The organism is Erwinia sorbitola, assembly GCF_009738185.1.
GTDB lineage: Bacteria > Pseudomonadota > Gammaproteobacteria > Enterobacterales > Enterobacteriaceae > Erwinia > Erwinia sorbitola.
Window position 1 is genome coordinate 437,501 of record NZ_CP046509.1, and the last position, 461,373, is coordinate 898,873.

General features: G+C 53.5%; 390 protein-coding genes, 5 tRNA genes, 3 rRNA genes, 1 other RNA gene, 8 pseudogenes and 1 riboswitch (2 of these 408 only partly in view). Of the genes and pseudogenes, 227 read left to right on the plus strand and 180 right to left on the minus strand.

All coding sequences use genetic code 11. The annotated features are described in order from the left end of the window. The 4 genes from GN242_RS02000 to rrf (GN242_RS02015) all read left to right on the plus strand — a co-directional run. Positions 1 to 2,568: ribosomal RNA gene (locus tag GN242_RS02000) — 23S ribosomal RNA — on the plus strand; it begins 333 nt to the left of the window's first position. Between the two features lie 233 nt (positions 2,569 to 2,801). Continuing rightward, positions 2,802 to 2,917 (plus strand): 5S ribosomal RNA (gene rrf, locus GN242_RS02005). A 48-nt stretch (positions 2,918 to 2,965) separates the two neighbouring features. Further along, positions 2,966 to 3,041 (plus strand) — tRNA-Thr (locus tag GN242_RS02010). 35 nt (positions 3,042 to 3,076) lie between these two features. After that, positions 3,077 to 3,192 (plus strand): 5S ribosomal RNA (gene rrf / locus GN242_RS02015). A 510-nt stretch (positions 3,193 to 3,702) separates the two neighbouring features. On the opposite strand, the gene GN242_RS02020 is transcribed toward rrf (GN242_RS02015), so the two are convergent. From GN242_RS02020 to acuI, 16 genes are all read right to left on the minus strand, one after another. Then, positions 3,703 to 4,464, minus strand: a complete 762-nt coding sequence (locus tag GN242_RS02020; RefSeq protein ID WP_154753192.1) for an amino acid ABC transporter ATP-binding protein — start codon at positions 4,462 to 4,464, stop codon at positions 3,703 to 3,705. A gap of 8 nt (positions 4,465 to 4,472) precedes the next feature. After that, complete coding sequence (locus GN242_RS02025) at positions 4,473 to 5,576, minus strand: amino acid ABC transporter permease (protein WP_154753191.1); 1,104 nt, start codon at positions 5,574 to 5,576, stop codon at positions 4,473 to 4,475. 12 nt (positions 5,577 to 5,588) lie between these two features. Next, positions 5,589 to 6,767, minus strand: a complete 1,179-nt coding sequence (locus tag GN242_RS02030; protein WP_154753190.1) for an amino acid ABC transporter permease — start codon at positions 6,765 to 6,767, stop codon at positions 5,589 to 5,591. Between the two features lie 67 nt (positions 6,768 to 6,834). Beyond that, complete coding sequence (locus GN242_RS02035; protein ID WP_154753189.1) at positions 6,835 to 7,860, minus strand: amino acid ABC transporter substrate-binding protein; 1,026 nt, start codon at positions 7,858 to 7,860, stop codon at positions 6,835 to 6,837. Positions 7,861 to 8,206: 346 nt separating this feature from the next. Then, positions 8,207 to 9,127 (minus strand): kdo(2)-lipid IV(A) palmitoleoyltransferase, encoded by a 921-nt coding sequence (gene lpxP, locus GN242_RS02040; protein WP_154753188.1) that lies wholly within the window; start codon positions 9,125 to 9,127, stop codon positions 8,207 to 8,209. Positions 9,128 to 9,411: 284 nt separating this feature from the next. After that, positions 9,412 to 9,708 carry a DNA-binding transcriptional regulator Fis gene (fis, locus tag GN242_RS02045; protein WP_000462905.1) on the minus strand — a complete coding sequence of 99 codons (297 nt, stop codon included), beginning with the start codon at positions 9,706 to 9,708 and terminating at the stop codon, positions 9,412 to 9,414. A gap of 25 nt (positions 9,709 to 9,733) precedes the next feature. Next, positions 9,734 to 10,699 (minus strand): tRNA dihydrouridine synthase DusB, encoded by a 966-nt coding sequence (dusB, locus tag GN242_RS02050; protein ID WP_154753187.1) that lies wholly within the window; start codon positions 10,697 to 10,699, stop codon positions 9,734 to 9,736. Between the two features lie 308 nt (positions 10,700 to 11,007). Beyond that, a complete protein-coding gene (gene prmA / locus GN242_RS02055; RefSeq protein WP_154753186.1) occupies positions 11,008 to 11,889 on the minus strand; it encodes a 50S ribosomal protein L11 methyltransferase in 882 nt (293 codons plus the stop codon). An 11-nt stretch (positions 11,890 to 11,900) separates the two neighbouring features. After that, positions 11,901 to 13,355, minus strand: coding sequence for a sodium/pantothenate symporter (gene panF, locus GN242_RS02060; RefSeq protein WP_156286838.1), 1,455 nt, complete (start codon positions 13,353 to 13,355; stop codon positions 11,901 to 11,903). Next, on the minus strand, positions 13,345 to 13,587 hold the full coding sequence (locus tag GN242_RS02065; RefSeq protein WP_154753185.1) for a YhdT family protein: 243 nt from the start codon (positions 13,585 to 13,587) through the stop codon (positions 13,345 to 13,347). Before GN242_RS02065 ends, panF begins: the two co-directional genes overlap by 11 nt. 131 nt (positions 13,588 to 13,718) lie before the next feature. Further along, a complete protein-coding gene (gene accC, locus GN242_RS02070; RefSeq protein WP_154753184.1) occupies positions 13,719 to 15,068 on the minus strand; it encodes an acetyl-CoA carboxylase biotin carboxylase subunit in 1,350 nt (449 codons plus the stop codon). 11 nt (positions 15,069 to 15,079) lie between these two features. Next, the gene (accB, locus tag GN242_RS02075; protein WP_154753183.1) at positions 15,080 to 15,550 is read right to left on the minus strand and encodes an acetyl-CoA carboxylase biotin carboxyl carrier protein; all 471 of its coding nucleotides are present in this window, start codon (positions 15,548 to 15,550) and stop codon (positions 15,080 to 15,082) included. A gap of 21 nt (positions 15,551 to 15,571) precedes the next feature. Further along, a complete protein-coding gene (gene aroQ / locus GN242_RS02080; RefSeq protein WP_154753182.1) occupies positions 15,572 to 16,024 on the minus strand; it encodes a type II 3-dehydroquinate dehydratase in 453 nt (150 codons plus the stop codon). 229 nt (positions 16,025 to 16,253) lie between these two features. Then, positions 16,254 to 16,865: a protein-methionine-sulfoxide reductase heme-binding subunit MsrQ gene (gene msrQ, locus GN242_RS02085; RefSeq protein ID WP_154753181.1), complete on the minus strand. Its 612-nt coding sequence runs from the start codon at positions 16,863 to 16,865 to the stop codon at positions 16,254 to 16,256. Continuing rightward, positions 16,866 to 17,870 carry a protein-methionine-sulfoxide reductase catalytic subunit MsrP gene (gene msrP, locus GN242_RS02090; RefSeq protein WP_154753180.1) on the minus strand — a complete coding sequence of 335 codons (1,005 nt, stop codon included), beginning with the start codon at positions 17,868 to 17,870 and terminating at the stop codon, positions 16,866 to 16,868. 131 nt (positions 17,871 to 18,001) lie between these two features. Further along, on the minus strand, positions 18,002 to 18,979 hold the full coding sequence (gene acuI / locus GN242_RS02095; protein WP_154753179.1) for an acrylyl-CoA reductase (NADPH): 978 nt from the start codon (positions 18,977 to 18,979) through the stop codon (positions 18,002 to 18,004). 224 nt (positions 18,980 to 19,203) lie between these two features. Between acuI and csrD the strand changes: the two genes are divergently transcribed. The 8 genes from csrD (at position 19,204) to tldD (ending at position 31,732) form a co-directional block, all read left to right on the plus strand. Further along, positions 19,204 to 21,153 (plus strand): RNase E specificity factor CsrD, encoded by a 1,950-nt coding sequence (gene csrD / locus GN242_RS02100; protein ID WP_156286839.1) that lies wholly within the window; start codon positions 19,204 to 19,206, stop codon positions 21,151 to 21,153. 313 nt (positions 21,154 to 21,466) lie between these two features. Next, positions 21,467 to 22,510: a rod shape-determining protein MreB gene (gene mreB / locus GN242_RS02105; RefSeq protein WP_126485560.1), complete on the plus strand. Its 1,044-nt coding sequence runs from the start codon at positions 21,467 to 21,469 to the stop codon at positions 22,508 to 22,510. 69 nt (positions 22,511 to 22,579) lie between these two features. Next, a complete protein-coding gene (gene mreC, locus GN242_RS02110) occupies positions 22,580 to 23,617 on the plus strand; it encodes a rod shape-determining protein MreC (RefSeq protein ID WP_154753177.1) in 1,038 nt (345 codons plus the stop codon). Next, complete coding sequence (gene mreD / locus GN242_RS02115; protein WP_133844163.1) at positions 23,614 to 24,102, plus strand: rod shape-determining protein MreD; 489 nt, start codon at positions 23,614 to 23,616, stop codon at positions 24,100 to 24,102. Before mreC ends, mreD begins: the two co-directional genes overlap by 4 nt. A gap of 9 nt (positions 24,103 to 24,111) precedes the next feature. Beyond that, positions 24,112 to 24,705 (plus strand): Maf family protein, encoded by a 594-nt coding sequence (locus GN242_RS02120; protein ID WP_154753176.1) that lies wholly within the window; start codon positions 24,112 to 24,114, stop codon positions 24,703 to 24,705. After that, complete coding sequence (rng, locus tag GN242_RS02125; protein ID WP_154753175.1) at positions 24,695 to 26,164, plus strand: ribonuclease G; 1,470 nt, start codon at positions 24,695 to 24,697, stop codon at positions 26,162 to 26,164. The genes GN242_RS02120 and rng overlap by 11 nt, the downstream gene beginning before the upstream one ends. Positions 26,165 to 26,330: 166 nt before the next feature. After that, complete coding sequence (gene yhdP, locus GN242_RS02130; RefSeq protein ID WP_156286840.1) at positions 26,331 to 30,134, plus strand: AsmA2 domain-containing protein YhdP; 3,804 nt, start codon at positions 26,331 to 26,333, stop codon at positions 30,132 to 30,134. Positions 30,135 to 30,286: 152 nt separating this feature from the next. Further along, the gene (tldD, locus tag GN242_RS02135; RefSeq protein WP_156286841.1) at positions 30,287 to 31,732 is read left to right on the plus strand and encodes a metalloprotease TldD; all 1,446 of its coding nucleotides are present in this window, start codon (positions 30,287 to 30,289) and stop codon (positions 31,730 to 31,732) included. A 266-nt stretch (positions 31,733 to 31,998) separates the two neighbouring features. Here tldD and aaeR read toward each other — a convergent pair whose 3' ends face one another. Further along, entirely contained in the window at positions 31,999 to 32,913 is a 915-nt protein-coding gene (aaeR, locus tag GN242_RS02140) for an HTH-type transcriptional activator AaeR (RefSeq protein ID WP_156286842.1), read from the minus strand. A gap of 276 nt (positions 32,914 to 33,189) precedes the next feature. Between aaeR and aaeX the strand changes: the two genes are divergently transcribed. The 4 genes from aaeX to GN242_RS02160 all read left to right on the plus strand — a co-directional run bounded on the left by aaeX (position 33,190) and on the right by GN242_RS02160 (position 36,992). Beyond that, complete coding sequence (aaeX, locus tag GN242_RS02145) at positions 33,190 to 33,393, plus strand: p-hydroxybenzoic acid efflux pump operon protein AaeX (protein WP_154753172.1); 204 nt, start codon at positions 33,190 to 33,192, stop codon at positions 33,391 to 33,393. A 7-nt stretch (positions 33,394 to 33,400) separates the two neighbouring features. Continuing rightward, positions 33,401 to 34,333, plus strand: coding sequence for a p-hydroxybenzoic acid efflux pump subunit AaeA (aaeA, locus tag GN242_RS02150; protein ID WP_156286843.1), 933 nt, complete (start codon positions 33,401 to 33,403; stop codon positions 34,331 to 34,333). A 13-nt stretch (positions 34,334 to 34,346) separates the two neighbouring features. Beyond that, entirely contained in the window at positions 34,347 to 36,305 is a 1,959-nt protein-coding gene (aaeB, locus tag GN242_RS02155) for a p-hydroxybenzoic acid efflux pump subunit AaeB (RefSeq protein ID WP_154753170.1), read from the plus strand. A 417-nt stretch (positions 36,306 to 36,722) separates the two neighbouring features. Next, the gene (locus GN242_RS02160; protein ID WP_154753169.1) at positions 36,723 to 36,992 is read left to right on the plus strand and encodes a barstar family protein; all 270 of its coding nucleotides are present in this window, start codon (positions 36,723 to 36,725) and stop codon (positions 36,990 to 36,992) included. 85 nt (positions 36,993 to 37,077) lie between these two features. On the opposite strand, the gene yhcN (GN242_RS02165) is transcribed toward GN242_RS02160, so the two are convergent. The 4 genes from yhcN (GN242_RS02165) to argR form a co-directional block, all read right to left on the minus strand. After that, a complete protein-coding gene (gene yhcN, locus GN242_RS02165) occupies positions 37,078 to 37,341 on the minus strand; it encodes a peroxide/acid stress response protein YhcN (RefSeq protein ID WP_154753168.1) in 264 nt (87 codons plus the stop codon). A gap of 94 nt (positions 37,342 to 37,435) precedes the next feature. Continuing rightward, the gene (gene yhcN / locus GN242_RS02170; protein WP_154753167.1) at positions 37,436 to 37,705 is read right to left on the minus strand and encodes a peroxide/acid stress response protein YhcN; all 270 of its coding nucleotides are present in this window, start codon (positions 37,703 to 37,705) and stop codon (positions 37,436 to 37,438) included. Positions 37,706 to 37,831: 126 nt separating this feature from the next. Further along, on the minus strand, positions 37,832 to 38,095 hold the full coding sequence (gene yhcN / locus GN242_RS02175; RefSeq protein WP_154753166.1) for a peroxide/acid stress response protein YhcN: 264 nt from the start codon (positions 38,093 to 38,095) through the stop codon (positions 37,832 to 37,834). A 429-nt stretch (positions 38,096 to 38,524) separates the two neighbouring features. Continuing rightward, positions 38,525 to 38,995, minus strand: a complete 471-nt coding sequence (argR, locus tag GN242_RS02180; RefSeq protein WP_154753165.1) for a transcriptional regulator ArgR — start codon at positions 38,993 to 38,995, stop codon at positions 38,525 to 38,527. Positions 38,996 to 39,314: 319 nt separating this feature from the next. Here argR and mdh point away from each other — a divergent pair, with 319 nt between their 5' ends. Continuing rightward, complete coding sequence (gene mdh, locus GN242_RS02185; RefSeq protein ID WP_154753164.1) at positions 39,315 to 40,250, plus strand: malate dehydrogenase; 936 nt, start codon at positions 39,315 to 39,317, stop codon at positions 40,248 to 40,250. Positions 40,251 to 40,407: 157 nt separating this feature from the next. Here the strand turns inward: mdh and degS are convergent, their stop codons facing one another. The 3 genes from degS to zapG all read right to left on the minus strand — a co-directional run bounded on the left by degS (position 40,408) and on the right by zapG (position 43,438). After that, positions 40,408 to 41,469, minus strand: a complete 1,062-nt coding sequence (gene degS / locus GN242_RS02190) for an outer membrane-stress sensor serine endopeptidase DegS (RefSeq protein ID WP_154753163.1) — start codon at positions 41,467 to 41,469, stop codon at positions 40,408 to 40,410. A gap of 84 nt (positions 41,470 to 41,553) precedes the next feature. Beyond that, positions 41,554 to 42,936 carry a serine endoprotease DegQ gene (gene degQ / locus GN242_RS02195; RefSeq protein WP_154753162.1) on the minus strand — a complete coding sequence of 461 codons (1,383 nt, stop codon included), beginning with the start codon at positions 42,934 to 42,936 and terminating at the stop codon, positions 41,554 to 41,556. 103 nt (positions 42,937 to 43,039) lie between these two features. Beyond that, entirely contained in the window at positions 43,040 to 43,438 is a 399-nt protein-coding gene (zapG, locus tag GN242_RS02200; RefSeq protein ID WP_154753161.1) for a Z-ring associated protein ZapG, read from the minus strand. Positions 43,439 to 43,614: 176 nt separating this feature from the next. Here zapG and zapE point away from each other — a divergent pair, with 176 nt between their 5' ends. From zapE to sspB, 5 genes are all read left to right on the plus strand, one after another. Continuing rightward, positions 43,615 to 44,742 carry a cell division protein ZapE gene (zapE, locus tag GN242_RS02205; RefSeq protein WP_156286844.1) on the plus strand — a complete coding sequence of 376 codons (1,128 nt, stop codon included), beginning with the start codon at positions 43,615 to 43,617 and terminating at the stop codon, positions 44,740 to 44,742. A gap of 244 nt (positions 44,743 to 44,986) precedes the next feature. Continuing rightward, positions 44,987 to 45,415 (plus strand): 50S ribosomal protein L13, encoded by a 429-nt coding sequence (gene rplM, locus GN242_RS02210; protein ID WP_056231094.1) that lies wholly within the window; start codon positions 44,987 to 44,989, stop codon positions 45,413 to 45,415. A 15-nt stretch (positions 45,416 to 45,430) separates the two neighbouring features. After that, on the plus strand, positions 45,431 to 45,823 hold the full coding sequence (rpsI, locus tag GN242_RS02215) for a 30S ribosomal protein S9 (RefSeq protein WP_034890399.1): 393 nt from the start codon (positions 45,431 to 45,433) through the stop codon (positions 45,821 to 45,823). Positions 45,824 to 46,129: 306 nt separating this feature from the next. Next, entirely contained in the window at positions 46,130 to 46,771 is a 642-nt protein-coding gene (sspA, locus tag GN242_RS02220) for a stringent starvation protein SspA (protein WP_048914440.1), read from the plus strand. 5 nt (positions 46,772 to 46,776) lie between these two features. Next, entirely contained in the window at positions 46,777 to 47,277 is a 501-nt protein-coding gene (gene sspB, locus GN242_RS02225; protein ID WP_154753159.1) for a ClpXP protease specificity-enhancing factor, read from the plus strand. Positions 47,278 to 47,354: 77 nt separating this feature from the next. Here the strand turns inward: sspB and GN242_RS02230 are convergent, their stop codons facing one another. Both GN242_RS02230 and GN242_RS02235 read right to left on the minus strand, forming a co-directional pair. Further along, on the minus strand, positions 47,355 to 49,112 hold the full coding sequence (locus GN242_RS02230; protein ID WP_156286845.1) for a sulfite reductase subunit alpha: 1,758 nt from the start codon (positions 49,110 to 49,112) through the stop codon (positions 47,355 to 47,357). 51 nt (positions 49,113 to 49,163) lie between these two features. After that, positions 49,164 to 54,695 carry a glutamate synthase-related protein gene (locus GN242_RS02235; RefSeq protein WP_156286846.1) on the minus strand — a complete coding sequence of 1,844 codons (5,532 nt, stop codon included), beginning with the start codon at positions 54,693 to 54,695 and terminating at the stop codon, positions 49,164 to 49,166. A gap of 1,016 nt (positions 54,696 to 55,711) precedes the next feature. On the opposite strand from GN242_RS02235, the gene arcB reads away from it, so the two are divergent. Together arcB and mtgA are read left to right on the plus strand one after the other, a co-directional pair. Further along, the gene (gene arcB, locus GN242_RS02240) at positions 55,712 to 58,051 is read left to right on the plus strand and encodes an aerobic respiration two-component sensor histidine kinase ArcB (protein ID WP_154753156.1); all 2,340 of its coding nucleotides are present in this window, start codon (positions 55,712 to 55,714) and stop codon (positions 58,049 to 58,051) included. Between the two features lie 793 nt (positions 58,052 to 58,844). After that, positions 58,845 to 59,570: a monofunctional biosynthetic peptidoglycan transglycosylase gene (mtgA, locus tag GN242_RS02245; protein ID WP_156286847.1), complete on the plus strand. Its 726-nt coding sequence runs from the start codon at positions 58,845 to 58,847 to the stop codon at positions 59,568 to 59,570. A gap of 70 nt (positions 59,571 to 59,640) precedes the next feature. Here mtgA and npr read toward each other — a convergent pair whose 3' ends face one another. From npr to GN242_RS02300, 11 genes are all read right to left on the minus strand, one after another. After that, positions 59,641 to 59,913 carry a PTS phosphocarrier protein NPr gene (npr, locus tag GN242_RS02250; protein ID WP_154753154.1) on the minus strand — a complete coding sequence of 91 codons (273 nt, stop codon included), beginning with the start codon at positions 59,911 to 59,913 and terminating at the stop codon, positions 59,641 to 59,643. Beyond that, positions 59,910 to 60,764, minus strand: coding sequence for an RNase adapter RapZ (rapZ, locus tag GN242_RS02255; protein ID WP_154753153.1), 855 nt, complete (start codon positions 60,762 to 60,764; stop codon positions 59,910 to 59,912). Before rapZ ends, npr begins: the two co-directional genes overlap by 4 nt. A 111-nt stretch (positions 60,765 to 60,875) precedes the next feature. Next, positions 60,876 to 61,358 (minus strand): PTS IIA-like nitrogen regulatory protein PtsN, encoded by a 483-nt coding sequence (gene ptsN / locus GN242_RS02260; RefSeq protein WP_154753152.1) that lies wholly within the window; start codon positions 61,356 to 61,358, stop codon positions 60,876 to 60,878. A gap of 178 nt (positions 61,359 to 61,536) precedes the next feature. Beyond that, positions 61,537 to 61,824, minus strand: coding sequence for a ribosome hibernation promoting factor (gene hpf / locus GN242_RS02265; protein ID WP_133844107.1), 288 nt, complete (start codon positions 61,822 to 61,824; stop codon positions 61,537 to 61,539). A gap of 22 nt (positions 61,825 to 61,846) precedes the next feature. After that, positions 61,847 to 63,280 (minus strand): RNA polymerase factor sigma-54, encoded by a 1,434-nt coding sequence (gene rpoN, locus GN242_RS02270; RefSeq protein ID WP_154753151.1) that lies wholly within the window; start codon positions 63,278 to 63,280, stop codon positions 61,847 to 61,849. Between the two features lie 48 nt (positions 63,281 to 63,328). Next, positions 63,329 to 64,054 (minus strand): LPS export ABC transporter ATP-binding protein, encoded by a 726-nt coding sequence (gene lptB, locus GN242_RS02275; protein ID WP_154753150.1) that lies wholly within the window; start codon positions 64,052 to 64,054, stop codon positions 63,329 to 63,331. Between the two features lie 5 nt (positions 64,055 to 64,059). After that, positions 64,060 to 64,608 carry a lipopolysaccharide ABC transporter substrate-binding protein LptA gene (gene lptA / locus GN242_RS02280; protein WP_154753149.1) on the minus strand — a complete coding sequence of 183 codons (549 nt, stop codon included), beginning with the start codon at positions 64,606 to 64,608 and terminating at the stop codon, positions 64,060 to 64,062. After that, on the minus strand, positions 64,580 to 65,155 hold the full coding sequence (gene lptC / locus GN242_RS02285) for an LPS export ABC transporter periplasmic protein LptC (protein WP_154753148.1): 576 nt from the start codon (positions 65,153 to 65,155) through the stop codon (positions 64,580 to 64,582). The genes lptA and lptC overlap by 29 nt, the downstream gene beginning before the upstream one ends. After that, entirely contained in the window at positions 65,152 to 65,718 is a 567-nt protein-coding gene (gene kdsC, locus GN242_RS02290; RefSeq protein ID WP_154753147.1) for a 3-deoxy-manno-octulosonate-8-phosphatase KdsC, read from the minus strand. The genes lptC and kdsC overlap by 4 nt, the downstream gene beginning before the upstream one ends. Positions 65,719 to 65,736: 18 nt before the next feature. Beyond that, positions 65,737 to 66,723 carry an arabinose-5-phosphate isomerase KdsD gene (gene kdsD, locus GN242_RS02295; protein WP_154753146.1) on the minus strand — a complete coding sequence of 329 codons (987 nt, stop codon included), beginning with the start codon at positions 66,721 to 66,723 and terminating at the stop codon, positions 65,737 to 65,739. Positions 66,724 to 66,738: 15 nt separating this feature from the next. Continuing rightward, the gene (locus tag GN242_RS02300) at positions 66,739 to 67,719 is read right to left on the minus strand and encodes a calcium/sodium antiporter (protein ID WP_154753145.1); all 981 of its coding nucleotides are present in this window, start codon (positions 67,717 to 67,719) and stop codon (positions 66,739 to 66,741) included. 228 nt (positions 67,720 to 67,947) lie between these two features. Here GN242_RS02300 and mlaF point away from each other — a divergent pair, with 228 nt between their 5' ends. From mlaF to murA, 7 genes are all read left to right on the plus strand, one after another. Then, entirely contained in the window at positions 67,948 to 68,769 is an 822-nt protein-coding gene (gene mlaF / locus GN242_RS02305) for a phospholipid ABC transporter ATP-binding protein MlaF (protein WP_154753144.1), read from the plus strand. Next, positions 68,769 to 69,551 (plus strand): lipid asymmetry maintenance ABC transporter permease subunit MlaE, encoded by a 783-nt coding sequence (mlaE, locus tag GN242_RS02310; protein WP_154753143.1) that lies wholly within the window; start codon positions 68,769 to 68,771, stop codon positions 69,549 to 69,551. The genes mlaF and mlaE overlap by 1 nt, the downstream gene beginning before the upstream one ends. A gap of 4 nt (positions 69,552 to 69,555) precedes the next feature. After that, on the plus strand, positions 69,556 to 70,116 hold the full coding sequence (gene mlaD, locus GN242_RS02315; RefSeq protein WP_154753142.1) for an outer membrane lipid asymmetry maintenance protein MlaD: 561 nt from the start codon (positions 69,556 to 69,558) through the stop codon (positions 70,114 to 70,116). After that, positions 70,116 to 70,751 (plus strand): phospholipid-binding protein MlaC, encoded by a 636-nt coding sequence (gene mlaC, locus GN242_RS02320; protein ID WP_154753141.1) that lies wholly within the window; start codon positions 70,116 to 70,118, stop codon positions 70,749 to 70,751. The genes mlaD and mlaC overlap by 1 nt, the downstream gene beginning before the upstream one ends. After that, entirely contained in the window at positions 70,751 to 71,047 is a 297-nt protein-coding gene (gene mlaB, locus GN242_RS02325) for a lipid asymmetry maintenance protein MlaB (protein WP_154753140.1), read from the plus strand. Before mlaC ends, mlaB begins: the two co-directional genes overlap by 1 nt. 228 nt (positions 71,048 to 71,275) lie before the next feature. Further along, positions 71,276 to 71,530 (plus strand): BolA family iron metabolism protein IbaG, encoded by a 255-nt coding sequence (gene ibaG, locus GN242_RS02330; RefSeq protein WP_105593107.1) that lies wholly within the window; start codon positions 71,276 to 71,278, stop codon positions 71,528 to 71,530. A 79-nt stretch (positions 71,531 to 71,609) separates the two neighbouring features. Next, positions 71,610 to 72,872: a UDP-N-acetylglucosamine 1-carboxyvinyltransferase gene (gene murA / locus GN242_RS02335; protein WP_154753139.1), complete on the plus strand. Its 1,263-nt coding sequence runs from the start codon at positions 71,610 to 71,612 to the stop codon at positions 72,870 to 72,872. A gap of 51 nt (positions 72,873 to 72,923) precedes the next feature. On the opposite strand, the gene GN242_RS02340 is transcribed toward murA, so the two are convergent. Continuing rightward, complete coding sequence (locus GN242_RS02340) at positions 72,924 to 73,184, minus strand: helix-turn-helix domain-containing protein (RefSeq protein WP_154753138.1); 261 nt, start codon at positions 73,182 to 73,184, stop codon at positions 72,924 to 72,926. Positions 73,185 to 73,494: 310 nt separating this feature from the next. Further along, the gene (gene ispB / locus GN242_RS02345) at positions 73,495 to 74,469 is read right to left on the minus strand and encodes an octaprenyl diphosphate synthase (protein WP_154753137.1); all 975 of its coding nucleotides are present in this window, start codon (positions 74,467 to 74,469) and stop codon (positions 73,495 to 73,497) included. A gap of 259 nt (positions 74,470 to 74,728) precedes the next feature. Here ispB and rplU point away from each other — a divergent pair, with 259 nt between their 5' ends. The 4 genes from rplU (at position 74,729) to cgtA (ending at position 77,591) form a co-directional block, all read left to right on the plus strand. After that, positions 74,729 to 75,040 (plus strand): 50S ribosomal protein L21, encoded by a 312-nt coding sequence (gene rplU, locus GN242_RS02350; protein WP_154753136.1) that lies wholly within the window; start codon positions 74,729 to 74,731, stop codon positions 75,038 to 75,040. A gap of 15 nt (positions 75,041 to 75,055) precedes the next feature. Then, complete coding sequence (rpmA, locus tag GN242_RS02355; protein WP_154753135.1) at positions 75,056 to 75,313, plus strand: 50S ribosomal protein L27; 258 nt, start codon at positions 75,056 to 75,058, stop codon at positions 75,311 to 75,313. Positions 75,314 to 75,426: 113 nt separating this feature from the next. After that, positions 75,427 to 76,413 (plus strand): DMT family transporter, encoded by a 987-nt coding sequence (locus GN242_RS02360; RefSeq protein WP_154753213.1) that lies wholly within the window; start codon positions 75,427 to 75,429, stop codon positions 76,411 to 76,413. After that, positions 76,410 to 77,591 carry an Obg family GTPase CgtA gene (gene cgtA / locus GN242_RS02365; RefSeq protein ID WP_154753134.1) on the plus strand — a complete coding sequence of 394 codons (1,182 nt, stop codon included), beginning with the start codon at positions 76,410 to 76,412 and terminating at the stop codon, positions 77,589 to 77,591. Before GN242_RS02360 ends, cgtA begins: the two co-directional genes overlap by 4 nt. A gap of 56 nt (positions 77,592 to 77,647) precedes the next feature. Here the strand turns inward: cgtA and GN242_RS02370 are convergent, their stop codons facing one another. From GN242_RS02370 to dacB, 8 genes are all read right to left on the minus strand, one after another. Further along, positions 77,648 to 78,058, minus strand: coding sequence for a hotdog fold thioesterase (locus GN242_RS02370; protein WP_154753133.1), 411 nt, complete (start codon positions 78,056 to 78,058; stop codon positions 77,648 to 77,650). A 1-nt stretch (position 78,059) separates the two neighbouring features. Then, on the minus strand, positions 78,060 to 78,818 hold the full coding sequence (dhbA, locus tag GN242_RS02375; RefSeq protein ID WP_154753132.1) for a 2,3-dihydro-2,3-dihydroxybenzoate dehydrogenase: 759 nt from the start codon (positions 78,816 to 78,818) through the stop codon (positions 78,060 to 78,062). Continuing rightward, positions 78,818 to 79,672, minus strand: coding sequence for an isochorismatase family protein (locus GN242_RS02380; protein ID WP_154753131.1), 855 nt, complete (start codon positions 79,670 to 79,672; stop codon positions 78,818 to 78,820). Before GN242_RS02380 ends, dhbA begins: the two co-directional genes overlap by 1 nt. 21 nt (positions 79,673 to 79,693) lie before the next feature. Further along, positions 79,694 to 81,307 carry a (2,3-dihydroxybenzoyl)adenylate synthase gene (locus tag GN242_RS02385; RefSeq protein ID WP_154753130.1) on the minus strand — a complete coding sequence of 538 codons (1,614 nt, stop codon included), beginning with the start codon at positions 81,305 to 81,307 and terminating at the stop codon, positions 79,694 to 79,696. 11 nt (positions 81,308 to 81,318) lie between these two features. Further along, positions 81,319 to 82,494 carry an isochorismate synthase gene (locus tag GN242_RS02390; protein WP_154753129.1) on the minus strand — a complete coding sequence of 392 codons (1,176 nt, stop codon included), beginning with the start codon at positions 82,492 to 82,494 and terminating at the stop codon, positions 81,319 to 81,321. A gap of 265 nt (positions 82,495 to 82,759) precedes the next feature. Further along, a complete protein-coding gene (gene pmrB / locus GN242_RS02395) occupies positions 82,760 to 83,815 on the minus strand; it encodes a two-component system sensor histidine kinase PmrB (RefSeq protein ID WP_154753128.1) in 1,056 nt (351 codons plus the stop codon). Continuing rightward, positions 83,812 to 84,474, minus strand: coding sequence for a two-component system response regulator PmrA (pmrA, locus tag GN242_RS02400; RefSeq protein ID WP_156286848.1), 663 nt, complete (start codon positions 84,472 to 84,474; stop codon positions 83,812 to 83,814). The genes pmrB and pmrA overlap by 4 nt, the downstream gene beginning before the upstream one ends. Before the next feature lie 4 nt (positions 84,475 to 84,478). Beyond that, a complete protein-coding gene (gene dacB, locus GN242_RS02405) occupies positions 84,479 to 85,912 on the minus strand; it encodes a serine-type D-Ala-D-Ala carboxypeptidase (protein ID WP_154753126.1) in 1,434 nt (477 codons plus the stop codon). Positions 85,913 to 86,161: 249 nt separating this feature from the next. Here dacB and greA point away from each other — a divergent pair, with 249 nt between their 5' ends. Continuing rightward, positions 86,162 to 86,644, plus strand: coding sequence for a transcription elongation factor GreA (greA, locus tag GN242_RS02410; RefSeq protein WP_154753125.1), 483 nt, complete (start codon positions 86,162 to 86,164; stop codon positions 86,642 to 86,644). A gap of 143 nt (positions 86,645 to 86,787) precedes the next feature. On the opposite strand, the gene yhbY is transcribed toward greA, so the two are convergent. Continuing rightward, positions 86,788 to 87,081 carry a ribosome assembly RNA-binding protein YhbY gene (gene yhbY / locus GN242_RS02415; RefSeq protein WP_048914482.1) on the minus strand — a complete coding sequence of 98 codons (294 nt, stop codon included), beginning with the start codon at positions 87,079 to 87,081 and terminating at the stop codon, positions 86,788 to 86,790. A gap of 128 nt (positions 87,082 to 87,209) precedes the next feature. Here yhbY and rlmE point away from each other — a divergent pair, with 128 nt between their 5' ends. The 17 genes from rlmE to GN242_RS02500 all read left to right on the plus strand — a co-directional run bounded on the left by rlmE (position 87,210) and on the right by GN242_RS02500 (position 105,478). Next, complete coding sequence (rlmE, locus tag GN242_RS02420; RefSeq protein WP_154753124.1) at positions 87,210 to 87,839, plus strand: 23S rRNA (uridine(2552)-2'-O)-methyltransferase RlmE; 630 nt, start codon at positions 87,210 to 87,212, stop codon at positions 87,837 to 87,839. Positions 87,840 to 87,953: 114 nt separating this feature from the next. After that, positions 87,954 to 89,888, plus strand: a complete 1,935-nt coding sequence (gene ftsH, locus GN242_RS02425) for an ATP-dependent zinc metalloprotease FtsH (protein ID WP_154753123.1) — start codon at positions 87,954 to 87,956, stop codon at positions 89,886 to 89,888. Positions 89,889 to 89,972: 84 nt separating this feature from the next. After that, positions 89,973 to 90,812: a dihydropteroate synthase gene (gene folP / locus GN242_RS02430; protein ID WP_154753122.1), complete on the plus strand. Its 840-nt coding sequence runs from the start codon at positions 89,973 to 89,975 to the stop codon at positions 90,810 to 90,812. A gap of 1 nt (position 90,813) precedes the next feature. Then, on the plus strand, positions 90,814 to 92,148 hold the full coding sequence (glmM, locus tag GN242_RS02435) for a phosphoglucosamine mutase (protein WP_156286849.1): 1,335 nt from the start codon (positions 90,814 to 90,816) through the stop codon (positions 92,146 to 92,148). 277 nt (positions 92,149 to 92,425) lie between these two features. Further along, positions 92,426 to 92,758 carry a preprotein translocase subunit SecG gene (gene secG, locus GN242_RS02440; protein WP_154753120.1) on the plus strand — a complete coding sequence of 111 codons (333 nt, stop codon included), beginning with the start codon at positions 92,426 to 92,428 and terminating at the stop codon, positions 92,756 to 92,758. A gap of 80 nt (positions 92,759 to 92,838) precedes the next feature. After that, positions 92,839 to 92,925: transfer RNA gene (locus tag GN242_RS02445), tRNA-Leu, on the plus strand. 48 nt (positions 92,926 to 92,973) lie between these two features. Then, positions 92,974 to 93,050, plus strand: a tRNA-Met gene (locus tag GN242_RS02450). Positions 93,051 to 93,263: 213 nt separating this feature from the next. Beyond that, a complete protein-coding gene (gene rimP, locus GN242_RS02455) occupies positions 93,264 to 93,716 on the plus strand; it encodes a ribosome maturation factor RimP (protein ID WP_154753119.1) in 453 nt (150 codons plus the stop codon). Positions 93,717 to 93,740: 24 nt separating this feature from the next. After that, a complete protein-coding gene (gene nusA / locus GN242_RS02460; RefSeq protein WP_154753118.1) occupies positions 93,741 to 95,246 on the plus strand; it encodes a transcription termination factor NusA in 1,506 nt (501 codons plus the stop codon). A 24-nt stretch (positions 95,247 to 95,270) separates the two neighbouring features. Next, positions 95,271 to 97,964, plus strand: coding sequence for a translation initiation factor IF-2 (infB, locus tag GN242_RS02465; protein ID WP_154753117.1), 2,694 nt, complete (start codon positions 95,271 to 95,273; stop codon positions 97,962 to 97,964). Positions 97,965 to 98,088: 124 nt separating this feature from the next. Next, positions 98,089 to 98,502, plus strand: coding sequence for a 30S ribosome-binding factor RbfA (gene rbfA, locus GN242_RS02470; protein ID WP_154753116.1), 414 nt, complete (start codon positions 98,089 to 98,091; stop codon positions 98,500 to 98,502). Then, positions 98,502 to 99,446 (plus strand): tRNA pseudouridine(55) synthase TruB, encoded by a 945-nt coding sequence (gene truB / locus GN242_RS02475; RefSeq protein ID WP_156286850.1) that lies wholly within the window; start codon positions 98,502 to 98,504, stop codon positions 99,444 to 99,446. The genes rbfA and truB overlap by 1 nt, the downstream gene beginning before the upstream one ends. A 175-nt stretch (positions 99,447 to 99,621) precedes the next feature. Beyond that, on the plus strand, positions 99,622 to 99,891 hold the full coding sequence (gene rpsO / locus GN242_RS02480; RefSeq protein WP_154753114.1) for a 30S ribosomal protein S15: 270 nt from the start codon (positions 99,622 to 99,624) through the stop codon (positions 99,889 to 99,891). A 310-nt stretch (positions 99,892 to 100,201) separates the two neighbouring features. Continuing rightward, complete coding sequence (gene pnp, locus GN242_RS02485) at positions 100,202 to 102,340, plus strand: polyribonucleotide nucleotidyltransferase (protein ID WP_156286851.1); 2,139 nt, start codon at positions 100,202 to 100,204, stop codon at positions 102,338 to 102,340. A 129-nt stretch (positions 102,341 to 102,469) separates the two neighbouring features. Further along, complete coding sequence (nlpI, locus tag GN242_RS02490; protein WP_154753112.1) at positions 102,470 to 103,354, plus strand: lipoprotein NlpI; 885 nt, start codon at positions 102,470 to 102,472, stop codon at positions 103,352 to 103,354. A gap of 104 nt (positions 103,355 to 103,458) precedes the next feature. After that, on the plus strand, positions 103,459 to 103,515 hold the full coding sequence (gene yrbN / locus GN242_RS21900) for a protein YrbN (RefSeq protein WP_100229640.1): 57 nt from the start codon (positions 103,459 to 103,461) through the stop codon (positions 103,513 to 103,515). A 16-nt stretch (positions 103,516 to 103,531) separates the two neighbouring features. Next, entirely contained in the window at positions 103,532 to 105,478 is a 1,947-nt protein-coding gene (locus GN242_RS02500; protein WP_154753111.1) for a DEAD/DEAH family ATP-dependent RNA helicase, read from the plus strand. Positions 105,479 to 105,580: 102 nt separating this feature from the next. On the opposite strand, the gene GN242_RS02505 is transcribed toward GN242_RS02500, so the two are convergent. The 3 genes from GN242_RS02505 to ubiU form a co-directional block, all read right to left on the minus strand. Beyond that, complete coding sequence (locus GN242_RS02505) at positions 105,581 to 106,588, minus strand: luciferase-like monooxygenase (protein ID WP_156286852.1); 1,008 nt, start codon at positions 106,586 to 106,588, stop codon at positions 105,581 to 105,583. Between the two features lie 264 nt (positions 106,589 to 106,852). Continuing rightward, complete coding sequence (locus tag GN242_RS02510; RefSeq protein WP_154753109.1) at positions 106,853 to 107,731, minus strand: U32 family peptidase; 879 nt, start codon at positions 107,729 to 107,731, stop codon at positions 106,853 to 106,855. Positions 107,732 to 107,739: 8 nt separating this feature from the next. Further along, positions 107,740 to 108,735 carry a ubiquinone anaerobic biosynthesis protein UbiU gene (gene ubiU, locus GN242_RS02515; protein ID WP_154753108.1) on the minus strand — a complete coding sequence of 332 codons (996 nt, stop codon included), beginning with the start codon at positions 108,733 to 108,735 and terminating at the stop codon, positions 107,740 to 107,742. A 316-nt stretch (positions 108,736 to 109,051) separates the two neighbouring features. Here ubiU and ubiT point away from each other — a divergent pair, with 316 nt between their 5' ends. Both ubiT and GN242_RS02525 read left to right on the plus strand, forming a co-directional pair. Beyond that, positions 109,052 to 109,576 (plus strand): ubiquinone anaerobic biosynthesis accessory factor UbiT, encoded by a 525-nt coding sequence (ubiT, locus tag GN242_RS02520; protein ID WP_156288168.1) that lies wholly within the window; start codon positions 109,052 to 109,054, stop codon positions 109,574 to 109,576. Next, complete coding sequence (locus GN242_RS02525; protein WP_156286853.1) at positions 109,570 to 110,073, plus strand: GNAT family N-acetyltransferase; 504 nt, start codon at positions 109,570 to 109,572, stop codon at positions 110,071 to 110,073. Before ubiT ends, GN242_RS02525 begins: the two co-directional genes overlap by 7 nt. Here GN242_RS02525 and GN242_RS02530 read toward each other — a convergent pair. Together GN242_RS02530 and GN242_RS02535 are read right to left on the minus strand one after the other, a co-directional pair. Further along, a complete protein-coding gene (locus GN242_RS02530) occupies positions 110,060 to 110,365 on the minus strand; it encodes a GIY-YIG nuclease family protein (RefSeq protein WP_154753105.1) in 306 nt (101 codons plus the stop codon). The genes GN242_RS02525 and GN242_RS02530 overlap by 14 nt on opposite strands. A 106-nt stretch (positions 110,366 to 110,471) precedes the next feature. After that, positions 110,472 to 110,993 carry a type 1 glutamine amidotransferase domain-containing protein gene (locus GN242_RS02535; protein ID WP_156286854.1) on the minus strand — a complete coding sequence of 174 codons (522 nt, stop codon included), beginning with the start codon at positions 110,991 to 110,993 and terminating at the stop codon, positions 110,472 to 110,474. Positions 110,994 to 111,204: 211 nt separating this feature from the next. Between GN242_RS02535 and GN242_RS02540 the strand changes: the two genes are divergently transcribed. Then, positions 111,205 to 111,603 (plus strand): DUF350 domain-containing protein, encoded by a 399-nt coding sequence (locus GN242_RS02540; RefSeq protein ID WP_156286855.1) that lies wholly within the window; start codon positions 111,205 to 111,207, stop codon positions 111,601 to 111,603. Between the two features lie 3 nt (positions 111,604 to 111,606). Here GN242_RS02540 and nrdG read toward each other — a convergent pair whose 3' ends face one another. Continuing rightward, positions 111,607 to 112,071, minus strand: a complete 465-nt coding sequence (nrdG, locus tag GN242_RS02545; RefSeq protein WP_156286856.1) for an anaerobic ribonucleoside-triphosphate reductase-activating protein — start codon at positions 112,069 to 112,071, stop codon at positions 111,607 to 111,609. Further along, positions 112,068 to 114,206 carry an anaerobic ribonucleoside-triphosphate reductase gene (nrdD, locus tag GN242_RS02550; protein ID WP_156286857.1) on the minus strand — a complete coding sequence of 713 codons (2,139 nt, stop codon included), beginning with the start codon at positions 114,204 to 114,206 and terminating at the stop codon, positions 112,068 to 112,070. The genes nrdG and nrdD overlap by 4 nt, the downstream gene beginning before the upstream one ends. A 295-nt stretch (positions 114,207 to 114,501) precedes the next feature. On the opposite strand from nrdD, the gene GN242_RS02555 reads away from it, so the two are divergent. Then, on the plus strand, positions 114,502 to 117,063 hold the full coding sequence (locus GN242_RS02555) for a DEAD/DEAH box helicase (protein ID WP_156286858.1): 2,562 nt from the start codon (positions 114,502 to 114,504) through the stop codon (positions 117,061 to 117,063). Between the two features lie 16 nt (positions 117,064 to 117,079). Here the strand turns inward: GN242_RS02555 and GN242_RS02560 are convergent, their stop codons facing one another. Further along, complete coding sequence (locus GN242_RS02560) at positions 117,080 to 118,741, minus strand: alpha,alpha-phosphotrehalase (protein WP_156286859.1); 1,662 nt, start codon at positions 118,739 to 118,741, stop codon at positions 117,080 to 117,082. Between the two features lie 202 nt (positions 118,742 to 118,943). Here GN242_RS02560 and GN242_RS02565 point away from each other — a divergent pair, with 202 nt between their 5' ends. After that, on the plus strand, positions 118,944 to 121,316 hold the full coding sequence (locus GN242_RS02565; RefSeq protein ID WP_156286860.1) for a beta-N-acetylhexosaminidase: 2,373 nt from the start codon (positions 118,944 to 118,946) through the stop codon (positions 121,314 to 121,316). 34 nt (positions 121,317 to 121,350) lie between these two features. Here GN242_RS02565 and ridA read toward each other — a convergent pair whose 3' ends face one another. From ridA to argF, 5 genes are all read right to left on the minus strand, one after another. After that, on the minus strand, positions 121,351 to 121,737 hold the full coding sequence (ridA, locus tag GN242_RS02570; RefSeq protein WP_156286861.1) for a 2-iminobutanoate/2-iminopropanoate deaminase: 387 nt from the start codon (positions 121,735 to 121,737) through the stop codon (positions 121,351 to 121,353). A 146-nt stretch (positions 121,738 to 121,883) separates the two neighbouring features. Next, positions 121,884 to 122,348, minus strand: coding sequence for an aspartate carbamoyltransferase regulatory subunit (pyrI, locus tag GN242_RS02575; RefSeq protein ID WP_154753098.1), 465 nt, complete (start codon positions 122,346 to 122,348; stop codon positions 121,884 to 121,886). 11 nt (positions 122,349 to 122,359) lie between these two features. Further along, complete coding sequence (gene pyrB, locus GN242_RS02580; protein WP_154753097.1) at positions 122,360 to 123,295, minus strand: aspartate carbamoyltransferase; 936 nt, start codon at positions 123,293 to 123,295, stop codon at positions 122,360 to 122,362. Between the two features lie 21 nt (positions 123,296 to 123,316). Then, entirely contained in the window at positions 123,317 to 123,511 is a 195-nt protein-coding gene (locus tag GN242_RS02585) for a hypothetical protein (protein ID WP_156286862.1), read from the minus strand. A 90-nt stretch (positions 123,512 to 123,601) separates the two neighbouring features. Continuing rightward, the gene (argF, locus tag GN242_RS02590; RefSeq protein WP_154753095.1) at positions 123,602 to 124,612 is read right to left on the minus strand and encodes an ornithine carbamoyltransferase; all 1,011 of its coding nucleotides are present in this window, start codon (positions 124,610 to 124,612) and stop codon (positions 123,602 to 123,604) included. A 280-nt stretch (positions 124,613 to 124,892) separates the two neighbouring features. On the opposite strand from argF, the gene rraB reads away from it, so the two are divergent. Together rraB and miaE are read left to right on the plus strand one after the other, a co-directional pair. Beyond that, positions 124,893 to 125,321, plus strand: a complete 429-nt coding sequence (gene rraB, locus GN242_RS02595) for a ribonuclease E inhibitor RraB (protein WP_154753094.1) — start codon at positions 124,893 to 124,895, stop codon at positions 125,319 to 125,321. 51 nt (positions 125,322 to 125,372) lie between these two features. Next, positions 125,373 to 126,137 carry a tRNA isopentenyl-2-thiomethyl-A-37 hydroxylase MiaE gene (miaE, locus tag GN242_RS02600; protein ID WP_156286863.1) on the plus strand — a complete coding sequence of 255 codons (765 nt, stop codon included), beginning with the start codon at positions 125,373 to 125,375 and terminating at the stop codon, positions 126,135 to 126,137. A gap of 16 nt (positions 126,138 to 126,153) precedes the next feature. Here miaE and GN242_RS02605 read toward each other — a convergent pair whose 3' ends face one another. Continuing rightward, entirely contained in the window at positions 126,154 to 126,657 is a 504-nt protein-coding gene (locus GN242_RS02605) for a GNAT family N-acetyltransferase (RefSeq protein ID WP_156286864.1), read from the minus strand. A gap of 220 nt (positions 126,658 to 126,877) precedes the next feature. Between GN242_RS02605 and GN242_RS02610 the strand changes: the two genes are divergently transcribed. Together GN242_RS02610 and GN242_RS02615 are read left to right on the plus strand one after the other, a co-directional pair. Then, positions 126,878 to 128,065 (plus strand): YjgN family protein, encoded by a 1,188-nt coding sequence (locus GN242_RS02610; RefSeq protein ID WP_154753091.1) that lies wholly within the window; start codon positions 126,878 to 126,880, stop codon positions 128,063 to 128,065. A 2-nt stretch (positions 128,066 to 128,067) separates the two neighbouring features. After that, positions 128,068 to 129,084: a M48 family metallopeptidase gene (locus tag GN242_RS02615; protein WP_154753090.1), complete on the plus strand. Its 1,017-nt coding sequence runs from the start codon at positions 128,068 to 128,070 to the stop codon at positions 129,082 to 129,084. A 134-nt stretch (positions 129,085 to 129,218) separates the two neighbouring features. Here GN242_RS02615 and GN242_RS02620 read toward each other — a convergent pair whose 3' ends face one another. The 3 genes from GN242_RS02620 to pepA form a co-directional block, all read right to left on the minus strand. Further along, entirely contained in the window at positions 129,219 to 132,074 is a 2,856-nt protein-coding gene (locus tag GN242_RS02620; RefSeq protein ID WP_154753089.1) for a valine--tRNA ligase, read from the minus strand. A 5-nt stretch (positions 132,075 to 132,079) separates the two neighbouring features. After that, on the minus strand, positions 132,080 to 132,535 hold the full coding sequence (locus GN242_RS02625; protein ID WP_154753088.1) for a DNA polymerase III subunit chi: 456 nt from the start codon (positions 132,533 to 132,535) through the stop codon (positions 132,080 to 132,082). Positions 132,536 to 132,626: 91 nt separating this feature from the next. Then, the gene (gene pepA, locus GN242_RS02630; RefSeq protein WP_156286865.1) at positions 132,627 to 134,135 is read right to left on the minus strand and encodes a leucyl aminopeptidase; all 1,509 of its coding nucleotides are present in this window, start codon (positions 134,133 to 134,135) and stop codon (positions 132,627 to 132,629) included. Between the two features lie 379 nt (positions 134,136 to 134,514). Here pepA and lptF point away from each other — a divergent pair, with 379 nt between their 5' ends. Continuing rightward, positions 134,515 to 135,615, plus strand: coding sequence for an LPS export ABC transporter permease LptF (gene lptF / locus GN242_RS02635; RefSeq protein ID WP_156286866.1), 1,101 nt, complete (start codon positions 134,515 to 134,517; stop codon positions 135,613 to 135,615). Next, positions 135,615 to 136,691, plus strand: a complete 1,077-nt coding sequence (lptG, locus tag GN242_RS02640; protein WP_154753085.1) for an LPS export ABC transporter permease LptG — start codon at positions 135,615 to 135,617, stop codon at positions 136,689 to 136,691. The genes lptF and lptG overlap by 1 nt, the downstream gene beginning before the upstream one ends. A gap of 668 nt (positions 136,692 to 137,359) precedes the next feature. Here lptG and GN242_RS02645 read toward each other — a convergent pair. After that, positions 137,360 to 138,637, minus strand: a complete 1,278-nt coding sequence (locus GN242_RS02645; protein ID WP_154753084.1) for a DUF445 domain-containing protein — start codon at positions 138,635 to 138,637, stop codon at positions 137,360 to 137,362. Between the two features lie 259 nt (positions 138,638 to 138,896). On the opposite strand from GN242_RS02645, the gene GN242_RS02650 reads away from it, so the two are divergent. Together GN242_RS02650 and GN242_RS02655 are read left to right on the plus strand one after the other, a co-directional pair. Continuing rightward, on the plus strand, positions 138,897 to 139,676 hold the full coding sequence (locus GN242_RS02650) for an acetoin reductase (RefSeq protein ID WP_154753083.1): 780 nt from the start codon (positions 138,897 to 138,899) through the stop codon (positions 139,674 to 139,676). A gap of 106 nt (positions 139,677 to 139,782) precedes the next feature. After that, a complete protein-coding gene (locus GN242_RS02655; RefSeq protein ID WP_154753082.1) occupies positions 139,783 to 140,403 on the plus strand; it encodes a LysE family translocator in 621 nt (206 codons plus the stop codon). Positions 140,404 to 140,475: 72 nt separating this feature from the next. On the opposite strand, the gene GN242_RS02660 is transcribed toward GN242_RS02655, so the two are convergent. Further along, the gene (locus GN242_RS02660) at positions 140,476 to 140,991 is read right to left on the minus strand and encodes a YjjA family protein (RefSeq protein ID WP_154753081.1); all 516 of its coding nucleotides are present in this window, start codon (positions 140,989 to 140,991) and stop codon (positions 140,476 to 140,478) included. A gap of 370 nt (positions 140,992 to 141,361) precedes the next feature. Here GN242_RS02660 and GN242_RS02665 point away from each other — a divergent pair. After that, a tRNA-Leu gene (locus GN242_RS02665) sits at positions 141,362 to 141,446 on the plus strand. A gap of 162 nt (positions 141,447 to 141,608) precedes the next feature. Next, positions 141,609 to 142,861, plus strand: a pseudogene (locus GN242_RS02670) (tyrosine-type recombinase/integrase). A gap of 1,065 nt (positions 142,862 to 143,926) precedes the next feature. On the opposite strand, the gene GN242_RS02675 reads toward GN242_RS02670, so the two are convergent. Together GN242_RS02675 and GN242_RS02680 are read right to left on the minus strand one after the other, a co-directional pair. Continuing rightward, positions 143,927 to 144,214, minus strand: a complete 288-nt coding sequence (locus tag GN242_RS02675; protein ID WP_156286867.1) for a hypothetical protein — start codon at positions 144,212 to 144,214, stop codon at positions 143,927 to 143,929. Between the two features lie 33 nt (positions 144,215 to 144,247). Beyond that, entirely contained in the window at positions 144,248 to 144,952 is a 705-nt protein-coding gene (locus GN242_RS02680) for a hypothetical protein (protein WP_156286868.1), read from the minus strand. 464 nt (positions 144,953 to 145,416) lie between these two features. Here GN242_RS02680 and GN242_RS02685 point away from each other — a divergent pair. The 4 genes and pseudogenes from GN242_RS02685 (at position 145,417) to GN242_RS02700 (ending at position 149,672) form a co-directional block, all read left to right on the plus strand. Then, positions 145,417 to 146,471, plus strand: a pseudogene (locus GN242_RS02685) (IS3 family transposase). Between the two features lie 79 nt (positions 146,472 to 146,550). Next, a pseudogene (locus GN242_RS02690) lies at positions 146,551 to 147,547 on the plus strand (tyrosine-type recombinase/integrase); the annotation flags it as partial. A gap of 66 nt (positions 147,548 to 147,613) precedes the next feature. Next, positions 147,614 to 148,798 carry a DNA cytosine methyltransferase gene (locus GN242_RS02695; protein WP_156286869.1) on the plus strand — a complete coding sequence of 395 codons (1,185 nt, stop codon included), beginning with the start codon at positions 147,614 to 147,616 and terminating at the stop codon, positions 148,796 to 148,798. After that, positions 148,785 to 149,672, plus strand: coding sequence for a Bpu10I family restriction endonuclease (locus tag GN242_RS02700; RefSeq protein ID WP_156286870.1), 888 nt, complete (start codon positions 148,785 to 148,787; stop codon positions 149,670 to 149,672). The genes GN242_RS02695 and GN242_RS02700 overlap by 14 nt, the downstream gene beginning before the upstream one ends. A 1,502-nt stretch (positions 149,673 to 151,174) precedes the next feature. On the opposite strand, the pseudogene GN242_RS02705 reads toward GN242_RS02700, so the two are convergent. Next, a pseudogene (locus GN242_RS02705) lies at positions 151,175 to 151,427 on the minus strand (IS3 family transposase); the annotation flags it as partial. A 137-nt stretch (positions 151,428 to 151,564) separates the two neighbouring features. On the opposite strand from GN242_RS02705, the gene GN242_RS02710 reads away from it, so the two are divergent. Then, entirely contained in the window at positions 151,565 to 152,479 is a 915-nt protein-coding gene (locus tag GN242_RS02710; RefSeq protein WP_156286871.1) for a restriction endonuclease, read from the plus strand. Between the two features lie 140 nt (positions 152,480 to 152,619). Here GN242_RS02710 and GN242_RS02715 read toward each other — a convergent pair whose 3' ends face one another. Together GN242_RS02715 and malT are read right to left on the minus strand one after the other, a co-directional pair. Beyond that, positions 152,620 to 152,961, minus strand: coding sequence for a DUF1294 domain-containing protein (locus tag GN242_RS02715; RefSeq protein WP_156286872.1), 342 nt, complete (start codon positions 152,959 to 152,961; stop codon positions 152,620 to 152,622). A 339-nt stretch (positions 152,962 to 153,300) separates the two neighbouring features. Further along, entirely contained in the window at positions 153,301 to 156,027 is a 2,727-nt protein-coding gene (gene malT, locus GN242_RS02720) for an HTH-type transcriptional regulator MalT (RefSeq protein WP_154753070.1), read from the minus strand. Between the two features lie 321 nt (positions 156,028 to 156,348). On the opposite strand from malT, the gene malP reads away from it, so the two are divergent. Together malP and malQ are read left to right on the plus strand one after the other, a co-directional pair. Then, positions 156,349 to 158,751: a maltodextrin phosphorylase gene (malP, locus tag GN242_RS02725; protein WP_154753069.1), complete on the plus strand. Its 2,403-nt coding sequence runs from the start codon at positions 156,349 to 156,351 to the stop codon at positions 158,749 to 158,751. Positions 158,752 to 158,760: 9 nt separating this feature from the next. After that, entirely contained in the window at positions 158,761 to 160,848 is a 2,088-nt protein-coding gene (gene malQ, locus GN242_RS02730) for a 4-alpha-glucanotransferase (RefSeq protein WP_154753068.1), read from the plus strand. A gap of 352 nt (positions 160,849 to 161,200) precedes the next feature. Here the strand turns inward: malQ and malG are convergent, their stop codons facing one another. The 3 genes from malG to malE all read right to left on the minus strand — a co-directional run bounded on the left by malG (position 161,201) and on the right by malE (position 164,974). Next, positions 161,201 to 162,091 carry a maltose ABC transporter permease MalG gene (gene malG / locus GN242_RS02735; RefSeq protein WP_154753067.1) on the minus strand — a complete coding sequence of 297 codons (891 nt, stop codon included), beginning with the start codon at positions 162,089 to 162,091 and terminating at the stop codon, positions 161,201 to 161,203. Between the two features lie 13 nt (positions 162,092 to 162,104). Then, the gene (malF, locus tag GN242_RS02740; RefSeq protein WP_154753066.1) at positions 162,105 to 163,670 is read right to left on the minus strand and encodes a maltose ABC transporter permease MalF; all 1,566 of its coding nucleotides are present in this window, start codon (positions 163,668 to 163,670) and stop codon (positions 162,105 to 162,107) included. A gap of 89 nt (positions 163,671 to 163,759) precedes the next feature. Further along, positions 163,760 to 164,974, minus strand: a complete 1,215-nt coding sequence (gene malE, locus GN242_RS02745) for a maltose/maltodextrin ABC transporter substrate-binding protein MalE (protein WP_154753065.1) — start codon at positions 164,972 to 164,974, stop codon at positions 163,760 to 163,762. A gap of 361 nt (positions 164,975 to 165,335) precedes the next feature. On the opposite strand from malE, the gene malK reads away from it, so the two are divergent. The 3 genes from malK to malM all read left to right on the plus strand — a co-directional run bounded on the left by malK (position 165,336) and on the right by malM (position 168,870). Continuing rightward, on the plus strand, positions 165,336 to 166,445 hold the full coding sequence (malK, locus tag GN242_RS02750; RefSeq protein ID WP_154753064.1) for a maltose/maltodextrin ABC transporter ATP-binding protein MalK: 1,110 nt from the start codon (positions 165,336 to 165,338) through the stop codon (positions 166,443 to 166,445). Positions 166,446 to 166,470: 25 nt separating this feature from the next. After that, on the plus strand, positions 166,471 to 167,769 hold the full coding sequence (locus GN242_RS02755; RefSeq protein ID WP_195918363.1) for a maltoporin: 1,299 nt from the start codon (positions 166,471 to 166,473) through the stop codon (positions 167,767 to 167,769). A 210-nt stretch (positions 167,770 to 167,979) separates the two neighbouring features. Beyond that, positions 167,980 to 168,870 carry a maltose operon protein MalM gene (malM, locus tag GN242_RS02760; RefSeq protein ID WP_156286873.1) on the plus strand — a complete coding sequence of 297 codons (891 nt, stop codon included), beginning with the start codon at positions 167,980 to 167,982 and terminating at the stop codon, positions 168,868 to 168,870. Between the two features lie 126 nt (positions 168,871 to 168,996). On the opposite strand, the gene GN242_RS02765 is transcribed toward malM, so the two are convergent. Next, positions 168,997 to 169,632 (minus strand): DUF4431 domain-containing protein, encoded by a 636-nt coding sequence (locus tag GN242_RS02765; protein WP_156286874.1) that lies wholly within the window; start codon positions 169,630 to 169,632, stop codon positions 168,997 to 168,999. 231 nt (positions 169,633 to 169,863) lie between these two features. On the opposite strand from GN242_RS02765, the pseudogene GN242_RS02770 reads away from it, so the two are divergent. Then, positions 169,864 to 170,508: pseudogene (locus GN242_RS02770) on the plus strand (YecA/YgfB family protein); the annotation flags it as partial. Here the strand turns inward: GN242_RS02770 and nlpA are convergent. Both nlpA and GN242_RS02780 read right to left on the minus strand, forming a co-directional pair. Next, positions 170,455 to 171,258, minus strand: coding sequence for a lipoprotein NlpA (gene nlpA, locus GN242_RS02775; RefSeq protein WP_156288169.1), 804 nt, complete (start codon positions 171,256 to 171,258; stop codon positions 170,455 to 170,457). The pseudogene GN242_RS02770 and the gene nlpA overlap by 54 nt on opposite strands. A gap of 142 nt (positions 171,259 to 171,400) precedes the next feature. Further along, positions 171,401 to 171,661 carry a helix-turn-helix domain-containing protein gene (locus GN242_RS02780; RefSeq protein WP_154753060.1) on the minus strand — a complete coding sequence of 87 codons (261 nt, stop codon included), beginning with the start codon at positions 171,659 to 171,661 and terminating at the stop codon, positions 171,401 to 171,403. A 120-nt stretch (positions 171,662 to 171,781) separates the two neighbouring features. Between GN242_RS02780 and GN242_RS02785 the strand changes: the two genes are divergently transcribed. Then, entirely contained in the window at positions 171,782 to 172,129 is a 348-nt protein-coding gene (locus tag GN242_RS02785; RefSeq protein ID WP_154753059.1) for a helix-turn-helix domain-containing protein, read from the plus strand. 90 nt (positions 172,130 to 172,219) lie between these two features. Here the strand turns inward: GN242_RS02785 and ampH are convergent, their stop codons facing one another. Both ampH and opgB read right to left on the minus strand, forming a co-directional pair. Next, positions 172,220 to 173,395 (minus strand): D-alanyl-D-alanine-carboxypeptidase/endopeptidase AmpH, encoded by a 1,176-nt coding sequence (gene ampH, locus GN242_RS02790; protein ID WP_156286875.1) that lies wholly within the window; start codon positions 173,393 to 173,395, stop codon positions 172,220 to 172,222. A 94-nt stretch (positions 173,396 to 173,489) separates the two neighbouring features. Continuing rightward, on the minus strand, positions 173,490 to 175,784 hold the full coding sequence (gene opgB, locus GN242_RS02795) for a phosphatidylglycerol--membrane-oligosaccharide glycerophosphotransferase (RefSeq protein ID WP_154753057.1): 2,295 nt from the start codon (positions 175,782 to 175,784) through the stop codon (positions 173,490 to 173,492). Between the two features lie 724 nt (positions 175,785 to 176,508). On the opposite strand from opgB, the gene GN242_RS02800 reads away from it, so the two are divergent. Then, complete coding sequence (locus tag GN242_RS02800; RefSeq protein WP_154753056.1) at positions 176,509 to 177,660, plus strand: porin; 1,152 nt, start codon at positions 176,509 to 176,511, stop codon at positions 177,658 to 177,660. 82 nt (positions 177,661 to 177,742) lie between these two features. On the opposite strand, the gene GN242_RS02805 is transcribed toward GN242_RS02800, so the two are convergent. Then, positions 177,743 to 178,132: a tautomerase family protein gene (locus tag GN242_RS02805; RefSeq protein WP_154753052.1), complete on the minus strand. Its 390-nt coding sequence runs from the start codon at positions 178,130 to 178,132 to the stop codon at positions 177,743 to 177,745. Between the two features lie 150 nt (positions 178,133 to 178,282). Between GN242_RS02805 and GN242_RS02810 the strand changes: the two genes are divergently transcribed. The 5 genes from GN242_RS02810 to mug all read left to right on the plus strand — a co-directional run bounded on the left by GN242_RS02810 (position 178,283) and on the right by mug (position 183,252). Then, entirely contained in the window at positions 178,283 to 179,203 is a 921-nt protein-coding gene (locus tag GN242_RS02810) for a LysR family transcriptional regulator (protein WP_156286876.1), read from the plus strand. Between the two features lie 124 nt (positions 179,204 to 179,327). Further along, positions 179,328 to 180,872 (plus strand): methyl-accepting chemotaxis protein, encoded by a 1,545-nt coding sequence (locus GN242_RS02815; protein WP_156286877.1) that lies wholly within the window; start codon positions 179,328 to 179,330, stop codon positions 180,870 to 180,872. A gap of 159 nt (positions 180,873 to 181,031) precedes the next feature. Then, positions 181,032 to 181,493: a heme-degrading domain-containing protein gene (locus GN242_RS02820; protein ID WP_156286878.1), complete on the plus strand. Its 462-nt coding sequence runs from the start codon at positions 181,032 to 181,034 to the stop codon at positions 181,491 to 181,493. 154 nt (positions 181,494 to 181,647) lie between these two features. Further along, positions 181,648 to 182,682, plus strand: coding sequence for a tartrate dehydrogenase (locus GN242_RS02825; protein ID WP_156286879.1), 1,035 nt, complete (start codon positions 181,648 to 181,650; stop codon positions 182,680 to 182,682). A 51-nt stretch (positions 182,683 to 182,733) separates the two neighbouring features. Further along, complete coding sequence (gene mug / locus GN242_RS02830) at positions 182,734 to 183,252, plus strand: G/U mismatch-specific DNA glycosylase (protein WP_156288170.1); 519 nt, start codon at positions 182,734 to 182,736, stop codon at positions 183,250 to 183,252. Between the two features lie 89 nt (positions 183,253 to 183,341). Here mug and rpoD read toward each other — a convergent pair whose 3' ends face one another. The 3 genes from rpoD to rpsU form a co-directional block, all read right to left on the minus strand. After that, positions 183,342 to 185,180: an RNA polymerase sigma factor RpoD gene (gene rpoD, locus GN242_RS02835; protein WP_154753048.1), complete on the minus strand. Its 1,839-nt coding sequence runs from the start codon at positions 185,178 to 185,180 to the stop codon at positions 183,342 to 183,344. A gap of 332 nt (positions 185,181 to 185,512) precedes the next feature. Then, on the minus strand, positions 185,513 to 187,258 hold the full coding sequence (gene dnaG, locus GN242_RS02840; RefSeq protein WP_154753047.1) for a DNA primase: 1,746 nt from the start codon (positions 187,256 to 187,258) through the stop codon (positions 185,513 to 185,515). A gap of 958 nt (positions 187,259 to 188,216) precedes the next feature. Beyond that, a complete protein-coding gene (rpsU, locus tag GN242_RS02845; protein ID WP_001144069.1) occupies positions 188,217 to 188,432 on the minus strand; it encodes a 30S ribosomal protein S21 in 216 nt (71 codons plus the stop codon). 304 nt (positions 188,433 to 188,736) lie between these two features. Between rpsU and tsaD the strand changes: the two genes are divergently transcribed. Next, entirely contained in the window at positions 188,737 to 189,750 is a 1,014-nt protein-coding gene (tsaD, locus tag GN242_RS02850; RefSeq protein ID WP_154753046.1) for a tRNA (adenosine(37)-N6)-threonylcarbamoyltransferase complex transferase subunit TsaD, read from the plus strand. A 149-nt stretch (positions 189,751 to 189,899) separates the two neighbouring features. Here tsaD and plsY read toward each other — a convergent pair whose 3' ends face one another. Beyond that, complete coding sequence (gene plsY / locus GN242_RS02855) at positions 189,900 to 190,502, minus strand: glycerol-3-phosphate 1-O-acyltransferase PlsY (protein ID WP_154753045.1); 603 nt, start codon at positions 190,500 to 190,502, stop codon at positions 189,900 to 189,902. A 107-nt stretch (positions 190,503 to 190,609) separates the two neighbouring features. Between plsY and folB the strand changes: the two genes are divergently transcribed. Continuing rightward, on the plus strand, positions 190,610 to 190,969 hold the full coding sequence (gene folB / locus GN242_RS02860; protein ID WP_154753044.1) for a bifunctional dihydroneopterin aldolase/7,8-dihydroneopterin epimerase: 360 nt from the start codon (positions 190,610 to 190,612) through the stop codon (positions 190,967 to 190,969). A 142-nt stretch (positions 190,970 to 191,111) separates the two neighbouring features. Further along, entirely contained in the window at positions 191,112 to 191,933 is an 822-nt protein-coding gene (bacA, locus tag GN242_RS02865; RefSeq protein ID WP_154753043.1) for an undecaprenyl-diphosphate phosphatase, read from the plus strand. 26 nt (positions 191,934 to 191,959) lie between these two features. Here bacA and GN242_RS02870 read toward each other — a convergent pair whose 3' ends face one another. Together GN242_RS02870 and GN242_RS02875 are read right to left on the minus strand one after the other, a co-directional pair. Continuing rightward, complete coding sequence (locus tag GN242_RS02870) at positions 191,960 to 193,192, minus strand: multifunctional CCA addition/repair protein (RefSeq protein WP_156286880.1); 1,233 nt, start codon at positions 193,190 to 193,192, stop codon at positions 191,960 to 191,962. A gap of 140 nt (positions 193,193 to 193,332) precedes the next feature. Continuing rightward, positions 193,333 to 193,953 (minus strand): TIGR04211 family SH3 domain-containing protein, encoded by a 621-nt coding sequence (locus GN242_RS02875; protein ID WP_154753042.1) that lies wholly within the window; start codon positions 193,951 to 193,953, stop codon positions 193,333 to 193,335. Positions 193,954 to 194,207: 254 nt separating this feature from the next. Between GN242_RS02875 and GN242_RS02880 the strand changes: the two genes are divergently transcribed. From GN242_RS02880 to hldE, 3 genes are all read left to right on the plus strand, one after another. Next, on the plus strand, positions 194,208 to 195,512 hold the full coding sequence (locus tag GN242_RS02880; protein WP_154753041.1) for a CYTH domain-containing protein: 1,305 nt from the start codon (positions 194,208 to 194,210) through the stop codon (positions 195,510 to 195,512). 140 nt (positions 195,513 to 195,652) lie between these two features. Continuing rightward, complete coding sequence (gene glnE, locus GN242_RS02885) at positions 195,653 to 198,487, plus strand: bifunctional [glutamate--ammonia ligase]-adenylyl-L-tyrosine phosphorylase/[glutamate--ammonia-ligase] adenylyltransferase (RefSeq protein ID WP_154753040.1); 2,835 nt, start codon at positions 195,653 to 195,655, stop codon at positions 198,485 to 198,487. 88 nt (positions 198,488 to 198,575) lie between these two features. Next, the gene (gene hldE, locus GN242_RS02890; protein WP_154753039.1) at positions 198,576 to 200,012 is read left to right on the plus strand and encodes a bifunctional D-glycero-beta-D-manno-heptose-7-phosphate kinase/D-glycero-beta-D-manno-heptose 1-phosphate adenylyltransferase HldE; all 1,437 of its coding nucleotides are present in this window, start codon (positions 198,576 to 198,578) and stop codon (positions 200,010 to 200,012) included. A 45-nt stretch (positions 200,013 to 200,057) separates the two neighbouring features. Here the strand turns inward: hldE and ubiK are convergent, their stop codons facing one another. Continuing rightward, complete coding sequence (gene ubiK / locus GN242_RS02895; protein WP_154753038.1) at positions 200,058 to 200,366, minus strand: ubiquinone biosynthesis accessory factor UbiK; 309 nt, start codon at positions 200,364 to 200,366, stop codon at positions 200,058 to 200,060. A 148-nt stretch (positions 200,367 to 200,514) separates the two neighbouring features. After that, positions 200,515 to 200,664: riboswitch (FMN riboswitch) on the plus strand. A 108-nt stretch (positions 200,665 to 200,772) separates the two neighbouring features. Here ubiK and ribB point away from each other — a divergent pair. Together ribB and ygiD are read left to right on the plus strand one after the other, a co-directional pair. Beyond that, a complete protein-coding gene (ribB, locus tag GN242_RS02900) occupies positions 200,773 to 201,411 on the plus strand; it encodes a 3,4-dihydroxy-2-butanone-4-phosphate synthase (protein ID WP_154753037.1) in 639 nt (212 codons plus the stop codon). 177 nt (positions 201,412 to 201,588) lie between these two features. Next, complete coding sequence (gene ygiD / locus GN242_RS02905) at positions 201,589 to 202,374, plus strand: 4,5-DOPA-extradiol-dioxygenase (protein ID WP_154753036.1); 786 nt, start codon at positions 201,589 to 201,591, stop codon at positions 202,372 to 202,374. An 86-nt stretch (positions 202,375 to 202,460) separates the two neighbouring features. Here the strand turns inward: ygiD and GN242_RS02910 are convergent, their stop codons facing one another. From GN242_RS02910 to tolC, 3 genes are all read right to left on the minus strand, one after another. Beyond that, positions 202,461 to 203,621, minus strand: coding sequence for a glutathionylspermidine synthase family protein (locus GN242_RS02910; protein ID WP_154753035.1), 1,161 nt, complete (start codon positions 203,619 to 203,621; stop codon positions 202,461 to 202,463). A 6-nt stretch (positions 203,622 to 203,627) separates the two neighbouring features. Beyond that, the gene (locus GN242_RS02915) at positions 203,628 to 204,290 is read right to left on the minus strand and encodes a DUF1190 family protein (RefSeq protein WP_154753034.1); all 663 of its coding nucleotides are present in this window, start codon (positions 204,288 to 204,290) and stop codon (positions 203,628 to 203,630) included. Between the two features lie 145 nt (positions 204,291 to 204,435). Further along, the gene (gene tolC / locus GN242_RS02920; protein WP_154753033.1) at positions 204,436 to 205,914 is read right to left on the minus strand and encodes an outer membrane channel protein TolC; all 1,479 of its coding nucleotides are present in this window, start codon (positions 205,912 to 205,914) and stop codon (positions 204,436 to 204,438) included. A 210-nt stretch (positions 205,915 to 206,124) separates the two neighbouring features. Between tolC and nudF the strand changes: the two genes are divergently transcribed. The 6 genes and pseudogenes from nudF to GN242_RS02950 all read left to right on the plus strand — a co-directional run bounded on the left by nudF (position 206,125) and on the right by GN242_RS02950 (position 211,704). Next, positions 206,125 to 206,757 (plus strand): ADP-ribose diphosphatase, encoded by a 633-nt coding sequence (nudF, locus tag GN242_RS02925; protein ID WP_156286881.1) that lies wholly within the window; start codon positions 206,125 to 206,127, stop codon positions 206,755 to 206,757. Then, positions 206,757 to 207,182 carry a DUF1249 family protein gene (locus tag GN242_RS02930; RefSeq protein WP_133843846.1) on the plus strand — a complete coding sequence of 142 codons (426 nt, stop codon included), beginning with the start codon at positions 206,757 to 206,759 and terminating at the stop codon, positions 207,180 to 207,182. The genes nudF and GN242_RS02930 overlap by 1 nt, the downstream gene beginning before the upstream one ends. 184 nt (positions 207,183 to 207,366) lie before the next feature. Next, the gene (gene cpdA, locus GN242_RS02935) at positions 207,367 to 208,194 is read left to right on the plus strand and encodes a 3',5'-cyclic-AMP phosphodiesterase (protein WP_154753030.1); all 828 of its coding nucleotides are present in this window, start codon (positions 207,367 to 207,369) and stop codon (positions 208,192 to 208,194) included. Between the two features lie 3 nt (positions 208,195 to 208,197). After that, positions 208,198 to 208,776 (plus strand): esterase YqiA, encoded by a 579-nt coding sequence (gene yqiA, locus GN242_RS02940; RefSeq protein WP_156286882.1) that lies wholly within the window; start codon positions 208,198 to 208,200, stop codon positions 208,774 to 208,776. A gap of 53 nt (positions 208,777 to 208,829) precedes the next feature. Then, positions 208,830 to 210,725 carry a DNA topoisomerase IV subunit B gene (gene parE, locus GN242_RS02945; protein WP_156286883.1) on the plus strand — a complete coding sequence of 632 codons (1,896 nt, stop codon included), beginning with the start codon at positions 208,830 to 208,832 and terminating at the stop codon, positions 210,723 to 210,725. A 75-nt stretch (positions 210,726 to 210,800) separates the two neighbouring features. Next, a pseudogene (locus GN242_RS02950) lies at positions 210,801 to 211,704 on the plus strand (LysR substrate-binding domain-containing protein). Between the two features lie 51 nt (positions 211,705 to 211,755). Here GN242_RS02950 and GN242_RS02955 read toward each other — a convergent pair. Continuing rightward, a complete protein-coding gene (locus GN242_RS02955; RefSeq protein WP_154753026.1) occupies positions 211,756 to 212,064 on the minus strand; it encodes a putative quinol monooxygenase in 309 nt (102 codons plus the stop codon). A gap of 44 nt (positions 212,065 to 212,108) precedes the next feature. Beyond that, complete coding sequence (locus tag GN242_RS02960) at positions 212,109 to 212,690, minus strand: NAD(P)H-dependent oxidoreductase (protein ID WP_154753025.1); 582 nt, start codon at positions 212,688 to 212,690, stop codon at positions 212,109 to 212,111. A 131-nt stretch (positions 212,691 to 212,821) separates the two neighbouring features. Between GN242_RS02960 and GN242_RS02965 the strand changes: the two genes are divergently transcribed. Then, positions 212,822 to 213,592: a transporter substrate-binding domain-containing protein gene (locus tag GN242_RS02965; RefSeq protein ID WP_374189544.1), complete on the plus strand. Its 771-nt coding sequence runs from the start codon at positions 212,822 to 212,824 to the stop codon at positions 213,590 to 213,592. Positions 213,593 to 213,679: 87 nt separating this feature from the next. On the opposite strand, the gene GN242_RS02970 is transcribed toward GN242_RS02965, so the two are convergent. The 3 genes from GN242_RS02970 to GN242_RS02980 form a co-directional block, all read right to left on the minus strand. Further along, complete coding sequence (locus GN242_RS02970; RefSeq protein WP_197094760.1) at positions 213,680 to 215,266, minus strand: ShlB/FhaC/HecB family hemolysin secretion/activation protein; 1,587 nt, start codon at positions 215,264 to 215,266, stop codon at positions 213,680 to 213,682. 188 nt (positions 215,267 to 215,454) lie between these two features. Next, complete coding sequence (locus GN242_RS02975; protein WP_156286885.1) at positions 215,455 to 217,326, minus strand: filamentous hemagglutinin N-terminal domain-containing protein; 1,872 nt, start codon at positions 217,324 to 217,326, stop codon at positions 215,455 to 215,457. Between the two features lie 114 nt (positions 217,327 to 217,440). Then, positions 217,441 to 219,399 carry a two-partner secretion domain-containing protein gene (locus GN242_RS02980; protein ID WP_197094761.1) on the minus strand — a complete coding sequence of 653 codons (1,959 nt, stop codon included), beginning with the start codon at positions 219,397 to 219,399 and terminating at the stop codon, positions 217,441 to 217,443. A gap of 326 nt (positions 219,400 to 219,725) precedes the next feature. Between GN242_RS02980 and parC the strand changes: the two genes are divergently transcribed. From parC to ftsP, 3 genes are all read left to right on the plus strand, one after another. Continuing rightward, complete coding sequence (gene parC / locus GN242_RS02985) at positions 219,726 to 222,002, plus strand: DNA topoisomerase IV subunit A (RefSeq protein ID WP_154753021.1); 2,277 nt, start codon at positions 219,726 to 219,728, stop codon at positions 222,000 to 222,002. Between the two features lie 120 nt (positions 222,003 to 222,122). Then, on the plus strand, positions 222,123 to 222,860 hold the full coding sequence (locus GN242_RS02990) for a 1-acylglycerol-3-phosphate O-acyltransferase (RefSeq protein ID WP_154753020.1): 738 nt from the start codon (positions 222,123 to 222,125) through the stop codon (positions 222,858 to 222,860). 137 nt (positions 222,861 to 222,997) lie between these two features. Next, positions 222,998 to 224,428, plus strand: coding sequence for a cell division protein FtsP (ftsP, locus tag GN242_RS02995; protein ID WP_154753019.1), 1,431 nt, complete (start codon positions 222,998 to 223,000; stop codon positions 224,426 to 224,428). Positions 224,429 to 224,554: 126 nt separating this feature from the next. Here the strand turns inward: ftsP and dkgA are convergent, their stop codons facing one another. Continuing rightward, positions 224,555 to 225,379 (minus strand): 2,5-didehydrogluconate reductase DkgA, encoded by an 825-nt coding sequence (gene dkgA, locus GN242_RS03000; protein WP_154753018.1) that lies wholly within the window; start codon positions 225,377 to 225,379, stop codon positions 224,555 to 224,557. 84 nt (positions 225,380 to 225,463) lie between these two features. Continuing rightward, positions 225,464 to 226,621 (minus strand): alcohol dehydrogenase, encoded by a 1,158-nt coding sequence (gene yqhD, locus GN242_RS03005; RefSeq protein ID WP_154753017.1) that lies wholly within the window; start codon positions 226,619 to 226,621, stop codon positions 225,464 to 225,466. Positions 226,622 to 226,800: 179 nt separating this feature from the next. Here yqhD and GN242_RS03010 point away from each other — a divergent pair, with 179 nt between their 5' ends. The 3 genes from GN242_RS03010 to GN242_RS03020 all read left to right on the plus strand — a co-directional run bounded on the left by GN242_RS03010 (position 226,801) and on the right by GN242_RS03020 (position 230,768). Further along, positions 226,801 to 227,694: an AraC family transcriptional regulator gene (locus tag GN242_RS03010; protein ID WP_156286887.1), complete on the plus strand. Its 894-nt coding sequence runs from the start codon at positions 226,801 to 226,803 to the stop codon at positions 227,692 to 227,694. Positions 227,695 to 227,904: 210 nt separating this feature from the next. Further along, on the plus strand, positions 227,905 to 229,290 hold the full coding sequence (locus GN242_RS03015; RefSeq protein ID WP_195918360.1) for a diaminobutyrate--2-oxoglutarate transaminase: 1,386 nt from the start codon (positions 227,905 to 227,907) through the stop codon (positions 229,288 to 229,290). Between the two features lie 14 nt (positions 229,291 to 229,304). Further along, entirely contained in the window at positions 229,305 to 230,768 is a 1,464-nt protein-coding gene (locus GN242_RS03020) for a pyridoxal phosphate-dependent decarboxylase family protein (RefSeq protein ID WP_154753015.1), read from the plus strand. Positions 230,769 to 230,828: 60 nt separating this feature from the next. On the opposite strand, the pseudogene GN242_RS03025 reads toward GN242_RS03020, so the two are convergent. After that, positions 230,829 to 231,483 (minus strand): annotated as a pseudogene (locus GN242_RS03025) (DedA family protein). 123 nt (positions 231,484 to 231,606) lie between these two features. Beyond that, the gene (gene metC / locus GN242_RS03030; protein WP_154753013.1) at positions 231,607 to 232,797 is read right to left on the minus strand and encodes a cystathionine beta-lyase; all 1,191 of its coding nucleotides are present in this window, start codon (positions 232,795 to 232,797) and stop codon (positions 231,607 to 231,609) included. 249 nt (positions 232,798 to 233,046) lie between these two features. On the opposite strand from metC, the gene exbB reads away from it, so the two are divergent. Then, the gene (exbB, locus tag GN242_RS03035; protein ID WP_156286888.1) at positions 233,047 to 233,781 is read left to right on the plus strand and encodes a tol-pal system-associated acyl-CoA thioesterase; all 735 of its coding nucleotides are present in this window, start codon (positions 233,047 to 233,049) and stop codon (positions 233,779 to 233,781) included. Positions 233,782 to 233,786: 5 nt separating this feature from the next. After that, entirely contained in the window at positions 233,787 to 234,209 is a 423-nt protein-coding gene (exbD, locus tag GN242_RS03040; protein WP_156286889.1) for a TonB system transport protein ExbD, read from the plus strand. A 42-nt stretch (positions 234,210 to 234,251) separates the two neighbouring features. Here the strand turns inward: exbD and GN242_RS03045 are convergent, their stop codons facing one another. Beyond that, on the minus strand, positions 234,252 to 235,571 hold the full coding sequence (locus tag GN242_RS03045) for an MFS transporter (RefSeq protein WP_156286890.1): 1,320 nt from the start codon (positions 235,569 to 235,571) through the stop codon (positions 234,252 to 234,254). A 333-nt stretch (positions 235,572 to 235,904) separates the two neighbouring features. On the opposite strand from GN242_RS03045, the gene GN242_RS03050 reads away from it, so the two are divergent. Then, positions 235,905 to 236,798, plus strand: a complete 894-nt coding sequence (locus tag GN242_RS03050) for an SDR family oxidoreductase (RefSeq protein ID WP_154753010.1) — start codon at positions 235,905 to 235,907, stop codon at positions 236,796 to 236,798. 60 nt (positions 236,799 to 236,858) lie between these two features. Here GN242_RS03050 and GN242_RS03055 read toward each other — a convergent pair whose 3' ends face one another. From GN242_RS03055 to GN242_RS03075, 5 genes are read right to left on the minus strand one after another with little or no spacing between them, the layout of a single operon-like run. Beyond that, a complete protein-coding gene (locus GN242_RS03055; RefSeq protein WP_156286891.1) occupies positions 236,859 to 237,848 on the minus strand; it encodes a Csu type fimbrial protein in 990 nt (329 codons plus the stop codon). Beyond that, the gene (locus tag GN242_RS03060; RefSeq protein ID WP_156286892.1) at positions 237,845 to 240,274 is read right to left on the minus strand and encodes a fimbria/pilus outer membrane usher protein; all 2,430 of its coding nucleotides are present in this window, start codon (positions 240,272 to 240,274) and stop codon (positions 237,845 to 237,847) included. The genes GN242_RS03055 and GN242_RS03060 overlap by 4 nt, the downstream gene beginning before the upstream one ends. A gap of 3 nt (positions 240,275 to 240,277) precedes the next feature. Continuing rightward, complete coding sequence (locus GN242_RS03065) at positions 240,278 to 240,997, minus strand: fimbrial biogenesis chaperone (RefSeq protein WP_154753007.1); 720 nt, start codon at positions 240,995 to 240,997, stop codon at positions 240,278 to 240,280. A gap of 27 nt (positions 240,998 to 241,024) precedes the next feature. Then, positions 241,025 to 241,516, minus strand: a complete 492-nt coding sequence (locus GN242_RS03070) for a Csu type fimbrial protein (RefSeq protein ID WP_154753203.1) — start codon at positions 241,514 to 241,516, stop codon at positions 241,025 to 241,027. 56 nt (positions 241,517 to 241,572) lie between these two features. Continuing rightward, on the minus strand, positions 241,573 to 242,148 hold the full coding sequence (locus GN242_RS03075; RefSeq protein WP_154753006.1) for a spore coat protein U domain-containing protein: 576 nt from the start codon (positions 242,146 to 242,148) through the stop codon (positions 241,573 to 241,575). Between the two features lie 547 nt (positions 242,149 to 242,695). Between GN242_RS03075 and GN242_RS03080 the strand changes: the two genes are divergently transcribed. Together GN242_RS03080 and GN242_RS03085 are read left to right on the plus strand one after the other, a co-directional pair. After that, positions 242,696 to 244,819, plus strand: coding sequence for a putative bifunctional diguanylate cyclase/phosphodiesterase (locus GN242_RS03080; RefSeq protein ID WP_154753005.1), 2,124 nt, complete (start codon positions 242,696 to 242,698; stop codon positions 244,817 to 244,819). A 64-nt stretch (positions 244,820 to 244,883) separates the two neighbouring features. Continuing rightward, positions 244,884 to 246,290, plus strand: a complete 1,407-nt coding sequence (locus GN242_RS03085) for an aminotransferase-like domain-containing protein (RefSeq protein WP_156286893.1) — start codon at positions 244,884 to 244,886, stop codon at positions 246,288 to 246,290. A 30-nt stretch (positions 246,291 to 246,320) separates the two neighbouring features. On the opposite strand, the gene GN242_RS03090 is transcribed toward GN242_RS03085, so the two are convergent. Further along, a complete protein-coding gene (locus GN242_RS03090) occupies positions 246,321 to 246,803 on the minus strand; it encodes a YlaC family protein (RefSeq protein WP_154753004.1) in 483 nt (160 codons plus the stop codon). Positions 246,804 to 246,991: 188 nt separating this feature from the next. On the opposite strand from GN242_RS03090, the gene GN242_RS03095 reads away from it, so the two are divergent. After that, positions 246,992 to 248,005, plus strand: coding sequence for a lysozyme inhibitor LprI family protein (locus GN242_RS03095; RefSeq protein WP_230320713.1), 1,014 nt, complete (start codon positions 246,992 to 246,994; stop codon positions 248,003 to 248,005). Here GN242_RS03095 and GN242_RS03100 read toward each other — a convergent pair. Together GN242_RS03100 and GN242_RS03105 are read right to left on the minus strand one after the other, a co-directional pair. Further along, complete coding sequence (locus tag GN242_RS03100) at positions 248,002 to 248,460, minus strand: hypothetical protein (protein WP_154753003.1); 459 nt, start codon at positions 248,458 to 248,460, stop codon at positions 248,002 to 248,004. The two genes, GN242_RS03095 and GN242_RS03100, sit on opposite strands and share 4 nt — an antisense overlap. Then, entirely contained in the window at positions 248,435 to 249,361 is a 927-nt protein-coding gene (locus GN242_RS03105; protein WP_156286894.1) for a transcriptional regulator, read from the minus strand. The genes GN242_RS03100 and GN242_RS03105 overlap by 26 nt, the downstream gene beginning before the upstream one ends. Positions 249,362 to 249,756: 395 nt before the next feature. On the opposite strand from GN242_RS03105, the gene GN242_RS03110 reads away from it, so the two are divergent. The 5 genes from GN242_RS03110 (at position 249,757) to GN242_RS03130 (ending at position 254,646) form a co-directional block, all read left to right on the plus strand. After that, positions 249,757 to 250,431 carry a cupin domain-containing protein gene (locus GN242_RS03110; protein WP_154753001.1) on the plus strand — a complete coding sequence of 225 codons (675 nt, stop codon included), beginning with the start codon at positions 249,757 to 249,759 and terminating at the stop codon, positions 250,429 to 250,431. 314 nt (positions 250,432 to 250,745) lie between these two features. Then, a complete protein-coding gene (locus GN242_RS03115; RefSeq protein ID WP_154753000.1) occupies positions 250,746 to 252,182 on the plus strand; it encodes a circularly permuted type 2 ATP-grasp protein in 1,437 nt (478 codons plus the stop codon). Next, entirely contained in the window at positions 252,176 to 253,105 is a 930-nt protein-coding gene (locus tag GN242_RS03120; protein WP_154752999.1) for an alpha-E domain-containing protein, read from the plus strand. The genes GN242_RS03115 and GN242_RS03120 overlap by 7 nt, the downstream gene beginning before the upstream one ends. Continuing rightward, positions 253,105 to 253,905 (plus strand): transglutaminase family protein, encoded by an 801-nt coding sequence (locus GN242_RS03125; protein ID WP_154752998.1) that lies wholly within the window; start codon positions 253,105 to 253,107, stop codon positions 253,903 to 253,905. The genes GN242_RS03120 and GN242_RS03125 overlap by 1 nt, the downstream gene beginning before the upstream one ends. A gap of 18 nt (positions 253,906 to 253,923) precedes the next feature. Further along, a complete protein-coding gene (locus GN242_RS03130; protein WP_154752997.1) occupies positions 253,924 to 254,646 on the plus strand; it encodes a proteasome-type protease in 723 nt (240 codons plus the stop codon). Positions 254,647 to 254,933: 287 nt separating this feature from the next. Here GN242_RS03130 and GN242_RS03135 read toward each other — a convergent pair whose 3' ends face one another. Then, positions 254,934 to 256,214: a serine hydrolase domain-containing protein gene (locus GN242_RS03135; RefSeq protein ID WP_231617127.1), complete on the minus strand. Its 1,281-nt coding sequence runs from the start codon at positions 256,212 to 256,214 to the stop codon at positions 254,934 to 254,936. Positions 256,215 to 256,528: 314 nt separating this feature from the next. On the opposite strand from GN242_RS03135, the gene olsF reads away from it, so the two are divergent. The 9 genes from olsF to mdcH all read left to right on the plus strand — a co-directional run bounded on the left by olsF (position 256,529) and on the right by mdcH (position 266,095). Next, positions 256,529 to 258,262, plus strand: a complete 1,734-nt coding sequence (olsF, locus tag GN242_RS03140) for a bifunctional ornithine lipid synthase OlsF (protein WP_156286895.1) — start codon at positions 256,529 to 256,531, stop codon at positions 258,260 to 258,262. A 288-nt stretch (positions 258,263 to 258,550) separates the two neighbouring features. Continuing rightward, on the plus strand, positions 258,551 to 260,203 hold the full coding sequence (mdcA, locus tag GN242_RS03145) for a malonate decarboxylase subunit alpha (protein WP_154752996.1): 1,653 nt from the start codon (positions 258,551 to 258,553) through the stop codon (positions 260,201 to 260,203). Then, a complete protein-coding gene (locus GN242_RS03150; RefSeq protein WP_154752995.1) occupies positions 260,203 to 261,093 on the plus strand; it encodes a triphosphoribosyl-dephospho-CoA synthase in 891 nt (296 codons plus the stop codon). Before mdcA ends, GN242_RS03150 begins: the two co-directional genes overlap by 1 nt. Positions 261,094 to 261,456: 363 nt before the next feature. Next, entirely contained in the window at positions 261,457 to 261,756 is a 300-nt protein-coding gene (mdcC, locus tag GN242_RS03155; RefSeq protein ID WP_154752994.1) for a malonate decarboxylase acyl carrier protein, read from the plus strand. Then, positions 261,749 to 262,585, plus strand: a complete 837-nt coding sequence (locus GN242_RS03160; RefSeq protein ID WP_156286896.1) for a biotin-independent malonate decarboxylase subunit beta — start codon at positions 261,749 to 261,751, stop codon at positions 262,583 to 262,585. Before mdcC ends, GN242_RS03160 begins: the two co-directional genes overlap by 8 nt. Next, the gene (gene mdcE, locus GN242_RS03165) at positions 262,582 to 263,382 is read left to right on the plus strand and encodes a biotin-independent malonate decarboxylase subunit gamma (protein WP_154752992.1); all 801 of its coding nucleotides are present in this window, start codon (positions 262,582 to 262,584) and stop codon (positions 263,380 to 263,382) included. Before GN242_RS03160 ends, mdcE begins: the two co-directional genes overlap by 4 nt. 232 nt (positions 263,383 to 263,614) lie before the next feature. Then, entirely contained in the window at positions 263,615 to 264,577 is a 963-nt protein-coding gene (locus GN242_RS03170; protein WP_156286897.1) for an AEC family transporter, read from the plus strand. A gap of 1 nt (position 264,578) precedes the next feature. Next, positions 264,579 to 265,190 (plus strand): malonate decarboxylase holo-ACP synthase, encoded by a 612-nt coding sequence (locus tag GN242_RS03175; RefSeq protein WP_154752990.1) that lies wholly within the window; start codon positions 264,579 to 264,581, stop codon positions 265,188 to 265,190. Beyond that, complete coding sequence (mdcH, locus tag GN242_RS03180; protein WP_156286898.1) at positions 265,187 to 266,095, plus strand: malonate decarboxylase subunit epsilon; 909 nt, start codon at positions 265,187 to 265,189, stop codon at positions 266,093 to 266,095. The genes GN242_RS03175 and mdcH overlap by 4 nt, the downstream gene beginning before the upstream one ends. Here the strand turns inward: mdcH and GN242_RS03185 are convergent. After that, positions 266,082 to 267,014 (minus strand): LysR family transcriptional regulator, encoded by a 933-nt coding sequence (locus GN242_RS03185; RefSeq protein ID WP_154752988.1) that lies wholly within the window; start codon positions 267,012 to 267,014, stop codon positions 266,082 to 266,084. The two genes, mdcH and GN242_RS03185, sit on opposite strands and share 14 nt — an antisense overlap. 282 nt (positions 267,015 to 267,296) lie before the next feature. On the opposite strand from GN242_RS03185, the gene GN242_RS03190 reads away from it, so the two are divergent. From GN242_RS03190 to GN242_RS03200, 3 genes are all read left to right on the plus strand, one after another. After that, a complete protein-coding gene (locus tag GN242_RS03190; RefSeq protein WP_156286899.1) occupies positions 267,297 to 267,734 on the plus strand; it encodes an SRPBCC family protein in 438 nt (145 codons plus the stop codon). Positions 267,735 to 267,751: 17 nt separating this feature from the next. Next, positions 267,752 to 268,249 (plus strand): GNAT family N-acetyltransferase, encoded by a 498-nt coding sequence (locus tag GN242_RS03195; RefSeq protein ID WP_154752986.1) that lies wholly within the window; start codon positions 267,752 to 267,754, stop codon positions 268,247 to 268,249. A 139-nt stretch (positions 268,250 to 268,388) separates the two neighbouring features. Next, entirely contained in the window at positions 268,389 to 269,516 is a 1,128-nt protein-coding gene (locus GN242_RS03200; RefSeq protein WP_154752985.1) for an ABC transporter substrate-binding protein, read from the plus strand. Positions 269,517 to 269,587: 71 nt separating this feature from the next. Here the strand turns inward: GN242_RS03200 and ftnA are convergent, their stop codons facing one another. Continuing rightward, positions 269,588 to 270,097 carry a non-heme ferritin gene (gene ftnA / locus GN242_RS03205; RefSeq protein WP_154752984.1) on the minus strand — a complete coding sequence of 170 codons (510 nt, stop codon included), beginning with the start codon at positions 270,095 to 270,097 and terminating at the stop codon, positions 269,588 to 269,590. 614 nt (positions 270,098 to 270,711) lie between these two features. Here ftnA and GN242_RS03210 point away from each other — a divergent pair. Beyond that, positions 270,712 to 270,909, plus strand: a complete 198-nt coding sequence (locus GN242_RS03210; RefSeq protein ID WP_154752983.1) for a hypothetical protein — start codon at positions 270,712 to 270,714, stop codon at positions 270,907 to 270,909. Beyond that, entirely contained in the window at positions 270,878 to 271,366 is a 489-nt protein-coding gene (locus GN242_RS03215; RefSeq protein ID WP_154752982.1) for a hypothetical protein, read from the plus strand. The genes GN242_RS03210 and GN242_RS03215 overlap by 32 nt, the downstream gene beginning before the upstream one ends. An 82-nt stretch (positions 271,367 to 271,448) precedes the next feature. On the opposite strand, the gene GN242_RS03220 is transcribed toward GN242_RS03215, so the two are convergent. Then, positions 271,449 to 273,635 (minus strand): TonB-dependent siderophore receptor, encoded by a 2,187-nt coding sequence (locus tag GN242_RS03220; protein WP_154752981.1) that lies wholly within the window; start codon positions 273,633 to 273,635, stop codon positions 271,449 to 271,451. Between the two features lie 456 nt (positions 273,636 to 274,091). On the opposite strand from GN242_RS03220, the gene GN242_RS03225 reads away from it, so the two are divergent. The 6 genes from GN242_RS03225 to GN242_RS03250 are packed head-to-tail and all read left to right on the plus strand — an operon-like array spanning position 274,092 to position 280,013. Continuing rightward, a complete protein-coding gene (locus tag GN242_RS03225) occupies positions 274,092 to 274,937 on the plus strand; it encodes an ABC transporter ATP-binding protein (protein ID WP_156286900.1) in 846 nt (281 codons plus the stop codon). Next, the gene (locus tag GN242_RS03230) at positions 274,934 to 275,959 is read left to right on the plus strand and encodes a FecCD family ABC transporter permease (protein ID WP_156286901.1); all 1,026 of its coding nucleotides are present in this window, start codon (positions 274,934 to 274,936) and stop codon (positions 275,957 to 275,959) included. The genes GN242_RS03225 and GN242_RS03230 overlap by 4 nt, the downstream gene beginning before the upstream one ends. Further along, positions 275,956 to 277,008, plus strand: a complete 1,053-nt coding sequence (locus tag GN242_RS03235; protein ID WP_156286902.1) for a FecCD family ABC transporter permease — start codon at positions 275,956 to 275,958, stop codon at positions 277,006 to 277,008. The genes GN242_RS03230 and GN242_RS03235 overlap by 4 nt, the downstream gene beginning before the upstream one ends. Positions 277,009 to 277,030: 22 nt before the next feature. Continuing rightward, positions 277,031 to 277,981, plus strand: a complete 951-nt coding sequence (locus GN242_RS03240; protein ID WP_154752977.1) for an ABC transporter substrate-binding protein — start codon at positions 277,031 to 277,033, stop codon at positions 277,979 to 277,981. A gap of 3 nt (positions 277,982 to 277,984) precedes the next feature. Beyond that, the gene (locus tag GN242_RS03245; protein ID WP_156286903.1) at positions 277,985 to 279,118 is read left to right on the plus strand and encodes a PepSY-associated TM helix domain-containing protein; all 1,134 of its coding nucleotides are present in this window, start codon (positions 277,985 to 277,987) and stop codon (positions 279,116 to 279,118) included. After that, complete coding sequence (locus tag GN242_RS03250) at positions 279,111 to 280,013, plus strand: MurR/RpiR family transcriptional regulator (protein ID WP_154752975.1); 903 nt, start codon at positions 279,111 to 279,113, stop codon at positions 280,011 to 280,013. Before GN242_RS03245 ends, GN242_RS03250 begins: the two co-directional genes overlap by 8 nt. A gap of 230 nt (positions 280,014 to 280,243) precedes the next feature. Here the strand turns inward: GN242_RS03250 and GN242_RS03255 are convergent, their stop codons facing one another. From GN242_RS03255 to GN242_RS03275, 5 genes are all read right to left on the minus strand, one after another. Beyond that, positions 280,244 to 281,689 carry a 6-phospho-beta-glucosidase gene (locus GN242_RS03255; RefSeq protein WP_154752974.1) on the minus strand — a complete coding sequence of 482 codons (1,446 nt, stop codon included), beginning with the start codon at positions 281,687 to 281,689 and terminating at the stop codon, positions 280,244 to 280,246. 73 nt (positions 281,690 to 281,762) lie between these two features. Next, positions 281,763 to 283,190, minus strand: coding sequence for a glycoside hydrolase family 1 protein (locus GN242_RS03260; protein ID WP_156286904.1), 1,428 nt, complete (start codon positions 283,188 to 283,190; stop codon positions 281,763 to 281,765). Between the two features lie 51 nt (positions 283,191 to 283,241). Then, positions 283,242 to 283,562, minus strand: a complete 321-nt coding sequence (locus GN242_RS03265) for a PTS lactose/cellobiose transporter subunit IIA (protein WP_156288172.1) — start codon at positions 283,560 to 283,562, stop codon at positions 283,242 to 283,244. A gap of 2 nt (positions 283,563 to 283,564) precedes the next feature. Beyond that, complete coding sequence (locus tag GN242_RS03270; protein ID WP_154752972.1) at positions 283,565 to 284,884, minus strand: PTS sugar transporter subunit IIC; 1,320 nt, start codon at positions 284,882 to 284,884, stop codon at positions 283,565 to 283,567. Next, on the minus strand, positions 284,881 to 285,204 hold the full coding sequence (locus GN242_RS03275) for a PTS sugar transporter subunit IIB (protein WP_154752971.1): 324 nt from the start codon (positions 285,202 to 285,204) through the stop codon (positions 284,881 to 284,883). The genes GN242_RS03270 and GN242_RS03275 overlap by 4 nt, the downstream gene beginning before the upstream one ends. A gap of 347 nt (positions 285,205 to 285,551) precedes the next feature. Between GN242_RS03275 and GN242_RS03280 the strand changes: the two genes are divergently transcribed. The 3 genes from GN242_RS03280 to wzz(fepE) all read left to right on the plus strand — a co-directional run bounded on the left by GN242_RS03280 (position 285,552) and on the right by wzz(fepE) (position 289,116). Continuing rightward, positions 285,552 to 286,577 (plus strand): LacI family DNA-binding transcriptional regulator, encoded by a 1,026-nt coding sequence (locus GN242_RS03280; protein ID WP_156286905.1) that lies wholly within the window; start codon positions 285,552 to 285,554, stop codon positions 286,575 to 286,577. Positions 286,578 to 286,810: 233 nt separating this feature from the next. Next, positions 286,811 to 287,932 carry a Wzz/FepE/Etk N-terminal domain-containing protein gene (locus GN242_RS03285; RefSeq protein WP_156286906.1) on the plus strand — a complete coding sequence of 374 codons (1,122 nt, stop codon included), beginning with the start codon at positions 286,811 to 286,813 and terminating at the stop codon, positions 287,930 to 287,932. Between the two features lie 50 nt (positions 287,933 to 287,982). Beyond that, positions 287,983 to 289,116, plus strand: a complete 1,134-nt coding sequence (gene wzz(fepE) / locus GN242_RS03290) for an LPS O-antigen length regulator Wzz(fepE) (RefSeq protein ID WP_156286907.1) — start codon at positions 287,983 to 287,985, stop codon at positions 289,114 to 289,116. Between the two features lie 52 nt (positions 289,117 to 289,168). Here the strand turns inward: wzz(fepE) and GN242_RS03295 are convergent, their stop codons facing one another. The 11 genes from GN242_RS03295 to GN242_RS03345 form a co-directional block, all read right to left on the minus strand. After that, positions 289,169 to 290,464: a cytosine permease gene (locus tag GN242_RS03295; protein ID WP_156286908.1), complete on the minus strand. Its 1,296-nt coding sequence runs from the start codon at positions 290,462 to 290,464 to the stop codon at positions 289,169 to 289,171. A gap of 20 nt (positions 290,465 to 290,484) precedes the next feature. Further along, positions 290,485 to 291,174, minus strand: coding sequence for a helix-turn-helix transcriptional regulator (locus GN242_RS03300; protein WP_230320712.1), 690 nt, complete (start codon positions 291,172 to 291,174; stop codon positions 290,485 to 290,487). 22 nt (positions 291,175 to 291,196) lie between these two features. After that, positions 291,197 to 291,607 (minus strand): GNAT family N-acetyltransferase, encoded by a 411-nt coding sequence (locus GN242_RS03305; protein WP_154752966.1) that lies wholly within the window; start codon positions 291,605 to 291,607, stop codon positions 291,197 to 291,199. Positions 291,608 to 292,149: 542 nt separating this feature from the next. Next, positions 292,150 to 292,488, minus strand: a complete 339-nt coding sequence (locus tag GN242_RS03310; protein ID WP_154752965.1) for a hypothetical protein — start codon at positions 292,486 to 292,488, stop codon at positions 292,150 to 292,152. A 94-nt stretch (positions 292,489 to 292,582) separates the two neighbouring features. Continuing rightward, a complete protein-coding gene (locus GN242_RS03315; RefSeq protein ID WP_154752964.1) occupies positions 292,583 to 294,715 on the minus strand; it encodes a putative bifunctional diguanylate cyclase/phosphodiesterase in 2,133 nt (710 codons plus the stop codon). 454 nt (positions 294,716 to 295,169) lie between these two features. Then, entirely contained in the window at positions 295,170 to 296,315 is a 1,146-nt protein-coding gene (gene lldD / locus GN242_RS03320; protein ID WP_154752963.1) for an FMN-dependent L-lactate dehydrogenase LldD, read from the minus strand. Beyond that, complete coding sequence (lldR, locus tag GN242_RS03325) at positions 296,312 to 297,079, minus strand: transcriptional regulator LldR (RefSeq protein WP_154752962.1); 768 nt, start codon at positions 297,077 to 297,079, stop codon at positions 296,312 to 296,314. Before lldR ends, lldD begins: the two co-directional genes overlap by 4 nt. Beyond that, the gene (lldP, locus tag GN242_RS03330; RefSeq protein ID WP_154753197.1) at positions 297,076 to 298,728 is read right to left on the minus strand and encodes an L-lactate permease; all 1,653 of its coding nucleotides are present in this window, start codon (positions 298,726 to 298,728) and stop codon (positions 297,076 to 297,078) included. The genes lldR and lldP overlap by 4 nt, the downstream gene beginning before the upstream one ends. 262 nt (positions 298,729 to 298,990) lie before the next feature. Then, positions 298,991 to 299,425, minus strand: coding sequence for a DoxX family protein (locus tag GN242_RS03335; protein ID WP_154753196.1), 435 nt, complete (start codon positions 299,423 to 299,425; stop codon positions 298,991 to 298,993). Between the two features lie 176 nt (positions 299,426 to 299,601). Further along, positions 299,602 to 300,423 carry a histidine phosphatase family protein gene (locus GN242_RS03340; protein ID WP_156288174.1) on the minus strand — a complete coding sequence of 274 codons (822 nt, stop codon included), beginning with the start codon at positions 300,421 to 300,423 and terminating at the stop codon, positions 299,602 to 299,604. A 275-nt stretch (positions 300,424 to 300,698) separates the two neighbouring features. After that, positions 300,699 to 302,897, minus strand: a complete 2,199-nt coding sequence (locus GN242_RS03345) for a TonB-dependent siderophore receptor (protein WP_156286909.1) — start codon at positions 302,895 to 302,897, stop codon at positions 300,699 to 300,701. Positions 302,898 to 303,243: 346 nt separating this feature from the next. On the opposite strand from GN242_RS03345, the gene GN242_RS03350 reads away from it, so the two are divergent. The 4 genes from GN242_RS03350 to GN242_RS03365 are packed head-to-tail and all read left to right on the plus strand — an operon-like array spanning position 303,244 to position 306,861. Beyond that, positions 303,244 to 304,185, plus strand: coding sequence for a siderophore ABC transporter substrate-binding protein (locus GN242_RS03350; RefSeq protein WP_156286910.1), 942 nt, complete (start codon positions 303,244 to 303,246; stop codon positions 304,183 to 304,185). After that, a complete protein-coding gene (locus GN242_RS03355; RefSeq protein WP_156286911.1) occupies positions 304,186 to 305,145 on the plus strand; it encodes an ABC transporter permease in 960 nt (319 codons plus the stop codon). Next, a complete protein-coding gene (locus tag GN242_RS03360) occupies positions 305,135 to 306,106 on the plus strand; it encodes an iron chelate uptake ABC transporter family permease subunit (RefSeq protein ID WP_154752958.1) in 972 nt (323 codons plus the stop codon). The genes GN242_RS03355 and GN242_RS03360 overlap by 11 nt, the downstream gene beginning before the upstream one ends. Further along, positions 306,103 to 306,861 carry an iron ABC transporter ATP-binding protein gene (locus tag GN242_RS03365; RefSeq protein ID WP_156286912.1) on the plus strand — a complete coding sequence of 253 codons (759 nt, stop codon included), beginning with the start codon at positions 306,103 to 306,105 and terminating at the stop codon, positions 306,859 to 306,861. The genes GN242_RS03360 and GN242_RS03365 overlap by 4 nt, the downstream gene beginning before the upstream one ends. Positions 306,862 to 306,933: 72 nt before the next feature. On the opposite strand, the gene yddG is transcribed toward GN242_RS03365, so the two are convergent. From yddG to GN242_RS03385, 5 genes are all read right to left on the minus strand, one after another. After that, positions 306,934 to 307,830, minus strand: coding sequence for an aromatic amino acid DMT transporter YddG (yddG, locus tag GN242_RS03370; protein WP_154752957.1), 897 nt, complete (start codon positions 307,828 to 307,830; stop codon positions 306,934 to 306,936). Between the two features lie 122 nt (positions 307,831 to 307,952). After that, the gene (gene mdtI, locus GN242_RS03375) at positions 307,953 to 308,282 is read right to left on the minus strand and encodes a multidrug/spermidine efflux SMR transporter subunit MdtI (protein ID WP_154752956.1); all 330 of its coding nucleotides are present in this window, start codon (positions 308,280 to 308,282) and stop codon (positions 307,953 to 307,955) included. Beyond that, complete coding sequence (mdtJ, locus tag GN242_RS03380; protein ID WP_154752955.1) at positions 308,269 to 308,619, minus strand: multidrug/spermidine efflux SMR transporter subunit MdtJ; 351 nt, start codon at positions 308,617 to 308,619, stop codon at positions 308,269 to 308,271. The genes mdtI and mdtJ overlap by 14 nt, the downstream gene beginning before the upstream one ends. Before the next feature lie 94 nt (positions 308,620 to 308,713). Further along, a complete protein-coding gene (locus tag GN242_RS22000; protein ID WP_508610856.1) occupies positions 308,714 to 308,809 on the minus strand; it encodes a protein YdgV in 96 nt (31 codons plus the stop codon). A 166-nt stretch (positions 308,810 to 308,975) separates the two neighbouring features. Continuing rightward, positions 308,976 to 309,983 (minus strand): LacI family DNA-binding transcriptional regulator, encoded by a 1,008-nt coding sequence (locus GN242_RS03385; protein WP_154752954.1) that lies wholly within the window; start codon positions 309,981 to 309,983, stop codon positions 308,976 to 308,978. Between the two features lie 178 nt (positions 309,984 to 310,161). On the opposite strand from GN242_RS03385, the gene GN242_RS03390 reads away from it, so the two are divergent. Beyond that, on the plus strand, positions 310,162 to 311,847 hold the full coding sequence (locus GN242_RS03390) for a sensor histidine kinase (protein ID WP_154752953.1): 1,686 nt from the start codon (positions 310,162 to 310,164) through the stop codon (positions 311,845 to 311,847). Beyond that, the gene (gene btsR, locus GN242_RS03395) at positions 311,844 to 312,563 is read left to right on the plus strand and encodes a two-component system response regulator BtsR (RefSeq protein ID WP_154752952.1); all 720 of its coding nucleotides are present in this window, start codon (positions 311,844 to 311,846) and stop codon (positions 312,561 to 312,563) included. Before GN242_RS03390 ends, btsR begins: the two co-directional genes overlap by 4 nt. Before the next feature lie 8 nt (positions 312,564 to 312,571). On the opposite strand, the gene yjiA is transcribed toward btsR, so the two are convergent. The 6 genes from yjiA to GN242_RS03425 all read right to left on the minus strand — a co-directional run bounded on the left by yjiA (position 312,572) and on the right by GN242_RS03425 (position 319,584). Then, positions 312,572 to 313,534, minus strand: a complete 963-nt coding sequence (gene yjiA, locus GN242_RS03400; RefSeq protein WP_154752951.1) for a GTPase — start codon at positions 313,532 to 313,534, stop codon at positions 312,572 to 312,574. A 13-nt stretch (positions 313,535 to 313,547) separates the two neighbouring features. Beyond that, the gene (locus GN242_RS03405; protein ID WP_133843580.1) at positions 313,548 to 313,751 is read right to left on the minus strand and encodes a YbdD/YjiX family protein; all 204 of its coding nucleotides are present in this window, start codon (positions 313,749 to 313,751) and stop codon (positions 313,548 to 313,550) included. 42 nt (positions 313,752 to 313,793) lie between these two features. Then, on the minus strand, positions 313,794 to 315,947 hold the full coding sequence (locus GN242_RS03410; protein ID WP_154752950.1) for a carbon starvation CstA family protein: 2,154 nt from the start codon (positions 315,945 to 315,947) through the stop codon (positions 313,794 to 313,796). Between the two features lie 350 nt (positions 315,948 to 316,297). Beyond that, positions 316,298 to 317,239 carry a sugar phosphate isomerase/epimerase family protein gene (locus tag GN242_RS03415; RefSeq protein ID WP_156286913.1) on the minus strand — a complete coding sequence of 314 codons (942 nt, stop codon included), beginning with the start codon at positions 317,237 to 317,239 and terminating at the stop codon, positions 316,298 to 316,300. A 10-nt stretch (positions 317,240 to 317,249) separates the two neighbouring features. After that, the gene (locus GN242_RS03420; protein ID WP_154752948.1) at positions 317,250 to 318,428 is read right to left on the minus strand and encodes a Gfo/Idh/MocA family protein; all 1,179 of its coding nucleotides are present in this window, start codon (positions 318,426 to 318,428) and stop codon (positions 317,250 to 317,252) included. 232 nt (positions 318,429 to 318,660) lie between these two features. After that, positions 318,661 to 319,584 (minus strand): substrate-binding domain-containing protein, encoded by a 924-nt coding sequence (locus tag GN242_RS03425; protein WP_154752947.1) that lies wholly within the window; start codon positions 319,582 to 319,584, stop codon positions 318,661 to 318,663. A 343-nt stretch (positions 319,585 to 319,927) separates the two neighbouring features. Here GN242_RS03425 and GN242_RS03430 point away from each other — a divergent pair, with 343 nt between their 5' ends. Together GN242_RS03430 and GN242_RS03435 are read left to right on the plus strand one after the other, a co-directional pair. Further along, positions 319,928 to 320,938: a LacI family DNA-binding transcriptional regulator gene (locus GN242_RS03430; protein WP_154752946.1), complete on the plus strand. Its 1,011-nt coding sequence runs from the start codon at positions 319,928 to 319,930 to the stop codon at positions 320,936 to 320,938. Between the two features lie 93 nt (positions 320,939 to 321,031). Beyond that, on the plus strand, positions 321,032 to 321,628 hold the full coding sequence (locus GN242_RS03435; protein WP_156286914.1) for a DUF1349 domain-containing protein: 597 nt from the start codon (positions 321,032 to 321,034) through the stop codon (positions 321,626 to 321,628). 138 nt (positions 321,629 to 321,766) lie between these two features. Here the strand turns inward: GN242_RS03435 and flhA are convergent, their stop codons facing one another. The 6 genes from flhA to hypA all read right to left on the minus strand — a co-directional run bounded on the left by flhA (position 321,767) and on the right by hypA (position 327,593). Then, positions 321,767 to 323,860 carry a formate hydrogenlyase transcriptional activator FlhA gene (gene flhA / locus GN242_RS03440; RefSeq protein ID WP_374189543.1) on the minus strand — a complete coding sequence of 698 codons (2,094 nt, stop codon included), beginning with the start codon at positions 323,858 to 323,860 and terminating at the stop codon, positions 321,767 to 321,769. Between the two features lie 116 nt (positions 323,861 to 323,976). Further along, positions 323,977 to 324,999 carry a hydrogenase expression/formation protein HypE gene (gene hypE / locus GN242_RS03445; RefSeq protein WP_154752943.1) on the minus strand — a complete coding sequence of 341 codons (1,023 nt, stop codon included), beginning with the start codon at positions 324,997 to 324,999 and terminating at the stop codon, positions 323,977 to 323,979. Continuing rightward, positions 324,992 to 326,164 (minus strand): hydrogenase formation protein HypD, encoded by a 1,173-nt coding sequence (gene hypD, locus GN242_RS03450; RefSeq protein ID WP_156286915.1) that lies wholly within the window; start codon positions 326,162 to 326,164, stop codon positions 324,992 to 324,994. The genes hypE and hypD overlap by 8 nt, the downstream gene beginning before the upstream one ends. Further along, positions 326,164 to 326,454: a HypC/HybG/HupF family hydrogenase formation chaperone gene (locus GN242_RS03455; RefSeq protein ID WP_154752941.1), complete on the minus strand. Its 291-nt coding sequence runs from the start codon at positions 326,452 to 326,454 to the stop codon at positions 326,164 to 326,166. Before GN242_RS03455 ends, hypD begins: the two co-directional genes overlap by 1 nt. Then, the gene (hypB, locus tag GN242_RS03460; protein WP_156286916.1) at positions 326,445 to 327,218 is read right to left on the minus strand and encodes a hydrogenase nickel incorporation protein HypB; all 774 of its coding nucleotides are present in this window, start codon (positions 327,216 to 327,218) and stop codon (positions 326,445 to 326,447) included. Before hypB ends, GN242_RS03455 begins: the two co-directional genes overlap by 10 nt. A gap of 30 nt (positions 327,219 to 327,248) precedes the next feature. Continuing rightward, the gene (hypA, locus tag GN242_RS03465; protein ID WP_154752939.1) at positions 327,249 to 327,593 is read right to left on the minus strand and encodes a hydrogenase maturation nickel metallochaperone HypA; all 345 of its coding nucleotides are present in this window, start codon (positions 327,591 to 327,593) and stop codon (positions 327,249 to 327,251) included. Positions 327,594 to 327,927: 334 nt separating this feature from the next. Here hypA and GN242_RS03470 point away from each other — a divergent pair, with 334 nt between their 5' ends. The 19 genes and pseudogenes from GN242_RS03470 (at position 327,928) to GN242_RS03560 (ending at position 351,116) form a co-directional block, all read left to right on the plus strand. Beyond that, on the plus strand, positions 327,928 to 328,395 hold the full coding sequence (locus GN242_RS03470) for a formate hydrogenlyase regulator HycA (protein ID WP_154752938.1): 468 nt from the start codon (positions 327,928 to 327,930) through the stop codon (positions 328,393 to 328,395). Between the two features lie 165 nt (positions 328,396 to 328,560). Further along, entirely contained in the window at positions 328,561 to 329,172 is a 612-nt protein-coding gene (locus GN242_RS03475; RefSeq protein ID WP_195918364.1) for a 4Fe-4S dicluster domain-containing protein, read from the plus strand. Beyond that, positions 329,169 to 331,073 (plus strand): proton-conducting transporter transmembrane domain-containing protein, encoded by a 1,905-nt coding sequence (locus GN242_RS03480; protein WP_156286917.1) that lies wholly within the window; start codon positions 329,169 to 329,171, stop codon positions 331,071 to 331,073. Before GN242_RS03475 ends, GN242_RS03480 begins: the two co-directional genes overlap by 4 nt. Before the next feature lie 10 nt (positions 331,074 to 331,083). Next, positions 331,084 to 332,037 carry a respiratory chain complex I subunit 1 family protein gene (locus GN242_RS03485; RefSeq protein WP_154752935.1) on the plus strand — a complete coding sequence of 318 codons (954 nt, stop codon included), beginning with the start codon at positions 331,084 to 331,086 and terminating at the stop codon, positions 332,035 to 332,037. Between the two features lie 44 nt (positions 332,038 to 332,081). Next, complete coding sequence (locus tag GN242_RS03490; protein ID WP_154752934.1) at positions 332,082 to 333,806, plus strand: hydrogenase large subunit; 1,725 nt, start codon at positions 332,082 to 332,084, stop codon at positions 333,804 to 333,806. A gap of 13 nt (positions 333,807 to 333,819) precedes the next feature. Then, a complete protein-coding gene (locus GN242_RS03495; RefSeq protein WP_154752933.1) occupies positions 333,820 to 334,374 on the plus strand; it encodes a formate hydrogenlyase complex iron-sulfur subunit in 555 nt (184 codons plus the stop codon). Beyond that, positions 334,374 to 335,171, plus strand: coding sequence for an NADH-quinone oxidoreductase subunit B family protein (locus GN242_RS03500; RefSeq protein ID WP_154752932.1), 798 nt, complete (start codon positions 334,374 to 334,376; stop codon positions 335,169 to 335,171). The genes GN242_RS03495 and GN242_RS03500 overlap by 1 nt, the downstream gene beginning before the upstream one ends. Next, positions 335,168 to 335,650: a formate hydrogenlyase maturation HycH family protein gene (locus GN242_RS03505; RefSeq protein ID WP_156286918.1), complete on the plus strand. Its 483-nt coding sequence runs from the start codon at positions 335,168 to 335,170 to the stop codon at positions 335,648 to 335,650. The genes GN242_RS03500 and GN242_RS03505 overlap by 4 nt, the downstream gene beginning before the upstream one ends. Continuing rightward, positions 335,643 to 336,128 carry a hydrogenase maturation peptidase HycI gene (gene hycI / locus GN242_RS03510; RefSeq protein ID WP_156286919.1) on the plus strand — a complete coding sequence of 162 codons (486 nt, stop codon included), beginning with the start codon at positions 335,643 to 335,645 and terminating at the stop codon, positions 336,126 to 336,128. Before GN242_RS03505 ends, hycI begins: the two co-directional genes overlap by 8 nt. Before the next feature lie 329 nt (positions 336,129 to 336,457). Further along, complete coding sequence (hydN, locus tag GN242_RS03515) at positions 336,458 to 337,003, plus strand: electron transport protein HydN (RefSeq protein ID WP_154752930.1); 546 nt, start codon at positions 336,458 to 336,460, stop codon at positions 337,001 to 337,003. Positions 337,004 to 337,026: 23 nt separating this feature from the next. Further along, positions 337,027 to 339,198 carry a formate dehydrogenase subunit alpha gene (gene fdhF, locus GN242_RS03520; protein WP_154752929.1) on the plus strand — a complete coding sequence of 724 codons (2,172 nt, stop codon included), beginning with the start codon at positions 337,027 to 337,029 and terminating at the stop codon, positions 339,196 to 339,198. A 96-nt stretch (positions 339,199 to 339,294) separates the two neighbouring features. Continuing rightward, positions 339,295 to 341,646, plus strand: coding sequence for a carbamoyltransferase HypF (gene hypF / locus GN242_RS03525; protein WP_156286920.1), 2,352 nt, complete (start codon positions 339,295 to 339,297; stop codon positions 341,644 to 341,646). Continuing rightward, positions 341,639 to 342,664 (plus strand): HoxN/HupN/NixA family nickel/cobalt transporter, encoded by a 1,026-nt coding sequence (locus GN242_RS03530; protein ID WP_156286921.1) that lies wholly within the window; start codon positions 341,639 to 341,641, stop codon positions 342,662 to 342,664. Before hypF ends, GN242_RS03530 begins: the two co-directional genes overlap by 8 nt. A 287-nt stretch (positions 342,665 to 342,951) precedes the next feature. Then, positions 342,952 to 344,232 (plus strand): lysozyme inhibitor LprI family protein, encoded by a 1,281-nt coding sequence (locus GN242_RS03535; RefSeq protein WP_156286922.1) that lies wholly within the window; start codon positions 342,952 to 342,954, stop codon positions 344,230 to 344,232. Positions 344,233 to 344,515: 283 nt separating this feature from the next. Next, positions 344,516 to 345,877 (plus strand): MFS transporter, encoded by a 1,362-nt coding sequence (locus GN242_RS03540; RefSeq protein ID WP_154752925.1) that lies wholly within the window; start codon positions 344,516 to 344,518, stop codon positions 345,875 to 345,877. 18 nt (positions 345,878 to 345,895) lie between these two features. Beyond that, positions 345,896 to 348,247, plus strand: a complete 2,352-nt coding sequence (locus tag GN242_RS03545) for a beta-glucosidase family protein (protein WP_154752924.1) — start codon at positions 345,896 to 345,898, stop codon at positions 348,245 to 348,247. Between the two features lie 54 nt (positions 348,248 to 348,301). Continuing rightward, positions 348,302 to 349,291, plus strand: coding sequence for an AraC family transcriptional regulator (locus GN242_RS03550; protein WP_154752923.1), 990 nt, complete (start codon positions 348,302 to 348,304; stop codon positions 349,289 to 349,291). Positions 349,292 to 349,734: 443 nt separating this feature from the next. Continuing rightward, positions 349,735 to 350,448 (plus strand): hypothetical protein, encoded by a 714-nt coding sequence (locus GN242_RS03555; protein WP_156286923.1) that lies wholly within the window; start codon positions 349,735 to 349,737, stop codon positions 350,446 to 350,448. A gap of 189 nt (positions 350,449 to 350,637) precedes the next feature. Further along, positions 350,638 to 351,116, plus strand: a pseudogene (locus GN242_RS03560) (Hcp family type VI secretion system effector). A 265-nt stretch (positions 351,117 to 351,381) separates the two neighbouring features. Here GN242_RS03560 and GN242_RS03565 read toward each other — a convergent pair. Next, positions 351,382 to 351,457: transfer RNA gene (locus GN242_RS03565), tRNA-Phe, on the minus strand. A gap of 218 nt (positions 351,458 to 351,675) precedes the next feature. On the opposite strand from GN242_RS03565, the gene GN242_RS03570 reads away from it, so the two are divergent. Both GN242_RS03570 and GN242_RS03575 read left to right on the plus strand, forming a co-directional pair. Beyond that, the gene (locus tag GN242_RS03570; RefSeq protein ID WP_156286924.1) at positions 351,676 to 351,828 is read left to right on the plus strand and encodes a hypothetical protein; all 153 of its coding nucleotides are present in this window, start codon (positions 351,676 to 351,678) and stop codon (positions 351,826 to 351,828) included. 651 nt (positions 351,829 to 352,479) lie between these two features. Further along, positions 352,480 to 354,621 (plus strand): ornithine decarboxylase, encoded by a 2,142-nt coding sequence (locus GN242_RS03575; protein ID WP_156286925.1) that lies wholly within the window; start codon positions 352,480 to 352,482, stop codon positions 354,619 to 354,621. A 66-nt stretch (positions 354,622 to 354,687) separates the two neighbouring features. Here GN242_RS03575 and GN242_RS03580 read toward each other — a convergent pair whose 3' ends face one another. After that, a complete protein-coding gene (locus tag GN242_RS03580) occupies positions 354,688 to 355,320 on the minus strand; it encodes a TetR/AcrR family transcriptional regulator (protein WP_231617129.1) in 633 nt (210 codons plus the stop codon). A 284-nt stretch (positions 355,321 to 355,604) separates the two neighbouring features. Between GN242_RS03580 and GN242_RS03585 the strand changes: the two genes are divergently transcribed. Together GN242_RS03585 and GN242_RS03590 are read left to right on the plus strand one after the other, a co-directional pair. Further along, entirely contained in the window at positions 355,605 to 356,825 is a 1,221-nt protein-coding gene (locus GN242_RS03585) for a Tm-1-like ATP-binding domain-containing protein (protein WP_156286926.1), read from the plus strand. 2 nt (positions 356,826 to 356,827) lie between these two features. Then, the gene (locus GN242_RS03590; RefSeq protein ID WP_154753503.1) at positions 356,828 to 357,658 is read left to right on the plus strand and encodes a phosphoenolpyruvate hydrolase family protein; all 831 of its coding nucleotides are present in this window, start codon (positions 356,828 to 356,830) and stop codon (positions 357,656 to 357,658) included. 103 nt (positions 357,659 to 357,761) lie between these two features. On the opposite strand, the gene mltC is transcribed toward GN242_RS03590, so the two are convergent. From mltC to mutY, 3 genes are read right to left on the minus strand one after another with little or no spacing between them, the layout of a single operon-like run. After that, on the minus strand, positions 357,762 to 358,841 hold the full coding sequence (gene mltC, locus GN242_RS03595; protein WP_154753504.1) for a membrane-bound lytic murein transglycosylase MltC: 1,080 nt from the start codon (positions 358,839 to 358,841) through the stop codon (positions 357,762 to 357,764). Positions 358,842 to 358,895: 54 nt separating this feature from the next. Then, positions 358,896 to 359,168 carry an oxidative damage protection protein gene (locus tag GN242_RS03600; RefSeq protein WP_154753505.1) on the minus strand — a complete coding sequence of 91 codons (273 nt, stop codon included), beginning with the start codon at positions 359,166 to 359,168 and terminating at the stop codon, positions 358,896 to 358,898. Further along, positions 359,168 to 360,253 (minus strand): A/G-specific adenine glycosylase, encoded by a 1,086-nt coding sequence (gene mutY / locus GN242_RS03605; protein ID WP_154753506.1) that lies wholly within the window; start codon positions 360,251 to 360,253, stop codon positions 359,168 to 359,170. The genes GN242_RS03600 and mutY overlap by 1 nt, the downstream gene beginning before the upstream one ends. A gap of 248 nt (positions 360,254 to 360,501) precedes the next feature. Here mutY and trmB point away from each other — a divergent pair, with 248 nt between their 5' ends. The 3 genes from trmB to GN242_RS03620 all read left to right on the plus strand — a co-directional run bounded on the left by trmB (position 360,502) and on the right by GN242_RS03620 (position 362,376). Next, positions 360,502 to 361,221: a tRNA (guanosine(46)-N7)-methyltransferase TrmB gene (gene trmB, locus GN242_RS03610; RefSeq protein WP_154753507.1), complete on the plus strand. Its 720-nt coding sequence runs from the start codon at positions 360,502 to 360,504 to the stop codon at positions 361,219 to 361,221. Further along, positions 361,221 to 361,547 carry a YggL family protein gene (locus GN242_RS03615; RefSeq protein ID WP_154753508.1) on the plus strand — a complete coding sequence of 109 codons (327 nt, stop codon included), beginning with the start codon at positions 361,221 to 361,223 and terminating at the stop codon, positions 361,545 to 361,547. The genes trmB and GN242_RS03615 overlap by 1 nt, the downstream gene beginning before the upstream one ends. A 112-nt stretch (positions 361,548 to 361,659) precedes the next feature. After that, positions 361,660 to 362,376 (plus strand): YggN family protein, encoded by a 717-nt coding sequence (locus GN242_RS03620; RefSeq protein WP_154753509.1) that lies wholly within the window; start codon positions 361,660 to 361,662, stop codon positions 362,374 to 362,376. Between the two features lie 92 nt (positions 362,377 to 362,468). Here the strand turns inward: GN242_RS03620 and hemW are convergent, their stop codons facing one another. The 4 genes from hemW to GN242_RS03640 form a co-directional block, all read right to left on the minus strand. Beyond that, positions 362,469 to 363,605 carry a radical SAM family heme chaperone HemW gene (gene hemW, locus GN242_RS03625; RefSeq protein ID WP_154753510.1) on the minus strand — a complete coding sequence of 379 codons (1,137 nt, stop codon included), beginning with the start codon at positions 363,603 to 363,605 and terminating at the stop codon, positions 362,469 to 362,471. Continuing rightward, a complete protein-coding gene (rdgB, locus tag GN242_RS03630) occupies positions 363,598 to 364,191 on the minus strand; it encodes an RdgB/HAM1 family non-canonical purine NTP pyrophosphatase (RefSeq protein WP_154753511.1) in 594 nt (197 codons plus the stop codon). Before rdgB ends, hemW begins: the two co-directional genes overlap by 8 nt. Before the next feature lie 154 nt (positions 364,192 to 364,345). Beyond that, the gene (locus GN242_RS03635) at positions 364,346 to 364,885 is read right to left on the minus strand and encodes a YggT family protein (protein ID WP_154753512.1); all 540 of its coding nucleotides are present in this window, start codon (positions 364,883 to 364,885) and stop codon (positions 364,346 to 364,348) included. A gap of 8 nt (positions 364,886 to 364,893) precedes the next feature. Further along, entirely contained in the window at positions 364,894 to 365,607 is a 714-nt protein-coding gene (locus GN242_RS03640; protein WP_154753513.1) for a YggS family pyridoxal phosphate-dependent enzyme, read from the minus strand. Positions 365,608 to 365,622: 15 nt separating this feature from the next. On the opposite strand from GN242_RS03640, the gene GN242_RS03645 reads away from it, so the two are divergent. Beyond that, positions 365,623 to 366,615 carry a type IV pilus twitching motility protein PilT gene (locus tag GN242_RS03645; protein WP_156286927.1) on the plus strand — a complete coding sequence of 331 codons (993 nt, stop codon included), beginning with the start codon at positions 365,623 to 365,625 and terminating at the stop codon, positions 366,613 to 366,615. A gap of 255 nt (positions 366,616 to 366,870) precedes the next feature. Here GN242_RS03645 and ruvX read toward each other — a convergent pair whose 3' ends face one another. From ruvX to metK, 8 genes are all read right to left on the minus strand, one after another. Then, positions 366,871 to 367,293 (minus strand): Holliday junction resolvase RuvX, encoded by a 423-nt coding sequence (gene ruvX, locus GN242_RS03650; protein ID WP_195918379.1) that lies wholly within the window; start codon positions 367,291 to 367,293, stop codon positions 366,871 to 366,873. Further along, positions 367,293 to 367,856 carry a YqgE/AlgH family protein gene (locus tag GN242_RS03655; RefSeq protein WP_154753516.1) on the minus strand — a complete coding sequence of 188 codons (564 nt, stop codon included), beginning with the start codon at positions 367,854 to 367,856 and terminating at the stop codon, positions 367,293 to 367,295. The genes ruvX and GN242_RS03655 overlap by 1 nt, the downstream gene beginning before the upstream one ends. 91 nt (positions 367,857 to 367,947) lie before the next feature. Further along, on the minus strand, positions 367,948 to 368,892 hold the full coding sequence (gene gshB, locus GN242_RS03660; protein ID WP_154753517.1) for a glutathione synthase: 945 nt from the start codon (positions 368,890 to 368,892) through the stop codon (positions 367,948 to 367,950). Between the two features lie 146 nt (positions 368,893 to 369,038). Beyond that, entirely contained in the window at positions 369,039 to 369,770 is a 732-nt protein-coding gene (gene rsmE / locus GN242_RS03665; protein WP_154753518.1) for a 16S rRNA (uracil(1498)-N(3))-methyltransferase, read from the minus strand. A gap of 53 nt (positions 369,771 to 369,823) precedes the next feature. Then, entirely contained in the window at positions 369,824 to 370,537 is a 714-nt protein-coding gene (gene endA / locus GN242_RS03670) for a deoxyribonuclease I (protein WP_154753519.1), read from the minus strand. Between the two features lie 122 nt (positions 370,538 to 370,659). Further along, positions 370,660 to 371,172, minus strand: coding sequence for a SprT family zinc-dependent metalloprotease (locus tag GN242_RS03675; protein ID WP_154753520.1), 513 nt, complete (start codon positions 371,170 to 371,172; stop codon positions 370,660 to 370,662). Positions 371,173 to 371,298: 126 nt separating this feature from the next. Beyond that, complete coding sequence (locus GN242_RS03680; RefSeq protein ID WP_154753521.1) at positions 371,299 to 372,696, minus strand: sugar porter family MFS transporter; 1,398 nt, start codon at positions 372,694 to 372,696, stop codon at positions 371,299 to 371,301. Between the two features lie 380 nt (positions 372,697 to 373,076). Continuing rightward, the gene (gene metK, locus GN242_RS03685) at positions 373,077 to 374,231 is read right to left on the minus strand and encodes a methionine adenosyltransferase (RefSeq protein WP_154753522.1); all 1,155 of its coding nucleotides are present in this window, start codon (positions 374,229 to 374,231) and stop codon (positions 373,077 to 373,079) included. Positions 374,232 to 375,040: 809 nt separating this feature from the next. Here metK and speA point away from each other — a divergent pair. Both speA and speB read left to right on the plus strand, forming a co-directional pair. Continuing rightward, positions 375,041 to 377,017, plus strand: coding sequence for a biosynthetic arginine decarboxylase (gene speA, locus GN242_RS03690; RefSeq protein ID WP_154753523.1), 1,977 nt, complete (start codon positions 375,041 to 375,043; stop codon positions 377,015 to 377,017). A gap of 152 nt (positions 377,018 to 377,169) precedes the next feature. After that, a complete protein-coding gene (speB, locus tag GN242_RS03695) occupies positions 377,170 to 378,090 on the plus strand; it encodes an agmatinase (RefSeq protein ID WP_154753524.1) in 921 nt (306 codons plus the stop codon). A 79-nt stretch (positions 378,091 to 378,169) separates the two neighbouring features. Here speB and loiP read toward each other — a convergent pair whose 3' ends face one another. Beyond that, positions 378,170 to 378,922, minus strand: coding sequence for a metalloprotease LoiP (loiP, locus tag GN242_RS03700; RefSeq protein WP_154753525.1), 753 nt, complete (start codon positions 378,920 to 378,922; stop codon positions 378,170 to 378,172). Between the two features lie 288 nt (positions 378,923 to 379,210). On the opposite strand from loiP, the gene tkt reads away from it, so the two are divergent. Further along, entirely contained in the window at positions 379,211 to 381,202 is a 1,992-nt protein-coding gene (tkt, locus tag GN242_RS03705) for a transketolase (RefSeq protein WP_154753526.1), read from the plus strand. Positions 381,203 to 381,285: 83 nt separating this feature from the next. On the opposite strand, the gene GN242_RS03710 is transcribed toward tkt, so the two are convergent. Next, positions 381,286 to 383,139 carry a sulfatase family protein gene (locus GN242_RS03710; RefSeq protein WP_197094762.1) on the minus strand — a complete coding sequence of 618 codons (1,854 nt, stop codon included), beginning with the start codon at positions 383,137 to 383,139 and terminating at the stop codon, positions 381,286 to 381,288. Between the two features lie 383 nt (positions 383,140 to 383,522). Here GN242_RS03710 and epd point away from each other — a divergent pair, with 383 nt between their 5' ends. The 6 genes from epd to GN242_RS03740 all read left to right on the plus strand — a co-directional run bounded on the left by epd (position 383,523) and on the right by GN242_RS03740 (position 389,633). Further along, positions 383,523 to 384,542, plus strand: a complete 1,020-nt coding sequence (gene epd, locus GN242_RS03715) for an erythrose-4-phosphate dehydrogenase (RefSeq protein WP_156286928.1) — start codon at positions 383,523 to 383,525, stop codon at positions 384,540 to 384,542. A 49-nt stretch (positions 384,543 to 384,591) separates the two neighbouring features. Next, on the plus strand, positions 384,592 to 385,758 hold the full coding sequence (gene pgk, locus GN242_RS03720; RefSeq protein ID WP_154753528.1) for a phosphoglycerate kinase: 1,167 nt from the start codon (positions 384,592 to 384,594) through the stop codon (positions 385,756 to 385,758). A gap of 80 nt (positions 385,759 to 385,838) precedes the next feature. Beyond that, a complete protein-coding gene (gene fbaA, locus GN242_RS03725) occupies positions 385,839 to 386,918 on the plus strand; it encodes a class II fructose-bisphosphate aldolase (RefSeq protein WP_154753529.1) in 1,080 nt (359 codons plus the stop codon). A gap of 181 nt (positions 386,919 to 387,099) precedes the next feature. After that, entirely contained in the window at positions 387,100 to 387,981 is an 882-nt protein-coding gene (mscS, locus tag GN242_RS03730; RefSeq protein ID WP_154753530.1) for a small-conductance mechanosensitive channel MscS, read from the plus strand. A 152-nt stretch (positions 387,982 to 388,133) separates the two neighbouring features. Continuing rightward, entirely contained in the window at positions 388,134 to 388,754 is a 621-nt protein-coding gene (gene argO, locus GN242_RS03735; protein WP_156286929.1) for an arginine exporter ArgO, read from the plus strand. Between the two features lie 153 nt (positions 388,755 to 388,907). Further along, positions 388,908 to 389,633 carry an oxidative stress defense protein gene (locus GN242_RS03740; RefSeq protein WP_156286930.1) on the plus strand — a complete coding sequence of 242 codons (726 nt, stop codon included), beginning with the start codon at positions 388,908 to 388,910 and terminating at the stop codon, positions 389,631 to 389,633. A gap of 51 nt (positions 389,634 to 389,684) precedes the next feature. On the opposite strand, the gene GN242_RS03745 is transcribed toward GN242_RS03740, so the two are convergent. Next, positions 389,685 to 390,584: a LysR family transcriptional regulator ArgP gene (locus GN242_RS03745; RefSeq protein WP_133846178.1), complete on the minus strand. Its 900-nt coding sequence runs from the start codon at positions 390,582 to 390,584 to the stop codon at positions 389,685 to 389,687. A 202-nt stretch (positions 390,585 to 390,786) separates the two neighbouring features. Between GN242_RS03745 and rpiA the strand changes: the two genes are divergently transcribed. Continuing rightward, positions 390,787 to 391,446, plus strand: a complete 660-nt coding sequence (rpiA, locus tag GN242_RS03750; protein WP_154753532.1) for a ribose-5-phosphate isomerase RpiA — start codon at positions 390,787 to 390,789, stop codon at positions 391,444 to 391,446. 347 nt (positions 391,447 to 391,793) lie between these two features. Then, the gene (gene serA / locus GN242_RS03755; protein WP_154753533.1) at positions 391,794 to 393,032 is read left to right on the plus strand and encodes a phosphoglycerate dehydrogenase; all 1,239 of its coding nucleotides are present in this window, start codon (positions 391,794 to 391,796) and stop codon (positions 393,030 to 393,032) included. A gap of 1,035 nt (positions 393,033 to 394,067) precedes the next feature. On the opposite strand, the gene GN242_RS03760 is transcribed toward serA, so the two are convergent. From GN242_RS03760 to zapA, 3 genes are all read right to left on the minus strand, one after another. Then, positions 394,068 to 394,658, minus strand: coding sequence for a 5-formyltetrahydrofolate cyclo-ligase (locus tag GN242_RS03760; protein WP_156286931.1), 591 nt, complete (start codon positions 394,656 to 394,658; stop codon positions 394,068 to 394,070). A gap of 88 nt (positions 394,659 to 394,746) precedes the next feature. After that, a non-coding RNA gene (gene ssrS / locus GN242_RS03765) (6S RNA) lies at positions 394,747 to 394,931 on the minus strand. A 42-nt stretch (positions 394,932 to 394,973) separates the two neighbouring features. After that, the gene (zapA, locus tag GN242_RS03770) at positions 394,974 to 395,303 is read right to left on the minus strand and encodes a cell division protein ZapA (protein ID WP_062744299.1); all 330 of its coding nucleotides are present in this window, start codon (positions 395,301 to 395,303) and stop codon (positions 394,974 to 394,976) included. A 170-nt stretch (positions 395,304 to 395,473) separates the two neighbouring features. Here zapA and GN242_RS03775 point away from each other — a divergent pair, with 170 nt between their 5' ends. The 7 genes from GN242_RS03775 (at position 395,474) to gcvP (ending at position 404,706) form a co-directional block, all read left to right on the plus strand. Next, the gene (locus tag GN242_RS03775) at positions 395,474 to 396,052 is read left to right on the plus strand and encodes a YecA/YgfB family protein (protein WP_154753534.1); all 579 of its coding nucleotides are present in this window, start codon (positions 395,474 to 395,476) and stop codon (positions 396,050 to 396,052) included. A 57-nt stretch (positions 396,053 to 396,109) separates the two neighbouring features. Next, complete coding sequence (gene pepP, locus GN242_RS03780; protein WP_156286932.1) at positions 396,110 to 397,426, plus strand: Xaa-Pro aminopeptidase; 1,317 nt, start codon at positions 396,110 to 396,112, stop codon at positions 397,424 to 397,426. Continuing rightward, entirely contained in the window at positions 397,423 to 398,601 is a 1,179-nt protein-coding gene (ubiH, locus tag GN242_RS03785) for a 2-octaprenyl-6-methoxyphenyl hydroxylase (RefSeq protein WP_156286933.1), read from the plus strand. Before pepP ends, ubiH begins: the two co-directional genes overlap by 4 nt. Before the next feature lie 13 nt (positions 398,602 to 398,614). Further along, positions 398,615 to 399,817, plus strand: a complete 1,203-nt coding sequence (gene ubiI / locus GN242_RS03790; RefSeq protein ID WP_154753537.1) for an FAD-dependent 2-octaprenylphenol hydroxylase — start codon at positions 398,615 to 398,617, stop codon at positions 399,815 to 399,817. Positions 399,818 to 400,265: 448 nt separating this feature from the next. Next, the gene (gcvT, locus tag GN242_RS03795) at positions 400,266 to 401,378 is read left to right on the plus strand and encodes a glycine cleavage system aminomethyltransferase GcvT (RefSeq protein WP_156286934.1); all 1,113 of its coding nucleotides are present in this window, start codon (positions 400,266 to 400,268) and stop codon (positions 401,376 to 401,378) included. Positions 401,379 to 401,397: 19 nt separating this feature from the next. After that, positions 401,398 to 401,781 carry a glycine cleavage system protein GcvH gene (gene gcvH, locus GN242_RS03800; RefSeq protein WP_154753539.1) on the plus strand — a complete coding sequence of 128 codons (384 nt, stop codon included), beginning with the start codon at positions 401,398 to 401,400 and terminating at the stop codon, positions 401,779 to 401,781. A gap of 72 nt (positions 401,782 to 401,853) precedes the next feature. Continuing rightward, positions 401,854 to 404,706, plus strand: a complete 2,853-nt coding sequence (gcvP, locus tag GN242_RS03805) for an aminomethyl-transferring glycine dehydrogenase (protein ID WP_156286935.1) — start codon at positions 401,854 to 401,856, stop codon at positions 404,704 to 404,706. 722 nt (positions 404,707 to 405,428) lie between these two features. Here gcvP and GN242_RS03810 read toward each other — a convergent pair. Continuing rightward, positions 405,429 to 406,037 (minus strand): HD domain-containing protein, encoded by a 609-nt coding sequence (locus GN242_RS03810; protein ID WP_156286936.1) that lies wholly within the window; start codon positions 406,035 to 406,037, stop codon positions 405,429 to 405,431. A gap of 212 nt (positions 406,038 to 406,249) precedes the next feature. Between GN242_RS03810 and trhA the strand changes: the two genes are divergently transcribed. Next, a complete protein-coding gene (trhA, locus tag GN242_RS03815) occupies positions 406,250 to 406,903 on the plus strand; it encodes a PAQR family membrane homeostasis protein TrhA (RefSeq protein WP_154753542.1) in 654 nt (217 codons plus the stop codon). A 51-nt stretch (positions 406,904 to 406,954) separates the two neighbouring features. Here the strand turns inward: trhA and ygfZ are convergent, their stop codons facing one another. Further along, positions 406,955 to 407,941: a tRNA-modifying protein YgfZ gene (gene ygfZ / locus GN242_RS03820; RefSeq protein ID WP_154753543.1), complete on the minus strand. Its 987-nt coding sequence runs from the start codon at positions 407,939 to 407,941 to the stop codon at positions 406,955 to 406,957. A 226-nt stretch (positions 407,942 to 408,167) separates the two neighbouring features. On the opposite strand from ygfZ, the gene sdhE reads away from it, so the two are divergent. The 5 genes from sdhE (at position 408,168) to creD (ending at position 412,391) form a co-directional block, all read left to right on the plus strand. After that, entirely contained in the window at positions 408,168 to 408,434 is a 267-nt protein-coding gene (gene sdhE / locus GN242_RS03825) for an FAD assembly factor SdhE (RefSeq protein ID WP_154753544.1), read from the plus strand. Then, positions 408,415 to 408,828, plus strand: coding sequence for a protein YgfX (locus GN242_RS03830; RefSeq protein ID WP_156286937.1), 414 nt, complete (start codon positions 408,415 to 408,417; stop codon positions 408,826 to 408,828). The genes sdhE and GN242_RS03830 overlap by 20 nt, the downstream gene beginning before the upstream one ends. Continuing rightward, positions 408,821 to 409,516, plus strand: coding sequence for a two-component system response regulator CreB (gene creB / locus GN242_RS03835; protein ID WP_156286938.1), 696 nt, complete (start codon positions 408,821 to 408,823; stop codon positions 409,514 to 409,516). Before GN242_RS03830 ends, creB begins: the two co-directional genes overlap by 8 nt. Further along, positions 409,516 to 410,934, plus strand: a complete 1,419-nt coding sequence (gene creC / locus GN242_RS03840) for a two-component system sensor histidine kinase CreC (protein WP_156286939.1) — start codon at positions 409,516 to 409,518, stop codon at positions 410,932 to 410,934. Before creB ends, creC begins: the two co-directional genes overlap by 1 nt. An 89-nt stretch (positions 410,935 to 411,023) precedes the next feature. After that, positions 411,024 to 412,391, plus strand: a complete 1,368-nt coding sequence (gene creD, locus GN242_RS03845; RefSeq protein WP_156286940.1) for a cell envelope integrity protein CreD — start codon at positions 411,024 to 411,026, stop codon at positions 412,389 to 412,391. Positions 412,392 to 412,461: 70 nt separating this feature from the next. Here the strand turns inward: creD and fldB are convergent, their stop codons facing one another. Next, positions 412,462 to 412,980 (minus strand): flavodoxin FldB, encoded by a 519-nt coding sequence (gene fldB, locus GN242_RS03850; RefSeq protein WP_156288178.1) that lies wholly within the window; start codon positions 412,978 to 412,980, stop codon positions 412,462 to 412,464. A 180-nt stretch (positions 412,981 to 413,160) separates the two neighbouring features. On the opposite strand from fldB, the gene xerD reads away from it, so the two are divergent. The 5 genes from xerD to lysS all read left to right on the plus strand — a co-directional run bounded on the left by xerD (position 413,161) and on the right by lysS (position 419,341). Further along, a complete protein-coding gene (gene xerD / locus GN242_RS03855; protein ID WP_156286941.1) occupies positions 413,161 to 414,054 on the plus strand; it encodes a site-specific tyrosine recombinase XerD in 894 nt (297 codons plus the stop codon). Positions 414,055 to 414,100: 46 nt separating this feature from the next. Then, positions 414,101 to 414,805: a bifunctional protein-disulfide isomerase/oxidoreductase DsbC gene (gene dsbC / locus GN242_RS03860; RefSeq protein WP_154753548.1), complete on the plus strand. Its 705-nt coding sequence runs from the start codon at positions 414,101 to 414,103 to the stop codon at positions 414,803 to 414,805. Between the two features lie 5 nt (positions 414,806 to 414,810). Further along, the gene (gene recJ / locus GN242_RS03865; RefSeq protein ID WP_156288180.1) at positions 414,811 to 416,529 is read left to right on the plus strand and encodes a single-stranded-DNA-specific exonuclease RecJ; all 1,719 of its coding nucleotides are present in this window, start codon (positions 414,811 to 414,813) and stop codon (positions 416,527 to 416,529) included. Between the two features lie 183 nt (positions 416,530 to 416,712). After that, positions 416,713 to 417,811, plus strand: a protein-coding gene (prfB, locus tag GN242_RS03870) for a peptide chain release factor 2 (RefSeq protein WP_156286942.1) whose coding sequence is annotated in 2 segments (ribosomal slippage) — positions 416,713 to 416,787 and positions 416,789 to 417,811 — 1,098 coding nt in all. Because the reading frame shifts where the segments join, the coding sequence is not laid out codon by codon here. A gap of 9 nt (positions 417,812 to 417,820) precedes the next feature. Beyond that, the gene (gene lysS / locus GN242_RS03875) at positions 417,821 to 419,341 is read left to right on the plus strand and encodes a lysine--tRNA ligase (RefSeq protein WP_154753551.1); all 1,521 of its coding nucleotides are present in this window, start codon (positions 417,821 to 417,823) and stop codon (positions 419,339 to 419,341) included. A gap of 65 nt (positions 419,342 to 419,406) precedes the next feature. On the opposite strand, the gene GN242_RS03880 is transcribed toward lysS, so the two are convergent. Further along, positions 419,407 to 420,030: a S1 family serine peptidase gene (locus tag GN242_RS03880; RefSeq protein ID WP_156286943.1), complete on the minus strand. Its 624-nt coding sequence runs from the start codon at positions 420,028 to 420,030 to the stop codon at positions 419,407 to 419,409. Positions 420,031 to 420,547: 517 nt separating this feature from the next. On the opposite strand from GN242_RS03880, the gene GN242_RS03885 reads away from it, so the two are divergent. Beyond that, complete coding sequence (locus GN242_RS03885; protein ID WP_154753553.1) at positions 420,548 to 421,717, plus strand: MFS transporter; 1,170 nt, start codon at positions 420,548 to 420,550, stop codon at positions 421,715 to 421,717. Here the strand turns inward: GN242_RS03885 and GN242_RS03890 are convergent. Next, positions 421,714 to 422,634, minus strand: a complete 921-nt coding sequence (locus GN242_RS03890; protein ID WP_154753554.1) for a LysR family transcriptional regulator — start codon at positions 422,632 to 422,634, stop codon at positions 421,714 to 421,716. The genes GN242_RS03885 and GN242_RS03890 overlap by 4 nt on opposite strands. Before the next feature lie 125 nt (positions 422,635 to 422,759). Between GN242_RS03890 and lysA the strand changes: the two genes are divergently transcribed. Next, entirely contained in the window at positions 422,760 to 424,013 is a 1,254-nt protein-coding gene (lysA, locus tag GN242_RS03895) for a diaminopimelate decarboxylase (protein WP_156286944.1), read from the plus strand. A 77-nt stretch (positions 424,014 to 424,090) separates the two neighbouring features. On the opposite strand, the gene GN242_RS03900 is transcribed toward lysA, so the two are convergent. Then, a complete protein-coding gene (locus tag GN242_RS03900; RefSeq protein WP_195918384.1) occupies positions 424,091 to 424,402 on the minus strand; it encodes a PTS lactose/cellobiose transporter subunit IIA in 312 nt (103 codons plus the stop codon). 181 nt (positions 424,403 to 424,583) lie between these two features. On the opposite strand from GN242_RS03900, the gene GN242_RS03905 reads away from it, so the two are divergent. From GN242_RS03905 to GN242_RS03925, 5 genes are read left to right on the plus strand one after another with little or no spacing between them, the layout of a single operon-like run. Beyond that, positions 424,584 to 425,918 carry a PTS sugar transporter subunit IIC gene (locus tag GN242_RS03905; RefSeq protein WP_156286945.1) on the plus strand — a complete coding sequence of 445 codons (1,335 nt, stop codon included), beginning with the start codon at positions 424,584 to 424,586 and terminating at the stop codon, positions 425,916 to 425,918. A 9-nt stretch (positions 425,919 to 425,927) separates the two neighbouring features. Next, on the plus strand, positions 425,928 to 427,355 hold the full coding sequence (locus tag GN242_RS03910; RefSeq protein WP_156288181.1) for a glycoside hydrolase family 1 protein: 1,428 nt from the start codon (positions 425,928 to 425,930) through the stop codon (positions 427,353 to 427,355). Between the two features lie 10 nt (positions 427,356 to 427,365). Next, positions 427,366 to 427,683: a PTS sugar transporter subunit IIB gene (locus tag GN242_RS03915; protein WP_154753558.1), complete on the plus strand. Its 318-nt coding sequence runs from the start codon at positions 427,366 to 427,368 to the stop codon at positions 427,681 to 427,683. 40 nt (positions 427,684 to 427,723) lie between these two features. Then, positions 427,724 to 428,497, plus strand: a complete 774-nt coding sequence (locus GN242_RS03920) for an FCD domain-containing protein (protein ID WP_156286946.1) — start codon at positions 427,724 to 427,726, stop codon at positions 428,495 to 428,497. A 5-nt stretch (positions 428,498 to 428,502) separates the two neighbouring features. Next, positions 428,503 to 428,955 (plus strand): GNAT family N-acetyltransferase, encoded by a 453-nt coding sequence (locus GN242_RS03925; RefSeq protein ID WP_154753697.1) that lies wholly within the window; start codon positions 428,503 to 428,505, stop codon positions 428,953 to 428,955. Between the two features lie 112 nt (positions 428,956 to 429,067). Here the strand turns inward: GN242_RS03925 and galR are convergent, their stop codons facing one another. Then, positions 429,068 to 430,081: an HTH-type transcriptional regulator GalR gene (galR, locus tag GN242_RS03930; RefSeq protein ID WP_154753559.1), complete on the minus strand. Its 1,014-nt coding sequence runs from the start codon at positions 430,079 to 430,081 to the stop codon at positions 429,068 to 429,070. A 192-nt stretch (positions 430,082 to 430,273) separates the two neighbouring features. Here galR and GN242_RS03935 point away from each other — a divergent pair, with 192 nt between their 5' ends. From GN242_RS03935 to lplT, 12 genes are all read left to right on the plus strand, one after another. Continuing rightward, positions 430,274 to 432,547, plus strand: a complete 2,274-nt coding sequence (locus GN242_RS03935; RefSeq protein WP_154753560.1) for a molybdopterin guanine dinucleotide-containing S/N-oxide reductase — start codon at positions 430,274 to 430,276, stop codon at positions 432,545 to 432,547. 470 nt (positions 432,548 to 433,017) lie between these two features. Further along, positions 433,018 to 434,733, plus strand: a complete 1,716-nt coding sequence (locus tag GN242_RS03940; RefSeq protein ID WP_154753561.1) for a penicillin-binding transpeptidase domain-containing protein — start codon at positions 433,018 to 433,020, stop codon at positions 434,731 to 434,733. Between the two features lie 246 nt (positions 434,734 to 434,979). Next, entirely contained in the window at positions 434,980 to 435,168 is a 189-nt protein-coding gene (locus GN242_RS03945) for a toxin-antitoxin system HicB family antitoxin (protein ID WP_154753562.1), read from the plus strand. Positions 435,169 to 435,371: 203 nt separating this feature from the next. Next, positions 435,372 to 436,502: an efflux RND transporter periplasmic adaptor subunit gene (locus GN242_RS03950; protein WP_156286947.1), complete on the plus strand. Its 1,131-nt coding sequence runs from the start codon at positions 435,372 to 435,374 to the stop codon at positions 436,500 to 436,502. A gap of 13 nt (positions 436,503 to 436,515) precedes the next feature. Further along, positions 436,516 to 439,644, plus strand: coding sequence for an efflux RND transporter permease subunit (locus tag GN242_RS03955; RefSeq protein ID WP_156286948.1), 3,129 nt, complete (start codon positions 436,516 to 436,518; stop codon positions 439,642 to 439,644). Beyond that, positions 439,634 to 441,040: an efflux transporter outer membrane subunit gene (locus tag GN242_RS03960; protein ID WP_305038640.1), complete on the plus strand. Its 1,407-nt coding sequence runs from the start codon at positions 439,634 to 439,636 to the stop codon at positions 441,038 to 441,040. The genes GN242_RS03955 and GN242_RS03960 overlap by 11 nt, the downstream gene beginning before the upstream one ends. Positions 441,041 to 441,249: 209 nt before the next feature. Further along, positions 441,250 to 442,485, plus strand: a complete 1,236-nt coding sequence (locus GN242_RS03965) for an MdtA/MuxA family multidrug efflux RND transporter periplasmic adaptor subunit (protein ID WP_154753565.1) — start codon at positions 441,250 to 441,252, stop codon at positions 442,483 to 442,485. Further along, a complete protein-coding gene (locus tag GN242_RS03970; RefSeq protein WP_156286949.1) occupies positions 442,482 to 445,679 on the plus strand; it encodes an efflux RND transporter permease subunit in 3,198 nt (1,065 codons plus the stop codon). Before GN242_RS03965 ends, GN242_RS03970 begins: the two co-directional genes overlap by 4 nt. Further along, a complete protein-coding gene (locus tag GN242_RS03975; RefSeq protein WP_154753567.1) occupies positions 445,676 to 448,774 on the plus strand; it encodes a multidrug efflux RND transporter permease subunit in 3,099 nt (1,032 codons plus the stop codon). Before GN242_RS03970 ends, GN242_RS03975 begins: the two co-directional genes overlap by 4 nt. A gap of 4 nt (positions 448,775 to 448,778) precedes the next feature. Beyond that, positions 448,779 to 450,182: an efflux transporter outer membrane subunit gene (locus GN242_RS03980; RefSeq protein WP_154753568.1), complete on the plus strand. Its 1,404-nt coding sequence runs from the start codon at positions 448,779 to 448,781 to the stop codon at positions 450,180 to 450,182. Between the two features lie 113 nt (positions 450,183 to 450,295). Beyond that, on the plus strand, positions 450,296 to 452,452 hold the full coding sequence (gene aas / locus GN242_RS03985; protein ID WP_154753569.1) for a bifunctional acyl-ACP--phospholipid O-acyltransferase/long-chain-fatty-acid--ACP ligase: 2,157 nt from the start codon (positions 450,296 to 450,298) through the stop codon (positions 452,450 to 452,452). After that, positions 452,449 to 453,672, plus strand: coding sequence for a lysophospholipid transporter LplT (lplT, locus tag GN242_RS03990; protein ID WP_230320733.1), 1,224 nt, complete (start codon positions 452,449 to 452,451; stop codon positions 453,670 to 453,672). Before aas ends, lplT begins: the two co-directional genes overlap by 4 nt. 52 nt (positions 453,673 to 453,724) lie before the next feature. On the opposite strand, the gene GN242_RS03995 is transcribed toward lplT, so the two are convergent. The 4 genes from GN242_RS03995 to mutH all read right to left on the minus strand — a co-directional run bounded on the left by GN242_RS03995 (position 453,725) and on the right by mutH (position 456,843). After that, complete coding sequence (locus GN242_RS03995; protein WP_154753570.1) at positions 453,725 to 454,765, minus strand: NADP(H)-dependent aldo-keto reductase; 1,041 nt, start codon at positions 454,763 to 454,765, stop codon at positions 453,725 to 453,727. 186 nt (positions 454,766 to 454,951) lie between these two features. Then, the gene (locus GN242_RS04000; protein ID WP_154753571.1) at positions 454,952 to 455,167 is read right to left on the minus strand and encodes a YgdI/YgdR family lipoprotein; all 216 of its coding nucleotides are present in this window, start codon (positions 455,165 to 455,167) and stop codon (positions 454,952 to 454,954) included. A 179-nt stretch (positions 455,168 to 455,346) separates the two neighbouring features. Further along, on the minus strand, positions 455,347 to 456,057 hold the full coding sequence (locus GN242_RS04005) for a TerC family protein (RefSeq protein ID WP_154753572.1): 711 nt from the start codon (positions 456,055 to 456,057) through the stop codon (positions 455,347 to 455,349). Positions 456,058 to 456,156: 99 nt separating this feature from the next. Beyond that, a complete protein-coding gene (mutH, locus tag GN242_RS04010) occupies positions 456,157 to 456,843 on the minus strand; it encodes a DNA mismatch repair endonuclease MutH (RefSeq protein ID WP_156286950.1) in 687 nt (228 codons plus the stop codon). A 685-nt stretch (positions 456,844 to 457,528) separates the two neighbouring features. On the opposite strand from mutH, the gene rppH reads away from it, so the two are divergent. The 3 genes from rppH to lgt all read left to right on the plus strand — a co-directional run. Further along, complete coding sequence (gene rppH, locus GN242_RS04015) at positions 457,529 to 458,056, plus strand: RNA pyrophosphohydrolase (protein WP_156286951.1); 528 nt, start codon at positions 457,529 to 457,531, stop codon at positions 458,054 to 458,056. A 12-nt stretch (positions 458,057 to 458,068) separates the two neighbouring features. Continuing rightward, on the plus strand, positions 458,069 to 460,315 hold the full coding sequence (gene ptsP, locus GN242_RS04020; RefSeq protein WP_156286952.1) for a phosphoenolpyruvate--protein phosphotransferase: 2,247 nt from the start codon (positions 458,069 to 458,071) through the stop codon (positions 460,313 to 460,315). Positions 460,316 to 461,028: 713 nt separating this feature from the next. After that, a protein-coding gene (gene lgt, locus GN242_RS04025; RefSeq protein ID WP_154753575.1) for a prolipoprotein diacylglyceryl transferase crosses the window boundary here: on the plus strand, positions 461,029 to 461,373 show its start. 534 nt of this gene lie beyond the right edge of the window; 345 of the gene's 879 nt are visible here — the first part of the coding sequence; it begins with the start codon at positions 461,029 to 461,031; its stop codon lies beyond the right edge, outside the window.

The following is a 461,373-nucleotide window of genomic DNA, read 5'->3' on the forward strand; positions in this document are numbered from 1 at the left end:
CGTACACAAAAATGCATTGCTGTGAGTTCGATGAGTAGGGCGGGACACGTGACATCCTGTCTGAATATGGGGGGACCATCCTCCAAGGCTAAATACTCCTGACTGACCGATAGTGAACCAGTACCGTGAGGGAAAGGCGAAAAGAACCCCGGCGAGGGGAGTGAAAAAGAACCTGAAACCGTGTACGTACAAGCAGTGGGAGCACCTTCGTGGTGTGACTGCGTACCTTTTGTATAATGGGTCAGCGACTTATATTCTGTAGCAAGGTTAACCGTATAGGGGAGCCGCAGGGAAACCGAGTCTTAACTGGGCGTTAAGTTGCAGGGTATAGACCCGAAACCCGGTGATCTAGCCATGGGCAGGTTGAAGGTTGGGTAACACTAACTGGAGGACCGAACCGACTAATGTTGAAAAATTAGCGGATGACTTGTGGCTGGGGGTGAAAGGCCAATCAAACCGGGAGATAGCTGGTTCTCCCCGAAAGCTATTTAGGTAGCGCCTCGTGAACTCATCTCCGGGGGTAGAGCACTGTTTCGGCTAGGGGGCCATCCCGGCTTACCAACCCGATGCAAACTGCGAATACCGGAGAATGTTATCACGGGAGACACACGGCGGGTGCTAACGTCCGTCGTGAAGAGGGAAACAACCCAGACCGCCAGCTAAGGTCCCAAAGTCATGGTTAAGTGGGAAACGATGTGGGAAGGCACAGACAGCCAGGATGTTGGCTTAGAAGCAGCCATCATTTAAAGAAAGCGTAATAGCTCACTGGTCGAGTCGGCCTGCGCGGAAGATGTAACGGGGCTAAACCATGCACCGAAGCTGCGGCAGCGATACGCAAGTATTGTTGGGTAGGGGAGCGTTCTGTAAGCCGTCGAAGGTGGCCTGTGAGGGCTGCTGGAGGTATCAGAAGTGCGAATGCTGACATAAGTAACGATAAAGCGGGTGAAAAGCCCGCTCGCCGGAAGACCAAGGGTTCCTGTCCAACGTTAATCGGGGCAGGGTGAGTCGACCCCTAAGGCGAGGCCGAAAGGCGTAGTCGATGGGAAACGGGTTAATATTCCCGTACTGGGTGTTACTGCGAAGGGGGGACGGAGAAGGCTATGTTAGCCGGGCGACGGTTGTCCCGGTTTAAGCATGTAGGCTTGAGTTCCAGGCAAATCCGGAACTCTTTAAGGCTGAGGTGTGATGACGAGGCACTACGGTGCTGAAGTAACAAATGCCCTGCTTCCAGGAAAAGCCTCTAAGCATCAGGTAACATCAATCGTACCCCAAACCGACACAGGTGGTCAGGTAGAGAATACCAAGGCGCTTGAGAGAACTCGGGTGAAGGAACTAGGCAAAATGGTGCCGTAACTTCGGGAGAAGGCACGCTGGCGCGTAGGTGAAGGGACTTGCTCCCGGAGCTGAAGCCAGTCGAAGATACCAGCTGGCTGCAACTGTTTATTAAAAACACAGCACTGTGCAAACACGAAAGTGGACGTATACGGTGTGACGCCTGCCCGGTGCCGGAAGGTTAATTGATGGGGTTATCCGCAAGGAGAAGCTCTTGATCGAAGCCCCGGTAAACGGCGGCCGTAACTATAACGGTCCTAAGGTAGCGAAATTCCTTGTCGGGTAAGTTCCGACCTGCACGAATGGCGTAATGATGGCCAGGCTGTCTCCACCCGAGACTCAGTGAAATTGAACTCGCTGTGAAGATGCAGTGTACCCGCGGCAAGACGGAAAGACCCCGTGAACCTTTACTACAGCTTGACACTGAACATTGAGCCTTGATGTGTAGGATAGGTGGGAGGCTTGAAGCGTGGACGCCAGTCTGCGTGGAGCCAACCTTGAAATACCACCCTTTAACGTTTGATGTTCTAACCTGGCGCCGTGATCCGGCGTGGGGACAGTGTCTGGTGGGTAGTTTGACTGGGGCGGTCTCCTCCTAAAGAGTAACGGAGGAGCACGAAGGTCAGCTAATCACGGTCGGACATCGTGAGGTTAGTGCAATGGCATAAGCTGGCTTGACTGCGAGAGTGACGGCTCGAGCAGGTGCGAAAGCAGGTCATAGTGATCCGGTGGTTCTGAATGGAAGGGCCATCGCTCAACGGATAAAAGGTACTCCGGGGATAACAGGCTGATACCGCCCAAGAGTTCATATCGACGGCGGTGTTTGGCACCTCGATGTCGGCTCATCACATCCTGGGGCTGAAGTAGGTCCCAAGGGTACGGCTGTTCGCCGTTTAAAGTGGTACGCGAGCTGGGTTTAGAACGTCGTGAGACAGTTCGGTCCCTATCTGCCGTGGGCGCTGGAGAATTGAGAGGGGTTGCTCCTAGTACGAGAGGACCGGAGTGAACGCACCACTGGTGTTCGGGTTGTCATGCCAATGGCATTGCCCGGTAGCTAAGTGCGGAAAAGATAAGCGCTGAAAGCATCTAAGCGCGAAACTTGCCTCGAGATGAATTCTCCCTGGGTCCTTGAGACCCCTGAAGGGACGTTGAAGACTACGACGTTGATAGGCCGGGTGTGTAAGCGCAGCGATGCGTTGAGCTAACCGGTACTAATGACCCGTGAGGCTTAACCTTACAACGCCAGAAGCGTTCTGGTGAGCGTTATGAGAGACGCGAAAGACAATTTTCAGCCTGTACCGGATAAAGAATTTATCTGTCCTCCTGCGGAGTCAATTCCGAAGGATTTTGTGCTGTGACAAGGCGACCAGCGAAGTGAGTGAAGGAGCATACACAGGTATGTGACTGAGCTTGCGAGCGCAGGCAACGCAGTCAGAGCGCAAAAGACACAGGACAGAGCACAGAATTTGCCTGGCGGCTTTAGCGCGGTGGTCCCACCTGACCCCATGCCGAACTCAGAAGTGAAACGCCGTAGCGCCGATGGTAGTGTGGGGTCTCCCCATGCGAGAGTAGGGAACTGCCAGGCATCAAACAACAAAGGGCGACATACGTGTCGCCCTTTAAAATTAAGTGTGCTGATATGGCTCAGTTGGTAGAGCGCACCCTTGGTAAGGGTGAGGTCCCCAGTTCGACTCTGGGTATCAGCACCAGTAATAAAGCGTGAGTTCGGTAAATCAAGAATTTGCCTGGCGGCTTTAGCGCGGTGGTCCCACCTGACCCCATGCCGAACTCAGAAGTGAAACGCCGTAGCGCCGATGGTAGTGTGGGGTCTCCCCATGCGAGAGTAGGGAACTGCCAGGCATCAAACGAAGAAAGAACCCCGACCGAAAGGCCGGGGTTTTTTTTCGTCTGTTGTTTGTCGGTGAGCTGCTCTTCAGTAGGACAGATGCGCCGGGAGCGCATCTGAACGGCGTGCAGCGCCGGCCCGTAGGGTGGCCCACAGGGAAGTGGGCCATAAACTGCCAGGCATCAAACGAAGAAAGAACCCCGACCGAAAGGCCGGGGTTTTTTTTCGTCTGTTGTTTGTCGGTGAGCTGCTCTTCAGTAGGACAGATGCGCCGGGAGCGCATCTGAACGGCGCGCAGCGCCGGCCCGTAGGGTGGCCCACAGGGAAGTGGGCCATAAACTGCCAGGTATCAGATAAAGAAAGAACCCCGACCGGAAGGCCGGGTTTTTTTTCGTCTGCTGTTTGTCGGTGAGCTGCTTTCAGGAGTAACTTTTTCCATCGGCGACTTGCCTGTAATGTAAGGCGATAAAAAAGCCCCCAGCCAGCGATGGATGGGGGCTTTTTGATGATATTTATTTTTTAAATCAGTGAATTACTTGGGAAAGGAAGGCGCGGGTACGTTCAGATTTAGGATTGGCAAAAAACTCCTGTGGAGGCGCTTCTTCCACGATCTCACCACGATCCATAAAGATCACCCTGTCTGCCACGGTACGGGCAAAGCCCATTTCGTGAGTTACACATAGCATGGTCATACCATCCTCTGCCAACCCAATCATGGTATCCAGTACCTCCTTCACCATTTCAGGATCCAGCGCTGAAGTCGGTTCATCAAACAGCATTATTTTCGGCTTCATACAGAGTGAGCGTGCAATAGCTACACGTTGCTGCTGTCCGCCGGAAAGCTGCCCGGGAAATTTATGTGCATGTTCAGCAATGCGCACACGCTCCAGATAATGCATTGCCAACTCTTCAGCCTCTTTCTTCGGGGTTTTACGTACCCAGATTGGCGCGAGAGTACAGTTCTGTAAAACGCTCAAGTGCGGGAACAGATTAAAATGCTGGAACACCATGCCGACTTCAGTACGAACACGTTCAATATTGCGCAGATCGTCGTTGAGTAAGGTGCCATCGACAACGATACGGCCCTGCTGATGCTCTTCCAGATGATTAATACAGCGAATCGTCGTTGATTTCCCGGAGCCGGAAGGGCCGCAGAGAACGATACGCTCGCGAGGTTTAACCTTCAGATTAATGTCTTTCAGTACATGAAACTGCCCGTACCATTTGTTCACATTTTCGAGCGTAATCATCATCGCGTCGTCAGATGAAGTAATAATTTGAGTCATTTTAAACCTCAGTGCGGTGTACGCCCGGTGTGGAAGCGCTTCTCCAGATACTGGCTGTAGCGCGACATGCTGAAACAGAAAATCCAGTAGACCAGTGCAGCAAAAACATAACCCTCTGTAGACATCCCCAGCCACGCCGGGTCGACGGTTGCCTGCTGCACGCTGCTGAACAGATCAAACAGACCGATGATGATCACCAGGCTGGTATCTTTAAATAGTGCAATGATGGTGTTAACCAGACCGGGAATAACCATCTTTAACGCCTGGGGCAGGATCACCAGCCCCTGGGTTTTCCAGTAGCCCAACGCCAGTGATTCTGCGGCTTCATACTGCCCTTTTGGTAAGGCCTGGAGACCACCACGAACCACTTCGGCAACATAAGCCGACTGGAACAGGATCACCCCGACCAGCGCACGTATAAGTTTGTCGATCGAGCTACCCTCTGCCATAAACAGCGGCAACATGACCGAAGACATAAACAGTACGGTAATTAGCGGAACACCACGCCAGAACTCAATAAACAGAACGCAGAGTGTGCGAACCACCGGCATACGTGAACGACGGCCTAGCGCCAGCAGGATACCTAAAGGTAATGCGCCTGCGATGCCCACTGAAGCGATAATCAGCGTCAGCGTCAGTCCGCCCCACTGGCGGGTTTCAACACGTTCCAGCCCCAGATAGCCGCCGTACAGCAGAAACCAGACAACTACCGGGTAGATAACCGCCCAGGCGGCAATGTACGTGCCACGTCGCGGCAGGCTTTTCAGGAACATCGGAACAATTGATAGCAGACCGATTACCAGGGCAAGATTGATGCGCCAGCGCAGTTCATGCGGATAGAGCCCATACATAAACTGTCCAAAACGCGCATGGATAAACACCCAACACGCACCTTCTTTCGTACAGTCAGCGCGCGTTTCACCAATCCAGTTAGCCTGGAAGACCAGCCAGTTCAGCGCAGGAGGAATAACTGCCCAGATTACCCACAGACAGAACAGCGTCAGCAGTGTGTTGCCCGGACTTGAGAACAGATTTTTTCTTGCCCACAGCACCGCGCGAGACAACGCGCTTGTCGGTACAGCGGGCGTTTCATGAGTGGTAACAGTCGTCATAATCCCGTTCTCTTAGCGCTCAACAAGGGCAATTTTGCGGTTGTAGATATTCATTAACAGCGAAATCGACAGGCTGATGATGAGATAGACACCCATCGTAATAGCAATGGTCTCAATGGCCTGACCCGTCTGGTTCAGTACCGTGCCGGCAAACAGCGACACCATATCGGGATAGCCAATCGCTGCGGCCAGCGAGGAGTTTTTCACGATATTAAGATACTGGCTGGTCAGCGGAGGGATAATTACGCGCATCGCCTGCGGGATAATTACCTGACGCAGTGTGACCGGGTTTGGTAGACCGAGAGAGCGGGCTGCTTCATGCTGGCCATGCGGAACAGACTGAATCCCGGATCGGATCACCTCAGCGATAAACGAAGAGGTATAGATCGACAGCGCCAGCGTTAACGCCGCCAGCTCTGGTATCAGGACAAATCCCCCACGGAAGTTAAAGCCGCGCAGCTCGGGAACATTCCAGTGCATCGGGCTGCCTGCAATCAGAAAGGCTACCAGTGGGAACAGCACCAGCATGATAATAGCCGCAGGCCAGGTACGGCGCAGCTGGCCAGTCTTTAACTGATGCTGTTTGTTATAGCGAAAAAGCCCAAATGTCATCACCAGTGCCAGCACCAGAGCGGCCAGAAAAGCTGCGCTTCCGGGCGCATATTCCGGCCAGGGTATATAGAGCCCGCGGTTACTGACAAAGGCAAGATCAAAGGCGTTAAGCGCCTGGCGTGGCCCCGGGAGATTGCGTAACACCGCAAAATACCAGAAGAATATCTGCAACAGAGGCGGGATATTACGGAATGTCTCAATATAAATATTCGAGATTTTCCGCAGCAGCCAGTTGTCAGACAAACGAGCCAGACCGATAAAAAAGCCAAGGAAAGAAGCAAAGACGATACACAGCGCAGAAACCAGCAGGGTGTTGGTGAGGCCCACCAGGAACACGCGAGCGTATGTATCGCCCTCAGTGTAATCAATCAGATGCTGGATAATACCGAAGCCGGCGCTACGTTCAAGGAAACCAAAACCGGACGTAATACCACGGCTTGCCAGGTTGATAATGGTGTTATGAATCAGATAACCAGCAACGGCAAGAACTACAGCGACCGCAATGATCTGGTAAAGCCAGGCGCGCACCGCAGGATTGCTGAATGAAAAATCCCTTTTCACGGTTGGGCGTTGAGACATGATGAAACCTCAGTGACGAAAATTCTGGCGTGGGCACCGACAGGCCGGTGCCCTGTATTCATGGGAATTAACGTACTGGTGGCGCGTACTGAATGCCGCCATTGTTCCACAGCGCATTCTGACCACGAGCAATTTTCAGCTGACTATCTTTTCCGACATTGCGGTCAAAGACTTCCTGATAGTTGCCAACCTGTTTAATGATGTTGTAAGCCCATTTATTGTCCAGCTTCAGATCTTTACCAAAATCACCTTCGGCACCCAGCAGGTGAGCCATATCCGGCGTTGAAGGTTTCGCTGTCATCTGATCAACATTCTTCGAGGTGATACCCATCTCTTCCGCATTCAGCATGGCGAACAGAGACCATTTAACGATGGTATACCAGTCATCATCACCGCGGCGTACAACCGGGCCCAGAGGCTCTTTAGAGATCACTTCCGGCAGAACGATAAACTCATCAGGTTTGCCCAGCTTGATACGCAGTGCATACAGCTGAGACTGGTCAGAGGCAAGGGTGTCGCAACGGCCGGTATCAAGGGCTTTAGCCGATTCATCAGAGCGGTCGAAGGTCACAGGGGTGTACTGCATTTTATTGGCTTTAAAGTAATCCGCCACGTTCAATTCGGTATCAGTACCGGCCTGGATACAGACAGTTGCGCCATCCAGTTCTTTAGCACTTTTCAAACCCGCTTTCTGATGCGTCAGGAAGCCGATACCGTCGTAGTAGTTTACGCCAGCAAAAATAAAGCCCATACCGCCGTCGCGAGACGAGGTCCAAGTGGTATTACGTGACAGGATATCTACCTCACCAGACTGCAACGCGGTGAAGCGCTCTTTAGCTGTCAGCGGGGTATATTTTACTTTTTCAGCATCACCAAACACTGCCGCAGCGGCGGCGCGGCAAACGTCTACATCAATACCGGTAAATTTACCGTTGGAATCCGCATAAGAGAAACCAGGCAGACCATCACTGATACCGCACTGTACAAAGCCTTTCTTCTTAATTGCGTCCAGCGTAGTGCCAGCATGAGCCTGATTTGCAACCGCAAACAGCGTTGCAGCGGCAACCATCGTGGAGAGCATCATCTTTTTCATAAAGCATCCTGTGTGGCTAATTCGTTTTGTTATGTTTAATGCACGCTTTGGTGCACTTTGCCTGTCTGTGGCCGGGGCCATCCATTGCTTTGCAAAGGTAATGCCAGATTTGCATCGCTCTGAATTTACTGAAGAGACTGACTGATAACGGGAAGTGACTTACAAGCAGGATTAATATCGCGCACCAGGACGGGGCAAAAATAGTCAGGATGGTCACAAATAGTGCAATAAGTTTCACTATATGGAAGCAGTGTGAGGACGGCGTCAATTTTTGTTACTGAAATGTAAAAGTACTTGCACAAACCAGCGCCCTGAGGCGCTGTTAAGTCAGGGCGGAGGTAGAAGATTAATAGAGAGAGTTAGCGCCTGCGGGGCGGGTTTTGAAGCGGCGATGCAGCCACATATACTGATTAGGCGCACGCATGATTTCGCGCTCGATCACCCGGTTCATATATTCAGCTGCCAGCTGTTCATTCTCGATAGGATAGTCTTTCAGCTCCGGCTGGATAACCAGTTCGTAGCCGCTTCCGTCTTCCTTACGAATCAGCACGACGGTAATTAATGCCGGTTTCGCCATACGTGCCAGCATCCAGGTACCGCTGGTGGTTGCGGCTTCAGGTACGGCAAACAGAGGTGCAAACACGCTCCCCTTAGGGCCATAATCCTGATCGGGCGCAAACCATACCGCTTCGCCCTGCTTAAGCGCCTGTACCATGCCGCGCAGGTCACGGCGGTTAATCATCGCCTTGTTGGAGCGCATACGTCCTTTAGTCTGTATCCACTCCATCAGCTTGTTATTGTGCGGACGATACATTGCCATCATTGGCTGGCAGATGCCCATCGCCCTGCCACCCAGTTCCAGCGACATAAAGTGCACACCAATAATAAGTGCACCACGTCCGCCACTCTGCGCCGCCTGCAAGTTTTCCAGTCCTGTAACAGTAAACCAACGCTTCACCCGACGATCGGACCAGAACCAGGCCATCCCTGTTTCGAGAAGTCCCATTCCGAGAGATTCAAAGTTTCCGACGATGAGGCGATCAAGCTGCTCAGGTTTGATATCCGGGAAACAGAGCTCCAGGTTACGACGAGCTATTGAGACGCGGCGCTTCATAAAGCGCATCGAGGTACGGCCCATCCAGAGGCCAAGTTTATTCAATACGGGATAAGGGAGCTGCACCAGAAGGAATAATACACTAACGCCAAACCAGGTCAGCCAGTAGCGCGGGCGCAGAAAGCTTCTCTGGAATTTTTTTGACTGCTTCATATTTGCTCATTTAGACATAAGGGACAGAGAATCAGTAACGCATAATGAAGGCAATCAGTTGCGATACAATGACTCAGACACCCGTTCATGATGATGGTTTAGCCACGACTCATATTTGGCAGTAATTTACATTCGCGAGATGTTACGTACTGCATTAAGTAGATAGCTCTACCCGTTCTTGTATACGACATCGTAATGAAGATTAACGTGGTGTTGCAAACAATAAAAAAGCGCCTACCCCATAAGGGTAAGCGCTTTAGATACAACATGATAGCCAGAGGCTATTAGTTCATGCCGTATTTTTTCAGTTTCTTACGTAGTGTACCGCGGTTGATGCCCATCATCAGGGCTGCACGGGTCTGGTTGCCACGGGTGTATTGCATCACCATGTCCAACAGAGGCTGTTCTACTTCAGCCAGTACCAGCTCATACAGATCATTTACATCCTGACCATTCAGTTGAGCAAAATAGTTCTTCAGTGCCTGTTTGACCGAATCACGAAGTGGCTTTTGGGTCACCTGATCCTGTGAATTCACGGTAGATACGGTCAGTACGTCAGAATTTACGCGTTGTTCGAACATAGTTCTGTCAGCTCTTTATTTCTAATTACGCAAGATTTTCGAAGTATGCCTCCAACGCCTCCAGCTGTTCGCTGGCATCCTCTATGGCGTTGAATGTGCGCCGAAACTGGTCGTTTGGGGCGTGCTCCTGCAGATACCAGGAGACGTGCTTCCGGGCAATACGGTATCCCTTGCGATGACCATAAAAGTCGTGCAGTTCCCGTAAGTGCCCGATGAGCAAGCGCTTTACCTCAGCCAGTGGCATCGGTGCCAGCAGCTCCCCAGTGTCCAGATAGTGCTGGATTTCCCGGAAGATCCACGGTCTTCCCTGAGCCGCCCGTCCTATCATCAGGGCATCAGCCCCCGTATAGTCAAGTACGGCTCTGGCTTTATGCGGGTCAGTAATGTCTCCATTCGCGATAACCGGAATGGATACGTTCTGCTTAACTGTCCGAATGCTGTCGTACTCAGCTTCGCCGTTGAACAAACACGCGCGAGTGCGTCCGTGAATTGTCAGGGCCTGAATACCACAGCGTTCAGCCAATTGGGCAATCTCTACACAGTTGCGGTTGTCGCTATCCCAGCCTGTGCGAATCTTTAAGGTGACCGGTACGTCAACTGCATTGACCACCGCTAAGAGGATAGACTTCACCAGCTCAGGGTGTTGCAGCAGTGCCGAACCTGCCATCTTGCGATTCACTTTTTTGGCTGGGCAACCCATATTGATGTCGATGACCTGCGCACCTGAAACTGCATTGATGCGCGCGGCTTCCGCCATCTCTTCCGGGTCACAACCGGCAATTTGCACGGTACGAATACCAGGTTCGTCACTGTGTACCATACGCAACCGCGACTTATCGCTGGCCCAAACTTCAGGGTTCGACGACATCATCTCGGAGACGGTCATACCAGCGCCCATTGCATAACAAAGGGTCCTGAATGGCCTGTCTGATATCCCGGCCATCGGGGCTGCAATCAAACGATTACGAAGCTGGTGATTTCCTATGCGCATGAAAAAAAAGTGACCATAGTGTGTCCGCAAGGCGGCGTATATTACGCATTTTTTCAGGAAGATGAAAGGCCAAACTTTGAACAACCCGCTATTGCGAATCGTAGAATTGCCTTATTCATCTTGATGATTTATTTAATCAGCATATAAAACAACGAATTAAAAAAAATACGACGAAATTGTGTACAAAGATTTTTCTTTTTTTGTGACCTGGATAACAACATAATTCACGTCAGTTTGCCTGTAATTCGGTACATATGACGTGATGAATGGGCTGTAGCAGGTCATCCGGCCTGTGGCCGCTGATTATTTTAACAGCGAATGCCTGTAATGCGACACCACTCTTCTTTCTCTGCCACCGGGTCGAGAGTGAAGGTGTCAGCATACGCTTCACACACGCTCTCCGCCTGGCTCGCCAGCACGCCGGACAGGCCAAGGTGACCACCATTTTTGGGCAGTACGCTAATCAACGGTGCCAGTTCACGCAGCGGGCCGGCAAGGATGTTGGCGACCACCACGTCTGCACTGAGGTTGTCTGGCTGCTGATGCGGCAGGTAAAGCGACAGACGTTCAGAAACGCCGTTGCGCTGTGCATTGTCGCGGCTGGCCTGGATTGCCTGCGGATCGATATCAATACCAATAGCTGCGGCGGCACCGAGTTTCAGAGCGGCAATCGCCAGAATGCCGGAGCCACAGCCAAAGTCGATTACCGTTTTACCAACCAGATCGAGGCCATCCAGCCACGCAAGGCACAGTGCCGTTGTCGGGTGGGTGCCGGTACCAAATGCCAGGCCCGGATCGAGCATCACGTTAACTGCGTTCGGATCCGGCACATCGCGCCAGCTTGGACAGATCCACAAACGCTCACCAAAACGCATCGGATGGAAGTTGTCCATCCACTCGCGCTCCCAGTCTTTATCCTCGATCTGCTCGATCTTATGATGGAAACCTGCGCCCAACAGCGGATGCTGTTCCAGGCCAGCAATCACATCCGGCATCTCAGTTTCGGCGTCAAACAGCCCGATCACGTCAGTATCGCCCCACAGGCGGGTTTCACCCGGCAGGGGTTCAAATACCGGGTTATCGTGGGTATCCTGGAAAGTGACCGACACGGCACCGTTTTCAATCAGTGCATCCCCCAGCTCTTCAGCCTGAGCGCCGGTAGTATTAAGCTTCATTTGTATCCAGGGCATAGTAAATCTCTTTATTCAATCAGGGTGGAGGCAGCCGTTGTCACCGTGGCAGAGTGACCAAAACGGTTGCCAATAATAAATGCCAGCAGACTCAGTAACAGCGCCGGAACAATCGGGTGGAAGCCCCAGGGTTGCAGCGACAGGCTGGCCAACAGCGTATAGCAGGCGGCACCAACAATCATGCTGCTAAGTGCGCCCGCCGCATTGGCTTTTTCCCAGTACAGCCCCAGCACCAGAGGCCAGAGGAATACGGCTTCCAGTCCGCCAAACGCCAGCAGGTTCAGCCAGATAATCATGTCCGGCGGATTCCAGGCTGCCAGCAGCAGCAGCAGGCCCAGTATCAGCGTCACCAGCGAAGAGAGGCGTTTGAGCAACGGCTCATTGTCCATCTGATGGGGCCGCATCCGCAGGTAGAGATCTTTAACGATCGTTGCCGACGATTGTAGCAGCTGTGCGTTGATGGTGGACATGATCGCCGCCATAGGTGCGGCAAGAAAGATCCCGGCAGCCAGCGGCGGCAGTACATGGATCATCAGAGTAGGGATCACCTGGTCAGGGATCTGCAAATCCGGGATCACCGCGCGCCCCAGCGCCCCTGCGAGATGCATACCAAACATCAGCACAGCGACCACGACAGTGCCAAGCAGGATCGCAAGATGTACCGCTTTACTGTCTTTATAGGAGATGCAGCGCACCGCCGTGTGCGGCAGACCGATCACCCCAAAGCATACCAGCACAGAGAAAGAGGCCAGGAACGTTGGTGTGAGAATATTATCTACCCCAGTCGACGACACCAGCTTTGGATCGATATGCTGGAGTGTTTCGACCGCTTTATGCATACCCCCTGCGGCGTGAATCACGGCAAACAGCAGCAAGAAGGTACCTGCCAGCATCACCAGCCCCTGCATGGCATCATTAAGTACGCTGGCACGGAAACCGCCAAACGCCGTATACAGCGCGATAGAGACGCCAAAAATCAGCAGTCCGGTGTCGTAGGGAATACCAGCGGCAGTTTCCAGCAGGCGGGCACCGCCGATAAACTGTACGGTCATGGCACCGATAAATGCCACCAGCAGGCTGATGCTGGCGAGCCAGACCAGGAGCGGGCTGCGGTAGCGCGCATAGAGCATATCGTTAAGGGTGACCGCGTTATAGCGTCGCGCCAGAATGGCAAATTTTTTGCCGAGTACGCCCAGTGACAGCCATACCGCAGGAACCTGCACCATCGACAGCAGTACCCAGCCCAGTCCGTATTTATAAGCGGCGCCGGGGCCACCGATAAATGAGCTGGCGCTGATATACGTTGTGGTTAATGTCATCGCCAGTACGAAACCGCCCATCGAGCGGCTGCCGAGGAAATATTCACTCAGGAAACTGCCCGTGCGGCGGTGACGCATGGCGTACACCGACAGCCCGGCAACCAGTAACAGGTAGCCTAGCAGTGGCAGAATAATGTCAAGCTTCACCGTCGTCCTCCAGAGAGATATCGCGGAAGATGACGCGAACCATCAGCCAGCAGAAAATAATAAACAAACCGGGAACCAGCACGCAGGCGATCTCAAACCAGTGCGGCAGGCCGCTTATTCCCTGCTGGTCACCCGGTAACCAGGCAGAGAGCGCCCAGCAGATAAGGTAAGCCAGCGCCAGCCAGAATGACCAGCGCGCCTCACGGTGGGCCTGAACAAAACGTTTTTCCATCCGTTTCTTCCCAATAAGAAGGGGCCGAATAATCGGCCCCTCTGCATATAACGGACTCTGCTGGCGGGTCGGCTATGTCCGACGCCTACGATACGGCACGTAGGAGCAGGGCATGCCTGACCCGGGCATGATTACTTCTCTTGCAGGCCGAGTTTTTTCTCCAGATAGTGGATATTGGTTCCACCGTGCTGGAAGTTCTCGTCCGACATGATTTTAATCTGCAATTCGATATTGGTTTTAATCCCGTCGATGATCAGCTCCGCCAGCGCATTTTTCATACGTGCAATGGCGACATCGCGGTTTTCACCGAAGGTGATCAGTTTACCAATCATTGAGTCATAGTACGGCGGCACACTGTATCCGGCGTAGATATGAGACTCCCAGCGCACGCCAAAACCACCAGGTGCATGGAAGCGGGTGATTTTGCCCGGGCTTGGCATGAAGGTATTGGAATCTTCGGCGTTAATACGGCATTCCACCGCATGACCGCGAATAATCACTTCTTCCTGCTTGATCGACAGCGGCTGACCGGCAGCAATACGCAGCTGCTCTTTGATCAGGTCAACGCCGGTGATCATCTCAGTAACCGGATGCTCTACCTGGATACGGGTGTTCATCTCAATGAAGTAGAACTCGCCGTTTTCATACAGGAACTCGAAGGTGCCTGCGCCACGATAGCCAATATCGATACAGGCTTTCGAGCAGCGCTCACCGATATAACGGCGCATCTCTTCGGTGATACCTGGTGCTGGCGCTTCTTCCACAACTTTCTGGTGACGACGCTGCATGGAGCAGTCACGTTCAGCCAGATAGATGGCGTTGCCCTGACCGTCAGCCAAAATCTGAATTTCGATATGGCGTGGGTTTTCCAGGTATTTTTCCATGTACACCATGTCGTTGTTGAAAGCCGCTTTGGCTTCCGCTTTCGTCATGTTGATGGACTGTTCCAGGTCTTTATCGCTGCGCACAACGCGCATACCACGACCACCGCCGCCGCCAGAGGCTTTGATGATGACCGGGTAGCCAATGCGTTTCGCGAAGGCACGGTTTTTATCCATATCTTCGGTCAGCGGGCCGTCGGAACCTGGTACTGTTGGAACACCAGCTTTCTTCATGGCGGTAATTGCCGACACTTTATCGCCCATCAGACGGATAGTGTCAGCTTTAGGCCCGATAAAGATAAAGCCAGAGCGTTCAACCTGCTCGGCAAAGTCAGCATTCTCAGATAAAAAGCCGTAACCCGGGTGAATAGCCACAGATCCGGTGATCTCAGCGGCTGAAATCAGCGCCGGGATGTTCAGATAACTTTTTACCGACGGTGGCGGCCCAATACAGACGGTTTCATCTGCCAGCAGTACGTGCTTCAGGTCGCGATCCGCAGTGGAGTGCACTGCTACAGTCTTGATGCCAAGTTCTTTACAAGCGCGGAGAATTCGCAGCGCGATCTCACCACGGTTAGCAATTACAATTTTATCCAGCATGGCTCGCCTCGTTATTCGATGACTACCAGCGGCTCGTCAAACTCAACAGGCTGACCGCTTTCGACCAGAATCGCTTTCACAACGCCGGATTTATCGGCTTCGATCTGGTTCATCATTTTCATCGCTTCAACGATGCACAGGGTGTCACCGGCATTGACTTTCTGGCCGATTTCCACAAAAGCTTTCGCATCCGGGCTAGGGGTACGGTAGAAAGTACCGACCATAGGAGAACGCACGATGTGGCCACTGATCTCAGCAGCAGCTGGCGCTTCCATTACCGGAGTGGTAGCCGGAGCGACAGCGTTAGCCAGTGCTGGCTGCTGCATCATTGGTGCAGCATAGGCCTGCTGCATCATCGGGTAACCGACGTTAACCGGTGCACGGCTGATGCGAACTGACTCTTCGCCTTCAGAGATTTCCAGTTCAGCAATGCCTGATTCTTCAACCAGTTCGATCAGTTTTTTAATCTTACGAATATCCATGTGTGTGGTTCCGTACTCTGTTTAATTAGATGGTGACAGGCGTTTGACTGCCGTCTGTAAAGCCCAGGAGTAACCGTCGACGCCAAGTCCACAGATCACACCGGCAGAAATATCAGAAAGATACGAATGATGACGAAAAGGCTCGCGGGCATGCACGTTTGACAGGTGAACTTCGATAAACGGGATGCTGACTGCCAGCAGAGCATCACGCAGTGCCACGCTGGTATGAGTAAATGCCGCCGGGTTAATGACGATATAATCGACATTGCCTTTCGCCTCATGTATGCGATCTATTAACGCATATTCCGCATTAGACTGGAGATGACTCAGCTTGACGTTAAGTGCTTCGGCCTGCGAGGTCAGATTGCTGACAATATCGTTCAGCGTAGTATGACCATACTTTTCAGGCTCACGCGTCCCCAGCATGTTGAGGTTGGGGCCGTTCAAAAGCAGTACATGCAACTTATCCGTCATCTTGCTGCTATCTCCTGCGATAATAAAGGCATCGCACAAAATACATCGCAAAAGTTAATTTGTCACCTTTTCCGGTGAAAATTGACCAATGCGACATTACGAAGTCGGGCATTATAATGATATCAACGCAATTAGCAGCTAAATACTGGTCGTATCAGCGAAGATAATCAACCGCAGCGGGATAAATCGATACGGTTGATTGCTGAAGATGAGGGTTGGAACACAGTAATCAGGATTTACCGGGTAGCCACTTAAGCAGCTTTTTGTAGCGCCATGCCAGCAAGATCGCAGCAATTAACGCATAGAACCATGGTTGCGGGGAAAGGATTTTTACCGACCAGAGATAATGCACTGGCGCCAGAATAGCCACCAGATAAACTGCATTGTGCAGGGTTTGCCAGCGTTTACCCAGTTTGCGCTGTGCCTTCTGGAAGGATGTGGCGGCCAGCAGCAGCAGAATGACCCAGCATATAATGCCCAGCGTCAGATACGGACGCGAAATCAGCTCAGATCCCAGCAAGCTCAGGTTGCTGATCCCCAACTCCAGCAGGGAATAGCTGACCAGATGCAGCGTAGCCCAGGCAAAGCACCATAATCCCAGCAGGCGTCTGACGCGGATCAGCAGAGGCTGCTTGCCGTAGCGCGCCAGCGGTGTAACCGCGAGCGATGCCAGTAAAAACTTTAACGCCATCCTGCCGGTAAAATGCTGGATATCTTTGGCCGGGTCAGCGCTGAACCAGCCCTGGTCAATAGAGAGTAGCAGCCACAATAGCGGGAGAAAACCAGCCAGATGCAGCAGCACCTTGAGGCCAGTAATCTGTTTTAACGACAGGCGTACCATTTAGAAATTCTCCCGCAGATCCAGCCCGCGATACAGCGACGCAACCTGATCGGCATAGCCGTTAAACAGCAGCGTCGGCTGACGTTGCACATCAAGAATACCGCCGGAACCGATAAAACGTTCTGTTGCCTGTGACCAGCGCGGATGATCGACATGCGGGTTCACATTGGCGAAGAAACCATATTCATTGCCTGCCAGCTGGTTCCAGGTTGTTGGCGGCATATCTTTCACCAGCGTGATTTTCACAATCGATTTGATGCCTTTAAAACCATATTTCCAAGGCACAGTCAGACGGATCGGTGCGCCGTTTTGCGGGGGCAGTGCCTTGCCGTACACGCCGGTAGTTAACAGGGTAAGAGGGTGCATGGCTTCGTCCAGTCGCAGACCTTCCACATAAGGATAATCCAGACCACCGCCAATAAAACGGTCTTTCTGGCCAGGCATCTGATCCGGTGCATACAGCGTCTGGAAAGCAACATAGCGTGCATTGCTGGTGGGTTCGGCTGCCTTCAGTAGTTTGCCCAGCTCAAAGCCAATCCAAGGTACTACCATCGACCAGGCTTCCACGCAGCGCATGCGGTAGATCCGCTGTTCCAGTGGAAAGCGCTTAAAAATGTCATCCATATCGAGGGTCAGTGGTTTACCGACTTCTCCGCCGATCTGAATCTTCCAGTCAGTAGTTTTCAGCGTTCCGGCGTTCGCAGCAGGATCGGCCTTATCCAGCCCAAATTCGTAAAAGTTATTGTAGCCGGAGACCTTATCTTCTGGGGTCAGAACGAGATCGGATTGGTATTGCTGTGGTTTGCTGAAATCGAGTGGCTTACCGGCGGGTGCTGGCGGGCGATCGTTACCCTTAAACCATGACAATACATCAGCGCGGGCGGCTGTGGGCAGCGAAAGAGCTGCCGCGCTCAGGCCGAGGGTTTTCAGCAGCGTACGACGGCGGGTATTGAAAATACTCTCCGGCGTGACATCATTTTCAGTCAGCTTATTGACGGTTTTCATCTGCGATACCTGCTCAGGAATGAGTAATAACTCAGAGCATGGCGCAGTGCCACGGTTTAAGCGAATACTGACGAAAAAATGTGAAATTTCCTGGGCGTTTCCCCCCGCCATTGCAGCGGGGGAAGCAAAGATTAGCGAATGCGCACCAGAGTGCGGCCGGTGATCTGGTTATTCAGCAGCTTCTCCGCCGCGCTGACAGCCTCAGACAGAGGCACTTCAGTGGTTGCCTGTTGGTAAAACGATGTGGGCAGCACTTTGACCAGGCGTTTCCATGCTTCACGGCGGCGTGGTGCCGGAGTCATCACCGAATCCACCCCCTGCAAACGGACGTTACGCAGGATAAATGGCATCACGCTGGTGGGCAGAGCAAAGCCACCCGCCAGACCGCAGGCGGCGACCACGCCGCTGTAATTCATCTGCGCCAGCACGCTGGCCAGTACCTGATCGCCTACGGTATCCACCGCCCCGGCCCAGCGCTGTTTCTCCAGCGGGCGTGCGGCAGCGCTAAAGGCGCTGCGGGGTAACACTTCGTGTGCACCCAGCTGATGCAGATAATCGTGAGTGGATTCACGTCCGCTGACTGCCACTACGTGATAACCGAGCGCACTGAGCAGCGCCACGGCTGTGCTTCCTACGCCACCGCTGGCTCCGGTGACCAGGATCTCACCGCTCTCCGGTGTCACGCCGCCGTCTTCCAGCGCCATCACGCACAGCATGGCAGTAAAACCAGCGGTGCCGATAATCATGGCCTGTCGACCGTCCATGCCCTCAGGCATCGGAACCAGCCAGTCACCTTTAACGCGAGCCTGTTCGGCCAGACCGCCCCAGTGATTTTCTCCCACGCCCCAGCCGGTTAACAGCACCTGCTGGCCCGTGTGAAAACGCGGATCGCTACTGGTATGGACGCGGCCAGCGAAGTCGATCCCGGGTACCATCGGGAACTGGCGGATAATCTTGCCTTTGCCGGTAATCGCCAGCGCATCTTTATAGTTAATACCTGACCAGTCCACATCAACCGTGACCTCGCCTTGCGGAAGAGTGTCAGCGCTAATCGTTTTCACTGCCGCAACGGTTTTACCCTCTGATTGATCGAGAACCAAAGCCTGCATGAGAATCTCCTGAAATAGTGGTTTCATTAATAAAAAAACGCTCTGCCGGAACTATACTCCTGAAAACGGGGAATAATCTGACACCGGGCAAGCATTAGGCGACAGTGGTGTGTTATTTTCCCCCACAGGTGCTGTTATGCACGTGAATTTTCAGGTCATTTACATTTTGGTTGCGGTTCACTGTTAATGACGTTTTCCTCTCCGCAACTTAAATGGACACAAGGATGCGATTAACCACTAAACTCTCTGCGATTATCACCTTGCTATGCTCACTGTCGATGTTACTGATGCTGGTGGGCTGCACACTAAGCTTCATTTATCTTAGCAATCAGCGGGCAGAGCATCGGCTGCAACGGATGGCCGACGATATTGATATCGCCTTACTGACGCAATCCCCCAAACAAATTTCGCCCTGGCTGCGCCAGATGATGAATCCGTTGCAGATTGAACGCATTGAGTTAAATAACGGCGCTGGACGGCAGCTTGAAGTTGTCCGGCACCAGCAGGAAATGATTGAAGATGAGTCCAATCGCTTCCGCCAGATAAGCCTTCCGCTTAAACATCATTCCGAAATGAAGCTCACTATTCAGTGGGTAGATTCTACCCGCACCTGGTTTGCCTCCTTATTAGGCGCAACCAGCCTGTCATTGATTTTCGGCGTGGTGGTGATTATGACGCTGCTGTTGTGGCAGGCGCGCAGCTGGCTTAAGCGGCAATTGGATGGCATGGAAAAGCTGGAGGAGCGCGCAGAGGCAGTAATTAAAGGTGAGCGTCTGAGCGTCAGGCCTGGCTCTGTGCACGAGTGGCCCCCTAAAGCCAGCAGCGCCATCGATCTGTTGCTGGCTGACTTAAAAGAGGCGGGGGAGCAGCATAACCGTATTGATACGCTGATCCGCGCTTTCGCCGCTCAGGATCCGCGTACCGGTTTGAACAATCGTCTGTTCTTCGATAACCAGCTCACCACGCTGCTGGAAGATCCTGAGTCCGTCGGTACCCATGGTATGGTGATGATGATCCGCCTACCCGATTTCGATACCCTGCGTGAGCGCTGGGGGCATGCGCAGGTGCAGGAGTATCTGTTTGCCCTGGTGAATATGCTATCAACCTTTGTGCTGCGTTACCCCGGCGCATTACTGGCGCGCTATTTTCGCAGCGACTTTGCCGTGCTGCTGCCGCATCGCAGTGTAAAAGATGCGGATGTTATCGCCTCACAGCTGATTAAAGCCGTCGACAGTCTGCCATCAACGCGGATGGTGAATCGTCATGACATGATCCACATTGGTATCAGCGGCTGGCAAAGTGGTCAGACTACCCAGCAGGTAATGGAGAATGCCGAACTGGCAACGCGCCATGCCACGCTACAGGGGGGGAACAACTGGTCAGTGGGTGAAGGCGCACAGCAGGATTTTGCCCGCGGCAGCGTGAAATGGCGTACCTTACTGGAAAATACTCTCAATCGTGGTGGCCCACGGCTGTACCAGAAGCCGGCTGTAAATGCGCAGGGTGAAGTGCATCACCGTGAAATGATGCCGCGTATCTTTGACGGTGAAAAAGAGCTGCTCTCCGCTGAATATCTGCCCGTGGTGCAGCAGCTGGGGCTGGCGGAACGCTATGACCGTCAGATGGTGAAACGTATTGTGACGCTGATCGAGCTGTGGCCTGAAGAAACTCTTGCCATACCGCTTACGCTCGACTCATTATTGCAACGCTCATTTCTCGACTGGCTGCGTGATAACCTGCTGCAATGTACTAAATCGCAAAGAAAACGTATTTTATTTGAACTTGCAGAAGCGGATGTGTGTCAACACATCAGCCGTTTAACGCCAGTGTTCCGATTACTCTATGGTTTTGGCTGTAGTGTGGCGGTGAATCAGGCAGGTCTGACAGTGGTGAGCACTGCGTATATCAAACAGTTCCAGATACGGCTGATAAAGCTTCACCCGGGCCTGGTGCGCAATATTGACCGGCGTACGGAAAACCAACTGTTTGTTCAGAGCCTGCTTGAGAGTAGTAAGCAGATTTCCACTCAGGTTTTTGCCGCCGGGGTTCGTTCCCGGGAAGAGTGGCAAACGCTGGTGGAGCTTGGAGTAACCGGGGGGCAGGGTGACTTTTTCGCTGCCTCACAGCCGGTTGACAGCAGCGTGAAAAAATATTCGCAAAGATATCGAGTTTAGTCTCACGTCTGGCAGGTTTTCACGTAGAATACCTGGGCGATTGTGGTTCGAAGCGGCTTTCTCGCCGGCCGAGGCGAAACTGAAACTGTTAATTATTATGTATGTTATGTCCGCTGAACTGTCCAAAAACCAGAGCGGAATGCCGTTGTACCGGCTTCCGTTACGCCTGATGTCGTAAGGTTGTGACCTCAGCGAGAGATAGCATGATTTTTCACCGAAGCAGAACGTTTTTGCGCCTTGTCGCTGCTTCGTGTGGTTGGTAAAGTAAGCGGATTTTAACTTCCGCCCCCAGCTTGCAGGATTATCCTTTAGTATGTTTAAAAAATTCCGTGGCATGTTTTCCAACGACTTGTCCATCGACCTGGGTACAGCCAATACCCTGATTTACGTGAAAGGGCAGGGCATCGTACTTAATGAGCCTTCCGTCGTTGCTATCCGTCAGGATCGTGCCGGTTCCCCAAAAAGCGTAGCGGCAGTCGGTCATGACGCAAAACAGATGCTGGGTCGTACACCCGGCAATATCGCAGCTATTCGCCCAATGAAAGATGGCGTTATCGCCGATTTCTTTGTGACTGAGAAAATGTTGCAGCACTTTATCAAGCAGGTTCACAGCAACAGCTTTATGCGCCCGAGTCCGCGTGTACTGGTCTGTGTGCCGGTGGGGGCAACTCAGGTTGAACGCCGTGCTATCCGTGAATCCGCTCAGGGTGCCGGTGCGCGTGAAGTTTTCCTGATTGAAGAGCCTATGGCTGCGGCTATCGGTGCAGGCCTGCCTGTGTCTGAAGCGACCGGTTCGATGGTTGTGGATATCGGTGGTGGTACTACCGAGGTGGCAGTGATCTCGCTGAACGGCGTGGTTTACTCTTCTTCTGTACGTATCGGTGGTGACCGTTTCGACGAAGCTATCATTAATTATGTGCGCCGTAACTACGGCTCTCTGATTGGTGAAGCCACCGCAGAGCGTATTAAGCACGAAATCGGTTCTGCCTATCCGGGCGACGAAGTGCTGGAAATTGAAGTGCGCGGTCGTAACCTGGCTGAAGGTGTTCCGCGTGGTTTCACTCTGAACTCGAACGAAATCCTGGAAGCATTGCAGGAGCCGTTAACCGGTATCGTAAGCGCCGTTATGGTTGCACTGGAACAGTGTCCGCCAGAGCTGGCATCTGACATCTCCGAACGTGGCATGGTACTGACGGGTGGTGGTGCGCTGTTGCGTAACCTTGACCGCCTGCTTATGGAAGAGACCGGCATTCCGGTAGTCGTTGCAGAAGATCCGCTGACCTGCGTTGCGCGCGGTGGTGGTAAAGCGTTGGAAATGATTGACATGCACGGCGGCGATTTGTTCAGCGAAGAATAATTTGCCTGAAGGAGTGGCGGGGCGCTGCCCGCACTCCTTTTTCATGTTGTCGAGGAAAACGCCGAGTTTATGAAGCCGATGTTCAGCAGGGGGCCTTCCCTGCAGTTACGCTTATTTTTAGCGGTTATTGTGGCAATAGGCGTAATTGTTGCCGACAGTCGTATGGGAGCTTTCTCCCAGATCCGCACCTATATGGACACTGCCGTCAGTCCATTCTATTTCCTGGCCAACGGGCCGCGTCAAATTTTGGACAATGTTTCTGAAACATTGGCCTCCCGCCAGCAGCTTGAGCTGGAAAACAAAGCCTTACATCGCGAACTGATGCTGAAGAACAGCGAACTGCTGATGCTGGGTCAGTTTAAGCAGGAAAACGCCCGCTTACGTGAACTGCTTGGCTCACCGCTGCGTCAGGACGAGCATAAAATGGTGACGCAGGTGATCTCCACCGGTACCGATCCTTACACCGACCAGGTGGTGATCGACAAAGGCAGCATTAATGGCGTTTACGAAGGTCAGCCGGTAATCAGTGATAAAGGCGTGGTTGGCCAGGTGGTGGCGGTGGGTAAAATCACCAGTCGCGTTCTGCTGATTTGCGATGCCTCGCACGCCCTGCCAATTCAGGTTCTGCGTAATGATATTCGGGTGATTGCTGCCGGTAACGGCTGTACCGAAGACTTACAGCTTGAACATCTGCCAGGCAATACTGATATTCGCGTGGGCGATGTGCTGGTGACCTCTGGCCTGGGTGGACGCTTCCCGGAAGGTTATCCGGTTGGCGTCGTCTCTTCGGTGAAAGTGGATACCCAGCGTGCCTATACCGTGATTCAGGCGCGTCCAACTGCCGGGCTACAGCGTTTGCGCTATCTGCTGCTGCTGTGGGGGGCCGATCGTAACGGCACAATGCCAATGGCACCGGATGAAGTTCACCGCGTGGCGAATGAACGCTTGATGCAGATGATGCCGCAGGTGCTGCCACAGGCGAGTGAAATGGTCGGGCCACCGGCTCCCCCATCGGCAAGCGCTGCGCCTGCTGCTATTCCGGCTGCTGCCGCACCTGCCTCAGCGCCTGTCCGTAATGCGCCGTCGACGCGTGGGGGTCAGCCTTGAGTAGCTACCGTAGCCACGGGCGTTGGGTTATCTGGCTCTCCTTCCTGGTGGCTCTGGTGCTGCAAATCATGCCCTGGCCCGAAGAGCTGTTTGTCTATCGGCCATCATGGCTGTTGCTGATTCTGATCTACTGGGTGCTGGCGCTGCCGCACAGGGTAAACGTAGGCACCGGCTTTGTGATGGGATCTATAATGGATCTTATCTCTGGTTCGACGCTCGGCGTTCGTGCACTGGCATTCAGTATTGTTGCCTATCTGGTCGCCTTCAAATTCCAGCTGTTCCGTAATCTGGCGTTGTGGCAGCAGGCACTGATGGTAATGGTGCTGTCGCTGGCGATGGATGTGATCGTATTCTGGTCTGAGTTCCTGGTGATTAACGTCTCCTTCCGTCCGGAAATTTTCTGGAGTAGCGTCGTCGACGGTATTCTCTGGCCCTGGTTGTTCTTACTGATGAGAAAAATCCGCCGCCAGTTTGCCGTACAATAAAGGACAATTATGGTATCCCTGTATCTGGCTTCTGGTTCCCCCCGCCGTCGTGAACTGCTGACGCAGCTTGGACTCTCCTTTGAACGCCTCTCTAACGAGGTCGAAGAGCAGCGCCACCCGGGTGAAACAGCAGAGCAGTATGTCCGCCGCCTGGCGCGTGATAAAGCGCAGGCGGGTGTTGCCGTGGCCGCAACCGACCTTCCGGTGCTTGGCGCGGATACCATCGTAGTGCTAAATAACAATGTGCTGGAAAAACCGGCTGATGCGGCGGCGGCATCCGCTATGCTTGCTATGCTTTCCGGCCAGACTCATGAAGTGATGACGGCGGTAGCACTGGCGGATCGTCACCAGACGCTTGAATGTCTGGTGGTCACTGAAGTGACGTTTCGTACGCTAACACCTGAAGATATTGCTGGATACGTTGCCAGCGGCGAGCCGATGGATAAGGCAGGTGCCTATGGAATTCAGGGGCTGGGTGGCAACTTTGTCAGAAAAATTAACGGAAGCTATCACGCGGTAGTCGGACTGCCTCTGGTGGAAACGGCGGAGCTGTTCAGCCATTTCCAGTCGCTGCGTGAAGTGAGAGGTCAAGATGACAGCTGAACTGCTGGTAAATATTACGCCGTCGGAAACCCGCGTTGCCTACATTGACGGTGGCATTTTGCAGGAAATTCATATTGAGCGTGAAGCTCGCCGCGGTATTGTTGGCAATATCTACAAAGGCCGTGTCAGCCGGGTATTACCGGGAATGCAGGCCGCTTTTGTAGATATTGGTCTGGAAAAAGCAGCTTTCTTACACGCATCAGACATCATGCCGCACACTGAGTGTGTGGCAGGTGACGAGAAGAAAAACTTTATCGTGCGTGATATCTCCGAACTGGTTCGCCAGGGGCAGGATCTGATGGTGCAGGTGGTGAAAGATCCCCTCGGCACCAAAGGTGCTCGCCTGACCACGGATATCACACTGCCTTCGCGCTATCTGGTCTTTATGCCTGGCGCTTCGCACGTAGGCGTTTCGCAGCGCATTGAAAGCGAAGCCGAGCGCGATCGCCTTAAATCGGTGGTTGCCAGCCATTGCGATGAATTAGGCGGATATATTATTCGCACTGCCGCAGAAGGTGTGGGGGAAGATGAACTGGCGTCTGATGCCGCTTTTCTTAAGCGTCTGTGGACCAAAGTCATTGAACGTAAAAAACGTAATCAGACGCGCTGCCGCCTTTACGGTGAAGTGGCGCTGTCGCAACGTATCCTGCGTGATTTTGCCGGTGCTGCCCTTGACCGCATTCGTATTGACTCCCGTCAGACGTTTGAGCACCTGGTGGAGTTTACCAGCGAATATATTCCGGAGATGACGGCGAAGCTGGAGCTGTACACTGGAAAGCAGCCTATTTTCGATCTGTTCGATGTGGAAAACGAGATTCAGCGTTCACTCGATCGTAAAGTCGAGCTGAAGTCCGGCGGCTATCTGATCATCGATCAGACGGAAGCCATGACCACCATTGATATTAATACCGGTGCTTTTGTTGGTCATCGAAACCTCGAAGAAACCATCTTTAATACTAATATTGAAGCGACCCAGGCGATTGCCCGTCAGCTTCGGTTGCGTAACCTCGGTGGCATTATCATCATCGATTTTATCGATATGAATAATGACGAGCACCGCAGGCGAGTGCTGCACTCTCTCGACCAGGCCCTGAGCAAAGATCGGGTTAAAACTGGTGTGAACGGCTTCTCGCAGCTGGGGCTGGTGGAGATGACGCGTAAGCGTACGCGTGAAAGTATTGAGCATGTGCTGTGCCAGGACTGCCCGTCATGTAAAGGGCGCGGTACGCAGAAAACCGTGGAGACGGTTTGCTATGAAATCATGCGTGAAATTGTGCGCGTACATCATGCTTACGACTCCGATCGTTTCCTGGTTTACGCCTCCCCATCGGTTGGCGAAGCGCTGAAAAGCGATGAGTCTCACGTGCTGGCGGAAGTAGAAATCTTTGTAGGCAAGCAGGTGAAAGTTCAGATCGAACCGCTCTATACTCAGGAGCAGTTTGATGTGGTGATGATGTAATTTCAGCGCCGGACACCCCCAGTTTTGCGCTAAAAAGTGGCAAGGTCTGGGGGTAAACTGGACGTTATGGTTAAAACCGCCTTGTCAGGTTTCCCTCGCGAGAGATCGGGCATCAATAGATTGTAGTGACTGGCTATCCGCTTCTGCGGAAGACAAGGAGAGGTGTGTGAGGCAACTGCCGAGGATTTTGCTACTTACTGGCGCAACATTAGTGGTGGTTATTGCGCTATTAGTGAGTGGCTTACGCCTGCTGATGCCGCATATGAACAGCTGGCGTGCGCCAATCCTTGACTATGTCTCTTCCGTCGCAGGCGTCAGGATTGATGCCAGTTCGATTGAAGGCAGTTGGGAGAATTTTGGCCCCCGGCTGGAAATCAAAGATATACAGAGTGGTTTTTCCGATGGCGGAGAGTTAAAAATTCAGCGTGTGACGCTGGCCCTGGATATCTGGCAATCGATGCTGCATCTGCGCTGGCAGTTTCGCGATCTCACCTTCTGGCAGCTCAATCTTGTCACCAATACCCCGTTAAACACCGATAACAACAAGTCTGACTTTCAGACTGAGCGCTTAAGCGATCTCTTCCTGCGTCAGTTTGACCATTTCGATCTGCGTGATAGCCATATCAGCTTTGTTACCCTGTCAGGACAGCGGGCAACGCTGGCTATGCCGCAGCTGACCTGGCTGAACGAGGAAACGCGCCATCGTGCTGAAGGGCTGGTCAGCCTCTCGAGCTTCACCGGGCAGCACGGTGTGGTGCAGCTGCGTCTGGATCTCAGGGACAGCAATGGCTACCTCAGCACCGGACGCGTGTGGATGCAGGCTGACGATGTCGATATGAAACCCTGGCTGGGGCAGTGGATACATGACAACACCAGCCTGGAAAGCGCCCGTTTCAGCCTTGCCGCCTGGATGAGCGTTGAAAACGGTGAGGTTCATGATGGGGATATCTGGCTGAAGCAGGGGGGGGCCAGCTGGCACGGAGATAAACAGCCCCATCACCTCAGCGTCGATGATCTGACAGCACATATCAGCCGCTTTAACGGGGGCTGGAGTGTAAATATCCCGCAAACACGCTTTATCACTGATGGCCAGCCCTGGCCACACGGTCAGTTTTCATTACTTTGGCAGCCAGAAAACAGCCAGCTACCCGGCCCTGACCATCAGCAGGAACTGCGGGTACGGGCTACCGATCTTGACCTTGAGCGCCTTGAGCCGCTGATTCCTCTGTTTGCTAAATTATCGCCACAGCTGCTGGAAAACTGGCGTGCCCTGCAACCACGCGGCCAGCTCAGGGCGCTGGCGCTGGATGTGCCGTTGCAGCAGCCGGAACGAACTCGTTTTCAGGCGCAGTGGAAAAATCTGAGCTGGCAGCCGTGGGAGCTGCTGCCGGGAATGGAGCATTTCGACGGTACGCTGGCCGGTGGCGTGGCTGACGGCAGGCTGACGTTTGATATCCGGCAGGCAACGCTGCCCTATAGTGAGATGTTCAAAGCCCCGCTGGAGATAGCCCAGGCCAGCGGCGCGATTAACTGGCAATACGACAAGCAGGGACTGTCACTCTCCGGTCAGCAGGTTGATGTGCAGGCGCGTTCGCTATGGGCGAGGGGAGACTTTCGCTACCAGCAACAGAAAGACCAGCCGCCTCGCCTGGATATCCTTGCCGGTATCAATCTGAGTAATGCGGGTGATGCCTGGCGCTACTTCCCTGAGCCACTCATGGGTAAATCACTGGTGAGCTACCTGAGCGGTGCGATTAAAGGTGGGCAGGTACGGGATGCAACGCTGATCTTTGCGGGTGACCCACAGCAGTTCCCGTTTAAAAACAATGACGGTATGTTTGAAGTTGCTGTCCCGCTGCGCAAGGCGACTTACGAATTTGAACCGGGCTGGCCAGCGCTGGAAAACCTGGATATTGACCTCGATTTTGCCAACAACGGTTTGTGGATGAGAGCGCCGGACATTAAATTGGGTGAAGTGAGCGGGCACAATATTTCGGCGGTTATTCCCGACTATTTGCAGGAAAAGCTGATTATCGATGGTGAGATAAACGGCGATGGTAAGCAGATTCGCGATTATTTTAACCAGTCACCGCTTAAGAGCGCACTGGGCACGACGCTGGATGAGCTGCAAATTGGCGGCAATGTTAGCGGTCGCTTACATCTTGATATTCCTCTTGATGGCAACCAGGTACGCGCCACGGGCGATGTGAACCTTGCCAATAACTCGTTGCTGATTAAACCGCTGGATACTCGTTTTGAGCAGCTGACCGGCCACTTTACCTATGATAACGGCGACCTGAAAAGCGATGCGATGACTGCCCGCTGGTTTGGACAGCCCATTGGCGTGAGTTTTAATACCCAGGATGGCGAGAAAGAGTATCAGATTGGCGTGGATCTTAAGGCGGACTGGCAGCCGGGCACGATAAAGCAGGTGCCTGAGTCCGTGCGCAAAAAACTTGGCGGCCATCTGCCTTGGCAGGGCAATGTACTGGTGACCCTGCCGCACAAAGGTGGAACCAATTACCAGGTCAATATCGACGCTGACTTAAAAAATGTGAGCAGTCACTTACCGTCGCCTCTCGATAAAGATGGCGGCAGGGCACTTCCCGTCAAGGTAACCGCTAAAGGAAACCTTAACAGCTTTGATTTGAGTGGTTCCGTTGGCGACAGCCATCGCTTTAACAGCCGCTGGCTGCTGGGTAAACAGCTAAAAGTCGAACGAGGGATCTGGGAAAGTAATACGAAACACATGCCAGCCCTCCCGGACGCGAGTGGAATGGTGTTAAATCTTCCTGCGCTGGATGGAGAAGCCTGGCTCGGCCTGCTGGGGGCGGGAACCGGCACTGGCGGTAAAGGCGGCAAGGGGAGCAGTTCAATGCTTCCGGGAGATATTCGTTTGCATACGCCGTTACTGACGCTGGCGGGCCAGCATTGGCAGGATCTCACTGCGACCCTCAGCCAGAGCGTTGCAGGGGAGATGACCATCAATGCTCAAGGCAAGGATATCAACGGTACCCTGGTGACGAAGCCGGACGGGCCATGGCTGGCTAATCTGAAATACCTCTATTACAACCCGCAGTGGGACAGTAAAGGCGCCAGTTCGCCAGTATCCGGTGATGCCAGTACGATAAACTTCAGCCGCTGGCCTGCGCTGAGTCTGAACTGTGATGAGTGCTGGCTGCGCGGGCAAAAATTTGGTCGTATAAAAGCAGATGTGACGCCATCCGGTGATACGCTGAAGTTGGAAAATGGGCTAATCGACAGTGGAAATGCCCGGCTGACGGTGAACGGTGAGTGGCAGAATCAGCCAGGCCAGCAGCGAACCTCATTAAAAGGTGTGCTGAGTGGTAAGAAGATTGATGATGCCACCAACTGGTTTGGTATCAGCTCACCGTTGCAGGATTCACCGTTTAAACTTGAATATGATCTGCACTGGCAGTCCGCGCCCTGGCAGCCCTCGGAGCAGACTCTGAGTGGAGTGCTGAAATCCCATCTGGGAGCCGGGCAAATCGCTGATGTTTCAACCGGACGCGCCGGGCAGCTGCTGCGTCTGGTCAGCATCGACTCACTGCTGCGTAAACTTCGCCTCGACTTCAGTGACACCTTTAGCCAGGGATTCTACTTCGATTCCATTAACGGCACGGCCTGGATTGAAAACGGCGTAATGCATACCGATAATCTGCTGGTGGACGGTCTGGAAGCGGATATTGCTATGAAAGGTAAGGTGGATCTGGTTAAACGTCAGATTGATATGGAAGCGGTGGTGGCCCCGGAAATATCCACAACCGTTGGAGTGGCTACCGCCTTCGCAGTGAACCCGGTGATTGGTGCGGCGGTATTCGCCGCCAGTAAGGTGCTGGGGCCGTTGTGGAGCAAGATTTCCGTGTTGCGTTACCACATCAGCGGGCCGATAGATAAACCACAAATCGATGAGGTGCTACGTAAACCGCGAGAAATCACTGAGAAGTGAGTTTGACGTAGCCTTCATATTGCCTCACCCTTCATACTTGAAGTTGCAGCTGTGTTCGCTGCGTGCATTCACCCAGGCATTTATAGATGTAAGCTCCCTGGGTTTATTTGAAAGCCAGCATTCACTGGCTCATCCATACAGAGCGAGAATTCATGAGTCTGAATCTGGTAAGTGAGCAGTTACTAACTGCTAACAACATTAGTCAAAGCGATCTTTTTTCCATTCTCAGCCAGCTTTCAGAACGTAAGCTGGACTATGCCGATCTCTATTTCCAATCCAGCTATCATGAGTCATGGGTGCTGGAAGATCGCATCATTAAAGACGGCTCCTACAATATCGATCAGGGTGTCGGCGTACGTGCGGTCAGCGGCGAGAAAACAGGCTTCGCCTATGCCGATCAGATCACGCTGAATGCGCTGAATCAGAGTGCAACGGCGGCACGCAGTATCGTACGTGAGCAGGGTAACGGTCAGTCACGTACCCTTGGTGCAGTAATGAACCGCGCACTTTATCCGGCTCTTGACCCGCTGCAAAGCCTGACTCGTGAAGAAAAAATTGCTCTGCTGCATCGCGTAGACAGTGCCGCGCGCGCTGCCGATAAGCGTGTGCAGGAAGTTTCCGCCAGCCTGAGCGGCGTTTATGAGCTGGTACTGGTGGCTGCTACCGATGGCACGCTGGCTGCCGATGTGCGTCCACTGGTGCGTCTCTCTGTCAGCGTACAGGTAGAAGAGAATGGCAAACGCGAGCGCGGTGCCAGCGGAGGCGGCGGGCGTTTTGGCTATGAGTTCTTCCTGGCCAACGAAGCCGGTGAAGTACGTGCAGAAGCCTGGGCGCGTGAAGCTGTACGCATGGCGCTGGTCAACCTGAATGCCGTGGCTGCACCCGCAGGCAGTATTCCGGTAGTGCTTGGCGCAGGCTGGCCGGGGGTATTGTTGCATGAAGCGGTTGGTCATGGGCTGGAAGGTGATTTCAACCGTCGTGGCACGTCAGTGTTTAGCGGTCAGATGGGGCAACTGGTGGCTTCAGAACTCTGCACCGTAGTGGATGACGGCACCATTGAAGGTTTGCGCGGATCGCTGGCTGTCGATGATGAAGGTGTGCCGGGTCAGTATAACGTGCTGATTGAAAAAGGTATTCTGAAAGGTTATATGCAGGATAAGCTCAATGCGCGCCTGATGGGCGTAGCGCCTACTGGTAATGGCCGCCGTGAGTCTTATGCACATTTACCGATGCCGCGTATGACTAACACCTATATGCTGGCGGGGAAATCCACCCCACAGGATATTATCGAAAGCGTGGAGTATGGCCTGTATGCGCCAAACTTCGGCGGCGGCCAGGTGGATATTACCTCCGGTAAATTTGTCTTCTCTACCTCAGAAGCTTATTTGATTGAGAACGGTAAGGTGACGAAGCCGGTAAAAGGGGCCACGCTGATTGGTTCTGGCATTGAAGCTATGCAGCAAATTTCGATGGTGGGTAATGACCTGGCGCTGGATAAAGGTGTTGGCGTATGTGGTAAAGAGGGCCAGAGCCTGCCGGTTGGCGTTGGTCAGCCAACGCTGAAGCTGGATAAATTGACCGTCGGCGGTACTGCCTGAGTGATTCTGGGCGAGGCGTGCCTCGCCCCTACGCAAAATAGCACCTGCACCTAGGCGAGGCGTGCCTCGCCCCTACGAAAAATAGCATCTGTACCTGGGCGAGGCGTGCCTCGCCCCTACGAGACATAGCACCTGCACCTGGGCGAGGCGTGCCTCGCCCCTACGAAAAATAGCACCTGCACCTGGTCGAGGCGTACCTCGCCCCTACGAAAAATAGCATCTGCACCTGGGCGAGGTGAACCTCGCCCATACGGGAAATTGTGCGCTTACTTGCGGAACTCCTGGTAAATCTCTGCCACTTTATCGAAATAAGCGATCAGATAGTTAATACACACCTGCACCTTCAGCGGCAGCTTATCTTTCTGGGTGTACACCGCATACACCGGGCGCGGCACCGACTGATAATGTGCGAACAGGATCTCCACCTTCCCTGCATTAATCTCATCAATAATCCACATCAGCGGCACGTAGGCGATACCGGTACCTGATTTCAGCCAGCGGATCAGCGTCTGCGAGTCATTAGTGGCAAAACGTCCCTGAGGCGAGAGGCGAATTGAGGTGCCTTCTGGTGAGGTCAGCTCAAAATCATTATCCACACGTACGCTGTATTCCAGCCATGAAAAGTTACTGATATCTGAAGGCTTTTCTGGCGTACCATTCTCGGTGAGATAACTTTTGGCTGCACACACTACCATCGGCATAGAACCCAGCCGCGTTGAAAACAGGCTGGAATCCTGCAACGCTCCTACGCGAACCACTAGATCCAGTCCGTCAGCGATCAGATCCGGTGCCGGAATGCCCGTCACCAGGTTTACCGTCAGCCCCGGATACTCCTTCAACATCTCTTCCGCCATGGGTGCCAGCAGGTTCTGTGACATGGTTGAAGAGCTGCCAATACGCAGTGTACCAATCGGCGTATTATTAAACGCCCATAGCTGTTCATGTACCTGCTGCGCTTCAGACATCATGCGGCGGCAGCCCTGGAAATAAATTTTACCTGCTTCGGTCAGTCCAAGGCTGCGTGTGCTGCGGTTCAGCAGCTTTACCTGTAGTTCATTTTCCAGCCTGGCGACGATCTGACTCACCGCCGAGACGCTTAACTGCATCTGCGCCGCTGCTGCCGTAAACGAACCGAGTTCCACCACTTTGGCGAAAACGCTCATACCCTTAAGTCTTTCCATTATTAACCCTGGCTTAAAAGTGATTTAGATCACATTTGGTAGATAACTTATAGTCAGGCGCGTTACTATAGCACTGCCAGGTTACCGCTCTGTCATCCCGCGTAATACAAATGCTGCTCCTGAATAGACTATTATTCAATTAGCTCCGGTTCTGATTGGTGTCTGACTGTTCTCTTGTCACCTGATCATCCTCTGTATAAACACGCTCCCCTGAAACCAGGAGGAGAAAGGAGAGCGGCGGCGAGCTTCCTGGTACCGTATCAACAAGGATAAGAGATGAGTGTACTTCCGGTTGTTGTGGTGTTCGGGATGTCATTCCCACCCATATTTTTTGAAATTATTGTGTCGCTGATGGTGTTCTGGCTGGTGCGCCGTTTAATCATGCCGACTGGTCTGTACGATCTGGTCTGGCATCCGGCACTGTTTAATACTGCACTTTACTGCTGCCTGTTTTATCTGGTATCCCGGTTTTTCGTCTGAGGTCATAGTGAAAGCTCTAACAAGAAAGATTGCTCGTTTCGCCATCACTTTGCTGCTGGTGATCATCGCGATTGTCCTGATTTTCCGCATCTGGGTGTTCTATACCGAATCCCCGTGGACGCGTGACGCCAAATTTACCGCCGATGTGGTGGCGATTGCGCCCGATGTCAGCGGTCTGATTACCGATGTGCGTGTGCATGACAACCAGCTGGTACAGAAAGATCAGGTGCTGTTTGTCATTGACCAGCCACGTTATCAAAGAGCCCTGGAAGGGGCAGAAGCAGATGTTGCTTACTACCAGGCAATACTGAATGAAAAACGCCGTGAAGCGGTGCGTCGTAACAAGCTGGGCATTTCCGCGATGTCGCGTGAAGCTATCGACCAGGCAAATAATGATTATCAGACCACCGAGCATCAGCTGGCAAAAGCTATCGCTACTCGCGATCTGTCAAAGCTGGATCTGGCGCGTACGGTGGTCAGAGCGCCTTCAGCAGGCTGGATAACCAACCTCAATGTCTATACCGGTGAGTTTATCACCCGTGGTTCAACCTCAGTAGCGTTGGTAAAGCAGAATTCATTCTATGTGCTGGCCTACATGGAAGAGACCAAGCTTGAGGGGGTTCGTCCCGGTTATCGTGTGGAGATCACCCCGCTTGGCAGCAACCATGTTTTGTACGGCTCCGTGAACAGCGTGGCGGCAGGGGTGACCAACAGCAGCAGCACCGACGACAGTAAAGGGATGGCGACCATTGACTCGAATCTGGAGTGGGTGCGCCTGGCGCAGCGAGTGCCGGTGCGCATTCATCTCGATAAGCAGCCGGGTAACCTTTATCCATCAGGCACTACCGCGACAGTTGTGGTGACGGGGGAACATGACCGCCAGCATCAGGATATGTCACCGTTTATGAAGCTGTTGCATCGCCTGCGTGAGTTTGGCTGAGGCGGGATAAATTATGCAGTGGTATCGTCTGCGTTTCCCCATCAAACTGACTTTTGCCATTCTGCTGGCGCTGTTTGTCGGGTTTGAATTTAACCTGGAAACCCCGCGCTGGGCAGTGATGACCGCTGCTATTGTCGCCGGGGGTACGGCTTTTGCGGCGGGTGGCGATCCGTTCTCTGGCGCGCTTCGCCATCGCGGCATGTTGCGTATTATCGGCACATTTATTGGCTGTATTGCCGCCGTAACCATTATGGTTGCCACCATTCGTGCACCGGTGGTGATGTTGCTACTGTGCTGTATCTGGGCCGGGGTTTGCGTGTGGATCTCTTCACTGATGAAAGTGGAGAACTCCTACGCGCTGGGCCTGGCGGGCTATACAGCACTGATCATTGTGATTACCGTTGATGCCAGTGGTTCATTGCAGCTGGCTCCCCGCTTTGCTATTGAGCGTTGCAGTGAAATCATTATCGGCATTGTCTGTGCCATTCTGGCCGACATGCTGTTTTCACCGCGTTCAATTAAACAGGATATCGATCGTGAAATTGATGCACTGCTGGTGGAACAGTACCGGTTGATGCAGCTCTGTGTGGCAAATGCAGATAAAGAGGAAGTGGATAAATGCTGGGCGGGTCTGGTGCGCCGCACCACCGCGCTCAACGGGATGCGCAGCAATTTGCTGATGGAGTCAGGCCGCTGGCAGAAAGTGGAGCGCCGTCTGCGGGTGATGAATACCCTGTCGCTCACGCTGATTACCCAGGCCTGTGAAACCTTCCTGATCCAGCATACTCGCCAGGAATATGTTCCCTCGCAGTTCCATCTGTTCTTCGAAAAACCGGTTAACAGTATTGCCGATGTTCATAACCGGATGAAAGTTATGCGCCGGGTGATTACCGTCAGCGGCAGCAAGAATACGCCGATAACTATCCGTACCTGGGTGGGGGCGGCCAGCCGCTATCTGCTGCTGTTAAAAGGAGTACACACCAACAGCAGCATCAGCCGCATAGAAGAAGAGATACTGAATACCGAACCTGTGGTTAAAATGCGCTCCGCTGAAACCCGCCATGCACTGGTTAACGGCCTGCGTACTTTTGTTGCCATTGCCGTTGGTTCACTGTTCTGGCTGTGGACTGGCTGGACGTCAGCCAGCGGTGCAGTGGTGATGCTTGGCGTGATTACCTCACTGGCCATGCGTACGCCCAATCCCCAGATGGTGGCTAAAGACTTTGTTTACGGCATGATTACCGCTTTCCCTGTGGGGGCGCTGTATTACATGTTTGTGATGCCGAACACGCAGCAAAGTATGCTGCTGCTCTGTATCGCATTGGGTCTGTTCGCCTTTATTTGCGGCATTTTCATTCAGCGCCGTCAGATTGGTACGCTGGGGCTGCTGGTGGGGACGCTCAATATCCTGACGCTGGATAACCCGATGACGTTTGGCGTAAGTGCGTTTCTTGATAGCGCACTCGGCCAGGCGATTGGGCCGGTGGTTGCACTGCTGGTGATGCTGCTGATCCGTGATACGTCGAAAGCCCGCGTCGGGCAGACGTTGCTGAACCGCCTGATGTATGCGGCAGTCTCTGCGCTCACCACCAATGCTGCGCGCCGGAAAGAGAACCACCTGCCTGCGCTCTATCAGCAGCTGTTTATGTTGATGAATATCTTCCCTGGCGATATCGATAGATACCGGCTGGCGCTGACGCTGATTATCGGGCACCAGCGCATGCGCGATGCGGATGTACCGGTGAATCCCGATCTCTCTGCTTTCCACAAACAGATGCGTCATACCGCTGACCGGGTTATTTCTGCCAGCAGCGAAGATAAAAAACGCTATTATTTTGAACGCCTGCTGGGAGAGTTCGAGATTTACCAGCAAAAGCTACAGCAGTATGAAGCGCCACTCGGGGTGACTGAGCCGGTTGCACGACTCGCTGCGGTGCTGAAGAAATATCAGAATAGCCTGATCAAAATATGATCCTGCCGCTGACAGCGCCCGCCGTCAGCGTTTTTCCCGGCCAGTTTTCCTTCCCTGACAACACAGCTTCAGTAAACGACTGCCGTTTGCCATCTATACTTATTCCCAGGCAAATGACAAAACGATCAGGAGAAAGTGATGGCCCTCGCAACGCTTCAGGAAAATGAACTGTTTGCGGTCGTTTTTCTGAGTAACGTTCACCGGCAGCAGACGGTCCATTCCGTCGCGCCGGGAAGTGGCATGGTTGGGGAGTGAGCGCATGGTCTCAACCGGGCAGGCACCGTTTGACGGTGTCGGGGAGCCAGAACCGGGGCATGAGTTCGTCGCCGGGACTGAAAGATTTTATGGAAGTGAAAGCCGTGCACATTGGCGGGCTGTAGCCCGACGTCCGGTTGTTTGTCCTGCGGAGCAGCCAGCATGAGAAAAGAGAGTTTTGATTTTAATGTGATTGTCGATCAGGCGCATTTCTACCGTCAGTTCAGTGAACGGTTTGCGCTTGAGGTCAGTGCGATAAACGATCTGGACAGCCTTTGGGATGCCATCACGCTGCCACGGGTACCGCTGCCGCTGGAAATAGAGTTTATCAATCTGGGAAGTGGTCAGAAGCGACGCTATGGTGCGCTAATTTTGCTGTTTGATGAGGCCGAAGAGGAGCTGGAGGGGCAACTCCGCTTTAATGTCCGGTAAGCGGATAACAATAAAAAGGGCCCCGGCGAACGGGGCCAAAAGGTTCGTCTATCCTGCCCGGCATGGGCAGGCCATCGACGAGGAATTACTTGTAGATCTCGGCGGTTGCGTGCCAGCTATCCTGATTGCGTGCTTCGATAATACGATAAGCACTGGCACCTTCACGGTCAGCTTTTTGCGATAACTGCTGACGGATATCCGACGGTGTACCCGCCACGCCACTCAACGTAATTGTCCCCGCAGATTGCAAATTCTCAGCCTGTTGGCTATTCACCAGCTGCGCAGCAGATGCGCCGAAGCTGATAGCAGAGAACAGGCTCAATGCAGCGATGGTTGTTGTAATTTTCATATTTAATCTCCTCATTGTGACAAACAACCTGCGGATGGAACATCATGACCGCAGTCATGTCACTGGGGGGCGCATTAGCACCCGGTGCGCTATTTTATTTATACAGTTCAGCAGTTGCGTGGTAGTTACCGTCATTACGCGCTTCAATTACGCGGTAAGAGGTAGCGCCCTGCTGATCGGCCTTATCTGACAGCGCCTGACGGATATCCGTTGGCGTACCGTCGATGCCGCTGACGCTCACAGTCCCGACAGACTGCAGGTTCTGGCTGGCGACTTGCTGATTAGTGACCAGGTTAGCAGCGCTGGCACCGAAAGAGAGAGCAGAGGCAAGTGTTAATGCAGCGATAGTAAATGTGGTTTTCATGATGATGACTCCAGAAATAGGGTTGCACGGTAACCGAAAGGGCTTAAAAAGCGTTTGTTATACTTGGGGTTACCGGATTTCATTAATTAATTAACTAATAAATTAACGTAGATGTTAAATGCTGACTTATTTGTACAGCTCGGCTGTCGCGTGCCAGTTACCGTTCTCATAATCTTCGATAACGCGGTAAGCACTGGCACCTTTCTCGGTTGCTTTATTATTCAGTGCCTGATGGATATCCATAGGCGAACCGGTAATGCCACTGACGCTGATCACGCCGATAGATTGCAGATCCTTCGCCTGATCGCTATTAATGGATTCAGCGGCAAAAGAGCCAAATGACAGCGCAGATAACACGCTTAATGCAGCAATAGTAGTTTTAACGTTCATGATATTTTCCTCGTCAACTGTTTTTATCTTTTTAGTTACTGTGATTTGCATCACGAAAACAAGTATAGATCTAATAACGTAAAATATTAATAGCATGCTAATAATTTTTCATCGAAGGTTTTCGGGGTTTTTCAGATTTTTAATAACCAACCGTTATAAAAAGCGCTTATGTTTTAACCTTTACCTGTTAAATGCTTGTAAAAACATCATGCTGTGTGAAATTAGCGATTTGTGCGCTTATTAGTGGTCGATCACATTGTTGAAAGAAATCTTAATGGCGATAGGCGCGCGCTTACAGGCTAAAAGGTAGTGGAATATACTGAGGTGAGTTCTTTTACCAGAAGAATAAAAAAAAGGGCCGATAGCGTTCGGCCCTGAGAGAAATGCATAAATAGTGAGTGTTGCCGGGCAGTTAATTCCTGAAGTGGCTTATAACTCTTGTTCAAACAGTACCAGAACTGCATCGTAGAGCTGCTTCACTGTAAAGGCACGCGCAGGGGTAATAAAGATGGTGTCATCACCGGCGATAGTCCCGAGAATGCCTTCTGCTTTCCCGAGGGAGTCGAGCAGGCGCGCGATCAGCTGCGCTGCACCCGGACTGGTGTGAATCACTACCAGCGCGTCGTTGAAGTCGATATCCAGTACCAGATTTTTCAGCGGGCTGGTGGTGGTAGGCACGCCAAGTTCTGCGGGCAGGCAATACACCATTTCCATTTTCGCATTGCGCGTGCGCACGGCGCCAAACTTCGTCAGCATACGGGAAACTTTCGACTGATTAATGTTTTCGAAACCTTCCTCCTGAAGTGCACTGACTATTTCGCCCTGCGAGCTGAATTTTTCTTCCTTGAGTAAGGCCTTGAAAGCCTTGATCAGATCTTCTTGTTTCGATGGGTTACGCATAGGTTACCGATAAAAGGAGGTTATTAAGGGATACCCTCAGCGGGTTATTACATTATTATGCAATTAAATGAATGTTTATGCAAATAAGAAATGGATTCTCGGGCTATCCCTGGCCGTCTGGAGGTGCATTTTAACAAATTTTGGCGCTAAAAAAAAATTTGCTGACGCCTGCTGAAATGCGCACTATGTGAACAGTTTGTTATAATCTTGAGGTTGTTCCAGTTACCTTTAAGGGTGTAATGTAACGCCAAATCACGGTGTAACTGCTCTATTGATTTCACGGCAAACGTCATGTTCAAAAAATAATAAGGAGTTTAGGATGAAAGTTGCAGTCCTCGGTGCAGCAGGTGGTATTGGCCAGGCTCTGGCCCTCCTGCTTAAAACTCAGCTTCCGGCAGGTTCAGAACTCTCCCTCTATGATATCGCCCCGGTCACGCCCGGTGTAGCGGTTGATTTAAGCCATATCCCTACCGCAGTTAAAATCGAAGGTTTCAGTGGTGAAGATGCTACTCCGGCGCTAAAAGGTGCTGATGTGGTGCTAATCTCTGCGGGTGTGGCGCGTAAACCCGGCATGGATCGTTCAGATCTTTTCAACGTAAATGCCGGAATTGTGCGTAATCTGATTGAACAGGTCGCTTCGACCAGTCCAAAAGCGCTCATTGCAATCATTACTAACCCGGTAAATACCACCGTGGCGATTGCTGCTGAAGTGCTGAAAAAAGCAGGCGTTTACGACAAAAACAGACTGTTCGGCGTGACCACGCTGGATATTATCCGTGCCAATACCTTTGTTGCTGCGCTGAAGGGCAAACAGCCACAGGAATTGAACGTGCCAGTGGTGGGTGGACATTCAGGCGTAACCATTCTGCCGTTGTTGTCACAGATTCCGGGCGTACAGTTTACCGAGCAGGAAGCTGCCGATCTGACTAAACGTATTCAGAATGCCGGTACTGAAGTTGTCGAAGCGAAAGCAGGTGGCGGATCGGCGACTCTGTCAATGGGGCAGGCGGGTGCACTGTTTGGTCTGTCGCTGGTGCGTGCGTTGAACGGTGAAAGCAATATTGTTGAATGTGCCTATGTTGAAGGGGATGGCGAGCACGCTCGTTTCTTCTCGCAGCCGCTGTTGCTGGGTAAAAATGGTATTGTTGAGCGTCGTCCGATCGGCACCCTGAGCGCGTTTGAACAGCGGTCGCTGGAAGGCATGCTGGACACACTGAAGAAAGATATTGTACTGGGCGAAGAGTTCGTTAAGTAAATCCTCTTCTTAAAGGTACTTTCGCTGCGTTGCCTGCTGGCAATCACCCCGGTCTCTTACCAGAGTAAGCTCCCGGGGATGCCCATTACCACATTCAGGTAGTGGGTCGATTCAGTGTTGATTCTCGCTCGTATGACGCAGCGCCTTTCTGGCCCGATTACTGCCCTTGATTATCTTCAGGGTACTCTTGTACGGTTACCGGCAGTGTAATCTTTTTGCCATCGCGGCTGATCTCTACGTTAATGACTGTTCCCGGCCGGATTTCCGCTACCTGATCCATGGTTTCCAGTGGAGAAGCAGCCTGAACGTTATTAACCCGGGTAATAGTATCGTTAACCTGAATACCGGCAACATCGGCCGGCCCGCCTGCTTTAACAACGGTCACCACAATACCCTGTACCTGAGGGTGTTCGATTCCCGTATCCATCCCGCTTGAACGCCGGAACTCCTGGCCCGTAATACCGATATAACCGCGGATAACCCGGCCATCACGGATCAGCTTCTCCATCACTTTGGTGGCCAGCTTAGTCGGGATAGCAAAACCGAGTCCTTCAGGTGTCTCACCGTTACTGCTTTTATCAAACGACAGGGTATTAATCCCCATCAGCTCTCCAAGGGAATTAATCAACGCGCCGCCGGAGTTGCCGCGGTTAATCGATGCATCGGTTTGCAGAAAGTCCTGATGACGGGAGGGGCTGAGGCCAACACGTCCGGTGGCACCGATAATACCCTGCGTCACCGTCTGGCCGATGTTGTAAGGGTTACCAATCGCCATTACCAGGTCACCGACATGGGCGACGCGCTGAGGATTGATAGGGATTACCGGCAGATTAGAAGCATTAATTTTCAACACAGCCAGATCGGTCAGGGAATCAGAGCCGACCAGCATGGCTTCAAAATAGCGGCCATCCTGTAGGTTGACGATAATCTGGCTGGCATCGTTAATCACATGTTTATTGGTCAGGATATAGCCCCGGGGATCCATAATCACCCCTGAACCGAGCACATCGGTGGCACCACTGGCGCTGCGATTATAGACGTAGACCACCGCAGGTGCTGCGCGTCGCACACCAGAATTGTAACTGACGGGTTCTTCGCTGGTACTGCTGCTGGTGCTGGACAGCAGGTCGCTCCCGAGCCTGAGGCCGGGCACAGCTAGCAGAAGAATACCGGCCACAATCAGGCCAAAGATCACTGAACGCAAAATTTTAAGAAACATGGTCTTAAGCGGTGAATGAATGAACGACTGGGAGGATAGCATGAGTTACGCAGACACAGTAGCCCGTGTCTGCGTGTGGCGTTGTTATGGCAATAACAGATAGATATTCTCATCGCCGCGCATCACGTTTAGCGCCAGCAGTGGTGGTTTAGCTTCCAGCAGTTTGCGTAGTTCCGCCAGATTCTGTACCGGCGTACGGTTTACGCCAACAATGACATCATCTTTCTGGAGGCCAAACTGGGCGGCCGGAGTCGATTTCTCGACCTCATCAACTTTTACACCTTTAGTGCCATTTTTAGCAGCGCCGTCACTGAGTGTTGCGCCCTGTAAAGCTGGCGTCATCAGTTCTGCGCTGGTGCTGCTCTGGGTGCTGTTATCCAGCTTCACGCTAACAGTGAGTGGTTTACCTTCGCGCAGCAGGCCAACCTTAACCTCCTGACCTGGCGGAGTGGTACCGATTCTTACCCGCAACTCAGCAAAGTTGGCGATAGTTTTACCATCAACGCTGGTAATAATATCACCCGCTTTGATACCTGCTTTGGCCGCCGCGGACTGTGGCAGCACTTCATTAACGAAGGCCCCGCGCTGAACGTCGACATTAAAAGCTTTAGCCATATCAGCAGTCATCTCGGTACCTTTAATACCAAGCTGACCACGTTTGACTTCACCAAACTGGATCAGCTGCTGCGCCAGGCCCATTGCCATATTACTTGGGATAGCAAAGCCGATGCCGATATTGCCCCCGCTGGAGGCCAGAATAGCGGTATTCAGACCGATCAGCTCACCGTTAAGGTTCACCAGTGCCCCGCCCGAGTTACCCCGGTTAATTGCCGCATCTGTCTGGATAAAGTTTTCCAACCCTTCCAGATTCAGGCCGCTACGGCCCAGAGCAGAGACAATGCCGGAGGTGGCGGTCTGGCCGAGGCCAAACGGGTTACCGATGGCAACGGCAAAATCACCGACTTTAAGCTGATCGGAATCAGCTATTTTGATTTGAGTAAGGCGCGTTGCGCCATTGAGCTGGATCAGCGCAATATCGGTCTGCTCATCACGGCCAACCAGTTTGGCATCAAACTCGCGGCCATCACTTAACTGGACGCTGATTTTATCCGCACCGCTGACCACATGATTATTGGTCAGTACATAGCCTTTGGCCGCATCAATGATGACGCCTGATGCCAGGCCTTCAAACTCAGGGGCCTTATCGTCACCTGGCGCGCTCTGGCCATTTTGCTCAAAGAAACGTTTTAACTGCTCGGGAATCTGCTGCTGGTTGTCGTCGCTTTCGGTGCCTTCAACGTGGACGCTGACCACGGCAGGTAACACCTTTTCCAGCATCGGAGCGAGGCTCGGTAGCGCTTCTCCCTGAATCTGGGAGGGGAGCGATGCCACTGAAGCGGGTACCACGGTCATATTGACGCCAATACTTAAGGCTAATGCGCTTAACAGAAATGATCTCTTCTTCATCGTGGCTCAACTCTCGCTACCTGTGGGGATAAAAGGGTATCTGTATATGAGTAACTCAGTTGCAGCGGTACAGAAACAGGGGGCAACAGGCACCCCCAAAATACTATTTGGCCGGGCGATCGCCACGCAACAGGCCTGAGGCGCTGTCCGGGTAATCACGTGGCATTTGCACTGGCACCTGATCGTTGTCTGCCTCGGATTCAGTCAGCTGATACGCAAACGGGTTTTTCTCACCCGGGAGGTTCGGCAGCAGGTCATTTGAACCCTTAGCCATATGCTGATAAAGCTGACGGTAATCACGTGCCATATTGTCCAGCAGCTCTGCACTGTGGGCAAAATGGTTGGTAAGCTCTTCACGATAGTCAGCCAGCTCGGCTTTACTTTTTTCCAGTTCGTACTGCAAGCTGCGTTGCTCACGCAGTTTCTTATTGCCGAAACGCATGGCGACCGCGCCAATAATAATCCCAACTACTAACCCAATAAGCGCATATTCCCAGGTCATAATAACTCCCATATTGTCTTCGTTGTTCCGTAGGGCCTTTCTAACTCATGACAGCCACTATAACCGCTAATCTCATGGAAGTGGAATCCTGCGGCAGCTTCGCTTAGTGTAGAACGACTTTTTTTTCGACGATCAACCACACGGCAAGGCCATTTTTCAGGGAATGTGACAACATTATGCAAACGATGTCTCCTCTGGCGCTCTATCAGCAGGCGCTGGAAAACGGCGAGTATCAGGCCGATGAGGTACAGCGCGCGGCGATGACCCGTCTGGACAGTATCTATCAGGCATTAACCCGTATCAGCCCGCCATCTTCCTCTGCCAGCGGTGGGTTATTTGGTAAATTGAGCACGCTATTAGGAAAAAATAAAAACGCTGTTCAGACACCGGCGCGCGGCCTGTATATGTGGGGTGGCGTTGGCCGTGGCAAGACATGGCTAATGGATCTGTTTTTTCAGTCGATTCCTGGCGAGCGGAAGCAGCGTTTGCACTTCCACCGCTTTATGCTGCGGGTGCATCAGGAGCTGACCGAGCTACAGGGGCAGAGCGATCCGTTACAAATTGTTGCCGATCGTTTTAAAGCCGAGACTGATCTGCTGTGCTTTGACGAGTTTTTTGTCTCTGATATCACCGACGCGATGCTGCTAGGTACGCTGATGGAAGCGCTGTTCAGTCGTGGTATCACCCTGGTTGCCACCTCAAATATTCCTCCGGACGACCTCTATCGCAACGGTCTGCAACGAGCGCGCTTTATACCTGCGATTGAGATGATCAAACAGCACTGTGAGATTATGAACGTTGATGCGGGCATTGATTATCGTCTGCGCACGCTGACCTCAGCACATCTGTGGATGACGCCATTAGGTGAAGAGACATCGAAAGAGATGGAGCGCATGTTTATTGCGCTGGCGGGAAAGCCGCGTGCACATCACGAGCCGCTGGAAATTAATCACCGCCAGCTCTCAACGCTGGGGATGGCAGAAGGGGTGCTGGCGATAAATTTCCTGGCTTTATGCGGCGAAGGTCGCAGTCAACACGACTATATTGAACTGTCACGCCGTTTCCACAGCGTATTGCTGTATGATGTTCCGGTGATGATTTACAAGACTGAAGATCAGGCTCGACGTTTCCTGGCGTTGGTAGATGAATTCTACGAGCGTCACGTGAAGCTGGTGGTCTCGGCAGAAGCATCACTTTATGAGATTTACCAGGGTACGCGGCTGAAGTTTGAGTATCAGCGCTGCGTTTCCCGCTTGCAGGAGATGCAGAGCGAAGAGTACCTGCGGCTGCCGCATTTACCCTGAGTCTCTTATTACTGTGACGTGATGGTAATTTTATCGTAGAAAACGTTCGACCTTTACGGATGACTTCTCTATAATCTTGCGACCCCACGTTACAACAAAGGTTTTTTTCCCAAAACTCTTTGTGTTCCAGTAACTCTATCCGAAGGGGTGGGCTTACTGGTCAAGATGGTCGTGTGAGCTCCAACCGTTTATTCAAGCGTTTGGGATTTCACCAACGTGTAACTTAATTTGGGTAAGCTTTTAGATGAAAACTTTTACAGCTAAGCCAGAAACCGTCCAACGTGACTGGTATGTTGTTGACGCAACAGGCAAAACCTTAGGTCGCTTAGCGACCGAACTGGCTCGTCGTCTGCGCGGTAAGCACAAAGCGGAATATACTCCGCACGTCGATACAGGTGATTACATCATCGTTCTGAACGCTGAGAAAGTTGCCGTAACTGGTAACAAGCGTACTGACAAGATTTATTACCATCACACCGGCTTTGTCGGTGGTATCAAGCAAGCGACCTTCGAAGAGATGATTGCTCGCCGTCCTGAGCGTGTGATTGAAATCGCGGTTAAAGGCATGCTGCCAAAGGGCCCGCTGGGCCGTGCTATGTACCGTAAACTGAAAGTTTACGCGGGCAACGAGCACAACCATGCGGCACAGCAACCGCAAGTTCTTGACATTTAATCGGGATTACAGGCAATGGCTGAGAATCAAAACTACGGCACTGGTCGCCGCAAAAGCTCTTCCGCACGCGTCTTTATTAAGCCGGGTAGCGGTAATATCGTTATCAACCAGCGTTCTTTAGAACAGTACTTCGGTCGCGAAACTGCCCGCATGGTAGTTCGTCAGCCGCTGGAACTGCTGGACATGGTTGGTAAATTCGATCTGTACATCACTGTTAAAGGTGGTGGTATCTCTGGTCAGGCTGGTGCGATCCGTCACGGTATCACACGCGCTCTGATGGAGTACGACGAGTCACTGCGTGGCGAACTGCGTAAAGCAGGCTTCGTTACTCGCGATGCTCGTAAAGTTGAACGTAAGAAAGTCGGCCTGCGTAAAGCACGTCGTCGTCCTCAGTTCTCCAAACGTTAATTTTTTCTGCTCCGCAGAAGCGATTATCGGAAAACCCGGTGCCTGGCGCCGGGTTTTTTATTTTCTTCCGGTGCAAAAAGCGCGAAACTCACACCGCTTTACCAATTTCCCCCGCAATTCCGCGTGTGACCCCCCACAAGCTGGCTAAAATCTGGTAAACTATGTGTCACTTTGTGCCCATTGTCCGGGCAATGACGCGTGTATCCTGTGTACCAGGGATCGGTCAGTCTTCGGGCCAATGGCAATAATGGGTCGCCGCGTGGATGGCTATTCGCAGTAATTTTCTCGATAAACTTGGAGGTTTACATGGCTGTCGCTGCCAACAAACGTTCGGTAATGACGCTGTTTTCTGGTCCGACTGACATTTTCAGCCACCAGGTACGCATTGTCCTGGCTGAGAAGGGTGTTAGTGTCGAGATCGAGCAGGTTGAAACGGATAACCTGCCGCAGGATCTGATCGACCTCAACCCGTACCGCACCGTACCCACCCTTGTGGATCGCGAGCTTACGCTGTATGAATCGCGCATCATCATGGAATATCTGGACGAGCGCTTCCCGCATCCTCCACTGATGCCGGTTTACCCGGTAGCACGCGGTGAAAGCCGCCTGATGATGCATCGCGTTGAGCAGGATTGGTACAGCCTGATGCGTAAAGTTGAAAACGGCACCGCACAGGAAGCCGAAGCTGCGCGCAAACAGCTGCGCGAAGAGCTGCTGGCTATCGCACCACTGTTCGCCCGTACGCCGTTCTTTATGAGCGAAGAGTTCAGCCTGGTTGACTGCTATCTGGCTCCTCTGCTGTGGCGTTTGCCGCAGATGGGCATTGAGCTGATTGGCGCGGGTTCTAAAGAGCTTAAAGGCTATATGACTCGTGTCTTCGAGCGTGACTCCTTCCTTGCTTCTCTGACCGAAGCAGAACGTGAAATGCGCCTGCAAACGCGGGGCTAAGTACGATGGAAATGTCTCAACTTACCGCACGTCGTCCTTATCTGTTGCGCGCTTTTTATGAGTGGTTGCTCGACAACAATCTCACGCCGCATCTGGTCGTCGACATCAATTTACCCGGCGTGATGGTTCCTCTGGAGTATGCCCGCGATGGTCAGATCGTTCTGAACATTGCGCCGCGTGCCGTAGGCAATCTTGAGTTGGGCAATGATGAAGTTCGTTTCAGCGCACGTTTTGGCGGCGTACCGCGTCAGGTTTCCGTGCCTTTAGCGGCGGTGCTGGCGGTTTATGCTCGTGAAAACGGGGCCGGTACCATGTTTGAACCCGAGCCAGCGTATGAAGATGCGGGTGAGTTCGATGAGTCAAGCGGGCAGGATGATGCTCCGGAAACGGTGATGTCGGTGATCGATGGCGATCGTCCCGATGACAGTGTTCCTGACGACGACAATGATCCAGACGATGAGCCGCCTCCGCGCGGTGGTCGTCCGGCGCTTCGCGTTGTGAAATAAAAAACGGGCCTGATGGCCCGTTTTTTTATATCTGTCACGAGGGGCGGAACCACGGCTGCGGCTCGCCCTTTAATCTATTAATAGACGTCGCGCAGGTAGCGTTTCTCTTTCTTCAGCTGATCGACATAATCTGCTGCGCGTTCCGCAGACATCCCACCAAACTGAGTAATCACCTGATACAGAGCCTTATCTACGTCTTTTGCCATGCGTGATGCATCGCCACAGACATAGAAGTAAGCGCCTTCTTCTAACCAGGCAAACAGCTCCGCACCCTGTTCCAGCATACGAGTCTGCACGTAGATTTTTTCAGCCTGATCGCGAGAGAAAGCCAGGTCGAGACGCGTTAACAGGCCACTTTTCTGCCAGTGAGTCAGCTCATCCTGATAGATATAATCGTGTTCCTGATGCTGATCGCCGAAGAACAGCCAGTTCTTTCCTTTAGCGTCCACAGCTTCACGCTCTTCAAGGAAGGCGCGGAACGGTGCAATACCGGTACCCGGGCCGATCATGATCAGCGGGGCGTCATTGTTGGCTGGCACGCGGAATGCTTTATTCGGAGAAATAAAGATCGCTGGCTTCTCGCCACGTTTAACGCGCTCGGCCAGGTAAGTCGAGCAGACGCCGCTACGCGCACGACCTGCGCTGTGATAGCGAACAGAGGCGATGGTCAGATGTACCTGATTAGGGTGTGCTTTCTGGCTTGACGAAATAGAGTAAGCGCGATGCTGCAACGGACGCAGCAGGGCGACGAACTCAGGAATACTCAGTGCACGGGTGACATCCAGTTGCAACAGGTCGAGAGTGTCTTTGCCCCACAGCCATACGCCAAGCGCATCTTTATCATCATGCTGCAATACGTGGCGCAGTTCCTGGTTAGTGGTGTTCTGGCCAACCCATTCGATCAGCTTGCGTGAAGGCTCAGAGATCTCAAACTGGTAGGTCAGCAGGTCGCCGAGGCTTCTTTCAAAGCCCGGCACCGGCGTGTCATAGTCTGATTTCAACTGTGTCAGCAGCAAATTAACCAGCGCCGGTTCGTTGACCGGAATTACACCCAGAGCATCACCTGCCTCGTACTTCAGTCCGCTGTCGGTCAGATCGAACTCGAAGTGGCGGATGTCTTTGCCAGAGTTCTCACCGGACAGGCGCTTGTTGGTCGCCAGTGCGGCAGCGTATGGATTGTTTTTATTGCTGCCAGGGATGACCGGAGCTTCCGGTGCGCTCTCCAGCGCATTGCCGCTGCTGCCCGCGCTGGCGGCAAACTGTGGCATAGAGCTGGCGATCCACTCGTTGGACGGCTCTTCATAATCAATATCGCAGTCAATACGATCGTAGACGCGTTTTGCACCGAGCTGCTCAAGACGCATATCGATAAATTTACCAGCCTGGCAGAAGCCGTCGTAGCCGGTATCACCGATCGCCAGAACCGCAAAGTGCATCTGCTCAAGGCGTGGCGCAGTGCTGGCGGAAATAGCCTGCCAGAACAGCTGCGCGTTATCCGGCATTTCACCTTCGCCATAGGTAGAAGTGATCACCAGCACGTGACGCATAGTGGCGAACACATCAATATCGACCTCACCCAGTCCCTGAACGACCGGCACCAGGCCTTTAGCGCGTGCTGCTTTCGCCGCACTCTGCGCTAACGCTTCAGCATTACCTGTCTGAGAACCAAACAGAATATGGAGCTGAGTGGTTGCCGCTGAAGCAGCAGAGCCTGCCGCCTGCGGCTGATTTTCCAGCACCAGCAGGCGCGAGTGTAATCCGGCAAGAAAGCCTGCCAGCCAAAATTTCTGCTCACCATTAAATGGCGCATCTTCAGGAATGTAAGGAATCTTCATCAGTTTTATCTACTATTATTTAAAGTATAAGTCACTGTTCATATTCATTTTTCAGGCAAGTTTGCCGACCGCAGCCGCTAATTCAGGCAGTGCAGCACGGGCGAACAGCTCTTCAAAATCAGGCAGTCTTCCCAGCACTTCTCTGTTACATGCATCCTGATACATAATCCAGCCGTAAGTCGCCAGGCTGTCCATGGAACGAATGTTGCGTTGTGTCAGCGCCGCTTTGTAGTCTGTCATACGCTTCGCACCAATCAGGCAGGCAAGCTCTTCATCGCTGTAGCTTTCAATGGCTGCACGACCGTGGCGTTGCAACTTGCTGATCAGAGTAAAGTCTTCAGTCATCAGCAGGTTACGTACGGCTTTCTCCACTGCCGGATCTTCCACTGAGGTGCCTTTTGGCATCCGTGAAAGCGCCAGCTGTTGTGCAGAACTGAGAACGGTATAGTTGTTTAACAGTACCAGCATCTCAGGAGTATCTGTTGCACCGTAGCCCGGAACGGCACCGTTCGCGATTGCTTTCCCTTCGCGCCAGGCCGCTTTGAATTTAGCCACCTGATGACCAGCCAGCGCGGTGGACAACTCTTCCAGCAGATCCTTACGAGCCTTCGCTTTCAGGATCTCACCGCCGTCCTGATACAGCAGCAGGGAGCGCGGCATCACGTAGACAAAATGCTGGCTCTCGGTTTCCCAGTGATCGAGCAACCACTGCGCACGTGGCGAGGAGGTGGCGTCCAGATGCCAGTTCAGCATCGTCAGCACCGCATCTTTATGTACGCGTGCCATTTCGTTGTCATCAGTAATGGAGCCAAGCATCACGGAGTCACCGGCAGCTGAACCCGCCAGCGTGCCGTACGGGTCGTACTGATAGGCGAAACCGCCGCTCATACCGTTACCAAACCCGGTGCCGTAAGTGCCGAGGTTGAGCACTGCGCCGTTAGTCATATATTCGCAGCAGAAATCACCCACGCCTTCAACCACAGCGGTCGCGCCGGAATTACGTACGGCAAAACGGTCGCCCGCCTGGCCTTGTGCGAACAGACGTCCGCCGGTGGCGCCGAACAGGGCGAAGTTACCGATCAGAACGTTACCTTCCGCATCCTGCGAACCGCCCCCTGGGGACATGACGACAATTTCACCGCCGCACTGTCCTTTACCAACGCCGTCGTTACAGGTGCCGTAATGCTCCAGACGCATACCGTCGTTACAGAATACGCCGTAGGACTGACCGGCAGAGCCTGAGGTCGAGATATTAACCGTGCCCGGTGCCAGATAGCGGCGACCACGATCGTCCAGCAGCGCAGCCGGGATGCGGCTCAGATGCTCGGCATTCAGCGTATGGTTCAGCAGGCGTTCGATATCGATAGCCAGCTGCCCACCCACGCTCTTGTTACGGTTGTTCAGAGTGATCCCGTCACCCAGGTTGATCTCTGTCGATCCCTGGCTGACCAGCTGATCGTTCAGCAGATCGATCCAGCCGTTATCCAGTTCGAAGTCTTTTTCCAGATAGACCGGATGGGCGATCTTCATCTCTGGTACCACGGTCAGCATGGCACGCAGATCCAGCTTGCCGACTTCCAGCGGGTGATCCATCAGATGCAACAGATCGGAGCGGCCGCGGGCTTCGCGCAGAGAGCGCAGGCCGAGGCGCGCCAGCATTTCACGCACTTCATGAGCAACGTTGATAAAATACTGCGCCAGCTGACGTGGATCTCCATCAAAGGCTTCGGCATTGGTAGTCAGACCCGCCGGGCATTTCACGTTACAGTTTTTCGCCATCACGCATTTCAGCATCATCAGTGCGGTGGTGCCGAATTCAAAGCTGTCGCCGCCCAGCAGCGCGGATTTCACAACGTCGCTGCCGGTCTGCTGTGCGCCTGAACAGCGCAGCAGTACTTTTTCACGCAGGCCGTTGGCACACAGCGCCTGATGAACTTCGGCGATCCCGATTTCTGCCACGCGTCCGGTATATTTCAGGCTGGTAACCGAAGCTGCCCCGGTGCCGCCGGTGTTACCAGCGACGTTGATAACGTCGGCACCGGCCTTCGCCACGCCAACCGCAATGGTGCCGATACCCTCGGACGACACCAGCTTAACGATCACCCGCACCCGGGCAGCTTTACAGTCGTGGATCAGCTGCGCCAGATCTTCAATCGAGTAGGTGTCATGGTGCGGAGGAGGGGAAACCAGCTCCACGCCCGGCGTACCGCCACGTGCCGCAGCGATCTCTACGGTCACTTTGGCTGCCGGTAGCTGACCACCTTCGCCTGGTTTTGCTCCCTGGCCGATTTTTATTTCCAGCTCTTCAAGCATCGGGTCTGCCAGATAAGCAGCCCAGACGCCGAAACGACCGGATGCCAGCTGTTTAATACGAGAAGCGCGGATGGTGCCGTGACGTGAATAGTGTTCGCCACCTTCGCCACAGTTACTCATACCGCCCACCATATTGGTGCCATGGGCAACGGCTTCGTGTGCCGGAGCCACCAGTGCGCCATGGCTCATGGCCCCGGAAGCAAAGGTGCGGGTAATTTCATGGGCAGGCTGTACTTCACTGAGTGGCAGCACCGGAGAGATCGTGAAAATACGCGACAAATAGTCCGCTGCTTTTCCGGTTGTGGTCAGGTGTAGCGCATCGGCAGTCACTTCAGCATGTTCAATCGCATCACCAAAGCGTTTTTTCAGTACGCCGGAGAGGGTGGTCAGGCGATCATGTTCGCTTTTCAGGCCAACAATGGCATCGGTCAGGCGCAGTATAAAGTGCCCTTCACGGCCTTCCGTTGCTTCGCAGACCAGTCCACGTACGGCAAAACCGTTGTTGATCAGTGAATAGCGGCCCAGCTTACGGGTGAACTCTGCTTCGCTGTCTACATGGGTTAAATCAGCGGGCAGGGCGAGAATATCGCGCAGTGCGGCCGGACGACGTTTACGCTCCTCCTGCATCAGGCTGGAGAACTGACGGTAGTCAGCGGTGATCGTAAAGTTATCAATCACCTCGTTCGGAATACGTTCGAAGCTGCTGTCAGCAAAGGTTTTGGTTTTGATACTGAACGCATTATCCAGTTTCGCCAGCGTCATCAGGCGGATAAAGTTATCCTCCTCACGGGCTTTATCGGCAAAGCGGATAGGTTGCTCGGTCATATCGATAAAGGTACGCACAGCAATGGTGCCGTAGGAGTGCCCTGCGCCTTCCGCGCGCTCTTTAAACAGGCCCAGCAAGGGTACGTCAGATTCCCCCTGAATGCGCAGCGCACTCTGGTGCCAGTCCACGGCCATCTGTGCGATGGTGGCAAAGCCTGCTCCGCCCACCGGGGTTTTAATATTCGGGAAATATTTCTTCAGCACGCGGTCTTCAGTGTCGAGGAAGTTCGGCTCGAAGAACTCACCGCAGCTGTAGCTCTCAACGGTACACAGGCCCACTTTGCCCATGGTTTTCATCAGTGCTTTTTCTGCGGCTTTAGCATAGCGTTTAAAGGCTTTGTTACCTGCCTCGCCTTCACCGTACTTCTCTTCCGCACGCATCTGCACGCCAAGCGGGTAGATAGCGGAAGCACCAAAGCCCAGCGCGGCAGCAATATGGTGTGAAGAGATGCTCTGACCACTTTCAACCACCAGTGAGACGTCGAGACGCAAACCTTCCTGCACCAGGCGTTGGTTAATCGCAGAAACCATCAGCAGCATCGGGATGCTGGCGTGAGTAGAGGAGATATGGCGGTCGGTAATAACCGCGATGCCGCCCTGCTCGCGAGCGAAATCGACCACATCCTGCGCCAGTGCGTCAATTGCCTGCTCGAGCGCATCGGCATTGGCCGCACGGCTCTGCGGGTCAGTACCGATCACCGGCAGGTAGAGCATGTCAAAACGGGCATACGGCGCTACGGTCTGCTCGCGCAGTTGCAGCATGTCCAGATGTGACAGGATTGGCGTTGGCACCACAATCTGGTGGCCTTTGCTGCGTCCGAGATGCGGTTTAGCGCCTAAGGCTACGCGCATTGTCATACCGTCAGCTTCACGGATTGAGTCCAGAGGCGGGTTTGTCACCTGAGCAAAGCGCTGTGAGAAATAGTGTGCCATTCCGCCTTCATGGTCGGATAAGGCATTGATCGCGTTGCCATAACCCATAGCTGAAATCTTTTCAGCACCGGTAGTCAGCATCGGATCCATCATGAATTTGAAGCTCTCCTGGTTGTAGTAGTAGGCCACAAAACGCTGATAGGTTTTGAGGTCACCGCTATAACGCGAAGGGGAGCCTTGCTGCTCTGCCGGTATGACCGGGAGATCGTCTAAGGTCACACGAGACTCTGCCAGCAAAGCAGGATAATCGGCCACTGCAGCCAGTTTCTCTAACGCTTCTACGGTGGTGTAGCTGCGCTTCTCACGGTGATCGTAATAGAGCATTCCGCCCGCTTCGATACGACCACGACGCAGGACGCTTTCCGGCGGGAAGGCGATCTGACCAGCTTCAGACATCGCACCAATATACTCAGCGGTTTCCACCGAGCGCAGAGGGCGCAGGCCCAGGCGGTCAAGACGTGCGCCAATCACTTCACCATTACCGAAGATCAGCGCTGCCGGGCCATCGTTCTTCTCTTCGTAGAGAGAGAAGTATTCCAGCATGGCACGTACTTCAGCAGACAACGACGGATCGTTTTCCCACGCTGGCGGCATCATTGATACCACTGCGGTGATCAGGTCAAGGTTATCTTCCATCAGGCGGCTGTGGATACTCTGATCGAGGCGGGAGCTGTCTGACTGACCTTTCGGACGCACGATTTTCTTGCCGCGCGCCAGCGCCAGCGCCGATTCAGCAATACGGTTTTTACGATCCGTGTTGAGTTCACCGTTGTGTGCCATCAGACGGAAAGGCTGCGCCATGGTGGTGTGCGGGTCGGTATTGGTTGAAAAACGAGTATGGAAGAACAGACCGCGTACCTGATGGTCAGCATCGGTCAGATCCTGGAAATAGGGAATGACTTCATTGGAGTTCAGGCGCGCTTTAAATACCTGAGTGCGCGAGGAGAGCGAAAGCGGATAAAGACCGCCAAAATCACTCTCGGTAAAGGCGCGAGCTTCGATATCCAGCAGGGCACGATATATGCGTTTTTCAAAATCAATCTGGCTGGTCACATCGGCCGGGGCAGTAAACACCCATTGCACGATAGGCAGCTGAAACGAAATAGCTGCCGGACGCAGTACGCTGTTATCCAGCGGCATATCACGCTTAACAATGATATTCAGATTGTATGAAGCCAGAGTTTCTTCAACCAGGCGCTCGGCGTTGGCGCGTAACGCACTGTCTTTAGGTACGAAGAAGTTACCCACACCAAAGCGGCCCGCTTCCAGCGGCAGTCCGGTAATTTTGCGGAAGAAGTGCAAAGAGAGGTCAACGTTGACACCAGCGCCGTCACCAACGCCTTCTGCTGACATGCCCCCGCGATGAGGTACGGTGCACAGGGCACTGTGTGCCATTTGCAGAACCTCATGAGTTTGCTCGCCGTCCTTACGAGTAATGAAACCTACACCACAGCTATCACTGTCTTTTGATGGGTCATACAAGCCATAGGGATAAGGTTTTGAGTTGGACATCGAGGGCCTCCTTAACTGCTTTTGACATTACCACTGTTTTTCAGGCTCAGAGCACACCGGAGTGTCTCCTCAGGCTCTGTATCATTTTCTTGCCGCTAAAACGCAGACACCGTGACTCGGAACATTCCATTAATGGACATTTGTTTAAACGTCCTTGAATGAGCTGCTCACTAAATTCCGGGTCTCAAATTGGAGATAACTTACATCACGAGGGAGTCTACTTGCTGCATAGATATGCCGAGACACTGGCCCGTCAGGAAAGCTTCCAGCGGATTTCCAACTTATCGGGAAAGCGAACTCAGGTCAAATAGCGATATTACTTATGCCTTTTAGTGTGTTTTGCGATTTATATATCTGATATTTAACGATATATCAGTCTATTTTAACCTGATCGGTCAGCGAGTGAAGGGGGGCGAAGTGTGAGCTGACTCACTATAGGGCAGTGGGCAAATCTCTGCACCATGCTGGTGCCGGGGTTATTGGCAGCAGAATGTGCTGTCAGCGGCTGCATAACCGCAGGAACACACTGTTTTTAATGCTCGGGCTTATTTGAATTAAACAAGGGGGTGTCATTAGTAAAATTAATCATGCCAGGTGTGATTAATTTCTCATTAATTATGAATTGTTATTCGTTGGGTGTGACGAGAGAATGCGACTGAGATTTGTCATCGCTATGAAAACTATCAACAAGAGAAAGGCGCACTGAATCCAGAGCGGCCCTACAGATTATGCAGTTATAAAATTTAGTCAATATCCTCAGGGGTAACTTTTTGCCATCCCGGCAAAAAAAAATTTACCCTCGGTGACAGGGAGGAGAGCGGTGTGTGGCCTGGTTTTGCCCCGAACTGCCCGTCATAAGCGCATGGCGCGGATAATCCCGTTATAACAGCGGCGCAGCTGTTGGTACTGCTGCACTATTACTGTGCATATTTCTGACACTCAATCCGGCAGATAGCGCGTTGGTCTTTTGTTCAATTCCGGTATGATTGCCGCTATCAGGCCGGAAGGAATCCTATATGAAACAAATTCGTTTATTAGCGCAGTATTACGTCGATTTGATGGTTAAGCTGGGGCTGGTACGCTTTTCGCTGCTGCTTGCCTCTGCTCTGGTGGTGCTGGCAATGATTGTGCAGATGGCGGTGACCATGGTATTGCGCGGTCATGTTGAGAGTATCGATATGGTGCGCTCCGTCTTCTTCGGCCTGCTTATTACTCCGTGGGCGGTTTATTTCCTCTCGGTGGTGGTGGAGCAGTTAGAAGAATCGCGTCAGCGCCTTGCTCGCCTGGTGGATAAGCTCGAAGAGATGCGCAATCGCGATCTGGAGCTTAACCAGCAGATGCAGGAAAATATCACCCAGCTGAATCAGGAAATTTCTGACCGAATTAAAGCAGAAGAGGCTCGTCTTCAGGTGATGGCAAAGCTGAAAGAGGAGATGGCGCGACGTGAAGAAGCGCAGATCGAACTCGAACAACAGTCCTCATTTCTACGCTCCTTCCTTGATGCCTCCCCCGATCTGGTGTTCTACCGCAATATTGACCAGCAGTTCTCCGGCTGTAACCGCGCGATGGAGCTGCTGACGGGCAAAAGTGAAAAACAGCTGATTGGCCTGTCGCCAAAAGACGTTTACGACGATGACGCGGCGACGAAAGTGCTGGAAACCGATGAGAAGGTGTTCCGTCATAACGTCTCCCTGACTTATGAACAGTGGCTGCAATACCCCGATGGCCGCAAAGCCTGTTTCGAAATCCGTAAGGTGCCCTATTACGACCGGGTGGGGAAACGCAGTGGTTTAATGGGCTTTGGACGCGATATAACCGAACGTAAGCGCTACCAGGACGCATTAGAGAATGCCAGCAGGGAAAAGACCACGTTTATCTCTACGATTAGCCACGAGCTTCGTACGCCGCTTAATGGCATTGTCGGTTTAAGCCGTATTCTCCTGGATACAAATCTTAACCAGGAGCAGCTGAAGTATCTGAAAACCATCCATGTGTCGGCGATTACGCTGGGTAATATTTTCAATGATGTGATTGAGATGGACAAGATCGAGCGCCGCAAAGTGCAGCTTGATAACCAGCCGATTGATTTCACCGGATTCCTCGCTGATTTGGAAAACCTCTCTGGCCTGCTGGCCGAACCAAAAGGCCTGAAGTTTGTCCTCGAGCCGACATTACCCCTGCCGCAAAAAATTATTGCTGACGGCACGCGGCTGCGCCAGATCCTGTGGAACCTGATTGGCAACGCGGTGAAATTTACTCAGCGCGGTGAAATTGTGGTACGGGTGGGTTATCAGCAGGATGACTGTCTGTGCTTTGAGGTGGAAGATTCCGGGATGGGTATTCCGGAGGATGAGCAGGATAAGATTTTTGCCATGTACTACCAGGTGAAAGATCAGCGTGGAGGCAAACCAGCAACCGGCACCGGCATTGGCCTGGCGGTATCCCGTCGCCTGGCGCAGAGCATGGGCGGGGATATTCGTGTGCACAGCGCACCCGGCCAGGGCTCCTGCTTTACCCTGACGATCAATGCGCCACGTGTGGTTGATGAGGCCGAAGATGAGCAGGCTGAAGAGGATCTGCCGCTGCCTGCGTTGCATGTGCTGCTGGTGGAAGATATTGAGCTGAATGTGGTGGTGGCGCGCTCGGTGCTGGAAAAATTAGGTAACAGCGTGGAAGTGGCAATGACGGGTCAGGCTGCGCTGGATATGTTTGATCCTGATGAGTTCGACCTTGTGCTGCTGGATATCCAGCTGCCGGATATGACCGGGCTTGATGTGGCGCGTGCGATTCACCAACGTCATGCCGGTGAGCATTTGCCGCCGCTGGTGGCGCTGACTGCCAACGTACTGAAGGATAAGCGTGAATATCTGGATGCAGGGATGGATGACGTGTTGAGCAAGCCCCTGGCCGTTCCCGCCCTGACTGCGATGATCAAAAAATACTGGGATTTCCAGGAATTAGCGTTACCTGATGTAGCGGAGGGCAACATGGATCAGAAAGAACTGGCGTTACTGGATGTTCCCATGCTTGAGCAGTATATCGAGCTGGTAGGGCCTGGGCTGATTCATCAGAGCCTGGCGATGTTTGAGCAGATGATGCCTGGCTACCTTGCAGTGCTGGATTCAAACATGATGGCACGTGACCAGAAAGGGATTGCTGAAGAGGGGCATAAAATCAAAGGTGCTGCCGGTTCTGTCGGACTGACGCATTTGCAACAGATTGCAAAACAGATTCAAAGTCCTGAGCTGCCTGCCTGGTGGGATAACGTTCAGGAGTGGATTGATGAACTGAAACAGGAATGGCGCAATGACGTGGAAGTATTACGTCAGTGGGTTACGGATGCTGAAAAAAAATGACCCCGACCGAAGCCGGGGTGCGCGAATACTGCGCCAACACCAGGGAAAATGGTACATCTGAGCTATTTTGATACTAATTATCGCGAGCTCAGATTTGGTATTGGGTGAACATATCAATGCTCAGACACTACTTTAGCAAATCTTGCGTAACATGTTACCGGATTCATTAAAATGTGTGATGTTGAGCAGCGTTCTTAAATAGAAGAACCGATTTTTACCATTCAGTCAAGCGGTGAATTGATTTTTACGATAATCCGTATGCTTTTTGACCGTTAATGGCTTTTATTGCAGCAATAAGATTAAGGTAAACCGTTTGCGTCTAAAGCTTTTTTATTAGGTACGGCAGTCTCGCAAACTCCTATGCTATTTTAAGTTCTAACTTATTGTTTTAATTCGGTATCAATGGTTTTTTATCCTGGTGTTCCGAAACGTTTTGGTTTCTGCTAGCACATTTTACCAGATCGCCTTACTGTGGGCGGTAAAAGCTGACTCCGTTCAGCAGGATAAAAGACCTCTTTCAGCGTCGGCAGGCGGTGAAAAACGTAGGCTATAGTCAAATGTACGCGAGAATTTTTCCATCTGAGACAAATTTTTCAAAAGCTCACTGATGAAATTTATAAGCAGGCTGAACCAATTAATTTGATGTCTATTCAGCTCCGGACAGATCCATCGTGGAGTAAAGGTTAAGTGCGTGATTTTATGGAACCGATTCCTTTGGTCTTAGTGACCTTCAGAGGGTAAGAGAAATCCTGGTGTATTTTCATACTGATAAATTTTGGGTGGATCCTTGAGTATGAGTCGTAAAAAATCGCGCATGTTAGCGCGTATCAAATCGGGTTTATTACGCCTGGCCCTGGGCGTAACAGGTTTATGGCTTGGTGGAATTGTCGTTTTTGCTTTTTTACCCGTGCCATTTTCTGCGGTTATGGCTGAACGTCAGATCAGCGCCTGGTTTAGTGGTGACTTTGGCTATGTGGCTCATTCTGATTGGGTAAGCATGGATGAGATTTCACCGTGGATGGCGCTGGCGGTTATTGCATCTGAAGACCAGAAGTTTCCCACGCACTGGGGATTTGATGTGGCAGCGATTCAGTCAGTGCTGGATAGCGATGGCGAAAAAGCGGGTATGCGCGGCGCATCGACCCTTTCACAGCAGACGGCAAAAAATGTGTTTCTCTGGGACGGCCGTAGCTGGATACGTAAAGGCCTGGAGGCGGGGTTAACCGTGGGGATTGAAACCGTCTGGACAAAACGTCGTATTCTTACCGTTTATCTTAACGTCGCTGAGATGGGGAAGGGCGTCTTTGGCGTGGAGGAAGCCTCGCAGCGTTATTTCCATAAGCCTGCCAGCCGCCTGACGATGTCGGAAGCCGCACTGCTGGCAGCAGTACTGCCCAATCCAATTCGCTACCGGGTCGATGCCCCGTCCGGCTATGTACGCCAGCGTCAGCAGTGGATTTTACGACAGATGCGTCAGCTGGGCGGTGAGGGATTCCTGCGGGAGCATAAGCTGCGCTGAGAGATTCTGATTCTGGCCATCAGCCGCACCAGTCACGGACTGACAGGCCATTCAGTTCAACGGCGGTGAGTTAGTCTTCGTCGAATCCTGCGTTAAACAGATCGATAACGGCGGCCAGTGCTTCTTCTTCCTGGGGGCCGCTGGCTTCAACTTCGATATGGCCCCCTTTTGCTGAATCGAGCATCAGCAGTGCAATGACGCTGCTGGCCTCCGCTTCAGTACCACTTTCATTGCGCAGCAGCACCTCAGCATCAAAACTTTGAACCAGCTCGAACAGCTTCATTGCCGGGCGGGCATGCATTCCCAGCTTATTTTTAATCTCAACGGTCTGCTTTACGGTCATGATTTGCGTTTTTCCAGCGTACGATGACGCGACTGAACGTTTTTACCGCGCGAACGGAAATAATCCGCCAGCTGCTCGGCAATATAAACTGAACGGTGTTTACCACCGGTACAGCCGATGGCTACGGTCAGGTAGCTGCGGTTGTTGGTTTCCAGCATGGGTAACCACAACTCCAGGTAACTGCGCGTCTGATAGATAAAGTTATGAACTTCCGTATGACGATCGAGGAAAGCGGCAACAGGACGATCGAGACCGGTCATAGGACGCAGTTTTGGATCCCAGTGCGGATTGGGCAGGAAGCGTACATCGAAAACATAGTCAGCATCGATCGGAATGCCGTGTTTAAATCCGAAGGATTCGAACACCATGGTCAGCTCACGTTCACGTTTCCCCAGCAGGCGGGTACGCAGCATCTCTGCCAGTTCATGCACTGACATTTCGGAGGTGTCGATAATCAGATCGGCACGGGAACGTAACGGTTCCAGCAAATCGCTCTCTTCATCGATGGCGCTCTCCAGCGACAGGTTCTTGCTGGAAAGGGGATGCAGGCGGCGCGTATCGCTGTAGCGACGAATTAATGTATTACGGTCAGCATCCAGGAACAGCAGCTGCGGAGAAAAGCAGTCTGGCAAATTGGTGAGCGCAGTTTCAAATACTTCCGGAGATTCCGGCATATTGCGGACATCAATGCTCACCGCAGCAGATATGTTGCGTTCAGCCAGCGAATTAGCCAAGTCAGGCAGTAATACCACGGGCAAGTTGTCCACGCAGTAAAAACCCATATCTTCCAGGGCGCGTAACGCCACTGATTTTCCTGAGCCTGAACGACCGCTGACGATCATCAGCACCATTTCACTATTCTCCCAATTTAACCCGCTTTCCCTTGATACCGGAAGCCGCAACTGCCTGGCGTATGCTGCGGTGCTGCAACTTCACGGTTTCTGGGAGTGTGACAGAATTGATTAACTCTCTTCGTGATCTTCTGTGATGATCTCGTAAAGATCATCATCGCTTTGTGCGGCGCGCAGGCGTCGCAGGACAGTTTTATCCGCCAGCCGCTTGGCAACCAGAGAGAGTGTGTGAAGATGTGTTTTGCACTGATCTGCTGGCACCAGCAGGGCAAACAACAGATCCACCGGTTGATTATCAATGGCATCAAACGCGATAGGTTGATCAAGGTGAATAAAGACACCCACTGCACGTAGCGTATCTTCTTCCAGCTTGCCGTGCGGGATGGCAATGCCATTACCGATACCGGTGCTGCCCATTCTTTCACGCGTCAGGATCGCTTCAAAAATTGTCTGATGCGGGAGGTTGAGCTGCTTCGCCGCAAGTTCGCTGATAATTTCCAGCGCGCGTTTTTTGCTCTGGCAATGTACAGCGTTACGGGTACATGAGACGCTCAACACGGAGCCCAGTTCCAGTTTCAAATCATTGTTCATCATAGTTTCACTTAACTTTTCACTTCCGCAGGCAGGACGCTCTTCACCGACGTTCTGATCAAGAGATTAACATGCCATAGTGATTATCGGCTCGTATTCCCGGAAGAATACGAGCCGATAATGCTATCAGCATAACCCTGATGAAACGGGCTGCTGAAAAGCCACTAACGCATCGTGAGATTTAGTGTTGTTTAAGCTTATCTTTATGTTTATTTAACTGGCGTGTCAGCTTGTCGATCAGGCCGTCAATCGCCGCGTACATGTCTTTATCTTCCGAGGTAGCATGCAGCTCCCCGCCATTCACATGCAGTGTAGCATCCGCAATTTGCGTCACTTTCTCCACCTTTAAAACAATATAGACCTGATTTATTCGGTCAAAATATTGCTCCAGTTTGGCAAATTTAGCTGTCACAAACTCGCGCAGTGGCTCGGTAATTTCAACGTGTTGTCCAGTGATATTAAGCTGCATAGTGTCTTCCTTCTCTGTTCGGTCAGACCAGCTGTTTGCGCTGGTTTGATGGCGGGATGGATAAAGACTCTCGGTATTTTGCCACAGTACGCCGCGCTACCATAATTCCCTGTTCGGAAAGCATAGAGGTGAGCTTGCTGTCGCTGAGTGGTTTGACGGGATTCTCCGCCGAGATTAACTTTTTCACCAGTGCACGGATTGCCGTGGAGGAAGCTTCGCCACCCCCTTCGGTGTTGACGTGACTGGAGAAAAAATATTTGAGTTCAAAAATACCACGTGGACTGTGCAGATACTTCTGCGTGGTCACGCGGGAGATCGTAGATTCGTGCATTTCTACCGCACTGGCAATATCCGCCAGCACCATCGGGCGCATATACTCTTCGCCCTGTTCAAAAAAGGCCTGTTGTTGATCCACGATACAGCGCGTCACTTTCAGCAGCGTGTCATTACGGCTTTCCAGACTTTTGATCAGCCACTTTGCTTCCTGCAAATTGCTACGAATAAACTGTGAATCACTGTCGCTGCGCGAACTTGAACCCAGCGAGGCGTAGTGCTGGTTGATCTTCAGGCGCGGAACGCTGTCTGCATTCAGCTCAACGACCCAGCGGTTGCTGACTTTGCGCACCAACACATCCGGGATCACATATTCCGGTTCCTGAGTGTTGATTGACTGGCCCGGGCGCGGATCAAGCGTCTGTATGACCTGCATTGCCCCTTTCAGCACCTCTTCTTTAAGGCGCGTCACGCGCATCAGGCTGCGGAAATCATGGTTAGCCAGCAGGTCGAGATGTTCGCTGACAATCAGGCGTGCCTCTTTCAGCAGCGGTACATCGTCCTCAAACTGCGACAGTTGTACCAGCAGGCAGTCGCGAAGATCGCGGGCGCAGACCCCCACGGGATCAAAACGCTGTACGCGTTTCAGCACTGCCTCGACTTCATCGATGGTCAGCTCGTCGTTACCCATGCTTTCCAGCACCTCTTCCAGCGAGGCAGTCAGGTAGCCGGTATCGTCAACGGCATCGACAATGGAGGTGGCAATCGCCCGGTCGGTGTCGGTAAAAGGTGTCAGTTCAACCTGCCACATCAGATAGTCTTGCAGTGTCTGCGTTGTTTCGCCCTGATAGACAGGCAGCTCATCATCATGATAGTCGGTGCCCGTGCCTGAAGGCGTGCCAGCCGTATAGATCTCATCCCAGGTCGCATCGAGCGGCAGCTCCTCTGGCATGTCCTTCTGTTCCAGCGCTTCTCGGGTATCCAGCGCTTCTGTTTCCTGATATTCGCGGGTATCAACTTCTTCGTGAATGTCGGTCTGTTCAAGCAACGGGTTACTTTCCAGCGCCAGCTGAATTTCCTGCTGTAGTTCAAGCGTAGAGAGTTGCAGCAGACGGATGGCCTGTTGCAGTTGTGGCGTCATGGCAAGCTGTTGACTCAGCCTGAGTTGTAAACCTTGCTTCATATTCAGAGTATTAATTCCCCAGAAATCTTACCGAATGTGAACACCTTATCAGAGTCTGAACTCTTCGCCCAAATAGACACGCTTAACTTGTTCATCGGCCAGAATCTCTTCCGGCGTGCCGTGGGCGATCAGATGCCCCTGGCTGACGATATAGGCACGTTCACAAACGGCCAGCGTTTCACGCACGTTATGGTCAGTGATCAGCACGCCGAGGCCGCTATCACGCAGGTGTTCAATAATCTTTTTAATATCAATAACGGAAATCGGATCGACCCCGGCAAACGGCTCATCCAGCAGGATAAACTTAGGGTTGGCGGCCAGCGCACGGGCAATCTCCACACGGCGACGTTCACCGCCTGAAAGCGCCTGACCGAGGCTGTCGCGCAGATGCTCAATGTGAAACTCTTCCAGCAGCTCGTTGGCGCGATCTTCACGCTGTTCCGTGGTTAAATCCTCACGGATTTGCAGCACCGCCATCAGGTTATCGTAAACGCTCAGACGGCGGAAAATAGAGGCTTCCTGGGGCAGATAGCCAATACCGCGACGTGCGCGCGCATGCAGCGGCAAAATGCTGATGTCGTCATCGTCAATCACGATGCGTCCGGCATCGCGTGGCACAATGCCCACCACCATATAGAATGTGGTTGTTTTGCCTGCGCCGTTCGGGCCAAGCAGACCCACGATTTCGCCAGACTTGACCTGTAGGCTGACATCTTCAACCACGCGGCGACCTTTGTAGGCCTTCGCAAGGTTTTCCGCAATTAAGGTTGCCATGTTCGTTAGTTACTCTTTTTCTGACCGTTTGACGGTTTACCTTTGTCCTGCAACTGCGACGGTACCAGTACGGTGGTCACGCGCTTGCCGGTGCTGCCAAAGGCCTGCATTTTCTGCTCTTTAACCAGATAGGTAATACGGTCGCCTTTCACATTGCTGTCCAGCTGCTCAAGGTAGGCGTTACCGGTTAACTCAACCAGATCTTTTGCCAGCTCATAGTGCATCTTCTGAGCGTGGCCCTGCACGGGTTTGCCGCTGTCTTGCATCTGATAGAACGTTGCCGGATTACCATAGGCATCGACAATCGTCTTATTACTGTCGCCGCCTGGACGGGTCACAACCACTTTATCTGCTGTGATTTTGATGGTGCCCTGCGTCACGATGACTTTACCGGTGAAAGTGGCAACGTTGCCCTGCATGTCCAGCGCCTGATTTTCCGAGTCGACGTTAACCGGTTGATCTGAATCACCGGTTAAAGCCAAAGCAGGAACGCTAACGGCGAACAACAGTGATGCAGTCAGTAGCTTAAGGCTTTTGTTCATTTTGAATTTCATAAGATGTTTTGACCTTTTCAATCAACTCGGCAGTTTTCTTCCGTAAATTCCCACGCATCTTCATACCTGTAGAGTTAAAGCTGCGGCCATAAAGTGTTACCTGATCGTCTGAGGTCACATCCTGAGTGGTCAGGTTAATCTGAGCGTTATCAGTTTTGATCCGCTCCAGCTGTGCGTCCTTTGTCAGGCTGTTAACTTCTACATGTCCGTAGAGATACAGCATACGATCGTTGGTCAGTTTGGCTTTATCACTGCGCACTGACCACGTTGGAATTTTGTTCTCATCGTAAGTGGTCATCACCGGGTTATCGAACCAGCTCACGGCGTCAGTCGAAAAATAGGTGACCTTATCGGAAACCAGCTTGTAACTCAGCGCCCCTGTCGGGTTATAAACTACCGTATGTGAGTTATCACTCATATACGTGGGTTCACTATCGTCATTTGCAACCGAGGTGTCGTTATCATCGGTCGCAGTCAGATTCCAGCCAATCAGCACAATGGCGATCAGAGCCAGTATCAGCGTCATCCAGCGTCTTGTTTTACTCATACAGACTGCCCTTTGGCCTCTTCAAACTTGCCCTGCGCAATCAAGATAAGATCGCAAATTTCCCGTACTGCGCCGCGACCACCCGCAATACGGGTAACGTAGTCAGCTCGGGGAAGTAATACAGGGTGCGCATCGGCCACAGTTACACTGAGGCCGACTTCGGCCATCACCGGCCAGTCGATCAGGTCATCGCCAATATAGGCAACCTGCTCTGCACTAACTGACAGTGTATCCAGAAGTTCACGGAAGGCCAAAAGCTTATCAGTCTGGCCCTGGTAAAGATGAGTAATCCCTAAGGTAACGCAGCGATCTTCCAACAATTTGGCTTTGCGGCCGGTAATAATAGCCACTTCAATCCCTGAGGTAAGCAGGCAACGAATGCCGTAGCCATCACGCACGTTGAATGCTTTTAGCTCTTCACCATTATTACCCTGGTAGATCACACCGTCCGACATCACGCCATCGACATCGCAGATTAGCAGTTTTATTTGCTGCGCTTGTGCCATCACCTGCTGACTGACCGGGCCGTAACAGGTTTCTACGGTGGCTGCTGAATGACTCATTTTTAATCACTTCCTTTGTTAAACTACACCGGCACGAAGCATGTCATGCATATGCACCACGCCAAGCAGCGTGTCGCCATCTGCGACCATGACAGAGGTAATATTTTTATTCTGCATCAGGTTCAGCGCATCTACTGCCAGCGTATTTGGCCGGACACGGATACCGCCTGGGGTCATCACGCTTTCGATGCCGGCATGCTGAATATCAATGCCCATATCGAAGACGCGGCGTAAGTCACCGTCGGTAAAGATGCCTTCGATTTTCATCAAATCGTTGCAGATCACCGTCATTCCCATATTTTTACGCGTTATTTCCAGCAGCGCATCACGCAGTGAAGCATCACGACTTACGTGTGGCATTTCGCTGCCAGAGTGCATGATATCATCAACGCGCAGCAGCAGCTTACGCCCCAGCGCACCGCCGGGATGGGAAAGAGCGAAATCTTCCTGAGTAAAGCCCCGGGCCTTCAACAGGGCGACGGCCAGCGCATCTCCCATGACCAGGGTTGCCGTGGTGCTGGTGGTAGGTGCCAGGCCTAACGGACAGGCTTCCTGCGGCACTTTAACACACAGATGAACATCCGCTGCGCGGCCCATTGCGCTGTCCGGACGGCTGGTGATGCAAATTAACGTCACCCGCAGGCGTTTGAGTACCGGGATAAGCGCTAAAACTTCGGAAGACTCGCCGGAGTTAGATATGGCAAGCACCACATCTGTCGGGCTGACCATGCCCAGATCGCCGTGGCTGGCTTCTGCCGGATGGACAAAAAACGATGGAGTGCCGGTGCTGGCAAAAGTGGCGGCTATCTTTTTACCGATATGCCCCGATTTACCCATCCCCATAACCACTACTTTCCCGCCGCAGCGATAGATAAGATTACAGGCGCGGCTAAAATCTTCGTTGATATATTGGTCGAGATGCTCCAGTCCTTCACGTTCAATTCGCAATACTTCTATCCCGGCCTGTTGAAAGTCAAAGTCGGAATCGGCAGTGATATGCGCCATAATTGTTCAGTCCTTTTACCAGAAGGTCACCGAGGGGAACATATACAGCATTCCCACCCAAACGATAAATCCACACAGCAACAATGCGCCAGCCAGCCGACCAATACGGCGGCTGCGCTGCAAACAGATGAGTGTAAACAGCGCACTGACGCCCAGCATCACCCAGTAGTCACGGGCGAAGATCGCCGTATCGAGCGTACCGGGATGAATCAGTGCCGGGATACCCAGCACAATCGCAATATTATAAATGTTTGAACCAATTAAATTCCCGACGGCGATATCATCTTCACCTTTTAATGCACCGGCGATAACCGTGGCCAGCTCGGGCAGGCTGGTGCCTACGGAAATGATGGTCAGGCCAATCACCAGCTCACTGACGCCGAAGTAGTCGGCAATCACCGTCGCATTATCGATCACCATGCGCGTTGACATTGGCAGCAGAATCAAGGCAACGGCCAGCCACAGGAAAGCAACCGTGTTGCCGACATCGTCACGCGGCAGCTCGGCCAGCTGTTCACGGGTCAATGAGTCATTGTTGTCGCGTTCAGCCTGCCGGGCAATTTTAATGATGAACAGCAGATAAACGGCGGCAATTGCGATTAACCCCAGACCATCGTTGCGGCTCAGTTCATTATCGAAGAGTGTCACCCCGCATAGCAGCGTGACCAGCAGCATTAACGGCAGTTCACGGCGGATCAGATTCGAATGCACCGTCAGGGGATGTAGCAGCGCTGCGCCTCCCAATATCAGCAAAATATTGGTAATATTCGAGCCCATCGCTGTCCCGACGGCGATGTCCATCTGCCCGTGAGTGGCGGCAGAGAACGAGACGATCAGCTCGGGCAGTGAGGTGCCAATGCCCACCACGGTCATCCCGATAATTAACGGGGGGATACCAAAGGAACGACACAAAATAGCGGCGCTAAACACCAGACGATCGGCTCCATAAACCAGTAAGACTAAACCGATAATCAGTAGTGCTGTAGCGACGAGCATGAAGTGTCCTTGTGATCAGGTATTATCATCGATGGCGGGTGGCGACAACGAATGCAGGTATGGAAAATTTTATGGCTGTGATTTTGACGGTCTCAGGACAAAAAGTAAAACTTATGCCAACTTTAGCTACGCCGCAGAGGTAAGATTCTGTAAAAATGCCCGCCCCGGAGGGTAATACGTTACTATCGGGAGTAAATTAATCGCCTTTATATAAAGATCGAGGTAACTATGAGCCAGGCGGAGACGAATCTGGTGGATGTCCGGGGTGTGAGTTTCTCCCGTGGCAACCGGCTGATTTTCGATAACATCTCGCTTACGGTGCCCAAAGGGAAAGTCACCGCTATCATGGGGCCATCCGGCATTGGTAAAACGACGTTGTTACGTCTGATAGGCGGACAAATTCCCCCTGACAGCGGTGAAATTTGGTTCAACGGTGAGAATATCCCTGCACTTTCGCGTTCCAGGTTGTATGAAGCGCGCAAGAAAATGAGCATGCTGTTTCAGTCCGGTGCTCTGTTCACCGATCTTAGCGTCTTTGACAACGTCGCATGGCCGCTGCGTGAGCACACCCGGCTCCCGAAGCCTTTGCTTAACAGCACGGTGATGATGAAGCTGGAGGCGGTGGGATTACGCGGCGCGGCCAACCTGAAACCCTCTGAACTCTCAGGAGGGATGGCAAGGCGTGCAGCTCTGGCCCGTGCGATCGCGCTGGAGCCAGATTTAATCATGTTCGATGAACCCTTCGTCGGGCAGGATCCCATTACGATGGGCGTGCTGGTGAAGCTGATTGACGAACTTAATCACGCTTTAGGCGTTACCTGTATCGTGGTTTCTCACGATGTACCTGAAGTGCTGAGTATTGCAGACTACGCGTATATTATTGCCGATCAAAAAGTGATCGCGCAGGGGACGGCCCCAGAGTTGAATGACAATGATGATCCTCGTGTTCGTCAGTTTATCGACGGTATTGCTGACGGGCCGGTGCCATTCCGTTTCCCGGCAGGAGATTACCTGCAAGATTTAGTCGGCTCAGGGAGGGTGACAGACTAATGTTTCTACGCGCACTGGCGTCACTCGGGCGGACAGGAATTAACACCTGCGCATCTTTTGGTCGTGCAGGACTGATGTTATTCCATGCCTTGTTTGGCATTCCCCGTTTTCGAAAACATGCGCCGTTGCTGATCAGACAGCTCTATAGCGTTGGCGTATTGTCGTTATTAATTATTGTGGTCTCCGGGCTGTTTATCGGCATGGTGCTTGGCTTGCAGGGTTACCTGGTGCTGAAAACTTACAGTGCCGAAACCAGCCTTGGCATGATGGTTGCGCTGTCGCTGCTGCGGGAACTGGGGCCGGTTGTTACGGCGCTGCTGTTTGCCGGTCGCGCCGGTTCGGCACTGACGGCTGAAATTGGCCTGATGAAAGCCACCGAGCAGCTTTCCAGTATGGAAATGATGGCGGTTGACCCCCTGCGGCGCATTATTTCACCGCGTTTCTGGGCCGGTTTTATCAGCATGCCGTTACTCACGCTGATTTTTGTTGCAGTGGGGATCCTCGGCGGTGGGCTGGTCGGCGTTAGCTGGAAAGGTATCGATCCTGGTTTCTTCTGGTCAGCAATGCAGAATGCGGTCGACTTGCGAACCGATATTATTAACTGTGTGATCAAGAGCGCCGTGTTTGCGGTGACCGTGACCTGGATTGCGCTGTTTAACGGCTATGACGCCATCCCGACCTCTGAAGGGATCAGTCGGGCAACGACGCGTACCGTAGTACATGCTTCACTGGCAGTGCTCGGTCTGGATTTTGTGCTTACTGCACTGATGTTTGGGAACTGATTCGATGCAAACGAAAAAAAGTGAAATTTGGGTAGGCGCTTTCTTACTGCTGGCGCTGTGCGCGATTATTTTTCTCTGTCTGCGCGTTGCCGACCTGAAGTCACTCGGCAATGAACCGACCTGGAAACTGTATGCCACATTCGACAATATCGGCGGCCTGAAAGCAGGTTCTCCGGTAAAAGTAGGTGGTGTGGTTATTGGTCGGGTAGAAGAGATCACTCTTGATCCGAAAAATTACTCGCCAAAGGTCACCATGGATATTGAAGAAAAATATAACAATATCCCTGATACCAGCTCACTGGCAGTGCGCACTTCCGGCCTGCTTGGTGAGCAATTCCTCGCTCTGAATATCGGCTTTGACGACCCGGAAATGGGAACCGCTACACTTAAAGATGGCAGCACATTGCAGGACACTAAATCCGCCATGGTGCTGGAAGATCTGATCGGGCAGTTCCTGTATAAAAGCGGCAACGGTGACGACAAAGATAAAAATTCATCTGCATCGGGTGACGAGCCAGCTTCAGCGCCCGCCCCGACAGCGACTACTCCAGAAGAGGGCAAGTAATGTTTAAACGTTTAATGATGGTGGCGATGCTGGTTATCGCACCACTGGCTGCCAATGCAGCAGCGGATCAGACCGATCCCTATAAATTAATGAACGAAGCGGCAGCAAAAACTTTTAATCGGTTGAAAAGCGAACAGCCTAAAATTAAGCAGGATCCTAACTATCTGCGCCAGATCGTTCGTGAAGAGCTGCTGCCCTATGTGCAGATCAAGTACGCGGGTGCACTCGTTCTTGGCCGCTACTACAAAGAAGCCACCCCGGCGCAGCGCGACGCCTATTTTAAAGCTTTTGGTGATTACCTGGCGCAGGCATATGGTCAGGCGCTGGCCATGTACAACGGCCAGACATACCAGATTGCCCAGCCTCAGCCTCTGGGTGATGCCAATATCATTGCCATTCGTGTGACTATCATTGACCCAAATGGCCGCCCGCCAGTGCGGCTCGACTTCCAGTGGCGTAAAAACAGCGTTACCAAGCACTGGCAGGCTTATGACATGATTGCGGAAGGTGTCAGTATGATCACCACTAAACAGAATGAGTGGAGTGACACCCTGCGCAAAAAAGGGATTGATGGCCTGACTGAGCAGCTGAAATCCTATTCCCAGCAGTCTATTACTCTGAATAAGCAATCGTAATGAGCGATCAACTGCGTTGGGAGGTAGAGACGGACAATCTGCGTCTCTTCGGCGAACTGGAACGTGAAACGCTGCTGCCGCTCTGGCAGCAGCGCGATGCGGTCATGCAGTGGGTTGAAACCATCGATGTTTCCGGGCTGGAGCGCGTGGATTCCGGTGGGCTTGCGTTGCTGGTTCACCTGCGTCAGATTGCGATTAAGCGGGGAAAGGTGCCACAGTTTATCGGTATCACGGATAAACTCAGTTCGCTGATAACTTTGTACAACCTGCAAAAAATTATCACCGGGCGAGACTGAGTAACTGTCCCCGCAATCGCGCCTTGCTCTGGCTGCGGAACACCTTGAGTTTTCTCATTTTTACTTCAGGAACCGGTTTGCCGGTTCCTTTTATCTCTTTCCTTCGTATTGCTATCCATTCTCATTTACTCTTTTTCTACTGCCGCAGGCATTTTTTGCTTGTTTAAGAGTGGGGCGTATTCCACTAAGATGTGTGCCTGTTTATTATCAAGTGAATTTGAAAGCATTATGGAAAATAGTGAAATTCAGTCCGTGCTGATGAGCGCGTTACCGTTGCAGGAAGTCCACGTTACTGGTGATGGCAGCCATTTCCAGGTTATTGCCGTGGGTGAACTGTTTGGCGAACTGAGCCGTGTTAAAAAACAGCAGACGGTCTATGCACCGCTGATGGCTTACATCGCTGACAACCGTATTCATGCGGTTTCTATCAAGACTTATACCCCTGAAGAGTGGGCGCGTGACCGTAAACTAAACGGTTTTTAAGCTGCCTGGTTTTCGCCACGTACGGCGTGGTGAGGGACTGAGCAGCAGATTTTTGGACTGACAACAGAGAGCAGTTGCAATGGATAAATTTCGTGTACAGGGTCCGACCCGCCTGAGTGGTGAAGTCACAATTTCCGGGGCTAAAAATGCCGCATTACCGATCCTGTTCGCTGCTTTACTGGCTGAAGAGCCGGTAGAGATTCAGAATGTCCCGAAACTCAAGGACATCGATACCACCATGAAACTGCTCGGTCAGTTGGGTGTGAAGGCTGAACGCAATGGTTCCGTGCATCTGGATGCCAGTAGCGTCAATATCTACTGTGCACCGTATGATCTGGTGAAAACGATGCGTGCATCTATCTGGGCGCTGGGGCCGCTGGTGGCGCGCTTTGGTCAGGGCCAGGTATCCCTGCCTGGCGGTTGCGCCATCGGTGCCCGCCCGGTAGACCTGCATATCACGGGTCTGGAGCAGCTTGGCGCAGAGATTAAGCTGGAAGAAGGCTATGTGAAGGCATCCGTAGACGGTCGTCTGAAGGGCGCACATATCGTAATGGATAAGGTCAGCGTGGGCGCTACCGTGACTATTATGAGCGCCGCGACTCTTGCAACCGGAACGACAATTATCGAGAACGCTGCGCGTGAGCCAGAAATTGTCGATACCGCAAACTTCCTGAACACTCTGGGCGCGAAAATCACAGGCGCAGGCAGTGACCGTATTACTATCGAGGGCGTTGAACGGCTGGGTGGTGGTGTGTACCGCGTATTGCCTGACCGTATTGAAACCGGCACCTTCCTGGTAGCGGCGGCGATCTCTGGCGGTAAAGTGGTCTGCCGTGCGGCACAGCCGGACACCCTGGACGCAGTGCTGGCTAAACTGCGTGAAGCAGGTGCTGACATTGAAGTGGGTAGCGACTGGATCAGTCTGGATATGCACGGCAAGCGACCTAAAGCAGTAAACCTGCGTACCGCACCGCACCCTGGTTTCCCAACGGATATGCAGGCACAGTTCAGCCTGTTAAACCTGGTGGCTGAAGGTACGGGCATCATTACCGAGACCATTTTCGAAAACCGTTTCATGCATGTACCTGAGCTGGTACGTATGGGCGCACACGGTGAAATCGAAAGTAATACGCTGATCTGTCATGGCGTTGAGAAGCTTTCTGGTGCTCAGGTGATGGCGACCGATCTGCGTGCTTCCGCCAGCCTTGTTTTGGCAGGCTGTATTGCTGAAGGCACAACTATCGTCGATCGTATCTATCATATTGACCGCGGTTATGAGCATATCGAAGATAAGCTGATAGCGCTTGGCGCAAATATCCAGCGCATTAGCGGCGAAGAGTAATTTTCCCGCGATGAAAAGAAGGGTCGGTAGCGAATACCGGCCCTTTTTTTTTTAACTGCGGATAAGTTTTTTACGATCGATAAGCTGGTGAGTATCTGGATCGTAATAGCGACTTGGCCAGATCTCTGCCGGGTGAACGTTCAGAGCATCGGCGATCAGCCACTCCCCCTTAGGCCATGGGCGACATAGTGCGTTGGCTAACGTGGATGAGCTTAAACCTGCCTTACGGGACTCTGCGGCCAGACTGGTGCCTTTTTTGCGCAATGCGGCAATAATATCGGCTGGATGCCAATTTTGCAGGGGGTGTTTCATGTGCTTATCCTCCATGGGCACTTTTGGAAAACAGGAGGGCAGGGTTTCTAATTTATGCCAGCCTGTTGTCAGTATTATCCTGATAAAGCAACTTGTTATATTCCGCTATAACAAGAATACTTATATCAAATAGTTTCCACTTAATTCCAATAAATTTTAGAAATTAGCTGGTTTTTGCGGGACGGTGCGCAAAATGACGGGTAAGTGCCGGAATTGTTTCAGGAAGGATTAAGCAGAACTGGCTTTGGCAGGAGAGGTAATGCAGCGGCAAGAAAGCAGGGCGTACCCTGCTTCTTAATGAGTTCAGGATTCAGAATTCACGCTGAACGGACATGTGCGCCAGGGCTTCCAGCGCGCTACGCCAGGGGGATTCAGGCAGGACTTTCAGGGCCGCGATGGCTTTATCGGCTTCTTTCTCCGCAGCATTGCGCGTCCACTTCAGTGATCCACACTGACGCATTGCTTCCAGAACGGGTTCCAGTAAATGACGACCGTTACCTTGTTCAATCGCGGTGCGAATCATGCTGGTCTGTTCCGGCGTACCGTTGCGCATAGCGTGCAGTAACGGCAGCGTTGGCTTTCCTTCGCTCAGGTCATCGCCCACGTTTTTACCCAGGGTTTTGCCATCAGCGCTGTAATCCAGCAAATCGTCGATCAGCTGGAATGCTGTGCCAATATAACGGCCATAATCCTGTAAAGCCTGCTCTTGTTCAGCACTGGCCCCTGCCAAAATGGCAGAAGACTGTGATGCCGCTTCGAACAGGCGAGCGGTTTTACTGTAAATCACCCGCATATAGCTCTCTTCGGTGATATCCGGGTCGTTACAATTCATCAACTGCAACACTTCCCCTTCCGCAATCACATTGACCGCTTCGGACATCAGCGCCAGAACTTTCAGTGAGCCAAGGCTGGTCATCATCTGAAAAGCGCGGGTATAGATGAAATCGCCGACCAGTACGCTGGCAGCATTGCCAAACGCCGCATTTGCGGTGGCTTTTCCCCTGCGCATATCTGATTCGTCCACGACATCATCGTGCAGCAGCGTTGCGGTGTGAATAAATTCAATCAACGCCGCCACAGTAATGTGTTGTTTGCCCTGATAATTATTGATGGCGCGTGCAGCCAGCACAGCAATCATCGGGCGGATACGTTTACCCCCGCCGCTAATAATGTAGTAGCCCAGCTGGTTGATGAGAGAAACATCCGAGTTCAGCTGGTCAAGTATTGTCGCATTGACGTCCGCCATATCTTGCGCGGTGAGTTCGTTTATCTGTTCTAAGTTCATCAGTCTGTTCAGCTATCGCTCAGTCAGTTCGCTGCTATGATAAGCGCCTTTACCCGTGCCGGTGGCATGAAATGTATGACAGATTGTACTTCAAAAACGCGGCGGTGAAACGCCCCCATTCACGTTGCGTTTTTTTTCTGCAATAGAGCGCATCAGACACTTGTCTTTGCCTGTGAATTTGCGTAGAATTCGCGCCCTATTGTGAATATTTATAGCGCAGCCTGAAATCAAAGAAGGCAAGCGCGAGAGCGGAGTTTATATGTACGCTGTTTTCCAAAGTGGTGGTAAACAACACCGAGTAAGCGAAGGTCAGACCGTTCGCCTGGAAAAGCTTGACATCGCAACCGGCGAAGTAATTGAATTCGACCAGGTTCTGATGATTGCCAATGGCGAAGACGTTAAAATCGGCGCGCCTTTAGTTTCAGGTGGCGTGATCAAGGCGGAAATCGTCGCTCACGGTCGTGGCGATAAAATTAAGATTGTTAAGTTCCGTCGTCGTAAGCATTACCGTAAGCAGCAGGGTCACCGTCAGTGGTTCACTGATGTGAAGATCACTGGCATCAGCGCATAACAGGAGACCTGACAAATGGCACATAAGAAAGCTGGTGGTTCGACCCGTAACGGTCGTGACTCCAATGCAAAACGTCTGGGCGTAAAACGTTTCGGCGGCGAATCTGTTCTGGCTGGTAGCATCATCGTTCGTCAGCGTGGCACCAAATTCCACGCGGGCACCAACGTAGGCTGCGGTCGTGACCACACTCTGTTTGCAACTGCAGACGGCAAGGTCAAATTCGAAGTTAAAGGCCCGAACAACCGTAAATTCATCAGCATTGTTGCTGAGTAATTAGGTTTTCGTGCCGCGGAACGGCCATCAGGTCGTTCACTGCTGCGAAAAGAAAAGCCCCGCACTACACTGCGGGGCTTTTTACATTCTGTCAGGGAACACCGATGTTAGCGATGAAACAGCAGGCAGGAATGGGCATTGCGCTTGCGCTGGTTACCGCTATGAGCTGGGGGTCATTACCTATTGCCATGAAAGTGGTATTGCAGGTGATGGATCCGTTCACCGTAGTGTTTTTCCGTTTTTCTCTTGCCGCCTTAGGGCTTGGTGCGATTCTGGCACTAAAACGTCAGCTTCCGCCGCGTGAATTCTTCCGGCATCCGCGCTGGCTGGTGTGGATAGTCGTCGCTACAGCCGGACTGGTAGGCAACTTTGTAATGTTTGGTTCTTCCCTACAGTACCTCAGCCCTACAGCATCTCAGGTGATTGCCCAGCTGGCCCCTCCGGGAATGATGCTCGCCAGCGTCTTTATCCTGAAGGAGAAGATGCGTGGCAGCCAGATTATCGGTGTTGCGATGCTGCTGTGCGGTCTGGTGATGTTTTTTAATACCAGCCTGGTGGAAATATTTACCCGTCTGACCAATTACACCTGGGGTGTGATCCTTGGCGTCAGTGCGGCGCTGGTGTGGGTGGTGTACGGCGTAACGCAAAAAATTTTGCTGCGTCGACTCGGCTCGCAGCAAATCCTGTTTTTGCTGTACACTTTATGTGCGGTCGCCTTGCTGCCTTTAGCACATACCCACCTGGTATGGCAGCTGGATGGCTGGCAGCTGGGTTGTCTGATTTTTTGTGCGCTGAATACCCTGGTGGGTTACGGCGCATTGGCGGAAGCCTACGCGCGCTGGCAGGCGGCGCAGGTCAGCGCAATTGTGACGTTGACGCCACTGTTTACCCTGCTGTTTTCAGAATTTTTATCGTTTGGCTGGCCCGACTTTTTTGCCATTCCGCAGCTCAATACTCTAGGGTTTGTCGGAGCAATCGTCGTGGTGTCAGGCGCCATGTTTTCCGCAATTGGTCATCGCTTATGGCCACGGCGGAGCAATCCCGTTCCGGTGCCACCTGCATCGGGCCACGGGCGTATGAGTGACGGAGAAGTAAAATGAAGTTTGTTGATGAAGCGACGATCCTGGTAGTAGCTGGCGATGGCGGTAATGGCTGCGTGAGCTTCCGTCGTGAGAAATATATCCCTCGTGGTGGTCCGGACGGTGGTGATGGTGGTGATGGCGGCGATGTTTATATGCAGGCTGACGAAAACCTCAACACCCTGATCGACTACCGCTTTGAAAAATCATTCCGTGCGGAACGCGGGCAGAACGGCCAGAGCCGTGACTGTACCGGTAAACGCGGCGTGGATATCATTGTTAAAGTACCGGTCGGAACACGTATTATCGACCAGGGCACCGGTGAAACCCTCGGTGATATGACGCATCATCAGCAGCAGATGATGGTCGCTAAAGGCGGCTGGCATGGGCTGGGCAACACCCGCTTCAAGTCATCCGTTAACCGTACCCCGCGTCAAAAAACCATGGGTACGCCGGGTGAGAAACGCGATTTGCAACTGGAGCTGATGCTGCTGGCTGATGTCGGTATGCTTGGGTTGCCAAATGCCGGTAAATCGACCTTTATTCGTGCGGTTTCTGCGGCGAAACCAAAAGTAGCCGACTATCCGTTTACCACACTGGTGCCAAGCCTTGGCGTGGTGCGTATGGACAGCGAGCAGAGCTTTGTGGTTGCCGACATTCCGGGTCTGATTGAAGGGGCTTCGGACGGTGCTGGCCTGGGTATTCGCTTCCTGAAACACCTTGAGCGCTGCCGCGTGCTGTTGCATACCATCGACCTTGCGCCAATTGACGAGAGCGATCCGGTTGAAAACGCACGTATCATCCTCGGTGAACTGGAAAAATACAGCGATAAGCTGTTCCAGAAGCCTCGCTGGCTGGTATTCAACAAGGTTGACCTGCTGGATGAAGAAGAAGCTGCATCCCGTGCTAAAGCTATTGCAGACGCGCTGGGCTGGACAGAAAAATATTATCTGATCTCTGCGGCAAACCGCTCAGGCGTGAATGCCCTGTGCTGGGATCTGATGTCCTTTATCAATGCCAACCCGAAAGAAGCTGAACTGGAAGCGAAGCAGCCAGAGAAAGTCGAATTCATGTGGGATGACTATCATCGTCAGCAGCTGGAAGAGACTCAGCCTGAAGTTGAAGATGAAGATGACGACTGGGATGATGACTGGGACGAAGACGACGAAGAAGGTGTCGAAACCGTCTATCAGCGTTAATCCGCGCAAAAAAAAGGACGCCACTGGCGTCCTTTTTTGCATTTCAGCAGGCAAATTTAACCAATAATCGCCGTGGTCAGCCGGGCAATACAACAGAGCTGCTCCCGCTCATTGACGATCTCAATCTGCCAGACCTGATTCATACTGCCGCTATGCAGCACGCGACAGATACCGCGCACGGTTCCGCTATAGACCGCACGCAGATGGCTGGCGCTGACTTCGATACCCACCACGTTCTGTCCCGGTTGTGAACAGAGCCATCCCGCCATTGAACCCAGTGATTCAGCCAGTGCCACTGATGCACCGCCGTGCAGCAGGCCAAAGGGCTGCTGAGTCCGCCCATCCATAGGCATAGTCGCTTCCAGCCAGTCTGATTCCAGCCGGGTAAAAACCATACCCAGTCCGGCAATCATGGTGCCTTCAGCCATCTGATTCAGTTCTGCCAGGCTGCTTTGTCGTTTCCACATATCAGGCCCCCAGAGTTGCTCCGCCGTCGATGACTATATCCTGCATCACAATATGGCTGGCGCTGTCCGAGGCGAGGAACAGTATTGCGTTGGCGATCTCCTGAGGCTGGGCAATCTTCTGCAATGGAATACCCAGTTTGTATTGATCCGGATAACCGGCAATCATCTGCTGCTCATCTTCCGGTTTATGCCACAGACTGCGCTGCATTGCAGTGTCGGTGGAGCCTGGAGAAACGATATTGCACCGTACGCCAAAGGGGGCCATTTCCAGCGCCACGGTCAGGCACAGGCTGCGCAGCGCCGCTTTTGACGCCCCATAGGCCGACATACCGATACGCGGTGCGTGTGCAGCGTTAGAGGCAACCGTTACGATCGCACCGGCACGCTGCTGGCGAAACTGCGGCAGAGTTTGCTGGAACAGATTAAAAGCACCGCCTGCGTTGACTGCCATACAGGCCTGCCAGTCTTCGACCGCTAACTCATCGGTGCTGCCGGTACGTAAAATACCGGCAGCATTGACCAGCACATCAAGATGCGGTGTATCTGACAGAAGACGCTGGCAGACGCGCTTAACCTGGCTGGCATCGGATATATCAACAATAACGCGCTGAAAAGGGTATTCACCTTGAGAAAACTGCTTATCAAAGCCCACCACAGAAGCGCCCGCAGCGACAAAAGCCAGTGCAGTATGGTAACCAATTCCCTGGCCCGCACCGGTGATCCACACCTGTTTGTCACTGAAGTCAAAACGGCATGACATTACGCATTCTCCCTCGACAGCAACGCCCACCAGCCATCAATGCTGGGATTTTTTGCCAGAGCGATAAAGTCGATATCGCTATGCACCTGACGCCAGCGTGCGGCCAGCGCCATCATGCGCACTGAATCCAGCCCGTAGTCTACCAGGTTCTCATCATCGCTCAGGTCGTCACTCTCTTCATCCAGCAGCGGCAGCACTACGGCACGCAGCTGTGCTTTGCTCTGTGGCAGAGGCAGCAGTGTTTCCGTCATCACCACGCGGCCGCTGCGGCCTGCGGTATAGGTTAGTGACATCATATGCTCTTCACGACTGAAGTCAGCCAACGCATCAGCCACCATAAATGGCTTGATGTTGCGCATAAAAGCGTCAGTTGCCGTGGTCAGGCAGCCAATGTGGGCGTATACGCCGCAGATGATCAGCTGATCGCGTCCGGTTTCATTGAGGATCGATTCGAGCGGTGAGCGATGGAACGCGCTGTAACGCCATTTCACCAGCACCTGGTCATCCTCATCTGGTGCCAGTGCGGCCACCACTTTTTGCTGGTCAGGATGTTTGTTAAGGCCTGGCCCCCACATATCATTCAGCAGGGCGCGGTCTTCGGCACTTTGCTCATTCGGCTGTGCGGTATAAAACACCGGTATCCCCTGGGATTTGCAGTAGGCGCGCAGCCGGGCAATATTCGCCACTACCTGCTCGATCAGCGGACTGTTATCGCCCCAGAAATTGAGGAAATACTCCTGCATATCGTGGATCAGCAGCGCAGCGCGGGCTGGTTCAAACGCCCAGTTTACTTTGTTGGTCGGCAGTTCGGCTGCCGTCGGCAGCGTGTAAGAATTCAGTTTTGGAATAGCCATCAAATATATCTCCTGAAAAAATTATCCGTTCTGCTGAGTGGCCAGCTGCTGGCGCAGGCGTTTCTTGTCCACTTTGCCCACCGGGGTAAGCGGCAGCTCATCGACACACTCAATACGATCCGGCAGTTTGAACTCTGCCACGCCCAGCTCACGCAGATGACGGCGCAATACCACTGGTTTCAGTGCACGACGTGCAACAATAAACGCACAGCTTTTCTCACCCATCAGGCTGTCTTCCATGGATACCAGAGCGGCATGGATCACTTCATCATGACGCAGCAGCAGGTTTTCGATCTCTTCTGCGGCGATCTTCTCGCCACCACGGTTGATCTGATCTTTCTCGCGGCCCTGAACGGTGATATAGCCATCAGCCGCAATGGCGATCAGGTCGCCAGAACAGTAGAAGCCTTCTTCGTCAAAGCTGGCGGCATTGTGCTCCGGGCTGTTGTAGTAGCCGCGAAAGGTGTAAGGACCACGGGTCATCAGGCGGCCGGTTTCACCCGCAGGCAGCGGATTACCATTCTCATCTGCCACCCACACTTCGTCATCTTCAGAGATGGGGCAGCCCTGAGTGGTGAGGATATGCTGCTGGTCGTCATCAAGACGGGTGTAATTGACCAGGCCTTCAGCCATGCCAAAGACCTGTTGAAGCTGGCAGCCAATTTCAGTCTGGATACGTGCTGCCAGCGATTCGCTGAGTTTAGCGCCGCCGACCTGAAGCAGCTCCAGCGAGGCCAGTGCGCGGTTGCTGCCCCATTCCTGAATTGCCTGTAACCACAGGCTGACAGCCGGAGGAACCAGAGCCGCAACGTTAACCTGATGCTGTTCAATCAGCGGGAAGCAGAGGTTAGCACTCGGGTCATTTGCCATTACCACACAGCCGCCTGCGTAGAACACACCGAGGGAGCCAGGTGAGCTCATCGCATAGTTATGGGCAGCAGGCAGGGCGTTCAGGTAACGCGTGTGCGGGTTAAATTCACAGATCTCAACGCTGCCACGAATGCTGTAGTAGTAATCATTGTGAGTGCGCGGGATCAGCTTCGGCGTGCCGGTGCTGCCACCGGAAAGCTGGAAGAAAGCCACTTCATCGGCGGCAGACGGGCTGGCGATAAAACCGGTGGCATCTGCATCAATCAGGCCAGAGAGTGAGAGCGTAACGCTGTTCTCGTTATGCAGTGCCACCACTTTCAGCGCGGGTATCTCCTGCTGAAGCTGATGGAGGTAATCATCGTTGCTGAACAGGCTGTGCTGGCGATCGGCAATCAGCAGCGCAGGCTGAATTTGCAGCGCATAAGCGCTCAGTTCGTTGCGCTGATGGCTGAACAGGGCATTGACAGGCGCGACGCCTATCTTCAGCAGAGCAAAAAACGTTACGTAAAATTCCGCTACGTTACCCAGCTGCACCAGCGCAGTATCACCTGATTTTAATCCACGACGTTGCAGTGAAGCGGCCAGACGATCTGATTGCTGATCCAGATCGTGATAGCGGAAGCGGCGTGCGCCATCGATGACGGCAATTGCGCTGCTGTCAGCGTGGCGGTACAGAATGTCCGTTAACGGCAGATCCAGCCAGTACCCTTTAGCACGATACTTTGCGGCCAGATCGTCCGGCCAGCGAGAATAAGAGATGGTCATGACAGCGCTCTTTAGTTCAGGCCAAATGCCCGAAGCATGGTGTTTAGTTTGACGCCGGTTTCCCGCCATTCCGATTCCGGACTGGAGGCCGGGACGATACCTGCACCGGCGAACAGACGTACGCGGTTACCGTTGACTTTGCCGCAGCGGATGGTGACTACCCACTCACCGTTGCCGTGCTCATCGCACCAGCCGACGATGCCGCCAAACAGACCGCGGTTGAACGGCTCCAGCTCGGCGATCAGTTGCTGCGCGGTGGTGTGAGGGAAGCCGCTGAGGGCCGGGGTCGGATGCAGCAGACAGGCCAGCGATAGTGCAGTGTCAGCCTTCTGGCTTACTTCGCCTTCAATGGCCGTGCCCAGATGCCAGAGCGTCGACGTGGTCAGCAGCTCCGGCGTGGCTGGCAGTGCAAGGTGAGCGCTGCGGGGATGCAGCACATCGCGCATGGCATCGGTTACCAGCTTATGTTCATAGCGGTCTTTAGTGGACGCCATCAGCTGTTGCCCTGCCAGACGATCTTTCTCCGTATCGCTTTCACGACGGGCTGAACCAGCCAGGGGGTGGGTGTAGTAGCGGCTGTCATGCTTACGCATCAGCAGCTCAGGGCTGGCGCCCAGCAGAGAACCCCCTTCAGGAAGGGCAACGTGGAAGTTGTAGCTTCCGGGGTTCTGCGTCATCAGGCGAGTCATCAGATTAGCGATATCGATCTGCTCTGTGGTGACGATTTCCATCAGACGTGATAGCACCACTTTATCCAGCTGTTGTGCAGCCGTGGCGGCAACGGCCTTACTGACCATCTGCATAAATGCTTCCTGCTCCGGCAGGGCAGTGCGGCGTACGATCTCAGGAAGCTCACTCCTGGGGGGCCCCATTTGCTGTAAAAACGCTTTGCGATCGAAATACTGGCTGGATTCAGGGATAAACAGGGAAGACGGCTGGCTGGCATCGAAGGGAATCGCCCCAACGAGTACCGGATGGGCAATTCCCTGGCGTTTCGCATCAAGGAATCGCTGCTGGATCTCTTGTTGAAATCCACTTTGTAGTGACTCTCCACCGAATGCCGGAGTAGTGACGGTGGTAAAGCAGCCTTGTGCTGCCAGGCTGCGCCATGGTGACATATAGAAAAAGCCACTGGCGGCGGCCTGTGAGGCAAACTGTAGCGTACTTTCTGACGTTAACGATTCCATCTTGCATCCTCATTTAAATGATAAACGTAGTAATAACCATTATCATTTGCTTTCAGGTGCAGTAAGCTACGTCGATTATTGTAGAGTGTCAATAAAGGTAAATTAATTTAGTTATCGTAAAGTGCTGCTTACACAATATCCCATGCCTGGCAGATAAAAAGTGCCAGCTGCGGGCGAGATCCAGCGTGTGAACTTACGCAAAGGTAAGCATTGCTGATTGAATATCCGTGGAATAGATGAGGGTTTTGCGATAGAGGCAGGTAAATTAGCCGAGATTCTCAGGTAACCAGCAGCTAGCATTGAGTCCACTACGGTCACTGCGATTAGTCAGACTGAGCTCACCATGATGAATTTGCACAATGCGCTGAACGATATTCAGACCTAAGCCACTTCCGCCATAGCGTTGATCCATGCGGCGGAAAGCCTTGATGGCATCGTTCACCGCAGCGGCATCAATGCCTGTACCTTCATCGCGCACAGTAGCCCGGCTGCCGTCCTTGTCATCTTCCAGCAGCAGCGTGATAGTGCTGCCTTCGGGACTGTAGCGTGAGGCGTTCTCCAGCAGGTTACGCAGCATCAGTCTCAACAGTACCGCATCTCCCTGTACCGTGCGCACGGTTGTACTGGTGACAATAAGCTGCTGTTGCCGCAGAGCCAGCAGCTCGTCCATTTCCTGCCGTAGAGGGTCAATAATATCGTGCCAGTTCAGGGTCTGATAATGGCCGCTTGCCAGGGCCTGACCGGCGCGTGACAGCATTAAAAGTTGCTCAATAACGTGCATCAGCTGATCGATACGTTCAACCAGCATTGGCCCCTGTTTCACCCCTTCCTGTTCCAGCAGTTCAAGATGCAAACGCAGGCCCGCCAGCGGCGTGCGCAGTTCGTGTGCCGCATCGGCAGTGAACAGTCGCTCCTGCTGTAGCGTATGGTCAAGACGACCAAGCAGCTGGTTTAATGCGCCGGTAACAGCCACGATCTCATCCATTTCAGAGTAGAGCGGCAGGGGTGAGAGATTGTCAGCAGAGCGTGTTACCAGGCTTGTTTGCAGTGCGCGCAGCGGGCGAATAATCCAGCTGATTGCCCAGAAAGAGAGCAGAAGGGTAAAGCCCACCATCACCAGAGAAGGCAGAAGCAGGGAGGCGATGGCTTCGCGGATTTCATTCTCCACCTGCTCATTACGGGCGTGGGCAGAGAGTGTTTCATTGACCAGAAAACTGATTTGTTCGCGACTTTCGTGCCATAGCCAGAAGGCGCTCATCAGCTGACAGCTCATCAGGATCAACGCCAGCATTATCATTAAACGCCGACGCATGCTGTTCATTTACGTTCTTCCAGGCGGTAGCCAACGCCACGCACCGTTTTAATCCGATCTTTACCCAGCTTGCGCCGCAGATTATGGATATGAACCTCGAGCGTATTAGAGCCGGTATCATCCTGCCAGCTGTAGAGATCCTGCTGGAGTGTCTCCCGGTGAACCGTCTGGCCGATACGCATCAGTAAACGCGTCAGCAGGGAAAACTCTTTGGGCGTTACCTCCACAGGCAGCGCATCAACGACAACCTGCTGGGAGGAGAGGTTGAGCGCGATATCGCCATGCTGGAGCAGGTTATCGCTTTTGCCCTGGTAGCGGCGGATCAGTGCGCGGACGCGCGCTTTCAGCTCAACCAGCGCAAAAGGTTTAATCAGATAGTCATCCGCTCCGGCGTCGAGACCGTCAACACGATCGGATAATGCATCCCTTGCTGTCAGGATCAACACGGGCAGATCGATCTGCTCTTTGCGCCACTGCCGCAGCAGGTCGGCACCGTCACGATCCGGCAGCCCGAGATCCAGTACGATCAGGCTGTACTGACCGCTGTTAACATACGCAGTGGCCTGCGCTGCGCTGGCAGCACAATCAACAGCATAGCCTTCACCGGTAAGGGCAAGGGCTAATCCTTGTTGCAGCAGCGTATCATCTTCAACGATCAGTATTTTCATCGGCTCAGTTGTTCTGGTAAACGTCTTTATACAGACGGCTTTCGAAGCGAACCAAAGGAATGCGACGCTGGCGCTGATCTTCCGGCGGTACAGCATATCCGGATAAGAACTGCACAAAAGCAACGCGCTTGCCGCTGGCAGTGGTCATAAAGCCAGCCAGGTTGTACACACCTTGCAAGGAACCAGTTTTTGCCGACACTTTGCCGTCAACACCTGCTTCATGCAGACCGCCACGATAGCGTAAAGTGCCGTCATAGCCCGCCAGTGGCAGCATTGAAATATAATTTAACTGTTCATCATTCTGTGCAATATATTGTAGCACCTGCATCATAGTTGCAGGGGAAATCAGATCGTGGCGCGACAGCCCGGATCCATCTACCTGTATACTATTGCCCAGATCGATATTGGCCTTCTGACGCAGAATCTGACGCACCGCATCCGATCCGGCACGCCAGGTGCCTGGTACACCAAAGCGCTCGTGGCCGATAGTGCGGAAAACGGTGTCAGCGATCATATTGTCGGATTTCTTCAGCATAATCTTCAGCAGATCGTGCAGCGGGGCCGACTGCGCCTCAGCCAGCACCGTGCCAGGCTGCGTGACCTGAGTCTGCCTTACCAGATGGCCGGTGTAGTCAATACCTGCATTTTGCAATTCTGCTTTCAGGATTGCTCCCGCATAGCTGGCCCCATCCTGAATGGCAAACGCGAGCGGTAATGGTTCAGAACGCTGCGTCAGACAGCCGGTCAGGGTGAAACGGTTAAGTTCACCCGGTACCACATCCAGTTCGCAGTACTGCGCATCCGGAGAACCTTTGGCCAGCGTGCGGACTTCGCTGAACATATTGACCGGATAATAAGAAGCGACGCGAATAAATGCTTTATCGCCCGGGGTTGGCGCACTGTACAACGACACCGAGAAACAGTTACGATCAACAATTGCGGCACCCGGTGGTGCACTGAAGCATTGAGTCATGTCATTCCATGGCCAGCCGGGGGCTTTGTCATGGCTGGCGAAAACCGACGTATCAATGACCAGGTTGCCGTCAATATGCACTACACCTTGTTTTTTTAGTGCTGTGACCATATTGCGTAAGTCCTGGCGCGTCAGGGTGGGATCGCCACCAAAACGTGCGACCAGATCGCCGCGTAGCGTATTACCGCTTATACTCCCTTTGCTTTCCAGCTGCGTATGGAAACGATAATCCGGGCCGAGCTGCAATAAAGCAGCCAGAGCGGTAATCACTTTCATGGTACTGGCTGGCAGCGCCATTTGCTGACTGTGATAATCGATCGTCGGCGTGGTCGCGCCTATTTTCTGCACAACCAGTGCCAGATTGGCGCCATCGGGCAAATATTGGGTATAGTCTTCTACGGGCGCAGCCTGCGCTTGCAGCATAAATGCGCAGGTAAAGCCGGTGACAATTCGTGGAAATCGCATAATCTCGCGGTAACTGACAGGTGATGCTGTCATACTACGTGGCATTGCGGTGGAAAGTAAACGATGACCCCCAGTGAACTCTGGGGTAAAATGCGTATCAAATTGCAAAATAGATCCTGGCCTGGGGCATGCTCCGGGTCAGGCTTCTTTCGTTTCAAATCAGTAGTAAGCGCCGCAGGACGCCTTTCCTGCATGCCATTCGTCAGGACGACGACACTTTAAACAGGATAGATTTTAAGAGGTATTGAGATGAACCAGATTCCGATGACGTTAAAGGGCGCCGAAAAGCTGCGCGAAGAGCTGGAAGAGCTGAAAACCGTTAAACGCCCGAGAATTATTGCCTCAATTGCTGAAGCACGGGAGCACGGCGATTTGAAAGAAAACGCAGAATATCATGCTGCTCGTGAAGAGCAGGGGTTCTGTGAAGGCCGCATTCAGGAAATAGAAGCCAAGCTGTCTAATGCCCAGACAATTGATGTCACCAAAATGGCGAGCAATGCCAATGGTCGGGTTATTTTTGGCTCCACGGTGACCGTGTTGAATGTTGATACTGATGAAGAGTTTACCTACCGTATCGTAGGTGACGATGAAGCGGACTTTAAGCAGAATCTTATTTCAGTTAACTCACCGATGGCGCGTGGCCTGGTGGGTAAAGTTGCGGATGACATTGCCATTATTAAAACTCCAGGTGGCGATGTGGAATACGAAATCCTGAAAGTGGAATATCTTTAAGGTTACAGCTCCTCAAAATAACAGAGGTTTTGTAAAGAAAAGAAAAAGGCCGCAATGCGGCCTTTTATCAGAATCAGGAGCATGGCACTTTCTCCATTCCTGAGCTTAATATGGACAGGTCGGTTCGAAAACCGACTCGCTCATCAGCGCGGAATGGAGATCTTGCGTTCCTTCGTTGGACGGTACAGTACCAGCGTCTTGCCGATAACCTGCACATTGACTGCACGCGTTTCGCGCACGATGGCCTCAACTACCAGGGCTTTCGTCTCACGATCTTCTGTGGCGATTTTCACCTTGATAAGTTCATGGTGCTCCAGTGCTTGTTCGATCTCGGCCAGCACCCCTTCGGTCAAACCATTGTTGCCCAGCATAACTACTGGCTTCAGCGGATGGGCAAGACCTTTGAGGTGCTGTTTTTGTTTGGTACTCAGATTCATCGTATTTTTTACTTACATTGGGATTGAAAACGGGTCATTCTACCGCCATCTCTGGTGTATCACCAAATCGGCAACGCTGATTTGCGCGGTTTATTTATCGCTTACGTTGAATCATAGTTGGAAATTGTATGACTGGTAAAAAGCGTTCGGCCAGTTCCAGCCGCTGGCTACAGGAACACTTTAGCGATAAATATGTGCTTCAGGCACAGAAAAAAGGGCTGCGTTCGCGCGCCTGGTTTAAACTTGATGAAATACAGCAAGGCGACAAACTGTTCAAACCTGGAATGACCGTGGTAGATCTCGGTGCAGCTCCGGGTGGTTGGTCGCAATATGTAGTAACGCAGATTGGGTCAAAGGGTCATGTTATCGCTTGTGATATCCTGCCGATGGATCCTATCGTCGGTGTCGATTTCCTTCAGGGCGATTTTCGTGATGAACTGGTGCTCAAAGCTCTGCTGGAACGCGTAGGTGAGACTAAAGTTCAGGTTGTGATGTCAGATATGGCACCCAATATGACAGGTACCCCTGCTGTAGATATTCCCCGGTCAATGTATTTGTGTGAGCTTGCGTTAGAGATGTGCCGTGACGTTCTGGCACCTGGCGGCAGCTTTTTAGTGAAAGTGTTTCAGGGAGATGGCTTTGAAGAATACCTCCGGGAAATTCGCTCCCTGTTTACGAAAGTGAAAATTCGTAAGCCGGACGCTTCGCGCTCTCGTTCGCGTGAAGTGTACATTGTAGCGACAGGGCGCAAACTATAACCAGAATAACTAGAGTAGCTGTCAGCACCTCAGCGATTCCAAGTATGAAGGATATATAGTACCCTACGCTGTCTGTTAACACCGTTGTAATATGAGGTTAATCCCTTGAGTGACATGGCGAAAAACCTGATTCTCTGGTTAGTCATCGCAGTCGTGCTGATGTCTGTATTCCAGAGCTTTGGGCCCAGCGAGTCGAATGGCCGTCGGGTTGATTATTCAACCTTCCTGTCGGAAGTGAACCAGGATCAGGTCCGCGAGGCACGTATTAACGGGCGTGAAATTAACGTAACCAAAAAAGACAGTAACCGATATACGACCTACATTCCCGTCAACGATCCCAAGTTACTCGATAACCTGTTGACTAAAAATGTGAAAGTTGTTGGTGAACCACCAGAAGAGCCGAGCCTGCTGGCGTCGATCTTTATCTCCTGGTTCCCAATGCTGTTACTTATTGGTGTTTGGATCTTCTTTATGCGTCAGATGCAGGGCGGCGGCGGAAAGGGCGCGATGTCCTTCGGCAAGAGCAAGGCCCGCATGCTGACAGAAGACCAAATCAAAACTACCTTTGCTGACGTTGCTGGTTGTGACGAAGCAAAAGAAGAAGTAAGCGAGCTGGTTGATTACCTGCGAGAACCGAGCCGTTTCCAAAAACTCGGTGGTAAAATCCCGAAAGGCGTCCTGATGGTCGGCCCTCCGGGTACGGGTAAAACATTGCTGGCTAAAGCTATTGCTGGCGAAGCGAAAGTCCCTTTCTTTACCATCTCCGGTTCTGACTTCGTTGAAATGTTTGTTGGTGTGGGTGCATCCCGCGTTCGTGACATGTTTGAACAGGCTAAAAAAGCCGCTCCGTGCATTATCTTCATCGATGAAATTGATGCAGTGGGCCGTCAGCGTGGTGCCGGTTTAGGCGGTGGTCATGACGAACGTGAGCAAACCCTGAACCAGATGCTGGTTGAAATGGATGGCTTCGAAGGTAATGAAGGCATCATCGTGATCGCCGCAACTAACCGTCCTGACGTACTTGACCCGGCGCTGCTGCGTCCAGGTCGTTTTGACCGTCAGGTTGTTGTTGGTCTCCCAGATGTTCGCGGTCGTGAACAGATTCTTAAAGTGCATATGCGTCGTGTGCCGCTGGCAACCGATATCGATGCAGCAATCATTGCTCGTGGTACTCCTGGTTTCTCCGGTGCTGACCTGGCTAACCTGGTCAACGAAGCTGCTCTGTTCGCCGCCCGTGGTAACAAGCGTGTGGTGTCGATGGTTGAGTTCGAAAAAGCCAAAGACAAAATCATGATGGGTGCGGAACGTCGCTCCATGGTGATGACTGAAGCGCAGAAAGAGTCTACCGCTTACCACGAAGCTGGCCATGCAATTATTGGCCGTCTGGTTCCAGAGCACGATCCTGTGCATAAGGTGACGATTATTCCTCGTGGCCGCGCACTGGGTGTGACCTTCTTCCTGCCTGAAGGCGACGCGATCAGCGCCAGCCGCCAGAAGCTGGAAAGTCAGATTTCTACCCTTTACGGTGGTCGCCTGGCTGAAGAGATTATCTACGGTGTTGAACATGTTTCTACCGGCGCGTCTAACGACATCAAAGTCGCGACGTCGATTGCCCGTAACATGGTCACGCAGTGGGGCTTCTCTGAGAAACTCGGCCCGTTGCTCTATGCAGAAGAAGAGGGTGAAGTATTCCTCGGTCGTTCTGTTGCTAAAGCCAAGCATATGTCTGATGAAACAGCACGTATCATCGACCAGGAAGTAAAAGCTCTGGTTGAGACTAACTACAAACGTGCCCGTGTGCTCCTTGGTGAGAACATGGATATCCTGCATGCGATGAAAGACGCGCTGATGAAGTATGAAACCATTGATGCTCCGCAGATCGATGACCTGATGGCGCGTCGTGAAGTACGTCCGCCAGCAGGGTGGGAAGAATCAGGCAGCAGCAACAATTCAGACAATAATGGCACGCCAAAGGCTCCGCGTCCGGTCGATGAACCGCGTACGCCAAACCCAGGCAACACCATGTCAGAGCAGTTAGGCGACAAGTAATTCATTGCGCAGTAAACTGTTTTAACCTGAAACCCCGGCCTGTCCGGGGTTTTTTTATTTCTTAATCACCGGAGGTAATCCGTTATGAAGTTGTACGCCAGAGATTCCGTGCTCGACCTTTCACATCCTCATGTAATGGGGATTTTGAATGTCACCCCTGACTCTTTTTCCGATGGCGGCAAACATAACGAGTTAATCCAGGCACTAACCCACGCCAATGAAATGATTAATGCCGGGGCAACCATTATTGATGTTGGCGGTGAGTCTACCCGACCCGGGGCCGCTGAGGTGAGTATTGAGCAGGAACTGGAGCGGGTTATTCCGGTAGTGGAAGCTATCGCACAGCGTTTTGAGGTCTGGATCTCTGTAGATACCTCGAAACCTGAAGTGATTCGTGAATCGGCCCGTGTTGGTGCCCATATTATCAACGATATCCGCTCCCTTCAGGAACCCGGTGCGCTGGAGGCCGCAGCTGAGACCGGTTTGCCAGTTTGTCTGATGCATATGCAGGGCGAGCCTAAAACTATGCAGCAGGCTCCGCAGTATCAGAATGTTTTGCGTGACGTCGATGCCTTCTTTGTCGAACATATTGCCCGTTGCGAAGCTGCCGGGATTAAAAAATCACAACTGCTACTCGACCCCGGATTCGGTTTCGGTAAGAATCTCTCGCACAATTATCAATTGCTGGCACATCTGGCTGATTACCACCACTTTGGTTTACCTCTGCTGGTGGGCATGTCGCGCAAGAGTATGGTTGGTCAGCTGCTGAATGTCGGCCCGTCACAGCGCCTGACCGGCAGCCTCGCCTGCGCGGTGATTGCCGCTATGCAGGGGGCGCATATTCTGCGTGTGCACGATGTGAAAGAAACCGTAGAGGCGATGCGCGTCGTCGAAGCCACACAGTCTGCAAGGGAAGAAAAATAGTATGAGCGAGCGTAAATATTTTGGTACAGATGGCATCCGTGGCAAGGTCGGTGAGTCGCCAATTACCCCAGATTTCGTACTGAAGCTGGGTTTTGCTGCCGGTAAAGTTCTGGCGCGCCACGGTTCCAAGAAGATTATCATTGGCAAAGATACGCGTATTTCAGGCTATATGCTGGAGTCTGCGCTCGAAGCCGGCCTGGCGGCGGCTGGTTTGTCTGCGGCTTTCACCGGCCCGATGCCAACACCAGCTATTGCCTATCTGACCCGTACATTCCGTGCAGAGGCGGGTATCGTAATTTCAGCTTCACATAACCCGTTTGACGATAACGGCATTAAATTTTTCTCTACCGAAGGTACTAAGCTGCCAGACGAAGTGGAAGAAGCGATCGAAGCTGAAATGGAAAAGCCTATTACCTGTGTTGAATCAGCGGCTCTGGGGCGTGCCAGCCGTATCGTTGACGCTGCCGGACGTTATATTGAGTTTTGCAAGGGCACCTTCCCCAGCGAACTGAGCCTTAACGGACTGAAAATTGTTGTCGATTGTGCAAACGGTGCGACATATCACATCGCACCAAATGTTCTGCGCGAACTCGGTGCCACGGTGATTGCCATCGGCGTACAGCCCGATGGGATGAACATTAACAAAGAGTGCGGAGCAACCGATCTGCGTCTGCTGCAAGAGCGCGTACTTGCAGAAAAAGCGGATGTAGGCCTAGCCTATGATGGCGACGGTGATCGCATCATGATGGTGGATCATCTTGGTCATAAGGTGGATGGCGATCAGATCCTCTATCTTATTGCCCGTGAAGGGTTGCGTCAGGGGCAGCTGCGCGGCGGGGTGGTTGGTACGCTGATGAGTAACATGGGCCTGGAACTGGCGCTTAAACAGCTCGGTATTCCATTTGCACGTGCCAAAGTGGGTGACCGCTACGTGCTGGAAAAACTGAAAGAGAAGGGCTGGCGCCTGGGGGCTGAAAACTCGGGGCACGTTATTCTGCTGGATAAAACCACCACCGGCGATGGCATCGTTGCTGGTTTGCAGGTACTGGCTGCAATCGTACGGAATCACATGAGCCTGCACGACCTGTGCAGCGGGATGAAACTGCTGCCACAAATTTTGGTTAATGTGCGCTTCAGCGGTCAAAACGATCCGCTGGAAGATGCGATGGTAAAAGCTGTGACGGCAGAAGTAGAAACGGAACTGAAAGGCCGTGGCCGTGTACTGCTGCGTAAATCCGGTACTGAGCCTTTAATTCGCGTTATGGTAGAAGGCGAAGATGAAGCGCAGGTTACCGCATTGGCACACCGTATTGCCGACGCGGTAAAAGCGGTATAACCGCAGGCCCGGGGGGATTTTGTTCAATAACCCCCGGGCTAATTATCCGCACGATGCGTATGATTTTTCGGGCTAAAACGCTTATTTTTTCTGCAAAAAAACATCTTTTGCCGTTTTTTTCCGCAATCAGCATTGGCGCATGAAATTGCCCTTGCACGTAAGGTCACCTTTAGTTAGTATTCACACCCGCTTCATAGGTAGGTTGTTGACTACTTATTAAGACTAACTGGCTTGAAGCTTTTGATGTGCGTTTAACGCACCAGGAACAAGGTTGATTATGTACGAAGCTCTTTTAGTAGTTTTCCTTATTGTCGCAATCGGCCTTGTAGGTCTGATCATGCTTCAGCAAGGTAAAGGCGCTGATATGGGAGCATCATTTGGTGCAGGCGCTTCTGGTACGCTGTTCGGTTCTAACGGTTCTGGTAACTTTATGACCCGTATGACTGCGGTACTGGCGACCCTGTTCTTCATTATCAGTCTGACCCTGGGTAACATTAATAGTAACAAGACCCAGAAAGGAAGTGAGTGGGAAAACCTGACTCAGCCGGCGCAGTCTCAACAGACTACACCTGCTAAACCGGCAACGCCGGGCAGCGATATCCCGCAGTAAGCAGTAAAGCAGTAACCGATGTAAAGCATTAAGAAGTAACCGTTTCGACGCGACAGAAATAAAAAAGTCGCCTCTTTAGTGCCGTGGTGGTGGAATTGGTAGACACGCTACCTTGAGGTGGTAGTGCCCGCATGGGCTTACGGGTTCAAGTCCCGTCCTCGGTACCAAATCTCAGTTTTGCTTGCAAATTCTGCAAGTTTTGCGTAGTATTCGGACGCGGGGTGGAGCAGCCTGGTAGCTCGTCGGGCTCATAACCCGAAGGTCGTCGGTTCAAATCCGGCCCCCGCAACCACTTTCCCTTAGAGTTCTTTTTCAAATAAGCTGTATATACAACACATGGCGTATCTCAGTTGATTTTGAAAAAAATTCTTTTGGATTGTACCGAAGCCGCCAATGGCGGTTTACAGGGTCCAGTCGCATTAAGCCCCGATAATTCGGGGTTTTTTGTTATCAGGAAACAGCATCACTGGGCTATAGGCCCTTTTTTTACGTCTTGGGGGTGGGATTGTCCACATTAGAGCAAAAATTAACAGAGCTGATCTCAGCACCGGTAGAAGCGCTAGGCTACGAACTGGTTGGTATTGAGTTTGTACGCGGTCGCACATCCACCTTGCGCATCTATATTGATAGTGAAGATGGCATCAATGTTGATGATTGCGCTGATGTGAGCCACCAGGTCAGTGCGGTAATGGATGTCGAAGATCCCATTACTGCGGTCTACAACCTTGAAGTCTCCTCGCCTGGTCTTGACCGCCCGATGTTTACTGCAGAACATTATGTACGTTTTACTGGCGAAGAAGTGAGTCTGGTGCTGCGTATGGCGGTACAGAACCGTCGCAAATGGCAGGGTATCATTAAGTCTGTCCAGGGTGAGATGATCACTGTTGCCGTTGAGGGTCACGACGAGGTGTTCGCGCTGAGTAATATCCAGAAGGCGAACCTGGTTCCCCACTTTTAAAAGTCCGGATTGAGGCATACCAGGATGAACAAAGAAATCTTAGCTGTTGTAGAAGCGGTCTCTAATGAGAAATCCCTCCCGCGCGAGAAGATTTTCGAAGCGCTGGAGAGCGCGCTGGCCACAGCTACCAAGAAAAAATATGAGCAGGAAATTGACGTTCGCGTCAGTATCGATCGCAAAAGTGGCGATTTCGATACCTTCCGCCGTTGGCTGATTGTCGATGAAGTGACAATGCCGACTCGTGAAATCACGCTGGAAGCTGCTGTCTACGAAGATGAATCGCTGGGCCTGGGTGGTTATGTTGAAGATCAGATCGAATCTGTTACCTTCGACCGTATCACTACTCAGACTGCCAAGCAGGTTATCGTACAAAAAGTTCGTGAAGCTGAACGTGCGATGGTCGTTGATCAGTTCCGCGAGCAGGAAGGCGAAATCATCACCGGTGTGGTGAAGAAAGTAAACCGTGACAATATCTCTCTCGAAGTGCGTCCAAACGATGGTTCTAACACCAACGCGGAAGCCGTAATCATTCGTGAAGATATGCTGCCTCGTGAAAACTTCCGCCCGGGTGACCGTATCCGTGGCGTGCTGTACGCCGTGCGCCCTGAAGCGCGTGGTGCCCAGCTGTTTGTGAGCCGTTCTAAACCCGAGATGCTGATCGAACTGTTCCGCATCGAAGTGCCGGAAATCGCAGAAGAAGTTATTGAAATTAAAGCCGCTGCGCGCGATCCTGGCTCCCGAGCTAAAATCGCCGTTAAAACAAACGACAAGCGTATCGATCCGGTCGGTGCTTGCGTAGGTATGCGTGGTGCGCGTGTTCAGGCGGTATCCAGTGAGCTGGGTGGCGAGCGTATTGATATCGTACTGTGGGATGATAATCCTGCGCAGTTCGTCATCAACGCAATGGCCCCGGCGGATGTCGCCTCTATCGTGGTGGATGAAGATAATCACACCATGGATATCGCTGTGGAAGCTGGTAATCTGGCCCAGGCGATCGGCCGTAATGGCCAAAACGTGCGTTTAGCGTCACAGTTAAGTGGCTGGGAGCTGAACGTGATGACGGTCGACGACCTGCAGGCCAAGCATCAGGCTGAAGCTCATGCTGCCATCGACGTCTTTACCAAACATCTCGACATCGACGAAGACTTCGCTACCGTACTGGTCGAAGAAGGCTTCTCTTCTCTTGAAGAGCTGGCTTATGTGCCGATTAACGAGCTGCTGGAAATTGACGGTCTTGATGAAGAGACAGTAGAAGCATTGCGCGACCGAGCTAAAAACGCGTTAACCACCCTGGCACTGGCCAAGGAAGAGAGCCTCGGCGATACCCAACCGGCTGAAGATTTACTCGGCCTGGAAGGTTTGGATCGTGAGATGGCCTTCAAGCTGGCAGCTAAAGGCGTTTGCACGCTGGAAGATCTTGCCGAGCAGGGTGTTGACGATCTATCAGATATTGATGGCCTGAATGATGAACGGGCTGGTGAGCTGATTATGGCTGCACGAAATATCTGCTGGTTCGGCGACGACGCGTAATAAACTGTAGCAGGAAGGAACAGCATGACGACAGATGTAACCGTAAAATCGCTGGCCGCAGAGATTCAGACACCGGTAGAACGCCTGGTACAGCAATTTGCTGATGCAGGGATCCAAAAGTCTGAAACCGACTCTGTAACCCAGCACGAAAAAGAAACTTTGTTAACCCATCTGAACCGCGAACATGGCGGCGGATCTGGTAAACTTACTCTGCAGCGCAAAACGCGCAGCACACTGAATGTTCCAGGCACCGGGGGCAAAAGTAAGTCGGTGCAAATCGAAGTCCGCAAAAAACGCACTTATGTAAAAGGCGATCCGGCAGATGCTGAACAAGCAGAAGCTGAAGCCCAGGCAGAGCGTGAAGCGGAAGAACTGGCTCGTCGCGAGGCTGAAGAACAAGCCCAGCGCGCAGCTCAAGACAAAGCGAAGCGTGAAGCCGAGGAGCAGGCCAAGCGTGAGGCAGCTGATAAAGCCAAACGTGAAGCAGCGGAAAAAGATAAAGTGAGCAATCAACATACCGACGAAATGACCCGGGCCTCTCAGTCCGATAAAGCCCGCCGCGAAGCGGAATCGGCAGAACTGAAGCGTAAAGCTGAAGAAGAAGCGCGTCGCAAGATCGAAGAAGAAGCGAAGCGCGTAGCCGAAGAAGCACGTAAAATGGCGGAAGAGAAAGGCGAAGAGTGGACGCAGGTTAAAGAAGTGGAAGACACTTCTGACTACCACGTTACTACTTCAACACACGCTCGTGCAGCAGAAGACGAAAATGATGCGCAGGTCGAAGGTGACCGTCGTACGCGTACTGCTACACGTCCAGCGAAAGCCCCTGTTCGCAAGAAAGGCAACAAGCATTCTGAAGCGAAAACTGACCGTGAAGAAGCGCGTGCGCAGGTTCGCGGTGGTAAAGGCGGCAAACGCAAGCCAAGCACCCTGCAGCAGGGCTTCAACAAGCCAGCTCAGGCAGTTAACCGTGACGTAATCATCGGTGAGACTGTCACCGTAGCGGAACTGGCTAACAAGATGGCAGTGAAAGGCTCCCAGGTCATCAAAGCGATGATGAAAATGGGCGCAATGGCTACCATCAACCAGGTTATCGACCAGGAAACGGCTCAGTTAGTGGCGGAAGAAATGGGTCATAAAGTGACTCTGCGCCGTGAGAACGAACTGGAAGAAGCGGTCATGAGCGATCGTGATACCGATGCCGTGCGTGAAGCTCGTGCGCCGGTTGTGACCATCATGGGTCACGTTGACCATGGTAAAACCTCGCTGCTGGACTATATTCGCTCCACTAAAGTCGCCTCAGGCGAAGCGGGCGGCATTACCCAGCACATCGGTGCTTACCACGTTGAAACTGACAACGGTATGGTGACCTTCCTCGATACCCCAGGCCACGCAGCGTTTACCTCAATGCGTGCCCGTGGTGCTCAGGCAACGGATATCGTTATCCTGGTTGTTGCAGCGGACGATGGCGTGATGCCACAGACCATCGAAGCTATCCAGCACGCCAAAGCGGCTAAAGTGCCGGTTGTTGTTGCTGTGAACAAATGCGATAAGCCAGAAGCAGATCCAGACCGTGTTAAAAACGAACTCACCCAGTACGGTATTATTCCGGAAGAGTGGGGCGGCGAAAACATGTTCGTTAACGTTTCTGCAAAAGTCGGTACCGGTATCGATGACCTGCTGAACGTGATCCTGTTGCAGGCTGAAGTTCTTGAACTCAGCGCAGTGCGTCAGGGTATGGCAAGCGGTGTGGTGATCGAATCCTTCCTTGATAAAGGTCGTGGCCCGGTTGCAACTGTACTGGTACGTGAAGGTACGCTGAACAAAGGCGATATCGTTCTGTGCGGCTTCGAATACGGCCGTGTCCGTGCGATGCGTGATGAGCTGGGTCGCGAAGTACTGACCGCTGGCCCTTCTATCCCGGTTGAGATCCTCGGCCTGTCCGGTGTGCCGGCAGCGGGTGATGAAGCGACCGTGGTACGTGACGAGAAGAAAGCGCGTGAAGTTGCACTGTATCGTCAGGGCAAATTCCGTGAAGTTAAGCTGGCTCGTCAGCAGAAATCTAAACTGGAAAACATGTTTGCGAACATGACCGAAGGCGAAGTTTCTGAACTGAACATCGTGCTGAAAGCTGACGTACAGGGTTCTGTTGAAGCTATCACCGAATCCCTGCTGAAACTGTCTACTGATGAAGTGAAAGTGAAAATCATCGGTTCTGGTGTGGGCGGTATCACTGAGACCGACGCCACCCTGGCAGCAGCTTCAAACGCCATCCTGGTTGGCTTCAACGTTCGTGCCGATGCTTCTGCGCGTCGCGTAATTGATGCTGAAAGCCTGGATCTGCGTTACTACTCCGTCATCTATAATCTGATTGACGAAGTTAAAGCAGCGATGAGCGGTATGCTGGCACCAGAGTACAAACAGCAGATTATCGGTCTGGCTGCGGTACGTGACGTGTTCAAATCACCGAAATTCGGTGCCATCGCAGGTTGTATGGTGACGGAAGGTAATATCAAACGTCACAACCCAATCCGCGTACTGCGTGACAACGTGGTTATCTATGAAGGCGAGCTGGAATCCCTGCGCCGCTTCAAAGATGACGTTAACGAAGTCCGTAACGGCATGGAATGTGGTATCGGCGTGAAGAACTACAACGATGTGCGTGTTGGCGATATGATCGAAGTATTCGAAATTATCGAAATCCAGCGTACTATCGACTAATCGTCAGGCAGGTATCCAATAGATTTCGCGTCCCTCAGGGGCAGAAAATGCTTCTGCGACGTGAAAGGTGAAGGGTATTATTTGGGAGGCTTCTGGCCTCCCAAGTTATTTGGAGAGAAAAATTATGGCGAAAGAATTTGGTCGCCCGCAGCGCGTTTCTCAGGAGCTGCAAAAAGAGATCGCTACCATTTTGCAGCGCGAGATTAAAGATCCGCGTTTGGGAATGATGGTAACTGTTTCGGGTGTGGATGTGTCACGTGACCTGGCTTATGCCAAGGTGTTCGTTACTTTCCTCAACGATAAAGACGAAGCGGCAATCAAGGGTGGTCTGCGCGCTCTGGGTGATGCATCTGGTTATATCCGCAGCCTGCTTGGTAAAGCAATGCGACTGCGTATCGTTCCTGAACTGACCTTCTTCTACGATAACTCGCTGGTTGAAGGGATGCGCATGTCTAACCTCGTCACCAACGTGGTCAGAAATGACGAAGAGCGTCGTGGCCCGGCAGAAGATAATCAGGAAGAAGGCAAAGCAGAGTAATGAGTCGTCCTCGCCGTCGCGGTCGCGATATCCACGGCGTACTGTTGCTGGACAAGCCAACCGGGCTCTCCTCCAACGATGCGCTGCAAAAAGTGAAACGTTTGTATAACGCCAATCGTGCCGGGCATACCGGCGCGCTGGATCCACTGGCGACAGGCATGCTGCCGATTTGTCTGGGAGAAGCGACGAAATTCTCCCAGTATCTGCTGGAATCTGATAAACGTTACCGGGTAATTGCTCGCCTGGGCCAGCGTACTGACACCTCAGATGCGGATGGTGTGATTGTCAGTGAGCGCCCGGTAGAATTTACGGCGGAGTCCCTGGAGCAGGCGCTGGAAAGTTTCCGTGGTGAAACTCAGCAGATTCCATCAATGTATTCCGCGCTCAAATATCAGGGCCGTAAGCTGTACGAATATGCTCGCGAAGGGATAGAAGTTCCGCGTGAGTCACGTAGTATTCGTGTATATGAGCTGCTGTTTATTCGCCATGAAAGCAATGAACTTGAGCTGGAAATCCACGTTTCCAAAGGAACGTATATTCGTACCATCATCGACGATCTTGGTGAAAAACTTGGCTGTGGCGCACATGTTACTTATCTGCGTCGCCTTCAGGTTGCCACCTATCCGATTGAGAAGATGGTGACGCTGGAGCAACTCAGCGCCCTGACCGAAGAAGCGCACCGCACCGAGCAGACTCCAGCCGATCTGCTGGATGCACTGCTGATGCCAATGGACAGCCCAGCGGCCGAATATCCGGTAGTCAATCTGCTGAGTTCAGTAGCTGCTTATTTCAAGCAGGGCATGCCGGTTCAGGTGGCGGGCGCACCGGCCAGCGGGTTAGTACGAGTCACTGAAGGTGACGATCGCAAGTTTATCGGCATGGCGGAAATCGCTGACGATGGACGTGTGGCGCCGCGTCGGCTCGTTGTCGAATATTTCGACTAACCGGGTAAAATAGTTCAGGTGGTCGGGCGCGGAATTCAGCATGTTTACTGTTCGAAATATGACGGCTGTGTTTGCGCTTGTCAGGCGCTAAGAGTAGAATGGCGCGGCTTTACACTGGGTTGCTGAATTAGAGATCGGCGCCTGTACATTTATCTTAATTTTTTGGAGTTGTCTCATGTCTCTAAGTGTTGAAACTAAAGCACAGATCGTTGCTGATTTCGGTCGTGACGCAAACGACAGTGGTTCTACTGAAGTTCAGGTTGCACTTCTGAGTGCACAGATCAGTCACCTGCAGGGTCACTTCTCTGAGCACAAGAAAGACCACCACAGCCGTCGCGGTCTGCTGCGCATGGTTTCCCAGCGTCGTAAGCTGCTGGATTACCTGAAGCGTAAAGATGTTGCACGTTACACCAGCCTGATCGAACGTCTGGGTCTGCGTCGCTAAGTCTTACAGGTTGTCCCGCCACGATTTCAGAGCATCTGAAAACTAAAGTGGGTAATCTGGACAACCTGGTGCGAGTTTCGCTGGAAAGGGGCCTTTATGGCCCCTTTTTTCAAGCAAGCGGCAGCAATTACAGGCAAACTATTGTATTGTTGCTGAGTGTGATCTTCAGTTGCAGAGGTTCGCGCGGCTAATGAGAGGCTTTATCCCGTGTGGGATCAGGGTTGTCATTAGTCGCGAGGATGCAAGAATGAAGATTAGAAATCCACGGTTGGTATAAAAAACTACCGACCCTGAAGTTAAGGAACTAATTTTGCTGAATCCGATCGTCAAAAAATTCCAGTATGGTCAGCATACCGTCACTATTGAAACCGGTATGATGGCTCGCCAGGCAACGGCTGCCGTAATGGTTAGCATGGACGACACCGCAGTGTTCGTGACCGTTGTTGGCCGCAAAAATGCAAAACCAGGTCAGGATTTCTTCCCACTGACCGTAAACTATCAGGAGCGTACCTACGCTGCTGGTCGTATCCCAGGTAGCTTCTTCCGTCGCGAAGGCCGTCCAAGTGAAGGTGAAACCCTCACCTCGCGTCTGATTGACCGCCCGCTTCGTCCGTTGTTCCCTGAAGGCTTCGTCAATGAAGTGCAGGTAATCGCTACCGTTGTTTCCGTTAACCCACAGGTTAACCCGGATATCGTTGCGCTGATCGGTGCCTCTGCTGCACTGGCACTGTCTGGTCTGCCATTCAACGGCCCTATCGGCGCAGCGCGCGTCGGTTACCTGAATGATCAGTATGTCCTGAACCCAACCACCGATGAACTCAAAGAGAGCAAGCTGGATCTGGTGGTTGCTGGTACAAAAGGCGCGGTACTGATGGTTGAGTCAGAAGCTGAACTGTTGAGCGAAGACCAGATGTTGGGCGCGGTAGTGTTTGGCCATGACCAGCAGCAGATTGTTATCGACACCATCAACGAGTTGGTGGCAGTTGCAGGCAAACCACGTTGGGACTGGACACCAGAACCTGCCAACGAAGCGTTGAACGCGCGTATCGCTGCACTGGCTGAATCTCGCCTGAGCGATGCCTACCGTATCACCGAAAAACAGGAGCGTTACGCTCAGGTTGACGTGATCAAATCCGAAACCACAGCAGCGCTGCTGGCTGAAGACGAATCACTGGATGCGGGCGAAATCAACGATATCCTGCACGCGCTGGAAAAAGACGTGGTGCGTAGCCGCATTCTGCGCGGTGAGCCACGTATCGATGGCCGTGAAAAAGACATGATTCGTGGTCTGGATGTGCGTACTGGCGTTCTGCCACGTACTCACGGTTCAGCGCTGTTCACCCGTGGTGAAACTCAGGCTCTGGTTACCGCAACGCTGGGTACAGCCCGTGATGCGCAGAACCTTGATGAACTGATGGGCGAGCGTACTGACAACTTCCTGTTCCACTACAACTTCCCTCCATACTCTGTCGGCGAAACCGGCATGGTAGGTTCTCCGAAGCGTCGTGAAATCGGTCACGGTCGTCTGGCGAAGCGCGGCGTGCTGGCAGTGATGCCTAAAGGCGATGCGTTCCCGTACACCGTGCGCGTAGTGTCTGAAATCACTGAATCAAACGGCTCGTCTTCAATGGCGTCTGTTTGTGGTGCTTCTCTGGCACTGATGGATGCAGGCGTACCAATCAAAGCTGCCGTAGCCGGTATCGCGATGGGCCTGGTCAAAGACGAAAACAACTTTGTTGTACTGTCAGATATCCTCGGCGACGAAGATCACCTCGGCGATATGGACTTCAAAGTAGCCGGTAGCCGTGAAGGTATCACCGCGCTGCAGATGGACATCAAAATCGAAGGTATCACCCGCGAAATCATGCATGAAGCACTGAACCAGGCTAAGGGCGCGCGTCTGCACATCCTGAGCGTTATGGAACAGGCTATCAGCACCCCGCGCGGCGACATCTCTCAGTTTGCTCCACGTATTCACACCATTAAGATTAGCGTTGATAAGATTAAAGACGTGATCGGTAAAGGTGGCTCGGTTATCCGTGCGCTGACAGAAGAGACTGGCACTACCATCGAAATCGAAGATGACGGTACGGTGAAAATCGCAGCGACCGACGGTGAGAAAGCGAAATTTGCTATCCGTCGTATCGAAGAGATCACCGCAGAAATCGAAGTGGGTCGTATCTACAACGGTAAAGTGACTCGCATCGTTGATTTTGGTGCCTTCGTAGCTATCGGTGGCGGTAAAGAAGGTCTGGTACATATTTCTCAGATCGCTGATAAGCGTGTAGAGAAAGTGACAGACTACCTGCAGATGGGCCAGGAAGTTCCAGTGAAAGTGCTGGAAGTTGACCGTCAGGGTCGCGTACGCCTGAGCATCAAAGAAGCCAGCGAGCAGGCACAGCCTGCTGAAGCTGAAGCTCCTGTAGCGCCAGCACCTGAAGCAGAATAAACGCATCACCATTGAGTCCTCCGCATCTTCGGATGTGGAGGATTGTTTGAACGCGAGGGCTGGATGGCCTTGTGAACGGCAGGCGGATGACAGGATGCTCGTCCCAATGTTTGTTTTCGGGAGTGGTAAATGAAGCCATTTTTGCGCTGGTGTTTAGTTGCGACAGCTCTGACGCTGTCAGGATGCAGCAGCACCGATTGGCGTAAGAACGAAGTTTTGGCGGTTCCATTGCAGCCTACGCTGCAACAGGAAGTCATTCTCGCTCGTATGGAACAAATACTTGCCAGTCGGTCATTGACCGATGATGAACGCGCACAGCTGTTATATGAGCGCGGAGTGTTGTATGATAGTCTCGGTTTGAGAGCACTGGCGCGAAATGATTTTTCACAAGCGCTGTCTATCAGACCTGATATGCCTGAAGTATTCAATTACTTAGGCATATACTTAACGCAGGCAGGCAACTTTGATGCTGCCTATGAAGCGTTTGATTCTGTACTTGAGCTTGATCCAACTTACAATTATGCGCGTTTAAATCGAGGCATCGCCCTGTATTACGGCGGTAGATTTAAATTGGCGCAAGATGATCTGCTGGCGTTTTATCAAGACGATCCTAACGATCCCTTCCGCAGCCTGTGGCTGTATCTCACTGAACGTGAGATCAACGCAGACCAGGCCAAAGTTTCGCTCAAGCAGCGTTACGACAAAGCGGTTAAGGAGCAATGGGGATGGAATATTGTCGAGTTCTACCTGGGCGAAATCAGCGAAAAAACGCTGATGGAACGGCTTCAGGCAGACGCAACGGATAACACCTCGCTCGCTGAACATCTCAGTGAAACCAACTTCTATTTAGGTAAGTACTACCTAAGTCTGGGGGAGAAGGACAACGCGGAAGCGTTGTTCAAGCTGACGGTCGCCAACAACGTTCACAACTTTGTTGAGCATCGATATGCATTGTTGGAGCTGGCCCTACTCGGCCAGACACAAGACGATTTATCAGAATCTGACCAGCAATAGCTGACGAACTTTTATTGCCCGAATTTTCGAAAAGTCATCATCTTAGCGGATGAGGGCCTTTTTGTTCGTCGAAACCACTAATTTGAGCCGGTTCACACTTTTTGATGAAAATGACTGAAAATTTTCACGACGAGTTATGTAGACTGGCCGCCGCAATCTAAGAGGCACGTGTACTACATGACTGATATCCAAACTACTTTTGCTGACCTTGGCCTGAACGCCGAACTCCTTGAATCACTGACCGGCATGGGCTACGTAAAGCCTTCCCCAATCCAGCTTGAGTGTATTCCTCATCTGCTGGCGGGCCGTGATGTGCTGGGTATGGCGCAGACCGGGAGTGGCAAAACCGCAGCATTCTCGCTGCCGTTATTACACAACATTGATCCTACTGTTAAAGCACCGCAGATTCTGGTGCTGGCACCTACCCGCGAACTGGCGGTTCAGGTTGCTGAAGCGATGACCGAATTCGCTAAACACATGCGCGGTCTTAACGTGGTGGCCCTTTACGGTGGCCAGCGTTACGACGTGCAGCTGCGCGCTCTGCGTCAGGGGCCACAGGTTGTTGTGGGCACACCTGGCCGTCTGCTTGACCACCTGAAACGCGGCACGTTAGATCTTTCTAACCTGCGCGGCCTGGTGCTGGATGAAGCCGATGAAATGCTGCGTATGGGCTTCATCGAAGACGTTGAAACTATCATGGCTCAGATCCCAGACAATCATCAGACTGCTCTGTTCTCTGCCACCATGCCAGAAGCGATTCGTCGTATTACTAAACGCTTTATGAAAGATCCGCAGGAAGTGCGTATCCAGTCAAGCATGACTACACGTCCTGACATCAGCCAGAGCTACTGGACTGCCTATGGCCGTAAAACTGATGCACTGACTCGCTTCTTGGAATCAGAAGACTTTGATGCGGCGATCATCTTCGTACGTACCAAAAATGCCACGCTGGAAGTTGCTGAAGCGCTGGAGCGCAGCGGTTATAACAGTGCTGCACTGAACGGCGATATGAACCAGGCACTGCGTGAGCAGACTCTGGAGCGTCTGAAAGATGGTCGTCTGGACATCCTGATTGCTACCGACGTTGCTGCTCGTGGTCTGGACGTTGAGCGTATCAGCCTGGTTGTTAACTATGACATCCCGATGGACGCAGAATCTTACGTTCACCGTATCGGCCGTACCGGTCGTGCTGGTCGTGCTGGCCGCGCTCTGCTGTTCGTTGAGAACCGTGAGCGTCGTCTGCTGCGTAACATCGAGCGCACCATGAAGCTGACTATTCCTGAAGTGGAACTGCCTAACGCAGAACTGCTGGGTGAGCGTCGTCTGGCTAAGTTTGCCGCTAAAGTTCAGCAGCAGCTGGAAAGCAGCGATCTGGAGCAGTACCGTGCTCTGCTGGCTAAGATGCAGCCTCAGGAAGAAGAGCTGGATATCGAAACTCTGGCCGCAGCTCTGCTGAAAATGGCCCAGGGCGAACGTCCACTGATCGTTCCTGCCGATGCTCCACAGCGTCCTCGCAGCCAGTTCCGTGACCGCGATGATCGCCGTGAAGGCGGTCGTGGTGACCGTCCAGAGCGTGGCCCTCGTGAACCACGCGAAGCACGTGGCGAAGCGGGCGACCGTCCACGTCGTGAACGTCGTGACGTTGGCGATATGGAAGTTTACCGCATCGAAGTTGGCCGTGATGACGGTGTTGAAGTTCGTCATATCGTTGGTGCTATCGCTAACGAAGGCGACATCAGCAGCCGCTACATTGGTAACATCAAGCTGTTCGGTACTCACTCAACTATCGAACTGCCAAAAGGCATGCCGGGCGAAGTTCTGCAACACTTCACTCGTACGCGTATTCTGAATAAACCAATGAATATGCAGCTGATTGGTGATGCACAGCCGCGCAGCAATGACCGTGGCGGCGAACGTCGTCCGGGCGGCCCTGCACGTGGTGGTTTCGGTTCTGGCGCAGGCCGTGAAGGCGGAGCTCCACGCGGTGGTGCTGAAGGCGGTCGTCGCTTCAGCAATGACCGTGGCGGTGAGCGTCGTCCAGGCGGTTTCAACCGTGATGGCGCTACCAGCCGTGGCCCTCGCACTGAAGGCGGCGCAGCACCAACCCGTCGTCGTGATGCGTAATCACTGATGCCAAATAAAAAACCAGCCTTCGGGCTGGTTTTTTTATATCTGAAATCTGGCACGCAGGATCGCACTATCCCTCGGCCGTTATCCTCAATAATTCTACAACTCGTTGCGCGCCTGCATTGCAAGCTCAAAGGAATTGAGTCGCGCTGCGCGATCAAAAATCTGCCCGTTAACCATCACTTCATCGGCCTGGGTCTCACGCAACAGCGCCGCCAGTCCCTGACGAACCTTCTCTTTATCACCCACTATCGACATACTTAGCGCTTGCTGCACGCCGTACTGCTCGGACGGTGACCACAGATTATCCATATTTTCCACCGGCGCCGGTAGCGGGGCAGGCTTGCCACGGCGCAGATTAATAAACTGCTGCTGCATAGAGGTAAACAGGAAGCGGGCATCGCGTTCGCTATCTGCCGCGACAACGTTGACACATACCATCGCATACGGTTTTTCCAGCCGCGCCGAAGGTTTAAAGTTTTCGCGATAAAGATGCAGCGCCTGTAACAGCATATCCGGCGCAAAATGCGAAGCAAAAGCAAACGGCAGGCCCATCTGAGCCGCCAGCTGTGCACTGTAGAGACTTGAACCAAGCAGCCAGACAGGAATTTTCAGGCCGGTTCCCGGCACCGGCTGGACGACGGGCTTCTCCTCTCCGCTATGATCAAACCAGCGGATCAGTTCGGCGACATCGGCCGGGAAGTTATCAACATGACCCGCCATATGGCGACGCAGGGCCATCATGGTACGCTGATCGGAACCTGGGGCACGCCCAAGACCAAGATCGATACGGCCAGGATAGAGTGACTCCAGCGTGCCAAACTGTTCGGCAATCACCAGCGGCGCATGGTTTGGCAGCATTATGCCACCGGAACCCAGGCGCAAAGTCTCAGTATTTGCCGCCAGATAGCCAATCAGCACTGAGGTCGCCGCACTGGCAATGCCGCTCATATTGTGGTGTTCGGCGACCCAGTAGCGGTGAAAGCCGAGTTTCTCGGACTGCTGCGCCAGAGATCGTGATGTATGAAAAGCATCGCGTGCGGATGCTCCCTGTGGAATAGGGGCAAGATCCAATACGGAAAGAGGGGCGTTCTTTTTATCAGGCATAGTTGCTCACTTTGTCTAACGGCCAGGATATGCGCCATGTGCAAATAATGACAGGCTACGGGATCTGCTGCCCGGGTAATTGTCCGTTCGCAGCGATCCTTAAAAATAAGCAGACACAACGGTAATAGTCTGGGAATAGTCATAGTGCCAGGCCTGAAAGTATCATCTATCGTCAGGCAGAATAAAACCGCTAATGTTTTATCGCGAGTATTGCGCAGAGGATCAGGCCCACCGCCAGAACGGCGGTGGGGAATAGCAGAAGGATCAGTTCACCAGCTCCAGTCCGGCAACTCGACGCCAGTAGCCGTTACAGTCATCGTTGGGTGCCATTGTCAGCGGCTGCTGGCCGGTTTCATTGGCACGGAACTGATTTACCATCGACAGCGTTCCAATATCCTGTGGTGACAGACGGACAATATCCACCAGCCCCTGCATGGAGATCAGGTCATTGCCAAGGTTATAGCAGCTACCGCTCATGGTCTGGATGCCGTTCAGCACGAACACCTGCTGATCTTCCTGAGTACGTACGCGCCGCCCCTGCGGATAATCAATACAGCAGGTCTGACACTCATCCTTACTGCGATTTTCAGAACGGGCAGTAAAGCAGCGGGCGGAGTACGCCAGCGGCAGATAGCCGTAGCTTAACACCTCAACCTCAAACTGCTGGCGAATAGCCAGATCATCACACTGTTTCAGCAGCTGTACCAGCCAGTCGCGCGACAGCTCCACTGGCATACACCAGCGCGTCATGCCCATTTTCAACAGCAGTTGCAGAGTCACCGCGTTATAGACATTTAATGCAGGCCCGGCGACAAACGGCACACCGGCTTCATTTGCCAGCGTGACGGCACCAAAATCATTTGCTTCGATCAGAAACTCGCCGTTATCCACAAAGCGCTTCAACTCGGTCAGCTCAGACGGCGACTGCACCAGCGCAAGGGTGCTGAGTACCACCTGTTTACCGGCTGAGGCCAGCGATTTTGCCATACTCAGCCAGTCGGCGGTTTTGGTGGCGCGCCGTTTGCTGCACACGGACTCGCCGAGATAGACAATCTCAGCCTCGCTGCTGGCCGCGGCCTGATAAAATTCATTCAGCGTTTCTTTTGGCCAGTACCACAATACCGGGCCAAGTGAGTATTTCATGGGTTCTCCTACTGCCACTGACGGTGATAGGCACCGAGCGTTGTCTGGGTACCTTCACTGAGCGCACTCAGCGCCGCCATCCACTGCGGCTGCGCGGTAAAGCTTTGCGGATCGGCCTTGCAGCGATCGATGGCCTGACGCCAGATCCGTGCAACCTGCTCAACATAGGCCGGGCTGCGCTGGCGTCCTTCTATTTTGACGGAGACAATATTGGCGGCCATCAGCTCCGGCAACAGCGCCAGGGTATTCAGGCTGGTCGGTTCTTCCAGCGCATGGTAGCGCACGTCATCCACCTTATATCGGCCCTTACACAGCGTGGGATAACCGGCATTTTCACCGCTGTCATAGCGGTCAATCAGCACTTCATTGAGCCGTGATTCCAAACCTTGCTGTGTTTGCTGCCAGCGAACGAAGCGCGCCGGGGAACAGGCTCCCACGGTATTGGGCGACTCTCCGGTCAGATAAGAAGAGAGATAACAGCGCCCCTCGGCCATAATACAGAGGCTGCCGAAAGCGAAGACTTCGAGCGGAACCGTAGTATCACGCGCCAGCTGGCGAACCTGATGCATTGACAGCACACGCGGCAATACCACGCGGGCAACATCAAAGTTACGCTGATAGAAACGCACGGCAGCCGCATTAGTGGCAGATGCCTGCACTGAGACGTGGCGCTCAATATGAGGATATTTTTCAGCGGCGTACGCCAGCATGGCAATATCTGCCAGGATTAAGGCATCGGCCCCCGCATCGGCGGCCATATCAACGGCACGCTGCCAGCGTGCGTAGCCGTCAGGGTGGGCAAAAGTATTAATGGCCACATGTAGTTTGCGTTTACGCTGATGGACGTAGCGCGCCGCTTCCTGCAGGCGTTTATCGGTAAAATTCAGCCCTGCAAAGTGGCGTGCGTTGGTCTCGTCTTTCAGGCCGATATAAACTGCGTCGGCACCATTTTCAATGGCCGCTTTGAGTGCCGGAAGGTTTCCGGCCGGGCAGAGAAGTTCCATAAGGTTCGATCCAACTAATCAGAAGAGTTGATGATTTTAGTGATGAAGTCGGTGACAAATTTTGATTTAAGGCAGCTAATGGCGTATTGATGGGATTAGTGTTCCCTGATAAAACTCGTATTTACCGTCATACTTCAAGTTGCAGGTGCGTTGTCTGCTCCCGCTTACAGGTTTACCACCTGTCTGCATCCAGGCAGGCCCATAAGGGAACTCGAATTATTTAAGGTAAAGTTCGCACACTTTGTTGATCCAGCCGTCAGATGCTTTTTGTTGCTGTGGCAAAATAGCTGAAATTTATTCGTAAGGAGTGATAATGGTGTTGAACCCAATACGCAGCCAATGTGTCCGCTACGGGCCGCAATTACTGCGTTTTCCGCTGCGGTTTACCCCGTTTGCTATGAAGAAGCCGTTACTACAGGCGTTGATACGATGGCAGTTTCAGCAGGCGCTGGCTGAAGGCGAGCTTGATTTTCTTGAAGGGCGCTGGCTGGGGATTGAGGTCAATGATCTTGAGTTACGCTGGTCAATCACACTGGAACAGGGGCAACTTCGGGTGGCCGACCGTGAAGAGGCCGATGTCTGGTTTCGCGGCAATGCCAACGACTTAGCGCTTATCGCTGCCCGCAGACAGGATCCTGATACTCTGTTTTTCCAGCGTCGTCTGTTAATTGAAGGCGATACTGAGCTGGGTCTGGAAGTGAAAAACCTGATGGATGCTATCGATCTGGAATCCATGCCAGCTCCGTTGCGCATTGGACTAATGCAACTGGCTGATTTTATTGAGGCCGGAATGAAAGAGGACGCGATTTCCCCGGCGGATCGCGCAGGTGTATCATGTTAATTCGCTCAGAAATTGGCATTGATGCTGCAAGCATCGACAGCCTGCTGCGTCGCAGTTTCCCCACTTCTGCGGAAGCAGAGCTGGTGCAGCAATTACGTGAAGATGGGTTATTAACTCTCGGTGTGGTGGCAACAGATGATGAAGGTCAGGTGCTTGGCTATGCCGCTTTCAGCCCCGTCACACTCAACGGTGAAGATCGTCAGTGGGTGGCATTAGCACCGCTGGCAGTTGATGAGAGCGTACGTAAGCAGGGCCTGGGTAAGCAGCTGATCTACGAAGGGCTGGATACGCTGAATGAGTTTGGCTATGCCGCCGTAGTGGTACTGGGCGATCCCGCTTACTTTGAGCCTTACGGTTTTGAACCGGCTGCACACCATCAGCTGCACTGCCGCTGGGAAGACAGCGGGGCTGCGTTTCAGGTCTATAAATTGGCGGATGATGCCTTTAACGGTGCCGAGGGGCGTATTGAGTTCTCGGAACCATTTAATCGTTTCTGAGCGCAGCAAGCCACTGAGCTAGTGACGCAGGCTGGTGTTCTACCAGCCTGATCTTCTGCGTCTTTTTTAGCTGCTTAACCTGATACTCCAGCTTCGATGCCAGCGAGCGATCCCCTGCCTCGCAGTGAAACAGCAGCTCCAGCGGCCCCTTCCCGCGTAATGCCTTCGCCCCTTTACCGCTCTGATGCTGGGCAAATCGGCGCGTCACGTCATTAGTTATCCCGGTATACAACATCCCGTTGGCAGTACGCAGAATATAGAGGCGCCAGTTGGCAGGCGCAGCAGGAGTCATAGAGAATCTCGGTGAAAAGCAGTGCGGCTACTTTAGCGCATATCGAGCAGGAGTGGGAGTAAGGGAAGCTCAACAAAGGCCAGCCAGAGGCCGGCCTCAGTACACATTACGCTGCATCAAGGATACGCAATGATTCGCGGTTAAACGCGGGCAGATCGTCAGGGGTACGGCTGGTAACCAGTCGGTCGTTATCAACAACGACTTCTTCATCGTAAAAGTCTGCGCCAGCATTTTTCAAATCAATCACCACCGGTTTTACGGTAGTCATTTTACGTCCGCGAACGGCATTGGCGCTGATCAGCAGCTGCTGCCCGTGACAGATGGCAAACACCGGCTTGCCCAGGGCGACAAAGGCTTTAGTAAATTCAACAAAACGATCGTCACCGCGCAGTGTATCCGGTGAATGGCCTCCAGGCAGTAACAGCGCATCAAACTCTGCCGGATGCACATCGTCGATACTTTTATCAACCTTAACCGTGGCTTTACCCTGTTTACCGGTAATGGTTTTACCCGCTTCACTATCAATGGTGATCACCTGATGACCGGCTTTTGTATACGCTTCGGCGGGAGAAGTAAATTCTGAGTCTTCAAATTCATCGGTAATCAGCACCGCAATTTTCTTGCTCATATTTTCTCCTTTAAATTTTATTTAACAGCGTCATAAGTGTGGTTCACTGACGCTGAAAATCAACCCGGAGCAGGTTCATGTTTTATAGGTTGATGATTTTAGAGGGGATCATGGGGCACACAAAGGTAAAGAAGACGCAGGTTGCTGGTGTTTAGGTATACAGCACCTTATGATAATTCCCCATTAAGTTCCCATTATCCAGGACGATCTCATGGCTACTCTGCATCTGTTACTTGCTTTTGCCTCCTACTTTTTCACCAGCTGCGCGATGGTACTGGTATTCCTGTTTATTTATACCCGTATTACACCCCATAACGAATGGCGCCTGATTAAAGAGAATAATCTGGCGGCCACCTGGGGCTTTATTGGTGCGCTGCTGGGCTACATCATTCCGCTGGCCAGCGTGGCGATTAACTCGGTTAATCTGCTGGATTACCTGGTATGGGGAGCGGTAGCTCTGGTGGTACAGCTGCTGGTGTTTACCGTGGTGCGCCTGTTTATAGCGGATATCAGCCGCCGTATTGAAGATAATCACGCGGCTGCCGGGCTGTTCCTTGGCGGTGTGTCGACGGGTGTTGGTATCCTGAATGCGGCCTGCATGACCTATTGATCATCAGCGCAGCTGGTGGATAACCTGGTTGCTGCTGCCACGCCACAGCAGCGCCGGGTCGCGTAATGCCTCAACGTATTTCCCGTCGATCAGCACATTAACTCCTTCGATCACCTGCTGTTGCCGGGCTGTCAGCTCCTCCAGCCGGTAGCCCGTCCACATCCAGATATCCTTGCCAGCGCATTCGCGCTGCACCCGGCGCACGAGCCGACCGACATCCGCCAGATTGGCCGGATGCAGCGGATCGCCGCCTGACAGTGACAGTCCCTGGCGCGGAATACGCGTATCGTTGAGATCGGCTATCAGCCGCTCTTCCATCTCAATAGTAAACGGCACCCCGGAGTTAACCCGCCAGGTACTTTTGTTATAGCAGCCGTGGCACTCATGCACACAGCCTGAAACAAAAAGCGTACAGCGCGTTCCGGGGCCGTTAACGATATCCACCGGGTAATATTGATGAATATTCACCCCAGCTGGCCGTTGCTAAGGTGTTTCACCCGGCGCTTAACCTCCTCCTGCTTCCCGGCGTTAAACGGACGCGCGTCAGGGCTGCCAAGATAGCCGCACACCCGGCGCGTAACGGAAACGCGGGCGCTGTCGTGGTTACCACATTTCGGGCAGGTAAAACCTTTGCTGGTGCAGTCAAACTCACCGGTATAGCCGCACTCATAGCACTCGTCGATCGGCGTATTGGTTCCGTAATAGGGCACACGGCTGTAGCTGTAATCCCATACGTCTTCCAGCGCCTTAAGGTTGTGCTGAATATTGGGATACTCGCCGTAACAGATAAAGCCCCCGTTCGCTAACGGTGGATAACCGGCTTCAAAATCGATTTTGTCGTACGGATTGACCTTCTTCTCAACGTCAAGATGGAAGCTGTTGGTGTAGTAGCCTTTGTCGGTGACGCCCGGCACCACGCCGAATTCGGCGGCATCAAGGCGGCAGAAGCGATCGCACAGGTTCTCGCTCGGGGTGCTGTAGAGACTGAAACCGTAGTCGGTTTCCTCTTTCCATGCATCCACTGCGGCGCGCAGGCGGGCGACAATCTCCAGCCCTTTGGCGCGCAGCTGTTCATCATCGTAAGGATGCACGCTGCCGCCGCTCAGGGCATTCAGCGTCTCATGAACGCCAATATAGCCCAGGGAGATTGATGCTCTGCCGTGGCGGAAGATAGATGCTACCGAGTCGTCAGCCTTCAGGCGCACCCCACAGGCACCCTCCATATAAAGGATAGGCGCAACGCGGGCTTTAACATTCTCCAGCCGGGCGATACGCGTCATCAGAGCTTTTTTCGCCAGCAGCAACCGCTGGTCGAGCAGCGTCCAGAAGCGTTCTTCATTGCCCTTCGCCTCCAGCGCAATACGCGGCAGGTTAAGGCTTATCACGCCAATATTATTACGTCCTTCATGGATCTGCTTACCGTTCTCCTCATACACGCCGAGGAAGCTGCGACAGCCCATTGGCGTTTTAAACGATCCAGTGACTTTTACCACCTGGTCGTAATTGAGGATATCCGGATACATACGCTTGCTTGCACACTCCAGCGCCAGCTGTTTGATATCGTAGTTCGGCTGGCCAGCGGAGCGGTTCAGACCTTCTTTAATGGCAAAGACCAGTTTCGGGAATACCGCCGTTTTATGATTTTTCCCCAGCCCGGCAATACGGTTACGCAGAATGGACTGCTGAACCAGGCGTGCTGCCCAGCTGGTGCCAAGGCCAAAGCCAAAGGTGACAAACGGCGTCTGACCGTTAGCGGTATGCAGCGTATTCACTTCATACTCCAGCGACTGGAAGGCGTCGTAGCACTCTTTTTCTGTGCGTGAAAGCGCATAAGCCTCTACATCTGCGACCTGCCACTGCTGTGCGGTGGCACGATGTTTTACCAGGCTGGCTTCCACAAAGGGTGCCAGCACCTCATCGATGCGGTTAATCGTGGTACCGCCGTAAATATGGCTGGCTACCTGGGCGATGATCTGTGCAGTGACGGCGGTCGCGGTAGAGATCGACTTTGGTGGTTCAATCTCGGCGTTACCCATCTTAAAACCATGGGTGAGCATGCCGCGCAGGTCGATCAGCATACAGTTAAACATCGGGAAGAACGGCGAGTAGTCGAGATCGTGATAGTGAATTTCGCCGCGTTCGTGGGCGCTGACCACATCGCGTGGCAGCATATGCTGACGGGCATAGTGTTTGGCAACAATACCGGCCAACAGATCGCGTTGAGTCGGGATCACTTTGCTGTCTTTATTGGCATTTTCATTCAGCAGTGCAGGGTTGCTCTGCTCAATCAGACCACGGATCTCATGATTCAGTCGACCGCGCAGCTCGCGTGCAACATCCCGACCGTGACGATATTCAATATAGCTACGTGCCAGCTGGGGATAACGGCCCGCCATCAGCTGATTCTCAACCGCCAGCTGTACCTCTGCAATATCCACCTGCGATCGGGTGGTGAGTTTAGCGCTAACCAGACTGGCAGCGGTTGCGCAGTAATCATCATCATCAATTTTGGCTGCTGTTGCCGCAGCACGAATAGCTGCCTCAATACGCGCTGAATCGAAGACGACCTGACAGCCGTCCCGTTTGATTACCTGAGTTGCCACCGCTGCTCTCCCTGATAAGGAAATCTATATGTAGTTTGTGAGGTGTATAGTAAACGCTATATGTAGTATTTTATCGAATTTAACCGAGGTTTTATTGACCTAAGGCAAGGATCTGCAACCAGCGAAGCAAAGATAAGCGATGGTAAACGTCGTCACTGTTTTTTGACGGTTATGCGACATATTTTGCTATCAAGGTGTGCTGTGGCGGTTGCATTCGACCCAGAGGAATCACTACTATTGCCGGTTGCCGTTGAGCGAAACCCATTTCGCTCTAGTCACTCAGGGATACTGTCAGATGTCGTCTGTCGCTTATAACGAAAAACAGGTCATACGCTGGCTCGGTGCGCGTACCGTCGCCCGTGCGCGCGATCTGGTTGCCAGCGTACAGAATCTCCAGTGGCAAAATACCCTGTTGACGGGGGAAGTGCCGGGGCGTAAGGCTGAACCTTTCAGCGTGATCGTGCACTTCAGCCGGCCGCAGGGGAAGCTGCTTGCCAGCGGCGAGTGCAGCTGCGCGGTGAAAAATAACTGCAAGCATGTTGCGGCGCTGATGCTGTCAAACCTGCAACCGCGTCAGCCCAAAGCAGCGGCAGTGCTGAAAACGATTCATGCAGAACCGGTTCCGGTGCTGCAACTGCAATCGCGGGCAAAATTTATCAGCGGCTATGGTCACTATGGCCATCGCCAGAAGCGCCTCGATTTTGCCTCGGTCAGCTTTGATTACGCCGGGGTAAGTGTCGATGCAGGCAGCCGCGCAGAGAGCTTCACCGATCGCGCAGGTTTGCGCTATTACGTTGAGCGTCAGGTAAAAGAGGAACAGTCCTGGCTGGCAGAGATCCGCACCGCCGGGCTGAATGCTATTCCCTCCGGACATATCTATACGCCAGTTCCGCTGCCCCCGGCGATCTTCGCTCCGGAATCACCGGCACTGTGGCGACACTTTATTAAAAAAGAGCTTCCGGCGCTGCGAAAGCGTGGCTGGCGCATCAGCATGGATGATGAATTTACCTGGAATGTCTCCGAGGTTGATGCGATAGAAGGGCGTGCGGTACAGGGCGACGATGGCTGGTTCGATCTGGAACTGGCGATGAAAATTGGCCGCCGTCGCGTACGGCTGGAGCCGCTGCTGGCGAAACTGTTTGAGCGCGATCGCCGCTGGATGTCGGGTAATCTCAGCCTGATTGCCGACGATGAACAGATTGAGCTACGCGATGAGAAGAATCAGCGCATGATATTCCGCGCGGCCCAGCTTAAACCGCTGGTGGGTAATCTGATCGACCTTTTTGACAATCCTCAACCGCAGCCGCTGCGGCTGGCCGCCTGGGATATCGGGCGTCTCAGCCAGCCCGGCGAAGAGCGCAGCCGCTGGATATTTGATGGCGATAATGCGGTACATCAGCTGGCAGAACGGCTAAACGGCCAGAGCGGAGTGCAGGCTATTGACCCTCCTGCGGGCCTGAATGCCACCCTGCGCGATTACCAACAGCAGGGCGTTAACTGGATGCAGTTCCTGCGTCAGCATCAGCTGGCAGGGGTGCTGGCGGATGATATGGGATTAGGTAAAACCATTCAGACGCTGGCTCATCTGCTGCTGGAAAAGGAAGCCGGACGTCTTGACCGGCCAGCTCTGATTGTGGTGCCGACCACGCTGGTACATAACTGGTGCTGTGAGGCGCGGCGTTTTACGCCTGACCTGCGGGTGCTGGCTCTGACCGGGCCGCAGCGCAAAGAATTTTACGACCAGATGGAGCAGTATGATGTGGTAATCACCACTTATTCGCTGCTCTGGCGCGATCAGCCGCAGCTGGTGGCGCAATACTATCATCTGCTGATCCTCGATGAAGCGCAGTATGTTAAGAACAGCGCCTCTCGCGCCGCCTCGGTTATTCGCACGCTGAAAACCCGGCACCGCCTGTGCCTGACCGGGACGCCGCTGGAAAATCACCTCGGAGAGCTGTGGTCGCAGTTTGATTTTCTGCTGCCGGGCTTCCTTGGCAGCGAACGTGACTTCACCCGGGACTGGCGCGTACCGGTGGAGCGCAACGGTGACAGAGTCCGGCGCGAGCTGCTGGCGAAACGCGTGCGGCCGTTTATGCTGCGCCGTCGCAAGCAGGAGGTGGCAAAGGAGCTACCGCCGAAAAACACCATTGTGCGCAGCGTACCGCTGGACGGAGCACAGCGTGACCTGTATGACCAGGTGCGTACCGCGATGCAGGATCGCGTACAGCTGGCGATGCAGCAACAGGGGCCGGGGCGCAGTCATCTGCTGGTGCTGGATGCGCTGTTGAAACTGCGCCAGATCTGCTGCGATCCGCGCCTGATGTCCGATCCACGCGCCGAGCGGGTGAAAAACTCCGCCAAGCTGGCGCTGCTGCGCGAGATGCTGCACGACCTGCTGGCGGAAGATCGGCGCATCCTGATTTTCTCACAGTTCACCACGATGCTCGGCATCATCGCTGAAGAGTTACAGAAAGCGCGAATTCCCTACGTTATGCTGACCGGCAGTACGCGGGATCGTACCGAACCGGTGCGGCGTTTCCAGCAAGGGGAAGTGCCTGTTTTTCTTATCAGCCTGAAAGCGGGCGGTGTCGGGCTGAACCTGACGGCGGCAGACACCGTGATCCACTACGATCCCTGGTGGAACCCGGCGGCAGAAAATCAGGCCACCGATCGTGCCTACCGCTTAGGCCAGGACAAACCGGTGTTCGTTTATAAGCTGATCGCGGCTGATACTATCGAAGAGAAGATCGTCGCCATGCAGCAGCAAAAAGCTGAACTGGCAGGAGAGATCCTCGATGACGAACTGAGCGAACCCGCCAGCTTCACCCAGGACGATCTCACCGCGCTGTTCAGCTAACCCTGCGCAACGGGGGCTAAGATACTTTCTGATACCACCACACTGCTTCCCACGGGCGCAGCATCACTTCACCGGGAGTCACATGGGTATCCGGGTAGTTGCTGATAAGCACCTCCCAGTGGCCGCTATAGGCTGGCGGATGCCACACCTGGGTATCCCCGCTGAAATTGGTCGCCACAACCAGCGTTTCCCCGCTTATCCGACGGCAGTAGCACCACAGGTGGGGATGATCGGGCAGCAGGTCGAGGTAATCCCCCTCGGTTAAAATAGCGTAGCTTTTGCGCAGGGCAATAAGCTTCTGATAACAGAAAAATACCGAGTCCGGATCGGCCAGCGCAGCGGCGGCGTTTACCGTGCTGATATTGTCGCTCATGCCAATCCACGGGGTACCTTCGGTAAACCCGCCGTTATCACTGCTGTCCCACTGCATTGGAGTACGGCCGTTATCGCGTGATTTGCTGGCAAGAATAGCCAGCAGGTTATCGCTGTCGCGCCCCTGAGAGCGCAGTTCGGCGTACATATTGTGGCTTTCAATATCGCGATAATCGATGATGCGCGTGAAGTGCGGGTTGGTCATCCCCAGCTCTTCTCCCTGAAAAATATAGGGCGTGCCCTGCATGCCGTGCAGCGCCAGCGCCAGCAGCTTGGCCGACTCCACGCGATACCTCACCTCATCGCCCCAGCGTGACACCACCCTCGGCTGATCGTGGTTACACCAGAACAGCGCGTTCCACGCCTGATTGTGCATTCCCTGCTGCCAGTGGGTAAAAATCGCCTTCAGCGCGACCAGATTAAGCGGCGTCAGCGTCCACTTCTGACCCTGATAAAAATCCACTTCTACATGATCGAAGCTGAAAACCATCGACAGCTCTTCGCCACTCAGCGCACCGTAACGCTGGCAGTGTTCCAGCGTGGCAGAGGACATCTCGCCCACGGTCACCAGCTGACGCGGGGCGAACACTTCGCGGCTCATCTCCTGCATAAACTCATGAATACGCGGCCCGTCGGTATACATCCGCAGACCATCTCCTCCGGGATCGTCAGCAAAATCCTGCTGCTTGGAGACCAGATTAATCACATCGAGCCGCAGCCCGTCGATACCGCGATCGGCCCAGAAATTGACCACCTGCTTTAATTCGGCGCGCAGATTATCATTTTCCCAGTTCAGCTCCGCCTGCTCCGGTGCCCAGAGGTGCATATAGTACTGGTTGCTCTCCGGATGCCAGCGCCATGCGCTACCGCCAAACTTCGAAAGCCAGTTGTTCGGCAGCTGGCCGGGATTACCCTCGCGCCAGATGTAGTAAGAGCGATAGGGGCTTTGCGGATCCAGCGCCTCATGAAACCAGTGATGCTGCGTGGATGTGTGGTTAAATACCATATCGAGAATAATGCGCATTCCGCGCCGGTGCGTTTCCGCCACGAGATTATCGAAATCACTCAGGGTGCCAAACTGCGGATCAATGGCGGTGTAGTTGGCTACGTCATAGCCGTTATCTACCTGCGGGGAGAGATAAAAGGGCGTCAGCCAGAGGGCATCAACCCCTAACTGCTGTAAATAGTCGAGCCGGGCGATTACGCCGGGGAGATCCCCCGTACCGCTGCCGGTGGTATCCTGAAAACTCTTGGGATAGATCTGATAAATCACGCCATTCTGCCACCACGGGGGCGTTGTTTTCATGGTTTTATCCTGATATCCGGTGAGCTGCTGGGAACGATACCCCCTAAGATTAGCCACAGAGCGACAATTCCGCACAGTCTGTGGCGACATAAGTGTGTCAGGGTGAGAATACGCGGGTGGCAGCAGGTTTCACGCAGCGGTAACTTGATGTGAAAAGCGAATTATGTTTTAAGAGTGCATCAAAAAAAAAGGATGTTCTGATATGCCCTGGTTTCTGCCTCGCCTGCTGTTTACCTGTTCCCTGATCCTGCCATTTGCTGTCATTGCCGCCCCGGCGGGTACATTACCGCTCATGCCCTGGCCGCAGCAGGTGGAACAGCCGGAAGAGGGAGGGAGCCTGGCTTTGACCATGCCGCTGGCGATTCAGGTTGAGGGCGATAACCTGAAAGAGTCACTACCGCGCTGGCAGCAGCGGCTGGCGCGCCAGACCGGTAGCCCCGATCTGCCTGTCTCCGCCAGCGCGACGCCGTTAAATATTCGCATTGCCCGCCAGGTTGACGAGGTACCGCAGCCGGACAGCGACGAGAGCTACCGGCTGGTGGTCAGCGCTGACGGAATTACGCTGGATGCTGCCACCCGTTTTGGTGCGATGCGCGGTATGGAAACCCTGCTACAACTGGTTCATAACAGTGCGCTGCCGCTGGTCACCATTAACGACCGTCCACGCTTTCCATGGCGCGGCATCATGATTGATTCAGCCCGCCATTTTATGCCGGTCGAGACCCTGAAACGTCAGATTGACGGCATTGCCGCTGCGCGGATGAACGTCTTTCACTGGCACCTCACTGACGATCAGGGCTGGCGCTTTGCCTCGCGCCACTTCCCCCAGCTACAGGAAAAAGCCAGCGATGGACTGTGGTACAGCCAGCAACAAATGCGGGATATTGTCAGCTATGCCACCCGTCGCGGCGTGCGCGTGGTGCCTGAAATTGATTTCCCTGGTCACGCATCGGCGCTGGCCGTAGCGATGCCAGAGCTGATGGCCGCGCCGGGGCCTTATCAGATGGAGCGTGGGTGGGGCGTATTTAAACCCTTGCTCGATCCTTCAAATGAACAGGTTTATCAGTTTATCGATACGCTGGTGGGGGAAGTGGCGGAGATCTTCCCCGATCCCTGGCTGCATATTGGCGGCGATGAGGTTGATCCCAGCCAGTGGAATGACTCAGCGGCGATCCGCCAGTTTATGCAACAAAAAGGGCTGAAAGACAGCCAGGCCTTGCAGGCTTATTTCAATCAGCGGGTAGAGAAGATTCTGGAAAAACATCAGCGGCGAATGATGGGCTGGGATGAGATCTATCATGCCGACCTGCCGCGCAGCATCCTGATTCAGTCATGGCGGGGGCCGGATTCGTTGGGCGAAATAGCGAAGAACAACTATCAGGGGATCCTCTCCACCGGTTTCTATCTCGATCAGGCGCAACCTGCGGCATTTCACTACCGGAACGAAGTCTGGCCGCAGGGCCTGAAAGAGGGCGATCGTATCAGGGAGGGTGAAGCAGCGCAGAGCTGGAAATTTAGCCTGCCGCGCCTTAAGGGCAAGCCGCTCCAGGGCAGTTTTACCCTGATTGATGCAGTCGGTGGATGGCGAGGTTTTATTGACTTCGAAGGGCGATCGCGCCGAATGGTGCGCGAGATCCGCTGGCTGTCACCTACGCAGTTTACTTTTCGCGTTGACAGCTGGATGGGTGAGCTTCAGCCCGTGCTGACACAGGCGGGAGACAACATCAGCGGCTACTGGCGCATCGGCAACGTGCGTTACCCGACGGTGGGCAGCAGGCTGCCGCAGCCCCCGCAGGGGATCACTCCCGAACTGCCGGATGAAGCGCAGTTGAAAAATAATCTGCTGGGTGGCGAAGCGGCGCTGTGGAGCGAAATTATCGATGAGAATGTTATTGATGTCCGTCTGTGGCCCCGGGCATTTGTGGTGGCGGAGCGCCTGTGGTCGGCGAAGGATGTCACTGATGAAAAAAATATGTATCAGCGCCTGGCGGCGGTGGACAGCTGGTCTGCGGTATCGGTGGGCCTGCAACAGCACGCGGAAACCCAGCTACAGATGATGCGTCTGGCTAACAGCAGCGACACTATACCGCTGCAAATTTTCGCGCAGGCTTTGGAACCGGCGCAGTTCTATACCCGCCAGCACCTGAAATATCAGGCCGGGCATTATACCCAGGCGGAACCGTTAAACCGGCTGGCCGATATATTGCCAACCGAGAGCAACAAAATTCGCGAGCTGGATCAGCAGGTGGATGCGCTGATCGCCAACCGGGGCGACCGCAAAGCGGCACAGGCGATACGTCGTCAGCTTGAGGCGTGGCGGCAGAATATCCCTCTGGTGGAGCCGATGCTGACGCAGAACCCACAGCTTCGGCCGCTAATACCGGTGGCAGGTCAGGTAGCGCAGATCAGTCAGATGGGGCTGTCACTGCTGGATGCAATGGAGAAGGAGCGCGCTTTCGGCGCACGTGAGGTGGCGAAAATGCATCAACTGCTCGATCAGGCAGCGCTAACGCAGGATGAGGTGGTGATCGCGCTGGTGTACCCGATAGAGAAACTGCTGCGGTCAGAAAGGTAAGCGAGTGGGTCGATCGTCGATCGACCCGCCAGCATCAGCGACGTACGGCGATCGCTTCGATTTCGATATTGACATCTTTTGGCAGACGCGCAACTTCCACGCATGAGCGCGCCGGGAAGCTGGCCTGATGCTCAGTGAAGAAAGCTTCATAGGCCGCGTTGACGGTGGCAAAGTCATTCAAATCTTTCACGAAAACTGTCGTTTTAACGATATCGCCTACTTTCAAACCGGCAGCTTCGACAATCGCCCGCACATTTTCCAGCGACTGGCGCGCCTGGGCGGCAATATCTTCCGGCACGGCACCGGTTTTCGGGTTAACCGGAATCTGCCCGGAAGTGAAAATCATACTGCCGAGATCGACACCCTGAACGTAAGGGCCGATTGCAGCGGGAGCGTTTTCTGTACTGATTTCGCGAGACATTGTTTCTCCTTAATACCATTGATTGTGCGGCTGCGGGCCGGGCATGCCCGACCCCTGAGAGGGCGCTATTACAGCAGAACCGGCCATGCCGCCCCCGCGCCTGTGTGGAACATCCTGCACACTGAATTTGTGAAATGCAAACGGCTTTAACCGTTCGCCATTACCACATGATGCGCGAACTCTTTCTCGCAATATTTACATTTCAGATAGAGCGCGTTCTGCCGCTGCTTCACCGCAAAGCTGGAGTAAACCGGCTCTGAACGACTGATACAGTTGCTGTTCGGGCAGCTCAGTACGCGCTCAATACGATCCGGCAGGGCGGGCGAAATCTTCGCTACCACATTGTAATCATCAATCCGGTTAACCGTAGCGTGCGGTGCGTACATCGCCAGCTGATTGATCTGATCTTCGGTAAGGAAGGTATTCTCGATCTTGATCAAATCTTTACGGCCCAGCTCGCCGGACGGCAGATTCAGTCCGATGGTAATGCGCTGGTCAGTCTCCGTCAGGCGAAACAGGGAGAGCAGCTTAAAGCCCACCAGGGCCGGGATATGGTCAATCACCGTGCCGCGTTTAATTGCCTCAACCTGTAATTTGTTATCGTGTGTCATAGCTTATCCCCTTACAGAACCGGTTCGCTGTTAAGTACCAGCGCCAGAAGTGCCTGGCGAGCGTAGATGCCGTTGCCCGCCTGCTGGAAATACCAGGCGTGTGGCGTGTGATCAACTTCCGTGTCGATTTCATCAATACGCGGCAGCGGATGCAGGACTTTCATATTTTTGCGTGCTCCCGCCAGGTCAGAGGCGCGCAGAATAAACTGGGCTTTAACGTTAGCGTATTCAGACGGATCCAGACGCTCTTTCTGTACGCGGGTCATATACAGAATATCCACCTGCGGTACCACTTCCTCAATGCTGTCATGGCGCGTCCAGACAATGCCTTTTTCATCGAGCATATCGGTAATATAGGCCGGCATTGCCAGCGCATCGGGGGCGATAAAGTAAAAGCGATTGCCCTCAAATTTTGCCAGCGCCTGCGCCAGTGAATGCACGGTGCGGCCATATTTTAAATCGCCGACCATCGCGATGCTGAGATTGTTCAGGCGACCCTGGGTTTCCTGAATGGTGAACAGGTCGAGCAGAGTCTGGGTGGGATGCTGGTTAGCTCCATCGCCTGCGTTCAGCACCGGAATCCCGCCGGAAAACTCGGTAGCCAGACGGGCGGCCCCTTCCTGCGGATGACGCATCACGATGGCATCCACATAGGTACCAATCACCGAAATCGTATCGGCCAGCGTTTCCCCTTTCTTGCCCAGCGAGGTGTTGCTGCCGTCGGAGAAACCAACAACAGACGCGCCAAGCCGATGCATCGCCGTTTCAAAAGAGAGGCGGGTTCGGGTGGAGGCTTCAAAGAAACAGCTGGCAATCACGTTATGTTTCAGCAGCTCAGGCTGCGGGTTCGCTTTCAGGCTGGCGGCGGTGTGCAGCACCAGCTCCAGCTCTTCACGATTCAAATCGTTAATTGAAATAATGTGTTTGTGATATAGGGGGTTAGCCATTTCCACTCCTTTTGCTCGTCATCATTCATAAGGCAGCGGTGTTAGCTGCCTCACAAATGCCACAGAGCAAAGTGTTTGCATTGAAATTTGGGCAAAAAAAAGCCCCTCAATGAGGGGCTTTTCTTGATGATCGGTCATGCAACGAGAGGAAAAACAGAGCTGCCCGCCTGTAAAAAGGCGTTGCGATACGGCTTCATTCACGCGACTCAGTTTCATGCTTCCTCCCGGCAAACGGGGAGCATTATACGCATTCAATCGCCTGCGGCAAGCGAAAAACGCTAAACGTAATCGTTTGCCTGCGCCTAATCAGCCTTGTTTAGCCAGCGTCGCAACCATCACGGCTTTGATGGTGTGCAGCCGGTTTTCCGCCTGATCAAACACCACGCTGTGGGATGATTCAAACACTTCATCGGTCACTTCCATACCGCCGTGCAGATCGTACTGCTGCGCCATCTGCTGGCCCAGCGTGGTCTGATCGTCGTGGAAAGCGGGCAGACAGTGCAGAAATTTCACCTGCGGGTTCCCGGTGGCTTTCAACATAGCCGAATTGACCTGATAAGGACGCAGCAAAGCAATACGTTCATGCCATACTTCTTTCGGTTCGCCCATCGAAACCCAGACGTCGGTATAGATAAAATCAGCGCCCAGCACACCGTCAGCAATCTCTTCCGTCAGGGTGATTTTACCGCCGGTTTTTTCTGCCACACTGCGGCACTCCGCCACCAGCGCGGCATCCGGCCAGCAGCTTTTTGGTGCGATCAGTCGCAGATCCAGGCCGACCAGCGCCGCTGCTTCCAGCAGGGTATTGCCCATATTGTTGTGGGTGTCGCCAACGTAGGCCAGCGTCATCTGGCTGAAGGGTTTCTCCGGCAGATGTTCCTGCATGGTGAGCAGGTCGGCCAGCAGTTGGGTAGGGTGAAATTCGTTGGTCAGCCCGTTCCACACCGGCACACCGGCATATTGCGCCAGCGATTCCACCAGCGCCTGGCCATGGCCGCGATACTGAATACCGTGATACATGCGGCCCAGCACGCGTGCGGTATCTTTCATCGACTCTTTATGGCCAATCTGGCTGCCGCTCGGGCCAAGATAGGTGACGTTCGCGCCCTGATCGTATGCGGCAACTTCGAAAGAGCATCGGGTACGGGTCGAGTCTTTTTCGAAGATGAGCGCTATATTTTTACCTTTCAGGTGCTGAATTTCTTCGCCATTTTTCTTATCGGTCTTCAATGTAGACGCCAGCGCCAGTAAACCGTTGATTTCAGCAGGTGTGAAATCGAGCAGCCTGAGGAAGTGACGTTGATATAACTGACTCATAAAGCACTCCAGGTAACTTAAACCCTTCATACTCAAGTCGCCTGTGTGTTAGCTGCTCTTGCTCACCTGAATCACTTACCTGAGTAAGCCTGCCGGGATCCGCTCGCTTGCTGCCTTCATGCAACTCGAATTATCTTGGGTGTGTGATGAATTAAAATTCAATTTAACTGTATTAATATTCACTTTCAACCCCGCCGAGCAGAAACTTGCTTTTAAAGGTAGTGACGCAGGATGCACTGTGGGAAAATACGCGAAATAACGCCCTATTGAGGAACAGATCATGGCTAACGAAGCATTGTTGGAAGAGCAGCGTGAAGAAACGCGGCTGATTATTGAAGAGCTGCTGGAAGATGGCAGCGATCCGGACGCGCTCTATACCATTGAGCATCATTTCTCCTGCGACAGCTTCGATGCCCTTGAAAAAGCGGCAGTGGAAGCGTTCAAGCTGGGTTATGAAATCACCGAGCCGGAAGAGTTGGATCTGGAAGACGGTACCAAAGTCATGTGCTGCGATATCCTCAGTGAAGGTGCGCTGAACGCCGAGCTGATCGACGCGCAGGTTGAGCAGCTGATAGATCTTGCGGCCAAATTCAACGTTGACTACGACGGCTGGGGCACCTACTTCGAAGATCCGGATGCGCAGGATGATGACGAAGATGAAGAAGATGGTGAATCCATCGATGGCGAAGATAACGGCATCCGTCATTAATTTTGTATCACAATGGGTCAGGCATGCCTGACCCCTACTGAGTTTGCTTTAATGAATACCGAACACCTTCTTGCCCCTGTCCTCGACTTCCTCCACTGCCGTACCCCACAAGCCTGGATTGATGAAGCGCGTAAGCCGCAGCATCTGCCGCTGCTGCTGACCGATCATCTGGTGTGCGAACTGAAAGCCGCGCAGACCGCCATGTGGCTGATCCGTAAATATGTTGCGGACAAGGCCAGCGGCGATGCGTTGCTGGCCTGGCTGAAACCCTGGGAGCAGTTTGTCCATAACGACCAGGCAGATCTGGCTTTCCTGGAGCAGCATAAAGGCCTGTCGAAAACTATTATCAGCCGCGAAGAGGTGCCGTACGGCGATGAGCTGGTGGATAAAATGGTGCTGCTGATCAAAGAGGAGCTGCACCATTTCTATCAGGTGCTGGAGATTATGCAGGCGCGCAATATTCCCTATATGCGTATCACCGCCAGCCGCTATGCCAAAGGGCTGCTGCGCGAGATCGCCACGCACGAACCGCAGACGCTGGTAGATAAGCTGATTTGCGGAGCCTATATTGAAGCGCGATCCTGCGAACGGTTTGCCAGCCTGGCACCGTACCTGGATGATGAACTGGCAGCGTTTTATATTTCTCTGCTGCGCTCAGAGGCGCGTCACTACCAGGATTACCTGGCGCTGGCTGCGCTGATCTCACCAACGGATATCAGCGCACGGGTGCGTAAAATTGGCGAAACAGAAGCGCGTTTAATCAGCGAACCGGACAGCCAGCTACGTTTTCACAGCGGCGTACCGGTGTTGCCCTGACGGAGTGACGGCGAAGTTACAGTATTTTCAGCATGGTGACTTCGCAATCCACATGTCCCGTTGAACCCATCGGGCCGTCAATATGCTCAAAGCCAAGATGCTCATACAGGCGAATAGCGCGCGTCAGTGAGGCGGTAGTTTCCAGATAACAGCGTTTAAAGCCCTGTTCGCGGGCATACTCCAGCGCCTGAATTGCCAGGCGACGTGCCAGCCCCAGGCCGCGCACCGACGGCATAAAATACATTTTCTGTAATTCACAGACATCAGCATCGCTGCAAGCCAGCGGTGCCACCCCGCCTCCGCCCACGACTTTACCTTCCAGCTCAACCACCCAGAATGCGCATTTTTCTGCGCTGTAGACTTCATACAGATGGTCAAGATTTGGGTCAGAAACCGTGTAGCCTTTATCTGCTGTCAGGCCGAACTCAGCCGATACAGCACGGATCACTGCGGCAACATGCGGATTGTCAGCGGGAGTAATCGGGCGCACGCGCAGGGTTGTCTGAATTGCGGTTGTCATACATTTCGCTCATGGTCTGTCGATTGCAGGTAGTGTAATAACACTGGCAGCCTGCGGATGCAATATCTGTGCGACCCGGAACAACTGGACTGAGGTGTAGCGTAAATGATAATTATTTATTGTCGGGTTTCATTCGCCATGCTTAAATAGCCGCGCTATTAATTACAAGTTTATTTTCTGCTTTGCAGAAGACTATTTCTATTTTCAGGAAGAAAAATAAATGGAAAACAATACCTCGAATCAGCAACGCCATGCGGTGCTGTTCCATGGGCGCTCTGGTGAATATTTCTCTATCTGGCTGGTCAATGCATTACTGACCATGATCACTTTAGGGATTTATTCTGCATGGGCAACCGTACGTCGTCGCCGTTATTTCTTTGGCAATACCGAGATTGCAGGCGACCGCTTTGATTACCACGCGCGTCCTGTTGATATCCTGAAAGGTCGTATTATCGTCTTTGTCGGGCTGGTGCTGTTCTTTATCCTCTCCTCAGCATTACCGTCTATTTCACTGGTATTCCTGCTGGCGTTCTTTGCTCTGGTGCCTTGGATTATCATCCGCAGCTGGCGCTATAACGCATTGATGAGCAGCTTCCGTGGCGTGCGTTTCAACTACATCTGCCGCGTGGGTCGTGCTTACTGGACGATGTATTTCTGCCCGGTACTGCTGGTGGTTGCGCTCTATCTGGTGGTTGGTTTGATCGGAATGTTAGCCGTCAATACCGGCAGCATCAGCGCTGCGTTGAGCATCGGCATTCTCTGTTTTGTGCTGTTCCTGGCAGGTCTGGCCGCAGTGCAGGGAACGGTTGCAGCACTGAACCACGATCTCTATATCAACAATATGTCCTACGGTTCACTGCCGTTTAAAGCTGAACTGAGTAAGAAGGCCTTTATTAAAATAGTATTGATCAGCTTCCTGATCATGCTGCCATTCCTGATTGTGGCCGGAATGTTGATTGGCTCGCTGTTTGTATCGATGTTTTATGCCATTGCAATGGGCATGACCGATCCTGAGATGCTGAACAATATGATGGCGGGAAATGTCTTTAATATTTTCCTGACCTTCTTAATATTACTTTTCGGTGGTTTAGTTTCTTCTGCTTATTTAGTTGTGGCGCAGCGTAATTACGTGTTTGGCCAGACTCAATTAGGTGAAAAACTCCGCCTTAAGTCAACTATGTCGACAGGATCATTCTTAGGCCTGACGCTGACCAATACCCTGATTGTGATTTTCACTCTGGGTCTGGGTACGCCAATTGCCGAAGTTCGTCTTGCTCGCTATATGGCGAACAGTACCGCGCTGGAAGGGGATATCTCTCTGCTGGACGTGCAGGCACATAATGAAGGTGCAGGTACGGCCGTGGCGGAAGAAGTTGTTGCGGCGTTCGATCTGAACCCGGGCATCTGACCTTGCAGCTGAACGGTTTTTATCAGTACCCCGGACGGGCAGCTCGCGAGGCTGCCCGTCTCACATTGGCGGAACAGCATCTGACGCTGGAGCAGGGTAGCCATCGGCAGCTGGTGATGCTGAAAGATGTGACGGTATCTGATGCGCTGGGAACCATCCCGCTGATGCTGACCTTTGCCGACGGCGGCCGCTTTGTGCCGGAAGATGATGCGGCTTTTCGCCAGTGGTGGCAGCAGCGTCACCGGCCGGGTCTGGTGTACCGGCTGGAACAGCACCGCCGTGGGGTGGTGCTCACCCTGCTGGCAACGCTGGCGGCTATTGCGTTCTACTTCTGGGTGATCCTGCCCGCGGCCAGCAATGTCCTGGCGCAGCATATTCCTTCCTACGTTGAACGGCAGATCGGGCAGCAGACTTTTACGCTGCTACAGAACACCGGTTTCAGCGCCGGGCGTTTAACGCCGGAGCAACAGCAGCGCATGAACCGCCTGTTCCGCGACAGCATTCCGGCACAGATGAAGGACGATCCGACGCCGCTGCGGCTGAAGATTATGCATTTCGCCGGTGGGCCGAACGCGTTTATGCTGGCGGACGGGACGCTGGTGGTCAGCGATGAGCTGGTGCGTATGGCGAAAAGTGATGATGCGATTGTGGCCGTGATGCTGCATGAGATGGGGCATCATCGGCATCGCCACGTAATGCGTATGCTGGTGCGTTCGTCGCTGGTTTCTCTGAGCTATCTCTGGCTGACGGGAGATGTCAGCGGGATTGGCGACACGCTGTTGCAGTCGGCGGCGTTTGTCGATCAGCTCCAGTTCTCGCGCAGCATGGAGCGCGAAGCTGATGACTATGCGATTGTGCAGATGAAGGCACAGGGACGTTCTCTGGCGGCGATGTCTGAGATTTACACTCAGCTTGAACAGTCAGCAGAAAAGGAGAGCAGCGGTCTGAACCTGCCGGAATGGATGAGTACCCATCCGGATATGCCCGCGCGGATAAAAGCTATTCAGGCAGCGGAGTAAATCTGTAAGAAAGGGCGAGGCGTGCCTCGCCCCTACGGGGGAACGGTGCTATCCGTGCAATAAAAAGGGCCAGGCATGCCTGGCCCTTGCGGGGACTGATTTTGTAGGGGAGGGGCATGCCCCTCCCTCCATCATTACAGCGCGGCAATCACTGCCTGCTGCTCAATCAGCTTGATCTTCGCCTGCTCAAAATCAGCCAGACGCTCACGCTCTTTCGCGACTACCGCTTCCGGTGCGCGAGCCACAAAACCTTCGTTTGACAGCTTGGTGGTGATTTTTTCCATCTCCACATCCAGCTTCGCCACTTCCTTCACCAGACGCTCCAGCTCGGCGGTTTTATCCACCAGGTCGGCCATCGGGATCAGCAGTTCAGCACCGTCAACCAGCTTGTTCACGGCGACCGGGCCTTTCTCACCCGCAGGCAGCAGCTCAAGTGTTTCCAGGCGTGCCAGGGTTTTCAGGAAGTTGTGGTTGTCGTTAACACGACGCACCACATCAGCGCTGGCACCGCGCAGCAGAACATCCAGCGGCTTAGACGGGGAGATATTCATCTCGTTGCGAATATTACGCACCGCGACGATAGCCTGTTTCAGCCACTCGGTATCGGTCATTGCCGCTGCGTCTACGCGGCTTTCGCTGAACTCCGGCATCGGTTGCAGCATGATGGTGTCGTCGCTGATGTTTTTCAGCACTTTCACCTGCTGCCAGATGGTTTCGGTAATAAACGGAATAATCGGATGCGCGAGGCGCAGCAACGCTTCCAGCACCGTTACCAGCGTATTGCGCGTGCCGCGCAGCTGGGCTTCAGAGCCACCGTTCATCACCGGTTTTGCCAGCTCCAGATACCAGTCGCAGAACTGGTTCCAGGTGAACTCATACAGGATATTGGCAGCGATATCGAAGCGATAGCTGTCCAGCGCGCCACGGTATGCCTTCACAGTTTCATTGAACTCTGCGAGGATCCAGCGATCCGCCAGCGACAGCTCCAGCTCGCCGCCGTTAAAGCCACAGTCGTGCTCTGCGGTGTTCATCAGCACAAAACGGCTGGCGTTCCACAGTTTGTTACAGAAGTTGCGGTAACCTTCCAGGCGCTTCATATCCCAGTTGATATCGCGACCTGTTGAGGCCAGCGCCGCCAGGGTGAAACGCAGGGCGTCGGTGCCGTGCGGCTCAATACCGTTCGGGAACTGCTTCTCGGTACGCTTACGGATTTTCTCCGCCAGCTGCGGCTGCATCATGTTACCGGTGCGTTTTTCCAGCAGATCTTCGAGCGAGATACCGTCAACCATATCCAGCGGATCGATCACGTTACCTTTTGACTTAGACATTTTCTGCCCTTCGTCATCACGGATCAGACCGGTCATATATACGGTTTTAAACGGTACCTGCGGCTTGCCATCTTCGTCTTTGATAAAGTGCATGGTCAGCATGATCATGCGCGCAATCCAGAAGAAGATAATATCGAAGCCGCTGACCAGCACGCTGGTCGGATGGAAGGTGCGCAGCGCTTCGGTATTTTCCGGCCAGCCCAGGGTGGAGAAAGTCCACAGCCCGGATGAGAACCAGGTATCCAGCACGTCTTCGTCCTGGGTCAGCACCACGTCAGCGCCCAGGTTGTTCTCTGCGCGGACTTCTTCTTCGCTGCGGGCGACGTAGACGTTGCCTTCGGCATCGTACCAGGCCGGGATGCGGTGACCCCACCACAGCTGGCGGGAGATACACCAGTCCTGGATATCGCGCATCCACGAGAAGTACATATTCTCATACTGCTTCGGAACGAACTGGATATCACCCTGTTCTACCGCTTCCACCGCCACTTTGGCCAGCGGGGCAGTGCGCACATACCACTGGTCAGTCAGCATAGGCTCGATCACCACGCCGCCGCGATCGCCGTAAGGTACGGTCAGATCGTGTGGCTTGATCTCATCCAGCAGGCCAAGAGCATCGACTGCGGCAACAATGGCTTTACGCGCGGCAAAGCGTTCCAGTTTCTGGAACTCAGCCGGAATAGTCGGGTCACAGGCATCAGACTCTTCGCCGTTGGTGTCATACACCTGGGCCGTTTCACGGATATCGCCGTCGAAGGTCAGAATGTTGATCATCGGCAGCTTATGGCGGCGACCAACTTCGTAGTCGTTAAAGTCGTGCGCCGGGGTGATTTTCACGCAGCCGGTGCCTTTCTCCATATCCGCATGTTCGTCACCAACGATCGGAATACGGCGATTCACCAGCGGCAGTACCAGGAACTTGCCGATCAGATCTTTATAACGCGGATCTTCAGGATTGACCGCCACGCCGGTATCACCGAGCACGGTTTCCGGACGAGTGGTGGCGACCACCAGATAGTCTTTACCGTCAGCGGTTTTCACGCCATCGGCCAGCGGGTAGCGGATATGCCACATGGAGCCTTTTGACTCGCGGTTTTCCACTTCCAGGTCAGAGATGGCAGTGCGCAGTTTTGGATCCCAGTTCACCAGGCGTTTGCCACGGTAAATCAGGTTCTCTTTGTGCAGGCGAACAAACACCTCTTTCACGGCGTTCGACAGGCCTTCATCCATGGTGAAACGCTCGCGCTCCCAGTCCACGGAGTTACCAAGACGGCGCATCTGACGGGTAATGGTGCCGCCTGATTCTGCTTTCCACTGCCAGATTTTTTCGATGAAAGCATCACGGCCGTAGTCTTTACGGGTTTTGCCCTCTTCGGCGGCGATCTTACGCTCCACCACCATCTGCGTGGCGATACCCGCATGGTCAGTCCCTGCCTGCCACAGGGTGTTTTTTCCCTGCATACGCTGGTAGCGGATCATGGTATCCATGATGGTCTGCTGGAAGGCGTGACCCATATGCAAGCTACCGGTAACGTTCGGCGGCGGGATCATGATGCAGAAGCTTTCCTGGCTGGTATCGCCATTCGGCTTAAAGTAGCCCTGTTTTTCCCAGTGCTCGTAAAGCGGCTGCTCGATATCTTGCGGGTTATATGTCTTTTCCATGTCTGCTATGTCTTAGGCAAAGGCGGCGTTGCCGTATTCAAGTGGAATCCAACGCTGCGATAGGCTTTATAGCGGTCGCGCGCCAGCTGTTTCAAAGATGTCTCAAAGGGGACGAAGTCTACCACTTCATAGAAAGCGGTGGCAAAATCTGCAAACTGCGGCAGCAGGCTGATCAGCAGGTCTCGCGGCGCATTGCCACGACGCTGTGGCCAGGCCAGCTCCACCGGGGCACCATATTTCGGGCCTTCCCCAGCCAGATTATGCGGCACAAAGGCGTTAGCCGGTCGTTGCCACAGGGCTTCATCCAGCCGAATAGCCTGCGCTTCGTCTTCACAGGCAATCAGCACGCGTTTTCCGTCACGCCAGCGGGCCTCAGCCAGATCGCAGACCAGCGCTTCCTGAGCGCTCAGTCCGTCAACCGGGGTGTCGGTTTCCAGCAGATAGAAAGTTGCGTTTTTCATGCATTCAGGCCTGGTTAAAACGGTCAAAAAATAAAGGGTAAGGGCGGATTCACCGATCCGCCCTTACATCCAGTTTGCTGCTGTATAACGATTAATCGTCGCCGTTCAGGCCTGCGCGGTTCAGCAGGAACTGAGACAGCAGAGCAACCGGACGACCGGTAGCTCCTTTAGCTTTGCCTGAACGCCAGGCGGTGCCTGCCACATCCAGGTGCGCCCAGTTATATTTACGCGTAAAGCGCGCCAGGAAGCAGGCGGCGGTGATGGCACCACCAGGACGGCCACCAATATTCGCCATATCGGCAAAATTGGAGTCCAGCTGCTCCTGATATTCATCAGCCATTGGCAGACGCCATGCGCGATCGCCAGCCTGTTCGGATGCACCAATCAGCTCGTGGGCCAGCGGGTTGTGGTTTGACAGCAGACCGCTGATATGGTGGCCCAGCGCAATAACGCAGGCTCCGGTCAGCGTGGCTACATCGATCACCACATCCGGGTCAAAGCGCTCAACGTAGGTCAGGGCATCGCACAGCACCAGGCGACCTTCCGCATCGGTGTTAAGCACTTCTACGGTCTGGCCGGACATCGTCGTCAGCACGTCACCCGGACGGTAAGCGCGGCCACCCGGCATGTTTTCACAGCCAGCAAGTACGCCAACAACGTTCAGCGGCAGCTTCAGTTCAGCCACCATGCGCATCACGCCATACACTGAGGCCGCGCCGCACATGTCGTACTTCATTTCGTCCATCGCTTCGCCCGGCTTAAGCGAGATACCGCCGGTATCAAAGGTGACGCCTTTACCGACCAGCACGATAGGACGCGCTTCTTTGTCGGGGTTCCCTTTGTACTCAATCACCGACATCAGGGATTCATTCTGCGATCCCTGACCAACGGCGAGATAGGCATTCATCCCCAGCTCTTTCATCTGCTGCTCGCCGATGACGCGGGTGGTGATGTTGTCCCAGGTATCTGCCAGCTGGCGCGCCTGCGAGGCGAGATAAGCGGCATTACAGATATTTGGTGGCATATTGCCGAGGTCTTTCGCCGCCTTCACACCGGCAGCCACAGCCAGACCGTGCTGAATGGCACGCTCACCGCTGGTCAGTTCACGGCGCGTTGGCACATTAAACACCAGTTTACGCAGCGGACGGCGCGGCTCGACCTTGTTGCTTTTCAGCTGATCGAAGCTGTACAGCGTCTCTTTCGACGTCTCCACCGCCTGGCGTACTTTCCAGTAAGTGTTGCGCCCTTTGACGTGCAGCTCGGTCAGGAAGCAGACGGCTTCCATCGAACCGGTATCGTTCAGCGTGTTAATGGTCTTTTGGATGACCTGCTTATACTGACGCTCATCCAGCTCACGCTCCTTGCCACAGCCAATCAGCAGGATACGTTCAGAGAGAATGTTCGGCACATGATGCAACAGCAGAGTCTGGCCGACTTTTCCTTCCAGTTCACCACGGCGCAGCAGGGCACTAATGTATCCATCGCTGATTTTATCCAGCTGTTCAGCAATCGGTGACAACCGGCGCGGTTCAAACACGCCCACCACAATACAGGCACTGCGCTGTTTTTCCGGGCTACCGCTTTTTACACTGAACTCCATGCACTCTCCTGAATCTTAAAGACAACGACGCTTGCTGCGGCTAGAATGTACCGCTTTCGTAACGTATAGCGCTGGCGCATTACGCTGTTGTCAGATTGGGTTTTGGTGAGAATTATATTTTTTTGCATCACCAAAACGCGGTTGTTGTCATAGAATTTTATACTCTAAACAGTTCAAGTTGTAGCAAGGCGGCGAGTCCGCAAAGTCCCGCAGCACAGTTCACTATGTGACTGGGGGAGGGGACGAAGCCAACGCACATGCGGCCTGAAGTAACACGAGTATAACTATGACTTGGGCCATTGATGAGAATAAATGGCGTATAAGCGATGAAACTAGCGATTTTCCTGCAAAAAGACAAGTTTTCACAGGCGTACTCAGCGTGATCATTATTAGATATCTGGTTCGGGAAATGCTCAAAAGCCAGCTGGCTATCCTGTTCATCCTGCTGCTGATCTTCTTTTGTCAGAAGTTAGTCAGGATACTGGGAGCCGCGGTTGATGGTGAGATTCCTACAAATTTAGTCCTGACGCTGTTGGGCCTCGGCATCCCCGAGATGGCGCAGCTGATCCTGCCGTTAAGCCTCTTTTTAGCTATCCTGATGACCCTTGGGCGGTTATATACCGAGAGTGAGATCACCGTGATGCACGCCTGCGGCTTAGGCAAAAGCGTGCTGGTGAAAGCATCGATGATTCTGATGCTGTTCACTGCTCTGGTGGCCGCCGTCAACGTGGGCTGGATGGGCCCCTGGTCATCGCGCTATCAAAGCGAAGTGATGCAAAATGCCAAAGCGAATCCGGGGGCAGCTGCCCTGGCTGCCGGGCAGTTCCAGCAGTCCGGCGATGGTCAATCTGTGCTGTTTATCGAAAACGTTAAAGGCAACAACTTTGGTAACGTTTTCCTTGCTCAGTTGCGGCCAAAAGGCAATGCGCGCCCTTCAGTCGTGGTGGCCGATCATGGTCATATGGAGCAGCGCAAAGATGGTTCACAGGTGGTGACGCTGGATAGCGGCACCCGTTTTGAAGGCACCGCTCTGCTGCGTGACTTCCGGATAACCGATTTTAAAAATTACCAGGCGATTGTTGGCCATCAGGCTGCAACTCTTGATCCGAACGACTCTGAGCAGATGAGCTTTAGCGAGCTGCGTAGTTCGGATAAACCCGATTTCCGCAGTGAACTGCACTGGCGTCTGACGCTGATATTCTCGGTGCTGATTATGGCGCTGATGGTGGTGCCGCTCAGTGTGGTTAACCCGCGTCAGGGGCGTGTGCTGTCGATGCTGCCAGCGATGCTGCTGTATCTGGTGTTCTTCCTGCTGCAAAGCTCGCTGCGCTCCAGCGGCAACAAAGGACGCCTCGATCCGGCGGTCTGGATGTGGGCCGTTAACCTCAGTTATCTGGGGCTGGCCATCCTGCTGAATGCATGGGATACGGTACCAATGCGCCGACTGCGCGCGCGTTTCACTCGCGGAGGATCGGTCTGATGTTTGGTGTTCTTGACAGATATATCGGTAAAACGATTTTCAATACCATCATGGCGACGCTGTTTATGCTGGTGTCGCTCTCCGGCATCATCAAGTTTGTCGACCAGCTGCGTAAAACCGGGCAGGGTGAATACACCGCTCTCGGTGCCGGGCTGTATACCCTGCTGAGTGTGCCTAAAGATATTGAGATCTTCTTTCCGATGGCGGCACTGCTCGGTGCTCTGCTGGGCCTGGGCACGCTCGCCCAGCGCAGTGAGCTGGTGGTGATGCAGGCTTCAGGTTTTACCCGTATGCAGATTGCCGCATCGGTGATGAAAACCGCGATCCCGCTGGTGCTGCTGACGATGGCAATTGGTGAGTTTGTTGCGCCGCAGGGCGAGCAGATGGCGCGTAACTACCGTGCGCAACAGCTGGTGGGTGGTTCGCTGCTCTCCACGCAGAGCGGGCTGTGGGCGAAAGATGGCGATAACTTTATCTTTATCGAACGTATTCGCGACGACAACCAGCTGGCGGGTATCAGTATCTACAGCTTTAACAAAGAACGCCGCCTGCAAACGGTTCGCTATGCCGCCTCAGCGAAGTACAACGCGGATAGAAAACTGTGGGAGCTGGCGCAGGTGGATCAGTCTGACCTGACCGACCCGCTCCAGGTTCAGGGCAGCCAGACGCTGAGTGGCGAATGGAAAACAACCCTGACCCCGGACAAGCTGGGTGTGGTAGCGCTGGATCCAACGGCGCTGTCGATCAGCGGTCTGTATAACTATTCGAAGTATCTCAAGCAGAGTGGGCAGGTATCCGGCCGCTATGAGCTGAATATGTGGAGCAAAATCTTCCAGCCGCTTTCCGTGGCGGTGATGATGCTGATGGCGCTGTCATTTATCTTTGGCCCGCTGCGCAGCGTGTCGATGGGGATGCGGGTGGTCACCGGGATCAGCTTTGGTTTCCTGTTCTACGTGCTGGATCAGATATTTGGCCCACTGAGCCTGGTATACAACATCCCGCCACTGCTGGGGGCGCTGCTGCCGAGTGCGGCGTTCTTTGCGATTAGTGTGTTTATGCTGCTGAAACGGCGGTGATAAGGGCGTTATAGCCAGGTCAAGGGCGTTCCGGCCGCCTTGCAGGCGGTCGGGAAGGGGGAAGGCAGTCGCCCCTTCCCCCTTCACCCCCGTGCTTGCGGCAGGCGCCGCGCCCGCTTTCTGCGGGTTCCCTCAGAAAATCGGCTTTCCTGCCGGATCGGCCGTGACGGGACGTCCCTGTCCCGGCACGGCCTCTCGCCAACGTCCTGTTGGCTCGTCCTGGAAATCCGATTTCCCTCGGCGCAGCTAAGATGCCGCCTCAACGTCAAAACCCAAACCCAAACCCAAACCCAAACAAGAAACGACTTTTCTGTTTTTCTGTTTTGATCTGTTTGGATTTTGACCTGGGGTTTTGATTTTCAGGCGGCAATTAAGAATCGCTGAGGAAGCGAAGAGAACCAGGATGAGCCGACAGGACGTCGGCGAAAGTTGGTGCCGGTACAGGACGTACCGTCACCAACGATCCGTCGGTGAACAGAGCTGATGAAGGCACCGGCGAAGCCGGCGGTTCGCCTGCCGCAAGCCCGGGGCCAAGGGGCGGCGGCGACTGGCCGCCCCTTGTCGCTCAACCCACGCAGTGGGAAAGCGAAACGCCCTTGACGTTGCCCTGGCCCTTGACCTTGACCTTGCCCTGGTCGTCACGATCCGACCGAAAAAAAGACCGCCCTCTACAGCAGCTGCGGTAGCAGCGACAGCAAATACAAAATCAACCCAATCACCCCACCGACTAACGTGCCGTTAATGCGGATGCGTTGCAGATCCTTACCGATATTCAGCTCCACCTGATGTGACATATCCTTCGCATCCCAGCTCTTCACCGTATCGCTGATATGGCGGCTGAGAAACGCAGAGAACTCAGGCGCGACATTGCTGGCGGCTTCTTCCATATGCTGATTGAGCGAGTTGCGCAGCGGCTCATCCTGCATCAGCGTTTCACCCAACCACTGTCCGGCTGCGCTGACTTTAGCGTGCAGCACTGAATCCGGATGATTGAGATCTTCCTTCAGCCAGGCGCGGAGATCGTTCCACAGCTGGCCGATATAGCTGTTCAGCGTCTCATCCTGCTTAAGATAGGCTTTAATCTCTTCTGCTTTCTCCGCCATCTCCGGGTCGTTGCGCAGGCGGGTAATCATTCGCTGTACCGCGCGGTTAAAGCCCTGACGCAGCTGATGGCCATCGTCATGCTCAATCTCCGTCAGAATTGACTGCACCGCATCGGCCGCCAGCTCGGCGCTCTTTTCTCCCAGCCACTCGCTTGGCAGCATCTTCTCCTTCAGCGGATGTTCACGCTTCAGCCAGCTCACCACCTGTTGGGCAATAAATTCGTGGGTGCCGGGCTTGTTCACCAGTTGCAGTATCTGCGCCAGCGCATCGTCCAGCAGCTGCTGGTGACGGTTATTTTTGGTCAGGCTTTCAAGGATCATTGCCGCCGACTGGCTGAGATCCACCTTGTCGATCGCTTTGTGGATCGCCCGTCGCATAAACCCCTGAATACGCCGATCGTCGGCCAGGTCGAGGAATCCACGTATGGTCTTCAGCACCATCCCGCTGAGACGGGCTGCGTTGTCCGGGTGGTTCAGCCAGTGAGCGATCATCTGCGCCGGATTGTGACGGCGGATCAGCGCCAGCAGAGAATCGGTATTCAGAAACTTGTCCTGCACAAACAGCGCTAAATTGTCGGCGATACGATCCTTATTGCGCGGAATAATTGCCGTATGACGCCCCGCCAGCGGGATCGGCACATGACGAAACAGTGCGCTAACGGCAAACCAGTCTGCCAGCGCCCCGACCATCGACGCCTCTGCTACCGCTTTCAGTCCGGCAACCCAGGGATTCGGCGGCCAGTAGAGCGGCCAGAGCACGGTGGCGATAAACAGCAGCGCTGCACCCGCCAGCAACAGCAGCGGCAGGCGCTTTGCCTGAACTAACTCACGTTCCTTATCCATAAACTCCTTAATTTTATCCACGAGCCAAAAAAATCCGGGTTACAGGAAAGCGGCTTCCGGCATCCGCCCATCCACCAGGTTGAAAGGCGGATCATTATCACAGTAAGCATAGCAGGCAGCGAATCTGCACAGATCGGCGGCTAACATGCTGTGGATCAAGGCAACCGCCACTAATTCACCAATCAGCACAAATAAGTAATGTCATGCTCAAAAAGTGGACTAATGCTTAAAGCCGGTTTCATCTGAAAAAGGTAACACTATGTCGATTAATGGAAAAGTGGCACTGGTCACCGGAGCAGGTCAGGGCATTGGCCGTGGTATAGCACTGCGGCTGGCGCGTGATGGTGCGGACATCGCGCTGGTGGATGTAAACGACGAGAAAATTAAACAGGTTGCCGAAGAGATCGCGGCTCTTGGCCGCCGGGCGATTACCATCAAAGCCGATATCAGCCAGCGCGAAGAGGTCTTTGCTGCCGTTGATCAGGCTGAGAAACAGCTGGGCGGTTTCGACGTGATGGTCAATAACGCCGGTATCAGCCAGACTAAAAACCTGCTGTCAGTGACCCAGCAGGAAGTGGAAAAAATCTTCCGGATCAACGTGCAGGGCGTGCTGTGGGGCATTCAGGCAGCGGGCAGCAAATTTAAGGCGCGTAAGCAGAAAGGCAAAATCATTAACGCCTCCTCGATTGCCGGGCATGAAGGCTTTGCGCTGCTCGGCATCTATTCCGCTACCAAATTCAGCGTGCGTGCCCTGACTCAGGCGGCGGCAAAAGAGCTGGCAGCCTTCGGCATCACGGTAAACGCCTACTGCCCTGGCGTGGTCGGCACCGATATGTGGGTGGAAATTGATAAACGCATGGCGGAAGAGACCGGAGCACCGCTGGGTGCCACCTATGATAAATACGTTTCCGGCATCGCGCTGGGCCGTGCCGAGACGCCTGACGATGTCGCTGCGTTTGTCTCCTTCCTGGCCGGGCCTGACTCCGACTATATGACCGGTCAGGCACCGCTGATCGATGGCGGACTGGTGTACCGTTGATTTTCCAGTAAATGCTAAAAAACTGGCAGCTTCTGCACGTTATGAGGTTGCCAGAACCGCACTCTCCTCAGTAAGTTAGACAGATAAACTTCGAGGGGGATCAACAATGGATGCTGCGGTACTTTCGGTAATTTCAATTGGCGGTGCGCTGGCGCTGGGCACGATCAGCCCGGGGCCAAGTTTTATTCTGGTGGCGCGCACCGCCGTCGCTTCATCACGCCGGGCGGGCATCGGTGCCGCGCTGGGAATGGGGGCGGGAAGTCTGATCTTCGCTATTATCGCCCTGCTGGGGCTGCATACGCTGCTGAACGCCGTACCGGTGCTGTGGCTGACCCTGAAAACGGCCGGGGGCATCTACCTGCTGTGGATGGCGTATAAGATGTTTCGTGGTGCCCGCGAGCCGCTGGCGCTGGAGCTGCCCGGCAGCAACGGTAAAAGCCTCAAACGTGCTTTCTTTACCGCCTTCACCACTCAGCTCAGTAATCCTAAAACCGCGATGGTGTTCGCCGGAGTATTTGCCGCGCTGCTGCCTGCGCATGTCACCACCGGGATGTTTATTACTATCCCGCTGATGGCGATGATGGTCGACGGCCTGTGGTATCTGTTTGTTGCCTATGCGCTGTCGTCACGCGGGCCGCGCAACACCTATCTGCGTTTTAAAGCTCCCCTCGACCGTTTAGGCGGCGGCGTAATGGCGCTGCTGGGCATTCGTCTGATTGTTAAATAAAAAAGGCCACACAACGGTGGCCGGGGAAAGAAGGCGGCAAGGGGACAGCCTCAGCCGCCTTTAAGAGAGAGATTACGAGATAAACTGTTTACCCTGCTTCAGCACCAGATCGCAGGCTTTGGTTTTGACCTTCTTGCCGATGGCGGTATCACCCAGCGACTTGAGGTTCACCTGCTGATTGTTGCCAGTATTCAGCAGACCCATCAGGCCCTGCTTATAGTCGGTGGTTTCCTGCTGTTTCTGCGTATCCGCCAGCCCCAGCTTGCCCAGCAGCTTATCCTTCACCGATGACACATTATTATCGACAATATTGTTCTTCACGCAGTACTCCAGCACACCCGCCGCATTGGTCATGGTGCCTGCGCTAAGTGACTGGCTGCCGCCGTTCAACAGCCCGGTAAGCGCACCAATGGAGTTACCCGCCGGGGCAGCGTTCGCGCCGGAGGTATTGGTGGTGCTGTTATTGTTTTGGCCCAGCGCACTGGCGGCAGAACTGAGCTGATCCTGCCAGCTTGCAGCACCCGCTGCGGCGCTGAACAGTGCGGTAGAAACAGAACATGCCAGAACCCATTTCATTGCTGCATTCATTGTTATACCCATTTAATGTGATATGACGCACGGCACCTTCCTGGCACCGTGCTGTAACTGATTGTTCCGACTGCCGGATAGCGACGGAGTTCCACGCGCAGCAGCCACATAGCCATTATGGTATAAGGTTTGAGAATATTCTGTAGTAAAGGGCTGCTCTGGCAGTGAACGTGGAGGAAAAGCTATAAAGGCAGGTGCGAAGCCGTTGTACAAATCGGCCAGTGGGTAGAGCACATCAGACCGGCCACACAGGTAACATATCAGGGCTACCGCGTGTTTTTTCAGCACTCGAACACAGAGCATGCGGAATAGGGTTGCGTATGCAGAAGGTAACGGTATAATCCACAACGTTTTCCGCATACCCTTCAGTGCCGAAGTGGCGAAATCGGTAGACGCAGTTGATTCAAAATCAACCATCGAAAGATGTGCCGGTTCGATTCCGGCCTTCGGCACCATAAGTGTGTTTGAGAACGTCCGTAACAGTCCGTAAGTTACTGAAAAAAAGCCGAAAGGCTTTTTTTTTGCTCCAAATTCGTCCGGGCACATCCGTTGCAATCCGGGCATCGCTGGGGGCATAATTGGGGGCATCCTCACTTCGATAGAAAATATGCCCCCAAATGAAGCTCAACGCCCGCCAGGTCGAAACCGCAAAACCCAAAGAAAAAAACTATAAAATGGCCGACGGTGGCGGTTTGTATCTTGAGATGTCCACCAAAGGATCCAAATACTGGCGCATGAAGTACCGGCGTCCTGCTGACAAAAAAGAAGACCGTCTGGCGCTGGCCGACAGTGACGCTTGCGGAGGCACGCGTTAAGCGTGAAGAAGCTAAAAAGCTGTTAGGGCAGGGGATAGACCCAAAAGCCGAGAATAAAGAAGCGCAAGCCGAATCCGCTGGATCTTACACCTTGAAACTATCGCCCGTGAATGGCATGAGAGCAATAAGCGCTGGAGTGATGACCATCGTGCCAGGATACTACGCTACCTTGAGCTGTATATTTTCCCTTATATTGGTTCGGCAGACATCAGGAAGTTGAAAACCAGTCAGCTACTTGCACCAATCAAAACAGTTGATGCCAGTGGCAGGCATGACGTTGCTCAACGTCTTCAGCAGCGTGTCACGGCGGTTATGCGTTACGCGGTGCAGAATGATTACATCTATTCTAATCCGGCGGTTGATATGGCTGGTGCGCTCTCTACGACAAAAGCCCGGCATTATCCTGCACTGCCCTTTAGCCGTTTCCCGGAGTTTCTGGAGCGCCTCGCTGCATACCGAGGCCGACTGATCACACGTATCGCGGTTGAGCTTTCACTCCTGACGTTTGTCCGTTCCAGTGAATTACGTTTTGCACGCTGGGATGAATTCGATTTCGAAAAATCTCTCTGGCGCATCCCGGCAAAGCGAGAAGAGATAAAAGGCGTCCGTTACTCGTACCGTGGTATGAAGATGAAAGAGGAACATATCGTTCCGCTAAGTCGTCAGGCACTAGCCCTGCTGGAGCGCCTGAAGCAGTTGAGCGGTGATAATGAACGCTTGTTTCCTGGGGATCACGACCCTAAGAAAGTCATGAGTGAAAACACAGTCAACAACGCTCTGCGCGCTATGGGCTATGACACCAAGACTGAAGTTTGCGGGCATGGTTTCAGGACAATGGCACGTGGGGCACTGGGGGAGTCTGGATTGTGGAGTGATGATGCGATAGAGCGGCAGTTGAGCCATACTGAACGCAACAATGTGCGAGCTGCTTATATCCATACTTCGGAACATTTGGATGAGCAGCATTTGATGGTTCAGTGGTGGTCTGATTATCTTGAAGAAAATAAAAGAGGGAAATAAGCCCATATGATTATGCTAAAAATAAGAACAAGTGAATTGCTTTATCATTACTCTTTTTTAAATTAACACTTGAAGCATCATTGGTGAAATGATAGTTCAATATAAATTATAATTCTATTGATTTCTGATGCCATCCTCTAGGGTTTTTTGGTTTTTTTCTAAGATATTGTGTGGTAGGGTATTTACATCAGATATGTAATTTATTTCGAGTTATTGAAATCGACCGTGCCAATTATCAATGGTCTTAGGTGTTTTCGTTTTTCAATTGATGTCGTTGGTGAAGTATTTAGTATCACTTTCATCTAAATATGCAATCCATATCGCTCTTTCTGGAGAGAACATGATTATCCCCCTCCATATAAGCATACATTCCTCTAACTTTACCATAAAAACATTGGCCTCAAAAGTATCTAGATTTGCTGCTTCGCCGGCACCTTCCATTCTCTTTTTAAAATAGAAATAATAACATCCCAAAGTGTTATATATTCTTTTCAAGTCAAGTTCGTTAAGAAAATCCAGCTCAAAAAGAGTGTCGCTGGATCACTGGAATTCACCTAAAAATATTACTTTCATGCCTCTATGACTTGAGCAACTCGCTGTTTCATCGATGGCCAGAAATTTTTTCCATCCCATCAAATAAGCTGCGTCTGAATCTGATTTAACCATATTCATCATTAGAGTTTTTTATTCTCGTATACGCCATATCTCTAGATAAGAAGATATCTTTAGATGTAATTTTACCCGAGTGAGCGTCACTATAAACTGATAGATTAAATATAAATCTTGCATAGGATTTTTCTCTTATAAATAAATGACCTCCATAGCTTCTTGCATGATTGTAGTTGACCCATTCACCCCAACATACAGGAGCACTTCAACCACTTTGCAGTGAACTGATACTTGAGTCTTCCAGTGCATATTTTAAAGCGTGTTCAAGCCTGCCCTGTAATCCCCTTCTTACCGCAGACTTTACGTCTACTTGTGGATCCCAGCTATAAATGACAACTCTGCGCCCTCGTAAATAAAATGGTAGATCTTCTGGCCCACCAAAGAATGTGTTTATTCTATCCCAGCCGAATTGAGATATCGCGAATCCTAAATCAATTAAAAAATTTGGGTTTGAAGTTTATTTTTCTACTCTCAGAAGAATTAATAATCGAAACGTCTGCTATAAAAACATCTGCAATTGTAATTTTTTTGAAAATTGTATCACTAATTGATGGTGAGCCAGGGGTTCCTGCAGTATCTCGATCAAGTACAGGCTCAACAGTTTCATTTTGATCTCTTTTTATCGCACACAAAGATCTTTTTAAAGCGTCCTGAATGATATTTCTATTTGAATTTGATGGTAAATCTGATTGCCAAGAATAAAACATTGTTCTTTTCATTACTGCCTCCTGAAATATTTTTTATAAATATTATTACCAACTGATCATAAAATCAGTTTTATTCATTTCATCCAATTCTGGCTGGCATCTAAGAAGAAGAACGTTACGGGTGTCTATTTTAAAACTCTCAAATTTACTGTTGTTAATTTCATTTATATAAAACAATGCCTTTCCGTTATTGCATTGCCTCAAGATAAACTTATCCTGGTATCGTCCAACTACAACTTTCTCATCATCGGTTTGCCAAATCCCACCAGGGAAGAAACTATGATAATTAAGCCCAAGAAAAAAAGAGAATCCAACGAATGTTAGGACTGCTAACATGCAAGGCTTTGCATTAAAAAAATAATTATCATTTTCTTTTTTTACTGCGCGCGGAATTAAATACAATAAAGATATAAAAAGAATGTAACTAGTCCCAATATTAATTGCGGTCATTAAATCTAATGGTTGTCTGTGGCTTAAAACCCCTATTCTTATGAGTTTTAATGTAATTGCCATGGAAATAAGGCAAATAAAAAAATTGGTGGGGATGCGTATAAATAAAGATAGTGCTATAACTGTTATTATAACGAATGATAACTTGAGTAAAGTATTTACAACTTCATTTGTATCTAGATAGATGTAGTATGATGGATACCCAAAAAACATAGCTTCGCCACTTTTGAATGCATAAACTGAAATAAACATCATTATTGATAAGAATGTAGCTGAAGAAATTTCATTTTTAATTTTCATGATTTTCCTGTGGCTTAATATATTGCAAATTTGATGATTAGGCTTTGATATCCGCTAACTTCCAATTTATTTGCGAATCGGCTCAATGTACTTGCACAACACGTATTATACGATTATATCATTTCTGGTTGTAAGATCATCCAGTTCCAGCAACGCTTCCGATGTTGGCGCGCAATGCTACCCCCTCCTCGCCTGCCCGCTTTATGGGTCGCATTTAATGCAACTGCATGGGAGCGCTCAGGCCGCACCGTACCTGGCCTTGCTTACTCTGCAATATGCATGCAAATCCATGCACCTTATGCATGCACTACTCTTTATAGATCGGGCTGGCCAGAAAAAGGGCTTTCAAAGGGCGAGTGGCGGGCAAAAAAAGCCGCTGTGGTGGTGTAAGTATCCCGTATAATCGTGCCATTCACATTTAGAGATCTTCCGGCATACTCAATCTGTCAACGAAGGAGATCACCATGCGTAAAGCCCGTTTTACTGAGCACCAGATCATCGCCGTGATTAAGTCAGTCGAAGCAGGACGAACTGTTAAGGATGTCTGCCGGGAGGCCGGTATTTCTGAGGCGACTTACTAAAACTGGAAATCCAGATACGGCGGCATGGAAGCTTCTGATATTAAAAAGATAAAGGATCTTGAAGATGAGAACCGCCGTCTCAAACAGATGTTTGCCGATCTCAGTCTTGAGAACCGGGCACTGAAGCTGTTATCGAAAAAAAGCTTTAAAACCAGTCTTTAAGCTTGAGCTGGTAGCTCATCTGATAACGACATTCGGACTCAGTATTCGTCAGGCCTGCCGGAGTCTGAATCTGAGCAGAACGGTTTACCATTACCGCCCGGATACTACCCCGCGATGAACCCGTTATTTCCGTATTACAGGCTGCCGTCGAAAGGTATCCACGATATGGTTTCCCAAAGTTATTTCAGATTCTGCGGCGGCAGGGATACCTGTGGGATCATAAAAGGATCCACCGTATTTACTGTCTGCTGAAGCTGAACTTTCGCCGCAAAGGTAGACAGCGCCTGCCTGTGCGCAATCCGGCACCGTTGGCTACGCCTGAAGCGTTAAACCAGAGCCGATCCGTTGATTTCATGTACGACTCTCTGATTTTCGGTCGCCGTTTTCGTACGTTCAATGTCGTTGATGATTTTAATCGTGAGGCGTTGTCGATTGAAACCGACCTGAATCTGCCAGCCCAGCGAGTAGTTCGTGTACTCGACAGGATCGCAGCCAGCCGGGGATATCCCGTCATGCTTCGCATGGATAATGGCCCGGAATTTATCTCTCTGATACTTGCCGAATGGGCCGAGAAGCATGCCGTAAAGCTGGAATTTATCAGGCCAGGCAAGCCAACGCAGAATGCTTTCATTGAGAGTTTTAACCGGACGTACCGTACAGAAATACTCGATTTTTATCTGTTCAGAACACTGAATGAAGTTCGAGTAACGGAAACATGGTTGTCGGAATATAGCTGCGAACGTCCACATGAATCACTGAACAATCTGACACTGTAGGAATACCGACTACAACATTATCTGGCTGGGATCTCAAAAAATGCATGGAACTAAAACAGGTCTATTTACAGCGTCGATCCCTCCCAGAGGAAAAAAAGAGGGCAAAATTGAAGAAAGCGGAGCACTAACCTTTGAGGTTTTTGCAAGAGATTGGCATGCATCTTGTAGTTAAAATGGTTGTTGTCTCAGAGTGAACGAATGTTTAAAAGCTCAGTGGATAATCTTTTTTCTGCGTTAGGTAAACGCAAAAATCGGAGCTGAAGACAAGGGAACAACTCGCCCCTATAAAGGTAGTAGAGGCGAGTAGGCGATATGAAGTAGCCTCGCGAGTGCAACAGCGGACGACTGCAATCTGCGTTTTGCGGTACAAAATGGTCTGCTTAACTATAAGCCCGCCAAGGCATAGCTGGTGCGGTAGCCGTGGCTAAATGAGTTCACCGCACTGCTCTCATTTTTGAGCAATTGCATGTATTAATTGAAAAAATTGAGTGCCTTAACGGTCGAAAATTGACCGTGTTAGAGTTAACGTTATTAGTCTTCATTCGTTCGAGTGAACGTCGTTTTGCCAGATGGAAAGAAATTGATTTTGTAAATGCTTTCTGGGCGACACCCGCAGAACGGGATGCACTTAAAAGAGTCAAGGATTCTCATCGTGATTCGAAGATGTGTAATCCCATTCTTGTACCACTTAGCCAGAAAATAGTAAAAATATTAATATAAATCAAAAAGATAAGTTATGAATGCGAACTGGTTTTTATAGGCTACCATCATCATGATAGGCTCATGAGTGAAAATACGGTTAACAAAGCTCTTGGCTCTATGGGGTGCGATACAAAAACAGAAGTGTGTAGCCATGGATTTCGGGCTATGGCTAGTGCCTTGATTAAATCAGGTTTATTGTCAAGAGACGCTGTAGATCGTCAGATGAGCCATCAAGAACGAAATAATGTCCGTGCTGCTTACATTTTTTTGCTAAAAATTTTTATGATCGTAGGCTCATGATTCAATGGCGAGGGCATTATTTACACCAATGTAGAATGTGTTGTAAGCAACCATTCATTTTTGATAAAATGTAAACAAGTTTCTGTATGGCTCTTGGTTATTTAAGAAGTATCAACGTGGAATTAGGATTAGATTAAAAAATGAGTAAAGTTAAAGTATTAGACACCTTCGCTGGAGCTGGGGGGTTTAGTCTAGGATTCCATATGGCAGGCGCCGAAATAATTGGTGCTATTGAGGTTGATAGTTGGGCAACTGAAACATTTAAATTTAACCATCCTGAGTCATTGGTGATAAAAAAAGACATATCACAGTTTAGTGATGAGGAAATATTGCATACTTTTAAAAACAACAAGCCTGATATTATACTTGGTGGGCCTCCATGCCAAGGTTTTTCAATAGCAAATAAAAAGAATGGCGATCATAAAGATCCACGGAATTCATTATTCGAAGAATTTCTTCGCATTGGTAAAATATTATCACCAATGGTAATGATAATGGAGAATGTTCCGAATATCGTTAAAGCAAAAACAAAAGATGGAATATTTGTAGTCGATATCATAAAAGAGGAACTGTCCTCATTAGGATACCATGTATATCACAATATTTTGGAGTCAACAGATTTTGGTGTGCCGCAAATAAGAAGAAGGTTGTTTATTATAGCATCGAAAAAAGAATTGAAAAATCCATTTCCGAATCCTACACATAACATAACTGGTAGTGATGGTTTGAAAAAAACCCCCACATTGTGGGATGCTATCTCAGATCTCCCTCAAATTAATGCCAGGGAAGGTAGCGAAGAGATGGAATATGTTAAACAAGCTTTAACTGATTATCAAAAACAACTCAGGGAGGATAGTGATAAAATATCTAACCATAAGGCAATGAATCATTCAAAAAGATTAGTTGAACGTTTTTCTTCCATGACTTGGGGCCAATCTACTTCTGATGTTCCTGAACATTTAAAACCGTATAAAAGAAATAGCAAAGAAATCTCTGAAAAGGTATATGATCAGAATAATAGGCGTATGCATCCTAATAAACCATGTCATACAATTGCAGCTTCATTTTATGCAAATTTCGTTCATCCCTATTTAAATCGAAACTTTACTGCGAGAGAGGGAGCTAGAATTCAGTCATTTCCAGATTGGTACGTGTTTAAGGGGAAACCTACAGTAGTAAGTCATAAGCTTTTGCAGAGAGAAGGTCGTGAAGATGAAAAGTACTTATGTCAATATAATCAAATAGGAAATGCAGTTCCACCACTAATGGCAAAGGAAATTGCGTTAAATATCTTTAGTGAGGTATTTTATAATGATAAGAAATAATGTTTATGTTCATGGTAATAATATTTCACAGAAACTTAGTAGCAAGGCTAAATATACAGATCGAGAATCTGTTTTATTTTTAGAAGAGATAATTCATAAATATGAAGTTTGGAAGAAAGATAATTTAGAGCTTAAAGGGCCATTTAAAAACTCCTCTTTAGAGGAAATTCAAGAAATAGTATATAAGAGAGTTGAACTATTAAATAATTACAAGGACTTTCTTGATATACAAAAATATGCAGAACATTTTGATTCAAGGTCCAATCTACACTCATCTGTTCTTGAAGAGTTTATGTATTATTTATTTAAAGATATAGTTGAGGAAATAAGTCCAAATGCCCTAATAGGGAAATCACATTCGTTTAAAGATATATTTTTCAGGTCAAGTTCATATGGCAGTATGGTGGAAAGGCCCTGCGCTGTTATTGAGAAAAAGGATCATGATTTTTCGATCGGAATCAGTGTAAATGCTGAGATGAATTGTAATGGTTCTCAGCAAAATGAGGTGCATATTTGGGATATTCCTGCTATAGCAATTGAATGTAAAACGTACCTCGATAAAACAATGCTACAGGATGTTTCAACGGCAGCAGAAGAAATAAAACTTAAAAATCCAAATGCAATGTATATTGTGGTCGCGGAATGGATAAAATTAACTGAAAATATAAATTTAAAAAAATATAAGGTTGATCAGATCTATGTGCTACGCAAGCAAAAAAATACTGACAGAGAATACAGATTTTTAGATGGCTATGTAAAAAATCCAATTTACAATGATGCGGTGATGCATTTGTTTATTCTTGTGAAGGATTTTCTAACTTCTGACTGGGAGGGAGGTGTAAATTATGGGTTGCAAAATGGATATCTTCTTTAATTAAATAATTTGTTGGCGGTTGTTTAGGTGGGTAGTTTTTAATAATCCACCTACTATTTAATAATAGTGGTACATAATTGAAGGCAATAAACCCTTAAAGTTCGATAATTTATTGTGCATTTATTTTATGTTCTCGGCTATCTTTTTATCGTTCTAGTTAATTATTTCCCTTTTGCCTTTTCTATATTAGAATTAATGTTAAGTTATTATATTTCCATCATTAAATCATATAAAATGATATAAAAAAAGAGAACGTCATTTCATTTTCAGTATCTACGCTATGCCAAAAAAGCTTGGCGGGATAAATACTGATTAACGCACTCATGGAGTTAACTTTATCGAGATAAATAAGTGAATGCAGATAAATCTTCAGAGGCCCACAGAATTTACCATATTCATGGGGTAATAATTGGTTGTGTTTTTATGAGAAGGCGATCGATAATGCAGTAAAAGTAAAATAACTCATATTCAAAACCTTTAGCTTCTACTCTTTTTTCTTCATAAAAATATGATAATCATATTTTTATTTTGCTAGCTTGTTAAAATTAAGAACATTAAAGTTGATAAGTTAAATTATAATAAATTACCTTAGTTGTTAAGGTTATACAATAGAATTAAAGAATTGAAAGGTCAGATAATAGTCTGGAATGTAAATTTTTTTATTTTAAATCAGACTGTATAGTATAAGAATTTTATAAAAAAATCACCATTGAACAGGATTGTGCTATTAATCATGAGATTTGTTCTGAAGAAAAGTCTTTTTGTATTAAAAATCATGCCAGTAATGTCAAAATAAAAATGTGAAACACATGCCAGGTTACTACAAATTTTTAAATTACTGATTCTCTCCCTGCCACTTGTTTTTTTAAAATTAATTAATGCATTATAACCTGCTACTTTAACACTCTGATTTCCTCTCTCAACCTGTGAGTTATGTAACATGTGAAGGCATCTTTTTTTTATCTATTTTATCTGAATTTAACTTTCCTACATTCGCCGGTAGAGGATACGCTTCTTCTGCTCTTTCAGGCGCTTTCTAAATATCCGAAGTTCAATGTCATTACTCCACCTCCACCACCACCTTTAATCCGATTATAACTAGGGTAATTTAACGGGCATTCAAACTCGTGTTATTAAATAAGCATGGGAATTTTCATTATTTTTTAACTATTTCAGAATATATAAAAACATAAAAATACTCACCACCTAAAAATTGTAGATTATACTGATAGTTGCCTGATGTAGGTTAAAATAAAAATCAACGTCAATGCCAGCGTTTTTCTAGTGAAAAACGAAAACAGACACAGGCGCTTTTGCTTTGTGTTTATTTTGATATTTAAATGTAAATGTATATTTATATTTTGGCTATTTTTCATCTTTATTCTAAAATTATGAATCGACGCGATGGAATGATTCCGTTATGAAGGCTGCTTATCATGCTCGTGCACTAAGTGGCCGATCGACAGGGACACATCTGTGAGTCTGCAGGTATGACGTTGCTACAGACCGGTTGAATAACATATCACCACCACGGCTTCCCGCTTCTGATCTGTCGTTGATACTTTTGGCGAGAGCCATCTGAAGCGCTTCATTATCCAGCATGGCTTCTGCAGGTAACTTCTTGAACCGAGCATTATCATCTTCAAGCGACTTAAGGTGCTTAACCTCAGGCTCTTCCATACCAGCATACTTTTTACAACAGGCGAAAAATGTTGTGTTGGAAATTGCGTGCTTATGACAGAGTTCGCGGGCAGCAAACCAGATATCTCAAAAGCACATGGAAAATAAAACGGGCCTATTTACAAGGAGATTTCCCCACAGGGTATTTGATATGCTCAAGGAACCTTAATTAGAACCCTGGATGTTTAACATCTATGCATAAGGAAATGTCCGTGTCTGTACCCACCTTCGATAAGTTTATTGAACCTGTACTGCGTTTCCTGGCCAGCAGGCCTGATGGTGTCGCTGCACGCGAAGTGCATGAGGCAGCAGCAGATACCCTCAAGCTGGATGAGCTTCAACGCGCCGATGTTCTCGCCAGCGGTCAGTTAACCTATAAAAATCGCGCTGGCTGGGCGCACGATCGTCTCAAGCGCGCTGGTTTATCGCAAAGTCTGTCACGGGGAAAATGGTGCCTTACACCAGAAGGCTTTAGCTGGGTTCTTGCACATCCTCAACCACTGACCAGGGAGGATGTCACTCATCTGGCGTTTGATTTTATTGGCGTCAGGTTAAAACAGCAGCCAGATGCCGTAGATCTTGATCCGCAACCTGAGCCGCTCAGTACAGAAGATCTGGCACTGAGCAGCCCTGATGACAGACTGGAGCAGGCATTAAATGAGCTACGTAATGCTGTCGCGGATGAGTTACTGGAGAATCTTAAACAGGTTTCCCCGGCGCGGTTTGAGGTGATTGTTCTCGATGTGCTGCATCGCCTTGGTTATGGTGGACACCGCGATGATCTCCAGCGTGTGGGTGGTTCTGGTGATGGCGGCATTGATGGCATTATCTCGCTGGATAAGCTGGGGCTGGAAAAAGTCTATGTGCAGGCGAAGCGCTGGCAAAGTACTGTAGGTCGTCCTGAGCTTCAGGCCTTTTATGGTGCGCTGGCAGGGCAAAAAGCCAGGCGTGGGGTGTTTATCACCACATCAGGTTTTACCTCTCAGGCACGTGACTTTGCCCGCGCAGTAGAGGGAATGGTGCTGGTAGACGGGCTGCGTCTTGTTCATCTGATGATTGAAAACGAGGTGGGCGTTTCTTCGCGGTTGCTGCGTGTACCTAAGCTGGATATGGATTATTTCGAGTGATGCAGATGGCACCGTAGTGTTATGTCGTGTCGCACCCGACTTGAGTAACCTGATAAAAAGTTACCTGTGGGTGGTTTTTTCAAGCCTGGAATCTCGCTTATGGCCGCCCGTTAGGTTATCCCTCACAACCTCAGGGCAAGTCACATTACGTTTGTTCTGAACCAATATACCGCCATCAGCACCGCGATGTTCAGCACCACACTGATCATGAAGTAACGTCTGAATGGCTGTTTCTGCGTTTTATGACGAAAGATATGCTGACCGGCAATCGCTCCAGGCCATCCGCCTGCAAATCCGAACAGCAGCAAGGTGGATTCAGGTACCCGGCGCCAGGCTTTGCGCGCAGCCAGTTTATCCGCGCCATAAATAAGAAACGTCAGCACACTGGCAAGCAGAAACCACATCACCAGGGGGTGAGGCAGGAGAGTGCTGCCCATCGCCGTTAAGGCCATAAGCAGGTAACACAACAGATTCAGTTTCATTTAATCAGCACTGTGGCTCTCACTCAGAAAAGAATGCCAACTATACCCGATATCTGGCAGTGGCTGGAAAGCTAAGGCACTGGGGTGAAGATAATAAAAGTAAAAATGATGCACCGGTAATCCCCCTTTACAGGCGGGATACACTCTCTGATTTGCAGTTTTATTTATTATTAACTTTTATACAGTAAAGAATTTAACCACTGCTCATCCTGACGTCCGGGACGTTTATCCCCTGTGATCCAGCTATCTGTCATAGCGTTCCACTTCCGCCACTTCTTCAGACCGATCGCTGAACATTCAGGCGAACCGGAAAACAAGCCCGCCCCTGCACAGCCTGGCTTACGCCCCGTATCCCATCACCTGCAACAGATGCTGCGCCTGCTGCACGGCTTCCTGGCGGTGTGCCACGCCCAGCTTTTGATACAGATTTCGAATATGGGTTTTGATCGTCGTTGAGGCGACGTCAAGTTCCCCGGCGATCTGATCGTTGCTGTAGCCGGAGTAGATCAGCCCCAGCACCTGCCATTCACGCTGGGTGAGCGGGCTGGTGCGGATCAGTTCAGGCACCTGTGGATGGGTCAGCAGCTTATTGACAAAACCTTCGTCGAAATGCGCGAACTTGTGGCGATGGTGCTGATTAATCTCGCGTAAAATCTGCTGGGCGCGGCGCTGCTCAAGGTCGGGCAGCAGGTTGAGCTGAATCAGCTGGCGCAGCTGCTGTGCCATCATCTCGCCTTCGATCACAAAGTGGCTGATAAACCCGGTACGGTTCGCCAGCCCCAGCGCTTCAATCAGGGCGCGCTGTGCTTCATCTTTGCGGCCGGTGTGCCAGTAAAGCAGATTACTCAGCAGCAGATTGCGGTTCAGGTCGCTGGTCAGGCGCAGCTGGCGCGCATTCTGATTCAGCTCATCCAGCACCACTTCGGCTTCATCAAACTTCTCCAGCAAAATCTGCATGCGGGCAATATTACGCCACTGGCCCTGCTGGAAGTGGTTGTCTGCCATATCGGGCTTGCGTGCCTGTTGCAGCCACTGCCGCGCGGCCGCTTTATCATCGGTCATCTGCCAGTAAGTGACCCGAGGTTTATCGGCGTTGGTCAGCCAGTCGATATGATATTGCCCGGTTTTTAACAGCGCTTCGCAACGCTGCAAATGATGATGAGCATTATCAAGCTGGCCGCGCGCCAGCGAGCACTTCGCCAGCATCGCCAGGCACTGTAGCTGCTGCTGGGGCTGGAAGTTGGTCAGTACTTCAAGGCCCTGGCGTGCCGCATCTTCGGCATCGTCGAGGCGCGACCACGACCACAGCAGCTGCGAACGCAGACGCAGTAAAAACTCATGCATCGGCAGCTGTTCCAGATGCTGCTCGCGCACCAGTTCAAAGGCGCGCTCCTGCATCTCAAAGGCCGCCTGCAAGAATCCCTGGGCGATCAGAATCTCGCTCTGCTGTAGCAGCGCCCAAAGCGCGTAGTGATAGGCTTCGTGGCGGAGCGCAATCTGCTCCGTCTGCTGCATCAGCGGCAGGGCGCGGGCGAGGTCGCCTTTACAGTGCTGAATCTCTCCGGTCACCGAGGTGGCAACAATCCGGCTGTAGAAACTCTCATAGGGCAGAAAACGCAGCGCTTCGGCGGCCAGCTGTTCCGCTTCATCCTGGCGTCCGTCATTGATGGCTACCTGCGCACGCAGCGCATTAAACTCGGCGTTCAGATCCTCATCCATCACGATATTACGCTTTAGCATCTCGCTCTCTGCCTGCGCCAGCAGGGTGTCGACCTCCGCGTAACGATGCTGGCTCTGGGCCAGCCACGCCTGTAGCAGCACCAGCTTAGGGTTCTGGATCAGACGGTCGTAGGGTAGCGCAGCCAGACACTCTTCCAGCAGGGCCAGCTCGCTCTGATTAAACAGCGACCAGGCGTGTTGCAGCATAATATCGCGCAGCATATCGATATCATCGGCCCCCAGGGCATGATGAATCGCCTCCGCCGGGAACCCCTGTGACAGCCAGCCCTCTGCGGCGGCACGGTGGATGGCAGGCAGCTCATTCGCCAGCTCCCACTGGCAGCGCTGACGCAGGAAGGAGGCAAATAAAGGATGGAAGTTGAACCATTCGCCGGTGTCATCCATACGGTGGATAAACAGGCCCTGGCGCTCTAACTCTTCCAGGCGCTGCTGACCATTGTCACCGCCGGTCAGGCGCACAATCAGGGCATCATTCATCGAGCGCAGCAGCGAGCAGCGCAGCAGGAAATCACGGGTCGGTGCATCCACGCGATCCAGCACTTCATCAACCAGATAATCTGAAAGATGGCTGGCGTTCAGGCCCGAAAGCTTGCGGGCAGACTGCTGCGTTGACTGCCGTGAAGGCGTGCTGGACTGGCGTGCCGAAAGTGCGATCAGCTGTAAGGCGGTGGCCCAACCGGCGACGTCATCACACAGGCGGCTGCTGTCAGCCTGGTCGATGGGATCCTTCAGGCGGTTGTCGAAAAATTGCTGAGTCTCAGGGTGAGTAAACGCCAGATGCGTGGCATTCAGTTCGAGCAGCTGCTCGCGCACGCGCAGGTTGGCGATGCCTAACGGCGGCAGGGTGCGTGAAAGTACCACCAGTGAGAGGTTCTCAGGCTGATGTCGTAAAAAGAAGCGCATCCCTTCATGGATCGCATCGTTAGAAATCAGATGATAATCATCGATCACCAGCAGCAGCGGGCGGTGCCAGTCGGACAGCTCAACAAACAGCTGGGCGAACAGCGCCGACAGGCTGGCGTACTGATGCTTCAGGCTCAGTGCTTCGCTTTTTACGCAGTGGCCGCCGCTGGCCTGTTGAACCGCAGCGATCAGATAGCTGGCAAAACGCTCCGGCAGGTTGTCGCTTTCATCAAGGGAATACCAGCCCAGATCGCTCTTACCCGCGGCCCAGTGTGCCACCAGCGTCGTCTTGCCATAGCCTGCCGGGCTGGCGACCAGGGTCAGACGATAGTTGGGTGCCGACGAGAGCTTTGTCAGCAGTCGATCGCGCACGACGGTATTTTGCTGCCGCACCGGGCGGCTCAGTTTTGATGGGATCAGCATTTTTATCGATTCTTTTGACGATTGTCAGAGAGCGTAATAATTATTTCGCAGCGTGTAATTAATCACTTTTTCTAAAGTCCTCCTTTGAAACATCGAATGCAACAATGTTACGTATTTACATGCTGTTAACTTGCTCTGCATCACATTTCTAAAGACAAATTTTTAACCACACCCCCTGACCGCCTCTCTCCTCCGGCTACGCCCCGTTTCTCCTCCCTGTCTAATTTTTAACAGGAGGATGTTGCGCGTTATTGAAGGCTTCAGCATAGCGTTTATAAACAACCCATTTTTCTTACGAATTCCCGGATAAAGAGGCATGTGATGCAGGTGACTTTAGATAAAACGCAGTTTCTCGCCGCGCTAAAACGCCAGTGGCAGGGATTTGGTTTGCAGCAGGCACAGGATATGACGCCCCACCAGTGGTGGCAGGCAACCAGTGCAGCGCTATCAGAACAGCTGAGTGCGCAGCCAGCGCCAGAGGTAACTGAACAGCCACAGCGGCATGTGAACTATATCTCGATGGAATTTTTGATTGGCCGCCTGACTGCCAACAATCTGATTAACCTCGGCTGGTATGAAACGGTGAATCAGGCGCTGAAAGAGCAGGGCGCAGATCTGGCCGATGTGCTGGAGCAGGAAACTGACCCGGCGCTGGGTAATGGCGGGCTGGGGCGTCTGGCCGCCTGTTTCCTCGATTCGATGGCCACCGTCGGGCAGCCAGCCACCGGTTACGGATTAAATTATCAGTACGGCCTGTTCCGTCAGTCGTTTAAAGATGGTCAGCAGCAGGAAGCTCCGGATAACTGGCATCGCGAGAGCTATCCGTGGTTCAGCCACAACAGCGCGCTGTCGGTGGATGTCGCCTTTGGCGGCAAACTGGTGAAGGATGCGCAGGGCGCTGAACAGTGGCAGCCTGAGTTTACGCTGCGCGGTGAAGCATGGGATCTGCCGGTGGTGGGGTATAAAAATGGTGTCACCCAGCCGCTGCGCCTGTGGCAGGCCACCGATGTGCATCCGTTCGATCTCACCCTGTTTAACGACGGTGCTTTCCTCAAGGCGGAGCAAAAAGGCATCGATGCCGCGAAGCTCACCAAAGTGCTCTATCCGAATGACAACCACGCCGCCGGGAAACGTCTGCGCCTGATGCAGCAGTATTTCCAGTGCGCCTGTTCGGTGGCGGATATTCTGCGTCGTCATCATTTCCTCGGCCGTAAAATCCAGGATCTGCCTGCATACGAGGTGATCCAGCTAAACGATACCCATCCGACCATTGCTATCCCGGAGCTGCTGCGTATTCTGCTCGACGAGCATCAGCTGGAGTGGGATGCCGCCTGGGCGATCGTCCAGAACACCTTCGCCTACACCAACCATACGCTGATGCCGGAAGCGCTGGAGTGCTGGGATGAGAAGCTGGTACGCAGCCTGCTGCCGCGTCACTTCTCGCTGATCAAAGCCATTAATGCCCGCTTTAAAAAAGTGGTGGAAAAACAGTGGCCGGGCGACAAAGCGGTGTGGGAAAAACTCTCGGTACATCAGAACCGTCAGGTGCGTATGGCGAACCTGTGCGTGGTCAGCGGCTTTGCGGTAAACGGCGTTGCGGCGCTGCACTCCGAGCTGGTGGTGAAAGATCTGTTCCCGGAATATCACCAGCTGTGGCCGAATAAATTCCACAACGTCACCAACGGCATTACCCCGCGCCGCTGGCTGAAACAGTGCAACCCGGCGCTCTCATCGCTGATTGATGAGACATTAAAAACCGAATGGGTTAACCATCTGGATGCGCTGCAAGGGCTGGAAAGTTCTGTAGAGGATGCGGCTTTCTGCCAGCGTTATCAGCAGATTAAGCGCGAGAATAAGATCAAGCTCGCCGCCTATGTTAAGCAGGTAATGGGGCTGACGCTGAATCCGGATGCAATTTTCGACGTGCAGATCAAACGCCTGCATGAATATAAGCGCCAGCATCTCAATCTGCTGCATATTCTCTCGCTCTATCGCCAGCTGCGCGATAATCCGGAAATGGATATGGTGCCGCGTGTCTTCCTGTTTGGCGCCAAAGCCGCGCCGGGCTACTACCTGGCAAAAAATATTATTTACGCCATTAACCAGGCTGCGGAGAAGATCAATAACGATCCGCTGGTGCGCGATCGTCTGAAAGTGGTGTTTATTCCGGATTACCGCGTATCAGTGGCGGAGCTGATGATCCCGGCTGCGGATGTTTCCGAGCAGATCTCTACCGCAGGTAAAGAGGCTTCCGGCACCGGTAATATGAAGCTGGCGCTGAACGGTGCGCTGACCGTCGGCACGCTGGACGGGGCCAACGTGGAGATCGCCGAGCAGGTGGGCGAAGAGAATATCTTTATCTTTGGCAACACCGTCGATCAGGTTAAAGCGCTGCTGGCCGGGGGCTACGATCCGCTGAAAATCCGTAAAAAAGATAAGCATCTGGATGCGATCCTCAAAGAGCTGGAAAACGGCTTCTTCAGCAACGGTGACAAGCAGGCGTTCAGCCTGATGCTCGACAGCCTGCTCGGCGGCGGCGATCCTTACCTGGTGCTGGCCGACTTCGCGGATTACTGCGCTGCGCAGCAGAAAGTTGATGTTCTGTACCGCGATCGCGACGAGTGGACGCGCAAAACCATTCTTAATACCGCCCGCGTAGGGATGTTCAGCTCTGATCGTTCTATCCGCGATTATCAGCAGCGCATCTGGCAGGCGAAACGCTAAGGAGTCCCCATGGAGAACAACACACTGGAGCAGGCCGCCAGGGATGCGGGGATATCTTCCGGTTTTATTAATGCGCACGGTCAGCCGCAGGCGATTGCGCCGGAAACTAAACGTGAGTTGCTATCGGCGATGGGCTGGGGGGCGGATCGCCGCCAGCAGTCCACCCCGGTTCCGGCGGTAAAAGTCTTTGTTACCGGTCACCGCCTGGCGCTGCCGATCGAGGGTGATGGTGAATATCACTGGACGTTGCAGCTGGAAAGCGGCACGACGCAGCGCGGCCGTATCAGCGGTAAAATGACGCTGGCGCTGGCGGGGAAAATCCCGCCGGGTTATCACCAGCTGACCCTGACGCAGGATGAGCAGGAGTGGCACTGCCGGGTGATTGTTGCCCCAAAGCGCTGCTATGAACCGGATGCACTGCTGGCCGGTAAAAAACTGTGGGGAGCCTGCGTGCAGCTCTATACGCTGCGCTCGGAAAATAACTGGGGTATTGGTGATTTTGGCGATCTCAATCTGCTGCTGAAAAATATTGCCGAGCGCGGGGGGGCTTTTGTTGGCCTGAATCCGATCCATGCGCTCTATCCGGCCAATCCGGCGGCGGCCAGCCCCTACAGCCCGTCGTCGCGTAGCTGGTTGAATGTGATCTATATCGACGTCAATGCGGTAGATGACTTCAGGCAGAGCGAGGCGGCCCAGCGCTGGTGGCAGCTGCCGCAGACCCGGCAGCGCTTGAAGGCGGTGCGGGCCAGCGAATGGGTGGATTACGCCGATGTGATGCCGTTGAAGCTGGAAGGGCTGCGGCTGGCGTACGCGCATTTCCTCGGGCGTAAGGCGCAGGATGCGCAGGTCAAATCCCTGGCAAACTTTACCCGGCAGGGCGGAGAGAGCCTCTATTTACAGGCTGCTTTCGACGCCCTCTACGCACACCTGGCCAAAGAGAGCGATGTGGCCCTCGGCTGGAACCACTGGCCTGAGCAGTATCATGATGCCCGTGGCCCGGCCGTGCGGGCGTTCTGCGAGCAGCATGCGCAGGAAGTGGAGTTTTATCTGTGGCTGCAATGGCTGGCGGAAACGCAGTTCGCGAAGTGCTATCACACCAGCCAGCAGCAGGAGATGTCGATGGGGCTGTATCGCGATCTGGCGGTAGGCGTCGTTGGCGGAGGCGCGGAAACCTGGGGCGATGGCGAGCTGTACTGCCTGAAAGCATCGGTTGGTGCGCCGCCGGATATCCTCGGCCCGCTGGGGCAGAACTGGGATCTGCGCCCGATGGATCCGCATGTGATGGTCAAACGCGGCTATCAGCCCTTTATCGATCTGCTGCGCGCCAATATGACCAGCTGCGGCGCGTTGCGTATTGATCATGTGATGGCGCTGCTGCGCCTGTGGTGGATCCCGGCAGGAGAAACGGCGGACAAAGGGGCCTATGTTCACTACCCGGTTGACGATCTGCTGGCGATCCTCGCGCTGGAGAGCCAGCGTCATCGCTGTATGGTGATCGGCGAAGATCTGGGTACCGTGCCAGCGGAGATCGTCAGCAAACTACGCGAGGGAGGGGTCTACTCTTACAAGGTGCTCTATTTTGAGCGCGATGAGGAGAACAACTTCCGTGCGCCGCAGTCCTATCCGGTGCAGGCGATGGCGACCATTACCACGCATGACCTGCCTACGCTGCGCGGTTACTGGCAGAGTGACGATCTGACGCTGGGGAAAACGCTCGGGCTGTACCGTGATGAAGCCGTATTGCAGGAGCTGTATGCGGATCGGGCACGGGCGCGTCAGGGCTTACTCGACGGGCTACATCATTACGACTGCATTCCGAGGAAGACCGGGCGTCATGCGGATCTGATGGCGATGACGCCGGTAATTAATCGTGGGTTACAGCGCTATGTTGCTGACAGCGCCTGCGCGCTGCTCGGGCTGCAACCGGAGGACTGGCTTGATATGGATACGCCAGTCAACGTGCCGGGAACCAGCAATGAATATCCTAACTGGCGGCGTAAGCTTTCCCATTCGCTCGAAGAGATGTTTGCCGATGAGCAGGTTAATAAGCTGATTAAAGACCTGGATAAACGGCGGCGTAAAGTCTCCGTGAGCTGAGGCAATAAGTGATGAAAAAAGGGTTTCTCCTGGGGAGGAACCCTTTTTTTTGGGTAGAAATCATAAGTGTCAGACGTTGACAGAAGCGCGAGGCGGCAAGCGTCTGGTCTTAGCAGGATGCTCCTGTAAACACGTCCTGGTGGTTTGACGGCCCGTCTTACAGGGTGGCAGAGCTGTCGCAGATAGGTCTGACATTAAGCGGGTGCTGAGATTTTTCATCGTTGTTGCTGGTGGAAGTAACTCATCTTATTCAGGCATAAAAAAAGGCGGCTTTTTCAGCCGCCCAAGACACAGGGATTCAAACAAGTCATACACCCATTGCTGGGATTAAGCGCATACGTTCTTACATCCGCTAACCTTTCACCCCGCCGGCCGTTAAGCCACCCACCAGCCAGCGCTGTGCAATCAGGAACACCGCAGTAATCGGGATGGCCGAGAGGATAGCGGCAGCGGCAAAGTCGCCCCACAGATAGTTTTGCGGGTTGAGATACTGCTGCATACCTACCGCCAGCGTGTAGCTGTTCACATCGCGCAGCAGCAGTGAGGCCACCGGCACTTCGGTAATGGCGGCAATAAAGGACAGAATAAACACCACCGCCAGAATCGGTACCGATAGCGGCAGCAGCACCAGACGGAAAGCCTGCCACGGTGAGGCACCGTCAAGGGCGGCGGCTTCCTCCAGTGAGCCGTCGATGGTTTCGAAATAGCCTTTAATCGTCCACACATGCAGGGCGATACCGCCCATATAGGCGAAGATAACGCCGCCGTGGGTGTTCAGCCCGAGGAACGGCACGTAAATGCCGAGACGATCGAAGAGGGCGTAGAGCGCCACCAGCGACAGCACTGCCGGGAACATCTGGAAGATCAGCATCCCTTTCAGCAGCGAGCTTTTGCCACGGAATTTCATGCGGGCAAAGGCGTAGGCACAGGTGGTGGAAAGCGCCACGATCCCCACGGCGGTGATCCCGGCGATCTTGATCGAGTTCCACAGCCACAGCATGACCGGGAACGGCGGCGGGGTCAGGCTACCGTCGCTGTTGGTTACCGCGATCCCCAGCGCCAGCTTCCAGTGATCCCACGACACCTGATCCGGGATCAGGCTCCCCGTGGCAAAGTTACCCGGCCGCAGGGAGATGGTAAATACCATCAGCAGCGGGAACAGGATCAGCGCCAGAAAGCACAGCAGCAGCAGATGCGTTACCAGCAATCTCACTTTTTGCGACCTTGGTTTTACCATTGGCATTGTCTGTTTCTCCTCAGTCGAATTTCATACGTGACGCTTTCAGATTGACGATAGCCAGCGCACCAACCAGCAGGAAGATCAGCGTGGCAATCGCGGCCGCCAGACCGAAGTCCTGTCCGCCGCCGCCCTCAAAGGCGATGCGATAGGTGTAGCTCACCAGCAGGTCGGTATGTCCGGCTGGCGTGGTGGTGCCAAGCATATCCGGGCCGCCGTTGGTCAACAGCTGAATCAGCACAAAGTTATTAAAGTTAAAGGCAAAGCTGGCGATCATCAGCGGTGTCAGAGGCTTGATCAGCAGAGGCAGCGTAATGCGGAAGAAGTTCTGCATTGGTGTGGCACCGTCCATTGCCGAAGCCTCGTAGAGATCGTCCGGAATGGCCTTCAGCAGCCCCATGCAGAGGATCATCATGTACGGATACCCGAGCCAGGTATTGACGATAATAATCATGCTTTTTGCCGTCCACGGGTCGCTGAACCACGATGGTTTTATGCCAAACAGCGCATCCAGCATCAGGTTGATTTCCCCGAAGCTCTGGTTGAATAATCCTTTGAAAATCAGAATCGAGATAAACGCCGGAACCGCATAAGGCAGGATCAGCAGGATACGGTAAGCCGCTTTGCCTTTCAGCTCCTCCCACTGCACCACACAGGCCAGCACCATGCCGACGGCGACGGTCAGCACTACGGTCAGCAGCGCAAAGACAATCGTCCAGACGAAGATCGACAGGAAGGGCTTCTGGATACCTTCGTCGTGCAGTACGCGCAGGAAGTTGCCCCAGCCGATACCGACGGTAAAGCCGGGGCTGAGTTTTTCTGCCTGCCACTCGCCCTGCGGGTTGATCGCCTGATAAAAACCGCTCTCCATATTCGGCCGGTAGACCACGCCGGTCTGCGCATCAGTCAGCTGTTGATTCTCTTTATTGAGCTGGTAGAGCGGCTGCGTGCCGGAGAACTGGCGTAAAGAACTCATACGCAGCGTTGTACCATCGGGCAGCCGGGCCATTAACCGGGCCAGCGCCTGACGGTTCTGGGTGATGATGCGCAGCCCGGCTTTTTCCCCGTTGGGAAGGGGCTTTGGCGTCATCTCCAGGGTTTGTGGCGCGGCAGCGTTAAAGGCAAAAGGAGGAGAAACCAGAGTTTCGCTGCTGTCGGGGGAACTGAGCGCCAGCTGCCACTGCTCGCCCGCCGGATACAGGGCAAAGTTCAGCGCTTTACCGCCCTGGAATTCACGCCCCATCAGCACCGACTGCGCGCGTTCAAACGTCAGCTGGTTAGTGCTGCTGTAGTTGGTGAAGGCAATCGCAATAGTACAAATCAGCGGGAACAGAACAAATAACGACATCCCGGCGAGGCCAGGATAGACATAACGCCACGAATAGGCGCGGCGGTTACCATAAATATAGAGGCCGGTACTGGAGAGAATCAGTGCCATCACGGCAAAGAGGTATTCACCCTGCGCATACATCAGCACGATCAGATAACCGGTTAAGCAGGCGAGCAGGCCGATGGCCAGCCATTTAATCGCCTGACTCAGCGGCCATTTTTTTTGAGCGGTCAGACCGGTTTGGGCTACTGGCATAGGGGCTATCCTTGTAGTAACGGCAGGGAGCCTGCTGGCTCCGCGCCGTTTATTTCATTACCTGAGCAACATCAGTCACTGCACTTTCACTATTTGGTAATGCGTGTCTCAACATCTTTCAGCGCCTGCTGAACGGTCTGACGGCCATTCACTGCGTTGATGATGGCGCTGCGTTCGGCATACCAGAAGGCGCTCATCTGCGGGATGTTTGGCATGATTTCCCCGTTTTTAGAGTTCGTCATGGTAGCCGCGATGCGTGGGTCTTTTTCCAGCTGCTCCTGGTAAGACTTCAGCGCAACCGCGCCCAGCGGTTTGTCTTTGTTTACTAAGGCGAGGCCATCATTGGTGATGAGGTAGTTTTCCAGGAACTCTTTCGCCAGCTCTTTATTCGGGCTGGCGGCATTGATACCCGCAGTCAGTACGCCAACAAACGGTTTAGACGGTTTGCCGTGGAAGGTTGGCAGCGTTGCTACCCCATAGTTGATTTTGCTCTTATCGAGGTTTGACCAGGCCCATGGGCCGTCGATAGTCATTGCGGTCTGGCCTTTGTTAAAGGCGGCTTCGGCAATGGAGTAGTCGGTATCGGCGTTGATATGTTTGTTTTTCACTAAATCAATAATGAATTGCAGGCCAGCTTTGGAACCTTCGTTGTTTACGCCGGTGTCTTTAATGTTGTATTTGCCGTTCTCATATTTGTACGCATAACCGCCATCAGCGGCGATGATTGGCCAGGTGAAGTAGGGTTCCTGTAAGTTCCACATAATGGCGCTTTTGCCTTTCGCGCGCAGTGAAGTGTCCAGCGCCGGGATCTCTTCCCAGGTTTTTGGCGCGTCTTTGATCAGGTCTTTGTTGTAAATCAGCGACAACGCTTCTACGGCGACCGGATACCCGATCAGCTTACCGTTAAAGGTAACGGCGTCCCAGGTGAAGGGGAACAGCTTGTCTTTAAACGCCTTATCCGGAGTGACCTCAGTCAGCAGACCGGACTGCGCGTAGCCGCCAAAGCGGTCGTGTGCCCAGAAAATGATGTCAGGGCCGCCGCCGGTGGCAGCAACCTGCGGGTATTTCTCTTCCAGCTTATCCGGGTGCTCTACCGTAACTTTAATGCCGGTGTCTTTTTCAAATTTCTTACCGACTTCTGCCAGGCCATTATAGCCCTTGTCACCGTTGATCCAGATGACCAGCTTCCCTTCTTCTATTTTGGCAAAAACAGAAGATGACATAACCAGCGTAGCGAGTGCGGTGAGTGCCAGAGTTTGTTTAACGACTTTTTTAATGAAAGGAGCCTTGATGCTGAGAGTCATAATCCAATCCTTTTTCCTGTTAGGAGTCGGTTTTTTTCATGTCACAGACGGAATGACAGGGTACCGCGCCAGTGTGGATTCAACCCGGCCAGGCTTCATCATCCCCCCCTCTACGCCCCCGTCTCTCAGAGTGTGATCTCACCGACACTCTCAGGCGTTATGTGGTTTAACACACAAAATGTTGCTTCATTTTTTGCAACTGCGATCACGAATTTGAGAGTTGCTGTGAACTTTTAGCCGACGTTAAGAACAGTTCGTCCTCCCTGCGCCTACCCCGTGAAAAACTTTGTTACGGATGATTACGCTTAACCGCTAATCCTTCACTCTTCGTTGCATCGAGTTGCAAGTACAGGAGTTCAGGATGGCGAGCGTTTCCCTTAACAGCGTGTACAAAGCCTTTGGCAAAACTGTGATTTCCAGCGACATCAATCTGGAAATAGATGAAGGCGAATTCGTGGTGTTTGTCGGGCCTTCCGGCTGCGGTAAATCAACGCTTCTGCGCATGATTGCCGGACTGGAAGACATTACTTCCGGCGAACTGAAGATCGGCGATAAACGCATGAATGAAGTGCCGCCCGCAGAGCGTGGTATCGGCATGGTTTTCCAGTCTTATGCGTTGTACCCCCACCTGTCGGTGGCAGAGAACATGTCTTTCGGCCTGAAGCTGGCCGGGGCCAAAAAAACAGAAATCAATCAGCGGGTGAACCAGGTTTCAGAGGTGTTGCAGCTGGCGCACTTGCTGGATCGCCGTCCCAAAGCCCTCTCTGGCGGTCAGCGTCAGCGCGTGGCGATTGGCCGTACGCTGGTGGCTGAACCAACGGTATTCCTGCTGGATGAACCGCTCTCTAACCTGGATGCCGCCCTGCGTGTCCAGATGCGAATTGAGATCTCACGCCTGCATAAGCGCCTGAAGCGCACCATGATTTACGTCACCCACGATCAGGTCGAAGCGATGACGCTGGCCGACAAAATTGTGGTGCTCGACGCCGGGCATATCGCGCAGGTTGGCAAGCCTCTTGAGCTTTATCACTACCCGGCTAACCGCTTTGTCGCCGGATTTATCGGCTCACCAAAAATGAATTTCCTGCCGGTAAAAGTCACCGCTACCGAACCCGAACGTGTGCAGGTTGAGCTGCCAAACCGCCAGCTGGTCTGGCTGCCGGTAGAGGGCGTGGACGTCACGGTGGGCAGCAATCTGTCGCTGGGGGTTCGCCCTGAACATCTGCTGCCAGGGGAGGTCGCCGAAGTGACGCTTTCCGGTGAAGTGCAGGTCGTTGAGCAGCTGGGCAATGAAACCCAGATTCATATCCAAATTCCGGCAATTCGTCAGAACCTGGTGTACCGCCAGAATGACGTGGTGCTGGTAGAAGAAGGTGCAACATTCGCCATCGGTTTGCCGCCACACCGTTGTCATCTGTTCCGTGAGGATGGAACAGCATGTCGTCGGTTACACCCGGAACCCGGCGTTTAAAGCACGCGATCCCCTACAGGAGAAAATGATGAGAACAATGCGTATTGCTTCCCTGTCACTGGCAGTGGCTGCTGGAATCCTTTCTACACAAGCAATGGCTGTTGATTTTACCGGCTATGCACGTTCGGGCATTGGCTGGTCTGGCAGCGGCGGCGAGCAGCAATGTTTCAAAGCAACGGGTGCAGACAGTAAATACCGTCTGGGTAACGAATGTGAAACCTATGCTGAGTTAAAACTGGGCCAGGAAGTGTGGAAAGAGGGGGATAAAAGCTTCTACTTTGATACCAACGTGGCCTATTCCGTTTCACAGCAGAATGACTGGGAGTCAACCGATCCGGCTTTCCGCGAAGCTAACGTGAAAGGGAAAAACCTGATCGAATGGCTGCCAGGTTCAACCATGTGGGCCGGTAAGCGTTTCTACCAGCGTCATGACGTTCATATGATCGACTTCTACTACTGGGATATTTCTGGCCCGGGTGCAGGTCTGGAAGATGTTGATCTCGGCTTTGGTAAGCTGTCAATCGCTGCAACCCGTAATACCGAGAGCGGCGGATCATTTGGTTATATTGCCGACCAGCGTAATGAAGTTGCCACCTCCAATGACGTGTTTGACGTGCGTCTGGCAGGGCTGAACACCAACCCGGGCGGCGTGCTGGAGATAGGTGTGGATTACGGTCGTGCCAATGCCCGTGACGGCTACTCGCTGGCAGACGATGCCACCAAAGATGGCTGGCTGTTGACGGCAGAACACACGCAGAGCATTTACAACGGCTTCAACAAGTTTGTTGTGCAGTATGCGGCTGACTCTATGACCGATCCAGGGCAGGGTGCAGCAAACGGCCACTCAAATGGTTCAGCGATCAATAACAACGGCAGCATGGTGCGCTTGCTTGACCACGGCGCCATTGATTTCAACGATACCTGGAGCCTGATGTATGTGGGTATGTACCAGGATGTTGATCGCGATAACAACAACGGTACTACCTGGTATACCGTAGGTGTGCGCCCGATGTACAAATGGACGCCAATTATGAGCACCCTGCTGGAAGTCGGCTACGATAACGTTAAGTCCCAGCGCACCGGCGATAAAAACGGCCAGTATAAAGTGACCCTTGCCCAGCAGTGGCAGGCAGGTAACAGCATCTGGTCACGTCCGGCAATCCGCGTGTTTGCAACTTATGCGAACTGGGATGAAAAATGGGGCTATGACACTGATACCGGCACCAGCAACGGTTTAGCGATGAACGATACCAGTGCACGTACCTTTAGCCGTGGTAACGACGACGAAGTGACCTTTGGCGCTCAAATGGAAATCTGGTGGTAAACCTCTTCATCCTTTGAGCCGCAGATGCGTTGGCTGCCCGTGTGCGCCCCGGTTACGTAGCGATCTGCGCTCCCGGGGAGTTATTTGGTTGCCCTCTTCCTGCAACTCAAATGATGTTGAGTTAAGCGATCGGGTCGAAGAGTGATAGAAAGAAGTGCAGGCTGGCGGTGGATAGCCGCCAGCTTTTATGGTGATCAAAAGGAAATAACGATGAGAAAAAATCTGCTGTCACTGTGTTTGTCGCTGAGTCTGTTGGCTGCGGCACCTGCTGTGGTGTATGCCGCGCAGGTTGATGCGAATACCGCGCCCGCTATTTCCAGCCAGGTGTTACGTAATCTTTCATGGACGCCGCTGGTACCGCCGGTGACGCAGGACGTGACGCTTGGCACCTCCAGCGTAGAAATTAATCAGGGCGATATTCAGGGAGCCGTGGCGGCGTTTGCGCTGCCAGCTGACCGTGGATCGCTTGAGATCACCCTGAGCAGTATTGCCACCGGTAAAACGGTGTATGCCCCGAATGTACTGGTGCTGGATGAGCAGATGCGTCCTGCCGCTTTTTATCCCTCCAGCTACTTCCCTTATCAGCAGCCGGGCATCGTTTCCAGCGATCGTCTGGAGGGCACGATGAAACTGACGCCAGCACTGGGTCAGAAACAAATTTTCCTGCTGGTATATACCACGCGTCAGGATCTCTCTGAGACAACGCAGATGGTTAACCCGGCAAAAGCCTTTGCGGCGGGCGTGGGTAATGCCGTGCCGGATATTCCGGATCCGATTGCGCGCCATACGCCAACCGGCACTTTAAGCCTTAAAGTCAGCGCGGAGCAGAAAACAGGTAACGTGATGATTGGTCAGATCTTCCCGTCATCCGCACCGGCGGCGACTACACCCGTCGTGGTTGGCAATACCGCACCTGCTGCGGCTGCACCAGCGAAACCAGGTGAGCCGATGCTTGACGACTCTGAAAGCTACTTTAACGATGCAATTAAGAAAGCCGTCAAAGCGGGGAATGTTGATAAAGCGCTGAAACTGCTGGATGAAGCGGAGCGCCTGGGATCAAAAACCGCACGTAAAACCTTTATCGACAGCGTTAAACGCTGACCATACGACGGGGCAGACTCAGCCCCATCTCATATTGCCTGAGGGCAATTTGTTGATACCCGGCCCTGCTAAATAGCGGGGCCAGCCTTTCAGGCACAGCTACGGGCGTTCTAATTACCGCAATCGCTACTCTGCTTCCAGTTTCCCCACGCCAATCATAAGCGGCGTATGGTGGTGGCCCGTTTCAGCAAACAGCAGCGAACCCTGTACGCGTACGCGGTGCCCAATCAGGCTGCGATGGGTTTTATACATCCCCGCCTCCACTACCAGCTGCATCTGTGTTTGATCCCCCCAGTCGGCCGCATCCTGAGTGCACAGCGGTTTATCCGCCTGCAACACCCAGTAAACTTCAGCTTCATCACCCTGCTCTACGCTCTCATAGTTTGGCGGGCCAGGAAAGGTGATACGCAGCAGCGTGCCGGTAGCGTTCACCTCGCTGTTTTCGTCAGGGCAGGCGGCAGACATCGGCATCAGCTGAAGGTATTTCTGCTGCGAATGGGTGTACCAGTCGCTCAGGCAGCTTACCGTCTGGCACTGCTGGCGTAAGCGCCAGTTCTCTTTAGTCATCTGCCGGAACTCACTGCTGTTGCCGCTGGCCGTTTTAGCCTCGCGGTAGACTTTTGCCAGCCGCTCATCCGCCTGAGAAAGAGCCGGAGTGGTGCAGATCAGCTTTTCACTCACGCTGCTGGCTTTGGTGCAGTCAAAACTCGCCGCGTGGGCACCCACTGAGAAAATGCAAAAAAGCAGTGCTGTCCGTCTCATTTTATTTATCCGGTTATTTTTGAGGGCTTTTAAATAGCGCGAACCGCGGAGCAGATCCAGTAAAAATACAGGTCACCTGTGCTGGTGGAGATGAGGCCGGGCGGCAGGGGCATGGCGGTATGATCAAATATAACGTCACGATGGTGGCTTTTTCCCGCCCGGACAACCAAAATACCCCCCATAAACCGGTAAATGCCGGGTGAAAACCGATATGTGTAGCGAGGTAACAGCATGCAACAAGGGCCTTTGACGGAAGAAGAGCTGGAGTGGCTGGACGATGTCCTGCTTAAATATGGCAACGACGAGTCGGTGGTGGATGCCTCAGAGCTTGACGGCCTGTTCACCGCTATTCTCTCCGGGCCGGTGCTGATTGAGCCTCAGGTCTGGCTGCCGCTGATTTGGGGTGGTGAAGAGAACGATCCGGAATGGGAATCAGAGGAAGAGTTTGAGCAGTTTATGGATCTGATTGCCCAGCATATGAATGATATCGCTGACCGCCTTAATGAATATCCTGACCAGTTTGAGCCACTGTTTGGCCTGAATACGGTAGAGGGTCAGGAATTTACCGTGGTGGAAGACTGGTGCTGCGGCTATATGAAAGGTGTCGCGCTGGGTGACTGGTCGTCACTGCCGGTTGCCTTGCAGCCTGAGCTGGCGGCGATTGCCCTGCACGGCCAGGAAGAGCATCTCCCCCGGCTACAAAAGCTGTCGCCGGAAGAGTATGAGCAGAGTATTGAGGCGATCCTCCCTGCGGCTATCAGCCTGCATGCCAAATGGCTGCTGCACTGACAGCCGCCTCCATCAGGCGCTACGCCATGCGCACTACCAGCCCGCGACTGCGCCACCGTTAAAGATCTTATCCGCTGCTGCCGCCACTTCAGCGGATTGATAGGATTTTATAAAGTCACGCACGTTTGGCGCGTCTTTATTCTCTTCGCGGGTGACGATGATATTCACGTAGGGTGACTGCTTGTCTTCAATAAATACGCTATCCCGTACCGGATTAAGCCCTGTTTGTTGCAGGTAAGTGGTGCTGATAATCGCTACCGTCACCTGGGCATCATCCAGGACACGCGGCAGCTGTGCGCCTTCGATTTCCATAATCTTCAGATGCAGCGGGTTTTGGGTGATATCTACCGTGGTTGGCAGCAATCCGGTATTCGCCTTCAGCGTTACCAGCTTCTCCTTTTGCAGCAGCAGCAGTGCGCGTCCGAGGTTAGTCGGATCGTTAGGGATGGCAATGGTGTCACCGTCTTTCAGTTCGCCTACCTGCTTAATTTTTTTCGAGTAGCCAGCCATCGGGAAGACAAAGGTATTACCTACCGCCACCAGGGTGGTGCCTTTAGCTTTGTTATCCTGCTCAAGGAAGGGGCGATGTTGAAAAACGTTGGCATCAAGATCGCCGTGCGCTGTCGGATCGTTAGGCAGCAGTGAACCGCTGAATCCCACCAGTTCTACCTCAAGTCCGTACTTCTCTTTAGCGACTTTTTTAGCAACTTCCGCCACATCCTGCTCGGCACCGTTAATCACGCCGACTTTAATATGGTGGGCATCGTCATTTTTTTGGTCACAGCCTGCCAGCAGAACGGCCAGCGTCAGCGCGGCGGTTTTAAGTGTGCGGCTCAGGGTAAACTTCACGGTATTTTCCTTAATTTCAATAAGCTGGAAGCGTAACAAACAACCGCATATTGCCCGCTGAGTCAACGCCGCAGCTTATGATAAAAAGGATGAAGTTATAATCGGAAGTTGTAAGGCGGGGAAAATCAGATTATTGAGGTTTTTTGCTTTCAGCATGCCACAGACACACCTTCTCGGCCAGCTCATCTTCGAGAGTGTAAAAATAGCAGGAAGGCACATCAAGAACTTCTGCAAGACGGCAAACCAGCTCGAAGTCCGGGACATGAATGCCTCGTTCATATTGATTCATCCGTGCGCTGGCGGTGGCTTCGTCAATCCCCGCTAAAACTCCAAGCTTTTGTTGTGATATACCTTTCTTCACCCGAGCTTCTTTCAAACGATATGGCAGCATAACGATCCTGATTTGTGAACATTTAACAGGATTCTCTTAGCTACTCGTGTAAAATATACTAAGTGTTACTTAGTACTGGTTTGAAAGATAACAGGAGTTGGATAACAAGCAGAGGAAGGCATGAAGAAAAAAACTGATATGCACCCCGCCGATATCGTAGCGGCGATAAAAAAACGGCAAACATCACTCGCGGAGCTTTCCCGCAGGGTGGGGCTGAGTTCGGGCACGCTGGCAAACGCCCTGAAAAGACCATGGCCAAAAGGAGAGTTCATCATTGCGGCCGCACTGGGAATGCATCCATCTGAAATCTGGCCCAGCCGTTACTATGATAAGCGTGGTCGTCTGCTGGCCCGTGAGCAGCTGTTACGAAGTCCGCGCAATTCTGACGACTCGTCATCGGCTAAACACAGAGAGGCAACGGAAATGAGCAAAAGCCTGCAAGCAGGCTCAGGCGGCAGTGAGAGCTGATTCTCCGGTAGCGGCAGTGTCCCATCATACTGACCGCCATTATGGGGTCAGTATGACCGGGACGACGAAGGAACGACGCAGCGAAGAGAATCAGTTAGACATGATGCTGGCAGCAAGTTGAGCGCTGCCTGAAGTATTACCGATAAGTTCGGTCAGCAGGTTGTTTACACCGTCACTCATGGGCGTAAAACGGGTTTCCGGTGAGCGGGCGACCACGATAAAGACGCCGACGCTGTACTGCGGCACCATGGCGATATAGGTAATAAACCCGCCACCGCCGCCGGTTTTTTCAATAATTCCCGGACGGCCGTCGCGGGGAGCCATATATACCCAGCCCATTCCCAGCGCATCAGCGCGGCCGGGTACATCCATACCATCGACTTTAGTTAACTGATTACGCTGGTAAATCATGGTTTGCAGACGGTCTGCCTGCGGGCTACGGCTGTATACGTCGGAAGCCAGGAACTGCTGCATCCAGCGGCCCATATCATCCGGGGTAGAATAGACGCCGCCGCTGCCGATGGCGGCCAGCGAGTTATTGCATGGGCTCGGGCTTTTTGCCGGAACCATCAGGCGGCCGCACTGTTCAGTGGAAGGCGTAAAAGTGGTGTCTTTCATGCCCAGCGGGCGGGTCACTTTTTCCTGAAGCAGCGCAGGATAGGGTTTGCCCCCGGCGCGCGCCAGCGCATCGCCCAGCAGGTCAAAGGCGAGGTTGGAGTAGCCAGCCCGTTCGCCCGGTGCCCATTTAAGCTTTGCGGTGCGCAGCCAGTTCCAGCGCTGACTATTGGTCGGCCAGGTAAACACGGCGCGGTTTGCTTTTCCACCGGGCTGTTCACGCGGCAGCGCGCTGGTGTGGGTGGCCAGGTTGATCAGACGTATAGGCTGGCCGTTAAAGCTCGGTACGCTGCTGCCGGGTGGTGCATACTTACTTAGCGGATCGTTGAGCTTTAATCGGCCCTCTTCGGCCAGTTTGACCATGACTTCGCTGGTCATAAGTTTGCTGAGTGAGGCGATCCTCACCAGCGAGTCTTTCTGCGGGCGCTGTGAGCTGCCAGGGCGTGTAACTCCGCGGCTGACAAACATCCGCTGGTTAGCATCGATAGCAACTATCGCCATACCGCTGGCTTTGGTGTTATAGAAAATATTGTCGGCGTAGCGTTCGACCGTCTGCGACGCCAGAAGCGGATCTGGCTTAGTTTGCGCCAGGCTTTGCAGTGGCAGTGCCAGTGCAGGGAGCAGCAGAAAAGCATAAAACGATGATTTCAACGGGCATGCATCCCTGTCAGTAAATGGATAACCGCTTTATAGTAGGTTTTCTGATTATATCTGCAAGTCTTTCCTGTGGTGAAAACGTGCCCTGTCAGGGCTGCGGAGTTACCCGCAGACTGACAAGGCCCACACCCAGTTTTCTTGCGGCGAAACCGTCAATAACGCCAACGCTGGACTCCACTGGTGCTGGTGGAGTAATGACAATGCTGCGCGCGCCTGTTGGATTATTTACCTGAAGCGTTAACGTACTGTCGTGCTCACCAAAGGTTACCTCCTGCTGCCACCCACCAACCTTAATGGTAATCGGGCGCAGCGCATTATCACCGAACGCCCGCGCGGTGAGGGTCAGCGTAAAGGCAGCAGGCAGCGGTTCCAGATACTGTACGCTGACCTGCGGTAGCAGATTGGCATCAGACCAGCGTCCCCAGGACTCAACGTAAGATAGCCCCGATACCTTCTGTACCTGCTGCGGCAGCCCTGGCAGATTAAACAGAATGGTATCAGAGTGATATTTCAGGTTGATATCGTCGATGTTCAGACGGGTCACGCTACGCTGATACTGCTCGTCTCTGCGCGTATTTTTTTTCGGGAAGGTGATTCTGCCCAGCGTGCTGCCGGGCTGAATTTCGCTGATGGTCGGAACCGCATTCAGCGTGCCGTTTGCCACGCACAGGCCGCTGTTCATTGCCAGTTTCTCATCCCAGACGCTGCCGATCTTATAGCAGCGATCAATCCAGACAAACTTGTCGTCAGGCGCGAACTTAGCCAGCTGTCGTTTTAGCGGCGTGGCAAGCCAGGTATCCAGCTTAGGTTCTATTTTACCCGGCATCACCGAAAGCAGCAGCGGCAGCTTGAAATGGGAGCCGGAGAAGCTGAAGGTGTTTTTTTCGGTATCGACTTTGTAGTCAGCGATGGTTTTAGGGAAGTTCCACAGCCCGATGACATCCGGCTTCCACTGGTTAATCTTCTCTTTGATATTAAGATAGGTCGCCGAGAGGGACGTTGACGACAGGCTGCTGCGGCCCAGACCAATAAAGTTATCGCCCCCCATCGCATCCAGCACCGTGGCCCCGTTATCCAGCGTATTGCGCTTGACGCTGATCACCCGGCTGCTGACGTCGTCACCGCGCAGCATAAAGAACAGGTCACGGCGATCGTGCTGATTAAGGTACTTAAAGGCCGTGTTATTCATGGCCAGATGATCGGAGCTGACCACGATAATCGTATTCTTAAAGTACGGAGTGGCGCGTATTTTTTCGATAAGCTTCGCAATATGCTCCTGACCGCAGGCCACCGCAGCGAAAGATTTATTCTCTTTGCCGTCAAAATGGTAAGACTTACGCTGGCAGCTGCGCGAGATGAATCCGTCAGGATGATGGGTATCAACCGTCAGGGCAAACAGCGAAAACGGCTGATTTTTCTGTGCCAGCTCCACGTATTTATCAAATACCAGCTCAAGTACCGTGTCGTCATACCAGCCCCAGTCGTTGCGGTATTTGGGGTCTTTCACCACGCTCTTAAGTTCGTTGAAACCGTACAGATGGTCGAAACCGTGGGATGAGAGGAACAGATCCTTACCGGCAAAGCTCAGGCTGGCACCCTGATAAAAATAGTTCTGGTATCCGGCAGATTTGAGGATATCGCCAAGGCAGACATTCTGCGGATAAAAAGCCGAGAGCGAGCTGGAGGCGTTGCCGTCAAACGGCGCAAAAAGCGGAATACCGCACTGCGATGCCACCATTCCTGCAATGGTGTATTCGGTGCCGGGAAGCTGTTCGGTGTTGCTGAAATCCACCGCACTGTTTTTGATGTTGTTCAACTCCGGAGCCAGCGCGGGGAATGCTTTATCATCAAAGTAGGTGCGTTCCAGGCTCTCTGCATAGATATAGACCAGGTTCGGACGGTCGCCGCGCAGGGTGGTACCCGGCACCCGATAATGGGTGTCAAAATCCGAGTCGCCCTTGCTGACCTGCGACTTAATCAGCGCGGTGACCTGCTGATAGGCTGGAGTGGTTTTAATCGATGCCGCAGCCAGAACCAGCGCCAGAACGCTATACAGCTGACTGTAGTCGTGGCTTTTCCGCAGGCGTAATACCCAGGATAATAATAAAAATAGTAAGAATAAACTTATTAATAGCCCGGCCGCTGGCAGAATATACTTTTGCAGCCCGGCACCGCTCAGGCTGCTGGTAATGGTATAAATGACCGCGTCATTAATCCCTTCACCGGTAAAGTAATTACTGGCGAACAGCGAAGCATTGAGAATGATATAGATCCCAAGCAGTGCCAGCACCGCGAAAAACCATAGCTTATGCCGCCCTGCCTTCCATGTGTAGAGCGAGACTGAAGCGATAAAAAATAGTAGCGATACCCATTCTGAAACCATTAGATCGATCTTACCCTGTCTGTGACGCAATCCCTGTCAGGTGTCTGCGAGGTGAGAAATTAAAATTTAACGAAGTAACTTAACGCAACAAATTATCCCTGGCAATATTCGGTGGTAACAGCGAAATGTGGGTTTAGAGGCTGCTGTATCGCCGTTGTTTAACCTTCGTTTAAGTTATCGCGCAGAAATCCGGATGATTGATAAGCGTAGTACGCAACACGAAAACCCTGACTTAGCAAGGCTGCAACGGGGGAATGACACCGTTGCAGCCTGTCAGAGAGGATGCCTGCTCTGAAGCATGACGGGTATCTTCCTGATTTTGGTTGCAGGGAAAGTAAATAATGCTAACCATTTCCTGTGCACCAGAATAATCATAAATTTCAGATTTAGCTCACATAATTTCATCTCCGGTTGCTGTTAATAATGGGTCATTAAGCAGGGGAACAGCAGAACGACTGTGCCGGGGTTGGTCACTGGGCTGAAAAAAGGAGCGGTGAGGTTAACGGAACGCACAAAGTCAATCAGATAGGTACAACCGTTTTTTTAAAAGCATAAATAAAGCACAATAAGGTTAATTGTATAAATAAATGTATTTATAGAAATACTCTTTAAAGCTATTTTGCGGTGAACAGCACAAACACATAAAGTTGATGGCTTTTTTTAAAACTTATTCCGGTTACTATTTTCCTGCAAATTATTTAACTTTATTACGCAGGGATGAAAAATGTTAAAAACAATGCGGGTATTAACCCAGACTATCGGTCTGGGGATGCTTTTTGGCAGTGCTTCGTTCGCTACCCGGGCTGAAATTACCTTACTGAAGCAGGATCTACAGGCTGACAACCCGTTAGGTCGCCTTAACGTTACCGTAGGGGGCAGTATCCGCCCTCAAAGCAATAATATGACGGGAGATGGGGATAAAGGTTCCTATAAAAGGACACTTTTTGATGGAGGAACCCGTTTCCGTTTCGCCGCTGACTATTACCTTTTTGATGGTATTACCTGGGTCAATTTTTATGAACTGGGCGTCAATATTCCGAAAGTATTAGGATGGAATCATCACCATGCAGAGGGGGCCCGTAATACCACTCGTCGTATGCTGTATACCGGTCTGAAAAATGATACCTGGGGCCAGCTGACTTACGGTCAGCAGAACAGTGTGTATTACGATATTGTCGGTGTGAAAACTGATATCTGGGATTACGATATGATCGCCCAGGCACCGGGTAATGGCGTTAGTGGCGACTATGATGGCTCATATCGTGGCCGCAAGATGCTTAAATATACCAATACTATTGGCAAGGCTGATGTTTATGCCTCATATCTGTTCGCTGATAATGAATATCTGCCGGGAGACGGCCTGCGTTACAAGCGTAAAAGCGGTGGTTCTTTAGGCGTGGATTACCATTTCACCAAAGACCTGACGTGGGGCGTTGCGTGGAGCCACACCCGTGCAGAAATGCGCAACCCTCGCAATCATGATTATAAGCCTTATGATCATCATATTATCGGTAGTGCTTTCAGCTGGACGCCAAATCGCTGGACGTTTGCCGTCGGAGGCGGCTGGTACCATAACTTCCTTACCACCAAAAAAGCAGATGTGCATCATTACTTCTCCGGTAATGCATGGGGAATTGAGTACCTCGCCGGGTATACCGTGCCGGTAGGAAGATTTGGGCTGAAGTCGGTGATGCCGTACCTGATGGGTGACCGCCTGGAGTATATGTCAGGGCGCGATTATCTGCGCATTGATAATGGGCTGGGGATCACCTTTAAACTCTATTATGGCTTCCGCGTGGATTATGAGCATGTGTTCACCTCCAGCACCGACAAGCTGGGCGATATGAACCTCGTCCGTCTGCGTTATGACTTCTGATTGAGTGCTGACGCCACGCTGTATTACCGGGGCAGAAGGGCTGCACAGTTATGCCAGGTAACGGCTGCCTGTCTGACGGCTCTTACAGTTCGCCGTTCAGATACTGCGCTACGCCGTTGCCGAAACTCCAGTCGCCTTTGTCATTGGTAATAAAGGTGATCATTACATCAGAGGGCAGAATACCGCAGCTCTCCTTCAGCTCACGGCACAGCTCCGCCATAAAGAACTGTTTCTGCTCGCTGCTGCGTGGGCTGGTAACGACCCGCACCATCACCAGATTATCGGTACGCTGGAGGCCTAGCCCGGTATCTTCAAATACCATCTGATAGCCTTTGTTTTCGTGAACAATCTGGTAGCGATCGCGCTCCGGCACTTTGAACGCAGCCAGTACCGCACGGTGTGCGGCATCCAGCAGAGTTTTCAGCTCTGATTCTGAACGACCCTGAATGACATCAAATTGCAGTAATGGCATATAAACCTCGATTTTACCGGTGGAATTTATAGCTGAAGAGGGGGTGTAAGCGGCCTCTTTGCCTCTGTCTCTGGGAACCAACTTACCCATAATCTCCGCCGGGAAAAAGCGCTATACTTGAATTGATTATTTACTATAGTGAACAATACCGTGAAAGAGCTGAAGACTGATGCATTATGGACTCACCTGCACTGGCTGACGGTGCTGGCTGAACAGGGCAGTTTTACTGCCGCCGCCGAACGGCTGGAAGTGAGTAAAGCGGCGATGTCACAGAAGATAAAAGAGCTGGAGCAGTTGGCCGGTGTGCCGCTGGTGACTCGTACTACGCGCAGTGTGCGTCTTACCAGCGCCGGCGAGAAACTGGTGGACGATCTGCGTGCGCCTTTCGCCCAGATTGAACAGAGCTTTTTCAGCGTACGCGACTCTGCCGGCCCCTTGCGCGGGCTGGTGCGTGTGACGGCTCCCGTGGCGTTTGCCCGTCAGCAGCTGGTGCCGCATATCACCGCATTTCTGCGTGAGCATCCTCAGGTGCGCGTGCAGCTGGAGGTGTCTGATCGCCTGGTATCGCTTGCCAGCGAAGGTTTTGATCTGGCGATCCGTCATAGCGACAGCCTGCCGGAAACTCACGTCGCCCTGCCGCTGTGTCGCACTCACGCGGTGGTGGTGGCGTCACCGGCTTATCTTGCCCGCTACGGCCACCCTGAGGATCCGCAGGCGCTGAGTGAGCATCTGTGCCTCTATTATCCACGAGGGGTGGAGACACCGCGCTGGAGCTTCCAGCCGCTGACGGGCGGTGAGCGCGTGGCGGTAAATGTCAGCGGGCCGTTTGCCACCAATAACAGCGAGTCGATTCGTGATGCTGCCCTAGAGGGGCTGGGTATTGCGCTGTTGCCGGACTTCAGTGCTCAAGCGGCGCTAAAGGATGGTTCATTGGTGCAATTATTACCGCAGTGGCATGCCGTCGGTGCATTTGCCGATATGCTTTATGTGGTGCGACCCTGGTCTGCTCAGGTTCCACGCGCGGTCAGTGGTTTTATTCACTGGCTGCGTGAGGCGTTTTCCAGAGTCTGATTTAGCGCGGCAGTCGTGAGCTGCCGCACAAATTAGATGAAAATTATTAAAGATTTAGTTACATCCTGCCGACAACCCCTGCTTAATTCCTGCAAAATACATACAATCATAACAAGGTCGTTATATGAACACCCACCAGCCCGTGACTCAACAGGAACATCTGCTCGACGACGATACCACCCTGATGACCACCACCGATGCGCGTAGCTATATCACCTACGCGAACAACGCCTTTATCGAAGTCAGTGGCTACGACCGTAGTGAAATCGACGGTCAGCCCCATAACCTGGTGCGCCACCCTGATATGCCAAAAGCGGCATTTGCCGATATGTGGGCCACCTTGAATCAGGGACTGCCCTGGACGGGGCTGGTGAAAAACCGTCGCAAAAATGGTGACCACTATTGGGTGCGTGCCAATGTGGTGCCGGTGATCCGCAACGGTAAGATTCAGGGACATATGTCGGTGCGCGTCAAACCTTCGGCGGAAGAGGTACGCGGGGCTGAGGCGTTGTATCAAAAAATGAATCAGGGGCGGCTGAAGGGGTGGCGGTTGCATCGTGGCCTGCTGCTGCGTAGTGGCTGGCTGCGTGGCCTTACCGTAATGAAAACCATGTCGCTACGCTGGCGCATTCGCAGTGCGGTGCTGGCCATGTGGCTGCCGCTGGTGGCAGCAGCTGCGGTGGCAGGTCTGGAAGGGATGATGCTGGGTGGGTTTACGCTGTTCTCAGGGCTGATGGCTCTGCTGGTGGACAGCTGGCTGCAACAGCAGATTGCCCGGCCCATGGCTGCGGTGTGCCGTCAGGCGCTGAATGTGGCGACCGGGGCCAACCCGCATGTTGATCATCTTGATCGGGTGGATGAGATTGGTACCACGCTGCGTGCGGTGGGGCAGCTGGGGCTGATGTTCCGCTGGCTGTTAAATGATGTCAGCGACCAGGTGCTGGATGTTCACCGGGCCAGCGATGAGCTGGCGCGTGGTAATGATAAAATCAGCAGCCATACTGAGCAGACGGCGGCCAGCGTTCAGCAGACGGCCAGCACCATGAACCAGATGACCAGCGCAGTTCAGCGCAATGGTGAAAGCACCGAACAGGCGAATCAGTTCTCACGCACAGCCAGCAGTGCCGCCGTTAAAGGTGGAGAGGTGATGCAAGATGTGGTGGTGACAATGGACGAAATTGCCGAAAGTTCGCGTCAGATTGCCACTATTACCGGCCTGATCGACAGCATTGCCTTCCAGACTAATATCCTGGCGCTGAATGCAGCGGTGGAAGCAGCGCGAGCCGGAGAGCAGGGTAAAGGCTTTGCCGTGGTGGCCGGTGAAGTACGCAGCCTTGCGCAGCGCAGCGCCGGAGCTGCCAGCGAGATACGTAATCTGATTGCGGCCAGTAACCTCAAGGTGCAGTCCGGTGCCGGGCAGGTACATGAGGCCGGAACAGCGATTGGCGATATTGTAGAGAAAGTGCAAAACGTCACTGAATTGTTGCAGCAGATTAGCGTGGCTACCGCTGAACAGGGCGCCGGGCTGAGGGACGTGGGCCAGGCCGTTGAGGCACTGGATCGTCTTACCCATGATAACAGCGCACTGGTAAGTGAGGGGGCGCTGGCCGCACAGCGGATGAAACATCAGGCCGAACGACTGGTTGAAGCGATCAGCGTATTCCGCTAGCGTTATCAACGGGTCGCCTGCGGCCCGTTATTACTTTCCGTTGCAGCGCAATTTTTGATCTCCCTCCCAAATAAAATTTTTATTTCTTTTTTTGATTCAGTGAAAATTTAATGTCATTTATCCTGCAAGGCAGATTTATTACCCTTTCAGGAGAAAATCATGTCAGCAATCCCCAGCCTTGAAACTCTGTTACAGCAGGAAGCCACTGTTCGCGTCAGCCAGTTTGATTTTGATAGCGCGTGGAAAATCGGTAGCCTGCTGCGCGAACGCGCCGCCAGTGACAATCTGCCTGTTGCCATCGAAGTTTATGCCTTCGGGCAGGTGTTGTTCAGCAGTGCCCTTAGCGGTTCCAGTGCTGAAAATCTGGAGTGGATCGCCCGCAAGCGCCGCAGCGTGCTAAGGAATGCGCACTCGTCGCTTTATACCGGTGAGCTAAACCGTGCACAGGGCACCGCAATGGATCAGATGAACTATATCGATCAACAGCGTTATACCGACCACGGCGGCAGCTTTCCGCTGCTGCTGGCGAACGGTGGCGTGATCGGTGCCGTGACCGTCAGCGGGCTGCCTTCTCATGAGGATCATGCGCTGGCGATCTGGGGGATCCAGCAGATCCTCTAAATTCCATATGATCTTCCATCGGCAAAATGCCGCATGTGCACAGCCTGCTTATTCGGCAGCATCTGCCGCCTGACAACGCGAAAAAAGCAGCACAAATTAGCCACCTGGGCGAAGATATCACTCTGATGGTTATCTTATTAATCCAAGGAGAGTCATGAAAAGCTATCAAGTGGCAGTGATCCCCGGTGACGGTATCGGTGTGGATGTGACAAAAGCAGCCTGGCAGGTGCTGGAGCACAGCGCGAAGCGATTTGATTTTGCCCTGAACGGCAAATGGTTCCCCTGGTCGTGTGAGTATTACCTGGAGCACGGCGAGATGATGCCAAAGAACGGCATTGAGACGCTGAGTCAGTTTAATGCCGTGCTGCTGGGTGCCGTGGGCTGGCCGGAAAAAGTGGCGGATAGCGTTTCGCTGCACGGGCTGCTGCTGCCAATCCGCAAGCAGTTCGACCTCTACGCGAACGTCAGGCCGCACCGTCTGCTGGCCGGTGTGGAAGGCCCGTTACGTAAAAGTGAGTTTGATATTCTCTGCATCCGTGAAAATACCGAGGGTGAATACAGCGGTGCTGGCGGGCGTCTCCATCAGGGCACACCGGCTGAGGTCGCGGTGGAAACCTCTATTTTCACCCGTCGCGGCGTGGAGCGTATCCTGCGCTATGGTTTTGAGATGGCGCAAAAACGCAGCAAGCGCCTGGCGTCGGTAACCAAATCGAATGCACAGAAATACACCATGGTGATGTGGGATGAAGTGACGGAAGAGGTCGCCCGCGACTACCCGGATGTAACGGTGAATCGCTATCATATTGATGCCATTGCCGCGCGCATGGTGATGAATCCGGAAACCCTTGATGTTATCGTCGCCTCTAATCTGTTTGGCGATATCCTTACCGATCTCGGTGCGGCCATTCAGGGCGGGCTGGGCTATGCGGCTTCTGCTAACCTGAATCCGGATCCGACGGTGCCATCAATGTTCGAACCGGTGCACGGTTCTGCTCCTGATATCGCCGGGCAGGGGATTGCCAATCCTGTCGCTGCGATCTGGTCGGCCGCGATGATGCTGGAACATTTGGGTGAGACGACGGCCGCCAGAGCTATTCTTGAGGCAGTGGAGACGGTCACTGCACAGCAACAGGTAAATCACGGCATGAAAACCACAGAGATCACCGCAGCGGTGATCGCGGCAATCTAAGCCGTGCGGGCTGCTGTTTCCCGTGAGGCTGCCGTCAGGGAGGAATTTATCATCGAATCACATGGCATTAGCGATATCATTCAGCCCGGCTTGCGGGTGCTGTTTTGCGGCATTAACCCGGGTAAATCTTCCGCACACAGCGGCTATCACTTTGCTCATCCGGGTAACCGCTTCTGGAAAACGATTTTTCAGGCGAGATTCACTTATACCCAGCTCCGTCCTGAGCAGGAGCAGCAGCTGCTGGATACCGGCTGCGGCATAACGATGCTGGTGGAGCGCCCGACCGTGCAGGCCAGCGAACTGGCGGGCAGTGAGTTACGCAGCGGTGGAGAGGCGCTAGTAAGCAAGGTAGAGCGCTATCAGCCGGCGGCGCTGGCAGTGCTGGGTAAGCAGGCTTATCAGCAGGCTTTCCGTCGTAGCAAGGTGGAGTGGGGCAGGCAGCCGCTGACGCTCGGCAAGACGGAGGTGTGGGTGCTGCCCAATCCCAGCGGGCTGAACCGTGCCTCTCAGGAGGCGATGACCGCCGCCTATGCAGAGCTGGACTTGGCGCTGAAGGCGCGGGGTATATAAACCTTCATCGCGAATGATTCCGGGTATAGCAGAACGCAGGTAAAAAAAATGGCCCCTCAAAGAGGAGCCATTTTTGCGCGAACCCTCGATTAATCGTCGAGGAAACTGCGCAACACTTCAGAGCGGCTTGGGTGACGCAGTTTACGCAGCGCCTTCGCTTCAATCTGACGAATACGCTCACGCGTTACGTCGAACTGTTTGCCAACTTCTTCCAGTGTGTGATCGGTATTCATATCGATACCGAAGCGCATACGCAGCACTTTCGCTTCACGAGCGGTCAGACCGGCCAGCACGTCATGGGTTGCTGAACGCAGGCTCTCAGAAGTAGCAGAGTCCAGCGGCAGCTCCAGCGTGGTGTCTTCGATAAAATCACCCAGATGTGAATCTTCATCATCACCAATCGGCGTCTCCATAGAGATCGGCTCTTTAGCGATTTTCAGCACCTTACGGATTTTATCTTCTGGCATCAGCATACGCTCTGCCAGCTCTTCCGGCGTTGGCTCACGGCCCATCTCTTGCAGCATCTGGCGCGAAATACGGTTGAGTTTGTTAATCGTCTCAATCATATGCACCGGAATACGGATGGTACGTGCCTGATCCGCGATAGAGCGAGTAATTGCCTGACGGATCCACCATGTGGCGTAAGTTGAGAACTTATAACCACGGCGGTATTCAAATTTATCTACCGCTTTCATCAGACCGATGTTGCCTTCCTGAATCAGATCCAGGAACTGCAAGCCACGGTTGGTGTACTTTTTAGCGATGGAGATAACCAAACGCAGGTTAGCTTCAACCATCTCTTTCTTCGCACGGCGCGCTTTCGCTTCGCCGATGGACATACGACGGTTGATATCTTTAACCTGTTCAATCGTCAGGCCAGTTTCTGCTTCAATCTGTTGCAGTCTGGTCAGGCTACGATAAACATCGTCGGCGACGTCGTTCAGCTTCTCAGACCATGGCTTATTCATCGCCAGCGCAGCTTTGAACCATGTCTCGCTGGTTTCATTGCCGGTAAACAGAGTGATGAAGTTCTTCTTCGGCATTTTACAGATTTCAACACACAGCTTCAGGATCAGGCGCTCTTGAGTACGAACGCGATCCATCATGGTACGCATGCTGTTCACCAGGAAGTCGAACTGCTTCGGCACCAGGCGGAACTGTTTAAATACGTCAGAAAGATTCTGAATTTCAGCGATGGCGTCGGCGTGGCTGCGGCTTTTAGCCTTAATCACGGTACGGGTGATTTCGTACTGTACGCGCAGATCGTTGAATTTCTCACGCGCCAGTTCCGGATCGATGCTGTTGTCATCGTCGGAGCTGTCGTCTTCTTCATCTTCTTCTTCTTCGTCGTCGCGCTCTTCAGCAGAGAGTTCTGAACCAACGTGAGTAGCAGTTGGTGCGATCTCAGCTTCAGCATTTGGATCGACAAAGCCGGTGATCAGGTCGGACAGGCGCGCTTCGCCTGCTTCAACACGATCATACTGTTCAAGCAGATAGGTGATGGCTTCCGGGTATTCAGCTACGGAACACTGAACCTGATTAATACCCTCTTCGATACGCTTCGCAATATCGATCTCGCCTTCGCGCGTCAGCAGTTCAACTGTACCCATTTCACGCATGTACATGCGCACCGGGTCAGTTGTACGTCCGATTTCAGATTCTACGCTGGATAATACCTGAGCAGCTGCTTCGGCAGCGTCTTCGTCCGTATCGTTGTTGTTCTCATTCAGCATCAGATCATCGGCATCAGGCGCTTCTTCCACTACCTGGATGCCCATGTCGTTGATCATCTGAATGATGTCTTCGATCTGATCGGAGTCGACGATATCTTCCGGCAGATGGTCATTGACCTCGGCATAGGTCAGATAGCCTTGCTCCTTACCACGGGTGACAAGTAGCTTAAGCTGTGACTGCGGGTTTTGCTCCATAAGACGGTATCCACACTTCTGTTAAATTAGATTGGTGTCGGGTCGGCTAACGTGCCAACAATAACAGTGAGGGCGTTTGGATTATTGCCGCTGCCCGTCATGGCGGCTGTCAGGGGCTGCCTGACGGATATTCGGCACCTAAGCCGCTTTAATCTTGTCTCGAAGCTATCGTACTTGCTTGTCATTTCAGGATTGGGCAGTGCTCGAAACCCTCACGTACTTTTAGTAAGTAGACTGTGGTTTCAGTGCACTGGCAGCACCTGAACTGACCGCGTCGATAACGCTTCTGAATTTTGTGAAATAAGGTAAAACCTTATTTGATAAATAATTGTTTACTGCTTCTTCAGAGCCTGACTTAATGTCCAGAACTCGCGGCGCTCTTCTGCGCTCAGTACGTGGGTGCGGTCGCGGGCGATGAGATCTTCGAGCCTGCGTTCCAGCGCATCGTCATACATACTGGCCAGTGCGTCTTTAAACATGGTGTCCACTTCATCATCTACGATCATGTGGTTCCAGGTTGCCAGGGTTTCAAGGGGCTGGCTAAATTTTGTTCCGCGATATAACTCTAGTAGCTGTCCGGTTGTCAGGCCAGGTTGAGCTACGCAAGTGCTCACTAACTCCACAAATAGTGGGAAACCAGGTATTTCTGACTGCTCAAGCCCATCCAGTGACGGTACCATGGTGGCAAGCTGCGGATTTTGTAGCAGCAGCCCGATAAGTATACGCATGGTTGTGCGTTTTAGCTGGGGCTGCGGTGCTGGTTTTGCATTATCCGCCTGCTTGGGCAGTAATTTCTCAAGCTGACTGTCATCAAGAATGCCCAGCTTATTGCCCAACTCCTGACGCAAATAGATACGTAAGGTTTCACCCGGCACCTGGCTTATCAGCGGCAGCGCCAGTGTACTCAGCTGCGCACGTCCGTCAGGAGAGCGTAAGTCTACCTGAGGCATTAGCGTGTCAAACAGAAACGAGGAGAGCGGCATCGCCTGCTCCATCCGCGTTTCAAACGCTTCTTTACCCTCTTTACGTATCAACGTATCCGGGTCTTCACCGTCAGGCAGAAACATAAAGCGTAGCTGACGACCGTCATTCATGTAAGGTAATGCTGTTTCCAGCGCGCGCCAGGCGGCTTCGCGGCCAGCTCTGTCGCCGTCATAACAGCAAATTACCGTACCGGTTGCCCGGAACAGTAGCTGAATATGCTCTGCGGTGGTCGAGGTGCCCAGTGACGCTACGGCATAATCAACGCCAAACTGTGCCAGCGCCACCACATCCATATAGCCTTCGACAACTAATAGTTTGGCGGGTTCAGGGTGGTTTTTTAGCGCTTCATACAGGCCGTAAAGCTGGCGGCCTTTGTGGAAAATATCGGTTTCAGGTGAGTTGAGATATTTTGGCATTGCATCGCCAAGTACGCGGCCACCAAAACCAATTACTCGTCCACGTTTATCGTGGATTGGAAACATCACCCGCTCACGGAAGCGATCGTAGCTGCGGCCCTGATCGTTAGTAACCAGCATGCCGGCATCAATCAACGACTGTTTATCATCAGGATTGCGGCCAAAGCGTTTCAGCGCGTTATCCCAGCCTGCCGGAGCGAAACCGATAGAAAAATGCTTAATGACTTCATCGCTCAGACCACGCTGCGCCAGATAGTCGCGCGCACCCGCTGCTGCATTTTGTGTCAGTGACTGTTGATAAAAATCACTCAGACCGGCCATTAACTGATAAAGACTTTGACGCTGATGACGCTCCAGCTGGGTGGGGCCACTGCCGCTTTCATACGGCACTTCAAGCCCATAAAGGGTAGCCAGCTCTTCAATGCTTTCAACAAACTCCAGACGATCGTAATTCATCAGGAAGTCGACAGCGTTACCATGAGCACCGCAGCCGAAGCAGTGATAAAACTGCTTTTCACCGTTTACGGTGAACGAAGGCGTTTTCTCATTATGAAAAGGACAACATGCGTGGTAATTCTTGCCCTGCTTTTTCAGCTTAACCCGGGCATCGATAAGATCAACGATATCCGTGCGAGCAAGCAGGTCATTGATAAATACACGCGGAATGCGCCCAGCCATAAATCCCCTTTATCTTTCAGCTTCTGGCCGCGTTGGCTGCCGTCGTTCACCCCGGTCACTTACCTGTGTAAGCTCCCGGGGATTCACTCCATTGCCGCCTTGCCAGTAGCCGAAATCTTTCGGGGATTCCCCCATTTATCTTTCAGCTTCTGGCCGCTGCCATCGTTCACCGGGTCACTTATCTGTGTAAGCTCCCGGTGATTCAATCCATTGCCGCTTTGTCAGCAGCCGAAATCTTTCGGGGATTCCCCCATTTATCTTTCAGCTTCTGGCCGCTGCCATCGTTCACCGGGTCACTTATCTGTATAAGCTCCCGGTGATTCAATCCATTGCCGCTTTGTCAGCAACCGAAATCTTTCGGGGATTCCCCCATTTATCTTTCAGCTTCTGGCCGCTGCCATCGTTCACCGGGTCACTTATCTGTATAAGCTCCCGGCGATTCAATCCATTGCCGCTTTGTCAGCAGCCGAAATCTTTCGGGGATTCCCCCATTTATCTTTCAGCTTCTGGCCGCTGCCATCGTTCACCGGGTCACTTATCTGTATAAGCTCCCGGTGATTCAATCCATTGCCGCTTTGTCAGCAGCCGAAATCTTTCGGGGATTCCCCCATTTATCTTTCAGCTTCTGGCCGCTGCCATCGTTCACCGGGTCACTTATCTGTGTAAGCTCCCGGTGATTCAATCCATTGCCGCTTTGTCAGCAGCCGAAATCTTTCGGGGATTCCCCCATTTATCTTTCAGCTTCTGGCTATATCCGGCCACCATCCATGGGTCTGGCGCCTGGCTGGGCCACTGCACGCAGCGTTGGCGTTTAGGAATCAAAACAGAACGTTACCGCAGTAACATTGAAGCATCTATTAATGGTTCGTAAACGACAACAAGCCGCGCATTCCTTCCGGAAGCACGGCCTGATAACTACTTACTTGTCTGTGAAGCATGAGGGCAAGCCCCCAGGATATTAGTACAGACGAGTGCGGCGTGCGTTTTCGCGAGCCAGTTTCTTCGCGTGGCGTTTTACTGCGGACGCTTTAGCGCGCTTACGTTCGGTAGTAGGTTTTTCATAAAACTCACGACGACGAACTTCAGCCAGAACGCCTGCTTTCTCACAAGAACGCTTGAAGCGACGCAGTGCAACGTCGAATGGCTCGTTTTCACGTACTTTAATTACCGGCATGTAACTCTCACCTCGATAAATTCGGTTTTGCTGCTGACATCGGTGCCAGCTCATTTCAAAATGGTGCGGAATTTTACTCCAACACAGGCTTAGTTGTAAAGCACCATAGCATTAAGTAACCAACAGATAGGCCTGTGCGGCTGCCGGTTTTTTTCAGGGGACAGATTATACACCAATCAGCCCCCTGTTGTGGGAAAAAAATCATCTTATTGTACAAGGCGTAAGCGGCTGCAGGGTAAATTTGCCGCCCGTGAAAGCGCCTTCATGCTACACTGCGCGCCGCAAGAATGAGGTGAAAAAAGCCATGCGTGTACTCGGAATTGAAACATCCTGCGATGAAACCGGTATTGCCATTTATGACGATGCGGCCGGTTTGCTCGCCAATCAACTTTACAGCCAGGTCAAACTCCATGCCGACTACGGTGGTGTGGTGCCGGAACTGGCTTCGCGCGATCACGTGCGTAAAACCGTTCCGCTAATTCAGGCGGCCCTGAAAGAAGCCGGGCTACATGCGCAGGATATCGACGCCGTGGCGTATACCGCAGGTCCGGGGTTAGTGGGCGCTCTGCTGGTAGGGGCGACCATTGGTCGCTCTTTGGCGTTTGCCTGGAATGTTCCGGCCATTGCTGTGCATCACATGGAAGGGCATCTGCTGGCACCTATGCTGGAAGATAATCCCCCGGACTTCCCGTTTGTCGCACTGCTGGTATCCGGTGGCCATACGCAGCTGATCAGCGTCACGGGTATTGGTGAATATACCCTGTTAGGGGAGTCGGTGGATGATGCGGCAGGTGAAGCGTTCGATAAAACTGCCAAGCTGCTGGGGCTGGACTATCCGGGCGGGCCTATGCTGTCGAAAATGGCGCAGCAAGGAGTGGAAAAACGCTTTGTCTTTCCACGTCCTATGACCGACCGCCCGGGGCTGGACTTCAGTTTTTCCGGCCTGAAAACCTTTGCTGCCAACACAATTCGTGATAACGACGATAGTGAGCAGACCCGTGCTGATATTGCGCGTGCTTTTGAAGATGCGGTGGTGGATACGCTGGCGATTAAATGCCGTCGTGCGCTTGATCAGAGTGGTTTCAAACGGTTGGTGATTGCCGGGGGCGTCAGCGCTAACCGCACGCTGCGCAGCAAGCTGGCTGAGATGATGCAGAAACGCGGTGGTGAGGTGTTTTACGCTCGCCCTGAATTCTGTACCGACAACGGTGCGATGATTGCCTACGCCGGTATGGTGCGTCTGAAAGGCGATGCACATGCGGATCTCAGCGTTAGCGTACGGCCGCGCTGGCCGCTGGCTGAACTGCCAGCAATCTGATCTGCTGGGCCTGGGTCAGGCGTGCCTGACCCCTGTGAAAGAACAAGTCTGCCTTAGCCGTTTACATTGGGTCAGCTGTACCTGGCCCCGCAAAAGAACAGCCTGCCTTTTCCACTAACGTAGGGGCGAGGCATGCCTCGCCTGTGCCCTTACGGTTTCTTCTTTTTCTTCTTCCAAATTCTGGTTTCCTGCCCGCGCCACAGGCGCTGAATATTGTCATGATGACGTAACAGGATCAGGCAGGAGAGCATGGCAACCGGGAAGGTAAACTGAGGCTTAAACCACCAGACGTAGAAGGGCGCAATCAGTGCGCTGATAATCGCACCCAGCGAAGAGTAACCGCTTAACAGCACGGTCAGCAGCCAGGTACCCGTCATTAAACCAGTCAAATCCCAGCCGATCGGCGCGATAGCGCCAAACGCCGTCGCCACTCCTTTACCGCCTTTAAAATGAAAGAATACCGGGTAAATGTGGCCGAGACAGGCCGCGATCGCGGTCAGGCCAAGATAAAGAGGGGTGACACCAAAGTGATAAGCCAGCCAGACAGGCAGCATCCCTTTGCAGATATCAAACACCAGCACCGTTGCAGCAGCACCTTTGCCACCGAGGCGCAGTACGTTGGTAGCTCCTGGGTTACCCGATCCGTTGTGACGTGGATCCGGTAATCTGAACAGTCGGCAGACCAAAATCGCACTGGAGATGGAGCCACACAGATACGCGAAAATGATCATGCCAAGCGCGAATACACTCATAACACCGTTCCGTCCTGTTGGGGTCGTTTTGTTGTCATCATCTGTGGATAATACGCATAAACCGCCGGGGATGGTATCCGGCAACCACAAAAACAGAGAGACGTATCATGGATATCGTATTTATTGATCAACTGTCCGTCATCACTACCATTGGCGTTTACGACTGGGAACAGACGATTCAGCAGAAACTGGTGTTCGATGTCGAAATGGCCTGGGACAACCGTAAAGCAGCTGCCAGTGACGATGTTAACGACTGTCTGAGCTATGCCGATGTCTCAGAAGTAATTATTAACCATGTCAGTCAGGGGAAATTCGCACTGGTAGAACGGGTGGCGGAAGAGATTGCCTCGCTGTTGCTGGAACGATTCAATTCGCCCTGGGTCAGGATCAAGGTCAGTAAACCCGGTGCGGTGGCCCAGGCGCAACAGGTTGGTGTCATCATCGAACGCGGGACTAATCCGAAATAAAACCAATTTCATTGCCATGACATGAAACCAAACGACATTATGGTCTGTCTTAAGGTTGCCTTCATCTCGTCGGCGCAGAATTTGGCGGAAGCGTAAAGCGACCGCCTTTTTAATGGTTTTAATAGGGTTAGGGGTTGATTTGATGGCAGATATTCATCAGCTATTGGTGGCAGCAATACTTGGGATCGTTGAGGGGCTGACGGAGTTTCTTCCCGTTTCTTCAACCGGGCACATGATCATTGTGGGTCATTTGTTGGGATTTGAAGGTGAAAAAGCGGAGACCTTTGAAGTTGTTATTCAGCTTGGCTCGATTCTGGCCGTGGTGGTGATGTTCTGGCGTCGTTTGTTCGGCCTGATTGGCATTCACTTTGGTGAAGTTAAACATGAGGGAGTCGGGCAGGGTAAACTGACGCTGATTCATATTATGCTGGGAATGGTGCCTGCCGTGGCGATTGGTCTGCTGTTGCACGATAAGATCAAAACGCTGTTTAATCCGGTAAACGTGATGTACGCGCTGGTTGTTGGCGGTGTGCTGCTGATTGCGGCAGAGCTTCTGAAGCCAAAGCAGCCGAAAGCAGTAGGCGTGGATGATATTACCTACCGCCAGGCGTTTATTATCGGCTGCTTCCAGTGTCTGGCGTTATGGCCGGGCTTCTCGCGCTCAGGGGCGACCATTTCGGGCGGAATGTTGATGGGAGTCAGCCGGTATGCCGCGTCTGAGTTCTCATTCCTGCTTGCGGTGCCGATGATGATCGGCGCAACCGGTCTGGATCTCTACAAGAGTATGGGCTTCCTGACGATGGCTGACTTCCCGATGTTCGCTGTCGGTTTTGTCACCGCGTTTATCGTCGCCTTGATTGCGATAAAGAGCTTCCTGCATATCATCAAACGTATTTCGTTTATCCCGTTTGCCATCTATCGCTTTATTGTGGCAGCAGCGGTATACGCGGTGTTCGTGCTGTAATCCTGATGATTAAACGGGCCAGGCAGTTATGCCTGGCCCCTGTTCGTTTTCCAGTTCTCTAAAGCAGCTACCCGACGACGCGTTAACTCTTCACGTACTTCCAAACCTTTGAACCCCGCAGCAACAACCTCTTTAGTCGACACGCTCAACGCTACCGCCCAGGCTTCGCGCAGGTAATCTCCCTGAGGATACGGGTTGTTCTCGAATCCGGTACGGCCACGTGCGTCGGCTTCGCTGGTAATGGCGATCTGATCTACGCGATGTGGTTTGCGCCAGGCATCCAGACGGTCAAACAACGCTACCAGCGCGCTTGCTGACTGCTTCTCGACCGTATGAACCAGGTCATGAAACTCGGTCACCAGTAACGCCAGGTCACGCACCGCATTCGGTACGCGCAGGCGCTCGCAGAGAGCCGCGACCAGCGGTACGCCAGCCGGGCCATGCCCGTGATGGCTTGGCCATTTTTCCGGCGGCGTTAAAGCCTTGCCGACATCATGGAACAGCGTAGCAAAACGGATATCAATCTCCGGACTGAGCTGTGCCGCAATAGCCAGCGTCATCAGTGCATGCACACCGGTGTCGATCTCCGGGTGCCATTTTGCCGGAGCGGGAATGCCGTACAGATTATCCAGCTCCGGGAACAACACCGCCAGCGCACCACAGTCACGCAGTACCTGGAAAAAGACCTGTGGATTACGCGTCTGCAAGGCATTTTCCGTCTCTTTCCAAACCCGCTCTGGCGTAAGGTGAGCGAGCTCTCCGCTCAGTGCCATAGAGCGCATCAGATCCAGCGTTTCATCGGCAATACGAAAATTGAGATGGGCGTAGCGGGCGGCAAAACGCGCTACGCGCAGTACCCGCAGCGGATCTTCATTAAAGGCTTCAGAGACGTGGCGTAGCAGGCGTTTTTGCAGATCCTCACGCCCCCCGTAGGGATCGTAATAGTGACCGTCTGCATCCTGTGCGATAGCATTGATCGTCAGATCGCGCCGGGCCAGATCCTGTTCCAGCGTAACATCGGGAGCGGAATAACAGACAAAACCGGTATAGCCGCTGCCAGACTTACGCTCAGTGCGCGCCAGCGCGTACTCTTCATGGCTTGAGGGATGAAGAAAGACCGGGAAATCGCGGCCTACCTGTTCAAAACCCTGCTCCAGCATTTGCTGAGGAGAGGCACCCACCACCACCCAGTCTTTGTCTTTCACCGGCAAATTTAATAGTCCATCGCGCACGGCGCCGCCGACAAGGTAAGTTTTCACTGCGGGTCTCCAGAAGGCAGGTAAACAGAATTAACTGAATAATAATTGTCACACTATAACATCCGTGTTGCACAAATGATAAATCACAGACACGGCAAAAAGGGCATCCGCAGATACCCTGAACATAGCCTGATGGGATATTAGTTCATCCAGCGGTCGCTTTTCTTCCTGCGCGGGATCATATGCGGCAGCAGCAGGCCGAGTACCAGACCAACTCCCGCTACGCCCCCACCATACATAAACCACTGCATAATGATGGTACGCTGTTTGTCATCCAGCTGGACATTTGCAGCGTCGACCTTTTTCTTCGCTACTACCAGCTGGTTTTTCAACTGCTGATTCTCTTCTTTCAGGCTGTTGATTGCATCATCGCTGCCAGCAACCTTTTTTTGCATATTTGCGGTACGCTCATTCCAGCTGCCGTCGATGTTAGCCAGTTTAGCGGTGAGTTGTTTCACCTGCTCTTCCAGTTCCGGAACACGGGTACGCAGGCTAGGCTGTTGACTCAGCTGGGCCAGGGGGATCCAGGTGGTACGCCCCTGGCTGTCGCGAATTTGTCCGTAATGGCTGCTTTCATTCGACTGTAGCAGGGTGACTTCTTCACCTGCGTTCAACGTGCCCACCAGACGATAATCATTGCCGGGGCCGCTGCGAACCCAGGTGGAAAGCTCGTCGGAGATGAAACGTTTTTCTTCGGCGTGGACGGTTGCCGCAGCGCTCAATGTGAGCAAAGTCAGACCAATGAGGTGAGTTATTTTCATTCGAACTCTTTTTGCTTAAGGGCTTTAAAAAAGTAATTGCACAGTCTGGAGCTGCCTCACAGAAAGCTGAATGAGAACTATCCTGGTCTCAAACGGCTTGCGAGCCTGTGCGCGAAAACGTAATAAACCCGAGACAGTGCTGTCTCATGTGCATTACTCTTCATGGGTAAAAAGGAACGATCGCCGCAATCAATGCGAGCATAATCAGATACCTTAACCGTTTACTGTGCCGTTAACGACGTAAATAAGACACTATGACCATTGAAATCGAATTAAAGTTCATTGCTGCGCCTGAAGCAGCTGCAAAAATCGCCAATAAGCTTAATGCCTGGCCCCTCCAGTACACTGCCGGGCAGTCGCTGACGAATATTTATTATGAAACGGCTGACAGCCAGCTGCGCCGCTGGGATATGGGGCTGCGCATTCGCGGCTTCGGTGACCGTTATGAAATGACGCTGAAAACTGCCGGACAGACCATCGGTGGGCTACACCAGCGTCCGGAATATAATGTTGCGCTGGAAAAACCCGAGCTGGATATTCAGCAACTGCCTGCTGAAGTCTGGCCTGCGGGAACCGATCTTGCCATGTTACAGCAGCAGCTCAATGCGCTGTTCAGCACACATTTTGTGCGTGAAAAGTGGGTGGTTACTTACCTGCAAAGCGAGATAGAAGTAGCTTACGACTGTGGTGATATCAGTTCAGGTGATCTAAGCGAACCGCTAAGGGAAGTTGAGCTGGAGTTGAAAAGCGGCCAGCGTGATGACCTGCTGGCCTTTGCCGCAGAACTGGCGACCATAGAAGGGCTGCGCCTCGGTAGTCTGAGTAAAGCGGCACGTGGCTATGCGCTGGCCCAGGGCAATCAGCCGCGCCCGCTGCGCCCGGTTCCATTGCTGAAAGTGAAGCCGAAAGCAACGGTGGAAGAGGGAATGCGTGCGGCATTTCTTCTGGCGTTAAGTCAGTGGCAGTATCACGAAGAGCTGTGGCTTCGTGGCAACACTGGCGCTCTGAATGAAGTGAAAGATGCGCTGGAAGTGCTGCGCCAGACATTCTCACTTTACGGTGCGCTGGTGCCACGCAAAGCCAGTAGCGAACTCCGCCAGAAGCTGACGCTGCTGGAAGAGGCGCTGCTGGATGAAGCGCCAGATGCACAAAAAATCTGTTTCAGCCCACTCTGGCTGGAAACTCAGTTAGCACTTACTAACTGGATTGCCACTGAGCGCTGGCGTCAGTTTGTTGATCAAAAAGCAGATGCCAAGCTGCAAGGCTCTTTCAAACGTTTCAGCGATATTATGCTGGGCCGCATTGCTGCCGATCTGAAAGAGACGTTCGCTCATCTTAACCATTCGGGCGAGTATCAGGACAAACTGACACGCCTGCACCGCCAGGTGCTGGCAGTTCATCTTCTGGCTGGTGCCTATGATGCTGCTACTGTTAACGGCTGGCTACTGGTCTGGAAGCAGCTGCGTGAAGCCATTGTTGAACATCAGGAAGTGTGGCTGGATGCTCATCGTCAGCAGGCACTGAAACAGCCAGCGTTCTGGAAAAACGGCAGTCTGTAACCCGTTGCGGGTCATTTTATTCTGTACCTCAAATAATTCGAGTCTCCTCATCGGGCCTGCTTTTAGTGCCGCAAGGCGGCAAACGGGTGAAGCCCATGAGGGGACTTGAAGTATGAGGGGGGATATAGGGAGTGTAGGGTATGGTGTCATCATTAACTCAGCCGCTGCCGGTAGCGATGCAGGAGCAGATAGCGCTGCTTAACCCGCTATTTAGCGAAGCGTCTGCCCGGCAGCAGGCGGTGCTGGTGTTTAGCGATTTTATCAGTGATAACCTGGCAAAATTTCCCGCATGGTGGCAGCAGATTCAGCAACAGCCCCCTCTTCCGGATGAATGGCGTCACTACGCTGAATGGTTACAGGAGCAGCTCGCTTCAGTTCAGGATGAAAACGCGCTGATGCATGAACTGCGCCTTTTCCGTCGGCATATGCTGACGCGTATCGCCTGGATGCAAACGCTGGCAACCAGCGATACGCAACAGTCCCTGCGGCAGCTCAGTGAACTGGCGGAAATCCTGATTGTTGCAGCCCGCGACTGGTTATGGCATGCCTGCTGCCGTGATTTTGGCACCCCGATGAATGCTGCCGGAGAGCCGCAGCCTCTGCTAATCCTCGGCATGGGGAAATTGGGCGGCGGCGAGCTGAATTTCTCCTCTGATATTGACCTGATTTTTACCTGGCCGGAAAACGGCACGACGCGCGGCGGCAGGCGTGAGCTGGATAATGCCCAGTTCTTTACCCGTCTTGGTCAACGCCTCATTAAAGTGCTGGATCAACCGACTGTTGATGGCTTTGTGTACCGCGTCGATATGCGCCTGCGTCCGTTTGGCGACAGCGGGCCGCTGGTGTTGAGTTTTGCTGCGCTGGAAGATTATTACCAGGAGCAGGGACGCGACTGGGAACGCTACGCGATGGTCAAGGCGCGCCTGATGGGTGATGACAATGATCGCTGGAGCGAGGAGTTGCGCCAGATGCTGCGGCCGTTTGTTTTCCGTCGCTATATCGACTTCAGCGTGATCCAGTCACTACGAAATATGAAAAGCATGATCGCCCGTGAGGTCCGGCGGCGCGGGCTGACGGATAACATCAAACTCGGCGCGGGCGGGATCCGCGAAACGGAGTTTATCGTCCAGGTGTTCCAGCTTATCCGTGGCGGCCGCGAGCGCTCGTTACAGCTGCGCTCTCTGTTGCCAACGCTGGATGCTATTGGGCAGCTTAATCTGTTATCAACTGAGCAGGTGCAGCAGTTGCAGGGGGCCTATCTGTTCCTGCGCCGCCTGGAAAACCTGCTGCAAAGCATCAACGATGAGCAGACGCAGACGCTGCCGGCAGGTGAACTGGATCGTGCGCGTCTCGCGTGGGCTATGGGCTTTGCAGACTGGTTCGCGCTGCATCTGGAGCTTGACCGGCATATGCTGGCGGTGCGTACCATATTCAACGATTTGATCGGTGATGATGCTCCAGAAAACGGCGATAACCGTGAAGCCGGTGAATATGGCGTGCTGTGGCAGGATCAGCTGGAAGAGGCCGAGCTGGAACCTCTGGTTCCCCATTTGACCCGTGAAGCGCGACAGCAGCTGCTGCGTACTATCACCGAATTCCGTCAGGATGTTGATAAACGCACCATTGGGCCACGCGGTCGCCAGGCACTGGATCAACTGATGCCAAGGTTGCTGAGTGAAGTAGTACCGCGTGAGGATGCTCCGGTTACCCTGAGCCGTCTGACACCGCTGCTGCTTGGCGTAGTGACGCGCAGTACCTATCTTGAACTGCTGACCGAATTCCACGGCGCACTGAAGCATTTAATCCGCCTGTGCGCCGCATCACCAATGGTTGCCAGCCAGCTGGCGCGACATCCGCTGCTGCTGGATGAACTGCTCGATCCCGCTACGTTGTATCAGCCTACCGCGACCGATGCCTATCGTGATGAGCTGCGCCAGTATCTGCTGCGTATTCCTGAAGAAGACGAAGAGCAGCAGCTCGAAGCATTGCGCCAGTTTAAACAGGCCCAGCATCTGCGTATTGCCGCGGCAGATATCGCCAAAACCCTGCCGGTGATGAAGGTGAGCGATCACCTCACCTGGCTGGCAGAAGCCATGATTGAGTCTGTGGTGCAGCAGGCGTGGAATCTGATGGTGCAGCGCTACGGTCGTCCCTCCCATCTGACTGGTGACAGCGAGCGCGGTTTCTCAGTGGTCGGCTATGGCAAACTCGGGGGCTGGGAGCTGGGCTACAGTTCAGATCTCGATCTGGTATTCCTGCATGACTGCCCGTCAGAAGCGGTGACGCTGGGCGAGCGCAGCATCGACGGGCGTCAGTTCTATTTGCGTCTGGCGCAGCGCGTAATGCACCTGTTCAGCACCCGGACTTCTTCCGGTATCCTCTACGAAGTGGATGCTCGTCTGCGCCCTTCAGGATCTGCGGGCATGCTGGTCAGCACCCTGGATGCCTTTGACGACTATCAGCGTAATGAAGCATGGACCTGGGAACATCAGGCGCTGGTTCGTGCGCGTATCGTGTATGGCGATGCCGCCCTGAGCCAGCGTTTTGACCAGATACGGCGTGGAATTCTGTCGTTACCGCGTGACGCCGATGCGCTGAAAAAGGAAGTGCGCGAAATGCGTGAGAAAATGCGCGCACACCTCGGTAACAAGCACAAAGGGCGCTGGGATATCAAAGCTGATGAAGGCGGGATTACTGATATTGAATTTATTACCCAGTATCTGGTGCTGCGATATGCCGCTCAGGAGCCGATGCTGACCCGCTGGTCTGATAATGTGCGCATTCTTGAACTGCTGGCAAACAGCGGAAAAATGGAGCAGGAAGAGGCAGTGGCGTTGACCCACGCTTATGTCACGCTGCGCGATGCGTTACATCATCTGGCATTACAAGAGCTGCCTGGCCATGTGGAAGAGAGCGCCTATGCTGCTGAGAAAGCCGTGGTTAATGCCAGCTGGCAGGCATGGCTGGGTGCCTGATTTAGCGTGCAGATGCGATGATTAGTCAGTCTTGCAACTGTGCTATCATCGCGCGCACTAATTTTTACTGCCGTCTGGAGTCTCTGGAATGAAAATTACACTACCCAATTTTACGCGCTCGGGTGTGCTGGTGGTGGGCGATGTGATGCTGGATCGCTACTGGCACGGCCCAACCAGCCGTATTTCACCTGAGGCCCCGGTGCCGGTGGTGAAAGTTGAACACGTGGAAGAGCGCCCGGGCGGCGCGGCCAACGTGGCTATGAACATCGCTGCCCTTGGTGCTGCCTCGCGCCTGGTCGGCTTAACCGGTGTTGATGATGCGGCGCGGGCGCTTAGTGCGTCCCTGACCGGAGTAAACGTTCAGTGTGATTTCGTCGCTGTTCCTACTCATCCCACTATCACTAAGCTGCGGGTACTTTCCCGTAACCAGCAGCTGCTCCGCCTTGATTTTGAAGAGGGCTTTGACGGGGTCGATCCTACGCCGATGCATGATCGCATTCAGCAGTCGCTGCCGACTATCGGTGCGCTGGTACTGTCTGACTATGCTAAAGGCGCGCTGGCAAGCGTGGAAACCATGATTGCCCTGGCACGTAAAGCGGGTGTACCGGTGCTGGTGGATCCAAAAGGAACCGATTTCGGTCGCTACCACGGGGCTACGCTGCTGACGCCAAACCTGTCTGAGTTTGAAGCTGTGGTAGGTAAGTGTAAAACTGAAGAAGAGATTGTTGAACGCGGTATGGCACTGATGGAACAGCATGCGCTCTCTGCACTGCTGGTGACCCGTTCAGAACATGGTATGACCCTGTTGCAGCCGGGTAAGGCACCGTTCCATATGCCAACTCAGGCGCAGGAAGTGTTCGATGTGACAGGGGCAGGAGATACCGTTATCGGCGTACTGGCGGCCGCGCTGGCAGCAGGGAACACGCTGGAAGAGAGCTGTTTCCTCGCGAATGCAGCGGCGGGCGTAGTGGTTGGTAAGCTTGGTACCTCGACCGTGTCCCCGGTGGAGTTGGAAAACGCCGTGCGGGCGCGTCCTGAATCCGGTTTCGGCGTAATGGACGAAGCTCAACTGATTGCTGAAGTGGCGAAAGCCCGCCAGCGCGGTGAGAAAGTGGTTATGACTAACGGCGTATTCGATATTCTGCATGCGGGGCATGTCTCTTACCTGGCCAATGCTCGTAAGCTGGGCGACCGTCTGATTGTTGCCGTGAATAGCGATGCCTCAACCCGACGGTTGAAAGGGGAAACCCGTCCGGTAAATCCACTGATCAACCGCATGATCGTGCTGGGTGCGCTGGAAGCTGTGGACTGGGTAATTGGTTTTGAAGAGGACACACCGCAGCGTCTGATAGCGGAAGTGCTGCCCGATCTGCTGGTCAAAGGCGGTGACTACAAGCCGGAAGATATTGCGGGAAGTAAAGAGGTGTGGGCCAACGGCGGAGACGTGCGGGTACTCAACTTCGAAGACGGTATTTCTACCAGTAATATCATTAAAACGATAATTTCTGGCAGCGGGAAAAACTAATCCTTATCGGCTGCCCTTTAAGGGCAGCCGTATTGCAGATAAGGCTTAGTCTGCGTTTTTTTCGTCGCTGCCAGCAGGTTTTACGTCGCTTACAACAGGGACTGGGGCTGGCGCAGCACGACTTTCCAGTTCAATCAGGCGCTGTTCCAGTGCAGCGAGTTTTTCGCGGGTACGCAGCAGTACCTGAGTCTGTACATCAAACTCTTCGCGGTTAACCACATCCAGACGTGTCAGCTGTGCCTGTAATGTCTGACGAATTTTCTTCTCCACATCATCACCAAACTCACGAATGCCTTTCGGCATAGATTCGTGAACCTGACGGGCCAGTTGTTCAATTTTTTTTGGGTCAAGCATAGCGGCTTCCTGATAACAGCGAGTTTTATCTTTAGTGTAATCCCAGATGCGTCCGGTATAAACCTGAAAACACTATAGTCACTAAACGGATATCATTTTGACCTTTTTGTTCGTTGCCCTGTCACTTTTTCAGCGCTATGATAACTCTGCTTATTCTCAGGGCGGGGCGAAATTCCCCACCGGCGGTAAATCAGCTTTTGCTGAAAGCCCGCGAGCGCTTCAGGGTTATTCCTGAAGGACAGCAGATCCGGTGTAATTCCGGGGCCGACGGTTAGAGTCCGGATGGGAGAGAGTAACGATTCTTGACGGGCTTTTGCTCGCCTCGCGTTATTTTTTTGTCACTGCATGACACTCCTAAGCACGCCCTGATTCTGGTAACCCATACATTTATTAAGGTTTATTTACCATGAATCAGTCGCTACTTTCTGAATTTGGCACGCCTGAACAGCGTGTTACCCGTGCCATCGAGGCACTGCGCGAAGGCCGCGGTGTGATGGTTTTAGATGATGAAGATCGTGAAAACGAAGGTGATATGGTCTTCGCCGCCGAAACCATGACCGTTGAACAGATGGCTCTGACCATTCGCCACGGCAGCGGTATTGTCTGCCTGTGTCTGACGGAAGAACGTCTTAAGCAGCTGGATCTGCCAATGATGGTGGAGAACAACACCAGCTCTTACGGCACCGGTTTTACCGTGACTATCGAAGCCGCTAAAGGCGTCACCACCGGTGTTTCCGCCAGTGACCGCCTCACCACCATCCGCGCCGCCATTGCCGATAATGCAAAGCCAGAAGATCTTAATCGCCCGGGGCACGTATTCCCGCTGCGCGCCCGCGCCGGTGGCGTACTGACCCGTGGTGGTCACACCGAAGCCACCATTGATCTGGTTAGCCTGGCAGGATTTAAGCCAGCAGGAGTGTTATGTGAGCTGACGAACGATGACGGCTCAATGGCGCATGCACCGGAAGTGGTGGTGTTTGCAAAACAGCACAACATGCCGGTAGTGACTATCGAAGATCTGGTGGCTTACCGCCGTAATCGCTAAGTTATCTCAGGGCCGGTTTAGTTATCCCGGCCCTTTCCCCGCTATATTTCGTTGGTTCCCTTTTGTAATTTCCCTTCAAATTTTCTGAATATCTTCGTCATGGTTATCCAGGTTCATCCGTGGAAAAAAGGGCGTAATGTGAGCTCCATTGAACAAAAACTTTCCCGGAGTAACACCATGAGCCACACACGTATGCCGGCACTTTTCCTTGGCCACGGCAGCCCGATGAATGTTCTGGAAGAAAATATCTGGACTGAAACCTGGCGCGAATTGGGTAAAACTTTACCTCGTCCGAAAGCGATTATTGCAGTTTCTGCACACTGGTACACTCGTGGAACCGCAGTAACGGCGATGGAAAAACCACGCACCATCCATGATTTTGGTGGGTTCCCGCAGGCACTATTTGATACCCAATACCCGGCCCCAGGCTCCCCGGAGCTGGCACGTCAGGTGGTGGAAGCGCTCGCGCCGGTAGAGGTCAACCTTGATCAGGAGTGGGGATTCGACCACGGTTCATGGGGCGTATTAATTAAAATGTACCCGGATGCAGATATCCCTGTAGTGCAACTGAGCATAGATGGCACTAAGCCTGCGGCTTACCATTTTGAACTGGGCCGTAAGCTGGCTGCGCTGCGTGATCAGGGCATTATGATTGTTGCCAGCGGTAACGTAGTGCATAACCTGCGTATGGTGCGCTGGCAGGGCGAAGCACAGGCCTATCCGTGGGCGGATGCCTTCAACCAGTACGTTCGCGACAATCTCAGCTGGGAAGGGGCTGATGAGCAGCATCCGCTGGTAAACTTTATGCAGCACGAAGGCGCAGCGCTGTCGAACCCAACGCCGGAGCATTACCTGCCGCTGCTGTATGTGCTGGGGGCGCGTACTGAAGGTGAAGCCATCTCTGTCCCAGTAGATGGGGTGGTGATGGGATCATTAAGTATGTTGTCGGTGCAGGTGGGATAACAGAGGCCGGGCATGCCCGGCCACGACGTGACAATTGTGCACAGTCATGTGTTGGGGCGAGGCATATCTCGCCCGACGATCACACATTATTCGATAAACGCATGCGGATAGAAGCGTGACAGATCCTGGGTGATCAAATCGCGATCTTCACGCAGGCCGATACCCGCAGGCTGATCGTTGATCAACCAGGATCCGATCAGCGTATAGCTGTCGCCGAATTTCGGCAGAGGATGGAACTGCTGCACAATCATCCCTTCTTCGCCGTACGGCCCGTCGACGCGCGCAATCTCCTGACCGTTTTCTACGATACGAATATTGGCACCTTCGCGTGAAAACAGCGGCTTAACCACATATTTGTCCATGTGGGGTACGTTATCTTCTGCGAAATAAGCGGGAAGAAGGTTGGGGTGATTCGGGAACATTTTCCACAGCAGCGGCAGCAGCGCTTTATTAGAAATAATGCTTTTCCAGCCCGGCTCCAGCCAGCGAACACCAGCATCAGCCAGCTTGGTGGAAAACATTTCGCGCAGCATAAACTCCCACGGATAAAGCTTAAACAAATTACCAATCACCTGGTCGTGAACGTCGGTAAACTGTCCTTTCTCACCGAGGCCGATCTCATCCATATAGAGGAATTCACTCGGCAGACCCGCTTCCGTCGCGCAATCCTGCAAATACTGTACGGTGCCACGATCTTCATCGGTATCACGGCAGCAGGCAAAATGGAGCCAGCTAAAACCGTGCTGCTGATGCAGTTCGCCAAAGCGTTCGATCAGCTTTTCTTGCAGACTGTTAAACTGGTCACTGCCAACAGGAAGCTGACCGGCGTTAAGCTGATCTTCCAACCACAGCCACTGGAAAAACGCGGCCTCATAAAGTGAGGTCGGGGTATCTGCGTTATTCTCCAGGAGTTTGGCCGGTGAGTGCCCGTCCCAGGCGAGATCCATTCTGGAATATAGCGACGGTTGCCCGCTCTTCCACGACTCGCGAACAAAATCCCAGGTATGTTTGGGAATGCGGAATTTGGTTAACAGCTCTTCGCTATTAACCACCTGCTCCACCACCTGCAAACACATCTGGTGCAGCTCGCTGGTCACATCTTCCAGAGATTCAATCTGTTGCAACGTAAACTGGTAATAAGCATCTTCACACCAGTACGGTTCCCCGTGCATGGTGTGAAAGTGAAAACCATATTCCGTCGCTTTTTCCCGCCAGTTAGGGCGTTCTGCAATGGCAATACGCTTCATGAGCGGTTAGCCCCCCATGCTGCGGCTGGTGCCAGAGGCACTGCTGCGCTGCATGGATGTTTGTTTAGCAACGGTCTCACCAAATCCACCGCGCGTAACGGTGCTGGTGGTGGCCGGTTTCGGTGCGAGGGCAGTTTTAGGAACGGTCATGGTACGGCCCGGGGTTGCTGCACCGTAGCTCTTGCCGCTGGCATCAACAAACTTACCGTTTGCCGGGCTGCCAGGTGCACGAGAGGTAAACAGCGGCTGCTGCGCGCCCATACCGCCACCCATCATACGGCCCATCATGTAACCCGCCATCAGTGGCATCCAGAAGCTGCCGCTTGACTGCGATTCTGCATTGGTGGTGCCTACGCCAGCCTGGGCCGGGGCCTGCTGACACTGACCTTCGCCGAACTCGGCTACACAATCTTCACGGCTGGCGTATTTAGGTGCCGTTTTAACCGCCTCTTCTTTGGCCTTGTTAAACGCCGTGGTGCACTGTTCGCTCTTGCCTGGGTTGGCTGTAGAACAGTCATCAGCATTCTGATACATCGATACCGTTTCATCGGCCTGTTCACATGCGGCCAGCATAAATACTGCACTTACCGCCAGTGCTACTGGCGTTAAATGACGTGCGCTCCAGCTTTTGCGAAAGGAGGCATGATTAATTTGTTTAGTCCGTTTCATCACTTTTCATCCTGTGCCCAAAGGTAAGTGCATAGGATAGGGGAACAGCGGTGAAAAATGAAGCGATGAAGCCTTGCAGGATGGGGATCTTTACTTAGCTATACGTTTGATTGTGAAGGGGCAGCGTTTGCTGCCCCTCAGGAGATTATTGACTGAATGGATTACCGCTGGCGCGAGTCGACGTCTTACTACTCGCCTTGCTGCTGGTAGGGATAACCTTGCTGGCAGAACGCTGTTCGGCACCGTCCACATTGGCGGTCTGCTGTGCATTTTCCGGGGCGACGATTTCCGGCGAAGTGCCGACATCTTTGCCCAGGTGATTATTCAACGTTTGCAGATCCTGCTCGTTAAGCGTACCCAGCGCGGATTTAATATTGAGCTGGTTAATCATATAGCTGTAACGGGCGTTAGCCAGCTGCTGCTTGGCGTTAAACAGCGTGGTGGTGGCATCCAGCACGTCAACGATGGTGCGGGTACCTACTGAGTAACCGGCCTCCATCGCATCCAGTGAACTCTGCGCAGATACAACGGCCTGTTTGTAGGCATTAATGCTGCTGATAGAGGCATTAACGTTGTTAAACGAAGAGCGTACGGTCTGGATGGTGCTGCGGTGTGCACTTTCCAGCTGCTCGCTGGCGGAAACAAAGGCGTACTGCGCCTGTTTCACCTGTGAGCTGACTGCACCGCCGCTGTAGAGTGGCAGATTGAAGCTCAGACCAACCTGGTTACTGCCGCTGATGTTGTCAGTGCTGTTAGGGCTGGCGCGGTCGCCGCCGTAACGGGTATTCGATAATCCGCTGGAAGCGGTCAGATCCAGCGTTGGCATATGGCCGGTTTCTGATGAACGAATCTGTTCACGTGCCAGATCCTGAGACAGGCGGGCAGAGAGCAGCGACAGGTTGCGGCTTTCAGCTTCTTTCAACAGCGCATTAACGGGCTGAGGTTTTTCAGTTTGAAAGTTTTCAACGTTCAGCGATGCCAGCGTTGGGTAGTAATTGCCGGTCACCTGACGCAGAGTCTCTACCGCATTATCGAGGTCGTTACGCGCGGAAACTTCGCTGGCCAGTACGCTGTCGTACTGTGAGCGGGCGTTCTGCACGTCAGTGATAGCCACCAGGCCCACATTAAAACGCTGAGTGGTCTGATCCAGTTCACGATAGATAGATTGCTTCTGCGCTTCGGTATAAGAGAGCGTGTCGATGGCATTCAGTACGTTGAAATAGGCGGTAGCAGTGTTGAGAATCAGGTTCTGCTGGGCTGTCTGATAGGTGACATCCTGAATACCGGCGGTCTTTTCCTGAAGTGTCAGAGCGCGCCATTTCGACATATCAAAAATGGTTTGAGTTAATTGCAGCGATGCACTTTTTGAGTCGTTGTGGGTATCACGCGCATCGCGGTAACCGCTGTTATAGGTGTAGTCAGCGCCCAGACCTAGCTGAGGTAAAAGCGGGCTGCGGGCTTCGTTAATTTTCTCAAAGGCAGCATCACGATCGGCCGCAGAGCTACGAAGGTCAGGATTTGATAAACGTGCCTGCTGATATACTTGCAGCAGGTTTTCAGCCTGGCTGGCAACACTGAAGCCGCCCAGGCTCAGACCGATGAGTAAAGGGAGCAGTTTGTTCATTTGCATTCCTTGTAGTGCAGCAAAATTGCTATGGTAGCGCTGACATAGGCCAAAAATTATCGCCGATAATAGCAGACAGTTCCGATTAGGTAAGTTGGCTGAAAGTGCCATCTTGCCCTAATTTACTCAAATAAGTTGTTAAGAACCAGACAACTGACGGAATAGTCTTGCACTTTATGTTTTTGCCACCGCTCAACAGGAGACGTTGTTATGGAAACTGGTAGCAAATACCCAGTGACTTTCACTAAAAACGATGTAGAAATTATTGCACGGGAGACGTTATATCGCGGTTTTTTTTCGCTCGAACGTTATCGCTTTCGTCATCGCCTGTTTAAGGGCGGGATGAGTGAAGAAGTTTCACGTGAAATTTTTGAGCGCGGCCATGCTGCGGTGCTGCTACCCTATGACCCTCAGCGCGATGAAGTGGTGTTGATTGAGCAAATTCGTATTGCTGCTTACGATACCAGCCCCACGCCCTGGGTGCTTGAGCTGGTAGCGGGAATGATTGAGCCGGGTGAAACCCCGGAAGAGGTAGCGCGCAGAGAAGCCGTTGAAGAGGCGGGCCTGACTGCCGGGCGTGTAAAACCAATAGTTAACTACCTCTCCAGCGCCGGAGGTACCACCGAGCGGCTGGCGGTGTTTGTAGGTGAAGTGGATGCCAGCGTGGCGCAGGGAAACCACGGCCTGGAGGAAGAGAATGAGGATATTCTTGTACATGTGGTCAGCCGTAGTCAGGCTTATCAATGGGTGGAACAGGGGAAAATAGATAACGCTGCTGCTGTCATTGCTTTGCAATGGCTGGAGCTGCACCATAAACAGCTACGCCAAGAGTGGAATCCTTAATAATGAAACGCTATGTTCCCGACTTTCCTGAAATGATGCGCGTCTGTGAAACGAATTTTGCGCAGTTGAGGCGTTTATTGCCGAAGGAGGATCGGGTAGGCGAATCAATGGCGTATCAGGTGAACGGTGCCAGCTATCTGATCACTATTCAGGAGTCGACCCGTTACACCACGCTGGTGGAAATCCGGCAAACGGCTCCTGCGGTCAGTTACTGGAGTCTGCCTTCTATGTCGGTTCGTCTTTATCATGATGCTATGGTGGCGGAAGTGTGTTCCACTCAGCAGATCTATCGCTTTAAAGCACGTTATGATTATCCTAATAAAAAGCTGCATCAGCGTGACGAAAAGCACCAGATTAACCAGTTTTTAGCAGACTGGCTGCGCTACTGTTTGTCCCATGGTGCAATAGCCGTTCCGGTATGTTGATTGGTTATTCATACCTCTGGTTGTGTCGGCGCGCTGGTTTGCCGCATAACCCGGCTTCTGCCTGTGGCTCATTCCTTAGGGGTAGCACCAGTGTTGTTCAAAAACGTATTGCGTTTTTGTTCCGTAACCCGAATTATTTAGAGTAAATAACTGCGACAATTCCAGAGCTAGTTAAGGACTTTGATTGGATAGCCTGTTAAAACTTCCTGTGGCGAGTGGGTCCAGAGTCAGGATTTTACAGATAACGGATACTCACCTTTTTGCGGGTAAACATGAAACGCTGTTGGGCGTGGATACCTGGGCCAGTTTTGATGCCGTGCTGGATGCGATCGCAGCGCAGCAGCGGCACTATGATTTGATTGTTGCTACCGGCGACCTGGCTCAGGATCACTCTATTGAGGCCTATCAGCATTTCGCTGAGGGTATTGCGCGTCTGCCCGCTCCCTGCGTCTGGTTGCCCGGCAATCATGACTTTCAGCCTGCGATGTTTACCACGCTGGCGGCTTCCAGTATTGCCGACCAAAAACAGGTGCTGGTTGGGGATCACTGGCAAATAGTGCTGCTGGATAGCCAGGTGTTCGGCGTGCCGCATGGGGAACTGAGCGACTACCAGCTGGAGTGGCTTGAGTGCGCGCTGGCTGCCGAACCGCAGCGACATACGCTGGTGTTACTCCATCATCATCCGGTGCCTTCAGGCTGCTCGTGGCTGGATCAACACAGCCTGCGTAACCCGCATATGCTTGATGTGGTTCTGCAACGTTATCCGCTTGCCAAAACCCTGCTGTGTGGTCATATTCATCAGGAACTTGACCTCGACTGGCAAGGCCGGCGTGTGCTGGCGTCGCCGTCCACCTGTGTGCAGTTCAAGCCACACTGTACCAATTTCACCATTGACGCTGAACCTCCCGGTTGGCGCTGGCTTGACCTCTACGACGACGGCCGACTGGAAACTCAGGTACAGCGCCTCGCCACTCGTATGTTTAATCCGGATCTCGATTCAGAAGGATACTGACCGATGCCCACGTTGCTTTATCTGCATGGTTTCAACAGTTCGCCGCAGTCAGCGAAAGCGACACAATTCAAACAGTGGCTGGCAAAACATCGCCCGGATATCACGCTCTATGTGCCACAGCTTCCTGCGTTCCCATCCGATGCGGCCGCGATGCTTGAGAGTTTTGTCTTGCACGCTTCTGGCGAGCAGCTGGGGATTATCGGCTCGTCACTGGGCGGCTACTACGCCACCTGGCTATCGCAATGTTTCACTCTGCCTGCGGTAGTGGTTAACCCTGCTGTACGCCCGTTTGAGCTGCTGGCCGATTACCTGGGCCACAACGAGAACCCATACACCGGGCAGCAATATGTGTTAGAGTCACGCCATATTTACGATCTAAAAGTGATGCAGATTGACCCGTTAGAGTCGCCGGATTTACTTTGGCTGTTGCAACAAACGGGTGATGAAGTGCTCGACTACCGTCAGGCCCTGGACTACTACAGCGCCTGCCGCCAGACGGTAGAAGAGGGCGGAAATCATGCTTTTATCGGATTCGAACGCCATTTCTCTGCAATAATCGACTTCCTGGGTTTTCAGGAGTGAGATAGCCGGAGTCTGGCCACTCATATTTAGCCACCACCAATCAGATTGTTACGATGACTCAATCCAGCTATAACGCTGACTCCATTGAGGTTCTCAGCGGCCTTGAACCCGTGCGTCGCCGCCCGGGTATGTACACCGATACCGTGCGTCCTAACCATTTAGGCCAGGAAGTGATCGACAACAGCGTGGATGAAGCGCTGGCCGGTCACGCTAAACGCGTGGAAGTGATTCTGCACGCTGACCAGTCGTTGGAAGTGATCGACGACGGGCGCGGCATGCCGGTGGATATTCACCCTGAAGAGGGCGTGCCGGCCGTTGAGCTGATTTTCTGCCGCCTGCATGCCGGCGGTAAGTTCTCCAACAAAAACTATCAGTTCTCCGGCGGCCTGCACGGCGTGGGGATCTCGGTGGTTAATGCCCTGTCAAAGCGCGTAGAAGTCACCGTTCGCCGTAATGGCGAAGTGCACGAAATGGCGTTTGAAAACGGCGATAAAGTACAGAACCTGACAGTTACCGGCACCGTGGGTAAACGTAACACCGGTACCCGCGTGCAGTTCTGGCCGGATGAATCCTTCTTCGACAGCCCGCGCTTCTCAGTTTCGCGCCTGAGCCACCTGCTGAAAGCCAAAGCGGTACTGTGCCCGGGTGTGGAAATTGTCTTCAAAGACAAAGTAAACAATACCGAGCAGACCTGGTGCTACGCCGATGGCCTGACCGACTACCTGATGGAAGCGGTTAACGGGCTGCCGACGCTGCCGGAAAAAGCCTTTGTAGGTACGTTTGTCGGTGAGGCGGAAGCGGTGGACTGGGCGCTGCTGTGGCTGCCGGAAGGCGGCGAGCTGCTGACGGAAAGCTACGTTAACCTGATCCCGACCATGCAGGGCGGGACGCACGTTAATGGCCTGCGCCAGGGGCTGCTTGATGCGATGCGTGACTTCTGCGAATACCGCAATATTTTGCCGCGTGGCGTGAAGCTGTCAGCGGAAGATATCTGGGATCGCTGCGCCTATGTGCTGTCAGTGAAAATGCAGGATCCGCAGTTTGCCGGGCAGACCAAAGAGCGTCTCTCATCCCGACAGTGCGCGGCCTTCGTTTCTGGCGTAGTGAAAGATGCCTTCAGCCTGTGGCTGAATCAGAACATTCAGATCGCAGAAATGCTGGCGGAGCTGGCAATATCCAGCGCCCAGCGCCGCCTGCGTGCAGCGAAAAAAGTCGTGCGCAAAAAGTTGACCAGCGGGCCGGCACTGCCTGGTAAACTGGCCGACTGTTCAGCACAGGATCTAAACCGCACCGAGCTGTTCCTTGTGGAAGGGGATTCTGCGGGCGGTTCAGCCAAGCAGGCGCGCGATCGTGAATATCAGGCGATCATGCCGCTCAAAGGTAAGATCCTGAATACCTGGGAAGTCTCCTCTGATGAGGTTCTGGCATCGCAGGAAGTGCATGATATTTCGGTGGCGATCGGCATCGATCCGGACAGTGACGATCTGACCCAGCTGCGTTACGGCAAGATCTGCATTCTTGCGGATGCGGACTCCGATGGTCTGCATATTGCCACACTGCTGTGCGCGCTGTTTGTGCGCCACTTCAGCACGCTGGTAAAAAATGGTCACGTTTATGTTGCGATGCCGCCGCTTTACCGCATCGATCTTGGCAAAGAAGTCCATTACGCGCTGGATGAAGAGGAGAAAACCATCATCCTTGAGAAACTTAAGCGCAAAAAAGGCAAGCCGGGCGTACAGCGCTTTAAAGGTCTGGGTGAAATGAACCCGCTACAGCTGCGTGAAACTACGCTCGATCCCAATACGCGCCGCCTGGTGCAGTTAACCATTAGCGATGAGGATCTGCCACATACCATGGCAGTGATGGATATGCTGTTGGCGAAGAAGCGCTCTGAAGACCGCCGCAACTGGTTACAGGAAAAAGGCGATACTGCCGAAATCGAAGTGTAACCAACCCCGGTGCAGTCATTGTCGGGGGCGACGTTTATCCGTCGCCCCTATCACCCCTCAGCCGAAGATCCGCCATTGAAAATCACCCTTGAAGAGCTGCGTGCGTGGGTTGTTGTGGTCGATACCGGTTCGATCACCCGCGGCAGCGGAACAGCTTAATCAGACCACCTCCGGCATCAGCCGCGCCCTCAGCAGGCTGGAAAGCAAACTGCAAACCACACTGCTGCATCGTACCACCCGCCGTATTGCGATGACCGAAGAGGGGCAGATCTTTCTTGAGCACGCGCGTCAGATCATCCGTTCGGTGGAGGCCGCCGAAGAGCAGATTGCCCAGCGGCGCGAGATCCCATCCGGCCGGCTGCGTGTCAATGCTGCTACGCCGTTTATGCTGCATGTCATTGTGCCGCTGATGGCCGAGTTCTCACGTCGTTTTCCGCTGATCCAGCTGGAGCTGAATACTGATGAGGTGGTGATCGACCTGCTGGAGCAGCAGACTGATATCGCCATCCGCATTGGCGAACTACGCGACTCCACCATGCATGCCCGTGCCCTCGGCAGCAGCAGACTGCGGCTGATGGCCAGCCCGGCATATCTGGAAGAGTTCGGCGTGCCGCAGAGCGTGGCGGAAATGGTAGATAAACACCGCCTGCTTGGCTTCTGCAATCTTGAACAGCACAATATCTGGCCGGTATGGCGTTCGGAGGGGGAATTTTTACACATCAAACCAACGGTGATGGCATCAAGCGGTGAAACGCTGCGCCAGCTGGCCGTGAATGGTATGGGTATTGCCCGGGTATCAGATTTTCTCAGCCGCGAAGATTTGGCTTCAGGCAGACTGGTACCGGTACTGGAGGCTGAAACCCGTGAGATGTACCATCCTATCCACGCTGTTTACTACCGCAACAGTACGCTTTCAGCGCGTATCAGCTGCTTCCTCGATTATCTCAGCGAACAGTTCGCCAGCAAAACACTGCTGTAAAAAAAGGCGAACCAAAGACGGTTCGCCCGATGATTTACCCGATCCTGACCGCTACTGCGCGGGTTCCAGTACATAGATTTTCACATCCACCACATCATCTTTAATGGCGGTACGGTGTGCTTCCATATGGTCAGTCTGCTGATGCTGTTCAAGATGGCGCAGTGATTCCCACTGTTCGACCATAAAAATCGAGTCCGGAGAATACTGTTTCCACGGCACCTGCGCTTTATGGTCAATCAGCGCCTGGTAACTACCGCAGCCCTCTTCATCCAGCACGGTTGGGGTGAGCTTCTCAATCGCATGTAAAACGGCAGTACGTCGTCCTGGTTTGATACAAATTTCTGCGATGACGGTCAGCATACTGTTTCCTTTTACTCGATGTAACTCGATGGGTGAGTCTTTAGTTAAGCAAAAATCGCGCTCAGATGAGTCCGATAGCGTGCGATATCGCCCTCAATATCCGGTTGTTTGATAACATCGTTACAGATAAAGGTCGGCAGAGGATCCATGCCGAGGAACTGATTCGCCTTGTGGAAATGCAGATAGACGCCATCAACGCCCACGCCTTCAAAGAACTGTTCCGGGTCGGTAAAGGCCTGTAATGGTGCATTCCAGGTCAGCGACAGCATATAGGTTTTACCCTGTAACAGGCCACCGGAGCCATATTTTTTTGCAGCGTCGGAGCGGGTACGGCCATCGCTGGCATACAGTTTACCGTGGCCTTCGGTGAATACTTCATCGATATATTTTTTCAGCGTCCAGGGTTCGCCCATCCACCAGCCCGGCATCTGATAGATAATGGTATCTGCGGCGAGGTATTTTTCAATCTCGTCGGCGACCACGTAACCGTCGTCCAGTACGGTCACATCAACCTGGTGACCCGCGTCACGCAGAAAGCTGGCGGCAACGTTAGTCAGGGTATGGTTCAGCTCGCCTTTTGAGTGGGCGAAGGCTTTTCCTGCATCAATAATTAAAATCTTGCTCATAAATTTGTCTCGGCTGTGTGCAATTTCGTAGAGTGTAATGGACAAGAGTACAAAGAAAAATGTGGTATTGATCACAATACTATTGCGTTTTAAGCAACAATGCGTGCGCTGATAATAACAATGAGAGAAATATGATGATAAAAATCGGGGCTGTGGCCCTTCTGCTGGTGGCAGGAAGCGCCAGTGCGCAATCACATCTGGATCGGGCTATGCAGAGTAAAACGCTGGTAGTGTGTACTACCGGAGACTATAAGCCCTATACCTATCTGCGTACTGATGGTAGCTATGAAGGCATTGATATTTCTCTGGTGCAGTCGCTGGCAAAAAGCCTGGGTGCTGAAGTGAAATGGGTGCCGACCACCTGGAAAACCCTGACGCCTGACTTTATCGGCAAGCAGTGTGACGTCGCATTAGGTGGTGTATCGGTAACGCTAAAACGCCAGCAGACAGCCTGGTTCGCCGAGCCGCTGGATACTGATGGTAAAATCCCACTGGTACGCTGTGCCGACAAAAAGAAATATCGCAGTGTTGAGCAGATGAATAAGCCGTCTGTGCGCCTGATTGAACCGGCAGGCGGCACCAATGAAGCCTTTGTACATGCTTATTTGCCGCAGGCTAACTTGACGCTATTTCACGATAACGTCACCATCTTCCAGCAGCTGGTGGATAAGAAAGCGGATGTGATGATCACTGATGCTTCTGAAGCGCTCTATCAGCAGAAGCGTTATCCGTCATTGTGCGCCATCAATCCGGAGAAGCCGCTGCAATATGGTGAGAAGGCATGGATGTTGCCGCGTGATGATATCAGCTGGAAGATGTACGTTGACCAGTGGCTGCACCTGAGTAAAGCCACCGGGGAATATCAGCAGATAGTCGCGCAATGGTTAGCGGTGAAATCATAACCTTTGATGGGCCACGCATGCGTGACCCAGACATCGTGGGTTATACGTCTCTTTTAACCGCTCGGTTAAACAAGATATTACAGAGGATTAGTACATCCACTGTAGCGTAAAGCCGAGGTTGAGGTCGTTAGTAGCCAGCCCATCAGGTTTTGACAGCGGCACAGACGTAAAAAGGTCATAGCCGGTGTGCCATTTATATCCGCGCACACCAGCAACGCCACCCATCAGTGTGCGGCCGGAAATCCAATCCTGGCGTGTACGGGAAACCTGCCCGACATCGGCTCCCAGATAAAACTGGTTACTCCAGGACTCTGGCAGGTTGATATTGACCGTATTGCTCAGGTACCAGCCACGGTCGCCCATCAGGGTGTTTTCGCCGTCAAAACCTCGTATCGTCCAGCGGTTACCAATACTGAACTGATCCTGAGATATCAGCTGGCCAGGCGCATACTGCGAGAAGAAGTGCGGTTGATAGCTCATCCCGATACCTGCGAACTGAAACGGGATCGCTGCCTGAAGATCCAGAGTCATAATATGACTGCTGTCGCTGGCATTACCGTAACGGGCGCTGGCGGTTGTTTCACTGCCAAACCAACGCATATTTTTTTGCCAGCTCAGATCGGCGTCGAATACCATGTCGCGGATATAATGACGATGGGCGAGATCGAAACGTAAATTAGTCAAATCCAGCCGCTGTAACTCAAGTTCGGTGTCGCTGATATAGTAATTTGAGTCTCTTTTTATCACCTGTGAACTGAAGGTGGTTTTTTGTCGAGCGCTGCGATGCAAAACCCGGTTCACCCTGGCACTAAGGTACTTACTTTTCCCCTGGTACTGATAATTAGACAGCTCTCCGGAAAGTGGCTGATGATACTCGTTTTGGCTGGCGTAGAGATTCAGCGACCAGTAGCCATACGGAACCGAATAGCTCATCGAGCTGTTTTTATTTCCCTTGTGCCGATTATTTTGCAGACTTTTCCCAACAGAGACATAAAATAGATCGTTCAGCGAAGTAATATTATCCAGATAAAGAGCAAGGCCGCCCTGATAGCGGCCAGTATATTTACTTCCTGCATCGTCCATCCATCCGGCAACCCGCCAGTAAGCGTCCTGTGCGCGATCGATGGAAACATCACTTACTCCCTGTTCTGCTGTAGGAACAAGATTAATATGCACGTAAGTGGAGGGGATATTTTGCATATTTTCCAGACCTTGCTCAATATCACGCAGGTCGAGAATATCATCCGAACTCATCGGAAAAGCATTCCGCGTTGTGACCCAGGTGTCGCTTTTTTCTGAGAGATATATTTCCCCCACCTTTCCCGCAATGACCTTTAGCTCCAGGTTGCCGCTGTTAATATTCTGGTCAGGGAGATTGACTCTGGAAGTGATATAACCGCTGCCAATAAGTTTATTTTGCAAAGTAATGATGGCAACTTTTATATTGTGGGCGTTCATGCAGTGCCCTTTAGCCTCATCAGCAATACGCTGCAACGGATACCATGAAGGTATCTCGGGATCCTTATCAATAATTATATTAGTTATCAGTTTGCAGGAAGGTGTATCTACATAGCTGTGCATATTATCAGCTGAGCGGGTATCCTCACCACGGACTTCCTTTCCCGTGGTATCAAGCTGTGACTGCAACGCTTTCTGCTGTTGCCTCTGATGCACATTTTGTTGCTCTAGGTTATTGAATGTATTTGATGATTTTGCCGAAGTGGTCAGCATCATTAAAAAAATAAATACAAGAGTTGTTCGGCAAATGTTCGCCTTCACAAAGCTATCTCCATTATAAATCCGCGCATTTCTGCGCGGATTTTTATTTTTAATTATCGTGTTTTATATTGATTTTAACCGGGTTATTTCTGTCGGATTATCCCGTGGTTAGTGGTTTTTTTACTGTGAATATCGGTAGATCCGGTAGACATAACAATACTGTTATTAGTAAATGATTCCGGTGCGTATAGGTTAATATTACCGCTGCTGACGATCGCTGAGTTATTAGTGATATTTCCATAGGTATTTATAGTAAGGTCTTTACCACTGTGAATGTTTCGGTAGTTAGTGATATTTATCGCGTCAATATTGGTATTGTTATCAGCACCGATAGAACCATAGTTATTAACGTCACCGAAACTGGTCAAGCTAATATCATTACCTGCCTGATATGTTCCATAGTTTGTGAGGCCACTCATTGAGAAAATAGTTAAGTTTTTGGCTGCATTAATCGTAGTTGCTGTATTGTCATCAATATAATTAGATTGTATGACGATATCATTTTTTGCTTTCAAATCTGCGGCAGAAAGGTTAAAAATTTTGGTTTCAAGTGTAATATCTTTTGCTGAAATATGACTTTGCTCGCCATGTATCTTGCTGGTAGCTGACACAAAAACGTTACCCGAGTCAGATTTTATATGACCATTGCGTCCAATGTATAGATCATCGCCGGCAATGTTAATGTCATTGGTTGCTTTTATTCCTCCGATTGCTTCACCACCAGCATAGCTATCGCTAGAGTAATTTACTAATTTATTTGAGTTAATATTCACATCTTTACCTGAAACCAAAGCGGCTCTATTGTAAAGGGTAACCGCGTCAATATTTAACTTACTATCACTCTGGATTGTGCTGGAATATTGGTTGAAGATATAATTGGCGGCAATAGTCATATTCCCGCTTGATTTGATCTTGCCACCTTCAATATTATTGATATTACCCCCATTAATTCCGATGGTGGAACGTGAGTTTAATAATCCTTTGTTAGTGAAGTTAGTTGCAGTAATATCAAATTCAGCACCAATGATTGTGCCGGTATTTGAAATGTCTCCATTAGTGTCAATATTTAGATTTGTCGCGGCAGAAATAAAGCCACCACTGTTACTGACACCAAATCCTTTCTGATTGGCTATAAGAGTTATTTTATTTGCAAACATGCCTCCGAGCCGAGAAACATCCAGCCCGGTAGATTTTTCATATTTTACCAGACCTGGTGCTGTGTTGGTTAGTTGATTGTTTTTAATAGTGACGTTTTTATTAACGCCAGTCATGATTTGGAGATCTTTCGCCTGAAGATAGCCATTCACTTTTACTGTTTTGGCCAGTAAAGAAGTGTAGTCGGAGGCATTATCATTCATGCCTCGCCCGGAAATGGTGATATTACCAGTAGTTACATCGATCCCACCAAGATTGTCATTATCTAACAGTATATTACCAGTAGTTAGTGTACTACGCCCGGTATTAATAAATCCGCAACCATCACAGTTGATGCCATTGGGGTTGGCAATAATCACATTTGCTTTTTTACCTGCAACTTCGATCATACCGTTTAACTGGCTTGCATGATTTGAGGTTACTTCATTAATTATTAACCCGGCTGATCCGTTAGCCATGTTGCTGTTGCCTGCAACCATTCCAGCGATGTTAGTCTTCGAACTTTCTGCTCCGTTATTCAGCACCAATCCATGCTTGCTGACGTCGAACTGGACAAATTTATTATGTGAAATTCCATTTGGAGACGCGGAATTAATATTTACTGTAGTGGATCCATTGGGGTTGAAAGTAATGCCTGGCTTTTGTGCCTGGTCTAAACCAGCTGTCACCGTCGCCTGTACAGGTGTGATGTAAGAGAATGCCATCCATGTCATTAAACATATGGATGAAACGCGGAAATTTGATTTTTTTGATTTCATTTTTTGGCTACCAGATCTTAGTGCTGAACTATATTTATTCATTAGTGATTCCTCATGGATATTAAAGTGCAAAACATATCCCCCACAAAAAAGTGAGGCTTATGAAATGTTTTTTGTTAAATGATAAATAGTATTGTTAATATTTAAAATAAGTGTTTACCAGTATGAGATGTATCCTTTATTAGAAATTTTAGGACTTTGGATATCGACCGATTGGGTTGCCAGGATATTGCCAGCGTTATAAAAATTAGTGGGTGCCAATAGCTTAGTTTTACCACCGCTGCTTATAGTTGCGCCTCTGCTATTATTAATAATGCCTTGTGAACTCAGTGTGAGATCTCCATCAGTGGTAATGTTTTTATTGTTACCAATGTATTGTGCGGTAATTGTGATGTCATTATTACCAATAATGCTTCCCAGATTGGTAAAATTACCCGTGCTGGTGATTTTGAGGTTATTACCTGCATTTAATGACGCATAATTGGTATAACCAGTTTCTGATGTAATAGACAGGTTTTTTCCTGCATTAATGACGGTGCCAGTATTTTCATAGTTGCTAACAGTTTTAGCATGCAAACTAATATTATTATCTGCTGTGATCCTTGCTCCAGATAGATTCGAATTAATGCTATTTATTGTGATGTTTTTCCCTGAAATTTGACTGTTATGGTTATTCACATTGCCTGTAGTAAGTACAGAAATATTTCCTGAATCTGAGTGTATGTTTCCATCGATATTAATTAATGAAGATTCAATGTTAATATCGTTGGTTGCTATAATTCCCCCGCTCTTAGTAGTCATGATGTTAGTTATTGGTGATATATAACTTTTACTTTTGTTATTAGAAAGTGAGTTTGAAGCAATGTTCACACCATTGCCTGAAATCAACCCTGCATCATTAAAGGTTTTGATGCTATTAATATTGATCGTGCCATTTTTAGTGAAAGTTAATCCGCTATTGTTATAGAAGTTTTGCCCTGCGGTTATATTTATATCTCCATCTGATGTAATCTCACTGCGATTGTTATTGATTAGGTTTCCAGTGAGTTTTAGAGCAGATGATGCGGATATTTTTCCGCTATTAGTCAGGTTAGTCTTAGTATTAAGATTAACTACGCCACCACTGATTTTTCCACTGTTATTCAATGCAATAGCATTCGTTGTTACCCTGCTTGCGCCTTCCATATGGCCGGAGTTAATAATGTTTCCATTAACATCCATATAAAGATTCGATGTTGCTGAAATAATTCCGCCGTTTCTGATCCCCACGTTCGGGTTGTTAGCCATCAGAGTGATTTTGTTAGCATACATACTGCCTAAGTATGAAACATCCAAGGCATAGAGAGTATTGTCCACCGGTGATGAAGATGTGTTCCAGTGTCCGGTGAATAATCTATTGTTACCCGTCATGACGTAATTATTGGTGCCAACAGCCACCTGAAGATCTTTTGTTTCAATCTTCGCGTTAGCTATTATTGCTCTGGCGAGGAAAGAGGTATAGTCAGAATTATCATTCATACCTTTTCCGGAAAAACTTATATTTCCAGAGGATACATTGATTCCGGAAAGGTCATCATTATTAAGTTTCACCTTGCCGGTAGTCAGTGTGCTACGACCGGTATTAATAAATCCGCAGCCATCACAGTTAATACCAGAGGGGTTAGCAATAATTACGCTTGCTTTTTTCCCGGCAACCTCGATCATTCCATTTAACAGGCTGCCACGATTTGAGGTTACTTCATTAATAATCAGTCCAGCTGGCCCATTTGCCATATTGCTGTTGCCTGCAATAATTCCACCGATGTTGGTCTTTGAAGTTTCAGCGCTATTATTCAGCACCAATCCATGTTTGCTGACGTCGAATTGGGTGAATTTATTATGTGAAATTCCATTTGTATAGGCGGCGTTAATGTTTACCGTGGTGGAATTATTGGAGTTGAGGGTGACGCCTGGTTTTAGCACCTGGTTTACATCAGCGATAACCTTCGCCTGTACAGGTGTGATGTAAGATAATGCCACCCATGTCATTAAACAGACTGGTGCAACACGGAAAAATGGTTTTACTGATTTTGTTTTTTTAATTGGGGATTTTAAAAGGCGGAGGTGTGGAGTCATTTTCATATCCTTGTCTTTATTTAAAACGCTTTTTTTCCATGCCAATGCAAGCTGCGTCAGAGCAGCAAATTAGTTCGTTTCCAATGATTTAAATATAGTAAAAGAGTTATTTTGTAATTATTTACGCATAAATATTTTTTTTGGTAATGATAGGTATATTATTGTTTTTGTTTTCACCTAAAGCTTATTGAATAAACGCTCCCCCTCTGTTCTGTTTACCCTGTGACAGACCTGCCCCTGATAAGGTACTATCCTCGCCAAACTTACCGCTGTGTGCTGCGGAGTTGCTGGCCTTTAACGCGCCGCGATGTGAGGAAGAGAGAACAATGACTGATCTGACGCAGGATGGTGCAGAGCGCCTTGCCCTGCATACCTTTACCGAGAATGCGTACCTTAACTACTCCATGTACGTCATCATGGATCGTGCGCTTCCTTATATTGGTGATGGCCTCAAGCCGGTTCAGCGCCGCATCGTGTATGCGATGTCAGAGCTGGGATTGAGCAACAACGCCAAGTTCAAAAAATCTGCCCGTACCGTCGGTGACGTGCTGGGTAAATACCATCCGCATGGCGATAGTGCCTGCTATGAAGCGATGGTGCTAATGGCGCAGCCTTTCTCCTATCGTTATCCGCTGGTCGATGGTCAGGGGAACTGGGGGGCACCGGACGATCCGAAATCCTTCGCCGCGATGCGTTATACCGAGTCACGTCTGTCGAAGTATGCCGAAGTGCTGCTGGGGGAACTCGGGCAGGGTACGGTAGACTATGTGCCAAACTTTGATGGCACCATGCAGGAGCCGTCGATGCTCCCGGCGCGTCTGCCGAACATCCTGCTGAATGGCACCACCGGTATTGCCGTCGGGATGGCAACGGATATCCCGCCGCACAACCTCAAAGAGGTGGCGAAAGCGGCCATCGCGCTGATCGATAATCCAAAAACGACCCTTGATGAACTGCTGGATATCGTTCAGGGGCCGGATTATCCAACCGAGGCGGAGATTATTACGCCACGCAACGAGATCCGTAAAATCTACCAGAGCGGCCGTGGCTCGGTGCGTATGCGTGCGGTATGGAAGAAAGAAGACGGCGACGTGGTGATTACGGCGTTGCCGCATCAGGTTTCCGGGGCGCGCGTGCTGGAGCAGATTGCAGCACAGATGCGTAACAAAAAGCTGCCGATGGTCGAAGACCTGCGCGATGAGTCCAACCATGAAAACCCAACGCGTCTGGTGATTGTGCCGCGTACTAATCGCGTGGATATGGAGCAGGTGATGAACCACCTGTTTGCCACCACCGATCTTGAGCGCAGCTACCGTATCAACCTGAATATGATCGGCCTGAATAACCGGCCGGCGGTAAAAAACCTGCTGGAAATCCTTAGCGAATGGCTGGTGTTCCGTCGTGATACGGTGCGTCGTCGTCTGAACTTCCGTCTGGAAAAAGTGCAGAAGCGCCTGCATATCCTCGCCGGTTTGCTGGTCGCATTTCTCAATATTGACGATGTGATCCATATCATTCGCAGTGAAGATGAACCGAAACCGGTATTAATGTCGCGTTTCGACATCTCTGAAATTCAGGCTGAAGCCATCCTTGAACTGAAACTCCGCCATCTCGCCAAGCTGGAAGAGATGAAGATTCGCGGTGAGCAGGATGAGCTGGAAAAAGAGCGCGCCTATCTGGAAGGTCTTCTGGCGTCAGAACGCAAAATGAATACCTTACTGAAAAAAGAGTTGCAGGCTGACAGCGATGCCTACGGCGATCCGCGTCGATCGCCGCTGCGTGAGCGCGATGAAGCTAAGGCTATCAGCGAAAATGAGCTGGTGCCGTCCGAGCCGGTCACTATCGTACTGTCACAAAGCGGCTGGGTGCGCAGCGCTAAAGGGCATGATATTGATCCTGCGGGTCTTAGTTATAAAGCCGGGGACAACTATCTTGCTGCCGCACGCGGTAAAAGCAACCAGCCGGTGGTGTTTATTGACTCCACCGGGCGCAGCTATGCGCTGGAACCGATCACGCTGCCATCGGCTCGTGGCCAGGGTGAGCCGCTGACAGGTAAGCTGACGCCACCGCCAGGTGCTGCGTTTGAACAGGTGTTGATGGAAGATGACGATCAGAAACTGCTGATGGCCTCGGATGCGGGATACGGTTTCGTCTGTACCTTCAGTGATTTGGTATCGCGCAACCGTGCCGGGAAAGCGCTGCTGACCCTGCCTGCTAATGCCAAAGTGATGACGCCGATGGCGATCCACAGCAATGACGATCTGCTGCTGGCGATAACCAGCGCAGGGCGTATGCTGATGTTCCCGGTGGGCGATCTGCCGCAGCTGTCGAAAGGCAAAGGCAATAAGATCGTCTCCATTCCATCCGCTCAGGCGGCCTCGGGTGAAGATAAGCTTGCCTGGCTGCTGTTGCTGACGCCAGAGAGCGATATTACGCTACACGTTGGTAAGCGTAAGCTGACCCTGAAAGCGGCTGACCTACAGAAGTTCCGCGCTGAACGAGGCCGCCGGGGCACCCTGTTGCCGCGTGGCCTGCAGCGTATTGATCGGGTAGATGTTGAAGGCCCGGCGCGTAAAGCGTCAGCGGATAACAGCGAGGAGTAACATCTTGCCTGGCCTGTGCGTTCTCATGCAGGCCAGGACGATGTCGGAACGAATATAATAAGCGCAGGCAGCGCGCGGAAGCGCCTGACGCGATACCTGCAAGTCCTTAATGAGGTTGTGATGCTCTCAATTTTACGTATCTTCATCGTGGTGATCTATTCGATACTGCTGTGTGTGTTTGGCTGCATCTACTGTCTGTTCAGCCCAAGAGATCCGCGCCACGTCGCTACTTTTGGTCATCTTTTTGGCCGTCTGGCACCGGTATTTGGCCTCAAGGTTGAGCTGCGCAAGCCTGAAGGGGCGGAAAACTACCCCAACGCGATCTATATCTGCAATCACCAGAACAACTACGACATGATTACGGCAGCAAAAATGGTTCAGCCAACGACGGTCACCGTCGGAAAGCGTAGCCTGCTGTGGGTGCCATTTTTTGGCCTGCTCTACTGGCTGACAGGCAACCTGCTGATTGATCGTAATAACCGCGCCAAAGCGCACGGTACCATTGGTGAACTGGTGGATCAGTTTAAACGTAAAAAGATCTCCTTTTGGATGTTCCCCGAAGGAACGCGTAGCCGTGGGCGTGGGCTGCTGCCGTTTAAAACGGGCGCTTTTCACGCGGCTGTTGCTGCGGGGGTGCCGATTATCCCTGTGGTGGTTTCCAATACTCACGGTAAAATTAAGTTGAACCGACTGAAAAATGGCCTGGCAATTGTTGAAATGCTGCCGCCTGTCGATACTCAGGCTTTTGCCGAGCAGTCGGTACGTAAGCTGGCGACCCATTGTCGTGAGCTGATGTCAGCGAAGCTGGATGAGTTAAATGCCGAAGTCGCCGCACGGGAAGCGTCCGGTAAGCTATAAATTAACCAGGTGGCCGGCGATCCGGTCGCGCTGTCCGCCCTCAGCGACAGCACATCACGCGGAAACACAGCCCGCGCATAATGATAAAAATGGAATAGGGTCGCTGCGGCGGCCGATTTTTGGCTTACGGAGTGGGTATGTCCTTCAGTCGTCGTCAGTTTATTCAAGCCTCAGGGATTGCCCTCTGTGCTGCCGCTATTCCTTCCCGTGCCCGCGCAGCGGGAGCAGGGCAGGGTAATCCTCTGCCTGTTCCACCGCTGATTGAGTCACGTCGCGGGCAGCCCCTGTTCCTGACTCTGCAACGCAGTCACTGGGCGTTTAACGGCAGCAATAAGGTGCCGGTGTGGGGGCTAAATGGCCTCTATCTTGGCCCGACGGTGCGCGTCTGGAGCGGTGATGACGTCAAGCTGATCTACAGCAACCGCCTGAGTGAGCCGGTCTCCATGACGGTAAGCGGCTTACAGGTACCAGGCGTGCTGATGGGGGGAGCGGCCCGCATGATGTCCCCTGGCGTTGACTGGGCGCCCGTTGTGCCTATTCGTCAGGCAGCGGCGACCTGCTGGTATCATGCTAACACTCCCAATCGCATGGCTCCCCATGTCTATAACGGCCTGGCGGGGATGTGGCTGGTTGAGGATGAAGTTAGTAAGTCCTTACCTATCCCTAACCACTACGGCGTGGATGATTTCCCGCTGATTATTCAGGATAAGCGTCTGGATAATTTTGGCGCGCCGGAATATGACCCGCCTGGCAGCGGTGGATTTATCGGTGACACGCTGCTGGTGAATGGCGTTCAGAATCCGTACCTTGAGGTTTCCCGTGGGTGGGTGCGCCTGCGCCTGCTGAATGCATCAAACGCGCGCCGTTATCAGCTGCGGATGAGCGATAGTCGTCCGTTTAATGTTATCTCCAGCGATCAGGGTTTTCTGCCTGCCCCGGTGGCGGTGGATCAGCTGTCGCTGGCTCCGGGCGAACGACGTGAAATCCTCGTGGATATGTCTCAGGGGGATGAAGTATCGATTACTGCCGGAGAGGCCGCAGGGATTGTTGATCGTCTGCGTGGTTTCTTTGAGCCATCTTCAATTCTGACCTCTACTTTAATTCTCTCCCTGCGTCCAACAGGGCTGCTGCCGTTAGTGACCGATAACTTACCGATGCGACTTTTGGCGGATCAGATGATTGAGGGGGCCGTCAGCCGCACCCGTGAGTTCCGCCTTGGGGATTCGATGCCGGGGATTAACGGCGCGCTGTGGGATATGACGCGGATAGACGTTCAGGCGCAGCAGGGCAGCTTTGAGCGTTGGATCATTCATGCCGATACGCCGCAGTCGTTCCATATTCAGGGGGTCATGTTCCTGATTAAGAGCGTTAATGGCGCGCAGCCGATGGCGGAAGATCGTGGCTGGAAAGATACCGTTTGGGTGGATGGTGACGTCGAGCTGTTTGTCTCCTTTACCCAGCCATCGTCTGAGCATTTCCCATTTACCTATTACAGTCAGACGCTGGAAATGGCGGATCGTGGCACGGCGGGGCAGATGGTAGTGGCGCCTTCAGTTCAGATTGGATAGTGGGCGTGTAGCTGCCTTTTAGTCGGGCGGGGAATACTTCCTCCGGTAGCAGGGGTCAGGCATGGCTGACCCCTGCGGTGTATAAATCCAGTCGTGTTGACCCTGATCTATCTCTTACCGCAATCCCTAATTTAGCTCATCCGGGTTCGGCCCCAGCCGATGGCCCTGATCCAGCGTCGCAATATCACTAATTTCCGGCTTCTCCAGACGGAAATCAAACACCTTGAAGTTCTCCTCAATCCGCGACGGCGTCACTGATTTCGGGATCACCACCAGGCCGCTGTCCAGATGCCAGCGAATCACAATCTGCGCCGGGGTTTTATCATACTTTTTCGCCAGTTTTTTAATCACATCCTGATCGAATACGCCTTTCCCCCCTTGCGCCAGCGGGCTCCAGGATTCGGTCTGGATCTGATGCAGGGCATTCCATGCATGAAGGGTGCGCTGTTGCAGCAGCGGGTGCAGCTCCACCTGGTTGACCACCGGGCTGACACCGGTCTCATCCAGCAGGCGTTTCAGATGCGGTTCGTTAAAATTACATACCCCAATGCTTTTGGTCAGCCCCTGCTTTTGCAGTTCAATCATCGCCTTCCAGGCCGCAACGAAATTGTTTTTAGCCGGGCAGGGCCAGTGCATCAGATAGAGATCAACGCTCTCAACCTGTAATTTTTTCAGACTGGTTTCCAGCGCCTGTGCTGCATTAAGCTGATCGTCATTCCACAGTTTAGTGGTGACAAAGATATCGTCACGCGCCACATCGGTTTCCTGTAACGCCTGGCCGATACCTTCCTCATTTTTATAAATAGCGGCGGTATCAATGGAGCGATAACCAACAGAAAGTGCCTTAACGGCGGCGGCGCGTGCCTCATCAATGCTGGCCTGCCAGACACCCAGCCCGAGCTGCGGCATCATATTGCCATCGTGCAGTTTAATAATTGGTTGATCTGCCATGTTATCTCCTTATCAGCGGGTGAACCGGTGCATGGCACCGGTTGATGGCTTAAGTCTAGCTGATACACAGATAACGGGAGGCGATTAGCGGGCATCCAGATAAATCTGACGGCTGACCTCAAGAGTAATGTCCTGGCGCTCACCCAGAGCGGTCAGCCCTTTTTCTTCCAGCTTACTCAGCAGCTGAGGGATGGAAGATCCGTCGAGCTGGTAATCGCTAAAGCGGGTTGGTACGCCCATCTGTTCGAAGAAACTACGCGTGGCGGCAATGGCACCGTCGATGCGCTGATCATCGCTGCCATCATGCAGGCCCCAGATACGCGCAGCGTATTGCAACAGCTTCTCACGCTTGGTATCGCGCTTTATATTCATCAGCGAAGGCAGCACAATCGCCAGCGTTTGTGCATGATCCAGCCCGTGCAGCGCGGTGAGTTCGTGGCCGAGCATATGGGTTGCCCAGTCCTGCGGTACCCCTGCGCCAATCAGGCCGTTAAGCGCCATGGTGGCGCTCCACATCACATTGGCGCGCACATCATAGTTCTCCGGATCAGCCAGCGCTTTCGGGCCCTCTTCGATCAACGTTAGCAGCAGACCCTCGGCAAAACGATCCTGCACCCGGGCATCGACCGGGTAAGTCAGGTACTGCTCAATAGTATGAATAAAGGCATCGACTACGCCGTTAGCAATCTGGTGTGGTGGCAGACTATAGGTATAGACCGGATCCAGCACTGCAAAGCGCGGGAACACGTGATTACTGCGGAAAGCCTGCTTATCGTGGGTGGCGCGGCGGGTAATTACCGCGCTGCGGTTAGATTCTGAACCGGTGGCCGGGAGGGTGAGCACAGAGCCGACAGGCAGCGCCTGCTCGATCTCCGCCCCGCCGGTTTGCAGGATATGCCATGGATCCTGCGGATAGAAAGCCGCAGCAGCAATAAACTTGGTGCCATCCAGCACTGAACCGCCGCCGACCGCCAGCAGGAAAGTAATGTTTTCACTTTTCACCACCTCCACGGCCTTCATCAGGGTTTCAAAGCTTGGGTTCGGTTCAATTCCGCCAAACTCCTGCACGTCGAAGCCTTGCAGCGCGCTGTAAACCTGATCCATAACACCGTTTTTCTTCACACTGCCGCCGCCAAAGGTGATCAGCACTTTGCTGTCGGCAGGGATCTCAGCGGCTAAGTGGGCAATCTGACCCTTGCCAAACAGAATGCGTGTTGGCGTATGCAGTACGAAATTATTCATTTTTGACAGTCCTGGTGAGTGGGGCATCGGCTGAAGTATGGTTTCAATTGTCGCCAGCGGGCGTATTTAGCTCAATGCACATTTCTGCCTGTTTCTTGCCTGATTCTCCAAATGGCTGGAGAAATAACCGCGTGCGGGCGATGATGACGCCGGTACTCTTTCAGCGAGCGGAAGCAATTATGGATCGACAGGCAATCTGCGCCCGACTGGCGCAACAGGTCATCGGCCTGGTGACAAACGAGAAAGCAGAGCTGGCGCCGGTGCCGGGGATCAGCCTGATCTACGCTGACCGCTACTGGTCGCGCCAGCCGGTGATGTATCAGCCCGCTATCGTGATCCTGTTCCAGGGCCAGAAAACCGGCTACCTCGGTAACAGCGTATTCCAGTATGACGCCACCAAATATCTGATGCTTACCGTCCCGCTGCCGTTTGAGTGTGAAACGTTTGCCACGCCGGAAAAGCCGCTGGCGGGGATTTCCCTGCGCGTGGATGCCCTTAAACTTCAGGATCTGCTGATTGATATTGGTGATGATGATGGTTTCCACCCGGAACCACAGACCCGTGGCATTCACTCTGCGCTGTTGACCGGGGAGATGCTGTGCGCCACCGAACGGCTGCTGGACGTGATGAGCCATCCGCGTGATGCCCGCGTGCTGGGGCCGCAGATTGTGCGCGAAATTCTCTATCACGTATTACAGGGGCCATGCGGAGGTGCGCTGCTGGCGCTGGTCAGCCGCCAGACGCAATTCAGCCAGATTGCCCGCGCGCTGCGCCGTATAGAACACCATTTCACCGATAATCTCAGCGTTGACCTGCTGGCGGCGGAAGCCAATATGAGCGTTTCTGCCTTTCATCATAACTTTAAAGCGGTTACCAGCACTTCCCCGTTGCAGTACCTGAAAAGCTATCGTCTGCATCAGGCGCGTATGATGATGTTGCAGGAAGGGATGAAGGCCAGCGTGGCTGCAATGAAAGTCGGTTATGAGAGTCCGTCGCAGTTTTCCCGCGAATTTAAACGCTATTTTGGCGTGACGCCGGGAGAAGAGATGACCCGAATGCGCCAGGTGGGGTAGGGATATAATCCTGCGGGGGGCATTATATCAAAGGTTTACGGGCTAAAACATCAACAACATATTGATAAATAGTAAAAAAATCTAAATAAAAGAAATTATTGAGAAGATAGGTAAAAAGCCATATATTGGCCGCGTTTTATTCATGGTAGCCATACTTAATTTTAAAATATTCAACTGCGGTGTTACTCACACCCCGGTTGTAGGAGAGATATGATGACGGATAAAGTCCGTATTGATACTTTAGATGCTAAATCTTTTGATGGTAACAATGAGGCCTATTTAGCCAGACAGGCTGAGTTTGAATCTAATGTAAGGAGCTATCCACGTAAATTGCCGTTTGCAATTGCGAAAGCTCAGGGTGTTTGGATCACTGACGTTGAAAATAATCAATATCTTGACTGCCTTGCTGGCGCGGGAACGCTGGCTCTTGGACATAACCATCCGGACGTTTTACAGAGCATCCAGAATGTCATTACCAGCGGCTTGCCGTTACATACTCTTGATCTGACCACGCCGTTAAAAGATCAGTTCTCAGAATACCTGCTCTCATTACTGCCAGAACAGGGTAAAGAGTACTGCCTGCAATTCACCGGCCCTTCCGGTGCGGATGCCGTTGAAGCTGCGCTGAAACTGGCGAAGAAATACACCGGCCGCGCTGGCGTAATCAGCTTCTCCGGCGGCTACCACGGTATGACCCACGGTGCACTCTCGGTGACCGGTAACCTGTCACCGAAAGAAGCCGTCGACGGCATGATGCCGGAAGTGCAGTTTATGCCTTACCCGCACCTGTACCGCTGCCCGCTGGGCATTGGCGGTGATGCTGGCGTTAAAGCATTAACTTACTACTTCGAAAACCTGATCAATGACGTTGAGAGCGGCGTACGCAAACCTGCGGCGGTGATTCTGGAAGCGGTTCAGGGAGAAGGCGGCGTTAACCCGGCACCGATCGAGTGGCTGCAACGCATTCGTAAAGTGACCGAAGAGCACGGCATTCTGCTGATCATCGATGAAGTTCAGGCTGGCTTTGCCCGTACCGGCAAATTCTTCGCCTTCGAGCACGCTGGCATTCAGCCAGATATTATCGTGATGTCAAAAGCAGTCGGCGGCGGTCTGCCACTGGCAGTGCTGGGCATTAAGAAGAAATTTGATGCCTGGTCCCCTGGCCACCATACCGGCACTTTCCGTGGCAACCAGCTGGCGATGGCTACCGGCCTGACCACGCTGAAGATTCTGAAAGACAACAACGTTGCCGCTAAAGTCGCGGAGCAGGGCGAGTGGCTGAAAGGTCAGCTGGCTGAACTGCAAAAACGTTACCCGGTGATTGGTCACGTTCGCGGCCTGGGCCTGATGATCGGTATCGAGATTGTTAAGCCGCAGGAAGCGCAGGATCAGATGGGCTGCTACCCGGCTGATGGCGATCTGTCGGCTCTGATCCAGAAAAAATGCTTCGAAAATGGTCTGATCCTGGAGCGCGGTGGTCGTAACGGTTGTGTACTGCGTCTGCTGCCATCCCTGTTGATCTCCAATCAGGAACTGGGTGTTTTCCTGGATAAATTTGAACTTGCGCTGCTCTCTTCTGGCGTAAAACCTGTCTGACTGGAGTTAAGTTGATGTCCCGGTTAAACCCGATACTGGCCGCCTCGGCGCAAAGCACCGATGCGTACCAGCAAGCGATCAAACAGACCAGCGAAGCCGTGGTGCAGTGGCTGCAACAGCCTGAAATGTACCAAGGTAAAAGCGTTGCTGAACTGCGTGAACGCATCCAGCTGGACTTCACCTCTCAGGGCCTGGGTAACCAGGCCGCGATCGAGCGTGCGGTTGAGTTCTTCTTAAAAGACAGCCTGTCGGTTCATCACCCGCAGTGTGTCGCGCATCTTCACTGCCCGAGCCTGGTGGTTAGCCAGGCCGCTGAAGTGCTGATTAACGCCACCAACCAGAGTATGGACTCCTGGGATCAAAGTCCGTCAGCTACCATCATTGAGATGAAGCTGATCGAATGGCTGCGAACTAAGGTGGGTTATCCGGCGGGTGACGCTGGCGTGTTCACCAGCGGCGGCACCCAGAGCAATCTGATGGGGCTGATGCTGGCGCGCGATGCGTACTTTGCCCGTCAGGGGCACTCTGTTCAGCAGGATGGCCTGCCGGGCGACCTGCGTAAGATCAAAGTGCTCTGTTCTGAAAATGCCCACTTCTCCGTGCAGAAAAATATGGCGCTGATGGGGCTGGGCTACCAGGCCGTCACCCTGGTGAAAACCGACCGCTTTGCGCGGATGGACATCAACGATCTGGCCGAAAAAGTGGCACAGGCGCAGGCTAACGGCGAACATATTCTGGCGATTGTGGCCACCGCAGGCACAACCGACGCGGGCGCTATTGACCCGCTGCCAGCGATTGCTGAACTGGCGGCAAAACATCAGATCTGGGTTCACGTGGATGCGGCATGGGGCGGCGCGCTGTTGCTGTCTGACAAATACCGCGACTATCTGGACGGCATTGAGCTGGTGGACTCCATTACTCTGGACTTCCACAAGCAGTTCTTCCAGACCATCAGCTGTGGCGCCTTCCTGTTAAAAGATGCCCGTCACTATGAACTGATGCGCTATCAGGCCGCTTACCTGAACTCTGAGTTTGACGAAGCGCAGGGCGTACCAAACCTGGTATCCAAATCGTTGCAGACCACCCGCCGTTTTGATGCATTGAAACTGTGGATGGGCCTGGAAGCGTTAGGTCAGCAGCAGTATGCTGAGATCATCGACCACGGTGTGACCCTGGCGCAGCAGGTAGCGGAGTATGTCACCGGCCAGCCTTCGCTGGAGCTGGTTATGCAGCCGCAGCTGGCAAGCGTGCTGTTCCGCTATCGTCCGGCCTCGCTGGCGGGCGCTGACGATGCGGCCATTGCACTGCTGAATCAGAAAATTGGCGATGCGCTGCTGGATTCCGGCCGTGCCAACGTGGGTGTGACGGAGTCTGACGGGGTAACCTGCCTGAAGATGACGTTACTAAATCCAACCGTGACCTTGCAGGATATTAAAGTCCTGCTGGCACTGGTTGAGAAAACCGCAGAGCAGCTGTAACAGGTTTAAGAGCGGGGTAAGGGCAATCGCTGTTGCCCCGTTGTCAGACTGGCCCGGTGATTACCGGGCTTTTTTCCCTTTGCATACCAACGCAATACTGCCAATCAGGCCCAAAGATAGCATCACCAGCGGCAGGATCATCAGGCAGGCCATCCTGATCTTCATGGCGTTTAATAAACGGCACCTGACTGATGCTGTAGCCGAAGCCCACCAGAATCGTTACCCAAAGCAGCCCACTCAGCCAGTTAAAAAGCTGAAAGCGGCCATTCTTCAGGCCCGAAATACCCGCCAGCGTTGGCAGAATTGTACGAATAAAGGCCAGAAAACGGCCGATCAGCAGTGCCATCAGACCGTGGCGATTAAACAGATTCCAGGCACGCTGATGATACTGTGCCGGCAGATGCAGCAGCCAGCCTTTAACCAGCCGTGTATTGCCCAGCCAGCGCCCCTGAATATAGCCCAGCCAGCAGCCCAGACTGGCGGCCGTCGTGAGAATAAGCAGGGTCGGGATAAAGTCCATTACACCTTTGGCGATCATCGCACCTGCCAGCAGCAGCAGGCTGTCACCCGGTAAAAATGCGGCGGGTAACAGACCGTTTTCTAAAAGCAGCGTCAGGAACATAATTCCGTAAACAATCCAAATCACATCAGGATTGGCCAGCGCGGCAAAATCCTGATGCCAGAGCGCCGTAACAATCTCTTGTAGTACACCCATTCCTCATCCAGCCTTGACGCGATTAAAAACCTTGTGGTTAGTGTAACTGTAAATATCTTTCAACACCTTGATCAAAGGCGCGAACCCACAACGCCGTTGATCAATTGTTGATACTCGCCGTATTTAGCGGCTCAGGCGAGAAAAACCTGCGGCCAGGTCGTCAATCAGATCCTCCACGTTTTCCAGCCCGATATGCAGACGAACCAGAGTACCGGTGAAATCCACACCGCCCGCCGGACGGATCGCCGCCAGCTCCTCCGGCTGATTGGCAAGGATCAGCGACTCATAGCCGCCCCATGAGTATGCCATGCTGAAATGATGGAAGTGGTCGAGATAATGCGCCAGCTGCGTATCGCTCAGTTTCTCCTTCAGTACAAAAGAGAACAGGCCGCTGCTACCGGTAAAATCGCGCTGCCAGAACGCATGGCCCTTACACTGCGGCAGCGCCGGATGATTCACTACCGCTACCTCAGGGCGTTCTGCCAGCCAGTGCGCCACGCGCAGGCTGCTCTCTTCATGCTGGCGCAGGCGCACTGCCAGCGTACGCAGACCCCGGCTGGCCATATAGGCGGTATCTGCGTCGACCATTTGTCCCATCAGATAGGAGTTTTCCCGCAGCTGTTCCCAGCAGCGCGCATTGGCGACTGCCGTGCCGATCATCGCGTCTGAATGACCAATCAGATATTTGGTTCCGGCCTGAATCGAGATGTCCACGCCAAATTCCAGTGCGCGGAATAAGATCCCGGCGCCCCAGGTGTTATCGATCATAATAATCGCTTCAGGGGCTTTACTGCGGATCGCTGCAACGATGGCCGGGACATCCTGTACTTCCATGGTGATCGACGCCGGTGACTCAAGGAACACCACGCGCGTATTCGGCTGCACCAGTTCGGCAATCTCACTGCCAATATTGTGATCAAACCAGGTGGTTGTCACACTCATTTTACTGAGGATTTTGGTACAGAAATCCTGCGTCGGCTCATATACGCTGCCGCTCATCAGCACGTTATCCCCGGCGGAAACAAAGGCGAGAATGGCATTTGCCACCGCCGCTGCACCGCACGGATAGAGCACGCAGCCTGCACCGCCCTCAAGTTCGGTCATCGCTTCCTGAAGTGAAAAGTGAGTCAGGGTGCCACGGCGTCCATAAAATAGTTCGCCGTCTGCCCGCCCGGCAGTGGCGCGTTTCTTATCCGCTACCGAATCAAACACCAGTGATGAAGCCCGCTGGATGACGGCATTAACCGATCCCTGGGTATAACGTTTGCTGCGTCCGGCACGAATCAGTGCGGTCTCAATTTTTTCGCTGGTCATAAAAATCCCGTATCATTTTTACCCTTTTTTCAACGTTAACACGCCAGCCGTTCAGGGGGGTATTCAGCAGGCGGATAAGTGATGAAAATTCACCATCAGTGCGATTTCAGCCAGCAGCGATGAACAAAATGCGCAATAAATAGCCAAAAAGTTGTAAATAGTAATGAGAACTACTATCAATTCCCCGCTGTTTTGGTATGATCCGCGAAGAAATTTTCGCTCTCAGCAATTAGACGTTGGAGACACAGCGTGACAAATGATTTGATGCAGATGGATTTATCCGTCTGGGGCATGTATCAGCATGCAGACATCGTAGTTAAAACGGTGATGATTGGTCTTCTGATGGCATCCGTTGTCACCTGGGCTATTTTCTTCAGTAAAAGTATTGAACTGAGCGCGGCGCGTAAGCGCCTGAAGCGTGAGCAGCAGCAGCTGGCGAATGTTCGCTCGCTGGAAGAAGCGTCACAGGTTTGTGAGGGCTTTAAAGGCCACAGCCTCAGTGCTCTGCTGGTAAAAGAAGCGGAAAATGAGCTGGTGCTCTCTAACGGCTCTGACGATAACAACGGCATCAAAGATCGTACCGGATTCCGCCTTGAGCGCCGCGTTGCAGCTTTCAGTCGTCATGCTGGCCGTGGTAACGGCTTCCTCGCGACCATTGGTGCCATCGCGCCATTCGTCGGTCTGTTTGGTACGGTCTGGGGCATCATGAACAGCTTTATCGGGATTGCCAAAACCCAGACCACCAATCTGGCGGTGGTAGCGCCTGGTATTGCCGAAGCGCTGCTGGCAACCGCTATTGGTCTGGTTGCCGCTATCCCTGCGGTGGTTATCTATAACGTGTTTGCCCGTATGATCGGCAGCTACAAAGCTTCTCTGGGCGACGTAGCGGCACAGGTTCTGCTGTTACAGAGCCGCGACCTTGACCTCGCTGCCAGCGAAGGCGCTCATCGCGTTCAGTCTGCGCAGAAACTGCGGGTAGGTTAAGTATCATGGCAATGCGCTTAAACGAAGATCTCGATAGCAACGGTGAAATGCACGAAATTAACGTGACGCCGTTTATCGACGTCATGCTGGTGCTGCTGATTATTTTTATGGTCGCTGCACCGCTGGCTACCGTTGATGTACGCGTCAATCTGCCTGCTTCCACCAGTGCGCCACAGCCGCGTCCGGATAAACCGGTCTATCTGTCGATCAAAGCCGACCGTCAGCTGTTTATCGGTAACGATGCAGTCACTCCGGAAACGCTGGTGGAAACGCTGACCCAGCAGACCCAGGGCAAGAAAGACACCACCATCTTCTTCCAGGCGGATAAATCAGTGGATTATGAAACCCTGATGAACGTAATGGATAAGCTGCGTCAGGCCGGGTATCTGAAGATTGGTTTGATGGGTATGGAAACCGTCACTAAATAAACCTTCTACCCAGGGGCAGTAAGCCCCGCCCCTGGGTAGCGATCACACCTGAATTGCCGGTTCTTTCAAACGCCGCACCTGATACTGCTTCACCAGCCGCTTAATCACCAGTGAACCCACCAGCCCGCACAGCGCTGCAATTGTCAGCCATACACCCGGCATCGCTTTATCTCCAGTGATATGAATCAGATAGCTGCAAATTGCTGGGGTAAAACCACCAAACAGCGCGGTTGCCAGACTATAGGCCAGCGAGAACCCGGTCGCGCGTACTTCAGCAGGCATCACCTCGGTAAGGTAGACCACCATCGCCCCGTTATAGCTGGCGTAGAGGAAGGAGAGCCACAGCTCGGCTTCCAGCAGATGGGCGAGGCTGGGGGAGCCAACCAGCCAGTGCAGTACCGGCCAGGCGGTGACCACCATCAGCACGGTAAACAGCAGCAGCAGCGGGCGGCGGCCATAGCGATCCGACAGCGAACCCATTACCGGCAGCCAGATAAGATTAGAGACACCCACGCACAGGGTAACAAAGAAGCTCTGCCTGTCGCCCATCATCAGCACAGTCTTACCGAAGGTGGGGGTAAAGGCGGTGATCATATAAAACATCACGGTAGTGGTGACCACCATCAGCATCCCCGCAAGGATCAGCCCCCAGTTACTGCCCACTGAATGCATAATCTGCCCCATAGTCGGATGATGTTTACGCTGGCTGAACGCCTCGGTTTCCTCCAGCATCCGCCGGATCCAGAACAGGAAAGGCACAATCATACAGCCGATGACAAAGGGAATACGCCAGCCCCACTCGCTTACTTCACCTTTATCCAGCAGATGGTTGAGCAGCAGCCCCAAGAGTGCGGCGAAGATCACCGCGATCTGCTGGCTGCCGGACTGCCAGCTAACATAGAACCCTTTTTTGCCCTTCGGCGCGATCTCCGACAGATAGACCGATACGCCGCCCAGCTCAACCCCGGCGGAGAAGCCCTGCAACAGGCGGCCAAGCAGGATCAGGATTGGTGCTGCCATGCCAAGGGTGCTGTAGCCGGGCACCACCGCAATGGTCAGCGTGCCGATCGCCATCAGCCCGAGCGTCAGCAGCAGCCCCTTACGGCGTCCGTGCTGGTCAATATAGGAGCCAAGAATAATCGCCCCCAGCGGACGCATCAGGAAGCCTGCGCCGAACGTCATCAGCGTCAGCATCAGTGAGGCGAAGGGGTCATCGCCGGGAAAGAAGGTTTTAGCGATGGCGGTGGCATAGTAGCCAAACACCATAAAGTCATACATTTCGAGGAAGTTACCGCTGGTCACGTTGAAGATGGTTTTCGCGCCGCCTTGCCGTGATGAAGTGATCTGAGGGGTTATGGCCATTACCGCATCCTTTTTGTGTTTTTTTGTTTTTATCCTGCGGGGGGCGCAATTAATGTGACGGCGATCACTGGGCTAATTTACCATTTATTCACATTAGTAACCAAAAGTTAACAAAGGGTAAGGAGTTTATAATTTGCACACCGCTTTGGACAAGGTTCAGCCGGATTTAGTATCTGTTCACATTTGGTTATATTTTCTCGTATTTTTATTTTGCTAATTTAATTATTTATATCAATAAGATAGGTTATTGTTTTGTATTTATCCCTCGACAGCATCTCAGCACTGACTAGCCTTAAGGGGAAGCAAAAATACGATTAAATAGCCGGAGGAACGATGACTGACCAATATAAAATGCAAAATCCTCTCACCCAGTATCCGGCCACTGAGTATCCGAAACAGCGCCAACCCGCGCCGGGCGTACAGGCCGAAATGCGCCCGCAGCCAGACTGCGGTGAAAAAAGTTACCGTGGCAGCCAGCGGTTAGAAGGGCGTAAGGCCCTGGTGACGGGAGCGGATTCTGGCATTGGCCGCGCAGCCGCCATTGCCTACGCTCGTGAAGGGGCTGATGTGGCGCTCTCCTATCTGCCTGATGAGCAGCGTGATGCCGAAGAAGTGGCAAAACTGGTGGAGCAGGCGGGGCGAAAAGCCGTGCTGCTGCCGGGCGATATCAGCGATGAGGCCTTCAGTAAAAAACTGGTAGAAGACGCCAGAGAGCTGCTGGGCGGTCTGGATATTCTGGCGCTGGTGGCCGGGAAGCAGGTGGCGGTTGAGCATATTGCCGATCTCACCACTGAGCAGTTCCGCAAGACTTATGAAACCAACGTATTTTCACTCTACTGGATCACCCAGGCAGCGATTCCGCATCTGCCGCCCGGCAGCAGCATTATCACTACCTCGTCGATCCAGGCCTATCAGCCGAGCGCACATCTGCTGGACTATGCCTCCACCAAGGCGGCGATCCTTGCTTACACCCGGGCGCTGGCGAAGCAGATTATCGACAAGGGCATTCGGGTTAACTGTGTGGCACCAGGCCCTATCTGGACAGCATTGCAGATAGCGGGCGGACAGACTCAGGATAAGATCCCGGAATTTGGCCAGCAGACGCCGATGAAGCGTGCGGGTCAGCCAGCCGAACTGGCACCGGTCTATGTTTACCTGGCCTCGCAGGAGTCGAGCTATGTCACCGCTGAGGTACATGGCGTCACCGGCGGTAACCATCTGAGTTAATGCTTTTCCCTGGCGGGGACACGACACCCCGCCGGTTTTATCCACTCCGCATCAATCCCTCTAAAACGACAAATCCACCGTGACCATATCACTGTAGGCACCCGCTGCGGGCGTAGCCTGACTGGTCAGTACCTGAGCATTGTAGTTAAACGTACGGGTCAATCCGTCAGTGCTGGTGGTATTCGCCGCTGAACTTGCCATCCGTTCCGCAGCCACGCTGCTGCCCCAGCGCGTAGTGCCCGATCCTTTATAAATTTCATACGCCAGCTGACCGCCCGCACTGCTGGTCATATAGCGCTGAGTGCCCACCGCGTGCTGACCATTGTTCAGGCCAACGGTATAGGTGCTGCCTTTGGTACAGATAACGTTAATCGACTGGCTCACCGCGGTAAAACTGGTGACCAGCGGGGCGCTGCCAAAATTAACCACGGGAGCGGTAATCGTCGTACAGTCTTTAGAGATCGCCATATTTACGGTAATCAGCTGTGCACTGCTGCCTGTTTGCTGCGAACCCAGCAGGCAGGCACCCAGCAGCCCGATGCCGGTGCAGACATCGTAATTTACCGTTACCGTCAGCGTTACGGTGTAGTTTCCCTCGGCCACTACGGCACCTGCCATGGTGCGCAGATAGAGCGGAACATTAAAAATTACCTGGCCTGCACCGCCGATATTCAGACCGAGAAGCTGACTGCGGGTCATAGTGTAGATAGTACCGCCAATGGCCAGCTCATTTGTACAGGCGGAATCGGTACAGAGCTGAACCGGGATCAGGTCACTGCCCTGCTTCAATGCGCCACGGCTGCCGGTGGTTGCCACAGCGGTGGCGCTGGTCAGCTGGAGTTTAATCGAATCGCTGGAGAGCAGCGCCAGTACGCCAGACCCACAGTTGACGGAAATGTTCTGCTGTACGGTGGCCGGCGTGGTATTCACCGTAAACGAGCTGACGCCGCCAAAGCTGGCGGTGACAGCAGGTGTGGTACAGGCCGCCAGCGCAGGCAGCGTGCCGCCTGTCAGCAGAAGTGCGCTGAACAGCAATAGCAGTTTTCTCATGGTGTATTCCGTGATGGTAGCGGTGGCAGCACGCAGATCAGCGGGCCGTAGGTAGTCAGCGATTGAGGGCGGCCACCGGACAACGTCAGCTCCGTATCGCAGCGGCGTCCGTCAGGGGTTTGCGCATGGATAACGTTGCGCACGGTCAGATTTTCTAACCATGCGATGCCGTCCCAGCCAACAAACTCCGTCTGCTGGCCTTCGCGGGTAAGCTGCGTAGAGAGCGGCAGCGGCTCACCGTTCTGGTCATGCAGGATCACGCTGGCAGCGCGCAGTGGTTCAATCGGGAAGTGCAGCAGATAACCGCTCTGGCGCTTAACGGAGAACCGCTGCTCGACGCTGCTTGTCGTCATATTCGCCGGGAGATCGAGGGTATCGATATCGTATTTTGCCGGATAATAGGAGCTGACTCTGGGCACCAGCAGATAGCCCTGCTTGTCGGTTTTACCCATTAACTGATTTTCAAAACGTACGTTAATGTCGGGATAGTCGGTTTTCACCAGCACAAAGGCGTCATCTACCTTGTTGGCGGCAAACGCACCGCCGTCCATCAGCACCAGCGAACCGGAAATATCGGCATATTCCGTGCTGAAGTCGTCATCGCCATAGAAGCCCGCTGAGGTTTCCACCTTTTGATTACGCCAGCGCAGATTGCCCTGCCGATAGTTGCCACCCTCGCTCTGATTTGCCACCGATGCATCCCAGGCGAAACCGCCATCGGTCGGCATCGAATGTGCGAAATTAAGCCGTTCTGCGGTGCCTCCCTGTTGATTGCGCTCCACGCTGATACTGGCGCTGCTCAGATCGCTGAACGGGATCGACACGCCAATCGCTCCGGACCAGTCTGCTGACTGCTGATCGCGGCTGGCGGAGATATACAGGCTGGAATTGCCCCACAGGGTTCTGCTATACGACAGATTCAGCAGGCGGGTACGGTCGCCGCTGCCGCTGGTGATATCGATCAGCGCTGCTCCCAGGCTTCCGAACCTGTCCAGCGACACGCTGGCGTTGTACTGGGCGCTGCGGCGGCTGAGGGTGTTGTATTCAATGGTGTCGCTGTTGTCCTGGTGATCGGCATACAGCGCCAGGTTTCCGAAGTCAGCGGTGCGTTTAGTTTGCTGCATTCCTACGCTAAATCGGCTGGTGCTGTACTGATAGCCCCAGCTGTACTGCCTGCCGTTTTCTCCTTCCATCTGGCTCTGGCTGACCGCGCTATTGACCACGCCCCAGGCTCCCAGTTTAAGCTGAACACCCGCTCCTCCCAGCGCCAGAGACTCTGCGCCCTCGGCATGGCTTTCCAGCGTCAGCCAGTCGGTCAGCCCGTAGCGATAAGAACCGCTGCTCGCTGCCGCACCGTAATCAAAGTTTTTCAGCCCGTAGTTGCGGCGCAGGGCACCGGCGGAAAATGAGTAATCGGACAGCCCACTTTTTAACAGGTCGCTGGCGACATAAAACGGCAGAGTGGTGCTTACCTGTCGGCCCTGAGCATCGGTGGTGATCACCACGGCATTCCCGGCACCGTTAACGAACGGCATATTGGTCAGAGAAAACGGGCCGGGCTGCACATTATTGCTGCTGGTTTTATAGCCATTAACAAACAGATCAACGGTGGACGGAACCGCAGCCTGGCCGGAGAAGGAGGGCAGAGGGTAGGTCACCAGATCCGGGCGCAGCGAGAAGTCACGGCCCACCTGAATCCCTCCCAGGCGCACGCTGCTGCTCCAGGCCAGTGAATCGCTAATCAGATCGCCGACCTGCAAGTTGAGGGCATGATCCTCATTCTGATTGGACCACCAGGTATCATAGCGGATATAGCCATTTTCCAGCGCACCCGCCTCTCCGGTGATTTGCTGCTGGTAGATGCCATTGCTGGAGAACTGACCGTAGCCGCCAAACAGGCGCAGCTCATTCCAGGCGGAGAGGCGGGTGCCGCCGCCGGTGGTCTGGCTGGCGTACAGATCGTAATTAAACAGTGCGCCGTTACTGCTGCGGCCCTCATAGCGCGGGCCATTATGGGTGGTGCCCGCGAAAGTTTGCGCCGGCAGCCATTCCGGCGGAACCGTCAACAACAGGCGCTGACGCTGGCGATCATATTCTGCTTTGACCCGATCCATCGCCGAGACATCCATTATCGAGGAAGTGACCTGAGCCGTGGGGATCCCGGCGCGTTGCAGATCGGCGGCGCGCAGCAGATAGTGGCCATCACGGAACTGCACCGGAACCACCAGCCCGCGATCGTCGTCGTTGACCACCAGCCCCAGCATAAACTCCTGTTGCTGAGTATTACTGTCAGCGCTGCTGATACCGGGCGGCGGCGGCAACGTGCTATAGGTTTCCGCACTGCCGGTCAGAGGAGACAGGCAGTTCAGCAGACCCGTAACGATCAGCGTACAGTGCCGTCCCGGCACCAGGCGGCTTCTGTTCATCAACTAGCGTGCTGAACTGGTACTACGCCAGGTCTGATTATGATCCAGTTGCGCACTGAATTCAGCGCGATCCGTCGCCGGACTGCTTAACGGGAAGGTGTTAGTCGCATGGGCCAGCACATAGCCAAACAGGCTGCCGGATAGCTTGCGGCCGCCTAATTCAGCATTGCTTAAGCGGGCATGAACGCTGCCGCGATTAGTGATTTCCACTGCCTGTTTTCCCTCGCGGTTCACCAGTCGCCAGCTCAGGTCGGGGCGCGCTGTATCTGGATCGAGGTCTTTACCATAGACAAACAGCGGAACGGAATAGCGCATCTGGAAGGTTAATCCGGCCTGGCTTTCTCCGGGGGCCTGCGGCGTGGGGATCTCATCCAGCAGAACGCGGTAAGCGGCTTCCTGCCCGGCGGCGGGCGGCGTCTGTTTAATCAAACGAACCAGCTGCCGCTTGCCCGGCTCAATACGCACCACGGGAGGGCTGGCCAGCACCAGCTGCTGGGTTTGATACTGCTCCTGACCGTTAACCTGCTGCCAGCCAAACACACGTACCTGCATCAGCGTGGTGCTGGCACCGCGATTCTCCAGCCACAGCTCGGTGGCCTTATCATCCTGGCTTATTTTGGGATCGATTGGCCAGATAAGCACCGAGTTCCCGGCGTGAGCCTTTAGCGTCAGTAAGCTAAACAGCATGGCTACCCACACTCCTGTGGCAGAGTCTCTTTTCATGATTAATTGCTCCTTCATATCCCCAAATTACCAGCTCAAAGTCACGGTCAAAGTGTCGCTGTAGTTACCTGCCCGGTTGACGCCGCTCAACTGCAGCTGGCCGTAAACGGGCAGCGTAATATTGTTGGCATTGCTCAGTGTTAGCGCCATGTCCTGACCAACCGGGATCGCGGTGGTATGTGCGGCATTGGTGTAGAGGCTGTACGCCACCAGATTGGTGTTACCGGCCAGTTTTAAGTTGCGTGTGTTGGTGTAGTTGCTGCCACCGTCAATGCGCATGCTGAGTGCTGTTCCCGGAGTGCAGGCCAGCACGATTGAGGAGCTTTGCACATAGGCGGCATTGGCGGTCGCGCTGCCCACACCCGGCTGAGTACCGAAATCGAGCGTGCCGAAAACAGCAGTGTTGGTGCCTGAAATGACGCAGCCATTAACGACGGAAGCATTCACCGCAAAGTTGGCGGTGGGAAGCGCACTCCCGCTGCTGCTATAAACCAGCAGCAGCAGGAATAACGGGCGCATAAAGCCCGCAGCACGTTTACCCCGCATCCACACGATAAACACCCTTGTCGCGGCAATCAGTAGTTCACTGCAACGTTAATCGTATCCGTATAACTGGCGGCTGGAATGGCGACGTTATTGTTACCGCCGCCGGTAATGCGCCCATAGATCGGGTAGTTATCGCCGTTGACCGGGTCGGCGGTACCGGCACTGACCAGGTTGGTATTATTGGCAATGGGTGTGGTGTAGTTAGTGCTGCCATACAGGGTGTAGGCGATGCCAATAGTGGCGGTGGTGCCGTTGATCAAATAGCGTGGCTGTGCTGTTTCTGCACCGTAAACGGTGGCCGGTTTGGCACTGCTGCTGGTGATCTGCACAGAGTAGGGCGATCCGGTGGAGCAACGGACAAAAATACCGTTACCCAGCGAACCCACAAGGGTGGCGGATAGCGTATCAAAGGTGGCGGGGCTACTGCCGAAGTCCAGGGTACCGAAGTTGACGCCCGTGCTGTTAGTGGCTAACTGCCCGTTGACCAGACAGCCCGCTGTCAGGGTCAATTTAGCTGCAATGGTTCCGGTGGTGGTGGCAGCAAAGCCAGAACTGGCAACGCCAAGGCTGAGGCCGCAGCCCAGCAAAAAAAGCTTCATTTTCATAACCATTCCTTACAGATAAGAGTGATGAAATTGCTTTTTCGCCTGATGAAATGGTGCCATTGCATGGTTTAACCGGCAATAAAAAGTAAATAAAATCCTTTAGCGGGTGAAATATAACTTCAGGAATAGTCAGGTTTTATAATTAACGCATTACCTTTGATTAGCTTAACTATAGAACACTCTTTACTAGCCGATGAAGGAATCGTAAAAATATTACTTATGTGTTAGCAAGGTCATAGTTAAGCCGGGCTGAATCCCGCGTGGTGAAAGGCATGGAGGAGATCGAGAATATTCCTGTCCTGATCTAGGCGAATTATCGGCCCAGTGCTATGTTCACTGCCGGGGAGGGTTAAGTTTAATAAACAATATAAATTATATGGATATATCCCTCTTAAGAAAAAAACTTTTCTGGTTTTTTATCACTCCTGAGCTGTGGCTAAAGCCGACTGATTTTTAGCCGATAAATAACCATCAGCCCGGGTAATTTATAACGACACCGGGTCACTAAACACTAAGTCACAATGGCTGCTGCATTCGAGATTGTCATATGCTCATGAGTTCCTACGATCAACTTCTGGTTATCGTCTCTTTTATCGTCGCGTTTCTGGCCTCCTATACCGCCCTGGATATGGCGGGACGTGTTGCCACATCCAGCGGTAAGGTTGCCAGAGTCTGGCTGTTTGGCGGCGGCTTTGCCATGGGCGTCGGTATCTGGTCGATGCACTTTATCGGTATGCTTGCGATGAGCCTGCCGATGGTGATGAGCTATAACTCCAGCCTGACGATGGTGTCGATGGGCATCGCCGTGGCGGCGTCAATCTTTGCGCTATGGATTGTCTGCTACGGCGAACTGCCGTGGTACCGGCTGTGCGGCGGGGCGGTGATCCTTGGCAGTGGCGTGGTGGCTATGCACTACACCGGCATGGCGGCGCTGGCGGTCACGCCTGGCATTATTTGGGACTGGCGCTGGATCTGGCTGTCGGTACTGATTGCGCTGGTTGCCTCCGGTGTTGCGCTGTGGCTGGCTTTTCGCCTGCGCCAGGGTAATGGCCGTCTGGTGCTGATGCGCAGCGGTGCGGCGCTGATTATGGGAGTGGCGATTGCCGGAATGCACTACACCGGTATGGCGGCAGCCAGCTTTCCTGTCAACAGCCACGCCACGCATCTGGGGGTTAACAGCAACTGGCTGGCGATTCTGGTAGTGGTGGTCACGCTGGCCATTCTCGGCATTACGCTGCTGGTTTCCATGCTGGATGCGCGTTTGCAGGCGCGAACCTCGATGCTGGCATCGTCTCTGGCAGAAGCCAACCGTGAGCTGGCGCAGCTGGCTCTGCATGACAACCTGACCCGTCTGCCGAACCGTATCCTGCTGGAAGATCGCCTTGACCAGGCAATGAATAAAGCGTCGCGCGAGAACTCAAAGTTTGCCCTGATGTTTATGGATCTTGATGGTTTCAAAGCCGTCAACGACGCTTTCGGCCACCATATTGGCGACAGCCTGCTGATTGCCGTTACTGAGAGAATGAAAGGGAAAGTACAAGGACATCATACCCTTGCACGTCTCGGTGGCGATGAGTTTGTGCTGCTGATTGAGATAGATGATCCCAACGATGCCGCCGCCGTGGCCGATGCGCTGGTGAAGGCGGTGGAACGACCGTTTGATATCTCGCGTTATGAGCTGGTGGTATCGCTGAGTATCGGCATTGCGGTGTTTCCGGGTGATGGCCTTGACGAGCGTGAGCTGATGTTTAACGCCGATGCTGCCATGTATCACACTAAAAACAACGGGCGTAACGGCTACAGTTTCTTCCAGCCATCGATGAATACCATCGCGCAGAACCAGTTACAGCTGATTAACGACCTGTGGCTGGCGCAGGAAAATAAAGAGCTGCGGCTATTTTATCAGCCTAAATTTTGTGCACCACGCGGGCCGATTATTGGCTTTGAGGCGTTACTGCGCTGGCAGCATCCGCAGCGCGGACTGCTGACGCCGGATATCTTCCTGCCGCTGGCGGAGAAAACCGGGTTAATTGTCAGTATTGGCAACTGGGTGATTGGTGAAGCCTGTCGCCAGCTGCGCTGCTGGCATTTGCAGGGCAACAGCCAGTGGTCGGTGGCAGTGAATCTCTCGGCATTGCAGTTTGAACAGGCCGGGCTGGTGGAAACGGTGGTTAACGCGCTGGAAACCCATCAGATTCCACCGGAGCTGTTAACCCTTGAGGTGACCGAAACCACCGCGATGCGTGACCCTGATGAGAGCATCCGCATTCTGACTCAGCTGACCGAACTGGGAGTGAAAGCCTCAATTGATGACTTTGGCACCGGCTACTCCAGCCTGCTGTATCTGAAGCGTCTGCCGGCCAGCGAGCTGAAAATTGATCGAGCCTTCGTCAATGAACTTCAGGCGAAAACTGAAGATGCCACCATCGTTACCGCTATTGTTGCGCTGGCACAAACGCTGAACCTCAAAGTGGTGGCCGAAGGTGTGGAAACCTCTGAGCAGCAGGCGTTTCTCACCGGACTTGGCTGTAATACCCTGCAAGGTTACCTGCTGGGCCGACCGGTGCCGCCGGAGAAAGTGCCGGGCCTGAAACAGTATGTCGACGGTGACGAGCTGGAAACGGTACAGGTGGCTGCCCCAAAACCGGCAGCTATCCCTGACGTGGTGTGATTTACTGCGACGGGCTGCCGACCTATAATAGTTCACAATTTCATTAAAACGGCCTGTAACAGTAGTGGCAAAATATGAACAGCTGGTGGCGCAGATCCAGCAGCAAATCGAAACGGAGATCTGGCTGCCGGGAGAAAAACTCCCTTCACTGCGCCAGCAGGTTGATCTGAGCGGCATGAGCCTGATGACCGTGATGCATGCCTATCAGGTGCTGGAAAGCCAGGGGTGGATTCAGTCACGCCCGCAGTCAGGCTATTATGTTGCTCCGCGCGCCGAATTTCTCAGCCAGCCTCTGAGCCATCAGAAGGTGCAGCTGGCCGAATCGGTGGATATTAATGCCTTTATTTTCGATGTGTTACAGGCCTGCCGCGACCCGCAAATCGTGCCTTTTGGCTCGGCCTTTCCCGATCCTGAACTCTTCCCCCAGCGCCAGTTAATGCGTGCGCTGACTACCGTTTCGCACAGTATGAAAGCGGTGGATGCTCTGCATAATCTGCCGCCAGGGAACGAAGCGCTGCGCAAAACGCTGGCGCAGCGCTATGCCTTACAGGGTGTTCAGGTGTCACCGGATGAGATTGTTATCACCAATGGTGCCATGGAAGCGCTTAACCTCAGCCTTCAGGCGTTGACCGAGCCGGGTGACTGGGTAGCGATTGAGAACCCGTCATTTTATGGTGCATTGCAGGCGATCGAGCGTCTTAAGCTAAAAAGCGTCGCCATCGCCAGTGACCCGCAAACGGGGATCGACCTTGAAGAGTTGAGCCGATCGCTGGCGCGCTGGCCGATAAAGGCGCTGTGGATGATGACCAATCAGCAGAACCCGGTGGGCTGTACGCTGAGTAAAGAGAAGAAGCAGCAGCTGGTGGCGCTGCTGGCGCAGCACGGCGTGGCGTTGATTGAGGATGACGTCTACAGCGAGCTCTATTTTGGTCATGAAAAACCGCTGCCAGCCAAAGCGTTCGACCGCGAGGATAATGTACTGCACTGCTCCTCATTCTCGAAAAACCTGGTCGCGGGATTTCGCGTGGGTTGGGTAGCGGCAGGAAAACATGCACAGCGTATTCAGCGATTACAGCTGATGAGCACGCTCTCGACCAGTGCCCCCATGCAGCAGGCGCTGGCTACCTATCTTGGCACCCGTAGCTATGATCGCCATCTGCGCCGTTTGCGGCAGATTCTGGAACAGCGTAAAAATCTGGCGCGTCAGGTGCTGAAACGCCATCTGCCTGTCGGGGCGCAAATCAACGACTCACGCGGCGGCTATTTCCTGTGGATTGAACTGCCAAAACAGGTGAACACCACCGAGCTTTACTACCGTGCGCTGCACAACAATATCAGCATCGCTCCCGGAAAAATGTTCTCCTCCAGCGAGCAGTATGCCAACTATTTTCGTTTTAATACCGCATGGTGGAGTGAGTCGCAGGAGGCGGCGGTAGAAACCCTGGGAAGGCTAATCGCGGAGATGCTTTAAGGGTCAGGATGGCCTGACCCGCTCAGGGGCTTACACTGCCGCAGCGCTTTTATGGCCCCAGGTCAGGTGAAACACATCGTAAAAATCGACTTCGCCTTTCAGTGACATCAGCTTGTTAATGCCCTGTTTGACCTTGTCCGGCACATTTTCACTGTTGAGAATATCAGCAACTGCCTGATCAGACAGGGTGCGCACATAGTACCATTCGCCGTTGTAGCAGACGCGCAGGTCGAGGGTATCAATATCCTCAAAACGGTATTTTGGATTCACATCCATCAGCATCAGGCCGCTCATCAGCAGTATAAAAATCGTCGCGCCCCAGAAGGCGGGCCAGCCGAGAAAATCGGTGGTAAAGATCAGGGCAACAGTCAGGATGTAGCAGCCGTACATTGACGCCCAGAGGCCCGGATGGGTCTTTAAAAACTGAAAACTAAAACGCGGTTTGTTATCGCGCTGCTCCTCGCGATTCAGGGTGTCGATCTCGCGCAGCAATATTTTTTTTACTTCTTCCATTGGTCACCTCTGTTTAAGAGTCCGGGCAGAGTGAGAGTAAACCATGTTTTCAGCCATAACAGCAGACACAGTTTTGTTCTATTCGGCTATAACAGTTTCCAGTTATTCGGGAAGCGGTGCGTCGCCAGCAGGTCTCCTATCGTGTAAACTAAGCATCATTATATTGCGTCGCCCGGCTGGCTGAACACATGGTTAAACAATTGAGGTTTACTCGCGTCCTTTCACTCGTTCCGCTTCTTTATCTTCTTTTTACGCTTGCTCCGGCCCATGCGCTGGACTGTGGTCGCCCGGCTAATCTGGCTGAACATACGGTCTGCTCCAGCCCCCAGTTAACCTGGCTTGATGGCATCTATAATGATTCCTTTCATGACAAGCTGCTTGAGGATCCTTCTCTGGCGAATGAGCTGGTAAAACCGTGGATGAAGGGCATCAAAGGCTGCACTAATAACCGCTGTCTGCGCGACTCCTACTTAGGCCACATCGCCCGTTTATATGCAATCGATCGGGTGGCAGATCTCTCCGGCGTCTGGTGGAACACCACCACCCCGCAGGGCAACAGCGGCAGAATTCAGATCAGTAACCAGAATGCTTCAGGATTCCGGATGAATGCCACCGTCAAAGGCGGCATCTACCGGTCAGAATTTAACGGTGAAGTGAGTTTTTATTCCGGCATAGGGTTTACGGACAAAATTATCCTGGGAGGCGATTGCGCGATTATCGTGGTGCCGTTAACGGATGGCCAGCTGAGAGTCAGCAGCGACAGCCTCAGAAGTTGCAGTTTGCTGTTGCCGGGCGATATGTCGATTGACGGCATCTACACCCGAAGTGCCAGCGATCCGCGCCCGCCTGCCACCCTGCTCACTCTCGGAATACTTCCCGACAGCGCCACCGACAATGCGTTTCGCCAGCTGGTGGGCAGTGACTACCAGAAATATGTTGATACCGCGACGGACTTTGACTACGACGAAGAGCTCGACAATATCGGCGCTACGGTGGTGGCGATGTGGTTTAAGGGCATGGCAAACAGTCGGGCGGCGATTATTATGACCACTCCTCAGGGGCAGATTTGGGCAATGCGCGCAGAGCCAGCCGCTGGCGGGAAGGGCGTACTGCTGAAATACTCAACCACAGAACGCAATACCGCTAAGATGCCGAAAACGCTGTCAGCCTGGCAAGCACGCTTTATTAAGCCGCCGCACTAGCGGTAGCTGAAAAGTTGCCCTGACGGGATAATGATCAGGTGCTCGCCGTTGAAGTTAAGCGTGTCAAATCTGACCTCTTTCTGCCAGTTGTAGCCGAGCATATTTCTGATCATACGATCCCGGTGATCGTCTTTATGATAGACCGGTTTAAGATCGAAAGTTACTTCACCCTGGCCAATACTGCGCTGTAGCAGATGCACTTTTACACCAAAACGATTGTCGTTCGGGCTGGTCACTGTCAGGCTCAGTATTTTATTCTCGGTGGTAAACGCGGTGTCATACACCTCTCGCTGACGTGACAGCAGATCGTAGTAGCCCAGCTGCACATCTACCCCGCGAAATGATGGGCTAAACAGCATAGTCTGCCGGCCCGGAAGGCGGTTCATCATCGCGGCAATCAGCAGAACCACTACCGTCGCCAGCAGTAAGCTACCTGACGCAATTTTCCATTTCATTCAGCTTTCTCTCCGTTTCCCGGTAAATTAGCGCCGTGAGCAGCGGGCCGTTAGTGCGCCAGTTAAGAATATTCATTGCCAGCTGCTCGCTGTTGCAGGGACTGGTCAGTGTCAGGGTGTAGTTAAGAGACATGCTGGTCGCAAAGAAGAACACCTCCATGGTGACTTTCTGATCTTTGAGCATCTGATTAAGTTGTGGCAGCATCGATACCAGCTGTTTATTCAGCTCTTCGGAGGCATTCGTTCTGATTGGACGGCGCTCCAGCTCCATTAGCCGAATATTGCTGTAGCTCGCTGAATCCAGCTCGTTCACCCTGGAGGGCGGGGCATAGGCTGGCAGCACGAAGAACCATACAATCAGGCCGATTAATAACAGCACCTGCGCAGGCACCAGCCAGTACCAGAAACGTTGTTTTTTGACGGGCGCAGAGCTTTCCACAGCCGGTTCAGCCAGTGATGCGCTCAGGGGTTCCGCCGCTGACTCCGTCAGACTTCGTTCAGCGTGCTCGTCGTAAAGCTGAGGGGGTTCATGTGACAGCGGCGCAATCTCAGCGAGCGTCTCTTTTTCTGTAGCGGAAACCCGCTGGCAATACTCAGCTTCGAGAATATAGCCTTTTCTGGGGATGGTTTTAATAATGCGCTGCTGCTTGCCATCATCTTCCAGCGCCACACGCAGCGCATGAATCGCATTCGGTAAACTGTTGTTACCAACGACCCGGTCTTCCCAAACCAGCGTATTCAGTTCATCACGGGTCAGTATTTTCCCGGCGTTTTCAGCCAGTACCAGCAGCAGCTTAAGCTGGTATTCGCCCAGACGACGCTGCTCACCGCTGCTTTGATGCAGCAATGCACCTGATGAGAAATCAACGTACCAGTGATGAATTATAAAATCAGCAGTCATAAGTGTCGTATATCAGAGAGGTGTCGGGAGCCAGCGGCTTGCATGTCTGGCGCGCACAGTCACTCAAGGGCTTATCGCTTCCAGGACTTTTCTTATATTAACGTATAAGCCCGCTTAACTGGAATTTTTATGGTCATTCTTACTGTATTCAGAATAATCAACAAGGGTTATTAATAGTCAATCCGCTAGCGAAAATGCGTCAGCGCAAACGACGATGGCAGGGTGATAAAGATCAATACCTTTAGTGGGGTAAAGACGGGTATGATTTGAGTTAAGTTTATTTAAATTAATGAGTTATGTGATCTGCCGCGTAAGGAAAATATTGCAAGCTGGCGGAATAGTGCCACAATTAATTTAACAGATACTCAACCGGGCATTTGAACCAGGAGCCTGAAATGTTGACCAACTCTCGCAGTGTAATGTTAATGATGTCGTTTGCTGCCGGAACCTTTGCTGCTGGTGCTTCATCAAAACCGCGTCATCTGATGCTGGCGCAGCCATCGCAGGGCATCCCCAATAATCCGCTGCCACTGATTATTTACCCGGAGGTGGTGCCGGAAGAAGTGGAGCAGGGGGAGCAGGGGGAATCAGGGCAACAATGGGAACCGGGGGAACAAGCGGAACAAAATGATGAGGGGATCGAGGAGCACAGACGAGATCTGGCACAGTGGTTCCGCACTGAGTTTGGCCGCCACGGCTGGCCCGTTAGCTGGCATGGGCCGATCTATCCCTATACTCACTATCACCCGAACACTCACGAACTACTGGGGATCACCAGCGGCTGGGCTGAAATTCTGTTTGGTGGCGAAAGCGGGCGAATGGTCACCGTCTATGCGGGAGATGCAATACTGATCCCGGCGGGGGTTGGACATCAGCAAATTTCTGCCAGCGAAGATTTTATGGCCGTTGGGGCTTACCCACCGGGGATCAAGCCAAAAACGCTGGGTGACGAGCAGGCATTGCTGGAACAGTCTATGCTTGAAATAAAACGTGTCGCGATACCTGCAACCGATCCTATTACCGGTGGGGAAGGTGCATTGACTGAGGTCTGGCATCAGCAGGCACATTAAAACCCTGTATTTATATTCGCTATTGCGTCGCCGGACAGTGCTTTAAAACCCTCACGTGCTCGCTGTACGCTCCGGTTTTCCTGCACTGTTCGTGTCCGGACTGGCTGCGACTATTACACCTGCCGGGTTAATATTTATCGTTCGACCGGAATGCACTATCCTGGTGCATCCTTTTCTTCCTTTCGCTTCTCCTTACCCGATTTATCACCAGATGATTGTTGCTTCATCGTCCTGCACGGGGCGGGCTGCCCGTTCTGACTCTGGCACACTTTGTGCAACGCTTATTCAGGTTCACAGACAGCGGTAGGGAAATCATGAATCAAAGCTATCAAATAGCGTCGCACTTTTATGATGAGATGTTGCTGAACGATGGACGCTATCGCGGGCACTATCGGGAATACTGGCAGTGGTTACAACAGGCTGACCAGCAGGCGATTGCGCGTAAACGTGAAGAGGCTGAACTGCTGTTTCACCGCCTGGGGATTACCTTTAACGTCTATGGTGATGACGGCGGCGCTGAACGACTGATCCCGTTCGACAGCGTACCGCGCATTATTCCCGCCAGCGAATGGGCGATGCTGGATAAAGGCATCCGCCAGCGTGTGCAGGCACTGAACGCTTTTCTGCACGATATCTACCACGATCAACGCATTCTGAAGGCGGGAATTATTCCGGCGGAACAGGTGCTGGTGAATGACCAGTATCAACCCTGTATGCAGGGGCTTAATCTGCACCGCAATCTTTACGCGCATATTATTGGTGTAGATATGGTGCGCAACAGCGACGGTGAATACTACGTGCTGGAGGATAACCTGCGTACTCCGTCCGGCGTCTCTTACATGCTGGAAAATCGCAGAATGATGATGCGTCTCTATCCGGAGCTGTTTGCCGATCAGCGCATTGCTCCCGTGGAGCGTTATCCGTCGCTGTTATTACAAACCCTGCGTGAAAGCTCACCGATCAACGATCCGGTGGTGGTGGTATTAACTCCCGGCCGCTTTAACAGCGCCTACTTTGAGCACAGTTTTCTTGCGCAGCAGATGGGCGTTGAGCTGGTGGAAAGTGCCGATCTGTTTGTTAAAGATGGCGCGGTACTCATGCGAACGACCGCCGGGCCATGCAAGATCGACGTGATCTACCGCCGCGTGGATGATGCCTTCCTCGATCCTCTGGCTTTCCGGCCGGACTCAATGCTTGGCGTACCGGGGCTGCTGTCGGTATATCGCGCCGGTAACGTGGTGCTGGCTAACGCTATCGGCACCGGGGTAGCAGATGATAAGTCGATCTATCCCTATGTGCCGGAAATGGTGCGCTTCTATCTCGGCGAAGAGCCGATCCTCAACAATGTACCCACCTGGCAGTGCCGTCGCCCTGATGAGCTATCCTGGGTGCTGGCAAACCTTGAAAAACTGGTGGTGAAAGAGGTTCACGGTGCAGGCGGTTATGGCATGTTGATTGGCCCGGTTGCCAGCAAACAGCAGCTGGCGGATTTTCGCGCACTGCTGCTGGCCAAACCGCAGAACTACATCGCACAGAACACGCTGGCACTCTCCACCTGCCCGACTTTTGTTGAACAGGGACTGGCACCGCGTCATATCGATCTGCGGCCATTTGCCCTGAGCGGCGCAGAGATCCGGCTGGTACCCGGCGGGCTGACCCGCGTGGCGCTGACCGAAGGTTCGCTGGTGGTGAACTCATCGCAGGGTGGAGGAACAAAGGATACCTGGGTTCTGGAGGATGACGCATGCTGAGTCGCACGGCCAGTGGCCTGTACTGGATGGCGCGCTATTTAGAGCGCGCGGAAAATATTGCGCGGGTGCTCGACGTCACCAACCGTCTTTCACTGATGCCGGTGCGCGGCAGCCTTAACAATGAGCTGCGCGTACCGCTTAACCTTACCCATACTGATGAGCTTTACTGGTCAGTGAGCGATCGACTCTCCATGTCGCAGCTGTTCAGTTTTTTTGCCTTTGATGAACGGAACCCCGGCAGCATCTTCAACTGCTGGCAGTCAGCCTGGAACAACGCGCACGCGGTACGTGGCAGCCTCTCTTCGGAAGTATGGGAGAGCATCAACTCCAGCTGGATTGAGCTGCGCAAACTGCGTCAAAACGGCGTCAGCAGCGGCGGTGCAGATGCCTTTTTCGACTGGGTAAAAGAGCGCTCGCATCTGTTTCGTGGCGCCATGTTTGGCACCCTGATGCGCGGTGATGCGATGAGTTTTATCCGGCTCGGCACCCTGCTGGAGCGCGCAGACTGCACGGCACGGCTGCTCGACGTTTATCAATATCTGAGTGACGAAGATGACGACACGGTACGTGAATATTACCGGCTGGATACGCTGCTGCGCTCCGTCTCTGCGCGTGAAGCCTATCACACCATCTACAAACAGCAGCTGGCGGCTGACGGCGTCAATGAGATGCTGATCCTGCGTGAGGAGAGTCCGCGATCGTTACGATCCTGCCTCGATGAGATCGCCAATCAGCTTAATCAGATCGGCAGCAGCGGTGAGGATCGGCCGCGATATCTGCTCACGGTACTCCATGCAGAATTGCGCTTCAGCAGCTGGGAATCGCTGATGAGCGACGGGCTGCACAGCTGGCTGCAACATTTTCTTGGCGAGCTGGCATCGATTGCCGACAGCATTCACCACACCTATCTGGAGGCAAAATAATGAAGCTGACCATCGCGCATAAAACCTGTTTCAGCTATCAAAGCATGGTGCGTCAGAGCACGCAGTATCTGCGTCTGACGCCGCAGGATTCGGTACATCAGCATATTATTTCCTGGGATCTGCTGCTGCCGGAAGAGGCGATTTGCACCACCGATACCTGGGGCAACGTACTGCATGTGCTGACTCTGGATCGTCCCCATCAGGAAATTGAGATTGAGGCGCGTGGCGTGGTCGAGATCCTTGATGATGAAGACTGTGCCCCGGATCCGGACTGCCTGCTGTCGCCGCTGGTATTTTTACGCATCAGCCCGCTGACCCAGCCGGATGCGGCAATCTGCGAATTTGCCCGCCGCTACTATCGTGAAGAGGCACCCCTCGCCAGTCTGGAGCGTCTGATGGGCGAGCTGCTGCTGAAAATGCCTTATCAGCCAGGCAGCACGCTGGTTACCGATACGGCGGCAAAAGTTTTCGCTGCGGGCTGCGGTGTTTGTCAGGATCACAGCCATGTCTTTCTTGCCTGCTGTCGCAGTCTGCATATTCCCGCCCGCTATGTCAGCGGCTATCTCTATACTGATCATGTGGAACATGTGGCAACGCACGCCTGGGTGGAAGCCTGGATAGATGGCAGCTGGCACAGTTTCGATATTACCAATAATACCCGCAGCACCCGTCAGCATCTGAAGCTGGCGGTGGGGGTGGATTATCTTGATGCCTGCCCGGTGCGTGGAATGCGCCTTGGCGGCGGCAGTGAAGATATGCAGGCAGTGGCTGCGGTACAACTGGTGTTTTCGCAGCAGTAATTTTATATCGGGCTAACTATGACCTACTGTGTGGCAATGCGCTTATCGTCAGGGATGATTTTCGTTTCCGATTCCCGCACTAATGCGGGTGTGGATCATATCTCCTCGTTTCGAAAGCTTCATGTTTTTCAGCAGGATGGCGAGCGAACCCTGGTGCTGCAAAGTGCCGGGAATCTTGCCACCACGCAAAGCGCGCTGAGTCTGCTGCGACGCGGCTGTGAAGATGGCAGCAATAATGGCAATAAACCCAGCCTGATGACCGCTACCAATATGTACGACGTGGCGCTGCTGGTGGGTGAAACACTGCGTTCGGTGATCAAACGCGACGGCGAAGAGTTTGGCGGCACGCTGATGCTGGGCGGACAGATTAAAGGCGAAGAGCCACGGCTGTTCCAGATCTACCCGCAGGGTAACTTTATTGAAGCCAGCACCGATACTCCCTATTTTCAGATTGGGGAAAGTAAATACGGTAAGCCAATTATTGACCGCGTGCTGCGCTTTGATACTCCCTTAGACCAGGCAATGCAGTGTGCCCTGATTTCGATGGACTCCACGCTGGCGAGTAATATTTCGGTGGGGTTACCGCTGGATGTGATGGTCTATCCGGTGGATAGCTACAGCAGCATGCAGCAGTATCATATTACTGATAAACATCCCTATTTTTCGCAGATTCGACAGTTATGGAGCAGCGGCTTATTAAGCGTGTTTTCGCAGCTGCCGCCGTTGCAGTTGGATGAGTGAGCGACACGGGCGAGGCGTGCCTCGCCCCTACGAGGATCCACAAGCTTTGTTTCGTACACGGACGAGGCGTGCCTCGCCCCTACTAGGATCCGCAAGCTTTGTTTCGTACACGGGCGAGGCGTGCCTCGCCCCTACGAGGCTCCGCAATTTTTGTTTCGTACACGGACGAGGCGTGCCTCGCCCCTACGAGGCTCCGCAATTTTTGTTTCGTACACGGACGAGGCGTGCCTCGCCCCTACGAGGCTCCGCAATCTTTGTTTCGTACACGGACGAGGCGTGCCTCGCCCCTACGGGTACTCACAATCTTTCTTTTCGTATGGGTCAGGCACGCCTGACCCTTGACGCCTGATCGCGGCATCCTGGCTTTCCGCCATACGCAACAAAATGCGATGACCGATGGTGTTATCCCAGTTAAAACTATTTTGCAGCACCACAATCGCCGTTTTATGTTTCAAATCCATGCCGATATAACTCGCATAGCCGCCAATAAATCCTGACTGATAAATAATGCTCTGCCCGTTGAGATTGCTACTCAGCCACGCCAGCGCTGATGAGTCATTCTGCGGCGCTTTAAAACGGATGGTGGTGGCATCATTAAAGGCACGATCCAGTAACGGATCGCCGCTGCCGTACAGATGCGCATGCAGATAACTCAGCAAATCGTTGGCGCTTGACCACAGCGATGCTGCTCCCACCATATAGCCGTTAAAATGCCACTCCGGCACCACCTCTCCGCGTTTAATAAATTTCGGCTGATCCCCCGCATGCCCGCGTGCCCGTTTTATATACCCTGGCAGCAGCTGCGGCTGATAGCCGGTGTGGCGCAGGCCAAGAGGCGCAATAATCCGCCGCTGTGCGATCTGCTGCGGTGCTTCGCCGGACTGCTGCGTCATGGCGTAATCAAGAATGGCGTAGCCCAGATTAGAGTAAATCACCTGCTGCTGGCGCGGGCGGCTGAACTCCTGCAAATAAGCGAGAAACTCGCCGTCATCAAGATCGTCGTAGAAGGGAGAACCGTAGAACAGCCATGCGGTCAGCTTGCGCAGCATATGCAGGCTCGGCATCTGGCGCGGCAGCCCGGAGGTATGGGTGGCGAGCTGTTGCAGGGTGATATTGCGGGCATCTTCACTGAGAGGCACCTTGTTGCCAATCAGCTCACCGAGGGTTGCTTCCCAGCGCAGTTTGCCGTCTGCCACCAGCAGCGCTGCACTTTCGGCAGTAAAGCCTTTGGTAACGGAACCAACGGCAAACAGTGTATCGCCATCCACCGGAATGCGTTTATCCGTATCGGTAAAACCGTAGCTGAAGATATGGCGTTGACCATCGGCACTCAGCACCGCCACCACCATGCCCGGCGTTTGCTGCCGATCGATCTGCGGCTGTGCCAGCTGGTCAATCTGCACTTTAAGCGGCAGGTGACAGCTGGCCCGCAGGCTGGCTGACGGGGAGGTATCAATACTGTTGCTGGAGAGCGAGCCGCAGCCCGCAAACAGCAGGCAGAGAAGGGGCAACAGCGATTTCAGCTTCATCATGGTGTAGTCAGTCATGCTGATAATTTTTACTGCCACACGCGCTTTATGCTGCCGGGAGGAAAAGGAGCGCACTAACGTGCGAAAAATTTCCGAAAAGTACATGCTGAAACGATGCGGTAATTAAAAAATAGCAATAAATTTAATAAGTTATGGTTGCCCGCATTTTAACCTGAACGTCCGGTAAACGGCAACAAAAGCCGTCAGCCCTGACCCTGTTTTATACAATCTTAGTCTTGAATTTTCTGCGCCCTGTCGTCTCAAATTCAACGGGTATTTCTTCTGTCACTTTGCTGACATGAAAGCGTCATCCGGGGTGGTTAGTGTGCCGTAAAACACCTGGAGGCTAACCCGTGTTTACAGTCGAAAGCGTATTAGACGATCTCAGTCCCGGTCATGACACCCCCTCCTGGCAGAAAAGCGTGCTGCGCCGCCTGCTCCATGAAAAAGAGTTCCAGCAGTTCAACCAGCGCAACCGTCACCTGAAAGGGCTGGATATGGTGGAGCAGGTGCTGGAATACCTTGATGTCAGCTGTGAACTTAGCGAGCGCGATCTCGAACAGATCCCCAGCCAGGGGCCGGTAGTCATTGTGGCTAACCATCCGCTGGGCACGCTGGATGGCCTGGCGCTGCTGCATGCGGTATCTCAGGTGCGGCGCGACGTAAAAATTGTCACCAACCGCCTGCTGAACTGTCTCGCATCACTAAGCAGCCTGATGGTGCTGGTGGATAATATGGGCAACCGTACCAGCCGCCAGCAGGTAGGGCAGATGCAGGATCAGCTGGAAAATCACGGGGTGCTGATCTTCTTCCCGGCGGGAGAAGTCTCGCGCTTTGGCAGCAAAGGGGTTAAAGACAGTAAATGGAGCCACGGCTTCCTGCGCCTTGCGGCACGCTTCCGGGCGCCGGTGGTGCCGATCCACGTCAGCGGCCGCAATAGCGCGCTGTTCTACCTCACCTCAAAAATTTACCAACCGTTGTCGATGCTGCTGCTGGTGCGTGAAATGTTCGGCAATCGCGGCGTGCGTCTGAAGTTAAAAATCGGTAAACGTATCCCTTACGCCAGCTGGCACGATGGTCGTACTCCGGCGAAAGAGCTGGCCGCACGTTTTCGTCGTCATCTGTACCGTATCGGTCAGGGAAAATCAGAGCTGTTCCAGACCGAAGCCGCCATTGCGCGTGCAGAAGATCGCGCCGTGCTGAAACGGGCGCTGGCGGGATGCGAAGTGCTGGGACAGCTGCCCGACGGCAAGATGATTTATCTCTATCGCCGCCAGGGGGAAGACTACGTACCGATCCTGCGGGAGCTGGGGCGGCTGCGTGAAATCGCCTTCCGTGCGGTGGGCGAAGGCAGCGGTACGCGACGCGATCTTGATGATTACGACGACGACTATTATCACCTGATTTTATGGGATGAAGAGGCGCTGGATATTGTCGGAGCCTACCGCTTTATCCCTACCGCAGAGCAGTTTGAACGCAAAGGTTTTGAAGGTATCTACAGCCACAGCCTGTTCCATTACGATCATCAGATGAATCCGGTACTGATGCAGGGCATTGAGCTGGGACGCAGCTTTATTCAGCCTGCTTACTGGGGTAAACGCGGTCTCGACTATCTGTGGATGGGCATCGGCGCGTATCTGGCGAAATATCCGCAGTACCGTTATCTGTTTGGCCCGGTGTCGATCTCCGGTGGTTTGCCGCTGGCAGCGCGCGACCTGCTGGTGGCCTTCTACCGCCTCTATTTCGCTCCGTCCCTGCCGCTGGCCACCTCGCGACGCCCGTATCCGGCCTCCCTGCCGGATGTGCTGGCCCAGTTCAGCGGGGATAACTACAGCGAAGACCTTAAACGTCTGAAGCGCCTGCTAAGTAATCTGGGCACCGGCATTCCGCCGCTGTATAAGCAGTATTCCGAGCTGTGCGAAAGTGGGGGGGTACAGTTTATCGACTTCGGCAGCGATCCGGACTTTAACCACTGCATTGACGGACTGGTGCTGGTGGATCTCACCCGGCTAAAAGAGAGCCGTTTTCAGCGCTATATTGCGGTGCATCAGACGCCGGAATTAGCCACCGCCCAAAGCGCACACTGACCGCAAAATCACTCTTTATCACGCTAACCCTGGGACGGGTTAGCGGATGATATTTCCAGGAAAGCATTCAGGATCACCTCCTGTTTGTGCGAACCGCACGATTTAAATGTGAGCTGTGTTCAAAAATAAAACCGTTATCACCCTGATTTGCATGATTATTAATCTAATCGTTACTCAATTCGTAATGGTCAGAGCACTTAACCTAATTGTATGCCTGCATCCCGGCAGGCAGACTCGGTAACCAGGCTGAAGCATCCCTGACAGGATGCGCTAACAGGAGGTTACAACATGATTTCCAACTCATCTCCCCGTATCTGGGATACGCGTCGCCGTGAAAAACAGCGCCGTATCGCCAGCCTCGGGCTCACCCATAAAGTGCTTCCCACCGACGATCTGGTCGCCATGCTGGAAAAACTGATTGTTCCAGGCGATCGCGTTGTGATGGAAGGGAATAACCAGAAACAGGCAGATTTCCTTTCGCGTTCTCTGGCGCAGGTTAACCCGCAAAAATTGCACGATCTGCATATGATCATGCCGAGCGTAGGCCGTAGCGAGCATCTGGACATCTTTGAAAAGGGTATCGCGCGTAAACTCGACTTCTCATTTTCTGGCACCCAGAGCCTGCGAATCTCACAGTTGCTGGAAGATGGACAGCTGGAAATCGGTGCGATTCACACCTACATCGAACTTTACTCACGGCTGTATGTTGATCTGATCCCCAATGTGGCACTGGTGGCCGGCTTTAAAGCCGACCGTAAAGGCAACCTCTATACCGGAGCCAGTACCGAAGATACCCCGGCGCTGGTCGAGGCGGCAGCGTTCCATGATGGCATCGTTATCGCCCAGGTGAATGAGCTGGTAGATGATGAAACGGATCTGCCGCGTGTCGATATTCCCGGTTCGTGGATCGACTTTGTGGTTGTTGCGGATAAACCTTTCTTTATCGAACCGCTGTTCACCCGTGACCCGCGCCTGATCAAGCAGGAACATGTGCTGATGGCGATGCTGGCAATCAAAGGTATCTACGCTGAACACCAGGTACAGTCGCTTAACCACGGCATTGGCTTTAACACTGCCGCGATTGAGCTGCTGCTGCCAACCTACGGCGAACAGCTTGGTCTGAAAGGCAAGATCTGCCGTCACTGGACGCTGAATCCGCATCCCACTCTCATCCCTGCCATTGAAAGCGGCTGGGTGGAAAGCGTGCACTGCTTCGGCGGCGAACTGGGTATGGAAAAATATGTCGCGGCGCGTCCGGATGTGTTCTTTACCGGTGCCGACGGCTCAATGCGCTCTAACCGTGCGTTCTGTCAGATGGCGGGTCAGTACGCGGCCGATATGTTTATCGGCTCCACCCTCCAGATTGACGGCGATGCCAACTCCTCCACCGTTACCCGTGGTCGCCTGTCAGGCTTTGGCGGTGCGCCAAATATGGGTCATGACCCGCATGGCCGCCGTCATGCTACCCCGGCCTGGCTGGCGATGATCAACGAACCCGATCCGATGGCACGTGGCCGTAAGCTGGTGGTGCAGATGGTGGAAACCTTCCAGGCCGGAGCGAAACCAACGTTTGTGGAAAAACTGGAAGCGATCGACGTGGCAAAAGACGCCGGTATGCCGCTGGCTCCGGTCATGATCTACGGCGATGACGTTACTCATGTGCTGACCGAAGAGGGGATTGCCTACCTCTATCGTGCGAAGTCGCTGGAGGAACGGCGCGCAATGGTGGCGGCGGTCGCCGGGATCACCGATATCGGCCTGGGCGTGGATGCGAAACGCGTGGCACAGCTGCGCCGCGACGGCAAAGTGGCCTTCCCGGAAGACCTGGGAATACGCCGTACCGATGCCCGTCGCTCCCTGCTGGCCGCAGGTAGCGTGGCCGACCTGGTCGAATGGTCAGGCGGTCTATATCAGCCACCGGCTAAATTCAGGAGCTGGTAATGAGCCTGCAACGGCAGTTTTCCGTCACCCCGGCTGAGTGTCATGCCCGGCGTCTTGCATCGCTGGCAACCCGCTGTCTGCTGATTGAAGCCAATCTGACGCCAAAACCAGGGCTGGTAGATCGCCGTGGCAATGGGGCGCACCAGGATCTGACGCTGGCACTGATGGAACGTTCTGCACAAAGCCTGACGCCGATGTTCCGCGATCTTGCCCGCCAGAGCTGGCTGCGCCCGGCAGATATCGCCCTGCGCCAGCTGGTGGGGCGTCTGGGGCGTGACGGAGAAGCTGCAATGATGCAGGCAACCTGTGGCGTTAATACCCATCGCGGAGCCATCTGGGCGCTCGGGCTGCTGGTTTCAGCTACGGCAATGTGTGGTGGCAGCGGCAGTCCGGCACAGATTGCTGGCACCGCGGCCCGGCTGGCACAGCTGCCTGATGATGCCGCGCCGAAGCAGTTCAGCAACGGCCTGCGGGCCAGTGCACGTTATCGCCTGCCGGGCGCAAGGGAAGAGGCTCAACAGGGCTTTCCTCATGTACTGAACCTGGCATTGCCGCAGCTCGTGTTAAGTCGTAATCAGGGTGCGGCTGGCGATGCTGCAAGGCTTGATGCACTGATGGCGATAATGACCTCGCTCAGTGATACCTGCGTGCTGTCGCGCGCCGGGATGGCGGGGTTAACGGCGATGCAGCAGGGGGCGCGTGCGGTGCTGGCGGCAGGAGGCGTGCATCAGCCCGCCGGGCGACAGGCGCTGCTGCGGTTAGATGCGCAGATGCTGGCGTTGAATGCTTCACCTGGCGGTGCGGCTGACCTGCTTTCGGCGGCGTTATTTCTGGACTCGGTACAGAGTGCGGGTCGGGCATGCCCGACCCCGACGACAGCCGGAATATAGGTGCATACCCCGTGCCAGCCCGAATGCAGGGGCGGGGCATGCCCGATACCCGTGCCGCCCCGGATGCAGGGGCGGGGCATACCCGGTACCCGTGCCGCCCCGAATGCAGGGGCGGGGCATACCCGGTACCCGTGCCGCCCCGAATGCAGGGGCGGGGCATGCCCGATATCTGTACCGCTCCCGAATGCAGGGGCGGGGCATGCCCGATACCTGTATCGCTCCCGAATGCAGGGGCGGGGCATGCCCGATACCTGTATCGCTCCCGAATGCAGGGGCGGGGCATGCCCGATACCTGTACCGCTCCCGAATGTAGGGGCGGGGCATGCCCCGCCCGCAAACGGATTAAAAATCTAAGAGGATCTTATGCAACAGATAACTTTTTCTTTTCCGGCAACACGTCACCTCAGCGGTAAAGCGCTGGCGGGCGTTGTAGGTTCCGGTGATATGGAAGTGCTGTTTGCGGCCGACAGCAGCAGTGTGCTGCACGTGGCAGTCACGTCGTCAGTCGATAACAGCGGCCCGCGCTGGAAGGCGCTGTTTGAACGTATCAGCAGCTTCGGTGCGCTGCCCGCCGGGCAGATGACTATTCATGATTTTGGTGCCACGCCAGGCGTGGCGCGTATCCGCATTGAACAGGTGTTTGAGGAGGTAGCCGATGCGTAACGACAGCAGCTTTATCGAACTGAAAGCGCGTGAACGCGCCCGCCTGTTGCTGGATGACGGCAGCTTCCGTGAACTTCTCGATCCGTTCGACGGCATTATCTCGCCTTGGCTGGGTGCGCAGGGCATTGTGCCGCAGGCCGATGACGGCATGGTGGTGGCGAAAGGCACTATCGACGGCCAGCCTGCGGTAGTGATTGCCATTGAAGGGGCATTCCAGGGCGGAAGTATGGGCGAAGTTTCCGGGGCGAAAATGGCGGCAGCGCTGGAGCTGGCGGCAGAAGATAACCGTAAAGGCATCGCTACCCGCGCCGTGCTCTGCCTGGAAACCGGCGGTGTGCGCTTACAGGAGGCGAACCTGGGCCTTGCAGCCATTGCCGATATTCATGCGGCGATTGTCGACCTGCGGCGCTACACCCCGGTGGTTGGCATTATCGCCGGTACCGTCGGCTGCTTCGGCGGTATGTCGATCGCAGCGGGATTGTGCAGCTATCTGATTGTGACCCGTGAAGCGCGGCTTGGCCTGAATGGCCCGCAGGTTATCGAGCAGGAGGCCGGCATTGATGAGTACGATTCCCGCGACAGGCCGTTTATCTGGAGTATGACCGGCGGCGAAGTGCGTGCCCGCAGCGGTCTGGTAGATGCGATTGTTGACGATGGACAACGTGCAGTGCAGCAGGCGATGCGCGCAGCACTGGCGAAAGGCGTTCCGCCGACACATCGTTCACAGCGCTATCAGCACTATCTGCCGCGCCTGACCCGGTTTGATACCCGTCAGCAGGCCGATGCACAACAGATCACACAGCTATTTAGTGGGGAGGATCGCAAATGAAACAGCCAACAGGACGTGGTGAAATCTGGCTTCAGCAGCTGAGTGGCGGGGCGGCACGTTTACCGGGCTTATGCCCGTCAGTTCAGGTTGCTGACGCCGAATTAAACGGGGAAGCCGTACGTTTTATTGCCGTAGTACCGGATGCCGCTAACCACTATCCCCGCGCCGCCCACGGCGAAGTCGGGCTGTTAGAGGGCTGGACGCTGGCGAAAGTTGTCCATGAAACCATGGCGCAGGATGCTGAAAAATCCCACAAACGACCAATTATTGCGGTGATTGATGTACCGAGCCAGGCGTACGGCCGTCGTGAAGAAGCCTTTGGTATTCACCAGGCGCTGGCCGCCGCAGCCGGGGCTTACGCCGAAGCGCGGCTGGCTGGTCATGTGGTGATTGGGCTGATTGTTGGCAAAGCGATGTCCGGGGCCTTTCTGGCGCACGGCTATCAGGCCAACCGGCTGATTGCCTTTGACGACGGCGGCGTGCTGATCCACGCGATGGGTAAAGCAGCGGCGGCGCGTATTACGCTGCGCAGCGTTGAGGCGCTGGAAAAACTGGCGCAGACCATTCCGCCAATGGCTTACGACATTAAAAACTACCACACCCTGGGGCTGCTGGAGGCACTGCTGGATATTCGCCAGCCGGATGCCCCGGACGCCGCTGATGTGAAAAAGGTTCATCAGGCGCTGACGGCAGCTATTGCCGCCGCACGAAGTGAGCCGGGGCTGCAATGTCGTTTGCGCGCAGAGAACCGTCGCAGTTCTCAAACCGTCAGAGAACGGATGCGCCAGCTCTGGTAGATGATTCACCAAGACAACCTGCCAGGCGCCGGGCATCAATACTCGTCATAATTTAAGGTGCAGAAGTGTTGGCTGTCTCGTTTTCCCCGGTCACATAGTTATCTATGCTGCCGGGGACTTTTGAGATTGCCAGCCACCTGCCACCCTGATTATTCAAAATGTGCCCAACTGTTATCGCCTGAACATAATAAAACCATCGCACCTGTGCTTACTTTAACTTCCAGGTGATGTTATGACTTATGTAATCGTTCATGCTCTGGCCCCCATCTTTATTATTATGTTACTGGGCTTTTATGCCGGTAAATCCGGGATGGTGGACAATAAAAATGTCTCTTTACTGAATATCTTTGTGATGGATTTTGCCCTGCCGGCGGCGTTGTTCAGCGCGACAGTACAGACGCCGTGGGCCGGAATTATCCAGCAGTCGCCGCTGATTTTGGTGCTGGTGCTGGCGATGTGGATTGTCTACGCGGCGATCTACTTTGTCTGCACCAAAATCTTTAATAAATCTCCACAGGATGCGGCGGTTCTGACGCTCACCGTGGCGCTGCCGAACTATGCCGCTCTGGGCCTGCCGATCCTCGGCAGCGTGCTGGGTGAGGGAGGATCAACTTCACTTTCGGTGGCCGTCTCTATCGCCTGTGGTTCAGTGCTGATGACACCGTTTTGTCTGCTGACGCTGGAGCGGGAAAAAGCGCGTGCGGCGGGAGGGGATGCCGCCAGTGCCGGGATAGGTATGCTGCCGGTGCTGATGTGGCGTTCGGTGATCAAGCCTATCGTCTGGGCACCGCTGCTTGGCGTGGTGCTCTCCGGGCTGGGTGTCACCATGCCGGAGCTGGTGCTGGCTTCAATCAAACCGCTGGGGCTGGCGGCAACGGCGGGTGCGCTGTTCCTGACCGGGGTGATCCTGTCGGCGCGTCAGCTGAAAATCAACGGCGTAGTGGTGATCTCCAGCGTTACGACCATGCTGATCCAGCCGTTTATTGCCTGGGGACTGGTGCTGGTGTTCGGTATCAGCGGGCATGTGGCAATCACTGCGATCCTGATGGTGGCGCTGTCAGCCGGTTTCTTCGGCGTGGTGTTCGGTAACCGTTTTGGCGTGCAGTCGCCGGATGCGGAGGCAACGCTGCTGATCAGTTCGCTATTGTGTATCATCACCTTACCGCTGTTTATCACCCTGACATCCGGGATGTAACATGACCTTTACGCCACACGATTTAATCTGGATTGCTGCTGCTGAAGCCATTGAGGGCGACCTGCCTGATTGGGTCACCAGCCAGTGGCGACGGGCGCTGCCGCTGGTAGTGCGCCGTGACAGTGATGACCATGGGCGTATTCCGGTTGGTGTGCGCGGCCTGCGGCGCGATCAGCGTGCGGCAGGCTGGGTAGCGCCACAGCATATTCTGCGCAGGCTGCCGCCGGAGGCGCTGAGTGAGACGGAGCGGCTGCTGGCATCACCTTTTGTCTCCCAGCAGCCGGTGCAGGCGGCCATTCAGCTGGCACAGCAACGCTGGTGGTGGCCGTGGGGGATTACTGGCAGCGTGGGTTACGCGCTGGCGACGGAAGTGCCGGTGCTGCATGACAGCAGCGATCTGGATCTGCTGATCCGCTGTCCGCTACCGGTAGCAGAGCTGGAACTCAGGCGCTGGCAGCAGTTTACCCGGCAGCTTCCCTGCCGCGTGGACACGCAAATTGAAGTGCCTGCTGGTGCCTTTGCCTTAAACGAATGGCTGCGTGACGGACGTGTGCTGCTGAAAACGAATACTGGCCCACGTATCACCACGCAGCCCTGGAGCGAGATACCATGAAAATACTCTTCTCTTTTCCGGGGCAGGGGCCGCAGCGCCCCGGGATGCTGCAACAGTTACCTGATGGCGATACGCTACTGGAACAGGCCAGCGCAGTACTGAACCAGGACGTACGTCAGCTGGATACGGCTACTGCGTTACAGCACACCCGTGCGGTGCAGCTCAGTCTGCTGATTGCCGGGGTGGCCCATGCAAGGGAACTACAGCGCCAGGGCATTGAGCCAGATATCACCTGCGGGCTGTCGATCGGTGCCTTTCCGGCGGCAGTGATTGCCGGTGCACTGACTTTTGAGGATGCATTACGGCTGGTTGCACTGCGCGGGACGCTAATGGAGGAGGCTTATCCCTCAGGTTACGGCCTGACGGCGATCCTCGGGCTGAACGAGCGGGAGCTGCTGCCGCTGCTGGGGAGTGACTGCTGGCTGGCGAACATCAATGCGCCACTACAGCTGGTGATTGCCGGGAGTGAAGCGGCGATGAGCCGCGTCGCCACCCGCGCACGTCAGGCCGGGGCGCAGAAAGTCCACCGGCTGGCAGTCAGCGTGCCTTCACACTGTGCGCTGCTGGCCGAACCGGCGTTAAAACTGGCGACGGCATTTCAGGAGGTACAGCTGTCGCCTGCACGCTGTGCTTATCTCAGCGGCAGCACGGCGCGTGTCCTTTGGCAGCCGGAGCAGATAGCCGAAGATTTGGCGAAAAATATGTCACGAACCGTACGCTGGCATGAGGCGATGGTGGCAGCCCGCGAGCGCGATGTCGGGCTGGCGATAGAGATGCCTCCGGGATCGGTACTCACCGGGCTGGCGCGAGGGGCATTCTGCGGTAGCGCCGGGGAAGCCATCGCCCTGGAACAGAGCGATGCGCTGCTGGCACACCGCCTGGCTGAACGCCTTAAGTCGTCGTAGTCAGCTTGCGCTGGCGGCTGTACATCCGGCCTTCCGCCACCAGCGCCAGCAGATTAGGATCGTGTTCGCGGTTGCGCTCAAAGACAATCGCGATTTTCTGGCGCATCTGGTACTCCTCCGCCAGCCTGAGCAGCTGCACAGAGTTCTCGTAAACCCGTTTCATCCTTCCCGGCAGCAGGGTAAAGCCTACCCCCGCCTGCACCAGACTCAGCATCGAAAAGATATCATTTACCCGGGTGACGATATCCGGTTCATACCCGGCAATATGAAACGCTTCCCTGAATCCCTGCCAGGTGGCGAATCCCTCCGACAGTGAAACAAATTTTTGCTGATGGAAATCCCGCAGATCCGCCGGAAAACTGGTGTCCAGCCCTGAGGTAGCAGGGGCGGCGAGGAAGATATCATCATCAAACAGCGGCAGGCTTTCGAAGCGGGTGAAATCCATCTCTCCCGGCGCGATAGCGATCAGAATAGCATCCAGCGAGCCCTCCTCCAGGCGTGCGCTCAGGGTCTGATTTGATCCCATTGTCAGCTCCAGCTCAAGGTCGGGCCGACGCAGTTTCATGCCCATAATCAGCTGTGGAATTGTCTCCAGCGTCAGCGAATAGAGCGTTCCCAAACGCAGACGACCCTGGCCGATTCCGGCAGTTTTTCGCGCCTCCTCCACCCCACGGGACATAATATCCAGCACTTCCTGGCTATATTCCCAAAGAGTATGAGCCGCTGGCAGCGGCACCAGGCTGCGGCCTTTATGAATAAACAGCGGGCAGCGCACGCTCTCTTCCAGGCTGTGTAACGCCCGATGCACGCTGACGCTGCTGATACTCAGCGCTTCTGCGGTACGCGCCAGGTTACCGCGGTTCATAAAGGCGATGAAAATTTCCAGTTTACGAAATGTGATATCCGAATCAATGTTCATAGCAGCCTGTAATGAGGTGGGAGGGTGAAAAAAGGTGAGGATATTCTAGGCCGGGTGACGCCGTTTTGTTTAACGCAATCTTGCGCTTCTGGCTTTACCTCTTGGTTATTCCTGGTGCGCACAGCGCGTGATGCAGTGCCAGGATCCCAAATAGCGATGAGCAACCACAAGGAGAGGGAGCTTCTCCGATCCTGACGCACTCCATTTCAATAAAACATCAGTAAAAATGATAAATGCTCGTGGTAGAGTAAAAACACCTGTTGTCTTTATAAGGAGATTTACATGTCACATACTTCATATGCCAGCCGTACAATTGCCGCCGATCCGCAGGCGATCTGGGCGCTGATCGCCGATTTTAACGGTCTGCCAAAAATCCATCCTGGCATCAGCAAAAGCGAGCTGGAAGCAGGAGCAACCCAAAGTGAACCTGGTGTGGTGCGTAAGCTGACGCTGCCGGATGGTTTTGTGCGCGAGAAGTTACTGAAGCTGGATGCTGAAAACCTTGAACTGCATTACGCCATTATCGACGGGACGATGCCGGTGAAAGATTATGTGGCGGTAATTAAACTGACGCCGCAGGGTAAGGGCAGCACGCTGGCAGAATGGTGGGCAGATTTTACCGTGCTGGAGGGTGTGGATGCCGCAGCCGTTGCCAACGGCGTGAGTCAGGATGTCTTTGCCACCTGCCTGCAACATATTGAGCAGACGTTAACTACCTGATATCCACCGGAGCGAAAATGATGCCAACTGAAATTGTGATGATCCAACGTTATCGATCTGACTATCAGCCGGGTGTCGTGCAGCTGATTTTGCCGATCCAGAATCAGGAGTTTGGTATTGCTATTACGGCAGAACAACAGCCGGATCTGAGCGATATCGACAATTTTTACCAGCAGGGAAACGGTGATTTCTGGCTGGCAACGATTGATGACCGGGTAGTGGGCTGCATTGGCCTGAAGGATATCGGTGAGCGGCAGACGGCGCTGCGTAAGATGTTTGTAGCCGCACCCTATCGCGGACGGGAGTGGGGAGTTGCTCCGGCGCTGCTCAATACGCTGCTGATGCATGCCCGTCACCACGGGGTGGAAGATATCTTCCTCGGTACCACTGCGAAGTTTCTTGCAGCACACCGCTTTTATGAGAAAAACGGCTTCAGTGAGATCCCTCCAGCCGCTCTGCCAGCCAGCTTCCCGCTGATGGCGGTAGATACCCGGTTCTATCGTTTTAGCCTCTAAAATATCGGTGCCTGCGGGCGCCGCTCCTCTTCGTATAAGAAATTTCCTGACACATATTGTAATAACCTCTGCGCCGTCGTAGCATTCTTCAGCAATTTTGAGATTGAGAATAATAATTATTTCCTTTGTGGAGAGTGCTATGACGTTCTGGGGTAAAGCAGCGATCCTGGCGGGTGGTTTACTGGCTTCAGCCAGCCTGCTGGCGGCACCGTTTGTGGTGGAAGATGTTAGCGGCCGTAAGGTCGAGATTAAATCCGAAGTAAAACGGGTGATCCTCGGCGAAGGGCGGCAGATCTATCTGCTGGCGGCCTTTGATACCGATGCACCTTTTAAGCGGGTAGTGGGCTGGCGCGACGACCTGCCTAAAGCCGATTTTGACAGCTATCAGATATACGCAAAAAAATACCCTTCGATTACTTCGCTGCCCACCTTCGGCGGCGCGAAAGATGGCACCTTTAACGTGGAGCAGGCGCTGACACTGAAGCCTGACCTGGTGCTGATGAATCTGGAATCTAAAGCCGCGACCGATGAGTCAAAGCTGACGGAAAAACTCAGCAAGCTGGGCATTCCGGTGGTGTTTATCGATTTTCGCGAAAAGCCTTTTGAGAATGCGGTAAAAAGCATCCGTATTATGGGGCAGCTGGTGGGTAAACCGGCACGTGCGGAAGAGATCATCGCCTACCGCCAGCAGCAGATTGATATCGTTACCGAAAGGCTGAAAAACTACCAGGGCCCGCGCCCGAAAGTGATGCTTGACCGCGCCGGTGGCTATACGGAAGAGTGCTGCATGTCATTTGGTGACGAAAACTTCGGCCGGATGGTGGAAGTGGCAGGAGGGATTAATATTGCCAGGGGGCTGATTCCGGGCACCTTTGGTACGCTCAACCCTGAGCAGATTATTGCTTCTCGTCCGGACGTGGTGATTGTTACTGGCGCAAACTGGAAAAACTACAATACCGCAGGGGGCTGGGTAGGCGTGGGGCCGGGGGCCGATCTCGCCCTTGCAACGCAGCGTTTAACCGCGCTGATGGCACGCCCGGCGTTTCGTACGCTGCCAGTTGCCAGCAATGGAAATGCGCACGCCATCTGGCACCAGTTTTACGACAGTCCTTATCAGTTTGTCGCTATTCAGATGATGGCAAAGTGGCTGCATCCAGAACTGTTCAAAGATATCGACCCGGATGCCACCTTCCGCGAATTCCATCAGCGTTTCCTGCCGGTGGACTATCAGCCGGGTTACTGGGTGACGCTGAAACCTGCAAAATAGAGCAAAAAAAAGCGGGCCTGAAAAGGTCCGCCTGATTGCTGTACTGTCAGACTCTTAATCACATCCGATCATTAAGCCTGATGAGCGCCTGGCTCACTCAGTTTCTGCAAATCTTTGTCCACAAAGAACAGTGCCTGACCGCTGTTACCCACCAGAGCCAGTTTATCCAGCACGGATTTGAACAGTTTCTCTTCTTCATGCTGTTCAGCTACGTACCATTGCAGGAAGTTAAAAGTGGAGTAATCCTGAGTGGTCATGGCGGAATGCGCCAGTTCGTTGATCTTTTTAGTGATCAACTGTTCGTGCTGATAAGCCTGATCCAGTACTTCGTGCAGCGAGTTAAAGGTGACTGGCGGTGCATCAATGGTGCCCAGAACCGGCATTGCTCCGGTATCGCTCAGATAGTTGAACAGACGCTTCATATGCTGCATCTCTTCGGTGGAGTGCTCACGCATAAATGCAGCGGCACCTTCAAAGCCTTTATCGTTGCACCATGCGCTCATCTGCAGGTACAGGTTGGCAGAGTAGAATTCCAGATTCAGCTGATCGTTCAACTGAGCGGTCATTTCATTAGTCAACATGGTGACTCCTTAGCATGTTATTTAGCGATATTATTACTCTAAATAATTCACGTTACAGAGACACACTTAATGTGTCTGTAACGTAAATCATAACGAGTAAAGCAGGTGATTTCTGCGCATTATGCACTCAGATTGTTAAAATAAAAACCATTTTATATAGCATAGGCTAATTTTATTGGCTTTGCCTAAATCTATGATTGTTAAGTGATAATCATTCCATGGTGAATCAAAATTGTTCTGTTTTTTGAATCGTTATGATAACTATTCTTATTAATGGAATTAATTCTATGAGTTAAGACTGCGGAGAGGTTTTTCTGCCAGTATGCGGATAACTGCTTCACTGAAACTCAATGTTAACAATAAAAAGTTAATATAACGGAATGAGAACTAATCCGTTTCAACTTAATGTTGATAACCTATTACTTTCCAGCAGATTAGCTGCATTGATTTCTTTGTTTCAGGGGGATGTGTTTTTCCCGTTTGCACGATACAGCAATCATCGCCGTTCACCAGAAGAGACAGGCGGCGAAAGACCGCCCAGGAACTTTATTACACTACCTTTAAACGAATATACGCTGTGATATACTTGGTTGATTAATGAACAGGGGGGTCGTATGAAAAAAACGCCAGTTAATGCCGGGAATCTTTCGGGGTTGTTAGCGAAGGCGCGCCAGGCAGGCACTGTACACATTGACGGAAGCTCATATGATGAGCGCCGGGCGCAGTTCATGAAAGAAGTGTTAGGGGTGGATGAAGAATGTCAGGTTGAAGGAACCAGCCATGGCCAGAAGAGTAAGAATTTCGTGCGTTGAGACCAGTAAATTATTTCAGAAAATCAGCGAAGAGTATGGTTTTACCAGTGATGTTGTCATGTCTTATTTTCAAGATATTGATGATCTTCAGCAACTTTGGGAAAAGCAGCAAGAGGTTTGGGTATACTCCCAAAACGAAAGATTTCGGTATGGTTGGATAAAAGAGTCACACCTTAAAAAAGATGGTTCACTGGTTCCGTTATATATCGGTTTGCACCATACCCGAGTGCTGGACGATAGTGATGAAAAGGATCCATTGCTGGTGGTATCTTTTGAATCTCGTCAAGGACTGGCACACCCAGTGCTGGTTATTCTCACTATGATTGATCATGCAGATATGTTTGGTGAACTTGGCGCAGCGAAGCATAATGCGCAGCAAATGTACTTTATCCATAAGAAATTAGATCAACTCATTAGTGGCGATATTCCTGAGGGTCAAAGTTTGCATGAGCCATGATTGCCATAATAACTGATCCATTGTTCAGTGTGTCGCTTGCTCAATAACCTGGGCGACCGGCTGGCGGCCGCCCGGAGTGATATCAGAAATCCATCTTCACGGTGAACTGCACTTCGCGCGGGTCGCCAATCTGGTTAGACAAATTGTTAGTGGCGATAGACGAGGTGTAGTAGGTCTTGTCGAACAGATTTTTCACGTTGACCTGAAGAGTCACCGGGTTCTGCGTTTTAATCTTATATGAGGCAAATGCATCTGCTACCGCATAGCCCTGTAATGAGTAATCCTCGGCGTTATCACCGGAACGACGACTCACCGCGTGCCCGCCACCGCCAACGGTTAGCGTATTGCCGCCAATCACATTGTGGAAGTCATAGGTCAGGAACAGCGATCCGGTGTGGCGCGGCACATTTGGCAGCATCTTGCCCTGATAGTCCGGGTCTTCAATCACTTTGGCATCGGTATAGCCGTAGCTGGCGATCACATTGACGTTTTGCGTCAGCGCACCTGCCACATCGACTTCAACTCCGCGCGAACGAACTTTACCGGCCGTTTTTGCCACGCTTTCGCCGTTGACCGTATCGGTATACAGCACGTGACTCTTATTAATATTGAACAGGGTCACGTTAGCCGTCACGCCGCTGAACAGGTCAAACTTAGCGCCCATTTCATAGGCCGTAGCGGTTTCCGGCGGCAGCTCGCCGATATAGCTGGCAATCGAGTATTGCGGCATAAACGAACGCGAGACGTTACCGAAGAATGAGATATTCGGTGTGGCTTTATACACCAGGCCAAACTTCGGCACCCACGCGCTATCGCGGCTGTCAGTATTGACATTAAACGGGCGGCCTTTTCCTGCGTACTCAGTGAAATACTGATAACGCATGGCGCTGACGGCAATCCATTTATCGGTCAGATACAGTGAATCCTGTACGTAGCCGGAATAGCTCACCTGTTTGATGGTCTGGTCACTGTCTGAATCGGATACGCTGGTGCACTTCCCGGTGGTGCCGTACGACGGGCTGTAGATGTTGAAATCTTTTACATTCTTACAGCGGATCATATCGGTACGCAGCAGATCGTAGTTTTCGTAGGCGATCCCGGTAAGAATCTCATTATAGAAACCTCCAATCACCACATCTCCCTGCAAATCGGCGCGTGCCGAGTGCTGGCGCTGGGTCGATCCCTGGGTGGCGTCGACGCGGCGGGTCAGATTACCCGTAGCGGAGTCGTAGGCCATGACACGCGCCTGGTTATCGCTGTATTTATCCTGGCTGAAGCTGTAATCGAACTTCGCCGTCCACTGGTTATTGATGCGGTACTCGGTATTCAGCTGGGCCAGATCCGATTCGCCGTCGGTGATGTTATAAGCTTCATCGAAGCGGGTTTCGCGGCTTACATCCACTGCATGTCCGGTATTCAGATCGAAAATGGTGCCACGGTCGAACGGCGTATTGTAGTTACGGTGTGAGTAAGCCACGGTTACCGTCGCGTCATCGCCAAACCAGGTGAGCGAGGGAGCAATAAAGCTGCTGCGCTCTTTACCGAAGTTACGCCAGTAATCTTCATGTTGCCAGGAGCCGATCAGCCGGTAAGCCAAATTGGTGCCCTCAATCGGGCCGGTAACGTCCACGCTGCCGGAGCCGCCGCCGAAGCTGGTGGAGGTCGCCTGAATTGAGCCGCCGAAGGTGGTTTCCGGCCGTTTGGTCACAACATTAATCAGCCCGCCGGGATCAAGGATCCCGTACAGCGTGGAGGCGGGGCCTTTCAGTACTTCGACGCGCTCTGTGGCGGCGTTAAAGCTGCGCGGCAACACGGTTTTCAGACCGTTGGTCATCACCGAACCATCGCGGTTGCTGCCAAAACCTCGGCGCACAAAGGCATCCTGAGTGCCGCCGAGAGTATTCGTCTGCACCACGTTGCTGACGTTATTCAGCACTTCATCGAGCGTGGTCGAGTGCTGATCTTCAATCACTCGATCGCTAACGGTATTCACCACCTGCGGAATATCCAGCAGCGGCATAGTGGTCAGCGTAGCGGTCGATGAGTTAAGAGGCTGATAGCCGGAGGTCATCTGCTGGTCAGCATCTGCGACTTTAGCTTCAACGGTCAGCGTACTGTTATCGCCGCTACTGTCGTTTTTATCCTGCTTTACGCTATTGGTGGCTGTTTCTGCTGCCAGAGCGCCCGGCGTTGCCAGCACGCCGATAAACAGCACTGAAAACAGAGCGTGCCCTTTTTTTCCCAGAAAAGATGGTGATAATTCAGTCATTTATTGTTTTTTCCGCAAAATTTCTCATTACGTTCGAATAAGAAAAGACAGGTAGTTTTCATTGCCCGATGGGTTGCGTCACAGCGCTGTTCTATCCGTTATGCCCGGCAGCCGGAAGTCGGATATGTAATTGAGAATCATTCAAACATGTAGCTCTGTAGTAGTAAATGCAAAAAACAGCAAAAAAACAGACAGGGGAAAAAGCACCAGGATGTTATAAATATATTACGGGTGATTAATTTTAAGTATCTGATAAATATGTTTATTTATTTAATTTTTTACTCAGATAAACCTTCTGAATAATAGGGGGATAGCCGGTAGTTATGCAGGCTATTTTTCCTTGACTACTACAGACATTCTACGCATGATCGAGAAAACGAATGAGATTTATTTTTATTTAAGACTCACGCGCGCGCTGGCTCATATTGTCACGCCGTTGCGGTGCAGGAGCGGTAAATGCCACAGCGGGTGGAAAAGACAGCAGGCGCACTCTCAACGCAGGCCGAACAGGGTATTGTCCTCGACCGGCTCTCTGCCGGTTATGGTAAGAAAATCATTGTCGATGGCGTAAGCCTGACAATTGAACACGGAAAAATGACCGTGCTGGCAGGAGCGAACGGTTCCGGAAAATCCACATTGCTTACCACTATTGCGCGGATGCTGTCGCCCCTCGACGGCTGCGTGCGCCTCGACGGTAAAATTATCCACGATCAGCCCACCAGGGCGGTTGCGCGTCAGCTGGGTATGCTGCCGCAGTCACCGCTGTTGCCGGACGGGCTGACGGTATTTGAGCTGGTGTCACGCGGGCGCTATCCATGGCAAAACTTTATGCGTCAATGGTCCGCTGAGGACGAACAGGCAGTTCACGAAGCCCTGCGCCTCACCGGTACGCTGGAGTTCGCCCATCTTTCCGTCGACAGCCTCTCCGGCGGCCAGCGCCAGCGCTGCTGGATTGCCATGGCGCTGGCGCAGCAAACCGCCACCATCCTGTTGGATGAACCCACGACCTTCCTCGATCTGCGCTATCAGGTTGATATCCTCGAACTGCTTCACGACCTGACGCGGCTGCATGGCCGTACCGTGGTGGTGGTGCTGCACGATCTGAACTTTGCCGTCAACTACGCTGATACGCTGGTTTTCCTCCGCCATGGGCGATTACAGGGCGTGATCCGTGAGGGCGAACAGTGCACTGTTGAGCTGATCAAAGAAGTGTTTGACGTTGAGGTGCAGATGTCGATCAACCCCATGACAGGAAAGCCCTTTTTTATGCCGTTTCGCGCCCATAGCGATCGTCACGGATGAGTGATTTTGCTGCCGTGGTGCGCCGCCGTAACGCCCGTTCTGGCGTGGCAATGATCGTTCTGCTGCTCACCCTGCTGGGCTGTGCGCTGATCCATCTTGGGCTGGGGGCGCGCTATATCGGCCCCGGTACAGTATTACAGGCGCTGCTGGAATTTGATCCGCGTAACTTTGACCACAAGGTGATCGTTGACCTGCGCCTGCTGCGGCTGGTGGCGGCATTATTGACCGGTGCGGTGCTCGGCGTGGCCGGGGTACTGTTGCAGGCGGTGATCCGCAATCCGCTTGGCGAGCCGCATATTCTCGGGCTGAATGCCGGGGCGGCGCTGGCGGTGGTGATCGCTTCGGCGCTGGGCAGCCACTGGGGCGGGCTGCTGTTCGGGCGTCCGCTGATCGCCGCAGGAGGCGCTGCGGCACTGTTTGCGCTGGTGATGCTGCTGGCCTCTGCCGGACGCAGCGGGCTGACTCCGCTGAAAGTGACGCTGTGTGGCGTAGCGATCTCCTCTTTTGCTTCTTCAATAACCGCAGCGATTCTGATTCTCGATGAACAGACCTTGCTGGAGATGCGTACCTGGCTGGCGGGCGATCTCGCCGGGTTAAGCTGGGCGGTGACCCGTGCCGCAGCGTTGCCGGGCGGGGTGGGTCTGTTGCTGGCGCTCTGGATTGCACCGCGCCTGAATGTGCTGGCACTGGGAGACACCATCGCCAGCGGGCTGGGGGTGAATATTGCCCGCACCCGCCTGCTGGGGCTGCTCGCCACCGCGCTGCTCTGCGGGGCGGCCGTTTCCGTGGCTGGCCCGATTGGTTTTATTGGCCTGGTGGTGCCGCATATTGTGCGGCGGCTGATCACCGATGACATCCGTATGGCTGTTCCGCTGTCGGCACTGTGCGGCGCGCTGCTATTGCTGCTGGCGGATATCGCCGCACGCACGCTGATTGCCCCGCAGGAGCTGGCAACCGGGGTGATGACGGCGCTGGTCGGAGCGCCACTGTTTATTATTATCGCGTCGAGGTTTTTTAAATGAAAACCCTTGCTCAACGGGTTGGTTATCGACGCTGGCAGCTTGGTACCTTCAGCCTGCTGCTGCGCCCGCGAGCGCTGGCCTGCGGGGCGGTGCTGGCCGTGCTGGCGCTGCTGCTGGTGATCTTTGGCGTTACGCAGGGATCGCTACCCGTGCCAGCCTCAGCTATTGGCCGGGCGCTGTTCTGGCCGCAGCCGCTGCCGTCGCAGCAGGATTACATCGTCTGGGATATTCGCCTGCCGCGTCTGCTGATGGCGGCTCTGAGCGGGGCGATGCTGGGTATGGCCGGGGCGGCGATGCAGTCTATAACCCGTAACGGGCTGGCCGATCCGGGGCTGATCGGCGTGAAAGAGGGCACCAGCGCGGTAGTTCTGATGCTGATCCTGCTGTTTCCATCGCTGGGGCTGCTCTGGCGACCGCTGGCGGGCATGGCGGGCGGACTGCTGGTGGCGCTGCTGGTGGTGGCGCTGGCGCGCGATTTCTCACGGCCGCGTTTTATTCTGATCGGCATCGGCGTTTCCTGGGCATTTTCGGCAGGGATAGGGGTGTTTATGACCACCGCCGACGTGCGTGATGTTCAGACGGCGCTGGTGTGGATGGCGGGTAGTCTGCACTCCGCTACCTGGTCGTTGCTGACCGTTGCCGCCTGCTGGGCGCTGCCCGGCGCACTGATCCTGTTTCTCAGCGCGCGCGCTTCCGATGTGGCGTTACTGGGCAATCAGGCCGCCAGCGGGCTGGGCGTGCGTTTACAGCATCTGGCACTCATCCGTTTTGCTGCCCCGGTATTGCTGACAGCGGCCAGCGTTTCCTGCGTTGGCAGCCTGGGTTTTGTCGGGCTGATCGCCCCGCATATGGCGCGTTTTCTGCTGCGCGGTGGTCAGGTTGCGCTGTTAAGCGGCAGCGCGTTGATCGGCGCACTGCTGGTGCTGGTGACCGATACCATCGGACGACTGGCCTTTGCACCGCTGCAAATCCCGGCGGGGATTGTGATTGCTCTGGTGGGCGGGCCGTTTTTCCTGCTGCTGCTCTGGCGCCGACGTGATGCGCTGTAACTCTCTGCTACAAGGAACTGCTATGCGTTTTCTCCTTTCTCTTCTGCTGATGATCAGCGCCGCTGCCAGCGCTGACGTGCCGACGCAGTCGTTTACCGATGACCTTGGCCGTACCGTCACCGTGCCGCTGCATCCGAAACGGATTGTGTCGCTGCACGACCTGGATATCACCATTCCGCTGATTGAGCTGGGCGTACCGCCGGTTGCCAGCCATGGACGCACACGCCCGGACGGCAGCCACTTCCTGCGCTCCAGCGGCCAGCTCACCGGGGTGGATTTTGATAACTCATCCATTCAGTTTATCGGCACCGCCGATATGGATATCGAAGCGATTGCTGCGGCAAAACCCGATCTGATTATCACCGAGCCGAGCCGCAATATGGCGGTTGAACAGCTGGAGAAAATTGCCCCGACGGTGAGCATTGATCATTTGAAAGGGGGCGCGCCGCGTATTTACAGCAAGCTGGCGCAGCTGACCGGCAGCCAGGCACAGCTCGCCATTCTGGAGCGTCGCTATCAGGAGCAGATTAAGCAACTCAGGCTGATGGTGGATACGCAGCACATCACCGTTTCAGTGATCCAGGCGAACAAGGGCAAAATCACCGTTCACCACACTTATCGTGCGCTTGGCCGCGTGCTGCGTGACGCCGGCTTCCGCTTTCCGCCGCTGATCGACGCTATTCCCGACGGTGACCGCATTGAAATCAGCGCTGAACGCCTGCCGGAGCTGGACGCCGACTTTATCTTTGATACCTGGCGTTCGGATACTGGTGGTAAACCACAGGAAGAGATCGCCGCAATGAATGCCATCATGCCGGGCTGGTGTGATTTCCTGAAGGCGTGTCGCACCGGGCATTACATCCTGCTGCCGCGTGAAGAGACCATCTCCAACTCTTTTGCTGCCCTCAGCCTGATGGTGGCCCAGGTGCAGTCACATATTGCCGGGCGTCCCATCCCCGCAGCGGCACCTTAAGCCATGTCACGCACGCGTTTTATCCTGTTACGGCTGCACTGGTTCCTCGGCATTACGCTCGGGGCCAGCCTGTCGTTTATGGCATTAAGCGGTGTGACCATGAGTTTTGAAGATGAAATTATGCTGGCCTTGAGTCCGCAGGCGCGAGTCAGCGTTCCGGCTGAAGGGCAGCGGCTGTCGCCTGCGCAGATGATTGACCGTCTGCGCGAGCTGCGTCCCGGTGAACGTCTGATGTCGTTACAGGTGGAGCAGCGGGCGGATCTTGCCTGGACGGCGGCTTTTCAGCGCCAGAAAGGGCAGCGTAATCAGCGGGTTTTTGTCGACCCGTATCGGGCCGTTATTCAGGGTGAAGCCACTGGGGCTGCATTTTTCGATACGGTGCGTAATCTGCATCGTTTTCTCTCTCCCGGCGGGAACAATCCCACCGGGCGGCTGATTACCGGGGCCAGCGCCGTGAGCCTGATCTTCTTTGCGCTTTCCGGGCTGTGGCTGCGCTGGAGTGCGGGCAGCCGCAGCCTGCGTGACTGGCTGCGTCCTGATTGTCGCCTTACAGGCCGTGCGCTCTACCGTTCGCTGCACCAGGTGTCTGGTAGCTGGCTGGCGTTGCTTTACCTGGTCAGCGCCTGTTCCGGTTTGTGGTGGTCATCGGAGGCCTATCGTCAGGGAGTGACCTGGCTGCTGAGTGACGGCGCAGCCCCCGTGGCAAGGATGAAAAAGCCAGGAGAGAAACAGGCATCTGCTAGCGGGCCGGACTGGCAGCGCGTGTGGCAGCGGGTTGAGCAGCAGTACGGTACACATTATCAGTCGGCGCTGCTGCTGATCCCGCCGCCGGGGAAAACCATTCGTATCCGCGTACTGCCCGAAGGTGCCACTCAGATCCGCGCCCTTGATGAACTGACTATCAACCCGCGTACGCAGCAGGTGACCCGCTTTGCCCCGTACCGCAACCAGTCTGCCGGTGAGCGTATCTTAACGGATATGGATGCGCTTCATACTGGCGCACTGTTTGGGCTACCGGGCAGGATTGCGCTGGTGATCTCCAGCCTCTGTATGCCGCTGTTTTTTGTTACCGGATTGCTGATGTACCGCAAGCGCCGCCGCCAGCGGCCCGCCCGGTTTAAGGAGTATGATGAATAACCAGCCAGTGAAAAGAAGCAAAACCCGCGTTGATCTGTATGGCGATCGTTTCCGGGCGCGGGGTGGCTCACTGTCGCCCCGTTTACAGGCGGTGGCCAGCTACATTAATGAAAACCGTGAGGTGGTGCTTGAGCATACTGCGATGGAGATTGCCGCAGCCACTCAAACTTCGGATGCCACGGTAGTTCGGGCGATTCAGGCGCTGGGATTTGCCGGTCTGCGCGATCTGAAACAGACGATGGAGCGCTGGTTTGGCCCCAGCATCTCCTCGGCAGAGAAGATGACCTCGACGGTAAATGCGCTCGCCTGTGATATCAACTCCAGCATCGATTTTGTGCTGGAGGGGCATCAGCGTGCCTGCGAAGCGCTGGCTGAACCGGAGAACCGCGCAGCAATGGCACAGGCGGCAGCGCTATTGGTGGAGGCCCGTCAGGTCGCGATTTTTGGCATAGGTGCCTCCAGCATTCTTTCGGAGTATGTGGTGCGGCTCTTCACACGTATCGGTACCCCGGCCACGCCACTGAACCGAACCGGGATGATGCTGGCAGAGCAGTTAATCAACCTGCAACGCGGTGATGTGCTGATTATGATGGCGCAAAAGTCGGCACATCGTGAAGGGCAAACCACGCTGCGTGAGGCGAAAAGGCTGGGTATTCCGACGATTTTACTGACTCACGCTACCGATTCACGCTTCAGCAAAGAGGCGCAGGTGGTGATTAGCGTGCCGCGTGGCGGCGATAACGGTAAAGTTCCGCTGCATGGCCCGGTGCTGATATGCCTGGAGATGTTGGTTCTGTCCGTTGCCTCCAGCGCACCGCAGAAGACGATTAAATCTATGAAGAGGATTCAGGATTTACACCGTTCGATTGGTAAATCCGGGGGGAAGAAAGGGTAAGCGCTGCGCAATTTCTGATAAAGGTGTGCGCGTTATGAACAGAAAACCGGGCCACCGAGGTTGGCAGGTGACGCATCCTTGCGACTAAGGCCCGGCGAATCCGTTGCATAACGCGCACGTAACAACGGCGATATTATGGAGGGAACGTTTAATAGTTTCTTTCGAAAAAAACATGAAATTGATCGCTGAATCTCAATTTCATGTTCGTGTTGCTCAGATTTGCTACAAAATTACGCCAGGTTTGCGCCGTTGCTGGCAATCACCTGCTTATACCAGTCGAAACTTTTCTTTTTCGAGCGCGCCATGGTGCCGGTGCCATCATCGTTTTTATCCACATGGATAAAGCCGTAACGCTTGTTGTACTGGCCGGTGGTAAACGACACGCAGTCAAGGCATCCCCAGGGGGTGTAGCCCATCAGATCAACGCCATCTTCCAGCACCGCAATTTTCATCTGTTCGATATGCGCCTGCAAATAAGCAATGCGGTAGTCATCGTTTATCTGCCCGTCGGCTTCTACGGTATCGTAGGCTCCGAAACCATTCTCGACGATAAACATCGGTTTCTGATAGCGCTCCCAGAAGGCATTCAGCGTATAGCGCAGGCCAACCGGGTCAATCTGCCAGCCCCAGTCGGAGGCTTTCACATGCGGATTCGGACGGCTGCCCGGGAAACCTTCAATATGACGCCCGTCGTCGCTGTCCTTCGCCGAGAACTGTACGGCGTTGCTCATGTAGTAGCTGAAACCGAGATAATCCGCGCAGCCGTCACGAAGCGCCTGCTCATCTCCCGGCTGCATCTCAATCTGATAGCCCTTACGCTCCCACTCTTTCAGGATATAAGACGGATAGTAACCGCGCAGATGCACATCACCGAACAGATAGCGTTCGCGCATCGATTCCTGGGCAAACATCACATCATCCGGATGGCATGACCAGGGATAGAGCGGCACAATTGCCAGCATACAGCCGATCTGCAACTGTGGATTAATCTCGTGCCCCAGTTTTACTACCTGGGCGCTGGCAACAAACTGATGATGCAGAACCTGGTACATTGCCTGTTCCGGCTTTTCGTGATCGGTAAAAATCACCCCGGAGTTACAGTAACCGAACAGCGGGTAACGCCAGTTACGCTGGTTATTGATCTCGTTAAAGGTCATCCAGTATTTCACTTTATGCTGATAGCGTTTCAGTACCACTTCGCTGTAGCGCACAAAGAAATCTACCACTTTGCGGTTTAGCCAGCCGCCGTACTCTTTCACCAGATGCTCAGGCATCTCGAAGTGGGAAAGGGTAATGACCGGCTCAATATTATATTTCAGCAGTTCATCAAACAGGTCATCGTAGAACTGTAAACCAGCTTCGTTTGGTTCCAGTTCATCGCCTTTCGGGAAGATGCGCGTCCAGGCAATCGAGGTGCGGAAACACTTAAAGCCCATCTCGGCAAACAGCGCGATATCTTCTTTATAGCGATGGTAAAAATCCACCGCCAGATGGTTCGGGTAGTGATACGCGGGATCGATACCATCGGTGATCACACGATCCACGCCGTGCGATCCACCGGACAGGACGTCGACAATACTCGGGCCTTTACCGCCCTGATCCCAGCCGCCTTCAACCTGATGGGCTGCTACTGCACCGCCCCATAAAAAATCCTTTGGTAATTGCTGCTCTGACATAATCCATCCTTTCTGGTGAGATTAACAACGTCTGACTAATGCGGGCGAGACAGGCCTCGCCCCTGAAAAATGCTTAATACTCAATCTCTTTATTTAAATTTGCGCCGTTGGTCTGGATCACGCGTTGATACCAGCTAAAGCTTTTCTTACGGTAACGCGCCAGATCTTTCAGATCGTGCTCTTCACGGTTGACGTAAATAAAGCCGTAGCGCTTGCTGATCCCCTGATGGGTGCTGACCAGATCGATCGCTGACCACGGGCAGTAGCCAAAGACCTCTACGCCGTCACTGATTGCCAGCTGTAGCTGCGCCAGGTGATCGCTGAGATAGGCAATACGATAGTCGTCATAGACTTTGTTGCCTGAGGCCAGCTCATCAAAAGCACCCAGGCCGTTTTCAGTGACGATCAGCGGCAGATGGTAGCGATCGTAGATCTCGCGGGCGGTAATACGGAAGCCGACCGGATCGACATACCAGTTAAACTGGTTTTTCTTCAGGTGCGGATTATTGGTGCCGACATAGACGCTTTTATCGATCCCGGCCATCTGCTGGTCAACTTTCTGATTGCCTTCTCCGGCATCATCCAGTTCGGCAGCCACGGTGGCAGAGGCATAATAGTTAAAGGCGATAAAGTCCGGCTTCGCCTGTTTCAGCAGTACCATGTCGTCGTCGGTAATTACTGGCAGCCAGCCTTTTTCCTGCATAAAGCGCCAGGCGATGGTGTTGTAGCGGCCATGACAGGCGAGATCGAGGTAGAGCCAGTTGCGAATCGAAGTAAAGTTATTTGCCGCCAGCACATCTTCCGGTTTGGAGCTGGCTGGGTAGACACAGGAGATATTCGGTGCCGGGCCGATTTTCGCCGCAGGCAGCATCTCATGGCAGGCGATCATTGCCCGTGCCTGGGCCAGCATCATATGGTGATTTTGCTGATAAAGGGTCTTATGCGGGTCAGGCGTACCGGCGGGCAGCGTACCAATGACATCCCCTTTGAGGATCATCATGTTTTGCTCATTGATGGTCAGCCAGTATTTTACCCGGTCGCCGTACAGCTCAAAGCAGGTACGGGCAAAGTGCTCAAACGCGGCGATGGTGGCGGGATCGGACCAGCCGCCTTTCTCCTGTAATGCCCAGGGCAGATCGAAATGATACAGCGTGACCAGCGGCTCAATGCCTTTTTCCGTCAGCGCGGTGATCAGCTTCTGGTAGAACTCCACGCCTTTGGCGTTAATTTCTCCGGTTCCCTGCGGAAACAGGCGGCTCCAGGAGATGGAAAGACGGTAGGTTTTCAGGCCCAGTTCAGCGAACAGCGCCACATCTTCAGCAAAGCGGTGGTAGTGATCGCTGGTTACGGTAAAGTCAGTCAGGCGCGGATCAAAATGGGCTTTATCAATCACCGATGGCCCTTTACCGTCCTGGTCTGAAGCCCCCTCAACCTGATAGGCAGAGGTGGAAGCTCCCCATAAAAAATCGTCAGGGAAGGGCGATAGCTTGCGGTATTGCATCCTTTATCTCCTTGCATTTTTAACGGTGCAGGCGTACCTGCCCCGGGATTATCAGGCCTGTTTCAGAGCCTGCACTTCGCGGTGCAGGATAATGATCTCTTCGGCCAGCTCGCGGCACAGCATGGCGTTCATCAGATGATCCTGCGCATGCATCAGAATCAGGTTAACCGGCACGTTGCCGATGCCTTCGTCCGCGCCGATAAGCGCCGTCTGAATCTTGTGAGCAGCGCGTGCCGCAGCGGTTGCAGCGGTCAGTTGAGCATCTGCTTCTTGCCAGTCGTAAGTGCGCGCCGCACGCAGTGCCTGCATCGAGCAGGAACGCGCTTCTCCGGCATGAATAATCAGCTCCATTACCGTGGTTTCCATATCCATCATCAGTTCTCCACTGCTTTCAGTTCAGCCTCAGCCGGGGTTGGCTGCTCCTGCTTTAATAGCTCGCGTTCATACATTTTGAAGAAGGGGTAGTAAATAAGCGTTGAGACAACAATCAGCACGCCAACCAGAATCACTGCGCGGAAGTCCCAGCCGGTTGACCAGGCGGCACCGATCGGGCCGGGTGTCGTCCACGGGGCCAGCGATACCACGTGATTCACCAGAGCAGTACGTGTGGCAATCCAGGCAATAATGGCGTTAACCAGCGGTGCGGTAATAAACGGAATAAATAGCAGCGGGTTCATCACTACCGGAGAACCAAAGATAATCGGCTCATTGATATTGAACATGCTTGGCACCAGGCCGAGCTTGCCGATGGAACGCAGATGGGCCGAACGGCTGCGCAGGTAGAGGAACACCAGCCCCATGGTGGAACCGGAACCGCCTACCACGATAAAGAATTGCCAGAATGGCTCGATAAAAATCTGCGTAATGGGCTGGCCCGCATTCAGTTCCTGCTGGTTAATCCCGAGATTAGTCAGCCAGAATGCCTGCAGGATACCGCCGACGATCACTGCACCATGAATCCCGGCAAACCACAGCAGATGGCACAACAGTACTGCAATCAGCACGGCGGGCAGTGAGTCGGAAGCGGAAATGATCGGTTTAAAGATCGCCATAATCGCCTGTGGCAACAGCATGCCAAACTGATCCTGTACCAGCAGGCTGAGTGGGAACAGCGTCAGGAAGATCGCCAGGATCGGGATCAGAAGATCGAATGACTGACGAATTTTTGGCGGTACCTGCTCCGGCAGTTTAAAGCCAATATGGTGCTTTTGCAGGAAGTGCATCAGTTCGGTGGAGTAGAGGCTGACAATTATCGCCGTAAATATCCCTTCGCCTCCCAGCGATCCGACCGGCAGCGCGCCGTTGCTCTGTGGGGCAGCCACCAGCAGAAACGCCATCAGCGACAGACAGGCGGCCATAAAACCGTTCATCTTGTAGCTGATGGCGAGGTTGTAGGAGATAGCGGCGGCGATATACACCGCCATAATGCCCATGGTCATGTTATACGGCATCATGATCTGCGCAGAGTGGCGTTCCACCATGCCCAGCCACCATTGCGCAAATGCCCACTGACTGTCGGCCCCGAATGGCGGGTGAGCGAACAGCAGCATAAACGAACCTACGATAAGAAACGGCATCGATGAGATAAAGCCATCTTTGATTGCCACCACGTGACGCTGGCTGGAGAGCCTGGCCGCAATGGGGCTGATGCGGTTCTCAATCACGCCGAACAGGGACTCGCTAAAGCGACTCATTGGACTTGTCCGCCGTTTTGAATCATCGCCAGCGCTTCTGCGAGGATTTTTTCACCGTTCATCATGCCGTAATCCATGGTGTTGATCACGACGATGGGTTTATGCAGCTCGTCCGCCAGCGGTTTGAAATCTGCCAGCTTGTACTTAATTTGAGGCCCAAGCAGACAGCAGTCGTAATTGGCTATCTGCTCAACAAACTCATCCAGTCCAACGGCATTAATCTCAACGGCAATATTTTTTTCCTTTGCAGCTTTTTCCATACGCTGAACCACCATGCTGGTGGACATACCTGCGGCACAACAGAGTAAGATTTTATTCATGGTTGTTCTCCGGTCTGGTTTCTTTAATAAATAGCCGATGTGAACCTGTTTCTGCAACCGGTTTCATATTGAATGACTTGTTCTGTGAGCAGGATCGCACAGGCCAGGTTTAGCGCAGGTTAAACGACGCGATTGTCTGAGTAATGGATATATTGTTATTAACGTTACGGGCAGGTTATCAGGGGTTTAGAACAGTTTTTAATGCCATACCAAAGAGGAGAGATATGTGCGATAAGGTATTGCAGAATAGAGACTAAAGTTAATAATTTCATTAAGTTATAGTATAGGCTGTGGGCGCATGATAAAACAGGTTATTATATGAAACAGAACTTAGTTTTCAGGATGCCATGATGATTACCATGCTGGATGTCGCAAAAAAAGCCGGTGTTTCAAAAGCCACAGTTTCCCGTGTGCTGGCTGGCAATAGTTATGTCAGTACCACGACGAAAGAGCGGGTATTTAAAGCAATTGAAGAGACCGGCTATCGGCCTAATTTACTGGCGCGCAATCTGGCGACCAACAAGTCGCAAAATATTGGCCTGGTGGTGACCAATACGTTATATAACGGCCCGTACTTTAGTGAGCTGTTATTTCAGGCGGCAACGGTGACGGAGCAGCACGGGCGGCAGCTGCTGCTGGCGGATGGTAAACATGATGCGCGCCAGGAGCGGCAGGCCATTGAGTTTCTGCTCGATCTGCGCTGTGATGCGATCATCATCTATCCCCGTTTTCTGAATACCAGCGAACTGGATGAGATTATTCAGCAAACCCGTAAACCGATTATTGTGGTTAACCGGCAGCTGGAAAAACATCCGCAGCACTGCGTGATCGCTGCCCATGAGCAGAATACTCTTGATGCCGTTAATTATCTGGTCTCACAGGGTCACCGTGATATCGCCTTTATTTCCGGCTCAGATGGATCGCCCACTGGTATCAGCCGTCTTAATGGTTACCGCCAGGCACTGCGGATGCACCATATTGCGTTTGATAAACAGCGTGTGGCGCAGGGGAGCTGGTCGTTACAAAGTGGCTATGAAGCGGGAGTTGAGCTTATGGCGCGCGGTGCTGAGTTTACCGCGCTGGTGGCAAGTAACGATGATATGGCGATAGGCGCTGCCAGAGCGCTCTATGCTGCCGGAAAACGTATCCCTCAGGATGTGTCGCTGCTGAGTTTTGATGATATTCCGATGGCATCATTTTTTGTCCCGCCCCTCACTACCGTGCATGTACCGGTGGGAGAGATGATCAAGCACACCCTGGAAAAACTGGTTCTGATGCTCGACGGAAAAGAGAGTGAACCGTTACCCGCGTTTAACGGCCAGCTTATTCTACGTGATTCAGTCTCTGCAGGGCCTTATTTTGGCCGCACCTGAGATCTTAAAATCAGGATGATGTAAATAAACTTATATCGATAAAATAAATATAATCTTATTAATAACAATTTGGATTTATTTTAAAATGTTATTTTGACCTTATCGCCCGCAGTTAACGCAGATTAAGGTTATTTGTTTAGTTATTTTACCTATTTACATGTGTTAATAAACGCAGGCCGGGATGAAATGCGTTGTAGGGAGTTTTTTGTCGTCTGCACTACAGGAGTTGTGCCATGAGTACCCGTAAATTAATTGACGATGTGCGCCTGGAGCACAGCACGGTTGTTCCACGCACACTTCACGCTGAAAATAATGAACTTAATTTAATGAAGCTGCTGGATATTTTTATTCAGCGCAAGCTCACTATTGCATTTTTTGTTATGGCAGCCTTGCTGGGTGGTATAGTAGTCAATTATTTTCTGCCGCAGCGCTGGACAAGTACAGCGATAATAATTCCCCCACAAGCAGAAGAGCTACAGGGCATGGTGGAAACATTATCCGGGTTTTCTGTGCTGGAAATTAACACGAAAATAACGCCGGAATTGTTGTTATCAGACTTTATGCATAAATTCGACTCCCGACAAATCCGTGAGAAATATCTCATTAACACTCCTTACTTTACACAGAAGGCTGCCAATGTTAAGGCGGAACATGTTAATCTCTTGATTGACCAGGTTCTTAACGGCAATATGACATCGCGTAAGTCTGTACTGAATAAAAACGATCTGCAGCGTAATTATTACGAAGTGGCTTTTTCAGCTAATAGTGCAGCCGCTGCACGTGATTTACTTTCGGGGTATATTCGTTTTTTCGCGGGCGAGGTGCAGCAGAAAGTGCGCCAGCGTCTGATGAGTCAGATCGAGTTGTTGCGTGAAAAATCACAAGGGCAGTATCAAACGCTGTTAGATAGCCTTGAGATTAGCCAGCAAATCAGGCTTGAACGTTTGGGCGATTCTCTGGCGGTTGCCCGCTCTGCGGGCGTCATCACGCAGGTCATTCTGCCCGGGCATGAGCGTCAGGAGAAGGAAGACGCAGAGTTTTCCATCATGCAGGGAACGGAGAGTCTGGAGCGCAGACTCCGTGTTGAACAGGCACTGTCGGATGTGGAAAAAACGAGCCTGGAACTGCACGATTTGCGCTTGTATCGTGAACGTCTGGATGCGCTCAAGCCAGAGGAAATAACGGTGCAGCCTTTTAAGTATATGCTGGATCCCTCGCTGCCCGTTCGTGAAGACGGTGCTGGTCAGAGGTTGATTCTGGTACTGGCAGCATTGATGGGATTAATCGTTGGTTGCATCTGGGTGTTGTTGAGCTATTCGTCAAAATATCGCGCTCAGGCTAAAGATATCAGTTAAGCAAAGAGATCAGCGAATCCGGGAAAATCATGGATTAAAGGAACTAAATCATGAGCATAATCAAAATTGACGAAACGTCATCGGCACGTAAGGGGAAAGGAGCAGTCAGCTCCGCCGGGCGGTGTGATGAAGAACTGGATTTGCTTGATGTGCTGAGTATTATTTTCAGCCGAAAATATACGCTGGCACTGTTTACCGCCCTGGCTCTTTTTATTGGCCTGGGCGTGAGCTATTTGCTGCCACAGCGCTGGACGAGTTCTGCGATGCTGAGTGTGGCGGAAGCGGCTCAGTTGCATAGCATGGAGAAAATGCTGACTGAATTGCAGGTGCTGGATATTGATACAAAAATCACGCCCGCGTCGCTGCTCACAGATTTTATACGTAATTTTGACTCACCCCGCCTGCGTGAACAATATCTGGTAGGTACCGCGTATTTCAAACAGCTTGCTAAGGGGCTTGAACAGTCGCCGGAAGAGCGTAATCGGCTAATTAACTCAATTTTAAGTGGAAATATAGAGTCGCAAAGCTCCTCCGATAGCAAGAAAGAGTATCGTTTTTATGAAGTGAAATACAGCGCCAACAGCGCCCCGGCTGCCCGTGAGCTGCTACAAGGCTATATTAACTATGTGACATCTGTCGTTGAAAAAGAGTTACAGCAGCGAATTACTTATCATGTCGATATGGTGAAAGGTAAGGCCATCGGGCAATATAATCTTGATAAGAAACGCGTGGAAAATGAGCACAGTATTAAACTGGAACGTCTGGAATATGCTCTCCAGGTTGCTAACTCTGCGGGGCTGAAAAAACCGGTCTGGAGTATCAACGGAACGTCCACTTATGATGACTGGGATTATCTGGAGAGTCTTGGTTCAGAAGGACTTAAACGTAAACTTAAAATTGAACAGTCCGTTGAAGATCCGACCTTGCTTAACGTCGATTTACAAAATCGTCGTGTGTATATTGAGAAGCTGCAAGCGCTGAAAATAAGCGAACTGCATATCGAGCCGTTTAAATATATGCGTGTGCCCTATGAGCCACTGTATCGGGATTCGCCAAAACGTTCGCTTATCGCATTGATGTCGGCGGTGGTGGGGCTGATTACAGGCTGCGGCTATGTGCTGTTAAGCAATGCGATCAAAGCCTATCGTCAGTCGTTGAAAAAGAAAGCAGACACGCCAGATTAACACCTGCCGGGCAGAGGGTGATGATGTACTCTCTGCCCGGAAAGATTACAGCTTACAGCGACGGAGCTATTGCGCGGCTGCGTAATGCCCGCGCGAGCACGTAATAAATAACGCACGATACCAGCAGCGAGTTAATCGTTGGCACGCCCCACTCGGTCAGCAGACCAATCACACTTCCAATTAGCGTGGCAATAATCGCCGTCCAGCCAATGGTTGGTGTATCGCTATCCGCTGGCAGTTTTCCTTCAGCACGGCTTCTGTCCAATGCGGTGCGATGGGTACGCAGCAGCAGATAATCCACCAGCATAATGCCAAGAATGGGCGGAAACACTACTCCCAGCACGGTGAGGAAGTCCACGAAGCGATCAAGAATACCCAGCACAGAGAGCAGCGTACCCAGCAGACCGATCACCAGAGTCGTATTACGATATTGCAGCTTTTTGCCACATATACCCTCAACGGCATTAATGACACCAAGGGAAGAGGAGTAGAGGTTTAAGTCGTTGACGCGCAGCGTGGAGAGGATCACCACCAGCAGCCCCACGCCCCCAGCGACCTGCGACATAATTGTCACAACATCGGCGGTTTGTAGTGTGCGGGCGATCATAATCGCCAGCCCGTTGACGATAAACTCCCCGGCAATAATCGTCAGCAGCGTGACCCCGGCAACATGCTTTGATGAGCGGGAATAACGTGTCAGATCTGGCGTCATCAGGCTGGCAACAATCGCTCCGCCCACCACCATGGTAATCGCTGCGCTGATAGTCAGCGGAGTGCCCGTTGGCGGCAGGTCAATAATTTGCTGTAGCGTGTGGCCGGAGAGCGTCTGGAAGGAGATAAAAGCCACCAGGCAGATAAACAGTGGCACCGCAATACGCGCAGTAACACGCAGCGCTTTAAAGCCAAAAGTTACTAATACGGTCAGCAGCAGACCCGAAAGGCTGGCCGCCAGCGGGAAACCCAGGGCGCCGCCTAGTGCAAAATTCAGCGATTTGGCGAAGATGGCGTTTTGAATGCCAAACCAGCCCAGCAGACTGACGGCAACAACCAGACCAATCAGCACCGAACCGATACGGCCAAAACCGCACCAGCGTGCCAGAAGGCTCCCGGAAACGCCTTCTTTCATTCCGGCATAGCCCAGCCCGAAAGTCACTATGCCAAAAATAACGCTGCCAGCCAGAATAGCCAGAAACGCAGAGGCCAGACTCATCGAATCCCCCAGTACCGCGCCAAGCATAAATTGATCCAGTGCGGTCAGCATGCCCATATGTACTACGGCAACGCTTAAAAACGAGACGCGTTTGTTTTCAGGCACGCGACTTAACGGGTAATCTTCAATACGGATCAAGATGAGTTTCCTTGTTTGAATTAAATAAACTGAATGCCTTTTTCAATCAGACGATCTGGGATGAAATTATCCAGTCCGGCATGGCGGCAATACTCTTCGAACTGATTCAAAGTATGCACCCCGGCTTTCTGATAAATGTTATAGATCCGGTTCTCTACGGTGCGGTGGCTGAGATTATAAATGCGCGCAATCTCTTTAGTGGACAGGCGTTGCAGCATCAAAAAGAGCGTATCAAGCTCGGAACGGGTAAAAAGATCGTTGTTCACCTCGGTGGTGAACAGACCGGGTTTCTGCCGGGTGATGTATTTCAGCGGCGACATGGTGTTGAGCTGTTTTGCACTCCAGGCAATACCAATAAAATCCCCGTTTTCGCCGTATAGCGGGATTTTCTCGCAGACAAAGGGCGTCAGGGTTTTCTGCCCGTACCAGTAGTGAGTTTCAATTACGGCGACCCGTCCGTTACTGGCCTGGGTGCGTCGGTCGTGCTCAATAAGTTCATCTTCACACTCAGCCCATGCCGCAGGGAAATCACTATCCAGCCTGCCTTCAATATCGAAGTTTTTGGGCGTATTGGTATACAAATACGCCGCTTTATTCATATACAGGTGCTGTGAATCAGGAGCTTTAATTCCCCAGGGTTCGGACAGGTGTTCCATCATGGCAATCAGTGCGCTGGTATTTGATCGCGGTTTCTCTTCCTGTAATTCCATTTTCCCCCCTGAGGAAAGCTCATCAGATCTTTTTCGCCAGATAATATCGGGTATGCAGATGTGCATAATCACCGAGCTTGCCATAAGCGGAGTAGCCTAACTTTTCGTAAAATCCGGTTGCCTGGAAATCAAAAGTATCAACGTAGGCCATATGACAGCCGCGTTTTTTCGCTTCCCGTTCCGCCGACAGCATCAGATCACGCCCTACACCTTTGCCGCGGCAGGCATCGCTGACCCATAAATATTGCACTTCCAGCCCTCCCCACCAGGTTCTTGCCACCAGACCAGCCATAATCTGATCCTGTTCATCGCGCAGCGTAAGAAAGAGGGGATGGATATCAACCGGTGTTGTTTTTGCATTGTGTTGCCACAGACTGTCGATGACGAAGGCTTCATCAGCGGCGGCTGGACTATCAGTTACAGTGATCTTCATTGGCCTCAAACTCTCATTATTTGAATAAAAATTAATAAGATAACTTGTACATTACCTCTGCGTAATTATCATTTCCCCTCAGGTATATCAAGAGTGTTTTTCACCCTTTCCCTGATGGATAAAAACGCCTAAGGTGTGGCTTCAGACGACAATGTCGATCACTTAAGACTAATATCCTGTCGTCTTTCCAGTTTGGCAAGGCAATATTGAGCCTCACCAGGGAAAGTTTCACTTGCAGCCCTTTTTCAGTGACCACTTTTTGTGGCAGATGAGATAGCGTATAAATAAAGATTCCTGATGAGAGCAGTGATAGTCACTTCAGTAAATCTTTTTAAATGATGTTGTACCGTTGAAAGGTCGCTTATTGAGCGGCCTTTTTTGCTTGCCTTTTTAGCAGCTTATACGTTCAGTACTATTGCGCAGGTTTTGCAGAGGGGGGGAGCATCGAAAGACGCTGACAGCAGGTGGCCGAAATGCCTGAGGTGGCTTTGGTTGCAGCAGGAAACCAGGCGATAACGCTGTTACGTTTCGCCTGAGTGATATCAGTGTCCGGCAGCGTTCATCACTTCAATACAGCTGACGACATCTTTTGCCGCCGCGCTTTTCTGCCCGGTATCCAGTGCCTGATACTTTGCAATCGACGAGCGTCCAAGCCGATCGTCATAGCTGACCTGTTTTACCGAGTAAGAGCTGTTCTCATTGATAATCACCGTGCGGATTTTATTGGCAAAGTCCTGTTCGCTGGTCGGCGTGCCCAGCACATCAACCGCCACGCAGGCTGCGGCATCATAGTGGGGATCGTGGGGCGGACTTCTGAACATAAACCACCATAATGACAACGCGGCGGCAGCAAGGATTAACAGCGGAAACAGCTTTTTCATCACATCAACTCAATTCACCCGGAGCGGGCTATCATCAGGGGCGCATTATACGGATAAACAGGGCCGGGGCGACCGAAAACCATCCGGGCTGCTGTCAGATTTGCATTTCGCGCAGTAGCGCATGCAGCTGCTCCGCTGGCTGTGGCTTACTCAGCAGGAATCCCTGTAAACGGTCGCAGCCCGCTGCGGCCAGCATCAGGCGCTGCTCCTCAGTTTCGACTCCTTCGGCGGTGACGGTAATTCCCAGACTGTGGCCGAGCTTAATCACTGACTCAACGATAGTGGCGGAGTTCTCACGCACGCCCAGCGACTGCGTAAAAGCGCGGTCTATTTTAATGGTGTCGACCGGGAACTGCACCAGATAGCTCAGGCTGGAGTAGCCGGTGCCGAAATCGTCCAGCGCGATACAGAATCCGGCAGCTCGCAGGGTCTTGATAGTTTTCAGCGCATGTTGTGCATTTTCCAGCAGCACTCCCTCGGTAATTTCCAGTTCGATTTGCTGTGGATCGATCCCGTAGCGCGCCATAATTGCCATCAGATTCGCTATAAATCCGGGAGCAAGGAATTGCAGAGGTGAAACATTCACCGCCACGATCAGTTCAGGACAAGTGATCGCCATCTTACAGGCCTGCTCCAGCACCCACTCGCCAAGAGGAATAATCAGTCCGGTCTCTTCAGCAATCGGGACAAACTCTGCCGGGGAAATAGCACCGAGCTGCGGGTGCTGCCAGCGTAGCAGCGCTTCGACAGCAATCAGTTTAGTACCGCTGACATCCATAATTGGCTGATACCACTGCATCAGATCCACAGTATTTTCCAGCGCCAGATGCAGCTGCTGCGCCAGCCGCTGGCGTTTTTGCAGGGCTTCATCCATTGCCGGAACAAACAGGCAGTAGCGCCCGCGCCCCTCCGCTTTGGCGGCATACAGGGAAATATCGGCTTTGCGCATCAGCTCCAGTCGCTCCAGGCTGTGACGCGGCGACAGTGCTACCCCAATGCTGACACCCACCCACAGCGTATGACCGCGTAGAGTCATCGGCTCGGCCAGACGAGTAATGATCTGCTGACACAGGTCGGCCACCTGCTGTTCATTTTCTAGATTACTGACCATTACAACAAATTCATCGCCGCCCAGGCGCCCGACAGCATCCTGCACCGGCAGCAGCGATGACAACCGCTGGCCGATCTCGACGATCAGATCGTCACCCGTATGGTGGCCATAGGTATCGTTGATCAGCTTAAAACGATCGAGATCGAGCAGCATCAGCGCCAGCTTGCCGCCGCTAAGAGGAAGCTGCTGGAGTCGCTCATTGAGCTGCTCTTCAATCCATGCACGATTTGGCAGCCCTGTGAGAACATCATGCCGGGCCAGATGCCGGGCGTGCACTTCACTGGCTCCCAGACGGCGCATCGAGCTGGAAAGTTTCAGTGACGAATGCCACAGACGACGCGTCATGATGATGCACATCAGCGAGATACTTAAAATAGCCGCAGCAATCAGCGGGCCGGTGATTTTCAGCATCTGGCTGCCCGGGCGCATGGGTATCCATGAGACGCTGCTTACCGGAATGCCGTTTGCTGACGTCAGTAGAAATCCGGCGCTGTTTGGCTGGTCTGCTGCGCTGGGGGTAAAGCGAAACTGGCTGACAACCCCGCGATGCTCCAGAAAATCGATAAAACTGTAATGCAGATAACGGATAAATATCAGCCGCCGTCCGGAGTTATCGGGCAGGGGGCCGATCACCACTTCAGCAACCCGGTCACGCAGGCGGATGAAATCATGGATAACATCAGAGGATGTCGCCGGTGGCAGGTGATGTGAAAGTTTGGGCTTAAGATCGAGATAGCTGGATACGGGCGCGAGTCTGCCCTCCAGCCAGCTGGTAACCGGACGCTGTTGCGCATCCAGCAGATAGATTTCATTGTCGCCAGCAAGATGAAAAAGCCAGCTGCCAAACTCTGCGGGCTTTGCTAACTGTGAAATCAGATCCACTTCGTTCAAGAGGTTTTGGTGTTGAAAAGTAAAATCGGACAGATGCTGCGCGAAAATATTTTCAATCACCTGCTGTTGCTTTTCCTGTGCTTTGGCGTTGCTTTGCACTGTGACCCAGTAGGCGGTAATGCCGCATCCTAACAGGGAAAACAGCACCACAGCCACTACCGGCGCGACAACATTACGCATGAATTCGCGACGTAGTTCAGCGACCGTGCTGTATTCGATTTTCATTGATCTTCCAGGATGAATGAGGTCGTAGCTCCAGGAAACCACTGGCCCTGTAAAGCGCAAACATTACCTTAATACTTATTATCAGCAAAGATAAAGACGGTATTAAATATCCGTTTATCTGAAATTTATCCGGGCCTGACGGGCAGATCGATGTGGTATGAGAGGGGATCAGCAGGCGCTGCGATCGGCGCGATCGCTGCCGGGAAATCCGGGGCATTCTGAGTTTTAAGCGAAGAGCTGAGTGAGGTTTTGCCCCATGCCGACAATCTGCGTACAGGTCTTCCCTTCAGACTGCGATAGCAGAAACGTCCGATCTGTTTTGCTCCTGATTGAATTCTTCCCGTAATGGCGAGGTACACCTCGCCATTGTCAATGCAGCAGGAAAGGGCGTTGATTGGGCCTGAATACCGGCTTTGGCGTTACTTAAGCCAAATCCTGAGGCAGGCCCGGTTTATTATCCCAGTCCGTTTTCTACTAACGCATTACGCGAAATATCCGCTATAGATTTCATTCCGGTCAGCGTCATTGCTACCCGCATCTCTTTCTCGATCAGCGTCAGCAGATTCTCCACTCCGGCCTGGCCTGCGGTTGCCAGCGCATAGAGATAAGCCCGCCCTAACAGGACGGTATCCGCACCCAGCGCAATCATTCGCACTACGTCTAACCCGTTACGGATGCCGCTATCCGCCAGAATGGCAATCTCGCCTTTTACCGCATCGGCAATGGCTGGCAGCGCACGAGCTGTCGACAGCACGCCGTCCAGCTGGCGGCCGCCGTGATTGGATACGATAATACCGTCGGCACCGAAACGTACCGCATCACGGGCGTCATCGGGATCGAGAATACCTTTAATGATCATCGGGCCATCCCAGAACTCGCGGATCCACTCCAGATCGCTCCATGAGATGGAAGGATCGAAGTTTTTGGCCAGCCAGCCGATATAATCCTCCAGCCCGGTCGGTTTCCCGAGATAGGCGGAGATATTACCCAGGTCATGGGGCCTGCCGTTCAGCCCGACATCCCAGGCCCACTGCGGGTGGAGGACGGCCTGAGCATAGCGGCGCAGGGCTGCATTGGGGCCGCTCATACCTGAGTGGGCGTCACGGTAGCGAGCGCCCGGAGTCGGCATATCAACGGTAAATACCAGCGTTGAACAGCCTGCCGCTTTGGCGCGTTCCAGCGCATTACGCATAAAACCGCGATCTTTGAGCACGTAAAGCTGGAACCACATCGGGCGGGAGATGGCCGGGGCAACCTCTTCAATCGGACATACCGATACCGTAGAAAGGGTAAACGGTATCCCCTTTGCCGCTGCCGCTTTAGCCGCCTGCACTTCACCACGGCGGGCGTACATTCCACACAGCCCTACCGGGCCAAGCGCCACCGGCATCGACAGCGTTTCTTTAAACAGCGTGGTGTGCAGAGTGAGATCGGACATATCGTTCAGCACGCGCTGCTTTAAAGCGATCTGTGCCAGATCTTCCACATTACGCCGCAGGGTGTGCTCTGCGTAGGCTCCGCCGTCAATGTAGTGAAACAGGAACGGTGGCAGGATGCGTTTGGCCGCGGCGCGGTAGTCGGTTCCGGCTGAAATAATCATCGATTTTCTTCCCTTGTGATATCGGTATCTTCATCCGGCAGACGGGTGCTGCGCTGCTGCCGGGCTTCATTCTCGTGCAGGGTTTTGAGGGTGGTCAGAACAAAACCCATATGATCCCTTGCCGCACAGCTGGCCCGCTGCGGATCGCCGGCGAGGATCGCCAGCAGCAGCTCTTCATGCTGCTCGGTTAAGCGGGCAAAAATGGTCGGCACGGTGTACATCCGCTGGCGACTGTGCGCCACGGAGGATTGCAGCAGATCGAAGAAGCCGCGCATGGTCTGTAGCAGCACCACATTATGCGAGGCTTCGGCAATCGCCAGATGAAAGCGCACGTCAGCCTGTGTCGCCATCTCCGGCGACAGGCTCTCCTGCTGTTGGATGGCGTCGAAACAGCTTTGCAGCTTTTCACGATCGGCATCGGTGGCCCGCAGCGCCGCATACCAGGCGGTACTGGCCTCAATAGCGTGGCGTGCTTCAAGGATGTCATTACGGTAGTCCGGGTCAGTCGCCACCAGTGTTTTCAGGGGCTGGACAATACGCTGTTCTGACCAGGGCGGCGGCGCTTCACACAGGTAATAGCCACCGCCGTGACGGCTGAACAGTATCCCTTCGCCGACCAGCTTTTGCAGCGCTTCACGCAGTGACGAACGTGATACTTCCAGCTCTTCAGCCAGCTTACGTTCGGCTGGCAGGCGTGTACCAGGCTCCAGCTGTCGGAGGCTGATCAACGTGCGGATGCGCTCCACCAGCTGGCCGGAATTCATGGGATCATCCATGTCAGTACGTAGGCCTGAAGCGTGGTGATGACGCCGACCATGCAGGTGAAGATCAGGCTGTGTTTTACGGTAAAGCGGAACAGATCGGACTCTTTACCCACCAGCCCCACCGCCGCACAGGCAATGGCGATCGACTGTGGGGAGATCATCTTCCCGGTGACGCCGCCCGTGGTATTGGCGGCGACCAGCAACAGATCGGAAACCCCAATCTGCTGCGCCGTGGTGGCCTGCAAGGCAGCAAACAGTGCGTTAGATGAGGTATCAGAACCGGTGAGGAACACCCCCAGCCAGCCAAGGAACGGCGAGAAGAAGGTAAATGCATGGCCGGTATGAGCCAGCGCCAGCGCCAGCGTCGCCGACAGCCCGGAGTAATTAGAGATAAAGGCGAAGGCCAGCACCATGCCGATTGAGTAGATAGGTAGCGCCAGCTCTTTCAGCGTACTGCGGAAAGTAGACAGCGCATCAGCAGGTTTCATCTTCAGGTAAACGATGGAGATCAGCGCTGCAACGATAATGGCGGTGCCGGTGGCAGACAACCAATCGAATTTGAATACCGCCGCATAAGGCGTGATAACAGTGACAACCGGGGGCATTTTCGCCACCAGCTTATCAAGAAACGGGATGGGAATGCTCATCACCAAGTTATACAACGCTCCGCCGGGGCTGAAAAGGGCTTTAAATGGGGGAATGCTCCACAGGGTGACGGTGGCGGTCAGAAACAGGAACGGCATCCACGCGCGAATTATCTGTCCGGTGCGATATTTTTCCACCACCAGCGGCTGCTCAACGCTGTTATCCGCAGGCTTAAAGCGGAAGATTCGCACCGGCTTCCATACGCGCAGAAAGAGCGTCAGACATACCAGTGAAACCAGAGACGAGATAATGTCCGGCAGCTCCGGGCCGAGGAAGTTGGAGCTGAGAAACTGGGCAAGCGCGAATGAACCGCCAGCGACCATGACCGCAGGCCAGGTCTCCTTGATACCGCGCCAGCCATCCATGATAGCCATAATCCAGAACAGGACAATAATCGTCAGGAACGGCAGCTGGCGGCCGACCATCTGCCCGATCTGAAAGCTGTCCAGCCCGGTCACCTGCCCGGCAACAATAATCGGGATCCCCATCGCCCCAAAAGCTACCGGAGCGGTATTCACGATCAGGCACAGGCCCGCCGCATAGAGCGGATTAAAGCCCAGTCCGACCAGCAGTGCCGCAGTAATTGCCACTGGCGCACCAAACCCGGCGGCTCCTTCCAGAAAGGCACCAAATGAGAAGCCTACAATCAGCATCTGTAAGCGCTGGTCGGGAGTGATCGACAAAATTGAGGCACGAATAATATCGAACTGCCCGGTTTTCACCGAAATTTTATAGACGAACACGGCGGCGATAATAATCCATGCTATCGGCCAGAGTCCGTAGAAGAATCCATACGCCATTGAGGCCAGTGCGCGATCGAGCGGCATCCGGTAGAGAAACAGCGCTACCATCAGTGCCAGCACCACGGTGATAGTGGCGGCGAGGTAGCCTTTCAGCTTCAGCTTAATCAGCGCGAAAAAGAAAAACAGAATCGGAATGGCGGCGATCAGGCTGGATAGCCAGATATTGCCCAGCGGATCGTACACTTGTTGCCAGGGTTGCATACAGGATTCTCCAGAGGCGGTCATGATGTGCCCCCTGCTGATTATGGTCCTACCAATTCAGCTATTCGGGGGTGCTTGTTGCAGATAGTTAATATTTTGTTAGCCAAATACAATGAATGTTGTTTGTTTTTTGGTTTTCTGTGGCCGGAGTGGCGATTTATTCAAAAGTGGTAGGACCATAAAAGCCGGTGGCAGAGAAGTGGGAGGAGGTGCAGATAAAAAAAACGCACCGGGGCAGGTGCGTTATGGTTGCCGGGGCAGGTTAACGCCAGGCGCTGTTCTTTAACACTGAATATTTACCGCAGCCCTGCAACAGGATCGCCGCCGAGGCCAGCGCATACAGGGCGATCTCCTCAAGAGCCCAGGCACCAACCGGCGTCAGACTGAAGGTATTCCCGAGATCGGCCAGCAGCCAGGCAACCACCATCGTGCCGATAACGGTCAGGGCAGACAGGCGGCAGAGGATCCCGAAGATCAGCAGCAGCGGTGCCACTACTTCACCCAGCAGTACGCCGTAGCCGATAAAAGCCGGCAGCCCGTGGGCGACCAGCATTCCCTGAATTCCGCCAACCCCGGCATGAAGCTTATGCCAGCCATGGAAAAGCATCAGGCCACCGACCGTCAGCCGCAGCAATAATTTGGCCGCGTCGGGGTGTGAGAACATCTGGTTAAATCGGGTGAGTGTATTAGCTATCATCATTGTTATTCCCGTTTGAGGTATCTTGAGATAATACTCATTCTCATCCTGGGATATATCGCAACTGAGGGAAGCCTTGTCCAAAATCAACAAAATAGGGCGGGGAGGGAACAAGCAGGAAGCGAAAAATTCCTCTGTATGCGGGCCGTTTTAGCCCGCATTAATTATCAGCTAAATTAACTCCGTGGTGCGCTGGCAGCCTTGCCTTGTTTTTCAAGAGCGGCTTTGCCGTCCTTCAGATACTGCATATTGCCTATTTCCGGCACGCTGTACTGACCGTCGTGATAAACCACTTTTACTACGGCAGCATTCTCCAGCGGCTTATTTCTTGCCGGGTTATCGGTTAAACCAGCCATAATAGTCTGAATGGCCAGGCCGGAAGAGACAGCCAGCACCGTCTTATCCCCCTGAGCTTCCGCCTGATCGATCATCGTTTTTAATGCCTCAGAGGTGCGGGCTTTAACCTGCTGAAAAGTTTCCGCCTTGCCACAGCGGTCGGCTTTGGAAATCGCATCGATCTGTTTATCCGTGGTAAGCGCACCGGCTTTAATATGACGCCACAACTCAGCGCCATCTTTCAGGCCCAGTGACTTCGCGGCACCAGCTATCATCTCCGAGTTCGGATAGCCTTCAAAACAGCCAAAGTAGACTTCACGTAAGCCTTTCAGCTCACGCGGCTGGTAATTTTTTACTCCTTCCTGCTGCAAAATAACCCGCAGGGTTTCACGCTGGCGGCCGGCATCACTGGAGTAGAAACTATCGAATTTAATCTTCTTCAACCCTTCGCCAACGTCGCGCGCCATAGTGATACCCTGTTGTGTCAGCGGGCTGTCTACCCAGCCCTGCACCTGCTCTGTGGAGTTGAGCAGAGTCTGACCATGGCGCACAAAGTAGACAGTAATGCTGTCATCCGCTGCCGGAACCGGCGCGGTATAAGCAGCAACGGTTGTGGTGGTTGCTGCGAGTAAGACCAGCCCGGCCATCATCCTTTTTTTCATCATTAAAACTCCTGTATGACATTGAAAAAATCCTGTTTCGGAATAAAAAAAACCCACCCAGATATCCGTGGCTTATAGCGCGATTAATAGCGACTATTTAGCCCTGAATACCCGAGCAGGTTTTGCCTGGATAGATCCAGTAACAATCCTGACAATGTGAATAACACTGTTTAAAAAGCAGATATCTATAAACAGGATTATTTCTTATATAACTGTGATCCTCTTCACGCCCTTATTTTTATGCTTCACCTGACGCTATAAAAAGCATTTATACCTTAAAACGACATCGTGACTCCGGCGTAATAGGCGCGGCCCGGTTCGTTATAGGTGGATGCGCCGTCGTTCTCGCGATAAATCTGTTTATCAAACAGATTACTGACGCCACCCTTCAGGCTCAGATTCCTGGTGAGGGTGTAATTCAGGTTCAGCCCGACTACGGAATAGGCGCCAATTTCTTTGCTGGAAAGTCCGGTGTCTCCTTCAAGGCGGCTTTCAGTGAACTCACGCGGTTTCTGGCGACCGTACAGCGTCCAGTTCAGTTCGGTGGAGAACTTATCGGTGATCTGATAATCCAGCATCGAGTTAATGGTGTATTTTGGAATGATCGACAGCGGGTTACCGGTTTCCTTGTTTTTTGACTCAATCATATAGGTGGCATTGGTGCGCCAGTCGAGCACGTCCTCAACCAGTGGCAGCGTCAGACTGGCTTCCAGCCCTTCCACCACCGCTTTGCCGCCGTTCTCCCATTGCAGGATATTGTAGCCATTCGAAGCCGTACCCAGCAATTCGGTGCCGGAAACGATTTTATTCTTGTAGTCGTTGCGGAACCAGGTCAGGCCCGCTGCGTATCCGTCGGCGGCAAACTCCAGCCCCAGCTCTTTGTTAACGCTGACTTCTGCATCCAGATTATCGTTACCAATCAGATAGCAGCTACCGGTGGCAACCGTGGTCGGGCAGCCGTTGCCACGGGTACTGAGCAGATAGCCTTCGCTGGACTGATAGAGGTTAGGCGCTTTAAACACCCGGGCAATACCCGCTTTCAGCTTGAATCCCTCACCCAGTTCCTGGGAGACGTTTAAGCTGGGGCTCCAGTTGGCACCAAATTCACTGTGGTGATCGAGGCGCAGCCCCGGGATCAGGAAAGTGCCTTCCCATGGCTGGATATTGTCTTCGAAATAGACAGCTGCGGTGGTTGCGCTGTTTTCCGTATTACGATCCGACGGATTACCCGATATATCACCGATCGTCTCACCGCTGGCATCGGTTGCTGACATGGAGGCAGGATCGTCGAGTTTTTCATGATTCCACTCGGCACCAAGGGTGACGGTTTGTTCAATCCAGCGATCAAACGGCACGTTAACTTCTCCGCTGGCACGATAGTTTTGCAGGCGGCTGGTGCTGTATTCGTCGCTGTTAATCATTCCTTCTACACGACCACCCGCTCCCTCTTTCAGGCGCGTGTTATTGGTTTTCTCGTAATTGAAGGCAAGTTTTGAGTCGCCCCAGTCCCAGAAGCCGTTATGGGTCATGCCGTAAGATTGACGATACAGACGATTAGTTTCGGAACCATACAGCGAATCAACCAGCCCGCCCGGACTGATATTGCCGTTACTGTACTGCGTATCCCCTGCGTAGATATTGCCCTGGCGGCTGTAGCCATAGCTGAAATCCATAATCTGTGAGGGCGTGATTTTCCATGAAATCAGCGTATTAATATCTTTATTACGCACCCCTTCGCGGCCAGCGGCATACGAGCCATTCTGTGCCTGGTTGATATCGGCGGCGTCAGCGTCTGTTTTGTTCAGGTTGCCATACAGGCGCATGGTCAGTGCATCGCCTGCCAGCGGGCCGCTCAGGCTGAAGTTGGTGCGCTTGGTGTCGCCTTCTTTACTGTCTTCCGGCTGGTTAGTAAACAGCGAAAGTGAGCCGTGCCACTCTTTGGTCGGACGTTTGGTATGGATGTTAATCACACCGCCAGCGGCACCGGATCCGTAACGTGCAGCGGCCGGGCCACGCAGAACCTCAATCCGTTCAACCATCTCCGCAGGTACCCAGTTGCTGTCACCACGGCTGTCACGTTCACCTTTCCAGCTATAGCGTACTGAGTTACGTGAACTGACCGGCACGCCGTCAATCAGGATCAGCGTGTTTTCCGGACCCATACCGCGAATATCAATCTGGCGGTTATTGCCCCGGCTGCCGTTGGCGCTGTTACCGGTCAGGTTGACCCCGGGCATTTTACGGATGATGTCGGACAAATCGTTAACTGGCGGATTCTTAGCGATATCCTCTGCGGTGATGACCGACACGCCTGGCTGTTGCTTCAGCTCCTGCTCTGCCGTTTTCTGAACCATCATTACGTTTTCATCTTCGCCGTCGGCGTTAATGTCGCCAGCGGCAACTGCCGTACCGGCGATAGTCGCCGTCAATAACAGCGCCAGAGGGTGTAGTCGAAAGTGTCCGTACCTGTTCATCGCATCATCTCATTCTGTATGGTGTTGTAAGAGAATGTGCATGATAACGATAATTGTTCTCGTTTCTATGGTGATTAATACGAATCCATAAAATCTCCACAATTGGCCACTTTTGTCAATAAAAGTAAACGATCGGATTTTATTTCATCTATAACAGCAGGTTATGGCGTTCATCATTTCTTCACAATCTACATAATTGCCGCAAGTTATGAATTTTGGCTTTTTTTTGAGCGCAGAATGACATGTTGTGGCTACCCATTGGCAGACGTAGTCGTTATTATCCGGCAACAAAATCTAACGCGAATCATTCTCATTTTTAATACTTATCTGATTCTCAGGAGAGAAAATGCGCTTCCCTCAGGCTTTGGTTTCAACGCTTTTTTCCATCATGCTGCTCTCTGCCCCCGTGGCTCTGGCAGCAGACGCCGCAACGCTTGAGATCGTTCACGCGCAGGGCACCACTGCCGTGCCGAAAAACCCACAGCGAGTGGTGATCCTCAGCCCGGCAACGCTGGATATTGCCGATGCCCTGGGCGTCAAGGTAATCGGAGTACCGCAGACGAGCGCGCATTACCCGGCGCATCTGGCGAAGTACAACGACTCCGCGTATTTCAATGCGGGCACGCTGTTTGAACCTGATTATGAAGCCCTGAGCAATGCGAAACCTGACCTGATTCTCGCCGGTGCCCGCGCTATCGAGGCCTATGGCAAGCTGAGTGAAATTGCTCCAACAATTTCTCTCGACCTTGATCCAAAGCACTTCGTGCAGAGCCTGACTGAACGCACCGAACAGCTTGGCACTATCTTCGATAAGCAGGATAAGGCCCGCGAAGTCATCGCCGCGTTTAATACACAGATTGCCGATCTGCGTAAAGAATCGACCCACGCCGGAAGCGCCATGATGCTGATGATTAACGGCGGTAAAATTAGCGCCCACTCACCTGGCTCCCGCTTCGGTTTTATCTATGATGTTTTGGGCTTTAAACCGGCTACCAGCTTCCCGCAAACAGGCAAGCACGGTAATGCGGTCTCTCCTGAGTTCATTATGGAAGCCAATCCGGACTGGCTGTTTGTACTGGATCGCGATAGCGCCATTGGCCGCAAAGAGGGGGCTTCTGCACAGCAGGTGCTGGACAACCCGCTGGTGCGTAAAACCAATGCCTGGAAAAAACAGCAGGTGGTATATCTCGATTCCGGTTCGCTTTACATTGCCGGTGGTATTCAGAGCTACAGTAATCTGATGACCCAGGTGAAGCAGGTGCTGGATAAAGCGAAAACTCAGCCGTAAATGAAATCCTTTGCCTTTATTACAGGCCTGGCACTATTGCTGGGCCTGATTGTTTGCAGCCTGTTTGTCGGCGTCAGCCGCGTTACGCTGGTCAGCCTGTGGTCAGATCCGGAAATGCGGGAGATTCTGATGCTGAGTCGCTTTCCGCGCACCGCAGCTCTGCTACTGGCAGGCAGCGCAATGAGCGTGGCGGGGCTGATTATGCAGATGCTGACGCAAAACCGTTTTGTTGAGCCTTCCGTGGTGGGTACCACGCAGTCTGCCAGCCTCGGACTGCTGCTGGTGATGATCGTCAGCCCTGCCGCACCAATCATGCTAAAAATGGGAGTCGCCACGCTGTTTGCGCTGGGCGGAACCGCGCTGTTTATGCTGCTGATTCAGCGTATTCGTATGAAATCCTCCCTGATGGTTCCGCTGGCCGGAATTATGCTGGGAGCGGTTTTCAGCTCGGTGACCACTTTCCTTGCCATGAAATTTGACCTGCTCCAGTCGCTGGGGGGCTGGGAGTCCGGCGACTTCTCCAGCGTGATGCAGGGGCGTTACGAACTGTTGTGGCTGGTGGGCGCGATGACGCTGCTGGCCGCTGTGATTGCCGACCGCTTTACCGTGGCGGGCATGGGACGCGACTTTTCGGTTAATGTCGGGCTGCACTACGGACGCGTGATGCTGATAGGGATGGCAATTATTGCGATGATCAGCGGCGTGGTGATTGTGGTGGTGGGCGTGCTGCCGTTCCTCGGGTTAATCGTACCCAATATTGTCAGCCTGGCCCTGGGGGATAATCTGCGCCGAACCGTACCCTGGGTGGCGTTAATTGGCGCGATACTGGTAATCGGCTGCGATGTTATTGGCCGTCTGATTATTCACCCGTTTGAAATTCCGGTCAGTGCGCTGCTTGGCGTGCTGGGCGCGATCGTCTTCCTGGTACTGATTGTGAGGTCGAAACGCCATGCGCACTGACGCCTCTGTCTCTCTGTCCCCGGGAAAGCGCCTGCTGTTGCTGGCTGCGCTACTGGTGGGGCTGATGGGGATATTTATGACCATCGGCCTGAACGGCAATACCGCTTATATCCTGCGGCATCGCGGGCAGATCCTCGCCACCATGGTACTGGTAGGGTTTGCTTCCGGCATCAGCACGCTGCTGTTTCAGACCCTGACGCGCAACCGAATTCTGACCCCCTCGGTAATGGGGCTGGAGTCACTGTTTGTGCTGATGCAGACGCTGCTGATTTTCGCGCTGGATGTTGGCGGGCTGAGTATTTTTGGCAGCGTGGGGCGTTTTCTTGCGGAAAGTGCGCTGCTGGTGATGTTTGCCACGCTGCTCTACCGCTGGCTGCTGGGCGGTGCCGGGTTGGATCTGCACCGGGTGCTATTGATTGGGCTGGTGTGCGGTACGCTGTTCCGCAGTATCTCCGGACTGATGCAGCGCCTGATGGAGCCAGGTGAGTTTGCCGTGCTGCAAAGTCGAATTTTCGCCACCTTTACCCGCGCCGACGCAGATGTGCTGCTTATTTCAGCGCTGGTGATTATGCTGGTGGCGCTGGTGGTCTGGCGGCTGCGCCACCGACTGGACGTGATGGCGCTGGGGCCGGATCGAGCTATCGCGCTCGGCATTCACTGGCAGCGTCATGTTACTGGTTTACTGCTGCTGATCTCGCTGCTGGTGGCGGTATCGACCGCGCTGGTGGGGCCGATGATGTTCCTCGGGCTGCTGATTGTTAACCTCGCCTATCCGCTGATGGGATCCTGGCGTCACGCCCATCTGCTGCCCGGCTGTGTGCTGATCGGCATTATTACGCTGGTCGGCGGCCAGCTGATTCTGGAACGACTGCTGGATATGGCCGGAACGCTTTCGGTGGTGATTGAGTTTAGCGGCGGCATTTTGTTCATCTATTTACTGCTGAGGAAGGGCGCGAAGTGATCGAAATTAAGCACGTCAGCAAACAGTATGGTAATCAGCCGGTATTGCAGGATATCTGCGAAACGCTGCCGTCATCAGGCATTACTTCAATTATCGGGCCAAACGGAGCAGGAAAATCGACGCTGCTGTCGGTGATCAGCCGCCTGCTCAATGCAGACAGCGGCGAGGTTAAAGTGGATGCGCTCGACGTCAGCGACGCCAACAGTGAAAAACTGGCAACGGTACTCTCGGTGCTGCGCCAGGAAAACCACTTTACCAGCCGCCTGACGGTGTGGGATCTGGTGAGCTTTGGCCGCTATCCTTACAGCAAAGGGCGGATCAACGATCGCGACCGCCAGCATATTGAGCAGTCACTGGCATTTCTTGAGCTGTCCGCGCTGCGTAATCGCTATCTGGACGAGCTGTCGGGAGGCCAGCGGCAGCGTGCATTTGTAGCGATGGTGCTGTGCCAGGATACGCAGTATGTACTGCTGGACGAACCGCTAAATAACCTTGATATGAAACATAGCGTGGCGATGATGAAGCAGCTGAGACGCGCCGCCGATCAGTTAGAAAAGTCGATTGTCCTGGTGATCCACGACATCAATTTTGCCTCGGCGTACTCCGACTATATTCTGGCGATGAAGGACGGCAAGGTCGTATTTCGCGGGACGCCGGAGCAGGTAATGGTGCCCCAGGTGATTGAGCAGATTTTCGATCTGCCCGTGACCGTGGAGCAGGTCAACGGTCAGCGCATTGCGATGTACTACCGGTAGCCGACCCAAACTCCACTCCTGCACTTTTCACCACGCTCTCTTACAGCGGCGAAGTCTCAGTTGCCCGGGATCTTAAGCCGCATTTGGTCTCTGACCGCGCGTTGACCACCAGCACAGCAGCGCTCCCAGGCTGACCATGGCGGCCCCTTGCCAGAAGCCGATCGACAGGCTGGCGCGCAGGATACAGGCCGCCAGCAGGGCGGAAATCACCGGAATAAAGTAGGAGGCGGTTGCCAGTATGGTGACGTTGCCATGCAGGATCCCGGTATTCCATGCGGCATAGCCAAAGCCCATCGCCATGGCTGCCAGCCCCAGACTTACCAGCACCCGCAGGTTAATTATCATTTCCGGCTGCGGAGTTGAGAAATACTTTACCCACAGCGCCAGAGCAGTCAGCATAAAAAACAGCGTAATACCGTTACTTCCCCGGGCGATTTGCCGGGTAACCACGCAGTAGATCGCCCAGATAATTGCCCCGCCAAAGGCCAGACCGTAGCTGAGTGGATTAGAGGCGAGGTTATTGCTGATTTCGGCGTAAGAGAGCTGATGATCGCCCGCCAGAACCTGGCAAATTCCGGCCACCGAAAGCACCAGCCCGGGAACAATCAGCAGGCTGCATCGCTGCCGTGTTACCAGCGCTGATAAAATAATGGTCATACTGGGCCAGAGATAGTTCACCATACCAACTTCAATGGCCTGTGTAGCGCTGCGGGCGTAGCCCAGCGACAGCGACAGGCAGACTTCGTAGCTGACAAACAGCAGGCTGCCAAACAGCAGATAGGCGCGGGGAAATCGTTTAACCTGTGGAAAACCTACCGTTACCAATAACAGCAGTGAACTGAGGGTGTAGATCATCGCTGCGCCACCCACCGCACCAAGCCCTTCGCTGACGCCGCGTATCAGCCCGACAATCGTGCTCCACAGCAGAATAGCGATAAGTCCGATCAGCGTAGCTTTTTTTTGAGTCATGGTGCGATCCCTGCATTGGTGATATTACTGCTTCAGACTTTACAGGGTAGATGGCTGTTTCGCATTGAATAAATCGCTTTCAGGCCGGCACGGAGAGTCGCTGTTCGCCACGGCACCCGGGGTCAGGCAAGTTTAATCAGCACCATGCCAACCAGCAGCAGAACCACGCCGATCCACCCTTTGTAGTTAAGGCGCTGCCCGAACAGTATCCAGCCCGCTGCGATAGTGGCGACAAGGCCAAACCCGCCCCACAAGGCATAGGCGACAGACAGTTCAATGCCCTTTACCGCCTGGGACAGGGCACTAAAGGCGGCCAGTACCGCCAGTAATGACAGGATGCCGTAGGTTTTACGTTTAAACCCATTGGAAAGTTTAAGAAATATATTGGCAACAATTTCCAGCACGGTAGCTGCGCACAGCCAGACTGCATGTATCCATTCAAACTCTGGCATGCTGCCCCCTGCTCTTGCTCTGGGTGCCACATTTAATTAGAGCAATGCCGACTACCAGCGTCACCAGCCCCACCATTTTAAATACCGAGACTGACTCATCGAATAACAGCACGCTGAACAGCGTAATAAATAAAATACCGACGCCTTCCCACATCGCATAAGCGACGCCAAGCGCAATTTTTTTAATAGAAATAGAGAGGGAAATATAAGAGAGGGCGATCATCACCAGCATCAGGAAATATCCCAGCTGATTATCGTTAACGTTTGACCATTTCATAAAAAGCGTGCCGGTGATTTCAAAAGCAATCGCCAGTGCCAGTAACATCCAGTAAAACATGATTTTTCTTCCACACAATAACGTCATCACGCGCCAGTCCGAAAAGAGGACAGGCTGCCAGAAAAAAACAGGAATTTAATCTGAGGAAGCGGGACTAAAGCGCGTTACGCCAGTGTTGTTCACCGGAAAAGGAATAAGCAGAAGAAAAGAGAGAAGAGCGGTTTTGCCAGAACTTGCACATATTGTCCATAATATTTACAACTTATCCGCGCTGTTGCTTCTCATCGGTTGCGGAAAGAAAATTGTCCTCGGTAGTTAAACACGCCTATCTTTTACCCGATAATTGATAATTATGCAGGCATATTTGCACTTCTTTACTCTGGTTTTTTAGCTAAAAAGTAGCGGATTCCACTGCTTTACATGTTGTAAGGCGTGATAATGCTCACTTTTGAAAATTGCCCATGGTTTGCCGGTGGTGAAATAAAACCGTGAAACGCCAAAATACTTTGAAAAATACGCCGTGCGTCCTGCTGTAATTCATGGTGAATTATCGCATCGAGCTTACCATCACAGAGTAGCTGGCGGTTTTCGCTATCTAAATCGTGCCCAATAAACGCATTGATGGTGCGTCCTGCCTCCGAGAATGCCCGCAGGATTGCTGTATTCCCTCCGCCTGCGCAGTAGACTGCGCCCAGCCCTGGAAACTGCGCCAGCTGCTGTGACAGTGCGCTAAAGGTTGGCGCATCAATACCATAGCCCTCACTGATACGGCGCATTTTCAACCCTGGCGCCATTGTCGACATGGCGGTGCAGAATCCGGCTGCGCGCTCCTCCTCACCAAGAAAATGCGGGCTGCCGGTGACTACCGCCACCTCAGGAGAGTGCTGTACCAGCAGGCGTGACATCAGCCAGGCGGCGGTCTGGCCCGCAGAGTGGTTATCCATGCCGACGTAGCGAATGCGCTCACTGTCAGGGAGATCGGTGACCAGCGTCACCACCGGAACCCGCTGTCTGAGCAGCTCCGCAATCACCTCTGGCATTTCGAGGCTGCTTTCCGCTTTCAGTATGATGCCGTAGCTGTCGCTGGCGCAGCGCAGCATCAGCTGGCAGATTTTTTGTGCGCTGATCTCCTCAAAGATATGCAGCCGCAGAGTGAGCCTGAAAGGGGCAAAGCTTCCCAGCTCGGCCAGCAGCGCGTCGGTGACCAGCTGGCTGAAGCGGGCCGGAGTATGCATGATAACGTCGACGGCAATGGTTCTGCCGCTGGCGAGGTTCATGCGCTGCTGCTGTTCCAGATCGCGGATGGCCTGTGAGATGCGGCGCTCAGTTTGTGCATGAACCGCACCGCGTTTATGCAGGGCACGATCCACTGTTGCTTTACTTACTCCCGCTTGTGCGGCGATCTGTTTTATCGAGAATTTCATTTTTGAGGTCTTTGTGAGGTAATCCTTTCCTGTGCGGGATAATGTAACAGTTAAATCAGTCGTAGGGGCTTGATTAGTCGAAATTTCCGTACCAGCTCGCATTTCAGGGATTGATGGAGGGAAAGATTGGCCTGTCCAGGGTATGTTGCACGCATATGGAGAATGTGGATCGCAGGGTATGTACGAATTTACGTTAATTTTACTGTTGTTACAGCAGATGTGTGTGTTTTTGGTCATCGCCTGGCTGATGAGCAAAACACGCCTGTTTATCCCTTTGATGCAGGTGACCGTGCGTCTGCCGCACAAGCTGCTGTGCTATATCACATTCTCAATTTTCTGCATTATGGGCACCTACTTTGGTCTGCATATCGAAGACTCCATCGCCAATACGCGCGCTATTGGGGCGGTGATGGGCGGGCTGCTTGGCGGGCCAGTCGTTGGTGGTCTGGTTGGCCTGACCGGCGGCCTGCATCGTTACTCACTGGGGGGCATGACCGCCCTGAGTTGCATGATCTCCACCATCGCCGAAGGGTTGCTGGGCGGCCTGATGCACACCATTTTGATTAAACGCGGGCGGAGCGACAAAGTTTTCAGCCCGTTGACGGCCGGGGCGATTACCTTTATTGCCGAACTGGTTCAGATGGCGATTATCCTGCTGATTGCGCGCCCGTTTCAGGATGCACTGCACCTGGTACAGAGTATTGCGGCGCCGATGATGGTAACCAATACCATCGGCGCGGCGATGTTTATGCGCATCCTGCTGGATAAGCGGGCAATGTTTGAGAAATATACCACGGCGTTTTCAACCACGGCGCTAAAGGTCGCCGCCTCTACCGAGGGGATATTGCGCCAGGGATTTAATGAAGAGAACAGCATGAAGGTAGCGCAGGTGCTCTACCAGGAGCTGGACATCGGAGCGGTGGCAATTACTGACCGGGAAAAACTGCTGGCGTTTACCGGCACCGGTGACGACCACCATCTGCCGGGCAGGCCGATCTCATCGGCCTATACCTTACGCGCCATCGACAGCGGAGAAGTGGTGTATGCCGATGGTAACGAAGTGCCGTATCGCTGCTCACTGCATCCTCACTGCAAACTGGGCTCGACGCTGGTGATCCCGCTCAGGGGGGAGAATCAGCGGGTGATCGGCACCATCAAACTTTATGAGCCACGCAACCGGCTGTTCAGCTCCATCAACCGTACGCTGGGTGAAGGGATCGCACAGCTGCTGTCTGCACAGATCCTTGCCGGGCAGTACGAGCGGCAGAAGGCGTTGCTGGCCCAGTCTGAGATCAAGCTGCTCCATGCTCAGGTAAACCCGCATTTCCTGTTTAATGCGTTAAATACCCTGATGGCGGTAATCCGCCACGACAGCGAAAAAGCCGGTCAGCTGGTGCAGTATCTCTCTACCTTCTTCCGAAAAAATCTGAAGCGTCCGTCAGAAATTGTCACTCTGGCGAATGAAATTGAACATGTTAATGCCTACCTGCAAATTGAGCAGGCGCGTTTTCAGTCAAGACTCTGTATCCGGCTGCGGGTGCCTGAGGAGCTGGCTCATTTCCAGCTTCCTGCTTTCACCCTGCAACCAATTGTGGAAAATGCCATTAAGCATGGCACGTCGCAGCTGCTGGGAGTCGGGGTAATTACCCTCCAGGCCAGCCGTGACGGGCAGCATCTGGTGCTGGATATTGAAGATAATGCCGGGCTGTATCAGCCGGAAGAGAGCAGCGGTGGGCTGGGAATGAGCCTGGTGGATAAACGTTTGCGCGTGCGATATGGCGATGCTTACGGTCTTACCGTCACCTGTGAGAAGGATAGTCTCACCCGTATCACCCTGCGGTTGCCGCTGGAGGAATCTGTATGATAAGTGTATTGATTGTTGATGATGAACCATTAGCTCGTGAAAACCTGCGAGTCCTGTTACAGAAAGAGCCGGATATAGAGATTGTCGGCGAGTGTGGAAATGCCGTTGAGGCAATCGGCATGGTGCATAAACTGCGCCCTGATGTACTGTTCCTGGATATCCAGATGCCGCGCATCAGTGGTCTGGAAATGGTGAGTATGCTCGACCCGGAGGAGCGTCCGTGGATCGTGTTTCTTACCGCTTTTGATGAATTTGCCGTGCAGGCATTCGAGGAGCATGTCTTCGACTACCTGCTGAAACCGGTGGAGGCACCAAGGTTACAGAAAACGCTGATGCGTCTGCGCCATGACCGCCACGGGCAAGATGTTTCCGTGCTGCCGGACAGCCAGGAAGACCTGAAGTATATTCCTTGCAGTGGTCAGAGCCGTATCTATCTGTTGCAGATGGAAGAGGTGGTGTTTGTCAGTAGCAGGCTGAGTGGGGTGTACGTGACCAGTCAGGAGGGGAAAGAGGGTGTTACTGAACTGACTCTGCGCACGCTGGAAAACCGAACGCCATTGCTGCGCTGTCATCGCCAGTTTCTGGTGAATATGGCGCATCTGAAAGAGATACGCCTTGAGGATAACGGCCAGGCAGAACTGCTACTGAGTGGGGGGCATACCGTGCCAGTGAGTCGCCGCTATCTGAAAACGTTGAAGGAGGCGGTGGGGCTGTAACGCCAGCGTTAAGTGGTTTTTAGCCTGGCAAAAGCGGCGCGGATTTCCTCTTCCGGCAGCTGGATACCGATAAACACCAGGGTGCTGGCAGGTTGCTCATCCTGTTGCCATTCACGATCCCAGTCAGCGCTGTAAAGGCGCTGTACGCCCTGGAATAGCAGGCGGCAGGGTTGATCGGCAATCCAAAGCATCCCTTTGTAGCGCAGTAGTTTATCGGCAAACCCGGCCAGCAGGTTCTCCATCACTTTGGAGACTTCTGCCAGCACTAACGGGTAGTCCAGCTCCAGCACTACCGAGGAAATATCATTCTGCTGCTGCGGGATAAACTGGAAACGCGGTTTTGGCGTGACTATTGTCTCTTCAAGCATAAAACCACGAGTATCAAACAGTAGCGCGAGGTCGATATTACCATTAATTACCGGGTAGATTGGCGCTCGCGCATTGATACGCTGTAAACGCTCCATCAGCTCCGGTGGCGTACCGCTGATGTCGGTTTTGGTCAGCAAAATGCGGTCGGCGTAGCCGATCTGCGACTGCGCCAGAGTGAACTGATCCATCTGTTGTCCGGCATGAACGGCATCCACCAGAGCAATCACGCCATCTAAAAGATAGCGCTGACAGAGGATCTCATGGGAGAAAAAGGTCTGAATAATCGGGCCAGGATCGGCCATGCCAGTGCATTCAATAATTAAGCGATCGAAAGCGATATCGCCGCTATCACGGCTGTCGAGCAGGTCGAGCAGCGCTGTTTCCAGCTCGCCGGAGCGTGTGCAGCAGATGCAGCCGTTGGTGAGCGTGGTGATCTGCGTGGCGCGATCGCCCAGCAGCTGGTTATCGACGGCGACGGCACCAAACTCATTCTCAATGACTGCGATCTTATAATCCTGCTGTTCATGCAGAATATGCCGTAGCAGCGTGGTTTTACCCGCGCCAAGAAAACCGGTCAGTACCGTAACGGCTATTGGTTTCATGATGTTTTCCTTATCAGCAGCAGCGCATGCCGCCTTTCCCATCTCCGCCATAGCGCGCCTGCTGGCGCTCCCGGAAGAACTCTTTATAGGTCATTACCGGTTTATCCGGATGATTGGTCTGCATGTGTTCCACGTAGGTATCGTAATCAGGAATGCCGACCAGCATACGGGCGGCCTGGCCGAGATATTTTTTCGCAGCGCCCAGATTATCAAACATGCACTCTTCCTTTAGGGGCGAGGCATGCCTCGCCCGCTGTCATTAATGGCCGGATGAAACCTTGATGCCTTCTTTCGGGATGGCAACATACGGTGTTTCAGTATCCGTTGGCGTATCAGACTGGCGTGCCTTCAGCCAGGCTTTAATGCCGTAGAAGATAATACTGTACACCACCACAAGGAACAGAATACTCAGACCGGCATTCGTGTAGTTGTTGATCACAATATGATTCATATTGCTGATCTGCTGGGCGGTTAAATCGGCACCCCCGGCGGCAACTTTGGCTTTGTACTCGCTGGCCATATAGAAGAAGCCTTCCATCTGCGGATTGCTGCTGAACAGCTTCAGGCCCAGAGCCCAGGTCGTACAAATCAGCAGCCAGATGGCTGGCACCATTGTTACCCAGATGTACTGCGTACGCTTCATCTTAATCAGCACGACGCTCGCCAGTACCAGCGCCACTGCGGCCAGCATCTGGTTAGAGATACCGAACAGCGGCCACAGGCTTTTGACACCGCCCAGCGGATCGACCACACCCTGATACAGCAGGTAGCCCCACAGTCCGACACAGCCTGCGGTGCCAATAATACCCGCCAGCAGAGAATCGGTTTTCTTCAGGAACGGCACGAAGTTACCCAGCAGATCCTGCAACATAAAGCGGCCCGAACGGGTACCGGCGTCCAGCGCGGTGAGGATAAACAGTGCTTCAAACAGGATGCCAAAGTGATACCAGAAGCCCATATCGGCGAATGGAATAATCTTGTGGAACACGTGGGCAATCCCGACGGCCAGCGTTGGTGCGCCGCCCGCACGGTTCAGCACTGAGGGTTCACCAATATCTTTCGCCGTTTGCAGAATATCTTCAGGGGAAATAACAAAGCCCCAGGAGCTGACGGTAGCGGCCGCATGGGCTGTTACTTCCTGTAGCTGCGCCATAATCATCGGCGCGTTGGCTCCGCCCAGCTCATGCAGATTTGGCATCACAATGCCGAGGCCGGCCGGTGGGGTATTCATAGCGAAATAGAGGCCCGGTTCGATTATCGAGGCAGCAACCAGCGCCATCACCGCAACAAAGGACTCCATCAACATTGCGCCATAACCGATAAAGCGCGCATCGGTTTCACAGGCCAGCAGCTTCGGCGTGGTGCCGGAAGCGATCAGCGCATGGAAGCCAGAAACGGCACCGCAGGCGATAGTAATAAACAGGAACGGGAACAGCGCGCCCTTCCACAGCGGGCCGGTACCATCAATGTACTGGGTCAGCGCCGGCATTTTCAGTTCCGGGTTGAGGATAACAATCCCGATTGCCAGACCAACAATCACACCGATTTTCAGGAAGGTAGCCAGATAATCACGCGGGGCCAGAATCAGCCAGACCGGCAGCAGCGCGGAAATAAAGGCATAGCCAATCAGGGTAAAGGTAATCGTGGTGTCTTTGAAGGTCAGCGCCGGGCCCCAGTAAGGATCGTGGGCAATCACGCCGCCAAAATAGATCGAAGCAATCAGCAGAACCACACCAATCACCGAAATCTCACCCACCCGCCCGGGCCGGATATAGCGCATATAGATGCCCATAAACAGCGCAATCGGCACCGTTGAGCAGACGGTAAAGACTCCCCACGGGCTTTCTGCCAGGGCTTTCACCACGATCAGCGCCAGTACCGCCAGGATGATAATCATGATCAGGAAACAGCCAAACAGAGCAATGGTGCCAGGAACCGGGCCCATCTCATTCTTGATCATCTCACCCAGTGAGGCACCGTTACGGCGCTGGGAGATAAACAGCACCATAAAGTCCTGTACCGCTCCCGCCAGTACAACCCCTGCCAGCAGCCACAGCACGCCGGGCAGATAGCCCATCTGTGCAGCCAGCACCGGGCCGACTAGCGGGCCAGCTCCGGCAATTGCTGCAAAGTGGTGACCGAACAGGACGTTACGATTGGTCGGCACATAGTTCAGGCCATCATTATTGATCACCGCCGGAGTGGCGCGTGTCGGATCCAGTCTCATCACTTTCTGGGCAATGTAGAGGCTGTAATAGCGATATGCCACCAGATAGACCGACACGGATGCGACGACGATCCACAGTGCGCTGATATGTTCACCGCGTCGCAGTGCGACCACGGCCAGGCAACACGCTCCGATGATTCCGAGAATCATCCAGGGTATGTGCTTGAATATTTTATTTTTATTCATAGGGAACCTGGTTTTTTATCAAGAGGAATTGTCTTTAATTGAAAAGATTTGTATACCGCGGCTATGGTGGCGAATTTCAATAGCCACGGGGGGGATAATTCGTTGAGTGGCCGTATGGGGGGTTAAGCGGTAGCTTACCGACGTAAGCGGTTTTGGCGGTTAATATCAGGGGCAAAATATGTGACTGAGGTCTCACTGAAACGGTGTTCTCTTCGGCGGGCTGCGCACTCCAATAGTGTTCCGGCGCGATAAATCACGTATCGACGAGGGCGACAGAGTCATTCTTTTACTGCTGTGGAGTAACACGAAAAGTGGCTGCACACGGAGCAGCCACTAAAGTAGCGATGGAATTACTGGCTAATAGTCTGTTGCAGAGCAGCAACCGAAGAGGTAACGCCAGCCTCAACGGACATGGTGAGATCTTCCATCTCCAGCGATACCCAGTCGTTGTAGCCCATCATGCGCACCACCGAGAAGAACTCTTTCCACCATTGCAGATCCTGACCGCAGCCCACCGCTACATAGTTCCACGCACGGTTGGCTACATCTTCTACCGGCTTGGTCTCCAGCAGACCATTAATGCCCACCAGTCCGCGTTCCAGCCGCACATCTTTACCGTGCACGTGGTGAATCGCCGGGCCAAGTGCGCGGGCAGCGGCAATCGGATCGGCACCCATCCACAGCAGGTGGCTGGGGTCGAGATTCAGGCCGACGGTAGGCCCGACGGCATCGCGCAGGCGGAACAGCGTCTCCGGGTTCCAGACCAGCATTGAACTAAAGTTCTCCAGCGCAAATTTCTCCACGCCGCACTCTTTGGCACGGGCGACCAGGCCCTGCCAGTAAGGGATCGCCACTTCATTCCACTGATAATCCAGGCACTCCTTAAGCGTTGGCGGCCAGCTAACGGTATAGGTAATCCAGTTCGGAATGGTGTCGTGAGGGCTGGCAGGAGGCAGGCCGCTCATCATCACGATTTTCTTCACGCCCAGCAAACCGGCCAGCTGTAGCGCTTTATCGGTATCGCTTTTATGCCGCTGACCAAGTTCACCCGGATCGAGTGGATTACCGGAGACATTCAGCGCGGCAATCTGCATTCCACGGCTTTCCAGCGCCTGCATTACCTGCTGGCGTTTAGCCGGACTGGCCAGCAGTTCATCGGTGCGCAGATGGGGAGCGCCCGACCAGCCGCCGGTAGTCATTTCCACGCCTTTAACGCCCAGCTCCAGCAGCTTATCCAGCATCTGTTCAAAGGGCAGGTGGCCCAGGCTATCGGTACAGAACGATAATTTCATCTTGCTAACCTTACTCGTAATTAACCCAGGTGGAGCCGTTGTCGGCAGAACGTACACAGTTTTCAATCCAGCGAACGCCTTCAAGACCGGCGTTAATATCGGGATAGATCAGGTTATCCAGCGTCTGCTGGTCACCGCGCTGCTGTGCGCTGATAGCAATGGCGAATTTCAGATAGATATTGGCCCAGGACTCCGCCAGTCCTTCGGTGTGCAGTGCCCCAAGACGCTCACAGGCCAGGGCGCTTTCATCAAGGTAGGGCATACCGTGGTGCATCATCTGCGTTGGTTTACCCTGGATTTCGTACTTCAGCTCACCGGGGTTGTAGTCACTCCATTCCAGGCTGGCCTGCGAACCAATCACGCGAATAAACTGGCTGTCCATAGAACCGGCATTAATCGATGACGCCCACATACGGCCAACCGCGCCACCTTCGTAATGCATCAGCACCATGGCGTTATCTTCCAGCGGCGCGCGTGACGGGATAAAGCTCTGGCGATCGCACAGCAGCGATTTGATATGCAGATCCGGCAGCACCAGCTGAGAGATATAGAAGGTATGGGTGGAAATATCGCCAAGGACAAAGGTCGGCCCGGCGATTTTTGGATCGACACGCCACTTCTGCGACTCGCTAAATTTGTCGGCGCTGTCATTGGCGCTGAAGCCGTGGGTGTACTGCAACTCCACCATCCGTACTTCGCCGATTTCACCGTTAGCGATCATCGCCCGCATCTGCATCAGCAGCGGGTGGCCGGAGAAGCCATAAGTGACGCCGACAATCAGACCTTTGGCCGCGGCCAGCGCTTTGATTTCACGCGCTTCAGCGCTGGTGAAGAACAGCGGTTTTTCGCAGATAACGTGAATACCTGCATTCAGCGCCGCTTTGGTGATTTCATAGTGGGTGCCGTTTGGCGTGGCGATGGTGACCACCTCGATACCGTCAGCGCGCTTCGCCTCTTCGGACAGCAGCTGGTGATAATCGTCGTAACAGCGATCCGCTGCAACGCCAAGATTAATACCGAAATCACGGCCTCGTGCGGCGTCAATATCAAACGCGCAGGCGACCAGCTGATAGGCAGTATTGTCGCGCAGTGCACCGCTACGGTGCTTGTAGCCCACCTGGCTCAGGCGGCCACCGCCAATCATTGCCCAGCGTAAAGGGCGGGGGATCTTACGTTCACCATTTAACATTTTCGACTCCTGAATTATGTTTTGCACCCGGGTGCAAAACGGGGCGTAACTGCTTCCGTTTCCAAACGAGCCAGGGGGGATGCGGTGCTCGTCATAGGCTGCACTCTTCAAGATGACGAATATTAAGTCAATCCAGATAGTGCAAAATTCACCAGTTTGATCACAAAATTTCAACCTAATGCACCCGGGTGCACAATTTTTTAACCCGGTGAAATCAGCGCGGCTTTACCTGTTACTGTCTGTTTTTTTCAGTAAAGCTCAGGTAATTTTCTTTGGTGATAACTTCGTAAGGAATCCAGTTGTACGTTTCTGTTTTTTTATTATCTACCAGAGACTTAACTACATTGACTGCGCCGATAGCCTGGCCTTTAGCATCCTGAAAAACGGTGACCGCCATCTCGCCATTTTTAATAAACTGCAGGCCATCCGGCGTACCATCGATCCCGGCCACTACGATGTTGGTTTTTTTGGCCTGATTGATCGCCATAATCGCGCCGATCGCCATCTCATCGTTGTTAGCCGCAATACCGTCAATCGGACTGCCGTTCAGTAACCAGCTTGAGGTGACATCTACCGCTTCATTACGCTGCCATTTCGCACTCTGCCTTTCGATTATTTTCATCTCTTTATGCTGCGCGATAACCGCTTCCACGGCTTTGGTACGCTCGCGAGCCTCTTCGTTGGAGAGGGCACCCATCAGAATGGCGATATTGCCCTTGTAGTTCATTTTCTTCGCCATTGCTTCCATTTGCAGCCTGCCGCTGAGTGCCGAGTCTGAACCAACATAGGCCTGCCCGGCTCCGAGTTTCACTTCCGGTTTACGATTCACAAATACCAGTGGGATATGGGCACGCCTGGCCGCTTCCATCATCGGCAGTACGCCCTGCGTATCAACCGGATTGAGGATAATGGCGTCCACCCCTTGATTAATAAAATCGTCGACCTGTTGGATCTGTAATGCGACGTCGCCCTTGGCATCGGAGAACTGGCTGTCCATATTGAGATTTTTTAGCTCACCAATCATCTGGGTACGCAGGATAGAGACAAAATTTAAGTCAAAGTTAGCCAGCGCGACCCCGACCTTAACGTTTTTTGCCTGAGTGCCGAATGCCGCCAAAACGCTGAATATCACGATTAACACTCTGAGTATTTTCATTTTTTTATTCCGTAGGTTGAGGATCTTTCATAATTGAAATAGAGTAAATGCACCCGGGTGCAAAAAGAGAGAGTTTACTGCCACCAGATGAGTGTGGCGTTCAGGTGCATGGATGGAATGTCATTCACGCTTAAAAAATAGTCAATCTCCGTGAGATCAAATGACAGGTTCCCGTCACAAAAAATCAACATTTAGCACCCGGGTGCAGGGAGGAGCATCACAGGCCTGTTTGTTGGAAATTCTCAGGGCTGTGATGTCAGAACACAGATCTTACCGCTGACAGTTTATTTTCACCGGCGTTTAGCGTTCAATGCAGGGTGATGGATCTTAAGATGCAGGTGCTATGACTAAAAATCTGAAAATACACCATAAAACCACCGCCAGCGATGTGGCGAAGCGGGCGGGAGTTTCTAAATGGACGGTGTCTCGGGCCTTTATCCCTGGGGCTTCAGTTTCCGACCGCGCACGTGAAAAGGTGCTGGCAGCGGCCGGCGAACTGGGCTATCGGCCTAACCTGCTGGCGCGCAGTCTGTCGAAGAAAAAAACACAAATTATTGGCGTGGTGCTGGATGAGCTAAAAAATCCGCATTCGATGATGCTGCTGGATGAGGTTACCCGACAGATTCAGGCACGCAGCAATATGGCTCTGGTGCTGAATATTACTCCCGGAGAAAACTATCACGCGGTGCTGTCGATGGCCGATCAGCTCCAGGTGGACGGTATTCTGTTTCTTGCCACCATCCTGACGGAGGAGCTGATAGCCATTGCCCGTGATATGCACCATATCCCGCTGGTGCAGGTGGGGCGCAATAACGACACCGATGAGATCGATGTGGTCAATAACGACGGTTTCCACGCCGGAGGGGAGATAGCGCAGCTACTGCTGGCGCAGGGTTACCAGCGTTTTGGCTATATGAAGGGGCCGGATACCAGCAGCGGCCACTTGCAGCGTATGGATGGCTATCAGGCGCGATTACAGCAGGCCGGAAGCCGCATTGATGTGGTGCTGAATGCCGGGCATTACGACCATAAGAACGGTTACCGCGCAATGGCAGAGTATCTGCAATCGGGTGCCGGTTTGGTCGATGCGATTTTTTGCGAAAATGATGTTCTGGCGCTGGGTGCAATTCAGGCATTAAGGCAGCATGGCAGGCAGGGGCAGGTGGGTATTGTCGGCTTTGATAATATCGATGAAGCCGCCACCGACGGCTGGCAGCTCACCACCTGGAATCAGGGTATTGAGCGGCTGATTAATGAGGCGCTTAACCGCCTGATTGATAATATCAGTGCGCCGGAAGGGGACTGGCGGGAGGGTGAGATTTGCATCCGCCAGTCACACCTGAAAAGTAAGTAGTGCCGGATCATAATCATCTGAGGTCAGTCTCACCCACGTATCTGTTTAGCTCGTGTCACTGAGACTTTTAAACGCGAAACACGGAGAAATTTTATGGTGGCGATAGCTTCTCTTGGCGCAGGCGGCGGAGTGTGGATCAACCAGCCCGAGGTATATTCCTTAGACGGGGGCAAACTTCGGTTTATAACCGAGCATAACACCGATTTCTGGGCGGAGACTTACTACGGATTTCAGCGACATACCGGCCATGCATATGGCTTTTACGTTGAGGGGGATTTCACCCTTCAGGTAAAAGTGATGGCTGACTTTTCTCATCTGTATGACCAGGCAGGAATATTTATACTGGATGATGAGCGTCACTGGTTGAAAGCAGGAATAGAGTTCAATGACGACGTGCCCTCTATCGGCTGCGTGGCGACGCGCGTTACATCTGACTGGTCAACAGGGCTTTTCCCGGGGGATCCGGCCATGTTCTGGATGCGCGCCACGCTGGAACATAAGGCATTAAGAATTCAGTACTCCACAGATGGCCTGACCTGGCCGCTGCTGAGATTATTACCATGGCCTGAGGATAAGCGGCGTTTCGTGGGCGTAATGGGATGCACGCCAGAGAGACAGGGGCTTGAGGCAACTTTTGAAGATTTTATGATCGCTTATCCGCAAGGAAAATCCCTGCATGATCTGACATAAATAAGCGAAGTAACATCGGGCGGGTGTGATCGATTTGCCCCGCGTACGGCGGCGATTAATCTGCTGCCCGCCAGCGGGCAGCATCAGCACATCGGCCATATTTCATTATCCGATGCGTTGAAAAGCAGTCTGACTGGATTAATGAGCGGCGATACCCAGTTTTTTCATTCTTGATAACAGCGTCGTGCGTTTTAACCCTAGCCGTTGTGCCGCGCCGCGCGGGCCAGCGACCACGCCGTTGGTTTCTCTCAGCACCTGAAGAATTCGCTCCCGTTCGTCTTCTTCACTCAGGTGCGGAGCGGGGGCAGGATCAGATACGGGCATCGCTCTCTCCGGCGGAGATACCGGCAGCGGCAGCGGGTAATTCAGTTCAGGAAGCTGTAAATCCAGCACCGTTCCGCGGGTCAGCAGCACTGCGCGTTCAATCACATTTTCCAGCTCGCGCACATTACCCGGCCAGGGCATGCGGCTTAATAAACGCAATGTCTCGGCAGGAATACTGTCGATGGTGCGTTTCATCCGTTTGGCAATTTTATAGGTCAGGAACTTCACCAGCTGCGGGATATCTTCCGGGCGTTCGCGCAGCGGCGGGATCACAATCGGGAAGACATTCAGCCGGTAATAGAGATCGCTGCGGAACTCTTTATCCGCCACCATCTGACGTAAATCACGGTTAGTTGCTGCGATCATGCGCACATCCACCGAAATCAGCTTATTACCGCCAACGCGCTCGAACTCCTGCTCCTGCAAAATGCGCAGCAGCTTCGGTTGCAGTTCAACCGGAATTTCACCCACTTCATCGAGAAATAACGTGCCCCTGTCCGCCAGCTCAAAGCGCCCCATCCGTTGAGCGGTGGCACCGGTAAACGAGCCTTTCTCATGACCAAACAGATCGCTTTCCATTAGCCCGGCAGGCATAGCCGCACAGTTCATTTTCACCATTCGCTGGTCACGGCGATCGCCGAGATTATGGATGGCACGGGCAATCAGCTCTTTACCGGTACCGGTTTCGCCGAGGATCAGCACCGAACAGTCGCTTTTCGCGACGATCTCTACCTGTTTCAGCACCGCTGACATGCTGGAGCTGCGTCCGACAATGTCGCTGAAATCAGGGTTATTGCTGTTGATCTGCTCGGTAAGATAGAGATTTTCATGCTGCAATTTTTCTTTCAGGCTTTTGATTTCCTGATAGGCCAGCGCATTATCCACGGCAATCGCAATGCGTTCGGCAATCTGCTGCAACACCCGCAAGTTAGCGGAGTTGAAGTTATCCGGCTGGCACTGTGCCAGCTTCAGAACGCCCAGCGTTTTATGACCAAAGCGCAACGGCAGAATGCACAGGGTTTTGGTCTGCCCCCGCCACAGCAGCTGGAACAGCGTGCTCTCATCGTCATCCGGCTCCCCGGTATGCTGCACGCTGGTCAGCAGCATTTCACCGTTTTTCATCACCTGCTGTTCCAGAGAACCATCAAGAGTCATACGTGACTGTTCACGCTCCGCGACATGCGTCTGCACATAATGTGTCGCGTAAACACTGGCCTGCTCGCTCTCTTTATCGGCATCACACAGCACAATGCTGATGGCGTTGATGTGAAAGAAATGGTGAATCGTTTTGGCGATTTCGCCGGTCAGCTCGTCGAGATCGAGTTTGGACAGCACGGCGTTAGTGATATCCACCAGAATGCGGAAATCATCGCGCTCGTGACGCAGCAGGGATTGCTGAAGCAGGGCGTTCTGGCGCAGCTGGATTTGTTCAACCGCAATGGCAGCCAGCGTGCAAAGCTCATACAGACCGTTTTTATCTTCCTCACTGAACGGGGTTCCATGCTGACGGGTGAACTCGCAGCCGCCCAGCAGGCCGGAAGAGGCCAGCAGCGGCACCAGACAGTAATCGCTAAACGGCGGATAGAGGTTCAGTACCGCCAGCTGCGGGTAGCGAAGATGCAAAGCATCGCCGCGCCAGACCTGCGTTTTCGGATTGTTCAGCAGCGTATGCACCGGGCCAGTCGCCAGCATCGTTTCATCTTCGTAGCTGACCGGCTGATGATGCGAATCGATGCCATAAAAACTGACGCGTTCACTGTTATTGTCGAATAACACCAGCGTCACGGCTTCTGCAATACCCGCTGTCTGAATCACCTTAGTCAGGGTTTCCAGCAGCGATGTCATGGTTTGTTGCAGCAGCAATGTGCGCGTCAGTTCCAGTAATCCTTTGTGTTTTGTGGTGCTCATTGTTGCACTCTGCATAGCGTGGGCTCTGGATAACATAGTTTTAGAAACAGGCTTTCGGAGAATCGGAGAGCAGGGAAAAGTCTACCCCTTTCGGCGTAGCCCGCCCCCTGATGAGATCAACAAATGCGAGGTAATGGCTCGGTATGAGGCAACATTAACTGGCGGGAAACGCCCAGCGCACCGCGCAGACACACCTGCGGATTTAACGTCACCTCGCCGATGGTGACAGCATCGGCTCCCAGCGGGCTGTTGCGTAACAGGCTCAGTACTTTTTCTTCGGCCTGCGCAGACACCACCGCCACTATCTTGCCTTCATTGGCAAAATTAATCGGTTCCAGCCCCAGTAATTCGCAGATCCCACGCACTGCCGGTTTAACCGGTAGTGTCGTTTCGTCGATGCTGATGCCAAAACCACTGGCGGCGCTGAATTCATGTAAAATCGCATTCACCCCGCCGCGCGTGGCATCACGTAAAGCATGGACTCCGGCCAGCGATCGCAGCGGTGCGATCATCGGGGCCAGCACCGCGCAGTCACTCTCCACTCCCAGTTCCATCCCCAGATTTTCACGCAGATTGAGGATCGCCGCACCGTGATCGCCGAGCGTGCCGCTGACGATCACTTTATCGCCCACTTTTATCGTACCGGCAGCCCAGTTCACGGCTGTGGGGATCACGCCGATCCCGGCTGTATTAATAAAGATTTTGTCGGCGGCACCGCGCTGTACCACTTTGGTGTCGCCGGTCACAATAGCAATACCCGCATCCTTTGCGGTCTGAGCCATGGCGCTGACTATTTTTTGTAAGTCATCCAGCGCTAACCCCTCTTCCAGAATAAAACCGCAGGAAAGATAAGCCGGTGTCGCACCGCTGACCGCCAGATCGTTTGCCGTACCGCACACCGCAAGCTTGCCAATATTGCCACCGGGGAAAAATATGGGATCGATAACGTAACTGTCTGTGGTAAACGCCAGCCGATCGCCACGGGCACTCAGACCGGCGAGTGATAAGCGTGCGCCGTCCTCCCGTTCGTTAAGCCAGGGGTTATCAAACGCGCGGAGGAACATCTGTTCAATCATCTGCTGCATAGCGCGTCCGCCGCTGCCATGCGCCATGGTGACAACTTGCTGGCGATCACTCATCCTGACTTACCTTCTGCTGTACATTCTGTCGCTGCGGATTATCCGCCACTGCCGTTTCCTGATGCCGGTACTGATACCACGCCGCGCACGCGCCTTCTGAAGAGACCATCAGCGCACCAAACGCATTATGTGGCGTACAGCCGCTGCCAAACAGCGGGCACTCATGCGGCTTGCAGCGTCCGGTCAGTACTTCACCACAGCGCGAGCGGGGATCGTCTGCAACCGGCTGTGTCTGCGGGTTAAAGCGCTGCTCTGCATCAAACGAAGCATACGCGGGGGTCAGGGAGATCCCTGAGGCTTCAATCACGCCCAGACCGCGCCACTCGCTGCTGCCGGCCAGCGCAAACACTTCGCGCATCGCTTTCTGTGCCAGCAGGTTACCCTCTTCCGGCACCACGCGGCGGTACTGGTTTTCCGTTTTACACGATGCCTCACAAACCTGTTCCACCAGCATCAGTACGCTTTGCAGCATATCAAGTGGCTCAAAGCCGCTGATCACCAGCGGTTTGCCGAACTCTTTATTGATGAAATGATAAGGTGCGGTGCCGGTCACCATGCTGACGTGACCCGGTGCCAGAAAAGCATCAATCCGCACATCCTCCTGCGACAGCAGGCTGCGTAAGGTGGGCATCAGGCTGATGTGCTGACAGAAAATGCTGAAATTGGTCAGGCGTTCATGCCGCGCCTGTTGCAGCGTAACGGCGGTGACCGGCAGCGTGGTTTCAAAACCGAGGGCGAAAAATACCACCTGACTCGCCGGGTTTTCACGCGCCAGTTTCAGCACGTCCAGCGGGGAATAAACCACGCGAACATCGGCACCCTGTTCGCGCGCCTGCAACAGTGAGCCATGCTTACCGGGCACGCGCAATGCGTCGCCGAAGGTGCAGAAAATCACGCCAGGATGTGCGGCAATTTCGCAACAGGCATCGATACGCCCCATCGGTAGCACACACACCGGGCAGCCCGGGCCGTGGATAAATTCCAGCTGCGGTGGCAGCAGTTTATCCAGCCCGAATTTGAAAATTGCATGAGTATGTCCGCCGCACACCTCCATAATCTGCATCGGTTTTTCGGCGGTAAAGGGCAGCAACGCCGCCCGCTGATGCAGCCGTTCAATCAGCGTTTTTGCCAGTTTCGGATCGCGGAATTCATCAACAAAACGCATTATCGTGCCTCTCCCGCAGCGAGAAACAGCGCGACATCTGCTTCCACTTCTTCCATCGCATGCAGCGCGGCCAGCGTATCCAGCGCTTCCTGTTCATCGAGTTTACTCAGGGCGAATCCAACGTGGATTAACACCCAGCTGCCGATCAGCGCCTCGCGCTCGCCGTCATGGGTACATTCGCATACCAGCCTGATATTCACTTCGCGGCGCAGACCGCAGACTTCCGCCCAGGCATGATCGGGCTGCTGTTCATGCAGCGCGACAATTTGTCCCGGAATGCCTATGCACATCGCTGCTGCTCCAGCCAGGCCAGCCACAGATCCATACCTTCGCCGCTGGTGGCTGAAAGCCGGATCACTTCAATCTGCGGATTCACCTGTCGCGCATTGGCAATGCAGGTCTCGACATCAAAACTGACATACGGCAGCAGATCTATTTTATTGAGGATCATCAGACGGGAAGCGGCGAACATATGCGGATATTTAAGCGGCTTGTCCTCGCCTTCTGTGACGGAAAGTACCGCCACTTTATGCCGTTCACCGAGGTCAAAACTGGCCGGGCATACCAGATTGCCGACATTTTCGATAAACAGCAGGCTGTTATTATTTGGCGACAGCTGATGCAGCGCATCGTGAACCATCTGCGCATCCAGATGACAGCCTTTACCGGTATTCACCTGGATCGCCGGTACGCCAGTGGCGCGGATGCGATCGGCGTCGTTAGTGGTTTGCTGATCGCCTTCAATTACCGAGCAGTCAAAATAGGGTGCCAGCCGGGTCAGCGTGCTGGTCAGCAGCGTGGTTTTACCGGAGCCGGGGCTGGAGACCAGATTCAGCGCCAGGATACCCGCTGCTGCAAAATGCTCGCGGTTGTGGGCGGCAATATGGTTATTCTTTGTTAATACGTCCAGTTCAATATCCACCAGACGACGCGGCGCAAACGGCAAACGCGGGCTGTGATCGTGTGAATGGTCGTGGGAATGAGGATGGGCGTGTTCAACGCTGACGCCTTCGATACGAAGTTCGCCGCTGGCACAACCGCAGGTACTGCACATAGCTTTCTCCCCGGGCTAATCGCTCGCCCGTTATTCGATTTCAATTCGTTTAATTTTCATGCCGTCATCGGCCACCACCCGCACGTCACGCCCGCCACAAAGTGGACACAGCAGCACGCCGGGGCTGATTAAAGCGATCTGCTGCCGACACCTGTAGCACCAGCTTGCGGCTGCCAGTGAGGTGAGATGTAATTCGCAGCCTTCGGCAAGGGTTTCGCGGCACGCCAGCTCAAAGCAAAATTGCACCGCTTCCGGTTCGACGCAGGAAAAAGCGCCAATTTCCATCCACACCGCAGTAATTCTGCGGGCATTATTTTGTCGTGCAAACTGCTGCATTATTTCCACTGCGTTCTGGCACAACGTAATCTCATGCATTATTTCCCCTCCGTCAGAACGAGGGTTGCAATATTGGTGCCATGATTTTCGGTAAGGAGAGCGGAGAAAAGGAGAGGGTGACGGAATAACCCTGCCGCTGCCCGTCATATATGTCGAAATATCCTGTTATCGACATGCCGTCACTTTCTCAGACGGTGAATGAAACCGGCAGTAAATATTTTAAATCTATAATAATAAAGCGGTTATTAAATAAAACCCGAAACTGGCACGCTTTATGCCATTAGTGGAGTATGCGCCCTGTTTTCATCGTCACTTTCAGCATAAAGACGGATGGGAAAGGCACCTACGCACACCATAATAGCGGGTAATAACCATGAGCACTCTCAGCGAACTGACCAGTAAAGCAGATTATATAGCCAGCAAAAACAGCCATCTTAAATCACAATGGCGCACCTATCAAAACAGCCTCACCCAGGCGATAACACATTCAAATAAAAAGATAAATCATGAGTTCAGCTGCGGTGGTGATCAGGATCTCCGCTTCACGCTGTTTAACCATTACTCCGTCAGCATTCATCTCAGCGATGACTTCTACAGTCAGGACATCGTTTACAGCCTGAACATGGCATACAGCGGTGAAGAGCCAGATTTCAGGCCATTTGCACACGCCACGCTGAGTGAAGAAGGCTGGGTTGATCACACCGTGGATATTAAAGATAAGCACGCCGTACTGGAACATTACCTCAGTAAGATATCGACTATTTACCAATGTATTTTTGATGCATTAAAAGCTAATCAGCCGATTCACTCGCAGCTCGATAAATTACTTGGTCGTGCCTGAGTTACATTTGGAAATACATTATTGCTCCGGCATAACGGGAATGGTTTTCATTGCCGGTCTTTTACCAGGATCAATTCCGACATAAATGTCGAAATGTCAATTTAAGTGCCGATTTCGTCACCTTTGACGAAATAGCTAGGAGACTTCATGAGCTTTAAAAATGCCATGAATCAATATGTGATAGCCGATCCGAAACTTTGTATTGGCTGCAATACCTGTATGGCCAGCTGTTCGCAGGAACATCAGCTTCACGGTTTACAATCTGCCCCCCGTTTGCAGGTGATGCGAAACCGTCTGGATTCCGCGCCGGTAATGTGCCACCAGTGTGAAGATGCTCCCTGTGCGCAGGTGTGCCCTGTAAATGCTATCACCCGCGAAAACAACGCGATTCATCTTAATGAAAGCCTCTGCGTCAGCTGCAAACTTTGCGGGCTGGCCTGTCCGTTCGGTGCCATTACCTTTTCCGGCAGCACTCCGCTGGATATTCCGCGCGACTGTAACACCGCCAAAGCGCTGCCAGCGCCGCGACCGCCGCGTGCAATCAGCCCTTTTCTTGACTGTGTGCCGGGGGTTCGCGCCGTGGCGGTGAAATGCGATTTATGCAGCTTCAGCCCTGACGGCCCGGCATGTATCAAAACCTGCCCTACGCAGGCCATCACGCTGGTGACAGCCAGTGTCTCGGAAAATGCCAGCCAGCAAAAACGCCTGAATGCGATGAACGTATTCCCGGCCGGGCTGACTTCCTTTAGTGCCCCTGATACGGAGGCCAAACAATGACGGCACTATTCGCTTTCGATCCGGCTTCGCTGATGACGCTGGCGCTGCTGGTCTGGATTTTCAGCGGCATTGCCTGCGGATTACTGGCAGGCGCTGCCAGGTTAAGCAGTCTGATATCAGGCGCTGGCAGCATGCTGGCCTGTGCGGCAGTGATGATTGCTGCGGTTCAGATGTTAAACGGCAGCGCACCGGCGATACTTACACTACCGGCTCTGCCTTATCACGCCAGCTTCAGTCCGGTAAACGCACTGCTGCTGCTGGCGATGTCGGTAACCGCCTTCTTCAGCAGCCTCTATGCCTGCGCCTGGCTGGCGAATGCCCGTCCGCACCAGCGCGCCCGCACCGGCTTGTCAGGTAATCTGCTGCTGGCAGCGCTGACCGCCGCTGCGATATCCGCCAATGCGGTTGAACTGATCCTGATGATGGAAATCGCCGCGCTGTGTGCCTATTTCCTGATCGTACAGGCCGATGATGTAAAAAGCCGCCGTGCCGGTCAGAATCAGTTTTTATCCGGTCGCATCGGGACGCTGTGCCTGATTCTGGCGTTCGCGCTGCTGCATCACGCCAGCGGCAGTCTGGATTTTGAGGTGCTTCGCCACACCACCTTTACGCCGGGCACTAAATCGCTGGCCTTCCTGCTGGCGCTGGCCGGATTCGGACTGTATGCCGGAATTATCCCGCTGCACGCCTGGGTGCCGCAGTCGCACTCCAGCGCGCCCGCTCATATCGCCGCTCTGTTCTCTTCTGCGCTGATGAAAATCGGCATTATTGGCATCGTAAAAATCGGTCTGGATCTGCTCGGAGCGCCGCCGCTCTGGTGGGGCCTGCTGGTATTGCTTCTGGCGATGCTGACCGCCTTTATCGGCGGCCTTTACGCGCTGATGGAGCATGATATCCGCCGTCTGCTGGCCTATCACTCGCTGGAAAATGTCGGAATTATTCTGCTCGGCATCGGCGGCGCAATGGTGGGCGTGGCGCTGCATCAACCGCTGCTGGCCTCGCTCGCCCTGCTGGCAGGGCTGTTCCACCTGTTCAATCACGGGCTGTTTAAAACCGCGCTGTTCCTTGGTGCGGGTGAAATTGAAATGCAGACCGGCATTAAGGATATGGAAAAGCTCGGCGGGATCGCCCGTGTGATGCCGTGGACCGCCGTCGCGATGCTGATTGCCCTGATGTCGATGGCTGCGCTGCCGCCGCTCAACGGCTTTGCCAGCGAGTGGCTGCTGTATCAGTCGCTGTTTCAACTCAGCGCCAGTCAGGTGTTTATCGCACGTCTGCTCGGGCCATTGCTGGCCGTCGGCCTGGCGCTGACCGGGGCGCTGGCGCTGATGTGCATTGCTAAAGTCTTTGGCGTCACTTTCTCAGGTGCGCCGCGCAGTCAGGCAGCGGCAGAGGCTACGCCTGCGCCGCGTGCGATGACGATAAGTAGCGTCCTGCTGGCGCTGCTGTGTGTGATTTCTGGTGTCGCCTCGCCGTGGATTATTCCTTATTTCGCCGCCGTGGCCGCTTCGGTGCTGAACCAGCCTGTTTTACAGGCCGCCGGGCATGGCGCGGCCTTTTCCACCACCTCCGCTGTATCTGTGCCGATGATTGCGATCCTGCTGCTGGGTATGCCTCTGCTGCCATGGATTATCGCCATGGTATTGCGCGGTTCCCGTCTGCCAGACCGTTCACGCGGCGATGCCTGGGCCTGTGGCTACGGCCATTCCGCAGAGATGGTGGTAACGGCGACCGGTTTTGCACAGCCGCTGCGCGTGATGTTTGCCCCGCTTTATCGTCTGCGTCAGCAGATGACACCTGCTCCGCTGGTGGCTGCGCTGCACCGCAGCGGGCTGGGGACTTTCTGCCGTCGTCTGGCGCTGATCGAACTGGCCGTGTTGCTGGTCGTGGCTTTTGCCTGAGGAACTGACTATGAACACTTCATTTTTACTTGCGGATCCGTTGTGGCCGCTGGCGCTGCTTCAGGCCATGGCGTTACTGGCGCTCGCGCCGTTGTTTGCCGGATTTAGCCGGGTGATGCGTGCACGGATGCACAACCGTCAGGGGCCGGGCGTATTACAGGAATACCGTGATATCGCCAAACTGCTGACCCGCCAGAGTGTTGCGCCCGCCGCAGCCGGTGTCGCGTTTCGCAGCATGCCGTATCTGCTGACCGGAGGCTTACTGGCGATCGCCACCGCGCTGCCGGTGGTAACGCTGGCATCGCCAATCGGCGCTGCGGGCGATCTGATCGCTGTTATCTACCTGTTTGCCATCGTGCGTTTTGTGTTTGCGATTGCCGGTCTCGATACCGGCAGCACCTTCACCGGCATTGGTGCCAGCCGTGAAGCGGTGCTCGGTGTGCTGGTTGAACCGATTCTGCTGCTCGGGCTGTGGATTGCAGCGCTGATAGCGGGTTCAACCTCTCTTGGTGCTATTGCGGCTCGCGTTCTGCACTGGCCGCTGTCCTCCTCTTTAACCCTCGTTCTGGCGGGTCTGGCCTGTGCCTTCGCCACCTATATCGAAATGGGCAAGCTGCCGTTCGATATGGCGGAAGCGGAACAGGAATTACAGGAAGGCCCGCTGACCGAATATTCCGGCGCGGCGCTGGGCGTACTGAAAATCGGTATCAGCCTGAAACAGCTGGTGGTGTTACAGCTGTTCCTCGGCCTGTTTTTCCCGTTCGGACTGGCGGAGCAGTTAACGCCGCTGGCGCTGCTGACCGCCGCGCTGTTGTGCCTGGTGAAACTGCTGATCGCGCTATTTCTGGTCGCGCTAATCGAGAACAGCGTCGCCCGTCTGCGCTTTCTTAAAACGTCCCGCACCACCTGGGCGGGGTTCGGGCTGGCGTTTCTGGCGCTGGTTTCCTGGCTGGTCGCAGGCTGACCTGACATTTTTCTTGTCCCGCTGCGGCGGGAAGAGGCTTTGTAATGAGTGAGTTCAATACCGCATTAAATCAAAACCCGGTCGGTAACGAGTATCTGGCTGCGCTGGCGAAGCAGTTTCCGTCGGCGATTTTAGGCAGTGAATGGCAGACCGACACCCAGGCGACCGTCACCATCAGGCTGAACTGGCTGCCGGAAGTGGTCGAATGGCTCTATTACCAGCGTGGGGGCTGGCTTTCCGTCTTATTCGGCAATGACGAACGTACGCTGTGCGGCAACTACGCCCTCTATTATGTGCTGTCGATGGAGAAGGGCGTGAAGTGCTGGATCACCGTGCGTGCCGAAGTGGATCCGGTGTCGCTGGAGTTCCCGTCAGTAACCCCGCGCGTGCCGGCTGCGGTATGGGGCGAGCGCGAAGTGCGGGATATGTACGGGCTACGCCCTGTCGGGCTGCCGGACGAACGCCGTCTGGTGCTGCCGGATGACTGGCCGGATGATTTATATCCGCTGCGCAAAGACGCGATGGATTACCGTCAGCGTCCTGCACCAACTACGGACGAAGAGACCTATCCGTTTATTTCCGAGGCCAAAGAAGGCAGCAAAATTGTGCCGATTGGTCCGCTGCACGTCACCTCTGACGAACCCGGACATTTTCGTCTGTTTGTTGATGGTGAAGACATTATCGATGCCGATTACCGCCTGTTCTATGTGCACCGTGGCATGGAAAAACTGGCGGAAACGCGTATGGGCTATAACGAAGTCACCTTTCTGTCAGACCGGGTTTGCGGCATCTGCGGCTTCACGCACAGCGTGGCATACACCTCCTCCGTAGAGAACGCGATGGGTATTGTGGTGCCGGAACGCGCCCAGATGATCCGTTCGATTTTGCTGGAGGTCGAACGTCTGCACAGCCATCTGCTCAACCTCGGCCTGGCCTGTCATTTTGTCGGTTTTGATTCCGGTTTCATGCAGTTTTTCCGCGTTCGTGAACAGTCGATGAAGATGGCTGAAATCCTCACCGGCGCACGTAAAACGTATGGCATGAACCTGATTGGCGGTATGCGCCGCGACATTCTCAAAGATGACATGATCGCCACCATTGCTCTGGCGGGCAGCATGCGCCGTGAGCTTAACGAGCTTGTCGATATCCTGCTCAGTACTCCCAATACCGCACAACGCAGCGTTGGCGTTGGCATTCTGGATCCGCTGGTGGCACGAGATTTCAGCAACGTCGGGCCGATGGTACGCGGCAGCGGCTTCCAGCGCGATATGCGTCAGGATCATCCTTATGCCGGTTACGCCAAACTGCCATTTGAACTGTGCAGTGAAACCGGTAACGACGTCTATTCGCGCCTGAAAGTGCGCATCCACGAAGTGTTTAACGCGCTGAATATGATCGAGTTTGGCCTGCAAAGCCTGCCAGGCGGCCCGCTGGCGGTAGAAGGTTTCAACTATATTCCGCACCGTTTTGCCCTCGGTTTCGCCGAAGCACCACGCGGTGACGACATTCACTGGAGCATGACCGGCGACAACCAAAAGCTGTTCCGCTGGCGTTGCCGGGCGGCGACTTACGCCAACTGGCCAACGCTGCGCTACATGCTGCGCGGCAATACAGTCTCCGATGCACCGCTGATCATCGGCAGCCTCGATCCCTGTTATTCCTGCACCGACCGAATGACGGTTGTCGATGTACGTAAGAAAACGTCCATCGTCATCCCTTACAAAGAGATCGAACGTTACGGCATCGAACGTAAAAATTCGCCGCTTTGAGGAACTGCTCATCATGCTGAAACTAATCAAAAAAGTGCTTAAAACCGGCACCGCAACCGTAGCTTATCCGTTTAAGCCGCTGGATCTGGCAGCGAATTTTCGCGGCAAACCGCAATATACCGCTAAACAGTGTATTGCCTGCGGTGCGTGCGCTAATGCCTGTCCGTCTAACGCGCTGACCATGACCACAGCAGAAGACGGCGAAACCATTCGCTGGTCGCTGTTTTTAGGTCGCTGTATTTTCTGCGCCCGCTGTGAGGAGGTCTGTCCGACGGCAGCCATCAGACTGTCGCAGGAGTTTGAACTGGCGGTCTGGCGTAAAGAAGATCTGTTTGAGACCGCGGATTTTCCCATCTGCCATTGCCGCGCCTGCGGTAAGCCTTACGCCGTACAAAAGGAGATCGATTTTGCTCTCAGCCTGTTGCAGGAGAGTGCCGCACTGAGCGATCGACAAATTGCTGACCGCCGTGACCAGTACGAAACCTGCCCCGAATGCAAAAAACTGCACAGTCTCTCCTCCTCGGATCGTATTGATATTGGGCGGCACATGACAACGGAGGCTCACTGATGAGTCATAACCTGATTGCTCCCCGTGACGAAAATGGCCTGCCGGTACCCGTCACGCTGGATGACAGTATTGCCAAACTGAAGTCTACTCTGCTTCACAGCATCCGCCGTTCCGCTTACGTTTATCGCGTTGACTGCGGAGGCTGTAACGGCTGTGAAATTGAGATTTTCGCCGCCATTTCCCCCCTGTTCGACGCCGAACGCTTTGGCATTAAAGTGGTGCCGTCGCCACGCCACGCAGATATTTTGCTGTTCACCGGTGCCGTGACCCGCGCCATGCGCATTCCGGCTCTGCGCGCCTGGGATAGCGCGCCCGATCCGAAAATCTGCATTTCATACGGCGCCTGCGGTAACAGCGGTGGCATTTTCCACGACCTGTATTGCGTGTGGGGCGGCACTGACAAAATCGTGCCGGTGGATGTGTATATTCCGGGCTGCCCGCCGACACCGGCCGCCACCATTTATGGTTTCGCGCTGGCGCTGGGGTTGCTGGATCAGAAAATCAAAGGCCAGCAGCACAACGAGGCAGCCGCTGAACCGGCGGCGCTGCTGCATCCGGATTTACCGCAGCCGCTGCGCGTGATGCTGGATCGCGAAGCGCGCCGCATGGCCGGTTACCGTTACGGACGCCAGATTGCTGACACATTTATGGCGATGGTGGCTGCGCCCGGCTTGCAGCCAGTAGAACAGCGAGTATCTGCGTATCTTGAGGAGCAAGGGGATCTGCGTCTCAACGAAATTGTTGGCAACCTGCAACATATTTATCAACAGGTACTGCGCGGTGAGGTGCACCTGTGAAAACGTTAGCCAATGACCAGCGCTACGCCCGCCATCAGCCCTGTGCCGGCCATCAGCCGCACAAAAACAAAGTGATTTTCTATTCGCTGAGAAGCAAGTTTGTCGATGAGAAAATCGCGCAGAAACGCAGTTCGCAAAAAGTGCAGGAAGTGGTCTATTACAGCCTGGCTATTGGCCATCACCTCGGCGTGATCGACTGCCTGCAATCTCGCCTCGAATGCCCGCTTGACGGGTATATGGAGTGGATTTACAGCCTGCCGCAAAACAGCGAAGCATACCGCAAGCTGGCTGGTGTGCAGCGTTTCGGGGAGATCAATATCGACAGCAGCCACACCCATTTGCTGGCGCTGGCGCTGCGCGATGCGCGCCCGAAGATGAATGAAACACAGCAGGGCTGGAGCGACGCGCTTATCAATCTGCTGACTCAAATTGAACATGACCCCGCCATTTACCTGATGGTCAGGAGATACGATGCCTGATTTATCCTCCCGCTACGCATTGCTGTGCGTGGGCAACAGCATGATGGGTGACGACGGTGCCGGCCCGAGGCTGGCCGAACTCTGCGTTGAACAACCACTCTCCGGCTGGACAGTGGTTGACGGCGGCGCGGCACCAGAGAACGACATCGGTTATTTACGCCAGCTGCGGCCTGCGCATCTGGTGATAGTTGATGCCACCGACATGGGGCTGGCACCCGGTGAAATGCGCATTATCGCCGAAGATGACATCGCCGAGATGTTCATGATGACCACCCACAATCTGCCGCTGACGTTTCTGATGCAGCAATTACGTGAAGATATTGCGCAAATCACGTTTGTTGGCATTCAGCCGGATGTGGTGGCTTTTTACTTCCCGATGAGTGCGGCCGTTGAACAGGCAGTGAACCGCCTGTATCAGCTGTTACCTGCGCTGGAACAGGGGCTGGGCATCGCCCCTTATCAGCCGGAAACGGTCTGACAGCGGCCATTGACATAATTGTCGATGCGGTGACGAAACAGAAATGACGTCAGTAAAAAATTTCGTCAGCGGTGCACCTGATAAAGATAAGTTTATGAATTTAATGATAAAAAATTAAAATCAGGAACTGGCACGCTTTATGTATAGAAGTACATGAAAACTTTTAACCACCTCAATTAAAAGCACACTGAAATCCCCTTAGACACTGTTATTGCAGGAAGGCGGCAAGCGAAGGCGTCACGATGATCTGGCATAAGTCAGCGATCAGGGCGAGTGAACGCAGCCAGTGCACCTGCGATGTCACGGACGACGGGGATTTGGAGAGAAAAATGAACCGGTTCATTATCGCCGACCCTAAAAAATGCATCGGCTGCCGTACCTGTGAAATTGCCTGCGTGATGGCTCACAGTGAATCGCAGGATATCTCGCTGCTCAACGCCGTGACATTCGCACCGCGCCTGCACGTTATTAAAGGTGTCAATCTCAGCACGCCGGTGATGTGCCGCCAGTGTGAAGATGCCCCCTGCGCCAACGTCTGCCCGAACGGTGCCATTCTTCGCACCGGAGACCATGTACAGGTGATGCAGGAACGCTGCATCGGCTGTAAGACCTGCGTTGTTGCCTGCCCGTACGGCGCAATGGAAGTGGTCACCAAACCGGTTTTCCGCCAGAACGGTGCGGCGATGGTCACCACCTCAGATAAAGCGGAAGCGCACAAATGCGACCTGTGCCACGAGCGCGCTGAAGGCCCGGCCTGTATGGAAATCTGCCCGACCAAGGCACTTTTCGCCATCGACCGTAACCACTTACAGGAAATGAACGCAGAGAAACGCCGCCGCGCTGCGCTCGACAGCACCTCCCCACTGCTGTTTTAACCCCGGATAAAGGAAGCAATGCCATGAAAAAAGTCACCACTGTCTGCCCGTATTGCGGCGCCGGATGTAAATTGAATCTGGTTGTAGATAACGGAAAAATTATCCGTGCGGAAGCTGCGAACGGCGTCACCAATCAGGGTGAACTGTGCCTGAAAGGCTATTACGGCTGGGATTTTCTCAATGACACCAAACTGCTGACCCCGCGCCTGACCCAGCCGCTGATTCGCCGCCAGAGAGGCGGGAAATTCGAAGCCGTCAGCTGGGATGAAGCTATCCGCTATACCGCGCAACGCCTGAAAGAGATTAAACAAAAACATGGCCCGCGCGCCATTATGACTACCGGCTCTTCCCGTGGAACCGGCAATGAAACCAACTATGTGATGCAGAAATTTGCCCGCGCGGTGATCGGCACCAATAACGTCGACTGCTGCGCCCGCGTGTGTCACGGCCCGTCTGTGGCGGGTTTGCAGGCCACGCTCGGTAACGGCGCGATGAGTAATTCCATCGGCGATATCGAAAACTCAAAATGTCTGCTGGTGATCGGCTATAACTGCGCCGACTCCCATCCCATCGTCGCCCGCCGCGTGATCAAGGCGAAAGAAAAAGGCGCGCAGATCATTGTCTGCGATCCGCGCCGCATCGAAACCGCACGTATTGCCGATCAGCATTTGCAAATCAGGAACGGCTGCAACATGGCGCTGGTGAATGCCTTCGCCCATGTGCTGATGGAAGAAGATCTGTATGACCATGACTACGTAGCGAAATATACCGAAGGCTTTGAGGAGTACCGCAAAAATGTTGCGGATTACTCTCCGGAAGCCGTGGCGGAACAGACCGGTGTTTCCGCCCAGCAAATCCGCCAGGCGATGCGTACTTATGCCGCTGCACCTTCTGCCACCATTATGTGGGGCATGGGTGTCACTCAGTTTGGTCAGGCAGTTGACGTGGTAAAAGGTCTGGCAGGGCTGGCATTGCTGACCGGTAATCTTGGCCGCGCCAACGTCGGCGTCGGGCCGGTTCGCGGGCAAAATAACGTGCAAGGTGCCTGTGATATGGGCGTATTGCCAAACGAATTCCCGGGTTATCAGTCGGTCACCGATCCAAAAGTGCGCGCGAAATTCGCCGATGCCTGGGGTATTGACGTTGATCAGATGGATCCCGAAGTCGGCCACCGCATTACCGAAATCCCGCATCTGGCCATCGAAGGAAAGGTAAAAGCCTATTACATCATGGGTGAAGATCCGTTGCAGACCGAAGCTGATCTGGGTCTGGTGCGCAAAGGCTTTGAAGCGCTGGAGTTTGTGGTGGTTCAGGACATCTTCATGACCAAAACAGCGGAACAGGCTGACGTGATATTACCGGCGACATCCTGGGGTGAACACGGCGGCGTATTCTCCTGCGCAGACCGTGGCTTCCAGCGTTTCGAGAAAGCCATCGAACCTAAATACAACGTCAAACGCGACTGGGAAATTATCAGCCTGCTGGCGACGGAGATGGGTTATCCGATGCATTACAACGATAACCAGCAAATCTGGGACGAAATGCGCAGCCTCTGCCCGCTGTTTTACGGCGCTACCTACGAAAAAATGGGCGAACTGGGACATGTACAGTGGCCTTGTACCACCCTTGAAAGCCCGGGTACACAATACCTGTATGCCGACAATCACTTTGATACACCAAGTGGTAAAGGCCAGCTGTTTGCCGCGCCGTGGCGTGCACCGGCGGAAGTGCCGGACGGAGATTACCCGCTGGTGCTGTGTACCGTGCGCGAAGTTGGTCACTACTCCTGTCGCTCCATGACCGGTAACTGTGCCGCGCTGCAAACGCTGGCTGACGAACCGGGATTTGTGCAGATGAACCCGGTCGATGCCCAGGCGCTGGGTATCCGTGATCAGCAGCTGGTCTGGGTGGCATCGCGCCGCGGAAAAGTCATTTCCCGCGTCAACTACAACGAACGTATCAACCTGGGCGCGGTTTACATGACCTATCAATGGTGGATCGGGGCCTGTAATGAACTGACTCAGGACAATCTCGATCCGATTTCTAAAACGCCGGAAACCAAATATTGCGCGGTGAAAGTCGAACAGATTGCCGATCAGCGCTGGGCGGAGAATTACGCTCATCAGACTTACAGTGATATGAAAGCGCGCCTGCGCAGCGCCGTAGAAGATGTGATCCCGGTGGTTCAGTTTTAAATTTGGTTTTTGGGTGAACATCACCATGGTTACCCAAAATAATTCGAGCCGCAGGACTAAATCTGCGGCTCGAAGAATGAAGGGTATGAGGTATGTATGTCTGGCTTACTCATTCGCATCTGCGGCAAGGTTCAGGGCGTCGGTTTCCGGCCTTTTATCTGGCAACTGGCCGACCGTCTGCGGTTGCGTGGTGAGGTGTGTAACGACAGCACAGGGGTGGAAATCAGGCTGCTTCAGCCAGTGAATGTTGAGCTGTTTATCGAACAGTTACAGCGCGACTGCCCGCCGCTGGCACGCATCGACAGCATCAACTTTGACTCTTTCGACTGGCAAACACCCCCGCTCAATTTCACTATCACCGACAGTCGCCAGGGCCGTATGGACACACAGATCGCACCCGATGCGGCAACCTGCCCCGAGTGCCTGCATGACATTAACCACCCGGGCGATCGTCGTTTCGGCTACGCCTTTACCAACTGCACCCATTGCGGCCCACGTTTTACGCTGATCCGCGCCATGCCTTATGACCGCTCTGCCACCAGCATGGCGGAATTTTCCCTGTGCCCGCAATGCCAGCAGGAGTATCTAAACCCTGCCGACCGGCGGTTTCACGCGCAGCCGGTCGCGTGCCCGCACTGCGGCCCACAGATCAGTGCAACATTGCAGAGTGGCGCGAGGCTGGCGTCTGGCGCGGCCGCGCTGGAATGTGCCGTCGCCGCGTTACGTGCGGGTAAAATTGTCGCTATTAAAGGGCTGGGCGGTTTTCATCTGGCCTGCGATGCCACGCAGCAAAATGCGGTACTGCGGCTGCGCGAGCGTAAACAGCGGCCATCAAAACCGCTGGCAGTGATGGTGCCAGACATTGGCTGGCTGGGGCAATGCAGTGCAGAAGGCCCGCAATCTGTGCTGTGCGGGATACTGGGTTCTCCCGCTGCGCCCATCGTGCTGACAGCAAAATGCGCGATGTCTCCGCTATGTGAGGCAGTGGCACCAGAGCTTGATGAAATCGGGCTGATGCTGCCATTTACTCCGCTACATCATTTACTGATGCAGGCGTTTCAGACACCGCTGGTGATGACATCCGGTAATGCTAACGGCTGTGCACCGGTGCTGACCAATGAGGCGGCGCTGTTACAACTCGGCGGTATTGCCGATCTGTGGCTTCTGCATAACCGCGATATTGTCCAGCGCGCCGATGATTCACTGCTGCGAGTGACGCCACACGGCAATGAAATCCTGCGCCGTGCGCGCGGTTACGTGCCTGATGCCATCGTGCTGCCCGCCGGATTTGATAATCAACCGCCGCTGCTGGCGCTGGGCGGCGATCTCAAAAATACTTTCTGTCTGGTGCGCGGCAATCAGGCGATTCTCAGTGCTCATTTCGGATCGCTTACCCGCAGCGATATTGCCGGGCAGCAGCAGCAGGCGATTGCACATTTTCAGCAGCTGTATGACTGCACTCCAGCGGTTGTAGCCCGTGACGCGCATCCGGCTTACGTCAGCCATATGCAGGCGGAAAGCCCCGGAATACAGATAATCGACGTACTTCACCACCATGCCCATATCGCCGCCTGTCTGGCGGAACATCGCTGGCCGCTGCACGGCGGCAAGGTGATTGGACTGGCGCTCGACGGGCTGGGCTATGGCGTTGCTGACGATAAAACCGGGGCTTTGTGGGGCGGCGAATGTTTGCTGGTGGATTATCTGCACTGTGAACGCCTGGGCGGATTACCCGCCGTTGCGCTGCCCGGTGGCGACCGCGCTGCGCTTGAACCATGGCGTAATTTACTGGCGCAGTGGCAGGCGTTTGTGCCGGGATGGCAGACGCGCCCTGAGTCTCATGCGTTGCAGAATTATCCCTGGCTGCCGCTGTCCAGAGCCATTGCCGCCGGGATTAACTCGCCGCTGGCGTCTTCATGCGGGCGTTTATTTGATGCCGTTGCCGTCGCCCTCGGCTGTGCGCCCGCGCAGCTGACCTGGGAGGGGGAGGCGGCAAGCCGTCTGGAAGTGCTGGCGCAACGAGCATCGGGTATTTCGCATCCGGTCACGATGCCGCTGCAACATACCCCCTCAGGTACTTTCCTTGATTTAGCGACGTTCTGGCAGCAGTGGCTTGACTGGGATGCCGCGCCCGCCGCACGCGCTTTTGCTTTTCACGATGCGCTGGCGCAAGGCTTTGCCGCACTTGCCAGCTATCACGCTGAGAGGATGGGAACAGGTACCGTCGCGCTGGGCGGCGGCGTGCTGCACAACCGTCTGCTGCGCCAGCGGTTACGTCACTATTTAGCGCATCTTCACGTACTGATGCCGCAAAAAGTGCCTGCCGGAGACGGGGGCCTGGCGCTGGGTCAGGCGCTTGTCGCCTGCGCCCGTCTGCAATGTTCTGCTGCCTTACATTCTGCCACTTCTATTTCTTCAGGTTTTAACAACAAGGATTCTCATGATTAACCGCGATTTTTCCCACGTCCACGGGCGTACTTTCTGGCTGCTGCTCGGGCTGCTGGCTATCAATTTATTGGCCTGGGGCTGGGCACTGGCTGTTTTTCGCCATAATGCCGCACTGATGGCGGCTGCGTTGCTGGCTTACGGCTACGGGCTGCGTCATGCCGTCGATGCCGATCATATCGCCGCTATTGATAACGTCACCCGCAAGCTGATGCAGCAGGGGCAGCGTCCGGTGGCGGTCGGAGCATTTTTCTCCCTCGGGCATTCCAGTATTGTGGTGCTGGCCTGCGTGGCAATTGCTGCGACGTCGCTGGTGTTTGGCAACAAAATCGGCTGGTTGCATGACTATGGCAGCACCATTGGCACGCTGGTTTCCGCGCTGTTTCTGCTGATAATGGCGCTGCTGAATGCGCTGATCCTGCGTGATGTTTACCGCCGTTTTCAGAAGGTCAAGCAGGGCAAAAACTTTCCGGATACCGGAGACAACCATGCAATGCAGGGGGGCGTGATGAGCCGGTTATTCAGCTTCGCGTTTAATCTGGTGAATAAAAGCTGGCAGATGTATCTGGTAGGATTTTTGTTTGGGCTGGGTTTTGATACTGCCACCGAAATTGGCCTGCTGGGTATTTCTGCGGCGGGGGTGTCTTCCGGTATGTCGGTGTGGAGTATTCTGGTGTTTCCGGCATTGTTTGCCAGCGGTATGGCACTGGTCGATTCACTGGACAATTTTGTGATGGTTGGCGCGTACGGCTGGGCGTTTGATAAGCCGGTGCGCAAGCTCTATTACAACATGACTATTACTGCCACCAGCGTGGTGATTGCCCTGTTTATCGGCGGTCTTGAAGCGCTCGGGCTGATGGCCGGGAAACTGGATTTACACGGCGGGGTCTGGGCCATTGTTGAACGCCTGAATGAAAATATGGGCAGTGTCGGATACGCTGCCGTGGCGATTTTCGTGGTGTTCTGGGGCATTTCCGCCCTCAATTATCGTCGCAAAGGTTATGATAATCTGGCGATGTAATCTGCCCTGAATAAGGCGTTATTTGCCTGGTAAGTAATTTTAAGGGGCCGGTGATTAACGCTATCACGACCGGCAGCCGAAGATAATGCTGATGGCAGGCCAGCGCGCCTTAGTCTTACAGCCAGTGCTGAAAATTTTCTGTTTCGCTGGCTTCTCTTCCGTACGTTTTACCCGTTTTTCCGGTACATTATCGCTGCCTGTGAAACGGGATAACTTTCCCGACGCATTCAACACCGCATCACCTGCTAATCAGAATGTCACTATGGAAAGGGCGTAAGGAAATAAAAATGATAAAGCTAAAATATGGTATCGCACTCGGATTCGCACTCCTGGCGCAGAATGCGCTGGCCGCCGGTTTTGACTGTACGTTAACCGGCCTGAACGCCACCGAAAAAACCATCTGCGCAGATAGCTATCTTTCCGGCCTGGATAACGTGACTAACGGTTATTTCCTCAAAGCCATGGATAACAGCTACAGCGTGGGTTCGCTGGCAAGAGAACAACGAAAATGGCTGGCGGAGAGAAACCACTGCGCGGCCGATGCGGAATGCATTAAGCAACGTTATATCGAGCGTAATAAAACCCTGTCGCGCGTCGGGGAATATAAAAAAGTGAGCGAGGTATTTATTCGCCCCGGGGATAAGCTGGATAAACCCGTAGCCGCAGGCTTAAAGAATGATGCCGGATTTATCCTGTCTGAAGAGCCGTGGCGCGTCAGGCAGCTGATCTCCTCCGGCGATATTACCTCGCTGACCGCAGGCAGTACCGGACATTACCTTACCGTTCTGACGCATCGCGTGGTTAATAATGACCTGATTGTGTTTGTGGTGCTGTATGTGGAGCACGACGAGAAGAAAACCGCTTATCTGCTTAGTCTGAAAGAGTCAGAGGAACCGCGTGTGCAGGCGGGCTACGAGGGCTATAACCTGGAGCTTACGCTACAGGATAATAACAGCGCTCCTGAGGGGGATATTCGCTATACCGTGGCAGAATATCGTGGTTCCGGAGTCGACGTTAACAGTGAAAGTGCCTACGCCACCCCGCATGCTTTTGCGCTGAATGTTTCCGGCAAAGAGATTGGCAGCATCAAAGAGGTGAGCCTGCCAGCCAGCGGGGCTGAACAGCAGAAATGGGTAGGCTACTGCGGCAGCCAGGAGTGTAACAGCCGTTTAATCTCTCCGGATGGAAAGTGGCGGCTGGCCTCTGCGGATCGCAGCAACAATGAGATTGATGAAGGGATCTACTTCTTCCCGCACGATCGACCGGATGCCGGTGTAAATGTGTTCCTGCCGCAGGCTGATACCGCCAAAGGGCCAGATTACAGCTACAGCCGCAATTATGTCTGGGGGCGTGATGCGACATTCTATTTTGACAATGAAGGCGGCTATGCCTGTATCTGGAAAACCGATCTCGCTGATAAAACCACCAAACGTATTCTTCCTGTTGAGGCCTTCTTACGGCCGCACTACGTGCACTATCAGGGGGAAGATATGATTATCGCCTCTTACTCTTATTACAATGAGAGTGGCGACTATCATAGCGAAGAGATTTATCTCGCGAAAAAATAGTTTTCTTTTATAAAACCCTAAGTCGGTCATTATTCTTTAATGACACGCGATATGGCATATTCTGTCAGCTGACCGGTTGGAACCTTCATCAACCGGTTATGCTTTAAATCTTCCCCATGGCTGAATTATTTTACTTCAGATTATCACCTGTGACCTGACTCACAACCCCGTGACAAAGGTGAGTATGAGCAAAAAATAGGAACGCTTTCAACAAAGGCTGGAAAGCAGCCAGTTACATGCCAGATATACTCGCAGCTACGTTAATCTGAATGAGTGCATAATAATGAAAATCACAGAAATGACCTCTGAGAGTTATGTAAAGGTCAGCATTCGGGAAAAGATAGGTTATGGTTTTGGCGATCTGGCCTCAAATCTGTCATTTGGTTTTGTTTCCCTGTTTTTACTGTTTTTCTACACCAATATTTATGGTATTTCCGCCGTGCAGGCGAGTCTGATATTTGTTATTGCCCGAGTGATCGACGCGATATTTAATATCTTTATCGGCTACTTTATCGATAAAACACACACGCGTTACGGAAAGTTGCGACCTTATCTGTTGTTTGGCGCGGTTCCTTTGGGGATACTGACCGTTCTCTGTTTCAGCCCGCTGATGAGTGAGTTTAAATTTTACTACGCGCTGATCTCCTACACTATCTACTGCCTGGCCTACACCACGGTTAATACTCCCTATTCAGCGATGACCAATATGCTGACCCAGCATGAAGGCTCGCGCGCTTCCCTGTCGGTATATCGTTTTGTGCTGGCGATAGCCGGCTATCTGATTGTCTCTACCAGCGCCGACTGGCTGATTTCGCAATTTACCGACCAGAAAATGGGCTACGTATTTGCGGTTAGCTGCTTCAGTCTGCTGGCGACTTTTTTCTTCCTCGCCTGTTTCGGCATGACCAAAGAGCGGGTGGTGAGCCTGCCTGACCAGAAGCCGCCGACGCTGAAAGAGATGATTATCGCGGTGTCCGGCAACCTGCCGTTGATCAACCTCTCCGTGTTCACCGTGTTTTTCTATATCGCTTATACCCTGTGGATGGCGATCGCGATTTACTTCATTAAATACTCGATTGACGATGTGAACTTTACCGCTAAATTCTTCGCCATTCAGTCTGCTGCCTATGTAGCCGGCACGGTTATCTCTGAAAAACTCATCAATATGATGGGTAAGAAGAAAATGTTACAGCTGGGGCTGATGATTGGCATTGCTGGCGTGGTTTTCCAGTACTTCCTGGCTGGCGATAACATCTATCTGATTATGACCGGCGTGTGTCTGTTCAGCGTAACGCTGGGGATGGGTTTTGTCGCGATGTGGTCAATGATTGCCGACACCGTGGAGTTCGCTGAGTGGAAACACGGCGTGCGTACCGAAGGCGCAATTTACGGCTTCTTTAACTTCATCACTAAAATCGCCATGGCAATTGGCGGCGGTCTTGCCGGGCTGATGCTCGACTACTTTGACTACTCTTCCGAACAGATCAGCGCTGCTGCGTTAAACGGCATCAATATGATGATGACGCTGGTGCCTGGCCTGATGTTCGCGCTGGGAATGGTGTTTATCTTCTTCTATACGCTGGATGAGAAGAGCTACCGAAATATCATCAAAGACATTGAATTGCGCAAGCACAACGCGCTGTAACCTTTGCAGGTAAATAAGATGAAAAAAGATTTCCAGGCGATCATTGCCGCCATGACTGCGGAAGAGAAAGTTGCCCTGTTAAGCGGTAGCGGTCTGTGGCGTACCGCCAGCTTCCCGCGCCATGGCATTGAAGACATTATTATGACCGATGGTACCTATGGCGTGCGCTACAGTACCAGCCAGATTGAACAAGGGGAAAACTGGAACATTACCGATTTCCTCGAAGTGATTAGTCAGAGCGCGGGCGAGGTCGAGCAGGAGGAGCAGAAAGGTGGCTCCGAGGCGTTGTTCAGTAAATCAAAACCGGCCACCTGCTTTCCGAATGGCTCCACGCTGGCCTGTAGCTGGGACAGCGAGCTGGTGTATCAGATGGGTGAAGCGCTGGCGAAAGAGTGCCAGTCGATGGGCGTTGGGATCCTGCTCGGCCCGGGCATGAATATTCGCCGTACGCCTCTGGCTGGCCGGGGCTATGAATATTACTCCGAAGATCCGGTGGTCAGTGGGGATATAGCTGCCGCACTGATTAACGGTTTGCAGGACGGTGGCGTGGGGGCCAGCCTGAAACATTTTGCCGCCAACAACTCTGAGTTCCGTCGTACGGAGATGGATTCAGTGGTGGAAGAGCGCGCGCTGCGTGAAATATATCTGAGCGGCTTTAAGCGGGCGATCGACAAGTCCAATCCCTGGACGGTGATGTCCTCTTATAACCGCCTGAATGGTGTACAGACCTCACAGGATCGCTGGCTGCTGACGGAGGTGCTGCGCGATGAGTGGCACTATAAAGGGCTGGTGATGTCCGACTGGTACGGCATTAAAGATCGTCCTGCTTCACTGCTGGCGGGGAACGATCTTGCGATGCCTGAAACCCGGCGCGACAAGCAGGAGCTGCTTGAAGCCATTAAGCAGGGTGAGATTCCGCAGGCAATTCTCGATACGGCCTGTTTGCGTATGCTGACGCTGATCGACAAAGTGCAGCGCCACCGTAAACCAGAGACTCAGGTCAGCTACCCGCAGCATCACCAGCTGGCACAGCGGCTGGCCGCTGAGTCCATTGTGATGCTGAAAAATGAGGATAATCTGCTGCCGCTGCGGGCGGATAAGCAGCGCACCATCGCCGTGCTGGGTAAACCGGCGCAGGAGCCGGTAATTCAGGGTTCCGGCTGTGCCACTACCGTACCGTATACGCTCGATCGCCCGCTTGATGAGATCTTCGATGTGGCAGGCCAGGATTTCAATATCGAGTATGCCGTAGGTGCGCCACAGGATGACGCGACCGATCCCCAGGCGCTGGCGAAGGCTGTTGAGGTTGCTAAAAAAGCCGATGTTGCCGTGCTATTTGTCAGCACCGCTATTGGTGAAGACGGCGAAAATGGCGATCGCCAGGATCTGCATATTCTGCCGAGCCACGAAGCGCTGATCCGCGCTGTCGCCTGCGAGCAGCCTAACCTGGTGGTGGTACTGGCCAACAGCGATGCGGTAGTGATGCCGTGGCTGTCCGACTGTAAAGCGCTGCTGGAAACCTTCTTTGCCGGGCAGGGCATGGGTCGCGCGGTGGCGGATATTCTGTTCGGTCGCGCTAACCCCTGCGGCAAACTGACGGTAACGGTTCCCAATACGCTGGAGGAGACGCCCGCCTGGCTCAGTTACCCGGGTGAAAACCTGCGCCATCACTACAGCGAAGGGTTATTTGTCGGGTACCGCTATTACGATCGCCGAAAACTTACCCCTCAATTCCCGTTTGGTTTCGGTCTGAGCTATACCACCTTCAGCTATGCCAATCTGAAGGCATCGGCGACACAGCTGGAAGAGGGCGAGGCATTAAGCGTCAGCGTTGATGTGACTAACAGCGGTCAGGTCGCCGGGAAAGAGATCGTGCAGCTCTATCTCACCGCCCCCGCCGGAGAGTTGTTGCGTGAAGAGCTGGCACTGAAAGCCTTTACTAAAGTTGAGCTGGCAGCAGGCGAAACCAAAACGGTGACGCTGGTTGTCGACTGGCAGGACTTTGCCTGTTTCCATCCGGGGATGAGCCGGTGGGTGGTGGATTCCGGTGATTATCAGCTGCATGTGGCCCGTTCCTCACGAGATATTGCCCTCAGTACACAGATTGCCGTCCACGCGAAGCCATGGTATGTGCCGCTGAAAGCGGATAATTCATTGCAGCAGCTGATGAGTAATCCTCCGGCATTTGATCGTGTAGTGAAATTGTTGCTAAGTAAAAATAAGTTGCCTGAATCGCTGCTTAAAGAAAAACTAAGCGCTATGGCACCCGATCTGTTCTGCGGACTGTTTATTGCTCTGACGGAGTTCCTGGCTATTGATATTACCCGGCAGGAGTTAGAGAACGCACTGGAGGAACCTGATGAAGTCTAATTATCGCAGATCATCCGGGAGATATCGGGCTTTAAACTCAAGGAGATTACGCCGATGTTTCCATTTTCTGTCACGCAGCTGCCAAGGTTAAAATCCCGGCAGCAAACGGCAATAGCGATTCATGAAGGCAGCGGCTATGAGCTGATCTCTTTTGATGCGGAAAAGCTGAATGTTTTTGCTGCTGAGGTTTACTACTGTGAACCTCACTGGCATTCGGCTCCGGAGCTGGTCTGTATTTTGTCGGGCAATTTTTCAGTGACGCTGGGGCATGCTACCTCAGTGGTCAGCGCTGGAAGTATGCTGTATATCGACCCGGATGAAATCCACTCACTGGAGGCGCGTGCGCCGCACAGCCAGCTGCTGACCATTCAGTTCTCGCCCCATCTGTTTGATGAAACCCATCCTGCACCGCAGATAGATGATGCAATGATCGCCCGGCAGGGCGGTCATGCTCTCAATCAGCAAATCAGAAACAGCGTGATTGCTCTGCTTGAGCACCTGGTTTATGAGCACTCTTCGTTTAACCGTATCGCGCTGGTGTACCAGCTGCTGGGGTCGCTGGCGGCGGCGGAGAAGGATCAGGGCGATCGGCAGCTTATGACCATCAAAAAAAAGGATCAGCAGCTGATCAAACGCGCGATTGAATATATTAATCAGCATTTTGATGAGGAGCTGAGTTTAGCCACGGTGGCTGAAAGCGTGGACGTCAGCTATCACCATTTCTCACGTACTTTTAAAAAGATCAGCGGGTATAATTTTAAAGAATATCTGACCATGATCCGCATTAATAAAGCTAAAAGACTGCTAAAAGACACCAATATTCCTATTACGGATATTAGCTACACCTGCGGTTTTGGCGGGCATAAACAGCTGATTTTCGCCTTCAATAAGTATTGCCGTATGACTCCAACCGCGTTCAGAAAGAATTACCTTACGGCGATCCATTCCACTGCTGAAAAACCCGTGATGACCGATTTCCGCTGTCTGCCGTTGGATCAGCGGGTGATTGATTTTTTGCGGAACTTTAAGGAGATGGGGGCGTAGGTATTACGGGATGGAAATAAAAACGTCGGTGTCCATGGGGTGGTTAAATTAAAGGAATTACCGGTTATTCGATTAAGAATGCTGTAGGTATATTTAAAAAACATGCAATCGCTTATATATTATCTAAGCTCTGTCTGGATAATAGTGGTGCCCGGACTCGGACAAAAACGTCGGGAAAATTTTTGCATGGTGCTTCAGCGCCAGCCCCGGAGGGAGAAAACACAGCGGGGGCTTTCGCATATCATTCTATTCCATTTTTAATGTGATTTTTTCTTTTTATATTTAATTTTTCGTTGCATGTGAGGATTTTTGAATGAGTGTTTAATTATTTCAGGTATGGAATTTAATTTATATTAATGTGATGTGGATCACTTTTAGTATTAGACTTCCTCATTAAAAAATATTACTGTTCATTCTTTTTGAGAATGACAGGAGTCTCCACGATGCAAGCATCGGATTATTTAAGGATAAAATTACAGAGCAATCGGCAACTCTCTATCTATACTCAACATGGCTTTAATTCATTTGCACAAGCAACAAAAAACACCGTGTCTGATATTTATTCTGGCATAGAAAGGGCTAGTTGGTATACCTCTTGCTTAATACCTCGATATGGCGATGTTTGTAGTGAGTTGATAACAGAAGAAAAAAGAATGTCGCTTTCTATAGCATCTGTATTCAAGCATCATGATGTGATTCTGCATATGTTTGTGCTGTATTTTGAAATGCTTGAAAAAGACAGCGAGGATGGAAATAAAAATGGTAGTGTTCGAGGATTAGTTAAAGGCATTGCCGGTCATTCGGCTAAAACTGCTGTAGGTAGATCTACACGTCATGCAATCGCTTATGCATTATCTAAAGCTCTATCTGGATCAGCGATTGTTTCTAAAGTTGTTGCTGAAAGAATTGCTAGCAAATCACCTTATGTAGTGTTTGCCCTACAAGTTTTTGGTATAGATCAGAAAGCAGTATTAGCTGCTAGAAAATTGAAAGTTTTAGAACCCCGATATTTTGCAATATTGTATACAGCACAATTAGAAATGCTGTATTACTTTATTGAACCAATACTAGAAGAAGTTATCAAAAAAGTACAAATGAAAACCTATGAAACATTAGATGAGTTGTATGAGCAGGTGAGGGCGAAATTTAATGTTTAAGAGTTTACTATCACTATTTTTTTCTGATTTCCTCTTTCCTGTTGCTATCATTGGAAGTTGGTGCATTTGTGTGCTTTTCATTCCTTCTTATGGTGTTCTGTTTGGTTTCATATCTACCATCATATGGATCATGGTTTTTACTAAATTTACATCAAAATTTGATAAATACAAATAATACAAGGAGTTTTAATGTCTAATCCCGCTTATTTATGGCTCACTGATAAAAATAACTCTCCTGTCGTTGGAAGTTCTCTTGTTAGTGGTAGGGTTGGTGCGATCGAGTTAAAATCTTTCACACATAATATAAGTATTCCCACCGATAATCAGACTGGAAGACTCACCGGAACTCGTGTGCACAGTCCTATATTATTTCAAAAAGAATTTGATAGAGTAACCCCACTCCTTTATAAAGCTCTTAGTCAAGGAGATACACTGAAATCAGCAACAATCAAGATGTATCAGATTATTGATGCTGGTATAGAAAAGAGTATTTCAATATAATCTTAGGTAATGTGAAAATTACTTCTATTACTCCAGATCTTTACGCAGGTTCGATGACTGGAACGCACCTGGAATCGATTATGCTGCGTTATGAATCAATTACATGGAAACATGTGGATGGGAATATTCAATATAAGGATGAGTGGAACCATAGGGCTACCTACTAAGATCGTTGACTCTATATTTAACCCATAGATGGTAGAGCAGCAGGAAAGCGAATTTTCTACTGTTCTACCTTCGCTGATAAGCCCTACATTAAAAAATCTATTAACTTTCTTCAGCAAAAACGTCGGGAAAGTTTTTGCATGGTGCTTCAGCATCAGCCCCGGAGGGGCGAGTCTCATGGATGAGACGAGTAATCGAACGGAGTTCGATGGAGAGTCCGCGACTCAGAAAGCAAAAAACCCGCCACAGGCGGGTTTCTTTAAATAGTGGTGCCCGGACTCGGAATCGAACCAAGGACACGGGGATTTTCAATCCCCTGCTCTACCGACTGAGCTATCCGGGCAACGGGGCGCATTAAACCTTATGCCACTCTCAGCGTCAACGGCTTTATGGCGAAAAGTCGACTGATTGCACTCTTTTCCACCAGTCAGCGGCTGAAGTCTCACTTTTTGCCTGTTTTATCTCCTGTTACGTTTCCCTTTTACGCACTGATTTATGCCGGATGTTGCGCTTTATGTCCTTTAGAACCGGGTTGTTAAGGCTTATCGGGAAGTTGGCATAATGCTGTCATATTGTGCTGACAGGCGGCGTCTGACAGAGGGTTACTGGTCGCATATCATTGAGCTACCCTGTACCGCACCTGATGCTGATAATCTGGCTGTGACGGAGCTGTTTACCGAATCACCGTTATTTATCCAGCCTGCCGGGGGGTGAGTTGAGCAGGCAGCCGGGCATGCGATTGCCTGAACGGTAACTTTTACCTGTTTTACGCCTTTTACACCTTTTTTCACGGCTGGCTGCTGTTAATGGCAGATTGTATCGCCCATGGCTTACGTGGGGGCACCGCGCAGCAGCTTTGATACGCCTGGCGCAGAAGCTGATGCCGGGCTGGATGAAGCTAAACGCTGCGGATCGTAACCGGGTGTAATAAGCCAGTCAGCGGCGTGCGCTCTTAATTCAGAGAGGTTCATCTTAGCGACGGCAATTTTGCGGCAAGTTTTTTCTCATATCACAGGCTTTTCGCACGGCAAAACAGCATTGAACCCGTTTCTAAAAAATGCCATTATTGCGCAAATTTTGATGTCTTCGTCATCCCTGCTTATTGAGGTCGCCGCCATGAGAGGTTCACTGCTGTTCACCAGCATCTGTAACCCGCATCAGCTGATGTCGCGCTGCCGATCTTATTGCTGTCACACCTTATCGATAAATTCTCTCACCGTGCGGTGAGGTCTTTCTACGCTTAACTGTTGGCCATGCGTAAAAACAGATGCGATCTGATTTTACTGATGTCTATCGGTCTGAGCGGCACTTCATTGCTGACAGCCCCTGACACCCACTCATCCTTGACCGCCGGGCATTTGTGCTATGACACCATTGAAAATTGCAGCCAGCACCACCGTGGCAATCCATCTCCAGACCGGGCGCGAAGTCGTTACGCTGGATAACACAGACTTTACCGATGTGGCAGCGGTGGTTCTCTCCGTTTCTGACTCGCGCTCTGGTGTGCTGGCGCTGCTGCGTCATACGGGGTTTAATCTGCCGGTCTTTATCGCGCTGGATGATGCCTCACAGGCCGTTGACCTGCCTGAGGTTGAGGGGGTACTGACGGGGGATAGCAGCGATGCGTCGTTACTGGAAACCGCTGCCGCCGCCTATCAGGCTAATTTACTGCCGCCGTTTTTCCAGACCCTGACCAAATACGTGGCAATGGATAACACCACTTTTGCCTGCCCCGGTCATCAGGGCGGAGAGTTCTTTAAAAAACATCCGGCCGGGCGTCAGTTTTATGACTTCTTTGGTGAGAACGTCTTCCGCGCCGATATGTGTAACGCCGACGTAAAACTTGGCGATCTGCTGATCCACGAAGGTTCGGCTAAACATGCGCAGAAATTTGCGGCCAAAGTGTTTAACGCCGATAAAACCTATTTTGTGCTCAACGGCACCTCCAGCGCTAATAAAGTGGTCACCAATGCGTTGCTGACTCGTGGCGATCTGGTGTTGTTCGACCGAAATAATCATAAGTCGAATCATCACGGCGCGCTGATCCAGGCCGGAGCAACGCCGGTATATCTGGAGACCGCCCGCAACCCGTTTGGCTTTATTGGCGGTATTGATGCGCACTGTTTTGATGAGAACTATGTGCGCGATCTGATTAAGCAGGTGGCTCCGGATCGCGCCGGGGACGAGCGCCCGTTCCGCCTGGCGGTGATCCAGCTTGGCACCTACGATGGCACGGTATACAACGCGCGGAAGGTGCTCGACAGCATTGGCCACCTGTGTGACTACATCCTGTTTGATTCCGCCTGGGTTGGCTACGAGCAGTTTATTCCGGTGATGGAAGCCTGTTCGCCGCTGCTGCTGGATTTGCAGCCTTCCGATCCGGGTATTTTCGTCACCCAGTCTGTACATAAGCAGCAGGCCGGATTCTCGCAGACCTCGCAGATCCACAAGAAAGATAACCATATTCGCGGTCAGCAGCGTTTTTGCAGCCATAAACGGCTGAATAATGCTTTTATGCTGCATGCCTCTACCAGTCCGTTCTACCCGCTGTTTGCTGCGCTGGATATTAACGCCAAAATGCATCAGGGTGAGGCGGGCCGCCGCCTGTGGCATGAGTGCGTGGTGCTGGGAATTGACGCACGTAAGGCGATTCTGGCGCGCTGCGAGATGATTAAGCCGTTTATTCCTGACGAGGTTGACGGCAATCCCTGGCAGGATGCACCTACCGCCACCATCGCCAGCGATGCGCGCTATTTCAGCTTTGCACCGGGTGCGGCATGGCATGGTTTTGCGGGCTATGAGAAAGATCAGTATCTGGTTGATCCATGCAAGCTGCTGCTGACCACGCCGGGCATCGATGCTGCCAGCGGTAAATATGCCTCCTTCGGAATTCCTGCGACCATTCTGGCTAACTACCTGCGTGAAAATGGCGTAGTGCCGGAGAAGTGCGACCTCAACTCTATTCTGTTCCTGCTGACTCCGGCGGAGAGCATGGAGAAGATGGCGCGGCTGGTGGCGAAGCTGGCGCAGTTTGAACAGCACATTAAAGAAGATGCGCTGCTGCGCGATGTATTGCCCACCATCTACCGTAAAAACGCAGTGCGTTACGAAGGCTACACTTTGCGCCGCCTCTGTCAGGAGATGCACGACCTGTATGTCAGCCACGATGTGAAAGATCTGCAAAAGGCGATGTTCCGTCAGCAGAGTCTGCCAAAAATGGTGATGAACCCGCAGGATGCCAATATTGAGTTTATTCGCGGCAACGTCGAGCTGGTGCCTATTGCTCAGGCCGAAGGGCGTATTGCGGCTGAAGGTGCGCTGCCGTATCCACCGGGAGTTCTGTGTGTGGTGCCGGGGGAAGTCTGGGGCGGGGCGGTGCAGCAATATTTCCTCGCGCTGGAGGAGGGGATTAACCTGCTGCCGGGCTTCTCGCCGGAATTGCAGGGCGTATATGCCGAAGCCGATGAGCGGGGAGTTAAACGCTTGCAGGGGTATGTGCTGGTGTAATTAACACGCTGGAGAACCGGCCCCTTTTGTACGCAGGGGCCAGGTACTCAGTCAGGGATACAATCCCTAAGGCGTCAGTGCATCTTCCCGAGCCTGGCGCACAATCGCTTTGGCGATCCACTTACCAATATCCTGTAGCTCGTCGTTATCACAGCCCCAGATATCCTTCATCACCAGGAAAATCTCCGAACCATATACCAGTGACAGCGAGCGCACGACGCGATCCATCAGGTCTGGCGTCAGCTCTTTGTTGAGCGGCTCCACCACCTGAGTCAGCATCGCTTTACGATTTCCCCGCACCAGTTTCTCTTTCAACGGCACGGCATCAATTGACTGCGACTGCGCCCACTGTGTCAGCGACAGATGAAGCGCCGCCCGCAGCGTACCTTCATGTTGCAGCATACGCGGGAAGGCGAAACTCAGCAGTTCATCAATGCGTGCGTTGGCATCCTGTTTGGTGGGCTGCCAGTTTTTGATCGGGCTAAGTGTTTCAGCAACAATGGCTGAAACCAGCGCGCTCTGAGTCGGGAAGTAGCGATAGGCGGTAGCGCGAGACAGCTGTGCCTCCTGTGCAACTTCGGTGATTGATGGAAATGCCCCGCTATCAAACATTTTCATCGCAGTATCAATCAATAAGCGGCGCGTTCTGGCTCGTGTTGATGTTAAGCCCAAAACGCCAGCGGAATCCCTTTGCTCCACGATAACCTCATTTTCCGGTAAGACTTGTATTTCATTGGGCCGGTGTTGACGACAATGTCGCCTCCGGCATTGGCTGCCGGGGAGCAGCGTGCGCTTAGTCCCGGCGTTATAAGCGTAGTCAAAAACTCTACGAGACTCACATTTCATTCAATTGATTTATCATTCTTTAAGATGCTACTGTTACTGTCACTCAGTCAGTTATTTCTCGCCTCAAGATTATTTACGGCTTTATCCCAAGATTATCAAATCTTTATTAATCTAGATAACAGGTTAGCGTAACGTCAATGAAAAATCATAGTGGATCTGTCTACGTTGTCGCGACAGCGGATACTAAAGGAAGGGAACTGTTTTACGTGCGCGATCTCATTGCGCAAACAGGCCTGAATGTGGTAACGGTTGATCTGTCTACTCAACCACTTAGCAGCGCTTTTGCCGGAAATATCCCCGCCGCTATGGTGGCAGATTATCACCCGCAGGGGCGCGATTTTGTGTTCTGTGGCGATCGCGGTAAAGCGATTGGGGCGATGGCACAAGCTTTTGAGATTTTCCTTAGTCAGCGTGATGATATTGCAGGAATCATCGGGCTGGGGGGATCAGGCGGTACGGCACTTATCACTCCGGCGATGCAGGCGCTGCCGGTGGGTGTACCCAAACTGATGGTTTCAACTATGGCTTCCGGTGATATATCGGGATATATCGGTGCCAGCGATATCGCTATGCTCTATTCGGTAACCGATGTTGCCGGACTGAACCGGATTTCACGGCAGGTTCTTGGAAATGCTGCTCATCAGATTGCAGGAGCAGTGCATTTCCCGCTGCCTGCCGGAGTCTATGATAAACCTGCCATTGGCCTGACAATGTTTGGCGTCACCACCCCCTGCGTGGAAGCCGTCAGCGCTGCGCTGGAAGATGACTATGACTGCCTTGTATTCCATGCTACCGGCAGCGGCGGCAAGGCAATGGAGAAGCTGGCAGACAGTAATATGCTGGCTGGAATGCTCGATCTGACCACGACAGAAGTCTGCGATTTGCTATTTGACGGTGTGCTGGCCTGTGGTGACGATCGTTTTGATGCACTGGCCCGCAGCAAGCGCCCGTGCGTGCTATCCTGCGGCGCGCTGGATATGGTGAACTTTGGTCATCCCGCCAGCGTGCCGGAAAAATACGCCTCACGCCTGTTCTACCATCACAACTCTCAGGTGACGCTGATGCGCACCACTGTGGAAGAAAATGTGAAGATGGCGCGCTGGATTGCTGAGAAACTGAATCGCTGTGAGGGTGAGATACGTTTCCTGATCCCTGAAGGGGGCTTTTCAGCGCTGGATGCGGTGGGCCAGCCGTTTTGGTCACCGGAGGCCGATCAGGCGTTTATCTCCACCCTGGAGACATACTGTACACAGACCGAGCGGCGCCAGATTATCCGTCTGCCGTGGAATATCAATGACCCGCAGTTCGCCGCTGAAGCCGTCGCTCAATTTCGTCAAATTATGCCGCAAGGAAGATAACCATGCCCGCTTTTACCCGTCAGCAGCTGCTGACTAAATTCAGAGAGATGATTGCCCGTCGTGAACCGATTATCGGCGGTGGTGCAGGCACCGGGCTGTCGGCCAAATGTGAAGAGGCTGGCGGTATCGATCTGATCGTGATCTACAATTCCGGGCGCTATCGCATGGCCGGACGCGGTTCCCTTGCCGGGCTGCTGGCTTACGGTAATGCCAATGAGATCGTGGTCGATATGGCTAAAGAAGTGCTGCCGGTAGTGAAGAATACTCCGGTACTGGCCGGTGTGAATGGCACCGATCCTTTCTGCAATTTCGATAAGTTTCTTGATGACCTTAAGGCACTCGGCTTTTCCGGTGTGCAGAACTTCCCGACCGTCGGGCTGATTGACGGTAACTTCCGCGCCAACCTTGAAGAGACCGGCATGGGTTACGGGCTGGAAGTGGAGATGATCGCACTGGCGCATCAGAAAGAGATGCTGACCACGCCGTATGTCTTCAGCGCGGCAGATGCGCAGGCAATGACTGCCGCCGGTGCCGATATTATTGTGCCCCATATGGGGCTGACCACCGGTGGGAATATCGGTGCGTCGACCGCCTTGCAGCTGAAAGACTGTGTTCCTCTGGTTAATGAATGGGCCGCCGCGGCGAAAGCGGTACGCGAAGACGTCATTGTGCTGTGTCACGGTGGGCCGATCTCCAGCCCGCAAGATGCACAGTACATTATGGATAATTGTCCGCAGTGCGATGGGTTCTATGGCGCAAGCTCAATGGAACGCCTGCCTACGGAAGTTGCTCTGACTGAAACGACCCGTCAGTTCAAGAATATCAGCCGCTAATCTCTCTTCACCTGTTTCTTCACTTCGTGTCCCCGGCCACTACACAGATAAGTGGCCGGGGTTTGCACGTCAGCAAGTACGGCTGTTTCGGTGGTAGAGATGATCAGTAGCGGTGGTAGCTCTTCTGCGCGTTGTTCACTTTATACAGGTAACGGCGTGACTCCGCAGACGGATGGCTGGTAGTCAGCTTCTGGTACACTTCAGCAGGCGATAAATTGTTAATCGCGCTGAAGGCGCGGTCTTTATCGCTGGAGAACACCCGCAGTACGCTGCCCGCACCACCGTTATAAGCGGTGATCACCGCATAACGGCGTGAGGTCGGGTTGCTGATACCGGACAGATAGCTACCCTGCAACAGTGATAAATAAGCTGTACCGGCGTCGATATTGTTTTCCGGATCCAGCAGATAGCTGCGGCTTGGTTTGCCCCATTTACCCTTCATGCGGAATACATCCACTCCGGCAGTATGCTGCACTACCTGCATCAGACCCAGAGCATCAGAATGGCTGACTGCATATGGGTTGAAGCTGGATTCGATTTGCATAATTGCCAGGATCAGCGACTGATCGACGCCGTAGCGTTCAGCGGCTTTGCGTACCATTGGCAGATATCGGTGCGCACGTTTATCGAGGTGGTTTGGCACCATCGGAATGGTGACCGACCAGATCACATGCAGGCCGGAATTTCGGCGCTGGAGCTTATTCTGGATCAGGTAGTCAGCAAAGCTGGCGGCTCGCCCCTGCCAGCGGATAGGCTGGCCGGTATTATCCAGCACCTGGCCGTAAAGCAGTGGCTCTTTACTGATCTGAATATCTTTGGCGTCAGAATAGAGATCGGCATTACCCGGATCTTCCCCGATCAATAAAGTAGTGATAATCGCCTGACGCAGGCTGGCCGTCGGATCGGTACCGGCAATGGTCTCAATGGTGATGCTACCGGCATCGAAGTTAATGTGGCTGCGCGTATAGTATTGATCGCTATATTTTACATAGTCTTTTGGGCCAGCGATCAGGACTTCATTCATTCCCCAGATATTTTCGATGTTGTGGGCAAACTGTCCCATCAAAATATCAAAACCGTTGGTGTCTTTAATCCAGTCTTCATTAGAGGCGTTATGTTTCTTGCCTGAGCAGGAAACCAGCAGTGGCGCAATAATCAGCAAACTTATTAGTTTTTTCTTCATTTTCTCGTGCATCGCCCACAATTTGAGAGGGCCTCATCAGAGAGGCCCTGCGACTTATTCTTCCGGCGGGGTATAACCTTCAATATGAACATCGTGCCCTTCGAAGAGAAACTTAATCATCTCTTGTTCCAGCAGCTTACGGTCATCGGGGTTCATCATGCTGAGTTTCTTTTCGTTGATCAGCATGGTTTGTTTCGCCATCCATTTTGACCATGCTTCTTTTGAAATCTCGTTATAAATGCGCTTGCCTGTATCCCCAGGATATAGCTGGAAATCCTGCCCTTCGGCTTCACGTTGCAGGAACGTACAAAAAATGGTTCGGCTCATTACTCTTCCTCTTCTGTTACACGAACACTCAACGCTATCTGTTGTGGCTGGCGTAACTGCTGTAGCAGGCGCTCTACCGGCGCGGCCAGCCCCACGGCGGGCGGCTGCGCTAAGTTATACCAGAGACCTGGCACATCATCCATTGCCGCACGGGCAGAAGGCAGCTCAAGCCACATTGGTACAATATCCAGGTGGAAGTGACTGAAGGTATGGCGGAAGGCGATCATCTGTTGCAGTTTACTGTCGTCCACGCCGCGCTGCCGGAGCGCCTGACGCAGTTCTGACTCATCACCATACTGTGGGAAACAGAATAATCCGCCCCACAGCCCTACAGGCGGACGCTGTTCCAGCCAAACATCCTGGCCCTGCTGCATCAGTAACAGGTAGCCGGTGCGTTCAGGAATAGTCTGTTTCGGTTTCTTCCCCGGGTACTGCGCCCAGCTGTCGTGAGCACGGGCAATACAGCCAGGATTGAGCGGACAAATCTCACATTTGGGTTTCGAGCGGGTACACACCATCGCGCCGAGATCCATCATCGCCTGGTTGAACTGGCTGACGCCCTCCGCTGGGGTGACTTCTTCGCTGATTTTCCACAGCCGCTTCTCCACCTCTTTCTTCCCCGGCCAGCCCTCAACCGCGTAGCAGCGAGCCAGAACACGTTTGACGTTACCATCAAGGATCGGGAAATGTTTACCCAAAGCCAGCGAGAGGATCGCCCCGGCGGTGGAGCGTCCGACGCCGGGCAGGGCCTCGACTTCTTCTATGGTTTGTGGAAAGACGCCGCCGTGTTTTTCTACCACGGTTATCGCCGCTTTATGCAGATTACGCGCCCGTGCGTAATAGCCGAGGCCGGTCCACAGGTGCAGCACTTCATCAAGCGGTGCCGCCGCCAGATCGCTAATGCCAGGAAAGCGCGCCATAAAGCGTTCAAAATAGGGAATAACGGTAGCGACCTGCGTCTGTTGCAGCATCACCTCCGAAAGCCAGACTTTGTAAGGTGTTTTCTCCAGCTGCCACGGCAGGGTTTTACGCCCATAGCGCTGATACCATTCCAGTACCTGATGCGAAAACTGCGCTGCCTGCATGATGTGAATCCCCGTTGCTTCATTGCGAAAACCAGGCAGGGATTCCAGCACAGAGATTAAGGAGTGTAAACCGGATATTGGCGCTATTTGATTAACAGCTGTGAGAGACTATGCTCTCTGCGGATAGTCATCAGCTGCTATCGCCCCAGGAAGCAGCGCAGGCGTCCCGGTATCAGGGCGGTCTTTATGTTTTCTCGTCCTGAAGGCATAATGCCCGCTTTCTTCAGTGCACAGCCGCAGGCAGAACCATGAAAAACGATGTTATCTCACCGGAATTTGACGAAAATGGCCGCGCTATGCGCCGGATCCGCAGCTTTGTGCGTCGCCAGGGCCGCCTGACCAAAGGTCAGCAGCAGGCGCTGGATACGCTGTGGCCGGTAATGGGCGTTGAGTATCAGCCTGAACCGGTCGATTTAACCGCTCTGTTTGGCCGTGACGCGCCGCTGGTGCTGGAGATTGGTTTTGGTATGGGCGCTTCGCTGGTAGCGATGGCGGCCAGTAATCCACACCAGAACTTCCTTGGAATTGAAGTTCACTCTCCGGGAGTCGGTGCCTGCCTGGCGACGGCGGAGGAAGCAGGCGTCAGCAATCTGCGCGTGATGTGTCATGATGCGGTCGAAGTGCTGAATCTGATGATCCCTGACAACTCGCTGAGTATGGTGCAGCTGTTCTTCCCGGATCCATGGCATAAAGCCCGTCATAACAAGCGCCGTATCGTGCAGGTTCCTTTTGCTGAGTTGGTATTAAGCAAGCTGAAGCTGGGCGGCGTATTCCATATGGCGACCGACTGGGAGGCCTATGCCGGGCATATGCTGGAAGTCATGAGCAGTATCGACGGATATCAAAACCAGTCGCAGGAAGGTAACTGGGTGCCGCGCCCTGAATCGCGGCCATTAACGAAATTTGAGCAGCGTGGTCAGCGTCTTGGCCACGGTGTATGGGATCTGATGTTTGAGAGGGTTAAATAATGGCTACACAACGCAGTCGTCGTCTTCGTAAGAAAATGCACATTGATGAGTTTCAGGAGTTAGGCTTCTCCGTGGGCTTTACCTTCCCGGAAGGCACCAGCGAAGAAACTATCGACAGCACCGTTGATGCGCTGATCAATGAAGTGATCGCGCCTAACGGCCTGGCCTTTGACGGCAGCGGTTATTTGCAGTGGGAAGGTCTTATCTGCCTGCAAAAAATCGGCAAATGCACCGACGAACATCGTCAGCTGGTGGGTGACTGGCTGAAGGCCCGTAAACTGAACGACGTGAAAGTGACCGAACTTTTTGACGTCTGGTGGGACTAAGAGTTAACGGGCAGACCGAATAAACGGGCAGACCGAACTTAGTGTCTGCTCCTGCACGTAAGGGGGCGACCATTTTTCTGGTCGCCCCTTTTTCATATCAAGGAGACGATTTATGCGTAAAGCGCTTTTTAGTGGAGCATTGCTGTTGCTGGCTGCGGGCCAGGCTCAGGCGGATTACCAGTGCAGCGTTAATCCTCAGGACGATATCATTATCAACCCGATGCAGGTGCAGGTGGTCGGTGCCAGCGGCAATCTGACGATCTCTCCGGTAGGTGATGTTCAGCGTAACGGTAAAGTGGCAAATATTGATGAGGCCACCCGTCAGAAAGCTATCGACTATCAGGCTGCGCTGCGTCGTGATTTACCCTGGATTGATAGCGGTGCCAAACAGCGCCTGGAAAAAGGGCGTGTGGCTCTGGATCGGGTGATCGTGCAGAAGCTGGGCGAGAACAGCAATGTACGTCAGCGCCTGACTACGCTGGACGGACAGCTGAAACAGCAGATGAACCGTATTATTGAGCAGCGTAGCGATGGCCTGACCTTCCACCATAAGGCGGTTGAGCAGGTGCGTCAGGACGGTGAACGTCTGGTGCAGAGCGCGATGGGCGGCGTGGTGCAGGACAGCCTGAACGAGATGGGCAGCAAGCAGGCAGGTAACGGAGATAACCCGTTGCAGGCCATTATGGGCAACCTGGGGGGCTTACAGCAGGCGATTCAAGCCGAATGGAGCAATCAGGAGCAGGATTTCCAGAACTTCGGCCATGAAGTCTGTAATCGTGTGACCACCCTGGAAGGGCAGCGTAAGGCATTGATTGCCGGGTTAAAATAAGCTTTTTATGTCGGACGAGGTGCGCCTCGCTCCGGCGTATAGCTTCCAGCACCATCACGCAGGGGTCAGGCGTGTGCCTGACCCGCACAGGGTTACTCCGTTAAAAACAGCTCCAGCAGCGAATTCAGGAACAGCTTCCCCTTCTCCGTAATCTGCCACTCTTCTGCGGTTTCCGTCAGATATCCTTTTGCTATGGCTTCGTCGATCTGCGCACGAATAGTGCTTTCCGCCAGTCCGGTATAGCGCGTGTACTCCTCGCGCGGTGCCGCTTCCAGCAGACGAAAACGGTTCATAAAGAATTCAAACGGTTTCTCGCTATCCGCCACTTCATAACGCTTATCCAGATACTTCCCGGCCATAAAACCACGCGGATGTTTGGTCTTGGTGGTACGGATAATAGTGCCGTCCGGCTGGGTCAGTTTGCCGTGTGCCCCGCAGCCAATACCGAGGTAATCACCAAAGCGCCAGTAATTGAGGTTGTGCTCACAGCGATAGCCTGGTTTGGCATAGGCGGATGTCTCATACTGCTGATAACCCGCAGCGTTCAACAGGGCATGGCCCTGCTCGAAAATATCCCACAGATCATCTTCATCAGGCAGACGCGGCGGCCGTGAGGCAAACAGCGTGTTCGGCTCGATAGTCAGCTGATACCAGGAGAGATGCGGTGGATTAAGGGCAATCGCCTGGCGCAAATCGTCCAGCGCCTCTTCCAGCGACTGATCCGGCAGGCCATGCATCAGGTCGAGGTTAAAACTGCGTAATCCGAGATTCTCAGCCAGCTGCGCTGCGCGCTTTGCCTCCTCCGGCCCGTGAATGCGCCCCAGACGCTCCAGCTTGGCCGCACTGAAACTCTGTACACCAATGGAGATACGGTTAATACCGGCGCGCTGGTAGCCGCTGAAGCGCTCTGCTTCCACCGCACCCGGATTGGCTTCCATGGTAATCTCAGCGGTTGCAGAGAGCGGCAGGCGTGCGCGAACGCCATCGAGCAGCATCTGCATGGCTTCACTGCTTAACAGGCTCGGCGTGCCCCCGCCGATAAACAGGGTGCTGACTTCGCGGCCTGAGGTTAACGGCAGGTCAATATCCAGATCGTTCAACAGGTGCTGCACATACTCTTCGTGCGGAACTTCACCTTTTAATGCGTGGGAATTGAAATCGCAGTACGGGCACTTCTGTACACACCACGGAATATGGATATACAGACTGAGCGGCGGAAGGTTACCCATGTTTCATGGCACTCAACAGCAGTTCCAGCGCCTGCCCGCGATGTGAAACCGCGAGTTTTTCCGCTTTGCTCAACTCTGCGGCGGTCTTACCCAACGCAGGAACGAAGAAGATCGGATCGTAGCCAAAGCCGCCTGCGCCTGACGCGCTGCGGGTAATTTCACCTGCCCAGCTGCCGTGGAACACCAGCGGCGTTGGGTCTTCAGCATGGCGCAGATAGACCAGCACACAGTGAAACTGTGCCTGGCGCTTTCCATCCGGCACCGATTCCAGCGCCGTCAGCAGTTTTTCCAGATTCTGCTGGTCGCTGGCATCCAGGCCTGCATAGCGCGCCGAATAGATCCCCGGCGCACCGCCGAGTGCATCCACCGCCAGCCCGGAGTCATCGGCAATCGCAGGTAATCCGGTGATCGCCGCAGCATGGCGCGCCTTAAGAATGGCATTCTCAATAAATGTCAGACCGGTCTCTTCGGCAGACTCCACGCCCAGTTCCGTCTGCGCTACGATATCCAGCCCAAACGCGGCCAACAGGTCAGCCAGTTCACGAACCTTTCCGGGGTTGCCGGTGGCGAGTACAACTTTTTGCATAGTAGATCCAAAAATATTATTAACTTATAACGTCTTAACCGAGAATTCTGCCCTACAGGAAGGCGGCAACTGAGCGAATCCCCGGGAGCTTACTGAAGTAAGTGACCGGGGTTCGTGAGGGCAGCCAGCGCACCTGTAGGGTAAAAGACGACAGTTAAAATTGGGCCCAGCCGGGGATGTACTCGAGTCCCAGGAAATTCAGCATATACAGTATTAAAATCACCGCCATCGCTGAGAAGTCGATACCGCCCATTGCCGGAATAATACGGCGTACTGGTGCCATTAACGGCTCAGTTAGCTGAATCAGCACGTAATCAACCGGGTTACGCCCCTGGCTGACCCAGCTCATCAGTGAACGCACAATAATCACCCAGAACACCAGCATACCCGCCGCTTTCACCAGAATCACCAGACCCAGGTAAAGGAAAAGCGGATCCGCTACGTACAGATTCAGCATCACCGGCCCCAGCAGCACGCTGACGATATAGGCGATCAGCAAAGAGGCGGTATCCAGCGGCCCGATGGACGGAATAATGCGCCGTACAGGTTTCACGATGGGCTGGGTGATTTTCACCACAAACTGCGAAAACGGGTTGTAGAAGTCACATCGTGCCCACTGCATCCAGACGCGCAGTAACAACACTTTGATGTAAATCGCGATCACCGTTGTTACCAGAAAGATCAACGCTAGCATGAGGTTCCTCAGTTGTTGTGATGAGCGGCGGCGTTACCGTAGTCGCGCGCGCCGAAAATTGCGGTGCCGATGCGCACCATGGTACTGCCTGCCGCGATTGCGGCGTCCATATCGTCACTCATTCCCAGCGAAAGCGTATCCACGCCGGGATAATTCTGTTGCAGCTGCTTTAACGCTGCCGCCATCCGCTGACACACCGCCAGCTGGCGTGCGTAGTCGGTTTCCGGTGCCGGGATCGCCATCAGCCCGCGCAGTGTCAGGCGTGGCATTTCAGCAATCTGCTGTGCCAGCGCGGGCAGATCGGCCAGCGCAATGCCGGACTTGCTCTGCTCATCGCTGATGTTTATCTGAATCAGCACGTTAAGCGGAGGCAGGGCATCAGGGCGCTGATCGTTGAGGCGGCTGGCAATGCGCAGACGGTCAACGGTATGGCACCAGTCAAAATGCTCTGCAACCAGACGGCTTTTGTTAGATTGCAGCGGGCCGATAAAGTGCCAGGTCAGGGCAGGATTTGCCAGCAGCTGGATTTTATCTACACCTTCCTGCACGTAGTTTTCGCCAAAACTGCGCTGTCCGGCAGCCACCGCTTCTTCGACCGCGCTCGCAGGTTTGGTTTTGCTCACTGCAAGCAGCTCAATCTCTTTTGGATCGCGTCCGCACTGTGCCGCCGCCGCTGAGATACGCTGGTGGACTTGCTGTAAGTTGTGCTCAATCGAAGTCATAGTCAGGGAATTATTATGGATATTGAGGAAATTGTGGCCCTTAGTGTAAAGCATAATGCCGGAGATCTGCACCTTTGCAGTGGTCATTCGCCTTTCTTGCGCTGTAATGGACATCTGACACCCGTTAAAGATGAGCCGGTAATATCAAATGAGTGGCTGGAAAGCTTTGCTGTACGCTGGCTGAGTGTTACTCAGCATCAGGAGCTGGCACAGCACGGACAGGTAGACTTTGCGCTGACAATGCCTGATGGCGTTCGCCTGCGCGCCAATCTTTTCCGCCAGCGTCACGGTCTGTCGCTGGCGCTGCGTATCATCGCCAGCAGCTGCCCGGCAATGGAATCTCTGCATCTGCCCGCGATGGCCCATTCGCTGCTGAACCGCAATGAGGGGCTGATCCTGATTACCGGCGCTACCGGCAGCGGCAAGTCCACTACGCTGGCTGCGATGGTGGGGGAGATGAACCAGCAGCAGCAGCGCCATATTCTGACGCTGGAAGACCCGGTGGAATATCTGCATTACAGCGCCCAGTCGCTAATCCAGCAGCGAGAGAAGGGGCTGCACTTCAGCTGTTTTGGTTCAGGGCTGCGTGCGGCGCTGCGGGAAGACCCTGATGTGATATTGCTGGGAGAGCTGCGCGATGCAGAGACGATTCAGCTGGCGCTGACTGCTGCGGAAACCGGCCATCTGGTACTGGCTACGCTGCATACGCGCGGTGCCGCGCAGGCGGTGGAACGGCTGGTGGATGTCTTTCCCGGCACAGAAAAGAGTCTGGTACGCAGCCAGCTGGCGGGGAGCCTGGCGGCGGTGATCGCCCAGCGTCTGGTATCGGCTAAAGCGGGCAGAGTGGCACTGTTCGAGGTGCTGGTTAACAGCCCGGCGGTGGCTAATTTGATTCGCGAGGGGAAAACCCATCAGCTACCGGCCCTGTTGCAGACGGGCAGCCAGCTGGGAATGCAAACATTTGAACAGAGCATGGCAGAACGGCAAAAGATGGGGCTGTTGAGTTAATTGATTTAACCCGTTTGATGCAGTGCCGGTATCCCATGGCCATGCACGAACGACTCAACCCAGGGATGATTTTTTGCGTAGGGGTCAGGCACGAACGACTCAACCCAGGGATGATTTTTTTGCGTAGCGGTCAGGCACGTACGACTCAACCCAGGGATGAATTTTTTTCGCAGGGGTCAGGCACGCACGACTCAGCCCAGGGATGATCTTCTTGCGTAGGGGTCAGGCATGCCTGACCCGATCATGCCGGTGTCGTCAGGAATAATGATTCTCGAACCAGCTTTCCAGAATAATCACCGCAGAGAGTGAATCAACGCTGCCTTTACTGAGGGCACGAAAGCCCCCGCGCTCAAACAGCTCTGCGCGCGCCTCGACGGTGCTCAGACGTTCATCATGCAGCTCAATCTGTACCCCAAAACGGCCATGCAGACGATTGGCGAACTTGCGCGCCCGCACGGTCAGCGGCTGCTCGGTACCATCCATGTTCAGCGGCAGCCCTACCACCACGCGATCCGGCTCCCACTCTTTCAACAGGGCCTCAATCTTATTCCAGTCCGGTACGCCATCCTGCGCTTTTAACGCCGTTAATGGACGGGCAGTTCCGGTCAGCTGCTGGCCGATGGCGACCCCAATACTCTTGGTTCCATAATCAAATGACAGCATCGTCATATTACTCATCAGGCATGCCCTGCTTCACTGGCGATATTATGGATATCCACGCCGATGCTCTTCGCCGCTTCGCGCCAGCGCTCGGCAATCGGGGTATGGAACAGGATATTGCTGTTGGCTGAGGTGGTCAGCCAGGCGTTTTCCAGCAGCTCGCTTTCCAGCTGGTCTTTCTCCCAGGCACAGTAGCCTAACGCCACCAATACCTGATCGGGCTGTTCCGGAGTTCCCAGCGTTTCCAGAACGTCACGGGAGGTGGTGATCACCGTGTTATCAGATACGCGAATACTCGAGGCAAATGTGCGCTGCGCGGAATGCAGAATAAAACCACGATCTTCAGCCAGAGGGCCTCCTGAAAATACAGGTTTATCCAGCCTTGCATCGGGTTCATGTGCCGTTGAGGAAATTTTCAGCTTGGTGAGAATGCCGTCAACCGTCAGGTTTTCCATCGGTTTATTAACGATCAGCCCCATCGCACCATCAATATTGTGTTCGCAAATATAGACCACTGAACGTTTGAACAGCGGGTCTTGTAGCGTTGGCATGGCAATCAAAAAGTGATGCTGTAAATTCATTCTTAGTGTTCTGTAGTCTGGTTAACGCCCGTAGCGGGTAGCTACCGGCGTTAATGGGTGAGCGGGGGGCAGTCCGGCCCCGCCGCAACAATCAGCCCAGGCGTTTTTCGATCGCATCCATCAGCATACCGGTGATAGAAATCGGGAATGCGGCTTCGATCTCACGAACGCAGGTAGGACTGGTCACATTAATCTCGGTGAGCTTGTCACCGATAATATCCAGCCCGACAAAGATCAGTCCTTTTTCTTTCAGGATCGGGCCAACACGGCGGGCAATTTCCCAGTCACTTTCAGTCAGTGGGCGAGCTTCGCCTCGACCGCCAGCAGCCAGGTTACCACGAGTTTCGCCGGATTTTGGAATACGTGCCAGGCAGTAAGGCACCGGCTCGCCGTCAACAACCAGTACACGCTTATCGCCTTCTTTAATCGCTGGCAAATAATTCTGCGCCATGCAGTAGAAGCTGCCGTGTTCGGTCAGGGTTTCGATAATCACCGACAGGTTCGGATCTTCCTTTTTAATGCGGAAGATCGATGCACCGCCCATGCCATCCAGCGGCTTGAGGATAATATCGCCGTGCTCCTGCCAAAACTCGCGGATCTGGCTGGCATTGCGCGTTACCAGGGTATCCGGGGTCAGTTCGGCAAACCATGCGGTGAAAAGCTTTTCATTACAGTCACGCAGGCTCTGCGGCTTGTTGACGATCAGCGTGCCTTTCTCTTCAGCGCGTTCAAGGATGTAAGTAGCGTAGATAAACTCGGTGTCGAAAGGGGGATCCTTACGCATCAGTACCACGTTCAGATCTGACAGCGCAATATCCTGCTCGCTGCCGAATTCGAACCATTTATCATAGTTCTGCTCCACGTTGAGCAGGCGGGTGCGGGCACGGCCTTCACCACCACGCAGATAGAGATCGTTCATCTCCATATAGTGGATTTCGTAACCACGGCGCTGCGCTTCCAGCAGCATAGCGAAGCTGGTGTCTTTTTTAATATTGATGGAAGTAATTGGATCCATCACGATGCCAAGCTTAATCATTCTTTTCTCCACTAAGAGCTGTCTTACTTGCCTTTTTGCATGCAGGCCGTGCTCAGACCCTGTGTACATTCTGTACGGAGGGTGATGCACGCTGGCTGTGTATCCAGACTGCCTGCGACGAATACGCTCTAGTCAATTTTGTAGTTTTATCCTACGTCACCAAAACGTACCTGCAATGCGGTAATTGCCGTAAGTGCAGTCGTTTCGGTACGCAGTACGCGTGGCCCCAGCAAAATATCGGTGAATCCATACTGTGCCGTCATGCTGATTTCATCGGACGTCAGCCCACCTTCCGGGCCAATCAACAGCCGTACGCGCTCAACCGGCAGCGGCAGCGTGTTGATGCTGTGTTCAGCGCGGGGATGAAGATTTAATCTTAACCCGTGATCGTGCTCTGCACACCAGGCGTCAAGTGCCATTGCCGGGCGCACTTCCGGTATGGTGTTACGCCCGCACTGTTCGCAGGCGGCAATGGCGATTTTTTGCCACTGTTGAATTTTTTTCGCCAGACGTTCTGCATCCAGCTTTACGCCGCAGCGCTCAGAAAACAAGGGGGTAATCACATTTACTCCCAGTTCGACGGCTTTCTGGATAGTAAATTCCATCTTTTCACCGCGTGACATCACCTGACCCAGATGCAGATGAAGGGGGGACTCACGGCTATCGGCGCGGGTTTCCGTGATTTTGACGCGCACATTTTTTTTATCAGCCTGAATAATTTCTGCTGCAAAAGTCAGATTTGTGCCATCGAACAATTCCAGGGCCTGGCCCGGTACCATGCGCAACACGCGGCCAACATGGTTGGCGGCTTCATCGCTCAGGGCGGTCTCGCTACCTGTCTCTAACGATTCAGGGTGGTAAATGCGGGGTATACGCATGGAAATCCTGTCAAAATTAATGCATAAGTGCTGTGCAGTGTAGGTCAGTGATTTTACCGCTGGCAAGCTTGTAGTACGTAAGGGTTATGATTCCCCTGCACGCGGGCAATACGGCGGTCGCGTTCGCACTCCCAGGGGGTGGCCGGGTAGAGCTTATCCCATGCGGTCATCAGCTGGGTCTGCTGCTTCGACATTTGCAGCTGATACTGGTCACGCATATAAAACCAGGTGCGGGCAATAGCGCCACGGGCGCGCGCCGGTGGTTCAGCCAGTTTATTTTTAAAATCAATTTTCATTGCGCACTGGCCGTACTGCGATTCACCGCCGTTCCACTGACTGTACATAAAGTTGCCGCGATCGCCATTCACCTCACCGATTGACGGTTGCAGGTTGTGCAGGTCGGTCTCCATACGGCGATAACCTGCGTCTTTGGCGCAGCTCTTACGACCGCCGTCCTGCCAGCACTGACGCTGATGGCCGAAGCTCCAGGCCGGAACCACATGTTCCCACTCAATACGGTTGGCACGGTTGGCGTTTTTGCGCACCTTGTAGCCGCATGAGGCGAGGTCAGGCACGCCTTTTTTCCCCTGCCACTGGATTTTACAGCCGCAGTAAAACGTACCAGGGGCACCGTCGTTGATCTGCGCAGCGTAGGCTTTCGCCTGGCTGAAACTGTTCTGGCGATAGTTATCCAGATTGAGGGCGTGGGAGTAAAAAGCAGGTAACAGCAGGGCAAAGGCAACGGTGGCCAAAATTTTGCGAGACATATTCCAGTAAATCTGTAATCCGTGAAAGAGGCCTGGCAGAGTAACAGATATATGTCGTATTTCGAATCAATGACAAAGACAGACATCTTAAATCGTATTTTATTCGAACAGTTCAGTTGTTTTTAGGATTTCTGGAAGTTTCCGGCTTGCAGAATATCGCCGCAGTGTACGCAGCGGTATTCGCTTTCACCGCGAATGACCCGGTTATGACGTCTGACGGTGAGCTGATGCTGCTGGCAGCGGCAAAAATAGGGGAAAGCGCGGCTGCGTACCGACTCCACTTCAAACCGGTGGGTGCGACGTGCAGGTACGCCGAGTACGCTTTCCATCATCCATTTCCACTCTTTCCCATGCGGTGCAACGCGCCCGAAATGTTTCCAGACCAGTAGATGAGCCAGTTCGTGCGGGACAACTTCATCGATAAACTGTTGCTGATTTTCCAGTAATAGCACCGGATTGAGGCGAATTTCCCAAAGCTGTAGCCAGGCAGTGCCTGCCGCCGTACCGCGCTGCTGATAAACCAGTGCCGGTTCCGCATAGTTACGTTCCAGCCGCAGGTTGGCCTGCTGTAATTTTTCTCGCAGCTGGCGCATAACGGCCTGTTGCAGAGCGATGGGGAGTCTCGGGGATTTCATAGTGGCAAGAATACGGGGCGATAACGGTCATTTCAAGCTGTCCTGTTGCCTGTAATGCCGATATAAAAACGGGCCAGCATAATTGCTGACCCGTTGTTACTGTATCGCCTGGCCGTTGTTAGCTAATCAGTCACGTTGACCAATGTTACGCAGTTTTTTACCGCCTAACAGATTGCGCTCGATGTGCTCCAGCGAGACGTTTTTGGTCTCAGGGATCAGCCACAGCGTCAGGACAATGAAGAACAGGTTCAGCCCGCCGTACACCCAGAAGGTGTTTGCGTTGCCAAGATTGTTCAGCATGGTCAGGAAGGTAGCGCCCACGATCATGTTGGCAATCCAGTTAGTGGCGGTTGAAACAGTGATACCAAAATCACGCCCTTTCAACGGCTGAATCTCTGAGCACAGTACCCAGATCAGCGGGCCGGCACTCATAGCAAAACCGATGATAAACATCAGCAGCATCGCTACCGCAAAGTACTGCGCGGTCTCTGTATGAATTCCCACGTGTAACATGGTACCCAGCACGCCCATACCTGCGGCCATAACGGCAAAGCCGAGAATCAATGTTGGCTTACGGCCCCAGCGATCCACCAGACCGATAGCAATAAAGGTCGCCAGCACGTTAATCAGACCAACAATTACCGTTCCCCACATCTGCTGGGTGGTATTGGTGAATCCGGCAATTTCAAAGATTTTTGGTGCGTAATACATGATGACGTTCATACCGGTGAACTGCTGCATTACCTGCAACAGCACACCCAGATAGACCGCACGGCGGAAGTTACTGTTGCCTTTAAACAGTGACCAGCCAGATTGTTTGATCTTCAGGCTTTCACGAATTTCATCCAGCTCACGTTTTGCCTGTTCGCTGGTATCACGCAGACGATCGAGCACGCGCTGTGCGCTGCGGAAATCACCTTTCGCCGCCAGCCAGCGCGGGCTGTTTGGCAGGAAAAATACACCAACCAGCAGCAGCAGGGCAGGGATGGTGATCACGCCGAGCATCCAGCGCCATTCGCCGCTATAGCTGAAGGCGGTATCAGACAGGTAAGCGCCCAGGATACCGATGGTAATCATCAGCTGGTACAGCGAGATCATGCTGCCGCGGATCTTCTCAGGTGCAATCTCAGAGAGATACAGCGGAGCAGTATATGACGCCACACCGACTGCAAGGCCCAGCAGCACACGAGCAACAATCAGCATGTCCGGGTTAGGCGAGAAGGCTGACCACAGCGAACCGATGACAAACAGTACCGCACCGATCATCAGGCTTTTCTTGCGCCCGAGATAGGACGACATCCAGCCGCTGCCGACGGCACCAATTGCCGCACCAAACATCATTGAGCTGACAATCCACTCCTGCTGATGTGGCGTGACATTGAAGTCTTTAGCGATGAAGGGCAGTGCACCAGCGATAACGCCGATATCCAAGCCGAACAGCAGGCCTGCCAGTGCCGCGAGGAAGCAGACAAACAGGGTCATAGCCTTGTTCGATGTCCTGCTGCGTTTTTTATTATCAGGCATATACGCCTCCATTAAGTAGTCCCGCATATTGTTGTTATAGATGTTAGGTAAACCCGGTGCAGCAGACTGTGCTTCAGATCACATTGGTGTAATCGCTTACACACTTGAAGTATCTTAAAAACACTTTATATCTTGCTGTAACCCTTTGTAACCAGTAAGTCATAGTAGTTTATAGCTTTAAACCTTTTCTACGCGAACCACTATCAGACAACGCTGAAAATAGCGCATTTTAGGATTTTGCAGAAGATTATGTTTTTTGTAATTATCTGAAATATAAATATTTATTTTGTGTAATCGTTATCACTGCGTAATAAGCATTTCCGTACTTCAGGCATGAAAAAGGGCACCCGAAGGTGCCCTTATGCAGCAGGCCAAAAATGTTATTTCAGGCCGGCGGCTTCGCGCAGCTGTTCAGCTTTGTCGGTTTTTTCCCATGGGAAATGTTCACGACCAAAGTGACCGTATGCGGCAGTTTCGCGATAAATCGGGTGCAGCAGATCCAGCATCTGGATCAGGCCATAAGGACGCAGGTCGAAGAACTCACGCACCAGCAGGGTCAGCTGTTCGGTAGAGACTTTCTCAGTACCGAAGGTTTCAACCATGATGGAGGTTGGTTCTGCCACGCCAATAGCGTAGGAAACCTGAATTTCACAACGATCTGCCAGACCAGCAGCGACGATGTTTTTTGCCACGTAGCGAGCTGCGTAAGCCGCAGAACGGTCAACTTTTGACGGATCTTTACCGGAGAAAGCACCGCCGCCGTGACGAGCCATGCCGCCGTAGGTATCGACAATAATTTTACGGCCGGTCAGACCGCAGTCACCCATTGGGCCACCGATAACAAAACGACCCGTTGGGTTGATGTGGTATTTGGTGTTGGCGTTGATCCACTCTGCCGGAAGAACTGGCTTGATGATCTCTTCCATCACTGCTTCTTGCAGCTCTTTCTGCGTAATATCTTCAGAGTGCTGAGTAGACAGTACTACCGCGTCAATACCAACGATTTTACCGTTGTCGTACTGGAAGGTAATCTGGCTTTTTGCATCCGGACGCAGCCATGGAAGGGCGCCGCTTTTACGCACTTCTGACTGACGCTGCACCAGACGGTGAGCATAGGTCACTGGTGCTGGCATCAGCACGTCGGTTTCGTTGGTGGCATAGCCGAACATCAGGCCCTGGTCACCAGCACCTTGTTCCAGCGGATCGGTACGGTCAACGCCCTGATTGATGTCAGGAGACTGCTTACCAATCGCGCTCAGTACGGCGCAGGAGTTGGCATCAAAGCCCATATCGGAATGGACATAACCGATATCTCGCACGGTCTGACGTGTGATCTCTTCGATATCGACCCATGCGCTGGTGGTGATTTCACCGCCAACCAGAACCATACCGGTTTTCACATAGGTTTCGCAGGCCACACGCGCTTTCGGATCTTGCTCGAGAATGGCATCGAGCACAGCATCAGAAATCTGGTCGGCGATTTTATCAGGATGTCCTTCTGATACGGACTCGGATGTAAAAAGGTGTTTAGCCATTTTATTCTTTACCTTGACTCTAACGGGTTGAAGATCGACTGCATAGCGCGAAGACTGGAAACCAGCCTGGGAACTCAGCCTTAGCGCCCCCCACAGGCAAAGCCATGAGCAGTATAATTAAGACGCTTAGAAGTTAACCAGTTTAGACGGATTAACATCTGGACGTCCATTTTAGGGCACCCAATAAGCGGATTGCCAGTTTTTTTTACTGACTATGTTGGCAATAATGTAAGGAGCGGCAAATTATCCTGATAGATAACGCATTTAGCTCATTTAGATTTTGCATTTTTTTCGCCGGGGCGGTATAAAACGCCGCTGTCTGTCGTTACCCCTGTACGGCGACGCAAATGCCCGTCAGTCACGAACATTTCGTGCTGATCTTCACCCTCAGTTTTTTGTTTTTCCGCGCGCCGTGTCGGGTGTGTGTGGAGGTGATAGCAGTAATGAACCACGATGTCGTTTCATCCGGTCAATTACGCCATTCGGGCGTGTTCAGTTTCCCCTCATCCCTAACAGCTCCTTGCTCTCTGAGCCGAAGTTATCAGCGTGTTGGTAATAATCCCGACACCAGCGCCGGTTAAACTTTCTATACTTACAGCGGTTCTCTCAGATTATCCTGAGAGTTGTCCATTGGTTCTCTGACCCGTTACACGGAGTCCGCGACGTGTTTTACAATGTTATACTTCAGAAACCGATTCTGCCGGTGTTTCAACCAGTATGGCTGAAAATGCCTGCGGTAAATGGGTTATTGCTACAGGATGTGCCTGTAGCAGATTGCGGTTTTGCATCACTACAACTTGAGGTTTGCGATGTCTGACGACATGAAGACAATTAAGGGTTCGTCAGCAGGCGAACAGGGTGTACTTCGCTCCATGCAGGAGGTCGCGATCAGCGATCAGGACGCCAGCAAAATGCTGCGGACTTATAATATCGCCTGGTGGGGTAACAATTACTACGACGTGAACGAACTGGGTCATATCAGTGTTTGTCCCGATCCGGATGTGCCGGAAGCACGCGTAGATCTCGCCAAACTGGTGAAAGAGCGTGAAGCCGAAGGCCAGCGTCTGCCAGCCCTGTTCTGCTTCCCACAGATTTTGCAGCATCGCCTGCGTTCGATTAACGCTGCCTTTAAACGTGCGCGTGAATCTTACGGCTATCGCGGTGACTACTTCCTGGTGTACCCGATTAAGGTTAACCAGCATAAACGCGTGATCGAATCCCTGATCAACTCCGGCGAACCGCTGGGGCTGGAAGCCGGTTCTAAAGCCGAACTGATGGCCGTACTGGCACATGCGGGTATGACCCGTTCGGTGATCGTCTGTAACGGCTATAAAGACCGTGAATATATCCGCCTCGCGCTGATTGGCGAGAAGATGGGCCACAAGGTCTATCTGGTGCTGGAAAAAATGACCGAAGTGAAGCTGGTGCTGGAAGAAGCGGAGCGCCTGAACGTGATACCGCGTCTGGGTATCCGTGCGCGTCTCGCCTCGCAAGGTTCGGGTAAATGGCAGTCGAGCGGCGGTGAAAAATCCAAGTTTGGCCTCTCCGCCACCCAGGTACTGAAGCTGGTTGAAATTATGCGTGAAGCGGGCCGTATGGAGAGCCTGCAACTGCTGCATTTCCATCTGGGTTCGCAGATGGCCAATATTCGCGATATCGCCACGGGTGTTCGTGAGTCGGCGCGCTTCTACGTTGAACTGGCGAAACTGGGCGTTAATATTCAGTGCTTTGATGTGGGCGGCGGTCTTGGCGTGGATTATGAAGGCACACGTTCCCAGAGCGACTGCTCGGTGAACTACGGCCTGAATGAGTATGCCAACAACGTGATTTGGGCTATCGGCGATGCCTGTGATGAGCACGACTTACCGCACCCGACGGTGATCACTGAATCCGGCCGTGCAGTTACCGCACACCATACGGTGCTGGTCTCCAATATTATTGGTGTTGAACGTAATGAGTTCAGCGAGCCTCAGGCACCGCTGGAAGACTCCCCGCGTCCGATTGTCAGCATGTGGGACACCTGGCAGGAGATGCACGAACCAGGTAACCGTCGCTCGCTGCGTGAATGGTTGCATGACAGCCAGATGGATCTGTTTGATATCCACACCGGCTACTCGCAGGGTACCTATGATCTGACTCAGCGTGCCTGGGCCGAACAGCTGTACCTCAGCATCTGTCACTACATTCAACAGCATCTTGACCCAAGCAACCGCGCACACCGTCCGATTATCGACGAGTTGCAGGAGCGCATGGCGGATAAGATCTACGTGAACTTCTCGCTGTTCCAGTCGATGCCGGATGCGTGGGGTATCGATCAGCTGTTCCCGGTCATGCCGCTGGAAGGGCTGAACCAGGTACCTGAGCGTCGCGCGGTGCTGCTGGATATCACCTGTGACTCTGACGGCACTATCGATCACTACATTGACGGTGATGGCATTGCTACCACCATGCCAATGCCGGAATACGATATCGACAATCCGCCGATGCTGGGCTTCTTTATGGTCGGTGCTTACCAGGAGATCCTCGGCAATATGCATAACCTCTTTGGCGATACCGAAGCGGTCGATGTGTTTGCCTTTGCCGATGGTTCAGTCGAAGTGCAGCTCTCTGACGAGGGCGATACCGTCGCGGATATGCTGGAGTATGTGCAGCTGAACCCGGCCGAGTTGCTGACGCACTTCCGTAACCAGATCAAACAAACCGATCTGGATGAAGAGCTGCGTGCGCAGTTCCTGGAAGAGTTTGAAGCAGGTCTGTACGGCTATACCTATTTAGAAGACGAGTAAGTCTGGCGCAATAGCGCAGGCTGATATCTTGCATTAACGAATCCCTTCCTCGTCGGGTTAACGACGCGGCGGGGATTTTTTATTTGCCCGTCATACTTCATATTTTACATGCGCTGGCTGAAAGCCGCGCCTACCGTCAGAAAGGAGTTGCTATGAATAACACTCTGGGCAATCAGTACGATAATTCGCTGGTGTCTAACGCTTTTGGTTTTATGCGTTTTCCAGTTAATTTCCAGCCCTATGACAGCGATGCTGAGTGGGTGATCACCGGTATTCCGTTTGATGCTGCCACCTCCGGCCGCCCTGGCAGCCGACTTGGCCCGGGCGCAATCCGTCAGATCTCCACTAACCTGGCGTGGGAAGGCTGCCGCTGGCCGTGGGATTTTGACCTGCGTCAGCGCCTGAATGTTATCGACTGCGGTGACCTGGTTTATGCCTTCGGTGATTCTCAGGATATGAGCGACAAATTGCAGGCGCATGCGGAAAAACTGCTGGCGAACGGCAAGCGTATGCTGACCTTTGGCGGCGACCACTACATTACGCTGCCGCTGCTGCGCGCTCATGCGAAAACCTTCGGTAAGATGGCGCTGGTTCACTTTGATGCCCATACCGATACCTATTCTAACGGCCCGACGTTTGACCATGGCACCATGTTCTATACGGCACCGAAAGAAGGTCTGATCTCACCAGAGCACTCGGTGCAGATTGGTATTCGTACCGAGTTTGATAAGTCTCTGGGCTTCAACGTGCTGGATGCCGCGCAGGTTAACGACCGCAGCGTGGATGATATTCTGGCGCAGGTAAAACAGATCGTCGGCGACCTGCCGATCTACCTGACCTTCGATATTGACTGTCTCGATCCGGCCCATGCTCCGGGTACCGGAACGCCGGTAATTGGCGGCCTGACCAGCGATAAAGCCAGCAAGCTGATTCGTGGATTACAGGGGATGAATATTGTCGGTATGGATCTGGTAGAAGTTGCTCCGGGCTACGACCAGTCCGATATCACAGCCTTAGCTGCCGCCAGTCTTGCACTGGATATGCTGCACGTTCAGGCTGTTAATAAAGGCTGAGTGGGTTTCGGTCATTGCAGGGGCACGGCATGCCGTGCCCCTGATCGGGTATGCCCGGCCCTTGCAAACCGAGAAGGGTTTATTTACCAGAGGCGATACGTTGTTTGATGTGATCTGCACGCGCCTGCGAGGCCGGGTGCGAATCAAACATGCTGCTTTCGTGCGTACCTTCCAGCTTCGCTAATTTCTCGAAGCTTGTCACCAGCCCCTGTGGGTTGATATTGCGTTTTTTCAGCAGATCGAATGAGTAATCATCCGCCTGGGACTCCTGGCTCTGGGAGAACTGTGCATTCACCAGTTTCTCACCGAGTTCGCCCAGCTGAGACTGTGACAACTGAGCGGCAATACCACCGGCTGAGGCCGCAGCAGTGCGCGCGGCAGTCGCTGCATATGCCAGCTGCATGGCTTTGCGTGAGTGACCCAGTGCAACGTGACCCATTTCGTGGCCCAGTACGCCTTCCACTTCATTATCTGTCATCAGATCCATCAGCCCGCTATAAACGCGGATACAGCCGTTAGCCATTGCCCAGGCGTTGACGTCTTTAGTCAGGTAAACCTTATAGTTAGCCGGTGTGCCATTGATATTGTCCCCCAGGGCCGCTGAGATCTTGCTCAGTCGTTTAGCATAGGTGCTGTTGGCTGGAGCAATTTGTGCTTCGCTGTCCATCTGCTGGCAGGATTTCTCACTCAGCTCTTTGACCTGGGCATCGCTCAGTGTTGCGGCCTGAAAAGCCTGTGCACCAGACTGCATCAGGGTATTGGCGTCAAAATTCTGACAGCCAGAAAGGGCGGTGGCGAGTGCCAGCGCAGCAAAAGAAATACGTTTCTTCATTCCAGTTCATCCATTCAGGTAACAAGGTAACAAAATCATAAAGTTGCATTAAACCGCTGGCAGAAAATACGCTGGCGGGGAATGTGTTATAGCGCGTGTAAAGACGATTGCATAGTCAGCTCAATGCTAAACTGCAACTTCTGTGATTTTTTTTACATCCTGCGCCATGTACATGTTACCCGTATTTCATGTACATTGATGGTCGACTTTCCTTCGGCTTTGCCTGATAACTCATTCATTACAATAGGTTAAGGACGGCGAAGCGTTAAATCCGACCTGGAGTAGAAAATGTCTTCTCGTAAAGAGCTTGCCAACGCCATTCGCGCATTAAGTATGGATGCGGTGCAAAAAGCCAAATCCGGCCACCCGGGTGCCCCTATGGGTATGGCCGATATCGCCGAAGTGCTGTGGCGTGACTTTCTGAATCATAACCCTACAAACCCACTGTGGGCCGATCGCGACCGCTTCGTGCTGTCTAACGGTCACGGCTCTATGCTGATTTACAGCCTGCTGCACCTCAGCGGCTATGATCTGCCAATCGGTGAACTTGCTAACTTCCGTCAGCTGCACTCTAAAACCCCAGGTCACCCGGAATACGGCTATACCGCAGGCGTGGAAACCACCACTGGCCCGCTGGGTCAGGGTATTGCTAACGCCGTGGGTATGGCGATTGCTGAACGTACACTGGCAGCTCAGTTCAACCGTCCAGGCCACGATGTGGTTGACCATAACACCTACGTGTTTATGGGCGACGGCTGCATGATGGAAGGCATCTCCCATGAAGTCTGCTCGCTGGCGGGTACGCTGAAGCTGGGCAAACTGGTGGCGTTCTATGATGACAACGGTATCTCCATCGACGGCCACATTGAAGGCTGGTTCACCGATGACACTGCGAAACGCTTCGAGGCTTACGGCTGGCACGTAGTGCGCGGTGTGGACGGTCACGATGCTGACGCCATTAAGAAAGCTGTTGAAGAGGCGAAAGCCGTCAGCGACAAGCCTTCTCTGCTGATGTGCAAAACTGTGATTGGTTTCGGTTCTCCGAACAAAGCCGGTACTCATGATTCCCACGGTGCACCGCTGGGTGATGATGAAATTGCACTGACCCGCAAACAGCTGGGCTGGAACCACGCGCCATTCGAAATCCCTTCTGATATTTATGCGCAGTGGGATGCGAAAGAAGCAGGTCAGGCGAAAGAAGCCGCATGGAATGAGAAGTTTGCTGCCTATGCGAAAGCCTTCCCGGAGCTGGCTGAAGAGTTTACTCGCCGCGTGAAGAACGAACTGCCAGCCAACTGGGCTGCCGAGTCGCAGAAGTTTGTTGAACAGTTGCAGGCTAACCCGTCTAAAATCGCCAGCCGTAAAGCGTCACAGAATGCCATCGAAGCCTTTGGCAAACTGCTGCCGGAATACCTGGGCGGTTCTGCCGACCTGGCTCCAAGCAACCTGACTATGTGGTCTGGTTCTAAGCCAATCAATGAAGATGCAGCGGGTAACTACATCCATTACGGCGTGCGCGAATTCGGTATGACCGCGATTGCTAACGGTATCACCCTGCACGGCGGTTTCCTGCCGTACACGGCGACCTTCCTGATGTTCGTTGAATATGCGCGTAATGCGGCGCGTATGGCGGCACTGATGAAGATCCGTCAGGTGATGGTCTATACCCATGACTCTATCGGTCTGGGTGAAGACGGCCCGACTCACCAGCCGGTTGAGCAGATGGCCAGCCTGCGTGTGACACCAAATATGAGCCTGTGGCGTCCATGTGACCAGGTTGAATCAGCGATTGCATGGAAATATGCGATTGAGCGTCACGATGGCCCGACTGCCCTGATCCTCTCCCGTCAGAATCTGGCGCAGCAGGATCGTACGGCTGAACAGCTGGCTAACGTAGCACGCGGTGCATACGTTCTGAAGGACTGCGCAGGTACGCCTGAAGTGATCCTGATTGCCACCGGTTCAGAAGTTGAGCTGGCGGTAGGTGCGTATGACAAACTGACTGCTGAAGGTCGTAAAGTACGCGTGGTTTCAATGCCGTCTACCGATGCTTTCGACAAGCAGGATGCCGCGTACCGTGAAGCTGTGCTGCCGAAAGCAGTCAGCGCTCGCGTGGCGATTGAAGCCGGTATTGCAGATTACTGGTTCAAATACGTTGGCCTGAATGGCGCTATCGTTGGCATGAACAGCTTCGGCGAATCAGCACCTGCTGAGAAGCTGTTTGAACTGTTTGGCTTCACGGTAGAAAACGTAGTGGCTAAAGCCAAAAGCCTGCTGTAATCGGGCAACAGAGGCCCGGTGACGGGCTGATGGCTGATAAAAGGCATCGCATTGCGATGCCTTTTTTTATGGCGATGTTAAATTCAATCACGGACAAGTTTTGCAAACTGCCCGGTGCTCAGGCTCCAGCCCGAACTCTCCTTAGGTAAAAAACTGCCATCATCAATGCCAATTTCCTGGTGATACAACGCATTCAGTTTCTTATTCAGCGTCATGATTAACGAACGTGAGGATTCCGGATCGAGGGCAAGATTGTTCATCTCCTGCGGATCGTTTTCGAGGTCATATAATTCCAGGTCGTTTACTTCCAGCAACTCTTCCCAGGTTTCTGGCATATTGTGCTGTCGCAGAGAGAAGTAGCGGGCAAACTTGTAGCGGCCGTCAAACAACATCCGGATACCGGTACGCCGCCGGAAATCAGGGGAGAGAGCTTTCATCGCTTTTTGCTTCTCATCCTCACTCAGGCTGGTGCTGTTACGCACAGAGTTCATCTTGCGCAGATAATCTGCGTCGATGTAGAGGATCATGTCGTAGCAATAGAGGCTGGCATCGCGTATCTGATGCAGCGTTGCCTGCCCTGGGTTCTGAATAAGCTTACTGAAATCTTTGCCTTTTCGGCCCTGCATAATCGGCGCAATCTTAGACTGTGAACGGCCTGTGAGGCCAAGCAGGGTAGGGGCAAGATCCAGATGACTGGTTAGCGCCTTGCAGGTTTGCCCGCCGACATAATCAGGGTGGCAGATAATCATCGGTACATGAACCTGCGGGCTATAAACGCAGGTTCCTTTGCCGTGCATCTTATGATATCCCTGCAACTCACCGTGATCTGAGGTAAACACTATGATGGTGTTCTCAGTGAGATTCAGTGCCTCCAGTTCATCAAGCAGACTGACCAGATGTGTATCATGGTCGCGGATACAGTTGAAGTAGTAGTCTTGCAGCGTTTTCCAGCGACGGTCTTCATCTGGGAACTGACCGACCATAACGGCATTGGCCTGCTGGTAATACCATTGTCCGTCAGGCCGGCCTGGTTCATCAAACGGCTGATGGCGGCTCGGAGCAAGGGGAACCTCATCCCAGCGAGCGGCATACAGCATATTTTCTGGTGGTCTTACAGGAGTCATAGCCTGACTGTCGTTTAGTGCTGCATGCCACTGCACTTTTTCTCCGGGTGCATCAGTATCAATAAACATCACATCGTGCGGGTTCACCAGGTTAACTGCTAACAGCCAGGGCTGCCGGGTATCGGCCATACTGCGCCCTTTGGTACGCAGCCAGCTGATCGCCTGGGCGGTGGTGAGGCTGTCATACTCATATCCTCCCTTGTGCAGACCAATCAGATCGCCAATACCCGAGTAATCCTCAAAACCGTACTCCTCCATGGATTTATGCAGCGGAGCGTGGTCAAGGTCATCAATATCATGCGATGCCACGGTATCCAGCGATTTATCGAGCAGGGTTGAGAGGTGCCACTTGCCTTTATAAGCTGAGTAATACCCTAACTGCTTAATAAGTGTTGCGATGGTGCCCAGTTTCGGGTCAAGGCTCCACGGCATCCAGGGCATGCCAATATTGTCGTACATGCGTGTTTGTGGCATATGCAGACCGGTATACATCACCGAGCGTGAAGAGGTACAGACGCAGCTGTTAATGTAGTGGTTGGTAAAGGTGGTGCCGGTTTGCCTCAGGCGCTCGCGACCCGGTACCGGGAACGGATACTTTTCAAAGTAATGTTCCTGATCGGAGGTTACTAGCAGAATGTTGTAGCCTTCGGGTAACTGCTGTGGAGAACGGGGAGGGGGGGTGACTGGGGCAATAGAGGGGGCGGCTGGTGCATCAGATACTTCGGGTGATGACCGGCTGCTCGCCTGCACCCCTTTTGGTTTAGACAATGTAGTCAGTGAGTGACTGGAATTTTTAGAGATAGATTTTGACACGGGATACTCCTTTCACTGGTCAACGTTAAACGAACATCTAAGATCTAAAATAGGCACTCTGTTAATGTAGTTATCGCAAAAGGTGCGCACATGCATGAAAAATGTTCACCTCCCCCTTTTTTGTCGTGATTAAATCTGCATCTGCCTGCTAACTTTTGTCTGAATTTGTGACACAGATCGAAAGTTGAAAGCCGCAATTGATCCCGATCATTCCTATTATTCCTCTATTCTATTATTCTAGCTGAAGCGTTTCAGTAGTAGGTGGTGCAAGGTTAATCATTCAGATCTGGTCTGGGTATGATGCAAGAATATACTGTACAAATCGCATCGGCTGGCTCAGGCTAAACCTCCGATTTCAAGGTGGATTCTGTAGCAGGAGTGATATGACGGTTCGCATTGCCATTAACGGATTTGGTCGTATAGGGCGCAACGTGTTGCGTGCACTGTATGAAACTGGCCGCCGGGCTGAGATTACGGTGGTAGCCATCAATGAACTGGCAGAAGCCGCCGGAATGGCGCATCTGTTAAAGTATGACACCAGCCACGGGCGTTTCGCCTGGGATGTGCGCCAGGAGCGCGATCTGCTGTTTGTCGGCGATGACACTATCCGTCTGTTGCACCATACTGAAATAGCAGAATTACCATGGCGCGAACTGAACGTGGATATCGTGCTGGACTGTACCGGCGTGTATGGCAGTCGTGCAGATGGCGAAGCCCATTTGCAGGCAGGAGCCAAAAAGGTGCTGTTCTCACATCCTGGCGGCAGCGATCTTGACGCAACAGTCGTTTTTGGCGTGAATGAGAAAGATCTGCTGCCGGAGCACCTGGTGGTGTCCAACGCCTCTTGTACTACGAACTGCATCATCCCAATTATCAAACTGTTGGATGATGCATGGGGTATTGAGTCCGGCACCGTCACCACGATTCACTCAGCGATGCACGATCAGCAGGTGATTGACGCTTATCACCCGGATTTGCGCCGTACACGCGCAGCCAGCCAGTCGATTATCCCTGTCGATACCCGCCTGGCAGCGGGAATTACGCGTTTCTTCCCAAAATTTAATGACCGTTTTGAAGCTATCGCCGTACGTGTGCCTACAATCAACGTTACGGCTATTGACCTCAGCGTCACTGTGCGGGATCCCGTCAGCGCCTGTGAGGTTAACGCTCTGTTGCAAAGTGCGTCAGAAGGGGCATTTAGTGGTATAGTTGACTACACGGAATTGCCGTTAGTCTCCATTGATTTTAACCATGATCCGCACAGTGCCATTGTCGACGGTACGCAAACGCGGGTCAGTGGTCAGCACCTTATCAAGACATTAGTCTGGTGCGATAACGAATGGGGCTTTGCTAACCGTATGATTGATACGACGTTAGCGATGGCCGCCAGCGGTTTCAGGTAAGGCGCCTATAGCGTCTGTAAAACTTTGAGAATCAACGAGAGGGTTCACCATGTCTGTAATTAAGATGACCGATCTGGATCTGGCTGGTAAACGTGTTCTGATCCGTGCGGATCTGAACGTGCCAGTTAAAGAAGGGAAAGTGACGTCTGATGCACGTATTCGCGCTTCTCTGCCGACCATTGAGACGGCGCTGAAGCAGGGCGCTAAAGTGATGGTTACCTCTCACCTGGGTCGCCCGACCGAAGGTGAATACAATGAAGAGTTTTCTCTGCTGCCGGTAGTTAACTACCTGAAAGAGAAGTTAGGCGCAGATAACGTTTCTCTGGCAAAAGATTACCTGGACGGCGTTGAGCTGGCCGCTGGTAAACTGGTTGTGCTGGAAAACGTGCGCTTTAACAAAGGCGAGAAAAAAGACGACGAAGCCCTCTCTAAAAAATACGCTGCCCTGTGCGACATCTTCGTAATGGATGCATTCGGTACCGCACACCGTGCGCAGGCGTCCACTCATGGCGTGGGCAAATTTGCTCCAATCGCCTGTGCAGGTCCGCTGCTGTCAGCAGAACTGGAAGCACTGGGTAAAGCACTGAAAAGCCCGGCTCGCCCAATGGTGGCTGTGGTTGGTGGCTCTAAAGTATCTACCAAATTCGACGTATTGAACTCGCTGGTGAACATTGCTGACACCGTAATCGTAGGTGGTGGTATCGCCAACACCTTCGTTGCAATCGACAACAATGTTGGTAAGTCTCTGTATGAGCCTGATTTCGTTGAAGCTGCTAAAAAACTGCGTGACGAATACAAAATCCCGGTTCCTACTGACTCTCGCGTCGGCACGGAATTCTCTGAAACTGCACCTGCTACCGTGAAAAAAGTGTCTGAAGTTCAGGACAACGAAGAGATCATGGACTTCGGTGACGAAACTGCGCTGGCAATGGCTAAGTTGTTGAAAGAAGCCAAAACTATTCTGTGGAATGGTCCGGTAGGCGTGTTCGAATTCCCTAACTTCCGCCGTGGTACTGAGATCATCGCTAACGCGATTGCAGACAGCGAAGCATTCTCCATTGCAGGCGGCGGTGATACGCTGGCGGCTATCGACCTGTTTGGTATCGAAGATAAAATCTCCTATATCTCTACCGGTGGCGGTGCGTTCCTTGAGTTCGTGGAAGGTAAAACCTTGCCTGCGGTTGCCATGCTGGAAGAGCGTGCAAAGCAGAAGTAATTAATCCTCAGTGCGGGATGAATACCATCCCGCGTGAGAACTGAATCCTTAATACGACCGAAGAAACAGGACAAGCTAACATGTCTAAAATTTTTGATTTCGTAAAACCAGGCGTTGTCACCGGTGACGACGTGCAGAAGATCTTCAAAGTAGCGAAAGAGAACAAATTCGCTCTGCCAGCAGTTAACTGCGTGGGCACTGACTCTATCAACGCCGTACTGGAAACCGCTGCGAAAGTTAAATCGCCGGTCATCATTCAGTTCTCCAACGGTGGTGCAGGTTTCATCGCAGGTAAAGGCCTGAAATCTGACAAGCCACAGGCTGCTGCTATTTTGGGTGCCATTTCTGGCGCGCATCACGTTCACCAGATGGCTGAACACTACGGTGTGCCGGTGATTCTGCATACTGACCACTGCGCGAAGAAACTGCTGCCGTGGATCGATGGTCTGCTGGACGCGGGTGAAGCTCACTTCGCTAAAACCGGTAAGCCGCTGTTCTCTTCTCATATGATTGACCTGTCTGAAGAGTCACTGGAAGAGAACATCGAGATCTCCAGCAAATACCTGGCGCGCATGGCGAAAATCGACATGACCCTGGAAATTGAACTGGGTTGCACCGGTGGTGAAGAAGACGGCGTGGACAACAGCCACATGGACGCTTCTGCTCTGTATACTCAGCCAGAAGACGTTGATTATGCTTACACCAAGCTGAACGCTATCAGCCCGCGTTTCACTATTGCTGCTTCGTTCGGTAACGTGCACGGCGTTTACAAGCCAGGCAACGTTAAACTGACTCCGACCATCCTGCGTGATTCTCAGGACTACGTCAGCAAGAAACATAACCTGCCACATAACTCGCTGGACTTCGTGTTCCACGGTGGTTCCGGTTCATCTGCGGCTGAAATCGAAGAGTCTATCAGTTACGGCGTGATCAAAATGAACATCGATACCGATACCCAGTGGGCAACATGGGACGGTATCCTGCAATACTACAAAAAGAACGAAGGTTACTTGCAGGCGCAGTTGGGCAACCCGGAAGGGGCTGACAAACCTAACAAGAAATACTACGACCCACGTGTATGGCTGCGCGCTTCACAGGCATCCATGATCGTGCGCCTGGAGCAGGCATTTAAAGAGCTGAACGCAGTCGACGTACTGTAATTCATTCTCTGTTTAAAAAAGGCCCTGACGGGCCTTTTTTTATGGATAAAATCTGGAATCTTCAGGAAATTTCCCCACTTATTTGGCAGAACCTCATTTTCTTGCATACCCTTAACTGGACTGGTTGTCGATTAACGGCAGTGATTTGAACGCCCAGATTGGGCCAAAAACAGGACAGGCAATGGAAGATTTAAATGTGGTTAATGGCATTAATAATGCGGGCGGCTGGCTGGTACGCAATCAGGCGCTGCTGTTAAGCTATGCGGTAAATATTGTCGCGGCAATTGCCATCGCCATCATCGGTATGATCGTGGCGCGCATGATCTCAAATACCATTAATAAAGTGATGCTGGCACGTCATATCGATGCCACCGTAGCTGACTTCCTCTCAGCGCTGGTGCGCTACGGAATCATCGCCTTTACCCTGATTGCTGCGCTGGGGCGTGTGGGTGTGCAGACCGCCTCCGTTATTGCGGTGCTGGGTGCCGCCGGTTTGGCTATCGGCCTTGCGCTACAAGGATCGCTCTCTAACCTGGCCGCTGGTGTGCTGCTGGTTACCTTCCGTCCTTTCCGCGCCGGTGAGTTTGTCGACCTCGGAGGTGTAATGGGTACGGTGCTTAACGTACAAATATTCTCAACCACCTTACGCAGCGCAGACGGCAAGATGGTGGTGGTACCAAACGGTAAAATCATTGCCGGAAATATTATTAACTTCTCCCGTGAGCCGGAGCGCCGTAACGAATTTATAATCGGCGTGGCTTACGACGCTGACGTTGATCACGTGCTCAGACTGCTGCGTGAAGTCGTCGATGCTGACTCTCGTGTACTTCAGGAGCGTGGCGTACAGATTGGCCTGAATGAACTGGCGGCCTCTTCAGTTAACTTTGTCGTGCGCTGCTGGAGCAAGGCTGGTGACTTGCAGGATGTTTACTGGGATCTGATGAAGAACTTTAAGCGGGCGCTTGATGCCAATAATATCGGTATCCCTTACCCGCAGATGGATGTGCATCTGCATAAGGTAACAGAGCCTGAATCGGCGGAACCGATTAAATTACCGCAATAAAACTTTCCGGGCTGGCTCCTTTTTAGGGGGCAGCCCGCCATCAGGATACCCTTCCATTAATTAGCCTAATCGTTGATTAAATATTATAATTTCCCCTAATAATGCAGCCGCTATACACTTCTCATCAAAGCGATAATGATGAGGAATTTATAGTGTTATCTGTTTATTTTCAGGGGGTTGCCATGGGTGCTGCTCTTATTCTACCCCTCGGTCCGCAAAATGCTTTTGTCATGAATCAGGGAGTGCGTCGCCAGTATCATCTGATGACCGCTGCGCTCTGTACATTGAGCGATATCGCGTTGATCTGTGGCGGCATATTCGGCGGTAGTGCGCTGCTAAACCAGTCAACTCTGCTGCTCAATCTGGTGACATGGGGCGGAGTACTTTTCCTGTTATGGTATGGCTGGGGAGCACTGCGTACAGCATTCAGTGGTGATATTATTCTGGCGTCAGCTGAGGCATTAAAGCAGGGGCGCTGGCGAATTGTGGCGACCATGATGGCCGTCACCTGGCTTAATCCGCACGTTTACCTGGATACCTTTGTGGTGCTGGGCAGCCTGGGCGGTCAGCTGCCTTCTGACGCCCGGCGCTGGTTTGCACTCGGTTCTGTCTGTGCTTCAGTGGTGTGGTTCTTTGGTCTCGCACTGCTGGCAGCATGGCTGGCACCGCTGCTGAATACCACCCGCGCCCAGCGTATCATCAACCTGCTGGTCGGTCTGGTGATGTGGGCAATAGCGCTGAAACTGGCATTACAGGCACTCTCTTTGTGGTAATGGGAACTCAGTATCAGAGTTGATGTCCTATATTAAGATATGCCCATATGATCCATAAAAAATGTTGTTACGTTGCACTTTGACGGAACAATCCGCTACTGTTACCTTTGTAGCGCTATCGAAAAAATGATGACAGACCGCATGGAGGAAGCAGTGAAGCTGACGAAACTGGCCCTGGCCGCAATGATTGGATTGGGCACAATGCCCTTAGCTGTGCAGGCAGACGAATTACCGAATGGCCCGCATGTGGTCACCTCTGGACAGTCGAGTGTTGATGCCACCCCGGATATAGCCACTCTCTCAATTGAAGTGAATGTTTCCGCGAAAGATGCCAGCGAAGCGAAAAAGCAGGCAGATGGTCGTGTACAGCAATATTTTGATTTTCTGAATAAAAGCGGCATTGAAAAGAAAGATATCAATGCGGCTAACCTGCGTACTCAGCCGGAATATGACTATCTGAAAGATGGAAAATCGGTGCTGAAAGGTTATCGCGCAGTGCGTCAGGTGCAGGTCACCCTGCGTCAGCTGGATAAACTTAACGAGCTGCTGGACGGTGCACTGAAATCGGGCCTGAACGAGATCCGCTCGGTTGAGCTGGGCGTGGCAAATCCTGATGAGTATCGTATTAAAGCGCGCAAAGCGGCAATTGATGACGCAACTAAGCAGGCGGGTGAGCTGGCGCAGGGCTTTGGCACTAAGCTGGGGCCGGTGTACAGCATTCGTTACCATGTGGCTAACTACCAGCCAATGCCAATTGCGCGCATGTATAAAGCGGCCGATGCGGCACCATTAACCTCCGCCGCTCAGACTTACGAGCAGCAGAGTATTCATTTCGACGATCAGGTTGATGTAGTGTTTGAATTACAGCGTAACCAGTAATTCTGCACCGACAGCGTAAACAATAAGGGCGACCCTGTGGGCCGCCCTTTTTTATTCCGTATCCTGACGCAGCACGCGGTGGCCATGTGCCAGCAACGCATCGGTCACTTTGCGCATCAGACGGCTTTCCGGGGCAAAACGGTGCCAGTAGAGCATACGGCGCTGCAACAGACCCGGGGTTAAATCGATCAATTCCCCCTCTGCCAGTTCGCGCTCAATCTGCAAGTGCGGGATCATACAGCAGGTGGTTCCCTGGCGGGCCAGCTGCACAAAGGCTTCTGACGAGTTGACGATATGGCAAGGCACGCTGCCCGGCGACAGGTCAAAGTTCTGCTGTAAAAAGGCCTGGTGCATATCATCAAGATGGTCAAATGCCACCGCTGGTGCCTTCAGCAGCGCAGAACGCGTGACGCCATTAGGGAAGTAACGCGCAGCGAACTCCTTCGAGCCAACGAACAGATAGTCGAGAGCACCAAGCTGATCGACGAGACAGCTTGGCAGCGGTTGTGGCTGGATACTGACGGCACCGACCACTTCACCGCGACGCAGGCGCTCCTGTGTTCGGGTCTCATCTTCAACCTGAAGATTGAGACGAACCGGGGAATCCGTCAGCACCGTTTTGAGCGCTGGCAGCAGCCAGGTCGCCAGACTGTCGGCGTTAACCGCCAGCGACAGCAGCAGTGGTGTTGTACCGCTATTATCGTCACCCAGCCACTCCTCTTCCAGCAGCTCGACCTGATGTAATAACGCCAGCAGCTTCTGGCCCTGTTCCGTCGGGCGTGGCGGTACGGTTCGCACCAGCAGAGGCTGGCCAAACATATTCTCCAGCTGCTTGATGCGCTGGGAAACCGCAGACTGGGTAATACAGAGCTTTTGCGCAGCTCGTTCAAAGCCGCGTTCGCGAATCACTGCATCCAGCGCCTGAAGCGTTCGATAATCTGGGCGTTTCATTAATCGTTGTACTCTTTTTCAGGTGTGGTTTTTGCACTATGCCATATTTTGAGCAGTTTGCTATGAGCTTACGTCACTTTATGAATCAACCACTTTGTGGGCTGCGTTCCAATCCTGCGAATCAACACCCTGCCATGGCGTTTTTTCCCGAGCCTTGCTTTATACTACGCGCACACAGTGACTCAGAGGTTTTAAACATACCATGACACAAGATGAACTGAAAAAAGCTGTCGGCTGGGCGGCGCTCGATTACGTTACCCCCGGCACGATTGTTGGGGTAGGTACCGGTTCGACGGCGGCACATTTTATTGATGCGCTGGCCTCGATTAAGCATCAGATCGAAGGGGCAGTATCCAGTTCGGAGGCCTCAACCGCTAAACTGAAGGGCTATGGCATTCACGTCTTCGATCTTAATGAGATCGATGAGCTGGCGGTTTACGTTGACGGTGCGGATGAGATCAACGGCCAGATGCAGATGATTAAAGGCGGGGGCGCTGCGCTGACGCGTGAGAAAATTATTGCCGCCGTGGCGCAGCGTTTTATCTGCATTGCAGATGCCTCCAAACAGGTTGATGTGCTGGGGCGTTTCCCTCTGCCGGTAGAAGTTATCCCAATGGCGCGTTCCTATGTGGCCCGTGAGCTGGTGAAGCTGGGCGGACAGCCGGAGTATCGTCAGAACGTGTTGACCGATAACGGCAACATTATTCTCGATGTGCATAATCTTAAGATTATTGACCCGACTCGCCTGGAAGCGGCGATTAACGCCCTGCCTGGAGTGGTGACTGTCGGACTGTTTGCTGCCCGCGGCGCGGATGTAGCGTTGATTGGTACCGCTAACGGCGTACAAACCATTAAAAAATGATCTGTCCGGCATCCAAACGGTGCCGGTTATTTTTATACGAAAAACATCTTTTCTTTTGCAGGCGAAATTTAGTGACTTATGTCACATAGTGGCTCCCTTAGGCGCGATCCTCCTGAGGGTTCGCTCTACACCATGATTTTCTATCGCAATGTGCTGCGAGTCGGGCTTGCCATGCTGGAAGCCAGGCAATCGTTTGTATTGCCGCCAGCGTAAATTTTGTTATTTTGACAGAAGGCAATCTTATATCCCCGCGAATTATCCATCGTAGTTGGCAGCCACTGTGTCTGTCAGCGGAGAAAATTTCGGGGATTCAGCCACATCTGAAGTCTGCTAAATAGGGTCGGGAAATGGCAAAAGTATCACTGGAGAAAGACAAAATTAAATTCCTGCTGGTGGAAGGCGTTCACCAGAGTGCAGTTGATAATCTGCGCTCTGCTGGCTACACCAACATTGAATTTCACAAGGGCGCACTGGATAGCGAAACACTGAAAGAATCCATCCGTGATGCGCATTTCATCGGGCTGCGTTCGCGCACCAACCTCACCGAAGAGATCTTTGCTGCGGCAGAAAAACTGGTGGCCGTTGGCTGCTTCTGCATCGGAACTAACCAGGTTGATCTGGATGCAGCAGCGAAGCGTGGTATTCCGGTGTTCAACGCACCTTTCTCCAATACCCGATCCGTAGCTGAACTGGTTATCGGTGAACTGCTGCTGATGCTGCGCGGCGTTCCGGCGGCGAATGCGAAAGCCCACCGCGGTGAGTGGCATAAGCTGGCTGTTGGTTCCTATGAAGCCCGTGGTAAGAAGCTGGGCATCATCGGCTACGGTCACATCGGTATGCAGCTGGGTGTGCTGGCTGAGAGCCTGGGCATGCATGTCTTCTTCTACGACATTGAAAGCAAACTGCCGCTGGGTAATGCCACTCAGGTTCAGCATCTCTCCGATTTGCTGAATATGAGCGATGTTGTCAGCCTGCATGTGCCGGAAACCCAGTCGACCCAGAATATGATGGGGCCGGAAGAGCTGGCGCTGATGAAGCCAGGAGCGCTGCTGATCAACGCTTCACGCGGAACCGTGGTTGATATCCCTGCACTGTGCCATGTGCTGGCGACTAAGCATCTGGCGGGCGCGGCGATTGACGTATTCCCGGAAGAGCCTGCGACCAACAGCGATCCGTTCAATTCACCGCTGTGTGAGTTCGACAACGTGATCCTGACGCCGCATATCGGGGGATCCACTCAGGAAGCTCAGGAGAACATCGGGATTGAAGTGGCGGGCAAGCTGGCGAAATACTCTGACAATGGTTCCACGCTGTCAGCCGTTAACTTCCCGGAAGCCTCACTGCCAATGCACGGCGCGAATGTCAGCCGCCTGATGCACATCCATGAGAACCGTCCGGGCGTGCTGACGGCGATCAACCTGATCTTTGCTGATCAGGGCATCAACATCTCCGCGCAGTATCTGCAAACAACGCCTCAGATGGGCTATGTCGTCATCGACGTTGATGCACCGCAGGACGTGGCTGATAAGGCACTTCAGCTGATGAAGAACATTCCAGGCACCGTCCGCGCGCGTCTGCTGTACTGATTATCTATCGCGTCACGCCACGGTAAGTGATGGGTGGCAGGTCTGAACCCGGGCGAGGCGTGCCTCGCCCCTACGACAAATCAGCATCGGCAGATACCGTAGGGGTCAGGCATGCCTGACCCTGGGCGAGCCTCGCCCCCCGCAACAAGTCAGCACTGGCAGTTACCGTAGGGGTCAGGCATGCCTGACCCTTGGCGAGCCTCGCGCCCGCAACAAATCAGCATCGGCAGTTATCGTAGGTGTCAGGCATGCCTGACCCTTGGCGAGCCTCGCGCCCGCAACAAATCAGCATGGGCAGTTATCGTAGGGATCAGGCATGCCTGACCCTTGGCGAGCCTCGCCCCCCGCAACAAGTCAGCACTGGCAGATACCGTAGGGTTCAGGCATGCCTGACCCTTGGCGAGCCTCGCCCCCGCAACAAATCAGCATCGGCAGTTATCGTAGGGGTCAGGCATGCCTGACCCTGGGCGAGCCTCGCGCCCGCAACGAGTCAGCACTGGCAGTTACCGTAGGGGTCAGGCATGCCTGACCCTTGGCGAGCCTCGCGCCCGCAACAAATCAGCATGGGCAGTTACCGTAGGGGTCAGGCATGCCTGACCCTGGGCGAGCCTCGCGCCCGCAACAAGTCAGCACTGGCAGTTACCGTAGGGGTCAGGCATGCCTGACCCTTGGCGAGCCTCGCGCCCGCAACAAATCAGCATGGGCAGTTACCGTAGGGGTCAGGCATGCCTGACCCTGGGCGAGTCTCGCCCCCGCAACAAATCAGCATCGGCAGATACCGTAGGGGTCAGGCATGCCTGACCCTGGGCGAGCCTCGCCCCCCGCAACAAGTCAGCACTGGCAGATACCGTAGGGGTCAGGCATGCCTGAGCCTTGGCGAGCCTCGCCCCCGCAACAAATCAGCATGGGCAGTTATCGTAGGGGTCAGGCATGCCTGACCCTTGGCGAGCCTCGCCCCCCGCAACAAGTCAGCACTGGCAGATACCGTAGGGGTCAGGCATGCCTGACCCTGATCGACGTGTGCTTCCTCATGAATTACCACTGCCATATTTTTGACGGGGTAATTAACGCGGGTAACGGCACATCCCACTGCTCCACCGGCACTCTCTCCACCTGCTGACAGTCGTGAGCCAGACCCACCGGCATAAAGCCATGTTGCTGCCAGTTCTGTAAGGTACGATCGTAAAATCCTCCCCCCATTCCCAGACGCTGTCCTCCGGCATCAAACGCTACCAGCGGTACAAACAGCACGTCCAGCTCGCTTAACGGCAGCAGATTACGGATATCCAGCGGCGGCTCATAAATACGCAGGCGGTTTATCTTCAGTTCGGTCTGCTCGTCGTAACGCAGGAACAACAGCTGGCCAGCCGAGAAGGGGTGTAGCACTGGCAGGTAAACCTGCTGCTTTCGCTGCCACAACTTGGCAATTAACGGGCGGGTATTGATTTCACCATCTACGGAGAGAAACAGCGCGATATTCTTCCCCTGCTGCACCGGGGCAAAATTCAGCGCATGTTCGGCAACCTGCACGGCGGCAAACTGCTGTTGTTCGGCGCTAATCTCTCGGCGCAAATTGCGTACATGCCTGCGGATATCCTGACGGAGCGTCAATGTGGGGGTTAACACGTAGCTGACTCCATAAAATGGTACAGAAGCGTGCTGAACAGCATAGAGAAAAAAAGATAAATTCGGGAGGGGTACAGCAGGAAATGTGAGGTTCTCCGAGATGCCGCCGCAGGCTGTAACCCTTGAACCCATGGTTCAAGGTGAGCATGCCGTCGCAACCATCAGGCTTCTCGGACGAACCGAGCTTGCGCACAGGTTACAGAGCGTCACACTCTGTTTGGTATTAATTATCGGCTCAGGGGACGGGCCCGCTTGCAAACATCTCAGAGAATTTTTTTACTTCACCGTCACTCTATCACAGGTAACGTTAAAGTGTTATTCGAACTTCGCACCAGTACGTTCAGTTATGCGACCTTGCTCAAGCAATGCTTGTTCAATGGTCTGCTGTAGCATCCGAATTCGTTGTTCCATGTTAGACGCATAGTCACGGGTTTTGACTTTTTCCTGCGCCAGCTCATGGCAAATGTTCAGTGCTGCAATGAATACCAGTTGCTCTGTATTTGTGACTCTAGTGCGAACTTTTAAGTCTTGCAACCGTTGATTGAGGTCTTCGGCAGCCAGATTCAGCGCATCTTGCTGTTCAGGCGGACAATTTACTCTTAATGAACGGCCAAAAATTTGAATATCTACCGGTTGTGCAGACATGCCACCTTCCTGACTAATTACTGCGCCCGCAATCACCCTTACCGTTCACAGGCTTGGGAGGGGCGCCACTATAACTACGCCTAATATAAGAAACAACCCCTTTCTGGAATCGTTGAGGCACCTGGTGGTAGCATATCACGAACTTAACCAGCCAACGACGATCAAAACTCATGTCACTAACCAACATAATGCCGGGCTACAACCAGCTGGCTTCAGTACTGACGCAGCAGGGCGTAGGAATGACCCCTGCAGAAATGCATGGCCTGATCAGTGGATTGATCTGTGGCGGCAACCATGACAGCAGCTGGCAAACGCTGGTGCACGATCTGACCAACGAAGGCATGGCGTTTTCGCAGACGCTCTCTCTGCCTTTGCAGCAGATGCACGAAGCCGTGGGTAACTCTCTGGAAGATGAGGGATTTATGTTCCAGCTTTACCTGCCTGAAGATGATGATATCACCGTGTTTGACCGCGCCGATGCGCTGGCAGGCTGGGTGAACCATTTCCTGCTGGGTATGGGCGTGGCGCAGCCAAAAATTGGCCAGGTCAAAGGAGAAACCGGTGAAGCCATCGACGATCTGCGCACAATTGCGCAGCTCGGTTATGATGAAGATGAAGATCAGGAAGAACTGGAACAGTCGCTGGAAGAGGTGATTGAGTATGTGCGCGTTGCCGCACTGCTGTGTCACGACACCTTTACCCGCGTCATACCGGCTAATGTCATGATGAAAAAGCCGACGCTGCACTAGGACGCGTGCCAGCAGGCCGCCAGTGGTGATTTAACGGAACAGCATTCAGGAGGTCAAATGACCCAGCAAGAATTTTTGCGCCGCCGTCAGGCGCTGTTAGCGAAAATGGCTCCGGCCAGCGCGGCGATTATCTTTGCCGCCCCGGAAGCGACGCGCAGCAATGACAGTGAGTACCCATATCGGCAGAACAGTGATTTCTGGTATTTCACCGGATTTAACGAACCAGAAGCTGCACTGCTGCTGATTAAAAGCTCCGACAATCACAGCCACAGTGTCCTGTTCAACCGCGTACGCGATCTCACCGCAGAAATCTGGTTTGGCCGCCGCCTGGGGCAGGATGCCGCGCCTGAAAAACTGGCGATTGACCGCGCCCTGCCGTGGGATGACATTGGCGACCAGCTGCATCTGCTGTTGAACGGGCTGGATGTGGTTTACCATGCCCAGGGGCAGTACGACTTTGCAGATACTATCGTATTCAAGGCGCTGGAGGCGTTACGCCGTGGTTCTCGCCAGAATCTCTCAGCGCCTGCAACCCTGACCGACTGGCGTCCGTGGGTGCACGAGCTGCGTCTGATTAAATCCCCGGAAGAGCAGGCGGTACTGCGTGAAGCCGGGCGCATCAGCGCGCTGGCACACACCCGAGCCATGCAGAAATCCCGTCCTGGGATGTATGAATATCAGTTGGAAGGCGAAATTCTGCACGAGTTTACTCGCCATGGCGCCCGGTTCCCGGCTTACAACACTATTGTTGGCGCGGGGGACAATGGCTGCATCCTGCACTACACCGAAAACGAGAGCCAGATGCGCGACGGCCAGCTGGTACTGATCGACGCCGGGTGTGAATTCCAGGGCTATGCGGGCGATATAACCCGCACCTTCCCGGTGGGCGGTAAATTTACTGCTCCCCAGCGCGCCATCTACGACATTGTGCTGGCAGCGTTATACCGCTCGCTGGAACTCTATCGCCCCGGTACCAGCATTCGGGAAGTGACGGCGGCAGCGGTAGAAGTGATGGTGAAAGGCCTGGTGAAGCTGGGTATCCTGCACGGTGATGTTCATACCCTGATGGCTGAGAATGCCCATCGCCCGTTCTTTATGCACGGATTGAGCCACTGGCTGGGGCTGGATGTGCATGATGTCGGTCATTACGGCGTCGATCGCGACCGAATTCTGCAACCAGGCATGGCGCTGACCATTGAGCCGGGTTTATATATTGCACCTGATGCCGATGTGCCCGCAGAGTATCGCGGCATAGGTATTCGTATTGAAGATGACATCATTATCACCGCCGACGGCAACGAAAACCTGACGGATACGGTCGTTAAAGATGCCGATGACATTGAAGCACTGATGGCGGCAGCGAAGCGTTCATGAGCATAATTATCGCAGGGGGAGGAATGGCTGGTGCTACGCTGGCGCTGGCGATTTCACACCTGACGCAGGGAAAACTGGCGGTAACGCTGGTCGAAGGCACGGAGCCTGCCAGCCGGGCGCATCCCGGCTATGACGGGCGGGCGATTGCTCTGGCAGAAGGCACCTGCCAGCAGCTGGCAGCCATTGGTCTCTGGCCGCTACTCTCTTCGGTGGCGACTGCCATCACCGATGTGCATGTCAGCGATCGCGGGCATGCCAGCTTTGTCTCACTTGCTGCTGCCGACTACGACGTTTCGGCCCTGGGGCAGGTGGTTGAGCTGCATGAGGTTGGTCAGCGGCTTTTTGCCCGTTTGAAAAAAGCGCCGGGCATCACTCTGCGCTGCCCGGATAAAGTTATCGCGGTTGAGCGTACGCAGGAGAGCGTCAGCGTTCAGCTGGAAAGCGGTGAGCGCCTGAGCGGAGAACTGCTGGTCGCTGCTGATGGTTCGCGTTCACGCGTGGCGGCCAGCTGCGGGATACAGTGGCAAAGTGCCGATTATCAGCAGGTGGCTGTCATCGCCAATGTCACCACCCAGCTGCCACACCAGGGACGGGCGTTTGAGCGCTTTACTGAGTTTGGCCCGCTGGCGCTGCTGCCGATGTCGGGAGGGCGCAGTTCTCTGGTGTGGTGCCATTCACTGGCGGAGAAAGAGGCAGTAGATAGCTGGAGCGATGCGCATTTCCTCGCCGAACTACAGCGAGCTTTTGGCTGGCGTCTTGGGCGTATTACCCAGGTCGGGCAGCGCGACAGCTATCCATTACGGCTGCAAACCGCCTCACAGCATATTTCCCATCGGCTGGCACTGGTTGGCAATGCGGCGCAAACTCTGCACCCGATAGCCGGTCAGGGCTTTAATCTCGGCATTCGCGATGTGATGTCATTGGCGGAAACTCTGGCGGCTGCCTTCCGTGCCGGGCGCGGCGTGGGCGCGTACGCCACGCTGCAACATTATCAGCAACGTCGCCAGCCGGACGCACAGGCAACGATAGGTATTACTGACGGGCTGGTTCGACTGTTTGCAAACCGCTTTGCGCCGCTGGTTGCGGGGCGTAACCTGGGACTGCTGGCGATGGATCATCTGCCGCCATTACGTAATTTGCTGGCCGAGCGCACGTTGGGCTGGGTTAAGCGTTGAGGAGAAAGCAGCAATGCAAACCTATGATGTGATCATCGCCGGTGGCGGAATGGTCGGACTGGCGGTCGCCTGCGGCTTACAGGGTAGCGGGCTGCGTATCGCGGTACTGGAACGTGAAGCACCACCGGCGCTGGAGAACAACGCACCTCCGTCATTGCGCGTCTCGGCGATTAACGCGGCAAGCGAGCGTCTGTTGCAGCACCTTGGCGTCTGGGATGCGATCCTCAGTTCCGGTGCCAGCGCCTATCACGGTATGGAGGTCTGGGATCGCGACAGCTTTGGGCATATTACCTTTGATGATGAGCATCAGGGGCTGTCACACCTCGGGCACATCATTGAAAACCGGGTGATCCACCAGGCGCTGTGGCAGCGTGCTGAGAACCTCAGCGATATCACCCTGGTTGCACCTGCGGAATTACAGCAGGTGGCTTTTGGTGACAACGAAGCCTTTGTCACCTTGCAGGATGGCAGCATGATGACGGCGCGTCTGCTGGTGGCGGCCGACGGAGCCAACTCCTCGCTGCGCAATAAAGCCGATATCCCGCTGACCTTCTGGGACTATCAGCATCATGCTCTGGTAGCGAATATCCGCACCGAGCAGCCCCATGAATCGGTGGCGCGTCAGGTATTCCACGGCGACGGCATTCTGGCTTTCTTACCGCTGAAAGATCCGCACCTCTGTTCCATTGTCTGGTCGTTGTCGCCGCAGGAGGCGTCGCGCTTACAGGGCATGCCAGCAGCAGTATTCAATCAGCAGCTATCCGTGGCGTTCGATATGAAGCTTGGTCTGTGCACGCTGGAAAGCGAGCGTAAGGCCTTCCCGCTGATGGGGCGCTATGCGCGTAACTTTGCGGCACACCGTCTGGCGCTGGTTGGCGATGCAGCGCACACCATTCATCCTCTGGCAGGCCAGGGGGTTAACCTCGGTTTTATGGATGCAGCAGAGTTGATCGGTGAAGTACGCCGCCTGCAACAGCAGGGCAAAGATATTGGTCAGCACCTCTATCTGCGTCGCTACGAGCGCAGTCGTAAACACAGTGCTGCGGTGATGCTGGCCAGCATGCAGGGTTTTCGCGAGCTATTTGATGGCAATAACCCGGCGAAAAAGCTGCTGCGTGATGTGGGCCTGGCGCTGGCAGACAACCTTCCCGGCGTAAAACCGCGCTTGCTGAAGCAGGCGATGGGTTTACACGACCTTCCCGAATGGCTGCGTTAACCCGGCAATGAGAACAAGGGGGGCTAAGGCTCCCCTTTTTTGTACCTTCCTTCCGTGCTTCGTCAGCGTAACCGGTGTGCGACCGTTGCCCCATTTTTGCCCATCGTTTGAAAAAATCTAATTTCACCTCATACTTCGCATTACTTTTTGTAATGGATGGGTGATTTTATCTGCACCATTCTTTTTGCTAAAAATGGCATCGCTTTCTCATTCAACTGAATTTATACCGGTTAATTGCTGTTTTTGTGTGTAATAACGCAGTAATCCAGAGAAAAAAACCTGAAAATCGGCGCTGCCCTCTTTTGGCGCAGAGCCGATTCGACCTCGTTTATCTTATGGTTAATTAGCAGTTTCGGTGGTAAGTTCATAATGAAGGTAACGATTGCGTCGGCCGCATCCGGCGGTAAAAGACGCTCGTCAGCAACCGGATATCAGGCACAGGAAGACTATGACTCAGCAAACCGAGACTCAGCAAACCCCGTTATTCGAACAGCACCAGGCAAGCGGTGCACGCATGGTCGATTTTCATGGCTGGATGATGCCGCTGCACTATGGTTCTCAGATGGATGAACATCACGCGGTGCGGACTGATGCCGGAATGTTTGATGTTTCCCATATGACCATCGTCGACCTGCACGGCGTACGTACCCGTGAATTTCTGCGTTATCTGCTGGCTAACGATGTTGCCCGCCTTACCCAGCCCGGCAAAGCACTCTACAGTGCGATGCTCAACGCATCTGCTGGCGTCATTGACGATCTGATTGTTTACTTTATGAGCGAAGAATTTTTCCGCCTGGTGGTTAACTCAGCCACGCGAGAGAAAGATCTGGCGTGGATTGGTGAACATGCTGCGGCTTTCGGCGTAACGTTGACAGAACGTGCTGACCTGGCGCTGATCGCCGTTCAGGGCCCCAATGCCCGGCAAAAACTGCATACCTTACTGAGTGATGAACAGCGCGCTGCCGTCAGCGAGATGAAACCCTTCTTCGGCGTACAGTCAGGCGATCTGTTTATTGCCACCACCGGCTATACCGGAGAATCCGGTTATGAAATTGCCCTGCCGAATGAGCAGGTCGTCGACTTCTGGCAACGGCTGCTGGCTGCCGGAGTAAAACCCGCAGGTCTGGGTGCGCGCGATACCCTGCGCCTGGAAGCGGGAATGAATCTGTACGGCCAGGAGATGGACGAAGGGGTTTCACCGCTGGCTGCCAATATGGGCTGGACTATCGCCTGGGAGCCAGCAGATCGCCAGTTTATCGGGCGTGAAGCGCTGGAATTTCAGCGTGAGAAGGGGACGGAGCAGCTGGTGGGCCTGATCATGACGGAAAAAGGCGTGCTGCGTAATGAACTGCCGGTGCACTTTACTGACGCTGACGGCAATCAGTGTGAAGGCATTATTACCAGTGGATCGTTCTCACCAACGCTGGGTTGCAGTATCGCTCTGGCGCGCGTTCCCGCCGGAATTGGCGAACACGCCGTGGTGCAAATCCGCAACCGTGAAATGCCGGTACGTGTTACTAAACCTGTTTTTGTCCGCGCCGGTAAACCGGTGACGAAGTAACTTTTTGGAGAGCATATTGATGAGTAATGTACCAGCTGAACTGAAATACCGTGACAGCCATGAATGGGTGCGTAAAGAAGCCGATGGCACCTATACCGTCGGGATCACCGAACATGCTCAGGAACTGCTGGGTGACATGGTATTTGTTGACCTGCCTGATGTGGGTAACACCTACAGCCAGGGTGAAGATTGCGCGGTGGCTGAGTCAGTTAAAGCGGCCTCTGATATCTATGCGCCATTAAGTGGTGAAATCGTTGAGGTGAACAGCGGTCTGGACGCTGAACCTGAACTGGTTAACAGCTCCCCGTACACCGATGGCTGGCTGTTCCGTATTAAAGCCACGGACGACACCGAATTTGAGACGTTATTAGACGCCGCTGCCTATCAAGGTTCTATCGAATAGTTCCCTTACTGTTATTCGGGATGGGCCGTCGTCCATTCCGTCTCTCTATGCCCGATGCAGGATTGACCGCCCATGACCCAGAAACTCAGCCAGCTTGAACATCACGGTGCATTTATCGAGCGCCATATTGGCCCTTCGCAGGAACAGCAGGATGCCATGCTTAACGCTATCGGCGCTGCCACCCTGAACGATCTGATTACTTCGATTGTGCCCGCCGACATCCAGCTTCCCAGCCCGCCTGCGGTAGGCGATGCGCTGACGGAACATCTGGCGCTGGCCGAGCTCAAAGCGATTGCGGCGCAAAATCAGCGCTATAAATCTTTTATCGGCATGGGTTATACCCCGGTGCTGACGCCGCCGGTAATCCTGCGCAATATGCTGGAAAATCCAGGCTGGTACACCGCTTACACCCCTTACCAGCCGGAAGTTTCGCAGGGACGCCTGGAAGCGCTGCTAAACTTCCAGCAGCTGACGCTGGATCTCACCGGGCTGGATATTGCCTCTGCCTCGCTGCTGGATGAAGCCACCGCCGCCGCCGAAGCGATGGCCATGGCTAAACGCGTCAGCAAGCTGAAAAATGCCAATCGTTTCTTTGTGGCCGATGATATTCATCCGCAGACGCTGGACGTGGTGCGCACGCGCGCTGAAACCTTTGGGTTTGACGTGCTGGTGGATAAGGCTGAGAAAGTGCTGGAGCTGGACGAAGTGTTTGGCGTGCTGTTGCAGCAGGTCGGCACCGGTGGAGAAGTGCATGATTACGGTGACCTGATTGCGGAACTGAAACGCCGTAAAGTGGTGGTCAGCGTGGCCGCCGACGTTATGGCGCTGGTGCTGTTGCAGGCACCGGGTAAACAGGGAGCGGATATTGTCTTCGGCTCTGCCCAGCGTTTCGGCGTGCCGATGGGTTACGGTGGCCCGCATGCCGCCTTCTTTGCCGCCCGCGACGAACACAAACGCTCAATGCCGGGCCGTATTATTGGCGTATCCAAAGATGCCGCTGGCAACACTGCGCTACGTATGGCGATGCAGACCCGCGAACAGCATATCCGTCGTGAAAAGGCCAACTCCAACATCTGTACCTCGCAGGTACTGCTGGCTAATATCGCCAGCCTGTATGCCGTCTTCCACGGCCCTGCCGGTTTGAAACGTATTGCCAGCCGTATTCATCGCCTGACCGATATCCTTGCGCAGGGCTTACAGCTGCGCGGCGTGAAGCTGCGTTACTCCACCTGGTTCGATACCCTGACGGTAGAAGTCAGCGATAAAGCAGCGGTGCTCGATCGTGCTCTGAGTTTTGGTATCAACCTGCGCAGCGATATGCTTAATGCCGTGGGCATCACCCTGGATGAAACCACCACCCGCGAAGACGTTGTGGCGCTGTTCTCGATCCTCCTGGGGGGAGAGCATGGCCTGGAGATCGATACGCTGGATACTGACGCCAGCTCTATCCCGGCAGCGATGATCCGCGAAGACGCGATTCTTACTCATCCGGTATTTAATCGTCATCACAGCGAAACCGAGATGATGCGCTATATGCACAGCCTGGAGCGCAAAGATCTGGCGCTGAATCAGGCGATGATCCCGCTTGGCTCCTGTACCATGAAGCTGAATGCCGCAGCAGAAATGATCCCGATCACCTGGCCTGAGTTTGCCGAACTGCATCCGTTCTGCCCGGCAGAGCAGGCAGGCGGCTACCTGCAAATGATCGGGCAGCTCTCGCGCTGGCTGGTGCAGCTCACCGGCTATGATGCGCTCTGCATGCAGCCAAACTCCGGCGCGCAGGGAGAATACGCCGGGCTGCTGGCGATCCGCCGTTACCATGAAAGCCGTAACGAAGCAGAACGTAATATCTGCCTGATCCCCGCATCCGCACACGGCACTAACCCGGCATCAGCACAGATGGCAGGGATGAGTGTGGTGGTGGTCGCCTGTGACAAGCAGGGCAATATCGATCTGCACGATCTGCGCATGAAAGCAGAGCAGGCGGGTGCAGCGCTCTCCTGTATCATGGTGACCTATCCGTCGACCCACGGCGTATATGAAGAGACGATCCGCGAAGTGTGCCAGATCGTGCATCAGTTTGGCGGCCAGGTCTATCTGGACGGTGCCAATATGAACGCGCAGGTGGGGATCACAACGCCAGGATATATTGGCGCGGACGTTTCACACCTAAACCTGCACAAAACCTTCTGCATTCCACACGGCGGCGGCGGGCCAGGCATGGGGCCAATTGGCGTTAAAGCTCATCTTGCCCCGTTCGTTCCAGGCCACAGCGTGGTACAGATCGACGGGATGCTGACCGGGCAGGGTGCGGTATCTGCTGCGCCGTTCGGCAGCGCCTCTATTCTGCCTATCAGCTGGATGTATATCCGCATGATGGGGGCGGAAGGTCTGAAGCAGGCAAGTTCGGTGGCGATCCTCAACGCTAACTACATAGCTTATCGTCTGAAGTCCGCTTATCCGATCCTCTACGCCGGCCGTGTAGCGCACGAATGTATTCTGGATATTCGTCCGCTAAAAGAGCAGACAGGCATCAGTGAGCTGGATATTGCTAAACGCCTGATCGACTACGGTTTCCATGCGCCAACCATGTCATTCCCGGTGGCGGGCACGTTGATGGTCGAACCAACCGAATCAGAAAGCAAAATCGAGCTGGATCGCTTTATCGATGCGATGCTGGCGATCCGCTCGGAGATCGACCGTGTGGCAGCAGGGGAGTGGCCGCTGGAGGATAATCCACTGGTCAATGCACCACATACTCAGATGGAAATTGTCGGCGAATGGAATCACCCTTATACCCGTGAACTGGCAGTATTCCCTGCCGGGAGCGCGAATAAATACTGGCCAACAGTGAAGCGCCTGGATGATGTCTATGGCGACCGAAACTTGTTCTGCTCGTGCGTCCCGATCGGCGAATACAAATAAACCCGTCATACTTCAAGGTGCAGGATCGTTGGCTCTCCTCGCGGACCCCAGTCACTTACTAATGTAAGCTCCCGGGGATCCGCTGCGTGGCCGCCTGCCTGCACCTCGAATTATTTAGGGTTTAGACCCGTCATACTTCAAGGCTCAGGATCGTTGGTTCTCCTCGCGGACCCCAGCCATTTACTGATGTCAGCTCCCGGGGATCCGCTGCGTGGCCGCCTGCCTGCACCTCGAATTATTTAGGGTTTAGCCCCGTCATCCTTCAAGGCGCAGGATCGTTGGTTCTCCTCGTGGCCCCCAGCCATTTACTGATGTCAGCTCCCGGGGATCCGCTGCGTGGCCGCCTGCCTGCACCTCGAATTATTTAGGGTTTAGCCCGTCATCCTTCAAGGCGCAGGGTCGTTGGTTCTCCTCGTGGCCCCCAGCCATTTACTGATGTCAGCTCCCGGGGATCCGCTGCGTGGCCGCCTGCCTGCACCTCGAATTATTTAGGGTTTAGCCCGTCATACTTCAAGGCGCAGGATCGTTGGCTCTCCTCGCGGACCCCAGCCATTTACTGATGTCAGCTCCCGGGGATCCGCTGCGTGGCCGCCTGCCTGCACCTCGAATTATTTAGGGTTTAGCCCGTCATACTTCAGGGCGCAGGATCGTTGGTTCTCCTCGCGACCCCCAGCCATTTACTGATGTCAGTTCCCGGGGATCCGCTGCGGTATAGGCGCAAATTACAGTAACCAGCCCAGAGTGTGAGCCCGGTTCAGATGCTGTTGCAGATAACCCCACAGCTCCGGCCACTGCCGCGCCAGCTTGATGTTGCGTGATTCTACCTGCTCCAGACGAATACCATTCTCTTTCCAGCTCTGGCCCTGATTGTGCAGGTTAAGCATGATGGGCAGTGCGCGATCGAGCATATTGGCAAAGCGCGCATCCGCCGTTTCTCCGGCTTCATACTCATTCCACAATGCGCGAAAACGCTGGCTCAGGCCCGGGGGGAGCAGACCAAAAATACGCTGTGCGGCGGCAACCTCCTGCTCCTGAATCGCGTCACGTGCGGCAATGTCATAGACCATCACATCACCAGCATCGATCTCCACCACGTCATGCACCAGCGCAAGCTGGATGGCGTGCTGAACATCAATGGTTTCAGGGGCGAATGGTGCCAGACTCATGGCGGCCATCGCCAGGTGCCAGCTGTGCTCTGCGGAGTTTTCCTGACGTGCATTACTGAGAAGTTTGGTGCGGCGCTCTACGTCTTTTAGCTTGTCCAGCTCCATCAAAAACTGCACCACTTCTGTCATCGCACCGAAATCTAAGGCTGCTACCCTGTCTGACATCACCTGTCTCACTTACCCGGAAAAAGTTAGCCCATATTGTAAGGGAAACGATTGCGTATTTCGCAAAAAAAGTGCATTGCAGGCTCAGACACAATATTTTAGCTTACATGTGTACACTGAAATTATTGTCAGCTAGGCTACAGATGATGCTTTTCCCACCATCGCCATCTTGCGATAGGGGGCGCATTGCAAATCGGAGATAAGAGTTAACTATGGTGAAAGAGAAAGTACTGACGGGCGGATACTCAGTGGCGGAAGAGATTGCGAACAGCATCAGCCACGGCATTGGGTGCCTGTTAGGTGTCATTGGTCTGGTGCTGATGCTGAATCAGGCGATTGATAGCCATGCCGGTGCGCTGGCGATCGTCAGCTACAGTCTGTATGGCGGCAGTATAATCCTGCTGTTTCTTGCCTCCACGCTCTATCATTCCATTCCGGGTGAAAAGGCGAAGTTCTGGCTAAAAAAACTCGACCACTCAGCTATCTATCTGCTGATTGCCGGAACCTATACGCCGTTTCTGCTGGTCGGCCTGCGATCGCCGCTGGCCCACTGGCTGATGGTGGTCATCTGGAGCCTGGCACTCGCAGGTATCCTGTTTAAGCTGGTCTTTGCGCACCGCTTTGAAGCGCTGTCGCTGGTCACTTATATGCTGATGGGCTGGCTGTCGGTGATTGTGCTGTATCAGATGGTGATGCGCCTGCCCGCTGGCAGCGTATGGCTACTGGCCGCAGGGGGGATCATCTACTCGCTGGGAGTGATTTTCTATGTGGCGAAGCGGATACCCTACAACCATGCGATCTGGCACGGTTTTGTACTCGGCGGGTCGCTGTGCCACTTTCTTGCCATCTACCTGTATGTGATGTAACACCGCGGATATCAACCGCCCTGACGCGGATATTCAGGGCGGATAACTGATTTACCCGGCAGTGATTTCGTAAGGCAGCGGCTGAATAGCCAGCTGTCCGCCTTCATCGCCCTGCACTCGCAGCACGGTATCCGGTTCCAGATCGTTATTCATTACCGCCTGCACCCACACCTCGCCATTGTCCAGCTGGACTGCGGCGAGGATCGTGCCGGTCCGACGCCAGTTCTCACCCATCTTCATTTCCAGCGCATCGTTTGCCGCAGGTACGACACCTGCTTTGCCCGCCAGCCAGTAAAGTGCACGTTTATTGGCACCGCGGAATTTCGCACGCGCTACCATCTCCTGACCGGTATAGCAGCCTTTCTTAAAGCTGATGGCATCCAGCGCCTGTAAGTTAGTCGCCTGCGGGATCAGCTGCGCACTGGTCGCGCTGTCAATCACCGGGAAACCGGCTTCGATATCTAGTGCCAGCCATTGAGAACTGTTATTTAACTGCGCGCAATCCGCCAACGCCTCGCGCAGTGACTGCGCTTTTTCAGCGCTGGTGACCAGTAAAAAACGCTCGGCAGGCAGATCGAACCACAGCAGAGTACTCTCTCCATCCTGCACCACCGGCGTTTGGGCATCAGGCAGTGCGCTAAACAGATTGGTCAGCGCGGCTCTGGCCTGAAAACCCGCCACTCCCAGCAGTACGCTTTCATCGTCGGCGGCCAGCGTTACTTTGGCAAACACCGCATACTTTTTCAGTTCCGCCAGCTGGTTATCGCGCAGACTGCGGCGCTCAATAAAGGCAAGACCGTCGGCACGATGAAACAGGCGCAGATTACTCCACATCTTCCCTTTGGCATCACAATGGGCGGCAGGGCGATGCTGATCGGCGGCGAGTGCGGCCACGTCCAGCGTTACCTGTCCCTGTAAATAGCTGACGCGATCGGCGCCAGTCGCGTTTACCAGCGCCCACTCTTCCAATGACATCAGGGTCAGCGGCAGACGAGCCGAAGCGGCGGGTTGACGCGGCGGGAAAGAAATAGTCGGCATAATTCAGTCCTAAAGTAAGCAAGGGATGAAAATTGTTTTCTCATGTTAAAAGAGCAGCACTGCTTTGCAACCTGTTTCCGGGAAAAGCGGCACAAAACGCGTGATAACCCTGTAACTGATGTCACTGTTTTGCGCGCTGACGCGCAGGGCTAAAATTGCTGCATCAACAGTGAGGCAAAAAAGCGGTACACTGAGCGCCATGTTTGGTTAACCAATGCAGAGTGACATGGATATTTCAAATAAATCACGTATTCACTGGGCCTGCCGTCGTGGCATGCGCGAACTCGATATCTCCATCATGCCTTTTTTTCAGTATGAATTTGACTCACTGACTGACGAAGACAAGCAGCTGTTTGTGCGTCTGCTGGAAAGTGACGATCCCGATCTGTTCAACTGGCTGATGAATCATGGTGAACCGGCTGATGCCGAACTGCAACGCATGGTGGCGTTGATTCAGGAAAGAAACAAGGCACGTGGCCCGGTGGCAATGTAATCTACGGCCTTCCCGGCAGGCGCGCACGCTTTCACTATTGCTGCATAGTGCGGTGATGCTGGCGCTGCTGCTTGCTCCCTGGCCGGACAGTGCCGCACTGCCGCGAGCGATATTAATGCTGCTGGTGCTGATAGAGTGCCTGCGCGGCCAGCAGCGGCTCCTCCGCTGTCGGGGTGATTTTATCCTGCGTGAGGGGAGAGTGCTGATCTGGCAGCAGCGTCAGTGGCGCATGACTTCACGCCCGTGGCTGAGTCGCCTGGCGATGTGCCTCTCATTACAGGAAACATCAGGTTGCCGTCAGCGTCTGTGGCTATTTGCCGATGGCATGGAAAACAGTGAATGGCGGCTCCTGCGCCAGCAGCTGCTGAACGAAAAGGAACTGCGTGATGAGTAGCGCCACCATCTGGCTGGTAGAAGATGAAGCCGCCATTGCCGACACACTGCTGTATATGCTGCAACTGGAGGGGTTTGAAACCCGCTGGTTTCCCCGGGGAATGCCGCTGCTGGAAGCGCTGCCGCAGCAGGCTCCTGACCTGGTGATCCTGGATGTTGGCCTGCCTGATATCAATGGTTTTGAGCTGTGTCGGCGGTTGCTGGCGCAGCAGCCGGATCTTCCGGTACTGTTTCTTACCGCCCGTAGCGAAGAAGTTGACCGGCTGCTGGGGCTGGAAATCGGCGCAGATGACTACGTTGCTAAACCTTTCTCCCCGCGTGAAGTCTGTGCGCGGGTGCGTACTTTGCTGCGTCGCCTGCAAAAACAGCAGCGTATCGCACAGTCACCCCGCTATAACGTCGGCAATTTCACCCTTGATGAATCTGCCGCGCGCGTACAGTGGTGTGATCAGCCACTGACACTGACTCGCTATGAATATCTGCTACTGAAAACGCTGCTGCTCTCCCCCGGGCGGGTGTTCTCACGTCAGCAGCTGATGAATCTGGTATGGAAAGAGGCAGAAGAGAGCCTTGATCGCACTGTTGATACCCATATCAAAACCCTGCGCGCCAAGCTGCGTGATATTAATCCTCAGGAGCAGGTGCTGATGACTCACCGGGGGCTGGGTTACAGCCTGGTGGCGGGCTGATGCGCATCGGAATGCGTCTGCTGCTGGGCTATTTTCTGATTGTCGCCGTGGCCGCGTGGTTTGTACTCAGCATCTTCTTAAAGGAGATTAAGCCCGGCGTGCGTCGGGCCACCGAAGGGACGCTGGTGGATACCGCCACGCTGCTGGCACAGTTTGCCCGTGCAGATATTATCAGCGGTAATCCGCAGCGGGGGCAGCTGGCGCAGGCATTCGCCCAGCTGCGAAACTATCGGGTTCATGCCAATATCAGCGGCATCGCTAAACGGCGTAACGAATATCATGTTTATCTCACTGATGCCAAAGGGATTGTGCTGTTTGATTCTGCCGGAGTGGCGGTGGGCAAGGACTACTCGCGCTGGAATGATGTGCTGCTGACGCTTCGCGGCCAGTACGGCGCACGCAGCACCCGCAGTAACCCGGATGATGATGCGAGTTCGGTCATGTATGTCGCCGCGCCGGTGCGAGATGGCGCGCAGCTGCTGGGTGTACTCAGCGTGGGGAAAGCGAACAGTACGATGGTGCCGGTAATCCGCCGTAGCGAACACCGCATTCTCTGGGCCGGTGCGGCGCTGCTGGGTATTGCTCTGTTGATAGGGCTGGGATTTGTCCTCTGGATTAACCGCTCCGTTGGGCGTCTGGTTCGTTATGCCGATTCCGTTACTGCGGGTGACGCACAGCCGCTGCCAGCCATGAACAGCACTGAGCTGCGCAAGCTGGCCCAGGCGCTGGAGAGTATGCGCCTCAGGCTCGAAGGTAAACGCTATATTGAGCACTATGCCCATGCATTAACTCACGAGCTGAAAAGCCCGCTGGCGGCCATCCGTGGTGCAGCAGAAATTTTGCGCGAGTGTCCCCCGGCGGAGGTTGCTCAGCGCTTCTCAACTAATATCCTGCAACAGAATGCCCGAATGCAGCGGCTGATCGACAATCTGCTGCGCCAGGCGACGCTGGAAAACCGCCCGGAAATTCAGCGCCAGCCGGTCAGCCTGCTGCCGCTTATTACCTCGCTGTGTGACAGTCGGGCAGTGCAGGCACAGGGCAAGCGCCTGACCTTCGACGCTGCCGCCTTTGACGGGATTTCCGTGCGTGCTGATGCTCTGCTGCTGGAGCAGGCGCTGGCTAATCTGCTGGATAATGCCCTCGACTTTACGCCCCTGGGGGGCGAGGTGCGGCTTGAAGTCAGCCAGGCTGCCGATGAAGTTATTTTCACAGTACTGGATAGCGGCAGCGGGATTCCGGACTATGCGCTGCCCCATATATTTGACCGCTTCTACTCTTTGCCACGCAGTAACGGGGAGAAAAGCAGCGGGTTGGGTCTCGCCTTTGTACAGGAGGTTGCACGGCTGCATCAGGGAGGTATCACTCTGACGCCACGTCCTGAAGGTGGCGTCTGCGCACAGCTTACTGTGAAAAAATAACCGCTTACTTCACCGTCTCTTCACATAACTTCATTTTCTCCCCATTCAGGCGGGCTATCTTCTGCGCTATACACACAGGAGAATCCAACATGAATAAATCCCCGGTATTATGGAAAATGCTCACCCTGATTGGCTGCCTATTGCTGCTGCTGGTTCCACTCAGTTTACTCAGTTCGCTCATCGACGAACGCAGCATCTGGCGCGACAGCGTGGCCGATAAGCTCAGTCAGAGCACCAGCGGCCCGCAGCGCCTGTTTGGGCCACTGATTGCCATTCCATGGAGCGAAGTCGTAACGGAAACACGCGACGGAAAAGAGGTCACGGTTCAGCGTAGTCATTTACGCTACTATCTGCCTAAAAACCTGCGAGTGGTGGGGGATCAGGAAGTAGAAAAGCGCAACGTCGGCATTTATCAGGGGCAGGTCTGGCGAACGGGGTTTACCATCAACGCCATCTTTGACAGCGAACAGCTGGCGGATATTAAAAAGCCCGGCATCACTCTTGGCGACCCCTGGCTGGTTATGGGAGTAGGTGACTCACGCGGGATCAGCAGCGTAACGCCGCTGAATATTGGCGACAGGCAGTTTGACTTCCAGCCGGGCAGCGATCTTCCCGGCAGTAGCGAAGGGCTGCATGTGGCGCTGCCTGCTGAAGTTTTACAGGAAAAAAATCTGGCGCTGAACTTCGCGCTTAAATTGCAGGGCACGCAGCGGCTGGAAGTGGTGCCTCTGGGTAAAAACAGTACCTTTGACCTGAAAAGCAACTGGCCGCATCCGGGTTTTACCGGCAGCTTCCTGCCGGAGCAGCGCCAGATCACGCCTGACGGTTTTACCGCCCGCTGGCAGAGCAGCTGGTTTGCTAACAATCTTAACTCGCTGGTGCGCGATGATTTCACCGTCAGCAGCGACAAGCTTCCGGCCTTCAGTGCAATGGTGGTCAACCCGGTCGATCAGTATCAACAGACCGAGCGAGCGGTTAAGTATGCCATTCTGCTGATTGGCCTGACCTATATGGCCTTCTTCCTGTTTGAAACGCTGACTGCGTTGCGTGTGCATCCGATGCAGTATCTGCTGGTGGGACTGTCGCTGGTGATGTTCTTCCTCGTGCTGCTGGCTCTTTCCGAACATATCGGCTTTAACCTTGCCTGGCTCACCGCCAGCCTGACCTGTGCGGCGATAAACGGCTTCTATTTGCAGGCGGTATTACGCGGGTGGCGACGCAGCCTGATGTTTGTTGGCGGTTTACTGGTGCTGGATGCCGTGCTGTGGCAGCTGTTGCAGTCTGAAGACAGCGCGCTGCTGCTGGGAACCGGCGTGCTGATGGCGGCGCTGGCAGCTGTCATGGCCCTGACGAGGAATATTGACTGGTATCGCCTGTCGGCAACGGTGATGCCGGAAGTGGCCACCGATGGTGCGCAGGATCTGGACGAAGAAGGGCGCTTCAGGCTGTGGAAATAACAGGATAATAGATCCCGGGGCGACCAAAAATAGCGGCCGCCCCGGGTGCCGTTGGCTTGCAGCGGCAGGCTTAAAGCAGTTCGGCCATCTCGGTGAGAATCTGTTCGCACCACTGTGCAATACGTTCATCGGTCTGTTCAAACTGGTTGATATCATCCAGCGCCAGGCCGACAAACTGCTTACCATCGGCAGTCAGCGGTTTTTTACTGGTAAACTCATAGCCTTCCAGCGGCCAGTAGCCAACAAACTGCACCCCGGATGGTGCCAGCACTTCATGCAGCATGCCCAGCGCATCGAGAAACCATTCGCTGTACTCTCCCTGATCGCCCATACCGTAGAGCGCCACAACTTTGTCCTGTAAATTCAACTGTGGCAGATCGGTCCAGATCGCCTCCCAGTCCTCCTGCAGCTCGCCAAAATCCCAGGTTGGAATCCCAAGGATCAGCAGATCGTACTGCTCCATCAGCGCAGGGGAATCATCTTTCAGGTTATGCAATGTGACCAGATCTTCACCGATAAAGTCACGGATCTTCTCTGCGGCCATCTCGGTGTAACAGGTGCTGGAACCATAAAACAGACCGATTTTCATCGTAGTAAAACTCATTTTTCGTAAAGTCTGGCGGCGATTATATCAGAAGCGGGCAGAAATGAGGCATAATGGGTACACTTTGTACGGCAGGTGAGTGCGCTATTATGCTGATTTTTAAGTATAAAGTTGTTTGTTGTAGCGCACTCAGCGTCATAAGAATCGCAGACAGGAGAAGTTGAGGTGCAGGATAACGATCTGATTGAGCAATTTCTTGATGCACTGTGGATCGAGCGCAACCTGGCGCAAAATACCGTCGCCTCTTACCGCCTCGACTTACGCTCGCTCTGCGATTGGTTACAGCATCACCAGCTTGCGCTGCTAACGGTTGACGCGGTGGAGTTGCAGGGCTTTCTCGCCGAACGGCTGGAGGGCGGCTACAAGGCGACCAGCTCTGCGCGTCTACTCAGCGCCATGCGCCGTCTGTTCCAGTATCTCTACCGGGAGAAACTACGGGCTGACGATCCCAGCGCGCTATTATCATCGCCCAAACTGCCGCAGCGCCTGCCGAAAGATCTCTCTGAGGCGCAGGTGGTGAGGTTGCTACAGGCACCGTGTCTCGACCAGCCCATTGAACTACGCGACAAAGCGATGCTGGAGCTACTTTACGCCACCGGGCTGCGCGTGACGGAGCTGGTTGGCCTGACCCTCAGCGATATCAGCCTGCGCCAGGGGGTGGTGCGGGTGATCGGTAAAGGTAATAAAGAGCGGCTGGTGCCAATGGGTGAAGAGGCGGTGCACTGGATTGAACAGTTTGTGGAGTATGGCCGTCCCTGGCTGCTCAACGGCAAGACGATTGACGTGCTGTTTCCCAGCAACCGTGCACAGCAGATGACCCGGCAAACTTTCTGGCATCGTATCAAGCATTACGCCACACTGGCGGGTATCGACAGTGAAAAACTGTCACCGCACGTGCTGCGTCATGCTTTCGCCACCCATCTGCTGAACCACGGGGCAGATTTACGTGTCGTACAGATGCTGTTAGGTCACAGTGATCTATCTACCACCCAGATTTACACGCACGTGGCGACAGAACGCCTGCGTCAGCTACATCAGCAGCACCACCCACGTGCCTGATTTACATGAAAATACAGCCCGCTTAGTTAGGCTATAAGGATATGAAATGAAGAAGCATTACCTGTTACTTTCGGGACTCATTGCGTTTGCCAGTGGACTGGCCCATGCCGATGATGCAGCGATTAAACAGTCTCTGAATAAGCTGGGCTTACAGCAGACCGAGATCCAGCCTTCGCCTCTGCCGGGATTTAAAACCGTCCTGAGCGAAAGCGGCGTGCTGTATGTGACCGACGATGGTAAGCATTTCGTTCAGGGGCCGCTCTATGATGTCAGCGGTAGCCAGCCGGTCAACGTGACCAACCAGCTTCTGGACAAGAAGGTGGAAGCTCTGAGCAAAGATATGATCGTGTACAAAGCGGCGAAAGAGCAGCATGTGATTACGGTATTTACCGATATTACCTGCGGCTACTGCCACAAACTGCATCAGCAGATGGCCGACTATAATGCGCTGGGCATCACCGTGCGCTATCTGGCTTTCCCGCGTGAGGGGCTGACCGGAAAAGTGGCAAAAGATATGAAATCGATCTGGTGTACCGCCGATCGCCGTAAAGCCTTCGATGCCGCAATGAAAGGTGAAGAAGTGTCACCAGCGGACTGCAAAATCGATATTGGCCAGCAGTACAAACTGGGTATTCTTTACGGTATCCAGGGCACCCCGGCGATGCTGACTGAGAACGGCAGTATGATCCCAGGCTATCAAAGCCCGCAGGATCTGAAGAAATTCCTCGACAGCCAGAAAAACGGCGGCTGATGTCAGTGAACAGTAAAACAGAACTCCGTCGCCGTGAGGCGACGGACACCGACGCTTTACCTGCCGATCTTCACCCTCTGCTACGTCGTCTCTATGCCCGTCGCGGAATCCGCCAGGCCAGTGAGCTGGAGCGCGGCGCAAAGAATCTGCATCCTTTCCAGTCCCTTAGCGGTATTCAGGCGGCGGTGGAGATTCTGCAACGGGCGCTCGCCAATAATCTTTGCATTATGATTGTGGGCGACTTTGACGCCGACGGTGCCACCAGTACGGCGTTGACCGTGCTGGCGCTGCGCAGCATGGGCGGGCAGAACGTTAAGTATCTGGTGCCTAACCGTTTTGATGATGGCTACGGCCTCAGCCCGGAAGTGGTGGAGCAGGCGGCGGCGCGCGGCGCGCAGCTGATCGTCACCGTGGATAACGGTATCTCCTCCCATGCAGGAGTTGCTCTGGCCCATGAAAAGGGCATTCCGGTGGTAGTGACCGATCACCACCTGCCGGGCGAGACGCTTCCGGATGCCGATGCCATTGTTAACCCGAATCTTAACGACTGCACATTCCCCTCCAAATCGCTGGCGGGCGTTGGTGTCGCGTTTTATCTGATGCTGGCGCTGCGATCGCAGCTGCGTAATTGCGGTGTGACCACCCTGCCGAATCTGGCTGAACTGCTGGATCTGGTGGCGCTGGGTACCGTTGCAGACGTCGTACCGCTGGATGCCAACAACCGTATTCTGGTCTGGCAGGGACTGAGCCGCATTCGCGCCGGGAAATGCCGTCCCGGTATTCGTGCTCTGCTGGAAATTGCCAACCGTGATGCTCGTCAGCTGGCCGCCAGCGACTTAGGTTTTGCCCTCGGGCCGCGCCTGAATGCCGCCGGAAGGCTGGATGATATGTCGGTTGGCGTGGCGCTGCTGCTCAGTGAGGATCTGGGCCAGGCGCGCATGCTCGCCAGCGAGCTGGATGCGCTTAATCAGACGCGCAAAGAGATCGAGCAGGGGATGCAGTCGGAGGCGCTGGCACTGTGCGACCGTCTTGAGGCCAGCAGCGAAGCGCTGCCGCTCGGCATTGCCATGTATCATCCGGAGTGGCATCAGGGCGTGGTGGGTATTCTGGCTTCACGCCTGAAAGAGCGCTTCCACCGCCCGGTGATTGCCTTTGCACCAGCAGGTGATGGCACGCTGAAAGGCTCCGGACGTTCAATTGCCGGGCTGCATATGCGCGATGCACTGGAGCGGCTGGATACTCTCAATCCCGGGCTGATCATCAAATTTGGCGGTCATGCAATGGCGGCCGGGTTATCGCTGGAAGAGGCTAACTTTGACCGTTTCCGTCAGTGCTTTGCCGACCTTGTGGGCGACTGGCTTGATGCCGAATCCCTTCAGGGAGTGGTCTGGTCAGACGGCGAGCTGATGGCGCAGGAGCTGACGCTGCCCACCGCTGAACTGCTGCGTGAAGCAGGGCCATGGGGCCAGGCGTTCCCGGAACCGACCTTTGACGGGAAGTTCAGGCTGCTTCAGCAGAAGCTGGTGGGCGAGCGTCACCTGAAAGTGATGATTGAACCGCTTGGCGGTGGGCCACTGCTCGACGGTATCGCTTTTAACATCGATACGGCGCTCTGGCCGGATCCGAGCGTAAAACAGGTGGAGCTGGCCTATAAGCTCGACGTCAATGAGTTTCGCGGTAACCGCAACGTGCAGCTAATCATCGACCACCTCTGGGCGTTGTAATCTGATGTGTATCGCATAGCACTGAACGCACAAGATGCGTTCAGTGCTACAAACCGTACGCTGTTTCGGTTAAACTGCACCGTTACATTTATACCCTTTATTCTTCAAGCTTCAGGTGCGTTGGTTGCTTCGAATTATTGGGGGTAAACGTCCTTTTCGATCACCTAAAAAGATCTCAAAACCATGTTTGAAATTAATCCGGTAAAGAACCGTATTCAGGATCTCACTGAGCGCAGCAGCGTTCTTCGGGGGTATCTTTGACTATGATGCCAAGAAAGAACGCCTTCAGGAAGTAAACGCTGAACTTGAGCAGCCTGATGTCTGGAATGAACCTGAACGCGCCCAGGCGCTGGGTAAAGAACGTTCCGCATTAGAAGCCGTTGTTGAAACTCTGGATCTGATGGAACAGGGGCTGGAAGATGTCGCTGGCCTGCTGGAGCTGGCCGTTGAAGCGGAAGATGAAGACACCTTCAATGAAGCAATCGCTGAACTCGACGTGCTGGAAAAGAAACTTGGCGAATTAGAATTCCGTCGCATGTTTTCCGGTGAATACGACAGCGCTGACTGCTACATGGATATCCAGGCGGGTTCTGGCGGCACCGAAGCACAGGACTGGGCCAGCATGCTGCTGCGTATGTACCTGCGCTGGGCAGAAGACAAAGGCTACAAAACCGAAATTATCGAAGAGTCTGACGGTGAAGTGGCCGGAACTAAATCCGCCACCATTAAAATCGTCGGCGACTATGCGTATGGCTGGTTACGTACTGAAACCGGCGTACATCGCCTGGTACGTAAAAGTCCGTTCGACTCCGGCGGTCGTCGCCACACCTCGTTCAGTTCGGTGTTTATCTACCCGGAAGTGGACGACAACATCGACATCGAAATTAACCCGGCCGATCTGCGTATCGACGTTTACCGTGCCTCAGGTGCCGGTGGTCAGCACGTCAACAAAACCGAGTCGGCGGTGCGAATCACCCACTTACCGACCAACATTGTTGTGCAGTGCCAGAACGACCGTTCCCAGCATAAGAACAAAGATCAGGCCTTCAAACAGCTGCGCGCCAAGCTGTATGAATACGAAATGCAGAAGAAAAATGCGGACAAGCAGGCGGCGGAAGACAACAAGTCTGATATCGGCTGGGGCAGTCAGATCCGCTCTTACGTGCTGGATGATTCCCGCATCAAAGATCTGCGTACCGGCGTGGAAACACGCAATACTCAGGCGGTTCTGGATGGCGATCTGGATCGTTTTATCGAAGCAAGCTTGAAAGCAGGTTTATAAGGAACTCACATGTCTGAACAACAACCGCAGGCCGCTGATGCCGCGATTGAACTGAATAATGAACTGAAATCGCGTCGCGAAAAGCTGGCTGCACTGCGTGAAACTGGCGTGGCCTTCCCGAACGACTTCCGCCGCGATCGCACCGCTGATACGCTGCACGCCGAGTTTGATGGCAAAGAGAACGAAGAGCTGGAAGCGCTGGGTCTGGAAGTCAGCGTTGCCGGCCGTATGATGACCCGCCGCATTATGGGCAAGGCATCTTTCGTGACTTTGCAGGACGTTGGCGGCCGTATTCAGCTGTATGTGGCTCGCGATGATCTGGCAGAAGGCATCTACAACGAACAGTTCAAAAAGTGGGATCTCGGCGATATCGTCGGCGCACGCGGTAAGTTGTTCAAGACTAAAACCGGCGAACTGTCTATCCACTGTAGCGAACTGCGCCTGCTGACTAAAGCACTGCGCCCGCTGCCGGATAAATTCCACGGCCTGGCCGATCAGGAAACTCGTTACCGTCAGCGTTATCTTGACCTGATCTCGAACGACGATTCGCGTAACACCTTCAAAATTCGCTCTCAGATCATGGCTGGCATCCGCAGCTTTATGGTCGGTCGCGACTTTATGGAAGTGGAAACTCCGATGATGCAGGTGATCCCTGGCGGTGCGTCTGCCCGTCCGTTTATCACCCATCACAATGCGCTGGACATCGATATGTACCTGCGTATTGCGCCGGAGCTGTATCTGAAGCGTCTGGTGGTGGGTGGGTTCGACCGCGTGTTCGAAATCAACCGCAACTTCCGTAACGAAGGTATTTCGCCGCGTCATAACCCAGAGTTCACCATGATGGAACTCTATATGGCGTATGCGGATTACAAAGATCTGATCGAACTGACCGAAAGCCTGTTCCGCACCCTGGCTCAGGACGTGCTCGGTACCACCGTGGTGCCTTACGGTGAGCAGGAGTTCGATTTCGGTAAACCGTTCGAGAAGCTGACGATGAAAGAAGCGATTCTTAAATACCGTCCGCAGACCGATCTGGCCGATCTCGATGATTTCGATAAATCCGTCGCGATTGCTCAGTCTCTGGGCATCAAAGTGGAGAAGAGCTGGGGGCTGGGCCGTCTGGTCACTGAGATCTTCGAAGAAACCGCCGAAGCGCATCTGATCCAGCCAACGTTTATTACTGAATACCCGGCTGAAGTATCGCCGCTGGCACGTCGTAATGATCAGAACCCGGAGATCACCGATCGCTTTGAATTCTTTATCGGCGGACGTGAAATCGGTAACGGCTTCTCAGAGCTGAACGATGCGGAAGATCAGGCAGAGCGTTTCCTGCAACAGGTTAACGCCAAAGATGCCGGTGATGATGAAGCGATGTTCTACGATGAAGACTACGTGACGGCGCTGGAGCATGGCCTGCCGCCAACGGCGGGTCTGGGTATCGGTATCGACCGTATGGTCATGCTGTTTACCAACAGCCACACCATCCGTGATGTGATCCTGTTCCCGGCCCTGCGCCCAAGCAATAAGTAAGCGTAACCCGAAGCATCAACGGTCAGCATCTTTGCTGGCCGTTTTTTTTCGCGTCAGCGAAGTTATCAGGATTTCACGGCTTCATTCAGCCAGTCTTTAAATCGCGCATAAGGCACATAGAGTGATACGTCTTTGTAGAGTGTTTTGCCGCTCTTCATATCGTTAATTCGTTTGCTGTAGCCAACAATCACCCCACCAATCGAATCGTCAGAGGCGTTATACACCGCGCCACCGGACATACCCTGCACTACGCCCGCATCGGACGCTACCACCACACAGCTGACTTTATTCCAGGAGTTTTTCAGCCCGGTATTGATCAGATTGGTGCCCGTCGATGCCACCGGCATGGCTGAAATAAAGCTGTAGCCATACAGATTAATCTTGTCACCAATCAGCCCGTTGCGAAAATGCAGCGGCGGCACGTTATCATTTTTGTGATACACCACCGCCAGATCGCATTCAGGATGATAAGACTTCACCCGATACATGGAGAATTTCGCCACGTGGGCTGCGGTCAGGCTGTACTCGGGCGTCAGGGGGATAGTGGTACCCAGCGTACCCAGCCCCAGCACGGTAGGAATGCCGGTGACCGTCATATCTACCCGGTCATGCGCTTCACTGCTGTACTGGTACTTCCCTACGGAACACCCCCCCAGAAACAGGGCTAGCAGGCAAATGGCGAGTCGCATCGGGTCTCCTCAGTGATGAGTCATTCAGGTACGGCAGGAATTGTCATAACCTCTATTTACAGGCATATCGGCCATCTGTCGCAGAACTTTAATGTATCAAATGCTACGTCGAATCTGGCGTCAACCAAAGAGCAGGCAGCAAGTCTCACTGGGAATTTCAAAATCTCAGATGAATCGCAGAAAAGAATGATTAGAAAAAATGATGTAATCCAATATTAACGCAAAGTATAGCGAAGAAAAATGACAAAATGAGCGTGCGATCGCGTTTTTTTCCTTTGGGTTTACTCTTTCCTGACCATTCTTGCCTGTGAAGCAACAGACTGTTGCAGGCAGCGGGCTGTAAGCCTTTAAGAAGCTGTGCTTTAATTAACTGCTGTGACGCAGATCAATTTTCCCGTCATACTCCGAACCGCCGACCTGTCGTCGGCGACTCAACTTATTTCGATTATTTCAACCTGACCATCGCGGCCCTCTGCCGGCAGAGGGCAGGTTTACTTTTATCCTGGGAGTGTGTGACATGCCTGTTTCATTACTGGCGCTGGCGCTGAGTGCCTTTGCTATCGGCACCACGGAATTTGTCATTATGGGGCTGTTGCCGGAAGTGGCAAATGATCTGCGGGTGTCTATTCCGTCTGCGGGCTGGCTGATCAGTGGTTATGCACTGGGCGTGGCAATTGGTGCGCCGATTATGGCGCTGCTGACGGCAAAGCTGCCGCGTAAACGGACGTTAATCCTGCTGATGGCGATCTTTATCGTCGGCAATATTCTCTGTGCGCTGGCTTATACCTATAACCTGCTGATGCTGGCCCGTATCGTCACGGCCCTGTGTCACGGTGCTTTCTTCGGCATCGGGGCGGTGGTTGCCGCCAGCCTGGTGGCCCCCGGCAAACAGGCGTCGGCAGTGGCGCTGATGTTTACCGGTTTAACCCTGGCTAACGTGCTGGGCGTGCCGTTAGGTACCTGGTTTGGTCAGATGTTTGGCTGGCGTGCCACGTTCTGGGGCGTGGCGGTAATCGGCGTACTGGCGTTTATCGGCCTGATTGTCAGCCTGCCGACCAATCGTGATGAAAAACCGGTGCATCTGGCTTCTGAAGTCAGCGCGCTGAATAACGGCAAGCTGTGGTTGTCATTGCTGATGACGGTGTTTTTCGCCGCCGCGATGTTCGCGCTGTTTAGCTATATCGCCCCGCTGTTGTTGCAGGTAACGGGAATTACCGACCGTGGCGTTAGCTGGACGCTGTTCCTGATCGGCGCGGGCCTGACCGTGGGGAATATCCTTGGGGGGAAACTGGCCGACTGGAAAGTGTCGTTTAGCCTGATCCTCAGTTTCTCACTGATTGCGCTATTCTCACTGCTGTTCAGCTGGACGAGTCACTCGCTGTGGCTGGCGGAAATCACCCTGTTCCTGTGGGCGATGGCGACCTTTGCGATGGTTCCGGCGTTGCAGATTAACGTGGTGCGTCACGGAAAAGATGCGCCGAACCTGGTGTCGACGCTGAATATTTCTGCCTTTAACGTTGGGAATGCGCTCGGTGCCTGGGTGGGCGGGGCAGTGATTGGTGGCGGCTACGGCCTGACTGCGGTTCCGGTGTCGGCTGCCGTGCTGGCGGCCATCGGCCTGCTGGTTTGTCTGTATACCTTCCGTGGCTCACGCGGGCAATCACAGCCCGCCAGGGCCACGCACTAAACCAGACGCAGTTGCAGGCGCTGGCTGAACAGGCCCGCCTGCTGTTGCAGATGCTGACTAAAAGCCTCCACCAGTGCTGAAGCAGGGCGGTGGCGTGGCCGGATAAGACTGACGGTGAACGGCACGGCAATGCTGAAACGCCGTATCACCACTCCGCTGTCGGCGTAATCCAGCGCCGTCAGCGGATTCACAATTGACACCCCCACACCCGCCCTGACCATTGAACAGACCGATGCCGCGCTGTGCGTCTCCATCACCATCCGACGCTGTACTCCATGCTCGTTAAATAAACCATCCAGCAGCTGCCGGTAGCTGTCAGTACGCGACAGGCTGATATAGCGCTCACCAGCAAAATCCTGCGGCGTCAGGCAATCGCGGCTGGCCAGCGGATGCTGCTGCGGCAGGACACACACTTCATCGCCGGTAAACAGGGCGGTACGCTCGGTGCCAGCCGGGGTATGGATGGTTTCAGTCAGACCCAGATCGTAACGCTGTGCAGACAGCCACTCCTCCAGCAGCGGTGACTCCTGTGGAATAATATTCAGGCTGAGATCCGGATAGCGCTGCATAAACGGCTGACAGAGCAGCGGCAGCAGCGACTGCGAAAAAACCGGCAGGCAGGCTATCGACAGCTCCCCCTGGCGAAACTGACGCAGCCCCTCGGCGGCGCTGATAATGCGATCCAACCCATACCAGGAGCGTTGCACCTCTTCAAACAGCCTCAGTCCCTGCACGGTCGGTTGCAGACGGCCGCGCACCCGCTCAAACAGTTGCAGACCAATCAGCTTTTCAAAGCGTGCCAGCTCGCGGCTGACGGTGGGCTGGGAAGTGTGCAGCAGCTCTGCCGCCTCGGTCAGATTGCCGGTGGTGACCACCGCATGAAAAATCTCAATATGACGCAGTGAAACTCCGGCCATTCTCGGCTCCCGTCAGGTATTAAGGATAAGGCCATATCATGGATGAATAGAGTGCGATAAAAAAGATATTTTTCCCCCGCCTCTGGCTGTGGCGTAATAGCGCTACAAACCTATGGAGATTTCTTATGCCACGCCTGCTTACCGATACCACCACCGCGTTGACTCAGGACAACCTGCTGCCGCTGGCGCGCAGTTACGGCGGCCCGTTTTGGGCTTATGATGCCGACATCATTCAGGCGCGTATCCGCCAGCTTCAGCAGTTTGATGTGATTCGCTTTGCGCAAAAAGCCTGCTCCAATATTCATATCCTGCGCCTGATGCGCGCAGCGGGGGTGAAAGTTGACTCCGTATCGCTGGGCGAAATAGAGCGTGCGCTGGCTGCCGGATATCAGGCGGGTGGCGATGAGATTGTCTTTACAGCCGATCTGCTGGATGAGCCGACGCTGGCGCGGGTTGCGGCGCTGAAAGTGCCGGTGAACGCCGGTTCCGTCGATATGTTGCACCAGCTTGGCCAGGTATCACCCGGCCATCCGGTATGGCTGCGGGTTAACCCGGGCTTTGGTCACGGACACAGCCAGAAAACCAACACCGGTGGCGAGAACAGCAAGCACGGTATCTGGCACGGCGATATGGGACTGGCGCTGGAAGCGATTCAGCAATATCAGCTGAAGCTGGTGGGCATTCATATGCATATCGGTTCCGGCGTTGACTATGCACACCTCGAGCAGGTTTGTGATGCGATGGTGAATCAGGTGGTGAGCTTTGGTCAGGATCTGGAGGCGATCTCCGCCGGAGGCGGCCTGTCGATCCCTTACCACTTTGGCGAAGAAACTATTGATACCAGTCACTATTATGGCCTGTGGGATGCAGCGCGCCAGCGCGTGGCGCAGCATCTGGGGCATCCGGTGAAACTGGAAATCGAACCGGGGCGTTTCCTGGTGGCGGAATCTGGCGTGCTGGTCAGCCAGGTACGCGCCGTTAAGTCGATGGGCAGCCGCCACTTTGTGCTGGTGGATGCCGGATTTAACGACCTGATGCGCCCGTCGCTGTACGGCAGCTATCACCATATCTCAGCGATTGCCGGGGATGGCCGCGAACTGGACGAGCAGCATACCGTCGAGAGCGTGGTGGCCGGGCCGCTGTGTGAATCAGGTGATGTATTTACTCAACTGGAAGGCGGCAAGGTGGAAACCCGGGCATTGCCTGCGGTGAAAGTGGGTGATTATCTGGTCTTCCACGATACGGGCGCTTACGGTGCATCAATGTCGTCCAACTACAACAGCCGCCCGCTGATCCCGGAGGTGTTGTTTGAAAACGACGAACCGCGTCAGATTCGCCGCGCACAAACCGTAGCCGAGCTGCTGGCGCTGGAGTTGTAATCCGGATCTTCTAAAGGGTCAGGTACGCCTGACCCGGGATGAGACGTGCCTGTTGCCGTATTGCCGCTGAAGTTCCATCACCCGGCAAACATCTCTTTCCTCAACAATACAATTTCCTCTGCCAGATCGCGGCACAGCATCGCATTCATCAGATGATCCTGCGCATGCACCAGGATCAGCGTCACCGGCACTTTGCCACATCCTTCATCAGCGCCAATCAGCTGTGTCTGTATCTTGTGCGCGGCTTTTGATGCTTCCTGCGAAGCCATCAGCGCTTCATCGGCCAGCTGCCACTCGCGTTTACGGGCGTGCTGAATTGCGCTCATGGCGTGAGATCGTGCTTCACCCGCATTGATCAGCAACTCCATCATCGTCTGTTCAAAATCCATCATCGCCTCCATTGGTATACCAAAATTGGTTTATTAATCTTATTGGAATACCAGTAATCGCTTCTGAGACGTTAATCACAGTAAATAATCAGCAGTTGTTTATTTTTGGTATGCCACAACAGCGGAAGTTGCACAAAGATCAATGCCGGGATGCCAGACCCCTTACCTTGAGGATTCACACATGTCTCTACAGGATCGGCTAATCGACTCGCTGGGGAGTTTTGCCACTAAATTCAACAGCTACCGCTACATCATGGCGATTAAGTCATCATTTATTACCCTGATGCCGGTGATTATTGTCGGTGCATTCTCGGTGCTGATTTCCAATATGGTGCTGGATGGCAAGAACGGTCTGGCGAGCTTTGAGTCGCTGTCATTCCTCGCGCAGCTTAAGCCCATCACCTCCAGCATTAACTACGCGACCCTGAGTTTTCTCAATATCGGCGCAGTGTTCCTGATTGGCATCGAACTGGGGAAAATCAACGGTATTAAAACGCTGTTTCCCGGCCTGCTGGCGATCATCTGCTTTATTGCCGTGACGCCGACTACACTCTCGATGATGGTCGGTGGCCAGATGCAGGTGGTAACCGATGTCCTGGCAAAACAGTTCTCTGATACCAAAAGCCTGTTCCTCGGGATGTTTATCGCCATTCTTTCAGTCGAGATCTACTGCCGCCTGGAAAATATCGATCGGCTGAAAATCAAAATGCCGGATACCGTACCGCCCAATGTGGCGGCCTCGTTTTCGGCGCTGATCCCGGCGATTATCACCGTCTCAGCCATTGCCACCTTTGGCTTTATCTTCCACCGCGTCACCGGCATGTTTCTGTATGACGCGGTGTATAAAATTGTGCAGGAACCGCTGGAATCAGTGGTACAGAGCCTGTGGGGCATTCTGCTGCTGATGTTTGTTGCCCAGCTTTTCTGGGTAATCGGTATTCACGGCAACCAGATGGTAAAACCGATCCGTGAACCGCTGCTGCTGGGGGCGATTCTGGTTAATATGAATGCGTTTGAGCAGGGCAAAGAAGTACCGAATATCATCACCATGCCATTCTGGGATGTGTATATGAGCATCGGCGGTTCCGGGCTGACCATCGGCCTGCTGACGGCGGTAATGCTGGCGACCAAACGTAAAGAGATGCGCGAAATCGCTAAACTCTCTTTCGGCCCTGGCCTGTTTAATATTAATGAGCCGGTGATTTTCGGTATGCCGATTATGCTCAATCCGATCCTCGCCATCCCCTTTATTATCACGCCGTTGATCACCGGATCGATTGGCTACTTCGCCACGGTTACCGGTTTTGCCGGTAAAGCGGTGGTGATGGTGCCCTGGACCACGCCGCCAATCATTAACGCCTGGCTCTCTACCGCTGGATCCATGGGGGCGGTGGTCACGCAAATCATCTGTATTCTCGTCTCTGTTCTGGTCTATCTGCCGTTCGTAAAAATTGCCGCGCGCCGTGCGGAAGCCGCTGATGCCAAAGCACTACAGCCTGAAATCGCGAAAAATTAAGGAGCTATGATGAGCACAATTAACGTCACTATCCCGGCTGATTTTATTCTCGGGGCTGCCGCATCTGCGTGGCAAACCGAAGGCTGGAGTGGCAAAAAAGCCGGGCAGGATTCCTATCTTGACGCCTGGTATCAGCATGACCGCCACGTATGGCATAACGGCTACGGGCCGGCGATCGCTACTGATTTTATCAACCGCTATAAAGAAGATGTGGCGCTGATGAAAGCGGCGGGATTAACGCACTACCGCACCTCAATTAACTGGTCGCGCTTTCTCACCGATTATGAAAATGCCGTGGTAGATGAAGAGTACGCTGCCTATTACGACAGCCTGATTGATGAACTGCTGGCTAACGGCATTCAGCCGATGCTGTGCCTGGAACATTATGAACTGCCCGCCGCGCTGCTGGAGCAGTATGGTGGCTGGGGATCGAAGCATGTGGTGGAGCTGTTTGTGCGCTATGCGCAGCAGGTGTTTGCGCGCTACGCCCATAAAGTGACGCGCTGGTTTACCTTTAACGAACCGATTGTGGTGCAGACACGAGTCTATCTGGATGCACTGCGCTGGCCCTATGAGCAGAACACCGACAAATGGATGCAGTGGAACCACCATAAAAACCTTGCTACCGCGAAAGTGGTCGCGCTATTCCGGGAGCAAGGCTATCAGGGCAGCGTTGGCACCATCCTCAACCCGGAAGTGACCTATCCGCGCTCCAGCGCGGCGCACGATGTAAAAGCAGCTGAAATCTACGATCTGTTCTATAACCGCGTGTTCCTTGACCCTGCAATCAAAGGCGAATATCCGCCTGAGTTGATAGCATTGCTGGCAAAGCATCAGGTCAGCTGGCAGTACGACGCAACGGAACTGGCAATCATTAAAGCCAACCCCGTTGATGAGGTCGGGATTAACCTCTACTACCCGCACCGCGTCAAAGCGCCATCTCGTGCCTGGCACCCGGAAACGCCATTCCATCCGGCCTTTTATTATGAACATTTCGAACTGCCAGGACGGCGTATGAACACCTCGCGCGGTTGGGAAATTCAGCCCGCTATCGTCTGGGATATGGCGCAGCGCATGAAGAATGAGTACGACAATTTCCCGTGGTTTATTGCCGAAAATGGCATGGGGATTGAGAACGAAGCACGCTTTAAAAACGCCGGGGGTGAGATTCAGGATGATTACCGCATCGACTTTATTACCGAACACCTCTACCAGGCGCTGCGGGCAAACGCCGCAGGCATGAACTGCCAGGGCTATATGCTCTGGGCCTTTACCGACAACGTATCGCCAATGAATGCCTTTAAAAACCGTTACGGACTCATAGAAATTGACCTTGAAAACCAGCGTCAGCGCCGGATGAAAAAGTCCGCTCACTGGTATCAACAGGTCAGCGAACAGCGCCAGCTGACCGTGACGCTGGATGATGAAGCTAAATAAGGAGTGACTGATGCAACGTATCGTACTGGCCTGCGCCGCAGGCATGTCCACCTCGATGGTGGTGACGCGGATGGAAAAAGAAGCCGCCACTCGCGGACTGGCCTGGAAAATCTATGCTATTCCTGAACAGAACCTGCGTGATGAGCTGGAAAACTACCCCGGTGAAGTGGCGGTAGTTCTGCTGGGGCCGCAGGTGCGTTTCAAGCTTGAGGAGAACCGTAAACTGACCGACAGCTACAATATTCCGATTGCGGTTATTGATTCGGTGGCATATGGCACCCTCAACGGCGCAAAAGTACTCGATCAGGCGCTGGCTTTGGTAAACTAGCCGCAATCAATAGTGATAATGGTTTAAAAGGTGAGGCTCTGTGGACAAAGGTGCGCCTGCGCAGGAAAAAAAGCAGTATCAGGAAATCGGGCACGATCTGCGGCAGCAAATCATCGATGGTCACTATCCGGTTGGCTCTCGTCTGCCGCCTGAACGTCATATTGCCGAGAGCTGGGGCGTCAGCCGCACCATTGTTCGTGAGGCTCTGCTGATGCTGGAGCTGGAAGGAACGGTCGATATTCGCCAGAGCTCTGGCGTCTATGTGATGCGTATTCCTTCCGAAAGCAGCGATGAAGAGGAGGCGTTTTTCCGCAGTGACGTTGGTCCGTTTGAGATGTTGCAGGCCAGGCAGCTGCTGGAAAGTAATATCGCCGCGTTTGCCGCAAAAATGGCGACGAAAGCGGATATTGAAAATCTTAAACGCACCCTGGAGCAGGAGCAGCGCGCCATTGCCCTTGATGATAAAAGCCAGGACAACGACAAGCTGTTTCACCTGCTGCTGGCGGGTGCCACGCAAAACCAGATGCTGCTTGATACCGTCAATAGCATCTGGCGTCATCATGAGAGCAGCCCGCTGTGGCAGCAGCTGCGCAGCCATATTGAAACCCGTAGCTACCGGCTGAAATGGCTGGGCGATCACCAGACCATTCTTGCTGCCCTGCGTCGGCGTGATGTGATGGGCTCATGGCAGGCGATGTGGCAGCATCTGGAAAACGTGAAACACAGCCTGCTGGAGCTGTCCGACGCCGATGCGCCGGATTTCGACGGTTACCTTTTTGAATCAGTGCCGATTTTCCAGGGAAAACTGGTGTGAGTCATCTGCGTATTGTGCCGTTGAGTGCCGCCCCGCAGCACCGTGAAACGATTGTCGACTGGCAGTGGCGGGCGTTTGGCGGTGCCGATAGCCGTGATTTTTTTGCCAGCGTGGTCGACAGCAGCCTGCGCGGTGCCGATCTGCCGTTAACCTTTGTGGCGCTGGACGGCGACCGGGCGGTGGGTACGGTTGGATTGTGGCGCTGCGATCTGATCAGCCGTCAGGATCTGTTCCCCTGGCTGGCCGCGCTCTTTGTGGATGAACGTTATCGGGGGCAGGGATTAAGCGAACAGCTACAGCAGACGGTGATCGACTGCTGCCGTCAACGCGGTGACCGTCAGCTCTATCTCTATTCCGCCTGTGCGGATTATTACGAGCGTTTTGGCTGGACGTATATGGGCGATGCGCTGGATTATCCGGCGACCGCAGTACGCCTGTATTATAAGTCGCTGGAATAACTGGCCCCACAGCGGCGAGGGCGGGCCAGGTATGCCTGATCCCTGCGGAGAAATAACGGGATAACCGTAGGGGCGAAGCATGCCTCGCCCTCGGTTCTTCCTGCACGGACGGCTAATCAATATGGGATGACGGTGCTCCCACCGAATGCCTGCGCACCAGCGTCGGACTAAATAAATTGGTAATCTCCGGCAGCGGCTGCCCGTGAGCCAGCGCCAGCGCCAGCTCTGCCGCCTGCTGTGCCATTGTTACAATAGGATAACGTACCGTGGTCAGGCGCGGCCTCACATAGCGCGAAACCAGCACATCATCAAAACCTATCAGCGACATCTCCTCCGGCACCCGCACGCCGTTATCACTCAACACCGCCAGCGCACCGGCGGCCATCGAATCGTTATAACAGGCCACAGCGGTAAACGTTTTTCCCTGGCCGAGCAGCTCGGTCATCGCCTGTTCACCGCCCACTTCATCCGGTTCAGCGAAAGCCACCAGGCGGTCATTACAGGGCAGATTATGCTCTTTCAGCGCATCGTAATAGCCTTGCAGACGGTCGGCAGCATCGGAAATGGAGTGATTAGAGCAGATATAAGCAATATTGGTATGCCCCTGCTGAATCAGATAGCGGGTCGCCAGCCAGGAGCCGTATCGGTCATCCAGCGCAATACAGCGGGTTTCAAAACCCGTCAAAACGCGGTTCAGCAGCACCATTCCCGGCAGCTGTTTCATCAGCGGAATCAGATCTTCATCGGGAACCTGTTTGGCGTGAACCACCAGCGCAGCGCAGCGGTGGCGCATTAGCTGCTCAATCGCCTGGCGCTCTTTTTGCTCATTATGGTAACCGTTACCAATCAGCAAAAAATTGCCGGTTTGCCAGGCTACAGAGTCCACCGCCTTGACCATCGCGCCAAAGAACGGGTCGGATACATCACCCACTACCAGCCCGATGGTTTCGGTAGACTGCTGGGCCAGCGCACGTGCATTGGCGTTGGGATGGTACTGCAACGACTCCATCGCGCTGGTTACAGCAACACGCGAACTTTCACTGGCTTTAGGGGAGTGGTTAATCACACGGGATACGGTCGCTACCGAAACGCCCGCAAGTCTGGCAACATCCTTTATGGTAGCCATGAGTTAAAGCCTTCCTGGGTAAGCGTTTACATTGCTATTAGTGTTGCGGAAAGCGCCAGCGACTGCAAGCCTGCGGAGCCACGCAGAATGTCGCAGCCATCGCAAAGCTAATCGATAAAACAGGCTGTGCCGCTGCCAGATGAAAATGATATTCTGAATTTCATAACAAACACCTGCTGAGTGCATCCTGAAATGACAATAAAAAAAGTGCCACATCTCGCCCACTGGGGTGCGTTTAGTGCCGTGGTTGAAAACGGAAAGCTGCTGCGCTGTGAGCCTTTTTTCGCCGATCAGGATCCCTCGCCGATGCTCAACACCATCCCCGAGCTGGTTTACTCCGATAAACGTATTCGTAAACCGATGGTGCGCCGCTCATGGCTGAAATCTCGCGAGAACAGCGACCGTACTCTGCGCGGACGTGAAGATTTTGTTGAAGTCGACTGGGATACTGCGCTTGATCTGATTGCCGAAGAGAACCGCCGCGTACGTGACCGCTATGGTGCCAGCGGCATTTTCAACGGCTCTTATGGCTGGTCTTCTGCCGGACGCGTCAACCATGCGCGTACCCTGGTCAGGCGTTTCTATAATCTTGGCGGCGGCGGCATCGATCAGCAGGGTAACTACAGCTGGGGAGCCGCACAATTCTTCCTGCCGTATGTGATTGGTACTTATATGCCGCTCACCGGTCGCGTCACCGACTGGCCGGGCGTGGTGAAACACTGTGAGATTTTTATCGCCTTTGGCGGGCTGGCGCTGAAAAACAGCCAGGTGGCCTCGGGTGGAGCAGGGGAGCACAGCCTGAAGCCCGCGCTGTTAAAGCTGGCAGCAAAAGGCACTCCGGTGGTGAATATCAGCCCAATGCGCGATGACTGTCCGGAGTTTGTTAACGCCGAGTGGATACCCATCCGCCCGAATACCGATGTCGCGCTGATGCTGGCGCTTGGGTATGAAATCGAGCAGCTGGGGGCGGTGGATAACGCTTTTCTGCAATCCCATTGCGTAGGGTATCCGCAGCTGCGTGCTTATCTGCTGGGGGAGAGCGACGGCCAGGCGAAAACGCCGCAGTGGGCCAGTGAGATTACCGGCATCCCTGCGGCGCGTATTGCCCTGCTGGCAAAACAGCTCTGCGGGAAACGCAGCTTTATTACCTGCTCCTATTCCGTACAGCGCGCCCATCGCGGGGAACAGCCGTACTGGATGATGATTGCACTCTCCTCAATGCTCGGTCAGCCCGGCCTGCCGGGAGCCGGATTCTCATTCGGTCACGGTTCGATGAACAGCGTGGGTAATCCGCGTACGGAAGGGCCGTCGCCGCTGATGTCCACCGGAGTCAATCCGATCGCCGATCTGGCCATTCCGGTGGCGCGCATCAGCGATATGCTGCTCAATCCCGGCACGCAATATACGTTCCAGGGGCAGACCCACACTTATCCCGATATTCATCTGGTGCACTGGGCGGGTGGAAATCCGTTCCATCATCATCAGCAGCTTAACCGCCTGGTTGAGGGCTGGCAGCGCCCGGATACAGTGATCGTGCAGGATATTGTCTGGACGCCAGCGGCGCAAATGGCCGATATCGTACTGCCGGTGACCACCTCGCTGGAGCGCAATGATATTGGCGGATCCTCGAAGGATCGCTTTGTACTGGCGATGCATCAGGCGATTCAGCCGCAGCATCAGGCGCGCAACGATTTCGATATTTTTGCCGATATCGCCGAACGCCTGGGTTACCGCGATACCTTTACCGAAAACCGCAATGAGCGTCAGTGGATAGAGCATCTCTATCAGCAGTGTGCGGTAGCGCATAACCGTAAAGGTATTCATTTTCCGGAGTTTGATTCCTTCTGGCAAAAAGGTCATGTGGAGATCCCATTGACGGAAGAGGAGTGGGTATTTATGGAGGATTTCCGCCGTGACCCGCTGACTCATCCGATCAAAACTGCCAGCGGCAAAATTGAGTTGTTCTCCGAGACGATTGCAGGCTATCAGCTGGCGGACTTTGGCCCGCATCCTGAGTGGCAGCCGCCGCAGGAGTGGCTTGGCGCGCCGATCAGTCAGCGTTTCCCGCTGCATATGATCTCCATTCAGCCCCATGATCGCCTGCACAGCCAGATGGATGCCACGCCATCGGTACAGGCCAATAAAACCGCAGGACGTGAAACCCTGTGGATGCATCCGCAGGATGCGGCAGTGCGAGGGATTGGGGATGGCGACCTGATTGAGGTGAGTAACGATCGCGGTGTGATGCAGGCGGGAGTGCGCATCAGCGATGGTGTCAGCCCGCAGGTGGTGCTGATTGCCACCGGCGCATGGTTTAATCCGGGCTTCGGGAAGGCCTGGCAGCCTTACGATCGTGCCGGCAATCCAAACGTGCTGACGCTGGATATTGGTACCTCGTCACTGACGCAGGGGCCTAATGCCATGAGCTGCCTGGTGGAGATCAGAAAGGCGCACGCCGGAGCCTGACGATAATCCGCTGCGTGGGCGGCAGGCAAGAGGTCGTTATCGGCCTGCCAATCGCCAAAATGCAAATGCATGCTGAAAATCCCGTCAGCAGTGGCGGTATGCCTGAGGCATTGCAAAAAACCCTACAAATCACATAGCTGGTTACAGTTTGCGGTGAACTGTTGCGATTCCTGAGTAGCGGCTTAACGTGCAGGATTGCTACAGTTCAAGTCCCAGAGGTATTGATGGGTGAACATCAAAAAGTCTTTAACGCTTTGTTTCACCAACCTGCGCAGATGCGCAGGTTTTTTTTGCCTGAAATTCAGGTTTTCATCAATAATATTTTGATTTATAACGGTTTTCATTGCGAGCTTCTGGCCCGTGGACTGCCGCGCGTCACTCACGATCTGAAACACTGTTTACCTGTTATATCCACCCCATTTTTTGTATAACTGCCAGCAAGTTATCTCCCAGCCTGCACCGGAACATACATGCCCCCGTTTAAACGAAAACTGGCGAAATCTCAGCCTGCGCCTACATTCAATCCTGTTCGTTTCCGGGTTGTTTGCCTGGGAGTGTTGGCTTGCCTGGTCTTCCTGCTGGCGAGCGTGGCTGATTTACAACTGATTAACCATCCGATGCTGGAAAAGCAGGCCGATGAACGCTCATTGCGCACCGTGACGCTGCCGACTAACCGGGGAACGCTGCTGGATCGCAACGGCGAAGCGCTGGCGTTAAGCGTGCCATCGCGCGATGTGATAGCCGATCCGCAGCGGGTGCTGGAAGCGCACCCGGACTTCACCAGCGCAAAATGGCAGTATCTGGCTAATGCGCTGGAGCAGCGACCGGAACAGCTTGCCGCGCAAATCAACGCTAATCCGAACCGTCGCTTTCTCTATCTTGGCCGTAAAATCGAGCTGGGCATTGCAAAGGATATCGTCAAGCTGCATCTGGCAGGCATCAGCACCGTGTATAACGACAGCCGTTTCTATCCGATGAGTGAGGCGACAGCGCCGCTGCTCGGTATTGTCGGGGCGGACAATAACGGGCTGACCGGGCTTGAGAAGGGCTTTGATAAGCTGTTACAGGGTGCACCGGGGGTGGAAAAATACCGTCAGGATGCTAACGGCAATATCGTCGCGATGATCGACTATGAGCCGCCGCAGCAGCCGCCGACGGTGCAGCTGAGTATCGATAAGTTCGATCAGTACACGCTCTACAGTAAGCTGCGTGATGGGGTGATCCTGAATAAAGCGGACTCGGGCGCGGCGGTGCTGGTTAAAATCGACACCGGGGAGATCCTCGGCATGGCCTCTTATCCGTCGTTCAATCCCAATAACTTTGTTGATGTCTCCCCTGCGCAGATGCGCAATACCGCCATCAATGACAGCTATGAACCCGGTTCAACGGTTAAACCGCTGGTGGTGATGGAGGGGCTGGCGCGTAAACTGGTACGCCCGGATTCGGTGCTTGACACCACACCCTACCGCGTTAACGGGCACCTTATTCGTGACGTCGGGCACTGGCCGCGTCTGACCATGACCGGCATCCTGCAAAAATCCAGTGACATCGGCGTGTCGCACATCGCGCTGGCGATGCCTGCTGAGGTACTGGTAAACACCTACCATGCATTTGGCCTTGGTAAACCTACCGGACTGGGGCTGACCGGCGAAAGCGTGGGTTATTTCCCGCTGCACCGCGAACGCTGGGCCGATATTGAACGCGCTACCTTTTCATTTGGCTATGGTTTACGCGTTACGCCGCTACAGATAGCCCGTGAATACGCCACCCTTGGCTCCTTTGGCGTCTATCGTCCACTGGCGATTACTAAGGTCAGTCCGCCAGTTGCTGGCCGGCGCGTTGCTGATGAAAACACCGTGCGTGCGGTGGTGCATATGATGGAGAGCGATGCTCTGCCAGGCGGCAGCGGACTGCGTGCTGCGGTGCCGGGTTACCGTCTGGCAATCAAAACCGGTACCGCAGAGAAAATGGGCGACAGCGGCAAGTACGATGGCGGCTATATCAACTACACCGCCGGTGTGGCGCCCGCCAGCAACCCGCAGGTGGCGCTGGTGATTATGATCAACCATCCTACCGCTGGCGATCACTTCGGTGGCTCGGTAGCCGCACCGGTATTTGGCAATATTATCGGCCCGGTGCTGAAACATATGAATATCGCACCGGATGCTATCTATCATCCCGGCTGACCCCAAATAGCATCATCAACCCACGCCCCGGCGTGGGTTTTTTTATGCCCGTCCCTCCGCAATATCATGGCAGTTTCTTTTACTGACAACTTTCCTGTGGCACTTACACGAATCGCCAAAATAAGCACTGGGTAAAGCGCTAATGTGAGCACACCACGGTGCAACAACGCATTCCATTGTGTCGTGTCAGCCCCCTGAGGTGTTGGTAGCGCTGCGGGGGGCGCTTTTACCTTCAGGAACCAACTCATGCCGAAACTTAAAGACAGGACGCCAAAGAGTGGCGGTCGTTCAGCCGCCTTTCAGTTACGCATTCATCCTCAACTTCACGATCAGTTGAGACAATTAACTGATAACGAAAACGTCACGCTCGCCTGCTGGCTGAAAGATCTTGCCCGGCGTGAGTTAAGAAGGAGAGGCATAGAACCACTGGGTTAACCAACCGGGGCATTCATCTCAGGAGGAAACAGCTGTCGGCATCCGTCGGCTCGAAACGGCACGAGAAGCTTAATCGTCGCATTTCGATAATAGTTTTAGCGGAAACTTAACACTGCCTGGTTTTTGCACCTTCTATAATGCCATTTTTTATGAGAGTAATCACTCTCGTTATTAATTTAAAGCTATCTAGTTGAGACTTGACTATGCGATTGAGGATTCTTCCTGCGAGTTTGATTTTTTTGCTGGTTGCCTGTGACCAGACTCACTCACCTTCCAAAGATGTTCCTGTTCATGTCGGTATCAGCACTCTTCACAGTGAAGCCGTCACGTTATTTACCCAGTTACCGGGCCGAACCACTGCCGTTCGTACAGCCGAAGTCCGCCCTCAGGTAAGCGGTATTATTCTTAAACGCCTGTTTACTGAAGGTAGCGAAGTGAAAGCCGGGCAATCGCTGTATCAGATTGATCCTGCCACCTATCAGGCCACCTACGACAAAGCCATGGCGACGCTTATCAACGCAGATAAAGTGGCTGCACGCTATAAACCGCTGGCCGCAGCCCATGCAATTAGCCAACAGGTTTACGATGATGCTGTGGCCACCGCGCGGGAAGCCAGGGCCGACGTGGAAACTGCCCGGGTCAATCTTAACTACACCAAGGTTCGTGCCCCTATCTCAGGTCATATTGGTCGTTCGCTAACCACCGAAGGGGCACTGGTGACTAACGGACAGAGCAGCTATATGAGCCTGATCCAGCAGCTTGATCCGATTTATGTTGATGTTAACGCCTCCTCACGCGATCTGCTGGCGCAGCGTCGTGCGCTGGCTGACGGGCGGTTAAAAAAAGCCGGAGATAATGCAGCAGCGGTAAAACTCACTCTGGAAGATGGCTCGGCGTATCCGCTAGAGGGGCGGATGGAGTTCTCAGAAGTCACCGTAGATGAAAGCACCGGCAGCGTGACTTTACGTGCCTCCTTCCCCAATCCGCAGCGCAACCTGCTGCCGGGTATGTTTGTTCACGCCAGTTTTGCGCAGGGGATTGCCGAACAGGGAATTCTGGTGCCGCAGCAATCAGTGATGCATGACATCAAAGGTCGGCCATATGTCTATGTGGTGAATACGGAAAATCGTATCAGGGAGCAGCTGATTACCACTGGTCAGATGATCGGCCAAAAATGGCTGGTGCATACCGGGCTGAAAGAGGGCGACCGGGTGGTGGTGGATGGACTGCAAAACGTGCAGCCCGGAACACGGGTAACTGCCAGCGTCAGCTCAGGAAAATCTCAGTACAGCTCAAAGGTCAATCTGGCCATCACCGACGCATCGGCGCAGTAGCAAGGAACTCCAGATGTCTAAATTTTTTATTGAACGCCCCATTTTTGCCTGGGTGATAGCGATTGTGGTGATGCTGGTCGGCGCTTTAGCGATTATCAATTTGCCTATTAATCAGTACCCCGATATTGCACCACCGGCGGTTTCTGTGTCAGTGACTTACCCTGGCGCCAGCGCGGAAACTACGCAAAATACCGTGGTGCAGGTCATTGAACAGCAGCTTAACGGGCTGGATAACATGCGCTATATCGAGTCGCAAAGTAACAGCGACGGTAGCGCCACGATCATTGTGACATTCAATCAGGGAACTAATCCTGATATTGCCCAGGTCCAGGTACAGAACCAGGTGTCTCTGGCCGAGTCACAGCTGCCCAATGAAGTGGTGAATCAGGGGATAAGAATCCGTAAGTATCAGTCCAACTTTATGCTGGTTGTCGGGCTGACTTCAACGAACCCCAACCTGAGTAATGGTGACCTTGCCGACCTGTTGGTATCGAAATTACAGGATCCCATTTCGCGCAGTAACGGCGTGGGTGACTTTATGGTGATGGGTTCCGAGTATGGCATGCGTATCTGGCTCGATCCGGCAAAGCTGTATAAATACCAGCTGGTTCCCAGCGATGTTACTACGGCTATCAGCCAACAGAACGTTCAGGTAGCCAGCGGTAAGCTTGCCGGGCTGCCAACGACTCCGGGAGTCAGATTCAGCGCCACCGTAGTCGGGAAAACCCGTTTGCATTCGGTTGAACAGTTCAAAAATATCCTGCTGAAAGTTAATGCCGATGGCTCCCAGGTGCGTCTTAAGGATGTGGGGGGGGTTGATCTCGGCCCGCAGGATTACAGCATCAACGATACCTACAACGGTAAGCCATCAGTGGGCATTGCGCTGCGTCTTGCTACCGGCGGTAACGTGCTGGATACCATCAATGGCGTACGCCGTACCGTTGACGAGATTAAACCGTTCCTGCCGGAAGGGGTGTCGGTCACTTACCCCTACAATACTGCGCCGGTGGTCAGCGCCTCGATAAAAGAGGTGGTGAAAACGCTGATTGAAGCGATTGTGCTGGTGTTCTTTGTGATGCTGATTTTTCTGCAAAACCTGCGCGCCACGCTGATCACTACCATGGTGGTGCCGGTGGTGCTGCTGGGTACTTTCGGTATCCTCGCCGCCTGTGGTTACACCATCAATATACTGACAATGTTCGGGATGGTGCTGGCCATCGGGCTGCTGGTGGATGATGCCATCGTGGTGGTGGAAAACGTCGAGCGTGTGATGCATGACGAGGGACTCGATCCCAGGGCCGCCACGATAAAATCCATGCAGCAGATTCAGGGAGCGTTACTGGGTATTGCCCTGGTGCTGTCGGCGGTGCTGCTGCCGATGGCTTTCTTTAGTGGATCCACCGGGGTTATTTACCGTCAGTTCTCGATCACCATCGTCTCTGCAATGGCGCTGTCGGTGTTAATGGCGATGATTTTCACCCCGGCCCTGTGCAGCACTATGCTCAAATCCAGCTCTGCCGAGCATAAAAATAGCGGTATGGCTGGCTGGTTTAACCGTAAATTCGATGCCGGAACCCTGCATTACACCCGCAGTGTCAACGCTGTCATTTCCAAGCGAAAGTCGTTCCTGATGATATACGTGGCGATCGTCGTTGCCGCTGGTTATCTGTTTACCCGGGTGCCGACCTCCTTCCTGCCGGATGAGGATCAGGGGGTAATGATGATCCAGGTGATGCTTCCGCCGAATGCCTCCAGCGAACGCACACAGGAGGTGATGAATGAGATAGGTAGCTGGCTGTTGAAGAATGAATCTGAAGTGTCATCGGTCTTCTCACCGAATGGATTCAGCTGGGCCGGGCGAGGGGAGAATACCGGCATGTCCTTTGTGCTGTTAAAACCCTGGGATCAGCGTAATAGCGAACAGAGCGTCGCTAAACTGGCGCAGCGCACCATGGCGCACTTTTCCAAAATGAAAGATGCCAAAGTTTTTGCCCTGGTTCCGCCAGCGGTAATGGAACTGGGGAATGCCACCGGTTTCGACTTCTTCCTTCAGGACGCGAGTAACCAAGGGCATACCGCCCTGATGGCCGCGCGTAATCAGTTCCTCGCCATGGCCGCTAAAGATAAACGTCTGTTCGCCACCCGGGCAAACGGGATGGAGGATGAGCCGCAGTATCATCTGATCATTGATGATGAACGTGCACGCGCGCTGGGTCTTAGCCTGGAAGATATTAACGACACGCTCTCCACCGCCTGGGGGTCAAGCTATGTTAACCAGTTTATTTATAATGGCCGCGTCAAGAAGGTCTACGTGCAGGGTATTGCCGGTTCACGCATCACGCCGGAAGACCTTAACAAGTGGTACTTCCGTAACAGCAGCGGCGATATGGTGCAGTATTCCGCCTTTGGCAGCGGCAAGTGGGAATATGGCTCACCGCGTTATGAACGCTTCAACGGAACCTCTGCGGTAGAAATTATGGGCTCACCGGCGGCGGGTTACAGCACCGGTGATGCGGTAACAGCGGTTAACGAAATTGCGGCAAAACTACCTCCAGGATTCCGCGTTGGCTGGCACGGCATCTCCTATGAAGAGCAGATGTCTGGCTCGCAAACCCCCGCGTTGTACAGCATTTCAATTCTGATGGTATTTCTCTGCCTTGCGGCACTGTATGAGAGCTGGTCAATCCCGTTCTCCGTGCTGATGGTGGTTCCTCTCGGCGTTCTGGGCACCATTCTGGCCGTCCTGATGCGCGGGCTGGAAAATGACGTCTTCTTCCAGGTGGGGCTGCTGACCACCATCGGGCTGGCAGCAAAAAATGCCATCCTGATTGTCGAGTTTGCTAAAGACCTGCATGAGAACGAAGGAAAAGGGCTGGTGGAGGCGGCGATGGAGGCTGCAAGACTGCGTATCAGGCCGATTATTATGACTTCGATGGCCTTCGTGCTTGGGGTGCTGCCGCTAACCATCTCCCACGGTGCGGGTGCCGGGAGCCAGCACTCCATTGGTACTGCCGTCGTCGGGGGAATGCTCACCGCAACATTCCTGGCCATCTTCTTCGTTCCGATGTTTTACGTGGTGGTTGCCCAGCGTTTTGCCGGTAAGAAAAAAGTGAAAAATGAGGTTCAAGAACATGATGCGTAAGGCTTTTTCTCTGGGAATCTTGCCTCTGACAATGATCCTTGCGGGCTGTACTATGGCTCCGGACTATCACCGTCCGGCATTGCCGGTTGCTGCGCATTTTGATAGCCAGGGGCAGGCATTAAGCGGTAACGGCGCGAATATCCGCTGGCAGAATTTCTTTACCGATCCGGTTATGCATAAACTGATTGCTACTGCGCTTTCCAACAACCGTGACCTGCGTGTGGCAGCACTGAATGTGGAAGTGGCGCGTTCTCAGGTACAGATTGATCGTGCGGCACTGATGCCATGGGTTGATTTCAATGGCAGTGATGACGCTACCCATCTGCCGGGTAACCTTTACAGCACGAAGCAAAGCGGTTCGGTAACCTATCACCAGTTGAACACCAGCCTTGGCGTTACCGCCTGGGAGCTGGATTTCTTCGGTCGGCTGCAAAGCCTGCGCAATGAAGCACTGGAAGAGTGGCTGGCCAGTGCGGCCACACAGCGGGCGACACAAATCAGCCTGATTGCCGAAGTGGCTTCAGGCTATCTCTCGCTCTGTTCTGATAATGAGCTGCTGAAGCTGGCGCAGGATACTGCGCAAAGTCAGCAGGACTCTTACGATCTGACTAAACGCAGCTTTGAAGGCGGCGTTGCCAGTGAACAGGATCTGGTGCAGGCGGAAACCTCGGTACGCACGGCGCAGGCGGATATTGCTACCTACAGCCGCCAGGTTCATCAGGATATTAACGCACTGACGCTGCTGGTAGGAACGGCTCTGCCTGCCGATCTGCTGGCGGGGGCGAGTTTGCGAAAAGAGTGGAACTTCCCGGCTACACCAGCGGGATTACCGTCTGAACTGTTAACTAACCGCCCGGATATCATTGCCGCAGAGCATACGCTGAAAGCGGCTAATGCCAATATCGGGGCCGCCCGTGCTGCATTCTTCCCCACTATTTCTCTGACGGCGTCGGGAGGCTCCACCTCCAGCACCTTCAGCCATCTGCTCTCCGGCGGTACGGCAGCCTGGTCGTTTGGGCCGAGTATCGATCTGCCGATTTTTGACGGCGGGGTAAACATCGCTAATCTGGATATCGCCAAACTGCAAAAACGTATTGAAATTGCTGACTATGAGAAAGCGATTCAGACAGCGTTTAAAGAAGTAGGCGATGCCCTGGCCGGGCAGGAAACCTATCAGGATGAGATGAAAGCGCGCCAGTTAGATGAAGTGGCAAACCAGCGTAACTTCAGTTTTGCCAGCGTACGGTACCGTGAAGGTTTGGATAATTATCTCAATGTTCTGGTGGCGCAGCGTTCGCTGTATGCGTCGCAACAATCACTGATTACCACGCGCCTCGGGCAGCTGAATCAGAAAATAACCCTCTATAAAACGCTGGGAGGCGGCTGGAAGTCCTGATGAAAACAGATTAAATTTCGCAGAAATTACGAAATTCTTACGCGGTAAGCATAGAATTTCAGCAGCTAAATAGATGATAATGGGAATTACTATCAACAAAAGTTGATGGTGGAGCTGGTCAGGTACGCCTGGCCGGCATGCATTCTTGTGACGTCGGCACTGCCCGGCGTCTTTTTTGTCTATTGCTGCATCTTAATGAACAGAGCCTCATGACTGTAATCTCTCCGAAAAAGCCGCACTCCCGGCGCAAAATCATCCTCTGTATTATTTTGCTACTGCTTATTATTGTCCTGGTCTGGCGTTTCTGGCCGCACGGTCAGAGCGCTGCGGGTGGCCCTGGCGGTATGCGCGGGCCGGGGGGGCCGGGCGGGCCAGGACAGATGATGGCGGGTATCAGCACGCCCGTACATACCGGCACGGTGGTGCTGGCCGATGTGCCGGTTTACCTGACGGCGCTGGGCACCGTGATCCCCAATGCGACCGTCACCGTCACCAGCCGGGTTGATGGTCAGCTGATGCATGTCTATTTCAAAGAGGGGCAGAAAGTGGCGGCCGGGCAGCTGCTGGCACAGATTGACCCCCGCAGCTATCAGGCAACGCTGGCGCAGTATCAGGGCGATCTCAACCAGAACCAGGCGCTGCTGAAAAGTGCACAGCTGACGCTGGCACGCTATCAGAAACTGTATGCGCAGGACTCGCTGGCGCGGCAGGATCTCGATACCCAGACGGCCACCGTCGGGCAGTACAGCGGGGCGGTCAAAGCCGATCAGGCACAGATCGATGCGGCAAAACTCAATATCGAATATGCCCGTATTACCGCGCCGATTAGCGGGCGCGTTGGGCTGCGCCTGGTGGATGCTGGCAATATGGTGCAGAGCAGCTCCACTACCGGGCTGGTCACCATTACCCAGACGCAGCCCGCAGCGGTCACCTTTAGCGTGCCGCAGAGTAATATTCCCACGCTGCTGAAAGCGCTACACCACGACCAGAGCCTGCCTGCCACCGCGTTCGATCAGCAGGGCAGCAGTGAACTGGCGCAGGGCGAGGTGCAATATATCAGCAACCAGATTGATACCAGCACCGGTTCCGTTACGCTGAAAGCGCTGTTTGCTAACCTCGACGAGGCGCTCTATCCCAATCAGTTTGTTAATCTGCGTCTGCAAACCGGCACCCTGAAACAGGCGACGGTCATTCCGGGGCAGGCGCTACAGTTGAGCAGCGACGGCAGCTTTGTTTATGTGGTCAATAAAGACAGTACGGTAAGCCGTAAAGCGGTGAAAACCGGCCCGGTGTTTGGCAACGACCAGCAGGCGATTCTTGAGGGCGTCAGCGCAGGGGAGCAGGTGGTCACTGAAGGCATCGATCGTCTGACTGATGGCAGCAAAGTTTCGGTGGTCAGCGCGGAAGAGACCGCAGCGGCTATCGGGGGCAAGAAAGCGCAATGAACCCGTCGCGCATCTTCATCGAACGTCCGGTCGCCACTATCTTGCTGATGGTGGGCGTGCTGATCTCCGGTATTTTTGCCTACCGGATGCTCTCCACCTCGGCGCTGCCGCAGGTAGATTATCCTACTATTCAGGTCACCACCCTCTATCCTGGCGCCAGCCCGGATGTAATGGCGTCCTCTGTGACAGCACCGCTGGAGCGGCAGCTCGGGCAGATGTCCGGCCTCAGTCAGATGGCCTCCAGCAGCGCCAGCGGTTCCTCGGTGATCACCCTGAAGTTTTCACTGGATCTGTCGCTGGACGTGGCCGAACAGGAAGTGCAGGCGGCGATCAATGCCGCCGACAGCCTGCTGCCCACCGATCTGCCAAATCCGCCCACCTATAAAAAGGTCAACCCGGCGGACAGCGCGGTGATCACCCTGGCGGCCAGCTCAGACACGCTGCCGCTGACCAAAGTGCAGGATCTGGTCAACACCCGAATAGCGTTAAAACTGTCGCAGATTTCCGGGGTCGGCATGGTAACGCTGGCGGGGGGGCATCAGCCTGCAATCCGCGTGCAGATGGATCCAAAAGCGCTGGCGGCCCACGGCCTGACGCTGGAGGATGTCAACACGCTGGTCAGCAACAGCAATGTGAATGGATCAAAAGGTGGCTTTGACGGCCAGTATCATTCGGTGACCATTGATGCCAACGATCAGCTGCGCACCGCCGCCGAGTACGGCAACCTGATCCTCACCTATAAAAATGGTGCCGCGCTGCGCCTGCGCGATCTGGCGCATATTGAAGAAGCAGCGGAAAACAGCTGGCAGTCAGCCTGGGCCAACAACAGCCCGGCGATTGTTATCAGCGTACAGCGCCAGCCGGGCGCAAATGTGATTTCGGTGGTGGACAGCATCAAAGCGCAGCTGCCAACGTTACAGGCGGCGCTGCCGGATGGAGTAAAAGTCACCATTCTTTCTGACCGTACCCAGACCATTCGCGCCTCGATCAGCGATGTGCAGTTTGAGCTGATGCTGTCGATAGCCCTGGTGGTCATGGTCACCTTCCTGTTCCTGCGCAACGTGGCGGCCACGCTGATCCCCAGCGTGGCGGTGCCGCTGTCGCTGGTGGGTACTTTCGGCGTGATGTATCTGGCCGGATTCAGCCTTAACAACCTGTCGCTGATGGCGCTGACCGTTGCCACGGGCTTCGTTATTGATGACGCTATTGTGGTGGTGGAGAATATCTCCCGCCGGCTGGAAAAGGGCGAAAGCCCGATGGAAGCAGCGCTGAAAGGCTCGGCACAGATCGGCTTCACTATCATTTCTCTGACCTTCTCGCTGATTGCGGTACTGATCCCGCTGCTGTTTATGGGCGATGTGGTCGGGCGGCTGTTCCGCGAATTTGCCATTACGCTGTCGGTGTCGATTCTGGTATCGATGCTGGTGTCGCTGACCCTGACGCCGATGCTTTGCGCTTATCTGCTGCATCATATTCCTGAAAATCGTCAGTCACGCTTTTACCGCAAGGGCGGGGAGTTCTTCGATCGGCTGGTGGCCGGTTACGACCGCCTGCTCACCCTCGTTCTTAACCACCAACGGCTGACGCTGCTGGTAGCATTAGCCACCCTGGTGCTTACCGCGCTGCTTTATCTGGTGGTGCCGAAAGGCTTCTTCCCGGCGCAGGATACCGGACTGATCCAGGGCGTTACCGTCGCTTCGCAGGACGTCTCATTTAAAGAGATGTCGCGGCGTCAGCAGCAGCTGGCGGCGATTATCCTCAAAAATCCGGCGGTGGAGAGTCTTTCATCAACGGTGGGTATCGACGGCAGCAATACCAGTCTTAACAGCGGCCGTATGCAAATTAACCTCAAGTCATTTGATGAGCGGGATCAGCGTGCCGAAAGCGTGATCGCAGAGCTGCAACAGGCAACGGCGGGCGTGCCGGGCATCGCGCTCTATCTGCAATCAGCGCAGGATCTGACGGTCAACGACCAGGTCACGCCGGATCGCTACCAGCTCACCCTTGATGACGCAGACAGCCAGAACCTGGTGGAGTGGTCGCCGAAACTGGTCAGCGCCTTGCAGCAGCGCCCGGAATTCAGTTCGGTGGTCAGCAACTTACAGGATCAGGGGCAGGTGGCTTACGTTGAGCTGAACCGCGATGCAGCAGCCCGCTACGGCATTACCGCCGCTGACGTAGATAACGCACTGTATAACGCCTTTGGACAGCGCCTGATTTCAACCATTTTTACCCAGTCAAACCAGTATCGCGTGGTGCTGGAAGTGGCACCGAAGTTCCAGCAGTCTCCGGCTTCATTTGATGATATCTACCTGCAACCCTCCACCAGCAGCAGTTCAACATCAACCACCTCAACCACTTCCGGCAGTACCAGCAGTACGACGGATAGCACCAGCACCAGCAGCAGCACCAGCACTACCAGTGGAATGGTGAAACTGACGTCGGTGGCGACGATTCATCTGCGTACCGGTTCACTGGTGCATATGCGCCTGAACCAGTTCCCGGCGGTGACCCTGTCGTTCAATCTTAACGACGGCTATTCGCTGGAGCAGGCACAGCAGGCTGTCAGTGATGTCAGTACCTCGCTGGCATTGCCGCAGTCGATTACCCTGCGCTATCAGGGAGAGGCGGCGGCGTTCCAGAGCGCCACCGGCAATACGCTGTGGCTGATCCTGGCCGCGTTGCTCACCATGTACGTGGTACTGGGCATTCTTTACGAAAGCTTTATCCACCCGGTGACTATTCTCTCAACGCTGCCGTCTGCGGCGGTAGGAGCACTGCTGACCCTGCTGCTGGCGGATACGGAGTTCAGCCTGATTGCCCTGATTGGGGTGATCCTGCTGATCGGCATTGTGAAAAAGAACGCCATTATGATGATCGACTTTGCGCTGGAGGCAGAGAACAAGCAGCACCTCAGCCCGCGAGAGGCGATCCATCAGGCCTGCCTGCTGCGCTTCCGTCCGATCCTGATGACCACGATGGCGGCGCTGCTTGGGGCACTGCCGCTGATGCTGGCCTCCGGTTCCGGCGCGGAGCTGCGTCAGCCGCTGGGGCTGGTGATTGTCGGCGGGCTGATCTTCAGCCAGGTACTGACGCTGTTCTCCACCCCGGTGATCTATCTGATGTTTGACGGGATGTCGCAGCGCATGAAGCGCCGTCTGCGCCGTTCCGCTGCCGCCCGGGGGCGTGAATGAGCATCACGCGTCTGTTTATTTTCCGCCCGGTTGCCACGCTGCTACTGACGCTGGCGCTGGTGCTGCTCGGCGCGCTGGGCTATCGCCTTTTGCCGGTGGCACCGCTACCGACGGTCGATTTTCCCACCATTATGGTGTCAGCGGATCTGCCCGGTGCCAGCCCGGAAACCATGGCCGCTACGGTGGCTACGCCGCTGGAGCGCGCGCTGGGACAGATTGCCGGGATCACCGAAATGACCTCGGAAAGCTCGCAGGGCTCGACCAATATCATCCTGCAATTTGCGCTGGATCGTGATATCAACGGCGCGGCCCGCGATGTGCAGGCGGCCATCAATGCGGCGCGCAGCCTGCTGCCCAGCAGTATGCCGTCGCTGCCGACCTATCAGAAAGCCAACCCGTCCGATGCTCCGGTGCTGATGATGGCGCTTTCATCCACTACCCGCACTAACGCGGAGCTGTACGATCTGGCCGACAGTAAAATCAAACAGAAGATTGCCCAGGTAACGGGAGTGGGGGATGTTTCCCTGCGCGGCAGTGCGCTGCCAGCGGTGCGTATTGATCTGCAACCGCAGCTGTTAAGCCAGTTTGGCGTCTCCCTCGACAGCGTGCGTGAAGCGGTTGCCAACAGCACCACCAATCTGCCGAAAGGGATGCTGCAAGGGAAAAGCCAGTCATGGATGGTGGACGGCAACGGCCAGCTCGACCAGGCCAGCCAGTACCGCAATCTGGTCATCAGCTACAGCAACGGGCGCGCCATTCATCTGAGCGATGTTGCTCATGTCTATGATGCAGTTGAAGATAACTACAGCGCTGGTTTCTATAACGGCTCGCCGTCGGTGACCATCGGCGTTACCCGCTCTGCGGGAGCCAATATGCTGGAAACTATTGACGGTATCAAAGCCCAGCTGCCGCTGATTGAAAAGGATCTGCCCGCCGATGTGAAGCTGACCATCGTGGTGGATCGTTCTCCCAACGTGCGCGCCTCGCTGTATGAAACCGAAGAGACGCTGCTGATCGCCATGCTGCTGGTGATCGCCGTGGTGTTTGTTTTCCTGCGCGATATACGGGCGCTGGTGATCCCGGCGCTGGCGCTGCCGGTGTCGCTGATTGGCACCTGCGCGGTGATGTATCTCTGTGGCTACAGCCTGGATAACCTGTCGCTGATGGCGCTGATTATCGCCACCGGTTTTGTGGTGGATGACGCCATCGTGGTGCTGGAAAATATCACCCGCTATATCGAAGAGGGGCTGAGTCCGGTACGCGCGTCGATTAAAGGCGCGCAGGAGGTGAGCTTCACCGTACTGTCGATGACGCTGTCGCTGGTGGCGGTATTTATCCCCATCCTGCTGATGGGCAGCATTGTCGGGCGTCTGTTCCGTGAATTTGCCGTTACGCTCACCGCCTCGCTGATTATCTCCATGCTGGTCTCCCTCAGTCTGACGCCGATGCTCTGCTCGCGCCTGCTGAAGCGCAAACCCGCAGTAACCCGGCGTCCGCATCCGCTCTATCAGTGGATTGAAAACGGTCTGAACCGCCTGCTGGCCGCCTATGCTGCCGCGCTGGGGTGGGTAATGCGTCATCAGCGGCTGACGATGTTCAGCCTGTTGCTGACGGTGATCCTGAATATTTTCCTCTACTCGGTAGTGCAGAAAGGTTTCTTCCCGAACCAGGACACCGGGCTGCTGATGGGCATGATGCGTGCTGACCAGAATATCTCGTTCCAGGCGATGGAGCCAAAGGTGAAAGCCTACGCGGCAATGATCGAACAGGATCCGGCGGTGGATGGCGTAATGTCGTCTATGGGCAGCGGGGCGTTTGGATCGCGCAACACGGCGATGTTTTTCGTCCATCTGAAAGATTTTGATCAGCGCGATGCCAACGCCAGTCAGGTAGCCAACCGCCTCAGCGGCAAAACCCAGAGCGTTCCCGGGGTGGAGCTGTTCCTGATGGCGGCACAGGATCTGCATATCGGCGGGCGCAGCGCTAACGCCTCTTATCAGTACAGCTTGCAGGCTGACGATCTCGATACGCTGCGTATCTGGACGCCGAAAGTGAAGGCCGCGCTGGAGCAGATCCCGCTGCTGACCAGCATTGACTCCGATTCGCAGACCGGCGGGCAGGAAGTGATGATCAATATCGATCGCGACCGCGCTACCCGGCTGGGAGTGGACGTGCAGATGCTGGATGACATGCTGAATAACGCCTTCAGCCAGCGTCAGGTCGCCACCCTGTATAAAACCCTTAATCAGTATCATGTGGTGATGTCTCTCAGTCCGGAGTGGACGCGTGACCCGGATACGCTCAATAAGCTGTTTGTGGTGAATGACAGCGGCGATCGCATTCCGCTATCGGCCTTTGCCACTATCAGCGGCAGCAACGCGCCGCTCTCGGTGAACCACCAGGGGCAGTCGGCCACCAGCACTATCGCTTTCAACCTCCAGGATGGCGTTTCTCTTGAGCAGGCGCAGGCTGCGGTGAAAACCGCGATGGCTAAAATTGGTCTGCCGGACACGATTCAGGCCGGATTTGCGGGTACCGCGCAGGCCTTTTCTGAGCTGAGTGCGTCAATGCCTTGGCTGATTCTGGCGGCGCTGGCGGCGGTCTATATCGTGCTGGGGATGCTGTATGAGAGCTATATTCATCCGCTGACGATCCTCTCCACGCTGCCCTCTGCCGGGGTGGGGGCGCTGCTGCTGATGCTGCTGACCGGCACTGAGCTGACGGTTATTGCGCTGATCGGCATTCTGCTGCTGATAGGCATTGTGAAAAAGAACGCCATTATGATGATCGACTTCGCGCTGGCCGCCGAACGTAAGCAGGGAATGACGCCGCAGCAGGCGATTACCCAGGCCTGCCTGATGCGCTTCCGTCCAATAATGATGACCACCCTGGCGGCGTTCTTCGGCGCGCTGCCGCTGGCGCTGGGCAGCGGCGGTGATGCCGATCTGCGCAGCCCGCTGGGGCTGGCAATCGCCGGTGGCCTGGCCCTGAGCCAGTTACTTACATTGTTCACCACTCCGGTGGTGTACCTCTATCTTGACCGCGTCAGCCGTGCCACCCGCAATCAGTGGCAGCGTCTGCGTCATGCTGAATAATCCCATGATAAAAATAAATCCACTCTCATCCCTCGCACTGGTTCTGCTGATTAGCGGCTGCGCCGTTGGCCCGGACTATCAGCGCCCGGCGGCACCGACTTCATTGCAGTATAAAGAGGCTAAAGGCTGGCAGCAGGCGAGGCCGCAGGATCAGATCGCTAAAGGTAACTGGTGGGAGGTCTATCACGACAGCACGCTGGATGGGCTGCTGCGCCAGGTCAGCATCTCTAACCAGAACGTGGCGCAGTATGAAGCGCAGTACCGTCAGGCCCTGGCGCTGGCCTCTGAGTCGCGTAGCGATCTGTTCCCGACGGTCACCGGCACCGGCAGCTCGACGCGCAGTGGTGCGGATGCCAGCACCAGCACCAGCGGACAGTCGGTCAGCAACAGCCACTCATTGCAGGCATCCGCTTCCTGGGAGCTGGATATCTGGGGCAAGCTGCGGCGTACGCTGGAGGAGAATCGGGCCAGCGCTGACGCCAGCGCCGCCGAACTGGCAAATATCACCCTCAGCGCTCAGTCAACGCTGGCACAGGACTATTTCCAGCTGCGCATTCTTGACCAGCGCATCGCGTTGTATCAGAAAAGTGTGGATATTTATCAGCGCTATCTGACGGTGATCCAGAATAAATACCAGGCGGGCAGCGAATCGCGCGGAACCCTGGCGCAGGCGGAAACCCAGTTAGAGAGCACCCGTGCCTCGGCGCTCGATCTCAGCTGGCAGCGCGCCCAGCTGGAACATGCCATTGCGGTGCTGATGGGCAAAACTCCGGCGGAGTTCAGCCTGGCGGCTGCGCCGCTTGAGGCCACGCTGCCGCCGATCCCGCAGGCGTTACCGGCGGATCTGCTTCAGCGCCGTCCGGATATCGCCCAGGCAGAACGTACCATGGCAGCTGCCAACGCGGCAGTGGGCGTTGCCATTGCCGGTTACTATCCGGATCTCACTCTCAGCGCCAGCGCGGGTTACACCGGTTCCAGCTTCCGTAATCTGCTGACGCTACCAAACCGCGTCTGGTCGCTGGGGCCGAGCCTGAGTGGCACGCTGCTTGACTTTGGTGCCACCTCGGCGAAGGTGGAGCAGGCACGTGCCGCTTACGATGCCGATGTTGCCAGCTATCGCCAGACGGTACTTTCCGGCTTTGAAGAGGTTGAAAACTACCTGGTGGCGCTGCATACCTTCGGCGCTGAAATGCAGGCACAGCAGCGCGCTGCTGCCTCGGCCCAGGAGTCCGCACGGGTAACTTACAATCAGTATCAGGCGGGAATGATCGACTATCTCGACGTGGCCACCACCGAGAATACCAGCCTGACTCAGCAGCAGAGCCTGCTGACGCTGCAAAGCACCCAGTGGGTCACCAGCGTGCAGCTGATCGCCGCCCTGGGCGGCGGCTGGGAGGGCAGTAAATAAGTTTGTTGCCTGATGACTTCCCCGAATAAGCAGGAAAAAGCCAATAGATATTGAGTTGTCCGCACCTTTGCTGCATCGTTAACGCAATTTTTTAACTGCTAAAAGGACAAGGCATGTTGTTTTCCGTGTTGCGTTTTTTGTTGCGGGTACTGTTCCGTACCCGCCTGACAGGCGATCTCTCCGGGCTTTATAAAGAGAAAGTGTTAATCACGCCTAACCATATGTCATTCCTGGATGGCATCCTGCTGGCGGTATTCCTGCCGATTAAACCCGTATTTGCCGTCTACTCCTCCATCAGCGAGCAGTGGTATATGCGGCTGCTGCGATCGATGATCGATTTCGTACCACTCGATCCGACCAAACCGATGTCCATCAAGCACCTGGTGAGACTGATCGGCCAGGGGCGTCCGGTTGTGATCTTCCCGGAAGGGCGCATTACCGTCACCGGATCGTTAATGAAAATTTACGATGGTGCGGGATTTGTCGCGGCAAAATCGCAGGCGACCGTGGTACCGCTACGTATTGAAGGGGCTGAATACACGCTGTTTGGTCGCCTGGCTGGCGTCTTTAAACGCCGCCTGTTCCCGCGTATTACGCTGACCGTGCTGCCTTCCACCACCATTCCCATGCCGGAAGCGCCGCGCGCCCGCGATCGCCGCCGTCTGGCGGGTGAGCATCTGCACCATATTATGATGGAAGCACGTATGGCGGTGCGCCCGCGCGAAACGTTGTATGAGGCATTCCTCGCGGCGCGTACCCGCTATGGCCTGTTTAAACCCTGTGTTGAAGACGTTAATTTTAAACCAGACACCTACACCGGACTGCTGAAAAAGTCCCTCGGCGTTGGGCGTATTCTCGAACGCTACAGCCATCCGGGCGAATATATCGGTCTGCTGCTGCCGAATGCCACCGTCACGGCGGCGGCGATTATCGGCGCATCGATGCGCGGGCGCATTCCGGCAATGCTCAATTACACCTCTGGGGTTAAAGGGCTGACCAGCTCCCTTGCTGCGGCCGAAGTAAAAACCGTATTTACCTCACGCCAGTTCCTTGATAAAGGCAAGCTGTGGCATCTGCCGGAAGGGATCCCTCATGTGCAGTGGATCTATCTGGAAGATCTGAAAGATACCGTTACCTTGCAGGATAAACTGTGGATCCTGCGCCATCTGCTGACACCTGCGCGCGCGCAGCTGCCGCAGCAGCCTGAAGATGCCGCAATGGTGCTGTTTACCTCTGGCTCAGAAGGTCATCCGAAAGGGGTAGTGCATTCGCATAAAAGCCTGCTGGCCAACGTAGAACAGATTCGCACCGTTGCCGACTTTACGCCGCGCGATCGTTTTATGTCGGCGCTGCCGCTTTTCCACGCCTTCGGCCTGACCGTTGGCCTGTTTACGCCGTTAATGACCGGGGCGCAGGTGTTCCTCTATCCCAGCCCGCTGCATTACCGCATTGTGCCGGAGCTGGTCTACGATCGTAACTGCACCGTGCTGTTTGGCACCTCCACCTTCCTCGGCAACTATGCGCGCTTTGCCAATCCGTATGACTTTGCCCGCCTGCGCTATGTGGTGGCCGGTGCTGAGAAGCTGCAAGAGCAGACCCGCGAGCTGTGGATGGAGAAATACGGCATCCGCATTCTTGAGGGCTACGGCGTCACCGAATGTGCACCTGTGGTGGCGATTAACGTACCGATGGCGGCGAAATCGCATACCGTGGGTCGTATCCTGCCGGGGATGGATTCTCGCCTCGTCTCAGTGCCGGGAATTGAGCAGGGCGGTTTACTTCAGCTGCGCGGCCCAAACATTATGAAAGGCTATCTGCGCGTGGAACGCCCGGGTGTACTGGAAGAACCGCAGGCGGATAACGGCGAAGGACACATGGATGCGGGCTGGTATGACACCGGCGATATCGTCAGCTTCGATGAAGGTGGCTTCTGCCAGATTCAGGGGCGTGTGAAGCGCTTTGCAAAAATAGCCGGAGAGATGGTTTCACTGGAAACGGTTGAACTGATCGCCCAGAAAGCCTCCGGCGAGAAACAGCATGCCGCCACCATCAAACCGGACGGCAATCGTGGGGAGGCGCTGGTGCTGTTTACCACCGATACACAGCTTACCCGTGAACAGCTCACCCGTGCAGCGCGTGAACTGGGCAGCCCGGAGCTGGCTATTCCCCGTGATATTCGCGTATTGATCCAACTGCCGCTACTGGGCAGCGGTAAGCCGGACTTTGTTACTCTGCGTGAAATGGCTGAAAAGCCAGAGGAGCAGGCATGAACACCTCTCAGATGAGCAATAGCGATAAACCGCTGCTGTCGAAGGGCATGATGGCGGTAATCGTTGCCCAGTTTTTCTCAGCCTTCGGCGACAACGCGCTGCTATTTGCCACGCTGGCGGTGATGAAATCACTGGTTTATCCGGAGTGGAGCCAGCCGGTGCTGCAAATGATGTTTGTTGCTACCTACATCCTGCTGGCACCGTTTGTCGGGCAGCTGGCCGACAGCTTTTCTAAAGGGCGGGTGATGATGTTCGCTAACGCCCTTAAGCTGCTGGGAGCGCTGGTCATCTGCTTCGGATTTGATCCGTTCCTCGGTTACAGCCTGGTGGGCATTGGCGCTGCGGCTTATTCTCCGGCCAAATACGGCATTCTTGGTGAGCTGACCGGCGGTGAAACGCTGGTTAAAGCTAACGGCCTGATGGAGTCCTCCACCATTGCCGCCATCCTGCTGGGATCGGTGGCGGGCGGATTCCTCGCTGACTGGAACCTGACGGCGGCGCTGGCGGCCTGCGTGCTGGCCTATGCGCTGGCGGTAGCCGCAAATGTGCTGATCCCTAAACTTGCGGTGGCACGCGGCGGCCAGTCATGGCATCCGGCGCGCATGTCCGCCAGCTTCTTCCGCGCCTGCGGTATCCTTTGGCGAGACGGCGAAACGCGTTTCTCGCTGGTGGGTACCAGTATGTTCTGGGGCGCAGGGGTAACGCTGCGTTTCCTGCTGGTGCTGTGGGTGCCGGTGGCGCTGGGCATCAGCGACAACAAAACCCCGACGCTGCTTAATGCGATGGTGGCGATTGGCATTGTTTTCGGAGCCATTGCAGCTGCGAAGCTGGTAACGCTAAAAACCGTAGGCCGCTGTATGCCTGCGGGGGTGCTGATTGGCGTTGCGGTGCTGTTCTTCTCACTACAGCAACAGGCGCTCAATGCCTACGTGCTGCTGGTGATTATCGGCATGCTCGGCGGCTTTTTCGTCGTGCCGCTGAATGCGCTGTTGCAGATGCGTGGTAAAGAGTCGGTGGGAACAGGGAACGCGGTGGCAGTGCAGAATCTGGGTGAGAACACCGCGATGCTGCTGATGCTCGGTCTTTATACGCTGGCGATTAAGTTTGGTGCGCCGCCGGTTGCTACTGGCGTGGGTTTCGGTGCGCTGTTTGCGCTGGCGATTGCCGTGCTGTGGGGCTGGCAGCTGGCGCAGAAGCGTAAAGTCACTACTCAGCTCTGACGGGTTTTAGCCAAAACAGACAGGGCGATATCGTTCGCCCTGTCTCTGGTGATTACGGAGCCGGGTAGGTGTAGCGGCGGTGAATCGCTTCCAGTCCTTCAATCACATCTTCATTCAGCGTGACGTCATAGCTGTCGATATTAATTTTCAGCTGTTCCAGCGTGGTGGCACCCAGCAGGGTGCTGGCAACAAACGGCTGCTGACGCACGAAAGCCAGCGCCATCTGTGACGGATCTAATCCATGTTTTTTTGCCAGCGCGACATACTCGGCCACTGCCTGATTTGACTGTTCGCTGCTGTAGCGGGTAAAGCGGCTGAACAGGGTATTACGCGCTCCGGCTGGTTTCGCACCGTTCAGATATTTACCACTCAGGGTGCCAAATGCCAGGCTGGAATAGGCCAGCAGTTCAACCCCTTCGTGCTGGCTGATCTCGGCCAGGCCCAGTTCAAAACTGCGGTTCAACAGGCTGTAGGGGTTTTGAATACTGACGATACGCGGTAGCTCATGCTTCTCGGCCAGTTGCAGATAGCGCATCACGCCCCACGGCGTCTCGTTCGACACACCGATATAACGAATTTTACCGGCGCGCACCTGCTCGGTCAGCGCTTCCAGCGTCTCCAGCAGCGTCACCGTGGCGGCGTTCTCGGTGTACTCATAGTTCAGCTTGCCAAAATAGTTGGTCTGGCGCTGTGGCCAGTGCAGCTGATACAGATCGAGATAATCAGTGTTCAGCCGCTTCAGGCTGGCATCCAGCGCACTTCGAATATTTTTACGATCCAGCGCCTGATTCGGACGGATCGAGGCATCTGCGCCGCGCACTGGCCCTGCCACTTTTGAGGCCAGAATAACTTTGTCGCGGTTGCCACGGGATGCCAGCCAGCTACCGATATATTGTTCGGTAAGGCCCTGAGTTTCCGGGCGCGGTGGCACCGGGTACATTTCGGCAGTATCAATCAGGTTGATGCCGCGGCTGAGGGCTAAATCCAGTTGTGCATGGGCGTCGGCTTCGCTGTTTTGCTCACCAAACGTCATGGTGCCCAACCCCAGGGAACTGACTTCCAGGGTGCTGTGAGGGATACGGTGATAATGCATTGCCGGCTTCCTTTTTCAATCGTCAAAGGTCAGGGACATCAGGCGTCCGCAACAGGGCTGTTTGCCTGGGGCTGGCGCTAAATGCCAGATACCCCGCTATTGACTATAACCGTGCTAAGGGAGTGGGGGAAGAGTGGATTTCGGGAAGCCACCTGAAGCCGCCGGGGCGCAGGTGGCATAATGTGTTTAACGTTCTACGATGGAAGAGACTTCATCGCCGTTAATTTGCAGCTCGTGACCGGAATCATCGGTGTATTTCACCAGCCCCGTCTCTTTATCAATCTTTGGTTTGCCATCGGTCATAATCATCTTGCCGTCTTTGGTTGCCATCACATAATTACTGCTGCAACCGCTGGCTAATACTACCAGGCCCAGCACCGCTGCACTAAAAAGCCACTTCATATTCATCTCCCTTACTCGACCATTCAACACTTATAAATGTAGATAAGTGTAGTAATAAACTATTTTCCCTGTCGCGATAATCGCATGAGTCTGAAAATGGGATGTGAGCACAATGCAGCATTGACATGGCATCAGTACTATTATCCTGCCCGGCCAGACAGACCGGGCAGGGGGGGATATTACAACGGACGTTTTTTATTACGTGCCAGATTGAGGCATTCCACCGCCATTGAGAAGAACATGGCGAAATAGATGTAGCCTTTAGGAATATGGATATTGAAGCTTTCCAGCATCAGGGTGAAGCCAACGAGGATGAGGAATGCCAGCGCCAGCATTTTCACCGACGGGTGACGATCAACAAAATCACCGATAGCACGTGCAGCAAACATCATCACCAGCACCGCAATGACCACCGCCGCCATCATAATAACCAGATGGTCTGACAGCCCTACCGCAGTAATAACAGAATCAAGACTGAAGATAATATCCAGCATCATGATCTGCACAATGGCGCCAACAAACGAATGCACGTTGGTATTATGCTCGCCGCCGCCGCCTTCAATGGTTTCATGAATTTCCATGCTCGACTTCCACAGCAGGAATAATCCACCAAACAGCAGAATCAGATCGCGAGCTGAAAAAGCATGATCCATCAGAGTAAACAGCGGATCGGTCAGGCGGATAACCCAGGCAATTGAAGCCAGCAGGCCCAGGCGCATCAGCATTGCACCGGCCAGGCCAATACGGCGGGCGGTATTTTGCTGGTGCTTAGGCAGCTTCGCCACCACCAGTGAGAGGAAAATAATATTATCGATACCGAGAACAATCTCAAGGATTGTCAGCGTTCCGAGAGCTAACCAGGCATTGGGATCGGCAATCCAGTCAAACATTGTAATGTTGCACCCTAAATTCAATGAAAGTTAAACGAAAATTAAACGGCGATTATACTCAAGGTTGACGACCGAGGGAAAAATCTTTACAGCGCTTTTTTATAGCAGGAAATGCCGGGCCAGCAGCGGTGCGGTAAAGGTTTTTTTCAGGTAAAAACCACGTGGCAGCGTCATAATCGGCTGACCGTCACGGCCAATTCCTTCCGTCAGGGCTTTGCTGTTTGCCGCTTTGGGCCGAATTTGCAGCACTTCCCCATGACGCGCAGTGATCTGTTCCACCTGACCCAGTACGATCATATCCATCAACTCTTCCCAGTCACGCTGGAGCTGTAGCTCCTCTTCGGCGTTTGGACTCCAGAGTAGCGGAGAACCCACATGGCGCTGTTCCAGCGGGATCGCACGGTCACCTTCCACCGGCACCCACAGCACCCGCGTTAGCTTATGGCGGACGTGGCTATTGTGCCAGGTCACCCCGCTGTTACCCGTGAGCGGTGCCACGCAGACAAAGGTGGTTTCCAGCGGGCGGCCGCTGGCGTCAACCGGAATAGTTTTCAGCTCAACGCCGATCCCGGCAAAATCCTGCTCTGGCTTACTGCCAGCGCTGGCACCGAGATAACGCTCCAGCAGCAGCCCAACCCAGCCCTTATCACGCTTCAGATCGCGCGGGATTGGCAGGTTGATGCGCAGCGCCAGTTCACCCAGCGTATAGCCTGCCAGAGCAGTAGCGCGCGCCATCAGTTCCTCTTCATTTTGTGGAGGGGGAACGACGTAAAGTTCTCCAATCATAATAACGCCCGTGATTTGTTCAAAAAGTAGCCGCCTTTTACCCACACAGATAATATTGCTGACAGGTCTGGGGAAAACACTAATAATAGCATGATAAATCATGCTTTTTTAATCCCGTGCATCGGGCAAAAAAGCTTTTCCCCGACAGTTTTACCCGGGTTGTCACCGACAATGAACAGGATCACACGGGTAGTTATCCACAGAAAAATGGGATAACTCACTTTTTATGATAATACTGTTTCCATTTACAGCCTTGACGTAGGCACTTTTCCCCCGTTTCAGGTTTTTTATGACTAACTAATCGACATATTCTGTGGATAACGTCTCAGGCGTTCGATCTTTCACCAGTTGACGATCAGCTGATGATGACAGCCGCATGACAGACGGTTAAAAGCCTGTGGTTAAAGGCTAAAGATGATGATTAATATGGGGTTATTCTGAGTTTGAAAAGTGCCGATTTCTGGCAGTCAGAAAGTTTTCCCCATGTGTTAACAGAGTTCTGCACAAAGCTATCCACAGAAAACGTGAATAAGATCGCGTTTTTACCGTGCTTTCTGTTTATAACTTTGCCAAAAAGCACAAGTTATCCCAGTCAGACGCAGACACGTCCTCTAAAAGCAGTGGTTTACCGTCTGTAAGGAGTATGAAACAATCAGAACATCCAGTTTTAGTTTGAGGTAGTCCGGTGATCGATGATGATGGCTACCGCCCGAATGTTGGTATCGTAATTTGTAACAAGCAGGGACAGGTGTTGTGGGCCAGGCGTTTTGGTCAGCACTCCTGGCAGTTTCCACAGGGAGGAATCAATCCCGGTGAGACTGCGGAGCAGGCGATGTACCGCGAACTTTTCGAGGAAGTCGGTTTGAACCGTAAGGATGTTCGCATCCTTGCATCCACCCGTAACTGGTTACGATATAAGTTGCCAAAACGTTTGGTGCGTTGGGACACAAAGCCGGTTTGTATCGGCCAAAAACAGAAGTGGTATCTTCTGCAGTTGATGTGCAATGACGCGGATATCAATATGCAAACCAGCAGTACGCCGGAGTTTGATGGCTGGCGTTGGGTGAGCTTCTGGTATCCGGTACGCCAGGTAGTCTCTTTTAAACGCGACGTTTACCGCCGTGTAATGAAAGAGTTTGCCGGTGTGGTTATGCCCCTGCAAGAGAATACCGTACAGCGAAATACGCCAGGTTTTCGACGGAAGAGAGGTTAAGCCACGTAGATTATGCTCACACAGCTACGCGAAATAGTTGAGAAAGTGGCGGCAGCGCCCCGGCTTACCGAGGCGCTGGATATTTTGGTTAACGAAATCTGTCTGGCGATGCAAACCGAAGTCTGTTCGGTCTACCTCGCGGATCACGATCGTCGCTGCTATTACCTGATGGCTACCCGTGGGCTAAAAAAGCCTCGTGGGCGCACCGTTGCCCTGGCATTTGATGAAGGCATCGTTGGCTTAGTTGGCAGGCTGGCGGAGCCGATTAACCTGGCAGATGCGCAAAAGCATCCCAGCTTTAAATATATTCCTTCCGTTAAAGAAGAGCGCTTCCGTTCCTTTCTTGGCGTGCCCATTATCAGCCGCCGTCAGCTGCTTGGTGTGCTGGTGGTTCAGCAGCGTGAACATCGCCAGTTTGATGAAAGTGAAGAGTCTTTTCTGGTTACGCTGGCCACGCAGCTGGCGGCCATCCTCTCGCAGTCACAGCTTAATACTCTGTTTGGCCAGTATCGGCAGACCCGTATCCGTGCGCTGGCCGCTGCCCCCGGCGTTGCCGTAGCACAAGGCTGGGTTGACTCCAGCCAGCCGTCATTGGAAAACGTCTCAGCGGCATCCACCCTCGATACGGTGCGTGAACGCGAAAGGCTGGCGCTGGCGATGACCGAGGCATCTAACGAATTCCGCCGTTACAGCAAGCGTTTCACCGCCAGTATGCATAAAGAGAGTGCAGCGATCTTCGATCTCTATTCGCATCTGCTCAGTGATGCGCGGCTGAAAAAAGATCTGCTGGCGGAGATCGATGCCGGTTCGGTGGCCGAGTGGGCGGTCAAAACTGTTATCGAAAAATTTGCCGCTCAGTTTGCCAGTTTACAGGATAGCTATCTGCGTGAGCGCGCGGGTGATCTGCGTGTTCTGGGGCAGCGCCTGCTGTTCCAGCTCGACGATACCATGCAGGGCACTAATACCTGGCCTGAGCGTTTTGTGCTGGTCGCCGACGAGCTGACCGCTACCACGCTGGCCGAACTGCCGCGTGACCGGCTGGCTGGCGTGGTGGTGCGTGATGGCGCAGCCAACTCCCATGCGGCGATTATGGTACGCGCAATGGGCATTCCTACGGTGATGGGCGCAGATATTCAGCCCGAGCTCCTGAAAGGACGCCTGCTGATTGTTGACGGCTACCGTGGAGAGCTGCTGGTCGACCCGGAGCCGGTGCTGGTACAAGAATATCAGCGTCTGATCAGCGAAGAGAATGAGCTGAGTCTGCTGGCGGAAGATTTTGTTTTCCTGCCGGGTGCGCTGAAAAGCGGCGAGCCGGTAAAAGTGATGCTCAACGCGGGTTTAAGCGCCGAGCATGAGCAGATACTGGGTAATCGGGTGGATGGTGTGGGCCTCTATCGCACCGAAATTCCGTTTATGCTGCAAAACGGCTTCCCGTCAGAGGAAGAGCAGGTGGCGCAGTATCAGGGCATGTTGCAACTGTTTCTGGATAAACCCGTCACCCTGCGTACCCTGGATGTCGGTGCTGACAAACAGCTACCCTATATGCCCATCAGCGAAGAGAACCCATGCCTTGGCTGGCGCGGCATCCGTCTGACGCTTGACCAGCCGGAGATTTTCCTTGTGCAGCTGCGAGCCATGCTGCGTGCAAACGTCGCCAGTGGAAACCTCAATATTCTGCTGCCGATGATCACCAGCCTTGAAGAGATAGACGAGGCTCGCCGCCTGATCGCCCGTGCCGCACGTGAAGTGGAAGAGATGCTCGGCTATGACATCCCACAGCCGCGCATAGGCATTATGGTCGAAGTGCCGTCGATGATCTTTATGATAGGGCAGCTAAAAAATCGCGTGGACTTTGTCTCAGTTGGCACCAACGATTTAACGCAATACCTGCTGGCAGTCGATCGTAATAATACCCGGGTGGCAAGTCTCTATGACAGTCTGCATCCGGCAATGCTGCGGGCGTTAAAAAGCGTTGCCGATGAGACCCGTGTTGCGGGCATTGAACTCTGCCTGTGTGGTGAAATGGCCGGTGACCCGATGTGTGTAGCGCTGCTGGTCGGCATGGGTTATCACCATCTCAGCATGAACGGGCGCAATGTGGCGCGGGTAAAATATCTGCTAAGTCACCTCGACCACGAAGATGCAAAAACCCTCGCGCAACGCGGTCTGGAAGCGCAGTTTGCTACCGAAGTGCGCCATCATGTCGCGTCGTTTATGGAGCGGAGGGGGTTGGGGGGGCTGATTCGCGGCGGCCGCTGAAAAATCCTGTTTGAGGCTATTTTATTTGCCATTCTGCCCCCGGGCAGTGCTCGTCATACTCACGTACCGGAGTACGCTCTGTTGCCTGTGCGTTGCCTGTGCGTTGGCTGTGACAGGACTGGCTGCAACAATAACGCCTGAAACAGGATTTCAGGCTGTTTTATTTGCCATTCAGCCCCCGGGCAGTGCTCGCCATACTCACGTACCGGAGTGCGCTCCGTTGCCTGTGCGTTGGCTGTGACAGGACTGGCTGCAACAATAACGCCTGAAACAGGATTTCAGGCTATTTTATTTGCCATTCAGCCCCCGGGCAGTGCTCGTCATACTCACGTACCGGAGTACGCTCCGTTGCCTGTGCGCTGGCCGTGAGCAGACTGGCTGCAACAATAACGCCTGAAACAGGATTTTAGGCTGTTTTATTTGCCATCCTGCCCCCGGGCAGTGCTCGTCATACTCACGTACCGGAGTACGCTCCGTTGCCTGTGCGCTGGCCGTGAGCAGACTGGCTGTAACAATAACGCCTGAACCAGGATTTCAGGGTCATTGTATTTGCTGTTGTGACCCCGGGCAGTGCTCGTTGTAATCACGTACGCTTAATAAAGTTTACAGTTAGCCCGGGCCGCAATAATCCCGCTTATGCTATGATGCGCGCCTTAATGCAGCGCCCGCTCAATTCGGCTGCCTGCCAGGACTGACTTTACTAATGGTGAAAGATGAATAACGGCTATCTGGCTTTCCCCCAATTTGATCCGGTGATTTTCTCCGTCGGACCGGTTTCACTGCACTGGTACGGACTGATGTACCTGGTAGGTTTCGTTTTCGCAATGTGGCTGGCCGTGCGCCGGGCCAATAAACCAGGCAGCGGTTGGAAAAAAGAAGAAGTAGAAAATCTGCTATATGCAGGCTTCCTCGGGGTATTCCTCGGCGGGCGTATTGGTTACGTGCTGTTCTACAATTTGCCGCTGTTCCTTGATAATCCGCTATACCTCTTCAAAGTCTGGGATGGCGGCATGTCATTCCACGGTGGCCTGATTGGCGTGATCGTGGTGATGCTGGTC

What these genes read in the sequence shown, in the direction of transcription:
- GN242_RS04000 (WP_154753571.1), bottom strand. Translation starts at nt 455,167, where the DNA reads ATGAAGTGGCTTTTTAGTGCAGCGGTGCTGGGCCTGGTAGTATTAGCC.
- ygfZ (WP_154753543.1), bottom strand. Translation starts at nt 407,941, where the DNA reads ATGCCGACTATTTCTTTCCCGCCGCGTCAACCCGCCGCTTCGGCTCGT.
- GN242_RS03095 (WP_230320713.1), top strand. Translation starts at nt 246,992, where the DNA reads ATGGTTAAACAATTGAGGTTTACTCGCGTCCTTTCACTCGTTCCGCTT.
- GN242_RS02800 (WP_154753056.1), top strand. Translation starts at nt 176,509, where the DNA reads ATGTTAAAAACAATGCGGGTATTAACCCAGACTATCGGTCTGGGGATG.
- GN242_RS03635 (WP_154753512.1), bottom strand. Translation starts at nt 364,885, where the DNA reads ATGCTAGCGTTGATCTTTCTGGTAACAACGGTGATCGCGATTTACATC.
- GN242_RS02230 (WP_156286845.1), bottom strand. Translation starts at nt 49,112, where the DNA reads ATGAAGATTCCTTACATTCCTGAAGATGCGCCATTTAATGGTGAGCAG.
- GN242_RS02645 (WP_154753084.1), bottom strand. Translation starts at nt 138,637, where the DNA reads ATGGATAAGGAACGTGAGTTAGTTCAGGCAAAGCGCCTGCCGCTGCTG.
- GN242_RS03425 (WP_154752947.1), bottom strand. Translation starts at nt 319,584, where the DNA reads ATGAAAATACTCAGAGTGTTAATCGTGATATTCAGCGTTTTGGCGGCA.
- GN242_RS02610 (WP_154753091.1), top strand. Translation starts at nt 126,878, where the DNA reads ATGGAAAACAATACCTCGAATCAGCAACGCCATGCGGTGCTGTTCCAT.
- GN242_RS03160 (WP_156286896.1), top strand. Translation starts at nt 261,749, where the DNA reads ATGCGTAACGACAGCAGCTTTATCGAACTGAAAGCGCGTGAACGCGCC.
- GN242_RS02390 (WP_154753129.1), bottom strand. Translation starts at nt 82,494, where the DNA reads ATGGAATCGTTAACGTCAGAAAGTACGCTACAGTTTGCCTCACAGGCC.
- GN242_RS02700 (WP_156286870.1), top strand. Translation starts at nt 148,785, where the DNA reads ATGATAAGAAATAATGTTTATGTTCATGGTAATAATATTTCACAGAAA.
- GN242_RS02965 (WP_374189544.1), top strand. Translation starts at nt 212,822, where the DNA reads ATGATGATAAAAATCGGGGCTGTGGCCCTTCTGCTGGTGGCAGGAAGC.
- aas (WP_154753569.1), top strand. Translation starts at nt 450,296, where the DNA reads ATGTTGTTTTCCGTGTTGCGTTTTTTGTTGCGGGTACTGTTCCGTACC.
- mltC (WP_154753504.1), bottom strand. Translation starts at nt 358,841, where the DNA reads ATGAAGAAAAAACTAATAAGTTTGCTGATTATTGCGCCACTGCTGGTT.
- GN242_RS02540 (WP_156286855.1), top strand. Translation starts at nt 111,205, where the DNA reads ATGGCTACTCTGCATCTGTTACTTGCTTTTGCCTCCTACTTTTTCACC.
- GN242_RS03905 (WP_156286945.1), top strand. Translation starts at nt 424,584, where the DNA reads ATGTCTCTACAGGATCGGCTAATCGACTCGCTGGGGAGTTTTGCCACT.
- dsbC (WP_154753548.1), top strand. Translation starts at nt 414,101, where the DNA reads ATGAAGAAGCATTACCTGTTACTTTCGGGACTCATTGCGTTTGCCAGT.
- GN242_RS03655 (WP_154753516.1), bottom strand. Translation starts at nt 367,856, where the DNA reads ATGAATTTACAGCATCACTTTTTGATTGCCATGCCAACGCTACAAGAC.
- mdcH (WP_156286898.1), top strand. Translation starts at nt 265,187, where the DNA reads ATGAAAATACTCTTCTCTTTTCCGGGGCAGGGGCCGCAGCGCCCCGGG.
- GN242_RS03500 (WP_154752932.1), top strand. Translation starts at nt 334,374, where the DNA reads ATGAGTCATAACCTGATTGCTCCCCGTGACGAAAATGGCCTGCCGGTA.
- GN242_RS03220 (WP_154752981.1), bottom strand. Translation starts at nt 273,635, where the DNA reads ATGACTGAATTATCACCATCTTTTCTGGGAAAAAAAGGGCACGCTCTG.
- GN242_RS02525 (WP_156286853.1), top strand. Translation starts at nt 109,570, where the DNA reads ATGTTAATTCGCTCAGAAATTGGCATTGATGCTGCAAGCATCGACAGC.
- hydN (WP_154752930.1), top strand. Translation starts at nt 336,458, where the DNA reads ATGAACCGGTTCATTATCGCCGACCCTAAAAAATGCATCGGCTGCCGT.
- sspA (WP_048914440.1), top strand. Translation starts at nt 46,130, where the DNA reads ATGGCTGTCGCTGCCAACAAACGTTCGGTAATGACGCTGTTTTCTGGT.
- ftnA (WP_154752984.1), bottom strand. Translation starts at nt 270,097, where the DNA reads ATGTTGACTAATGAAATGACCGCTCAGTTGAACGATCAGCTGAATCTG.
- lptA (WP_154753149.1), bottom strand. Translation starts at nt 64,608, where the DNA reads ATGAAATTCAAAATGAACAAAAGCCTTAAGCTACTGACTGCATCACTG.
- GN242_RS02370 (WP_154753133.1), bottom strand. Translation starts at nt 78,058, where the DNA reads ATGTGGAAACGACAAAGCAGCCTGGCAGAACTGAATCAGATGGCTGAA.
- prmA (WP_154753186.1), bottom strand. Translation starts at nt 11,889, where the DNA reads ATGCCCTGGATACAAATGAAGCTTAATACTACCGGCGCTCAGGCTGAA.
- GN242_RS03230 (WP_156286901.1), top strand. Translation starts at nt 274,934, where the DNA reads ATGAGTGATTTTGCTGCCGTGGTGCGCCGCCGTAACGCCCGTTCTGGC.
- csrD (WP_156286839.1), top strand. Translation starts at nt 19,204, where the DNA reads ATGCGATTAACCACTAAACTCTCTGCGATTATCACCTTGCTATGCTCA.
- pyrI (WP_154753098.1), bottom strand. Translation starts at nt 122,348, where the DNA reads ATGACACACGATAACAAATTACAGGTTGAGGCAATTAAACGCGGCACG.
- GN242_RS02755 (WP_195918363.1), top strand. Translation starts at nt 166,471, where the DNA reads ATGATGAGAACAATGCGTATTGCTTCCCTGTCACTGGCAGTGGCTGCT.
- GN242_RS02360 (WP_154753213.1), top strand. Translation starts at nt 75,427, where the DNA reads ATGAAACAGCAGGCAGGAATGGGCATTGCGCTTGCGCTGGTTACCGCT.
- malM (WP_156286873.1), top strand. Translation starts at nt 167,980, where the DNA reads ATGAGAAAAAATCTGCTGTCACTGTGTTTGTCGCTGAGTCTGTTGGCT.
- GN242_RS02915 (WP_154753034.1), bottom strand. Translation starts at nt 204,290, where the DNA reads ATGAAACGGACTAAACAAATTAATCATGCCTCCTTTCGCAAAAGCTGG.
- GN242_RS02380 (WP_154753131.1), bottom strand. Translation starts at nt 79,672, where the DNA reads ATGGCTATTCCAAAACTGAATTCTTACACGCTGCCGACGGCAGCCGAA.
- GN242_RS03645 (WP_156286927.1), top strand. Translation starts at nt 365,623, where the DNA reads ATGGATATTGAGGAAATTGTGGCCCTTAGTGTAAAGCATAATGCCGGA.
- fis (WP_000462905.1), bottom strand. Translation starts at nt 9,708, where the DNA reads ATGTTCGAACAACGCGTAAATTCTGACGTACTGACCGTATCTACCGTG.
- ftsP (WP_154753019.1), top strand. Translation starts at nt 222,998, where the DNA reads ATGTCCTTCAGTCGTCGTCAGTTTATTCAAGCCTCAGGGATTGCCCTC.
- mlaE (WP_154753143.1), top strand. Translation starts at nt 68,769, where the DNA reads ATGTTTCTACGCGCACTGGCGTCACTCGGGCGGACAGGAATTAACACC.
- GN242_RS03600 (WP_154753505.1), bottom strand. Translation starts at nt 359,168, where the DNA reads ATGAGCCGAACCATTTTTTGTACGTTCCTGCAACGTGAAGCCGAAGGG.
- mdtJ (WP_154752955.1), bottom strand. Translation starts at nt 308,619, where the DNA reads ATGTTTTACTGGATGTTACTGGCACTGGCGATTGCTTTTGAAATCACC.
- GN242_RS03270 (WP_154752972.1), bottom strand. Translation starts at nt 284,884, where the DNA reads ATGAGTCGCTTTAGCGAGTCCCTGTTCGGCGTGATTGAGAACCGCATC.
- GN242_RS02960 (WP_154753025.1), bottom strand. Translation starts at nt 212,690, where the DNA reads ATGAGCAAGATTTTAATTATTGATGCAGGAAAAGCCTTCGCCCACTCA.
- flhA (WP_374189543.1), bottom strand. Translation starts at nt 323,860, where the DNA reads ATGAGCACCACAAAACACAAAGGATTACTGGAACTGACGCGCACATTG.
- GN242_RS02785 (WP_154753059.1), top strand. Translation starts at nt 171,782, where the DNA reads ATGAAGAAAAAAACTGATATGCACCCCGCCGATATCGTAGCGGCGATA.
- sspB (WP_154753159.1), top strand. Translation starts at nt 46,777, where the DNA reads ATGGAAATGTCTCAACTTACCGCACGTCGTCCTTATCTGTTGCGCGCT.
- mscS (WP_154753530.1), top strand. Translation starts at nt 387,100, where the DNA reads ATGGAAGATTTAAATGTGGTTAATGGCATTAATAATGCGGGCGGCTGG.
- GN242_RS03880 (WP_156286943.1), bottom strand. Translation starts at nt 420,030, where the DNA reads ATGCGACTCGCCATTTGCCTGCTAGCCCTGTTTCTGGGGGGGTGTTCC.
- gcvT (WP_156286934.1), top strand. Translation starts at nt 400,266, where the DNA reads ATGACTCAGCAAACCGAGACTCAGCAAACCCCGTTATTCGAACAGCAC.
- hycI (WP_156286919.1), top strand. Translation starts at nt 335,643, where the DNA reads ATGCCTGATTTATCCTCCCGCTACGCATTGCTGTGCGTGGGCAACAGC.
- GN242_RS03900 (WP_195918384.1), bottom strand. Translation starts at nt 424,402, where the DNA reads ATGGATTTTGAACAGACGATGATGGAGTTGCTGATCAATGCGGGTGAA.
- GN242_RS02385 (WP_154753130.1), bottom strand. Translation starts at nt 81,307, where the DNA reads ATGACCATCTCTTATTCTCGCTGGCCGGACGATCTGGCCGCAAAGTAT.
- argR (WP_154753165.1), bottom strand. Translation starts at nt 38,995, where the DNA reads ATGCGTAACCCATCGAAACAAGAAGATCTGATCAAGGCTTTCAAGGCC.
- pmrB (WP_154753128.1), bottom strand. Translation starts at nt 83,815, where the DNA reads ATGAACAGCATGCGTCGGCGTTTAATGATAATGCTGGCGTTGATCCTG.
- ruvX (WP_195918379.1), bottom strand. Translation starts at nt 367,293, where the DNA reads ATGAGTAATATGACGATGCTGTCATTTGATTATGGAACCAAGAGTATT.
- GN242_RS03130 (WP_154752997.1), top strand. Translation starts at nt 253,924, where the DNA reads ATGACCTACTGTGTGGCAATGCGCTTATCGTCAGGGATGATTTTCGTT.
- GN242_RS03345 (WP_156286909.1), bottom strand. Translation starts at nt 302,897, where the DNA reads ATGAACAGGTACGGACACTTTCGACTACACCCTCTGGCGCTGTTATTG.
- GN242_RS02025 (WP_154753191.1), bottom strand. Translation starts at nt 5,576, where the DNA reads ATGACGACTGTTACCACTCATGAAACGCCCGCTGTACCGACAAGCGCG.
- rng (WP_154753175.1), top strand. Translation starts at nt 24,695, where the DNA reads ATGACAGCTGAACTGCTGGTAAATATTACGCCGTCGGAAACCCGCGTT.
- accB (WP_154753183.1), bottom strand. Translation starts at nt 15,550, where the DNA reads ATGGATATTCGTAAGATTAAAAAACTGATCGAACTGGTTGAAGAATCA.
- msrQ (WP_154753181.1), bottom strand. Translation starts at nt 16,865, where the DNA reads ATGGTACGCCTGTCGTTAAAACAGATTACTGGCCTCAAGGTGCTGCTG.
- GN242_RS03285 (WP_156286906.1), top strand. Translation starts at nt 286,811, where the DNA reads ATGAGTACCCGTAAATTAATTGACGATGTGCGCCTGGAGCACAGCACG.
- rsmE (WP_154753518.1), bottom strand. Translation starts at nt 369,770, where the DNA reads ATGCGTATACCCCGCATTTACCACCCTGAATCGTTAGAGACAGGTAGC.
- zapA (WP_062744299.1), bottom strand. Translation starts at nt 395,303, where the DNA reads ATGTCTGCACAACCGGTAGATATTCAAATTTTTGGCCGTTCATTAAGA.
- GN242_RS02120 (WP_154753176.1), top strand. Translation starts at nt 24,112, where the DNA reads ATGGTATCCCTGTATCTGGCTTCTGGTTCCCCCCGCCGTCGTGAACTG.
- yhbY (WP_048914482.1), bottom strand. Translation starts at nt 87,081, where the DNA reads ATGAATCTGAGTACCAAACAAAAACAGCACCTCAAAGGTCTTGCCCAT.
- pepP (WP_156286932.1), top strand. Translation starts at nt 396,110, where the DNA reads ATGACCCAGCAAGAATTTTTGCGCCGCCGTCAGGCGCTGTTAGCGAAA.
- sdhE (WP_154753544.1), top strand. Translation starts at nt 408,168, where the DNA reads ATGGATATTTCAAATAAATCACGTATTCACTGGGCCTGCCGTCGTGGC.
- GN242_RS03150 (WP_154752995.1), top strand. Translation starts at nt 260,203, where the DNA reads ATGAGCCTGCAACGGCAGTTTTCCGTCACCCCGGCTGAGTGTCATGCC.
- pmrA (WP_156286848.1), bottom strand. Translation starts at nt 84,474, where the DNA reads ATGAAAATACTGATCGTTGAAGATGATACGCTGCTGCAACAAGGATTA.
- degS (WP_154753163.1), bottom strand. Translation starts at nt 41,469, where the DNA reads ATGTTTCTTAAAATTTTGCGTTCAGTGATCTTTGGCCTGATTGTGGCC.
- GN242_RS03995 (WP_154753570.1), bottom strand. Translation starts at nt 454,765, where the DNA reads ATGCATTATCACCGTATCCCTCACAGCACCCTGGAAGTCAGTTCCCTG.
- greA (WP_154753125.1), top strand. Translation starts at nt 86,162, where the DNA reads ATGAACCAGATTCCGATGACGTTAAAGGGCGCCGAAAAGCTGCGCGAA.
- GN242_RS03055 (WP_156286891.1), bottom strand. Translation starts at nt 237,848, where the DNA reads ATGAGAAAACTGCTATTGCTGTTCAGCGCACTTCTGCTGACAGGCGGC.
- GN242_RS03090 (WP_154753004.1), bottom strand. Translation starts at nt 246,803, where the DNA reads ATGGAAGAAGTAAAAAAAATATTGCTGCGCGAGATCGACACCCTGAAT.
- loiP (WP_154753525.1), bottom strand. Translation starts at nt 378,922, where the DNA reads ATGAAGAAACGTATTTCTTTTGCTGCGCTGGCACTCGCCACCGCCCTT.
- GN242_RS03495 (WP_154752933.1), top strand. Translation starts at nt 333,820, where the DNA reads ATGCTGAAACTAATCAAAAAAGTGCTTAAAACCGGCACCGCAACCGTA.
- GN242_RS03675 (WP_154753520.1), bottom strand. Translation starts at nt 371,172, where the DNA reads ATGAAATCCCCGAGACTCCCCATCGCTCTGCAACAGGCCGTTATGCGC.
- kdsC (WP_154753147.1), bottom strand. Translation starts at nt 65,718, where the DNA reads ATGAGTCATTCAGCAGCCACCGTAGAAACCTGTTACGGCCCGGTCAGT.
- zapG (WP_154753161.1), bottom strand. Translation starts at nt 43,438, where the DNA reads ATGACCTGGGAATATGCGCTTATTGGGTTAGTAGTTGGGATTATTATT.
- tkt (WP_154753526.1), top strand. Translation starts at nt 379,211, where the DNA reads ATGTCTTCTCGTAAAGAGCTTGCCAACGCCATTCGCGCATTAAGTATG.
- GN242_RS02585 (WP_156286862.1), bottom strand. Translation starts at nt 123,511, where the DNA reads ATGAAACTGAGTCGCGTGAATGAAGCCGTATCGCAACGCCTTTTTACA.
- GN242_RS02695 (WP_156286869.1), top strand. Translation starts at nt 147,614, where the DNA reads ATGAGTAAAGTTAAAGTATTAGACACCTTCGCTGGAGCTGGGGGGTTT.
- GN242_RS02300 (WP_154753145.1), bottom strand. Translation starts at nt 67,719, where the DNA reads ATGCTCGTCGCTACAGCACTACTGATTATCGGTTTAGTCTTACTGGTT.
- GN242_RS03065 (WP_154753007.1), bottom strand. Translation starts at nt 240,997, where the DNA reads ATGAAAAGAGACTCTGCCACAGGAGTGTGGGTAGCCATGCTGTTTAGC.
- lldP (WP_154753197.1), bottom strand. Translation starts at nt 298,728, where the DNA reads ATGCAACCCTGGCAACAAGTGTACGATCCGCTGGGCAATATCTGGCTA.
- mdh (WP_154753164.1), top strand. Translation starts at nt 39,315, where the DNA reads ATGAAAGTTGCAGTCCTCGGTGCAGCAGGTGGTATTGGCCAGGCTCTG.
- GN242_RS02565 (WP_156286860.1), top strand. Translation starts at nt 118,944, where the DNA reads ATGCCCTGGTTTCTGCCTCGCCTGCTGTTTACCTGTTCCCTGATCCTG.
- folB (WP_154753044.1), top strand. Translation starts at nt 190,610, where the DNA reads ATGGATATCGTATTTATTGATCAACTGTCCGTCATCACTACCATTGGC.
- GN242_RS02875 (WP_154753042.1), bottom strand. Translation starts at nt 193,953, where the DNA reads ATGAAAATAACTCACCTCATTGGTCTGACTTTGCTCACATTGAGCGCT.
- GN242_RS03970 (WP_156286949.1), top strand. Translation starts at nt 442,482, where the DNA reads ATGAACCCGTCGCGCATCTTCATCGAACGTCCGGTCGCCACTATCTTG.
- rapZ (WP_154753153.1), bottom strand. Translation starts at nt 60,764, where the DNA reads ATGGTGCTGATGATCGTCAGCGGTCGTTCAGGCTCAGGAAAATCAGTG.
- GN242_RS22000 (WP_508610856.1), bottom strand. Translation starts at nt 308,809, where the DNA reads ATGGACAATATGTGCAAGTTCTGGCAAAACCGCTCTTCTCTCTTTTCT.
- GN242_RS03275 (WP_154752971.1), bottom strand. Translation starts at nt 285,204, where the DNA reads ATGAATAAAATCTTACTCTGTTGTGCCGCAGGTATGTCCACCAGCATG.
- accC (WP_154753184.1), bottom strand. Translation starts at nt 15,068, where the DNA reads ATGCTGGATAAAATTGTAATTGCTAACCGTGGTGAGATCGCGCTGCGA.
- GN242_RS03340 (WP_156288174.1), bottom strand. Translation starts at nt 300,423, where the DNA reads ATGAAAAAAAGGATGATGGCCGGGCTGGTCTTACTCGCAGCAACCACC.
- GN242_RS03455 (WP_154752941.1), bottom strand. Translation starts at nt 326,454, where the DNA reads ATGTGCATAGGCATTCCGGGACAAATTGTCGCGCTGCATGAACAGCAG.
- gshB (WP_154753517.1), bottom strand. Translation starts at nt 368,892, where the DNA reads ATGATTAAGCTTGGCATCGTGATGGATCCAATTACTTCCATCAATATT.
- rdgB (WP_154753511.1), bottom strand. Translation starts at nt 364,191, where the DNA reads ATGCAAAAAGTTGTACTCGCCACCGGCAACCCCGGAAAGGTTCGTGAA.
- GN242_RS03250 (WP_154752975.1), top strand. Translation starts at nt 279,111, where the DNA reads ATGAATAACCAGCCAGTGAAAAGAAGCAAAACCCGCGTTGATCTGTAT.
- serA (WP_154753533.1), top strand. Translation starts at nt 391,794, where the DNA reads ATGGCAAAAGTATCACTGGAGAAAGACAAAATTAAATTCCTGCTGGTG.
- ptsN (WP_154753152.1), bottom strand. Translation starts at nt 61,358, where the DNA reads ATGATGAACAATGATTTGAAACTGGAACTGGGCTCCGTGTTGAGCGTC.
- GN242_RS03125 (WP_154752998.1), top strand. Translation starts at nt 253,105, where the DNA reads ATGAAGCTGACCATCGCGCATAAAACCTGTTTCAGCTATCAAAGCATG.
- GN242_RS03105 (WP_156286894.1), bottom strand. Translation starts at nt 249,361, where the DNA reads ATGACTGCTGATTTTATAATTCATCACTGGTACGTTGATTTCTCATCA.
- btsR (WP_154752952.1), top strand. Translation starts at nt 311,844, where the DNA reads ATGATAAGTGTATTGATTGTTGATGATGAACCATTAGCTCGTGAAAAC.
- mdtI (WP_154752956.1), bottom strand. Translation starts at nt 308,282, where the DNA reads ATGCCAGAGTTTGAATGGATACATGCAGTCTGGCTGTGCGCAGCTACC.
- malG (WP_154753067.1), bottom strand. Translation starts at nt 162,091, where the DNA reads ATGCCAATGGTAAAACCAAGGTCGCAAAAAGTGAGATTGCTGGTAACG.
- lldD (WP_154752963.1), bottom strand. Translation starts at nt 296,315, where the DNA reads ATGATTATTTCAGCCGGAACCGACTACCGCGCCGCGGCCAAACGCATC.
- arcB (WP_154753156.1), top strand. Translation starts at nt 55,712, where the DNA reads ATGAAACAAATTCGTTTATTAGCGCAGTATTACGTCGATTTGATGGTT.
- trmB (WP_154753507.1), top strand. Translation starts at nt 360,502, where the DNA reads ATGAAAAACGATGTTATCTCACCGGAATTTGACGAAAATGGCCGCGCT.
- ibaG (WP_105593107.1), top strand. Translation starts at nt 71,276, where the DNA reads ATGGAAAATAGTGAAATTCAGTCCGTGCTGATGAGCGCGTTACCGTTG.
- npr (WP_154753154.1), bottom strand. Translation starts at nt 59,913, where the DNA reads ATGACCGTAAAGCAGACCGTTGAGATTAAAAATAAGCTGGGAATGCAT.
- metC (WP_154753013.1), bottom strand. Translation starts at nt 232,797, where the DNA reads ATGACCAGCGAAAAAATTGAGACCGCACTGATTCGTGCCGGACGCAGC.
- yjiA (WP_154752951.1), bottom strand. Translation starts at nt 313,534, where the DNA reads ATGAAACCAATAGCCGTTACGGTACTGACCGGTTTTCTTGGCGCGGGT.
- GN242_RS03235 (WP_156286902.1), top strand. Translation starts at nt 275,956, where the DNA reads ATGAAAACCCTTGCTCAACGGGTTGGTTATCGACGCTGGCAGCTTGGT.
- GN242_RS03070 (WP_154753203.1), bottom strand. Translation starts at nt 241,516, where the DNA reads ATGCGCCCGTTATTCCTGCTGCTGCTGGTTTATAGCAGCAGCGGGAGT.
- mdcC (WP_154752994.1), top strand. Translation starts at nt 261,457, where the DNA reads ATGCAACAGATAACTTTTTCTTTTCCGGCAACACGTCACCTCAGCGGT.
- GN242_RS02655 (WP_154753082.1), top strand. Translation starts at nt 139,783, where the DNA reads ATGGATGCTGCGGTACTTTCGGTAATTTCAATTGGCGGTGCGCTGGCG.
- malE (WP_154753065.1), bottom strand. Translation starts at nt 164,974, where the DNA reads ATGACTCTCAGCATCAAGGCTCCTTTCATTAAAAAAGTCGTTAAACAA.
- GN242_RS03075 (WP_154753006.1), bottom strand. Translation starts at nt 242,148, where the DNA reads ATGAAAATGAAGCTTTTTTTGCTGGGCTGCGGCCTCAGCCTTGGCGTT.
- mreB (WP_126485560.1), top strand. Translation starts at nt 21,467, where the DNA reads ATGTTTAAAAAATTCCGTGGCATGTTTTCCAACGACTTGTCCATCGAC.
- GN242_RS03255 (WP_154752974.1), bottom strand. Translation starts at nt 281,689, where the DNA reads ATGTCAGAGCAGCAATTACCAAAGGATTTTTTATGGGGCGGTGCAGTA.
- zapE (WP_156286844.1), top strand. Translation starts at nt 43,615, where the DNA reads ATGCAAACGATGTCTCCTCTGGCGCTCTATCAGCAGGCGCTGGAAAAC.
- aaeB (WP_154753170.1), top strand. Translation starts at nt 34,347, where the DNA reads ATGCAGTGGTATCGTCTGCGTTTCCCCATCAAACTGACTTTTGCCATT.
- ptsP (WP_156286952.1), top strand. Translation starts at nt 458,069, where the DNA reads ATGCTCACACAGCTACGCGAAATAGTTGAGAAAGTGGCGGCAGCGCCC.
- ftsH (WP_154753123.1), top strand. Translation starts at nt 87,954, where the DNA reads ATGGCGAAAAACCTGATTCTCTGGTTAGTCATCGCAGTCGTGCTGATG.
- fldB (WP_156288178.1), bottom strand. Translation starts at nt 412,980, where the DNA reads ATGAAAATCGGTCTGTTTTATGGTTCCAGCACCTGTTACACCGAGATG.
- kdsD (WP_154753146.1), bottom strand. Translation starts at nt 66,723, where the DNA reads ATGGCGCATATCACTGCCGATTCCGACTTTGACTTTCAACAGGCCGGG.
- GN242_RS02880 (WP_154753041.1), top strand. Translation starts at nt 194,208, where the DNA reads ATGACCATTGAAATCGAATTAAAGTTCATTGCTGCGCCTGAAGCAGCT.
- tldD (WP_156286841.1), top strand. Translation starts at nt 30,287, where the DNA reads ATGAGTCTGAATCTGGTAAGTGAGCAGTTACTAACTGCTAACAACATT.
- pepA (WP_156286865.1), bottom strand. Translation starts at nt 134,135, where the DNA reads ATGGAGTTCAGTGTAAAAAGCGGTAGCCCGGAAAAACAGCGCAGTGCC.
- acuI (WP_154753179.1), bottom strand. Translation starts at nt 18,979, where the DNA reads ATGCAGGCTTTGGTTCTCGATCAATCAGAGGGTAAAACCGTTGCGGCA.
- GN242_RS03530 (WP_156286921.1), top strand. Translation starts at nt 341,639, where the DNA reads ATGATTAACCGCGATTTTTCCCACGTCCACGGGCGTACTTTCTGGCTG.
- dusB (WP_154753187.1), bottom strand. Translation starts at nt 10,699, where the DNA reads ATGCGCATAGGAAATCACCAGCTTCGTAATCGTTTGATTGCAGCCCCG.
- GN242_RS03350 (WP_156286910.1), top strand. Translation starts at nt 303,244, where the DNA reads ATGCGCTTCCCTCAGGCTTTGGTTTCAACGCTTTTTTCCATCATGCTG.
- yqhD (WP_154753017.1), bottom strand. Translation starts at nt 226,621, where the DNA reads ATGAATAATTTCGTACTGCATACGCCAACACGCATTCTGTTTGGCAAG.
- GN242_RS03980 (WP_154753568.1), top strand. Translation starts at nt 448,779, where the DNA reads ATGATAAAAATAAATCCACTCTCATCCCTCGCACTGGTTCTGCTGATT.
- GN242_RS03620 (WP_154753509.1), top strand. Translation starts at nt 361,660, where the DNA reads ATGCGTAAAGCGCTTTTTAGTGGAGCATTGCTGTTGCTGGCTGCGGGC.
- GN242_RS03315 (WP_154752964.1), bottom strand. Translation starts at nt 294,715, where the DNA reads ATGAAAATCGAATACAGCACGGTCGCTGAACTACGTCGCGAATTCATG.
- GN242_RS03175 (WP_154752990.1), top strand. Translation starts at nt 264,579, where the DNA reads ATGACCTTTACGCCACACGATTTAATCTGGATTGCTGCTGCTGAAGCC.
- GN242_RS03050 (WP_154753010.1), top strand. Translation starts at nt 235,905, where the DNA reads ATGACTGACCAATATAAAATGCAAAATCCTCTCACCCAGTATCCGGCC.
- parC (WP_154753021.1), top strand. Translation starts at nt 219,726, where the DNA reads ATGACTGATCTGACGCAGGATGGTGCAGAGCGCCTTGCCCTGCATACC.
- lptG (WP_154753085.1), top strand. Translation starts at nt 135,615, where the DNA reads ATGTTTGGTGTTCTTGACAGATATATCGGTAAAACGATTTTCAATACC.
- GN242_RS03945 (WP_154753562.1), top strand. Translation starts at nt 434,980, where the DNA reads ATGCCGAAACTTAAAGACAGGACGCCAAAGAGTGGCGGTCGTTCAGCC.
- lysA (WP_156286944.1), top strand. Translation starts at nt 422,760, where the DNA reads ATGCCACGCCTGCTTACCGATACCACCACCGCGTTGACTCAGGACAAC.
- rlmE (WP_154753124.1), top strand. Translation starts at nt 87,210, where the DNA reads ATGACTGGTAAAAAGCGTTCGGCCAGTTCCAGCCGCTGGCTACAGGAA.
- rpsO (WP_154753114.1), top strand. Translation starts at nt 99,622, where the DNA reads ATGTCTCTAAGTGTTGAAACTAAAGCACAGATCGTTGCTGATTTCGGT.
- GN242_RS03550 (WP_154752923.1), top strand. Translation starts at nt 348,302, where the DNA reads ATGTTTCCATTTTCTGTCACGCAGCTGCCAAGGTTAAAATCCCGGCAG.
- GN242_RS03960 (WP_305038640.1), top strand. Translation starts at nt 439,634, where the DNA reads ATGATGCGTAAGGCTTTTTCTCTGGGAATCTTGCCTCTGACAATGATC.
- GN242_RS03190 (WP_156286899.1), top strand. Translation starts at nt 267,297, where the DNA reads ATGTCACATACTTCATATGCCAGCCGTACAATTGCCGCCGATCCGCAG.
- hypF (WP_156286920.1), top strand. Translation starts at nt 339,295, where the DNA reads ATGTCTGGCTTACTCATTCGCATCTGCGGCAAGGTTCAGGGCGTCGGT.
- GN242_RS03535 (WP_156286922.1), top strand. Translation starts at nt 342,952, where the DNA reads ATGATAAAGCTAAAATATGGTATCGCACTCGGATTCGCACTCCTGGCG.
- GN242_RS03810 (WP_156286936.1), bottom strand. Translation starts at nt 406,037, where the DNA reads ATGTCAGACAGGGTAGCAGCCTTAGATTTCGGTGCGATGACAGAAGTG.
- galR (WP_154753559.1), bottom strand. Translation starts at nt 430,081, where the DNA reads ATGGCTACCATAAAGGATGTTGCCAGACTTGCGGGCGTTTCGGTAGCG.
- secG (WP_154753120.1), top strand. Translation starts at nt 92,426, where the DNA reads ATGTACGAAGCTCTTTTAGTAGTTTTCCTTATTGTCGCAATCGGCCTT.
- GN242_RS03410 (WP_154752950.1), bottom strand. Translation starts at nt 315,947, where the DNA reads ATGAATAAAAATAAAATATTCAAGCACATACCCTGGATGATTCTCGGA.
- GN242_RS03020 (WP_154753015.1), top strand. Translation starts at nt 229,305, where the DNA reads ATGTCCCGGTTAAACCCGATACTGGCCGCCTCGGCGCAAAGCACCGAT.
- GN242_RS03775 (WP_154753534.1), top strand. Translation starts at nt 395,474, where the DNA reads ATGTCACTAACCAACATAATGCCGGGCTACAACCAGCTGGCTTCAGTA.
- mdcE (WP_154752992.1), top strand. Translation starts at nt 262,582, where the DNA reads ATGAAACAGCCAACAGGACGTGGTGAAATCTGGCTTCAGCAGCTGAGT.
- GN242_RS03300 (WP_230320712.1), bottom strand. Translation starts at nt 291,174, where the DNA reads ATGGAATTACAGGAAGAGAAACCGCGATCAAATACCAGCGCACTGATT.
- rpsI (WP_034890399.1), top strand. Translation starts at nt 45,431, where the DNA reads ATGGCTGAGAATCAAAACTACGGCACTGGTCGCCGCAAAAGCTCTTCC.
- GN242_RS02680 (WP_156286868.1), bottom strand. Translation starts at nt 144,952, where the DNA reads ATGAAAATTAAAAATGAAATTTCTTCAGCTACATTCTTATCAATAATG.
- GN242_RS03885 (WP_154753553.1), top strand. Translation starts at nt 420,548, where the DNA reads ATGCCTGTTTCATTACTGGCGCTGGCGCTGAGTGCCTTTGCTATCGGC.
- argF (WP_154753095.1), bottom strand. Translation starts at nt 124,612, where the DNA reads ATGAGTCAGTTATATCAACGTCACTTCCTCAGGCTGCTCGATTTCACA.
- GN242_RS04005 (WP_154753572.1), bottom strand. Translation starts at nt 456,057, where the DNA reads ATGTTTGACTGGATTGCCGATCCCAATGCCTGGTTAGCTCTCGGAACG.
- GN242_RS03355 (WP_156286911.1), top strand. Translation starts at nt 304,186, where the DNA reads ATGAAATCCTTTGCCTTTATTACAGGCCTGGCACTATTGCTGGGCCTG.
- malT (WP_154753070.1), bottom strand. Translation starts at nt 156,027, where the DNA reads ATGCTGATCCCATCAAAACTGAGCCGCCCGGTGCGGCAGCAAAATACC.
- GN242_RS03195 (WP_154752986.1), top strand. Translation starts at nt 267,752, where the DNA reads ATGATGCCAACTGAAATTGTGATGATCCAACGTTATCGATCTGACTAT.
- GN242_RS02065 (WP_154753185.1), bottom strand. Translation starts at nt 13,587, where the DNA reads ATGGAAAAACGTTTTGTTCAGGCCCACCGTGAGGCGCGCTGGTCATTC.
- rpsU (WP_001144069.1), bottom strand. Translation starts at nt 188,432, where the DNA reads ATGCCGGTAATTAAAGTACGTGAAAACGAGCCATTCGACGTTGCACTG.
- hypE (WP_154752943.1), bottom strand. Translation starts at nt 324,999, where the DNA reads ATGAGTGATCGCCAGCAAGTTGTCACCATGGCGCATGGCAGCGGCGGA.
- GN242_RS03475 (WP_195918364.1), top strand. Translation starts at nt 328,561, where the DNA reads ATGAATCAATATGTGATAGCCGATCCGAAACTTTGTATTGGCTGCAAT.
- GN242_RS03615 (WP_154753508.1), top strand. Translation starts at nt 361,221, where the DNA reads ATGGCTACACAACGCAGTCGTCGTCTTCGTAAGAAAATGCACATTGAT.
- GN242_RS03470 (WP_154752938.1), top strand. Translation starts at nt 327,928, where the DNA reads ATGAGCACTCTCAGCGAACTGACCAGTAAAGCAGATTATATAGCCAGC.
- GN242_RS03485 (WP_154752935.1), top strand. Translation starts at nt 331,084, where the DNA reads ATGAACACTTCATTTTTACTTGCGGATCCGTTGTGGCCGCTGGCGCTG.
- GN242_RS03975 (WP_154753567.1), top strand. Translation starts at nt 445,676, where the DNA reads ATGAGCATCACGCGTCTGTTTATTTTCCGCCCGGTTGCCACGCTGCTA.
- GN242_RS03310 (WP_154752965.1), bottom strand. Translation starts at nt 292,488, where the DNA reads ATGAAAAAGCTGTTTCCGCTGTTAATCCTTGCTGCCGCCGCGTTGTCA.
- GN242_RS03215 (WP_154752982.1), top strand. Translation starts at nt 270,878, where the DNA reads ATGGCCAGAAGAGTAAGAATTTCGTGCGTTGAGACCAGTAAATTATTT.
- malK (WP_154753064.1), top strand. Translation starts at nt 165,336, where the DNA reads ATGGCGAGCGTTTCCCTTAACAGCGTGTACAAAGCCTTTGGCAAAACT.
- dkgA (WP_154753018.1), bottom strand. Translation starts at nt 225,379, where the DNA reads ATGGCAGATCAACCAATTATTAAACTGCACGATGGCAATATGATGCCG.
- yhcN (WP_154753166.1), bottom strand. Translation starts at nt 38,095, where the DNA reads ATGAACGTTAAAACTACTATTGCTGCATTAAGCGTGTTATCTGCGCTG.
- GN242_RS02650 (WP_154753083.1), top strand. Translation starts at nt 138,897, where the DNA reads ATGTCGATTAATGGAAAAGTGGCACTGGTCACCGGAGCAGGTCAGGGC.
- GN242_RS02530 (WP_154753105.1), bottom strand. Translation starts at nt 110,365, where the DNA reads ATGACTCCTGCTGCGCCTGCCAACTGGCGCCTCTATATTCTGCGTACT.
- GN242_RS03405 (WP_133843580.1), bottom strand. Translation starts at nt 313,751, where the DNA reads ATGTTTGATAATCTGGGCGCTGCGAAAAAATATCTCGGCCAGGCCGCC.
- GN242_RS02675 (WP_156286867.1), bottom strand. Translation starts at nt 144,214, where the DNA reads ATGAAAAGAACAATGTTTTATTCTTGGCAATCAGATTTACCATCAAAT.
- GN242_RS02035 (WP_154753189.1), bottom strand. Translation starts at nt 7,860, where the DNA reads ATGAAAAAGATGATGCTCTCCACGATGGTTGCCGCTGCAACGCTGTTT.
- speA (WP_154753523.1), top strand. Translation starts at nt 375,041, where the DNA reads ATGTCTGACGACATGAAGACAATTAAGGGTTCGTCAGCAGGCGAACAG.
- mtgA (WP_156286847.1), top strand. Translation starts at nt 58,845, where the DNA reads ATGAGTCGTAAAAAATCGCGCATGTTAGCGCGTATCAAATCGGGTTTA.
- ubiK (WP_154753038.1), bottom strand. Translation starts at nt 200,366, where the DNA reads ATGCTTGACCCAAAAAAAATTGAACAACTGGCCCGTCAGGTTCACGAA.
- nusA (WP_154753118.1), top strand. Translation starts at nt 93,741, where the DNA reads ATGAACAAAGAAATCTTAGCTGTTGTAGAAGCGGTCTCTAATGAGAAA.
- mlaC (WP_154753141.1), top strand. Translation starts at nt 70,116, where the DNA reads ATGTTTAAACGTTTAATGATGGTGGCGATGCTGGTTATCGCACCACTG.
- exbD (WP_156286889.1), top strand. Translation starts at nt 233,787, where the DNA reads ATGGCAATGCGCTTAAACGAAGATCTCGATAGCAACGGTGAAATGCAC.
- tsaD (WP_154753046.1), top strand. Translation starts at nt 188,737, where the DNA reads ATGCGTGTACTCGGAATTGAAACATCCTGCGATGAAACCGGTATTGCC.
- folP (WP_154753122.1), top strand. Translation starts at nt 89,973, where the DNA reads ATGAAGTTGTACGCCAGAGATTCCGTGCTCGACCTTTCACATCCTCAT.
- gcvP (WP_156286935.1), top strand. Translation starts at nt 401,854, where the DNA reads ATGACCCAGAAACTCAGCCAGCTTGAACATCACGGTGCATTTATCGAG.
- GN242_RS03890 (WP_154753554.1), bottom strand. Translation starts at nt 422,634, where the DNA reads ATGGCCGGAGTTTCACTGCGTCATATTGAGATTTTTCATGCGGTGGTC.
- GN242_RS03120 (WP_154752999.1), top strand. Translation starts at nt 252,176, where the DNA reads ATGCTGAGTCGCACGGCCAGTGGCCTGTACTGGATGGCGCGCTATTTA.
- GN242_RS03540 (WP_154752925.1), top strand. Translation starts at nt 344,516, where the DNA reads ATGAAAATCACAGAAATGACCTCTGAGAGTTATGTAAAGGTCAGCATT.
- metK (WP_154753522.1), bottom strand. Translation starts at nt 374,231, where the DNA reads ATGGCTAAACACCTTTTTACATCCGAGTCCGTATCAGAAGGACATCCT.
- dnaG (WP_154753047.1), bottom strand. Translation starts at nt 187,258, where the DNA reads ATGGCTGGGCGCATTCCGCGTGTATTTATCAATGACCTGCTTGCTCGC.
- GN242_RS03060 (WP_156286892.1), bottom strand. Translation starts at nt 240,274, where the DNA reads ATGAACAGAAGCCGCCTGGTGCCGGGACGGCACTGTACGCTGATCGTT.
- mutY (WP_154753506.1), bottom strand. Translation starts at nt 360,253, where the DNA reads ATGCAGGCAGCGCAGTTTTCGCATCAGGTACTGGAATGGTATCAGCGC.
- yddG (WP_154752957.1), bottom strand. Translation starts at nt 307,830, where the DNA reads ATGACTCAAAAAAAAGCTACGCTGATCGGACTTATCGCTATTCTGCTG.
- malF (WP_154753066.1), bottom strand. Translation starts at nt 163,670, where the DNA reads ATGCCAGTAGCCCAAACCGGTCTGACCGCTCAAAAAAAATGGCCGCTG.
- GN242_RS03480 (WP_156286917.1), top strand. Translation starts at nt 329,169, where the DNA reads ATGACGGCACTATTCGCTTTCGATCCGGCTTCGCTGATGACGCTGGCG.
- GN242_RS02820 (WP_156286878.1), top strand. Translation starts at nt 181,032, where the DNA reads ATGTCAGCAATCCCCAGCCTTGAAACTCTGTTACAGCAGGAAGCCACT.
- GN242_RS02030 (WP_154753190.1), bottom strand. Translation starts at nt 6,767, where the DNA reads ATGTCTCAACGCCCAACCGTGAAAAGGGATTTTTCATTCAGCAATCCT.
- rraB (WP_154753094.1), top strand. Translation starts at nt 124,893, where the DNA reads ATGGCTAACGAAGCATTGTTGGAAGAGCAGCGTGAAGAAACGCGGCTG.
- pyrB (WP_154753097.1), bottom strand. Translation starts at nt 123,295, where the DNA reads ATGGCTAACCCCCTATATCACAAACACATTATTTCAATTAACGATTTG.
- GN242_RS02815 (WP_156286877.1), top strand. Translation starts at nt 179,328, where the DNA reads ATGAACACCCACCAGCCCGTGACTCAACAGGAACATCTGCTCGACGAC.
- GN242_RS03420 (WP_154752948.1), bottom strand. Translation starts at nt 318,428, where the DNA reads ATGTTAAATGGTGAACGTAAGATCCCCCGCCCTTTACGCTGGGCAATG.
- lysS (WP_154753551.1), top strand. Translation starts at nt 417,821, where the DNA reads ATGTCTGAACAACAACCGCAGGCCGCTGATGCCGCGATTGAACTGAAT.
- GN242_RS02975 (WP_156286885.1), bottom strand. Translation starts at nt 217,326, where the DNA reads ATGAATAAATATAGTTCAGCACTAAGATCTGGTAGCCAAAAAATGAAA.
- dacB (WP_154753126.1), bottom strand. Translation starts at nt 85,912, where the DNA reads ATGCGATTTCCACGAATTGTCACCGGCTTTACCTGCGCATTTATGCTG.
- GN242_RS02620 (WP_154753089.1), bottom strand. Translation starts at nt 132,074, where the DNA reads ATGGAAAAGACATATAACCCGCAAGATATCGAGCAGCCGCTTTACGAG.
- plsY (WP_154753045.1), bottom strand. Translation starts at nt 190,502, where the DNA reads ATGAGTGTATTCGCGCTTGGCATGATCATTTTCGCGTATCTGTGTGGC.
- GN242_RS02555 (WP_156286858.1), top strand. Translation starts at nt 114,502, where the DNA reads ATGTCGTCTGTCGCTTATAACGAAAAACAGGTCATACGCTGGCTCGGT.
- nlpI (WP_154753112.1), top strand. Translation starts at nt 102,470, where the DNA reads ATGAAGCCATTTTTGCGCTGGTGTTTAGTTGCGACAGCTCTGACGCTG.
- GN242_RS02560 (WP_156286859.1), bottom strand. Translation starts at nt 118,741, where the DNA reads ATGAAAACAACGCCCCCGTGGTGGCAGAATGGCGTGATTTATCAGATC.
- mlaB (WP_154753140.1), top strand. Translation starts at nt 70,751, where the DNA reads ATGAGCGATCAACTGCGTTGGGAGGTAGAGACGGACAATCTGCGTCTC.
- pgk (WP_154753528.1), top strand. Translation starts at nt 384,592, where the DNA reads ATGTCTGTAATTAAGATGACCGATCTGGATCTGGCTGGTAAACGTGTT.
- GN242_RS02910 (WP_154753035.1), bottom strand. Translation starts at nt 203,621, where the DNA reads ATGAAGCGTATTGCCATTGCAGAACGCCCTAACTGGCGGGAAAAAGCG.
- GN242_RS03680 (WP_154753521.1), bottom strand. Translation starts at nt 372,696, where the DNA reads ATGCCTGATAATAAAAAACGCAGCAGGACATCGAACAAGGCTATGACC.
- GN242_RS03915 (WP_154753558.1), top strand. Translation starts at nt 427,366, where the DNA reads ATGCAACGTATCGTACTGGCCTGCGCCGCAGGCATGTCCACCTCGATG.
- ribB (WP_154753037.1), top strand. Translation starts at nt 200,773, where the DNA reads ATGAATCAGTCGCTACTTTCTGAATTTGGCACGCCTGAACAGCGTGTT.
- GN242_RS02160 (WP_154753169.1), top strand. Translation starts at nt 36,723, where the DNA reads ATGAGAAAAGAGAGTTTTGATTTTAATGTGATTGTCGATCAGGCGCAT.
- GN242_RS03585 (WP_156286926.1), top strand. Translation starts at nt 355,605, where the DNA reads ATGAAAAATCATAGTGGATCTGTCTACGTTGTCGCGACAGCGGATACT.
- GN242_RS03555 (WP_156286923.1), top strand. Translation starts at nt 349,735, where the DNA reads ATGCAAGCATCGGATTATTTAAGGATAAAATTACAGAGCAATCGGCAA.
- GN242_RS03430 (WP_154752946.1), top strand. Translation starts at nt 319,928, where the DNA reads ATGACTAAAAATCTGAAAATACACCATAAAACCACCGCCAGCGATGTG.
- GN242_RS03570 (WP_156286924.1), top strand. Translation starts at nt 351,676, where the DNA reads ATGCTGTCATATTGTGCTGACAGGCGGCGTCTGACAGAGGGTTACTGG.
- GN242_RS03490 (WP_154752934.1), top strand. Translation starts at nt 332,082, where the DNA reads ATGAGTGAGTTCAATACCGCATTAAATCAAAACCCGGTCGGTAACGAG.
- GN242_RS03185 (WP_154752988.1), bottom strand. Translation starts at nt 267,014, where the DNA reads ATGAACATTGATTCGGATATCACATTTCGTAAACTGGAAATTTTCATC.
- aaeR (WP_156286842.1), bottom strand. Translation starts at nt 32,913, where the DNA reads ATGGAAAGACTTAAGGGTATGAGCGTTTTCGCCAAAGTGGTGGAACTC.
- GN242_RS03260 (WP_156286904.1), bottom strand. Translation starts at nt 283,190, where the DNA reads ATGCAATACCGCAAGCTATCGCCCTTCCCTGACGATTTTTTATGGGGA.
- degQ (WP_154753162.1), bottom strand. Translation starts at nt 42,936, where the DNA reads ATGAAGAAGAGATCATTTCTGTTAAGCGCATTAGCCTTAAGTATTGGC.
- hpf (WP_133844107.1), bottom strand. Translation starts at nt 61,824, where the DNA reads ATGCAGCTTAATATCACTGGACAACACGTTGAAATTACCGAGCCACTG.
- rplM (WP_056231094.1), top strand. Translation starts at nt 44,987, where the DNA reads ATGAAAACTTTTACAGCTAAGCCAGAAACCGTCCAACGTGACTGGTAT.
- GN242_RS03170 (WP_156286897.1), top strand. Translation starts at nt 263,615, where the DNA reads ATGACTTATGTAATCGTTCATGCTCTGGCCCCCATCTTTATTATTATG.
- yhcN (WP_154753168.1), bottom strand. Translation starts at nt 37,341, where the DNA reads ATGAAAATTACAACAACCATCGCTGCATTGAGCCTGTTCTCTGCTATC.
- rbfA (WP_154753116.1), top strand. Translation starts at nt 98,089, where the DNA reads ATGGCGAAAGAATTTGGTCGCCCGCAGCGCGTTTCTCAGGAGCTGCAA.
- GN242_RS03390 (WP_154752953.1), top strand. Translation starts at nt 310,162, where the DNA reads ATGTACGAATTTACGTTAATTTTACTGTTGTTACAGCAGATGTGTGTG.
- GN242_RS03745 (WP_133846178.1), bottom strand. Translation starts at nt 390,584, where the DNA reads ATGAAACGCCCAGATTATCGAACGCTTCAGGCGCTGGATGCAGTGATT.
- GN242_RS02980 (WP_197094761.1), bottom strand. Translation starts at nt 219,399, where the DNA reads ATGACTCCACACCTCCGCCTTTTAAAATCCCCAATTAAAAAAACAAAA.
- GN242_RS02535 (WP_156286854.1), bottom strand. Translation starts at nt 110,993, where the DNA reads ATGAGCAAGAAAATTGCGGTGCTGATTACCGATGAATTTGAAGACTCA.
- GN242_RS03245 (WP_156286903.1), top strand. Translation starts at nt 277,985, where the DNA reads ATGTCACGCACGCGTTTTATCCTGTTACGGCTGCACTGGTTCCTCGGC.
- GN242_RS02340 (WP_154753138.1), bottom strand. Translation starts at nt 73,184, where the DNA reads ATGAAACACCCCCTGCAAAATTGGCATCCAGCCGATATTATTGCCGCA.
- GN242_RS03360 (WP_154752958.1), top strand. Translation starts at nt 305,135, where the DNA reads ATGCGCACTGACGCCTCTGTCTCTCTGTCCCCGGGAAAGCGCCTGCTG.
- ygiD (WP_154753036.1), top strand. Translation starts at nt 201,589, where the DNA reads ATGAGCCACACACGTATGCCGGCACTTTTCCTTGGCCACGGCAGCCCG.
- GN242_RS03265 (WP_156288172.1), bottom strand. Translation starts at nt 283,562, where the DNA reads ATGGATATGGAAACCACGGTAATGGAGCTGATTATTCATGCCGGAGAA.
- aaeX (WP_154753172.1), top strand. Translation starts at nt 33,190, where the DNA reads ATGAGTGTACTTCCGGTTGTTGTGGTGTTCGGGATGTCATTCCCACCC.
- GN242_RS03935 (WP_154753560.1), top strand. Translation starts at nt 430,274, where the DNA reads ATGACAATAAAAAAAGTGCCACATCTCGCCCACTGGGGTGCGTTTAGT.
- miaE (WP_156286863.1), top strand. Translation starts at nt 125,373, where the DNA reads ATGAATACCGAACACCTTCTTGCCCCTGTCCTCGACTTCCTCCACTGC.
- GN242_RS03015 (WP_195918360.1), top strand. Translation starts at nt 227,905, where the DNA reads ATGATGACGGATAAAGTCCGTATTGATACTTTAGATGCTAAATCTTTT.
- GN242_RS03545 (WP_154752924.1), top strand. Translation starts at nt 345,896, where the DNA reads ATGAAAAAAGATTTCCAGGCGATCATTGCCGCCATGACTGCGGAAGAG.
- GN242_RS03575 (WP_156286925.1), top strand. Translation starts at nt 352,480, where the DNA reads ATGACACCATTGAAAATTGCAGCCAGCACCACCGTGGCAATCCATCTC.
- murA (WP_154753139.1), top strand. Translation starts at nt 71,610, where the DNA reads ATGGATAAATTTCGTGTACAGGGTCCGACCCGCCTGAGTGGTGAAGTC.
- ubiH (WP_156286933.1), top strand. Translation starts at nt 397,423, where the DNA reads ATGAGCATAATTATCGCAGGGGGAGGAATGGCTGGTGCTACGCTGGCG.
- fdhF (WP_154752929.1), top strand. Translation starts at nt 337,027, where the DNA reads ATGAAAAAAGTCACCACTGTCTGCCCGTATTGCGGCGCCGGATGTAAA.
- rpoD (WP_154753048.1), bottom strand. Translation starts at nt 185,180, where the DNA reads ATGGAGCAAAACCCGCAGTCACAGCTTAAGCTACTTGTCACCCGTGGT.
- GN242_RS03335 (WP_154753196.1), bottom strand. Translation starts at nt 299,425, where the DNA reads ATGATAGCTAATACACTCACCCGATTTAACCAGATGTTCTCACACCCC.
- creC (WP_156286939.1), top strand. Translation starts at nt 409,516, where the DNA reads ATGCGCATCGGAATGCGTCTGCTGCTGGGCTATTTTCTGATTGTCGCC.
- dhbA (WP_154753132.1), bottom strand. Translation starts at nt 78,818, where the DNA reads ATGTCATGCCGTTTTGACTTCAGTGACAAACAGGTGTGGATCACCGGT.
- GN242_RS03010 (WP_156286887.1), top strand. Translation starts at nt 226,801, where the DNA reads ATGGATCGACAGGCAATCTGCGCCCGACTGGCGCAACAGGTCATCGGC.
- yhcN (WP_154753167.1), bottom strand. Translation starts at nt 37,705, where the DNA reads ATGAAAACCACATTTACTATCGCTGCATTAACACTTGCCTCTGCTCTC.
- GN242_RS03385 (WP_154752954.1), bottom strand. Translation starts at nt 309,983, where the DNA reads ATGAAATTCTCGATAAAACAGATCGCCGCACAAGCGGGAGTAAGTAAA.
- GN242_RS03115 (WP_154753000.1), top strand. Translation starts at nt 250,746, where the DNA reads ATGAATCAAAGCTATCAAATAGCGTCGCACTTTTATGATGAGATGTTG.
- GN242_RS03210 (WP_154752983.1), top strand. Translation starts at nt 270,712, where the DNA reads ATGAAAAAAACGCCAGTTAATGCCGGGAATCTTTCGGGGTTGTTAGCG.
- rpmA (WP_154753135.1), top strand. Translation starts at nt 75,056, where the DNA reads ATGGCACATAAGAAAGCTGGTGGTTCGACCCGTAACGGTCGTGACTCC.
- GN242_RS02605 (WP_156286864.1), bottom strand. Translation starts at nt 126,657, where the DNA reads ATGACAACCGCAATTCAGACAACCCTGCGCGTGCGCCCGATTACTCCC.
- opgB (WP_154753057.1), bottom strand. Translation starts at nt 175,784, where the DNA reads ATGGTTTCAGAATGGGTATCGCTACTATTTTTTATCGCTTCAGTCTCG.
- aroQ (WP_154753182.1), bottom strand. Translation starts at nt 16,024, where the DNA reads ATGACGGATAAGTTGCATGTACTGCTTTTGAACGGCCCCAACCTCAAC.
- malQ (WP_154753068.1), top strand. Translation starts at nt 158,761, where the DNA reads ATGGAGAACAACACACTGGAGCAGGCCGCCAGGGATGCGGGGATATCT.
- mlaD (WP_154753142.1), top strand. Translation starts at nt 69,556, where the DNA reads ATGCAAACGAAAAAAAGTGAAATTTGGGTAGGCGCTTTCTTACTGCTG.
- GN242_RS02660 (WP_154753081.1), bottom strand. Translation starts at nt 140,991, where the DNA reads ATGAATGCAGCAATGAAATGGGTTCTGGCATGTTCTGTTTCTACCGCA.
- GN242_RS03965 (WP_154753565.1), top strand. Translation starts at nt 441,250, where the DNA reads ATGACTGTAATCTCTCCGAAAAAGCCGCACTCCCGGCGCAAAATCATC.
- GN242_RS03940 (WP_154753561.1), top strand. Translation starts at nt 433,018, where the DNA reads ATGCCCCCGTTTAAACGAAAACTGGCGAAATCTCAGCCTGCGCCTACA.
- endA (WP_154753519.1), bottom strand. Translation starts at nt 370,537, where the DNA reads ATGTCTCGCAAAATTTTGGCCACCGTTGCCTTTGCCCTGCTGTTACCT.
- GN242_RS02505 (WP_156286852.1), bottom strand. Translation starts at nt 106,588, where the DNA reads ATGCCTGATAAAAAGAACGCCCCTCTTTCCGTATTGGATCTTGCCCCT.
- GN242_RS02990 (WP_154753020.1), top strand. Translation starts at nt 222,123, where the DNA reads ATGCTCTCAATTTTACGTATCTTCATCGTGGTGATCTATTCGATACTG.
- GN242_RS03225 (WP_156286900.1), top strand. Translation starts at nt 274,092, where the DNA reads ATGCCACAGCGGGTGGAAAAGACAGCAGGCGCACTCTCAACGCAGGCC.
- GN242_RS03910 (WP_156288181.1), top strand. Translation starts at nt 425,928, where the DNA reads ATGAGCACAATTAACGTCACTATCCCGGCTGATTTTATTCTCGGGGCT.
- hldE (WP_154753039.1), top strand. Translation starts at nt 198,576, where the DNA reads ATGAAAATTACACTACCCAATTTTACGCGCTCGGGTGTGCTGGTGGTG.
- lplT (WP_230320733.1), top strand. Translation starts at nt 452,449, where the DNA reads ATGAACACCTCTCAGATGAGCAATAGCGATAAACCGCTGCTGTCGAAG.
- GN242_RS03100 (WP_154753003.1), bottom strand. Translation starts at nt 248,460, where the DNA reads ATGAAATGGAAAATTGCGTCAGGTAGCTTACTGCTGGCGACGGTAGTG.
- rpiA (WP_154753532.1), top strand. Translation starts at nt 390,787, where the DNA reads ATGACACAAGATGAACTGAAAAAAGCTGTCGGCTGGGCGGCGCTCGAT.
- GN242_RS03955 (WP_156286948.1), top strand. Translation starts at nt 436,516, where the DNA reads ATGTCTAAATTTTTTATTGAACGCCCCATTTTTGCCTGGGTGATAGCG.
- GN242_RS02020 (WP_154753192.1), bottom strand. Translation starts at nt 4,464, where the DNA reads ATGACTCAAATTATTACTTCATCTGACGACGCGATGATGATTACGCTC.
- GN242_RS02805 (WP_154753052.1), bottom strand. Translation starts at nt 178,132, where the DNA reads ATGCCATTACTGCAATTTGATGTCATTCAGGGTCGTTCAGAATCAGAG.
- hemW (WP_154753510.1), bottom strand. Translation starts at nt 363,605, where the DNA reads ATGGGTAACCTTCCGCCGCTCAGTCTGTATATCCATATTCCGTGGTGT.
- mlaF (WP_154753144.1), top strand. Translation starts at nt 67,948, where the DNA reads ATGAGCCAGGCGGAGACGAATCTGGTGGATGTCCGGGGTGTGAGTTTC.
- bacA (WP_154753043.1), top strand. Translation starts at nt 191,112, where the DNA reads ATGGCAGATATTCATCAGCTATTGGTGGCAGCAATACTTGGGATCGTT.
- GN242_RS02765 (WP_156286874.1), bottom strand. Translation starts at nt 169,632, where the DNA reads ATGAGACGGACAGCACTGCTTTTTTGCATTTTCTCAGTGGGTGCCCAC.
- creB (WP_156286938.1), top strand. Translation starts at nt 408,821, where the DNA reads ATGAGTAGCGCCACCATCTGGCTGGTAGAAGATGAAGCCGCCATTGCC.
- truB (WP_156286850.1), top strand. Translation starts at nt 98,502, where the DNA reads ATGAGTCGTCCTCGCCGTCGCGGTCGCGATATCCACGGCGTACTGTTG.
- cgtA (WP_154753134.1), top strand. Translation starts at nt 76,410, where the DNA reads ATGAAGTTTGTTGATGAAGCGACGATCCTGGTAGTAGCTGGCGATGGC.
- ubiU (WP_154753108.1), bottom strand. Translation starts at nt 108,735, where the DNA reads ATGGAACTTCTCTGCCCGGCCGGAAACCTTCCGGCACTCAAAGCGGCC.
- GN242_RS02510 (WP_154753109.1), bottom strand. Translation starts at nt 107,731, where the DNA reads ATGAAATACTCACTTGGCCCGGTATTGTGGTACTGGCCAAAAGAAACG.
- malP (WP_154753069.1), top strand. Translation starts at nt 156,349, where the DNA reads ATGCAGGTGACTTTAGATAAAACGCAGTTTCTCGCCGCGCTAAAACGC.
- mreC (WP_154753177.1), top strand. Translation starts at nt 22,580, where the DNA reads ATGAAGCCGATGTTCAGCAGGGGGCCTTCCCTGCAGTTACGCTTATTT.
- hypA (WP_154752939.1), bottom strand. Translation starts at nt 327,593, where the DNA reads ATGCATGAGATTACGTTGTGCCAGAACGCAGTGGAAATAATGCAGCAG.
- GN242_RS02780 (WP_154753060.1), bottom strand. Translation starts at nt 171,661, where the DNA reads ATGCTGCCATATCGTTTGAAAGAAGCTCGGGTGAAGAAAGGTATATCA.
- GN242_RS03590 (WP_154753503.1), top strand. Translation starts at nt 356,828, where the DNA reads ATGCCCGCTTTTACCCGTCAGCAGCTGCTGACTAAATTCAGAGAGATG.
- yqiA (WP_156286882.1), top strand. Translation starts at nt 208,198, where the DNA reads ATGCCCACGTTGCTTTATCTGCATGGTTTCAACAGTTCGCCGCAGTCA.
- glnE (WP_154753040.1), top strand. Translation starts at nt 195,653, where the DNA reads ATGGTGTCATCATTAACTCAGCCGCTGCCGGTAGCGATGCAGGAGCAG.
- mutH (WP_156286950.1), bottom strand. Translation starts at nt 456,843, where the DNA reads ATGATTGGAGAACTTTACGTCGTTCCCCCTCCACAAAATGAAGAGGAA.
- GN242_RS03110 (WP_154753001.1), top strand. Translation starts at nt 249,757, where the DNA reads ATGTTGACCAACTCTCGCAGTGTAATGTTAATGATGTCGTTTGCTGCC.
- GN242_RS03640 (WP_154753513.1), bottom strand. Translation starts at nt 365,607, where the DNA reads ATGACTTCGATTGAGCACAACTTACAGCAAGTCCACCAGCGTATCTCA.
- GN242_RS03415 (WP_156286913.1), bottom strand. Translation starts at nt 317,239, where the DNA reads ATGAAATTATCGTTCTGTACCGATAGCCTGGGCCACCTGCCCTTTGAA.
- GN242_RS03080 (WP_154753005.1), top strand. Translation starts at nt 242,696, where the DNA reads ATGCTCATGAGTTCCTACGATCAACTTCTGGTTATCGTCTCTTTTATC.
- hypB (WP_156286916.1), bottom strand. Translation starts at nt 327,218, where the DNA reads ATGTGCAGTACCTGCGGTTGTGCCAGCGGCGAACTTCGTATCGAAGGC.
- GN242_RS03045 (WP_156286890.1), bottom strand. Translation starts at nt 235,571, where the DNA reads ATGGCCATAACCCCTCAGATCACTTCATCACGGCAAGGCGGCGCGAAA.
- infB (WP_154753117.1), top strand. Translation starts at nt 95,271, where the DNA reads ATGACGACAGATGTAACCGTAAAATCGCTGGCCGCAGAGATTCAGACA.
- GN242_RS03305 (WP_154752966.1), bottom strand. Translation starts at nt 291,607, where the DNA reads ATGAAGATCACTGTAACTGATAGTCCAGCCGCCGCTGATGAAGCCTTC.
- lptC (WP_154753148.1), bottom strand. Translation starts at nt 65,155, where the DNA reads ATGAGTAAAACAAGACGCTGGATGACGCTGATACTGGCTCTGATCGCC.
- ispB (WP_154753137.1), bottom strand. Translation starts at nt 74,469, where the DNA reads ATGAACTTAGAACAGATAAACGAACTCACCGCGCAAGATATGGCGGAC.
- GN242_RS03950 (WP_156286947.1), top strand. Translation starts at nt 435,372, where the DNA reads ATGCGATTGAGGATTCTTCCTGCGAGTTTGATTTTTTTGCTGGTTGCC.
- msrP (WP_154753180.1), bottom strand. Translation starts at nt 17,870, where the DNA reads ATGAAAACCGTCAATAAGCTGACTGAAAATGATGTCACGCCGGAGAGT.
- tolC (WP_154753033.1), bottom strand. Translation starts at nt 205,914, where the DNA reads ATGAACAAACTGCTCCCTTTACTCATCGGTCTGAGCCTGGGCGGCTTC.
- epd (WP_156286928.1), top strand. Translation starts at nt 383,523, where the DNA reads ATGACGGTTCGCATTGCCATTAACGGATTTGGTCGTATAGGGCGCAAC.
- GN242_RS02625 (WP_154753088.1), bottom strand. Translation starts at nt 132,535, where the DNA reads ATGAAAAACGCAACTTTCTATCTGCTGGAAACCGACACCCCGGTTGAC.
- trhA (WP_154753542.1), top strand. Translation starts at nt 406,250, where the DNA reads ATGGTGAAAGAGAAAGTACTGACGGGCGGATACTCAGTGGCGGAAGAG.
- GN242_RS02715 (WP_156286872.1), bottom strand. Translation starts at nt 152,961, where the DNA reads ATGAAACTGAATCTGTTGTGTTACCTGCTTATGGCCTTAACGGCGATG.
- gcvH (WP_154753539.1), top strand. Translation starts at nt 401,398, where the DNA reads ATGAGTAATGTACCAGCTGAACTGAAATACCGTGACAGCCATGAATGG.
- GN242_RS03200 (WP_154752985.1), top strand. Translation starts at nt 268,389, where the DNA reads ATGACGTTCTGGGGTAAAGCAGCGATCCTGGCGGGTGGTTTACTGGCT.
- parE (WP_156286883.1), top strand. Translation starts at nt 208,830, where the DNA reads ATGACTCAATCCAGCTATAACGCTGACTCCATTGAGGTTCTCAGCGGC.
- GN242_RS02955 (WP_154753026.1), bottom strand. Translation starts at nt 212,064, where the DNA reads ATGCTGACCGTCATCGCAGAAATTTGTATCAAACCAGGACGACGTACT.
- speB (WP_154753524.1), top strand. Translation starts at nt 377,170, where the DNA reads ATGAATAACACTCTGGGCAATCAGTACGATAATTCGCTGGTGTCTAAC.
- hypD (WP_156286915.1), bottom strand. Translation starts at nt 326,164, where the DNA reads ATGCGTTTTGTTGATGAATTCCGCGATCCGAAACTGGCAAAAACGCTG.
- lpxP (WP_154753188.1), bottom strand. Translation starts at nt 9,127, where the DNA reads ATGAAGCAGTCAAAAAAATTCCAGAGAAGCTTTCTGCGCCCGCGCTAC.
- GN242_RS03435 (WP_156286914.1), top strand. Translation starts at nt 321,032, where the DNA reads ATGGTGGCGATAGCTTCTCTTGGCGCAGGCGGCGGAGTGTGGATCAAC.
- glmM (WP_156286849.1), top strand. Translation starts at nt 90,814, where the DNA reads ATGAGCGAGCGTAAATATTTTGGTACAGATGGCATCCGTGGCAAGGTC.
- GN242_RS03240 (WP_154752977.1), top strand. Translation starts at nt 277,031, where the DNA reads ATGCGTTTTCTCCTTTCTCTTCTGCTGATGATCAGCGCCGCTGCCAGC.
- GN242_RS02235 (WP_156286846.1), bottom strand. Translation starts at nt 54,695, where the DNA reads ATGTCCAACTCAAAACCTTATCCCTATGGCTTGTATGACCCATCAAAA.
- GN242_RS02500 (WP_154753111.1), top strand. Translation starts at nt 103,532, where the DNA reads ATGACTGATATCCAAACTACTTTTGCTGACCTTGGCCTGAACGCCGAA.
- rpoN (WP_154753151.1), bottom strand. Translation starts at nt 63,280, where the DNA reads ATGAAGCAAGGTTTACAACTCAGGCTGAGTCAACAGCTTGCCATGACG.
- GN242_RS03280 (WP_156286905.1), top strand. Translation starts at nt 285,552, where the DNA reads ATGATGATTACCATGCTGGATGTCGCAAAAAAAGCCGGTGTTTCAAAA.
- mdcA (WP_154752996.1), top strand. Translation starts at nt 258,551, where the DNA reads ATGATTTCCAACTCATCTCCCCGTATCTGGGATACGCGTCGCCGTGAA.
- ubiI (WP_154753537.1), top strand. Translation starts at nt 398,615, where the DNA reads ATGCAAACCTATGATGTGATCATCGCCGGTGGCGGAATGGTCGGACTG.
- nudF (WP_156286881.1), top strand. Translation starts at nt 206,125, where the DNA reads ATGGAAACTGGTAGCAAATACCCAGTGACTTTCACTAAAAACGATGTA.
- rplU (WP_154753136.1), top strand. Translation starts at nt 74,729, where the DNA reads ATGTACGCTGTTTTCCAAAGTGGTGGTAAACAACACCGAGTAAGCGAA.
- lldR (WP_154752962.1), bottom strand. Translation starts at nt 297,079, where the DNA reads ATGAATTCCGGCCAGCTGGTGGAGCGCATCCGCACGTTGATCAGCCTC.
- lptB (WP_154753150.1), bottom strand. Translation starts at nt 64,054, where the DNA reads ATGGCAACCTTAATTGCGGAAAACCTTGCGAAGGCCTACAAAGGTCGC.
- fbaA (WP_154753529.1), top strand. Translation starts at nt 385,839, where the DNA reads ATGTCTAAAATTTTTGATTTCGTAAAACCAGGCGTTGTCACCGGTGAC.
- creD (WP_156286940.1), top strand. Translation starts at nt 411,024, where the DNA reads ATGAATAAATCCCCGGTATTATGGAAAATGCTCACCCTGATTGGCTGC.
- ridA (WP_156286861.1), bottom strand. Translation starts at nt 121,737, where the DNA reads ATGTCTCGCGAAATCAGTACAGAAAACGCTCCCGCTGCAATCGGCCCT.
- GN242_RS02825 (WP_156286879.1), top strand. Translation starts at nt 181,648, where the DNA reads ATGAAAAGCTATCAAGTGGCAGTGATCCCCGGTGACGGTATCGGTGTG.